386 protein-coding genes, 17 tRNA genes, 12 rRNA genes, 1 other RNA gene, 2 pseudogenes and 3 riboswitches (1 of these 421 running past the window's edge) are annotated in these 461,373 nt (G+C 53.2%); of the genes and pseudogenes, 166 read left to right on the forward strand and 252 right to left on the reverse strand.

The annotated features are described in order from the left end of the window. Positions 1 to 69: 69 nt before the first annotated feature. The 3 genes from dinF to C1N58_RS16470 form a co-directional block, all read right to left on the reverse strand. Complete coding sequence (gene dinF / locus C1N58_RS16460; RefSeq protein ID WP_394564343.1) at positions 70 to 1,392, reverse strand: MATE family efflux transporter DinF; 1,323 nt, start codon at positions 1,390 to 1,392, stop codon at positions 70 to 72. Positions 1,393 to 1,501: 109 nt separating this feature from the next. Further along, the gene (gene lexA, locus C1N58_RS16465; RefSeq protein ID WP_006121554.1) at positions 1,502 to 2,116 is read right to left on the reverse strand and encodes a transcriptional repressor LexA; all 615 of its coding nucleotides are present in this window, start codon (positions 2,114 to 2,116) and stop codon (positions 1,502 to 1,504) included. Positions 2,117 to 2,222: 106 nt separating this feature from the next. Beyond that, positions 2,223 to 2,591 (reverse strand): diacylglycerol kinase, encoded by a 369-nt coding sequence (locus tag C1N58_RS16470; RefSeq protein WP_006121553.1) that lies wholly within the window; start codon positions 2,589 to 2,591, stop codon positions 2,223 to 2,225. Positions 2,592 to 2,719: 128 nt separating this feature from the next. Here C1N58_RS16470 and plsB point away from each other — a divergent pair, with 128 nt between their 5' ends. Beyond that, the gene (gene plsB / locus C1N58_RS16475) at positions 2,720 to 5,146 is read left to right on the forward strand and encodes a glycerol-3-phosphate 1-O-acyltransferase PlsB (protein WP_394564895.1); all 2,427 of its coding nucleotides are present in this window, start codon (positions 2,720 to 2,722) and stop codon (positions 5,144 to 5,146) included. A 101-nt stretch (positions 5,147 to 5,247) separates the two neighbouring features. On the opposite strand, the gene ubiA is transcribed toward plsB, so the two are convergent. The 3 genes from ubiA to psiE form a co-directional block, all read right to left on the reverse strand. Then, positions 5,248 to 6,114 carry a 4-hydroxybenzoate octaprenyltransferase gene (gene ubiA / locus C1N58_RS16480; protein ID WP_217271717.1) on the reverse strand — a complete coding sequence of 289 codons (867 nt, stop codon included), beginning with the start codon at positions 6,112 to 6,114 and terminating at the stop codon, positions 5,248 to 5,250. Between the two features lie 29 nt (positions 6,115 to 6,143). After that, positions 6,144 to 6,656, reverse strand: coding sequence for a chorismate lyase (ubiC, locus tag C1N58_RS16485; protein WP_006121550.1), 513 nt, complete (start codon positions 6,654 to 6,656; stop codon positions 6,144 to 6,146). Between the two features lie 83 nt (positions 6,657 to 6,739). Beyond that, entirely contained in the window at positions 6,740 to 7,150 is a 411-nt protein-coding gene (psiE, locus tag C1N58_RS16490; RefSeq protein ID WP_006121549.1) for a phosphate-starvation-inducible protein PsiE, read from the reverse strand. Between the two features lie 574 nt (positions 7,151 to 7,724). On the opposite strand from psiE, the gene C1N58_RS16495 reads away from it, so the two are divergent. Both C1N58_RS16495 and C1N58_RS16500 read left to right on the forward strand, forming a co-directional pair. Continuing rightward, positions 7,725 to 8,537: an alkaline phosphatase family protein gene (locus C1N58_RS16495; protein WP_205952482.1), complete on the forward strand. Its 813-nt coding sequence runs from the start codon at positions 7,725 to 7,727 to the stop codon at positions 8,535 to 8,537. A gap of 380 nt (positions 8,538 to 8,917) precedes the next feature. Further along, the gene (locus tag C1N58_RS16500; protein WP_394564344.1) at positions 8,918 to 10,543 is read left to right on the forward strand and encodes a Na/Pi cotransporter family protein; all 1,626 of its coding nucleotides are present in this window, start codon (positions 8,918 to 8,920) and stop codon (positions 10,541 to 10,543) included. Between the two features lie 39 nt (positions 10,544 to 10,582). Here the strand turns inward: C1N58_RS16500 and panS are convergent, their stop codons facing one another. Beyond that, the gene (gene panS, locus C1N58_RS16505) at positions 10,583 to 11,515 is read right to left on the reverse strand and encodes a ketopantoate/pantoate/pantothenate transporter PanS (RefSeq protein ID WP_039339079.1); all 933 of its coding nucleotides are present in this window, start codon (positions 11,513 to 11,515) and stop codon (positions 10,583 to 10,585) included. A 115-nt stretch (positions 11,516 to 11,630) separates the two neighbouring features. Next, a complete protein-coding gene (gene lysC / locus C1N58_RS16510) occupies positions 11,631 to 12,983 on the reverse strand; it encodes a lysine-sensitive aspartokinase 3 (protein WP_006121545.1) in 1,353 nt (450 codons plus the stop codon). Positions 12,984 to 13,093: 110 nt separating this feature from the next. Beyond that, a riboswitch (Lysine riboswitch) is annotated at positions 13,094 to 13,287 on the reverse strand. 399 nt (positions 13,288 to 13,686) lie between these two features. Here lysC and pgi point away from each other — a divergent pair. The 6 genes from pgi (at position 13,687) to iclR (ending at position 20,997) form a co-directional block, all read left to right on the forward strand. Next, positions 13,687 to 15,333 carry a glucose-6-phosphate isomerase gene (gene pgi, locus C1N58_RS16515; protein ID WP_006121544.1) on the forward strand — a complete coding sequence of 549 codons (1,647 nt, stop codon included), beginning with the start codon at positions 13,687 to 13,689 and terminating at the stop codon, positions 15,331 to 15,333. A gap of 558 nt (positions 15,334 to 15,891) precedes the next feature. Continuing rightward, the gene (gene yjbE / locus C1N58_RS16520) at positions 15,892 to 16,137 is read left to right on the forward strand and encodes an exopolysaccharide production protein YjbE (protein ID WP_006121543.1); all 246 of its coding nucleotides are present in this window, start codon (positions 15,892 to 15,894) and stop codon (positions 16,135 to 16,137) included. Positions 16,138 to 16,329: 192 nt separating this feature from the next. Then, complete coding sequence (locus C1N58_RS16525) at positions 16,330 to 16,977, forward strand: YjbF family lipoprotein (protein ID WP_006121542.1); 648 nt, start codon at positions 16,330 to 16,332, stop codon at positions 16,975 to 16,977. Continuing rightward, entirely contained in the window at positions 16,974 to 17,717 is a 744-nt protein-coding gene (locus tag C1N58_RS16530; RefSeq protein WP_054688442.1) for a capsule biosynthesis GfcC family protein, read from the forward strand. Before C1N58_RS16525 ends, C1N58_RS16530 begins: the two co-directional genes overlap by 4 nt. Then, positions 17,717 to 19,807 carry a YjbH domain-containing protein gene (locus C1N58_RS16535; RefSeq protein ID WP_006121538.1) on the forward strand — a complete coding sequence of 697 codons (2,091 nt, stop codon included), beginning with the start codon at positions 17,717 to 17,719 and terminating at the stop codon, positions 19,805 to 19,807. The genes C1N58_RS16530 and C1N58_RS16535 overlap by 1 nt, the downstream gene beginning before the upstream one ends. A gap of 359 nt (positions 19,808 to 20,166) precedes the next feature. Then, entirely contained in the window at positions 20,167 to 20,997 is an 831-nt protein-coding gene (gene iclR / locus C1N58_RS16540; protein ID WP_263757153.1) for a glyoxylate bypass operon transcriptional repressor IclR, read from the forward strand. A 90-nt stretch (positions 20,998 to 21,087) separates the two neighbouring features. On the opposite strand, the gene C1N58_RS16545 is transcribed toward iclR, so the two are convergent. Continuing rightward, entirely contained in the window at positions 21,088 to 22,266 is a 1,179-nt protein-coding gene (locus tag C1N58_RS16545; protein ID WP_394564345.1) for a serine hydrolase domain-containing protein, read from the reverse strand. Between the two features lie 585 nt (positions 22,267 to 22,851). Here C1N58_RS16545 and C1N58_RS16550 point away from each other — a divergent pair. The 3 genes and pseudogenes from C1N58_RS16550 to uxuR all read left to right on the forward strand — a co-directional run bounded on the left by C1N58_RS16550 (position 22,852) and on the right by uxuR (position 26,725). Next, positions 22,852 to 24,380 (forward strand): annotated as a pseudogene (locus C1N58_RS16550) (MFS transporter). Positions 24,381 to 24,484: 104 nt separating this feature from the next. Then, positions 24,485 to 25,747, forward strand: coding sequence for a glucuronide uptake porin UidC (uidC, locus tag C1N58_RS16555; RefSeq protein WP_394564346.1), 1,263 nt, complete (start codon positions 24,485 to 24,487; stop codon positions 25,745 to 25,747). Positions 25,748 to 25,954: 207 nt separating this feature from the next. Continuing rightward, on the forward strand, positions 25,955 to 26,725 hold the full coding sequence (gene uxuR / locus C1N58_RS16560) for a Uxu operon transcriptional regulator (RefSeq protein WP_394564347.1): 771 nt from the start codon (positions 25,955 to 25,957) through the stop codon (positions 26,723 to 26,725). On the opposite strand, the gene aceK is transcribed toward uxuR, so the two are convergent. From aceK to C1N58_RS16590, 6 genes and pseudogenes are all read right to left on the reverse strand, one after another. Then, positions 26,683 to 28,503, reverse strand: coding sequence for a bifunctional isocitrate dehydrogenase kinase/phosphatase (gene aceK, locus C1N58_RS16565; RefSeq protein WP_394564348.1), 1,821 nt, complete (start codon positions 28,501 to 28,503; stop codon positions 26,683 to 26,685). The genes uxuR and aceK overlap by 43 nt on opposite strands. Before the next feature lie 58 nt (positions 28,504 to 28,561). Further along, a complete protein-coding gene (aceA, locus tag C1N58_RS16570; protein WP_394550105.1) occupies positions 28,562 to 29,863 on the reverse strand; it encodes an isocitrate lyase in 1,302 nt (433 codons plus the stop codon). A 17-nt stretch (positions 29,864 to 29,880) separates the two neighbouring features. After that, the gene (aceB, locus tag C1N58_RS16575) at positions 29,881 to 31,479 is read right to left on the reverse strand and encodes a malate synthase A (RefSeq protein ID WP_394564349.1); all 1,599 of its coding nucleotides are present in this window, start codon (positions 31,477 to 31,479) and stop codon (positions 29,881 to 29,883) included. A 262-nt stretch (positions 31,480 to 31,741) separates the two neighbouring features. Continuing rightward, positions 31,742 to 32,671, reverse strand: a complete 930-nt coding sequence (gene metA / locus C1N58_RS16580; protein WP_033738928.1) for a homoserine O-acetyltransferase MetA — start codon at positions 32,669 to 32,671, stop codon at positions 31,742 to 31,744. A 138-nt stretch (positions 32,672 to 32,809) separates the two neighbouring features. Further along, positions 32,810 to 33,568, reverse strand: a pseudogene (locus tag C1N58_RS16585) (substrate-binding domain-containing protein). After that, positions 33,537 to 34,607 carry an ABC transporter substrate-binding protein gene (locus C1N58_RS16590; protein ID WP_394564350.1) on the reverse strand — a complete coding sequence of 357 codons (1,071 nt, stop codon included), beginning with the start codon at positions 34,605 to 34,607 and terminating at the stop codon, positions 33,537 to 33,539. The pseudogene C1N58_RS16585 and the gene C1N58_RS16590 overlap by 32 nt, the downstream one beginning before the upstream one ends. A 584-nt stretch (positions 34,608 to 35,191) precedes the next feature. On the opposite strand from C1N58_RS16590, the gene C1N58_RS16595 reads away from it, so the two are divergent. After that, a complete protein-coding gene (locus C1N58_RS16595) occupies positions 35,192 to 35,410 on the forward strand; it encodes a YdgH/BhsA/McbA-like domain containing protein (RefSeq protein WP_006122329.1) in 219 nt (72 codons plus the stop codon). A 570-nt stretch (positions 35,411 to 35,980) separates the two neighbouring features. Here the strand turns inward: C1N58_RS16595 and rrf (C1N58_RS16600) are convergent. From rrf (C1N58_RS16600) to C1N58_RS16615, 4 genes are all read right to left on the reverse strand, one after another. Beyond that, positions 35,981 to 36,096: ribosomal RNA gene (gene rrf / locus C1N58_RS16600) — 5S ribosomal RNA — on the reverse strand. A 103-nt stretch (positions 36,097 to 36,199) separates the two neighbouring features. Further along, a 23S ribosomal RNA gene (locus tag C1N58_RS16605) occupies positions 36,200 to 39,104 on the reverse strand. Positions 39,105 to 39,317: 213 nt separating this feature from the next. Beyond that, a tRNA-Glu gene (locus tag C1N58_RS16610) sits at positions 39,318 to 39,392 on the reverse strand. Between the two features lie 92 nt (positions 39,393 to 39,484). Continuing rightward, positions 39,485 to 41,026 (reverse strand): 16S ribosomal RNA (locus C1N58_RS16615). A 632-nt stretch (positions 41,027 to 41,658) separates the two neighbouring features. On the opposite strand from C1N58_RS16615, the gene purH reads away from it, so the two are divergent. Both purH and purD read left to right on the forward strand, forming a co-directional pair. Then, positions 41,659 to 43,248 (forward strand): bifunctional phosphoribosylaminoimidazolecarboxamide formyltransferase/IMP cyclohydrolase, encoded by a 1,590-nt coding sequence (purH, locus tag C1N58_RS16620; protein ID WP_394564351.1) that lies wholly within the window; start codon positions 41,659 to 41,661, stop codon positions 43,246 to 43,248. Between the two features lie 16 nt (positions 43,249 to 43,264). Next, the gene (purD, locus tag C1N58_RS16625) at positions 43,265 to 44,545 is read left to right on the forward strand and encodes a phosphoribosylamine--glycine ligase (RefSeq protein WP_039343270.1); all 1,281 of its coding nucleotides are present in this window, start codon (positions 43,265 to 43,267) and stop codon (positions 44,543 to 44,545) included. A gap of 38 nt (positions 44,546 to 44,583) precedes the next feature. Here the strand turns inward: purD and C1N58_RS16630 are convergent, their stop codons facing one another. The 6 genes from C1N58_RS16630 to nudC form a co-directional block, all read right to left on the reverse strand. Then, positions 44,584 to 45,246 (reverse strand): DUF1481 domain-containing protein, encoded by a 663-nt coding sequence (locus C1N58_RS16630; RefSeq protein ID WP_394550109.1) that lies wholly within the window; start codon positions 45,244 to 45,246, stop codon positions 44,584 to 44,586. Between the two features lie 67 nt (positions 45,247 to 45,313). After that, positions 45,314 to 45,586, reverse strand: a complete 273-nt coding sequence (hupA, locus tag C1N58_RS16635) for a nucleoid-associated protein HU-alpha (RefSeq protein ID WP_006121511.1) — start codon at positions 45,584 to 45,586, stop codon at positions 45,314 to 45,316. Between the two features lie 188 nt (positions 45,587 to 45,774). After that, positions 45,775 to 46,365 carry a YjaG family protein gene (locus tag C1N58_RS16640; RefSeq protein ID WP_394564352.1) on the reverse strand — a complete coding sequence of 197 codons (591 nt, stop codon included), beginning with the start codon at positions 46,363 to 46,365 and terminating at the stop codon, positions 45,775 to 45,777. A gap of 62 nt (positions 46,366 to 46,427) precedes the next feature. Continuing rightward, complete coding sequence (nfi, locus tag C1N58_RS16645) at positions 46,428 to 47,096, reverse strand: deoxyribonuclease V (protein WP_394564353.1); 669 nt, start codon at positions 47,094 to 47,096, stop codon at positions 46,428 to 46,430. Then, the gene (hemE, locus tag C1N58_RS16650) at positions 47,096 to 48,166 is read right to left on the reverse strand and encodes a uroporphyrinogen decarboxylase (protein ID WP_039343272.1); all 1,071 of its coding nucleotides are present in this window, start codon (positions 48,164 to 48,166) and stop codon (positions 47,096 to 47,098) included. The genes nfi and hemE overlap by 1 nt, the downstream gene beginning before the upstream one ends. A gap of 40 nt (positions 48,167 to 48,206) precedes the next feature. Beyond that, on the reverse strand, positions 48,207 to 48,977 hold the full coding sequence (gene nudC, locus C1N58_RS16655) for an NAD(+) diphosphatase (protein WP_033737957.1): 771 nt from the start codon (positions 48,975 to 48,977) through the stop codon (positions 48,207 to 48,209). A 196-nt stretch (positions 48,978 to 49,173) separates the two neighbouring features. Between nudC and C1N58_RS16660 the strand changes: the two genes are divergently transcribed. The 3 genes from C1N58_RS16660 (at position 49,174) to thiE (ending at position 52,552) form a co-directional block, all read left to right on the forward strand. Continuing rightward, positions 49,174 to 49,677, forward strand: a complete 504-nt coding sequence (locus tag C1N58_RS16660) for an Rsd/AlgQ family anti-sigma factor (RefSeq protein WP_033737958.1) — start codon at positions 49,174 to 49,176, stop codon at positions 49,675 to 49,677. Positions 49,678 to 49,810: 133 nt separating this feature from the next. Continuing rightward, a riboswitch (TPP riboswitch) is annotated at positions 49,811 to 49,910 on the forward strand. An 86-nt stretch (positions 49,911 to 49,996) separates the two neighbouring features. Continuing rightward, positions 49,997 to 51,919 carry a phosphomethylpyrimidine synthase ThiC gene (thiC, locus tag C1N58_RS16665; protein WP_325993237.1) on the forward strand — a complete coding sequence of 641 codons (1,923 nt, stop codon included), beginning with the start codon at positions 49,997 to 49,999 and terminating at the stop codon, positions 51,917 to 51,919. Next, positions 51,920 to 52,552 carry a thiamine phosphate synthase gene (gene thiE, locus C1N58_RS16670; RefSeq protein ID WP_033737961.1) on the forward strand — a complete coding sequence of 211 codons (633 nt, stop codon included), beginning with the start codon at positions 51,920 to 51,922 and terminating at the stop codon, positions 52,550 to 52,552. Between the two features lie 114 nt (positions 52,553 to 52,666). Here the strand turns inward: thiE and C1N58_RS16675 are convergent, their stop codons facing one another. After that, positions 52,667 to 54,205, reverse strand: coding sequence for an aminotransferase-like domain-containing protein (locus C1N58_RS16675; RefSeq protein WP_394550111.1), 1,539 nt, complete (start codon positions 54,203 to 54,205; stop codon positions 52,667 to 52,669). Between the two features lie 174 nt (positions 54,206 to 54,379). Between C1N58_RS16675 and C1N58_RS16680 the strand changes: the two genes are divergently transcribed. Next, positions 54,380 to 54,565, forward strand: coding sequence for a DUF1127 domain-containing protein (locus tag C1N58_RS16680; protein ID WP_033737966.1), 186 nt, complete (start codon positions 54,380 to 54,382; stop codon positions 54,563 to 54,565). Positions 54,566 to 54,740: 175 nt separating this feature from the next. On the opposite strand, the gene rpoC is transcribed toward C1N58_RS16680, so the two are convergent. The 13 genes from rpoC to C1N58_RS16745 all read right to left on the reverse strand — a co-directional run bounded on the left by rpoC (position 54,741) and on the right by C1N58_RS16745 (position 69,036). Next, positions 54,741 to 58,964, reverse strand: a complete 4,224-nt coding sequence (gene rpoC / locus C1N58_RS16685) for a DNA-directed RNA polymerase subunit beta' (RefSeq protein WP_033737967.1) — start codon at positions 58,962 to 58,964, stop codon at positions 54,741 to 54,743. Positions 58,965 to 59,083: 119 nt separating this feature from the next. Continuing rightward, positions 59,084 to 63,112, reverse strand: a complete 4,029-nt coding sequence (gene rpoB / locus C1N58_RS16690; RefSeq protein WP_033737970.1) for a DNA-directed RNA polymerase subunit beta — start codon at positions 63,110 to 63,112, stop codon at positions 59,084 to 59,086. Between the two features lie 330 nt (positions 63,113 to 63,442). After that, entirely contained in the window at positions 63,443 to 63,805 is a 363-nt protein-coding gene (gene rplL / locus C1N58_RS16695) for a 50S ribosomal protein L7/L12 (protein WP_006121499.1), read from the reverse strand. A gap of 63 nt (positions 63,806 to 63,868) precedes the next feature. Beyond that, positions 63,869 to 64,366 carry a 50S ribosomal protein L10 gene (gene rplJ / locus C1N58_RS16700; RefSeq protein ID WP_003848098.1) on the reverse strand — a complete coding sequence of 166 codons (498 nt, stop codon included), beginning with the start codon at positions 64,364 to 64,366 and terminating at the stop codon, positions 63,869 to 63,871. Positions 64,367 to 64,787: 421 nt separating this feature from the next. Beyond that, positions 64,788 to 65,492 (reverse strand): 50S ribosomal protein L1, encoded by a 705-nt coding sequence (gene rplA / locus C1N58_RS16705; RefSeq protein WP_006121496.1) that lies wholly within the window; start codon positions 65,490 to 65,492, stop codon positions 64,788 to 64,790. 3 nt (positions 65,493 to 65,495) lie between these two features. Then, positions 65,496 to 65,924 (reverse strand): 50S ribosomal protein L11, encoded by a 429-nt coding sequence (gene rplK, locus C1N58_RS16710; RefSeq protein ID WP_006121495.1) that lies wholly within the window; start codon positions 65,922 to 65,924, stop codon positions 65,496 to 65,498. 145 nt (positions 65,925 to 66,069) lie between these two features. After that, positions 66,070 to 66,615 (reverse strand): transcription termination/antitermination protein NusG, encoded by a 546-nt coding sequence (gene nusG, locus C1N58_RS16715; protein WP_003848088.1) that lies wholly within the window; start codon positions 66,613 to 66,615, stop codon positions 66,070 to 66,072. 1 nt (position 66,616) lies between these two features. Beyond that, positions 66,617 to 67,000, reverse strand: coding sequence for a preprotein translocase subunit SecE (gene secE / locus C1N58_RS16720; RefSeq protein ID WP_006121494.1), 384 nt, complete (start codon positions 66,998 to 67,000; stop codon positions 66,617 to 66,619). Positions 67,001 to 67,229: 229 nt separating this feature from the next. After that, complete coding sequence (tuf, locus tag C1N58_RS16725; protein WP_006120578.1) at positions 67,230 to 68,414, reverse strand: elongation factor Tu; 1,185 nt, start codon at positions 68,412 to 68,414, stop codon at positions 67,230 to 67,232. Between the two features lie 106 nt (positions 68,415 to 68,520). Continuing rightward, positions 68,521 to 68,596, reverse strand: a tRNA-Thr gene (locus tag C1N58_RS16730). 5 nt (positions 68,597 to 68,601) lie between these two features. After that, positions 68,602 to 68,676: transfer RNA gene (locus C1N58_RS16735), tRNA-Gly, on the reverse strand. 192 nt (positions 68,677 to 68,868) lie between these two features. Further along, positions 68,869 to 68,953: transfer RNA gene (locus tag C1N58_RS16740), tRNA-Tyr, on the reverse strand. Positions 68,954 to 68,960: 7 nt separating this feature from the next. Continuing rightward, positions 68,961 to 69,036: transfer RNA gene (locus C1N58_RS16745), tRNA-Thr, on the reverse strand. Positions 69,037 to 70,516: 1,480 nt separating this feature from the next. Between C1N58_RS16745 and coaA the strand changes: the two genes are divergently transcribed. Further along, positions 70,517 to 71,464 carry a type I pantothenate kinase gene (gene coaA / locus C1N58_RS16750; RefSeq protein ID WP_394564354.1) on the forward strand — a complete coding sequence of 316 codons (948 nt, stop codon included), beginning with the start codon at positions 70,517 to 70,519 and terminating at the stop codon, positions 71,462 to 71,464. A gap of 44 nt (positions 71,465 to 71,508) precedes the next feature. Here the strand turns inward: coaA and birA are convergent, their stop codons facing one another. Together birA and murB are read right to left on the reverse strand one after the other, a co-directional pair. Next, positions 71,509 to 72,468 (reverse strand): bifunctional biotin--[acetyl-CoA-carboxylase] ligase/biotin operon repressor BirA, encoded by a 960-nt coding sequence (gene birA, locus C1N58_RS16755; RefSeq protein ID WP_375097300.1) that lies wholly within the window; start codon positions 72,466 to 72,468, stop codon positions 71,509 to 71,511. Further along, a complete protein-coding gene (murB, locus tag C1N58_RS16760; protein WP_324020643.1) occupies positions 72,465 to 73,502 on the reverse strand; it encodes a UDP-N-acetylmuramate dehydrogenase in 1,038 nt (345 codons plus the stop codon). Before murB ends, birA begins: the two co-directional genes overlap by 4 nt. Before the next feature lie 161 nt (positions 73,503 to 73,663). On the opposite strand from murB, the gene C1N58_RS16765 reads away from it, so the two are divergent. Then, complete coding sequence (locus C1N58_RS16765) at positions 73,664 to 73,798, forward strand: hypothetical protein (protein WP_394550113.1); 135 nt, start codon at positions 73,664 to 73,666, stop codon at positions 73,796 to 73,798. A 257-nt stretch (positions 73,799 to 74,055) separates the two neighbouring features. On the opposite strand, the gene rrf (C1N58_RS16770) is transcribed toward C1N58_RS16765, so the two are convergent. The 9 genes from rrf (C1N58_RS16770) to pepQ all read right to left on the reverse strand — a co-directional run bounded on the left by rrf (C1N58_RS16770) (position 74,056) and on the right by pepQ (position 83,680). Then, positions 74,056 to 74,171: ribosomal RNA gene (gene rrf / locus C1N58_RS16770) — 5S ribosomal RNA — on the reverse strand. A 103-nt stretch (positions 74,172 to 74,274) separates the two neighbouring features. Then, positions 74,275 to 77,172 (reverse strand): 23S ribosomal RNA (locus tag C1N58_RS16775). A 202-nt stretch (positions 77,173 to 77,374) separates the two neighbouring features. Further along, positions 77,375 to 77,450, reverse strand: a tRNA-Ala gene (locus tag C1N58_RS16780). A 148-nt stretch (positions 77,451 to 77,598) separates the two neighbouring features. Continuing rightward, a tRNA-Ile gene (locus C1N58_RS16785) sits at positions 77,599 to 77,675 on the reverse strand. Between the two features lie 72 nt (positions 77,676 to 77,747). Next, positions 77,748 to 79,287: ribosomal RNA gene (locus tag C1N58_RS16790) — 16S ribosomal RNA — on the reverse strand. A 406-nt stretch (positions 79,288 to 79,693) separates the two neighbouring features. Continuing rightward, the gene (hemG, locus tag C1N58_RS16795) at positions 79,694 to 80,230 is read right to left on the reverse strand and encodes a menaquinone-dependent protoporphyrinogen IX dehydrogenase (protein WP_033737395.1); all 537 of its coding nucleotides are present in this window, start codon (positions 80,228 to 80,230) and stop codon (positions 79,694 to 79,696) included. An 18-nt stretch (positions 80,231 to 80,248) separates the two neighbouring features. After that, positions 80,249 to 81,700, reverse strand: a complete 1,452-nt coding sequence (gene trkH / locus C1N58_RS16800; protein WP_033737393.1) for a Trk system potassium transporter TrkH — start codon at positions 81,698 to 81,700, stop codon at positions 80,249 to 80,251. Positions 81,701 to 81,731: 31 nt separating this feature from the next. Then, positions 81,732 to 82,349 (reverse strand): IMPACT family protein, encoded by a 618-nt coding sequence (locus C1N58_RS16805; RefSeq protein WP_394564355.1) that lies wholly within the window; start codon positions 82,347 to 82,349, stop codon positions 81,732 to 81,734. Next, complete coding sequence (gene pepQ, locus C1N58_RS16810) at positions 82,349 to 83,680, reverse strand: Xaa-Pro dipeptidase (RefSeq protein ID WP_394564356.1); 1,332 nt, start codon at positions 83,678 to 83,680, stop codon at positions 82,349 to 82,351. The genes C1N58_RS16805 and pepQ overlap by 1 nt, the downstream gene beginning before the upstream one ends. 185 nt (positions 83,681 to 83,865) lie before the next feature. On the opposite strand from pepQ, the gene fadB reads away from it, so the two are divergent. Continuing rightward, positions 83,866 to 86,049, forward strand: a complete 2,184-nt coding sequence (gene fadB, locus C1N58_RS16815) for a fatty acid oxidation complex subunit alpha FadB (RefSeq protein ID WP_039343613.1) — start codon at positions 83,866 to 83,868, stop codon at positions 86,047 to 86,049. Between the two features lie 10 nt (positions 86,050 to 86,059). Next, positions 86,060 to 87,223: an acetyl-CoA C-acyltransferase FadA gene (gene fadA / locus C1N58_RS16820; RefSeq protein WP_006121482.1), complete on the forward strand. Its 1,164-nt coding sequence runs from the start codon at positions 86,060 to 86,062 to the stop codon at positions 87,221 to 87,223. A gap of 68 nt (positions 87,224 to 87,291) precedes the next feature. On the opposite strand, the gene fre is transcribed toward fadA, so the two are convergent. Next, a complete protein-coding gene (gene fre, locus C1N58_RS16825) occupies positions 87,292 to 87,993 on the reverse strand; it encodes an NAD(P)H-flavin reductase (protein ID WP_033737387.1) in 702 nt (233 codons plus the stop codon). 42 nt (positions 87,994 to 88,035) lie between these two features. Beyond that, positions 88,036 to 89,520 carry a 4-hydroxy-3-polyprenylbenzoate decarboxylase gene (gene ubiD, locus C1N58_RS16830; protein WP_006121480.1) on the reverse strand — a complete coding sequence of 495 codons (1,485 nt, stop codon included), beginning with the start codon at positions 89,518 to 89,520 and terminating at the stop codon, positions 88,036 to 88,038. Between the two features lie 303 nt (positions 89,521 to 89,823). Here ubiD and rfaH point away from each other — a divergent pair, with 303 nt between their 5' ends. Then, positions 89,824 to 90,312, forward strand: a complete 489-nt coding sequence (gene rfaH, locus C1N58_RS16835) for a transcription/translation regulatory transformer protein RfaH (RefSeq protein ID WP_006121479.1) — start codon at positions 89,824 to 89,826, stop codon at positions 90,310 to 90,312. On the opposite strand, the gene tatD is transcribed toward rfaH, so the two are convergent. The 9 genes from tatD to udp form a co-directional block, all read right to left on the reverse strand. Continuing rightward, positions 90,309 to 91,091 (reverse strand): 3'-5' ssDNA/RNA exonuclease TatD, encoded by a 783-nt coding sequence (tatD, locus tag C1N58_RS16840; RefSeq protein ID WP_006121478.1) that lies wholly within the window; start codon positions 91,089 to 91,091, stop codon positions 90,309 to 90,311. The genes rfaH and tatD overlap by 4 nt on opposite strands. A 97-nt stretch (positions 91,092 to 91,188) precedes the next feature. After that, on the reverse strand, positions 91,189 to 91,947 hold the full coding sequence (gene tatC / locus C1N58_RS16845) for a Sec-independent protein translocase subunit TatC (RefSeq protein WP_006121477.1): 759 nt from the start codon (positions 91,945 to 91,947) through the stop codon (positions 91,189 to 91,191). After that, positions 91,947 to 92,582 (reverse strand): Sec-independent protein translocase protein TatB, encoded by a 636-nt coding sequence (gene tatB, locus C1N58_RS16850; RefSeq protein ID WP_205950874.1) that lies wholly within the window; start codon positions 92,580 to 92,582, stop codon positions 91,947 to 91,949. The genes tatC and tatB overlap by 1 nt, the downstream gene beginning before the upstream one ends. Before the next feature lie 3 nt (positions 92,583 to 92,585). Next, positions 92,586 to 92,840 (reverse strand): Sec-independent protein translocase subunit TatA, encoded by a 255-nt coding sequence (tatA, locus tag C1N58_RS16855; protein WP_033737383.1) that lies wholly within the window; start codon positions 92,838 to 92,840, stop codon positions 92,586 to 92,588. A 110-nt stretch (positions 92,841 to 92,950) separates the two neighbouring features. Then, positions 92,951 to 94,588, reverse strand: coding sequence for a ubiquinone biosynthesis regulatory protein kinase UbiB (ubiB, locus tag C1N58_RS16860; protein ID WP_006121474.1), 1,638 nt, complete (start codon positions 94,586 to 94,588; stop codon positions 92,951 to 92,953). Further along, positions 94,585 to 95,190 (reverse strand): ubiquinone biosynthesis protein UbiJ, encoded by a 606-nt coding sequence (locus C1N58_RS16865; RefSeq protein WP_006121473.1) that lies wholly within the window; start codon positions 95,188 to 95,190, stop codon positions 94,585 to 94,587. The genes ubiB and C1N58_RS16865 overlap by 4 nt, the downstream gene beginning before the upstream one ends. A gap of 11 nt (positions 95,191 to 95,201) precedes the next feature. Next, complete coding sequence (gene ubiE, locus C1N58_RS16870) at positions 95,202 to 95,960, reverse strand: bifunctional demethylmenaquinone methyltransferase/2-methoxy-6-polyprenyl-1,4-benzoquinol methylase UbiE (protein WP_033737381.1); 759 nt, start codon at positions 95,958 to 95,960, stop codon at positions 95,202 to 95,204. A 76-nt stretch (positions 95,961 to 96,036) separates the two neighbouring features. Beyond that, a complete protein-coding gene (gene rmuC / locus C1N58_RS16875; RefSeq protein WP_033737379.1) occupies positions 96,037 to 97,536 on the reverse strand; it encodes a DNA recombination protein RmuC in 1,500 nt (499 codons plus the stop codon). Positions 97,537 to 97,680: 144 nt separating this feature from the next. Beyond that, complete coding sequence (udp, locus tag C1N58_RS16880) at positions 97,681 to 98,442, reverse strand: uridine phosphorylase (RefSeq protein WP_006121470.1); 762 nt, start codon at positions 98,440 to 98,442, stop codon at positions 97,681 to 97,683. Between the two features lie 302 nt (positions 98,443 to 98,744). Here udp and C1N58_RS16885 point away from each other — a divergent pair, with 302 nt between their 5' ends. From C1N58_RS16885 to C1N58_RS16895, 3 genes are all read left to right on the forward strand, one after another. Then, positions 98,745 to 99,581, forward strand: coding sequence for a dienelactone hydrolase family protein (locus C1N58_RS16885; RefSeq protein ID WP_006121469.1), 837 nt, complete (start codon positions 98,745 to 98,747; stop codon positions 99,579 to 99,581). A gap of 427 nt (positions 99,582 to 100,008) precedes the next feature. After that, complete coding sequence (metR, locus tag C1N58_RS16890; RefSeq protein WP_006121468.1) at positions 100,009 to 100,926, forward strand: HTH-type transcriptional regulator MetR; 918 nt, start codon at positions 100,009 to 100,011, stop codon at positions 100,924 to 100,926. Positions 100,927 to 101,010: 84 nt separating this feature from the next. Continuing rightward, positions 101,011 to 101,490, forward strand: a complete 480-nt coding sequence (locus C1N58_RS16895; RefSeq protein ID WP_033737377.1) for a YehS family protein — start codon at positions 101,011 to 101,013, stop codon at positions 101,488 to 101,490. A gap of 188 nt (positions 101,491 to 101,678) precedes the next feature. On the opposite strand, the gene C1N58_RS16900 is transcribed toward C1N58_RS16895, so the two are convergent. After that, on the reverse strand, positions 101,679 to 102,542 hold the full coding sequence (locus tag C1N58_RS16900) for a carboxylate/amino acid/amine transporter (protein ID WP_006121466.1): 864 nt from the start codon (positions 102,540 to 102,542) through the stop codon (positions 101,679 to 101,681). 357 nt (positions 102,543 to 102,899) lie between these two features. Here C1N58_RS16900 and glpT point away from each other — a divergent pair, with 357 nt between their 5' ends. Next, complete coding sequence (glpT, locus tag C1N58_RS16905) at positions 102,900 to 104,240, forward strand: glycerol-3-phosphate transporter (protein ID WP_058708542.1); 1,341 nt, start codon at positions 102,900 to 102,902, stop codon at positions 104,238 to 104,240. A 41-nt stretch (positions 104,241 to 104,281) separates the two neighbouring features. Here the strand turns inward: glpT and yigL are convergent, their stop codons facing one another. Beyond that, entirely contained in the window at positions 104,282 to 105,082 is an 801-nt protein-coding gene (yigL, locus tag C1N58_RS16910; RefSeq protein ID WP_033737375.1) for a sugar/pyridoxal phosphate phosphatase YigL, read from the reverse strand. 54 nt (positions 105,083 to 105,136) lie between these two features. After that, complete coding sequence (gene pldB, locus C1N58_RS16915) at positions 105,137 to 106,129, reverse strand: lysophospholipase L2 (RefSeq protein ID WP_006121462.1); 993 nt, start codon at positions 106,127 to 106,129, stop codon at positions 105,137 to 105,139. 114 nt (positions 106,130 to 106,243) lie between these two features. On the opposite strand from pldB, the gene rhtB reads away from it, so the two are divergent. Then, entirely contained in the window at positions 106,244 to 106,867 is a 624-nt protein-coding gene (rhtB, locus tag C1N58_RS16920) for a homoserine/homoserine lactone efflux protein (protein ID WP_033737374.1), read from the forward strand. A 64-nt stretch (positions 106,868 to 106,931) separates the two neighbouring features. On the opposite strand, the gene rhtC is transcribed toward rhtB, so the two are convergent. The 3 genes from rhtC to pldA are packed head-to-tail and all read right to left on the reverse strand — an operon-like array spanning position 106,932 to position 110,293. Continuing rightward, positions 106,932 to 107,555, reverse strand: coding sequence for a threonine export protein RhtC (rhtC, locus tag C1N58_RS16925; RefSeq protein ID WP_006121460.1), 624 nt, complete (start codon positions 107,553 to 107,555; stop codon positions 106,932 to 106,934). Positions 107,556 to 107,567: 12 nt separating this feature from the next. Further along, entirely contained in the window at positions 107,568 to 109,394 is a 1,827-nt protein-coding gene (gene recQ / locus C1N58_RS16930; protein ID WP_394564357.1) for an ATP-dependent DNA helicase RecQ, read from the reverse strand. Positions 109,395 to 109,417: 23 nt separating this feature from the next. Beyond that, positions 109,418 to 110,293 (reverse strand): phospholipase A, encoded by an 876-nt coding sequence (gene pldA, locus C1N58_RS16935; RefSeq protein ID WP_033737373.1) that lies wholly within the window; start codon positions 110,291 to 110,293, stop codon positions 109,418 to 109,420. A gap of 190 nt (positions 110,294 to 110,483) precedes the next feature. On the opposite strand from pldA, the gene C1N58_RS16940 reads away from it, so the two are divergent. Then, positions 110,484 to 110,954 carry a thioesterase family protein gene (locus tag C1N58_RS16940; protein WP_006121457.1) on the forward strand — a complete coding sequence of 157 codons (471 nt, stop codon included), beginning with the start codon at positions 110,484 to 110,486 and terminating at the stop codon, positions 110,952 to 110,954. Between the two features lie 53 nt (positions 110,955 to 111,007). Here the strand turns inward: C1N58_RS16940 and C1N58_RS16945 are convergent, their stop codons facing one another. Further along, positions 111,008 to 111,481 carry a nuclear transport factor 2 family protein gene (locus tag C1N58_RS16945; protein ID WP_006121456.1) on the reverse strand — a complete coding sequence of 158 codons (474 nt, stop codon included), beginning with the start codon at positions 111,479 to 111,481 and terminating at the stop codon, positions 111,008 to 111,010. Positions 111,482 to 111,714: 233 nt separating this feature from the next. On the opposite strand from C1N58_RS16945, the gene C1N58_RS16950 reads away from it, so the two are divergent. Next, on the forward strand, positions 111,715 to 112,092 hold the full coding sequence (locus C1N58_RS16950) for a winged helix-turn-helix transcriptional regulator (RefSeq protein ID WP_054688542.1): 378 nt from the start codon (positions 111,715 to 111,717) through the stop codon (positions 112,090 to 112,092). Positions 112,093 to 112,211: 119 nt separating this feature from the next. After that, positions 112,212 to 113,111, forward strand: coding sequence for an EamA family transporter RarD (gene rarD / locus C1N58_RS16955; protein ID WP_054688544.1), 900 nt, complete (start codon positions 112,212 to 112,214; stop codon positions 113,109 to 113,111). Here the strand turns inward: rarD and C1N58_RS16960 are convergent. From C1N58_RS16960 to C1N58_RS17005, 10 genes are all read right to left on the reverse strand, one after another. Beyond that, positions 113,082 to 114,134: an AbrB family transcriptional regulator gene (locus tag C1N58_RS16960; protein WP_394564358.1), complete on the reverse strand. Its 1,053-nt coding sequence runs from the start codon at positions 114,132 to 114,134 to the stop codon at positions 113,082 to 113,084. The two genes, rarD and C1N58_RS16960, sit on opposite strands and share 30 nt — an antisense overlap. A 96-nt stretch (positions 114,135 to 114,230) precedes the next feature. Then, positions 114,231 to 115,184, reverse strand: a complete 954-nt coding sequence (gene corA / locus C1N58_RS16965) for a magnesium/cobalt transporter CorA (RefSeq protein WP_006121454.1) — start codon at positions 115,182 to 115,184, stop codon at positions 114,231 to 114,233. 167 nt (positions 115,185 to 115,351) lie between these two features. Continuing rightward, positions 115,352 to 115,408 (reverse strand): YsgD/CorL family protein, encoded by a 57-nt coding sequence (gene ysgD / locus C1N58_RS16970; protein WP_349887138.1) that lies wholly within the window; start codon positions 115,406 to 115,408, stop codon positions 115,352 to 115,354. Positions 115,409 to 115,475: 67 nt separating this feature from the next. Then, on the reverse strand, positions 115,476 to 117,638 hold the full coding sequence (gene uvrD / locus C1N58_RS16975) for a DNA helicase II (RefSeq protein WP_039339236.1): 2,163 nt from the start codon (positions 117,636 to 117,638) through the stop codon (positions 115,476 to 115,478). A 54-nt stretch (positions 117,639 to 117,692) separates the two neighbouring features. Then, complete coding sequence (gene yigB / locus C1N58_RS16980; RefSeq protein ID WP_033737361.1) at positions 117,693 to 118,409, reverse strand: 5-amino-6-(5-phospho-D-ribitylamino)uracil phosphatase YigB; 717 nt, start codon at positions 118,407 to 118,409, stop codon at positions 117,693 to 117,695. Further along, positions 118,406 to 119,311 (reverse strand): tyrosine recombinase XerC, encoded by a 906-nt coding sequence (xerC, locus tag C1N58_RS16985; RefSeq protein ID WP_394564359.1) that lies wholly within the window; start codon positions 119,309 to 119,311, stop codon positions 118,406 to 118,408. The genes yigB and xerC overlap by 4 nt, the downstream gene beginning before the upstream one ends. After that, a complete protein-coding gene (locus C1N58_RS16990) occupies positions 119,308 to 120,012 on the reverse strand; it encodes a DUF484 domain-containing protein (RefSeq protein WP_006121450.1) in 705 nt (234 codons plus the stop codon). The genes xerC and C1N58_RS16990 overlap by 4 nt, the downstream gene beginning before the upstream one ends. Continuing rightward, the gene (gene dapF, locus C1N58_RS16995) at positions 120,009 to 120,833 is read right to left on the reverse strand and encodes a diaminopimelate epimerase (protein WP_033737412.1); all 825 of its coding nucleotides are present in this window, start codon (positions 120,831 to 120,833) and stop codon (positions 120,009 to 120,011) included. Before dapF ends, C1N58_RS16990 begins: the two co-directional genes overlap by 4 nt. Before the next feature lie 29 nt (positions 120,834 to 120,862). After that, positions 120,863 to 121,072: an LPS translocon maturation chaperone LptM gene (locus C1N58_RS17000; protein ID WP_033737356.1), complete on the reverse strand. Its 210-nt coding sequence runs from the start codon at positions 121,070 to 121,072 to the stop codon at positions 120,863 to 120,865. Positions 121,073 to 121,207: 135 nt separating this feature from the next. Beyond that, the gene (locus tag C1N58_RS17005) at positions 121,208 to 123,766 is read right to left on the reverse strand and encodes a class I adenylate cyclase (RefSeq protein ID WP_033737355.1); all 2,559 of its coding nucleotides are present in this window, start codon (positions 123,764 to 123,766) and stop codon (positions 121,208 to 121,210) included. Between the two features lie 311 nt (positions 123,767 to 124,077). Between C1N58_RS17005 and hemC the strand changes: the two genes are divergently transcribed. The 4 genes from hemC to hemY are packed head-to-tail and all read left to right on the forward strand — an operon-like array spanning position 124,078 to position 128,101. Then, complete coding sequence (gene hemC / locus C1N58_RS17010; protein ID WP_054634795.1) at positions 124,078 to 125,019, forward strand: hydroxymethylbilane synthase; 942 nt, start codon at positions 124,078 to 124,080, stop codon at positions 125,017 to 125,019. Continuing rightward, positions 125,016 to 125,744 (forward strand): uroporphyrinogen-III synthase, encoded by a 729-nt coding sequence (gene hemD / locus C1N58_RS17015; protein WP_006121445.1) that lies wholly within the window; start codon positions 125,016 to 125,018, stop codon positions 125,742 to 125,744. Before hemC ends, hemD begins: the two co-directional genes overlap by 4 nt. 24 nt (positions 125,745 to 125,768) lie before the next feature. Continuing rightward, positions 125,769 to 126,902: a uroporphyrinogen-III C-methyltransferase gene (gene hemX / locus C1N58_RS17020; protein ID WP_058701511.1), complete on the forward strand. Its 1,134-nt coding sequence runs from the start codon at positions 125,769 to 125,771 to the stop codon at positions 126,900 to 126,902. Between the two features lie 2 nt (positions 126,903 to 126,904). Beyond that, positions 126,905 to 128,101 carry a protoheme IX biogenesis protein HemY gene (gene hemY / locus C1N58_RS17025; protein WP_033737352.1) on the forward strand — a complete coding sequence of 399 codons (1,197 nt, stop codon included), beginning with the start codon at positions 126,905 to 126,907 and terminating at the stop codon, positions 128,099 to 128,101. Positions 128,102 to 128,903: 802 nt separating this feature from the next. Here the strand turns inward: hemY and C1N58_RS17030 are convergent. The 18 genes from C1N58_RS17030 to trxA form a co-directional block, all read right to left on the reverse strand. After that, positions 128,904 to 128,980, reverse strand: a tRNA-Pro gene (locus C1N58_RS17030). A gap of 21 nt (positions 128,981 to 129,001) precedes the next feature. Next, positions 129,002 to 129,088, reverse strand: a tRNA-Leu gene (locus C1N58_RS17035). 16 nt (positions 129,089 to 129,104) lie between these two features. Further along, positions 129,105 to 129,180: transfer RNA gene (locus C1N58_RS17040), tRNA-His, on the reverse strand. A 95-nt stretch (positions 129,181 to 129,275) separates the two neighbouring features. Beyond that, a tRNA-Arg gene (locus C1N58_RS17045) sits at positions 129,276 to 129,352 on the reverse strand. A gap of 157 nt (positions 129,353 to 129,509) precedes the next feature. Further along, entirely contained in the window at positions 129,510 to 130,250 is a 741-nt protein-coding gene (wecG, locus tag C1N58_RS17050) for a lipopolysaccharide N-acetylmannosaminouronosyltransferase (protein WP_006121441.1), read from the reverse strand. Positions 130,251 to 130,292: 42 nt separating this feature from the next. Then, positions 130,293 to 131,636 carry an ECA oligosaccharide polymerase gene (gene wzyE, locus C1N58_RS17055; RefSeq protein WP_164482730.1) on the reverse strand — a complete coding sequence of 448 codons (1,344 nt, stop codon included), beginning with the start codon at positions 131,634 to 131,636 and terminating at the stop codon, positions 130,293 to 130,295. Continuing rightward, positions 131,633 to 132,700 (reverse strand): TDP-N-acetylfucosamine:lipid II N-acetylfucosaminyltransferase, encoded by a 1,068-nt coding sequence (locus tag C1N58_RS17060; protein WP_375096815.1) that lies wholly within the window; start codon positions 132,698 to 132,700, stop codon positions 131,633 to 131,635. The genes wzyE and C1N58_RS17060 overlap by 4 nt, the downstream gene beginning before the upstream one ends. Beyond that, positions 132,697 to 133,947: a lipid III flippase WzxE gene (gene wzxE / locus C1N58_RS17065; RefSeq protein ID WP_394564360.1), complete on the reverse strand. Its 1,251-nt coding sequence runs from the start codon at positions 133,945 to 133,947 to the stop codon at positions 132,697 to 132,699. Before wzxE ends, C1N58_RS17060 begins: the two co-directional genes overlap by 4 nt. Further along, entirely contained in the window at positions 133,947 to 135,077 is a 1,131-nt protein-coding gene (gene rffA / locus C1N58_RS17070; protein WP_205958934.1) for a dTDP-4-amino-4,6-dideoxygalactose transaminase, read from the reverse strand. The genes wzxE and rffA overlap by 1 nt, the downstream gene beginning before the upstream one ends. After that, a complete protein-coding gene (gene rffC / locus C1N58_RS17075) occupies positions 135,064 to 135,771 on the reverse strand; it encodes a dTDP-4-amino-4,6-dideoxy-D-galactose acyltransferase (RefSeq protein WP_039339221.1) in 708 nt (235 codons plus the stop codon). The genes rffA and rffC overlap by 14 nt, the downstream gene beginning before the upstream one ends. Continuing rightward, complete coding sequence (gene rfbA / locus C1N58_RS17080; protein ID WP_039339219.1) at positions 135,749 to 136,630, reverse strand: glucose-1-phosphate thymidylyltransferase RfbA; 882 nt, start codon at positions 136,628 to 136,630, stop codon at positions 135,749 to 135,751. The genes rffC and rfbA overlap by 23 nt, the downstream gene beginning before the upstream one ends. Positions 136,631 to 136,648: 18 nt before the next feature. Then, entirely contained in the window at positions 136,649 to 137,719 is a 1,071-nt protein-coding gene (gene rfbB, locus C1N58_RS17085; RefSeq protein ID WP_039339217.1) for a dTDP-glucose 4,6-dehydratase, read from the reverse strand. Further along, entirely contained in the window at positions 137,716 to 138,975 is a 1,260-nt protein-coding gene (gene wecC, locus C1N58_RS17090) for a UDP-N-acetyl-D-mannosamine dehydrogenase (protein WP_283788310.1), read from the reverse strand. Before wecC ends, rfbB begins: the two co-directional genes overlap by 4 nt. After that, on the reverse strand, positions 138,972 to 140,102 hold the full coding sequence (wecB, locus tag C1N58_RS17095; RefSeq protein ID WP_394550120.1) for a non-hydrolyzing UDP-N-acetylglucosamine 2-epimerase: 1,131 nt from the start codon (positions 140,100 to 140,102) through the stop codon (positions 138,972 to 138,974). The genes wecC and wecB overlap by 4 nt, the downstream gene beginning before the upstream one ends. A gap of 10 nt (positions 140,103 to 140,112) precedes the next feature. Next, positions 140,113 to 141,162 carry an ECA polysaccharide chain length modulation protein gene (gene wzzE / locus C1N58_RS17100; protein WP_033737408.1) on the reverse strand — a complete coding sequence of 350 codons (1,050 nt, stop codon included), beginning with the start codon at positions 141,160 to 141,162 and terminating at the stop codon, positions 140,113 to 140,115. A gap of 25 nt (positions 141,163 to 141,187) precedes the next feature. Further along, a complete protein-coding gene (gene wecA, locus C1N58_RS17105; RefSeq protein WP_039339214.1) occupies positions 141,188 to 142,264 on the reverse strand; it encodes a UDP-N-acetylglucosamine--undecaprenyl-phosphate N-acetylglucosaminephosphotransferase in 1,077 nt (358 codons plus the stop codon). A 279-nt stretch (positions 142,265 to 142,543) separates the two neighbouring features. Beyond that, on the reverse strand, positions 142,544 to 143,803 hold the full coding sequence (rho, locus tag C1N58_RS17110; protein ID WP_006121431.1) for a transcription termination factor Rho: 1,260 nt from the start codon (positions 143,801 to 143,803) through the stop codon (positions 142,544 to 142,546). Between the two features lie 341 nt (positions 143,804 to 144,144). After that, on the reverse strand, positions 144,145 to 144,477 hold the full coding sequence (trxA, locus tag C1N58_RS17115; RefSeq protein ID WP_006121430.1) for a thioredoxin TrxA: 333 nt from the start codon (positions 144,475 to 144,477) through the stop codon (positions 144,145 to 144,147). A 117-nt stretch (positions 144,478 to 144,594) separates the two neighbouring features. On the opposite strand from trxA, the gene rhlB reads away from it, so the two are divergent. Continuing rightward, complete coding sequence (gene rhlB, locus C1N58_RS17120) at positions 144,595 to 145,887, forward strand: ATP-dependent RNA helicase RhlB (RefSeq protein WP_033737345.1); 1,293 nt, start codon at positions 144,595 to 144,597, stop codon at positions 145,885 to 145,887. A 7-nt stretch (positions 145,888 to 145,894) separates the two neighbouring features. Further along, the gene (gene gppA / locus C1N58_RS17125) at positions 145,895 to 147,379 is read left to right on the forward strand and encodes a guanosine-5'-triphosphate,3'-diphosphate diphosphatase (protein WP_006121428.1); all 1,485 of its coding nucleotides are present in this window, start codon (positions 145,895 to 145,897) and stop codon (positions 147,377 to 147,379) included. Between the two features lie 28 nt (positions 147,380 to 147,407). Here gppA and rep read toward each other — a convergent pair whose 3' ends face one another. Continuing rightward, complete coding sequence (rep, locus tag C1N58_RS17130) at positions 147,408 to 149,429, reverse strand: DNA helicase Rep (RefSeq protein WP_033737343.1); 2,022 nt, start codon at positions 149,427 to 149,429, stop codon at positions 147,408 to 147,410. A 141-nt stretch (positions 149,430 to 149,570) separates the two neighbouring features. Between rep and ppiC the strand changes: the two genes are divergently transcribed. Continuing rightward, a complete protein-coding gene (gene ppiC, locus C1N58_RS17135; protein WP_394550122.1) occupies positions 149,571 to 149,852 on the forward strand; it encodes a peptidylprolyl isomerase PpiC in 282 nt (93 codons plus the stop codon). On the opposite strand, the gene C1N58_RS17140 is transcribed toward ppiC, so the two are convergent. Next, positions 149,853 to 151,913 carry an AsmA family protein gene (locus tag C1N58_RS17140; protein ID WP_394564361.1) on the reverse strand — a complete coding sequence of 687 codons (2,061 nt, stop codon included), beginning with the start codon at positions 151,911 to 151,913 and terminating at the stop codon, positions 149,853 to 149,855. It abuts the gene before it with no gap. 63 nt (positions 151,914 to 151,976) lie between these two features. Beyond that, positions 151,977 to 152,750 (reverse strand): cyclic-guanylate-specific phosphodiesterase, encoded by a 774-nt coding sequence (pdeH, locus tag C1N58_RS17145; protein ID WP_172913517.1) that lies wholly within the window; start codon positions 152,748 to 152,750, stop codon positions 151,977 to 151,979. Positions 152,751 to 153,018: 268 nt separating this feature from the next. Between pdeH and C1N58_RS17150 the strand changes: the two genes are divergently transcribed. Both C1N58_RS17150 and C1N58_RS17155 read left to right on the forward strand, forming a co-directional pair. Further along, a complete protein-coding gene (locus tag C1N58_RS17150) occupies positions 153,019 to 153,951 on the forward strand; it encodes a 2-dehydro-3-deoxygluconokinase (protein ID WP_058701520.1) in 933 nt (310 codons plus the stop codon). Positions 153,952 to 154,850: 899 nt separating this feature from the next. After that, entirely contained in the window at positions 154,851 to 155,723 is an 873-nt protein-coding gene (locus tag C1N58_RS17155) for an alpha/beta hydrolase (protein WP_394550124.1), read from the forward strand. A gap of 4 nt (positions 155,724 to 155,727) precedes the next feature. On the opposite strand, the gene C1N58_RS17160 is transcribed toward C1N58_RS17155, so the two are convergent. From C1N58_RS17160 to C1N58_RS17255, 20 genes are all read right to left on the reverse strand, one after another. Then, on the reverse strand, positions 155,728 to 157,236 hold the full coding sequence (locus C1N58_RS17160; RefSeq protein WP_033737328.1) for a M16 family metallopeptidase: 1,509 nt from the start codon (positions 157,234 to 157,236) through the stop codon (positions 155,728 to 155,730). 246 nt (positions 157,237 to 157,482) lie between these two features. Next, positions 157,483 to 158,772, reverse strand: coding sequence for a dicarboxylate/amino acid:cation symporter (locus tag C1N58_RS17165; protein ID WP_172677667.1), 1,290 nt, complete (start codon positions 158,770 to 158,772; stop codon positions 157,483 to 157,485). A gap of 215 nt (positions 158,773 to 158,987) precedes the next feature. Continuing rightward, positions 158,988 to 160,997: a biofilm formation regulator HmsP gene (gene hmsP / locus C1N58_RS17170; RefSeq protein WP_263757234.1), complete on the reverse strand. Its 2,010-nt coding sequence runs from the start codon at positions 160,995 to 160,997 to the stop codon at positions 158,988 to 158,990. Between the two features lie 186 nt (positions 160,998 to 161,183). Then, positions 161,184 to 162,191, reverse strand: a complete 1,008-nt coding sequence (locus tag C1N58_RS17175) for a glycosyl hydrolase family 8 (protein WP_283788326.1) — start codon at positions 162,189 to 162,191, stop codon at positions 161,184 to 161,186. A 9-nt stretch (positions 162,192 to 162,200) separates the two neighbouring features. Continuing rightward, positions 162,201 to 162,647 (reverse strand): cellulose biosynthesis protein BcsD, encoded by a 447-nt coding sequence (gene bcsD / locus C1N58_RS17180; protein WP_394550125.1) that lies wholly within the window; start codon positions 162,645 to 162,647, stop codon positions 162,201 to 162,203. Then, positions 162,647 to 166,453 (reverse strand): cellulose biosynthesis protein BcsC, encoded by a 3,807-nt coding sequence (locus C1N58_RS17185; protein ID WP_394564362.1) that lies wholly within the window; start codon positions 166,451 to 166,453, stop codon positions 162,647 to 162,649. Before C1N58_RS17185 ends, bcsD begins: the two co-directional genes overlap by 1 nt. Positions 166,454 to 166,464: 11 nt before the next feature. Next, on the reverse strand, positions 166,465 to 169,437 hold the full coding sequence (gene bcsB, locus C1N58_RS17190; protein ID WP_394564363.1) for a cellulose biosynthesis cyclic di-GMP-binding regulatory protein BcsB: 2,973 nt from the start codon (positions 169,435 to 169,437) through the stop codon (positions 166,465 to 166,467). After that, positions 169,434 to 171,542, reverse strand: a complete 2,109-nt coding sequence (gene bcsA, locus C1N58_RS17195; protein WP_006121414.1) for a UDP-forming cellulose synthase catalytic subunit — start codon at positions 171,540 to 171,542, stop codon at positions 169,434 to 169,436. The genes bcsB and bcsA overlap by 4 nt, the downstream gene beginning before the upstream one ends. A 53-nt stretch (positions 171,543 to 171,595) precedes the next feature. Beyond that, on the reverse strand, positions 171,596 to 172,399 hold the full coding sequence (gene bcsQ / locus C1N58_RS17200) for a cellulose biosynthesis protein BcsQ (protein ID WP_054634734.1): 804 nt from the start codon (positions 172,397 to 172,399) through the stop codon (positions 171,596 to 171,598). Beyond that, a complete protein-coding gene (gene bcsO / locus C1N58_RS17205) occupies positions 172,390 to 172,968 on the reverse strand; it encodes a cellulose biosynthesis protein BcsO (protein WP_006121412.1) in 579 nt (192 codons plus the stop codon). The genes bcsQ and bcsO overlap by 10 nt, the downstream gene beginning before the upstream one ends. A gap of 594 nt (positions 172,969 to 173,562) precedes the next feature. Further along, on the reverse strand, positions 173,563 to 174,585 hold the full coding sequence (dppF, locus tag C1N58_RS17210; protein WP_033737317.1) for a dipeptide ABC transporter ATP-binding subunit DppF: 1,023 nt from the start codon (positions 174,583 to 174,585) through the stop codon (positions 173,563 to 173,565). Next, positions 174,575 to 175,561, reverse strand: a complete 987-nt coding sequence (gene dppD, locus C1N58_RS17215) for a dipeptide ABC transporter ATP-binding protein (RefSeq protein WP_006121410.1) — start codon at positions 175,559 to 175,561, stop codon at positions 174,575 to 174,577. The genes dppF and dppD overlap by 11 nt, the downstream gene beginning before the upstream one ends. Before the next feature lie 12 nt (positions 175,562 to 175,573). Next, positions 175,574 to 176,476, reverse strand: coding sequence for a dipeptide ABC transporter permease DppC (gene dppC / locus C1N58_RS17220; protein WP_006121409.1), 903 nt, complete (start codon positions 176,474 to 176,476; stop codon positions 175,574 to 175,576). Between the two features lie 9 nt (positions 176,477 to 176,485). Further along, positions 176,486 to 177,505: a dipeptide ABC transporter permease DppB gene (gene dppB, locus C1N58_RS17225; RefSeq protein ID WP_033737316.1), complete on the reverse strand. Its 1,020-nt coding sequence runs from the start codon at positions 177,503 to 177,505 to the stop codon at positions 176,486 to 176,488. Positions 177,506 to 177,710: 205 nt separating this feature from the next. Then, entirely contained in the window at positions 177,711 to 179,321 is a 1,611-nt protein-coding gene (gene dppA / locus C1N58_RS17230) for a dipeptide ABC transporter periplasmic-binding protein DppA (RefSeq protein ID WP_394564364.1), read from the reverse strand. 897 nt (positions 179,322 to 180,218) lie between these two features. After that, positions 180,219 to 180,346: non-coding RNA, RtT sRNA (locus C1N58_RS17235), on the reverse strand. Positions 180,347 to 180,379: 33 nt separating this feature from the next. Further along, positions 180,380 to 180,456: transfer RNA gene (locus C1N58_RS17240), tRNA-Pro, on the reverse strand. Positions 180,457 to 180,581: 125 nt separating this feature from the next. Next, a complete protein-coding gene (eptB, locus tag C1N58_RS17245; RefSeq protein WP_006121406.1) occupies positions 180,582 to 182,273 on the reverse strand; it encodes a kdo(2)-lipid A phosphoethanolamine 7''-transferase in 1,692 nt (563 codons plus the stop codon). Between the two features lie 254 nt (positions 182,274 to 182,527). After that, the gene (locus C1N58_RS17250; protein ID WP_006121405.1) at positions 182,528 to 182,956 is read right to left on the reverse strand and encodes an organic hydroperoxide resistance protein; all 429 of its coding nucleotides are present in this window, start codon (positions 182,954 to 182,956) and stop codon (positions 182,528 to 182,530) included. Between the two features lie 94 nt (positions 182,957 to 183,050). Beyond that, positions 183,051 to 183,515 carry a MarR family winged helix-turn-helix transcriptional regulator gene (locus C1N58_RS17255; RefSeq protein ID WP_033737315.1) on the reverse strand — a complete coding sequence of 155 codons (465 nt, stop codon included), beginning with the start codon at positions 183,513 to 183,515 and terminating at the stop codon, positions 183,051 to 183,053. Positions 183,516 to 183,577: 62 nt separating this feature from the next. On the opposite strand from C1N58_RS17255, the gene C1N58_RS17260 reads away from it, so the two are divergent. From C1N58_RS17260 to tnaB, 4 genes are all read left to right on the forward strand, one after another. Further along, positions 183,578 to 184,171, forward strand: coding sequence for an HD domain-containing protein (locus tag C1N58_RS17260; RefSeq protein WP_283788335.1), 594 nt, complete (start codon positions 183,578 to 183,580; stop codon positions 184,169 to 184,171). 365 nt (positions 184,172 to 184,536) lie between these two features. After that, entirely contained in the window at positions 184,537 to 184,614 is a 78-nt protein-coding gene (gene tnaC, locus C1N58_RS17265) for a tryptophanase leader peptide (protein WP_071988795.1), read from the forward strand. A gap of 259 nt (positions 184,615 to 184,873) precedes the next feature. Next, entirely contained in the window at positions 184,874 to 186,289 is a 1,416-nt protein-coding gene (tnaA, locus tag C1N58_RS17270) for a tryptophanase (RefSeq protein ID WP_205950894.1), read from the forward strand. 113 nt (positions 186,290 to 186,402) lie between these two features. Beyond that, positions 186,403 to 187,650 (forward strand): low affinity tryptophan permease TnaB, encoded by a 1,248-nt coding sequence (gene tnaB, locus C1N58_RS17275; protein ID WP_394550128.1) that lies wholly within the window; start codon positions 186,403 to 186,405, stop codon positions 187,648 to 187,650. 101 nt (positions 187,651 to 187,751) lie between these two features. Here the strand turns inward: tnaB and C1N58_RS17280 are convergent, their stop codons facing one another. Next, on the reverse strand, positions 187,752 to 188,045 hold the full coding sequence (locus C1N58_RS17280; RefSeq protein WP_006121400.1) for an HTH-type transcriptional regulator: 294 nt from the start codon (positions 188,043 to 188,045) through the stop codon (positions 187,752 to 187,754). Positions 188,046 to 189,029: 984 nt separating this feature from the next. Between C1N58_RS17280 and C1N58_RS17285 the strand changes: the two genes are divergently transcribed. The 5 genes from C1N58_RS17285 (at position 189,030) to C1N58_RS17305 (ending at position 194,436) form a co-directional block, all read left to right on the forward strand. Then, on the forward strand, positions 189,030 to 189,746 hold the full coding sequence (locus C1N58_RS17285; RefSeq protein WP_006121399.1) for a DUF3053 domain-containing protein: 717 nt from the start codon (positions 189,030 to 189,032) through the stop codon (positions 189,744 to 189,746). 437 nt (positions 189,747 to 190,183) lie between these two features. Further along, positions 190,184 to 192,118: a PTS mannitol transporter subunit IICBA gene (locus C1N58_RS17290; RefSeq protein WP_394564365.1), complete on the forward strand. Its 1,935-nt coding sequence runs from the start codon at positions 190,184 to 190,186 to the stop codon at positions 192,116 to 192,118. A gap of 94 nt (positions 192,119 to 192,212) precedes the next feature. Beyond that, on the forward strand, positions 192,213 to 193,361 hold the full coding sequence (gene mtlD / locus C1N58_RS17295) for a mannitol-1-phosphate 5-dehydrogenase (protein ID WP_394550131.1): 1,149 nt from the start codon (positions 192,213 to 192,215) through the stop codon (positions 193,359 to 193,361). 7 nt (positions 193,362 to 193,368) lie between these two features. Continuing rightward, positions 193,369 to 193,971, forward strand: a complete 603-nt coding sequence (locus C1N58_RS17300) for an MltR family transcriptional regulator (protein ID WP_394550133.1) — start codon at positions 193,369 to 193,371, stop codon at positions 193,969 to 193,971. 102 nt (positions 193,972 to 194,073) lie between these two features. After that, on the forward strand, positions 194,074 to 194,436 hold the full coding sequence (locus C1N58_RS17305; RefSeq protein WP_006121395.1) for a YibL family ribosome-associated protein: 363 nt from the start codon (positions 194,074 to 194,076) through the stop codon (positions 194,434 to 194,436). A gap of 9 nt (positions 194,437 to 194,445) precedes the next feature. Here the strand turns inward: C1N58_RS17305 and C1N58_RS17310 are convergent, their stop codons facing one another. From C1N58_RS17310 to fdhD, 3 genes are all read right to left on the reverse strand, one after another. Then, positions 194,446 to 195,408 carry a VirK/YbjX family protein gene (locus C1N58_RS17310; RefSeq protein WP_205955800.1) on the reverse strand — a complete coding sequence of 321 codons (963 nt, stop codon included), beginning with the start codon at positions 195,406 to 195,408 and terminating at the stop codon, positions 194,446 to 194,448. A 318-nt stretch (positions 195,409 to 195,726) separates the two neighbouring features. Further along, complete coding sequence (gene sodA, locus C1N58_RS17315) at positions 195,727 to 196,344, reverse strand: superoxide dismutase [Mn] (protein WP_006121393.1); 618 nt, start codon at positions 196,342 to 196,344, stop codon at positions 195,727 to 195,729. Positions 196,345 to 196,566: 222 nt separating this feature from the next. After that, on the reverse strand, positions 196,567 to 197,340 hold the full coding sequence (gene fdhD / locus C1N58_RS17320; RefSeq protein ID WP_394564896.1) for a formate dehydrogenase accessory sulfurtransferase FdhD: 774 nt from the start codon (positions 197,338 to 197,340) through the stop codon (positions 196,567 to 196,569). A 474-nt stretch (positions 197,341 to 197,814) separates the two neighbouring features. Between fdhD and fdhE the strand changes: the two genes are divergently transcribed. The 3 genes from fdhE (at position 197,815) to C1N58_RS17335 (ending at position 200,530) form a co-directional block, all read left to right on the forward strand. After that, positions 197,815 to 198,738, forward strand: a complete 924-nt coding sequence (gene fdhE / locus C1N58_RS17325; protein WP_039339184.1) for a formate dehydrogenase accessory protein FdhE — start codon at positions 197,815 to 197,817, stop codon at positions 198,736 to 198,738. Between the two features lie 39 nt (positions 198,739 to 198,777). Continuing rightward, on the forward strand, positions 198,778 to 199,389 hold the full coding sequence (locus C1N58_RS17330; protein WP_033737305.1) for a glutathione S-transferase: 612 nt from the start codon (positions 198,778 to 198,780) through the stop codon (positions 199,387 to 199,389). A gap of 391 nt (positions 199,390 to 199,780) precedes the next feature. Then, on the forward strand, positions 199,781 to 200,530 hold the full coding sequence (locus C1N58_RS17335) for a MipA/OmpV family protein (RefSeq protein WP_033737302.1): 750 nt from the start codon (positions 199,781 to 199,783) through the stop codon (positions 200,528 to 200,530). 211 nt (positions 200,531 to 200,741) lie between these two features. Here C1N58_RS17335 and glyS read toward each other — a convergent pair whose 3' ends face one another. Together glyS and glyQ are read right to left on the reverse strand one after the other, a co-directional pair. Further along, the gene (glyS, locus tag C1N58_RS17340; RefSeq protein WP_394550136.1) at positions 200,742 to 202,811 is read right to left on the reverse strand and encodes a glycine--tRNA ligase subunit beta; all 2,070 of its coding nucleotides are present in this window, start codon (positions 202,809 to 202,811) and stop codon (positions 200,742 to 200,744) included. A gap of 9 nt (positions 202,812 to 202,820) precedes the next feature. Then, the gene (gene glyQ / locus C1N58_RS17345; protein ID WP_006121387.1) at positions 202,821 to 203,732 is read right to left on the reverse strand and encodes a glycine--tRNA ligase subunit alpha; all 912 of its coding nucleotides are present in this window, start codon (positions 203,730 to 203,732) and stop codon (positions 202,821 to 202,823) included. 281 nt (positions 203,733 to 204,013) lie between these two features. Here glyQ and C1N58_RS17350 point away from each other — a divergent pair, with 281 nt between their 5' ends. Further along, on the forward strand, positions 204,014 to 205,009 hold the full coding sequence (locus C1N58_RS17350) for an acyltransferase (protein WP_394564366.1): 996 nt from the start codon (positions 204,014 to 204,016) through the stop codon (positions 205,007 to 205,009). Between the two features lies 1 nt (position 205,010). Here the strand turns inward: C1N58_RS17350 and yieH are convergent, their stop codons facing one another. Next, on the reverse strand, positions 205,011 to 205,673 hold the full coding sequence (gene yieH, locus C1N58_RS17355) for a 6-phosphogluconate phosphatase (protein WP_006121385.1): 663 nt from the start codon (positions 205,671 to 205,673) through the stop codon (positions 205,011 to 205,013). Between the two features lie 148 nt (positions 205,674 to 205,821). Between yieH and C1N58_RS17360 the strand changes: the two genes are divergently transcribed. Further along, the gene (locus C1N58_RS17360) at positions 205,822 to 207,135 is read left to right on the forward strand and encodes an NCS2 family permease (RefSeq protein ID WP_033737296.1); all 1,314 of its coding nucleotides are present in this window, start codon (positions 205,822 to 205,824) and stop codon (positions 207,133 to 207,135) included. Between the two features lie 62 nt (positions 207,136 to 207,197). On the opposite strand, the gene C1N58_RS17365 is transcribed toward C1N58_RS17360, so the two are convergent. From C1N58_RS17365 to rpmH, 6 genes are all read right to left on the reverse strand, one after another. Then, entirely contained in the window at positions 207,198 to 207,788 is a 591-nt protein-coding gene (locus tag C1N58_RS17365) for a malonic semialdehyde reductase (protein WP_006121383.1), read from the reverse strand. Positions 207,789 to 208,003: 215 nt separating this feature from the next. Then, entirely contained in the window at positions 208,004 to 209,368 is a 1,365-nt protein-coding gene (gene mnmE / locus C1N58_RS17370; RefSeq protein ID WP_006121382.1) for a tRNA uridine-5-carboxymethylaminomethyl(34) synthesis GTPase MnmE, read from the reverse strand. An 89-nt stretch (positions 209,369 to 209,457) separates the two neighbouring features. Next, the gene (gene yidC / locus C1N58_RS17375; protein WP_394550138.1) at positions 209,458 to 211,098 is read right to left on the reverse strand and encodes a membrane protein insertase YidC; all 1,641 of its coding nucleotides are present in this window, start codon (positions 211,096 to 211,098) and stop codon (positions 209,458 to 209,460) included. Positions 211,099 to 211,100: 2 nt separating this feature from the next. Beyond that, positions 211,101 to 211,358: a membrane protein insertion efficiency factor YidD gene (gene yidD / locus C1N58_RS17380; protein WP_006121380.1), complete on the reverse strand. Its 258-nt coding sequence runs from the start codon at positions 211,356 to 211,358 to the stop codon at positions 211,101 to 211,103. Next, the gene (gene rnpA, locus C1N58_RS17385) at positions 211,322 to 211,681 is read right to left on the reverse strand and encodes a ribonuclease P protein component (protein WP_013023999.1); all 360 of its coding nucleotides are present in this window, start codon (positions 211,679 to 211,681) and stop codon (positions 211,322 to 211,324) included. The genes yidD and rnpA overlap by 37 nt, the downstream gene beginning before the upstream one ends. Before the next feature lie 14 nt (positions 211,682 to 211,695). After that, entirely contained in the window at positions 211,696 to 211,836 is a 141-nt protein-coding gene (gene rpmH, locus C1N58_RS17390; RefSeq protein ID WP_000831330.1) for a 50S ribosomal protein L34, read from the reverse strand. Between the two features lie 598 nt (positions 211,837 to 212,434). On the opposite strand from rpmH, the gene dnaA reads away from it, so the two are divergent. The 6 genes from dnaA (at position 212,435) to C1N58_RS17420 (ending at position 220,926) form a co-directional block, all read left to right on the forward strand. Then, positions 212,435 to 213,841, forward strand: a complete 1,407-nt coding sequence (dnaA, locus tag C1N58_RS17395; RefSeq protein WP_006121378.1) for a chromosomal replication initiator protein DnaA — start codon at positions 212,435 to 212,437, stop codon at positions 213,839 to 213,841. 4 nt (positions 213,842 to 213,845) lie between these two features. Continuing rightward, positions 213,846 to 214,946, forward strand: a complete 1,101-nt coding sequence (gene dnaN, locus C1N58_RS17400; RefSeq protein WP_006121377.1) for a DNA polymerase III subunit beta — start codon at positions 213,846 to 213,848, stop codon at positions 214,944 to 214,946. 125 nt (positions 214,947 to 215,071) lie between these two features. After that, positions 215,072 to 216,157 carry a DNA replication/repair protein RecF gene (gene recF / locus C1N58_RS17405; RefSeq protein WP_394564367.1) on the forward strand — a complete coding sequence of 362 codons (1,086 nt, stop codon included), beginning with the start codon at positions 215,072 to 215,074 and terminating at the stop codon, positions 216,155 to 216,157. 17 nt (positions 216,158 to 216,174) lie between these two features. Then, entirely contained in the window at positions 216,175 to 218,583 is a 2,409-nt protein-coding gene (gyrB, locus tag C1N58_RS17410; RefSeq protein WP_006121375.1) for a DNA topoisomerase (ATP-hydrolyzing) subunit B, read from the forward strand. Between the two features lie 171 nt (positions 218,584 to 218,754). Next, positions 218,755 to 219,564: a sugar-phosphatase gene (gene yidA / locus C1N58_RS17415; protein WP_006121374.1), complete on the forward strand. Its 810-nt coding sequence runs from the start codon at positions 218,755 to 218,757 to the stop codon at positions 219,562 to 219,564. Positions 219,565 to 219,672: 108 nt separating this feature from the next. Next, positions 219,673 to 220,926, forward strand: a complete 1,254-nt coding sequence (locus C1N58_RS17420) for a DUF3748 domain-containing protein (RefSeq protein ID WP_110268666.1) — start codon at positions 219,673 to 219,675, stop codon at positions 220,924 to 220,926. Here the strand turns inward: C1N58_RS17420 and C1N58_RS17425 are convergent. Beyond that, the gene (locus C1N58_RS17425; protein WP_006121372.1) at positions 220,907 to 221,269 is read right to left on the reverse strand and encodes a YceK/YidQ family lipoprotein; all 363 of its coding nucleotides are present in this window, start codon (positions 221,267 to 221,269) and stop codon (positions 220,907 to 220,909) included. The genes C1N58_RS17420 and C1N58_RS17425 overlap by 20 nt on opposite strands. Before the next feature lie 276 nt (positions 221,270 to 221,545). Here C1N58_RS17425 and ibpA point away from each other — a divergent pair, with 276 nt between their 5' ends. Continuing rightward, positions 221,546 to 221,962, forward strand: coding sequence for a small heat shock chaperone IbpA (gene ibpA / locus C1N58_RS17430; RefSeq protein WP_006121371.1), 417 nt, complete (start codon positions 221,546 to 221,548; stop codon positions 221,960 to 221,962). Between the two features lie 200 nt (positions 221,963 to 222,162). On the opposite strand, the gene C1N58_RS17435 is transcribed toward ibpA, so the two are convergent. The 11 genes from C1N58_RS17435 to C1N58_RS17485 form a co-directional block, all read right to left on the reverse strand. After that, positions 222,163 to 223,104: an Rpn family recombination-promoting nuclease/putative transposase gene (locus tag C1N58_RS17435; RefSeq protein ID WP_394550930.1), complete on the reverse strand. Its 942-nt coding sequence runs from the start codon at positions 223,102 to 223,104 to the stop codon at positions 222,163 to 222,165. Between the two features lie 225 nt (positions 223,105 to 223,329). Continuing rightward, entirely contained in the window at positions 223,330 to 224,241 is a 912-nt protein-coding gene (locus tag C1N58_RS17440) for an EamA family transporter (protein ID WP_058701535.1), read from the reverse strand. Positions 224,242 to 224,399: 158 nt separating this feature from the next. After that, positions 224,400 to 225,650: a valine--pyruvate transaminase gene (locus C1N58_RS17445; RefSeq protein ID WP_394564368.1), complete on the reverse strand. Its 1,251-nt coding sequence runs from the start codon at positions 225,648 to 225,650 to the stop codon at positions 224,400 to 224,402. Positions 225,651 to 225,730: 80 nt separating this feature from the next. Beyond that, positions 225,731 to 226,705 carry a glyoxylate/hydroxypyruvate reductase GhrB gene (gene ghrB, locus C1N58_RS17450; protein WP_394564369.1) on the reverse strand — a complete coding sequence of 325 codons (975 nt, stop codon included), beginning with the start codon at positions 226,703 to 226,705 and terminating at the stop codon, positions 225,731 to 225,733. Between the two features lie 71 nt (positions 226,706 to 226,776). Further along, positions 226,777 to 228,057: an MFS transporter gene (locus C1N58_RS17455; RefSeq protein WP_039339172.1), complete on the reverse strand. Its 1,281-nt coding sequence runs from the start codon at positions 228,055 to 228,057 to the stop codon at positions 226,777 to 226,779. Between the two features lie 33 nt (positions 228,058 to 228,090). After that, positions 228,091 to 229,044: a sugar kinase gene (locus tag C1N58_RS17460; protein ID WP_039339171.1), complete on the reverse strand. Its 954-nt coding sequence runs from the start codon at positions 229,042 to 229,044 to the stop codon at positions 228,091 to 228,093. A 9-nt stretch (positions 229,045 to 229,053) separates the two neighbouring features. Beyond that, positions 229,054 to 229,803 carry a sugar phosphate isomerase/epimerase family protein gene (locus C1N58_RS17465; RefSeq protein WP_394564370.1) on the reverse strand — a complete coding sequence of 250 codons (750 nt, stop codon included), beginning with the start codon at positions 229,801 to 229,803 and terminating at the stop codon, positions 229,054 to 229,056. A 138-nt stretch (positions 229,804 to 229,941) separates the two neighbouring features. After that, entirely contained in the window at positions 229,942 to 230,967 is a 1,026-nt protein-coding gene (locus tag C1N58_RS17470; protein ID WP_394564371.1) for a LacI family DNA-binding transcriptional regulator, read from the reverse strand. 62 nt (positions 230,968 to 231,029) lie between these two features. Beyond that, positions 231,030 to 232,019 carry a LacI family DNA-binding transcriptional regulator gene (locus C1N58_RS17475; RefSeq protein WP_394564372.1) on the reverse strand — a complete coding sequence of 330 codons (990 nt, stop codon included), beginning with the start codon at positions 232,017 to 232,019 and terminating at the stop codon, positions 231,030 to 231,032. A 161-nt stretch (positions 232,020 to 232,180) separates the two neighbouring features. After that, positions 232,181 to 232,843 (reverse strand): OmpA family lipoprotein, encoded by a 663-nt coding sequence (locus C1N58_RS17480; protein WP_006121355.1) that lies wholly within the window; start codon positions 232,841 to 232,843, stop codon positions 232,181 to 232,183. A 116-nt stretch (positions 232,844 to 232,959) separates the two neighbouring features. Next, positions 232,960 to 233,520, reverse strand: a complete 561-nt coding sequence (locus tag C1N58_RS17485) for a DNA-3-methyladenine glycosylase I (protein ID WP_033737277.1) — start codon at positions 233,518 to 233,520, stop codon at positions 232,960 to 232,962. A gap of 191 nt (positions 233,521 to 233,711) precedes the next feature. Between C1N58_RS17485 and C1N58_RS17490 the strand changes: the two genes are divergently transcribed. The 4 genes from C1N58_RS17490 to C1N58_RS17505 all read left to right on the forward strand — a co-directional run bounded on the left by C1N58_RS17490 (position 233,712) and on the right by C1N58_RS17505 (position 237,108). Continuing rightward, a complete protein-coding gene (locus C1N58_RS17490) occupies positions 233,712 to 234,317 on the forward strand; it encodes a hypothetical protein (RefSeq protein ID WP_277283602.1) in 606 nt (201 codons plus the stop codon). 165 nt (positions 234,318 to 234,482) lie between these two features. Further along, positions 234,483 to 235,019, forward strand: a complete 537-nt coding sequence (gene dnaT / locus C1N58_RS17495) for a primosomal protein DnaT (RefSeq protein WP_006121358.1) — start codon at positions 234,483 to 234,485, stop codon at positions 235,017 to 235,019. Next, positions 235,019 to 235,759, forward strand: coding sequence for a DNA replication protein DnaC (gene dnaC / locus C1N58_RS17500; protein WP_006121359.1), 741 nt, complete (start codon positions 235,019 to 235,021; stop codon positions 235,757 to 235,759). The genes dnaT and dnaC overlap by 1 nt, the downstream gene beginning before the upstream one ends. Positions 235,760 to 235,974: 215 nt before the next feature. Next, entirely contained in the window at positions 235,975 to 237,108 is a 1,134-nt protein-coding gene (locus C1N58_RS17505) for an ROK family transcriptional regulator (RefSeq protein ID WP_058708572.1), read from the forward strand. Positions 237,109 to 237,134: 26 nt separating this feature from the next. Here C1N58_RS17505 and C1N58_RS17510 read toward each other — a convergent pair whose 3' ends face one another. Further along, positions 237,135 to 238,091 carry a LacI family DNA-binding transcriptional regulator gene (locus C1N58_RS17510; protein WP_054688619.1) on the reverse strand — a complete coding sequence of 319 codons (957 nt, stop codon included), beginning with the start codon at positions 238,089 to 238,091 and terminating at the stop codon, positions 237,135 to 237,137. Between the two features lie 289 nt (positions 238,092 to 238,380). Between C1N58_RS17510 and C1N58_RS17515 the strand changes: the two genes are divergently transcribed. From C1N58_RS17515 to C1N58_RS17550, 8 genes are all read left to right on the forward strand, one after another. Further along, positions 238,381 to 238,695 carry a PTS sugar transporter subunit IIB gene (locus tag C1N58_RS17515; protein WP_033737272.1) on the forward strand — a complete coding sequence of 105 codons (315 nt, stop codon included), beginning with the start codon at positions 238,381 to 238,383 and terminating at the stop codon, positions 238,693 to 238,695. Between the two features lie 12 nt (positions 238,696 to 238,707). After that, positions 238,708 to 240,045, forward strand: a complete 1,338-nt coding sequence (locus C1N58_RS17520; RefSeq protein WP_394564373.1) for a PTS sugar transporter subunit IIC — start codon at positions 238,708 to 238,710, stop codon at positions 240,043 to 240,045. Between the two features lie 12 nt (positions 240,046 to 240,057). Beyond that, a complete protein-coding gene (locus tag C1N58_RS17525; RefSeq protein WP_205950907.1) occupies positions 240,058 to 241,440 on the forward strand; it encodes a glycoside hydrolase family 1 protein in 1,383 nt (460 codons plus the stop codon). An 11-nt stretch (positions 241,441 to 241,451) separates the two neighbouring features. Then, positions 241,452 to 241,754, forward strand: coding sequence for a PTS lactose/cellobiose transporter subunit IIA (locus tag C1N58_RS17530; protein ID WP_394564374.1), 303 nt, complete (start codon positions 241,452 to 241,454; stop codon positions 241,752 to 241,754). A 190-nt stretch (positions 241,755 to 241,944) separates the two neighbouring features. After that, positions 241,945 to 243,324 carry a carbohydrate porin gene (locus tag C1N58_RS17535; RefSeq protein ID WP_394550145.1) on the forward strand — a complete coding sequence of 460 codons (1,380 nt, stop codon included), beginning with the start codon at positions 241,945 to 241,947 and terminating at the stop codon, positions 243,322 to 243,324. A gap of 190 nt (positions 243,325 to 243,514) precedes the next feature. Continuing rightward, positions 243,515 to 243,931, forward strand: coding sequence for a VOC family protein (locus tag C1N58_RS17540; protein WP_394564375.1), 417 nt, complete (start codon positions 243,515 to 243,517; stop codon positions 243,929 to 243,931). A 337-nt stretch (positions 243,932 to 244,268) separates the two neighbouring features. After that, positions 244,269 to 245,570 carry an MFS transporter gene (locus C1N58_RS17545; RefSeq protein WP_033737399.1) on the forward strand — a complete coding sequence of 434 codons (1,302 nt, stop codon included), beginning with the start codon at positions 244,269 to 244,271 and terminating at the stop codon, positions 245,568 to 245,570. Positions 245,571 to 245,585: 15 nt separating this feature from the next. Beyond that, positions 245,586 to 246,386: a substrate-binding domain-containing protein gene (locus C1N58_RS17550; RefSeq protein ID WP_394564376.1), complete on the forward strand. Its 801-nt coding sequence runs from the start codon at positions 245,586 to 245,588 to the stop codon at positions 246,384 to 246,386. On the opposite strand, the gene C1N58_RS17555 is transcribed toward C1N58_RS17550, so the two are convergent. The 4 genes from C1N58_RS17555 to C1N58_RS17570 form a co-directional block, all read right to left on the reverse strand. Then, a complete protein-coding gene (locus C1N58_RS17555) occupies positions 246,361 to 247,260 on the reverse strand; it encodes a LysR family transcriptional regulator (RefSeq protein ID WP_033737398.1) in 900 nt (299 codons plus the stop codon). The two genes, C1N58_RS17550 and C1N58_RS17555, sit on opposite strands and share 26 nt — an antisense overlap. Before the next feature lie 145 nt (positions 247,261 to 247,405). Further along, positions 247,406 to 248,728: a methyl-accepting chemotaxis protein gene (locus C1N58_RS17560; RefSeq protein WP_033737258.1), complete on the reverse strand. Its 1,323-nt coding sequence runs from the start codon at positions 248,726 to 248,728 to the stop codon at positions 247,406 to 247,408. A 298-nt stretch (positions 248,729 to 249,026) separates the two neighbouring features. Beyond that, positions 249,027 to 249,242 carry a YdgH/BhsA/McbA-like domain containing protein gene (locus tag C1N58_RS17565; protein ID WP_033737256.1) on the reverse strand — a complete coding sequence of 72 codons (216 nt, stop codon included), beginning with the start codon at positions 249,240 to 249,242 and terminating at the stop codon, positions 249,027 to 249,029. A gap of 440 nt (positions 249,243 to 249,682) precedes the next feature. Beyond that, a complete protein-coding gene (locus C1N58_RS17570; protein ID WP_155550090.1) occupies positions 249,683 to 249,835 on the reverse strand; it encodes a hypothetical protein in 153 nt (50 codons plus the stop codon). Between the two features lie 167 nt (positions 249,836 to 250,002). On the opposite strand from C1N58_RS17570, the gene C1N58_RS17575 reads away from it, so the two are divergent. Further along, the gene (locus C1N58_RS17575) at positions 250,003 to 250,821 is read left to right on the forward strand and encodes a helix-turn-helix domain-containing protein (protein WP_283788382.1); all 819 of its coding nucleotides are present in this window, start codon (positions 250,003 to 250,005) and stop codon (positions 250,819 to 250,821) included. On the opposite strand, the gene C1N58_RS17580 is transcribed toward C1N58_RS17575, so the two are convergent. The 8 genes from C1N58_RS17580 to xylF all read right to left on the reverse strand — a co-directional run bounded on the left by C1N58_RS17580 (position 250,792) and on the right by xylF (position 258,679). Next, the gene (locus C1N58_RS17580; RefSeq protein WP_054634767.1) at positions 250,792 to 251,430 is read right to left on the reverse strand and encodes a LysE family transporter; all 639 of its coding nucleotides are present in this window, start codon (positions 251,428 to 251,430) and stop codon (positions 250,792 to 250,794) included. The genes C1N58_RS17575 and C1N58_RS17580 overlap by 30 nt on opposite strands. A 278-nt stretch (positions 251,431 to 251,708) precedes the next feature. Next, entirely contained in the window at positions 251,709 to 251,897 is a 189-nt protein-coding gene (locus C1N58_RS17585; protein WP_006121221.1) for a YjfB family protein, read from the reverse strand. Between the two features lie 137 nt (positions 251,898 to 252,034). Continuing rightward, positions 252,035 to 252,502, reverse strand: a complete 468-nt coding sequence (locus C1N58_RS17590) for an OsmC family protein (RefSeq protein ID WP_394550148.1) — start codon at positions 252,500 to 252,502, stop codon at positions 252,035 to 252,037. Positions 252,503 to 252,583: 81 nt separating this feature from the next. After that, entirely contained in the window at positions 252,584 to 253,021 is a 438-nt protein-coding gene (locus C1N58_RS17595; RefSeq protein ID WP_375093975.1) for a GNAT family N-acetyltransferase, read from the reverse strand. Positions 253,022 to 253,696: 675 nt separating this feature from the next. Continuing rightward, positions 253,697 to 254,872 carry a D-xylose utilization transcriptional activator XylR gene (xylR, locus tag C1N58_RS17600; RefSeq protein WP_033737245.1) on the reverse strand — a complete coding sequence of 392 codons (1,176 nt, stop codon included), beginning with the start codon at positions 254,870 to 254,872 and terminating at the stop codon, positions 253,697 to 253,699. 93 nt (positions 254,873 to 254,965) lie between these two features. Beyond that, complete coding sequence (gene xylH / locus C1N58_RS17605; protein WP_375093977.1) at positions 254,966 to 256,147, reverse strand: xylose ABC transporter permease XylH; 1,182 nt, start codon at positions 256,145 to 256,147, stop codon at positions 254,966 to 254,968. Continuing rightward, positions 256,140 to 257,660: a xylose ABC transporter ATP-binding protein gene (locus C1N58_RS17610; RefSeq protein ID WP_006121215.1), complete on the reverse strand. Its 1,521-nt coding sequence runs from the start codon at positions 257,658 to 257,660 to the stop codon at positions 256,140 to 256,142. The genes xylH and C1N58_RS17610 overlap by 8 nt, the downstream gene beginning before the upstream one ends. A gap of 26 nt (positions 257,661 to 257,686) precedes the next feature. Continuing rightward, positions 257,687 to 258,679 carry a D-xylose ABC transporter substrate-binding protein gene (gene xylF / locus C1N58_RS17615; RefSeq protein ID WP_039339152.1) on the reverse strand — a complete coding sequence of 331 codons (993 nt, stop codon included), beginning with the start codon at positions 258,677 to 258,679 and terminating at the stop codon, positions 257,687 to 257,689. A 354-nt stretch (positions 258,680 to 259,033) separates the two neighbouring features. Between xylF and xylA the strand changes: the two genes are divergently transcribed. Both xylA and xylB read left to right on the forward strand, forming a co-directional pair. After that, the gene (xylA, locus tag C1N58_RS17620; protein WP_394564377.1) at positions 259,034 to 260,356 is read left to right on the forward strand and encodes a xylose isomerase; all 1,323 of its coding nucleotides are present in this window, start codon (positions 259,034 to 259,036) and stop codon (positions 260,354 to 260,356) included. Positions 260,357 to 260,373: 17 nt separating this feature from the next. Further along, a complete protein-coding gene (gene xylB / locus C1N58_RS17625; protein ID WP_394550150.1) occupies positions 260,374 to 261,819 on the forward strand; it encodes a xylulokinase in 1,446 nt (481 codons plus the stop codon). Positions 261,820 to 261,857: 38 nt separating this feature from the next. Here the strand turns inward: xylB and C1N58_RS17630 are convergent, their stop codons facing one another. The 6 genes from C1N58_RS17630 to pstS all read right to left on the reverse strand — a co-directional run bounded on the left by C1N58_RS17630 (position 261,858) and on the right by pstS (position 267,759). Then, positions 261,858 to 263,096 carry an MFS transporter gene (locus C1N58_RS17630; RefSeq protein ID WP_054634779.1) on the reverse strand — a complete coding sequence of 413 codons (1,239 nt, stop codon included), beginning with the start codon at positions 263,094 to 263,096 and terminating at the stop codon, positions 261,858 to 261,860. 110 nt (positions 263,097 to 263,206) lie between these two features. Continuing rightward, the gene (gene phoU / locus C1N58_RS17635) at positions 263,207 to 263,944 is read right to left on the reverse strand and encodes a phosphate signaling complex protein PhoU (RefSeq protein WP_006121211.1); all 738 of its coding nucleotides are present in this window, start codon (positions 263,942 to 263,944) and stop codon (positions 263,207 to 263,209) included. 17 nt (positions 263,945 to 263,961) lie between these two features. Then, the gene (pstB, locus tag C1N58_RS17640; protein WP_033737235.1) at positions 263,962 to 264,735 is read right to left on the reverse strand and encodes a phosphate ABC transporter ATP-binding protein PstB; all 774 of its coding nucleotides are present in this window, start codon (positions 264,733 to 264,735) and stop codon (positions 263,962 to 263,964) included. Positions 264,736 to 264,779: 44 nt separating this feature from the next. After that, positions 264,780 to 265,670, reverse strand: coding sequence for a phosphate ABC transporter permease PstA (gene pstA, locus C1N58_RS17645; RefSeq protein WP_033737233.1), 891 nt, complete (start codon positions 265,668 to 265,670; stop codon positions 264,780 to 264,782). Beyond that, positions 265,667 to 266,629 carry a phosphate ABC transporter permease PstC gene (gene pstC / locus C1N58_RS17650; RefSeq protein ID WP_006121208.1) on the reverse strand — a complete coding sequence of 321 codons (963 nt, stop codon included), beginning with the start codon at positions 266,627 to 266,629 and terminating at the stop codon, positions 265,667 to 265,669. The genes pstA and pstC overlap by 4 nt, the downstream gene beginning before the upstream one ends. Positions 266,630 to 266,715: 86 nt before the next feature. Then, entirely contained in the window at positions 266,716 to 267,759 is a 1,044-nt protein-coding gene (gene pstS, locus C1N58_RS17655; RefSeq protein ID WP_394564378.1) for a phosphate ABC transporter substrate-binding protein PstS, read from the reverse strand. Positions 267,760 to 267,943: 184 nt separating this feature from the next. Between pstS and C1N58_RS17660 the strand changes: the two genes are divergently transcribed. Next, positions 267,944 to 268,243, forward strand: coding sequence for a hypothetical protein (locus C1N58_RS17660; RefSeq protein ID WP_394564379.1), 300 nt, complete (start codon positions 267,944 to 267,946; stop codon positions 268,241 to 268,243). A gap of 192 nt (positions 268,244 to 268,435) precedes the next feature. Here C1N58_RS17660 and glmS read toward each other — a convergent pair whose 3' ends face one another. The 18 genes from glmS to ravA all read right to left on the reverse strand — a co-directional run bounded on the left by glmS (position 268,436) and on the right by ravA (position 288,911). Beyond that, complete coding sequence (gene glmS, locus C1N58_RS17665) at positions 268,436 to 270,265, reverse strand: glutamine--fructose-6-phosphate transaminase (isomerizing) (RefSeq protein ID WP_054634780.1); 1,830 nt, start codon at positions 270,263 to 270,265, stop codon at positions 268,436 to 268,438. A gap of 145 nt (positions 270,266 to 270,410) precedes the next feature. After that, on the reverse strand, positions 270,411 to 271,781 hold the full coding sequence (gene glmU / locus C1N58_RS17670; RefSeq protein ID WP_394564380.1) for a bifunctional UDP-N-acetylglucosamine diphosphorylase/glucosamine-1-phosphate N-acetyltransferase GlmU: 1,371 nt from the start codon (positions 271,779 to 271,781) through the stop codon (positions 270,411 to 270,413). 161 nt (positions 271,782 to 271,942) lie between these two features. Further along, entirely contained in the window at positions 271,943 to 272,362 is a 420-nt protein-coding gene (locus C1N58_RS17675) for a F0F1 ATP synthase subunit epsilon (RefSeq protein ID WP_013023936.1), read from the reverse strand. 24 nt (positions 272,363 to 272,386) lie between these two features. Continuing rightward, positions 272,387 to 273,784: a F0F1 ATP synthase subunit beta gene (gene atpD, locus C1N58_RS17680; protein WP_006121202.1), complete on the reverse strand. Its 1,398-nt coding sequence runs from the start codon at positions 273,782 to 273,784 to the stop codon at positions 272,387 to 272,389. Positions 273,785 to 273,814: 30 nt separating this feature from the next. Then, positions 273,815 to 274,681 carry a F0F1 ATP synthase subunit gamma gene (gene atpG / locus C1N58_RS17685; RefSeq protein ID WP_006121201.1) on the reverse strand — a complete coding sequence of 289 codons (867 nt, stop codon included), beginning with the start codon at positions 274,679 to 274,681 and terminating at the stop codon, positions 273,815 to 273,817. A gap of 52 nt (positions 274,682 to 274,733) precedes the next feature. Beyond that, positions 274,734 to 276,275 carry a F0F1 ATP synthase subunit alpha gene (atpA, locus tag C1N58_RS17690; protein ID WP_028725331.1) on the reverse strand — a complete coding sequence of 514 codons (1,542 nt, stop codon included), beginning with the start codon at positions 276,273 to 276,275 and terminating at the stop codon, positions 274,734 to 274,736. A gap of 14 nt (positions 276,276 to 276,289) precedes the next feature. Beyond that, positions 276,290 to 276,823, reverse strand: a complete 534-nt coding sequence (atpH, locus tag C1N58_RS17695) for a F0F1 ATP synthase subunit delta (RefSeq protein WP_006121199.1) — start codon at positions 276,821 to 276,823, stop codon at positions 276,290 to 276,292. Between the two features lie 14 nt (positions 276,824 to 276,837). Continuing rightward, positions 276,838 to 277,308 (reverse strand): F0F1 ATP synthase subunit B, encoded by a 471-nt coding sequence (gene atpF, locus C1N58_RS17700; RefSeq protein WP_013023933.1) that lies wholly within the window; start codon positions 277,306 to 277,308, stop codon positions 276,838 to 276,840. A gap of 102 nt (positions 277,309 to 277,410) precedes the next feature. Continuing rightward, positions 277,411 to 277,650, reverse strand: coding sequence for a F0F1 ATP synthase subunit C (gene atpE / locus C1N58_RS17705; protein WP_003849523.1), 240 nt, complete (start codon positions 277,648 to 277,650; stop codon positions 277,411 to 277,413). Positions 277,651 to 277,698: 48 nt separating this feature from the next. Further along, on the reverse strand, positions 277,699 to 278,517 hold the full coding sequence (atpB, locus tag C1N58_RS17710) for a F0F1 ATP synthase subunit A (protein WP_033737226.1): 819 nt from the start codon (positions 278,515 to 278,517) through the stop codon (positions 277,699 to 277,701). Between the two features lie 8 nt (positions 278,518 to 278,525). After that, a complete protein-coding gene (gene atpI, locus C1N58_RS17715; protein ID WP_006121196.1) occupies positions 278,526 to 278,909 on the reverse strand; it encodes a F0F1 ATP synthase subunit I in 384 nt (127 codons plus the stop codon). A gap of 689 nt (positions 278,910 to 279,598) precedes the next feature. Next, positions 279,599 to 280,216: a 16S rRNA (guanine(527)-N(7))-methyltransferase RsmG gene (gene rsmG / locus C1N58_RS17720; RefSeq protein WP_054634782.1), complete on the reverse strand. Its 618-nt coding sequence runs from the start codon at positions 280,214 to 280,216 to the stop codon at positions 279,599 to 279,601. Positions 280,217 to 280,263: 47 nt separating this feature from the next. Further along, positions 280,264 to 282,153 carry a tRNA uridine-5-carboxymethylaminomethyl(34) synthesis enzyme MnmG gene (mnmG, locus tag C1N58_RS17725; protein WP_033737220.1) on the reverse strand — a complete coding sequence of 630 codons (1,890 nt, stop codon included), beginning with the start codon at positions 282,151 to 282,153 and terminating at the stop codon, positions 280,264 to 280,266. A gap of 431 nt (positions 282,154 to 282,584) precedes the next feature. Then, complete coding sequence (gene mioC / locus C1N58_RS17730; RefSeq protein WP_054634784.1) at positions 282,585 to 283,025, reverse strand: FMN-binding protein MioC; 441 nt, start codon at positions 283,023 to 283,025, stop codon at positions 282,585 to 282,587. A gap of 154 nt (positions 283,026 to 283,179) precedes the next feature. After that, complete coding sequence (gene asnC / locus C1N58_RS17735) at positions 283,180 to 283,641, reverse strand: transcriptional regulator AsnC (RefSeq protein ID WP_054634785.1); 462 nt, start codon at positions 283,639 to 283,641, stop codon at positions 283,180 to 283,182. A 103-nt stretch (positions 283,642 to 283,744) separates the two neighbouring features. Further along, positions 283,745 to 285,883 carry a 5-histidylcysteine sulfoxide synthase gene (gene ovoA / locus C1N58_RS17740; RefSeq protein WP_162286619.1) on the reverse strand — a complete coding sequence of 713 codons (2,139 nt, stop codon included), beginning with the start codon at positions 285,881 to 285,883 and terminating at the stop codon, positions 283,745 to 283,747. A gap of 74 nt (positions 285,884 to 285,957) precedes the next feature. Further along, positions 285,958 to 287,418: an ATPase RavA stimulator ViaA gene (viaA, locus tag C1N58_RS17745; protein ID WP_394564381.1), complete on the reverse strand. Its 1,461-nt coding sequence runs from the start codon at positions 287,416 to 287,418 to the stop codon at positions 285,958 to 285,960. After that, a complete protein-coding gene (ravA, locus tag C1N58_RS17750; RefSeq protein WP_394564897.1) occupies positions 287,415 to 288,911 on the reverse strand; it encodes an ATPase RavA in 1,497 nt (498 codons plus the stop codon). The genes viaA and ravA overlap by 4 nt, the downstream gene beginning before the upstream one ends. Before the next feature lie 271 nt (positions 288,912 to 289,182). On the opposite strand from ravA, the gene kup reads away from it, so the two are divergent. Further along, positions 289,183 to 291,051 (forward strand): low affinity potassium transporter Kup, encoded by a 1,869-nt coding sequence (kup, locus tag C1N58_RS17755; protein WP_394564382.1) that lies wholly within the window; start codon positions 289,183 to 289,185, stop codon positions 291,049 to 291,051. A 29-nt stretch (positions 291,052 to 291,080) separates the two neighbouring features. On the opposite strand, the gene qseC is transcribed toward kup, so the two are convergent. Next, positions 291,081 to 292,421 carry a quorum sensing histidine kinase QseC gene (gene qseC, locus C1N58_RS17760; protein ID WP_394564383.1) on the reverse strand — a complete coding sequence of 447 codons (1,341 nt, stop codon included), beginning with the start codon at positions 292,419 to 292,421 and terminating at the stop codon, positions 291,081 to 291,083. After that, positions 292,409 to 293,080 carry a quorum sensing response regulator transcription factor QseB gene (qseB, locus tag C1N58_RS17765; protein ID WP_394564898.1) on the reverse strand — a complete coding sequence of 224 codons (672 nt, stop codon included), beginning with the start codon at positions 293,078 to 293,080 and terminating at the stop codon, positions 292,409 to 292,411. Before qseB ends, qseC begins: the two co-directional genes overlap by 13 nt. Before the next feature lie 160 nt (positions 293,081 to 293,240). On the opposite strand from qseB, the gene C1N58_RS17770 reads away from it, so the two are divergent. From C1N58_RS17770 to rbsR, 7 genes are all read left to right on the forward strand, one after another. After that, a complete protein-coding gene (locus C1N58_RS17770) occupies positions 293,241 to 293,642 on the forward strand; it encodes a YgiW/YdeI family stress tolerance OB fold protein (protein WP_006121186.1) in 402 nt (133 codons plus the stop codon). A gap of 182 nt (positions 293,643 to 293,824) precedes the next feature. Then, positions 293,825 to 294,244, forward strand: coding sequence for a D-ribose pyranase (rbsD, locus tag C1N58_RS17775; protein ID WP_006121185.1), 420 nt, complete (start codon positions 293,825 to 293,827; stop codon positions 294,242 to 294,244). 7 nt (positions 294,245 to 294,251) lie between these two features. Next, on the forward strand, positions 294,252 to 295,760 hold the full coding sequence (gene rbsA / locus C1N58_RS17780) for a ribose ABC transporter ATP-binding protein RbsA (RefSeq protein WP_033737209.1): 1,509 nt from the start codon (positions 294,252 to 294,254) through the stop codon (positions 295,758 to 295,760). Then, entirely contained in the window at positions 295,757 to 296,728 is a 972-nt protein-coding gene (gene rbsC, locus C1N58_RS17785) for a ribose ABC transporter permease (RefSeq protein ID WP_006121183.1), read from the forward strand. Before rbsA ends, rbsC begins: the two co-directional genes overlap by 4 nt. Before the next feature lie 26 nt (positions 296,729 to 296,754). Then, positions 296,755 to 297,630: a ribose ABC transporter substrate-binding protein RbsB gene (rbsB, locus tag C1N58_RS17790; RefSeq protein ID WP_033737208.1), complete on the forward strand. Its 876-nt coding sequence runs from the start codon at positions 296,755 to 296,757 to the stop codon at positions 297,628 to 297,630. A 61-nt stretch (positions 297,631 to 297,691) separates the two neighbouring features. Continuing rightward, positions 297,692 to 298,621, forward strand: a complete 930-nt coding sequence (gene rbsK / locus C1N58_RS17795) for a ribokinase (RefSeq protein WP_262959630.1) — start codon at positions 297,692 to 297,694, stop codon at positions 298,619 to 298,621. 13 nt (positions 298,622 to 298,634) lie between these two features. Further along, on the forward strand, positions 298,635 to 299,618 hold the full coding sequence (gene rbsR, locus C1N58_RS17800; protein WP_033737206.1) for a ribose operon transcriptional repressor RbsR: 984 nt from the start codon (positions 298,635 to 298,637) through the stop codon (positions 299,616 to 299,618). On the opposite strand, the gene mdtD is transcribed toward rbsR, so the two are convergent. Next, positions 299,615 to 301,015: a multidrug transporter subunit MdtD gene (mdtD, locus tag C1N58_RS17805; RefSeq protein ID WP_006121179.1), complete on the reverse strand. Its 1,401-nt coding sequence runs from the start codon at positions 301,013 to 301,015 to the stop codon at positions 299,615 to 299,617. The genes rbsR and mdtD overlap by 4 nt on opposite strands. 536 nt (positions 301,016 to 301,551) lie before the next feature. Between mdtD and C1N58_RS17810 the strand changes: the two genes are divergently transcribed. The 4 genes from C1N58_RS17810 to rrf (C1N58_RS17825) all read left to right on the forward strand — a co-directional run bounded on the left by C1N58_RS17810 (position 301,552) and on the right by rrf (C1N58_RS17825) (position 306,597). Beyond that, positions 301,552 to 303,093, forward strand: a 16S ribosomal RNA gene (locus tag C1N58_RS17810). 92 nt (positions 303,094 to 303,185) lie between these two features. Further along, positions 303,186 to 303,260: transfer RNA gene (locus C1N58_RS17815), tRNA-Glu, on the forward strand. Positions 303,261 to 303,473: 213 nt separating this feature from the next. Then, positions 303,474 to 306,377, forward strand: a 23S ribosomal RNA gene (locus C1N58_RS17820). A 104-nt stretch (positions 306,378 to 306,481) separates the two neighbouring features. Next, positions 306,482 to 306,597: ribosomal RNA gene (gene rrf / locus C1N58_RS17825) — 5S ribosomal RNA — on the forward strand. Positions 306,598 to 306,868: 271 nt separating this feature from the next. Here rrf (C1N58_RS17825) and mobB read toward each other — a convergent pair. Together mobB and mobA are read right to left on the reverse strand one after the other, a co-directional pair. After that, positions 306,869 to 307,378 (reverse strand): molybdopterin-guanine dinucleotide biosynthesis protein MobB, encoded by a 510-nt coding sequence (mobB, locus tag C1N58_RS17830; protein ID WP_033738020.1) that lies wholly within the window; start codon positions 307,376 to 307,378, stop codon positions 306,869 to 306,871. Further along, complete coding sequence (gene mobA, locus C1N58_RS17835) at positions 307,360 to 307,950, reverse strand: molybdenum cofactor guanylyltransferase MobA (protein ID WP_033738021.1); 591 nt, start codon at positions 307,948 to 307,950, stop codon at positions 307,360 to 307,362. Before mobA ends, mobB begins: the two co-directional genes overlap by 19 nt. Before the next feature lie 71 nt (positions 307,951 to 308,021). Between mobA and C1N58_RS17840 the strand changes: the two genes are divergently transcribed. The 4 genes from C1N58_RS17840 (at position 308,022) to polA (ending at position 313,149) form a co-directional block, all read left to right on the forward strand. After that, the gene (locus tag C1N58_RS17840; protein ID WP_006121318.1) at positions 308,022 to 308,297 is read left to right on the forward strand and encodes a YihD family protein; all 276 of its coding nucleotides are present in this window, start codon (positions 308,022 to 308,024) and stop codon (positions 308,295 to 308,297) included. A gap of 45 nt (positions 308,298 to 308,342) precedes the next feature. Beyond that, on the forward strand, positions 308,343 to 309,329 hold the full coding sequence (locus tag C1N58_RS17845; RefSeq protein ID WP_006121320.1) for a serine/threonine protein kinase: 987 nt from the start codon (positions 308,343 to 308,345) through the stop codon (positions 309,327 to 309,329). Positions 309,330 to 309,354: 25 nt separating this feature from the next. Continuing rightward, positions 309,355 to 309,984 (forward strand): thiol:disulfide interchange protein DsbA, encoded by a 630-nt coding sequence (dsbA, locus tag C1N58_RS17850; protein ID WP_006121321.1) that lies wholly within the window; start codon positions 309,355 to 309,357, stop codon positions 309,982 to 309,984. Positions 309,985 to 310,365: 381 nt separating this feature from the next. Continuing rightward, positions 310,366 to 313,149, forward strand: coding sequence for a DNA polymerase I (gene polA, locus C1N58_RS17855; protein ID WP_394564384.1), 2,784 nt, complete (start codon positions 310,366 to 310,368; stop codon positions 313,147 to 313,149). 366 nt (positions 313,150 to 313,515) lie between these two features. On the opposite strand, the gene yihA is transcribed toward polA, so the two are convergent. Further along, a complete protein-coding gene (gene yihA, locus C1N58_RS17860) occupies positions 313,516 to 314,151 on the reverse strand; it encodes a ribosome biogenesis GTP-binding protein YihA/YsxC (protein ID WP_006121326.1) in 636 nt (211 codons plus the stop codon). Positions 314,152 to 314,702: 551 nt separating this feature from the next. Here yihA and yihI point away from each other — a divergent pair. Continuing rightward, on the forward strand, positions 314,703 to 315,221 hold the full coding sequence (gene yihI, locus C1N58_RS17865) for a Der GTPase-activating protein YihI (RefSeq protein ID WP_394564385.1): 519 nt from the start codon (positions 314,703 to 314,705) through the stop codon (positions 315,219 to 315,221). 235 nt (positions 315,222 to 315,456) lie between these two features. Beyond that, positions 315,457 to 316,830, forward strand: a complete 1,374-nt coding sequence (gene hemN, locus C1N58_RS17870) for an oxygen-independent coproporphyrinogen III oxidase (protein WP_394564386.1) — start codon at positions 315,457 to 315,459, stop codon at positions 316,828 to 316,830. A gap of 36 nt (positions 316,831 to 316,866) precedes the next feature. On the opposite strand, the gene glnG is transcribed toward hemN, so the two are convergent. The 3 genes from glnG to glnA form a co-directional block, all read right to left on the reverse strand. Beyond that, positions 316,867 to 318,276 (reverse strand): nitrogen regulation protein NR(I), encoded by a 1,410-nt coding sequence (gene glnG, locus C1N58_RS17875; protein WP_006121329.1) that lies wholly within the window; start codon positions 318,274 to 318,276, stop codon positions 316,867 to 316,869. A gap of 7 nt (positions 318,277 to 318,283) precedes the next feature. Continuing rightward, positions 318,284 to 319,333: a nitrogen regulation protein NR(II) gene (gene glnL, locus C1N58_RS17880; protein ID WP_033738029.1), complete on the reverse strand. Its 1,050-nt coding sequence runs from the start codon at positions 319,331 to 319,333 to the stop codon at positions 318,284 to 318,286. Between the two features lie 194 nt (positions 319,334 to 319,527). Further along, entirely contained in the window at positions 319,528 to 320,937 is a 1,410-nt protein-coding gene (glnA, locus tag C1N58_RS17885; protein WP_006121331.1) for a glutamate--ammonia ligase, read from the reverse strand. Between the two features lie 432 nt (positions 320,938 to 321,369). On the opposite strand from glnA, the gene typA reads away from it, so the two are divergent. The 5 genes from typA to fabY all read left to right on the forward strand — a co-directional run bounded on the left by typA (position 321,370) and on the right by fabY (position 326,329). Then, a complete protein-coding gene (typA, locus tag C1N58_RS17890; protein ID WP_006121332.1) occupies positions 321,370 to 323,193 on the forward strand; it encodes a ribosome-dependent GTPase TypA in 1,824 nt (607 codons plus the stop codon). A 225-nt stretch (positions 323,194 to 323,418) separates the two neighbouring features. Beyond that, on the forward strand, positions 323,419 to 324,015 hold the full coding sequence (gene yihX, locus C1N58_RS17895; RefSeq protein WP_006121333.1) for a glucose-1-phosphatase: 597 nt from the start codon (positions 323,419 to 323,421) through the stop codon (positions 324,013 to 324,015). Between the two features lie 3 nt (positions 324,016 to 324,018). Beyond that, positions 324,019 to 324,888, forward strand: coding sequence for a virulence factor BrkB family protein (locus tag C1N58_RS17900; protein WP_033738033.1), 870 nt, complete (start codon positions 324,019 to 324,021; stop codon positions 324,886 to 324,888). Next, positions 324,885 to 325,322, forward strand: coding sequence for a D-aminoacyl-tRNA deacylase (gene dtd, locus C1N58_RS17905; RefSeq protein WP_006121336.1), 438 nt, complete (start codon positions 324,885 to 324,887; stop codon positions 325,320 to 325,322). Before C1N58_RS17900 ends, dtd begins: the two co-directional genes overlap by 4 nt. A 59-nt stretch (positions 325,323 to 325,381) precedes the next feature. Next, positions 325,382 to 326,329 carry a fatty acid biosynthesis protein FabY gene (gene fabY / locus C1N58_RS17910; protein ID WP_054632858.1) on the forward strand — a complete coding sequence of 316 codons (948 nt, stop codon included), beginning with the start codon at positions 325,382 to 325,384 and terminating at the stop codon, positions 326,327 to 326,329. A 32-nt stretch (positions 326,330 to 326,361) separates the two neighbouring features. Here fabY and C1N58_RS17915 read toward each other — a convergent pair whose 3' ends face one another. The 7 genes from C1N58_RS17915 to gmk form a co-directional block, all read right to left on the reverse strand. Beyond that, positions 326,362 to 328,041 carry an AsmA family protein gene (locus C1N58_RS17915; protein WP_033738039.1) on the reverse strand — a complete coding sequence of 560 codons (1,680 nt, stop codon included), beginning with the start codon at positions 328,039 to 328,041 and terminating at the stop codon, positions 326,362 to 326,364. Positions 328,042 to 328,159: 118 nt separating this feature from the next. Continuing rightward, positions 328,160 to 329,533, reverse strand: coding sequence for a nucleobase:cation symporter-2 family protein (locus tag C1N58_RS17920; protein WP_394515237.1), 1,374 nt, complete (start codon positions 329,531 to 329,533; stop codon positions 328,160 to 328,162). 83 nt (positions 329,534 to 329,616) lie between these two features. Next, on the reverse strand, positions 329,617 to 331,695 hold the full coding sequence (gene recG / locus C1N58_RS17925; protein ID WP_054632860.1) for an ATP-dependent DNA helicase RecG: 2,079 nt from the start codon (positions 331,693 to 331,695) through the stop codon (positions 329,617 to 329,619). After that, positions 331,692 to 332,393 carry a tRNA (guanosine(18)-2'-O)-methyltransferase TrmH gene (gene trmH / locus C1N58_RS17930; RefSeq protein WP_054686798.1) on the reverse strand — a complete coding sequence of 234 codons (702 nt, stop codon included), beginning with the start codon at positions 332,391 to 332,393 and terminating at the stop codon, positions 331,692 to 331,694. Before trmH ends, recG begins: the two co-directional genes overlap by 4 nt. Before the next feature lie 3 nt (positions 332,394 to 332,396). Further along, a complete protein-coding gene (gene spoT / locus C1N58_RS17935; RefSeq protein ID WP_054632862.1) occupies positions 332,397 to 334,505 on the reverse strand; it encodes a bifunctional GTP diphosphokinase/guanosine-3',5'-bis pyrophosphate 3'-pyrophosphohydrolase in 2,109 nt (702 codons plus the stop codon). 20 nt (positions 334,506 to 334,525) lie between these two features. Next, positions 334,526 to 334,801, reverse strand: a complete 276-nt coding sequence (rpoZ, locus tag C1N58_RS17940; protein WP_003851346.1) for a DNA-directed RNA polymerase subunit omega — start codon at positions 334,799 to 334,801, stop codon at positions 334,526 to 334,528. Positions 334,802 to 334,855: 54 nt separating this feature from the next. Further along, positions 334,856 to 335,479: a guanylate kinase gene (gene gmk / locus C1N58_RS17945; RefSeq protein ID WP_006121348.1), complete on the reverse strand. Its 624-nt coding sequence runs from the start codon at positions 335,477 to 335,479 to the stop codon at positions 334,856 to 334,858. 241 nt (positions 335,480 to 335,720) lie between these two features. Between gmk and ligB the strand changes: the two genes are divergently transcribed. Further along, the gene (ligB, locus tag C1N58_RS17950) at positions 335,721 to 337,490 is read left to right on the forward strand and encodes an NAD-dependent DNA ligase LigB (protein ID WP_394550162.1); all 1,770 of its coding nucleotides are present in this window, start codon (positions 335,721 to 335,723) and stop codon (positions 337,488 to 337,490) included. Here the strand turns inward: ligB and C1N58_RS17955 are convergent. The 5 genes from C1N58_RS17955 to C1N58_RS17975 all read right to left on the reverse strand — a co-directional run bounded on the left by C1N58_RS17955 (position 337,404) and on the right by C1N58_RS17975 (position 343,167). Continuing rightward, entirely contained in the window at positions 337,404 to 338,021 is a 618-nt protein-coding gene (locus C1N58_RS17955; protein ID WP_394564387.1) for a trimeric intracellular cation channel family protein, read from the reverse strand. The genes ligB and C1N58_RS17955 overlap by 87 nt on opposite strands. 467 nt (positions 338,022 to 338,488) lie before the next feature. After that, on the reverse strand, positions 338,489 to 339,130 hold the full coding sequence (locus C1N58_RS17960) for an oligosaccharide flippase family protein (protein ID WP_033738045.1): 642 nt from the start codon (positions 339,128 to 339,130) through the stop codon (positions 338,489 to 338,491). A 785-nt stretch (positions 339,131 to 339,915) separates the two neighbouring features. Next, on the reverse strand, positions 339,916 to 340,839 hold the full coding sequence (gene lpxP, locus C1N58_RS17965; RefSeq protein ID WP_054632864.1) for a kdo(2)-lipid IV(A) palmitoleoyltransferase: 924 nt from the start codon (positions 340,837 to 340,839) through the stop codon (positions 339,916 to 339,918). A 510-nt stretch (positions 340,840 to 341,349) separates the two neighbouring features. Further along, on the reverse strand, positions 341,350 to 341,625 hold the full coding sequence (locus C1N58_RS17970) for a hypothetical protein (RefSeq protein WP_054632865.1): 276 nt from the start codon (positions 341,623 to 341,625) through the stop codon (positions 341,350 to 341,352). A 678-nt stretch (positions 341,626 to 342,303) separates the two neighbouring features. After that, positions 342,304 to 343,167 (reverse strand): YicC/YloC family endoribonuclease, encoded by an 864-nt coding sequence (locus C1N58_RS17975; RefSeq protein WP_033738048.1) that lies wholly within the window; start codon positions 343,165 to 343,167, stop codon positions 342,304 to 342,306. 160 nt (positions 343,168 to 343,327) lie between these two features. On the opposite strand from C1N58_RS17975, the gene C1N58_RS17980 reads away from it, so the two are divergent. Beyond that, a complete protein-coding gene (locus C1N58_RS17980; RefSeq protein WP_054632866.1) occupies positions 343,328 to 343,771 on the forward strand; it encodes a DUF3574 domain-containing protein in 444 nt (147 codons plus the stop codon). A 34-nt stretch (positions 343,772 to 343,805) separates the two neighbouring features. On the opposite strand, the gene C1N58_RS17985 is transcribed toward C1N58_RS17980, so the two are convergent. Continuing rightward, positions 343,806 to 344,990, reverse strand: coding sequence for a NupC/NupG family nucleoside CNT transporter (locus C1N58_RS17985; protein ID WP_033738051.1), 1,185 nt, complete (start codon positions 344,988 to 344,990; stop codon positions 343,806 to 343,808). Between the two features lie 154 nt (positions 344,991 to 345,144). Between C1N58_RS17985 and rph the strand changes: the two genes are divergently transcribed. Together rph and pyrE are read left to right on the forward strand one after the other, a co-directional pair. Beyond that, a complete protein-coding gene (gene rph / locus C1N58_RS17990; protein WP_394550166.1) occupies positions 345,145 to 345,861 on the forward strand; it encodes a ribonuclease PH in 717 nt (238 codons plus the stop codon). Between the two features lie 49 nt (positions 345,862 to 345,910). Next, a complete protein-coding gene (pyrE, locus tag C1N58_RS17995) occupies positions 345,911 to 346,552 on the forward strand; it encodes an orotate phosphoribosyltransferase (RefSeq protein ID WP_006121244.1) in 642 nt (213 codons plus the stop codon). A 30-nt stretch (positions 346,553 to 346,582) separates the two neighbouring features. Here pyrE and slmA read toward each other — a convergent pair whose 3' ends face one another. From slmA to coaBC, 3 genes are all read right to left on the reverse strand, one after another. After that, positions 346,583 to 347,179: a nucleoid occlusion factor SlmA gene (gene slmA, locus C1N58_RS18000; protein ID WP_006121245.1), complete on the reverse strand. Its 597-nt coding sequence runs from the start codon at positions 347,177 to 347,179 to the stop codon at positions 346,583 to 346,585. 120 nt (positions 347,180 to 347,299) lie between these two features. Beyond that, a complete protein-coding gene (gene dut / locus C1N58_RS18005) occupies positions 347,300 to 347,758 on the reverse strand; it encodes a dUTP diphosphatase (RefSeq protein ID WP_033738053.1) in 459 nt (152 codons plus the stop codon). Then, positions 347,736 to 348,956: a bifunctional phosphopantothenoylcysteine decarboxylase/phosphopantothenate--cysteine ligase CoaBC gene (gene coaBC, locus C1N58_RS18010; RefSeq protein WP_394564899.1), complete on the reverse strand. Its 1,221-nt coding sequence runs from the start codon at positions 348,954 to 348,956 to the stop codon at positions 347,736 to 347,738. The genes dut and coaBC overlap by 23 nt, the downstream gene beginning before the upstream one ends. 181 nt (positions 348,957 to 349,137) lie before the next feature. Here coaBC and radC point away from each other — a divergent pair, with 181 nt between their 5' ends. The 4 genes from radC (at position 349,138) to mutM (ending at position 351,336) form a co-directional block, all read left to right on the forward strand. Continuing rightward, positions 349,138 to 349,794, forward strand: a complete 657-nt coding sequence (gene radC, locus C1N58_RS18015) for a RadC family protein (RefSeq protein ID WP_033738055.1) — start codon at positions 349,138 to 349,140, stop codon at positions 349,792 to 349,794. A 238-nt stretch (positions 349,795 to 350,032) separates the two neighbouring features. After that, positions 350,033 to 350,269: a 50S ribosomal protein L28 gene (gene rpmB, locus C1N58_RS18020; protein WP_006121249.1), complete on the forward strand. Its 237-nt coding sequence runs from the start codon at positions 350,033 to 350,035 to the stop codon at positions 350,267 to 350,269. Positions 350,270 to 350,289: 20 nt separating this feature from the next. Then, complete coding sequence (gene rpmG / locus C1N58_RS18025) at positions 350,290 to 350,457, forward strand: 50S ribosomal protein L33 (protein ID WP_001051798.1); 168 nt, start codon at positions 350,290 to 350,292, stop codon at positions 350,455 to 350,457. Between the two features lie 69 nt (positions 350,458 to 350,526). Further along, on the forward strand, positions 350,527 to 351,336 hold the full coding sequence (gene mutM / locus C1N58_RS18030; RefSeq protein WP_006121251.1) for a bifunctional DNA-formamidopyrimidine glycosylase/DNA-(apurinic or apyrimidinic site) lyase: 810 nt from the start codon (positions 350,527 to 350,529) through the stop codon (positions 351,334 to 351,336). Here mutM and coaD read toward each other — a convergent pair. The 6 genes from coaD to C1N58_RS18060 all read right to left on the reverse strand — a co-directional run bounded on the left by coaD (position 351,333) and on the right by C1N58_RS18060 (position 357,221). Then, positions 351,333 to 351,812, reverse strand: coding sequence for a pantetheine-phosphate adenylyltransferase (coaD, locus tag C1N58_RS18035; RefSeq protein ID WP_006121252.1), 480 nt, complete (start codon positions 351,810 to 351,812; stop codon positions 351,333 to 351,335). The genes mutM and coaD overlap by 4 nt on opposite strands. After that, positions 351,809 to 352,588: a glycosyltransferase family 2 protein gene (locus C1N58_RS18040; protein ID WP_054686802.1), complete on the reverse strand. Its 780-nt coding sequence runs from the start codon at positions 352,586 to 352,588 to the stop codon at positions 351,809 to 351,811. The genes coaD and C1N58_RS18040 overlap by 4 nt, the downstream gene beginning before the upstream one ends. After that, complete coding sequence (gene waaA / locus C1N58_RS18045) at positions 352,588 to 353,862, reverse strand: lipid IV(A) 3-deoxy-D-manno-octulosonic acid transferase (protein ID WP_039342468.1); 1,275 nt, start codon at positions 353,860 to 353,862, stop codon at positions 352,588 to 352,590. Before waaA ends, C1N58_RS18040 begins: the two co-directional genes overlap by 1 nt. 90 nt (positions 353,863 to 353,952) lie before the next feature. After that, positions 353,953 to 355,089 carry a glycosyltransferase family 4 protein gene (locus C1N58_RS18050; protein WP_394564388.1) on the reverse strand — a complete coding sequence of 379 codons (1,137 nt, stop codon included), beginning with the start codon at positions 355,087 to 355,089 and terminating at the stop codon, positions 353,953 to 353,955. After that, positions 355,082 to 356,158, reverse strand: a complete 1,077-nt coding sequence (gene rfaQ / locus C1N58_RS18055; protein WP_394550172.1) for a putative lipopolysaccharide heptosyltransferase III — start codon at positions 356,156 to 356,158, stop codon at positions 355,082 to 355,084. The genes C1N58_RS18050 and rfaQ overlap by 8 nt, the downstream gene beginning before the upstream one ends. Positions 356,159 to 356,231: 73 nt before the next feature. Continuing rightward, complete coding sequence (locus C1N58_RS18060) at positions 356,232 to 357,221, reverse strand: glycosyltransferase (protein WP_394564389.1); 990 nt, start codon at positions 357,219 to 357,221, stop codon at positions 356,232 to 356,234. A 170-nt stretch (positions 357,222 to 357,391) separates the two neighbouring features. On the opposite strand from C1N58_RS18060, the gene C1N58_RS18065 reads away from it, so the two are divergent. Next, complete coding sequence (locus C1N58_RS18065) at positions 357,392 to 358,405, forward strand: glycosyltransferase family 9 protein (RefSeq protein WP_394550174.1); 1,014 nt, start codon at positions 357,392 to 357,394, stop codon at positions 358,403 to 358,405. 32 nt (positions 358,406 to 358,437) lie between these two features. Here C1N58_RS18065 and galE read toward each other — a convergent pair whose 3' ends face one another. After that, positions 358,438 to 359,454, reverse strand: coding sequence for a UDP-glucose 4-epimerase GalE (gene galE, locus C1N58_RS18070; protein ID WP_039342475.1), 1,017 nt, complete (start codon positions 359,452 to 359,454; stop codon positions 358,438 to 358,440). An 11-nt stretch (positions 359,455 to 359,465) separates the two neighbouring features. Then, complete coding sequence (locus C1N58_RS18075; protein WP_394550175.1) at positions 359,466 to 360,587, reverse strand: glycosyltransferase; 1,122 nt, start codon at positions 360,585 to 360,587, stop codon at positions 359,466 to 359,468. Positions 360,588 to 360,750: 163 nt separating this feature from the next. Here C1N58_RS18075 and C1N58_RS18080 point away from each other — a divergent pair, with 163 nt between their 5' ends. The 4 genes from C1N58_RS18080 to C1N58_RS18095 are packed head-to-tail and all read left to right on the forward strand — an operon-like array spanning position 360,751 to position 365,235. Further along, the gene (locus C1N58_RS18080) at positions 360,751 to 361,710 is read left to right on the forward strand and encodes a polysaccharide deacetylase family protein (protein WP_394550761.1); all 960 of its coding nucleotides are present in this window, start codon (positions 360,751 to 360,753) and stop codon (positions 361,708 to 361,710) included. Beyond that, a complete protein-coding gene (locus C1N58_RS18085) occupies positions 361,710 to 362,822 on the forward strand; it encodes a glycosyltransferase family 9 protein (protein ID WP_394550176.1) in 1,113 nt (370 codons plus the stop codon). Before C1N58_RS18080 ends, C1N58_RS18085 begins: the two co-directional genes overlap by 1 nt. A gap of 38 nt (positions 362,823 to 362,860) precedes the next feature. Continuing rightward, on the forward strand, positions 362,861 to 364,030 hold the full coding sequence (locus tag C1N58_RS18090; protein WP_394564390.1) for a glycosyltransferase: 1,170 nt from the start codon (positions 362,861 to 362,863) through the stop codon (positions 364,028 to 364,030). Further along, positions 364,027 to 365,235 carry an O-antigen ligase family protein gene (locus tag C1N58_RS18095; protein WP_394550178.1) on the forward strand — a complete coding sequence of 403 codons (1,209 nt, stop codon included), beginning with the start codon at positions 364,027 to 364,029 and terminating at the stop codon, positions 365,233 to 365,235. The genes C1N58_RS18090 and C1N58_RS18095 overlap by 4 nt, the downstream gene beginning before the upstream one ends. Positions 365,236 to 365,267: 32 nt before the next feature. Here the strand turns inward: C1N58_RS18095 and rfaC are convergent, their stop codons facing one another. From rfaC to rfaD, 3 genes are read right to left on the reverse strand one after another with little or no spacing between them, the layout of a single operon-like run. Further along, on the reverse strand, positions 365,268 to 366,236 hold the full coding sequence (gene rfaC, locus C1N58_RS18100) for a lipopolysaccharide heptosyltransferase RfaC (protein WP_394550179.1): 969 nt from the start codon (positions 366,234 to 366,236) through the stop codon (positions 365,268 to 365,270). Beyond that, positions 366,224 to 367,282: an ADP-heptose--LPS heptosyltransferase RfaF gene (gene rfaF, locus C1N58_RS18105; RefSeq protein WP_394564391.1), complete on the reverse strand. Its 1,059-nt coding sequence runs from the start codon at positions 367,280 to 367,282 to the stop codon at positions 366,224 to 366,226. The genes rfaC and rfaF overlap by 13 nt, the downstream gene beginning before the upstream one ends. A gap of 16 nt (positions 367,283 to 367,298) precedes the next feature. Next, a complete protein-coding gene (gene rfaD, locus C1N58_RS18110) occupies positions 367,299 to 368,231 on the reverse strand; it encodes an ADP-glyceromanno-heptose 6-epimerase (RefSeq protein WP_033738074.1) in 933 nt (310 codons plus the stop codon). Positions 368,232 to 368,458: 227 nt separating this feature from the next. Between rfaD and C1N58_RS18115 the strand changes: the two genes are divergently transcribed. Then, positions 368,459 to 369,655, forward strand: a complete 1,197-nt coding sequence (locus tag C1N58_RS18115; protein WP_394564392.1) for a glycine C-acetyltransferase — start codon at positions 368,459 to 368,461, stop codon at positions 369,653 to 369,655. Between the two features lie 9 nt (positions 369,656 to 369,664). Next, positions 369,665 to 370,693: an L-threonine 3-dehydrogenase gene (gene tdh, locus C1N58_RS18120; RefSeq protein ID WP_054686814.1), complete on the forward strand. Its 1,029-nt coding sequence runs from the start codon at positions 369,665 to 369,667 to the stop codon at positions 370,691 to 370,693. Positions 370,694 to 370,755: 62 nt separating this feature from the next. Here tdh and C1N58_RS18125 read toward each other — a convergent pair whose 3' ends face one another. Both C1N58_RS18125 and envC read right to left on the reverse strand, forming a co-directional pair. After that, positions 370,756 to 371,667 carry a divergent polysaccharide deacetylase family protein gene (locus tag C1N58_RS18125; protein WP_394564393.1) on the reverse strand — a complete coding sequence of 304 codons (912 nt, stop codon included), beginning with the start codon at positions 371,665 to 371,667 and terminating at the stop codon, positions 370,756 to 370,758. Next, positions 371,668 to 372,969: a murein hydrolase activator EnvC gene (gene envC / locus C1N58_RS18130; protein ID WP_039342507.1), complete on the reverse strand. Its 1,302-nt coding sequence runs from the start codon at positions 372,967 to 372,969 to the stop codon at positions 371,668 to 371,670. Between the two features lie 252 nt (positions 372,970 to 373,221). On the opposite strand from envC, the gene C1N58_RS18135 reads away from it, so the two are divergent. The 5 genes from C1N58_RS18135 (at position 373,222) to cysE (ending at position 376,332) form a co-directional block, all read left to right on the forward strand. Beyond that, positions 373,222 to 373,653, forward strand: a complete 432-nt coding sequence (locus C1N58_RS18135) for a rhodanese-like domain-containing protein (RefSeq protein ID WP_006121275.1) — start codon at positions 373,222 to 373,224, stop codon at positions 373,651 to 373,653. A 16-nt stretch (positions 373,654 to 373,669) separates the two neighbouring features. Continuing rightward, positions 373,670 to 373,924: a glutaredoxin 3 gene (grxC, locus tag C1N58_RS18140; protein WP_394564394.1), complete on the forward strand. Its 255-nt coding sequence runs from the start codon at positions 373,670 to 373,672 to the stop codon at positions 373,922 to 373,924. 38 nt (positions 373,925 to 373,962) lie between these two features. Continuing rightward, positions 373,963 to 374,427 (forward strand): protein-export chaperone SecB, encoded by a 465-nt coding sequence (gene secB, locus C1N58_RS18145; RefSeq protein WP_006121277.1) that lies wholly within the window; start codon positions 373,963 to 373,965, stop codon positions 374,425 to 374,427. Beyond that, a complete protein-coding gene (gene gpsA, locus C1N58_RS18150) occupies positions 374,427 to 375,443 on the forward strand; it encodes an NAD(P)H-dependent glycerol-3-phosphate dehydrogenase (protein ID WP_199227875.1) in 1,017 nt (338 codons plus the stop codon). Before secB ends, gpsA begins: the two co-directional genes overlap by 1 nt. 67 nt (positions 375,444 to 375,510) lie before the next feature. After that, positions 375,511 to 376,332, forward strand: coding sequence for a serine O-acetyltransferase (cysE, locus tag C1N58_RS18155; protein WP_006121280.1), 822 nt, complete (start codon positions 375,511 to 375,513; stop codon positions 376,330 to 376,332). Here the strand turns inward: cysE and trmL are convergent. Genes trmL through cpxR form a run of 3 tightly spaced genes read right to left on the reverse strand, consistent with a single transcriptional unit; the run spans position 376,329 to position 378,912 of the window. Further along, positions 376,329 to 376,802 (reverse strand): tRNA (uridine(34)/cytosine(34)/5-carboxymethylaminomethyluridine(34)-2'-O)-methyltransferase TrmL, encoded by a 474-nt coding sequence (trmL, locus tag C1N58_RS18160; protein WP_054632878.1) that lies wholly within the window; start codon positions 376,800 to 376,802, stop codon positions 376,329 to 376,331. The genes cysE and trmL overlap by 4 nt on opposite strands. Positions 376,803 to 376,837: 35 nt before the next feature. After that, positions 376,838 to 378,217: an envelope stress sensor histidine kinase CpxA gene (gene cpxA / locus C1N58_RS18165; protein WP_006121282.1), complete on the reverse strand. Its 1,380-nt coding sequence runs from the start codon at positions 378,215 to 378,217 to the stop codon at positions 376,838 to 376,840. Beyond that, on the reverse strand, positions 378,214 to 378,912 hold the full coding sequence (gene cpxR, locus C1N58_RS18170) for an envelope stress response regulator transcription factor CpxR (protein WP_006121283.1): 699 nt from the start codon (positions 378,910 to 378,912) through the stop codon (positions 378,214 to 378,216). The genes cpxA and cpxR overlap by 4 nt, the downstream gene beginning before the upstream one ends. 148 nt (positions 378,913 to 379,060) lie before the next feature. Here cpxR and cpxP point away from each other — a divergent pair, with 148 nt between their 5' ends. The 6 genes from cpxP (at position 379,061) to C1N58_RS18200 (ending at position 384,482) form a co-directional block, all read left to right on the forward strand. After that, positions 379,061 to 379,570, forward strand: coding sequence for a cell-envelope stress modulator CpxP (gene cpxP / locus C1N58_RS18175; RefSeq protein WP_054632879.1), 510 nt, complete (start codon positions 379,061 to 379,063; stop codon positions 379,568 to 379,570). A gap of 435 nt (positions 379,571 to 380,005) precedes the next feature. Then, on the forward strand, positions 380,006 to 380,170 hold the full coding sequence (locus tag C1N58_RS18180) for a KGG domain-containing protein (RefSeq protein WP_028723167.1): 165 nt from the start codon (positions 380,006 to 380,008) through the stop codon (positions 380,168 to 380,170). A gap of 231 nt (positions 380,171 to 380,401) precedes the next feature. Continuing rightward, a complete protein-coding gene (gene fieF / locus C1N58_RS18185) occupies positions 380,402 to 381,304 on the forward strand; it encodes a CDF family cation-efflux transporter FieF (RefSeq protein WP_006121287.1) in 903 nt (300 codons plus the stop codon). A 205-nt stretch (positions 381,305 to 381,509) separates the two neighbouring features. Beyond that, positions 381,510 to 382,472: a 6-phosphofructokinase gene (gene pfkA, locus C1N58_RS18190; protein WP_006121288.1), complete on the forward strand. Its 963-nt coding sequence runs from the start codon at positions 381,510 to 381,512 to the stop codon at positions 382,470 to 382,472. Positions 382,473 to 382,610: 138 nt separating this feature from the next. After that, a complete protein-coding gene (locus tag C1N58_RS18195; protein WP_394550182.1) occupies positions 382,611 to 383,600 on the forward strand; it encodes a sulfate ABC transporter substrate-binding protein in 990 nt (329 codons plus the stop codon). Positions 383,601 to 383,708: 108 nt separating this feature from the next. Then, the gene (locus C1N58_RS18200) at positions 383,709 to 384,482 is read left to right on the forward strand and encodes a CDP-diacylglycerol diphosphatase (RefSeq protein ID WP_164483240.1); all 774 of its coding nucleotides are present in this window, start codon (positions 383,709 to 383,711) and stop codon (positions 384,480 to 384,482) included. Positions 384,483 to 384,513: 31 nt separating this feature from the next. Here the strand turns inward: C1N58_RS18200 and tpiA are convergent, their stop codons facing one another. Further along, positions 384,514 to 385,281, reverse strand: a complete 768-nt coding sequence (tpiA, locus tag C1N58_RS18205) for a triose-phosphate isomerase (RefSeq protein ID WP_033738096.1) — start codon at positions 385,279 to 385,281, stop codon at positions 384,514 to 384,516. A 120-nt stretch (positions 385,282 to 385,401) separates the two neighbouring features. Further along, positions 385,402 to 385,992 (reverse strand): DUF1454 family protein, encoded by a 591-nt coding sequence (locus C1N58_RS18210; protein WP_006121292.1) that lies wholly within the window; start codon positions 385,990 to 385,992, stop codon positions 385,402 to 385,404. Positions 385,993 to 386,090: 98 nt separating this feature from the next. Here C1N58_RS18210 and C1N58_RS18215 point away from each other — a divergent pair, with 98 nt between their 5' ends. Next, positions 386,091 to 386,525, forward strand: a complete 435-nt coding sequence (locus tag C1N58_RS18215) for a DUF805 domain-containing protein (RefSeq protein ID WP_006121293.1) — start codon at positions 386,091 to 386,093, stop codon at positions 386,523 to 386,525. On the opposite strand, the gene fpr is transcribed toward C1N58_RS18215, so the two are convergent. Beyond that, the gene (fpr, locus tag C1N58_RS18220) at positions 386,516 to 387,262 is read right to left on the reverse strand and encodes a ferredoxin--NADP(+) reductase (protein WP_033738099.1); all 747 of its coding nucleotides are present in this window, start codon (positions 387,260 to 387,262) and stop codon (positions 386,516 to 386,518) included. The two genes, C1N58_RS18215 and fpr, sit on opposite strands and share 10 nt — an antisense overlap. 270 nt (positions 387,263 to 387,532) lie before the next feature. On the opposite strand from fpr, the gene emrD reads away from it, so the two are divergent. Beyond that, positions 387,533 to 388,726 (forward strand): multidrug efflux MFS transporter EmrD, encoded by a 1,194-nt coding sequence (emrD, locus tag C1N58_RS18225; RefSeq protein WP_394564900.1) that lies wholly within the window; start codon positions 387,533 to 387,535, stop codon positions 388,724 to 388,726. Here emrD and glpX read toward each other — a convergent pair. From glpX to C1N58_RS18240, 3 genes are all read right to left on the reverse strand, one after another. Continuing rightward, positions 388,716 to 389,726 (reverse strand): class II fructose-bisphosphatase, encoded by a 1,011-nt coding sequence (gene glpX, locus C1N58_RS18230; protein WP_394550183.1) that lies wholly within the window; start codon positions 389,724 to 389,726, stop codon positions 388,716 to 388,718. The two genes, emrD and glpX, sit on opposite strands and share 11 nt — an antisense overlap. A gap of 94 nt (positions 389,727 to 389,820) precedes the next feature. Further along, a complete protein-coding gene (gene glpK, locus C1N58_RS18235) occupies positions 389,821 to 391,332 on the reverse strand; it encodes a glycerol kinase GlpK (protein WP_039342527.1) in 1,512 nt (503 codons plus the stop codon). 29 nt (positions 391,333 to 391,361) lie between these two features. Continuing rightward, the gene (locus C1N58_RS18240) at positions 391,362 to 392,210 is read right to left on the reverse strand and encodes an MIP/aquaporin family protein (RefSeq protein WP_394550184.1); all 849 of its coding nucleotides are present in this window, start codon (positions 392,208 to 392,210) and stop codon (positions 391,362 to 391,364) included. A gap of 418 nt (positions 392,211 to 392,628) precedes the next feature. On the opposite strand from C1N58_RS18240, the gene zapB reads away from it, so the two are divergent. Continuing rightward, a complete protein-coding gene (gene zapB, locus C1N58_RS18245) occupies positions 392,629 to 392,868 on the forward strand; it encodes a cell division protein ZapB (RefSeq protein WP_006121300.1) in 240 nt (79 codons plus the stop codon). 54 nt (positions 392,869 to 392,922) lie between these two features. On the opposite strand, the gene rraA is transcribed toward zapB, so the two are convergent. The 6 genes from rraA to priA all read right to left on the reverse strand — a co-directional run bounded on the left by rraA (position 392,923) and on the right by priA (position 400,028). Further along, positions 392,923 to 393,408 carry a ribonuclease E activity regulator RraA gene (rraA, locus tag C1N58_RS18250; RefSeq protein WP_006121301.1) on the reverse strand — a complete coding sequence of 162 codons (486 nt, stop codon included), beginning with the start codon at positions 393,406 to 393,408 and terminating at the stop codon, positions 392,923 to 392,925. Positions 393,409 to 393,568: 160 nt separating this feature from the next. Continuing rightward, positions 393,569 to 394,906, reverse strand: coding sequence for an HslU--HslV peptidase ATPase subunit (gene hslU, locus C1N58_RS18255; protein ID WP_006121302.1), 1,338 nt, complete (start codon positions 394,904 to 394,906; stop codon positions 393,569 to 393,571). A 10-nt stretch (positions 394,907 to 394,916) separates the two neighbouring features. Further along, a complete protein-coding gene (gene hslV, locus C1N58_RS18260) occupies positions 394,917 to 395,447 on the reverse strand; it encodes an ATP-dependent protease subunit HslV (protein WP_006121303.1) in 531 nt (176 codons plus the stop codon). A gap of 88 nt (positions 395,448 to 395,535) precedes the next feature. Further along, a complete protein-coding gene (ftsN, locus tag C1N58_RS18265; RefSeq protein ID WP_394564395.1) occupies positions 395,536 to 396,477 on the reverse strand; it encodes a cell division protein FtsN in 942 nt (313 codons plus the stop codon). 156 nt (positions 396,478 to 396,633) lie between these two features. Further along, the gene (cytR, locus tag C1N58_RS18270) at positions 396,634 to 397,668 is read right to left on the reverse strand and encodes a DNA-binding transcriptional regulator CytR (protein ID WP_006121306.1); all 1,035 of its coding nucleotides are present in this window, start codon (positions 397,666 to 397,668) and stop codon (positions 396,634 to 396,636) included. Between the two features lie 164 nt (positions 397,669 to 397,832). After that, a complete protein-coding gene (gene priA, locus C1N58_RS18275; RefSeq protein ID WP_394564396.1) occupies positions 397,833 to 400,028 on the reverse strand; it encodes a primosomal protein N' in 2,196 nt (731 codons plus the stop codon). Between the two features lie 224 nt (positions 400,029 to 400,252). Between priA and rpmE the strand changes: the two genes are divergently transcribed. Next, positions 400,253 to 400,468, forward strand: a complete 216-nt coding sequence (rpmE, locus tag C1N58_RS18280) for a 50S ribosomal protein L31 (RefSeq protein WP_006121308.1) — start codon at positions 400,253 to 400,255, stop codon at positions 400,466 to 400,468. 74 nt (positions 400,469 to 400,542) lie between these two features. Here the strand turns inward: rpmE and metJ are convergent, their stop codons facing one another. Beyond that, a complete protein-coding gene (gene metJ, locus C1N58_RS18285) occupies positions 400,543 to 400,860 on the reverse strand; it encodes a met regulon transcriptional regulator MetJ (RefSeq protein WP_006121309.1) in 318 nt (105 codons plus the stop codon). Between the two features lie 269 nt (positions 400,861 to 401,129). Here metJ and metB point away from each other — a divergent pair, with 269 nt between their 5' ends. Then, positions 401,130 to 402,290 (forward strand): cystathionine gamma-synthase, encoded by a 1,161-nt coding sequence (metB, locus tag C1N58_RS18290; RefSeq protein ID WP_394550185.1) that lies wholly within the window; start codon positions 401,130 to 401,132, stop codon positions 402,288 to 402,290. Positions 402,291 to 402,292: 2 nt separating this feature from the next. Continuing rightward, a complete protein-coding gene (locus C1N58_RS18295; RefSeq protein ID WP_394550186.1) occupies positions 402,293 to 404,725 on the forward strand; it encodes a bifunctional aspartate kinase/homoserine dehydrogenase II in 2,433 nt (810 codons plus the stop codon). Positions 404,726 to 405,199: 474 nt separating this feature from the next. Here C1N58_RS18295 and ppc read toward each other — a convergent pair whose 3' ends face one another. Continuing rightward, positions 405,200 to 407,848, reverse strand: a complete 2,649-nt coding sequence (gene ppc, locus C1N58_RS18300; RefSeq protein WP_006121177.1) for a phosphoenolpyruvate carboxylase — start codon at positions 407,846 to 407,848, stop codon at positions 405,200 to 405,202. Between the two features lie 350 nt (positions 407,849 to 408,198). Continuing rightward, complete coding sequence (argE, locus tag C1N58_RS18305; protein ID WP_033738113.1) at positions 408,199 to 409,347, reverse strand: acetylornithine deacetylase; 1,149 nt, start codon at positions 409,345 to 409,347, stop codon at positions 408,199 to 408,201. A 168-nt stretch (positions 409,348 to 409,515) separates the two neighbouring features. Here argE and argC point away from each other — a divergent pair, with 168 nt between their 5' ends. The 5 genes from argC to oxyR all read left to right on the forward strand — a co-directional run bounded on the left by argC (position 409,516) and on the right by oxyR (position 415,285). Continuing rightward, complete coding sequence (argC, locus tag C1N58_RS18310) at positions 409,516 to 410,520, forward strand: N-acetyl-gamma-glutamyl-phosphate reductase (RefSeq protein ID WP_039342537.1); 1,005 nt, start codon at positions 409,516 to 409,518, stop codon at positions 410,518 to 410,520. A 14-nt stretch (positions 410,521 to 410,534) separates the two neighbouring features. Continuing rightward, entirely contained in the window at positions 410,535 to 411,311 is a 777-nt protein-coding gene (argB, locus tag C1N58_RS18315) for an acetylglutamate kinase (RefSeq protein WP_006121174.1), read from the forward strand. Positions 411,312 to 411,335: 24 nt separating this feature from the next. Beyond that, positions 411,336 to 412,553 carry an argininosuccinate synthase gene (locus tag C1N58_RS18320; RefSeq protein WP_033738115.1) on the forward strand — a complete coding sequence of 406 codons (1,218 nt, stop codon included), beginning with the start codon at positions 411,336 to 411,338 and terminating at the stop codon, positions 412,551 to 412,553. An 88-nt stretch (positions 412,554 to 412,641) separates the two neighbouring features. Beyond that, a complete protein-coding gene (gene argH, locus C1N58_RS18325) occupies positions 412,642 to 414,015 on the forward strand; it encodes an argininosuccinate lyase (protein WP_033738117.1) in 1,374 nt (457 codons plus the stop codon). 352 nt (positions 414,016 to 414,367) lie between these two features. Continuing rightward, the gene (gene oxyR, locus C1N58_RS18330) at positions 414,368 to 415,285 is read left to right on the forward strand and encodes a DNA-binding transcriptional regulator OxyR (RefSeq protein WP_006121171.1); all 918 of its coding nucleotides are present in this window, start codon (positions 414,368 to 414,370) and stop codon (positions 415,283 to 415,285) included. Here the strand turns inward: oxyR and sthA are convergent. Next, positions 415,268 to 416,668: a Si-specific NAD(P)(+) transhydrogenase gene (gene sthA, locus C1N58_RS18335; RefSeq protein WP_033738119.1), complete on the reverse strand. Its 1,401-nt coding sequence runs from the start codon at positions 416,666 to 416,668 to the stop codon at positions 415,268 to 415,270. The genes oxyR and sthA overlap by 18 nt on opposite strands. Before the next feature lie 193 nt (positions 416,669 to 416,861). On the opposite strand from sthA, the gene fabR reads away from it, so the two are divergent. Next, positions 416,862 to 417,509 carry an HTH-type transcriptional repressor FabR gene (gene fabR, locus C1N58_RS18340; protein ID WP_006121169.1) on the forward strand — a complete coding sequence of 216 codons (648 nt, stop codon included), beginning with the start codon at positions 416,862 to 416,864 and terminating at the stop codon, positions 417,507 to 417,509. Positions 417,510 to 417,523: 14 nt separating this feature from the next. Next, complete coding sequence (locus C1N58_RS18345; RefSeq protein ID WP_006121168.1) at positions 417,524 to 417,877, forward strand: YijD family membrane protein; 354 nt, start codon at positions 417,524 to 417,526, stop codon at positions 417,875 to 417,877. 34 nt (positions 417,878 to 417,911) lie between these two features. Here C1N58_RS18345 and trmA read toward each other — a convergent pair whose 3' ends face one another. After that, positions 417,912 to 419,015 carry a tRNA (uridine(54)-C5)-methyltransferase TrmA gene (gene trmA, locus C1N58_RS18350; RefSeq protein ID WP_394564397.1) on the reverse strand — a complete coding sequence of 368 codons (1,104 nt, stop codon included), beginning with the start codon at positions 419,013 to 419,015 and terminating at the stop codon, positions 417,912 to 417,914. A 121-nt stretch (positions 419,016 to 419,136) separates the two neighbouring features. Next, positions 419,137 to 419,320: riboswitch (cobalamin riboswitch) on the forward strand. 66 nt (positions 419,321 to 419,386) lie between these two features. Between trmA and btuB the strand changes: the two genes are divergently transcribed. The 9 genes from btuB to C1N58_RS18395 all read left to right on the forward strand — a co-directional run bounded on the left by btuB (position 419,387) and on the right by C1N58_RS18395 (position 428,098). Further along, positions 419,387 to 421,273: a TonB-dependent vitamin B12 receptor BtuB gene (btuB, locus tag C1N58_RS18355; RefSeq protein WP_394550189.1), complete on the forward strand. Its 1,887-nt coding sequence runs from the start codon at positions 419,387 to 419,389 to the stop codon at positions 421,271 to 421,273. Further along, positions 421,218 to 422,069 (forward strand): glutamate racemase, encoded by an 852-nt coding sequence (gene murI, locus C1N58_RS18360; RefSeq protein WP_394564398.1) that lies wholly within the window; start codon positions 421,218 to 421,220, stop codon positions 422,067 to 422,069. Before btuB ends, murI begins: the two co-directional genes overlap by 56 nt. 395 nt (positions 422,070 to 422,464) lie before the next feature. Further along, positions 422,465 to 424,005: ribosomal RNA gene (locus tag C1N58_RS18365) — 16S ribosomal RNA — on the forward strand. 73 nt (positions 424,006 to 424,078) lie between these two features. After that, positions 424,079 to 424,155, forward strand: a tRNA-Ile gene (locus C1N58_RS18370). Between the two features lie 142 nt (positions 424,156 to 424,297). Further along, positions 424,298 to 424,373: transfer RNA gene (locus tag C1N58_RS18375), tRNA-Ala, on the forward strand. 202 nt (positions 424,374 to 424,575) lie between these two features. Continuing rightward, positions 424,576 to 427,480: ribosomal RNA gene (locus C1N58_RS18380) — 23S ribosomal RNA — on the forward strand. Between the two features lie 104 nt (positions 427,481 to 427,584). After that, positions 427,585 to 427,700: ribosomal RNA gene (gene rrf, locus C1N58_RS18385) — 5S ribosomal RNA — on the forward strand. A 237-nt stretch (positions 427,701 to 427,937) separates the two neighbouring features. Further along, a tRNA-Asp gene (locus tag C1N58_RS18390) sits at positions 427,938 to 428,014 on the forward strand. Positions 428,015 to 428,022: 8 nt separating this feature from the next. After that, positions 428,023 to 428,098: transfer RNA gene (locus tag C1N58_RS18395), tRNA-Trp, on the forward strand. Positions 428,099 to 428,207: 109 nt separating this feature from the next. Here the strand turns inward: C1N58_RS18395 and hdfR are convergent. Continuing rightward, positions 428,208 to 429,032, reverse strand: a complete 825-nt coding sequence (gene hdfR, locus C1N58_RS18400) for an HTH-type transcriptional regulator HdfR (RefSeq protein WP_006121164.1) — start codon at positions 429,030 to 429,032, stop codon at positions 428,208 to 428,210. Between the two features lie 121 nt (positions 429,033 to 429,153). Between hdfR and C1N58_RS18405 the strand changes: the two genes are divergently transcribed. Further along, positions 429,154 to 429,492, forward strand: coding sequence for a DUF413 domain-containing protein (locus C1N58_RS18405; RefSeq protein WP_006121163.1), 339 nt, complete (start codon positions 429,154 to 429,156; stop codon positions 429,490 to 429,492). A 23-nt stretch (positions 429,493 to 429,515) separates the two neighbouring features. Here C1N58_RS18405 and C1N58_RS18410 read toward each other — a convergent pair whose 3' ends face one another. Then, positions 429,516 to 431,036 carry a YifB family Mg chelatase-like AAA ATPase gene (locus C1N58_RS18410; RefSeq protein WP_006121162.1) on the reverse strand — a complete coding sequence of 507 codons (1,521 nt, stop codon included), beginning with the start codon at positions 431,034 to 431,036 and terminating at the stop codon, positions 429,516 to 429,518. Between the two features lie 330 nt (positions 431,037 to 431,366). Between C1N58_RS18410 and ilvL the strand changes: the two genes are divergently transcribed. The 6 genes from ilvL to ilvA all read left to right on the forward strand — a co-directional run bounded on the left by ilvL (position 431,367) and on the right by ilvA (position 437,923). Then, on the forward strand, positions 431,367 to 431,465 hold the full coding sequence (gene ilvL / locus C1N58_RS18415; protein WP_071785161.1) for an ilv operon leader peptide: 99 nt from the start codon (positions 431,367 to 431,369) through the stop codon (positions 431,463 to 431,465). Positions 431,466 to 431,614: 149 nt separating this feature from the next. Then, positions 431,615 to 433,261: an acetolactate synthase 2 catalytic subunit gene (gene ilvG / locus C1N58_RS18420; protein WP_006121161.1), complete on the forward strand. Its 1,647-nt coding sequence runs from the start codon at positions 431,615 to 431,617 to the stop codon at positions 433,259 to 433,261. After that, complete coding sequence (gene ilvM, locus C1N58_RS18425; RefSeq protein ID WP_006121160.1) at positions 433,258 to 433,515, forward strand: acetolactate synthase 2 small subunit; 258 nt, start codon at positions 433,258 to 433,260, stop codon at positions 433,513 to 433,515. Before ilvG ends, ilvM begins: the two co-directional genes overlap by 4 nt. 18 nt (positions 433,516 to 433,533) lie before the next feature. Further along, positions 433,534 to 434,463 carry a branched-chain amino acid transaminase gene (locus tag C1N58_RS18430; RefSeq protein WP_033738329.1) on the forward strand — a complete coding sequence of 310 codons (930 nt, stop codon included), beginning with the start codon at positions 433,534 to 433,536 and terminating at the stop codon, positions 434,461 to 434,463. Between the two features lie 60 nt (positions 434,464 to 434,523). Continuing rightward, the gene (gene ilvD / locus C1N58_RS18435) at positions 434,524 to 436,374 is read left to right on the forward strand and encodes a dihydroxy-acid dehydratase (protein ID WP_006121158.1); all 1,851 of its coding nucleotides are present in this window, start codon (positions 434,524 to 434,526) and stop codon (positions 436,372 to 436,374) included. Between the two features lies 1 nt (position 436,375). Next, on the forward strand, positions 436,376 to 437,923 hold the full coding sequence (gene ilvA, locus C1N58_RS18440; RefSeq protein WP_006121157.1) for a threonine ammonia-lyase, biosynthetic: 1,548 nt from the start codon (positions 436,376 to 436,378) through the stop codon (positions 437,921 to 437,923). Here ilvA and ilvY read toward each other — a convergent pair whose 3' ends face one another. Continuing rightward, positions 437,924 to 438,805 carry an HTH-type transcriptional activator IlvY gene (gene ilvY / locus C1N58_RS18445; protein WP_039342836.1) on the reverse strand — a complete coding sequence of 294 codons (882 nt, stop codon included), beginning with the start codon at positions 438,803 to 438,805 and terminating at the stop codon, positions 437,924 to 437,926. A 161-nt stretch (positions 438,806 to 438,966) separates the two neighbouring features. On the opposite strand from ilvY, the gene ilvC reads away from it, so the two are divergent. Next, positions 438,967 to 440,442, forward strand: coding sequence for a ketol-acid reductoisomerase (ilvC, locus tag C1N58_RS18450; protein WP_033738325.1), 1,476 nt, complete (start codon positions 438,967 to 438,969; stop codon positions 440,440 to 440,442). A 310-nt stretch (positions 440,443 to 440,752) separates the two neighbouring features. After that, positions 440,753 to 440,935, forward strand: a complete 183-nt coding sequence (locus C1N58_RS18455; RefSeq protein ID WP_054632899.1) for a type 2 periplasmic-binding domain-containing protein — start codon at positions 440,753 to 440,755, stop codon at positions 440,933 to 440,935. 70 nt (positions 440,936 to 441,005) lie between these two features. Here the strand turns inward: C1N58_RS18455 and C1N58_RS18460 are convergent, their stop codons facing one another. The 3 genes from C1N58_RS18460 to C1N58_RS18470 all read right to left on the reverse strand — a co-directional run bounded on the left by C1N58_RS18460 (position 441,006) and on the right by C1N58_RS18470 (position 444,555). Next, positions 441,006 to 442,337, reverse strand: a complete 1,332-nt coding sequence (locus C1N58_RS18460) for an MFS transporter (RefSeq protein WP_033738323.1) — start codon at positions 442,335 to 442,337, stop codon at positions 441,006 to 441,008. A gap of 262 nt (positions 442,338 to 442,599) precedes the next feature. Beyond that, on the reverse strand, positions 442,600 to 443,616 hold the full coding sequence (gene yhjD / locus C1N58_RS18465) for an inner membrane protein YhjD (RefSeq protein WP_110268694.1): 1,017 nt from the start codon (positions 443,614 to 443,616) through the stop codon (positions 442,600 to 442,602). Between the two features lie 39 nt (positions 443,617 to 443,655). Continuing rightward, positions 443,656 to 444,555, reverse strand: a complete 900-nt coding sequence (locus C1N58_RS18470) for a LysR family transcriptional regulator (protein ID WP_033738321.1) — start codon at positions 444,553 to 444,555, stop codon at positions 443,656 to 443,658. Between the two features lie 115 nt (positions 444,556 to 444,670). On the opposite strand from C1N58_RS18470, the gene C1N58_RS18475 reads away from it, so the two are divergent. Beyond that, positions 444,671 to 445,429 (forward strand): SDR family NAD(P)-dependent oxidoreductase, encoded by a 759-nt coding sequence (locus C1N58_RS18475; protein ID WP_033738320.1) that lies wholly within the window; start codon positions 444,671 to 444,673, stop codon positions 445,427 to 445,429. Between the two features lie 32 nt (positions 445,430 to 445,461). Here the strand turns inward: C1N58_RS18475 and C1N58_RS18480 are convergent, their stop codons facing one another. Then, on the reverse strand, positions 445,462 to 446,316 hold the full coding sequence (locus tag C1N58_RS18480; RefSeq protein ID WP_033738318.1) for a PhzF family phenazine biosynthesis protein: 855 nt from the start codon (positions 446,314 to 446,316) through the stop codon (positions 445,462 to 445,464). A gap of 105 nt (positions 446,317 to 446,421) precedes the next feature. Between C1N58_RS18480 and C1N58_RS18485 the strand changes: the two genes are divergently transcribed. After that, positions 446,422 to 447,045, forward strand: coding sequence for a glutathione S-transferase family protein (locus C1N58_RS18485; protein ID WP_394564399.1), 624 nt, complete (start codon positions 446,422 to 446,424; stop codon positions 447,043 to 447,045). On the opposite strand, the gene C1N58_RS18490 is transcribed toward C1N58_RS18485, so the two are convergent. Further along, complete coding sequence (locus C1N58_RS18490; protein WP_039342848.1) at positions 447,012 to 448,502, reverse strand: aminotransferase-like domain-containing protein; 1,491 nt, start codon at positions 448,500 to 448,502, stop codon at positions 447,012 to 447,014. The two genes, C1N58_RS18485 and C1N58_RS18490, sit on opposite strands and share 34 nt — an antisense overlap. Positions 448,503 to 448,637: 135 nt before the next feature. Between C1N58_RS18490 and C1N58_RS18495 the strand changes: the two genes are divergently transcribed. Further along, positions 448,638 to 449,225 (forward strand): LysE family translocator, encoded by a 588-nt coding sequence (locus tag C1N58_RS18495; protein WP_394564901.1) that lies wholly within the window; start codon positions 448,638 to 448,640, stop codon positions 449,223 to 449,225. On the opposite strand, the gene C1N58_RS18500 is transcribed toward C1N58_RS18495, so the two are convergent. From C1N58_RS18500 to C1N58_RS18510, 3 genes are all read right to left on the reverse strand, one after another. Continuing rightward, on the reverse strand, positions 449,222 to 451,606 hold the full coding sequence (locus tag C1N58_RS18500; protein WP_394564400.1) for a phosphoketolase family protein: 2,385 nt from the start codon (positions 451,604 to 451,606) through the stop codon (positions 449,222 to 449,224). The genes C1N58_RS18495 and C1N58_RS18500 overlap by 4 nt on opposite strands. Before the next feature lie 121 nt (positions 451,607 to 451,727). Next, positions 451,728 to 453,341 (reverse strand): malate dehydrogenase (quinone), encoded by a 1,614-nt coding sequence (mqo, locus tag C1N58_RS18505; RefSeq protein ID WP_033738313.1) that lies wholly within the window; start codon positions 453,339 to 453,341, stop codon positions 451,728 to 451,730. A gap of 617 nt (positions 453,342 to 453,958) precedes the next feature. Continuing rightward, positions 453,959 to 454,201, reverse strand: a complete 243-nt coding sequence (locus tag C1N58_RS18510) for a DUF1158 domain-containing protein (protein WP_033738354.1) — start codon at positions 454,199 to 454,201, stop codon at positions 453,959 to 453,961. Between the two features lie 304 nt (positions 454,202 to 454,505). Between C1N58_RS18510 and mntP the strand changes: the two genes are divergently transcribed. The 4 genes from mntP (at position 454,506) to C1N58_RS18530 (ending at position 458,725) form a co-directional block, all read left to right on the forward strand. Beyond that, positions 454,506 to 455,078 carry a manganese efflux pump MntP gene (gene mntP, locus C1N58_RS18515; protein WP_033738352.1) on the forward strand — a complete coding sequence of 191 codons (573 nt, stop codon included), beginning with the start codon at positions 454,506 to 454,508 and terminating at the stop codon, positions 455,076 to 455,078. A 440-nt stretch (positions 455,079 to 455,518) separates the two neighbouring features. Next, positions 455,519 to 456,355 (forward strand): fumarylacetoacetate hydrolase family protein, encoded by an 837-nt coding sequence (locus tag C1N58_RS18520; protein WP_006121146.1) that lies wholly within the window; start codon positions 455,519 to 455,521, stop codon positions 456,353 to 456,355. Positions 456,356 to 456,426: 71 nt separating this feature from the next. Further along, complete coding sequence (locus C1N58_RS18525) at positions 456,427 to 457,347, forward strand: alpha/beta fold hydrolase (RefSeq protein ID WP_173476982.1); 921 nt, start codon at positions 456,427 to 456,429, stop codon at positions 457,345 to 457,347. Further along, positions 457,340 to 458,725 (forward strand): hypothetical protein, encoded by a 1,386-nt coding sequence (locus C1N58_RS18530; protein ID WP_006121145.1) that lies wholly within the window; start codon positions 457,340 to 457,342, stop codon positions 458,723 to 458,725. Before C1N58_RS18525 ends, C1N58_RS18530 begins: the two co-directional genes overlap by 8 nt. A gap of 1 nt (position 458,726) precedes the next feature. Here the strand turns inward: C1N58_RS18530 and C1N58_RS18535 are convergent, their stop codons facing one another. Continuing rightward, positions 458,727 to 460,079 carry an MFS transporter gene (locus tag C1N58_RS18535; RefSeq protein ID WP_006121144.1) on the reverse strand — a complete coding sequence of 451 codons (1,353 nt, stop codon included), beginning with the start codon at positions 460,077 to 460,079 and terminating at the stop codon, positions 458,727 to 458,729. A gap of 169 nt (positions 460,080 to 460,248) precedes the next feature. Next, a complete protein-coding gene (locus C1N58_RS18540) occupies positions 460,249 to 461,151 on the reverse strand; it encodes a GntR family transcriptional regulator (RefSeq protein WP_054632905.1) in 903 nt (300 codons plus the stop codon). A gap of 139 nt (positions 461,152 to 461,290) precedes the next feature. Here C1N58_RS18540 and C1N58_RS18545 point away from each other — a divergent pair, with 139 nt between their 5' ends. Next, positions 461,291 to 461,373, forward strand: partial view of a zinc-binding alcohol dehydrogenase family protein gene (locus C1N58_RS18545; protein WP_006121142.1) — the 5' end (the start) only. It continues 946 nt past the right edge of the window; only the first 83 of its 1,029 coding nucleotides appear in the window; it begins with the start codon at positions 461,291 to 461,293; the stop codon falls past the right edge of the window.

Genomic DNA, 461,373 nt, shown 5'->3' on the forward strand with positions numbered 1-461,373 from the left:
AGCTAATTTCAGTTTTGCCGGAAAAAATGAAAATTTTATGTATCCTGCGTCATATTTCAGGCAAGTTGCTCAGGCGCTAAACCAGGTGCCATTGCGCCAGTGCCTGCGCCAGACCAGCCAAAGTGACAGGCCGCGAAGCGCCAGAAAAACGGCTATCGCCAGCCATAAGCCGTGATTACCGATAAAAGGCACGGTTAACAGCGTCAGGAAATAGCCCAGTGCGGCAATCGCCATACTGTTGCGCATTTCTCTTCCGCGCGTCGCACCAATAAACATGCCATCCAGCAGATAGCACCAGACGCCAACCAGCGGCATGACAACCTGCCACGGCAGAAAGCGGTCAGCCGCCTGTTGAAGTGCGGGAATCGATGTCAGGAGAGCCACGATCTGATAGCCACAAACAGCATAGACCACGGAGAAAAACAGCGCGACTGACAGTGCCTGACGGCAGGCAGCAATCCATACCAGTTGCAACCGGCTGCCGTCTTTTGCGCCGTGTGTCTCACCAGCAAAAGCTTCGACGGCGTAAGCAAAGCCATCCAGCGCATAGGCGGTAAACGTCATGAACATCAGCAGGATGGCATTTACCGCCACCACATCAGGTCCGATATGCGTTCCCAGCACGGTCAGAGAGGCAAAGCAAAGCTGTAACAGTAAGGTACGCAGCAGGATGTCGCGATTCAGGCGAAGCAGGCGGTGGATATCGCCACGCCAGCTATGGACCAGACTGTGCAGCGTGATGCCGCGCAGCGCCAGCACGCGCCAGACCATAAGTGCCCCAACCAGCAACGTCGCATACTCCGCGATAGCCGTCGCGGCTGCAGCCCCGGCGACGCCCCAGTGCAGCACCAGCACCAGCCAGAGGTCCAGCAGAATATTGATAACGTTGCCCACCACCAGCAGGATGACCGGCGCTCTGGCATACTGTACGCCCAGCAGCCAGCCCAGAATCACCAGGTTAGCCAGCATGGCGGGCGCACTGAGCCAGCGAATATGGATAAACAGCGCAGCCTGCTCAAGCACAGCGGCCTCTCCGCCGATAAAGCGGGTTGCTAATGCCGTGACAGGATGACGCAGGGCAATAAACAGGCTGCCGGCCAGTAAGGCAATGATCAGGGGCTGTGCCAATGCGCGCGCCAGCGCCGTTTTGTCGCCCGCGCCAAACGCCTGAGCCGTCAGGCCTGTCGTGCTCATACGCAGAAAAAGCAGCAGCATGAAGATAAAACTGGTAACGGTCGTCCCGACCGCAACGCCGCCCAGATAAACCGGGCTGTCGAGATGGCCAATAACGGCTGTATCGACTAAACCGAGCAGAGGAACGGTGATATTTGACAGGATCATGGGCAGCGCCAGCCGCCACAGTTTTTTATCAGTAGCTGTCAGGAAGCGCATGTAACGTCCGTGCAATGCGCCGCTGGTGTTGCAGATGAACCCACAGCGGCAAAACAGGGGCAGACTGGGTAACGTCAAGGTTGACGTAAAGAGCCAACCTTAAGAAGAGTTATAACCACTCACCGTTACGTACGATGCCAACCGCCAGACCTTCAACCGTCAGCGACTGCGCACGCGTATCGACAATGATAGGCTCAAAATCCGTATTTTCAGGTAACAGATGCACCACTGATCCCTGCTTTTTCCAGCGCTTCACGGTGACTTCGTCATCAATGCGCGCTACCACCACCTGACCATTACGCACTTCCTGCGTTTTATGCACGGCCAGCAAATCACCATCCATGATGCCAATGTCTTTCATTGACATGCCGCTAACGCGCAGCAGGAAATCGGCAGAGGGCTTGAACATGTCTGGATCCACTTTGTAGTGGGTTTCGATATGTTCCTGGGCCAGCAACGGCTCACCCGCCGCAACGCGCCCAATGAGTGGCAGGCCATCTGAAGGTTCTTCTTCCATTAACAAACGGATACCGCGGGACGCACCAGAGACGATTTCAATCACGCCTTTACGCGACAGCGCTTTCAGATGCTCTTCTGCCGCGTTAGGTGAGCGGAAGCCCAGTTGCGCAGCAATTTCTGCACGCGTAGGCGGCATGCCCGTTTGATTAATGTGGTCGCGAATCAAGTCGTAGACCTGTTGCTGCCTGCTGGTTAATGCTTTCATCCCGCCCCCTGGTTGTTTATACAGTCGCTGTGAGTATATACAGGTATTGGTGAAATGGAAACCAAAAGTCAGGCCAAAATCAGTAATTTGACGGGAGATGGAATGCTTATCGCAAATGCGACCAAAGTAGCGTTCCCCAAACGAACAGGGCCAGTACTATTGCCAGCAAAACAGCGGCCGATCCCATATCTTTGGCACGGCCGGCAAGAGGATGTCGTTCCTGCCCTGTGCGGTCCACCACTGCTTCGATGGCGCTGTTCAGAACTTCAACAATCATCACCAGCATGACCGCGCCAATCATCAGGATGCGCGAAATAGTATCGACATCCAGCCAGCAGGCCAGGATAATTGCCGCCAGTGAAATTACGGCTTCCTGGCGGAAGGCAGCTTCATGCTGCCAGGCGGCGCGAAGACCTTGCCATGAGTAGCCAGCCGCTTTCACAATCCGGGTAATGCCGGTGACATTATTTGTCATGATAAAGGAACTCTTTTCAAAGGATTGACGTCAATACCGGGCAGCGCACAATTGTCGCTGTCACAGATTTTTGCTGCGCGTTCTGATATGCTTGCGCCGCTTTGCTAACAAGAGGCTTCATGTTGTCTATGTCAGGTTGGCGTAAAATTTTTTATAAATTGCTGAACTTACCCCTTTCATTTCTGGTAAAGAGTAAGGCCATTCCGGCTGATCCCGTCTCCGAACATGGGCTGGATCCTACCCGGCCTATTATGTATGTCCTGCCTTATGATTCAAAGGCCGATCTCCTGACTTTACGCGCGCAGTGCATCCGGCACGATCTGCCTGATCCGCTTATTCCGCTGGAGATAGACGGCGCCCTGTTGCCGCGTCATGTCTTTATTAATGACGGTCCGCGTGTGTTCCCCTATTTCGTGCCCAGCCTTGAATCGGTCAAAATCTTCCACGAGTATCTTGATCTGCACCGCAGCAACCCTGAACTTGATGTTCAGATGTTACCGGTTTCAGTCATGTTTGGCCGTGCGCCGGGTCGGGAAGTCCAGGGCGACGATCATCCGCCTCATTTGCGGCTCCTTAACGGCATTCAAAAATTCTTTGCCGTTCTCTGGCATGGCCGCGACAGTTTTGTGCGTTTTTCGCCCACGGTCTCCCTGCGTCGTATGGCGACCGAACACGGTACCGACAAGTCGATTGCGCAGAAGCTGGCTCGCGTAGCGCGCATCCACTTTGCCCGTCAGCGCCTGGCCGCGGTGGGACCGCGTCTGCCGGCTCGCCAGGATTTATTCAATCGCCTGTTGCAGTCGAAAGCGATTGAAAAAGCCGTGGAAGACGAGGCGCGTAGCAAGAAAATCTCCCATGAGAAAGCGCAGCAAAACGCCATTGAAATGATGGAAGAAATTGCGGCCAACTTTTCCTACGAAGCGATTCGTATCACCGACCGCGTGATGGGTTGGCTCTGGAGCCGACTCTATCAGGGGATCAACGTTAACGGCGGTGAGCGGGTACGTCAGCTGGCGCAGGACGGCCATGAAATTGTTTATGTGCCTTGCCACCGCAGCCATATGGACTACCTGCTACTGTCTTATGTGCTGTATCACCAGGGCCTGGTTCCGCCGCATATTGCCGCAGGGATTAACCTGAACTTCTGGCCTGCCGGGCCGATTTTCCGTCGTCTGGGTGCCTTCTTTATTCGTCGTACCTTTAAAGGCAACAAGCTCTATTCAACCGTGTTCCGTGAATACCTTGGCGAGCTCTTTACCCGCGGCTATTCCGTCGAGTATTTCGTGGAAGGTGGACGCTCACGTACCGGCCGACTGCTGGATCCGAAAACCGGCACCCTCTCTATGACGCTGCAGGCCATGCTGCGCGGCGGCACGCGACCTATTACGTTAGTGCCCATTTACATCGGTTATGAACATGTAATGGAAGTGGGTACTTACGCTAAAGAGCTACGCGGTGCGGCAAAAGAGAAAGAAGGCTTTATGCAGATGGTGCGCGGCCTGCGTAAGCTGCGCAACCTGGGCCAGGGTTATGTGAACTTTGGTGAGCCGTTGCCGCTGATCAACTATCTGAACAAGCGCGTACCGGAATGGCGTGAGTCTATCGATCCCATTGAAGCGCAACGTCCGGGCTGGTTAACGCCAACGGCCAATGATATCGCCGCCACCATCATGGTACGTATTAATGAAGCCGGGGCCGCGAACGCCATGAACCTGTGCGTAACGGCACTGCTCGCTTCACGCCAGCGTTCACTGACCCGTGAACAGCTGATTGAGCAGCTGGAATGCTATACCCAGTTATTACGTAATGTGCCCTACTCGCCGGATGCCACTTTGCCTGACATGTCTGCGGAAGCGTTGCTGGATCACGCGCTGAGTATGAACAAGTTTGAGAGTGAGAAGGACAGCATTGGCGACATCATTATTCTGCCGCGCGAGCAGGCGGTGCTGATGACCTATTACCGGAATAACATCCACCATATGTTGGTGATGCCCTCTCTGATTGCGACCATCATCCAGCAGCACCGTAACCTGAGCGAAGCCGAACTGCTGCGCCAGGTCAGCCTGATTTACCCCATGCTGAAGAGCGAGCTGTTCCTGCGCTGGGGCAACGACCAGCTGCCGCAGCTGCTGGCTGACTTATGCCAGGAGCTGGCGCGCCAGGGACTGATTACCGTTGAGGCAGGTCTGCTGTCGTTCAACACGGCACGTTACCGTACGCTGCAGTTGCTGGCTGCCGGTGTACGTGAAACGCTGCAACGTTACGCCATCACCTTCTCGATTCTCAGCGCCAAGCCCACCATCAACCGCGGCACGCTGGAAAAAGAGAGCCGCACGCTGGCCCAGCGCCTGAGCGTACTGCATGGCATCAATGCGCCTGAGTTTTTCGATAAAGCGGTGTTCTCTACACTGGTACTGACCCTGCGCGATGAAGGCTATATCAGCGACAGTGGCGATGCGGATGTGGCGCAGACGCTGGCGACCTGGCACATTCTGGCAGAACTGGTCACCAGCGATGTCCGTATGACCATCGAGAGCGCCGTTGCACACAGCTAACGTGCTGGCATGACAAAAAAGGCGACCTGACTGGTCGCCTTTTTTATTGCTTACTGAACCTCACACTGTGCATCGCACTGGCGCTACGTTCGGTGCCTGCCCTATAACAGGTTTAAGAACGGCGGAGTATTCATTAACACGCCGAGAAACAGCACCAGCCCTACATAATTGTTATTCAGAAACGCCTGGAAACAGGCCTGACGCGCGCGCTTTGCGATCAGTTTTTGCTGATAAACAAATAAACCGCCCGCCAGTAACAGCGTCCAGTAAAACGCCCCATTCAGATGCAGCCGTGTCCCTACCAGCGCCATCAGCCCCAGCGTCGCCAGTTGCAGCAGGCCGATAATCAATTTGTCGTACTGGCCAAACAGAATGGCTGTGGACTTCACGCCAATCTTCAGGTCGTCCTCGCGATCCACCATGGCATATTGCGTATCGTAGGCCACCGTCCAGCAAATGTTGGCGAGAAAGACCAGCCAGCAAACCAGAGGTAAGGACTCACTAACCGCGGCCCAGGCCATGGGAATTGCCCAGCCAAATGCGGCGCCAAGGACTACCTGCGGCAAATGCGTATAGCGCTTCATAAAAGGATAAACCCAGGCAAGCGCCAGCCCGACAACAGAAAGCATAATCGTCATCAGGTTCATGCTCAGTACCAGGCCAAACGCGATCAGCCCCAGTACCACAAACAGCATTTTAGCCTCTTTCGCCGTGACAGCACCGCTGGCCAGTGGCCGGAGCTTTGTGCGTTCCACATGGCCGTCGACTTTACGGTCAGCATAATCGTTGATCACACAGCCAGCTGCACGCATGACAAATACGCCCGCGACAAACACGATCAGTACCGGTAACGGCGGCATCGCCCTGTTAGCCAGCCACAGCGCCCACAACGTCGGCCACAGCAGCAGCAGTGTGCCAATAGGTTTATCAATTCGCATGAGGCGGCTGTAAGCCTGCCATTTGGTCATTTGTTGTCTGTTTTGCACAGGTCAAATCCTTAACCCTGGTAACGGTAAACCGGCGACGCCGGTAAAAATAATTCGGTTAGTAGCAGGGGCTTCCCCGATAAACGCAGGCGCGACCGACGTCCCCACAGCGATTCAACGTTACCGGGCTCGATAAAATCGCGGGTCAGGGTTGAAGAGGAGAACAGGTAACGTCCCAGCGGTCGCGTTCCGAGCTGCTGCAACATTGCTTCGGGACCGTTCAGGGTGCTTTCAGGCACCAGCGTGCGTCCCGCCAGCCAGGGTTGTTCGTCGCCATACAGGATCACTTCACGCAGCCAGAAGCGCTGATCAGCGGGTAACAGCGCACCTTCGTCACCTAATTCGTCAGCGTGGATAAACCCTTCACGAACGGGCTCCACCCTGACCTTCTGGCAATGCTGTTCGAAGCGCCTGGTCATAGAGTCCTCCTCCATCAGCCAGTCACGAAGTGATGGCGACAGAGCAGCACCGTCCAGCGCCAGCCAGTTGAGTGAACGTAATAAACGGAGCGGGTCTTGCGTCATGACACTTTCCCCCAAAAATTTTCAGGCAGGTAGTTTAGCGCAGAGCGATTCACGGCACACCCGTCCGTCATGCAAACGCGAGGTTATTCGCGCTTAAGCCGGTTACTGTTTGCCAGCCACAGGGTGATAACCAGCAGCAGAATAGCAGCCGAGTAGCACAGCGTATCAAAGGGATTTTTGTGGTCGACGATAATCAGCCTGATGATAGCCGTGATGCCGATATAGACGAAATAGCGTAACGGGAAATGGTAACCCGACTGGAAGTACTTCACGATGAGGGCAATAAACTCAAAGTAAAGGAAGTAAATCACGATGCCTTCAATCAGAAGATAGGAGGACGCCTGCTCGCCCGTGCTGAACAGGACGTTGGCTAAATGGACCGTCTCTTTGCCCAGGAAGACCATTAAAATGAACGCCAGAATCAGTAATCCTGCATTCAGCACCCATTGCATCAGGCGCGCTATCTTTTGTGCTATCGGGTTTTTATCACTCATTTCACGCCTCGAAAATAAAGGGATGTTTTCTGGCATTATCATGCTTTAGTGTGACGTAAATCACAATATAGCCGTCAGGCTTACTTAACAGCGTCTTTCAAATCACCAGACTGCGCGATGGAATGCCAGCCCCGGCATCCTGGGTTATACCGCCGGGACCGTACGAACCTGTCTTTTGATGAAAGCCAACCGGACAGACCGATCATATCGGCTGGCAGACCCACTCCGTCGTGCCGTCCTGTCATACGGTTTTCACATCCGACATTTACATTGGCTCGGTTTTTCAACCCCGGCAGTCAGTTAGCGCCCGCTTCCATACCCGACTCAATGGATAAGCGTCCTGAGGCGGCACGTTGCGTTGGCCTCCGCGCAGCCAACAGCGGCGTTCATGCCCGGCCAGGCTTAATCTGTTCCGCATTAACAGTTACGGGATTACGTCAGGTTAGTGTGCACTTACTCAAATATTAAGATGCGGCCGGACGGCGTTGCGCTGGCGGCGTTAAAACAGCCCGACGTCAGAGACGCAGACAAAGGCCCCCTGTGGCGTGAAGACGCCGCAGCAAGAGAGGACAACATGAAAACAATTCTGGTGATTCTGGACGGCCTGAGCCATCACGTTGCCCATCATGCGATGGGTTATCTGCACGCAGAATGTGCGCAAGGTAAAGGGCATTATTATCATCTCACCTGTGCACTGCCTTCTCTGTCGCGTCCGCTGTATGAATGCATTCTGACCGGTGTTGCGCCTGTGCAAAGTGGAATCATCCACAACGGGGTAAACCGCCTGAGTCACGAACAGAGCGTATTTCACTATGCGCGTGATGCGGGCCTGACCACCGCCGCAGCGGCTTATCACTGGATCAGTGAACTTTACAACCGCAGCCCTTTCGTGCCTGCGCGCGATCGTCATACCGAAGCGCCGGCCCTGCCTGTCCAGTTCGGGCACTTTTACGTTGACGACAGTTACCCCGATTCGCACCTGTTTGAAGATGCCGAGAGCCTGAGGTTGCGGCACAACCCGGACTTCCTCCTCATCCATCCGATGAATATCGATTATGCCGGTCATCAACATGGCCTGTCCTCGCCCCAGTATCGTAACCGGGCACGCATGGCGGATGGTTACCTGTCGCAATGGATGCCTGGCTGGCTGGCAGAAGGCTATCAGGTGATGGTGACCGCTGACCATGGCATGAACGACGACCGCTCACATGGTGGCATGCTGCCGGAGGAAACGACCGTTCCCCTGTTTGTCTTTGGTGACGGGTTCTCGCTAAAGCCTGGACTGGAACTGCAACAAACCGATCTCTGCGGCACGCTGTGTACACTGCTCGGCGTTCCTCATGACAAGCCGGTGCATCACGATCTGCTGGCACAGGTTTCGCTCTGACCCTCTTCCCGCTTCTGGCGGCAGGAATACAGTAAACTGCCGCCCCGGGTCTGGCGGGTTGGGCGAACGGCACAACCCGTCCTTCTGTTGCCGTTATTCCGCTGAACACCTGCCGTACTGACTTTGTCGCCATGCCCTTCACTGACCACAGAAAAAAGCGCACCGGCCGCGCGCGGCGGGAAAGGTCCGCCTGAGGCCAGCCGGATTTGTCGTGAGGTATCCGCAGAGTGGTCTACATTTAAAGGGGCCGACGCTGCGCAGGTCATTTAAAACACTGGAAAAAAGTTCGCAACGTCCGGCAGCCATGTTCGCAGATTGCGCTCTCCATCAGGCTGGCAATCTGTCATGCCGTAAGCCTGATGGTTGAGGAGCAACGTTACGTGTTAACCCTGCTTAACTTACTGTCTGCCGTTGCGCTTCTGGTCTGGGGCACGCACATTACGCGCTCCGGCATTATGCGCGTTTACGGGGCCGATTTGCGCCGGGTGCTCAGTCGCAGCGTGGAAAAGAAGCCGATGGCGTTTCTTGCCGGTATCGGCGTAACGATGCTGGTGCAAAGCAGTAATGCCACCACGCTGCTGGTTACCTCGTTTGTGGCTCAAAATCTTGTCAGCCTGACACCCGCTCTGGTAGTGATACTGGGCGCTGACGTCGGTACGGCCATTATGGCGCGCGTCCTGACATTCGATCTCTCCTGGCTTTCCCCGCTGTTTATCTTTTTTGGCGTGGTTTTCTTCCTGAGTCGCAAACAAAGCCGGGCAGGTCAGCTTGGCCGGACCAGCATAGGTCTGGGGTTAATTCTGCTGGCGCTACAGCTGATTGTTGAAGCCGCCCGACCGATTACCCAGGCGGCTGGCGTGCAGGTTCTGTTTTCCAGTTTAACCGGTGACGTCATGCTGGACGCTCTGCTCGGAGCGGTCTTTGCCATTATCAGCTACTCCAGTCTCGCCGCTGTGCTGATTACCGCCACACTGACCGCCACAGGCGTGATCGCCTTCAAGGTGGCCCTGTGCCTGGTGATCGGCGCGAACCTGGGCAGCGGCTTACTGGCGGTTATTAACGGCAGCGGATCCAATGCGGCCGGGAAACGCGTTGCAATGGGCAGCTTTCTGTTTAAGCTGACGGGCTGTGTAATAATTCTGCCCTTTGTTGAAACCGTAGCGGGCTGGCTGGATAAACTGCCCGTTAATGACGAAGAGCTGGTGATCTTCTTTCACGTTTTCTACAACCTGTTTCGCTGCATTATCATGGTGCCCTTTGCCGATGCGATGGCACGCCTGTGCCGTCGACTGATTGCGGACGATGCCGAAAGTGACGTCACGCTAAAACCCAGACACCTTGACAGCAGCTCGCTGGATACGCCCGCTCTGGCGCTGGTGAATGCTGCGCGCGAAGCGTTGCGTATGGGCGACGTGCTGGAGCAGATGCTGGATACGTTTCTGCAGGTGGTGCGCGGCGAGTCGCGGGCAGAACGTACGGTACGGCGGCTGGATGATGATGTGGATGTCCTGTATACCGCCATCAAACTCTATCTGGCGCGCATGCCGAAAGAGGATTTATCAGAGGAGGATTCCCGCCGCTGGGGGCAAATCATAGAAATGTCGCTGAATCTGGAGCAGGCCGGTGACATTATCGAGCGCATGAGCGGGGACGTCGCCGATAAATCTCTGGCTGCCCGGCGAACCTTTTCGCCCGAGGGCCTGAAAGAGCTGGAAGCCTTGCATGAGCAGCTTATCGCGAATCTACGGCTGAGCCTGTCGGTATTTTTATCTCACGATGTTACCAGCGCTAAGCGGCTACGCCGCGCCAAACACCGCTTTCGCCTGAAAATACGCCGCTATTCACACTCGCATGTTGATCGGTTACATCAGCAGAACATTCAGAGCATTGAAACCAGTTCGCTGCACCTGGGCTTGCTGGGCGATATGAAGCGTCTGAACTCGCTGTTTTGCGCGGTCGCTTACACGGTTCTGGAGCAGCCTGACGATGAGCGGGATTATGACTAAAGAAAGTGCGAAGGCCGTTTGGCCTTCGCACTGTGTCTCTCAGGGACGGGATGACGGCTTTTTATCTGTGGGCTTACCGGACCAGTAGCCCGCCAGCAGGGAACCGGAAAGGTTGTGCCAGACGGAAAACAACGCCCCCGGCAGTGCAGCCAGTGGCGAGAAATACAGTTTACCCAGCGTCGCCGCCAGCCCTGAATTCTGCATGCCCACTTCCAGCGCCAGCGTGCGGCAGGTGGATTCATCAAAGCCAAACAGCTTGCCGCCCCAGTAACCGCCGAGCAGACCAATGGCGTTATGTAACATGACGGCGGCGATCACCATCACGCCAACCGAGGCAATAAAGCTCTGGCTACCGGCGACCACAGCACTGATGATCAGCAGAATACACACCATTGAAAAAGCGGGAAGATAAGGCTCTACCCGACGAACCAGACCGTTAAACGTGTGGTGAATGATCAACCCTAACCCGATAGGGATCACGACGATCCTGATGATGCTCAGCAGCATACCGGCAACATCAACCTGAATATGCGTATCCACATAAAAACGGGTCAGCAGCGGCGTGGCAAATACCCCGACCAGCGCGGACACCGAGGAGATGGTCACCGAGAGCGCCACATCGCCTTTTGCCAGATAAATCATCACGTTCGAGGCGGTTCCACTGGCAACGCTGCCCACCAGAATCATCCCGGCAGCCAGATCGGGCGGCATGTTAAACAGTTTTGCCAGCGCCCATGCCGCCAGGGGCATCACCAGATAGTGCAGGAATGTACCTGCAAGCACCGGTGCCGGACGGGTTAAGACGCGTTTGAAATCATTGATATTCAGCGTGACTCCCATACCGAACATAATCAGCATCAGCAGATACGCGACCCACGGGCCAATGCCAAGAAAGGTGGTGGGCGAGTAGTAAGCCGCGACAGACAACAGGACGGCCCACAGGGGGAACAGACGGGTTAAGGTGGCAAGCATCAACAAACATCCTTTTAGCAAAATCAGCGACGTGCGTGGAATGATGTCCGGCGGCATCACAGCCGGTCAGTAAAAAGCCGGACAGGGTCCGGCTTTCTTTTGATGTCAGCGGCGCTTATTCAAACAAGTTGTGGTGCAGCGTACGCACCACACTTTCCGCATCGTCACCTGGCACCAGGAAGCAGAGGTTATAGCTGCTGGCTCCGTAGCAAATCATGCGCAGGTTAAAGGGCTCAAGTACGCCAAACACCTCTTTACCTACCCCACAGGCTTTCGACAGTTCATTGCCGATTATGGCCACCAGCGCCAGGTTTTCCTCTACTTCCACCCGACACAGGGATGAGAGCTCGGTTAACAACGCCTGGCTCAGCAGATGGTCGCCGGTTGAAGTCGAGCCGGTCGTATCCAGCGTCAACGCGACGCTGACTTCCGAGGTGGTAATCAGATCCACCGACACGTTGTGACGCACCAGGATATTGAACACTTCAGACAGGAAGCCCGGCGTATGCAACATATTCAGGCTGTGCAACGTGACCAGGGTTTGCTTGCGACGTAGCGCCAGCGCTCTGAACAGCGGCGGATTCGCCGTCTCATTGCACACGCGCGTACCGCCTGCTGCAGGATCTTTACTGGAGCCGACGAACACCGGAATGTCGCTACGGACAGCGGGCAGCAGCGTGGCAGGATGCAGAACTTTGGCACCAAAAGTGGCCATTTCAGCCGCTTCTTCAAAAGTGATTTCATCAATACGTTTAGCCGCCGGGACTACACGCGGATCGGTGGTGTAAATGCCCGGCACGTCTGTCCAGATATCCACGCGCGCAGCGTTTAATGCTTCACCCAGCAGGGCGGCCGTATAATCACTGCCGCCGCGGCCCAGCGTGGTGGTACGTCCTTTTTCTTCGCTGCCGATAAAGCCCTGCGTGACCACCAGAGCGGCGGCAATGCGCGGCTGCAACTGCACACTGACCTGCTCGGCCAGTACGGCGACATCAGGCTCCGCACGGCCAAAGCGATCGTTCGTGCGCATGACTTTACGCACGTCAAACCATTCCGCATTGACCCCGCGCTCACGCAGGATCTCGACAAACAGCAGAGTCGACATGAGTTCGCCGTGGCTGACCAGTTCGTCGGTTAAGGCGCTGGAGGTGGCGAGAGCGGCGGCGTCAGACAGCATGCCGATATTGTCGATAATGCGGTCGATTTCATCGCGGATAACGTCTGGATTGTTCAGGCGATCGATGATGGCATATTGAATGCGGCGGATATCATCGAGCTGCGCCGCGCGTTGCGATGTCTCCTGACCTTCGGCAAGGGAGACCAGCAGATTGGTGATGCCTGCAGAGGCAGAAAGCACCACCAGCCGGGTATTGCTGTCCTGCAACACCACATCGGCGCTACGGTTCATGGCATCGAAATCGGCAACGCTGGTACCGCCAAATTTCGCTACATTCAGATTCAGAGACATTGTATGACCTCGTGTCAGGATACGTTGCCCTCACCCGTTAAGAGATGAGAAACAGTAATTCAGCCTAAGCACAAGGAAAGAGCAGAAACGGGTAAAATCGAATAGACGAGTCACCCAGAAGCGCTCCACCTTGCGAAACGTCCGACTGTGGACGTTTCTGGTGACAACCCAGGGGATTCAGCCCCTGTAGCCGACAGCCAACACACCGTGATGTTGACCACCTCGGCGTCGCTCCCCCTGATGTGTTATCTCTGGATACGGTTCCTCCAACACACTGCCTGGTCGACGCGCCTCTTCTGGCTTGCGCACAGGTGCGCAAGTAGCGCGCATAGATTTAGCGATTTCTGGCCCTGCTGTCAATGACCGTCACGGGACAATTTTTCATGCAGAGCGCACCGGATAACAAATTTTGCCTAATCTCTGCGACTACAGTGCTAAATGGCTTCAGCAACGTCGTCACATTCTGATGCGGCACAATGTTCGTGGGCTGCCGTTGCGCCATACTTTTCAGCCTTTCGCCCATGGAAACAGTCCGAATGATTGCCGCATCATCCACTGCGAAACGGGCTGTATTCGTGCGCTGACACCATCGCACTGACAAAGTTTTTCCTTTCAGTTGCAACTGTGGTCATACTGAAATGCTAACCGGGTACGATGCGACCCCGATGGAATGACGGTTCTTAATATCAACAAGAGTGTTGCCATGAAAAATATCAATCCGACCCAAACCGCAGCCTGGAAAGCGCTGCAAGAGCATTATGAACAGATGAAAACGGCGAAAATCGCCGACCTGTTTGCCCAGGATGCCGATCGTTTTGCTAAATTCTCAGCCACCTTTGACGACCAGATGTTGGTAGATTTCTCCAAAAACCGAATCACGCAGGAGACGCTCGATAAACTGCTGGCCCTGGCAAAAGAAACCGATTTAAGCGGCGCGATTGCGTCCATGTTCTCGGGCGAAAAAATTAACCGGACGGAGGATCGCGCCGTCCTGCACGTCGCCCTGCGCAACCGCAGCAATACGCCAATCAAGGTGGATGGCAAAGATGTGATGCCTGAAGTCAACGCGGTGCTGGCGAAAATGAAAAGCTTCTCCGAGCGCATTATTGGCGGTGACTGGAAAGGTTACACCGGCAAACCGATCACCGATGTGGTGAACATTGGTATCGGCGGTTCCGATCTGGGGCCGTTTATGGTGACTGAGGCACTGCGCCCGTACAAAAACCACCTGAACATGCATTTTGTGTCCAACGTTGACGGCACGCACATCGCCGAAACGCTGAAAGACCTCAGCCCCGAAACCACGCTGTTTCTGGTGGCGTCAAAAACCTTTACCACCCAGGAAACCATGACCAATGCGCACAGCGCACGCGACTGGTTCCTGAAAACGGCCGGCGATCAACAACACGTTGCGAAGCACTTTGCTGCGCTCTCCACCAATGCTAAAGCCGTGGGCGAATTTGGCATCGATACCGACAATATGTTCGAGTTCTGGGACTGGGTCGGCGGCCGCTATTCGCTGTGGTCGGCCATTGGCCTGTCCATTATTCTGTCGATTGGTTTTGAGAACTTTGAGCAGTTGCTGAGTGGCGCGCATGCCATGGATAAGCACTTCTCTACCACGCCAGCCGAAAAGAATATCCCCGTTCTGCTGGCGCTGATTGGTATCTGGTATAACAACTTCTTTGGCGCGGAAACCGAAGCTATCCTGCCTTACGATCAGTACATGCACCGTTTTGCAGCCTATTTCCAACAGGGAAATATGGAGTCGAACGGGAAGTACGTTGATCGCGCAGGCCAGCCGGTGACCTATCAGACGGGCCCGATTATCTGGGGTGAACCCGGCACCAACGGCCAGCATGCGTTTTATCAGTTGATTCACCAGGGCACCAAACTGGTACCTTGCGATTTTATTGCACCTGCCATCAGCCACAATGCCCTGGCCGATCACCATCCTAAGCTGCTGTCGAATTTCTTTGCTCAGACCGAAGCGCTGGCATTTGGTAAGTCACGCGAAGTGGTGCAGAAAGAATTTACTGATGCGGGTAAATCGGCGGAATCTGTCGCGCACATCGTGCCGTTTAAAGTGTTTGAAGGGAACCGCCCGACCAACTCAATTCTGTTGCGCGAAATCACGCCATTCAGCCTGGGCGCGCTGATTGCGCTCTACGAGCATAAGATCTTCACCCAGGGGGCAATTCTGAATATCTTCACTTTTGACCAGTGGGGCGTGGAATTAGGCAAACAGCTGGCTAACCGTATTCTGCCGGAGCTGGAAGATGACAGTAATATTACTAGTCATGACAGTTCGACTAACGCCTTAATTAACTGCTACAAGAAATGGCGCTAATCGTATAGTGACAGAGGCGGCCTGCCGGCCGCCTTTTTTTTGTCATCACGATCGGGCACGCTGCTTTTTATCTGAAAAGCCTGCTGGCAGACTGGAAAATTCTTAAAATGCACTGCGGCAATTCTGAACCTCGCGCTGCGCAGAGCGCATCACCCTACTAAAAACCGGATCTAAAACGGTAAGCCAATGCTTCTTACCTGTTGTTTTATAAGGTGATTGGATTTTACGCTTATTCAGGTAATTCCGATTATTCTCATTCCGTACCAAAAGATACTAAATAAGTAGAAACCGCTTTGCTTTCCTCTTACTCACAGACAAATATCCGGCCTTTCACGGTAAATCCACCAATTTAAAATAAGTTAACGCTGAATCCGCTTAATTTGCCCCGTTTTTTTACGCGTCATTTACCAGGTTTTAAGACTACTCAACTCTGGTATTTTGTTGCCCTATACTGGACGCGCCCATAATGGGTCTGTCCTTCGGTTTGCGATAACCGTTTATTCTGTTTCGCGAATGTGTTGGATAGCAATCCTTCATTCAACCAATGTAGGTGTTGTTATGAAAAAACGCATGATTGCCGGTCTGGCATTACTCGTCGCCGTCTCTTCCAGCGCTTATGCGGCACCGGAAGAAGCTGGTGCCGCAGCAGGCGCACAGGCGGGGACAATCTCCGCAGGTACGACTACCGCTGTAGGTATCGGCGTGCTCGGCGCGTTAGTAGGACTCGGCGTTGCCGCTTCTGGCGGTGGTGACGGGGCAAATACGGGTACAACTACCACGACCACAACGGGCACCACACGTTGATGGGTACCCTGATTCTTTAGGCTGCAGCAAGGCCGCGAACGTGTGAGTCGTGATGCATTTACGCAGGTGAGTGTGTTGCGACGAGGATGCCAGCGTGTCGGCAGCTGAAAGAACAGAGGTATGGGAGCATTAATCATAACCACACATTCGTGTGGTTATTTTTACTTTGGCATCATTTATCAGGGACACATTGTGCGCCAACTTCCGCTGCTGCTCGTTTGCCTGCTGCTGCAGGCCTGTACACAAACGCAAAAAGGACTCGAACAGACGGTGATAATGGCCATCGAAGGGCCAAAAGATGTCACTGTCACGCCTCAGGAAATTGATGCGCTGCCCTACGCCAGCCTGTATGCACGTATTAATGACGGCCCACGCATTTTTGTCGTGCTGGGTTACAACGAAAACGGCCAGCAAAAATGGATTACGCGCGACCAGTCGATGCTGGTAACGGCCCACGGCAGGCTGATTAAAACGCTGGGCCTGCCCGACAACCTGATGAACGTCAGTAACCTGCAACAGGATCCGCTGGCGAAAGGCCTGTCGCTGACCAACGGCCAGCACTGGACGCGGATTGTGCAGTGGACCGGGCAGGGCAAATTCCAGAGCGCCACCGTCAGTTCCACTTTCGAGCGTGGCGATGATGAAGTCCTGACGATTGCCGGAAACCGCATCCCCTGCCGCGTCTGGCATGAGGCGTTACGTATCGACAGCCTTGGCCGTGAGTGGCAAAACACGTTCTGGATCGATAACAGCAGCGGTCAGGTCGTGCAATCCCGACAGATGCTTGCTGCCGATACCTTCCCTGTTGAAATCACCATTCTGAAGCCGGCGAAATCATGAAAAAAATAACGCTATTGTTGGCAGGCGTGAGTCTGCTTACCAGTCTGGGTGCCCGTGCCGCAGGTCAGGTTACCGTCCATGCCCCGCAGGACACCGCCAGTGTGCAGCTCAATCAGGTCGAAAATCTGGCGCAGTTGGTGACGCAGCCCGCATTAATGGCCCAAACCGACTGGCGACGGGCCGTGATTGCTGAGCAGGGAGCGACAACCCAGGCCCGGCAGCAGTATCAGCAGGCCCTGGCCGCGCTGCGTACCTGGCGGGCGGACAGCAGTGGTGAACAAGCCGCCGCCATTGACGCGGTGATTCGGCAGTTCAGCAACATGAAGGTGACGGGCCGCCAGTTCGTCACGCTGGATCCTGATCGCATCCGGCTGCATTCAGCAGACAATCGCCGCCTGGACGGGCGTTATGATCTCTATCTCACTCAGCCCAGTCATCATGTGCTGCTGCTGGGCGCGATTGCCGGAGCCGGACGCGAAGCCTGGCAACCGGGCAAGTCCGTGCGGGAATACCTGCGTGACCATCCACGGCTGGCCGGCGCAGAACGCAATTTCGCGGTTGTGATTGCGCCAGACGGAACGACGCAGAACGTCCCGATTGCTTACTGGAACCATCGCCATGTCGAACCTGAACCTGGCAGCATTATTTTTGTGGGCTTTTCCTCATGGAGCCTGCCAGGCGCCTTTGACGATCTGAATAGCCGCCTTGTTTCTGTACTGACTCACCGGATACCAGACTGATGAAAAAACGTTATCTTCTCAGCCTGTTGGCTGTTTCAGTTGCAAGCGCCTGCCAGGCGCAGGCGGAAATGTATGAGGCGCCCGTCACGCCGTCGCAGTCTGATTTCGGCGGCGTAGGGCTGATGCAGGTACCGACCGCGCGAATGGCAAGAGAAGGCGAATTCAGCCTTAACTTCCGCGATAATGACCAGTATCGCTACTATTCCGCCTCATTACAGCTTTTCCCCTGGCTGGAAACGACTGTGCGCTACACCGATGTTCGGACACGACGTTACAGTGCGGTAGAGAGTTTCAGTGGTAATCAAAGCTATAAAGATAAAGCCTTCGATCTGAAACTGCGGCTGTGGCAGGAAGGATACTGGTTACCTGAAGTCTCGTTCGGTACGCGCGATCTTGGCGGTACCGGCTTATTTGACAGTGAATATCTGGTCGCCACCAAAGCCTGGGGGCCCTTTGACTTTACGCTGGGCTTTGGCTGGGGCTATCTGGGCAACAGCGGAACCGTTTCCAACCCCTTCTGCTCTTACAGCGACAGCTTCTGTCAGCGCCCGGGCGTGGGACAGGCTGGCTCGATTAACGGTTCTCAGATGTTTCACGGCCCTTCTGCCGTGTTCGGCGGTATTGAATACCAAACGCCGTGGCAGCCGCTGCGCCTGAAAGTGGAATATGAAGGCAATGATTATAAAGATGATTTTGCCGGACGCCTGCCGCAGCGCAGTAAAGTTAACGTCGGTGCGATCTACCGCGTAACTGACTGGGCGGATATCAATGCCAGCTATGAGCGCGGCAATACCTTTATGTTCGGCTTTACCATCCGGACTAACTTTAACGATATGCATCAGGATCATATCGACAGCCCTAAACCGGCCTATGATCCGCATCCGCAGCCGAAATTGCTGGAGACCACGGTGACAGGCAATCAGCTGTCTGCGCTGAAGTACGACGCAGGCCTGGCGGGCCCGAAAATCCAGACCAAAGGCAATACGCTGTATGTATCGGGCGAGCAGACCAAATATCGCGATACCCGCGAAGGGGTCGACCGCGCCAATCGTATCATCATGAACAACCTGCCGGACGGCATCGATACGATTAACGTCACAGAGTCGCGCTTCAATATGCCGCAGGTGACGACAGAAACGTCCGTTGCCAGCCTGCGTAATGATCTGACTGGCTACCCGTTAGGACATGAGCAGTCTCTGCAGCAGGTACGCAAAAATCCGGTCGATCCGGGTCAGACCGAGCAGGGGATGTTTATTCGCAAAGATCGCCTGGATTACGGTCTGTCTCCGGTACTCAATCAGTCTGTCGGCGGCCCGGAGAGCTTCTATCTGTATCAGGTCGGCGTCATGGGCAACGTCGATTACTGGCTGACCAATCATCTGCTGGTCAGTGGCAGCCTGTTTGCTAACGTGGCAAATAACTATAACAAATTCAATTACAACGGTGCCCCCGCCGATTCCACCCTGCCCCGCGTGCGTACGCATATTCGTGACTACGTTGAGAACAACGTTTACGTCAACGATCTGCAGGCTAACTACATGGATTATCTGGGCAATGGTTTCTACGGCCAGGTCTATGGCGGCTATCTGGAAACCATGTACGGTGGTGTCGGGGGCGAAGTGCTTTATCGTCCGGTGGACAGCAACTGGGCGGTGGGCGTAGACGCCAACTATGTGCGCCAGCGTGACTGGAACGACATGATGCGGTTTACGCATTACGAAGCCCCGACCGGCAACCTGACAGGTTACTGGCGGCCGTGGTTTGCGGAAGATGTGTTGGTTAAGGCCAGTATCGGCCAGTATCTGGCGAAGGATAAAGGCGTCACGCTGGATGTCTCTAAACGCTTCGACAGCGGCGTCATGGTCGGCGTCTATGCGACCAAAACCAATGTCTCCTCTCAGCAGTACGGCGAAGGCGACTTTACGAAAGGTTTCTACATTTCCATCCCAATGGATCTGTTTACCGTGACGCCAACGCGTGGCCGTGCGCAGATTAACTGGGTTCCGCTCACCCGCGATGGCGGTCAGATGCTGGGACGCAAGTACCAGCTGTATGACATGACCTCGGATCGCGATGCGCGGTTCAACTGATAAAGAGGGCAGCCTGCGGGCTGCCTTCTTTTTTGTCTGCGTCGTCCTCAGCTGAAAGGCCCGCGCGCCACGCCGCTCACCGACGTGTTTTTACAGCCGCATAATCTTCCACCCGATCGCGCTGGCTTTGCGCCACCGCAACATAGCGGCTGGCAGGATGACTAAAATATCTGCCTCACCTTGACGCGCCTGACCACATCACAAATTACCCCCACAGGTTTCATTCCAGCGTGTGCCTTCACATCCGGCCAGGCCCGGCGGATTGCGGAGACGGAGAGCAGGTCTGACCAGCGCACCAGCGTTTGCATTTACGGTGATTAAAACGAAAATGGTTTCCACTATGTGAAAGGAGAGACTCTATGGCTACGCCTGTTGCCGCCAAACGCGGTAAAAAACCTCGCAGCACGTCGGCACCTCCCGCTCAGGCTGGCGGTCAGGTTCAGTCACTGACACGGGGGCTGACGTTGCTGGAGTTGATCGCCAGTTCACAGGGTAGCGTGGCACTTACCGAACTGGCACAACAGGCGGGTTTACCAAACTCGACCACCCATCGTCTGCTGACCACAATGCAGCAGCAGGGCTTTGTACGCCAGGTGGGCGATCTGGGTTTCTGGACAATCGGCGCGCATGCGTTTGTGGTTGGAAGCAGTTTTTTGCAGAGCCGCAACCTGCTGGCGCTGGTGCATCCGGTGTTACGTTCACTGATGGAGAGTTCGGGCGAAACGGTCAATCTGGCGGTGCTGGACCTGAGCGACTTCCAGGCGGTCATTATTGACCAGGTACAGTGCACGCAGCTCATGCGCATGTCCGCACCGATCGGCGGCAAGCTGCCCATGCATGCTTCCGGAGCGGGCAAAGCCTTTCTTGCCCATCTCAGCGACGACAAAGTGACCGCGCTGCTGCACCAGAAGGGCCTGCATTACTACACACCCAATACGCTGATGTCTCCGCAGAGCCTGAAAACTAACCTGGCACAAATACGTACCCGTGGATTTTCTTTCGATGACGAAGAGCATGCGCTCGGCTTGCGTTGCGTGGCGGCACCCATTTATGACGAACACGGCGAGCCTTTTGCCGCGCTGTCGATTTCGGGTCCAATTGCCCGCATGACTGACGATCGCATTACCGAACTGGGCGCGCTGGTCATTCGGGAAGCGCGCCAGGTTACCCAGGCTTACAGCGGTCGTTAAGGAACGGGCTTCGCACCGTGCGCGAGTCCGGAAATCGACGCGTAGATCACTGGCGCGATCCAGCGCGCCAGTGGATGATGGCCTGTCATATCAGGCGCTTAGTAAACCTTTATAGACGGCATCACGCACCATCACAGGAAACTGCCCATTCACCCCCTCCGGTGTGGTATTGGTCATGGCGACCACGCACAGCGCGTTTTGACGATCCACGAACCAGGTGTGTCCATACGCTCCACTCCACGACAGCGTACCGGCTGACTGAGGCGACAGGGCAGCATCCGGATCCACCAGCAGTGCCCAGCCCACACCAAATCCCCATCCCGGCCCCTGCGTAGCCCAGTTTGCCGTCACGTGTTCCTGCGTCATGTAGTCAAAACTTTCACGCGTGATTAGCGGCGCGCCTTCACGCCGGACGGTTTCCAGCACTTGCATAAAATCGAGGGCCGTTCCTGCCACACCGCCGCCGCCGCACGGCCAGGCATCGGGTTTGAGAATACGGCCGGGGCTAAAAATCGCGGCGCCTTCACCGAAAGGGATCTGCTGATTATCACGCATGACTGAAGGCACCGGGTTGTCGTCCGTGTAGACCGTGGTTAATCGCGACGCGTCTCTGACGCTAAACAGCGTGTCTGCCATCCCCAGTGGGCTCGTTATATGGTGATTCACCAGTTCTGGCAGGCTTTTACCGGTCGCCCGTACCATGATTTCACCGAGGACATCGATGCCCAGGGAATAACGCCAGCCGGTGCCGGGACGGAACTGTAACCGGGTGCCCGCAAGGCGCTTCAGATTCTCTTCCAGGGTGAGTCCGGGCTGATAGTCGATGCCGTCTGACACATTGCGTGAGTGATAAAGCGAATCCGCCGGGGCGGAATAACGATAGCGTAAACCTGACATATGGCTCAGCAAATGCCGCACCCGGATAGTGGCTGGCTCACCGTTCTCAAGGCAGGGACGGAAACCCGGAAGCCAGCGGGTGATATCGTCGTCCAGTGTGATATCCCCTTGCTCGATCAGGCGCATAGCGGTCAGGCTGACAATGGGTTTGGTGAGTGACGCAAGACGGTATATCGCATCCACAGACATGGCTTTATTTTGCTCTCTGTCCGCCCACCCCGCCGCCCGTTGATAAATCAGTTTTCCCGCCTGAGCCACCATCACTGTGGTACCCACAACACGCTGGCTATTAATCGCATGATCAATAACCGCATCCATTGCGGCTTCGAACTTTGCCGGGGCAGGAGAGAGTCCAGAGGTAAAATAAAACATAATGAAGTCCTTTTTTAATCAGAAGTAATGAGAAAGATAAAACATCCAATCTCAGGCAATATTTAATCTTTAAAGAATGTATTCACTTAGATAATTTAATAATGAAAAATAAAAACCAAACCACAATAGTTAAACTAGATAACATCTCATCATTAAATAACACACGCCTTACATAATAACTCTCTCCCATTTTCAACTGGTCAACCAATAGGGAATTTGAGTCTACCTTATCGGCATCCATAGTATTTGTGACCGACCTCTTTTTTTTAAAGGGCAGAATGATTACCATGCTCTACGCCGAAAATACGCGTATTAACGCATCAGTACAAATAACAGCGCGCCTTTTAGAGAACACAGAGCGGGGCATTATTCTGGTCAACCAAAATTTACCACGCTAAATAACGACGTTAAAAATTACTATTTATTTAACAAAAAATACTCACCTGCATTAAAGACTGACAACGCAAACACACACCCGCGTTGTTTATTCTTTAGGGCTTTATTTAAAAGTTCGCATTACTTTTTCATGCTTATACGACACCTGAATGCGTCTGAGCGCCACTCCGATTTTATTAAGGGAATATTATGACAACGTTAGCACAGCCCGTGCGCAGAAAAGTGGGGACAGGCACCGCCATTGGCTATGGCATTACTGATATTTTTGGCGGTGGGTCCATGGCTTTAATCGGTACATGGTTACTGTTTTTTTATACGACGTTCTGTGGGCTTTCAATGCTGGAAGCCAGCTCAATTTTTGCTATTGCCCGTATTATTGATGCCATTCTGAGTCCGGTGATGGGATATATCACCGATAAATTCGGCAGTACCCGGCTCGGTAAGCGCTTTGGTCGCCGTCGCTTCTTCCTGCTCATCAGCGCGCCAATGATGTTTGTTTACGCGCTGGTCTGGGTCAGCGACATGAACTACTGGTACTACCTTGGCACCTACCTGGCGGTAGAACTGCTGGTTGCCATGGTGCTGGTACCGTGGGAAACCCTGGCGGCAGAAATGACCAATGATTTTGGTGAAAGAACACGGATGGCCGCCATCCGCCTGACATTTTCTCAGGTAGGAACCTTCCTGACCGCTTCGGTGCCGGGCATTGTGATTCAGTATTTTGGCCAGGATTCGGCGCTGACCTATACCTACACCGGTATTATGTTTTCCTGCCTGTTCTTTATTGTGGTGTTGATTACCTGGTATTGTACCTGGGAGTCAAAAGATATGAACCCGGAAGAGTTTGAACGGCGCAATACGGGTCCCAGCCTCGGATTATTGAGCCACCTGAAAAATATGTTTGTCGAGTTAATGACAACATTCAAAATAAAAATATTCAGACAACATTTAATTATCTATATCTCTTCATTTACTGCACTGGATATTTTTATTGCTGTCTTCGTTTACTTTGTTGTCTATGGTTTAAATCTGGATGCGGCCAACGCGTCGGCCTATCTTTCCATTGCGACGTCCGTCTCCATTCCTTCCACGCTGCTTTTCATGTTTATGCTGGATAAACTGAATGTCAGGCCATCCTACGCCATGCGTATTTCCTACCTGTGTATTTTAGGTGTGCTGGGTTATCTGATTTTAATGTTTATCGGCCATTCGGCAGTGTCGTCATGGTGGTTGACCACGCTCATTTTTGTCCTGCTGGGTTTTGGCCGTGCGGGGCTTTACTTTATCCCCTGGAATATTTACAGCTTTATTCCCGATGTGGATGAAATGGTCACGCGTCAGCGGCGCGAAGGCGTTTTTGCTGGCGTCATGACGTTGATGCGAAAAAGTACCGTGGCCGTCGCCATTATGGTGGTGGGTGCGGTACTGGAACACAATCATTTTGTTAAAGGCCAGTTAATTCAACCGGAAAGTGCGCTCAATGCGATTACCGGGCTCCTGGTCTTCGGCACCGGCGGTCTTTACTGATCAGTTTATATATGACCTTCAAATTTAAACTGACACGCGAAACGCATCGGGTATTGGTGAATGAAATTGATCGCCTCAAGGCAGGCGGCGATAAAGCCGACTGCACACCCGAAACCAAAGACGTCGTGAAAGCCCTGACGGGCTACGACTACGAGCAGGTCTGGCAACAGGATAAATGCACCCGGCCTTAATCTGGTCGGGTTGACGCGGGTCAGGAAAGGTAAAACGCAAGGCATGCGGATAACCGCCCGGCCCGACGTCATCCGGCTCTGTTCACATACGGTATGGATACGTGATGAAAATTGCCCTATTTTGCATTCTGCTTGTCAGCCTGTTTTTCCCGTCCTCTCCGCTTTATGCTGCCGCGATTAATGACGATGAGGACAGCCTGCGCATTCGTCTGAAAAACGATTTTCGGCGGGCCGACAAACCCAGCGCGGGTTCAGATCGTCATATTTACGCCTGGGTACAGGGTGGGCTGATTGATGTGAATACGCGCTATTACAATGACGTCATCGGCGTGAGCGCGGGAGCGTATTATGTGTACAAGCTGGGTGCAAACGCCGGCTGGAGCACCCGCTATTATCTGGACGGCCACGACAGCTTTGGTGTGGCCATTGGCGCGGTCAAACTTAAACCGGCAGAGAATCTTCGCCTGACGCTCGGGCGGTTTGGGACGGATTATAGTTACGGCAGTCTGCCCTGGCGCATCCCGTTGATCGCCGATAATTCGTCACGCACGATACAGACGATTTCTGAAGGTGCACTGGCCCACTTTGAGGCGACAGAGAATCTGGAATTCTGGTCAATGTGGCGTAAGCGCGCGTTCTATTATGTCGACGCTGCCACGGGCGTGCGTGATGAAGGCGTGATTAACAGCACAACAGGGAAATACCATCCCCATCGGAGCCGCGGCTATCTGGTGGGATCCTGGCACGATGCTTCTTCGCGGTATTCACTGGGTGCCTCTTATCAACAAGATGTATCGACTCAGGTGCAAAGCATCGTCGAAAAAACCTATGCCTTTGCTGACGCTCGCGCACTCAAATGGGAGCTGATGGGTTTTTATGGTCAGGTTGAGGGGATGAGTAAGCCTCTCAGTTATCACCACGAGACGGCGTTGATTTCCGGGCGATTAACCTATTCGTTTGCGAATGCCCGGTTATTTGGTGCCGTGGGTAAGCTTACCCATGATATTGATGGTCGCATTATCTATACGGATATTGGCTATCCCGACTCGCTGAGTATTGATCGCAATAAAGAAGGCATGCTGTCTGTACAGCTTGGCGGACAATATTTCTTCACCCCGAACGTCGGCGTTATGCTGGGCCCGATTCTTACCCACGGTTATGAAGACAAACAGCGCCACACCAGAATCAACGGAGTGGGCCTGATGGGCGCGATCCTGTACAACGTCGCAGAGGGCCCGTTTAAAAGCCTGAACATGTATATTGCCGCCGACAGAGCCAGGGAGAAGCGCCCCGGTAGCTCACTGGGTGACCGGCTCAATTACTGGGATGTGAAAGCCGGTATGCAATATGACTTCATGCTGAAGTAACAAATCATCAGATGAAGTAGTCTGTATGTTTCCAAAGTGGCATCTCTTGATGCCGCTTTTAATTATTCTCGCAATTTATTGTTAAATAAAGAATAAAACAGCGTGCCAACGCGTCAGCCTGCTTATCTTAACGTGCGCTGAACCCTGTTATCCCGATCGTGAGGTGGTAAAATTTTTGCCGCAACGGTATCTGACGGGAGCATCACTATGAGATCTGTCTCTCAGCAACGTCCTTATCAGCAAGTCGCCGCAAAAATCCGGCAGCGCATTGTGGAAACGCCCTATCGCCCGGACGGGCGCCTGCCACCCGAGCGTGAAATGGCTGGCATGCTTAACGTCAGCCGCACCGTCGTTCGCGAGGCGCTCATTATGCTGGAAATCGAAGGGCTGATCGAAGTCAGACGGGGAGCCGGTATTTACGTCACAGCGCACAGCTCTCCATGCCGTATTAGTGAGGCAAATCCCTCCTTTCACAACGATGCCGGCCCGTTTGAGCAGCTTCAGGCGCGACAATTGCTGGAAAGCAATATCGCGGAGTTTGCCGCCCTGCAGGCGACACGGGCGGACATCATCAAAATGCGTCAGGCTTTGCTGCTGGAAGAACGCGAGCTTACCTCGTGTTCGCTGGGAAACCCGGAAAAAGGTGATATGCACTTTCATCTGGCCATCGCTGAAGCCACGCATAACAGTATGCTGGTCGACGTATTTCGCCAGTCATGGCAGTGGCGCGAAAACAACCCTATGTGGATTCAGCTGCACAGTCATCTTGGCGATACCCAATATCGTAAAGCGTGGCTGGTCGATCACCGGCAAATTCTTGCCGCGCTGATCAAAAAAGATGCCCGCGCCGCTAAGCTGGCTATGTGGCAGCATCTGGAAAATGTGAAGCAGCGTTTACTGGAATTTTCCAACGTGGACGATCTCGACTTTGATGGTTATCTGTTTGACTCCTGGCCGCTGGCAAAGAGTGACGGCTGAAGCGGTTCCCGTTCCTGGTCGGGGTGCTCTGGGATTTTATGCCGCGGTGCAAGCCTGCTGCCATAGCGCACACAGAAGCGCTGGGCGGGCTGCCAGGCAATAACATCCTCAATATGCCCCTGCGCAATGCGCCGCTGCTGGGCGCGCCACCAGCCCGCGTCAAAAATTTCCGGATGCCGTTGCTGGAGCAGCGCACCGACTTTCGGCTCACTGCACAGGGCATAACGAAAGGTTTCAGGAAAAACATCATCTGGCCCAACGCTGTACCAGGGCTCGGCGCTTAACTCGTCCTCCTCGTAACGCGCCGCAGGCACGTCACGGAAATGGAGTTCCTGCATCGGGCGAATCTCATCGTAGTCATAAAACACCACGCGTCCATGACGGGTGATGCCAAAATTTTTAAACAGCATATCACCGGGAAAGATATTAGCGGCAGCCAGTTGTTTGATCGCGTTGCCATATTCTTCAATGGCCTGAGCACGTTGGCTGTCGCTGGCCTCAGCCAGAAAAAGGTTAAGCGGCTGCATACGACGTTCCAGCCACAGATGACTGATGATCAGGCGAGCGCCTTCAATACGCATTTTTCCGGCAATCGTATTCTGGAACGCCACCAGCAGTGCCGGCGTAATGCGTGCGAGCGGCAGCGCAAACTGTTCAAAGGCCTGCGTGTCAGCCATGCGTCCCACACGGTCATGTTCTTTAACCTGCTGATAGCAGGCCCTTACCTGCTCTTCCGTGACCTCTTTTTGCGGGGCAAAGCGATCTTTGATGACTTTGAACACCCGATCAAAGCCCGGCAGCGTAAAGACCAGCATCACCATGCCAGGGATGCCTGGCGCAATCTCAAAGGCGGCATCCGTTTGCTCCAGCGCCTGCAGATATTCCCGGTAGCTTTCCGTTTTGCCATGTTTCTGGCAGCCGATGGCCATATAACGTTCTGCCAGCGTTTTACCCGGTAAGACAGGCTTCAGCCATGCGACCAGCGCGCCGGGTAATGGGGCATAAACCATGAAGTACGCGCGGGCAAAGCCGAACACGATGCTGGCCTCGTTCACATCCGTCAGGCAGGTATCGATCCACAATTCACCTTGCTCGCTGCGCTGAACCGGCAACAGGCATGGCAGGATAGCGTCGGGCAGATGCAGGCGAGCCACGATCCAGGCGGTTTTGTTGCGGTAAAACAGCTCACAACAGACGTCCAGCCAGCCCTGTGCCAGTTGCGCGGAAGAGAACGCCTCATGCAAATGGCGTACAATCCAGGCTTCATCGCGCGCCTGATCCTGCCAGGGCAGCGTCAAAGGCACATCGCGTAGCACCTCATGCAGCAGTGTTTGCCAGCCCCGATCGGGCCGATAGGTTCGCGCCAGTGGACGCGAAACCTGACGTTGTGGCGCAGGCGGTTGCGAGCTGAAGATAAATAACCGTTCCGGCTGTAATGCATGGTGACCATGCAGCCGGCAGTAAACGGAATTGAAAAAGCTTTCAGCAATTTCATAACGCGGATAACCGGGTAACAGGGTTTCATAGTGGTTTTTGATCTTCAGCCAAAAAGCATCGTCCCAGTGCGCCGCCCCGTTCAGTGCGCGCAGTTGATCGGCAACCAGCGCCACATGGTGGTCATAAAGATGAATTCGTGCCTTCATAGCCTGCTGTACGGCCAGCCACTCAGCCTGTTCAAAACGCTGCTGAGCACCCGCCGTAATATCAAGAAAACGGCCATACTGCGCATCGAAGCCCTGCAGAATGGTGTGCGCGATTAGGGATTCACGTGGCGGCATAATCCACTCCTGAAAAAGCCCGCCCACCGTTACCGGGCGGGAAAGACACAGACTTCACTCAAAACTGATGCTCTTCGGTCGATCCGGTCAGCGCCGTAACGGAGGACTGACCGCCCTGAATAATCGTGGTGACCTGATCGAAATAGCCGGTGCCCACTTCCTGCTGATGCGAGGAAAAACTGTACCCCCGCTCCCGGGCAGCGAACTCTGGTTGCTGGACTTTTTCAACATAGTGACGCATGCCTTCGCCCTGAGCATAAGCCTGTGCCAGGTCGAACATGTTGAACCACATGCTGTGAATACCGGCCAGGGTAATGAACTGGAAGCGATAGCCCATCTCACTGAGCGCCTGCTGAAAGGCCGCGATGGTGCTGTCGTCGAGGTTCTTTTTCCAGTTAAACGAAGGCGAACAGTTGTAAGCCAGCAGTTTACCGGGAAAGCGGGCATGGATGGCTTCGGCGAAGCGCTGCGCCATCGCCAGGTCGGGCGTCGACGTTTCACACCATAGCACGTCAGCATAAGGCGCATAAGCCAGACCGCGGCTGATAGCCTGCTCGATGCCGGCATGAGTGCGGTAGAAGCCTTCCGCGGTACGATCGCCACGGATAAACGGACGGTCATAGTCATCGCAGTCAGAGGTGATCAGGTCAGCGGCATCGGCATCCGTTCGCGCCAGCAGAATGGTGGGAACACCCATCACATCGGCGGCCAGGCGTGCAGCAACCAGTTTCTGTACGGCCTCCTGGGTAGGCACAAGTACCTTGCCTCCCATGTGGCCGCATTTCTTCACGGCCGCAAGTTGATCTTCAAAGTGGACCGCTGCTGCCCCTGCGCTGATCATCGCCTTCATCAGTTCAAAGGCATTCAGCACGCCACCAAAGCCCGCTTCGGCATCCGCCACGATGGGCAGAAAATAGTCGATAAAGCGGCTGTCGCCCGGTTCAATGCCATTGGCCCATTGAATCTGATCGGCACGTTGAAAGGTCTGATTAATCCGGGTGACAACCTCAGGCACCGAGTTCACCGGATACAGCGACTGATCGGGATACATTTGCCCCGCCAGATTGGCATCGGCGGCTACCTGCCAGCCAGAGAGGTATATGGCTTCTATTCCGGCTTTGGCCTGCTGCAATGCCTGACCGCCGGTTAAAGCGCCGAGGCTATTGACGTAACCTTTGCGCGCGCTGCCATTAAGTAATGACCAGAGTTTACCGGCACCCCGCTCGGCCAGCGTACAGGCTGGCAGAACTGAACCGCGCAGCGAGATAACATCTTGTGCGCTGTAAGGGCGGGTAATTCCCTGCCAGCGTGTTTCCTGCCAGTCTTGTTCGAGTTGCTGAATCTGTTGTGTACGTGTCATGGCAACCACTCCTTATGTCAGGGAAGCAGGCGATAGCCCGGCAGAGTAAGAAAAGGAACCAGTTCGTTTTCGGTAGTGATTTGCGCCATTAATCGCGCTGCTTCCTCATAACGACCTGAACTGAACGTCTTATCACCCAGATTCATCTGCAGCGTGTGCAACTCATCGTTGAGCAACTGCTGAAACAGCGACGCCGTGACCTGCTGCCCATCGCGCAGGGTTTTCTTGTGATGGATCCATTGCCAGATAGAGGTACGGGCGATTTCGGCGGTGGCGGCATCTTCCATCAGGCCGTCAATAGGAACGCAGCCGTTGCCGCTAATCCAGGCTTCGAGGTATTGCAATGCCACACGGATATTGGCGCGCATCCCTGCTTCCGTTCGATCGCCTTCGCAGGGCGCCAGAAGCTGTTCGGCCTGCACCGGAGCGTCTTCGTGGCGCAGAACATGAAGCTGATTGGGGTGATCGCCCAGCGCCTGGTTAAACACCGCCATTGCGGTATCGGCCAGGCCTGGATGTGCGATCCAGGTGCCATCATGTCCGTTACTGGCTTCGCGCTGCTTGTCTTCCCTGACGCGCTGCAACACCCACTGATTACGTGCGCTGTCTTTACTTGGAATAAGCGCTGACATACCGCCCATAGCAAAGGCACCGCGGCGATGACACGTTTTAACCAGCAACCGCGAGTAAGCATCCAGAAAAGGCTGAGCCATGGTCACGGACTGACGATCAGGGAGAACCCGATCTTCATGTTCCCGTAATGTTTTGATGTAGCTGAAAATGTAATCCCAGCGCCCGCAGTTCAGGCCTACGATATGATCGCGCAGATTCCACAGAATCTCGTCCATCTGAAACACGGCGGGCAGCGTTTCAATTAAGACTGTGGCTTTAATTGTGCCTCGCGCCAGATCAAAACGATCCTCAGCGAAGCTAAAGATCTCTCGCCACCAGGCCGCTTCCTGCCAGCTTTCCGTTTTAGGCAGATAAAAATAGGGACCGCTACCTTTCGCCAGGAGATTCGTGGCGTTATGAAAAAAGTAGAGTGCAAAATCAAACAGGCCGCCGGGAATGGCATTGCCCTGCCATCTGACATGTTTCTCTGACAGATGCAGCCCGCGTACCCGACACATCAGGACAGCCGGATCGGCGCGAAGCTGGTAGATCTTGCCTGTCTCGCTGGTATGAGACAATGTGCCAGCCACGGCTTCACGCAGGGTTTGCTGCCCTTCCATCAGCTTTTCCCAGGTCGGTGCCAGGGAATCCTCAAAGTCAGCCATAAATACTTTTACGTTCGCATTCAGGGCATTAATTACCATTTTGCGATCCGGCGGTCCGGTAATCTCCACGCGACGATCCCGTAAATCCGAGGGAATACCGCGAATCGTCCATTCTCGCTCTCTGATGGAAGCCGTTTCCATTTCGAAATGAGGTAACGACCCGGCATCGTACTTTTTTTGTCGTGCCTGTCGCGCCGCTAATAACGTATCGCGTTGGGGAGCAAAACGGATAACCAGATCCTGTAAAAACGCGACGGCCTCTTCAGTAAGAAGCTGTTTTTCAAGATGATAAAAGGGCTTCTGGAAGTGTAATTCGTGGGTAATAACTGAGTCTGTCATGCTTGCTCTCTCCTGTTTACAGGCAGATCAACATGGTCGATCCACAAATAGGGTGATTAGTGAGCTACAGGATCAGAGCATATGTATTTTAAATTTAAAATCAAAAACTATTTCCATTTTAATTAAATATTATATTTATATCATTGAAATTTATGGTTTTATTTTTACTTTCCTTTAGGTAATGCCTTTCAAAGCTTTTTAAGGATGAAAAAAAACCGTGTTGCCAGCCAGCTAACACGGTTCAGTTGTAATGAAAGTGCGCTTATTCCAGCGTCGGATTCATATGGCGCAGATCAAACGGCGTAATTTGATAGACGTAATAGTTCAGCCAGTTTGAAAACAACAGGTTTCCATGGCTACGCCATGTGGCGCGTGGATGACGCTGCGGATCATCGTGGGGGAAGTAATTGTACGGCACGTCAGGGTTCAGCCCTGCGTCATAGTCGCGCTGAAACTCTCCCGCCAGTGTTAACGCATCATATTCCGGGTGACCCGTAACGAACACCAGCCTCTTGTCCTTGCTTGCCATCAGGTAGGCACCGGTTTGTTCCGATTCAGCAAATAATTCCAGATCGGTGTAATCGGTGATCAGCTGAGTGGGGAAATCCGCATAACGCGAATGCGGAGCGAGAAAATTATCATCGAATCCCCGCGTCAGTAAGGCATGGGGATGGAGAATCTGATGTTCAAATACGCCTGCAAGTTTCGTCTGTCGGGTTTGTTTAGGAATACCATACAAAATATTCAGTGCTGCCTGTACAGCCCAACAGACAAACAGGGTCGAGGTAACATGATCTTTCGCCCACGCCAGCACCTGCTGTATCTGGGGCCAGTAGGCGACATCGTTAAATTCAACCAGGCCCAGCGGCGCACCTGTAACGATTAAGCCATCATAGTTATCGTGCTGGATATCCTCAAAGTTACGGTAGAAATTATTAAGGTGATCGCTGGGTGTGTTACGCGATTCACGGCTGTCGATACGCAGCAACTGGACATCAATCTGCAAAGGTGAGTTAGAGAGCAAGCGCAGGAACTGGTTTTCGGTCTCAATCTTTTTAGGCATCAGATTAAGTACCAGAACTTTAAGTGGGCGGATCTCCTGAACACTGGCGCGCGACGACGTCATCACGAAGACATTTTCGTTACGTAAAAAATTCACTGCCGGTAATTCATCGGGAACCCTGATTGGCATGACTTAATCACCTCTTGTAACCATATATACGTTTAGACATCCAGACAGCCAAAGATAACGGCTCTTTTGCTAAATGTCGAGTCTGCATATCGACAGGTGAAAAAGTTTCAAGGCACTGTTACAGCCCGCACTGGTGGTTCAGAGACAGGCTTTACCTTGTGCGGGCTTTCTGAAACCATACGGCGGCAAAAAACCGTAACGCCGCAAAATACGCTGTGCCTCATCAGTATGGAGGAAGGCGGCAAGCGGCATGGCGGAGGGTGAAAGAGTGGCCCAGCCGTATTGCGCCCGTACGTTGTAAGCAGGGGGAATATTAAGCACCAGAAGGGACTGGTGATGCCTCAGGCGGGGCGCATAACTGGCATAGCCAATAAAGAGTTCAGCGTAGCCTTCATCAATGAGCCACTAGGCTGCCAGTCTGCCAACAGGAACAGGCAGACTGTCCGGGCCACCAACCAGGGCGTTTGCTTTGTTCCGGATTCGGCTGCCCTGACCGGGATATCGCTGCTCAATGTTTTCGAATAACTGCCACGTGTAATCCCCTGAGGGATCGTACAGGGGCGTTGAGGTTGCCAGCCGTAAATCATCACGTTGCAGTAATGACAGCCAGTCGTCTTCTGCAGAGACATCCTCCCGCCTGGCAGTCAGACACAGCCTGTTATCGATGAAATGACCGGTGTCCTCTGCCAGACCTTGTCGCGACAGGCTTGTGGGATGCTGCAGGTTGGCCGAAACAAACATGTCACCGACTTCACCCTGTTCGATGCGCTGACGCAGTAAACCAGCCGGGCCATAGTGTGTTTGTGTCGTTATGCCGTATTCCGCGCTGAACGCGGCAACCAGCACCGGCCACACATCGCGCAGACTACCGGCCGCCAGAATCTGGAGAGGTTTCATGATAGGCGGTCCGGTAAAAGCGGCGATACCAGCGGTCGGCCCGCTGCTGCATATCCACATCGCGAAATTTGTCAGGATAGAGTTTTTTCGCCATCCACAGTTCACCTAACCCTATGGCTTCTGGCATCGGATAGCCCCATGCCTTGGCATAGTCAGGCATCAACCAGACACGGTGATGTTTGACAGCATCAATGGTCTGCCAGAGCGGATCGTGCTGAATCGCCTGAACAACCTGCGGATAGCGGTTCTGCACAAAAATTACCTGCGGATTCCAGACCACCACCTGTTCCATGCTGACCTGCCTGAAACCCTGAATAGTCGATGCTGCCACGTTCAGTGCGCCAGCATGGGCCATCATCAGCCCCGTATATTTCCCGGCACCGTATGTCGTCAGACTGGGATTGGCCATATAGGCGCGTACACGCTGCTGTTCAGGGAGATCGTGGAGACGATCAGTCACCTCTTTACGCCCCGCAAAGGCTGCTGAGATGAGAGCTTTGGCCTGCTGCTGCCTGTTCACCACATCACCTATCAGGGTGATGCCTTCCTTTATCCCGAGATCGTAGGCCTTATCTTCATTTTGCATACTGGGATTAATTTCGCCCTGCTGCCCGGCGTCATCGTGACGCAGTGAAATCGCCAGTACAGGAATGCCCAGTGCGGAGATCTGGTCAATCATCTCTTTCGGCGCATAGTTGGTGACGAATACCACCTGTGGATGCAGTGCAATTAGCTTTTCCAGATCAACATGGGTCAAATCACCCAGCATTGCTTTATGCGTCAGCTCAGGCACCAGCGTTGCGTAATTGTCCCCTAACTGCTGTTTCCAGTTAGCCAGTATCCCTAGAATTTTATCTGTCGCATTTAACTGCACCAGAAGATTCAGCGTCTGGTGCTGAAGCACAACCACGCGATCAACCCGATCCGGGATTGTAACGTTACGACCAAGCTGATCGGTCACGATGCGGCTGGCGTAGCTGTTCCATGCGGTAAAGATAAGTAAGCCTGTAAAGACGAGGTGATTCGGTCTGATTTTCAATGAAGGTCCCCTGTAGCGTAATGTATTTGATTATATAGCGATGCACCGCGACAAGGTAAACAGTGGATGCGCCTGTCGTTGACACGGGTCTGCGTGGCAGGGATGACTGTCGGTGTCGTGGCATTTTCGATGCAGGGCGCGCCTGACAGACAGCGCCAGCCCATTGGTTCGGTTTGCTGACCTTGAAATGCGCGTATGCCCTGACATCGCTCTGCATGCTGATATCCACTTAAGAGGGCATGTTTTTAGCTGAGACAAACTACAAAAGATGAGAATAAATCGGCAGGATTAGTGCGTACTCAGCAAATACGCTTTATCCTGGTGCATTTAACCTGTTTACTTATGATTAGGGCCTGAAAATGTCAGTTCAAAATAACGTCCCCATTGTTGAAATATGTTATTTCCGTATTAAATCCCTACACAGTTAACCTGATGATATTCACTTTTACACACTGCAATTAATCTTATCAGCTTGATATTAATTAGAGCACACGACGTTAATTTTAGATCGCGTTCCTTTTGCTAATTTGATTTTAACGGAGCCAGACAGACTCCTTCATCAACCGGAATCAAGGGGTAATGTTATGAAAATCAATAAAGTATCATCAGCCGCTGCGGCTGTAGCATTGACACTGATGTCTTTTGGTTGTTTCGCCGCAGAAACGGTCTCTGCCACCTCGTTAACGCTGGATGGCGCGGTTTCTAAAATCGCCAGACAGGCTAAACAGCAGGGCGAGCATTTTAAAGTGATTAGTGCTGACACGAATAACTACGCACACGTCACCGCTGAATTATATAAATAATGTCAGTAAGTGAAATAAAAAGCCGGTTTTAAAACGCCTCCCGGCGCTTTAATTACCGGCTTTTCAAACTTTTTTATTCATATCTTACCGTGCCGACGTATATTTCCCTGCATTAACACGTAATTAAATCACCAGTATTTAGCCCCTGTACGTCCCATCTTTTCTTCCAGTAAAACGAATGCGCCCAAAGTCACGTTAAGCACAGACATAACCGTTTCTTGGATCACGGCAGGGGTGACGCGTTCGTTTGATTTACTGGTTTTGATATTGAAAGAGATCGGATGTCATAACGTCGGGATGATGGCAGGCTTACCCTGTTTCACGACATTATTTATATTCAGGAAAGGAGGCGGAAATACGTCATAAGCCATCGTTTCATCGCGTTGCTATAAACGGGATGAGAATGGGCTGACAGTCGACGGAGGGTTCCGGCATAACGGTTCCGCGCGCCCGGTCAGGCAGCAACAAAGATCTGTGAAGCCCGCAGAGGTCCGGCAGGCCCCGCCCTCCCCGGACGACGGACGTAAAAAAGCCCCGTACTTCCGTACGGGGCTTCTTCACCTGATTGATGCCTGGCAGTTCCCTACTCTCGCATGGGGAGACCCCACACTACCATCGGCGCTACGGCGTTTCACTTCTGAGTTCGGCATGGGGTCAGGTGGGACCACCGCGCTACAGCCGCCAGGCAGATTCTGTCTGCCGCACCGCCCTCTCGGGCCGCACGGCGTTATCCGGTAAACAAGGCTGAAAATTCTTCTGTCTCTCAACCCAAAACGCCTCTGGCGTTGTAAGGTTAAGCCTCACGGGTCATTAGTACCGGTAAGCTCAACGCATCGCTGCGCTTACACACCCGGCCTATCAACGTCGTCGTCTTCAACGTCCCTTCAGGAGGCCCGAAGCCTCAGGGAGAACTCATCTCGGGGCAAGTTTCGTGCTTAGATGCTTTCAGCACTTATCTTTTCCGCACTTAGCTACCGGGCAGTGCCACTGGCGTGACAACCCGGACACCAGCGGTGCGTTCACTCCGGTCCTCTCGTACTAGGAGCAACCCCCCTCAATTCTCCAGCGCCCACGGCAGATAGGGACCGAACTGTCTCACGACGTTCTAAACCCAGCTCGCGTACCACTTTAAACGGCGAACAGCCGTACCCTTGGGACCTACTTCAGCCCCAGGATGTGATGAGCCGACATCGAGGTGCCAAACACCGCCGTCGATATGAACTCTTGGGCGGTATCAGCCTGTTATCCCCGGAGTACCTTTTATCCGTTGAGCGATGGCCCTTCCATTCAGAACCACCGGATCACTATGACCTGCTTTCGCACCTGCTCGAGCCGTCACTCTCGCAGTCAAGCTGGCTTATGCCATTGCACTAACCTCCTGATGTCCGACCAGGATTAGCCAACCTTCGTGCTCCTCCGTTACGCTTTGGGAGGAGACCGCCCCAGTCAAACTACCCACCAGACACTGTCCGCAGCCCGGATCACGGGCCCACGTTAGAACACCAAACATTAAAGGGTGGTATTTCAAGGACGGCTCCACGCAGACTGGCGTCCACGCTTCAAAGCCTCCCACCTATCCTACACATCAAGGCTCAGTGTTCAGTGTCAAGCTGTAGTAAAGGTTCACGGGGTCTTTCCGTCTTGCCGCGGGTACACTGCATCTTCACAGCGATTTCAATTTCACTGAGTCTCGGGTGGAGACAGCCTGGCCATCATTACGCCATTCGTGCAGGTCGGAACTTACCCGACAAGGAATTTCGCTACCTTAGGACCGTTATAGTTACGGCCGCCGTTTACCGGGGCTTCGATCAAGAGCTTCTCCTTACGGATAACCCCATCAATTAACCTTCCGGCACCGGGCAGGCGTCACACCGTATACGTCCACTTTCGTGTTTGCACAGTGCTGTGTTTTTAATAAACAGTTGCAGCCAGCTGGTATCTTCGACTGGCCTCGGCTCCGGGAGCAAGTCCCCTCACCTACGCGCCAGCGTGCCTTCTCCCGAAGTTACGGCACCATTTTGCCTAGTTCCTTCACCCGAGTTCTCTCAAGCGCCTGGGTATTCTCTACCTGACCACCTGTGTCGGTTTGGGGTACGATTTCGTGTTACCTGATGCTTAGAGGCTTTTCCTGGAAGCAGGGCATTTATCACTTCAGCACCGTGGTGCCTCGTCGTCACGCCTCAGTGTAAAGTGCACCGGATTTGCCTGGCGCACACACCTACACGCTTAAACCGGGACAACCGTCGCCCGGCCGATATAGCCTTCTCCGTCCCCCCTTCGCAGTAACACCAAGTACAGGAATATTAACCTGTTTCCCATCGACTACGCCTTTCGGCCTCGCCTTAGGGGTCGACTCACCCTGCTCCGATTAACGTTGAACAGGAACCCTTGGTCTTCCGGCGACAAGGTTTTTCACCTTGTTTATCGTTACTTATGTCAGCATTCGCACTTCTGATACCTCCAGCATGCCTCACAGCACACCTTCAGCGGCTTACAGAACGCTCCCCTACCCAGCAACGCTTACGCGTCGCTGCCGCAGCTTCGGTGCATGGTTTAGCCCCGTTACATCTTCCGCGCAGGCCGACTCGACCAGTGAGCTATTACGCTTTCTTTAAATGATGGCTGCTTCTAAGCCAACATCCTGGCTGTCTGTGCCTTCCCACATCGTTTCCCACTTAACCATGACTTTGGGACCTTAGCTGGCGGTCTGGGTTGTTTCCCTCTTCACGACGGACGTTAGCACCCGCCGTGTGTCTCCCGTGATAACATTCTCCGGTATTCGCAGTTTGCATCGGGTTGGTAAGCCGGGATGGCCCCCTAGCCGAAACAGTGCTCTACCCCCGGAGATGAGTTCACGAGGCGCTACCTAAATAGCTTTCGGGGAGAACCAGCTATCTCCCGGTTTGATTGGCCTTTCACCCCCAGCCACAGGTCATCCGCTAATTTTTCAACATTAGTCGGTTCGGTCCTCCAGTTAGTGTTACCCAACCTTCAACCTGCCCATGGCTAGATCACCGGGTTTCGGGTCTATACCCTGCAACTTAACGCCCAGTTAAGACTCGGTTTCCCTGCGGCTCCCCTATACGGTTAACCTTGCTACAGAATATAAGTCGCTGACCCATTATACAAAAGGTACGCAGTCACACCACGAAGGTGCTCCCACTGCTTGTACGTACACGGTTTCAGGTTCTGTTTCACTCCCCTCGCCGGGGTTCTTTTCGCCTTTCCCTCACGGTACTGGTTCACTATCGGTCAGTCAGGAGTATTTAGCCTTGGAGGATGGTCCCCCCATATTCAGACAGGATACCACGTGTCCCGCCTTACTCATCGAACTCACAGCCTGTGCACCTTTGTGTACGGGAGTATCACCCTGTACCCTGCGACTTTCCAGACGCTTCCACTGATGCACAAGCTGATGCAGGTTCTGGGCTCCTCCCCGTTCGCTCGCCGCTACTGGGGAATCTCGGTTGATTTCTTTTCCTCGGGGTACTTAGATGTTTCAGTTCCCCCGGTTCGCCTCATGCCGCTATGTATTCACTGCATGATAGTGTGACGAGTCACACTGGGTTTCCCCATTCGGGTATCGCCGGTTGTAGCGGTTCATATCACCTTACCGGCGCTTATCGCAGATTAGCACGCCCTTCATCGCCTCTGACTGCCAGGGCATCCACCGTGTACGCTTGGTCGCTTAACCTCACAACCCACAGGCGTTTTGCGCTTGCGTGTCGTGAGCTTTTGAGAGACCCGAACGCATCGTGCTGTGTTCCTTATTACGGAGGAACACGACGTGCGTCGTTTCAAATTTTCAGCTTGTTCCGGATTGTTAAAGAGCAAATATCTCAAACGTGACCCTGAGGCCAGTTTTGAGATACTTTGTGGAGACACCTTTCACCTGTCACCAAGCAAGTGGCGTCCCCTAGGGGATTCGAACCCCTGTTGCCGCCGTGAAAGGGCGGAGTCCTAACCGCTAGACGAAGGGGACACGTACGTGTGTCTCGGCTTCGCAGCCGTCTTGCTTCTTCAGCTTTCTATCAGACAATCTGTGTGAGCACTTCGCACGAAGGTATCTTCAGGTAAGGAGGTGATCCAACCGCAGGTTCCCCTACGGTTACCTTGTTACGACTTCACCCCAGTCATGAATCACAAAGTGGTAAGCGCCCTCCCGGAGGTTAAGCTACCTACTTCTTTTGCAACCCACTCCCATGGTGTGACGGGCGGTGTGTACAAGGCCCGGGAACGTATTCACCGTGGCATTCTGATCCACGATTACTAGCGATTCCGACTTCACGGAGTCGAGTTGCAGACTCCGATCCGGACTACGACGCACTTTATGAGGTCCGCTTGCTCTCGCGAGGTCGCTTCTCTTTGTATGCGCCATTGTAGCACGTGTGTAGCCCTACTCGTAAGGGCCATGATGACTTGACGTCATCCCCACCTTCCTCCGGTTTATCACCGGCAGTCTCCTTTGAGTTCCCGACCGAATCGCTGGCAACAAAGGATAAGGGTTGCGCTCGTTGCGGGACTTAACCCAACATTTCACAACACGAGCTGACGACAGCCATGCAGCACCTGTCTCAGCGTTCCCGAAGGCACCAATCCATCTCTGGAAAGTTCGCTGGATGTCAAGAGTAGGTAAGGTTCTTCGCGTTGCATCGAATTAAACCACATGCTCCACCGCTTGTGCGGGCCCCCGTCAATTCATTTGAGTTTTAACCTTGCGGCCGTACTCCCCAGGCGGTCGACTTAACGCGTTAGCTCCGGAAGCCACTCCTCAAGGGAACAACCTCCAAGTCGACATCGTTTACGGCGTGGACTACCAGGGTATCTAATCCTGTTTGCTCCCCACGCTTTCGCACCTGAGCGTCAGTCTTCGTCCAGGGGGCCGCCTTCGCCACCGGTATTCCTCCAGATCTCTACGCATTTCACCGCTACACCTGGAATTCTACCCCCCTCTACGAGACTCAAGCCTGCCAGTTTCAAATGCAGTTCCCAGGTTAAGCCCGGGGATTTCACATCTGACTTAACAGACCGCCTGCGTGCGCTTTACGCCCAGTAATTCCGATTAACGCTTGCACCCTCCGTATTACCGCGGCTGCTGGCACGGAGTTAGCCGGTGCTTCTTCTGCGGGTAACGTCAATTGATGAGGTTATTAACCTCAACACCTTCCTCCCCGCTGAAAGTACTTTACAACCCGAAGGCCTTCTTCATACACGCGGCATGGCTGCATCAGGCTTGCGCCCATTGTGCAATATTCCCCACTGCTGCCTCCCGTAGGAGTCTGGACCGTGTCTCAGTTCCAGTGTGGCTGGTCATCCTCTCAGACCAGCTAGGGATCGTCGCCTAGGTGGGCCGTTACCCCGCCTACAAGCTAATCCCATCTGGGCACATCCGATGGTGTGAGGCCCGGAGGTCCCCCACTTTGGTCTTGCGACGTTATGCGGTATTAGCTACCGTTTCCAGTAGTTATCCCCCTCCATCGGGCAGTTTCCCAGACATTACTCACCCGTCCGCCACTCGTCACCCGAGGAGCAAGCTCCCCTGTGCTACCGTCCGACTTGCATGTGTTAGGCCTGCCGCCAGCGTTCAATCTGAGCCATGATCAAACTCTTCAATTTAAAGTTTGATTTGCTGCAACCAGTGCAGCGATGCTCAAGGAAAACGTCGTAATGAATTTCACTACGTGTTCACTCTTAAGACTTGATATTTTTTGCGTCCGGAGACGCGGATATCAATCCTGCGAGTGCCCACACAGATTGTCTGATAAATTGTTAAAGAGCAGTGCAACCAGCGGGTTAACCGTCTGTTGCGAGGTGGCGTATATTACGCTTTCCTCCTTCAGAGTCAACCTCTTTTTCAGAAGTTTTTCTCCGGCGGCTCAGTTGCCTGACCCTCTCAACACCGCATTCCGTAAGCCGTTGTGCCGTGTCGATGGAGGCGCATTATAGGGAGTTCTCGCGGGCTGACAAGGGCTAAATTCAATAAAAATGACTGTTCGCTGCATTCCACAGCAAAAGCCCGCCTTATACGCAGTTACACACAAAGTTATCCACATTCCTGTTACGTACAAATTTAGACGAGCATCACGCAAACGTTTTCGCTACAATGCCCCCGCAACGCTATGGATGCCCCTTTTCGGGGCGTTACCTGAAGTTTTCGCGTTTTCACTTCTCTATGAAGAGGAAGAAAGCTCGCAAACTTGATGTAACGCTCTTATTTACGCGAATCAAAGCCAAGGGATAAAACCACCATGCAACAACCTCGTCCTTTACGCCGCGCCCTGCTCAGTGTTTCTGATAAAGCCGGCATCCTCGAATTTGCTCAGGCACTCTCCCAACGTGGTGTTGAGCTGCTCTCTACAGGCGGCACCGCACGTCTGCTGGCAGAGGCAGGGCTCCCCGTCATCGAAGTGTCTGACTATACCGGTTTCCCGGAAATGATGGATGGACGCGTTAAAACGCTGCACCCGAAGGTCCATGGCGGCATTCTGGGACGTCGCGGACAAGATGATGCGGTAATGGCGCAGCACGCTATCAACCCTATCGATATGGTGGTCGTTAATCTTTATCCCTTTGCACAAACCGTTGCGAAGCCAGACTGCTCACTGGAAGATGCCATAGAGAACATTGATATTGGTGGCCCAACCATGGTGCGCTCGGCGGCCAAGAACCACAAAGATGTGGCGATTGTGGTAAAGAGCAGCGACTACCCGGCCATCATCGCCGAGCTGGACGCCAACCAAAACTCACTGACGCTGGAAACCCGTTTTGACCTGGCGATCAAAGCGTTTGAACACACCGCTGCGTACGACAGCATGATTGCCAACTACTTCGGTAGCATGGTTCCCGCCTACCATGGTGAAACTGAGCAGCCGGCAGGACGCTTCCCACGCACCCTCAATCTTAACTTCGTTAAAAAGCAGGATATGCGTTATGGCGAGAACAGCCATCAGGATGCCGCCTTCTATATAGAAGAAAATGTACAGGAGGCCTCTGTCGCTACCGCCGAGCAGGTGCAGGGCAAAGCACTGTCTTATAACAACATTGCGGATACCGATGCAGCACTGGAGTGCGTAAAAGAATTCGCTGAGCCCGCGTGCGTCATTGTAAAGCATGCTAATCCTTGCGGCGTGGCCGTCGGCGAGTCCATTCTGGCGGCTTACGAGCGCGCTTACCAGACCGATCCTACCTCTGCATTTGGCGGTATTATTGCGTTTAACCGTGAACTGGACGAGGCGACCGCACAGGCCATTATCAGCCGGCAGTTTGTTGAAGTGATCATCGCCCCTTCGGCGACCGAAGCGGCCCTGAAAATCACGGCGGCGAAACAAAACGTTCGTGTACTGGTATGTGGTGAATGGCAGGGCCGTGTCGCCGCGCTGGATTTCAAACGGGTGAATGGTGGTCTGCTGGTTCAGGATCGCGATCTGGGGATGGTCGATGCCAGCCAGTTGCGTGTCGTCAGCAAGCGTCAGCCTTCTGAACAGGAACTGCGTGATGCTCTGTTCTGCTGGAAAGTGGCTAAATTCGTTAAGTCCAACGCCATTGTCTATGCACGCGACAATATGACTATTGGCATAGGTGCGGGCCAGATGAGCCGCGTCTATTCTGCCAAAATTGCGGGCATCAAAGCGGGTGATGAAGGTCTCGAAGTTAAAGGTTCTGCGATGGCTTCCGATGCGTTCTTCCCATTCCGTGATGGTATTGATGCCGCTGCAGCCGTGGGCGTGAGCTGTGTCATTCAGCCAGGCGGCTCTATCCGCGACGACGAAGTGATTGCAGCTGCCGATGAACACGGTATTGCCATGATCTTTACTGATATGCGTCACTTCCGTCATTAATTCTGTGGAGCGTTTTATGAAAATTTTAATCATCGGTAACGGCGGACGTGAACATGCCCTGGCCTGGAAAGCCGCCCAGTCGCCGCTGGCAACGGCCGTTTTTGTCGCCCCTGGTAATGCAGGTACGGCGCTGGAACCGGCTTTACAGAACGTCGATATTTCCCCAACAGATATCCCGGCATTACTTGCCTTTGCGCAACGTGAACAGATCGATCTCACTATCGTTGGACCCGAAGCGCCGCTGGTGATTGGCGTGGTTGATGCATTCCGTGCCGCCGGCTTAAAAATCTTTGGTCCGACTCAGGCTGCCGCACAGCTGGAAGGTTCGAAAGCGTTCACGAAAGACTTCCTTGCACGTCACAACATCCCCACTGCCGAATACCATAATTTCACCGAGGTCGCCCCTGCGCTGGCCTACCTGCGTGAAAAAGGGGCGCCCATTGTCATCAAAGCCGATGGCCTGGCTGCCGGTAAAGGTGTCATTGTGGCCATGACGTTGCAGGAAGCCGAAAACGCGGTGCAGGATATGCTGGCGGGCAACGCCTTTGGTGACGCCGGGCACCGTATTGTGATCGAAGAGTTCCTGGACGGTGAAGAAGCCAGTTTTATCGTGATGGTCGATGGCGAGAATGTCCTGCCGATGGCCACCAGTCAGGATCACAAACGCGTCGGCGATGGGGATACAGGACCAAACACCGGCGGTATGGGCGCTTACTCTCCTGCACCAGTGGTGACGGATGAAATCCACCAGCGCGTCATGGACCAGGTCATCTGGCCAACCGTACGTGGCATGGCAGCAGAAGGGAATGTTTACACAGGCTTCTTATATGCCGGGCTGATGATCGATAAGACCGGTCAGCCAAAAGTGATCGAATTCAACTGCCGTTTCGGCGATCCGGAAACGCAGCCCATTATGCTGCGCCTGCAATCGGATCTGGTGGATCTCTGTCTGGCTGCCTGTGAAGGCAAGCTCGATCAAAAAGACTCACAATGGGATCCCCGCCCTTCGCTGGGCGTGGTGCTGGCGGCTGGCGGCTACCCTGGCCCCTACGCGAACGGCGAACAGATTCACGGTTTGCCACAGGAAGAAGCGGCTGACGGCAAAGTTTTCCATGCCGGTACACGCCTGGAAGGCGACCGCGTACTGACTAACGGTGGACGTGTGTTGTGCGTCACCGCGTTAGGCGATGACGTTGCCGCTGCGCAGAAGCGCGCTTATGCGCTTGCTCAGCCGATTTCCTGGCAAGGCAGTTTCTGCCGCCGCGATATCGGCTATCGCGCCATTGGTCGCCAGTAACGATGACAGGGGCACACGTTGTGCCCCTTTTTCATGTCTCAGAAATCCGCCTCTTTGGGCTCATCTGCACATTCGTCTTTGTGGCTGACCCGCAACAGTTGAACGCCTTCTGGCGCTTCCAGCCATGAAACCATCAAGGGACCAGCGGAATGACGGCGGTAATGCGTGAGCGTCTGCCATGCCTCACTGTCAAACGCTGGCGTCACCTTTTGGCCGTCACAGGTCTCCACGACATTGCCCCCTGCCCAGTGCCCCTGCTTCAGAAACACCCGACCGCTTAAGAGCGCATCGCTGATGTCCCGCATACGTTGCGCGTCAAACTTATAAAGTTCCACCGTATCAGGGCTGACCGCTTCACGTTGAGTAGCAAGCTGGCGCTGCATAAAGTTAAGACTGCCATTCTGGTCAAATCGCAGGGTGACATCGTCGGGAGGCGCGCCTTTCACCTGACGCTCAACGCTGACCAGATGATCGCCCAGCCAGCGGTAGTCTGTCGTTTCGCTTTTTTCGCTGTTAAACGGGTTGTACAGCGTACGAATATGCACAGACTGATGATCCGTATTCTTACGCCAGATACGCACACTGCCACGGTCGGCCAGATAACCACTGGCGGAAAAGGCGGGAATGTCGGGGGTGGAACTGCACCCGATAATCAGTGAGGAGAGAAGCAGGGCGGAAAAGCGCTGAAGCAGCGTAGTCATGGTGGCTGGCCCTTAAACAAAAGGGGCGAAATCGCCCCTGTTTAAAACTTTACCGCTATGCGACGTCTTACTTGACGGCGTCTTTCAGAGCTTTACCAGACACGAATGCAGGTACGTTTGCCGCAGCGATTTTGATTTCTTTGCCAGTCTGTGGGTTACGACCGGTACGCTCAGCGCGGTGGTTCACTTTAAAAGTACCAAAACCAACCAGTTGTACAGCATCACCCTCTTTCAGAGACTCAGTGATTGCAGCCAGAGTAGATTCCAGCGCTGCCTTGGCCTGGGTTTTAGACAGGTCAGCTTTTTCTGCGATCACATCAATCAGTTGAGTCTTGTTCATAAGTTATCCTTAAAGTGTATTTATCGCTTGCTAAGCAACGAGTGCGAGGGAAAAGCCAACTTCGGGCACTCTTCAGCCTGCACGCACCGATAGCCACAATTTTCAGCCCCCCAAATGTAGACCAGACAGGGGGCTGATGTGAAGCCTCCAGGCGCGCTAATTAAGGCCTGAAGTCACGTTTTCTCGCCTTATTGCTGAATTTTTATACCGATGTTACTAATTCCCGCTTCGCGCAGGTCGGATCGCAGACCTTTTATCAATTCAAGGTCTCGCTCTTCACAGTCTGCGAGCAGGCGAAAAATCTCCCATTGCAGGTCCCATTCGTCGATGACTGCCGGGTTTTCCCGCAGCTCTTCATCGGTCATTTCACGACCTGCCTGAGTCATTTCCAGAATGGCCACGGTGGTGATGGAGGTCTTGCTGACTTCAATCGCATGTTCAAGCGTTTCGCCACTTAACAGGGCGTGCAGCACTTCACTTAATGCCACACAGGCATCGATGGCCGGATACACGCCGTAGACCTCAAAATCATCGCCATCCGGAATCGCAGCTTCGAGCTTTTCCAGTTGACTGTCGAAGTTGATCTTTGCATCTTTCACCGTCAGCGTTTCCCAAATCAGATCGAGAATTCGGCGGTAAAGCGCAGGATCGGCAAACACAGTTTGCTGGCAAAAGGCCATGTAATTAGGATACATGCGCTCGCACAGGCAAGCCATAAACGTCAGATGTTGCCAGCTTTCCAGCTTTGCCAGACGCAAATGCACAGGGTTTTGTAACATACACAGAGCTCTTATTCGTTTCGCTGGCCGCAGTGTAACGCAAAAGCGCCCTACAAACAGTGCTAAAGCGCGTTTTGCCAGCGCAGAAATGCAGGTCGGCGTGATGCGACAGCATCTGCCCAGCGCGTCGGTTCCGGTAAACGGTAGCCCTGAGTACACTTTTCAACCCAATCGAGGGCACTGTCCAGGCTGACGCGATGCCCGGTGGCCACAAACAGCGGATTACAGCGTACCTTGCTGCGCCATACCCAGCCAATTTGCTCCCCTTTATCCATTAACGGCTGGCGACTGCCGGGAGTCTCGTCCAGCGGCTCAAACCGTCCGCACAAACGCTTTTTGGCGACACCGATGGTGGGAACATCGACCATCAGTCCAAAGTGTGACGCCACACCGAGCCGACGCGGATGCGAAATGCCGTGACCGTCGACAAACAACAGGTCAGGCTTCTGCTCCAGCATATTCCATGCCGCCAGCAAGGCGGGATATTCCCGGAAAGAGAGAAAGCCAGGAATGTACGGCATAGTCGTCTCGATGCGCGCGATACGATGCTCCACCAGCTTCAGCGACGGGTATTCGAGAATAACCAGCGCCGCGCGCGTGACCGCACCTTCCTGTTCAAACCCGACGTCTGCGCCACCAATAAAGCGTGGCGGCAGCACATCAAAATCGTCCTGCCGCACGACGTATGCGGCACGCTGTTGTTGCTCCGCACGAAGTGCAGCAATATCCATTATGACTCCTGATGATACTGGCGGGAAAGGCGGTGCACCGCCTCAACGAAGACGCCGGCATGCTCTGGCGGTACATCCTGATGGATACCATGTCCCAGATTGAATACGTGGCCTTCACCTTTGCCGAAACCGTCCAGAATACTGGCCACTTCCTGCTCGATACGGGCCGGTGGTGCGTACAGCATGGAGGGATCCATATTGCCCTGTAGGGCAACTTTATGCCCGACACGACGGCGGGCCTCACTGATGTCGATAGTCCAGTCCAGGCCCAGTGCATCGCAGCCTGTTTCAGCCATGGCCTCAAGCCACTGACCGCCGCCTTTAGTAAACAGCGTGATCGGCACACGACGGCCTTCGTTTTCGTGCAGTACGCTGTCGACGATTTTATGCATGTAATACAGCGAGAACTCGCGATAATCGCGGCCACTCAATGCGCCGCCCCAGGTGTCAAACACCATGACTGACTGCGCCCCGGCGCGGATCTGAGCGTTGAGATAGAGAATAACGCTGTCGGCCAGCTTATCCAGCATGGCATGCAATGTGGCAGGTTCGGCGTACATCATTTTCTTAATTTTGGTGAAGGCCTTGCTACTGCCGCCTTCTACCATATAGGTTGCCAGCGTCCACGGACTGCCTGAAAAACCAATTAAGGGCACCTCACCATTAAGGTTCTTACGGATGGTCCGTACGGCATTCATCACGTAACCCAGTTCCTGTTCAGGATCGGGAACAGGCAGGCGATCGACATCGGCACGGCAGGTTACGGGGTTTGAAAAGCATGGACCTTCCCCTGTTTCGAAGTACAGCCCTAATCCCATCGCATCAGGAATGGTGAGGATATCACTGAAGAGGATGGCCGCATCGAGCTTGTAGCGACGCAATGGTTGCAGGGTGACTTCGCAGGCCAGCTCGGCATTCTTACACAGCGACATAAAGTCGCCCGCCTGGGCACGCGTGGCTTTATATTCCGGCAAATATCGTCCGGCCTGGCGCATCATCCATACGGGGGTAACATCGACAGGCTGGCGTAACAGGGCGCGCAAATAACGGTCGTTCTTCAGTTCACTCATGTCAGGACTCTCTCGGTATCAAGCGAGTAGTGTAGCACTCTCACGCCTCAGCGCGGCAGAGGGCAACGGTATCTTCAATTAATCGACGGGCAACGGTGCCAGGTGGAGGCAGTAAAGGCAGCGCATCAAAACGGAACCATCCGGCATCCAACAGCTCTTTACCGTCGTGCTGTAAGTCGCCGCCGTCATACTCCGCCATAAAGGCCATCATTAAGGACTGCGGGAAAGGCCAGGGCTGGGAAGTGACATAACGGACATTCTTCACGCGCACGTTGCTCTCTTCCATCACTTCGCGTGCAACCGCCTGTTCAATGGTCTCACCGACTTCAACGAACCCGGCCAGCACAGTGTAAATGTTATTACGATGACGCGCATGGTTGGCCAGCAGGATCTCATCTCCACGGCGGATAGCAACGATAATACAGGGCGCAATTTGTGGGTAATAACGTTCACGGCAATGGCTACACAGGCAGGCAAATTCGCGTTTACTGGCGTGCATCTCATGACCACAATAGCCGCACCAGCGATGGGATCGGTAAAACTCCGCTAACTGCACCCCGCGCCCGGCCAGCTGAAACAGGCCCGGATCTTCATTGAGTAACTGGCGCAACGACAACATATCTGACGAACGCGTTTCACAAATCAGCCAGACCTTCTCTCCCTGCCATTCGCCAATCACGCGCCCCTGGTGCCCGGTAAGGCCAAACTGCTGTGCGTTTCCGTGAGGTAAATCGCCTTGCGGTAACCAAATTTTCTGTTCACTACTGACAATCCACCATCCAGCGTCTACGCTTGAAATTTCGCATTGCATTTATTTCGTCATCCTTAGCGTCAACCCGCACGCTGAAGTCCCGATGTTAAGTGTGTAGATGAACAACTATACCCAAATAATTCTGGTTGCAAGACGACAGCACGCTTATTTATCCCGACAGGTTCGCGGAGAACAAGCGCAATTGGCGCATCGCTAATCTGAAATATGAAGGTGCATAACGCATACGGAGTTAACTATGCTTAACCAGTTAGACGTTCTGACCCAACGCGTAGGTGGCAGTAATGAACTGGTAGATTCATGGCTGGCAGCTCGCCGCCAGCTGTTGGTTTCTTATTACCATTTGGTCGGCATCAAGCCAAAAAAAGAAGCGCTGACTCGCCTGGACGAGCAGGCACTGGATAACTTTTGCCACACGCTGGTCGATTATCTTTCATCCGGTCACTTTAGCCTTTACCAGCGTTTGATTGCAGAGATGGACGGCACCAGTCCGCTGCTGGCTGCCGCGCAGATTTACCCGTCGCTGGAAGCCAATACCGAGCAGTTGATGCAGCTGTATGACGGCCACCTGCAACAGGCCATCGACGACGACAACTATGTGACGTTTCAGCACGCCTTGTCAGAAGTCGGCGAAGCTCTTGAAGCGCGTTTTACCCTTGAAGACAAGCTTATCCAAATGGCATGGGACAATCACCTGACTCCGCCCGTGGCGAACGACAGTGAAATTGCCCGCCCTGCTTAACAGTGCCGCAAATGTAAATAACTTGTGATTCATAAAAAGCCCCCTTATGCTGAGTGGGCTTTAAAACATATGTTTTATGTTAGTCAGGGTTTGACGGTTGCACGTCCTTGCGGGACCTGATTAACCGTTAAACCAAATCTTGTCGGAGTGCCCATTGGGCTGAGACCGTTAATTCGGGATCCGCGGAACCTGATCAGGTTAGAACCTGCGAAGGGAACAAGAGTAAATTTTTACGGTACGCCGCACTCAGGGTGCCCGCTGTGCCGTTACTCCTTCCGAACTCCGGACAAGCAACCTTCCCACTTACTGGAATATTGCTATGTCTACTACGAAAACGACCCGTCGCGAACAGCGTGCTCAGGCACAGGAATTCATTGATTCCCTGCAGGGTGGCAGTGCCTTTCCCAACTCAAAACGTATCTGGCTGACCGGCAGCCGTGACGACATTCGTGTCCCCATGCGCGAAATCCAGCTCAACCCTACATTGACCGGCGGCAGTAAAGATGAGCCCGTTTACCAGGAAAATGAGCCTGTGCCGGTTTATGACACCGCCGGTGCCTATGGCGATCCGGCAGCAAAAATCGACGTGCATCGCGGACTGGATAAACTGCGTGCTCGCTGGATTGAAGAGCGCGACGACAGCGAAAAACTGACGCAGATTAGCTCGGCGTATACGCAGCAGCGACTGGCTGATGACGGACTGGATCACCTGCGCTTTGAACATCTGCCAACGCCGCGCCGTGCTAAAGCCGGCCGCTGTGTAACCCAGTTGCATTACGCGCGTCGGGGAATCATCACACCAGAGATGGAGTTCATCGCCATCAGGGAGAACATGGGCCGTGAGCGCATTCGTGGTGAGGTACTGCTGCAACAGCATCCGGGCCACAGCTTTGGTGCCCATCTGCCCGAAAACATTACCCCCGAGTTTGTACGCCAGGAAGTGGCCGCTGGCCGCGCCATTATTCCGGCCAATATCAACCATCCCGAATCCGAACCGATGATCATTGGACGCAACTTTCTCGTGAAGGTGAATGCCAACATTGGTAACTCAGCGGTGACCTCGTCTATTGAAGAAGAAGTAGAAAAGCTGGTCTGGTCCACACGCTGGGGCGCGGACACGGTCATGGATCTGTCGACCGGACGCTATATTCATGAAACCCGTGAATGGATTCTGCGTAACAGTCCTGTTCCCATCGGCACTGTTCCGATTTATCAGGCACTGGAGAAGGTCAACGGTGTGGCTGAAAATCTGAACTGGGACATTTTCCGCGATACGTTACTGGAGCAGGCCGAACAGGGCGTGGATTATTTTACTATCCATGCGGGTGTGCTGCTGCGCTACGTTCCCATGACTGCAAAACGCCTGACCGGTATTGTGTCCCGTGGTGGCTCCATTATGGCGAAGTGGTGCCTGTCTCATCACAAAGAGAGCTTTCTCTATGAACACTTCCGCGACATCTGTGAAATTTGCGCAGCCTACGATATCGCTTTGTCCCTGGGCGACGGATTACGCCCCGGATCGATTCAGGACGCCAACGATGAAGCACAGTTCGCTGAGCTGCACACGCTGGGTGAACTGACAAAAATAGCCTGGGAATACGACGTACAGGTGATGATCGAAGGTCCCGGCCATATCCCGATGCAGATGATCCGTCGCAACATGACAGAGCAGCTGGAACATTGCCATGAAGCGCCGTTTTATACTCTGGGCCCACTGACGACCGACATTGCGCCGGGCTACGATCATTTTACCTCTGGCATTGGTGCCGCCATGATTGGCTGGTTTGGCTGCGCGATGTTGTGTTACGTCACGCCGAAGGAGCATCTTGGCCTGCCAAACAAAGAGGATGTGAAACAGGGGTTAATCACCTACAAGATCGCCGCGCATGCTGCCGATCTGGCCAAAGGCCATCCGGGGGCGCAGATCCGCGACAACGCCATGTCGAAAGCGCGCTTCGAATTTCGCTGGGAAGATCAGTTCAATCTGGCGCTGGATCCTCATACAGCCCGGGCCTATCACGATGAAACGTTGCCACAGGAATCGGGTAAAGTTGCCCACTTCTGTTCAATGTGCGGCCCTAAGTTTTGCTCAATGAAGATCACGCAGGAAGTGCGTGACTATGCTGCCAGACAGGAAGCGGAAGCGCAGGCTATTGAGGTTGGCATGGCGCAGATGTCTGATCATTTCCGTGAACGGGGCGGTGAACTCTACCATCCCGCCACAGCGATTAAGGAGGAGTAAATGAACGCCTTTCCCGCTACCGCGCCGCGATTAGGGCTGTATCCGGTGGTCGACAGCGTTGAATGGATCGAACGCTTACTGGATGCCGGGGTGCGCACGATTCAGCTGCGGATTAAGGATCTGCCAGATGAGATCGTTGAACCCACCATCATCCAGGCTATCGCAACAGGTCAGCGTTACCAGGCGCGCCTGTTTATTAATGACTACTGGCAGCTGGCGATTAAGCATAAGGCTTATGGCGTTCATCTGGGGCAGGAAGATCTGGCCGTGGCCAATGTGCAGCGCATTCTGGACGCAGGCTTGCGCCTGGGCATTTCCACGCACGATGATGCTGAGCTGGATCGGGCGCTGGCGCTGCGTCCTTCCTACATTGCGCTGGGACATATCTTTCCGACTCAGACGAAGGTGATGCCCTCTTCTCCGCAGGGTTTGTCTGAACTTAAACGCCATCTGAGTCGGTTGCAGGGGATCTCTACCGTGGCGATTGGCGGCATCAGCATTGATCGCGTTCCGGCGGTACTTGAAACTGGTGTCGGCAGTATCGCCGTGGTGAGCGCCATTACGCAGGCAGAGGACTGGCGGGCGGCCACCCGCGAGCTGTTACGGCTTGTTGAGCCCGAATCCGGGCATTAACCCCGCCCTGTCGCGCAGATAAACGCGCACGTTGTGCAACAGGCAGTAAAAACTGGAAAGCCGCGCACGGCAATGAACATTGCGACTGGCGCGGCTTTTTTCTGTCCTTTAAAGTCACTGGCGTCCGGCCGGGATGGCCTGACCAGGGCCAGTTCCCTCCTCTTTCTGGCCCTGCTTCTCACCACCTGAAGCGATGATATCGATAACGGCGGACAGGTCAGCCGACGACTGATGCGCACAGGCGGCCATCGCCCGCTCGACAGCCTTACCGGTCAAGGCCAGTGCCTGTTCAATCTTACCGCTTGCGGGCAAGGCGTAATTCAGGCGCAGACAGTTACGGTACTTTCCGGAGGCCGAAAAAAGCGAGCCTACGGCAATCTGGATCCCTGATTTGCGTAATTCGTGGTTGAGCTGCACCGCATCAAATGCCTCAGGTAATTCAATCCACATCAAAAAACCGCCCTGAGGCCGCGTGACGCAGATACCGCAAGGAAAGTAATGCCGTACCCAGCAGGAAAAGGTGTCGTAATTGCGCTGGTAAACCTGGCGCATCCGCCGAAGATGCGTCTGGTAATGGCCCTGCTGGATAAAGTCAGCTACGGCATGCTGAGGCTGAGTGGCGGTAGAACCTGTCACAATGTATTTCATATGCAAAACACGATCGCGGAAGCGTCCGGGCGCCACCCAGCCCACACGTAAACCCGGTGCCAGCGTTTTGGAAAACGAGCTGCACAGCAATACGCGTCCTTCTGTATCCAGAGATTTAATGGATGAAGGCCGCGGGTACTCCCAGGCCAGCTCACCATAAACATCGTCTTCAATGATCGCCGCATCAAAACGCTGTACCAGACTCAGCAGCGCGCGCTTGCGCTTTTCGGGCATGATAAAGCCAAGAGGATTGTTGCAGTTAGGGACGACGACGACCGCTTTGATCGGCCACTGATCAAAGGCCAGTTCCAGCGCTTCAAGGCTGATTCCCGTTACAGAATCGGTCGGAATCTCAATGGCCCGAATACCGAACCCACGTAATGTCTGCATGATGCCGTGAAATGACGGCGATTCGACCGCAATGATATCGCCGGGCTGGCATACTGCGCGCACGGACACTGACAGCGCTTCGTGGCAGCCTGTGGTAATCACAATATCTTCTGAGGTCAGCTGGCAGCCGCTGTCGATCATCAACCGGGCAATTTGTTCTCTCAGCCGGGCGACACCGTAAAGGTTGTCGTAATTCAGCAGCGTGCTTTCCTGCTGCTGCGCCTGACGGCTAAACGCCTTCCACAGAGGTTTCAGTGTGGACTGCGTTAAATCCGGCATACCGCTGCCCAGTTGCAGTACATCCTGTTCCCGGCGGCTGTTAAGCAGGTCAAGCACCGCGTCCCACTGGGTAATTTCCACCGGATGTTGCGCCGGACGCGTCAAGGCCGGAACGGGCGGCATCGCCTTATGCGGCGCCACAAAATACCCGGAACGCGCCTGCGGAATAATCAGCTGTTTCTGCTCCAGCAGATAATAGGCCTGCTGTACCGTGCTGATGCTGACACCATGTTCGACGCTCAAACTCCGAACGGAGGGCAGGCGTTCGCCACTTTGGTACAACCCCTGTTCAATACGTTTTTCCAGCAATGTGGCTAAATGTTGATAGCGCGTCATGATCGACCTCAGCCAGGTTGATGACCCGACAAAACAGTACAGACAGCCTGTATTTCTACCATTCAGTCCACGCTGACGGCAATCTGTATGTTAAATAATTGCTTCAGGTGCATCTGTATTGGAAATTGTATCTGCATGAAAATATTTCTCAGGTTACTTACTGAGGGCAGGATCATGGGATATGAGGAAAATCGTAGCGCTAAACCCTTTGCAGTTTCACTCAGCCTGTTTCGCTTTATCTGGCATCATTTTCGTCGCTGGCAGTGTCGGCGCGAAACCCGCATGATTTTATGCAGACTGAGCGACAGTGCGCTGAAAGATATCGGGTTAAAGAGAAGCGATATCAATAAACGCTTTTAATTACGGCTCGCCTGGAAACAGGCGTGAGTCGATTTCGTTAACAGGACGGACTTCGGAAAACACTCTTCACGACAGCACGCGTTATGAATGCCGGTGCCGCCTGTATAAGACAGCCTGATCTCGCAGGCAAAAAAAAACCCTGCCGGAGCAGGGTTTTTTATCAGGCGTTTGACGATTACTCGTCGTTGTTACCGCCAAGACCCGCGTTCAGTAACTCCGCCAGGCTTGCGGATGCTTCGTCAGCAGTCACCTGCGGTGCAGCTGGCACTTCGCCTGCCGCACGACGACGCATACGATCCTGGTGATAAGCGTAACCGGTACCGGCCGGGATCAAACGACCCACGATCACGTTCTCTTTCAGACCGCGCAGTTCGTCGCGCTTGCCTGCTACTGCCGCTTCAGTCAGGACACGTGTAGTTTCCTGGAACGATGCTGCAGAGATGAACGATTCGGTTGCCAGTGACGCTTTAGTGATACCCAGCAGGTCACGTACGAAGGTTGCGCCAACTTTTCCGTTCGCTTCAAGTTCACGGTTAGAGATCTTGATGCGAGAGAATTCAGCCTGCTCACCTTCCAGGAACTCGGTGCTGCCCGCGCTCATGATAGTAGCTTTACGCAGCATCTGACGAACGATGACTTCGATGTGCTTATCGTTAATCTTAACGCCTTGCAGACGGTAAACTTCCTGCACTTCGTTAGTGATGTAACGGGTAACCGCATGTACGCCACGTAAACGCAGGATGTCATGTGGTGACTCTGGACCATCGGAAACCACGTCACCGCGCTCAACACGTTCACCTTCGAACACGTTCAGCTGACGCCATTTCGGAATCATCTCTTCGTACGGATCGCTACCATCCAGCGGTGTAATCACCAGACGACGCTTACCTTTGGTTTCTTTACCGAAAGAGATGATGCCGCTGATCTCCGCCAGGATTGCTGGCTCTTTCGGACGACGCGCTTCGAACAGGTCAGCAACGCGTGGCAGACCACCGGTAATATCCTTGGTACCGCCAGATTCCTGCGGAACACGCGCCAGGGTATCACCCGAGCTGATCTTCACGCCATCTTCCAGCTGTACAATCGCTTTACCTGGCAGGAAGTACTGAGCAGGCATATCGGTACCTGGGATCAGAACATCATTGCCGTTGGCATCAACGATTTTCAGTGCCGGACGCAGATCTTTACCACCTGAGGTACGTTCTGCAGAGTCCAGAACCACCAGCGATGACAGACCTGTTAAGTCATCAGTCTGACGCGTAATGGTCTGACCGTCGATCATGTCGGTGAAGCGAATGAAACCGCCCACTTCTGTGATAACTGGCATGGTATGCGGATCCCAGTTTGCAACGGTTTCACCCGCAGCAACCTGCTCACCATCACCTTTCGCCATGGTCGCACCGTAAGGAACTTTATAGCTCTCTTTCGTACGGCCAAATTCGTCGATCATTTTCAGTTCAACGTTACGCGAGGTGATCACCAGCTTGCCTGCTGAGTTCGTTACCGACTTAGCATTGGTCAGCTTGATGGTACCTTTGTTCTTCACCTGAATGCTGGATTCAGCTGCCGCACGAGATGCCGCACCACCGATGTGGAACGTACGCATCGTCAGCTGTGTACCCGGCTCACCGATTGACTGTGCCGCGATAACACCGATTGCTTCGCCTTTGTTGATGATGTGACCACGTGCCAGGTCGCGACCATAGCAATGCGCACACACACCAAAGTCGGTTTCACAACCTACAACCGAACGCACCTTCACGCTGTCGACTGAGTTCAGTTCCAGCACGTCACACCAGTGCTCATCGAGCAGTGTGTTACGTGGAACCAGAATATCAGCCGTGCCAGGCTTCAGAACGTCTTCTGCCGTTACACGGCCCAGAACGCGCTCACGCAGTGGCTCTTTCACGTCGCCACCTTCGATGACTGGCGTCATCATGATGCCTTCGTGTGTACCACAGTCGTCTTCGGTGACAACCAGGTCCTGCGCAACGTCAACCAGACGACGCGTCAGATAACCGGAGTTCGCGGTTTTCAGTGCGGTATCTGCCAGACCTTTACGTGCACCGTGCGTCGAGATGAAGTACTGAAGTACGTTCAGACCTTCACGGAAGTTCGCGGTGATAGGCGTTTCAATGATGGAGCCATCTGGCTTAGCCATCAGACCACGCATACCGGCCAGCTGACGAATCTGTGCAGCAGAACCACGCGCACCGGAGTCGGCCATCATAAAGATGCTGTTAAAGGAAACCTGTTTCTCTTCTTCGCCGTCACGGTTAATCACGGTCTCGGTTGAGAGGTTTTCCATCATCGCCTTCGCTACGCGCTCGTTCGCGGCAGCCCAGATATCGATGACTTTGTTATAACGTTCGCCGGCGGTAACCAGTCCAGACTGGAACTGTTCCTGAATTTCGGCCACTTCGGCTTCGGCTTCAGAGATGATTTCCACTTTCTTGGCTGGGATAACCATGTCGTCGATACCAACAGACGCACCTGAACGGGCGGCGTAGGCGAAACCGGTGTACATGGTCTGGTCAGCAAAGATAACGGTCGGCTTCAGGCCCAAAATGCGATAACAGGTGTTCAGCATTTTAGAGATAGCCTTTTTACCCAGCGCCTGGTTGACGATGGAGAAAGGCAGACCTTTCGGTACGATCATCCACAGAATCGAACGACCAATGGTGGTGTCGATCAAGCTGGTTTTCGCAACGAACTCATCCTGCTCGTTTTTGCTGTACTCAGTGATACGCACTTTAACGCGCGCATGCAGCTCGGCCAGGCCAGCGCGATAAACACGCTCAGCTTCTTTCGGGCCGGTCAGCACCATGCCTTCACCTTTGGCATTCACTTTGTCGCGGGTCATGTAGTACAGACCCAGTACAACGTCCTGTGAAGGAACGATGATTGGCTCGCCGTTCGCCGGTGACAGAATGTTGTTGGTCGACATCATCAGCGCACGCGCTTCCAGCTGGGCTTCCAGCGTCAGCGGTACGTGAACAGCCATCTGGTCACCATCGAAGTCGGCGTTATAGGCCGCACAAACCAGCGGGTGAAGCTGGATGGCTTTACCTTCGATCAGAACCGGTTCAAAGGCCTGGATACCTAAACGGTGCAGCGTTGGTGCACGGTTCAGCAGGACCGGGTGTTCGCGGATGACTTCGTCCAGGATATCCCAAACGACAGCTTCTTCACGCTCAACCATCTTCTTCGCGGCTTTGATGGTGGTGGCCAGGCCACGCAGTTCCAGCTTGCCGTAGATGAACGGTTTGAACAGCTCCAGTGCCATTTTCTTCGGCAGACCGCACTGATGCAGACGCAGGTATGGACCAACGGTAATAACAGAACGACCGGAGTAGTCGACACGCTTACCGAGAAGGTTCTGACGGAAACGACCCTGCTTACCTTTGATCATATCGGCCAAAGATTTCAGAGGACGCTTGTTAGAACCGGTGATCGCACGACCGCGACGACCGTTATCCAGCAGGGCATCAACCGCTTCCTGCAGCATACGTTTTTCGTTACGTACGATGATATCTGGCGCAGCCAGATCCAGCAGGCGTTTCAGACGATTGTTACGGTTGATCACGCGACGATACAGATCGTTCAGATCCGACGTAGCGAAACGACCACCATCCAGCGGTACCAGCGGACGCAGATCAGGCGGCAGAACCGGCAGAACGGTCAGGATCATCCACTCTGGCTTATTACCAGACTGAACGAACGCTTCCAGCAGCTTGATACGCTTGGTCAGTTTTTTACGCTTGGTCTCGGAGTTGGTTTCGTTCAGCTCTTCACGCAGCTGCTCGCACTCTTGCTCCAGATCCATATTTTTCAGCAGCGCCTGGATAGCTTCTGCACCCATCTTCGCGTCGAATTCGTCACCGAACTCTTCCAGCGCGTCAAGGTACTGCTCTTCCGTCAGAATCTGACGTTTTTCCAGGTTAGTCATGCCGCCTTCGATCACAACATAAGATTCGAAGTACAGCACGCGCTCGATATCACGCAGCGGCATATCCAGCAGCAAGCCGATACGCGATGGCAGTGATTTCAGGAACCAAATGTGCGCAGTCGGTGATGCCAGCTCAATGTGGCCCATGCGCTCACGACGTACTTTGGTCTGTGTAACTTCTACGCCACACTTCTCGCAGATTACGCCACGATGTTTTAAACGCTTGTACTTACCGCACAGGCATTCGTAATCTTTTACCGGTCCAAAAATACGGGCACAGAAAAGACCGTCACGCTCTGGCTTGAAGGTACGGTAGTTAATGGTTTCCGGCTTTTTAACTTCACCAAAAGACCATGAACGGATCATGTCTGGCGAAGCCAGCGCAATTTTGATCGCATCAAACTCTTCGGTCTTAGTTTGCGCTTTCAGAAACTTAAGTAAGTCTTTCACGGATTAGCTCCCGTCGGAGTGAGACTCAGGGGCGTCCAACCGAAATTGAACGCCCCATAACCAGTACAAATGCGAGCGCGTTAACCCTGCGCTTACAGGCCGAAGCCCGCTACTGAGGGTTACTCGTCTTCCAGCTCGATGTTGATACCCAGCGAGCGAATCTCTTTCAACAGTACGTTGAACGATTCTGGCATGCCAGGTTCCATCTGATGGTTGCCATCCACGATGTTCTTATACATCTTGGTACGGCCGTTAACGTCATCAGACTTAACGGTAAGCATTTCCTGGAGGGTATATGCCGCACCGTATGCTTCCAGTGCCCATACTTCCATCTCACCGAAGCGCTGACCACCGAACTGTGCCTTACCACCCAGCGGCTGCTGAGTAACGAGGCTGTAGGAACCAGTAGAACGTGCGTGCATCTTGTCATCAACCAGGTGGTTGAGTTTCAGCATGTACATATAACCAACGGTTACCTGACGTTCGAACTGCTCACCAGTGCGACCATCAAACAGGGTAATCTGACCGGAAGAAGGCAGACCGCCGAGCTCTAACAGCTCTTTGATTTCGCTCTCTTTCGCACCATCAAACACCGGCGTGGCGATCGGCATACCTTTTTTCAGGTTTTCAGCCAGACGCAGAACTTCGTCATCACTAAAGGTATTCAGGTCAACTTTCTGACGCACATCTGTGCCCAGATCGTAAGCACGCTGGATGAATTCGCGCAGTTTGGCGACTTCTTCCTGCTTCTTCAGCATCGCGTTAATTTTCTCGCCGATACCTTTCGCTGCCATCCCTAAGTGCGTCTCAAGGATCTGACCGATGTTCATACGTGAAGGTACGCCCAGCGGGTTCAGTACGATATCGACCGGCGTACCGTTCTCATCGTAAGGCATGTCTTCGATTGGGTTGATCTTCGAGATAACACCTTTGTTACCGTGACGACCTGCCATCTTATCACCAGGCTGAATCTGACGTTTAACGGCCAGATAAACCTTAACGATTTTCAGCACGCCTGGTGCCAGATCATCGCCTTGTGTGATTTTACGACGCTTGCCTTCGAGTTTTTTCTCAAACTCGTGCTTCAGTTCGTCGTACTGCTCTGCCAGCTGTTCCAGCTGGTTTTGCTTGGCTTCGTCAGTCAGACCCAGTTCCAGCCAACGCTCACGCGGCAGCTTGTCCAGTTTGTCTGCTTCAACGCCACCAGAAATCAGGACAGACTGGATACGGCTGAACAGGCCCGCTTCCAGAATCTGCAGCTCTTCAGACAGGTCTTTCTTCGCCTGCTTCAGCTGCATCTCTTCGATTTCCAGCGCACGTTTGTCTTTTTCCACGCCATCGCGGGTGAAGACCTGAACGTCGATAACCGTACCCGAAACACCGTTAGGCACGCGCAGAGAAGAGTCTTTCACATCAGACGCTTTCTCACCGAAGATCGCACGCAGCAGTTTCTCTTCTGGTGTCAGCTGGGTTTCGCCTTTTGGCGTCACTTTACCAACCAGAATGTCACCACCGGTCACTTCCGCACCGATGTAAACGATACCGGATTCATCCAGTTTAGAGAGTGCAGCCTCACCCACGTTCGGGATGTCAGCGGTAATCTCTTCTGGCCCCAGCTTGGTGTCGCGAGACACACAGGCCAGTTCCTGAATGTGGATGGTCGTGAAGCGATCTTCCTGCACCACGCGCTCGGAGACTAAGATGGAGTCTTCGAAGTTGTAACCGTTCCACGGCATGAACGCGACGCGCATGTTCTGACCCAGCGCCAGTTCACCGAGATCGGTAGACGGACCATCAGCCAGCACATCACCACGCTCAACTGGCTCGCCCAGAGATACACATGGCATCTGGTTGATACAGGTGTTCTGGTTAGAACGGGTGTATTTGGTCAGGTTGTAGATGTCGATGCCCGCTTCGCCCGGATACATTTCGTCTTCGTTAACTTTGATAACGATACGTGATGCATCAACGTACTGAACGGTACCGCCACGTTTCGCCACAGCGGTAACACCGGAGTCAACGGCAACCGCGCGCTCCATACCGGTCCCTACCAGCGGCTTATCGGCACGCAGTGTAGGAACGGCCTGACGTTGCATGTTCGCACCCATCAGGGCGCGGTTAGCATCATCGTGTTCCAGGAACGGGATCAGTGACGCACCGACGGAAACGACCTGTTGGGTCGAAACGTCCATGTAGTCAACCTGATCGCGGCTGAACAGGCTCGATTCACCTTTGCTACGGCAGGTCACCAGGTCATCAACGAACGCACCTTCTTCTGACAGGTTGGTATTCGCCTGAGCGATGACATAGTTACCTTCTTCGATGGCAGACAGGTAATGAATTTCATCGGAAACCACACCGTCGATCACGCGACGATAAGGGGTTTCCAGGAAACCGTACTCGTTCGTCTGCGCATATACAGACAAGGAGTTGATCAGACCGATGTTCGGACCTTCAGGGGTTTCGATTGGGCAGACACGACCGTAGTGCGTTGGGTGTACGTCACGCACTTCGAAGCCGGCACGCTCACGGGTTAAACCACCCGGGCCGAGAGCAGAGATACGACGCTTGTGCGTAATCTCTGACAACGGGTTGTTCTGATCCATAAACTGGGACAGCTGGCTTGAACCAAAGAACTCTTTCACCGCCGCCGAAATAGGCTTGGCGTTGATCATGTCCTGAGGCATCAATGTGTCGAGGTCGCCCAGAGAAAGACGCTCTTTCACTGCACGCTCAACACGGACCAGGCCGACGCGGAACTGGTTTTCCGCCATTTCACCCACTGAACGAATACGACGGTTACCGAGGTGGTCGATATCGTCCACTTCGCCTTTACCGTTACGGATGTCGATCAGCTTTTTCATCACTTCGATGATGTCTTCTTTGCTCAGGATACCTGAACCTTCGATTTCATCACGCAGCAATGAACGGTTGAACTTCATGCGGCCGACAGCAGAAAGATCGTAACGATCTTCAGAGAAGAACAGGTTCTCGAACAGGTTCTCTGCTGCTTCACGCGTAGGTGGCTCACCAGGACGCATCATGCGGTAAATCTCAACCAGCGCGCTCAGGCGATCGTTGGTTGGGTCGACGCGCAGGGTCTCGGAGATATAAGGGCCGTGATCCAGATCGTTGGTGAACAGCGTTTCGATACGTTTGTGACCCGCCTGGCTCAGCTTGGCCAACAGATCCAGCGAAAGCTCCATGTTCGCTGCGATAATCAGTTCACCGGTGTTCTCATCGATATAATCTTTAGAGACCACTTTGCCTGCAATATATTCAACAGGCACTTCAATGTGCTGGATACCGTCTTTTTCGAGCTGACGAATGTGACGCGCAGTGATGCGACGCCCTTTCTCAACGTAGACCGTGCCATTCGATTCGATATCGAAGGTCGCGGTTTCACCACGCAGGCGCTCTGGCACCAGTTCCATCTGCAGCTTGTTGTCACGGATTTCATACACCACTTTCTCGAAGAAGATATCGAGGATTTCAGCAGTGGTGTAATGCAGTGCGCGCAGGATGATACTGGCCGGCAGCTTACGACGACGGTCAATACGGACGAAAAGGTTGTCTTTCGGGTCAAACTCGAAGTCCAGCCATGAACCACGGTAAGGAATGATACGTGCGTTATACAGCACTTTACCCGATGAGTGGGTTTTACCCTTATCGCTGTCAAAGAATACGCCAGGACTACGATGCAGCTGAGAAACGATAACACGCTCAGTACCGTTGATAACAAAGGTACCGTTGTCTGTCATGAGTGGAATTTCACCCATGTAGACTTCTTGTTCTTTAATGTCTTTTACTGTGCCTTCTGGCGCTTCGCGCTCATAGATCACCAGACGCAGTTTGACGCGCAGCGGTGCCGAGTAGGTCACGCCACGGATCTGACATTCTTTCACGTCAAAGACAGGTTCACCTAAGCGATAGCTGACATACTGCAACTCAGAGTTGCCGCTGTAGCTCGCGATAGGGAATACAGAGCGGAAGGCAGCTTCCAGTCCGTACTGACCTTCTGGATCTTGCTCGATAAACTTCTGAAACGAATCAAGCTGGATAGAAAGGAGATAAGGTATGTCCAAAACTTGTGGACGTTTACCAAAATCCTTACGAATACGTTTTTTCTCGGTATAGGAGTAAACCATAGGGTTCCTCAGCTAGCTGACAAGTCGACCCACGCTGTCCGTCCTGACAGGACAGTTCATGCAACACGATTTTGTTTGATTCACGCACTGCCCGGCAGTGTGTGCAATACCTCTTTCTATCACGCTTAAATCATTTCATTGCTTCAGCGTGGGCAGGGAACCCGCACAGGAAAGCAGTATATTAAGTCGTCGATAGAGAAAGATATTGAAGAGCAACAATGGACAAACAGTGCGAAACCCCATTGAGGCCCTGGAGCGCAAAAAGGCTGGTGACCAAAAAGTCACCAGCCATCAGTCTGATATTACTCAGACTGCAACCCGAGGGTTGTCTTACTTAACTTCAACTTCAGCGCCAGCTTCTTTCAGAGCAGCTTCAAGTGCAGCTGCGTCATCTTTGCTGATGCCTTCTTTGATCACGCCAGTTGCTTCAACCAGATCTTTGGCTTCTTTCAGGCCCAGACCAGTTGCGGTACGAACGGCTTTGATTACTGCAACTTTGTTCGCGCCAACAGCTTTCAGGATAACGTCGAATTCAGTTTTCTCTTCAACAGCTTCAGCTGGGCCAGCAGCAACAGCTACAGCAGCAGCAGCAGAAACGCCGAATTTTTCTTCCATAGCAGAAACCAGCTCAACTACTTCCATTACGGACATAGCGGCAACGGCTTCCAGAATTTGGTCTTTAGTGATAGACATAACAATTGTTCCTAAGAATCAGAAAAAGTTTATACGTTAGCAAGTACGAAGAAAAGAGAGGCCTTAAGCCGCTTCTTTTGCATCGCGAACAGCAGCCAGAGTGCGAACCAGTTTGCCGGCAGCGGCTTCTTTCATGGTCGACATCAGACGTGCCAGTGCTTCTTCGTAGGTCGGCAGCGTTGCCAGACGGTCAATATTGGCCGCCGTGATCAGCTCACCTTCAAAGGCTGCAGCTTTGACCTCAAATTTTGCATTCGCTTTCGCGAAATCTTTGAACAGACGAGCAGCAGCGCCCGGGTGTTCCATAGAATATGCAATCAGGGTCGGACCAACAAACGTGTCTTTCAGGCACTCGAACTGAGTACCTTCAACGACGCGGCGCAGCAGGGTGTTACGAACAACACGCATGTAAACGCCAGCTTCACGGCCTGCTTTACGCAGTTCGGTCATTTTATCAACGGTAACGCCACGAGAATCCGCAACAACCGCTGAAAGCGCACCTTTGGCTACTTCGCTGACTTCAGCAACAATCGCTTGTTTGTCTTGAAGATTTAATGCCATTAGCTTTAGCTCCTGGATTTGACCGGGGATGGATTTCCCCGGAACTCACTTCACTTATTCGCCCGAAGGAAAATAAGCGCTATTACACGGTGAGCAGAATCCAGTAAAGAAAAATTCTTTTGGTTCTGTCACCGTCTACGCAGGGTATTAAGCATTACATCCGAAAATGTGCAGCTCCTGCGGTCTTGGACGGAGGCCAGGATAAGGCCTGGCTCCAACCTAAAATTCGGCTGTACATCGTGGCCCAGATTGCCCTGCACTGACAGCCTTTATAAGGCCTGCTGAACACTTTACTGTGTTTCAGGCGACTGACTCAGTCGCTGCGTTCGCACAATCTGACTTACTCACAATGACATCTGCATGAATGCAGAACAACGGGCGTAAGATTCTAGGTGAATTTTTCGCCCGTTTCAAGCAGCAATTAGTTTGCCGCTGCGCTCAGACCAGCCTGGTCAACGGCAACGCCGGCGCCCATGGTGGTAGAGATGCTGACTTTCTTGATATACACGCCTTTCGCCTGAGCAGGTTTTGCTTTTTTCAGCGCAACCAGCAGAGATTCCAGGTTTTCTTTCAGTTTGTCAGCATCGAAGTCCACTTTACCGATGGTAGTGTGGATGATGCCGTTTTTGTCGTTACGATAACGAACCTGACCTGCTTTAGCGTTCTTAACCGCTTCAGCAACGTTCGGGGTTACAGTACCGACTTTCGGGTTTGGCATCAGGCCACGTGGACCCAGAACCTGACCTAACTGGCCAACAACGCGCATTGCATCTGGAGATGCAATAACAACGTCAAAGTTCATTTCGCCTTTCTTGATCTGCTCAGCCAGATCTTCCATACCTACCAGCTCAGCGCCAGCTGCTTTAGCAGCTTCAGCGTTTGCGCCTTGGGTGAAGACGGCTACACGTACAGAACGACCTGTACCGTGTGGCAGAACGGTCGCGCCGCGCACGTTCTGGTCAGATTTACGAGCGTCGATGCCGAGGTTAACAGCAACGTCTACGCTTTCAACGAACTTAGCGGTAGCCAGCTCTTTTAGTAATGCGATTGCTTCAGCAATATCGTACTGCTTAGTCGCGTCAACTTTGTCGCGAATAACGCTCATGCGCTTGGTCAGCTTTGCCATTTCTTAGTCCTCTACTACCAGGCCCATGGAACGAGCAGTACCTTCGATTGAGCGAGTCATCGCTTCAACGTCAGAACCAGTCATGTCCGCAGCTTTAGTTTCTGCGATTTCACGTACCTGAGCACGAGTCACTTTACCGACTTTATCTTTGTTCGGCTTACCAGAACCAGACTTGATGCCCGCTGCTTTTTTCAGCAGAACGGCAGCCGGAGGCGTTTTGGTAATGAAGGTGAAAGAACGGTCGCTGTATACGGTGATAACAACTGGAGTAGGCAGGCCTTTTTCCAGTGATTCTGTTTTGGCGTTAAACGCTTTACAGAATTCCATGATGTTAACACCCTGCTGACCCAGAGCTGGACCAACTGGTGGACTTGGGTTCGCCATACCAGCTGCAACCTGCAGCTTGACGTAGGCTTGTACTTTCTTAGCCATGATAATTCCTCAATTGGGTTATAGCGCCTTTAAAAGGCTCCCCGTGGTAACGATTTACACGCTGTTGCCAGCGCATAAAAACAAAAGGCGCGAAATTATAGTTTAATTTCGCGCCTGCTGCAACAGCCAAATAGTAAAAGAAAGGTTAGCCTTTCTCCACCTGACCGAAATCGAGTTCGACAGGTGTTGCACGTCCAAAGATGGAGACCGAAACAGTCAGACGACTCTTCTCATAATCGACATCTTCGACCACGCCGTTAAAGTCGGCAAACGGACCATCGTTGACGCGTACCATTTCGCCCGGTTCGAACAGCGTTTTCGGACGTGGCTTGTCACCTACCTGCTGCAGGCGGTTCATGATCGCATCAACTTCTTTATCGCTGATTGGCGCAGGGCGGTCAGAAGTACCACCGATGAAACCCATTACGCGTGGCACGCTGCGAACGAGGTGCCAGCTGGCATCATTCATTACCATCTGAACCAGAACGTAGCCTGGGAAGAATTTACGTTCGCTTTTACGGCGTTGACCACCACGGATCTCGACCACTTCTTCAGTCGGCACCATGACGTCGCCAAACAGCTCTTCCATGTTGTGCAATTTGATGTGCTCACGCAGCGACTGTGCTACGCGGCCTTCAAAACCGGAAAACGCCTGCACGACGTACCAGCGTTTTTTTGGAGCTTCAGACATCTCAGAACCTCAGGCCAGTGATAAACGATACCAGACGGACCAGAATGCCATCCAGCCCCCACAAAATCAGTGACATCACGGCAGTGACCGCGGCAACGATTAACGTGGTATGCAGTGTCTCCTGGCGGGTTGGCCAGATAACCTTGCGCATTTCGGTTCTTGCTTCACGTGCAAAGGCTACGGTCGCTTTGCCTTTGGTCGTTAAAAGCGCAATGCCGCCTGCTGCTGCAATCAAAATAACAACAGCCAACGCACGCAGAGGTAACGTCACATCACGATAGAGGTAGTTACCTACGATCGCCGCAAGCAGTAATAAGACTACCACTACCCATTTCAGCGCTTCGAGGCCGCGCCCGCTCCCTTGAGCTTCGGTATTCGCACTCATAAACCAACCTGCCACAATAATTCAGAAACTATTCTGCCCCGCATCGCGAGGCATCCAAACCGAATGAGCTTTTGGGGCGTAACTCGGTATCCAGCGCCGCATAACAGAGCCTGTCTCAGCAATGATTATGGTGCAAAATCACTGATGAGTCAGGTTCTATAAAACAGCGTACAAAAAGGGCATCAAATGATGCCCTTTCCATGTGCATTGCGTCAAATATTATCGATAATTAAGCGATAACTTTGGCAACAACGCCCGCGCCAACGGTACGGCCACCTTCGCGGATTGCGAAGCGCAGACCTTCGTCCATTGCGATTGGGTGGATCAGGGTAACAACCATTTTGATGTTGTCGCCTGGCATAACCATTTCAACGCCTTCTGGCAGCTCTACTGAACCGGTCACGTCAGTGGTACGGAAGTAGAACTGTGGACGGTAGCCCTTGAAGAACGGAGTATGGCGGCCACCTTCGTCTTTAGACAGAACGTAAACTTCTGACTCGAACTTGGTGTGTGGCTTGATGGTGCCTGGCTTCGCCAGAACCTGACCACGCTGGATGTCTTCACGCTTGATACCGCGCAGCAGAACACCACAGTTTTCGCCTGCCTGACCCTGGTCCAGCAGTTTGCGGAACATTTCAACACCGGTACAGGTTGATTTCGCCGTATCTTTGATACCCACGATTTCAACTTCGTCGCCGACTTTAACAACACCGCGCTCAACACGACCGGTTACTACAGTACCACGGCCAGAGATTGAGAATACGTCTTCGATTGGCAGCAGGAACGGCATGTCGATAGCACGAACCGGATCCGGGATGTAGTTGTCCAGGTGGTTAGCCAGCTCAACGATCTTCTCTTCCCACTCTGGGTTGCCTTCCAGCGCTTTCAGTGCTGAACCGCGAACGATTGGAGTATCGTCGCCCGGGAAGTCGTACTGTGACAGCAGGTCACGGACTTCCATCTCAACCAGTTCCAGCAGCTCTTCGTCATCAACCATGTCACACTTGTTCAGGAACACGATGATGTAAGGAACGCCTACCTGACGACCCAGCAGGATGTGCTCACGGGTCTGCGGCATTGGGCCGTCAGTCGCAGCAACAACCAGTATCGCGCCGTCCATCTGCGCAGCACCGGTGATCATGTTTTTCACATAGTCGGCGTGGCCCGGGCAGTCAACGTGTGCATAGTGGCGAGACGGGGTTTCATACTCAACGTGTGCAGTGTTGATGGTGATACCACGTGCTTTTTCTTCAGGGGTGCTGTCGATCTGGTCGAACGCACGCGCCTGGCCGCCGTTGGTTTTAGCCAGAACGGTGGTGATTGCTGCAGTCAGGGTGGTTTTACCGTGGTCAACGTGACCGATGGTGCCCACGTTTACGTGCAGTTTGTTACGTTGAAATTGCTCTTTAGCCATCGCTTGTCCCTCTAAGACACGGATATATCAAAGATATCGTCACATTAACCAGGCATTGCCTGACTGCAAGGAGTTACAGAGAAAATCAGGAGGGAGATAAAGGAAGTGGTGCTGATACCCAGAGTCGAACTGGGGACCTCACCCTTACCAAGGGTGCGCTCTACCAACTGAGCCATATCAGCACATCTGGAGCGGGCAGCGGGAATCGAACCCGCATCATCAGCTTGGAAGGCTGAGGTAATAGCCATTATACGATGCCCGCATCCTGGAACTCGGCTACCTGTTCTTTCTGTAGCTTGTGAATAACAGGGGAAGTCCCCTATTATTCTTAGCCTGCCAGCGAAGCTGGCTGACTTTGACTGAGCTTACACCCAATCTGAATTCAGGGTGAGAAGAAGTGACTCACCTGCCAGATAAACAGGTTGTTTATCTGTTCTCAACCCGAGGGTCGAGATGGTGGTGGGAGAAGGATTCGAACCTTCGAAGTCTGTGACGGCAGATTTACAGTCTGCTCCCTTTGGCCGCTCGGGAATCCCACCTACTTGATGGTGCCGGCTACCGGAATCGAACTGGTGACCTACTGATTACAAGTCAGTTGCTCTACCAACTGAGCTAAGCCGGCATCAAGTGACGCGCATTCTAGGAAGGTCGGCTGAAGGATGCAACAAAAAAATCACTGTTTTTGTTCTATCGCTTACTATTTGTGCAAAGCATCGCAATTTACCCCTATTCTGCAGAAATAACATCCAATTATTGGTCAAATTTTCGCGTCATCTTCTGTCCCTGGATTTGGTCTTCACGATTTCATTCTTTGGTGGATGGCTTTTTTCACGTCCCCTTTTTTTGCTGATCATGCAAAATTCGTCTCGATTGCTTATTTATTGCCCGGTGTTTTCCATCGACAGCCGTTTTTTGTTTGTGGATATCGGTTTGTTTGTGCAAAAACGCCACCACAGGGTAAGCGATGAGTGATGTTAAGTTGACAGGGTTGCAGAGAAAACGTACTGGCACCTAAAGAGGTGGGAATGGACACTGGCACAATACCGCTTTCAATACGCGTGAATCAGGCATTGCTTGTATGCTTTCTATGGCCGACAGCGCTGCTCTGTTCGATTACTGGCCTCACAGGCACGCGAGTGCATGTGTATTGATGTCGACGCGGTGAAGATAAGCGAGGTTGCATATGAACAGGTAATGCCTACGTACAACAGAGAAGTCACATGACACATGAGAACAGCCCGATGCTTGATGTGCAGATTCCACCCTGTCCGCACCGATGACGGCTGCGACCAACTGGAACGCCGCCGAAAGTCATTATGTTTGTCCCTTCTGTTGTCAGAACGCGCTGTGCCTCCCGGTTCAACCTGCATAGAAACCCGGTCAGGCGGATTAAAGCGCTTCTTCTCTCCTTTGGCCCTCAAAAAGCTTAAGCACACCACAAAGCCTGTGGCGGCCTTATGTTGGCAGCAACAGTATTGGGCTGATCTGATGGACACGCCATGCGAGGGCAGAGAAAGGGTCGTGGTAAGGGTTATTCGTCACGGGAAAGAGAGTACAGAAGGTATCCGTGCCTGGGGCAGACTGGTCTCTGAAGGCAATAAAGTGCCTTGTGGACGTTCAGACAAATGACTTGGCGAATGAAAGCACGCCCCAAAACAGTGACGCGCCTGACACGCACCTTATTTGCGGCTTAACGTCCGGCATAAAGTAACAGACAGCCACGGATTCATTGCACGCGCTATCATGAAAGACCCGCTCGTTAACCGGCTACTGGCTGAGTGAACCATACGATAATGAGCGGAGGCCCGTTTACGTGCCCTGATCAGTGCTACCCACCGGGCTGAAGATTTACCTGTCACATCGCATGCTGTAATTACAGAGATCAAGCCTCTTGATCAAGGATTTGTTAAAATTGCGGAGGCGCCGACGAAAGCTTATCCCCGTTTATTTTTTACTTCTTTTAAAAGCTATACTGGTGGTACCCTCCAGCCCATTGTTCTCGTTAATAACTCTGTGACCCGCAATTCATTACGCTACCGTGCCCGAGTAATCTTCGGTGAAAATGTACAGATTGGTTTGAATCTGCAGTCAAATGTATACTTATGGATAAAACGACATCACTCACCACGCCTTATTTACAGTTCACCCGTGAACAATGGGCGTCATTACGCGACTCCGTTCCCATGACGCTGGCAGAGGATGAAATTGCTCAGTTAAAAGGGATAAACGAAGACCTTTCTATTGAAGAGGTGGCCGAAATCTATCTGCCGCTCTCACGCTTGCTGAATTTCTATATAAGTTCGAATGTGCGTCGCCAGGCTGTTCTGGAACAATTTCTGGGCACAGACGGGCAAAAGATCCCTTACATTATCAGTATTGCTGGTAGCGTTGCGGTGGGGAAAAGTACGACTGCCCGCGTTTTACAGGCGCTTCTCAGCCGCTGGCCTGAGCACCGTAAGGTTGAGTTAATTACAACTGATGGCTTCCTTCATCCGAACTCGGTACTAAAAGAGCGCGGTCTCATGAAGAAAAAAGGGTTTCCTCAATCTTATGATATGCATCGGTTAGTTAAGTTTGTGTCAGACCTTAAGTCTGGCGCCCAGCAGGTGACGGCGCCCGTTTATTCCCATCTCATTTATGACGTTATTCCGGATGGGGATAAAGTGGTGCAACAACCCGATATTTTAATTCTGGAAGGCTTAAACGTTCTTCAAAGTGGAATGGATTATCCTCACGATCCGCACCACGTATTTGTTTCTGATTTTGTCGATTTTTCTATCTATGTCGATGCGGAAGAAGATCTTTTACAGCACTGGTATATCAATCGCTTTCTGAAATTTCGCCAAGGCTCTTTCACCGATCCCGACTCTTATTTTCATCATTATGCACAGTTACCTGAAGATGAGGCCATCAAGATCGCGGGATCGCTGTGGAAAGAGATCAACTGGCTGAACCTGAAAGAGAATATTCTTCCTACACGTGAAAGAGCCAGCTTGATTATGACCAAAAGTGGTAATCATGCGGTTGAAAAAGTCCGCCTGAGAAAATAAGTTACGACAATAAAGCCTGCCTTAAAAGCAGGCTTTACAGACTTTTAAAGGGGACGCAGCGATATTTCCCCACCCATCCAGGATTTAATTTCGCCCTCTTGTTCCAGCAGCAAACCACCCTGATTATCAATGCCGCGTGCAATGCCGTGAACTTCCCGCTCGCCCATCAGTAACCTGACCGGACGGTTGATAAAGTTGTCTAAGCCTGCCCAGCGTGCGACAAAAGGTGCCAGACCTTCCTGTTCAAAAACAGGTAGTGCCTCACGCAGGCGATTGATTAACGTTGCAGCCAGGTCATTACGATCAAGCGTTACGCCCGCTTCCTGCAGATTAATCCAGCCCTGATTGATTTGCGCCGCGTCGGCATTTCGCATCGCTAAATTGATGCCCGCTCCCATTACGATCTGCGCAGCATCGCCGGTTTTACCGGTTAACTCCACTAAGATGCCTGCTAATTTTCTGTCATGGAGGTAAATATCATTCGGCCATTTTACGCGAACATCCTCCGCACCTAATGACTGAAGCGTCTCTGCCATCACTATACCAATCACCAGGCTGAGCCCCATCGCTGCAGCAGGCCCTTGCTCCAGACGCCAGTACATAGACATATAAAGATTAGCACCGAAGGGAGAAAACCAATGCCGCCCGCGTCGTCCGCGTCCCGCTTGCTGATATTCCGCCACACAAACGGCACCTGAAGGCAGTGAATCCATACGCTCAAGTAAATACTGGTTCGTCGAATCGATAACCGGTATCACGGCGACATCAGGCTGAGAAAGCTGACCAAGAATCGCCTTTTCATTGAGCAACTGAAGCGGTGCAGGGAAGCTGTAGCCTTTCCCGGTAACCGTATACACTTCAAGGCCCCAGCTTTTTAACGTCTGAATATGTTTATTAATTGCTGCGCGGCTCATGCCGAGCGTTTCACCTAATTGCTCACCAGAATGAAATTCGCCATCTGACAGGATATCAATAAGCTTTAGCGGTACGCTGTGGTCTTTCATGCAATCACCTCAACCGCATTGCATTCACCTTGTGCCCGGATAAAACGGACCTCAGGCTCAAGCCAGACATCAAATTTCTCACCTACGCGTGCGCGCACCTTTTTTGCCAGCGCAACGATATCGCCTGGCGTGGCATTGGCGGCATTAATCAGCACTAATGCCTGCTGCTGATGAACTTCCGCGCCGCCAACCCGACAGCCTTTAAGCTGACACTGATCGATTAACCAGCCTGCGGCAAGTTTTACCGTACCCTCTGGTTGGGGATAATTTGGCATCGCAGGATAGTGATTAAGCAATACTTCGGCCTGCTGCCGACTAATCACTGGATTTTTGAAAAAACTGCCAACATTGCCTGTTATTTTGGGGTCAGGTAATTTGCTCTGTCGCATATGGCAAACGGCATGAAACACATCCCAGGCATTCGCAGTCGCCGGATTAAGCGTCTTTAAATCGCCATACGTCAGCACCGGTTGCCACTGTTTGGTTAATGAAAACCCGACGGCAACAATCGTATAGCCCGACTGGTACTGATGTTTAAAAATGCTGTCGCGATAGCCAAACTGGCAATCGTCACGGCTTAAACGCTCAGTGACGCCGGTTTGCAAATTCAGCACGTCTACATATTCACAGACATCTTTCAGTTCAACGCCATAGGCGCCGATATTCTGGATGGGTGCAGAGCCGACCATACCGGGAATAAGTGCCAGGTTCTCTAGTCCGGAAATCCCTTTTTCCAGCGTCATTTTTACCAGTTGATGCCAGTTTTCACCCGCGCCAACATGCAGCTTCCAGCGCTCATTCTCGTCGCGTATTTCAACTCCAGCGATGCGGTTGAGCACCACAATGCCCGCGAAGTCCTCAAGAAACAGTACATTGCTGCCTTCACCCAGGATCAAAAAGGGTTGCTGGTTACGCTGGCTCATCTGCCATGCCGCAAGTATGGCTTCAGGTGTTTCGGCGACAATACGAATTTGTGTGCTGACATCAAGACCGAGCGTATTGTCGGCTTTTAAGGAGGTATACGAGCTGGACATGATAAGGCCTTCACGGGGTTAATCTGGCCGTAGTTTACCGCATCATGAACGGATTGAGAGGGAATTTGCGTGCGAAGACGTTTTTCGCTGCATATCAGCCACTCAGAACGCTGAACGGGTAGAAAGAAATCCCGTCGCGGGCATGACGACAGGGGAAGCTGATGGAATGTGAGTTGTTTAAAGCATCTAAAAACACAGGCGGAACAATTGTGAAGTATCAGCAGAACTTTGTAGAGGTGGGCATCCGTTTCATCCAGGCCGTTTTGCCAACCGCACGTTTAAACAGCGCGGTTTGATCGCAGTCTGTTTAGCTATTCACTGGAGAGATTGATGCAAAGCATGGGCTAAAAGGCATAGACAGGAAAGGGCCGCTGACGACATATTCTTTCCTTTTACATGCAGAGGCAAGGTAAACGGACCAGGGAGGATGACCGGCAGGCGACGGCAGAGATCTGCCCTGAAGCCCGCAGAGGTCCGGCAGCCCCCGCCCTCCCCGGACGACGGACGTAAAAAAGCCCCGTACTTCCGTACGGGGCTTCTTCACCTGATTGATGCCTGGCAGTTCCCTACTCTCGCATGGGGAGACCCCACACTACCATCGGCGCTACGGCGTTTCACTTCTGAGTTCGGCATGGGGTCAGGTGGGACCACCGCGCTACAGCCGCCAGGCAGATTCTGTCTGCCGCACCGCCCCCTCGGGCCGCACGGCGTTATCCGGTAAACAAGGCTGAAAATTCTTCTGTCTCTCAACCCAAAACGCCTCTGGCGTTGTAAGGTTAAGCCTCACGGGTCATTAGTACCGGTAAGCTCAACGCATCGCTGCGCTTACACACCCGGCCTATCAACGTCGTCGTCTTCAACGTCCCTTCAGGAGGCCCGAAGCCTCAGGGAGAACTCATCTCGGGGCAAGTTTCGTGCTTAGATGCTTTCAGCACTTATCTTTTCCGCACTTAGCTACCGGGCAGTGCCACTGGCGTGACAACCCGGACACCAGCGGTGCGTTCACTCCGGTCCTCTCGTACTAGGAGCAACCCCCTCAATTCTCCAGCGCCCACGGCAGATAGGGACCGAACTGTCTCACGACGTTCTAAACCCAGCTCGCGTACCACTTTAAACGGCGAACAGCCGTACCCTTGGGACCTACTTCAGCCCAGGATGTGATGAGCCGACATCGAGGTGCCAAACACCGCCGTCGATATGAACTCTTGGGCGGTATCAGCCTGTTATCCCCGGAGTACCTTTTATCCGTTGAGCGATGGCCCTTCCATTCAGAACCACCGGATCACTATGACCTGCTTTCGCACCTGCTCGAGCCGTCACTCTCGCAGTCAAGCTGGCTTATGCCATTGCACTAACCTCCTGATGTCCGACCAGGATTAGCCAACCTTCGTGCTCCTCCGTTACGCTTTGGGAGGAGACCGCCCCAGTCAAACTACCCACCAGACACTGTCCGCAGCCCGGATCACGGGCCCACGTTAGAACACCAAACATTAAAGGGTGGTATTTCAAGGACGGCTCCACGCAGACTGGCGTCCACGCTTCAAAGCCTCCCACCTATCCTACACATCAAGGCTCAGTGTTCAGTGTCAAGCTGTAGTAAAGGTTCACGGGGTCTTTCCGTCTTGCCGCGGGTACACTGCATCTTCACAGCGATTTCAATTTCACTGAGTCTCGGGTGGAGACAGCCTGGCCATCATTACGCCATTCGTGCAGGTCGGAACTTACCCGACAAGGAATTTCGCTACCTTAGGACCGTTATAGTTACGGCCGCCGTTTACCGGGGCTTCGATCAAGAGCTTCTCCTTGCGGATAACCCATCAATTAACCTTCCGGCACCGGGCAGGCGTCACACCGTATACGTCCACTTTCGTGTTTGCACAGTGCTGTGTTTTTAATAAACAGTTGCAGCCAGCTGGTATCTTCGACTGGCCTCGGCTCCGGGAGCAAGTCCCTTCACCTACGCGCCAGCGTGCCTTCTCCCGAAGTTACGGCACCATTTTGCCTAGTTCCTTCACCCGAGTTCTCTCAAGCGCCTGGGTATTCTCTACCTGACCACCTGTGTCGGTTTGGGGTACGATTTCGTGTTACCTGATGCTTAGAGGCTTTTCCTGGAAGCAGGGCATTTATCACTTCAGCACCGTAGTGCCTCGTCGTCACGCCTCAGTGTAAAGTGCACCGGATTTGCCTGGCACACACACCTACACGCTTAAACCGGGACAACCGTCGCCCGGCCGATATAGCCTTCTCCGTCCCCCTTCGCAGTAACACCAAGTACAGGAATATTAACCTGTTTCCCATCGACTACGCCTTTCGGCCTCGCCTTAGGGGTCGACTCACCCTGCTCCGATTAACGTTGAACAGGAACCCTTGGTCTTCCGGCGACAAGGTTTTTCACCTTGTTTATCGTTACTTATGTCAGCATTCGCACTTCTGATACCTCCAGCATGCCTCACAGCACACCTTCAGCGGCTTACAGAACGCTCCCCTACCCAGCAACGCTTACGCGTCGCTGCCGCAGCTTCGGTGCATGGTTTAGCCCCGTTACATCTTCCGCGCAGGCCGACTCGACCAGTGAGCTATTACGCTTTCTTTAAATGATGGCTGCTTCTAAGCCAACATCCTGGCTGTCTGTGCCTTCCCACATCGTTTCCCACTTAACCATGACTTTGGGACCTTAGCTGGCGGTCTGGGTTGTTTCCCTCTTCACGACGGACGTTAGCACCCGCCGTGTGTCTCCCGTGATAACATTCTCCGGTATTCGCAGTTTGCATCGGGTTGGTAAGCCGGGATGGCCCCCTAGCCGAAACAGTGCTCTACCCCGGAGATGAATTCACGAGGCGCTACCTAAATAGCTTTCGGGGAGAACCAGCTATCTCCCGGTTTGATTGGCCTTTCACCCCCAGCCACAGGTCATCCGCTAATTTTTCAACATTAGTCGGTTCGGTCCTCCAGTTAGTGTTACCCAACCTTCAACCTGCCCATGGCTAGATCACCGGGTTTCGGGTCTATACCCTGCAACTTAACGCCCAGTTAAGACTCGGTTTCCCTGCGGCTCCCCTATACGGTTAACCTTGCTACAGAATATAAGTCGCTGACCCATTATACAAAAGGTACGCAGTCACACCACGAAGGTGCTCCCACTGCTTGTACGTACACGGTTTCAGGTTCTGTTTCACTCCCCTCGCCGGGGTTCTTTTCGCCTTTCCCTCACGGTACTGGTTCACTATCGGTCAGTCAGGAGTATTTAGCCTTGGAGGATGGTCCCCCATATTCAGACAGGATACCACGTGTCCCGCCTTACTCATCGAACTCACAGCCTGTGCACCTTTGTGTACGGGAGTATCACCCTGTACCCTGCGACTTTCCAGACGCTTCCACTGATGCACAAGCTGATGCAGGTTCTGGGCTCCTCCCCGTTCGCTCGCCGCTACTGGGGAATCTCGGTTGATTTCTTTTCCTCGGGGTACTTAGATGTTTCAGTTCCCCGGTTCGCCTCATGCCGCTATGTATTCACTGCATGATAGTGTGACGAATCACACTGGGTTTCCCCATTCGGGTATCGCCGGTTGTAGCGGTTCATATCACCTTACCGGCGCTTATCGCAGATTAGCACGCCCTTCATCGCCTCTGACTGCCAGGGCATCCACCGTGTACGCTTGGTCGCTTAACCTCACAACCCACAGGCGTTTTGCGCTTGCGTGTTATGAGCTTTTGAGAGACCCGAACGCATCGTGCTGTGTTCCTTATTACGGAGGAACACGACGTGCGTCGTTTCAAATTTTCAGCTTGTTCCGGATTGTTAAAGAGCATAATACTTCGCAGCACACCGTCGCCGGTACGCTCTGAAGTATTGTCAGAAAAAACAGCAAGTATGGTGGAGCTAAGCGGGATCGAACCGCTGACCTCCTGCGTGCAAGGCAGGCGCTCTCCCAGCTGAGCTATAGCCCCATACAGTTACTGCAGAGACCACTACTACCACTCAACCGAGTACACATTCTTCGCATGGAGGAATGCAATTTCTTCTCAGGCAAGGCATGCGGAAGGGAAGTTTACCTCTGTAAACGACCGCGCGCATAACGCAGCATGAGGAGAAATTTGGTAGGCCTGAGTGGACTTGAACCACCGACCTCACCCTTATCAGGGGTGCGCTCTAACCACCTGAGCTACAAGCCTGTAGAGGTTTTTTCTGCTCGTGACTTCTATCAGACAATCTGTGTGAGCACTGCGCACGAAGGTATCCTCAGGTAAGGAGGTGATCCAACCGCAGGTTCCCCTACGGTTACCTTGTTACGACTTCACCCCAGTCATGAATCACAAAGTGGTAAGCGCCCTCCCGGAGGTTAAGCTACCTACTTCTTTTGCAACCCACTCCCATGGTGTGACGGGCGGTGTGTACAAGGCCCGGGAACGTATTCACCGTGGCATTCTGATCCACGATTACTAGCGATTCCGACTTCACGGAGTCGAGTTGCAGACTCCGATCCGGACTACGACGCACTTTATGAGGTCCGCTTGCTCTCGCGAGGTCGCTTCTCTTTGTATGCGCCATTGTAGCACGTGTGTAGCCCTACTCGTAAGGGCCATGATGACTTGACGTCATCCCCACCTTCCTCCGGTTTATCACCGGCAGTCTCCTTTGAGTTCCCGACCGAATCGCTGGCAACAAAGGATAAGGGTTGCGCTCGTTGCGGGACTTAACCCAACATTTCACAACACGAGCTGACGACAGCCATGCAGCACCTGTCTCAGCGTTCCCGAAGGCACCAATCCATCTCTGGAAAGTTCGCTGGATGTCAAGAGTAGGTAAGGTTCTTCGCGTTGCATCGAATTAAACCACATGCTCCACCGCTTGTGCGGGCCCCCGTCAATTCATTTGAGTTTTAACCTTGCGGCCGTACTCCCCAGGCGGTCGACTTAACGCGTTAGCTCCGGAAGCCACTCCTCAAGGGAACAACCTCCAAGTCGACATCGTTTACGGCGTGGACTACCAGGGTATCTAATCCTGTTTGCTCCCCACGCTTTCGCACCTGAGCGTCAGTCTTCGTCCAGGGGGCCGCCTTCGCCACCGGTATTCCTCCAGATCTCTACGCATTTCACCGCTACACCTGGAATTCTACCCCCTCTACGAGACTCAAGCCTGCCAGTTTCAAATGCAGTTCCCAGGTTAAGCCCGGGGATTTCACATCTGACTTAACAGACCGCCTGCGTGCGCTTTACGCCCAGTAATTCCGATTAACGCTTGCACCCTCCGTATTACCGCGGCTGCTGGCACGGAGTTAGCCGGTGCTTCTTCTGCGGGTAACGTCAATTGCTGAGGTTATTAACCTCAACACCTTCCTCCCCGCTGAAAGTACTTTACAACCCGAAGGCCTTCTTCATACACGCGGCATGGCTGCATCAGGCTTGCGCCCATTGTGCAATATTCCCCACTGCTGCCTCCCGTAGGAGTCTGGACCGTGTCTCAGTTCCAGTGTGGCTGGTCATCCTCTCAGACCAGCTAGGGATCGTCGCCTAGGTGGGCCGTTACCCCGCCTACAAGCTAATCCCATCTGGGCACATCCGATGGTGTGAGGCCCGAAGGTCCCCACTTTGGTCTTGCGACGTTATGCGGTATTAGCTACCGTTTCCAGTAGTTATCCCCCTCCATCGGGCAGTTTCCCAGACATTACTCACCCGTCCGCCACTCGTCACCCGAGGAGCAAGCTCCTCTGTGCTACCGTCCGACTTGCATGTGTTAGGCCTGCCGCCAGCGTTCAATCTGAGCCATGATCAAACTCTTCAATTTAAAGTTTGATTTGCTGCAACCAGTGCAGCGATGCTCAAGGAAAACGTCGTAATGAATTTCACTACGTGTTCACTCTTAAGACTTGATATTTTTTGCGTCCGGAGACGCGGATATCAATCCTGCGAGTGCCCACACAGATTGTCTGATAAATTGTTAAAGAGCAGTGCAACCAGCGGGTTAACCGTCTGTTGCGAGGTGGCGTATATTACGCTTTCCTCCTTCAGAGTCAACTTCTTTTTCAGAAGTTTTTCTCCGGCGGCTCAGTTGCCTGACCCTCTCAACACCGCATTCCGTAAGCCGTTGTGCCGTGTCGATGGAGGCGCATTATAGGGAGTTCGCGCGGCCTGACAAGGGTTAATTGCAAAAATATTACTGTTCGTCTCAAATTTCGCCAGATCGCGTTTTTTCAGTACGATTTGCCTGGTAACTGTGCAAAATCTCTGGCGAAACCGCGCACCTGCTCCCAGTCCGTATACTCAACTTCCTTCGTCGTATCCGTTTCGCCGCCGGTCATGCGCATAATCAACTTAATCATGACCCGATCAAACCAACGATAGCGGGGATAATACAGTGCACCAGCAAAAACCGCACAGCAATCGGGCTTCCAGGGGGACTGCGCTAAAAACTTAACGGTATAGGCATTGGTTTCCGGCGTCCGCTTCTCTGGCTTACGCGCCGTAAGATTCACGGAGAAGAAGCCGCTGACGCGCTGCTGCAATGCGGCCAGGTTCTGCTTAACAAATTCGTTTACGGCGGGCTGAAAGTGACCATAACGGATTGAAGCCCCAATCAGCACCCGATCATATTGCTGCCAGTCAATCGCGTCTGCATCCTGAATATTCATCACATCGCACGCTTGCTCGCCCTTAATCGCCTCCGCCATAGCGGAAGCGATTTTTTGCGTCTGACCGTCACGGGTCGAAAAGAGAATTAATGCTTTCATCATCTGCATCCTTATTAGTTATTCTCGCCAGAAGGTTGGCGTGAATAACACCAGCAACGTGAATACCTCAAGGCGACCAAACAGCATAGTCGAAATTAAAATCCACTTTGCCACATCATTCATTGAGGTGAAGTTATCCGCTACAACACCCAGACCGGGCCCCAGGTTGTTTAACGTTGCGGCGACCGCGGCAAACGCAGAAAAATCATCCACGCCGGTGGCAATAATGGCCAGCATACTGATCAGGAAGACCAGCGCATACGCAGAGAAGAATCCCCAGACCGCTTCCAGGATGCGTTCTGGCAACGCGCGATTACCCAGCTTAATGGTGTAAACCGCATTGGGATGGACAAGGCGTTTGAGTTCGCGATTCCCCTGTTTACACAGCAGCAGGATGCGGATCACTTTCAGGCCACCGCCCGTCGAACCGGCACAGCCGCCAATGAACGCAGAGCAGAGCAGCAAAACCGGCAGGAACAGCGGCCAGCGCGCAATACTGTCTGTGGTGAATCCCGCTGTCGTCGCCATCGAGACAACCTGGAAAAACGCCTGATTCAACGTTTGCCAGCCACTGTCATAAACATTATGGAACCACAGTACCACTGTACAGATCAGTACCAGCGTCAGTTGCACACCGATAAACATACGAAATTCGGGATCGCGTAAGTACACCCGAAGATTGCGGTTACTCAGTAAAGAGAAGTGCAGGCCGTAGTTACAGCCGGAGATCAGCAGGAACACGGCCACAATCGTATTAATGGTGCCGCTCTGGAAATAGCCGATACTGGCATCGTGGGTTGAAAATCCCCCAATAGCAATCGTCGAAAAGCTGTGCCCAATGGCATCGAAGGCGGGCATTCCGGCAAACCATAATGCCAGTGCGCAGGCCACCGTCAGTAATACATAGATAAGCCATAGCGTCTTGGCCGTTTCGGCAATACGCGGACGCATCTTATTGTCTTTCAACGGACCGGGCATTTCGGCACGGTAAAGCTGCATCCCACCGACGCCCAGAATGGGCAGAATCGCCACCGCGAGCACAATGATTCCCATACCGCCAAGCCACTGCAGCATCTGGCGATAGAACAGAATCGCTTTAGGCAAAGAGTCCAGCCCCACCAGCGTCGTCGCACCGGTGGTGGTTAACCCGGAAAAGGATTCAAAAAAGGCATCGGTAACCGACAGATGCGGCTGTTCGGCAAAGATAAACGGCATGGCCCCGACGCTGCCCAGCACGGTCCAGAACAGCACCACGATCAGAAACCCTTCGCGCGGCTTAAGCTCCGTTTTCTTCTTACGGTTTGGCCACCACAATAATGAACCAATCACCAGAGCCATCATAAACGTCTGGCTGAAGGCGCGGCCGGCACCATCCCGATAAATCAGCGCAACGAGGCCGGGTACAATCATCGTCACCGAGAAGAGGATCACCAGCAGACCGACAATGCGGGTAATGGCGCGAAAATGCATTAAGCCGTTCCTTTAGTTAAAGAGAAGAACATCATGGTATAAGCGGAAGAAGCGTTAACGCACCCCGGCTGAAGTCTGACAGATTTTGCTTAAATCCCTCAATTTGTCCATAAGGCAAAGCCAGCGTCATCGCGATACGGGCGCAATAATGACTTTCAGTAATGCTGCCGTCGTAGCGCTGCACCAGACGCTCAATGTCGCTCAACTGGGCGTAGTCACACTGCAACGTGAATAACCTTACCGGGACTTTTCGCTGGCGCTCAAGCTGTTTCAGCCCTTGCTGGACACCGCCGCCATAAGCCTTTACCAGACCGCCCGTTCCCAGCATGATGCCGCCGTAGTAACGTACGACGACGGCGGTGATTTCCCCTATGCCTGCCCCCATCAACTGCGCCAGCATAGGTTTCCCCGCCGTTCCCGAAGGTTCGCCGTCATCGGAAAACCCCAACTGCTGCGAATCATCGGGCGCGCCCGCCACCCAGGCCCAGCAATGATGCCGGGCCGTCGGATAATCCTGTTTTACCTGCTGGACAAAAGCCCGCGCGGCTTCGACACCGTCCGTGTGCGCCAGTAACGTAATAAACCGGCTCTTTTTGATGGTCTCCTCACTCACGCTCAGCGCTTGCGCAGGAATATCGTAAGCCTCCATCAGGCGAGGTGCAGGTCGCGCGTCATGTTTTCAACGCGATTAGCATGAATAACCACGTTATCTTCAATGCGAATGCCGCCGTAAGGCTTAAGCGCATCCAGTGTCTGCCAGTTAAAATGCGCACTGAATTTGCCAGCGCGCAGCGGTGCCAGCAGTGAATCAATAATGTAGAAGCCTGGCTCGATGGTTAACACCATCCCCGGCTGGATGACACGGGTGCAACGCAGGTAAGGATATTGCGCTGGCGCAGCCAGGTGCGTCCCGCTTTCATCTTGCATAAATCCGGCGACATCATGAACCTGCAGGCCCAGCGGATGACCTAAACCGTGTGGCATAAACGGACCGGTCAGGTCTTCGGCCACCAACGCCTCTTCACTGATGCCGTGGACCAAATCAAACTTCACCAGTAATTTTGCAATGCGCTGATGCATTTGCAGATGGTAATCGGTGTAGCGCACGCCCGCTTTCAACGTCGCAATCAAGGCCAGCTCTTCCGCATTCATCGCCTCCACCATTTTGGCATACAGCGATCCGCTTTGTGCGGCATAGCTGCGGGTCAGGTCAGCGGCATATCCCTGATATTCCGCCCCGGCATCAATCAGGAAACTGTAGCGCTTAGCCGGTGGCTGATGATCCAGTTTGGTGTAATGCAACACGGCAGCATGTTCGTTCAATGCAATAATGTTGCCGTAAGGGACATCCGTATCGCGATGACCAGTCGCGGTCAGGTACGCCTGATTAATATCGAATTCACTCAGACCTGCCGCAAACGCTTCTTTGGCAGCGCGATGTCCTGCCACGGCAATTTTCTGCGCCTGACGCATACAGGTCAGTTCGTAGTCAGTTTTAATACTGCGGTGATAATGCAGGAAATCGATCACCGCTTTAGGATTGATGTTGCCTGCCGTAATGCCTAACTGCGCAGCGCGTTCGACGACCGGGCCAATATAGGCAACATTTTCGCGCTGAGCAGGCAGGAGATCGCCAATGGCATTCGCGTTTGCCAGCCCGATAATCTCAATGTCGTCGGTCCAGAAACTGTGCGGAAGCGGTTCAACGTTGTGCCAGTAATCCACCGGCGAATAGAACCACAATTTCGGCTTGTTCACGCCATCGATCCACAGCCAACAGTTAGGTACCTGTGTTACCGGCACCCAGGACTTGAACTGCGGGTTGACCTTAAACGGATACGTGTGGTCGTCCAGAAATACGGTGAGTAGCTCGCCGGAATGGATCAGCATGGCGTCCAGTTTATGACGTGCCAATACCTGCTGAGCACGTTGTTGCAAGGTCGTAATATGCGCGTGATACAAGCTCTTAAGTGAATCCATTGCCGCCTCTCCAGTGTCCGGAAAAGCCGCAGTTTATCACAGGCAAAATCCGGATGCCGGGTTCCCCGTGGCTGTGATCTTGTTAGCAAATAAACAAAGACCTGTTTGCAAAAAATTAACATCCCTCCCAAACTCACGATCATCTGGTATGACCAGATCACCTTTCGCGGTTTCAGGAGACGTACATGCTCTACCAAGGCGCTAACCTCACTCTTCACCAGCTGGACGATGGTATTGTCGAGCTGGTATTTGATGCCCCCGGCTCCGTTAACAAGCTGGATACGCAAACCGTGGCCAGTCTTGGCGATGCGGTAACGGTGCTGGAAAAACATGCCGGCCTGCGCGGTGTGCTTCTGCGATCAGCAAAACCCGCCTTTATCGTGGGTGCGGACATTACTGAATTCCTGGCGCTCTTTGATGCGCCGACAGAGAAACTGAGCCAGTGGCTGACCTTCGCCAACAGTATCTTCAATCGTCTGGAAGATTTGCCGGTGCCCACGATCTCGGCGATTGAGGGCTATGCGCTGGGCGGTGGCTGTGAATGTGTACTGGCCACGGATTTGCGCGTTGCCACACCGACGGCCCGCCTGGGGTTACCGGAAACGAAGCTGGGCATCATGCCGGGTTTTGGCGGCAGCGTGCGTCTTCCTCGTCTGTTAGGTGCCGACAGTGCAATGGAAATCATTGCCGCAGGCAAAGATGTTGACGGTGTTGAAGCGCTGAAACTGGGTCTGGTGGATGCGGTTGTCAGCAACGATAAGCTGCGTGATGCTGCGTTAACCATGCTAAAAGCGGCCGCCCACGACGGCAGTTGGCGTGCCCGTCGCGCCCCTAAACTGGCTCCATTGAAACTCAGCCCCGTTGAAGCCGCGATGAGCTTTACGATAGCCAAAGGCATGGTGATGCAAACGGCGGGGAAACACTACCCTGCGCCAGTCACTGCCGTTAAAACCATTGAAGCGGCAGCAGCGCTGGGCCGCGATGATGCGCTAAAGCTGGAAACCGCAGCGTTTGTTCCGCTGGCACAGTCAGATGTGGCCCGCGCGCTCGTCGGGATTTTTCTCAACGATCAGTACATCAAAAGTCTGGCCAAAAAACGCAGTAGTGAAAGCGGCACGCCCAGACAGGCCGCCGTGCTGGGCGCCGGTATTATGGGCGGTGGAATCAGCTATCAATCGGCATGGAAAGGCGTGCCGGTTAAAATGAAGGATATCAATCCGCAGGCGCTGACGCTGGGCATGAATGAAGCCAGTAAGCTTCTGAATAAGCAACTGGAACGCGGTAAAATAGACGGAAACAAGCTGGCCAGCGTCATTGCCACTATTCAGCCTACTCTCGATTATGCCGGTTTCGACCAGGCCGACATCGTGGTAGAAGCCGTCGTCGAAAATCCGAAAATCAAGGCCAGCGTTCTGGCTGAAACCGAAACCCATATGCGCGCTGATGCCATTCTGGCGTCAAACACCTCAACCATCCCCATCAGCCATCTGGCGCAGGCGTTGCAGCGTCCAGAAAATTTTTGTGGCATGCACTTCTTTAACCCGGTTCCACGTATGCCGCTGGTAGAGGTGATCCGTGGAGAGAAAACCAGTGAGGCCACGCTGGGTAAAGTTGTCGCCTGGGCCAGTAAAATGGGTAAAACCCCGGTGGTGGTGAATGACTGTCCGGGTTTCTTTGTTAACCGCGTTTTGTTCCCCTACTTCGCTGCCTTCGGCATGCTGTTGCGTGATGGTGCGGACTTCCGCCAGATCGACAAGGTAATGGAAAAACAGTTTGGCTGGCCGATGGGGCCTTCATGGCTGCTGGATGTCGTGGGCATTGATACCGCGCATCATGCGCAAAGCGTCATGGCGGACGGTTTTCCTGAACGGATGAAAAAAGACTATCGCGATGCGATCGATATTCTGTTTGAGGCGAAGCGTTTTGGTCAGAAAAATGGTCTGGGTTTCTGGCGCTGGGAAGAAGACAAAAAAGGGAAACCGAAAAAAGTGTCCGATGCAGAGGTCGATGCCTTACTCGAACCCGCCTGCCAGCCTAAACGGATATTCAGCGATGAAGAGATTCTGAATCGCATGATGCTGCCGATGTTGAATGAAGTGGTTCGCTGCCTGGAAGAGAAGATTATCGCCTCACCTGCTGAAGCAGACATGGCGCTGGTCTATGGTCTGGGATTCCCGCCTTTCCGTGGCGGCGCTTTCCGTTATCTCGACACTTTGGGTAACGGCAACGTGGTGGATCAGGCGAAACGTTATTCGTCATTGGGTGGGCTGTATGCGCTCCCTGCCCTGCTGCTTGAGAAAGCGCGCCAACACGAAAGCTGGTATCCCGCCGTCAAACCGATCGATGAAGCCGCGTTCAGAAGCGCCTGAGGTAATCAAAATGGAAAATGTGGTAATTATTGACGCGGTGCGTACGCCGATGGGCCGTTCAAAAGGTGGGGCATTTCGCCATGTACGCGCCGAGGACCTGTCCGCGCATGTCATGCGTGCTCTGTTGAACCGCAATCCGGGGGTGAATGCCGCCACGCTGGACGACATTATCTGGGGTTGCGTGCAGCAAACGCTGGAGCAAGGCTTCAACATTGCCCGCAACGCCGCGCTGCTGGCTGAAATCCCGCACCGCGTTCCGGCGACAACGGTTAACCGTCTTTGCGGTTCTTCAATGCAGGCCTTACATGACGCCGCACGCGCAATCATGGTCGGCGATGCTCAGACCTGTTTAATTGGCGGTGTCGAACATATGGGGCATGTCCCCATGAACCATGGCGTCGATTTTCATCCGGGTTTAGGCCGTACCGTTGCGAAAGCCGCAGGGATGATGGGGCTAACGGCAGAGATGCTGGCGCGCATGCACCATATCAGCCGCGAGCAGCAGGACGCTTTTGCTTTGCGCTCTCATCAGCGTGCCTGGCAGGCCACGCAGCGTGGCGATTTTGCCAATGAAATTGTTGCGCTGCATGGTCACGATGCCGATGGCGTCCTGAAACGCTATGACGTTGACGAAGTCATCCGTGAAGATACCAGCCTGGAAGGACTGGCAGCACTGCGGCCTGCCTTCGATCCGGTGAACGGAACAGTCACTGCGGGCAGTTCGTCAGCGTTATCAGACGGGGCGGCGGGCATGTTGATCATGAGTGAAAGCCACGCACGAGAGCAGGGCCTGAAACCCCGTGCACGCATTAAAAGTATGGCAGTAGTGGGATGCGATCCTTCCATTATGGGATACGGCCCGGTCCCGGCCAGCAAGCTGGCACTGAAGCGCGCCGGGCTGAGCGTAAATGACATTGATGTTTTTGAACTTAACGAGGCTTTTGCCGCGCAGGTTCTGCCCTGCATCAACGATCTCGGCCTGTCAGACAGGCTCGATGACAAGGTCAACCTCAATGGCGGCGCCATCGCGTTGGGCCATCCGTTAGGCTGCTCAGGCGCACGCATCAGCACGACGTTGCTGAACATTATGGAACGTCGCGATGCGCAGTTCGGCCTGGCCTCCATGTGTATTGGTTTGGGTCAGGGCATCGCTACCGTTATTGAACGCGTTTAATACGTTGGAACGTTATAGTGTGAGATTTACCCGCCTGTCAGGGGCGGGTTTTTTCTTGTGCTGTCACGTCAGATAAAAGCAAACGCATCGCCATACATTTGTGCTTCAACGGCACCTCGTTCTGAACAAAAGCGTTCACGGGCGATTTTCGCCATTTCGAAGCGGCCGGCAATATAAATCTCATGCTCACTCAGGGTCGCAAAGTCCTGCATGACGGCTGTCAGCACCGTACCAGAACGGCCCGGCCAGCCTGCTTCAGGCTGTTCGACAACCGGAATCACTTTCAGATTCGGATGCTTAATCGCCAGTGCTTCCAGCTCGTCCAAATCATACAAATGCTTCAGTTCGCGCCCGCCCCAGTAAACCGCAATATCACGGTTGGGTTGTTCGGCAAGCGCAGTGAGTAAAATGGAACGCACATAGGAAAAGCCTGTGCCACCCGCGATCAGGATTAACGGCTTGTCACTCTCTTCACGCAACCAGGCATCACCATGTGGGATGTCCACCACAATTTGCCCTTCCTGCTGAATACGATCCATCACCGCCATGGCGTAGAGATTCAGCTCTGAGGCACCGATATGCAGTTCAATGATTTCAGTTTCCATTGGCGTGGAGGCTAATGAAAACGGGCGCTTGTCACGCTCATCCATTACGACCATCAGGTACTGCCCTGCGCGAAAACTAAAATCTGCTTCCGGAATCAGGCGAACGCGATACACCGTGTCGGTAATCGCCTCAACTGAAGTTACTTTACAGCTTAACGTTGTCATGCGGTCCCTCTGTCGGGTCGTCTTTATGGTTATTGCTCACCATCAACGCTGTGATGGTTGATCAAAAATACCGAGGTCATCCCAGATAGCGTCGATACGTGCGGTAACGGCCGGATCTTTGACAATCGGCGTGCCCCACTCTCGTTGCGTCTCACCTGGCCATTTATTCGTGGCGTCGAGGCCCATCTTTGACCCTAGTCCGGAAACCGGAGACGCAAAATCAAGATAATCGATTGGCGTGTTTTCTACCAATACGGTATCGCGTGCCGGGTCCATACGCGTCGTGATTGCCCAGATGACGTCGTTCCAGTCGCGGGCATTAACGTCATCATCACACACAATAACAAATTTGGTGTACATGAACTGCCGTAAAAATGACCAGACGCCAAACATCACGCGCTTGGCATGTCCCGCGTACTGTTTTTTAATCGTCACGACCGCCAGTCGGTAAGAGCATCCTTCTGGTGGCAAATAGAAATCGACGATTTCCGGGAACTGTTTAATCAGAATCGGTACAAGCACTTCATTCAGCGCCACGCCCAGGACGGCGGGTTCATCCGGTGGCCTTCCGGTATAGGTAGAATGGTAGATCGCCTGATGACGCTGCGTGATGTGCGTAACGGTAAACACCGGGAAACTGTCGACTTCATTATAGTAACCGGTGTGATCGCCATAGGGACCTTCAGGTGCCATGTCACCGGGTTCGATATAACCTTCCAGCACAATTTCGGCGCTCGCAGGCACTTCCAGATCGTTTGAGAGGCACTTGACGACTTCGGTCTTGTTGCCGCGCAGCAGACCGGCAAACGCATACTCTGACAACGTGTCAGGGACGGGCGTGACCGCCCCCAGAATGGTCGCCGGATCGGCGCCCAGTGCAACGGACACCGGGAAACGTTCGCCAGGATGTGCCTTGCACCATTCAAGATAATCCAGGGCACCACCACGATGAGAAAGCCAGCGCATGATCAGGCGATTTTTGCCAATCACCTGCTGACGATAGATGCCTAAATTTTGTCGCTCTTTATGCGGGCCGCGCGTTACGGTTAATCCCCATGTAATCAGCGGGGCAGCGTCGCCGGGCCAGCATTTCATGACCGGGATTCGGGTCAGGTCGACCTCATCACCACTGAAAACCACCTCCTGACAGGGCGCATTGCGCAACCTTTTGGTCGGCATATTCAGTACTTGCTTAAACTGCGGCATTTTACTGAACAGATCGCGGAAACCTCTCGGTGGCTCAGGTTCTTTTAAAAAGGCCAGCAACTCACCCACTTCACGCAGTGCACTGACCTCTTCCTGGCCCATGCCCATGGCCACGCGTTTTGGCGTACCGAACAGGTTACACAGTACAGGCATGTCGTAACCTTTTGGGTTCTCAAACAGCAATGCCGGACCGCCTGCACGCAGGGTGCGATCGGCAATTTCGGTCATTTCCAGTTCGGGGTCGATCACGTGCGAGATACGCTTGAGTTCACCACGCTGTTCAAGCAGCGCAATAAAGTCTCTTAAATCCTGATATTTCATGCGGCTTCAACTTTCCGGCCAGAGTGAATTTGCCATTATAGGGCTGATTACATGAATGTGTGGAGCTTTATGCACCGCATGGCTTATCTTGCCCGTCACGGGCAACCATCAGACGAATAATGTCGCTTAGTTTTCGTGCTGAACCTTACCGCATAATGGCTATTTTTTCATTTTATGCGATGGCATTCGTCATTCAGAACAATCTTAGTTTATTTTCCAGGCAACGCCGCGTAACAGACCCCAATGCGCTATAACTCTGAGTGGAGGTTTGCTATTCTTAGCGTCCATTCATTGGGAGCAGTTATGGAATCCTGGTACTTACTCTATTGCAAACGTGGGCAGCTATTGCGTGCGAAAGAGCATCTTGAGCGGCAAGCCGTAAATTGCCTGAGCCCCATGATCGCGCTTGAGAAAATTGTGCGTGGCAAGCGAACTACCGTAAGTGAACCGCTGTTCCCAAACTACCTGTTCATTGAGTTTGACCCCGAAGCCATTCACACCACAACCATCAGCAGTACACGTGGCGTCAGCCATTTCGTGCGCTTTGGCGCGACGCCGGCCACCGTACCTGCTGTCGTTATTGATGCACTGCAGACTGATGTGCCACAAACGCTGATCGATCCTGAAACGCCGCAAAACGGCGATGAAGTCATCATCACCGAAGGGACGTTTGAAGGTCTGCGGGCTATCTTCTCAGAGCCCGATGGCGAAGCACGCTCCATCCTGTTGCTGAATCTGCTAAACAAACAGGTTGTCCGGAGCGTGGATAACCGACAATTCCGTAAAGCCTAACGCAGCCCGAACAGCGTGCGCGCATTATGATCCACCTGGGCTGCCAGCGCCTCTGGTTCCTCGCCTCGCCAGTTCGCGACCTGCTGCAGGATATGCGGTAAAAAACAGGGTTCATTGCGCCGGGAAGTTGGCCGTGGACGCATATCCCGCGGTAACAGATAGGGCGCATCCGTTTCCAGTAGCAACCGTTCGGCGGGAATCAACGGCAACATCTCACGCAGGGCAATTCCCCGGCGTTCATCGCATACCCAACCGGTAATGCCTACCGATAAGCCCATTTCCAGGCAGGCCGCTAACTCTTCCCGGGTACCGGTAAAACAGTGAATCACGGCGGCGGGTAATTTGGGCAACCAGGGCTCAAGTACCGCAGCAAAGCGTTCATGCGCTTCCCGACAGTGAAGAAACACGGGCATATTCAGTTCCGCAGCTAATGCCAGTTGCGCGTCAAACGCATATTCCTGCTGCTGATGTGCGGACAGGTTACGATTGAAATCCAGCCCGCATTCACCTATCGCCACAACCTGGGCTTTTTCCGCCAGCCGGCGCAGCGTATTCGCGACCTCTTGTGACCACTCACTGGCATGATGGGGATGCACGCCCGCGGTGGACCAGCAGTAACCCGGATGAGCCTCAGCCAGCCGCTGCGCCTGCTGACTTTCCAGCGCATTGGTACCGGTAATCAACATGCCGGTGACGCCCGCGTCACGGGCGCGCGTAATCACCTTTTTTCGATCGGAGGCGAACTGCGTGCTGGTCAGGTTTACACCGATATCAAACATATTTTTACTCTCTGTCAAAAACATCCTAAACAAAAAACCGCCTGACGGCGGTTTTTGGCTTGTGTCTCCCGCTTCTGCGGGTGTACTGAATACGACATCAGGATTCGGTGTTCTGTTCCTCATCCTCTGTCTGACGGCCTTTTCCCACATAGTACCGTGAAAAGAATACGCCGACTTCAAACAGGCAGTACATCGGAATAGCGAGCAAAGTTTGAGAAAAAACGTCCGGTGGTGTGAGCAGCATCCCGACAACAAACGCGCCGACCAGGATGTAAGGACGCTTCTTTTTTAAATCCTCAGGGCTGGTAATACCGGTCCAGCACAGCAGCACAATGGCTACCGGCACTTCAAATGCCACACCAAACGCCATAAACAAGGTCATGACAAAATCGAGATAGTTGGTGATATCTGTCGCGATAGTGACGCCCTGCGGCGCGGTTTTCGCAAAAAAGCCGAAAGCCAGTGGAAAAACAATGAAATAGGCAAAGGCCACGCCAACATAAAACAGTAGCGTACTGGAAAACAGCAGCGGCATGACCAGCTTACGTTCGTGGCGATAAAGCGCTGGCGCAATAAACGCCCAGACCTGATAAAGAATAACCGGCACGGCAAGGAACACCGACACGATCATCGTCAGCTTTATCGGCGTGAAGAAAGGTGAGGCGACATCCGTCGCGATCATGCTGGCACCCGCTGGCATCTGATTGATCAGTGGCGACGCCACGGCATGGTAGATGTCATTAGCAAAGTAGATCAGTGCCAGAAAAATAACTAACACAGCAATTATGCAGTTCAGCAGACGTTTACGCAGCTCAATCAGATGGCTGATAAGTGGTTGGGTATCTTCAACGGCCATTATCGTTCATCACTTGCAGAAGGAGGAGAAGCTGGGTTGAGCGACGGCGCGGCGTTGCCCGGTTTTTCCGCAGGCGATGCGTCTGCCCGACCCGGCGATTGCGGCGGAGCACTGGCGTAGCCGGACGCAGGCCGCGGCGGGACCGGCGTGGTCGCCGTGTTGCTGTCCTGTGCCGGTGCAACCGCAGCCTCGACATGGGGTTCAAAAGGTGCGTGTGCGGGTGACTGTGCCTGCTGCTCACTGGCCGCAGGCGTCACCTGTTTCGGCGAGTCACTCCCCGTCTGGTGTAACGGGGAATGGATGGTGTTTGCTTCGTCTTCTTCTCTTTCGATATCAATGCTCTGTTGAACCGAGCGTTTCATTGAATCCGCGGTTTTACGCAACGCTTCCATGGATTCTTTCAGCTCAGGCGACAATGTGCCGTGGCTGGCTTCCTCCACCTTTTTCAGGCTGTCCTGCAGTTCCTGCAGTTTCAGCTCTTGCGCCAGCTCACTCTGAACATTGGCCGCCAGTGAACGGACCGCCCGGATCCATCCGACAACCGTTTTAACCGCATGCGGCAAACGTTGCGGACCCAGGACAATCAGCCCGATCACGAAGACTAATAGCAACTCACCAAAACCAATATCGAACACGGTTTACACCTGCTTGTCGTTCTTAATGTCGTCTTTCTGAGCAGACGTTGGCTGTTTGTCCGCCAGCGTTTTCGCATGGAAATCCGCGTCCTGCTCTTTTGGCTGATCTTTTTTGTCGTCTTCATCACTCATGGCTTTCTTGAAACCACGGATAGACGAACCCAAATCCGACCCCAGATTACGTAACTTATTGGTACCGAACAAAAGCACCACAATCACGGCAATAATTAATAACTGCCAAATACTGATACCGCCCATGAGATAGCCTCGATTTTTTTGTTAAAAACTGCGGAATGAAGCACAACCTAAACCCTTGTTAATTCGGGTCTCAGTCAGCGACATTACCGCGTTTCAGCCGCGAGTGACAATCAGTTTGTCTTGCGCCAGCCGATTAACCAACTGACAAAACCTGCCGCCATTAATGCCGCCGGAAACAGGTCCCACTCAGGCCTGCTGAGGAGTACCGCTGTACCGCTAATCAGCAGCGTGGCACCGACGCCAAACAGGAAACGCGCCTGATGCTGACGTGTACGTTGGACACTCAAATCGTTCACGAGTTTATCGACGCTAAGACGTAACTGCTTATGCTGCTGCATGCTGTCATAGAACAACTCGGGCAGCTCGGGCAGTTTCTCTGCCCAGTAGGGCGCTTTTTCTTTCACTGCGCGAATGATCGCCGGAATACCAATCTGATCTTTAATCCAGTCTTCAAGGAACGGTTTCGCCGTTTTCCATAAGTCCAGTTGCGGATAGAGCTGCCGGCCAATCCCTTCGATATAGAGCAACGTTTTTTGCAACAGCACCAACTGTGGCTGCACCTCCATATTGAAACGTCGCGCCGTGTTAAACAGGTTTAGCAGCACATGACCAAATGAAATTTCAGCCAGCGGTTTTTCAAAGATGGGTTCGCACACCGTACGAATGGCAAACTCGAAGTCTTCCACGTTGGTATCTGCCGGTACCCAGCCAGAGTCAACATGCAGCTCTGCCACTTTGCGGTAATCCCGGTTAAAGAAGGCGATAAAGTTTTCGGCCAGATAGCGCTTATCTTCCTTGTTCAACGAGCCGACAATCCCGCAGTCGATGCCGATATATTGCGGGTCTTCTGGATGCTCATAGCTGACAAAGATATTGCCAGGGTGCATGTCTGCATGGAAGAAGCTGTCGCGGAAAACCTGTGTGAAGAACACCTGTACGCCGCGTTCGGCTAACAATTTCATGTTAACGCCATGCTGCTCCAGCGTCGCCACATCGGAGATAGGAATACCGTAGATGCGTTCCATCACCATCATGGTTTCGCTGCAGTAGTCGGAGTAAACCTCGGGAACATACAGCATGCGGCTGTTTTCGAAGTTACGCCGCAGCTGGATGGCATTGGCCGCTTCGCGCAGCAGGTTTAATTCGTCGATCAGCGTTTTTTCATAATCGCGCACCACCTCAACCGGACGCAGACGGCGACCATCCGGCAGCAGGCGCGGTACCCAACGGGCGATGCGGTAGATCAGCTTCATATCGGCTTTGATCACCGGCAGAATATCCGGGCGGATAACCTTAATGACAACCTTTTTGCCGTTGGATTTCAGTGTTGCCGTGTGAACCTGCGCAATAGAGGCAGAAGCCAGTGGGGTGATATCGAAGTCATCAAACCAGGACTCAATCGGTGCCCCCATGGAGGCTTCGATTTGTGCTTTGGCTTTCACGCCGTCGAAGGGCGCAACCCGGTCCTGCAAAATAGCCAGTTCATCGGCGATCTGCGGGGGAAACAGGTCACGCCGCGTGGACAGCATCTGACCAAACTTGATCCAGACGGGGCCCAGCTGTTCCATCGCCAGACGCAGCCGAATGCCCATCTGTTCGTGTTTGTGCTGGTTAGGAATCCAAAACACGCACCGCCGCCACAGCCGAAGCGGCAGAGTAATACGCATTTGGGGAATCAGTTCATCAAGTCCGTATGTCAGAAACACCTTGATAATGAAATATAACCGGCGGATCTCTCCAAAACTCATTTCGCCTCCAGCTGTGCCAGACGCGCATTAAGCGCATCAAGCGAACGTTCCATCGCGCTAACTTCCTCAGCGAACCAGGCAAATTCCAGCGCACCTGGCGCAACGCGCCACTCTTCCGTCAACGCCTGACCGAGATAATCCTGACGTCGCTGCGTTTCCGCTTTAAACAAGCGAAATGCGCGCTGCGCACCCTGGCTGATCCCTTGCGCGGCGATATCACCGATCCAGGGGGCCAGGTATTCGGCAGGATCCAGCTCAGCCAGATCCATCAACGCAGAGAATTGCTGCACCACCTGCAAATCCCCTTCGACCTGTAACTCACCGCTGCGTATCAGCGTCGTCAGTTGCTGGCGATCACGTAGCTTCGGCAGCGACTTAAGCTGCGTAATGACCGTGCAGTCGCTGCTGTCCTGCCAGTCACTAAGGACATCCAGCTGTTGCTCACTGAACACCAGCACCAGCGGCCAGGATAGCTCACTCAAACGCAACATCAGTACCTTGCCTGCTAAACGCTGACGTGCGCTTTTCAGACCACGATCGCGGTAGAGAATACGGTTTAGCGCCGTTTCAATACCGGCAGTGATGACGGGGGTTAAGGTCATGGCCATAATGGTTAAAATTTAAACCCACGATGAAGTGCCACGATGCCGCCCGTCATATTTGAATAGGTGGTGTTTTCAAATCCCACATCGTTCATCATCGCTTTCAGGGTTTCCTGGTCGGGATGCATGCGGATGGACTCGGCCAGATAGCGATAACTTTCTGCATCCTGAGCAACCAGTTGGCCGATGCGCGGCAGAATATGGAACGAGTAGGCATCGTAGGCTTTGCTCAGCGGCTCAATAACAGGTTTCGAGAACTCCAGCACCAGCAAGCGTCCACCCGGTTTCAGCACGCGGAACATCGACGCCAGCGCCTTCTCTTTTTCCGTAACGTTACGCAGGCCAAAAGAGATCGTAATGCAGTCGAAGTAGTTGTCAGGAAACGGCAGCGCTTCGGCGTTGGCCTGAACATAACTGACATTGCCAACGATACCGAGGTTTCGTAGCTTCTCCCGGCCCATTTTCAGCATAGAGCTGTTAATGTCAGCCAGAACAACCTGCCCGGTCTCGCCCACCAGCCGTGAAAATTTTGCGGTTAAATCACCGGTTCCACCGGCCAGATCCAGGACACGCTGACCGCGACGCACACCGCTGCTGTCGATGGTAAAACGCTTCCAGACGCGATGGACGCCAAACGACATTAAGTCGTTCATCAGGTCATATTTCGCCGCTACGGAATGAAACACGTCCGCGACTTTGTCGGCTTTCTCGCTCTTGGCGACGGTCTGAAAGCCAAAATGGGTAGTTTCCTGCTGTGATTCATCTGCCATCGGTTTTACCTGCTCCACAAACAATACTTATGGAAGTGTATCAGAGTCACGGAGGTCAGGCACGTTGGCGACCTGCTTATTCGTGGAGGTGCCGAACCCGCTCACAACTTTCGTCTGCGTTTTGGTCGTTACCGGGCATACTGTCGTGCTCATTTTCGGGCATCGCGCGTTCGACCAGATGGGGATTGATAGCGCGTTTAACCTCTACACCTAAGTCACGGAAGCCTTCCGTTTGTGCGATCAAATTACCCCGCCCTTCTGCCAGCTTCTTCATCGCTTCACGATAGCTGTTTTGGGCCTTATCAAGGCTGTGACCAATACCGCTCATATCATCAACAAACAGGCGCATTTTGTCGTAAAGCCTGGCTGCGCGCTCGGCAATCCGCTGCGCATTGCGGCTTTGATGCTCGTAGCGCCAGAGATTGTTGATGGTACGCAATGCAACCAGCAGCGTGGTCGGACTGACCAGCATGATATTTTGCTGGAGCGCTTCGCCGATCAATTCTGGCTGCCGATCGATTGCCAGTAAAAACGCCGGTTCAACCGGGATAAACATCAACACATAATCCAGTGAGCGTAAACCGGGCAATTGTTGATAATCTTTACGGCCCAGCAAACGGATATGGCCGCGTACGGCACTGATATGCGCCTGAATGGCCTGTTCACGTTCAATGTCGTCATCCGCGTTGAAATACCGCTCGTAGGCAACCAGCGTCATTTTGGCGTCGATCACCACATCTTTCCCCTGGGGAAGCCGGACGATGACATCGGGCTGCATGCGGCTTTGCTGCTCGTTCTGCATGCTGACCTGGATATCGTATTCATAGCCTTCACGCAATCCTGACGCTTCCAGTACCCGGCTCAGCACCACCTCGCCCCAGTTGCCCTGGATTTTGTTGTCGCCTTTGAGCGCTTTGGTCAGGTTGAGCGCTTCCTGGGCCATCTGCGCATTCAGTTGCTGTAGCTGACGAATCTCGTGGGTCAGTGTATGGCGTTCACGCGCTTCCGCGCCAAAGCTCTCATTAACCTGCCGCCGAAAGCCATCGAGCTGTTCACGCAACGGCCCAATCAGGCTGTTCAGACTTTGACGGTTTTGCTCATCAACGCGGCGACCGCTGTTTTCAAAAATTCGGTTAGCCAGGTTTTCAAACTGCGCGCTAAGCCGCTGCTCGCTGTTGGTCAACAGGCGCTGCTTCTCTTCCGCTGCAAAACGGGTTTCCTCAAGACGGATGGTCACTTCACGCAGCTCGGCTTCCTGCGCGCTGTTCACCTCCAGCTGATTGCGCAGCTCTCGTGTCAGTTGCTCGCTCTCATTACGCCAGTAATCCAGCTGTTGCAGGCGCTCATTGGCTCCGCTTAATGATCCATGAAGCTGTCTCAACTCCTGTTCGCGCTGTTGCAGCTGCTGCTGGAGCTGCTCGATGTGCTGTTGCTGACGTTGTTGTGCTTCGTTAAGCAGACGGCGCTCTGTGGTAAAGCTGGCTAACTGATGACTGACACGCATTTGCGCCAGTATCCAGCCAACACCCAGGCCGGCGAGCCCAAGGCAGATGCTGATAATGATGTGCTGATCCATATTCTCCCCGCTGGTCAGGCTATTGAGGAAAAAGGTAAATTCGCACTGTATGAATGTCCAGATATATTTACTGAGGGGGAAAGACGAGACGTAAAGACAAGGCCATGACAGGCCGGACAGCCGGCCTGTCTGTCAAACGAAGGGCTAGAGTAAGCGACGCGCCGCTTCAACTACTATTTTGACGGCATCGCTTTCGGTCTGCTTCATCGTCACTGCATCGGGAATCTCTTTTTGCGTGCGGTTAACAATCACGCCCGCCACCATGCCTGCGCGCAGGCCCTGACTGGCGCACATGGTTAACAGCGTCGCCGATTCCATCTCATAGTTCAGGACGCCCATCTGCTGCCACTCCTGCATAGAGCCCTGAAAACGGTTCACGACGCGGCCCGAGAAGGTGTCGTAGCGCTCCTGGCCGGGGTAGAAAGTATCAGATGAGGCGGTAATCCCGATATGAGTTTTGGCACCGCAGGCTTCTGCCGCAGCCACTAAGGCCGTTGTGCAGGTGAAATCGGCGACGGCCGGAAATTCCATTGGTGCGAAGTGCAGGCTGGCACCGTCCAGGCGTACAGACGCCGTCGTAACCAGAACGTCGCCGACATTGATATGCGGCTGGATGGCGCCCGTTGTCCCTACACGCAGGAAAGTGCGCACGCCAAGCTGAGCAAGCTCCTCGACGGCAATGGAGGTGGAAGGTCCGCCAATCCCGGTAGAACAGACCACGACGGGTTTACCGTCAAGCTTAGCCAGCCAGCTGGTGAACTCACGATGGGAAGCCAGGTGCCGGGGATCGTCCATCAGTCCGGCAATTTTTTTTACACGTTCCGGATCGCCAGGAACAATGGCCAGTGTCGCCCCCTGCAGGTCGGCTTTCGTCAGGCCAAGATGGAAAACGTCAGACTGTGTCATATCAGACTCCGGGTTAAGGAAAAACAGTACGCCACTTTACGTTACCCGACGGGTTAAATGTGTGACTGGTTTCACTCAAGAAAATGAAAGTTACATTTTCGGTGAAATTTTTAGTGATTAATATCACACGTTTATCTCAGACCTTCCGTAATGCTACATATGGTGATGTGGAAGGCAGCATGAGAATGTTAAAGAGAAGTGTATTTTAAAGGTTATAAGCTCTGTTACGCATTGCCCGGAACCAGTAATAAATGCCCAGGCTATAGTTACGTGATTGCGCATACGCTTGCACGGAGATAACGATGAAAACCGACGATAATATGACACAAAAATCAGCCGCAGGCGCGTTTGCTCCGGCAGTTCAGCCCACGGCTTCGACCACCATTATTACCGACAGCCCGGCCATCCACGCCGGTGAGACGTCTATTCCGAGTCAGGGTGAAAATCTTCCGGCTTTTTACGCGAAACCGCAGTCAGCAGACGGGCCGTTGCCTGTTGTGCTGGTCGTGCAGGAAATTTTCGGCGTTCATGAACACATTCGCGACATTTGTCGTCGTCTGGCGCTGGAAGGCTATCTGGCTGTCGCGCCAGAGCTTTACTTCCGCGAAGGCGACCCCAACGACTACAACGATATTCCTACGCTGTTTAAAGAACTGGTCAGCAAGGTGCCTGACAGCCAGGTACTGGCGGATCTCGATCATGCCGCTAACTGGGCGGCCCGCAACGGTGGCGATATCCGGCGGATGGGAATTACCGGTTTCTGTTGGGGCGGACGCATCAGTTGGCTCTATGCGGCACACAACCCGCAACTTCGCGCTGCCGTGGCCTGGTATGGTCGCCTGGTAGGGGAAAAAACCATGAAGCAGCAAAAACATCCTATCGATATTGCTGTGGATCTGAACGCGCCTGTGCTGGGTTTGTATGGTGGTCAGGATGACGGCATTCCGCTGGAAAGCGTGGAGCAGATGCGCCAGGCCTTACATGCTGCAAACGCAAAGGCAGAGATCATTGTGTATCCCGATGCCGGGCATGCTTTTAACGCCGACTATCGTCCGAGCTACCATGCCGAATCGGCAAAAGACGGCTGGGCACGTATGTTAGCCTGGTTTAAGCAGTACGGTGTCGCATCCACTGAGTGATAAAAAAGGGCGCGTAAGCGCCCAAACTCTCGCGTCGCCATCCAACACCCGCAAATCTGAGAGCTTTTCCGCGTTAAGCCTGCTCACAAGCCTGGTGGGTTTTCAGGCTGGATTGCGGAGTGTCCCATAGCCGTTCTGCAGCAACATAACGCGCCTCATTTTTTCTGCTATTTCTTGAGTGAATGTCGTCACCCTCCGGTCCGTTCCGTTTGGATAAGCAAATACTCATTTTTCAGTTCGCGCCGCACACCTGTACATGAAAAGCCGGGAGTAGGGTTATGGATTGGTATTTGCTATTCTCCAGAAATGCCTGGGTCAGTCTGATCGCCAGTCACGTTTAGCCGTCCAGATGTTTACACCGCTATATTCTGCGGGTACTGTATGTCTCTCAAGCGCAAATTATTCAGTTTCGATGTGAAGGACCCTCATGATCGAATTCAAACATCTCCGGACGCTTCAGGCTCTGCGGAATACCGGCTCGCTGGCCGCCGCGGCCGCCCAGCTTCACCAGACGCAGTCGGCGTTGTCACATCAGTTCAGCGATCTGGAACAGCGGCTCGGATTCCGCCTGTTTGTACGCAAAAGCCAGCCATTGCGCTTCACGCCGCAGGGCGAAATTCTGTTGCAGCTGGCGGAACAGATTCTGCCGCAAATTCAGCAGGCGCTTCAGGCCTGCCATGAGCCGCAACAGACTACGCTTCGTGTTGCCATTGAATGTCATAGCTGCATCCAGTGGCTTACGCCGGCACTGGATAAGTTTCGTCAGAGCTGGCCACAGGTGGTGATGGATTTTAAATCAGGTGTGACCTTCGATCCGCAACCTGCACTTCAACAGGGTGAGCTGGATATCGTTTTAACGTCCGATATTCTGCCGCGCTCGGGCCTGTTCTATTCACCGATGTTCGATTTCGAAGTGCGCCTGGTGCTGGCACCCGATCATCCTCTGGCTCAGGTCGAACATATCTCCCCTGACGCACTGGCCGACGAAGTGTTGATGATTTACCCGGTGCAGCGTCAGCGGCTGGATATCTGGCGTCATTTTCTTCAGCCCGCGGGCATCAGTCCTGCACTGAAGAATGTGGATAACACGCTGTTGATGATTCAGATGGTGTCGGCGCGCATGGGCATTGCCGCGCTGCCACACTGGGTAGTGGAGAGCTTTGAAAAACAGGGGTTAGTGATCACGAAAACACTGGGAGAGGGATTATGGAGTCGGCTTTATGCCGCCGTGCGTGACGGCGAGCAGCGTCAGCCTGTGCTGGAAGCCTTTATCCATTTTGCCCGTCAGCATGCCTGTGAACATTTGCCTTTTGTCAGGAATGCCGCGCATCCTGCAGCCGTTTAGCCGCATGAGCGACAAAGCTGCGCGGCGGCGGGCAAAATCCCCTATAATGCGCAGCCTGTTGACTGACCTTGAGACGATCTCACCATGACTAACAACGATATTTTGCGCAGCGTGCGCTATATGCTCGATCTGAACGATGCCAAAATGGTGGCGATTTTTGCCTTAGCGGAGTGCGAGGTTCCTCAGGCCGATATCACCAGTTGGCTGAAAAAAGATGAGGATGCGGCATTTCGCCCCTGCCCCGATGTCCTGATGGGCTATTTCCTGAATGGCTTAATCTTTCATCGCCGTGGGAAAAGTGAGGATGCCCCTGCGCCTTCCATCGAGCGTAAGATGAATAACAACATTTTCATGAAAAAGCTGCGTATTGCATTTGACCTGAAAACGACCGACATCCCTGATATCCTGAAAAAAGCCAACTTCACCGTGTCTCAGGCAGAGATTGGCGCGATCTTCCGTAAACCGGATCACAAAAACTATCGTGAATGCGGTGACCAGATTCTGCGTAATTTCCTCAAGGGGCTGACGATGATTCATCGCCCTGCGCCAGTTAAGCCCGCTTAAACCAGCCGCCGACTTACGCTCGTCCCGCCGGAGAAAGCGCACCGGGATAACAATCCGGTCCGCTCTGCCGGGCGAGCAGACGTCGTCTTGCTCGCCTTCTGCCGACGCGCGCCCCGTCCGCCATGGGATCGCAACAGACTGAGCGGCCTGCTACTTTTGGCGTCGATGCGCGGCGATGCCTTGTTTCTTCACTGTTGATTGTTCTTACCGACCACCCAGCGCTTATGGACCCACAAGGACGCTACTATCACGAGCGCACCGGCAATAAAGCTTGGCCAGTGTGGCTTTTGCTGCCATATCGCCAGGTTGACCAGCAAGCCTGCCGGCACATGCATGTTGTTCATGATGCCCAACGTGCCAGCATCGACCTGCGTAGCACCGTAGTTCCACATAAAGTAACCCAGTCCGGACGCCACCACGCCCAGCCAGACCAGAATGCCCCACTGCAGTGAGGTGGTCGGGAGTTTATGCGGGTTGCCCCAGACGGCCCAGGCCACCACCGCAATCAGCACCGCGCCCAGATAGAACCACGAAAAGGCCGTGTGCTGCGGCACAGGACGGGTTTCCTGCAAACGTTTGTAGCCCACCATACCTGCTGCAAAGCAAATATTGGCTAACTGTACCAGCAACAGGCCGAACCAGAAGTTATCGCTGACTTTGTCATAACGAATGATTGCCGCGCCCGCCACAGCCAGCAACGCACTGAAAATGTACCCTGCGCGCAGAGGCCGTCGACTGATCACGTCGTAGATCAACGTGACGTACAGCGGCGTCATCACGGTAAACAGCAGGAATTCAGACACGCTCAGATAGAGATAGGCTTCGAAACTCAGTAAATACATGATGCCCAGTTGCAGCATGCCTACCAGCATATACAGCAGGAGCGTAGAGGGGCGATAGCCGCGCCAGCGCAGGAAAGGCAAAAATACCACGGCCGCCAGCGCCAGGCGCATCAGCACCGAAAACCAGCTGTCAACCTGACCGGCAAGATACTCGCCAATCAGGCTGAATGAAAAAGCCCACAGAATGGTAGTAACAATCAATAAAAGCACGGTAACAACCCCGAAATAAACAGAGCGACAGTGTAAACAATGTCCGCACAGCAGGGAGATTTATCTGGTTGACATCTGTGCATTAACCAGGCAGTTACGCATTAATCTGCCGGTCAGGCTTTTTATCTTCTCATCGGGCATATCCTGTCAGCAGAAAAATGTGCGCATCAGCGCATCGGCCTGAGCTTTTTGCGCCAGATTGTCATAAATCTGTAACAGATTTGTCATTCATCACAGTAAAGCCATGTATCTCTGTCTATTCTCTGCGCGAAATGGCGCATCCCGATCGCCGTTTTCTTGAGTTTTGCCCAACCTGCCGGGAATCAAAATCATAATGCGCCCTGGAGGGCCGCCGCTATGTTGAGTATTTTTAAACCTGCACCACACCAGCCCCGGGTCGAAGATCATCGTATCGATCCACGCTACCGTCGCCTGCGCTGGCAAATCTTTATCGGAATTTTCGTTGGCTATGCGGCCTACTATCTGGTTCGAAAGAATTTCGCCCTGGCGATGCCCTACCTGGTTGAACAAGGCTTCTCACGCGGCGATCTGGGTTTTGCGCTTTCAGGCATCTCCATCGCCTATGGCTTTTCCAAATTTATTATGGGTTCGGTGTCAGACCGGTCGAATCCACGGGTCTTCTTACCTGCCGGCTTAACGCTGGCGGCTGCTGTAATGCTGATTATGGGGTTTGTGCCCTGGGCAACCTCCAGCATTATGGTGATGTTCGTACTGCTGTTCATCTGTGGCTGGTTTCAGGGAATGGGCTGGCCGCCCTGCGGACGCACTATGGTCCACTGGTGGTCACAAAAGGAGCGCGGCGGCATCGTTTCTGTGTGGAACTGTGCGCATAACGTCGGCGGCGGGATTCCGCCCCTGCTGTTTCTGCTGGGGATGGCGTGGTTCAACGACTGGAAAGCCGCGCTATATATGCCCGCCTTCGGGGCGATCGCCATTGCGATTCTGGCCTTTGCCCTGATGCGCGATACGCCGCAATCTTGTGGATTACCGCCGATTGAGGCCTATAAAAACGACTATCCGGTGGATTACAACGAAAGTCATGAGGAAGAGTTCACTGCCAGACAAATCTTTATGAAGTATGTCCTGCCCAACAAACTGCTGTGGTACATCGCTCTGGCAAATGTGTTTGTCTACCTGCTGCGTTACGGCATCCTCGACTGGTCACCGACCTACCTGAAAGAAGTAAAGCATTTCACGCTTGATAAGTCCTCCTGGACCTACTTCTTTTATGAGTATGCGGGCATTCCCGGTACGCTGTTGTGCGGCTGGATGTCAGACAAGGTCTTTCGCGGCAACCGTGGTGCGACAGGGGTGTTTTTTATGACGCTGGTTACCGCTGCTACCGTCATCTACTGGCTAAATCCGCCGGGCAATCCCGGTGTGGACATGGCCTGCATGATCGCGATTGGCTTTCTGATTTATGGACCGGTAATGCTCATTGGTCTGCATGCGCTGGAGCTGGCACCCAAAAAAGCGGCTGGCACGGCTGCCGGGTTTACGGGGCTGTTCGGTTATCTGGGTGGCTCAGTCGCGGCCAGCGCCATTGTGGGTTATACCGTCGATTATTTCGGCTGGGATGGCGGATTCATCGTGATGATTGCCGGCGCCGTTATGGCGGTAGTGCTGCTGCTGTTAACCATGATCAGTGAGCACCGGCATAAGCAAAAAAGGGCATAACGGATTTGCCAGAAGGCCGGCTTACCGGCCTTCTTTTCGGATTACGACAGATAGAGTGTTCTCAGCGTCTCCGGGACGGCATCCTGGGCATTACTGCCAATCACTTCCAGTTCAGGTAAGGTGTCTTTCAGACGCTGATGGGCGTTAGCCATAATGCAGCCTTTGCCTGCCATACTCAGCATTTCGACATCATTCATACCATCACCAAACGCAATACAGTCTTTAAGCGTAAAGCCTAACTGTTTTGCCACCGCTTCCAGGGCATGGCCTTTTGACACGCCGCCTGCCATCACTTCGAGGCAGGTCGGCAGCGAAAAACTCACGTTAACCCTGTCGCCCCAGCGTGCTTCGATGGCCTGCTCCATAGGGACAAGGTGTTCCGGTTCTTCACAGGTAAAAAAGACTTTGCTGATGCCATCCGTCGGCAGCATGCCCGGCTCATAAACCTGATAGTGAAAATCGGACTCGCGAAAATAATCCTTCTCCGCCGGACTGCAGCGGCTGACAAACCACTCATCGTCGCGATAAACATGCGTCAGCACGTCCGGATGATGATACTGCAGACCAAACAGATCGTGGGCGATGTCCGCGTCCAGATTGTGGCTAAAAACCAGCTCCCCTGCCGGATTGTGAACGCGCGCGCCGTTTGACGTAATCATGTAAGCCGGAATCCCCAGCTTGTCACGCATTTGCCCGACATCGATGTGATGACGGCCTGTGGCAAAAATAAAGTGAATGCCCTGCGCGACCAGTTGCTGAAGCGTTTCGCGCGCATTGGCGGTCAGGCGATGTTCGGGAGAAAGCAGTGTGCCATCCAGATCGGACACAACAATGTGGTACATGAAAACCTCGGGTATCGGTGTCGGTTGGCCGTAGCCGGTAATGTAAATTGCGAACTAATGCTGCGATAAAAAGAAATCGACGATGGTATTGAGCGCTTCGGCGCGCATGCTGTCCTTTTCAAACAGGATCTCGTGGCGCGCGCCGCTGATAACCTGCGGTGTCCGGCCCTGACAGGGGTGACCGGCTGCCGCCATCGCGTCACAAAACAGATCCTGCGAGCGATTATCCACCACGCTGTCTTCACTGGCCTGCAGCACCAGCAACGGAGTCGTAATGTTATCCACCTGGCTCAGAATATTGCGCCCGGCATGAATCCCTTCTCTGACCCAGTGATACGTAGGTCCGCCCACGCGAATAGCCGGATCATCCGCATAAAAACGCAGACTGCGGCGGTAGCGCTCATGGCTGTGCGTTAACCGGTTGATGCCGAAAGGGTGCGCCCGCCAGCGCCCTGTGCCTAATGCATAACCCTCACGCACAGCGGGGCGCTTTTCCGCCCAGTCAAGAATCTTATGCGCCAGAAAAGCGGGTAACGGCAACGCAATCCCAAACATGGGAGCCACCAGCGCGGCGGCATGAAATGCACCGGGCTGACGCGCCAGGAAGAGCGTCAAAATCGCGCCGCCCATCGAATGAGCCAGTGCATAGCGCTGCTGATAATGACGGCTCACAATCTCTTTGAGATAAAGCGTTTCGAGGTCATCAACATAATGGCTGAACTCCACCACATGCCCGCGGTGAGAGTCATCCAGCAGACGATCCGATCGCCCCTGACCGCGATGATCGAGCACGATCACATCAAAGCCGCAGTGAAAAAGATCGTAAGCCAGTTCGGGATACTTAACGTAGCTTTCGATGCGCCCCGGCACGATAAGGATGACGCGTTTATGTTGCGGTGAAATGAACCGGACATAGCGCAATGTCAGGTTTCCAACGCCAGTGAATTCGCACTCTTCACGGCTGTGCCAGAAATCAAGCAGTGGACCAGTAGCAAAGGCGGCAAAGGCCTTTTCGCGTCGCAGCCAGCTTGCCCTGTGTTGCTTCATCCGCCCTCCTGATTGCCGGAAAAAAAGAGTCTGAACGGCCGCATGATGTCCATGGCTCTGCGCAGCATTCTGGCGTATTGTGTCACACTTCAGACGAGACCGGGAGTACAACCCATGACCATCGAATGGTGGCTGACCTACCTTCTTACCACCACAATTCTGAGCCTCTCACCCGGCTCAGGCGCGATTAACACCATGAGCACCGGCATCAGCCACGGTTATCGTGGTGCCGTCGCCTCCATCTCCGGGCTGCAGGTAGGGCTCGCGCTGCATATCGCCCTGGTAGGGGTGGGTCTTGGCGCGCTGTTTTCTCAGTCGCTGCTGGCGTTTGAGATTCTGAAATGGGCCGGTGCCGGCTATCTGGTCTGGCTGGGTATTCAACAGTGGCGGGCTGCCGGCGCCATTGATCTCAACGCGATGTCAAAAGCGATGCCGCGTCGTCGCCTGTTTAAACGGGCTGTCATGGTGAACCTCACCAATCCCAAAAGTATTGTGTTTCTGGCCGCGCTGTTTCCGCAGTTTATCCTTCCTCATCAACCCCTTATGCTGCAGTATCTGGTTCTGGGCATAACCACCGTACTGGTGGATATCGTGGTGATGATTGGTTACGCCACCTTAGCGACGCGCATTGCGGGCTGGATCAAAGGCCCTAAACAGATGAAGCTGATGAACCGTATTTTCGGGGGATTATTTATTGCGATTGGCGGACTGCTGGCCAGCGCAAGGCGAATGGCCTGATGTACACCTGCAGCCGCACGACAGAGCATACTGTCGGCGGCCGCATAAAGCCGGTCTGGCGACCTTAGCGTGACAGGATAAGATGAATGCCAAATCCGGCGAACAGTACGCCCGCCATGCCATCCACCCACTTCGCGGCACGCTGATATTTATCCCGCATCCATGGCAAAGCAAAAATTGCGGCGACCAGAGAAAACCATGCAAAGGTTTCGACGCTAATCAACACAAACAATCCCCAGCGCTCCAGCCCACCGACATCGTTACCGATAAATAATGAGAAGACGCTACCAAAATAGATCACCGCTTTGGGGTTAGAGAGATTGGTTAACAACCCTTTGATAAAGCTCATGCCTTTCTTTGGCAGATCGACGACAGGCTCCTGCTGTACCGGCTGCTTATGACGTTGACGCGCGGAACGGATCAGCTGCCATCCCATCCATAACAGGTAAAGCCCGCCACCGACCATGATGATTTGATGCAGCCAGGCCATTTTTTGCAGGATCAAATGCAGGCCCATTAACGCCACCGCTGCCCAGATCATGACCGCCAGCGTAATGCCCAACACACCCAACATCGCTTCTTTGCGCGAACGGCTGGCCGCCGTTTGCGAAACGAAAAAGAAATCCGGGCCGGGGCTCATGAGCGCAACAAGGTGGACCAACGCAATCGTGCCAAACAATATCAACATGGTAATGCCTCTTTACTCTTCATCAAGATGCTCTTTAATCATCAGCAAAAAGGGCTTACCGAAACGTTCGAGTTTACGGTGACCGACCCCATTCACGCTCAACATGTCTGACGCACTGACCGGCATCTGTTCCGCCATCTCCAGCAATGTGGCGTCGTTAAAGACCACATAGGGTGGAATGTTCTCTTCATCCGCTATCGCCTTACGCAGCTTGCGGAGTTTGGCAAACAGCTTACGGTCATAGTTACCCCCGTAGACTTTTGCCGAACTGCTGCTTTTCGGTCTGGTTGTAATGAGCCGTGGTACCGCCAGCATCAGCGGGACTTCACCGCGCAGCACCGGTCGGGCCGCTTCGGTAAGTTGCAGTGCAGAATGCATGGCAATATTTTGGGTGACTAACCCCAGATGAATCAGCTGACGCAGCACACTCACCCAATGCTCATGGCTGTTCTCTTTACCCAGCCCATAAACCGGCAGCTTGTCGTGACCCTGTTCACGGATACGATGATTGTTCGCGCCGCGCAAAACTTCAACGATGTAACCCATGCCAAAGCGCTGGCCGACACGGTAAATACTCGAAAGCGCTTTCTGGGCTTCAACCAGACCGTCATAGCGCTTAGGCGGATCGAGACAGATATCGCAGTTACCACAAGGTTGCTGCCGCCCTTCACCAAAGTAGTTCAGCAGCACCAGACGGCGACAGGTCTGCGCTTCAGCAAAGGCGTTCATGGCATTCAATTTATGCCGCTCTATGTCCTGCAGCGGGCCGGGCTGTTTCTCTTCGAGACATTTACGTAACCAGGTCATATCTGCAGGATCATAAAGCATCATCGCTTCCGCAGGCAGGCCATCACGACCCGCACGGCCGGTTTCCTGATAGTAGGATTCGATATTGCGGGGAATGTCGAAATGGACCACAAACCGCACATTGGGTTTGTTAATGCCCATGCCAAACGCCACGGTGGCGACCACAATTTGCAGATCGTCGCGCTGAAACGCTTCCTGCACGCGGGCGCGCTGCGCGCTGTCGATACCGGCATGATAGGCACCCACGCTGAGACCGCGGCTCTGCAGGCGCGCGGCCGTGTCCTCAACTTTTGCCCGGCTGTTGCAGTAAATGATGCCGCACTTGCCCCGCTGATCCTGTACGTAACGCAGTAACTGTTCGGTGGGTTTGAATTTTTCCACCAGCGTATAGCGGATATTAGGTCGATCAAAACTGCTGATTTGAATCAGCGGGTCCTGCATATGCAGCAGGTTGACGATATCAAGGCGGGTGGTTTCGTCGGCGGTCGCCGTGAGCGCCATAACCGGCAGATCGGGAAAGCGCTGACGCATCTGCCCCAGTGCGCCGTACTCGGGCCGGAAATCGTGTCCCCACTGAGAAATGCAGTGCGCCTCATCCACCGCCAGCATCGCAGGCTGCCAGTGCGCCAGGCTTTCCAGAAAGTTATCCATCATCAGGCGTTCGGGCGCAATATAGAGCAACTTTACGCGTCCGTTTCGGCAGTCCGCCATGACGTTTTGCTGTTGCTCGCGGGTCATGGTCGAATTGAGACACGCCGCCGCAACACCATTTGCCAGCAGTTGATCCACCTGATCTTTCATCAGCGAGATCAAGGGCGAGACGACCAGTGTCAGCCCTTCACGCACCAGCGCGGGGATCTGATAGCAGAGTGATTTCCCGCCGCCGGTTGGCATCACCACCAGGCAGTCTCGCCCATTCAGCGCTTCATTGATAATGGCCTGCTGACCGGGACGAAACTGCTGGTAGCCGAAGGTATCCTGTAATACCTGCTGCGCCAACGCTTCCTGATTAAGAACTGCCGAGGTTGCCACTGTGATCCTGACTTGATGGTTAATTAAAATAAATCGTTGAGTGTTACGCCCACACCGACGCGTGTCTGACGATGGTTGTAGTCAATAAGGGATTCGCCATAGCCGCTAAACAGTTGCGTATAGAAACGAACGTGTTGGGTGATCGGATAACTCCAGCCCAGCGTAGCGCCGCCGTAGCCGCTATTCCAGTTATAGTTGCCTTCAACGCTGAAAATACTGTCGCCCATGGCGTAACCTAACTTCGCACGATAATAACCCATGTATTTGGTGATATCGGGGTTGTCATCATTATTCGCGCTTTCTGAAATACGGAACCAGGGCTTGATCTCGGCCAGGAAGTTACCGTTCTGCGCCATCAGACGAGTATAAACACGGTTCCAGCTGCGTGAGGTCGGATCGCTGCGGCCGTTAGACTGATGATTCACACCGACCTCAACGTCACGCAGTGTCCAGCCGGCAAACGAGTAATCGGTCGCCCAGCCCAGGAAAATCTGTGGCTCATAGTTCGTCTCACGGAAAGGCGACGACTCTTTTTTATTGGATAACTGCCACCATGAGCGCTGAGTATAAGACGCCGCTAATACGGAGTTGTCACCGACAATGCCACGCCACAACGGAAATGCCAGGCTGAGCTGGAATTTCACTTCATCTTTACGTGCGTTTTTTGCCCAGTTGTAGGAGGAAATCGCCTCTTTATTTATGTCGCTGGTATAGGTGTAAAGCAGATAATTATTTTCGTAAGGATAAAGCACAAACGGGTTGTCGTGCTGCTCCAGCAGGTTGGCAATGATGCTGCCTCGCACCTGCGGTGCATCGTGAACATGTTTAATTGTGGCTTCGTCCGCCTGCGCCAAAGCAGGAAGTAACATTGCCGCCAGCAAGGCGCGATGCTTACGCATAGGATTCTCCGATGAAAACTGCGTATTCATAAAAGCGAATGGGTGTTGTAAAAAGCAGGACATTCTACACACAAAAGTGGGTGAACATCAGCGCTGATTTCCTAAACTGGAAACCCTGTCGAGCGAAGCATAGAATAAACATCTTATTAACATCTACAGTTCAATTACCAGCTGTTCAGGACTAAACACCATGTCATCCGTGCTATTGACTCAGCAGGACGCTCGCCGCCTCGTCGGTGAAATTTTTATTTATCACATGCCGTTTAATCAGGCGCTGGGTCTGGAACTGGATCGTCTGGAACCCGATTACGCAGAAATCAGTTTTGCCAACAAAACCATGCTGGTGGGCAATGCCGCCCAGCACATTCTTCATGGTGGTGTAACAGCAGCGGTACTGGATGTCGCCGCGGGCATGGTGTGCGTGAGCCATGCCTTGACACGTGATGAGCAGATAAGTGAAGACGTGCTGCGACAGCGACTGTCCCGTATGGGGACGATTGATATGCGGGTGGATTATCTCCGTCCCGGACGGGGCGAGCGCTTTATTGCCAGCAGCCGTTTACTGCGTGCCGGCAATAAAGTCTCTGTGGCGCGGGTAGAATTACATAATGAGCAGGGCCTTTACATTGCCACCGCAACCGCGACCTACCTGACCGGTTAAGCGAATCGACGCGTAGCACCGTTCAGGCCCTGCCACGCAGTATCCTGCCTGCCTCAGAACATCGTATTGGTATTCGCTGAGGTCGCCGGTACGGCCTGAATCACATCCCAGTGCTCGACAATTTTGCCGTTTTTCACGCGGAAAATATCCGTAACAGCCTGACCACGATCGTGTTCACCATTGGTCGAGTGAACATGCAGCCATACCAGATCACCGTCGGTTGCACTGCGAACGATGCGCGCTTTTGACTGTGGGTTTTTGCTGAAAAAATCGCTGAAAAAGTTAACCAGCGGTGCCTTGCCATTCGGCACCCCGGGATTGTGCTGGCGGTAATCGTCCGCCACGACCCGGGCCGCTTCTGTCACCTTGTGCTGATTGAAAAATTGATTATAAAAGTTGATCACCAGCGCACGATTGGCCTCTTCCACGTTAAGATCGCGGCCTTCTTTCGGTTGCACGGCGTACCCAGCGCTCGCTGTCAGGATACCTGCCGTCAGCAGCAGGGTTTTCAGAAAGGTTGCCATCATTTTTCTCCTTGCTCATTCGTTACAGCGCTAACCGCTCCGCGCCAGAGGATTACTTCATACAGGGTGCCGGGCATGGCCCGGACGCGCCATCAGGTTTTGATATCACACCAGGTCACAAAAATAGACTGTTGTCGCTGCGGATGGTACATTCGCGCAAAATGGATAACAAGACGTCACTTTGTGCTGACTCAGTCACATGAAAGTGACTATTACTACGTGCAGGAACCCTTTTCATGTCTGTGTCATCCCCTAACACATTCAGTTATGAACAGCCTTGCCCCATTCGGGATGTACTTGACCGGATTGGCGATAAATGGAGTTTGCTGATTCTTGAGGCGCTGGCCGAGCGCACGCTGCGCTTCAATGAGCTGCACCGCCATATTGGCGATGTCGCTCGTCAGGTGCTGTCACGAACGCTGAAACGGCTGGAGGTGGACGGCTATATCCTGCGGACTCTTTATCCGGAAGTGCCGCCACGGGTTGAGTACAGTCTGACAGAGTTAGGTCGTTCTTTTCTTAAACCGATGCAGCAACTGATTGCGTGGGCGGATGACAATCATCAGGCCATTTGTCTTTCCCGCCAGCGTGCCGGTGAGCAGGACAAAGCCTGACCCTGCCTGTTGCCAGATCGGGCTACAGACATGACGGGGACTGCGGTAACATTGCGGCCCTCTGTCACGCCGCTTTCTCTCAGTGACTTTTGGTACAGAACGAACTTTCAGGATGATTTATGGATACCCAGCAAACCCGTCAGGGAATAGGTTTTGCGCTTGGCGCTTATTTCATATGGGGCATTGCACCTGCCTACTTCAAATTAGTTAAAGCCGTCCCTGCGACTGAAATCATGACGCACCGGGTAATCTGGTCAGCCTTGTTTATGCTGCTGTTGATTACGCTTAGCCGCAGCTGGGGGCAGGTCAGAAGCGTCGTGCGCCAACCCAAAAAGGTCTTGCTACTGGCGCTGACCGCCGTCACGGTGGGCGGTAACTGGCTGCTGTTTATCTGGGCGGTGAATAACCAGCATATGCTAGAAGCCAGTCTGGGCTATTTTATTAACCCTTTGATTAACGTTGTGTTTGGTATGGTTTTCCTGCGCGAACGTTTTCGTCGTCTGCAGTGGCTGGCTGTGGCGCTCGCTACCGCTGGCGTCCTTTTGCAGCTGTGGCAGTTTGGTTCGGTGCCGGTGATTGCATTAGGCCTGGCCTTCAGCTTTGCGTTTTACGGCCTCATGAGGAAGAAAATTCAGGTCGATGCCCAGAGCGGTATGCTGATTGAAACGCTGTGGCTGTTTCCGCTGGCCGCGCTGTATTTATTTGGTTTTGCAGACAGCAGTACCAGCCATCTTACCGCCAATCCCGCCAGCCTGAATCTGTTGCTGATCGCCGCAGGTATTGTGACCACCATTCCGCTGATGTTCTTTGCCGCAGCCTGTGCCCGGCTGCGCCTGTCGACGGTTGGCTTCTTTCAGTATCTTGGCCCAACGCTGATGTTCTTACTGGCTGTGTTGTTTTATGGCGAAACCATCACGCCGGATAAAATGCTGACGTTTGGCTTTATCTGGCTGGCATTGCTGGTCTTCATTCTGGATGCCGTCGTGTTTTCAGCGCGGGGCCGACTGCGCAAAGCGTGACAGAAAACGCGCCATTGCCGGGCCGGTCAGGAGAATGGTGAATAACCGCAGGGTTTGCATCGCCATCACAAACGCCATATCCACTCCGCTTCCGGCCGCAATGATCGCCACGGTGTCCAGGCCACCTGGACTGGTGGCGAGATAGGCGGTCATCAGGTCAATATGGAGTACGCGCGTCAACATCCACGCCAGTCCGCCACACAGCAGCATCAGGCCGAAAATGGACAGCAGCATTTGCGGCAGGGTACTCAGCGCCAGTTTGAAAATGGGTCGGGTGAAGCGCAGCCCCACGCTCCAGCCGATCAGCGCGTACGCCAGGGCAAGCAGCCATTCAGGCATCTGAAGCACGGCTGTTCCGGTAGCGTGCAGCGTAGCGCCAATCAGCGCAGGCACCAGCAACGCGCCGGACGGAATGCGTAACCAGGGGCCCAGCCAGGCGCTGCCGATCACCAGGCAAATCGTCAGCAGAAAACCGCTGTTCAGTGCAGGAAACCACACCAGTGATCCCGCATGAGCGCCATCGCCCAGGCCGATGCGAGCCACCATTGCTGCCGCGCCCGCCACAAACAGAACGCGCAGATACTGCATAAAGGCGACCAGACGCACATCCGCGCCGAATTCTCCCGCCATCGCCACCATGGCAGAAGCACCACCAGGTGACGATCCCCACGCGCCGGTCGGGCCGGGAAGCTGACTAAACCGAACCAGCAAAAAGCCCGACATACCGCTGGCCGCCAGAGTCAGCAGCAGTACCGCTACCACGACGGGCCAGTCCTGTAACAGCGGCGTTAAAATGGACGGTGACAGGCTCTGTGCAATCATACAGCCCAGTACCGCCTGCGACAGCAGGAACAGCCGCTTGTGGATGCGCAATGTGGCACCGGATAACCCCATCATCACGCCCACAATCATCGGGCCCAGTAACAGGGCGGCCGGAACATGAAAATACTGGAAGAGTGCGCCAAGTAATACCGATGCGACCAACAACAGTAACCACTGCACGCGCAATGAAAGAGAGGCCATAAAAGTTAATTTTTTGTGAAAATGGAGCGGGTAGATTACGCAGAATTGTGCCAGCAGGCCAGCGAAATGGGCCGGTTGACCGGCCCTGACAGACGATTACAGCCAGTTCTTGCGTTTGAAATAAAGATAAGGCGCCAGACCGGCAAGCATCATCAGGCAAATCGCACCGGGATAGCCAAAGCTCCATTTCAGTTCAGGCATAAACTCAAAGTTCATGCCGTAGCTGGAGGCCACCAGCGTTGGCGGCAGGAAAACCACGGAAACTACCGAGAAGATCTTGATGATGCGGTTCTGCTCGATATTAATAAAGCCCATCGCCGCCTGCATCAGGAAGTTGACCTTCTGGAACAGGGACTCATTGTGAGGCAGCAGCGATTCGATATCCCGCAGGATTTCGCGCGCCTGCTCCAGTTGATTGCCTGGCAAACGGGCTTTTCGTACCAGGAAGTTAAGCGCTCGCTGCGTATCCATCAGACACAGGCGCACTTTCCAGCCGATATCTTCCAGCTCAGCTAACCGCGACAGCGCCTGATCGTACTCCTCGCCCTGCTGACCTTCCATAATCACGCGGCTAAGCTTTTCCAGCGCGCTATAGATGTTTTCAATCTCATCCGCCAGCTGTTCAATTTTGGTCTCAAACAGGTCGAGTAGCAGCTCGTAAGCGTTACCGTCAATCAACGTCTGGTTGCGGGCTCGCATGCGGTAAAGACGAAAGGCAGGAAGCTCCCGCTCGCGCAGTGTATATAAGCGTCCTTCGCGAATCGTAAAGGCGACCGTCGAGTTGCCGGCATGATCTTCGGCATCTTCAAAAAAGAAAAAGGAGTGGATGTGCAGGCCATCTTCATCTTCGAAGAAACGCGCTGAGGCTTCGATATCTTCCAGCTCAGGGCGCGTGGCCAGGCTCTGCCCCAGCTCGGACTGAACACGGTCGCGCTCGCCTTCCTCAGGCTCGACCAGGTCAACCCACACTGACGTGGTCAGTTTATCGCTTTCTTCTTCCAGTTCCAGACGCGTCAGGCGACTGTTATCAAGTTTAAATGCGCTCAGCATAGCAAGACTCCCCATTGCAGACTTTATGGGACAACGCTGTAAGGCGGTCGGAACAGATAACCGCGAACCTGAACACGGAGAAACGATAAATCAGTGCTGACTCGTGCGACGGATCAAAAAGGGAGGTCGCTGATAACCGCTAAGGCTACCAGCGTAATGAGATAGCCTTAGATGTTATTCCTGAAAACCAGGTTAATGAGCCAGCATCGACTGGGCGTGTCCAAGGCATTGTCCTCTCATGATAATAGTGCGCGCATGTTACGCTGAGACGAAAAAGTCGTCAACCGGCGGCTAGACGGTTTCCAGTTTGGCGTAGGCAGCCACCAGCCACTTGATCCCCTGCCCCTGAAATGCCACCTGAAGGCGGCTGTGTTCCCCGCTACCTTCCAGATTCACGATGGTGCCTTCACCAAACTTCGCGTGACGAACGCGCTGTCCCAGAGAGAACCCCGTGTCGCTTTTGCTGATCGGTGTGCCCATGCGCTGATGGCTGACCGGCCGCGTAACGCTGGCGCGTAACCGGACTTCTTCAATACAGTCTTCGGGCAGCTCACCGATGAATCGCGAGGGGCGATGGTAAACTTCTTTTCCGTACAGACGGCGGGTTTCCGCGTACGTCAGCGTCAGTTTCATCATGGCACGTGTGACGCCAACGTAAGCCAGGCGGCGCTCTTCTTCCAGCCGTCCGCCTTCGTCCAGGGCCATCTGGCTGGGGAACATGCCTTCTTCCATGCCGACGATAAATACCTGACTGAACTCCAGCCCTTTCGCAGAGTGCAGCGTCATCAGTTGTACCGCATCCTGCCATTTGTCCGCCTGCCCTTCGCCGGCTTCCAGCGCGGCATGCGACAGGAAGGCCTGAAGCGGCATCAGGTCTTCATCTTCATCCTGATAGCTAAACTGGCGCGTGGCTGTCACCAGCTCCTCAAGGTTTTCGATACGCGCCTGGCCCTTTTCACCCTTTTCCTGCTCGTACATCAGCCACAGACCGGAATCCTTGATGACCCGATCGGTCTGCACGTGCAGTGGCATTTCGGCGGTTTCGCTTGCCAGTGAATCCACCAGCTCACAGAAACGTTGCAGGGCAGAGGCGGCACGGCCGGCGAGCGCGCGTGACTGAAGGAGTTCACGCGTTGCCTGCCATAAGGTGATCTGCTGTTCGCGGGCCGTCTGACGCACCACATCCAGCGTACGATCGCCCACGCCACGTGTGGGCGTATTGACCACGCGCTCGAAAGCCGCATCGTCGTTGCGGTTGGCTATCAGACGCAGATAGGCCAGCGCATCTTTAATTTCCTGGCGCTCGAAGAAGCGCATGCCGCCGTAAATCCGGTAGGGCATACTGGCCTGCAGCAGGGCTTCTTCCAGCACGCGCGACTGGGCGTTACTGCGGTAAAGAATCGCGCAATCGGCCAGCGCATTGCCATTTTCCATCCAGGCTTTAATGCGATTGACGACAAAGCGCGACTCATCCAGCTCGTTGAAGGCGCAGTAAACCGAGACCGGCTCGCCATCGCTGCCATCGGTCCACAGCTCTTTGCCGAGTCGGCCATTATTATTGGCAATCAGGGCGTTAGCGGCTTTCAGAATCGTGTTGGTGGAGCGGTAATTCTGCTCAAGACGAATGGTATCGGCACCGGGAAAATCCGTCAGGAAGCGCTGAATATTTTCAACCTGCGCCCCGCGCCAGCCATAGATGGACTGATCGTCATCACCGACGATAATGACTTTGCTGCTGTCGCCCGCCAGCATACGAATCCAGGCATACTGAATGTTGTTCGTATCCTGAAATTCATCCACCAAAATATTGCTGAAACGCTCACGGTAGTGATTCAGGATAGGGGGCTTGTTTAACCACAGTTCATGGGCCCGCAGCAGCAACTCGGCAAAATCGACCAGCCCGGCACGATCGCAGGCTTCCTGATAGGCCTGATAAATGCGCAGCCAGGTCTGTTCTACCGGGTTGCCATAGCTTTCAATGTGCTTCGGCCGTAAACCTTCATCTTTCTTGCCGTTGATGTACCACATGCCCTGACGCGCAGGCCACTGCTTCTCATCCAGATTCATCGCCTTAATCAGGCGTTTGAGCAGACGCAGTTGATCTTCACTGTCGAGGATTTGGAAATCCTGCGGCAGCCCCGCGTCGAGATGATGCGCACGCAGCAGACGGTGCGCAAGGCCGTGAAACGTGCCAATCCACATACCGCCCTGACTGGTGCCGATCAGGTGCTCAATACGGTGACGCATTTCTGCCGCCGCCTTGTTGGTAAAGGTCACCGCCATAATGGAATAAGGTGAACAGTTTTCAACGGACAGCAGCCAGGCGATGCGGTGCACCAGAACGCGTGTTTTTCCACTGCCCGCGCCCGCCAGCACCAGCAGGTTGCTGCGCGGTGCCGCAACGGCAGCACGCTGTTTGTCATTCAACCCGTCGAGCAGTTCAGAAACGTCCATAAGCACCAATAAGTCAGAGAATGCGAAGCATAAAACTGGATAAATTTACAGCCATTATAACAGCGAGGTCAGTGATGCCAACTGTGAAATTTCAACGTGGGGCAGAAGACGGGCATCGTCAATGTGCATCAGATTCCCCTCACGCAGGTTAATCCAGCAGGCTTGCATGCCATAACGTAACGCGCCTGCCACATCCGTAGTGAGATCGTCACCGACGTGAAGAATACTGCCCGGGGCGATATTCAGGCGTTGCGCGGCAAGGTGATACATATCCTGCCACGGCTTCGCGCGCCCGTCTGGGCCAGCACGCAGTGAAAACTGGAAGTAGGCTGACAGGCCGAGCTTTTCAGGCTGCGCGTTACCATTCGTAATCGCTACCAGCGGGACTTTTTTCGCCAGCGCTTTCAACGTGTCATGGGTTTCCGCCGGCATCGCCACCTGGCTGCGCCAGTGATGGAACACCTCCATGATCTGGGCGGCGCCCGCTGTCGCGTCTGCTGCCGTTAAGCCCGCGTCAGTCATAAGCAGCTCTATCGTACGACGGCGCCATTCTGTCACATCGTGATAAATGTCAGGTTCACGAAGTCGCAGTTGATTGCGCAGCGTCGCCACATCATCCGGCGTCACGTCACGCAGTGCAGGATGAAAAGCCTGCAGAGCGGCATGCGATGCTTCTGTGGTTTTACGTATGACCGGATAGTTGTCATACAGCGTGTCGTCTAAATCAAAGGTGATCGCTTTGATGGCACGCAGCGGGCGATAGAACTTCATTCACTCTTTCCTCGTTTGGCGCGGGGATGCGCAGCATCATACACCGAAGCCAGGTGCTGGAAATCAAGGTGGGTATAAATTTGCGTCGTCGACAGGTTGGCATGACCAAGGAGTTCCTGCACCGCGCGCAGATCGCCACTGGATTCCAGCAGATGGGTTGCAAAGGAGTGACGCAGCTTGTGCGGATGAATATGGCTGTTCACGCCCTGTTTAATGCCCCATTCGGCAAAACGTTTTTGAACATTACGGGCAGAGATGCGCTTGCCCCGGCTGGAGAGAAACAGCGCATCGTCGTCGGCGTTAAAGACGAGACGGTGCGGCAGCCATTGCTGTATCCAGTTGACCGCCGTGCGTCCAATCGGTACGCGCCGCTCTTTATTGCCTTTTCCTGATACCCAGACTTCTCCCGCCTCAAGATCAACATGGCGGCAGTCCATATTGACCAGTTCGGACAGGCGAAGCCCTCCGCCGTACATCACTTCCAGCATGGTACGATCGCGTATTGCCAGCGGATCGTTAAGATCGATTTCCAGCAGTTGATTAACTTCATCGACGTCGATATTTTTGGGCAGATGGCGGCCATTACGCGGTGTGGCAATGCCTTTCGCCGGGTTGGCGGGCAGCATGTCCTGGCTCACCTGCCAGTCAAGAAAACTGCGTAGCGCCGAAAGCCGTAGCGCCAGACTGCTGGCGGCCAGGCCTGCCCGACGGCTGCGGGCAGCCATACTGCGTACCATGGCGGGATCGAGTTGCGACCATGCGCCGACCTTCATTTCATCGGCGATGCTCACCAACGCCTCTAGCTGGCGCGCATAGCTGCTCAGCGTTAACGGGCTGAGCTGGCGCTCAACCTTCAGGTAGCGCAGAAATCCGTCAACGGCCTCCTGCAGCACGCTGCTCATGCGCGCTCCACCCAACGTTCCAGTAATTCCGGCATCATCTGCGAAAGATGCTGTAGCAGTAAGGTTCCCATGCCCGATTGATAATGCAGGCTGTCGCGACTGCTGAACATGATGATGCCGAGTTCACCCTGTTCGCCCATCAGTGACATGGCCACCGAGCCGATGGCTTTCGCCTGGGGCAGCAGTAGCAGCAGTTCGGGGCCATTAATACTGCCGAGATAGTGCTGTTCATTACCGAAGCGCTGAATGCGCAGCGGTTCAAAGGCCTGGCGCGCCAGGCCAAGCTGCACAAAATCAGAGGGCGCGCCCAGCCGCCACTTATCGTTAAACAGGCGGATATTGGCCCCGGCCAGGCCCAGCTCACGCGCCCAGCGATGCAAGCGGTTCAGCATATCCTGCAGTGAACTCGCGGCGGCAAGATGGCTTTGCAGTGCAAGCAGGCGGGCAAAAAGTTGCTGGTTCGCCGTGGCCTGCTCCATCAGCAAGGTGATTTCTTCTTCCAGCCGTTGAATATGGTTGCGCTGGCGCGCCATGTGCCATTCCACCAGCGAAACGCTGCCGCGAACCGGATGCGGTACGGCCATCTGTTCGACCTGGCGCGCATTACGCATAAAGAAATCAGGATGCTGTCGCAGATAATCACTGACGGCCTCATCGTCCAGCAGAGGTGTGTTTTCCACCTGCTCTTCGACATTTTTCATAAGTGAATAAACCCATCGTAGACATGTGTGGCCGGGCCGGTCATAAACAGCGGCTGTCCGGCACCTTTCCAGGCGATGTGTAACGTACCGCCTGGCAAATCAACGCGCACTTTCTGGCTCAGAATCCCCTGCTGAATGCCACAGGCCACCGCTGCACAGGCACCGCTGCCGCACGCCTGCGTTTCGCCCGCACCACGTTCGTAAACACGCAACCGGATATGTTCAGGGTTGATGATTTCCATAAAGCCAACGTTGACGCGCTCAGGAAAACGCTCGTGGCTTTCCAGTATCGGTCCCAGCAGCTCGACCTGTGCGGTTTTGGTGCTTTCGACCTGAATCACGCAATGGGGATTTCCCATGGAGACGGCACCAAACATGACCGTCTGCTCCGCCACGCGAAGCAGGTACAGGTTTTCAGCCTTGTTAGCGCGGAAAGGCACCTGCTGGGGCTCAAAATTGGGCTCCCCCATATTCACGCGGACCAGCTCGTCGGGCGTAACGCTGAGCACCATTCTGCCCGCCTGGGTGCTGACGCGAATGTCGCTTTTATTGGTCAGGCCTTTCAGCTGGACAAAGCGGGCAAAACAGCGCGCCCCGTTACCGCATTGCGCCACCTCGCTTCCGTCCGCATTGAAAATACGGTAGTGGAAGTCGAGATCGGGATCATAAGGCGGTTCGACGATCAGTAGCTGATCAAAACCCACCCCTAAATGGCGATCGGCCAGCCGGCGGATCAGTTCCGGCGAGAAAAAGACGTTTTGCGTCACAGCATCCACAACCATGAAATCGTTGCCGAGACCGTGCATTTTGGAGAACTGCATTTTTTGCTCCGCCGGATACGCCATAAGAATTATTTCATTTGTGAGCTTGAATCACCGGTCACCAGACCGCCCACATCCGCTTTAGAGGCCTCGGCTTTCTGCTTTTGCGTGGGCGCTGACGTGGGCGCGGCTTGTTTTGGCGTTTCCTGCGGTGGGAAGTAGAGCGGTCCTTTCAATCCACAGCCTGCAAGGCTTGTTAATGCCAGTGTCATTGCTAACAGGCTTATCGCTTTCTTCATTCTTTATGCTCTTCATGTCCTGTGTCCTGGATGCTTATCATCGCAGTTGAAGTTGGAAAAGCAACAGGAAATCCCAGCAATTCACGCAAGCCTTGTGGCAGGCCCTGGCAGAGCGCCACAAGCCTCCGGCAGAACTCAGTGCATCTGATAGCGTGGTTGATAGTCGTTGTTGTCGTTATCGGGCTGTGAGGCGCACAGCGCCGTTAATGTCTGATTCCTGAAGGGAATCACCTGATAACGATCACCCACATTCACGATTTGGTAAAACTGCGGCAGGTTGAAATTGATAAAGCTTGAGCCGTAGGTAAAACGATCGTGTGACGACGAGTAGAAACGGCTGACATCCCGCACCAGCTCTTCTTTGCTGCCTTCACAGTGGTGGTAGACCTCAACGCGGTTACTTTCATCCAGGATATAGATATTGAAACCGCGATCGTCAGTGGTGTCTTCAAAGAAGAACTGAATGATCCCTTCGCTGGCGTAGCCATTGACCACCGGCGGCAAAGGCGTCTGATTGGACTCAACCTTGATCGACAAACCGTGCAGCTTGTTATTGGATATGGCGCCATAGAACTCAACGGCGTTTTCCAGTTTCTGCACCGAAACCCCCATGCGTTCAAAGAACAGTCCCCAGGTCTGGCCGGCCATGCGTAATGCCTTGAACCGGCCCGGCTCCTGACGCGTACTGGAAAGGCGCAGTTCAATACATTCAGACACCAGTTGCTGCACACGGGTACGAATCAAGCCGCGCAAATGCTGGCTATAGCAGAAAACCTCCACCGTATCTGGCGGTGAGGCATCCTGATGCATTTTACCCAAGATGGTCTTCAGCCCTTCTATCATCGCCTGCTCGCCACTAAAGTGCAGCGTACGCACTTCATTCCATGAGTTACGGTACAGCAGGTCAATGCTGCCAATTAAACATTGCTGCTGCTGGCCAAAGCTGAAGACATCGAGCTTACGGAAATCAAAATGCACCACCTGGTTACGGAACGCCGAGGTCGGATCGTGCTCAAGGTTAACGATGATCGCCAGGTGACGAATTTCGCAGGGGCTGTAGAGCGCTTTGGGCGTGGGTGCAGGCAGGCGCAGCGGGAAATGGCTGGAGACATCATCAACCAGCTCCTGCAGGCGCGCCAGATCACACAACTCGTTGCCTTTGATATGCAGACGGGTTTTGCTGGTCAGCAGACCATTGAACCATGCCCAGGCCACCAGCTTATTGAGATAGCGATTATATTCCAGCGGCTGGTGACTGATGATCGAGCTCATATCCGGCGCCTGATTATACAGATACCAGCCTGGACGATTGGCGCGGCCCGCCGGCACATGAATAAAGGTCAGGTTGGATTCGGACAGGTCGGGGGAAATCTGCGGATTAACCAGCGTCACCTTGCCCGGCAAAGCCTCAAAGGCAGCGTACAATTTACGGGTCAGCACGCCGATATCCTGCGGGCTGGCACTGACGCTTAAATTGTTGCGGCGGGCAAAGCGGATAAGATTGCGATAGCTTTGCATCATGGCATCGAGCAACTCATTATGCGCTTCGCGGACGCGTTCGATTTTCCATTCGGCACGGTTGTCCAGAATAGCGAGCTTTTCGTCGTCCCAACCCCAGGATTTCACCAGCTGCGACAGAATTTCACGACGCCAGCCGCTACGTTGCTGATGGTCATCCGTACTGAGTTTTTCGCATACTTTCAGATAGAAGCAGCGGCGTACTAAATCGAGCCGCGGCTGATCGTCGATACTGGTGAGATAATGCGTAACGCGCTCCAGCATCATGCAGTAAGGATCCAGACCGAAACAGACGATCTCGCCATCGTGCAGTCGCTGTTTGATGTCCATCGCCAGCAGTTTAGTGTCCGGGTATTCCCAGCTGTAGGCTTCAAGCAGCAGCGTTTTCAGGACTGCTTTGTAAGGTGAGTCGATACTTTTGTACAACTGCCACAGGCTGGCACCAAAATACTCTTCCGCTGACAGGGTACTGAGGCCGCCTAAATCAAGCCACTCGTTGGGCGTGAGCACGCCTTTCGCGTAGAGTGACATCACATAGTCATCATAGTGATGCTCTTCTTCGCCCGGCACCATATTCCACAGGATACGTTTACCTGCCATGCGCACGGCTGTGCGGTAGAACTCGTCCAGCAGCAGTATATGCTGAGTGGAACCGCAGTCCTCACCGCCAAGATTCCCGCTTTCGTTATGGCGGAAGCGGTTTTCATCGATCAGGAAGAAGCTGACTTCGATGCCCATGGAGGCGCACCATTTTTGCAACAGCGCACATTTGCGCTGCAGATTGAGGCGCTCTTCATTATCCAGCCAGGATTGATGGCACACCCAGATATCCAGATCGGACACGCTGTTTTGTCCAACAGAGGAGGTACTGCCCATCGAGTAAATACCGGTAATGGGCAGTTCGCCTTTTGGCGCGTCAACCAGGGTAAGTTCTTGCTCGCCTGTTAACTCGGCCAGTAGCTGCAGTTGGTTTTCATCAGGCGTGAAGACGTTGATGCCATGTGGAACGTTACCTTTGAGGTAACCCGGCATCAGCGGATGTTGATAATGTAATAAGATCGGCAGCAGACTGTAGACTCGCTGAAAAGCGGGTCCCATTGCAGCCAGCGCGCGATCTACGCGCAGCTGGTTAATTGCATCCAGTCTCTGTTTCAGTGTCTCAATATAGAGGTACAAGACGTTTCGCCTGGTTGTCCTGGAGTTAAGCACCCTGCTTCCGCTCTCTGCCACTTATTATAAAGATGTCGTGCAGATTATTGCTGGAAACGTGATCAATCTATCACTCGCCGGATTGACCGTAAAGAAAGTTACGCTACCGCTATTTTAGCACGGTTTCGTCTACTTTTCGCACACCCAACGAGCGGCCTGCGATTACTGCCTGATATCTCAGGTTTAATCTGCGGGCGGTTCTTTTCAATCCGTTGAAACTGACAGCCTTCCCTCAACGATGATAGGATATTCGATGAACGATCTAAATGGTTAACGGCATGTTAAACAAAATTTTCAGAATTGCTACACGACAAAGCCCTCTTGCCATGTGGCAAGCACAATATGTACAGCAGCGTTTGATGAGCGCCCATCCGGGTTTGCAGGTTGAACTGGTGCCCATGGTGACCAAAGGCGACATCATCCTGGATACGCCGCTGGCTAAGGTGGGCGGTAAGGGGCTGTTTGTCAAAGAACTTGAGCAGGCGATGCTGGAGAACCGTGCCGATTTGGCCGTGCATTCGATGAAAGATGTGCCCGTAGCGTTCCCGGCAGGCCTGGGCCTGGTCACCATTTGCCAGCGTGATGACCCACGCGACGCCTTTGTCTCAAATCATTACGCGTCGATTGACGATCTTCCTCATGGCGCGGTGATTGGTACGTCCAGCCTGCGCCGTCAGTGTCAGATCAGTGCACGCCGTCCCGACCTGGTCATTCGCTCGCTGCGCGGCAATGTCGGCACGCGGTTAAGTAAGCTTGATGCTGGCGACTATGACGCCATTATCCTTGCCGCCGCCGGCCTTAACCGCCTGGGGCTGGAAGCGCGAATACGCCAGCTCCTGCCGGCTGAAATTTCACTGCCAGCCGTCGGCCAGGGTGCGGTGGGCATTGAATGCCGCCTGGATGACAGCACCTTAATTGGGTTACTACAGGCACTGAATCATGATGATACGGCTGTCTGTGTCAAAGCTGAGCGCGCCATGAATACCCGTCTGGAAGGCGGCTGTCAGGTACCTATCGGCAGTTTTGCGGTGCTGAATGGTGATGAGCTCTGGCTCCGGGGTCTGGTTGGCGCGCCGGACGGCAGTACCGTTGTAAGCGGCGAGCGCCGCGGGCCACGGTCTCAGGCCGAGCAGATGGGGATCTCGCTGGCCGAAGAACTGCTTAACAACGGCGCGCGTGAAATTCTGCACGACGTTTATCAGGGACAACCCCCCGTATGACGATTCTGGTCACGCGCCCGGAACCCGCAGCGGCAGAACTGGTCTCCCGACTGCACGCCCAGGGTAAACAGGCGTGGAGCCTGCCCCTGATCGAATTCGCGCCGGGAGCTGACCTGCCCTCATTACCGGCTTCGCTAACCACGCTGCGCCGGGGCGATATGGTCTTTCTGCTCTCGCAGCAGGTTATCCACTATACACAGCATGCTGTCAAAGCATGGCCCGCAGACCTGGACTATTATGCAATTGGTCGCAGTACCGCGTTAGCGTTTCATACAGTGAGTGGCTTACAGGTGACCTGGCCTCATGCACAGGAAACCAGCGAGGCGCTGATCAAGCTGGCCACGTTGCAACAGGTGTCAGGTAAACGCGCGCTTATCCTGCGTGGCAATCAGGGCCGCGAACTGCTGTCAGAAACGTTGACGGCACGGGGCGCGCAGGTCTTCTATGCCGAGTGTTATCAGCGCTGCCAAAAACATTATGACGGTGCAATCGAAGGCCGCCGCTGGCGCGATCGTCATGTTTCTACGCTGGTCGTCACCAGCGGCGAAATGTTGCATCAGCTGTATTCGCTGTTCCCCGAGGTTGATCGCGAGGAATGGCTGCTCCGCTGCCGACTGATTGTCGTCAGCGAACGTTTGGCTTCTGTGGCCGCCAATCTTGGTTGGCAGGATATTCACGTAGCCGAAGGTGCCGATAACGATGCGCTACTGCGCGCGTTATGTTGAACTTAACAATGGGATGTGCCAGATATGACGGAACAAAAAGACACCTCCGCCGTGGTTGAAGAAACTACACCAGCGGTTGATCGCGATGCTTCTCTTCAGGAACAACCACCCCGCAAGCAAAAGAACGGCGGCATGGTCCTGGGAGCGGTCGCGATCGTCATCGCTCTGGCGATTGGCGCAGGTTTATACCTGAACGATAAACACCAGGCCGAATTGCAGGCACAAACCAATCAGAGTCTGAGCGAACAGCTTGCCAAGCTACAGCAGCAGGCAAACAGCGATAAACAGCAGCTTTCTCAGCAGCTGAGCACCACAGAAAAAGCGTTAGAGACCGCTCAGGCACAACAGGTGGCTTCTGAGAAAGCGCTGCAGGCGTTGCGCGAAAAGTTAGCCTCCATTTCAGGAAACGACGTGCGCAGCTGGCTGGTGGCTCAGGCAGATTATCTGGTGAAACTGGCGGGTCGTAAGTTGTGGAGCGATCAGGATGTCACCACGGCCGCAGCGTTGCTGAAAAGCGCTGATGCCAGCCTGGCAGATATGAACGATCCCAGCGTCATGAATGTGCGTCGCGCGTTGACGCAGGATATCAGTACGCTTTCGGCTATCTCCCAGGTGGACTACGACGGCATTATCCTGAAGCTTAATCAGCTATCAAACAACGTGGATAATTTACGTCTGGCCGATAACGACAGCGATGACGCGCCGATGGACAGCGACAACGGTGAACTTTCTGGCTCTATTCGCGAATGGCGTCAGAACCTGGTGAAGAGCTGGCACAATTTTATGGATGACTTTATTACCATCCGTCGCCGGGACAACACTGCCCAGCCCTTACTGGCCCCGAATCAGGACGTTTACCTTCGCGAAAACATTCGTTCTCGTCTGCTGATCGCGGCCCAGGCCGTGCCGCGTCATCAGGAGGAGATCTACAAGCAGTCGCTGGAAACCGTCTCAACATGGGTGCGTGCCTGGTATGATACGAACGATGCCTCGACAAAAGCGTTTCTGGCCCAGTTGGATGAACTTAGCCAGCAAGATATCAATATGGATCTGCCAGACAGTCTGGAAAGCCAGCCGTTGCTTGAACAACTGATGCAAACGCGCGTGCGTAACCTGATGGCACAACCCTCTGCCGCCGCAAACCAGCAGGGAGGCTGATCATGCTTAAGGTATTTATCCTCTTTGTCCTGTTGATTGCAGGGATTGTGCTGGGGCCGATGATTGCCGGCCATCAGGGCTATGTGCTGATCCAGACCGACAACTGGAATGTGGAAACCAGTGTGACCGGCCTTGCCATTATCCTGATTATCAGTTTGTTAGTGATTCTGGCGGTGGAGTGGCTGCTGCGTCGCCTGTTTCGGACGGGTGCCCGTACCCGTGGCTGGTTTACCGGACGCAAGCGCCGTCGTGCACAGCGCCAGACACAAAACGCCCTGCTTAAACTGGCAGAAGGTGATTTCAGGCAGGTAGAAAAGCTGCTGTCCAAAGACGCCGATCATGCTGATGTTCCTGTCGCAAACTATTTGCTCGCGGCAGAAGCGGCTCAGCAACGAGGCGACGAAATGCGGGCTAATCAGCATCTTGAACGGGCAGCTGAACTGGCTGGTAATGATGTTATCCCGGTCGAGATTACCCGAACCCGCATCCAGCTGGCGCGACATGAAGATCACGCTGCCCGCCACAGTATTGATCGTTTACTCGAAGTGGCTCCGCGTCATCCGGAAGTCCTGCGCCTGGCCGAGCAGGCCTATATTCGTACCAGTGCCTGGAGCGCCCTGCTCGATATCCTCCCGTCCATGGAAAAAACGCAGATTGGCAGTGAAGAGCACCGCGCTGCACTGCAACAACAGGCCTGGCTGGGTCTGATGAATCAGGCGATGGCCGATCAGGGCAGTGAGGGATTAAAACGCTGGTGGGGAAATCTGAGCCGTAAAACACGCCATGAGACCTCGTTGCAGGTGGCGATGATTGACCATTTGATTGAGTGTGACGATCACGATACCGCTCAGGAGATTCTGCTGGATGGGCTGAAACGTCATTACGACGATCGTCTTGTCCTGTTGATGCCGCGCCTTAAAAGCGGTAACCCGGAAGCGCTGGAAAAAGCGTTACGTCAGCAAATTAAGCAGCATGGTGCCACGCCTTTACTGCACAGCACACTGGGTCAGTTACTGATGCGCCATGGTGAATGGCAGCAGGCAGCGGAAGCCCTGCAACAGGCGCTGGCACAGCGCCCCGACGCTTTTGACTACGCCTGGCTGGCGGATGTGTATGATCGTCTGCGCCGTCCGGAAGACGCCGCAAAAATGCGTCGTGAAGGTCTGTTACTGACGCTGAAGAACAATCCCGATGCCTGATCTGTTAAAACCGGGTTCGCCCGGTTTTTTTACGCCCACAGGTTGAGACAAAAAAAAACACCTGCCGAAAGCAGGTGTAAAATCAGGTCGGTTTGACAACCGAGAGGTACCCGACTCAACGTGGTGTCTGTTAATCCTGTAAGGCTTTCGCGATACAGGCAGGCAGACAACAGGTACCCAAAATTGGCTCTGCGTCATTCCCAGGTTTATGTAGCCGAAGCAGACATAAGAGGTGGAATGAGCATCTACGCGTTAATTATTGCATAATCCATGCCAGTTGCGCTTTTTATTTTTTTATTAAATTAAAACAAGGAATTAGCAATAAATAATTTTATCACTCTTTGCGCGCTGCCTGGGAATTGTCGGGATAATGCGACACAGCACTCGCTTTACGTCGCAAATAAGCGACACGTAAAGTAAAGGCGCGTCAACTTCATTTAAAACAATGCGTTAAGCGTCTCAATTCTGCGACAACCGCTTAATGCCGGTTTCCGCGGAACTACCGTAAGCAAATCAGGCTGGACAGACGAGCAATAGCGCCGCTTACGGCGGAAACGCAAACCAAATTTCTTTCTCACCACATCTGACCAGAAACCGCTCTCACAGATGCACATCGCCCTTTCGGCAAGACGGTAAACCTGTTTGTGCAGACCGTTCTGGTGAGAGAAGACTATGCTTCCTGTGCAGGTTTTTGCATTCGCAACGTTGCCTCGCTTCGCCCGGCACAAACCGCCTTCGGTGGTCTTCACCCTCTTTTGTACGGCCGAAAAAAAACCTGTCTTCTCAGACAGGTTTCTAAAAATGGTCGGCGAGAGAGGATTCGAACCTCCGACCCACTGGTCCCAAACCAGTTGCGCTACCAAGCTGCGCTACTCGCCGATTTTTTTAATTTGTTTTGCCTGGTGCGAAGAGAGGGACTTGAACCCTCACGTCCGTTAAGACACTAACACCTGAAGCTAGCGCGTCTACCAATTCCGCCACCTTCGCGTATCCCAGCAAAATCTGGGGTGGCTAATGGGACTCGAACCCACGACAACTGGAATCACAATCCAGGGCTCTACCAACTGAGCTATAGCCACCACTGTACTGAATGTTGTAAGTCAAACCTACAGCATTTAAATCTTTCTACCTAACGCGGTACTGATACCACCGAAGCTCATACGCACAAACTAAATGGCGCGCCCGACAGGATTCGAACCTGAGACCTCTGCCTCCGGAGGGCAGCGCTCTATCCAGCTGAGCTACGGGCGCGTAGCGCCGTTGCGGATGTGCATACTAGAGATAAGCGCCCATCCTGTCTAGTGCTTTTTAAAGAAAATAGCGCGTTTGATTACGCTTTGTGCATTTCGTCGACAAATAACGCATTTACGCCTGTGCGGACGCGAAATTCTGGCATTAATCAGCGATATCACAGATCGCCACGCCAGTGATAACGCAGGTATTTCACCAGCTTTAACTGCCTGCGCAAGCGACTGGGCTGCACGAGCAAGCGATAGAGCCACTCCAGCCCCAGTTTTTGCCAGAAGACAGGCGCACGCTTTACGTGTCCCGTAAAGACATCATAGGTGCCGCCTACGCCCATATACAGCGCCTCTGGCCACTGCCTCTGGCAATCCGCCATGAAAAGCTCCTGGCGTGGTGAGCCCATCGCTACCGTCACCAGCTTTGCGCCGCTCGCTGCAATACGGGCACACAGCGCCTCACGTTCAGACGGGACAAAATAACCGTTCTGGGCACCGACGATGTTGACGTTCCACTGACGACGCAGCTTCGCGCACGTTTCATCCAATACCGCCTCACGGCCACCAATCAAAAACACCGGTGTCCCCTCGCGGCCAGCGCGTTGCATTAAGGCTTCCCACAGATCGGCACCCGCGATGCGCTGCACGGAGGCCTGGGGATATTTCTTTCGAATCGACCGTACAATACTGATGCCATCAGGATAATTGAATTCGGCCTGCTGGATTTGGGCGCTCAACGCCGCATCCCGTTCAGCACTCAAAACCTTTTCCGCATTAATGGCCACCAACGTACCTGTACGGATACCGGATGGGGGCATCAAAAAATCGACAAACGCTGTCATGCTGTCGAAACCGTACAGGGTGATACCGCGAATCTCGTAGCGTGGTGTACCGGTGTGCGTACTCATATCTTTATTGTTTTTCCCTTTCATACCAGAGGTGCATCAGCGTCAGGATGGGCTATGCAGCGGACGTTCTCTACGGCTGCGAATCAGACCGACATGATTCAGTAATCCGTAAAGCAGTTTCGCCACCGCCAGGCAGGCCGCAAAAATAAGGCAAAAAAACACCACGCGGGAGCCAAATGCATCCAGCCCTTCACGCGCCAGTACAATCATGTTGAATACCGCACCAAAACAAAAACTTTGCAGAATGGCCCCCGTATAGTGATTCGACTCACTGCGTCCGCGCTTATACAAGCTATCAAAGCCTTTAATTATTAAGCCTACAGCCACAGCACCTGGCACTATCGCCCCAATACCGCCCATCACCAGCAGTGAACCGATCAAGGTAGGAGAGATCGCCAGACCTGAATGGTTATTAAGCACCTCCCACGTGAAATAGTTGGCACTGTTCAGGACGGTCAGAGGACGATCGGGCCACAGCCATGACGGGATAAATACATAGAAATCACGCCACATGGGCGCTAAACCCTGAAAATCGATTTTATGGTAATTTTCGAGCAGCAACGCCAGATTTTCCCAAGGCGAAAAAGTGTCCCGGGTCAGATAAAGAAAGGTATAAAACGCTTCTGCGCCCATTACGTCCAGGTTATAGCGTCGCAGCGCCAGCCAGAACATACCGGCAATGGCCATCACGCCAGCGACGGCCAGCATCCATAAGGTTATCCAGCCACGCGTAATTCCGATAAACAGAAACAGCGCAAAAGCGATGATGATATTGGCACGCGTCCCGCCAACCAGCGCATAGGTCAGCAAGCCAAAACTGACGGTGACAATCAGAAAGAGCAGCCAGTTACGGCGTGTAGGATGTAAAAAATACGGGATCAACATCGCCGGAATAAAGAAATAGAAAAAGCGCTTCAGAGCGACACCGGAAACCTCACTGGAAAAGATCTGGTTATAGGCTGTGAGGCGAAATAATAAAAAGCCGTTATGGATGAAAAAAACCGTCACGGTCGCGATGGCGACCAGCGCCAGCAGGCCACAGGTCAAATGCGTCTCCACACGGTTCATCTGTAGCCAGGGCCGGGCAGGTGATGTCGCCATCGGCCTGAGACGGACCTTGTAACTGACAAAGTAAATGACATAAAACGCTGTGGCAGACAGCATCGCCTGCAGTAAAAAATCGGCCGGCACCACCTGAGTGTCAAAACGAAACACCAGAATGCTGGTAAGTGGAAACCCAAAATAAAAGGTCAGCAGAAACAGCAAGGTAAAAAACAGGTGAAAGTTAAATCGTTCCTGTTTCATCTCGCGTACATTCAGCGTGACGATGATCATGAGTGACAGCACATAGACTAACAGCAGACCACTAAACGCCAGTAGACTCATGAAGGCTCTCCTTCGCAAAGGCGCAACGCCGCCTGCCAACCCACGAGATAGCCCGGCGCCAGAAACGCAACGTGCTGCTTGTCGCATCCCATGAGCTGTCGGCGCGCTTCTGCAACGATAGCAGGCGTCAGCGCATCATCGCTGAACAGGACCGGAAGCTGTTGCGCGGTGACATCACGCCAGAAAGGATTTTTACGCGTCAGCACGAAGGGGATATTGGCTTGAATCAACAAACACAACGTGCCTACGCCCTGCTGCCGCTCGAACATAAAATAGCCTAAATGGCAGCGCGCCAACAATGCCAGATAATCATCGAAGGCCAAATTTTCACGCAGTAACGTTACCTGCCCCTGAGGAAAAAGTCTGTCAGCGGCATTCTGAATCCGGGCAATATACTCATCGTTATTGGGCGGATAGCCAAGCGGCACCGCAATACGCACATGCTGGCCAAACTGCGCCCGAATCGCCTCCAGCCCTTCTGTATGACGATTACTGGCATCGCCTGAATTCCCCAGCAGCACCGTCAGGATGTCATCCGGGCGGGGCGTTATCGCCGCGGTGGGTAAACGGGTTGGAAAGTAAAGTAAGGTGCGCGGTACCGAAGGATGGCGTTGCTGATAATGATACAGATCGCCTTCAGTCGCGAAGACACGCGCAATCCGCCCCTGCGCAATACGACGCAGAAAATAAAACAGGCGGAATTTGAGGCTGCGCGAGTCTTCATATAAATCGGCGCCCCAGACGTGCCAGTACACCTGAGACCGGTGCAGCCTGCCACTCAGTAACGCCAGCCACAGCCAGGGATTAAACTGTCCATGGCAAAAGAAACGCTGCTCGCGCTGTTTAGCCCGGCGTAAAAGTGCTTCAGAGAGCGCTTTCTTGCTGCTAAACGTTTCAATGCGCAATGCATCAAAGCCAATAAGGCTTTCCGGCTGCCTGGTGACCACCATAAAGTGACGCGCCACAGGCGCAGGCAGTTCGGTACTCATCACGTCATTAAAAAAACGCAACACCGTGAGATTGTGATGGGGAATATCCGATCCCAAAACGTGAATCAAAGTCATTTTCTTCGGCAGTAGAGAATAAAGGCGCCACAGCAGAGCGCGAAATAGGTAATGTACGTGAACATATAGGCTTGCGCTGCGCCACTGGCACCGTGTAACGGAATCAGCCAACGGGAAAACAGGGTCAGTAACGCAAACTGACTGATTTCCGTCAGCACATAAAAACGTAACGATGCTTTCGCGATGACCAGATAGCCAAAAACATAAGCCCCCACTTTAAAAACATCCCCACACAACTGCCAGACGAACAGATCCCGCATATCATGGAATGCGGCAGAAAACAGCAGGCGGATAGCGATATCCCGCATTATCCACACGATCAGGCTGGCCGCCGCGACAGCCGGCAACACAAAGCGCAATGCCCGTCCGATCTCTCGTGCAATCTCTGTTTTGTTTTCTAACCTGGCCAGCGTGGGCAGCAGCCAGACGCTAAAGGTTGCGGTAATAAACTGCAGGTAAGCATCGGAAATACTGGTTACGCCCTGCCATAAACCGACCTGAGCCCAGCCGTTGTGAGCGGCAAGTTGGTTTCGCATCATGACCCAGGCAACCGGAAGCGTGACGGCGGTGATCAGTGCCATCAGCGTATATTTTGCCAGCTGACGCGCCATCTCAGGCTGCCACTGCGGACGCAGCCAGCTTAAGGGCAGCGGCACACGATACCTGAATATCACCAGGGCAGGAATAACCAGTAATGCCGGCACCATCGCTAAACCGGTTAATGCGCCCGCGTACCCTCCCAGCCCCCAGCACAGCATATAACCGGCTACGCCAGTCACGCTGCCTGTCATCAGCGCCAACGCATTACCCTGTGCATCCCGGTAGCCTTTAATTAAAGCCAGAATGAGATTGGCCCAGGCAATGCCGAACTGCAAAAAAGCAACGATACGGATAACGTTTTGATAGCGATCGTGCCCAAACAAGGCGGTACTGACAGGGGCTGCAGCAAGCAAAAAAACCAGCGCCAGCAGTGTTGAAAAGCCTGTCACCATCGCCGAGGCCGTTCCAACCAGCGCGCGCAACGGCTGCGGTTGCTGGCGATATTGCGCGATAAAGGTTGTGACGCCGTTGAAAATCCCGGCCCCCGCCAGAACGCCCAGCACCGTGATCAACTGTCGAAAATTCCCCGCCTGACCAACGCCTTCCGGGCCGTAACTGATCGCCAGCAGCTTGACCACCAGCAGGCCCACGGCAATTTTGACCAGTGTTGAAGAGGCCGTCCATACAGAGGCTTTGGCTAATGACATCAGGAAAAGAAGCTCAGCAGTGAGCTGATAACCGTGCTCTGGTTATTATCTGACAGGTTAAAAAACAGCGGCAGCCGCAATAAGCGCTCACTTTCGGCCGTGGTGAAGCGGTCATCGCCCGCAAAACGGGAAAACTGCAGGCCAGCAGGTGAAGTGTGCAGCGGAATATAATGGAAAACGGCCAGGATTTCGGCCTCTTTAAGCCAGTTAATCAACGCCTGACGATGTTCCTGATCGCGCAGTTTAATATAGAACATGTGCGCGTTGTGCTGGCAGTCGGCCGGAACCGTGGGCAAGGTAATGTGGCCGCTTTCTGCCAGCGGTTTTAGCGCATTATAGTAGCGCTGCCATAACCGCAACCGCTGCTGGTTAATACGCTCGGAGGCTTCCAGTTGCGCCCAAAGATAAGCCGCCTGTAGATCCGCCATCAGATAACTGGATCCCATATCGCGCCAGGTATATTTATCTACCTGACCACGAAAAAACTGGCTGCGGTTGGTGCCTTTTTCACGGATGATTTCCGCACGCTCAACCAGGCTGGCATCATTGATCAACGTTGCACCGCCTTCTCCGCCCGCCGTGTAGTTTTTGGTTTCGTGAAAACTAAAGCAGCCGATATGACCGATAGTGCCTAAGGCCCGCCCTTTATAACGTGACATCACGCCCTGCGCAGCATCTTCAATGACAAACAGCTTGTACTGGGCCGCCAGCGCCATGATCGTGTCCATCTCACAGGCAACGCCGGCATAATGTACCGGTACGATAGCACGCGTTTTATCCGTGATGGCGGCTTCGATGAGCGTTTCATCCATATTCATCGTGTCAGGGCGCACATCCACAAACACGATTTTTGCGCCCCGGAGTACAAAGGCATTCGCAGTGGACACAAAGGTGTAACTCGGCATGATGACCTCATCGCCGGGTTGAATATCGATCAGCAATGCCGCCATTTCCAGTGATGCGGTACAGGAAGGCGTCAGTAACACTTTTGCACTGCCGAAACGCTGTTCCATCCACTGCTGGCAACGGCGCGTAAAACCACCATCGCCGCAGAGCTTGCCGCTGCTCATGGCCGACTGCATATAGTCGATTTCGCTGCCCACAACCGGGGGCGCATTAAAGGGAATCATGACCTCTCCTGTAAAACCAGTACGCCGTGCTTTCCAGTCGTGCACCACTGCGTAAATAAAGACGCATCGCCGTGAGATTGCTGATTTGTGTTGCGACGCGCAGCCGATCGAGCTGGCGTACACGTCCCCAGTCAGCTGCCGCCAGCATCAGGCGCTGACCAATGCTTTGCCCCTGCGCCGCAGGCACGACAGCCAGTAAGCCAATGCGGGCATCGCCATCTACCTCACGCAAAGACACGAATCCCTGCAGCGCACCGCTGTCATCGCAGGCCACCAGACACTGATGATCAAAGGTGCCAAGTACCGCATTTTCAATCCACTGCGCGTAAAAACGTCCGCTCTCTTCTGGCGCAAACCACGGCGAACGAAACCGACTCTGGCGGAAGGCCTGAGAAGCCGCCTCACGCAGTGCGGGGATCTGGCCTTGACGGGCAATACGAACCCCCGTTTGCCGCTCGGTTCGTTTAATCGTGAGGGACAACTCCGCCTCGCCCTCCACCAACTGGAACTGATGTTGATTCAGGGCGTCAATAGTGGCGGTCTGATCAGCGGGCACTTTAATTTGAAACAACGCACAAGGATGCTGAAGCGCGCTTTCCAGCGGCAATGTTCCACCCGTTTCCAGTCTGACAGACTGGATGCCGAAAAACTGGCTCTCCCAGTCGAGGGGATTAATATTGACGAGGACGGACATGCAATAAATCCAACAAATATTGACCGTAACCTGTCTTCACTAATGCTTCACCTGCTGAGGCCAGTTGATCATCACTCAGCCAACCATTTCTCCAGGCGATCTCTTCCAGACAGGCAATTTTGAAACCTTGCCTTTTTTCCACCGTTTGAACAAACATACTGGCTTCAATCAGGCTGTCATGTGTCCCGGTATCAAGCCAGGCAAAGCCCCTTCCCAGTAATTCAACCGCTAATGCGCCACGTTCCAGATACATTTGATTGATGGCGGTGATTTCCAACTCTCCCCGTGAAGAAGGCTCAACCTTTTTGGCAAATTCCACCACCCGGTGATCATAAAAATAGAGACCCGTAACTGCCCATCTCGACTTCGGCTGTGAGGGTTTTTCTTCGATCGACAGTGCATTGAAGTTTTCATCAAACTCCACCACACCAAAACGCTCTGGATCCATCACCTGATAACCAAAGATCGTTGCGCCTTTGTTGTTCATCACCACTTTCTTTAGCTTGGGACTAAATCCCTGACCAAAATAAAGATTATCGCCCAGCACAAGACAGCAGGCTTCTCCCGCGATAAATGACTCGGCAATAATAAAGGCCTGGGCAAGCCCATCTGGATTAGGCTGCACAGCATAATTCAGACGTAAGCCAAATTCGCTGCCGTCCCCAAGTAAACGCTCGAATTGTGGACGATCCTCAGGTGTAGTAATTAACAGAATGTCACGAATACCGGCCAACATGAGTACCGATAAGGGATAGTAGATCATCGGTTTATCGTAAACCGGCAGAAGTTGCTTTGATACAGCACGAGTAATTGGATGTAGCCGCGTACCCGAGCCGCCTGCGAGAATGATGCCCTTCATCTCTGCTCCCTTCGTTGACTACGGTTTCAGTCCGAGACGCTCACCGCCATAGCGCCCATCCAAAATAGCTTGCCACCATTGCGGATTATCCAGAAACCATGCGACGGTTTTACGCATGCCGCTTTCAAACGTTTCTTCAGGTATCCACCCTAATTCGCGAGCAATTTTGCTGGCATCAATCGCATAGCGCTGATCATGGCCGGGGCGATCGGTAACAAATGTAATCAAATCCCTGTAGTTTTTCAGACCTGACAACTTACGTTCTGGTGCCAACTCTTCTAATAACGCACAAATAGTTTCAACCACATCGATGTTTTTCCGCTCATTGTGGCCACCAATATTATACGTTTCTCCCACAAGCCCCTTGCTGATGACGGTATAGAGCGCACGCGCATGATCCTCAACGTATAACCAGTCACGTATCTGTTGACCATTCCCATAAACCGGCAACGGTTTGCCAGCAAGCGCATTAATAATGGTAAGAGGGATCAGCTTTTCTGGAAAATGGTAGGGACCATAGTTATTTGAACAATTCGTCACAATAACGGGCAAACCATAGGTCCGTGACCAGGCTCTTACCAGATGATCGCTGCTGGCTTTCGTCGCTGAATAAGGGCTACTGGGCGCGTAAGGCGTGTTCTCAGTGAAAAAAGCCGTGTTGTCATGGAGATCGCCAAAAACTTCATCCGTTGAAATGTGATGGAAAAGAAAGTTTTTCTTTCGTTCATCTGCTGAGGCACTCCAGTAATGGCGTGCCGCTTCAAGTAACTGATACGTGCCAATAATGTTGGTTTCAATAAACGCCATTGGCCCATCAATAGAGCGATCTACATGGCTTTCAGCTGCCAGATGCATGACACAATCAGGTTGATACTCGCCAAAGATTCGGTCCAGGGCAGGACGATCACAGATATCGACATGCTCAAATTTAAAGCGAGGGCTATCTGCAACACAAGCCAGTGAGGACAAATTGCCCGCATAGCTCAACTTGTCGACGACGACGACATGATGATCAGTTTCATTGATCAGGAACCGCACTAACGCTGAACCAATAAAACCTGCGCCGCCAGTAATTAAAAAATGCTTCATCGCCAGACACCTTTCGTATCAACGACCCATTGCTGGGTCACGTGCGCCGCATCAATGGCGCGGAACGCCTGATGATCGACCAGCATCACCAGAATATCGGCCTGTTGCAGCGCCTGCTCTGTTGACACCAGCGTGGCCTGCGTTTCCAGACGTTCGGGAATCTGCTCAATATGCGGTTCAGTCACCCAGGTACGGCCCTGATGCCAGTCTGCAATCAAATGGGCGACTTCCATCGCCGGGCTTTCACGCAGGTCATCAATATTTGGCTTAAACGCCAGGCCAAAACAGGCAATCGTCAGATCGCTGGCGCGCTTATCGGTTTGCGTCAGACAGTCTGCCAGTGCTTTTTTTACCTGCTCCAGTACCCAGTGTGGCTTGGCATCATTCACTTCGCGGGCGGTACGGATCAGTCGCGCTAAGTCAGGGTTCTGCGCCACGATAAACCAGGGGTCGACGGCAATGCAGTGTCCGCCTACGCCGGGACCGGGTTGCAGAATATTCACACGAGGATGACGGTTTGCCAGCGCAATAAGCTCCCAGACATTAATCTGCTGCTCAGCACAGATCAGGGACAGCTCATTGGCAAACGCAATGTTTACGTCCCGGAAGCTGTTTTCGGTCAGCTTGCACATTTCGGCGGTACGGGCATGAGTTTCCACGCACTCGCCCTGGAGAAAAATACGATATAACGCGCTGGCACGGGCAGAACAGGCTGGCGTCATGCCGCCAATAACACGATCGTTTTTAATCAGCTCGACCATGATCTGGCCGGGCAAAACACGCTCAGGGCAGTAGGCAATAAAAACGTCCGGTTCATCGCCCTGCTGGGGGAAACGTAAATCAGGCCGCGCGGCAGCCAGCCACTCCGCCATCTGCTCGGTACTGCCTACCGGAGACGTCGACTCCAGAATCACCAGATCGCCTTTTTTCAAAACCGGTGCGATGGATATTGCGGCCGCCTGCACAAAACGTAAGTCGGGCTGGCGATCGGCCTGGAAGGGCGTAGGGACGGCAATCAAAAAGGCATCCGCCGCTTCCGGTTGCGTGGTGGCACGTAAATCGCCACGCGCAACGGCTGCCTGCACCACCTGTTCCAGATCGGGTTCGACGATATGAATGGCACCGCGGTTGATGGTGTCAACAGCCCGGGCATTGATATCAACGCCCACCACTTTTTTTCCCTTTGAGGCAAAAACGGCTGCGGTAGGCAGCCCAATGTAACCCAGTCCAATGACGGAAATGGTTTCAAAACTCATAAGTTGGCTCTGTTATCTTTTAAGGCTTGTAAGATTCGCCCGCAGGCATTGCCATCCCCATAGGGATTATGGGCGCGGCTCATGGTCTGCCAGGCCTCGTCGTCATTCAGTAATGCGCTGACTTCGGCAACAATCTTCGCCGTATCCGTTCCCACCAGTTTTACCGTCCCCGCGTCAACCGCCTCTGGCCGTTCCGTGGTTTCACGCATTACCAAAACGGGTTTACCCAGCGAAGGCGCTTCTTCCTGAATTCCGCCAGAATCGGTGAGAATGAGCCAGGCACGATTCATGAGCCAGACAAACGGCAGATACTCCTGCGGCTCAATCAGTACAATGTTCTTGATGTCACGCAGAATGCGGTTAACGGGCTCATGGACATTCGGGTTGAGATGCACAGGATAAACGATCTGCGCCTCAGGGTGCTGACGCGCAATTTCGGCTAAAGCGCTACAAATACGCTCAAACCCCTCGCCAAAACTTTCCCGCCGATGGCCCGTTACCAGTACCAGCTTTTTGTTTTCATCCAGAAACGGATAACGTGCAGCCAGTTGCGCATTAATGGCGTTATCATCCAGTACCCGATCGCGCACCCACAGCAGGGCATCAATCACCGTATTGCCGGTAATCACAATGCTGTCATCGGGCAGATTTTCATCCAGCAGGTTCTGTCGGGAACGGGAGGTTGGCGTGAAATGCAGCCGTGCCAGATGGCCTGTCAGTTTACGATTGCCCTCTTCAGGCCACGGCGATGCCAGATCGCCTGTCCTTAAACCCGCTTCAACATGGCCGACAGGTATTTGTTGATAGAACGCAGCCAGACTGGCCGCCAGCGTGGTTGTGGTGTCACCGTGAACCAGAACAATGTCGGGTTTGAAATCGAGAAGGACGGTGTGCATGCCTTGCAGGATACGGCAGGTTATTTCCGTTAATCCTTGTTCAGGCCGCATAATATTGAGGTCGTAGTCAGGCTGAAGCTGAAATAAGCTCAGCACCTGATCGAGCATTTCACGGTGCTGTGCGGTTACGCACAGCCGTGATTCAAAAGCTGGATCCTGTGCCAGGGCCTGAACGAGTGGTGCCATCTTAATGGCTTCAGGTCGGGTGCCAAAAATTGTCAGAACTTTCACACTGTTTCTCTCAATCTTGTGTATCTGACATGGGTCGCCGACGACGTGCCAGTGCCACACCGGCGCCAACCAGTGCCCCTACCGCGCCCCACATCACCATCATAAATACCCGGCGTGGGCTGTCACGTGACACCGGCTCTTCCGGTGTACGTAAATAACGGTAGGTCTGAAATTTATTGGTTAACGCAGGTCCTGCATCAAGTGTCGTCAGCATCGCTTTATTTTGATCGTAGCTTATATCAAAGCTCGGTCCCGTCGCACGCAGGGTGTCGAGTTGCCCCTGCAATAGCGGCTGACCGATTAAAAACAGATCGCTGTCAGCAAGACTCTCACTGACTTCATTCGTCTGTTTTTCAGTAATTCCTTTTTGGCTGGCCACCTTCAGCGCCTGTTCCAGACGATGAATGCGACGCTGGAAGACGGCATTCGCCACAGCTTCCTGACGCCTGACCTGTGCCTGAAGTTGCGCATCTCGTGCCTGCCACGCACCTTTTAGCTCCGCGTTGAGATGACGTGCTGCGCGCTCACTGGCATAGGCAATGTACTGACGCAACAGGTTGTTGGCATCGCTCGCCGTTTCCGCTTTCAGTTTGACGCTGTCGAACGTGTTACGCGCGGTATCCGCTGGCGTAAACTGGATGTTATCAATTAGCTCATCTAACAGGACCGCATCATTGTGCGCATTGCCGCTTTTCCGACTTTTGTAATAGTCGGTTTGCAGCCAGAACTCGCGACGAGTATCCCAGGAGGAAAGCTGCACCAGAAACTCATGATAAACCTCATCCATCACGTTGGGAGACGCGCTGGTTAACGTCACGGCGTCATTGCGTACATCCAGGTTATTGAGAAACTGCTGCTGTGAATAGTACGAGCCCAGCATATTCACTGTTGGACGTCCTGTAATCGCTGTTGTGCTCCATACCTGTTTCATCAGCAACGTCGCCAGCCAGGCTGCCACTGCAAACAGCACTGCGCAACCGACTATCCAGTGCTTTCCGCGCCACAAACGGCAGCACAGGCCGCGAATATCCAGTTCGTTCTCCACAACGTTTGCAGGCATCACAGCGTCATCCTTTTTAAGTCTTTTATTTGTCAGTATCAGCAGGGACATTCATACGACGCTTAAAACGCCGGATTCGTCTTGCTATGCGCCAGGAGTGCTTGAGGCAATAGCCGTAAGCCATAAACGCCAGCAGAAAAAGAACCAACATTACCCATTCAGGTACAAAGGCGAGGTATTCGCCTAATACGCCAATACCTGCGAGCAAGGCCGCAGCAAGCGTAATCAGCACGAATGCCTGACGTGAGGTAAACCCCGCACGCATTAACAGATGGTGGATATGCTGACGGTCAGCTGAAAAAGGACTCATGCCTTTACGCAGACGCCGATACATGATGGCAACCATATCCATTAATGGAATGGCGATTAACCATAATGCAGTGACCGGTGAAATGGGATGACTTAATCCCTGAGTGGTTTCCAGCAAAATCCAGATGATGGTGAAGCCAATCATCGTACTGCCGGCATCACCCATAAAAACTTTATAGCGTCTTCCCAGCAAACCAAGATTGAGAATGATATACGGGAGAATGGCGACAATCATTGCAAAACACCACATCGCCAGGCTGTACTGTCCGTCCAGTAAGAGAATAATTCCCATTGCACCAAAGGTGACGGAGGAAAGCCCCCCCAGCAGACCATCAATACCGTCCACCATATTGAAAGCATTAATCGCTGCCCAGACGGCAAAAAGGGTCAACACATAGCCGAACGGCCCGACGATCAACTCCACCGGACCGATGATAAAACCCAGACTCAGTAGATAAAGTTTTGCGCCCGCCATCATCACAATGGCCACCGCAGCTTGTATCACCGCACGGATTTTAACGCTGATGTCAAACCGGTCGTCGAGTGCGCCGACAATGACTAAGATTGCCGAGCAACTTAAATAGAGCGTGGCATGGGGCAGATAATAGTTCGTAATGGCAAAGGCAAACGTAATGCCTGCAAAAACAGAAATACCACCGACTAAGGGGATATCGCCATGGTGGCGTTTACGCGAGTTGGGTGAGTCAACCAGCCCTACCTTTTTGGCTGCTTTACGAGCAAGGAAAAGAAACGCCAGGGAAAAGACAAAAACTAAACCAAGCTCAGTACTCATAGTGAGTAAATTCACGTTAAACGCTCTCAGCTATCATCCTGGATACACACAATACGCGAAAGAAGGCGCATATTACCGTCCCAGATTCCGAATTCGGCATTAAGCGGTGTACGAACGGTCAACCGTCCACCACTTCCACCGTCATTATTATTACGCCTGCCAGACCACAATCCTATAGCCCGTAAATGAAAAACGCCACGTCAGAACGTGGCGTCAGAGCTATTTTATGATCTTTTAAAGTAAAAAAACGTCATCCTGTTCAGATGACGCTTAAAAGAATCAGGAACGCTTCATCATATCGAAGAATTCATCGTTGGTTTTGGTCATGGCCAACTTGTTGATCAGGAACTCCATCGCGTCGATTTCGCCCATTGGGTGAATAATTTTACGCAGGATCCACATTTTCTGCAGTTCTTCCTGAGAGGTTAACAGCTCTTCTTTACGTGTACCGGAACGGTTGTAATCAATGGCCGGGAAGACGCGTTTTTCCGCAATCTTACGTGAGAGATGAAGCTCCATGTTACCGGTGCCTTTAAACTCTTCGTAAATCACTTCGTCCATTTTCGAACCGGTATCCACCAGCGCAGTCGCGATAATGGTCAGGCTGCCGCCCTCTTCCACGTTACGCGCCGCACCAAAGAAACGCTTAGGACGATGCAGGGCGTTAGCATCCACACCACCTGTCAGCACTTTACCGGAGGCCGGCACCACGGTGTTATAGGCACGGGCCAGACGCGTAATGGAGTCGAGAAGAATGATGACGTCTTTTTTATGCTCAACCAGGCGCTTAGCCTTTTCGATCACCATCTCTGCAACCTGAACGTGACGCGAAGCCGGCTCATCGAAGGTTGAGGCAATCACTTCGCCTTTGACCAGGCGTTGCATCTCTGTCACTTCTTCCGGACGCTCATCGATCAGCAACACCATCAGCACGCAGTCAGGATGGTTATAGGCAATGCTCTGTGCGATGTTCTGCAGCAGCATGGTTTTACCGGCTTTTGGCGGAGCAACAATCAGGCCACGCTGACCGCGGCCAATGGGCGACGCCAGGTCCAGTACGCGCGCCGTTAAGTCTTCGGTTGATCCATTACCGCGCTCCATACGCAGACGGCTGTTAGCGTGCAGCGGCGTAAGGTTTTCAAACAGAATTTTGTTGCGCGAGTTTTCAGGCTTGTCGTAGTTGACTTCATTAACTTTCAGCAGCGCAAAATAGCGTTCACCTTCTTTTGGTGGGCGAATTTTGCCGGCGATGGTGTCACCAGTGCGGAGGTTAAAGCGGCGAATTTGGCTGGGAGAAACGTAGATATCATCAGGACCGGCGAGGTAGGAGCTGTCTCCAGAGCGGAGGAATCCAAATCCATCCTGCAATATCTCCAGCACACCATCACCGAAGATGTCCTCGCCGCTTTTCGCGTGCTGCTTCAGGATTGAGAAAATAATGTCCTGCTTGCGCATACGAGCCTGGTTTTCCAGCCCCATATTCTCGCCGAGGGTAATCAGCTCAGAAACCGGCGTATTTTTTAATTCGGTAAGATTCATAGTGATGGGTTCTTAAACTCGGGGTAATACTCGAAATGTTTGTCGTGAATGGTATGGCAGTTAATCCATGCCTGTTCTGTTAATGACTTTTCAACTCTTCTCAACGATCGTTGTCTTGAATGATGACTGGAAGCGAGGAGTCGGTCGATTTAAGTCAGAGTAGAGCTAGTCGTTAGATTGCTAAACCGCTGGTAGGTACAGTGCGACAGGGTTTAACAAGGGAAAACTTTGAATGCTAACTACAAGGTATGATCATAGTGCAGTGAAAATAAGTTAGCACGCTTAAAAGCGAACGTCCAGCAGGAGGAAAAAATTTAACCACTGCCGAACGTTCAGCCCGCTTACGCCAGGTTGGCGTTCAGGAACTCTTTTAATTGACCTTTGGACAATGCGCCCACTTTCGTTGCAGCGACTTCACCGTTTTTAAACAGCAACAGCGTCGGGATGCCACGAATGCCGTATTTCGGTGCGGTACCTGGGTTATCGTCAATATTCAGCTTAGCGATGGTCAGCTTGCCATCATACTCTTCTGCAACTTCATCAAGGATTGGGGCGATCATTTTACAAGGACCACACCATTCAGCCCAGAAATCTACCAGTATAACGCCGTCGGCTTTCAGCACGTCGGTGTCGAAACTGTCATCGGTCAGATGAACGATTTTATCGCTGCTCATGTTTTACTCCACAAGATTATGCCTGGCGAATTGGCGTAATATAAACCAATGTTGGTTGACTTTATTTCATCGGATACGCTTTCGTAAAGCGATAGTAAGCTGATATTCTACCACACTATGAGCAAAACACACTTAACTGAACAGAAGTTTTCCGACTTCGCCCTGCACCCACAGGTAGTGGAAGCCCTTGATAAAAAAGGGTTTCATAACTGCACGCCTATTCAGGCGTTAGCACTGCCATTTACGCTTTCAGGGCGTGATGTCGCAGGTCAGGCGCAAACCGGTACCGGCAAAACGATGGCGTTTTTAACGTCAACGTTTCATCATCTTCTTTCTCACCCTGCACCAGAGGGACGCCAGGTTAACCAACCACGCGCGTTAATTCTGGCCCCTACGCGTGAACTTGCCGTGCAAATTCATGCGGATGCAGAACCGCTGGCGGCATCGACCGGCCTGAAACTAGGCCTGGCTTACGGTGGCGACGGCTATGACAAGCAGTTAAAAGTTCTGGAAAACGGTGTCGATATTCTGGTCGGCACCACGGGTCGCTTAATTGATTATGCGAAGCAGAATCACGTCAACCTCAGCGCCATACAGGTCATGGTGCTGGACGAAGCCGATCGCATGTTCGATCTCGGCTTTATTAAAGATATTCGCTGGTTGTTCCGCCGCATGCCACCCGCAACTCAACGCCTGAGCATGCTGTTTTCCGCCACGCTCTCGTATCGCGTGCGTGAACTGGCCTTTGAGCACATGAACAGCGCCGAATACGTTGAAGTCGAGCCGGAACAAAAAACGGGCCACCGCATTAAAGAAGAGCTTTTCTATCCTTCCAACGAAGAGAAAATGCGTTTGCTGCAAACGCTGGTGGAAGAAGAATGGCCCGATCGCGCGATTATTTTCGCCAATACGAAACATCGCTGTGAAGATATCTGGGGCCATCTGGCTGCGGACGGTCACCGTGTCGGCTTGCTGACCGGCGATGTGGCTCAGAAGAAGCGTTTACGCATTCTGGATGACTTTACCAAAGGTGACATCGATATCCTGGTGGCGACCGATGTTGCGGCACGTGGCCTGCATATTCCCGCAGTGACACATGTCTTTAACTACGATCTGCCTGATGACCGCGAGGACTACGTTCATCGCATTGGCCGTACAGGACGCGCAGGGGCAAGCGGCCACTCAATCAGCCTGGCATGCGAAGAGTACGCGTTAAATCTGCCGGGTATTGAAGAGTACATTGGTCACAGTATTCCGGTGAGCAAATACAACAGCGATGCGCTGTTAAGTGAACTCCCACCGCCGAAACGTCTGACGCGTAATCGTACAGGCAACGGTCAGCGTCGTGGCGGAAATAACGCCAGTCGTCGCGGTGCTCCACGTCATAACAACCGTAAACGTTCGGGTTAAGTTCACCATGCTAAGCGCATCGACACTCTATGCTGCGATTGATTTAGGATCTAACAGCTTCCACATGCTGGTAGTCAGCGAAGTGTCTGGCAGTATTCAGACTATCGCCAAAATCAAACGCAAGGTGCGCCTGGCTGCTGGCCTGGACAGCGCCAATCATTTGTCAGCTGAAGCGATGGCGCGGGGCTGGCAATGTTTGCGGCTTTTCTCGGAACAACTTCAGGATATTCCGCCTGACCAGATTCGGGTGGTGGCGACGGCTACGCTGCGTATTGCAGCAAATGCACAGGTCTTTCTGGATAAGGCTCAACAGATTCTGGGCTGCGCCGTCAATGTGATTAGCGGTGAAGAAGAAGCCCGTCTGATTTATCAAGGCGTGGCGCACACCACCGGCGGCTCCGATCAACGTCTGGTTGTCGATATCGGCGGCGGCAGTACCGAGTTAGCCACCGGTGACGGCTCCCATGCCAGCGTGCTGTTTAGTTTGCAGATGGGCTGTGTCACCTGGCTGGAACGCTTCTTTGGCGATCGTCACCTGGCGCAGGAAAATTTTGACCAGGCAGAACAGGCCGCCAAAGCCATGTTGCAGCCCATTTCGGCAGAACTGCGCAAACAGAGCTGGCAGGTTTGCGTCGGTGCATCCGGCACCGTGCAGGCGTTACAGGAAATCATGGTGGCACAGGGCATGGATGAGCGCATCACCCTGAGCAAACTCCAGCAGTTAAAGCAGCGCGCTATTCAATGTGGCAAGCTGGAAGAGCTTGAAATCGAGGGACTGACGCTGGAACGTGCGCTTGTGTTCCCCAGTGGGCTCTCAATCCTGATCGCCATTTTTCAGGAACTCAATATCGACAGCATGACGCTGGCCGGTGGTGCACTGCGCGAAGGGCTGGTGTACGGAATGCTGCACTTACCTGTTGATCGTGATATTCGCAGCCGTACGCTGCAAAATGTTCAGCGCAGGTTCAACATCGATGTGTGCCAGGCCGATCGGGTACGTCAGCTGGCTGAAAGTTTTTTTCGCCAGGTCAGCGTGGTCTGGAAACTGGATCAGCGCTGTCGGGAGTTACTGCTGAGCGCCTGTGCTATCCACGAAATCGGGCTGAGCGTCGATTTCCGTCAGGCACCTCAGCATGCTGCCTACCTGGTTCGCCATCTTGATCTGCCGGGTTTTACGCCCGCGCAAAAAAAGCTGATCGCCTGCTTACTGCAAAACCAAAGCGGCAGCATCGATCTTGCGTTACTGACCCAACAAAATGCCGTACCGCCGCGTCTGGCTGAGCGCCTGTGTCGCCTGCTGCGCCTGTCGATTATCTTTTCCAGTCGCCGTCGCGATGACACCCTGCCTGCCGTACGTATGCAGGCCGATGATGAAGCGCTGAATGTCACATTGCCGGCGGGCTGGCTGGATGTACATCCGCTTCGGGCGGAACTGCTTGAACAGGAAAGTCATTACCAGTCCTATGTACACTGGCAGTTATCGCTGACCTGAGTACTTGCGGTTACGCCCGATCGGCGCATTAACCCTTTTTCGCCTTTTCCAGCATCGCCCGTAATCCGGCCACCCGACTCTGGCCGGTTTTCATTCGCTCTTCAGCACTGACCACCTTACGCTCGGTTTCCCACACCACATCATCCTGCGGCAGCTCCAGCAAAAAGCGGCTGGGCTCGGGGCGAACCAGTTCACCGTACTGACGGCGCTCACGGCATAAGGTGAACGTCAGCTCTTTCTGCGCACGGGTGATACCGACATAGGCCAGACGGCGCTCTTCTTCAACGTTATTTTCATCAATACTGCTCTGATGCGGGAGCAATCCTTCTTCCATGCCAACCAGGAAAACATAGGGGAATTCCAGCCCTTTAGACGCATGCAACGTCATCAGCTGCACCTGGTCTGACTCGTCGTCACTTTCGCCGCGCTCCATCATGTCGCGCAACGTAAACCGCGTGACGACCTGGGCCAGCGTCATCGGCTCATCCAGATCGCTCCCTTCCAGCATTTCCGTCATCCATTGAAACAGCGTATTGACGTTTTTCATGCGCATTTCAGCGGCTTTAGGGCTACCGGAGGTTTCAAACAGCCAGCTTTCATAATCGATGCCGCGAATCAAATCACGGACAGCGTTAACGGGTTCCCGCTCACTGAGCTGGATAATCTCATTGAGCCAGTGAGTGAAGCGCTGCAGATGCTCAAGACCGCGGCCGGTCAGGGTCTGCCCCAGTCCCACATCGAAGCTGGCGTTAAAAAGACTTTTACTGCGGATAGTGGCCCATTCACCCAGTTTTTGCAGCGTCGCCGGGCCAATTTCACGCCGGGGAGTATTCACAATCCGTAAAAAGGCGCTGTCATCGTCGGGGTTAGTGAGTACGCGTAAATACGCTAACAGATCTTTTATTTCTGGCCGTGAGAAAAAGGAGGTGCCACCTGAAATCCGGTAAGGGATACGGTTCTGCATCAAGAATTTTTCGAATACCCGGGACTGGTGATTCCCCCTGTACAGAATGGCGTAATCTTTATATTGCGTTTTATTGATAAAGTGATGAGCAATCAGTTCACCCGTTACCCGCTCGGCTTCGTGTTCTTCACTGTTTGCGCTCAACACTTTCAGTTCACTACCGATACCCAGTTCAGAAAACAGGCGCTTCTCGAACACGTGCGGATTGTTGGCAATCAGGATATTGGCAGCTTTGAGGATACGCTGTGAAGATCGGTAATTCTGCTCAAGCTTCACCACTTCCAGCGTCGGGAAATCCTCATTCAGCAGGACCAGATTTTGCGGCCGCGCTCCGCGCCAGGAATAAATCGACTGATCGTCATCGCCAACGACAGTAAAACGCGCTCTGGCACCCACCAGCAATTTAACCAGTTCGTACTGGCTGGTATTGGTATCCTGATATTCATCGACCAGCAGATAGCGAATACGTTGCTGCCAGCGCTCGCGCACTTCCTGATTACGCTGTAGCAGAAGGGTCGGCAACAAGATCAGGTCGTCAAAATCCAGCACATTACAGGCTTTAAGGTGCTGATCATACAGGGCATAGCAGTGCGCGAAAACGTTATCGCGCTCCGAACGTGCTAATGCCGCCGCCTTGGGCGGATCAACCAAATCATTTTTCCAGTTGGAAAGGGTGGAAATCAACTGCTGCAGTAAGGTCTTGTCCTCTTCCAGCCACTGGCTGGTCAGGTCTTTAAGCAGGGCCAGTTGATCCTGGTCGTCGAACAGGGAAAAGTTAGACTTCATTCCCAGCGCTGCATATTCGCGCTTAATAATCTCCAGTCCCAGGGTATGGAATGTCGAGATCATCAGGCCGCGCGCCTCCTTACGCCCCAGCGTTTGCGCGACGCGCTCTTTCATTTCACGTGAGGCTTTATTCGTGAACGTCACGGCCGCAATGTGGCGCGCCTGGTAACCGCACTCCCGAATCAGATGTGCGATCTTATTGGTGATCACGCGGGTTTTACCCGAGCCAGCCCCCGCCAGCACCAGACAGGGACCGGTGACAAATTCGACGGCACGTTGTTGGCTGGAGTTTAAACGCATAGGGAATCGCTCTGTTGAAATAAGATACCCGCTTCGCCTCACTCGCGTGCCAACGGCATGAACGCGGTGCCGTTAACGTCTCTGCGATTTGAAAAGACGGGTTTATAATGGAGGGCAATTATACACAACAGAGACACCATCATGGCGAAAACTGCCGCGGCTTTACATATTCTGGTGAAACAGGAGGCAGAGGCGAAAGTCTTGCTGGCGAAGCTGAAAAAAGGGGAGAATTTCCAGCAGCTTGCTAAAAAACACTCCATCTGCCCTTCAGGCCGAAACGGCGGCGATCTGGGTGAATTCCGGCGGGGAAAGATGGTAGCTGCATTTGATAAAGCGGCCTTCACCTGCCCACTGTTACAACCCTTTGGGCCGGTGAAAACCGCGTTTGGTTACCACATCATCAAAGTGCTCTATCGCAACTGATTATTTTTTGCTTTTCATCTGCTGCAATACCCGGCTGCACTGATTTTCATCATTATCGCTGGGGGAAATCAGTGCCAGTAAGGCCGCCGCCGGTGCTACCACGGCACCCAGGGCAACGGCTGCCGCACCACGCGCCAGTAGTGGCCCGGTCTTCACACCGGCATCCGGATTTTTAAACGTACCACGGACGTAAAGCGGTGAGCGCAGGGTCACGATACGAATGCCTTTACTCTCTGGATTCACAGACAGGTCCAGACGTTCAGTGGCGAAATTCGCATTTCCCGTCACGTTGATGACCGCATTTTCCGTATCGAACACAAACAGGTTTGGCGTGGCCAGACCGTTTTGCAATTTCAGATCCGTTGCCGCACAGTTGATGCGCACCTCATCATCACCGAACAGCTTACCAACCAGATAGTTACCGACATTTAATCCGGCAATCTCCATCAGGTTGCGGCTAATCAGTCCGTCGTTCATTAGCAGCTTGAGTTGGCCGTTACTGGTTGCGAGCAGGTCAGCCACAGAATTGCCCGTGCCCGTCAAGCTGGCATCACCGTTAAGCTGTCCCAGACTGTTTTGCATTGCCTGTACATTGGGAAACAACTGGCGCAGGCGAAGTTTACGCGCATGAATATCCGCGCGGCCTCGCATGGGAGAGCGATCGCCTTCTAAACGAATAGTGCTGTTCAGGTTGCCCCCGGCCATGCCAAAACGCAGCGGATCGAGCAGTAGATTACCGCTATCAAGCTGCAAATGCGTGTAAAGATCGCTTAACGGCAAGGAATTACTGTGTTCGATACGTTTACCACTGAACTTCACGTCAGCATCCATCACCGACCAGTTTTTCGTATCGAATTGATCATGAGGCAAAACACGATCGGCAGGCTGTGTCGATTTTTCGCCGCGCTTTGCCTTAGCCTGTTGCGTTTTCTCACTGCCTTTGCCGGAGTCAACGCCAATAAGCGGCCCCAAATCTGCCATACGCAATTGGTCAGATCGCAGTTCCCCCACCAGTTTAGGGCGAGGTTTGCCCTGGCTGTAGGTCAGGGAGCCATGAATATCGCTATCGCCAATGTGCCCATTGAATGCCTGATAGCGGAAAACAGACCCATCTTTACCAGTGAATTTAGCAATAAGGCGACCATCTGTTTCATAGGGCGGCGTATCCGGTAATAACACTCCCGTCAGGCCATACAGATTCGCCAGCGTGTCGCCAGAAAAACGCAAACGCACATCCAGTCCGCCCAGATTTAACGGATCCTGCACACCGCCAGAAAGCTGTACCCGTGTAGTACCGTTACGGACATCCGCCTGCACCGGGAACGGTGTCGTCTGGCTTCGCAGTGATAACATGCCGCCGAGCTTACCCTGGCCCGTGAGTTTTTCATTGTTATAGCGCCCTTCAGCCTGCCAGCCGAAAACAAAGTCGCCCGCCCCTTTTTGGCTGTCGTCTCCACCCGCGATTTGCGCGAAAGGCACAGGTTTGCCAAGCGAATTGAGTTTTACAGTGACATCAGCCTTGTTAACCGCATCGCGATAAAGCAGAGTTCCCTGATCGAACAGAATATTGTCCAGCCGAAATGACCAGGCGGAAGGCGGTGCATTGTCGTCTTTGCTGTCACTCTCAGCGAGCGTAAACGTCCAGTTGTTTTTCTTGTCGGCGGTTTGAATCAATCGGGCATCCGGCTGCTGTAGCTTTATCCAGGGGATAAAGACTTGTTTGTGCAGCAGTGCCAGCGGCGCAAGCGTTGCGTCGACGCGCTGGAGATGAATCATAGTGACATCGGGAATATCAGGCGGATTGCCCAGCATGATGTCTTCGGCATGCAGATGCGGCCAGGGGATAAAACTGCGCCATCCCGGTTCGTCGCGTTGTCGTTGCCACGCGATACCCAAATCACCACGAATGGCAAAAGGTCGGTTCAGTTCTGCTGAGACTTTTTTGTTGATGGTCGGCTTCAAGCGATTCCAGTCGAATGTGGCAATGACAATGACCACGACGACGATCACCAGGACTAAAATTCCCGCTATCCAACTGACTATTTTTCCAGCGCGTGACATTAGGCATCCTCCCTGCTCTTTCACGGTCTCCGTTAAAGATAGTCGAGAGCGAGCCGGAAGGGATCAATCAAGCTGGACAGGCAGGTACACCAGTTCCGAAAAAGGGGCGGGGCGTGAGAAAAAATATCCCTGCGCCGCAATGGCCGGAGAGGCTTTTACCTGCTCCCATTCATCCTGCGTTTCCACGCCTTCAACAATAACGCCGTTACAGTAGCGGTTAATCAGCGACAACAGCATAGGAAAGAGTGTTCGCCCTTCCCCCGATGCACACAACAAAATAAACAATTCGCGCGACAACTTGATGTAGTCGTATTTCAGCTCCGTCAGGGCAGAAAAATTTGCCATCCCTGAGCCGAAATCATCCAGCCAGAGCGGCCCCAACTCCGGCATTTGCGCCACCATCTCTTCCTGAGGCAAAACGTGGTGCTCGGTCAGTTCAAAGCGCACCCAGGGCAATCGGGTGATAAGGCTGCGAATCGGCAGATGATGTTGTATTAATGACAGAGAGGGGCCGTCAATATTGACTGATGCCATGACCTCATTATCGGCAAAGAAAGCTTCCCACTGGCTGAGCAACGTTAACTGCTCCTGCACAACGTCAAGGCGCTCTGCTATCTCCAGCTCAGCAAAATATGCTTCCGGGGAGAGTTTTTTTTCAGGTTCAGACGGATGCATGACCGCCGTCAGCAACTCAATCGCCAACAGCCGCCCAGAGACTTTGTAGATAGGCTGAAAGGTATACTGGCGTTGACACTGTCGCCAGAAGAGGCGCTTTTTCTGCTGGGGAGTGATGTCAACTGAAGAAGGTAGCCATTGACTAATATTCTCCATAACCATGGTCTTTTCCTGGTTGATAGTAAGCGCCTTCATTTGGGCGGCTTAGCGGCAATTATCGTTTGTATTTCGATACATAGTGAAAATCTGGCCACATAGGAGCCACGAGTCTACGCGAGTTTTGACACGACAATCGCCGAAACAGGGCGCGTTATCGGGTTAATTATCATGTTTTAGCGCCCTAAATTAAATTAAAACACTGTTTTAAAAAGTTGACGACAGGCCTCACAAACGCGAGACTGAAGCGAACTTTTACTACAGGCCTGAAACCATGACGCAGATAAAGATCGCTATTATTGGTGAGTGCATGATTGAGTTGTCCGAGAAGGGTGAGAACCTCAAACGCGGCTTTGGCGGTGACACGCTGAATACTGCGGTTTATCTGGCCCGGCAGGTCAGTCAACAGGATGTACGGGTTGATTACGTCACCGCACTGGGCATTGATCCCTTTAGCGCAGAGATGATGACTCGCTGGCAGGCGGAAAACGTCAATACTGCACTGATCCAGCGCCTTGAAAACAAAATGCCGGGTTTGTACATGATCCAAACCGACGATCAGGGCGAACGCTCCTTTTGGTACTGGCGCAGTGATGCGGCAGCCCGTTACTGGCTTGATGGCCCGGGTGCCGACGACATTTGCCAACAGCTTAAACATTACGACTATCTTTATCTGAGCGGAATCAGCCTGGCTATCCTGCCTGACGACAGTCGCGCCCGGCTCATGCAACTGCTCGCAGACTGTCGGGCAAACGGGGGGAAAGTGATATTTGATAATAATTACCGCCCGCGCTTGTGGAAAGATAAGGTCACTACTCGCCAGGCTTACCAGACAATGCTCGAAAACACGGATATGGCGTTCCTGACGCTGGATGACGAGCACCAGTTATGGGGCGAACAGTCTGTTGAGGACGTCATTGCCCGCGCACGTGATGCGGGCGTAAAAGAAGTCGTCATCAAACGCGGGGCGGAATCGTGCCTGATTGCGTTTGAAGACCAGCCATTGGCCGAGGTACCTTCCGTCGCGCTGCCAAAAGAAAAGATTGTCGATACCACGGCCGCCGGGGATTCATTCAGTGCGGGCTACCTCGCCAGGCGACTTGTCGGCGCGACGACAGAAGAAGCGGCACGGCGCGGTCATCTCACCGCCAGCACAGTGATTCAGTACCGCGGTGCGATCATTCCGCGTTCGGCAATGCCGGAATGATTGCCAGTCGCTCATCACGGGAACACCGGTACAGGCAGCATGTCTGTGCCTGAAGGAAAACGGGGGTGGATACGAAGCACATTAATCTGGTCTGTCTGGTATACGCGACAGGGAAAAAGCGTCAGGCTTTTACAAAGCGAGTGGGTGTAAGACGCAGATTATTGAGCCAAATCCCCCCATCCTGTTTTTCAAAAACCGCGGTACGAAGCCCAGACGTTATCCGCAGGCAAAGGATATTCAACGATACGGTACCGCCTGCGCTCGCTGAAGGGAGCTTCGATGGCATGGCTTTTGCCATCAACGCAAAGGCGCAGAATGACGTCGATGCGCTAACAGCCTTGGCAGACAACCGTGGGACACCGTAGTAAAGCCGCCAAAACTGTTCACGAAGGTAAATCAAGGGGACAGTTCCGTGAGCCGGAGGGCTGTTACTGAAACGCCACCTGAACGCCTTCTGGAGAGTTGACGGTCAGGATACACTGACGATTAATAAGCCCCCATGAAGCGGGACGATATATTGAGCCGCAATGGCATCGTACCGTCCGGCATCCAGACATTATGTTTCCTGAAACATCACAGGGGAATAAATTCCTGCTATTTCCGTCAGGACAACATGAAAAACCGTTCATTTAGCTTAAGTCAGCTCAGCCGTTTTAACGCCGTCGCCTCTGGTCCTCATCTGTTAACAGTTTCTAATCTTAATGCGTTTTTATTCCTTTTAAATTATCAAGTTAGCCAGGCAGCTTCAACGCCAGGCATAGTCCGAATCTCATGTATAAACCGCTTTTAGGTTGGACGATTACATTAAAACAGGCCATCTTTTAAACAGCGACAGCAGGATGCTGTTCTCACGGCCGCGAACAAAACAACGACAACATCTCTCGCATCAGGACACTGCTATGAATACAGAAATTATTAATATCTGGCCAAATGGTGATGCGCCAGGCGCCAGCGATTCTCGTGCTCAGCCCCAGATTGTGGATACCGCAAAAGAGTATGAACCCTACGACCGCGTAGCAACCGGTGTACGCTGCCCGGAAATGGCTATCTGGCATCCTGTTGAATCCAATGGCATCACCTTGCTGGTTGCGCCAGGGGGCGGCTACCAGCGCATCATGATTGATCGTGAAGGCAGTGCGCTGGCAACGTTCTTTACTTCGATGGGTTATACCCTGGCGGTAATGACTTATCGCCTGCCCTATGATGGACATCACGAAGGACCAGATGCACCGCTGGCCGACGCACAGCGCGCCGTGCGCGTACTACGTGAACGGGCACAGCGCGGGCTAAACGGAAAATATATTGTGATGATGGGCTTTTCTGCTGGCGGCCACGTCACCGCGAGCCTGGGTACGCGTTTCGGCGAAAAAATTTATCCCGTTCAGGACAGTGCAGAAAACCTGTCGCCTCGGCCGGATGCAATGGTTCTGGTTTATCCGGTCATCAGTATGCGCGATGGTCTGGCCCATGAAGGATCACGCACACGCTTATTAGGTGCCTGGCCCGATCAAAAAACTATTGATGCTTATTCACTCGAGACCCGGGTTCACAGTCAGGTGCCGCCTACGTTGCTGATTCATGCCGCCGATGATGATGACGTGCCAGTGAATAACAGCATGGTATTTTTTAGCGCGTTACGGGAACATAACGTCCCCGTGGAAGTGCATTTTTATCAGAAAGGCGGGCACGGCTTCGGCATTCGTGGTGTAGCGGATTTGCCCCTTGCCAGTTGGCCGATGCTGGTGACCGAATGGCTCAGGGCAAAAACCTGATCAATCAGGAGGCTGGTGGGGCAGCATCACCTGCGGGGCTGCTCTCCGGCTGGCTGACGTCAGTGCCGCCTGACTGCGCTGCCGACGGAGCAGGTTCCCCCATCAGTTTGTCCCAGTCAGCTTTAAGGCTTTTCACATTGGTTTCTGTTTCGCCTTCCGGCTGAATCAGCACCATCATGAGTTCCTGACTGAGCTGCTGCCGTAATTCCTGATTCATCTGATCACGTGTCAAACCTGCCAGGAAATCCTGCCGCAACTTTTGATACTGTTCCGGCGCGATATCCACCACGGAATTACGTTGCGAGCGCAGGCGCTGACTGATCAGCACGTCCGTATCAGTGCGGGCATAGGTGGTAAACAGCTTATTCAGTTCCAGCAGCTTCTGAGCCATCAGCGCGTCAAACTCTTCCTGAGGCAAACCGTTATCGCGTACGGCGGCCAGCTCACGTGCCACCAGATTCATATTCTGTTCCAGGCTGTCGTTGCGCGTGTCCATATTAATGGAACACTGGGCGCGTTGATAAAGCACCCGGCAATCAAAGCCAACCTGAACGCCCTGCGCTTTGCTGTTGCTCAACGCACGTTGAACGTGCCAGAACAGCGCCTCACGCGCCAGGTCGCCCCGCCAGTAACGCTGGAGGTTTTGTGAATCACGGATAGGCTGCCAGGGTGTATCCCACACCAGAGAAAGGCGGTCCTGCGCACCGCTGCCGCTTACCAGATTCACTGGATCATGCGGTAACGGGGACAAGGTCGGCACCGGCGCAGCCGAACTGCGCTTGCCTTCCAGCGAGGAGAACGCTTTATTGATCTGCTCAGAAAAACTACGGCTGTCGACATTGCCGACCACATACAGAGTGATGGCATCCGGCGTGTACCACTGCTGATAAAAGCTTTTTAGCTGTGCGATATCCACCGGCGCGCGCGGTTTCTCTGCCGGATCGTGTGCTAATAGCGCGGACCCTTTCAGTCTGTAGCGCCACCAGACATCCTGCGTATCCGTTGGCCAGGTTTTAACCGGATCGGAAGCAGATAACGCGGTGTCCACCACCTGATTAGTGATCGCCATATCGCCAGCCGTCGCAGCCAGCCAGTTCAGGGCTTCCTTTAACAGGTCTGGACGGTTATTGGGTAAGCTTAAGTTATACTGCGTGTAATCATACGATGTGATGACGGGCGGTAACGGGCGCTGTGGATCGATGCCCTGCTGCCATAAAGCACGCTGCTGATTTGTATCCAGTGCGGTGTTATGAACCAGCGCCAGACGTGACAAAAGGTGGCTAAAACCGGTTTGCTGCGCACTTTCTACCAGTGAGCCTGTGTTAACCACCATACGCAATTCAATGCGGTCGCTTGGCCGTTGCGGTGTTGCCAACAGTTGCCAGCTAAATCCGTTGTCCAGTTTTCCCTGTTGCCAGGCTGGATCAGGTTGCAGCGTTTCAGCGGATGCACCGTAACTGGTCGCTGCCAGCACTAGTCCACCAACCAAAAGCCGAATTCTGGTGCCCTGCATGTGAACCCCTACTCAAACAATTCAAAAAATCGTTATCACTGGCACGTTTAGCCGCGTTTATAAGCGAACCGGTCATTGCCGATTCGCGCTGCCGATCATTAACAACAGGTTTGACCACAGGAAGACCGGGATGTCACGCAACGAAGTGAAAAACGTTGAAAAAAAACAAGTGGGGTTATTATCCAAATGCCCGCTGTCAGGGCAAGTGACAGCGGGCATTTGAGAGGATTAAATCACATTCAAGGATTAAATCGTGGATTCAGACGGGTCTTTTGCGCCATTTTTGCCCGCTAATGTCTCACCCAACTGTTTTTTATCCAGTTGATCAACCCATTTCGCGACCACAACGGTTGCTACGCCATTACCTACCAGGTTCGTCAGCGCACGGGCTTCTGACATAAATCGGTCGATACCCAAAATCAGCGCCAGGCCGGCAACGGGTAAATGTCCCACTGCCGACAGTGTTGCAGCCAGAACAATAAAGCCGCTGCCTGTAACGCCCGCCGCCCCTTTAGAAGAGAGCAGTAATACCACCAGCAGGGTAACCTGATGGAAGATATCCATATGCGCATTTGTTGCCTGAGCAATGAAAACGGCCGCCATCGTCAGGTAGATAGAGGTACCGTCCAGGTTAAAGGAGTAACCTGTGGGAATGACCAGTCCCACCACGGATTTCTTACAACCCAGCCGCTCCATCTTATCCAGCATACGCGGCAGCGCCGATTCGGATGAGGACGTTCCCAGAACAATCAGCAGTTCTTCTTTAATGTAGGCAATGAATTTGAAGATGCTAAAGCCACCGAAGAGGCGGGCAATCAGCCCCAGCACAACGACGACAAACAGCACACAGGTAATATAGAAACAGATAATGAGCTGGCCAAGCTGCACCAGTGAACCTACGCCATATTTACCAATGGTAAAGGCCATGGCACCAAAGGCCCCGATAGGCGCCAGGCGCATAATCATATTGATAATGCCGAAAATGACCTTTGAGAAGCTCTCGATCACATTGAAAATCAATGTGCCCGTGTTGCCCAGACGATGCAATGCGAAGCCAAACAGCACGGCAAACAGTAATACCTGCAGGATATTGCCACTGGCGAAGGCGCCAATCACGCTACCCGGAATCACATCCAGTAAAAAGGCCACAATGCCTTGCTGCTCAGCCTGTTGCGCATAGATGGCAACCGCTTTGGCATCCAGCGTCGCAGGATCAACGTTCATTCCCGCGCCAGGTTGCACAACGTTAACGACGATCAGGCCGATAATCAGCGCAAGGGTACTGACGATTTCAAAGTAAAGCAGCGCAACCGCACCGGTGCGACCCACGGCTTTCATGCTTTCCATTCCGGCAATACCGGTAACGACTGTGCAGAAAATCACGGGGGCGATGATCATCTTGATCAGTTTAACAAAGCCATCCCCTAGCGGCTTCATCTGCGTCCCTAAATCAGGATAGAAATGGCCCAGAAGCACGCCGATGGCGATGGCGACCAGAACCTGGAAATAAAGGCTTTTAAATAGTTTCATAAACAGGTATCCACTAACGAGAGGTAATGTTGTCGGATTTTTTATTGTGACTGTCTGACAGGGCTGGCAGGTCAGGCAGCGGACAGAAAATAACACTCTGTTTACGTGATTAATACAGGGCTGCAAAGTCAGGGGAAATGATAGGCGCGTAATTCTGAACTGAAACGCTTCAGCAAGGGGTTTTGTAACTAAATTTCTCGCAAAATCAAGGAATCAGGTCGTTATTCCTCCTCCAGGGCATTATCCAGCCATTGATGAGTAAATTGCGCCAGCGGCACGGCTTCAGAATAAAGATAGCCCTGACCAATCGTGATACCGCGGGCCAGCAGCCAGTCACGCTGTTCACTGGTTTCTACCCCTTCAGCAATGACATCCAGGTCAATAATGTCAGCAATGGCCGCCACGATACGCACCATCGTGTCGTCCTCAGGCAACGCGGCAACAAAGCTGCGATCCATTTTCAGTTTGTTAACCGGTAAGGCTTTAAACTGATGCAGGTAGTTAAGATTGGAATAGCCCATCCCAAAGTCATCCAGTGCAACGGCAACGCCGGTTTTTTGCAACATCCGCAGCAGGGAAATAGCCTGCTCAGCATCGCCCATTTGCGCGGTTTCGGTAATCTCCAGCACTAATGTGCCTGGCGCAATTGAATGGCGCACCAGCAAGGATTGCAGATGATTCACAATGCTGACATCGCGTAACTGAACGGCAGAAATATTGATACTCAGCGGGACCCTCACCCCATGGCGCTGCCAGCCAGCCAGAATGCGGCATGCTTCTTCAAATACCCAGCGGCCAATCGCTGAAATCACCCCGATTTCTTCCGCGCTGGCGATGAACTCTTCGGGTAATCCGTACCGGCCGTCCGCCTGACGCATACGCAGTAGTGCCTCCGCACCCGCCAGCCTGCCGGTGCGCATATCAATCTGGGGTTGCAAATAGAGGGCAAACTGCTCGTCGTGCAAGCCCTGTAAGATATCGTGTTCCTGAGTTAAGCGCTTTTGAGCCCGTTCGGTGAGGGCGGCATCAAAAAACAGGATCTGATTTTTGCCCTGACGACGGGCTGACATCATTGCGGAGGTCGCACGATCCAGCATCTCATTAGCCCCCGTCGTTTCATCTTCTTCGCTTAACGCCAGACCGATACTGGCATTGGGTCGCAGTTGTAGCTGATGCAGAGTGACAGGCTGATTAAGGCGAATCATCAGATTGCGGGCCAGCCGCATCGCGCGAAAGGGGTTGCTGGCTGATTTCATCAGTAAGACAAAATCACTGGTAGCAGTCTGTGCCAGCAATGTCTGATCATCAATGGTGCTGCGAATTTTCTCGGCCAGCGTCAGCATCAACGTATCGCGCTGTTCATCACTGAGTACACCATTCGCTTCCTGCAGGGTTTCGATGCGTATCACCATCACACTAAAAGCATGGCGACGAGCGCGGATAAACTGTTCCAGTAAAGCTAAAAACAGCGCCCGATTCGGCAGATCGGTGACGTCGAAATGCGTTGTTAACCGACTCATCTGATCATGAATGGACTCAAGCACCTGCTGGTTGCGGTTATAGCTGCGAATCAACATACCGATTTCATCGTCACGGTGATCGGCTGGCACAGACAGTTTGTGGGTCAGAATCGCCTGCGGTGGCAGTTCCTGTATTTCACGGGAGATACGGCGCAGCGGATGCACCACCAACCGGTTTATACACCAGCTAATTGAAACGGACAGGATGAGTGCCAGCAGCAAATAGGTGATGATCATCGTGGAGAACGTGCTCAGAATAAACTGGTAAACACGAAATGAATTCGCCTGCAGTACCAGATAAGCCAGCGGCTTCGGTAAACCGGTATGCTCAACAGAGTAGAGCGGTAAGGTGATTTGCACCGGCAGTTCAAAGATTCTGGCGATCAGTCTGGGAACGGGTTTCTCGTTTTCGAAGTTCGCATGCAGCGCCTGGAACGCATTCGGCAGCACCACATCAGCACGCGACAAAATCCCGGCGGGTTTTAACGAATTAAGAATGCGTTCAGCCTGAGGGATGTCCGCTTTCAGCACCGCTTCAGACAGCGGCTGACGCACGGTATGCGCGATATTCTCCATCTGCTGGGCGTAGTCGATTCTGCGCTGTTGCACAAAATGAAACAGTTGGATAACGATAAAAATGCTGATGGTCACTGTCGCAATCAGCGAGACTGTCGCCATCTGTTTTATCGTCAGCGATCGGCTTACGCGCAAAAATTCACTCCCGGCTCGTGACGAGCGTAGACATCAGAAAAGAAAAGCGCGTCAAGTATATCCTATCGCAAGATGTATTTGTGGCTTAAGGGGGCGGAAGCAGACGAATCGGAATTGCGGTCACGTCAGTGACCATAAGAAAAGCGGCATGCCGGAACAGCATGCCGCAGAGCGGGCATCAGGCGCTTAGTGCTTCTCCTGCCAGGCTGTCCAGGTCAGCAACTGGAGGCTGGCAGAAAAGTAGTTCTGCCCGGGCGACAGCTTGTCGCTCAGGTAGCCGGTTTGGTTCAGCACCAAATCCCGTACCGCCAGTAAGCCGCCGTCCATATTATAAGGGGCCGCCGTATTGGCCAGAACATCAAACCAGGCTGGCGTATTCGTGCGACTATAACCTTGCCAGAGGCGCTGAAAGGGGCCCAGCGCCAGGCTTTGCGGATCGTACCACCAGATGTTGAGCGGGACGCGAATCGCGTCATAACTGAATCGGTTTGAATAGCCCACCGCTGGCGCAACGGAACCATCCGCATTCAGCGCTACCCAGTCCAGCGGCAGGTCGCTGTTGCCGAAATGCATTTTGCCCAGCAAGGCCATTCCACCGTCAATCAGCTTATTCCATACCTGTAGATGGCTGCGCTGGCCAAACTCCTGCCAGGCAACAAACAGAAAATAAGACGGGTTCAGCACCACATAGCTGTTTTTGTTGAAACCCTGCGCACCGGGCATCAACACGGTGTAACCGCCGAAATTCGCCACATCCAGTTTTACAATGGCACGCTGAATGCGGTCTGATTCCTGTTGGTAATCTGCGACGTTCCACTTTTGCGCCGCACGCTGTAACGCCCAGGCAATTAACACATCGCCATCAGAAGCATTGTTTTTATCCGCTACCGGATCCTGTGCTCCGGGAATATAGCGCCAGTAGAACAGATCGTTTTGCGGATTTCGCAACGTGGTGCGCGTCCATTTCCAGAGCCGGTCAAAAGCCGCGCGGTCATCGTAGGCGACCGCCAGCAACATGCCGTAACCCTGCCCTTCGGTATGGCTGACATTATTATTTCCCGTATCAATAATGCGCCCGTCTGACTGCAGGAAGCGGCTTTTGTAGGTATCCCACCCGTTGGCCATCGCCTGAGCACTAAAAAATATCACCATAAAACAGACCAGAATTCCTGACCACACTGACTTAAGTCTCATCAGAGCACCTTATTGATATCGGAAATGCAACGTATTGCCGTCATTAAGCTCCAGCGTCACCGGTACGGCTTTACTGCCGCCCTGTCCCTGAAGCCAGCCGGAGAAAAGCCCCGCGAGAATGGCAGCAAATGCCGTCTGCCAGTCGGCGGCAGGCTGATAACTGTCGCCTGCGGGTGCAGCGTGGTGCTTAATTAAGATGGCACTATCCTGCGGCTGTAACTGAACAAACCCCCAGTTGAAGCGGGCCAGTTGCAGGTTACATTCACGCTCCAGATCCTGCACGGTACGGGCTGCGGGCAACGCATAACGTGCCGCAATTGATTCACCCATGTTATATAAAAAAGCCGTGGCCTGCTCCTGGCCCGCGTTGGCAATCATGCCTTCGACCAGAACGCTGACCAGATCAAACCAGCCAGGCTGATGTGGGTGGCTCGGCCCACTCAAAGCTTCACTCATTAGTTGTCTCCGAACAGGTAGCGGAAGTAGAGCTGCGCGCTGCTTTCGTTATAATCACCAAAGGTGTCATAACCCAGTTGCCCGCCAATCGTGACATCTTTATCGATTTTATAATCGGCACCTGCATGCAGGTTGTAACCTACACCGTTTTTACTGTTGCCCTCGTAGAAGGCGCTTTTGACATGCCCGTTGGCGGCCAGCGCTTCCAGCTGTGCCTGACGGGACGGATCGTTCGGGAAGTACGCACTCTTATCCTGGCTGTAACTCTGGTAACCCAACGCGCCGCCAATATTCACCTTCAGGTCATCGAAGGTGCGCGTGAAGTCGATCGGGAAGGAGATGGACGCATAATCCTGCGGGCTAAAATAGCCACCCTGTCCGTAGCTGAAGTAGCTGAGATTTTTCGAGAAATCCATCCACGATAAACTCATACCGACTTTAAGTTCACGATCGTCAGCATGGAATGGACGAACATAGACGCCCGCGTTGGCTTGCAGGTTGTTGTTACTGGCTACGTTTTCACCTACATAGCTGTAAGCGCCAGCTCCGACATACATGCCGGCGTCGCCATTATCGTAGCTCAGTAAGGCATTACCGCCGTTTTTGGTGACGTTCCCCCAACGCTTGCCGCTGGATTTATCTTCAGTCCCGACATAGGACAGCAGACTGTCAGTAATCGCACGCCGTTCCCCGGTCAGGATAAGCGTCAGGAAGTCCGTGATTTTGGGCGACCACTGCACACCACCGACCAGCGTATTCAGGTCCTGGCCCAGCGGCGTACTGCCTAAATCCACTTTGTAGCTGTCGCCCTTAAGCGCCAGGCTTAGCTCAACCCCAGAGGCCGTTTGCGAATTGGTCGAGGCCGTCGGCACGTCGTCCACTTTTGCGCCATTGGCCGCCACCACTTTGCCTTGTTCCAGTGCGTTGGTGCCGAAACGCCGCCATGCATCGCCCGCAGCGCTGCCCGCCGTCAGTGACACTGGCGTCATGGTAAAGTCGAACCGTGCGTCGCCGAACGGCACAGTTGAGAAAGTGAGTGGAGCTTTCGCTTCCGTCAGCTGACTCAGGCCCGACTCACCGTCACGTCCGCGTACCTGTACCGTGCCCTGTGCCCAGGTGCCCGTTTTTTCCTGGAGGGTTTCCATCATGGCATCAATATCATGTAACGTCTGAGCCTGCTGAGAGGGAACATTCGTCGTACTGGCCACGGTGGCATCCGGCGATGTGCCTGATGAGGCCGGCGCAACCTGCCAGGGCAATACCGTGCCATACGTCGACGGCGTGCGCCCAACAGGCGAGGTGCTGCGGTTCACAAATGGGTTGTCGGCGAGTGCCAATCCGCCGATGGTTGGCGTGGTGCCGGGCTGCGCACCTTGCAGACCGATAATTTGTCCCCGCGCCGTTCGCAGATAACGCATGGCCTGGCTATGGTCGCCATTGGCTTCTGCCACCTGCGCGAGCAGCAACTGACGCTGCGGCGTCGGGTCGGGCGTCAGGCCACGGGCCAGTTCATTGGCACGCTGCACATCGTTTTGCGCCAGGGCAACATTGATCGCGCCAACGCGCGCGTCCTGCGACGGCGTATCCTGCGTCATTAAGTAGTCATAGACGACGCCCGCGTCTTTATTCATTTTGCCGTCCTGATATAGACGGGCCATGGCAAACATTAAATCGCGGTTTTGTGGATCGCGCTGCAGCGCGCCAATTAACTTATCGTACGCGGCGGCGTACTGTTTCTGCTGACGCAGACGATCCACCTCGTTAATCAAATAGCCTTCACGCAAGTCGGCCAGTTGCTTAGGCGTACTGCGCGCCTGCAGCGCAGGCGTGCTCAGAAAACGTTGTGCTTCACTCTCAAGTCCGGCCTGGTTCAGCACGGCCACCTGTGCAGCATAGTCACCGGCATTGCCCAGAACACCCCGTTGCATATTGCCACGCACGACCGCTACGGCACCGGCAAGATCGCCGGCTTTTGCCAGTTTCTGTGCCAGATTGCCCGCATCAACCGGATTATCCGGCGGGTTGACGGCAAGGGCTTTTAACGTATTCGCCGCTGCCGCATCAGATCCTTGAGCCAGATACTGATCGGCTGTGGCCATTTGCAGATTAAAATTTACCCGCTGTGCCAGTTCCCGCATATCACGCGTTTGTGCACTGGCGGGAATACGGGCCAGCAATGCGCTTGCCTGCTGCCAGGCACCACTTTCGCTGGCGTTTAACGCACCGGCATAAAGCTCAGCCGTGCTGGCGCCGTCGCGCATCACTGGTTGCATCACGCTCGCCGCCTGGATTGAATCACCTTGCTGCCGATAAAGTCGCGCCAAATCAAGGCGTAACCAGCCATCCTGTGGATAGCGCTGAATGCCCTGCTGCAAGGTGGCGATAGCCGCACTGATGTTGCCCGCTGCTACCTGCCGCTTCGCCAACTGGCGAACAGGATCGACGCTGCTGCCACGCGGCACCACACTTTGTCTGACGCTTTCTGGCAGCGAAGCCAGTAATGTATTGGCCTCCGCAGTGCGATTCTGCTGGCGTAACACATAGAACAGCCCTTCGCGAGCATTGCGGTTATCCGGATCGTTTTTTAAGATCGTGCGATAAGCCTGCTCAGCCTGCTCAGGTTGATTGCTTCGACGTAACACATCAGCGCGGAATAAGCCTGCTGCCACGCCTTTTTCGCCTTCCGCCTGAGTAAGGGGGGCGCTGAGTGCCAGTGCCTGCGCACTGTCACCGTTTTTAAAAGCCTGTTGGGCGTTGGCTAACTGGGCATAAAAACGCGCATCAGCAGCCTGCTTCTGCCGATCGGCGCTCTGATCGCCGCCCAGTTGTGCCGCGCGCTGCAAGTAGTCCGCCGCCTCCTGATAACGGCCTTCTCGTTGAGCCACATAACCCATGCCAGCCAGCGCATCCGCATCCTGGGGGTTCGCCTGCAGTACTTTGCCAAAACTGGTTTCTGCGCTGTTCACATCACCGCTGTTCAGCGCGCTAAACCCTGCCCCCTTCTCCGCGCCGCCGACATTTTTACGGTAATAGTCCATCACCGCAGTATCCTGGGGATGACGCTGCTGCCAGGTTTGGTAAAGCGGCGCATCTGAAGCCTGGGGCCCCAGCCATAAAAGTGCCTGGCGAAGAGAGCGATCGGCATCCTGATTGCCGCTGGCCAGTGTACTGAGCAGCTCAATCCCTTCACGTCGGGTTGAATCCTGATATGTCAGTGCTTTTCCCAGCGCCAGTCTGGCCCCCATATCCTGCGGATGCTGAGCCGAAAACTGGCGCAATGCTTCAATCGCCTGCGGCAGCAGGGCACGGTCACCCGCCATGGTCAGGTAATATTCCGCAGCAACGCTGGGGGGCGGCTCATTGCCGCTAAAGGTATTGCGCCAGGTTTGCAAGGCCGCCGCGATATTGCCACTCCGCGCCTGCTGGCGAGCCAGGGAGAGCTGTGCCTGAGGAATGCTTTGCAGCTGGCGAGCGTTATCCAGTTCAGCCAGATGCGGATCGTTGGGCGAAACCTGGCTGAGGCGCGCGCGATACTGCATCGCGCCCGCATTATCGCCACTTTGCTGAGAATAGAGCGCCAGCAGGTAAAGTGCCTGGGTGTTATCAGGCTCCACCATTAACACTTTCTGCAGGGAGGCCTTCGCCAGATCATCGTGCGCTTTTTGATGCCAGTAGGTTGCCTGATCAAATAACGCCTGCAGCGCAGGATTGCTGCTCCCCGCTGCCTGAAGCGGCAGAGATAAGGCGATTGTCCCGCCCAGCACTAACGCGCGACAGATCCCGGCACTGATTTGGTTTTTATTCATTATTATGGCCCTTACTTCTTACCGGCATCGCGATTATCATTTGCCTGCAGTCGACGCGAGGCATGTCGTTTCAACATGGCCCACGCGGCACTGCCCACCACGGCGGAAAACAGCAGTGCAGCCAGCGCCATTAATACCGAGTGCTGGTTGGCATACCATACCACCATCATGTACCACGGCATTTCCCCACTGGGAAACTGCGGCCCAACCCGGAAACTTCGGATGCCATTCTCATCGGTAATAATGGCAGTATCGCCTCTTACCGCCGCATTAATGCGGGCAGAGCTGAGGTCACCATGTAATCTCAGCAACTGGTCGTCACTGGTAGCAACCGCCATCACGACCAGACGATCCGGGTTCCATGTCGAGCGGTAACTCAGAAAACCACGCCAGGACTCATTCGAAGAGAAATAGCGATCGGCATCCAGTGGTTGACGATACCAGTCACCCATCAGCCAGCTACGCAGTTTTTCAAGCGTGGTCGGTTCTTTCACACCCAGCGCGCTGCCGTTAGCGTCATAAGGCGAGTTTTCGAGCATTGCCTGATTGAATGCGCTGTTTCCGGTCGTGCTCACGGCCAGTAAATCCGTTTGCTGAACCCGTGCCAGGTTATTGCCGCCGTTTGGCAGACCAAACAACACCTGATTCTGTGCCAGGACAACACCCGTCGCATTTCCCGCGCGAGCGGACAGATTTAACAGCGTGGAAATTTCCGCATCGCTGGGCTGCCCGGGCAGCAGTAGTGTGGTTTGTGAAAAGTCCGCCAGACGGGAAAACGGAAACGAAGCGCCCACAAAGTAGGACAGATTAGGCAACATGCTAAAGTGCCGCGTGTGACTCAGATCGATCCAGGAGTCCTCTTCAATTCGGCTCTTAATATTGTTGTTGAGTAACACGCCGCAGGGCGCATCCGCCTTGGGCTTAATATTAAAATAGAGCGCCAGCTGGTTATCGCCGTAAATCAGATACGGATCGAGGTTAATCTGGTAATGCTCCTGACGCGCATCGCCACCCAGGCGGTGCCAGACGCTTTCCAGAAGCCCCTCTTTATTGACGGTCAGATTACGCAGGAAGGTTCCGTTCAGGGTGACATTAAGCAGTGAGTTTTTCTCATCAATCCAGGTCTCTGACGGAAAGCGGTAATGCAAATGGAGCGGAACCGTATCCCCATCCCACAAAAACAGATCGGGCGCTGCGCGGAAATTAACCCGCATCGCATCGTGCCAGATACCGGTCGCGGTAAGGCTTTGATCTTTGCGCAACAGCTGACCCAGACGGACAGGATGGAGCGTATTGATCCAGCGAGGCGCATCGTAAGGACTGCGACTGGCAATGGATTGCGGCTTAACCTGTAACATGCTGCCATCGGTAGTCAGGGGCTGGGTTGTCAGACGATTCGCGGCCTGCCGCAACTGATTTTCGTCTGCGCCACTCACCAGCAGCAGCTTATACACCGGATTGCCTGGATTATCGACCATTTGCAGGGTGGGCCCTGAACTGGCAGGAAAGGTCAGTGTGCCAATCTTGTCACCGGGATGACCAAACAAGATGCCGTTTTTTTCCGGCAGCGTACCGCGGACGACCGGGAAGCTGATGCCGCGGTAATCACTTTGAATGCCCAACCAGGATGCCACCAGCACTGCCGCAGTGACCGTGTCGGGTGAAACGCTGTTGGTAAAGGCAAACGTGACATCCGCTGCGGTCATACGTTGCGGGTCAATAAATGGCCGCGGGAAGTTACGCAGGCTGGTGCCAATATTTAACTGCTGGCCTTCAAGGCTCAACATCGTTTTGGGCAGAATAGTCACCTGATACTGTTCCGCACTGTCTTTTTCGCACAACAGCTTATCGGCGTCGTTAATTTTAAAACTCAGGTTGTTGTTGGACACGATCATGGCCGCCGGAATGTCCAGCTGGTAATCGCTTTCATCACTGTCGCCCGAACCTAACGGCAGCGTACCGAGCGGTTGGCCGTTTAACATTAACTGCAGAGAAGTATTACGTGCCGCCAGCGCCTGGGAAACGCGCAGCGACAGGTTAAGGCGTGCGTTGGTCACTACCTCATCGCCTGGCAACGTAAACAGGATACCCGATTGCAGTTGACCACCGGTCAGCGTAATCCCCTGCCGCTGCCCCATTTGCGCCACGCTCAGCGTGCTGCTGACGGGCTGATTGAGCATGCTGCTGGCCATCGCGGTCGCCGTAGCCTGACCCGGTGCATAAGGGGTTGCACCCGCCGCCGCTTCCAGGGCCGGTTCTGCGTTATCAAGCCCCGCCGGTGGCGGTACGCTCGACAGCGCGCTGCTGTCATGGGTGACGGTAGCAGGGCTGCTGGCAGACGGCGCAGCGGCTGTCCCGCCATTCGGCATCGCCGATCCGGAAGCCGCCTCATGAGTTGAGGTTGATACCGCAGGGTTCTCTGCCCCGGTGCTGGCTGCTGGGGCTGCGCTGTTATTCAGCCCGGCATTGCTGTCTGGCGCTGGGCTGTTGTTTGGTGTGGTATTGCTATCCGGTGCAGTCCTCATGATCGGGGCAGCACTGCTATCTGGCACAGAGCTGTTGTTGATTACTGCGTTGCTGCCAGGTGCGGCGCTGTTGTTGAGGGTGGTATCGCCATCCGTTGCAGTCCTCATGATCGGGGCAGCACTACTACCTGTCGCAGGGCTGTTGTTGATTACTGCGTTGCTGCCAGGTGCGGCGCTGTTGTTGAGGGTGGTATTACCATCCGCTGCAGTCCTCATGATCGGGGCAGCACTGCTACCTGTCGCAGGGCTGTTGTTGATTACTGCGCTGTTATTCGGCACCGCGCCACTTTCCGGTGCCGCGCTGTTGTTTAACACCGCATTGCTGTCCGTGGTCTGGCCGTTATTTACCGCAGTAAGGCTGTCGTTATTACCGGCAACGGGCGCCTCTGCCGACGCCGGCAGAGCCCACAATGCAGCCGAAAGCGACCCTGCAAGCATCGACTGTATCAACATTCTCATACTGCACTGTCCTCTTTCACCGCCACGTTTTGCGCTCCGCCTTTACGTTTCTCACGGCGATCTAACCAGGTCAGCCAGAACAGTTCGAAAACAGTACGAATAATGGTACCCAAAGAAGTAAGGGGGTTATCTTGCTTATATTCAGGCTGAATCCATGCATCCGCTCGCGCCAGCACCACACGCACCAGTTCGCGACGACGCGACAGCGGCATTGCGCCAAAGCTGAGACGAATGCTCTCTTCATCGCCGGAAATTTTGCTTGCCGGGATAGTAATCGTGCCGGATTTCAGCAACAGATCGATCTCTTCAATCGTGTCATGCTCATGACGGTTATCCGGTGCGTCCAGATGCGCGCCTCCCATTGAGAGATCGCTGGTCATAGTGCGCGAGGAAATACCGCTGGCGTAATGAATAATGGCCGGAATTTGCACCTCGATACGAATCGTTTTTCGTACCTGCTTGGTTTCACGCGCGACCGCAATCGCGGCCATTAAAATAATTAAGCTGAAGATCGCCCAGCCTACGTTAAGGGCAATCACGTAAGGATCGACACCAAAATAGTCATGCATCGTCGCACGCACGATACCCGCTACGATGCCAATGCTGAGCAATAGCGCAACGATGACGTGCGGGCGAACAATATGGAAATCGAAGAAGCCCTGATCCAGTACGCCGCCTTTGTCCGTTACGTTAAATTTGCCATGCTTAGGTGACAGCAATGTCAAAATCGTCGGAATCACCAGGTGGAAACACATGACGGTTTCATAAATTTCCCCCCAGAAGGTGTAGCGGAAACGGCCATTCATACGCGAGTTTACCGACAACGACAGCACCAGATGAGGCAGGACATAAGCAAAAATCAGCGATGCTGACGAATGGATAATATTCAGATTGAACAACAGATAAGCCAGCGGCGCGGTCAGGAAGATGACGCGCGGCAGACCAAACTGGAAATGCAGCATGGCATTGAGATAGCAAAGCCGCTGTTGCCACTTTAAGCCACGACCCAAAAGTGGGTTATCGACGCGGAAAATCTGCGTCATTCCGCGGGCCCAGCGGGTACGTTGTATTACGTGCAGGCCCAGACGTTCAGTCGCCAGACCTGCAGCCAGAGGAATGGCCAGAAAGGCCGATCCCCACCCACGACGCTGCATTTTCAACGCCGTATGGGCATCTTCGGTCACCGTTTCGACGGCGAAACCGCCAATCTCTTCCAGCGCAGAACGACGAATGACGGCACAGGAACCGCAGAAGAAAGTCGCGTTCCAGTTGTCATTACCCTGCTGCACCGGACCATAGAACAGCGCACCCTCATTAGGAATACTGCGCGCTGCGCGCAGATTGCGTTCAAAAGGATCGGGCGAATAAAAATAGTGCGGCGTCTGTAACAGCGCCAGCTTAGGATCTTTCAGGAACGGGCCCACCGTTGCCTGTAAAAATGTGCGGGTCGCTACGTGGTCGCAGTCAAACACGCAAATCAGTTCACCTTTTGTGATCTTCATTGCGTGATTAAGATTACCGGCTTTGGCATGGCTGTTATCGTCGCGCGTGATGTAGCCCACACCCACGTCGGCCGCGAATACAGCAAACTCCCGGCGTTTTCCATCGTCAAGCAGGTAAACCTTTATCTTGTCACGCGGATAGTCAATGCACTGTGCGGCCAGAACAGTGTCACGTACGACATCAAGACTTTCATTATACGTGGGGATATAGACATCAACCGTTGGCCACAGGCTGGTGTCCTCCGGCAGGGGTTCAATCGTTCGCTTTAATGGCCATGTGGTTTGCAGGAAGCCGAGTATAAGGATCAGCCAGACATACAGTTCCGCAATATATAAGCCAATGCCAAGAATCGCTTCGATTTCAGAATTAAAATACAGTGTTTCCGTCGTCCGCCACCATATATAGCGGGATGACATCAGGGCAGAAAGAATAACCATCACTACCGTTATTTTACGGCTTTTACTGAACCCCAATAAAAACACCATACCAATGCTAATCAAGCCAAAAATATACTGTTTTTGACTATCCATCGGCGTGATAATAATCACCGCAGCAACAGGTGCAAGCACCAGCAGCAGCAGGTAAAACCCAAGTTTACCCATGACCCACCCTGAAAGAGCTGTTTTTTTTAACCTGCCGGAGCAGGTCATTACATTTAGTAGTTACCGGTGTTAATTTGCGCCTGAACTTCGCCATTCCCCACCGTGATATTCAGAATGCTGGCGACACGCCTGGTGATCAGTTCGATATCAAAGGCAGCAGCAGAGGCAGGGCTGAAATCATAAACGGATTGCTGCGAGGCGTTGGCCTCACCCACACTTTCATCACGATGAATCTGCCCCAGGAGCGTATCGCCCAGCCGTTGCTGAAGAAAAGCGGTCACATCGCGATTGATATTCCGGCGATTGTCGCACTGGTTGAGGACAAAATAGTGACCGTGCCGGCTGTTCAGCGGCTGCCCAATCAGGCGGTTTTCTTCAATATGGGGTAACAGTGACACGGAGGCGGTATCCGCCAACATAACGACCAAATGCATATCGGCTAACGCCCTGATGGCTTTAAGCGCAGGTCCGGGTCCGGGAGGAAAGTCCGCTACCATCACCAGGCCGGGATAGTTCAGTAACGTATCAAGGCCTCGCTTGAGAAAATGCGGGTCTTTAGTCAGATTCTCTTCGAACCGCTCACGCTGGGCTTCGGTAACATTGCCGTAAGGCAGAACAAAAATGTTCCCTCCGGTCGTCAAAATAGACTGGCTCCAGTCAGCCTGCTCTTCTGAGCGAGCAACGAAACCCCGTCCGTCATTCAGGGGAACGCCGAAATGAAGACGCAATGCATTCTGTACATCAAAATCAATTGCCAATACCTTGCTACCCGATCGGGCCAGACTCCAGGCCAGATTGGCTGCCAACGTAGTTTTTCCCACCCCACCTTTGGGCGAGCACACACAAACTAACGGCATAAGGCAATCTTCTCCAGTAACGGTTTTAATAACGTTTCTTTAGGTAAATTCTCTGACGCGCTGTTACGCGCACGGAACAGATCGCTGAAGCGACCGTTCTCTGCTTCAGGACGTGCCGGGATTGAGGGGGCAGTGTCAGGTGCCGTTACCGGCGCATGCGTCTTCTGCACGGCGACCCCGGCCTGAGGCGTTGCTGAGGATGTCGGGAACAGGGAAGAGGAAGCGTGTGAAGCAGGCTCAGTCACGTCAGGAAGCGGCTCGCTGGCTGACAGGCTGTTTATGAGGGAACGGGAAGAGGCAGATGCAGGCGTCGACACCTGCGCGCTCTGAGTTAACGCTGAACCCATGTCCAGACTAAACTCATCACCCTGAATCGGTTGTGGCTGGGGTAAATCAATACGCTGGCCACCACTAAACGGCATTTGCTGATCGTCACTCGCCAGTTGACGAATGAGAGACCATTTACTTTTCTCCGCCGCTTCCTGCGATTGGCCTGACATATCCTGAAAGGCGATATCGAGCGTTTTTGTCTTTTCCTTAAAACGCTGTAAGTCGTCGTAATTCTTCATACACCACAACCTAAAACATAGGGAGGATTTTTCCAGGAATATATCATAATAATTTGAACACAGTGAGATAATTCTGATTACAAAACCAACAGATTCAATAAGAAAGCTTAATGCTAATTAGTTGTGTTTAGCAAAAAATGAGCACTAACTCACATATATTTCGTAAAATTATTGAGACAGCCTTAAGTAAAATATCAGCCTCAATGATTAACATCTAAGTATCTACTAACCCGGGGAGCATGGCTAACACAACTCCTTGTATTGGAAAGCAAAAAAAAAGCTGTCTCGTGTACTGTCGTTTTTACAGCATTCAGACGTTGGTGCTTAAGGGTTGTGAGAATATTGAATTATGGTTGGTAAAGTATTACTACGCGAATGCGTGGCCAACAAAACCTGTATTCTTCAAATCCGGCGGCACGTCACATCCCAGGATTTATGAATGCCGCGAACGGGCAGGGGAAGAACATGCCACTAACCAGCGGTGCATTTTGGCGATGAGTGATGCCAGGAAGGTAACGACAGCGTTGCGGGCTTCTACAGTCAAGCGGAATCACCTGTCGTTTACCTACAAGGATTCCGCCTGACAGGACATCTCTAGCGCGTCACATCACCTGACGCAATCAGTTGGTTTTCATCCTGATCAACCGCAAAACAGGCTATCTGCTGCTCACCGTACTGTTTCAGTTTCGGCTGCAACTGAACACAGGTGCCAAAACGGCGACGGCAGCGCGCATTGAACGCGCAACCCGGAGGCGGATTGAGCGGGCTGGGGAGTTCACCGGTCAGCTTGATACGTTCACGACGATCGTCAGGATTCAGACGTGGCGTGGCCGACAGAAGCGCCTGGGTGTAAGGATGGCGGGGATGAGCAAAAATCGCCTCTTTACTGCCCTTTTCAACGCAGCGTCCCAGGTACATCACCATCACGTCATCTGCAATGTGTTCAACCACCGACAGATCGTGAGAGATGAAGACATAAGACAGCCCCATGTCTTGCTGCAGATCCATCATCAGGTTAAGCACCTGCGCACGCACTGACACGTCCAATGCCGAAACCGGTTCATCTGCGATTAAGACATCCGGATCGAGCATCAGGCCACGCGCAATCGCAATACGCTGACGTTGTCCTCCGGAAAACATATGGGGATAACGGTCATAGTGCTCGGTTTTCAGACCGACTTTGGCCATCATTTCCAGCGTTTTTTCACGCCGCTCGGCTTTAGTGAGCGAAGTGTTAATGATCAGCGGCTCTTCCAGAATCTGGCTGACTTTTTTACGCGGGTTTAGCGAACCATAGGGATTTTGAAACACGATCTGAATTTTCTGTCGACGCAGCTTTTGCGCCTGCGGATCGTGTTTTAATAAATCCTGACCATGCCAGTAAAGCTGCCCTTCCGTCGGCGTTTCAATCATAGTCAGTAAACGGCCTAACGTGGATTTGCCGCAGCCTGACTCCCCCACCACGGCCAGTGTTTTTCCGCGCTCCAGGTTAAAAGAGACACCATCCAGCGCTTTGACCAGCCGCTCCTGACCAAATAAGCCTTTTTTCACCGGATAGTGTTTTTTCAGGTCAATAGCCTGCAGCAGATAGTCGTGCTTCGTTTTCTCAGGACTCATAGGTTGGTCTCCCGGCATCGTCCAGCGGATAGTGACATTTGGACTGACGTCCCGGAATCGTCCGCAGTTCAGGTTCTTCTTTACGGCAGCGATCGTTAGCATAAGGGCAGCGTGGATTCAGCAGACAGCCCATTGGACGATCGTATTTGCCTGGCACTACCCCCGGCAATGAGGCCAGGCGTGCTTTATCGGCCGCGAATTCTGGCAGCGCACGCAATAACGCCTGCGTGTAAGGATGACGGGGGGCTTTAAAGATATCGGACGCCTTGCCGCTCTCTACTACCTGGCCGGCATACATCACAATGATATGGTGGGCCGCTTCTGCCACCAGTGCCAGGTCGTGTGTGATCAGTATCAGCGCCATGTTTTCCTGCTTTTGCAGGTCCAGCAGCAGTTCAATGATCTGCGCCTGAATCGTCACGTCCAGCGCGGTCGTCGGTTCATCGGCAATCAGCAGCTTTGGACGACAGGCGATCGCCATCGCGATCATCACGCGCTGGCTCATCCCACCAGACAGTTGATGCGGATACACATCCAGCCGCGAGGCCGGATCGGGAATCCCCACCTGATTCAGTAGATCAATCGCCCGCTGGCGGCGGGTACTTTTATTACCGCCCTGATGGACCTTAATGGCTTCCATGATTTGGTAACCCACGGTATAGCAGGGGTTCAGGCTGGTCATCGGATCCTGAAAAATCATGGCCACTTCGGCGCCCACCAGCTGACGGCGCTCTTTTTCAGAGATACGCTTTAGATCGCGTTGGTTGAATTCGAGTTTTTCCGCCATCACCTTACCGGGGAAATCGATCAACCCCATGATAGCCAGAGAACTGACGGATTTACCCGAACCCGACTCACCGACAATGCCCACCACCTGGCCCTGTTCAACCTGATAACTGATGCGGTCTACTGCGCGGAACGGTGCCTTATCGTCGCCGAAATGCACCGATAACTTATCTACATTTAATAACGCCATCTCGGTGCCTCTTTACTGCTTGAGTTTCGGGTCGAGTGCATCACGCAAACCATCGCCCATCAGGTTAAATGCCAGCACGGTCAGCAGAATGACTAATCCGGGGAACGTCACCACCCACCAGGCACTTTGCGCGTACTGCAATACGTCGGAGAGCATAGTGCCCCACTCCGGCGTTGGCGGTTGCGCACCCATACCGAGAAAGCCCAACGCCGCCATATCAAGAATGGCGTTGGAAAACCCTAACGAGGCCTGAACAATTAACGGGGCCAGGCAGTTAGGCAGAATGTTCACAAACATCTGACGCAGCATACCGGCACCGGCGACACCTGAGGCCGTCACATAGTCACGATTGACCTCAACCAGTACCGCCGCGCGTGTCAGACGGATATAGTGCGGCAGCGCGACAAAGGTCAGAGCAATAGAAGCATTGACGATCGACGGACCAAAAATGGCGACCAGAACAAGGGCTAACAGCAGGCTAGGCAGCGCCAGCATAATGTCGACCAGACGCATAATCGTGGCATCAACCGCTCCACCGATATAGCCCGCCAGCAGGCCAAAAATCACGCCAAAAATCAGCGACAACACAACGACCATGCAGCCCACCAGCAAGGAAAGGCGTGCGCCGTACATCAAACGCGAGAGGATATCGCGCCCCACATCGTCGGTGCCCAGGATATAGCTCCAGCTTCCTCCCTCCTGCCACACAGGTGGATGCAGCAGGGCATCACGGAACTGCTCCGCCGGGCCGTGCGGTGCCAGCACCTCGGCAAAAATGGCAATCAACAGCATCAGAATGATGTAAACCAGCCCGATAACCGCGCCTTTGTTACGTTTAAAGTAGTGCCAGAACTCCTGAATCGGGGTCATCGGCTTAGGTGCGACATTCACACTCGCGGGATCAACGACAGACATGATGCCCCCTTATTTCTTATGACGTATGCGCGGGTTCACCACGCCATACAGCAGATCAACCAACAGGTTGACCAGGATAATCAGGATAGCCGTCAGTAGCACACCGCCCTGCACGACCGGATAATCACGGCGTTGCAGCGCTTCGATCAGCCAGCGCCCCAAACCCGGCCAGGAGAAGATGGTTTCGGTCAGGATGGCCCCTGCCAGCAAGGTGCCCACCTGCAAACCGATGACCGTCACAACCGGCAACATCGCATTACGCAGAGCGTGAACGACGATAACGCGCATACGCGTCAGGCCTTTCGCCCGGGCGGTGCGGATATAGTCTTCACCCAGCACTTCCAGCATAGAAGAGCGCGTCATGCGCACGATGACGGCAAGCGGAATGGTGCCCAGCACAATCGCGGGCAGAATCATATGCATGACGGCATCTTTGAAGTCGCCAGGCTCTCCCCAGATGAACGTGTCAATCAGCATAAAACCGGTCAACGGATGGCTGTCGTCCAGAAACACCGTATCTGCCACGCGACCTGAAACCGGTGTGAGATTGAGCTGGACCGACACCAGCATAATCAACATGATGCCCCACCAGAAAATCGGCATCGAGTAGCCGGTCAGGGAAATCCCGACCGCGGTGTGATCGAATACAGAACCACGTTTTACTGCGGCCAGAACGCCAACCGGAATCCCCACGGCGACGGCAAACATCATGGCGCAGATCCCCAGTTCCAGGGTGGCTTTAAAGCGCGGGACGAATTCAGTCCATACAGGAATGCGGCTCTTCAGTGAAATACCTAAATCACCGTGCAGCACACCGTTGATATAGTGCAGATACTGTTTCCACAGCGGCTGATCGAGCCCCATCATCGCCATTAACTCAGCATGGCGCTCAGGGGAGATACCGCGTTCACCTGCCATGATCAGCACCGGATCGCCCGGGATCATATGCACAAACGCGAAGGTCAATAATGTAATACCGATGAACGTTGGGATGACAAGCCCCAGACGCCGGAGTATGAACTGCAGCATAGGCGTAATTCTCAGTCGTTTTCCTCTGGCCCTGGCCAGAGATAACATTGCTCATTAACCGCATCCCGCGACAGCAGAACACGACGCAGGAAGCGCTTCTTTTTGTAAAAGTAATTAGCCGGAAAAAAAAGAGCAGATAACAGGCGACCTGACACGGTCGCCTGAGGGCCGGTAAAACCGGCCCTGACTGCAGTAATCCGAAAGGTTATTCCTGAATATCGACGGTATCGAAGTGATGTTTACCTAATGGATCAACGACATAACCAGTAACTTTCTTGCTTACAGGCTCATAAACGGTTGAGTGAGCGATGATCAGCGCAGGCGCCTGGTCATGCATGACAACCTGAGCCTGCTTGTAGTACTCAATACGTTTGTTGTGATCGGATTCCGCACGTGCTGGCTGAATCAAATCTTCAAACGGCTTGTAGCACCAGCGCGAATAGTTAGAGCCGTCTTTCGCCGCCGCACAGCTGAACAGCGTTGCGAAGAAGTTATCGGGATCCCCATTATCGCCAGTCCAGCCCATCATGACCGTCTGGTGCTCACCCGCTTTGGCACGTTTCAGGTACTCGCCCCATTCATAGGTGACAATCTTGGCTTTCACGCCAATTTTCGCCCAGTCAGCCTGAATCATCTCTGCCATACGGCGCGCGTTCGGGTTATAAGGACGCTGAACCGGCATTGCCCACAGATCGATAGAGAAACCATCCGGCATACCGGCTTCTTTCAGCAACGCTTTGGCTTTCTCTGGATCGTAGGCATAGTCTTTAACATCGTTGTTATAGCTCCACATTGTCGGTGGAATCAGGTTTTTCGCTGGCTGGCCGGCGCCCTGATAAACCGCATCAATGATGGCTTTCTTGTTTACCGCCATGGTCAGTGCCTGACGCACTTTCACGTTATCCAGCGGTTTTTTCTCGGTGTTGAATGACAGGTAACCGACGTTCAGACCTGGCTGCTCCATCAGGTTAATTTTGCTGTCTTTCTTCATGCTGGCGATATCAGCCGGATTCGGATACGGCATGATCTGACATTCGCCTTTCTGCAGCTTGGCGTAACGTACTGACGCATCGGGGGTAATCGAGAAAACCAGACGATCGATTTTTGGCTTGGTTCCCCAGTAATCCGGGTTGGCTTTGTACAGGATACGTGAGTCTTTCTGGTACTGCTGAAGCACAAACGGCCCGGTGCCCACTGGATTCAGGTCAATTTTTTCAGGCGTGCCGGCTTTCAGCATGTTGTCAGCGTATTCTTTGGACATGATGGAAGCGAAATCCATGCCCAGATCAGCCAGGAAAGGCGCTTCAGGACGCGTCAGCACAAAGCGAACGGTATGATCGTCTACTTTTTCGATTTTGCTGATCAGCTTTGGCATATCCATACCTTCAAAGTACTCGTAGCTGCCGCCAGAGACGTTGTGGTACTTGTTGTTTTTGTCTAACTGACGCTCAAAAGAAAACACGACGTCATCCGCGTTAAATTCACGCGTAGGTTTGAAATCTTTAGTCGTTTGCCATTTCACGCCGTTGCGTAAATGGAAGGTATACGTTTTGCCATCAGCACTGACGTCCCACTTTTCAGCCAGTCCGGGTACCAGTTCGGTCGTACCCGTTTTGAATTCAACCAGACGGTTATAGATTGGAACAGAGCTGGCATCGTACGTCGTACCCGACGTAAAGAGTTGCGGGTTAAACCCTTCCGGAGAACCTTCAGAACAATAAACCAGGGTTTTCGCCTGAACACCTGCGGCTACGGTCATGGCGACGAGGCTCAGACCGACCTTCAGCGTCCTGGATTTGGCCAGGGAGTTGATCATGCTTTTGCTCCATTGTGATGTGTTGTTGTGTGCATTGCCCGACCTCTGGTTTTTTTATGCGGTTCAGGCGGTCCACCCTGATCGGGTGATAAGAGTGAGATATTTTTGTTTTGATAATGCTGATTGATAAGTACCCATCAGAAAAATCTGTATCTGCACCGTTATTGACGCATCAATTTGTCAACAGTTGCAAAGAACGTCAATACAACGGTTAGTTATTTACACAGAGTGTGAGGAATAGCAAGCAACGATAAAAAAAACCCTGCGCGCGCTAACGCCCTATATTGCACAGTGGCGTGGCTTTATTTCCGCGCATTCTGCTACGACAGGCATTGTTAAGCAGTCATTACCACTAAATAAAATCGTACATCATTTAGCGCCAAATGTTGGATATCTGAACGATTCCCTGTGCGTTATGACGTTCATACAGCGGAAAATGCTGATATTTTCTCGCAAAAATTTAACATTTTGTTTTTTTTACAGCATAACCAAAACTTATATTTCGCCTGCCAGCATCCCTCAGGCAACAAGGCCTGCATCGCCTTGAGACGGCAAAATAGCGGTCTGTCATGAAATTGCGCGGCAAGGATGTGTTATTGGTTTTTCACAAAATTACTGACATGAGATTTTCTAATAACAAACCCATAAAGGCTTGCTGTGATGACGTAATTTTCACAACACGTCATAAGCTCCGTCACAAACACAGATGACGATGACTATGTCAGGCCGCAGCAAAAAAGCTGTTTTATCATTGGGTTAAAAACTAAACAGAAAGAGTAAAGACGGCCCCTTTATTAACGAAACCCTGCGCATGCACGGCGCAAGCTGCCTTCGGCGGTTCTCCCCCGCTTTTATTGAGGCGAAAAAACCTGTCTTTGCAGACAGGTTGCTTAAACAGGGTCGGCGAGAGAGGATTAGGCTTACTGCGTAAGCCCTCTTCAGGCCGTTGCGTTCGCAACGTTGTCTCGCTTCGCCCGGCGCAAACCGCCTCCGGAGGTTCTCATCCTCTTTTATTCAGGCGAAAAAAAACCTGTCTTTGCAGACAGGTTTCTTAAATATGGTCGGCGAGAGAGGATTCGAACCTCCGACCCACTGGTCCCAAACCAGTTGCGCTACCAAGCTGCGCTACTCGCCGATGGGGGCGCATGTTACTGCTCCCCCTGATAAGCGTCAACCGCTTTTTGCGCTTTTAAGGCCAATCGCCTGGAAAGCAGGCGGTCAGCGGCTTCTCGGCGTTATCAATCCAAAATCCCTGTGTGATTACAGCGCTTTAGTCGCCGTTCTGGCTGGCGCCTGACACCAGTTGTTCGCCTGCTTAATTCCACCATCGGGCGAGGTATAACCCAGGCAGCCCAGAATCGTATCAAACAGCTCAACATGACGATGGGTTTTGCCCGTACGCTGTTGCGCCTGCAGTCGTTCAAAGTTTTCGCGATTCGTAGAGTCCGCCAGGTATTTGTCCGATGCCCAGACCATCATCGGCACGCGGAACTGCTCTGGTGGTGCCATCTCACGCGGCGTGCCGTGCAAATGCATATTGTCGCTAATCGATTCACCATGATCAGAGGCATAGAAAACAATCGCTTTCTTATCACGCAGCTGATCCAATACGCTGTCCAGCATGCTGTCGACGTAGAGTACCGAATTATCATAGGCATTAATCAACTGCGCTTTGCTACAGGTTTCATCCACGCCCATGCATTCAGGCTGGTAACGCGCAAAACTGCGCGGATACCGTTGCGAATAGAGGTAATGGGAACCTTTGGTATGCAACACAACCAGATGCTTACCTTTTGGATAACGCTGCAATGATGCCTGCAGCTCAGGTACAAGCAGCATATCATCCACTGACTTGCCCTGATTGCGTGGTTCTGAACCGATCTGCTCACGGAAAGAGAAGTTATTAGCGTTGATGTTATCGTAGAACCAGACTTCACTCTGCATCGCAAACAGCTCTGAGGTGAAGCCTAGCTCTTTCATTACCGCGAAAACATTTTGCTCTTTTAACGTCCGGCCAGGATTATCCATGGTGCCGCCTTCACGTACAAACATACAACGTAGAGACAGCTTGGTCGCGGTATCACAGGATTCACCGCGGAATGCGACCAGATTCTTCTCCTGAGAAAGCTTCGGCGTGGTATTACGCTCGTAGCCCAGCAACCCCATATGGTCCCAGCGCGTGGTTTCGCCGATAACAAACACAACGTAAGTATCATCTAAGCCCGGCGGCGCAACATAGGTAAACTTTTGGGCAGGATCCAGCAGTTCATGGTTTTCCAGCGTTTCGTCGACTTTCGTCCAGGTAAACAGGCCCAGCGCGGCCAGCCAGTTAGAGGGTAAATAGGAGTGCGCAACTACGCCGCCATAACTGGGCAGATCGATATTGGTCACTTCCTCATTGTTTTTTTGCAACTTATCAAGGTAGCGGATGGGCAGCCAGACGAGGGCGACGCAAGCCAGCAGGATAAGCGTCGGCTTAAGACGCTGTCCTGGTGTGCGCAGTTGCTCATTGAGTGTCATGCTAAGACTGTTACGCCAGATGAAGAACAACGGCAGCGCACTGGCCAGGACCATCCACAAAATGAAGTGATAGCCCACGACCTCTTTAGACAAATCGGTATCGGTTGTCATCACGGATGCAACAATGCCATAGCCGATAACCACATTAAAAAAGGCCATGTAATAGGCGGCGGCGACAGAAATCAGCACGATCAACGTGGCCAGAATACGGTAAAACACTCTTCCACCCAGCGATAACAGCCGCATCAGGAAAAACGTTAACAGTACGATAGCCACAACCTCTGTAAGCGCGGTGAGCCAGGCTGTCACAGTTGAGGTTGTCAACAGTCCCGCAAAGCGGCGATAAAAAATCGGCAAATTCAGCAGGATACCGAGATACAAAGCCAGCAAGAGCGACAGCTTTTGCTGTGTTAATGATTTTATATAATTCATGAAAAATGGAGTTTCCCCGGACTAAGCGCTTAACCAAACGTTAATCTGACTGCCATATTTCTGCAGAGTTCGCGAATTAAGCAAGCCGGTTAAATAAGAAGAGAATTCTGAGCGTTTTGACATGCCCTGATATAAAGCGGCACAGTTAAGCACGCGGCCACGCTATAAACCAGAAAATAATCCTGTTCAGCACGATCCGGGAAGTGGGCCAGAAGAGAAAGTAAGGAAGGGCCTGGAACCAGGCCCTTGATCGCTTAGCGAATAATGTTCAGTGTTACGTCAATATTGTTACGTGTGGCATTTGAGTAAGGACACACGATGTGCGCGGCATCAACCAGCTTCTGTGCTTCTGCTTCATCCATGTCAGGCAAGTGGATATTCAGCGTCGCTTCGATACCAAAACCATTTGGGATTGGACCAATTCCGACTTCACCTTCAATCCATGCATCTTTTGGCATCGCAATCTTGTCGCGGCCAGCAACAAATTTCATCGCACCCAGGAAGCAAGCTGAGTATCCCGCTGCAAAAAGCTGCTCTGGGTTAGTGACTTCGCCACCTGCGCCGCCCATCTCTTTTGGCACACCCAGTTTGACATCCAGCACGCCGTCAGAAGACGTTGCGCGGCCATCACGACCACCGGTAGCTTTAGCTTTTGCACGGTAAACCACTTGTTCTAAAGACATCGCTTTTCTCCATTGCACTATTTAATCGCTCGCTACTCATCACAACGTAGTCGAACAGTGAAGGTTAATTTACTGCCTGTACTCATTAGAAAATTTAGCGCGGAGCCATCAGTTTGTCACGTAACTGGTTGAGCTGTAGCTTAAGCGCATACATCTCGTCCTCGCTACAGTCTGACGCACACTGAATGTCATCAGGAATACTTTCAGCCTGCTGACGTAAAGCCCACCCGGCATCCGTTAAGCTGACCACCACCTGACGTTCATCCTGACGGGAACGCTGACGGTTGATTAAGCCCGCATTTTCCAGACGTTTCAACAGCGGCGTCAGCGTCGCTGAATCCAGAAAAAGCCGTTCGCCTATTTCTGACACCGTGAGTGAATCCTGTTGCCACAGCACCAGCATGACCAGATATTGCGGATAGGTAATATCCATCTGGCTAAGTAACTTGCGATAGACTTTATGCATCGCCAGATTGGCGGAATAAAGTGCGAAGCAAAGTTGCTGATCGAGCAACAGTGGCGCTGCTTTCACTTTTTTGTCATCTTGATAACTGTTCATGGAAGTAATATAGATAGCACACTAGTTAATTGCAAGCAATTTATGACAGCCGGGGGTAGTGCATGCAGGATTCTTTGGAAGAACAGGCACGACGCTATGCCACGCAGGTCCATGCTGAATCAGGACAGCGGCGTAAATATACCGATGAGCCCTATATTGTTCATCCGACAGCCGTGGTGGAGTTGGTCAGAAGCGTAACCGATGACCCGGTTATGCTGGCCGCTGCCTGGCTGCACGATACTGTAGAAGATACGGCGACGACACTCAACGATATTGAAAATCATTTCGGCCCGGAAGTGGTCCGACTGGTTGAAATGCTGACCGATACCGCGCCCACGCAGGCAAAAAATCGGGCTGCCAGAAAAATGGCGCATTTCCGTCATACTGCCCAGGCCAGTCCTGAAGCGCAAACTATAAAGCTGGCCGATATTATTGATAACACACGGGCCATCGTCCGCTTCGATCCGCACTTCGCCCGCGTTTACCTGATTGAAAAGAAAATTCAGATTGGCCTGCTCAAAGAAGGCAGTGAAGTACTCTGGCATCAGGCCTCGACAAATATTGAAAAGGGCATTGCACAGCTAAGTCAGGCACCGTACAGCGTGCCCGAGAACTGGTTTATAAAGCAGGCAGCGCGGTACGGCGGGTTACGTTGACGCTGACTGAGTATCTTTCTCACAGCAGGTAAACGCCAGCCATAGTCGAATCTGAACGCAGCGCTGGCTGTTCCGGTTCCCGAAATGTGTCACCGGGCCTGTCATCCGAATCCCTGTGCTGCGAGTACGCCGCTGTTTTTTCCTGATGGCAGACGCCGTGGAAACGTAACGGTGTAATAATAACGACGACAGGGCCAGCAATAGGCTTTTGAAAGAGATCCAAATCCAGGTTAAATCAGTAATAATTTACCTTTAACGAGCACACTTTTATTACTGTGATAATAATCACGATAGCCTACAAAAACGATGGACTTATAAAGATAATAGAATAGGGTAATATGATGTTTAATGAGAGTTGAAACATTATGATTATCTTAAACAATCCTGCCCTGTTATCTAAATGGTTTAACCTTGACAATATTATCGTCAATCATCGCCCTTAATCCTTTCCTTTTACCGTTCTGAGCACTCGCTGGCTTATACCTCCGGTGTCGCGGGTGCACGCACGCGCATCCTGATTTCATTAAGACTGCATAAATAGTGTCGTCCTGTTGCATCGCTTTTCTCGCTCTTTTTACAGGCTACGTACCCTGCCGTCTCAGCGAAATTCATGGACATTTAAATTTAAAAGAATGGCCACGCCTGATTTTTATTTATTTGCAAAAGTCACGGCACCGGCATGCCTGAATAAAAGGAAGAGCAATGAATAACTTTAAACATTTACCGGAACCTTTTCGCATTCGTGTTATTGAACCCGTTAAACGGACGACCCGCGAATATCGCGAGGCGGCAATAATAAAAGCGGGTATGAATCCCTTTTTACTGGACAGTGAAGACGTTTTTATTGATCTCCTCACGGACAGCGGCACCGGCGCAGTGACACAAAACATGCAGGCCGCCATGATGCGGGGCGACGAATCATACAGTGGAAGCCGCAGTTACTATGCATTAGCCGATGCCGTGAAAGCCATCTTTGGGTATGAATATACCATTCCGACTCATCAGGGCCGTGGTGCAGAGCAAATTTATATCCCGGTATTAATTAAAAAACGTGAAAAGGAAAAAGGCCTCGACAGAACCAAAATGGTGGCTTTTTCTAACTACTTCTTCGACACCACGCAAGGACATAGCCAGATTAACGGCTGCACTGTCCGAAACGTTTATATCAAAGAGGCTTTCGATACCGCAGTACGTCATGATTTTAAAGGCAATTTCGACCTGCAACGTCTGGAAGACGGTATAAAGGAAGTGGGTGCCCGTCACGTGCCTTACATTGTGGCGACGATCACCTGCAACTCTGCTGGAGGGCAACCTGTCTCCCTGGCCAACTTAAAAGCCATGTACCAAATCGCAAAGCAATATGACATTCCTGTGGTCATGGATTCAGCCCGTTTCGCTGAAAATGCCTACTTCATCCAGCAACGTGAAAAAGAGTACCAGGGCTGGACAATCGACGCGATTACCCGGGAAAGCTATCAATATGCCGACATGCTGGCGATGTCGGCCAAAAAAGATGCCATGGTGCCAATGGGCGGCTTGCTCTCCTTCAAGGACGACCGCTTCTTTGACGTCTATACAGATTGCCGAACACTGTGCGTCGTGCAGGAAGGTTTTCCCACCTATGGCGGCTTAGAAGGCGGTGCGATGGAACGGCTGTCAGTAGGGCTTTACGACGGGATGCGTCAGGACTGGCTGGCCTATCGCATCAGCCAGATTCAGTACCTGGTAGACGGGCTGGAATCCACAGGTGTGACCTGTCAGCAGGCTGGAGGGCACGCTGCTTTTGTCGACGCCGGTAAATTATTGCCTCATATTCCCGCCGATCAGTTTCCGGCTCAGGCCCTGGCCTGTGAGCTGTATAAGGTGGCAGGCATTCGGGCGGTAGAGATTGGATCATTTTTGTTAGGTCGCGATCCGAAAACGGGTAAACAGTTGCCCTGCCCGGCTGAATTGCTGCGTCTGACCCTTCCCAGGGCCACCTACACGCAAACGCACATGGATTTCATCATTGAAGCATTCGGACATGTGAAAGAGAATGCGGCCAACATAAAAGGCTTAACCTTCATCTATGAGCCTGAGGTATTGCGCCACTTCACTGCAAAACTTAAAGAGATTTAACCGTCATACCTGTAAAGTGAGCGGCTGTCAGCGACAGCCGCTCTGCCGCATCGCTCTGTTAACCTCACAACAATAAAAATGATAAACATGAGATACCGTATTGAGAGGACACCATGGACGATCATCCACATCAAAAACATTCCGCTTTTTGGGGCGTGATGGTTATTGCCGGCACGGTCATCGGTGGCGGCATGTTTGCACTGCCCGTCGATCTGGCCGGCGCCTGGTTTTTCTGGGGCACTTTTATCCTGGTGATCGCCTGGTTTTCCATGCTGCATTCCGGTCTGTTATTGCTGGAGGCCAATTTAAATTACCCACCAGGCTCAAGCTTTAATACATTAACCAAAGATCTGCTGGGTCAAAAATGGAATGTAGTTAGCGGCATTACCGTTGCGTTTGTGCTGTATATTCTGACGTACGCCTATATCTCAGCCAATGGTGCGATTATCAGCGAAACGCTGTCCGCTCACACGGGCCTGACTTTGCCTGCCCGCGTCGTTGGCATCGGCACCGCGGCAGGTGTTGCTGGCGTGCTGTGGATAAGCTCACTGGCAACAAGCCGGATTACATCCCTCTTTCTCGGCGTTAAAATCCTCGCCTTTATCATTGTTTTCGGTTCATTATTTTTTGACGTTGACTATGCCATTCTCAGCGATGCCAGCAGCCTCAGTGACACGCATTCTTACTTCGCCTGTATCTTTATGGCTATCCCTGTCTGCCTTGCTTCATTTGGTTTTCATGGCAATATTCCCAGCCTGATAATTTGTTATGGCAAGCAGAAAGACAAGCTGGTGAAAAGCCTGGTTCTGGGCTCCTTACTGGCGCTGTTTGTCTATCTTTTCTGGTTGTATTGCACTATGGGCAATATCCCGCGCGAAAGTTTTAAAGGCATTATTGCGTCGGGGGGCAATGTTGACGCCCTGGTGAAGTCGTTTATGGGCACCCATCCCGACAGAGTTATTGCCTTTTTCCTGCTGGTTTTTTCTAATCTTGCCGTTGCCAGCTCTTTTTTTGGCGTCACGTTGGGGTTATTCGATTATCTGGCGGACTTGTTTAACATAGAAAATACCGCCGTTGGGCGAGGCAAAACGGTGCTGCTCACCTTTCTTCCCCCCAGCCTTTTGTACCTGATCTTTCCAAATGGCTTTCTCTATGGCATTGGCGGCGCAGGCTTATGCGCAACGGTGTGGGCCGTCATCGTGCCTGCCCTACTGGCAATACAGTCCCGGAGACGCTTTCCCGACCAAATTTTTACCGTGTGGGGTGGCAGAATCATTCCCGCCATGGTCATCATTTTTGGTGTCGTTGTGATTGTCTGCTGGGTAGGTAACGTACTGGACGTGTTACCGAAGCTTGCCTGATAAGACACTGGCAGGAAATACGGATGGCGTTGTGTGCTGGAGGCTAAACAGCCGGCCACCCTTGTGACCGGCCTCACCTGTAAACGGGTGGGTTTTAAAACTTAATCAAGCAGCTGACGTCCAAGATACGGATTGGCGTGAAGTAATTTCATCAATTTCTGTGCCGTTGCTGAAGGGCGCGTACGCTGTGCTTCCCAACTTTTAACCGAAGAAACGCTAACACCCATGATTTTTGCAAACTCATCGACCTGCATTCCCGCCATTTCGCGCAGACGTTGCGGCTCTGGCATTGCAGGTTGACGCTGAGTTTGCAGCGCAACAGGGCTGTTATCACGTGTCAAAACAATCTGCTCAAGGCTGCTGAGCAATTCAAACATAGGATCTTTTAACTCCATAGAGAACTCCTTAAAACTCACTATGAATCACGTGAAAGAAGGTACACGAACCTGAAATCAGGTTCAGAAACCGGACTAAGCAAGCTGCATCCCATAAGAGTTTGTATTTATGATGAAAATCTTATGGGACACAGCCTGTACTGCACCGCTGCTTAAACATGACAACGCAATGCAACATATGCCGGGAGACTAAGTATGGATAGAGACCTGACAATTTGCAGTGCAAATTAAACATTTTTTTTAACTTTACAATTCTGAAAAAAGGCTAAAAACCCTAACCGTTTGATGCAATTGATTTTGTTGATACGGCATCCACTTCGCGTTCCGATCTTTTTTTCTTCACCCTTTTCGGTGAATAAATCGTCAGAACCCCGCACGCGCTTACAACAAAAGAATTTGCAAAATATGCGCCAGATCTTTCGATTTTCTACAACAAAACGGTCAGTACCAGCAATTTATCAAGCTACGCACTGGCGATGCCGTGGCTGTCGTGCCGCCAGCGCCCAAAGACATAACGGTTATCAGGCAATCACCAGTACGATTAATCCTGCTCTGTCATTTGGACAGGCCCTTCCCATAGCGAGCCAGAGCAACGGGTTGCACTACTTTAAGGCAACTGAACAATGAAAGGGCATTTAGAGGATAGTTGTTAATACAGCCTGCACCCGGTACGGGATGCTCAGGCAGTGAGCGCGGTCCGGGCAGGCTTAACAAAGGGCGTCTGAACAGGCCCCGATCCGGGTTTATTCTTACTGCCTTTACAGCACGAGCCGCCCCTTATCGGGTATGGAAAAAAGCCTTTTCACTGCTCTTTAACAGGCTTTGTAAACGGATGAGGCCCTGATTTTACGTTTAACCTCTTTTTTCTTACCCATAATGGCCTGACAGCGCGCTTTCACATTGTGTGGCCATTAACGTTTGTTCTATTCTTTAGGCCACTGCTTACCCGGACATCAGCCAGTTTTACTGACAGGAGTTGAACCCATGGCTTCAGGAATTTCCCGCGTCCTGGCACGCAGCGGCATTATGCTGGCTGGCGTGCTTATCGTTCTGCAACTCACCGCGTGTGGTGATAAAGAAGGCGAACAACGCAAAGCGTTTATCGATTTCATGCAAAATACCGTTATGCGTAGCGGTGAACATCTGCCGAGTCTGAGTGAAAACCAGAAACAGAGTTTTGGTCCCTTTGCTGGGGATTACGCGATTTTGTATGGTTTCTCACAACAGGTGAATAAGACGGTCGATCAGGGCATGCGCCCGGTCGTGGATGAGCTTTCTGCTATTCGCGTGCCGCAGGACTACCTGAGTCGCCGGGATTCTCTGGCTCAGGCCACCAGCGCCCTGACCGTCGCCACCCAACAACTCGAAAGCGCCAAAATGCAGGCGGATAAGAGCAAAGCCGGTTTGAAACAGTCTGACGATCTGAAAAAGGTTTTCGATACCGCCTATGACAAGGTCGTCACTCAGCCTGCCGCTCAGTTGATCCCATTGTTACCTAAACTCCAGGCGCTTAGTCAGGATGCGGTTAAAACTGGTGAATTTCTTCAGGCACAGGGGACACGCGTCAGTTTTAATAATGGCGGAGTCCAGTTCCCTACTCAGGAACAGGCTACCCAGTACAACAGCCTGATGACCAGTTTATCAGCGAATGTCCAGGCACTGACTCAGGCCAAGAATGCCGTTCAGGGCACGGGACAATAAATTTCACACGGACAGATTAGCGACTGTCCACCTCATAATCACTTCACCACGCGCTTACGCTTCATAAAAACGGGCCAGATCAAAATGTGATCTGGCCCGTTTTTTATTAAATTAAGTTGTGACTTTAATCACATTTTATAAACAAAGCAGCATGATAAAAGTGTGATAAATATCACTTAAAGTAAAAAGAAACGGTCAGAAAGTGGTCATAACTTTCCTGTATGACCCTTATTTTGTGATCTAAATCACTTAAAACGCCCCTGTCACCCCGTCATAAATGTGACCTGCATCACTCATGGGGTCACCCACTACGCAGGCCAATATTCGCGTGATAAAGTCCGCCTGCATACAGTAATACTGACGGCGCATCGCCGTAGTGGCTAAACAAAAACAAACGCGCGCTCCTGTTGCAGCGCGTCTCAACAAGGGGTGGGCTTATGTCCTCATCAGTAAAGGTCAAAGTTCAAAGCTTTGGTCGCTTTTTGAGTAATATGGTGATGCCTAACATCGGCGCGTTTATCGCCTGGGGTATTATCACCGCGCTGTTTATTCCAACGGGCTGGATTCCAAACGCAACACTGGCGAAACTTGTCGCCCCGATGATCACTTACCTGCTGCCATTGCTAATTGGCTTTACAGGTGGACGTCTGGTGGGAGGCGATCGCGGCGGTGTGGTGGGTGCCATCACGACAATGGGCGTGATTGTCGGTGCTGATATGCCGATGTTCCTCGGCTCGATGATCGCAGGCCCGCTTGGTGGCTGGGCAATCAAGTCATTTGACCGCATGGTTGACGGCAAAATCAAAAGCGGCTTCGAAATGCTGGTTAACAACTTCTCTGCCGGGATCATCGGCATGTTGTTGGCGTTGCTGGCCTTCCTGGCGATTGGTCCCCTTGTCGAAGGTTTGTCACATATCCTGTCCGCTGGCGTCAATTTGATGGTGCAAAATAACCTGCTGCCATTGACGTCTGTCTTTGTCGAACCGGCAAAAATCCTGTTTCTTAATAATGCTATTAACCACGGCATCTTCTCACCGTTGGGGATTCAACAGGCAAGCGAAGCCGGTAAGTCAATCTTCTTCCTGATTGAAGCCAACCCAGGCCCGGGTATGGGCGTACTGATGGCCTATATGTTCTTTGGTCGTGGTAGTGCGAAGCAGTCTGCCGGCGGTGCGGCTATCATCCACTTCCTGGGCGGTATTCACGAAATCTACTTCCCTTATGTCCTGATGGCACCACGCCTGCTGCTGGCCGTGATCCTCGGCGGTATGACCGGCGTGTTTACTCTGACGGTTCTGCATGGCGGCCTGGTTTCCCCTGCCTCACCGGGATCTATCCTGGCGGTATTAGCCATGACGCCAAAAGGCGCTTATTTTGCGAATATTGCCGCCGTCTTCGCTGCTTTTGCTGTTTCCTTCGTGGTCTCTGCTATTTTGCTCAAAACCAGCAAAGTGAAAGAAGACGATGATATCAAAGCGGCTACGCAGCGCATGCATGATATGAAAGCCGAGTCAAAAGGGCAGGCGGTGTCAGGTGCCGCGGTTGCCAGCGATGCGATGAGCGTTGACCTGAACCATGTGCGTAAAATCATCGTGGCTTGTGATGCCGGCATGGGGTCAAGCGCTATGGGGGCAGGCGTACTGCGTAAGAAAGTTCAGGATGCAGGCTTAACGCATGTGTCGGTAACCAACAGCTCCATTAACGCGCTGCCGGGTGATGTTGACTTAGTCATTACGCATCGCGATTTGACCGAACGCGCCATTCGTCAGGCTCCTCATGCCCAACACATTTCACTGAATAACTTTCTGGACAGTGCTCTGTACAGCACGCTGACCCAGCGCCTGGCGGCGGCAAACCGGAGTGAAGCGAACCGGGAAGTCGTACAGAAAACATTGGGTGACAGCTATGATGACGGCAGTGCCAACCTGTTTAAACTGGGGGCGAGCAATGTGTTCCTGGGACTGAATGCCAGTAATAAAGAGCAGGCCATCCGCTTTGCGGGTGAGCAGTTGGTGAAAGGGGGTTATGTTCAGCCCGAGTACGTTGATGCGATGCTGGAGCGGGAAAAGCTGACGCCGACATACCTTGGCGAATCGATCGCGGTCCCGCACGGCACGGTTGAGGCTAAAGACCGGGTGCTGAAAACCGGTGTGGTTTTCTGCCAGTACCCTGCTGGCGTGCAGTTTGGTGATGAACCCGATGAGGTGGCGCGCCTGGTCATTGGTATCGCCGCCCGCAATAACGAGCATATTCAGGTGATCACCAGCCTGACCAACGCACTTGACGATGAGCAGGTCATTGAAAAACTGGCTCATACCAACAGCGTTCAAGATGTGCTGGATCTGTTATCAGGCAAGCCAGCGTTAGCCTGATTCGGTCCGACATTTTCCCTGGGGCGGTTATGCCCGTCCCACTTTGTTGGGGCGGACATGCCCGCCCCGTTGTCATTTGATATGGGTCAAAATTATGAAAGCGTTACATTTTGGAGCGGGTAATATTGGTCGCGGTTTTATTGGTAAACTGCTGGCAGACGCAGGTATTGAGCTGGTTTTCGCAGATGTGAATCAGACGGTACTGGATGCCCTGAATGCACGTCATGAATATCCTGTGCATGTCGTCGGTGAACAGGCCAACGTCGACATCGTTACAGGCGTCAGCGCCGTTAACAGTACCAGCGACGATATTATCCCTCTGATCGCTGAAGTTGATCTCGTTACCACTGCGGTTGGCCCGCAAATCCTGGAACGCATCGCCACCAGCGTCGCCAAAGGTCTGGCCAAACGCAGTGATAACGGCAATGTTCAGCCGCTAAATATTATCGCCTGTGAAAATATGGTTCGCGGTACCAGTCAGCTCAAACAGCATGTGCTCCAGGCACTACCGTCCCAGTATCACGCCTGGCTTGAGGCGCATGTTGGCTTTGTCGATTCTGCGGTTGATCGTATTGTACCGCCTTCTGAAGCCGGCAGTGAGGATCCGCTGGAAGTCACCGTGGAAACCTTCAGCGAATGGATTGTGGATAAGACCCAGTTTAAGGGCGATCTGCCCACCATGCCGGGCATGGAACTGACTGACAACCTGATGGCCTTTGTTGAGCGTAAGCTTTTTACACTCAACACCGGCCACGCGATTACGGCCTACCTGGGACAACGGGCTGGCCACCAGACCATCCGCGATGCCATTCTTGATGAGGGTATTCGCGCCGTCGTTCAGGGCGCCATGGAAGAGAGTGGCGCGGTGCTCATCAAACGTTATGGGTTCGACGCCGATAAACATGCTGCCTATATCCAGAAAATCCTGGGCCGCTTTGAAAATCCTTACTTAAAAGATGATGTTGAACGCGTGGGTCGGCAGCCACTTCGTAAGTTAAGTGCGGGCGATCGCCTGATTAAACCAACGCTGGGCACACTGGAATACGGATTGCCGCATGCCAATTTGGTGAAAGGGATTGCGGCCGCCATGCACTACCACAGCGACCAGGATCCGCAGGCGCAAGAGCTGGCTGCACTGCTGGCGGAAAAAGGGCCACAGGCAACCCTGGCTCAGGTATCTGGCCTGGAGGCTGACAGTGAGATTGTAAAAGAAGCCGTTAGCGCCTGGCACGCCATGGCATAATAACGCCATGTTAGCAATCCAGATCGGGGGCGATGACGTCGCCTCCGACAGCAGTACGACATTGACGCAGGCCATAATGGAAGAAAAGCAGGCTTTTGAAAATCGTGTGCTTGAACGTCTGAACGCGGGGCGATCGGTGCGGAGCTTTCTGTTCGCCGCAGTTGAACTGCTGGCCGAAGCCGTTAATGTGCTGGTGTTACAAGTATTCCGTAAAGATGACTACGCCGTGAAATACGCCGTGGAGCCCCTGTTGCTGGGCGACGGCCCGCTCGGCGAGCTGTCGGTCAGGCTTAAGCTGATTTATGGCCTTGGGGTGATTAGTCGTCATGAATATGAAGATTGTGAACTGCTGCTGGCCCTGCGCGAAGAGCTGAATCACGACGCGGGCGATTATCGTTTTACCGATGATGAAATCCTGGGTCCTTTCGGTGAATTGCATTGCGTCTCAGCCTGGCCGCCGGTTCCCACCTTACAGACAGACGATCCCGCCTTACAGGCGATGCAGCAGCAACGCTACCTGCAAATGGTGCGCTCCACGATGGTCCTGTCTCTGACAGAACTCATTTCCCGTATCAGCCTGAAACAGGCGTTTAAGAAGGCATCCAGCTAAATCCTGCGGGGAGCCTGAACCGCTCCCTCTTTCACCCTTCTCCCGAGAATCTGTCGTGAATTTGGTGTATCCTTAGCCTGTTTTCCTCAACGATTTGTTGTCATGAAAGAGCAAGAAAAGAACGAAATTAAACGCCTCAGCGATCAACTGGACGCGCTGAACCGTAAAGAGCCTCAGCTACTGGAAGCGGGTGATGCTGAAAAGCTGGGCGCGCTTTTAAAAGAGAAAGAAACGCTGGTGACGGAAATTGAACGTCTGCGCAATCAGCGCGACGCCAAATTGAGCCAGGAAGCGCAAAAACTGCAGAAACTGCCGTTCAGCCGCGAAATTACCAAAAAAGAACAGGCCAATCTGGGTGCCTTAAAGAAAAGTGTACGCGGCCTGGTTGTCGTGCACCCTATGACCGCGCTGGGACGAGAAATGAACCTGCAGGTCATGACAGGCTTTGCCAAAAGCGCCTTTTGATGTGTGCGATCAGGCAGCCGCCTGATCCACCGCATGCTGGCCAGTAGCCATATTCACCTGCTCTGCCAGCGTATCCAGCAGCGTATAACGACGGCGGTATTCGGCCCGCTTCTTGCTGGCAATTTCCTCAAGCGTTTTTCGTGGCAACATCAGCGGCAGTGCAAACATGCCATCAGCGCGGGCCTGACCATTCAGCGTCAGCCAGAATTCACTATAGCTGGCGAAAAACTTATCACCTTTGCTGTGACGATAACGCAGGCTACGAAAAACATGGGTTTCGTCGCCAACCGCCGCAATTTTCTTAACGCCGCATTGCTGAGCCAAAATAAATACAACTTCCATTAACAGGCGTTTAGGAAATAAGCCGTGTGCGGCTTTCGTTGCATCACGAATAACATCATTTGAGATATGTTTACGTGGTCCCTGCAAACCACCAATCAGCAAAGTTCGCTGTTTTTCGTCATTCATAATGGTAAATGACAGAGAAGCCAGCGCCTCATTTTCATAACGTAAAACAACCGTGACTTCCCCTTCACGATCGAAATATCCGGAGCGACAAGTAATATTGAACGCTTCATTATTTTTACCTTCAAACCTGGCAAGGACTGTCTCCTCTCCGCTTTGCAGAATCTGGCGAAGCTGACTGTTCTCCAGACTTCCCATCAACGCATAATGATCAAGAATCGCCTGCGCCCGTTGCGCGACGCTCATCCCCGCACGCAGATAGGGGCGATGAAGTTTTGCAGGTAACAGCCCCTGTACGTGCAACAACTGGGTGATTCTTGGTAACGCAGAAAGTTGCTGTAAATAACGCAAAGTCGTAACAGGCGCAATAAGCGTTCTTAAAGCAAATTTAAGCCGGAAAAGACGGCTACGCCAGAGTTTGTTAGGGACGTACTTTCCGCTAAGTAACTGGAAAAATAAACCGGCGCAGGAATCCGCCGTCACATCATGTGTAGTATAAATAGACATAGCCTACGTTCTTATTAGTCTGATAGTGACACTGATGATAAAACGACCGGCATCAACGGCAGGTTAATGACTCAAATTGTTAAAAATTTAGCGGGATAAACTCACGCTTCGTTTAATGATTGTTTAGAATGCTAAGCCTGTCTGGCTGTTGCAGGTAAGAACGGCGGTTTCAGAATTGTAAAATGCGGGGCGGCAGCATCGCTAAGCAAGCGTTACTATTGCGTCAACGAGGATTATCAGGGGTAAGGAACATCCTGCGGGCGTAAAAAAACCGGCAGAGCCACTCTGCCGGTTGAAAGTACCTGTGGCGCTTAGCGCTTACTTAGCGGATGCGAAGCGCGCTGCCGCCTCGTCCCAGTTAACCACGTTCCAGAAAGCTTTGATGTAATCCGGACGTTTGTTTTGATACTTCAGGTAGTAGGCGTGTTCCCACACATCCAGACCGATGATAGGGTAACCCGATACGCCAGCGATCGCTTCGCCCATCAGGGGGTTGTCCTGGTTAGCGGTTGAAACCACGGCCAGTTTGTCACCTTTCTTAACCAGCCAGGCCCAACCGGAGCCGAAACGGGTCGCTGCCGCTTTTTCAAACTCTTCCTGGAATTTTTCTACGCTGCCGAAATCTTTTTCAATCGCAGCTTTCAGCTCGCCCTGCAGCGTGGTGCCGGTTTTCAGGCCTTTCCAGAACAGGCTGTGGTTAGCGTGACCACCCGCGTTATTGCGCAGCGGGCCTTTTTTATCTGCTGGCAGCTGATCCAGTTTGGTGATCAGTTCATCGACAGGCAGATCGGCAAATTCAGTCCCTTCCAGCGCCGCATTGGCGTTGTTGACATAAGTCTGGTGGTGTTTGGTGTGATGGATTTCCATCGTCTGCTTGTCAAAATGCGGTTCCAGTGCGTCGTAAGCGTAAGGCAGGGATGGCAGTGAATAACTCATGTTCTTCCTCTCCATTTAGTGTTTGAGCAGCACGACAATGTCGGCACGTGCCGCGTAAGCAGTCGTATCATTATAGTTAAATTCATGATCGGTAAAAGCGTAATCAATGCCCTATTAAACATAAGGTTTTGAAAAAGCATGCAAAGCAGCCAGATTTTTCGGTGGCGGAAAGCCTGGGTGCGTAAAGAGGATTACCTGCAAAGCGCCCCGAACACGCAGACGTTATCTCAGCCGCTGCGGATGACTATAGATGGTGGCACGGCCCGGTTTACTGAATCCTACCAGGGTAAGATGACAGCGTTCGGCCACCTCCACCGCTAACTGGGTTGCGGCAGACACGGCAAACAGAATTTCAACGCCGCACATTGCCGATTTCTGCACCATTTCATAGCTGGCCCGGCTGGAGACCAGTACGGCACCATTGCCCCATTCGGCCTGACTGCGATAGCCCAGCAGTTTGTCCAGTGCCACATGGCGGCCGACATCCTCACAGCCATGAATCAGTCCACCCTCAGGATGTATCCAGGCGGCCGCGTGCGTGCAGCCTGTTTTTTGCCCGACGGGCTGGACGTCCTTGAGCTGCGCCAGCGCGCTGTCCAGCTGCGCCAGGGGAAAAGTCTGCGTAAACGGCAACGGCGTCAGCGGCTTTCCGATCTGCTCCAGTTGCTCCACGCCACATACGCCGCAACCCGTCCGGCCGGCCAGCGCTCGCCGTTGGGCTTTCAGCGCCATAAAACGTCGGCTGGATAATTCAATCTGCACCTCAATGCCGTGACAACCGGTCACCACATCCATTCCGAAAATATCGGCCGGAGAATCGATGATGCCTTCTGAGAGTGAAAAACCGACAGCAAACGCCTCCAGGTCCTTGGGCGTTGTCATCATCACAACGTGAGAAATATCGTTATACACCAACGCCACGGGCACTTCTTCGGCTAACCAGTCGGCCTGAGCATGGTGCAGGTCGTCACGTTGCCAGACATGGATTTCACGCAAGCCTGCTCGCTCACTCGCACCGGTTTCCTCTTTCACTTCGTTGTTCTTCACGTTGTTCTGACCCTGAGCTGTTGCGGATGGCGTAAAGGTAACCCTGTTGCGCCATGCTGAATAGCTTCTATTCTGTACCCTGCGCCGCGCTGCAACAAGTCTGTGGGTGGCAGACAGCATAAAGCGTGAAAGGCCCACCGATTTGCCGTTATTCACAATGCGTTATGCCTGTTGTCGCCGGCGAAAAATGTATTTCATACTGAAGATAAAGGGCTGGACTGCTATGCTCAGCCTGTTGGGAGCTGTTTTGCACTGCGGTTTCCTGACGCGGTTTTCCGCCTGCTTTGCTCGCTGAGAACCGCTCACGAGGGAAAATGGCGAAAGATCCGACCCATAACGGCTATTCGTAGCCGATACAGACAACCTCATTTTTGCTGGTGTCGTGAGTAGCGTAATCAGCCAACAAACAGGAAAATGCCTTTTATGCGCATCCGCATTATCCCGAAAGACCCGTTGGAGAAGAGCGAAAAAAACCCAGCGGAAATGATCCCGCCGTTACTCTTCCCCCGGCTGAAAAATTTATACAGCCGTCGGGCGGCGCGTTTGCGTGATCTGGCGGCAAAAAATCCTTTGGGTGACTATTTACGCTTTGCCGCCGTCATCGCCCAGGCGCAGGAAATCGTTCTGTACGATCATCCTCTGCAGATGAACCTTCACGCACATCTGCTCAGGAGCGCTCAGGAAGATAAAGCGCCGCTGGATATTCATACTCTTTCGCGCGATCCACACTGGCATCGCCTGCTGCACTCGTTAGTTGCGGAGCTAAAGCCCGAAATGAGCGGTCAGGCGCTGGCGGTGTTAGAGAACCTGGAGAAAGCGTCAGCGACCGAGCTGGAAACGCTGGCCAGTGCCCTGTTTGCGGGTGAGTACGCGCAGGTGAGCAGTGATAAAGCCCCTTTTATCTGGGCTGCGCTGTCGATCTACTGGGCACAAATGGCGGCATTGATTCCCGGTACGGCTCAGGCGGAGATGGGCGCACAACGCCAGCACTGCCCGGTATGTCACAGCCTGCCGGTCGCCAGCATCGTACATATGGGTTCGCATGAAAGTGCGCGCTACCTGCACTGCAACCTGTGCGAAAGTGAATGGCACGTCGTGCAGAACACCTGCTCTCATTGCGACCAAAACCGCGATCTGCATTACTGGTCACTGGACAGCGAGCACGCGGCCGTCAAAGCAGAAAGCTGCGGCGACTGTGGCAGCTACATGAAAATGCTTTATCAGGAAAAAAATCCGGCCATTGAACCGGTCGCCGACGATCTCGCCTCTTTAGTGCTGGATGCACGTATGGAGCAGGAAGGTTTTGTACGCAGTGGCCTGAATCCTTTTATGTTTCCCGGTGAATAGTTTTTTGCTGATGAAACCTCGCTAAACGGGAGTAACGCAATGAAACTGATTGGCAGCTATACCAGCCCCTTTGTCCGCAAGATTTCTGTCATCATGCTGGAAAAAGGCATGATGTTCGAATTTGTTAATGCGTCGCCCTACAGCGAAGACAGCCATGTTCCGCAATATAACCCGCTGGGTAAAGTGCCCGCGCTGGTCGCGGAGGATCAGCAGGTCTGGTTCGATTCCAGCATCATTGCGGAGTACCTCGAACTGCGTGGTCAGGCACCGGCTTTATTGCCCGCTGATCCGCTGGCGTCTTTAAAGGTTCGTCAGCTTGAAAAGCTGGCCGATGGCATCAGCGATGCGGCACTGGTGATCGTACGTGAGCAAATGCGGCCAGGTAACGCCCAGTCAGAAGAAGTGCTGTTACGCCATCGCGACAAGATTCAGCGCGGGCTGGACAGCCTGGAAAAAGAAGTGAGTGAAGGAAAGTGGATCGATAATGGCGAACTGAATCTGGCCGACATTGCCACAGGCTGCATGATTGGCTACCTGAATTTCCGTCGCGTTGTCCCTAACTGGTGCGTTCAGCGGCCCGCACTGGTCAGGCTGGCCGAAACACTCTTTCAACGGGAAAGTTTTGCCCGAACCACGCCGCCGGCATCCTGATCGGCGAGGCTGTCAGCGCTGATGCCGGTAGCGGTGCTGACAGCCTGTTTCCTTAGCGCATTTCAGTCTGCAACCCTTGCTTTCCCACGTAAAGGGCTGTCGACGTCTCCGTTATTCCCCTTACCCATCATCACGGAATGGCACATTCGCGCAGTAGCCTGAACCTGTCCGTCGTGACCAGTATAAACAGGGGATGAACTCCGTGAGAATAAGCGTAGCCATCTCTTGCATTGCTGCAGCGGCTCCGATATACCTTTCGGGCAGCCCTGTTCTGAGACAACCCGCGCGCTCAGGATGAAAAGGCGGCACAAATATTTATGTATGCTCACGCCCCGTTTCGGGCTGTGAGGCCTGACAGATCACTGCCTCAGCCAGACGATAACCGGACAAAATGACGACCATCCCATTACGCTTCAGAACGGCATTGTGTTGCCTCCTGCTCGGTAATATTACGCATGCCTGGGCTGAGGGGCTGACCCTGGGTGCGCAGGGGGAAGCGAACTTTACGCCCTATCGCGCGTATAAAACTCAGTTTTCTGGCCTGCCCTATGTGGGCTATGACAATGATCATGTCTATATTGATGGCACAGAAGTGGGCGCCTATTTTATCAAAGATGACACCACACAACTGAAAGCGCGCTGGTGGTATCTGGATAACGAATTTGATCCGGACCAGACTTCTGATTCGGCACTCCGCCAGTTACGCATCCGCCACAGCACCATGATGGGCGGCATGAGCTACCAGAAGATCACGCCCCTTGGTGCGTTTCGAACCGAATTGTCTGGCGATACGCTGAACGAAAGCCGGGGATGGCTGGGTACGGTTGCCTGGGCAGGCCAGGTCTCTCTGATGCAACTTGACGTTTATCCTCAGGCCGGTGTGGACTGGCTCAGTAAACAGCAGGCAAGCTATTACTACGGGGTAAGCGAAGAGGAATCTGCCCGCAGTGGTTTACCGACCTGGAACCATCAGGGCGTAACGCCATGGCTTGCCGTGGCGTTTGACTGGCACCCTGTAAAATCCTTCCATGTCTACCTGCAACCCAAAGTCACCTTCCTTACAGGGGCCCTCCGCGACAGCCCGATGACGGATCAACAGTATTTCTGGACGCTGTCTTCAGGCGTGACCTGGACATTCTGAAGCTGCACGCCGCGCAGTGCCGCAGCCCATTACAGGGTTCGTGGCCGTCCGGCTTTAATAACAGCCCCTGCGCTGCCAGGACGCCTTCGCAACCACAGGTATTGTCAGTTCTTTTATTGCGTCCGCAAAAAGATAAAGTGCCACCAGCAGGTCGGGTGGCGGCATAAAAAAAGGGACGATATCTCGTCCCTTTTATCTGTATCAGAACCGATTACTGCAGCAGCGAGATATCGGCCACCTGCAGGAACAGCTCACGCAGTTTCGACAGCAGCGTCAGTCGGTTAATTCGCACCGCCGGGTCTTCTGCATTCACCATCACTTTATCGAAGAAGTTGTCTACCGCTTCACGCAACTGCGCCAGTTCAATTAACGCATCCTGATAACGTCCTTCTGCAAAGTAAGGCTGCAGTTTGCTGCTCAGGGCGGTCACAAACGTGGCCAGTTGGATCTCTTCATTTTCTTTCAACAGTGATGCCTGAACGCTGTCATTCAGCGGTTCTGTTGATTTTGCCAGAATATTCGAGACACGCTTGTTGGCCGCCGCCAGCGCGGCCGCTTCATCAAGCGTACGGAAATGCGAAACCGCCTTCATACGTGCATCAAAGTCCGCCGGACGGGTTGGACGACGTGCCAGCACCGCCTGCAAGGTATCGATGCTGTGGCCTTCTTCCTGATACCAGGTACGGAAACGGCCCAGCATAAAGTCGATGACGTCATCAACCACGTTCGCATTGCTCAGCTTGCTGCCATACAGACGTACGGCCTCTTCGGTGAGCGTTTGCAGATCAAGCGGCAGATTTTTTTCCACGATGATGCGCAAAACGCCCAGCGCGGCACGACGCAGAGCAAAGGGATCTTTATCGCCTTTAGGATGTTGACCGATGCCGAAAATACCGGCCAGCGTATCCATCTTATCAGCAATGGCCAGCGCACAGGCTACCGGGCTGGACGGCAAATCATCACCTGCGAAACGCGGCTGATATTGCTCGTTCAGCGCCACAGCGACATCTTCGGCTTCACCGTCATGACGCGCATAGTGCATGCCCATAACGCCCTGCGTGTCGGTAAACTCAAACACCATGTTAGTCATCAGATCGCATTTTGACAGCAGGCCTGCGCGCGTGGCGTGATTCACATCTGCGCCCGTTTGTGCCGCAATCCAGCCCGCCAGCGCCTGAATACGATCCGTTTTATCACGCAGCGAACCGAGTTCCTTCTGGAACAATACGGTTTCAAGACGCGGCAGATGATCTTCAAGACGTTTTTTACGATCGGTATTAAAGAAGAATTCAGCATCCGCCAGACGCGGGCGCACCACCTTCTCATTACCAGAAATAATCTGCTGCGGCTCGCTCGACTCAATGTTGGTGACGAAAATAAAGTTTGGCAGCAGTTTGCCTTCCGCGTCATAAACCGGGAAATACTTCTGATCGCCTTTCATGGTGTAAACCAGCGCTTCAGCCGGCACCTTAAGGAATTTTTCCTCGAAGGTGGCGGTCAATACCACAGGCCATTCCACCAGCGATGTTACCTCTTCCAGCAGGCTGTCACTCAGGTCGGCTACGCCACCTAAACGCCGTGCTGCGGCTTCCGCATCGGCTTTGATCATGGCTTTGCGGACCTGATAGTCGGCAATCACCTGACCGCGCTTTTCCAGCACATCCGGATACTGATCGGCGTTCTCAAGCGTGATTTCACTTTCGCCCATGAAGCGGTGACCACGGATAACGCGATCGGACTTGATGCCAAGAATCGTGCCGGGGATCAGTTCATCGCCCAGCAGCATCGTAACGGTGTGCACCGGACGCACAAACTGCACGTCGCTGTCGCCCCAGCGCATCAGTTTCGGTACCGGCAGTTTGCTCAGCGCCGTGGCAATCATGCCCGGCAGCAATGCCTGCGCCGCTTCGCCTTTCACCTGAGCGCGATAGGCCAGCCATTCGCCTTTATCGGTGCTCAGACGTTCAGCCTGATCGACCGTGATACCGTTACCCCGTGCCCAGCCTTCTGCCGCTTTGGTGGCATTGCCCGCTGCATCAAAGGCGGCGGCAACGGCAGGTCCACGCTTTTCTACTTCACGATCGGGCTGGGAGGCGCTCAAATGGGCGACTTTCAGCGCCAGGCGACGCGGTGCAGCAAACCAGCTCACTTCGCCATGGTTCAGATTCGCGGCATCCAGCTCGGCCGTCACCTGGGCAGCAAAGGCTTCTGCCAGGCTACGTAATGCTTTCGGTGGCAGCTCTTCGGTGCCGATCTCCACCAGGAAGGTTTTCTCAGTCATGGCTGCCTCTTACTTTTTGTTATTGCACATCGGGAAGCCCAGCGCTTCACGAGAAGCGTAATAGGCTTCAGCCACGGCTTTGGTCAGGGTGCGAATACGCAGAATATAACGCTGACGTTCGGTCACCGAGATCGCCTTGCGCGCGTCCAGCAGGTTAAAGCTGTGTGCGGCTTTCAGAATGCGCTCGTAAGCGGGCAAAGGCAGCGGTTTTTCCAGCGCCAGCAACTTCTGCGCTTCCTTCTCATACTGTTCGAAACAGGTGAAAAGAAAATCGACGTCGGCATATTCGAAGTTATACGTCGACTGCTCCACTTCATTCTGATGGAACACATCACCGTAGGTAGTTTTGCCTAACGGACCGTCGCTCCAGACCAGATCGTAAACGCTGTCCACGCCCTGGATATACATGGCCAGACGTTCCAGACCATAGGTGATCTCGCCGGTAACCGGTTTACACTCCAGGCCACCGACCTGCTGGAAATAAGTAAACTGCGTCACTTCCATACCGTTAAGCCAGACTTCCCAGCCCAGTCCCCAGGCACCCAGCGTCGGGTTTTCCCAGTTATCTTCAACAAAGCGAATGTCGTGTACGGTAGGATCCATACCCAGCGCTTTCAGCGACCCGAGGTACAGCTCCTGAATATTGTCCGGCGACGGCTTGATGATCACCTGGAACTGATAGTAATGCTGCAAGCGGTTCGGGTTTTCGCCATAGCGGCCGTCGGTAGGACGACGGGATGGCTGCACATAGGCCGCAGCAATCGGCTCCGGGCCAAGTGCGCGCAGGCAGGTCATTGGGTGTGAAGTACCAGCGCCCACTTCCATGTCCAGTGGTTGAACAATGGTGCAGCCCTGGCGCGCCCAGTAATCCTGCAATGTCAGGATCAGGCCCTGAAAGGTCTTGGTATCAAACTTTTGCATGATGAGTTCGCACGCGGTTCGGCTAGATAAAAAAAGAGTGCGACAGTATACCCTTTGACCGCGTGATATGCAGCCGGAAATCCGGCGGCGCAGCCGCGAGAGTGGATTTTTGGTGTCAGATTTAGCCTGCTGGCGGCCTGTCATCGCCTGATTAACCGATACGGTTATGCGTTTTCATGCGATCCTGTGCACAGAGGGTTCTGAATCCCCGCTATTGCGCTTGTTGACGTCGACGCGACTGGCTACGCTTTGCACCGGGACGCACTGCGCCAGAGGACACCATGTCGCAAAAGATTTACTGGATTGATAATTTGCGGGCGATTGCCTGCCTGATGGTCATCGTCATTCACACCACAACGTGGTATCTGACCGGGCCGGTGGCCATAAAAGGTCACTGGTGGGATATTGCTAACCTGTTCAATTCAGCGTCACGCATCTGTGTGCCGCTGTTTTTTATGATTTCAGGCTATCTGTTCTTTGGTGAACGCAGTACGCAGCCGCGCCACCTGTGGCGACTGCTGGGATGTCTGGTTTTTTACAGTGCCGTGTCACTGGTTTATATCAGCCTGCTGACGCCAATTGGCGAAGGCCGTTCAATTTTAAAAATGCTGCAGAAGCCGGTGTTCTACCATCTGTGGTTTTTCTTCGCGCTCATGGGGATTTACCTCTTGTCGCCCCTGATTCAGGTAAAAAGCGTGCGGCCGCGCTACGTGGCGCTACTGGTGCTGATTGTGGTGGTCCTCGCGAATCCCAATACCATGGACCAGTCGTGGGGGCGCTTTCACTGGTTGCCCATTAACCTTTACCTGAGCGGCGACAGTATCTATTACCTGCTCTACGCCTTATTAGGCCGGGCGATCGGTACCATGGACACAGAAAGACGCGCTATCACACCGTTGGCTGCCGTGACCTTTGTGGCCTGCGTGACCGGCATTATGCTGGGTACGAAGCGCGCGTTAATCGTTAATGGTGCCTTTAACGATACGTGGTATCTCTATTGCGGACCGCTGGTATTCATTGCCGCAATAAGCGCGCTGGTGGTGTTCAAAAATGCCTTTAATCAACGTACGCTGCCCGGTCTGGCCATCATTTCGCGCTACTCTCTGCCCATCTACGGCTTTCACGCCCTGTTCATCCATTTTATTCGCACCCATCACTATGACGATATGGCGCGTCCCTGGCTCGACCTGCCTGCCGTTTTTACCGTCACGCTGGTGGGCAGCTTATTACTGGGAATGCTGCTCAGTCGGGTGGATAAACGACATTGGGTGACCTGAGTCAGCGCGTCAGGTTCCAGCCTCTGGCGCGCCACAGCGCGGGTAACGCGGCCATATCGGTGAACACGGTCACCAGCGGATGATGGAGTTCGGGATTATGAGCGTCGGCACAGTAATAAAACACCGGCATGCCTGCTGCGATACCGGCACGCGCCCCCGCTTCGGAGTCATCCACCAAAATACAGCGCTCGACGGGTACCTGCATTTGTTGGGCTGCGTGAAACATCAGCTCGGGTTCGGGCTTCCAGTGGCCAATATCGTAACCGCTGTAAAGACGGTCAGCGAAATGATTCAGCATGCCGGTGAGGCCCAGCGAGTGCTGCATCTTTTTCACCGTGCCGTTTGACACCACGCATATCGGTACTGCCATTTGCCCGACCAGTGCCTTCGCACCGGCTATCGGCTTCAGTTCACGGTCAAACAAACGGGCCACTTCGCGCCGGTAGGCCGGTTCAACGTCCTCCAGCGGCAGAGCGACCCGATGCGTTTCACTGACGTCGCGGATGATGTCATACAGCTTTACCCCTTTGTACTTTTCGAACATCTCCTGTAGAGAGAGCGTAATCCCGTACTGGGCAAAGGTGGTGACATACGCGCGGGTGCACAGGACTTCACTGTCAACCAGGGTACCGTCACAATCGAAAAAGACGCATTCAACAGACATCTGACTCCTCCTTTTGTTCGGGGTACCTTAACACGTCAGCGTGTCCCTGAGGGGCCGGGATATGGCAATCGGTTGCGAAAAATCATTGTATTGCCGGGGCAAAATCGCCAGGATACGCGCCGGTGAAATTTTCTTCTGGATAAATGGCATGAATAAACAAGGCCTTTTTCAGCGCGTATTCAAACTGCAGGAGCATGGTACAACGGTTCGTACCGAAGTGATCGCAGGCATTACCACGTTTTTGACCATGGTATACATTGTTTTTGTGAACCCGCAGATTTTAGGTGTCGCAGGCATGGATACCCGGGCAGTGTTCGTAACGACCTGTTTGATTGCCGCGTTCGGCAGCATCCTGATGGGGCTGTTTGCCAATCTTCCTGTCGCCCTGGCCCCGGCGATGGGCCTCAATGCCTTTTTTGCCTTTGTGGTCGTCGGCGCGATGGGTTACTCATGGCAGGTCGGCATGGGTGCCATCTTCTGGGGCGCACTGGGTCTGCTCATCCTGACTCTGTTGCGGGTACGTTACTGGATGATCGCCAATATTCCGCTTAGCCTGCGCGTAGGCATCACCGCTGGCATTGGCCTGTTCATTGCCATGATGGGCCTGAAAAACGCCGGTATCATTGTGGCCAACCCGGATACGCTGGTCAGCGTGGGTAACCTCAGCTCACACAATGTGCTGCTGGGTGCGCTGGGCTTCTTTATTATCGCCATTCTGGCCTCACGCAACATTCACGCCGCCGTGCTCATTTCGATGATCGTCACCACGGCGTTGGGCTGGCTGCTGGGCGACGTGACGTTCACGGGCGTGGTTTCTGCGCCGCCATCTGTCACCGCGATTGTCGGTCAGGTTGATATTAAAGGCGCGTTCAACATCGGCATGGCAGGCGTCATATTCTCCTTTATGCTGGTCAATCTGTTTGACTCGTCCGGCACCTTGATTGGCGTGACCGACAAAGCCGGACTGGCTGATGAAAAAGGCACGTTCCCGCGCATGAAACAGGCGTTGTATGTCGACAGCATCAGTTCGGTAACGGGCGCGCTGGCAGGAACGTCATCGGTGACCGCCTATATTGAAAGTACCTCCGGCGTAGCCGTCGGCGGCCGTACCGGATTGATGGCCGTGGTCACAGGCCTTCTGTTCCTGCTCGTCACGTTTTTATCGCCCCTGGCGGCCATGGTACCGGCCTATGCTGCGGCAGGCGCGTTAATCTATGTTGGCGTGCTGATGACGGCCAGCCTGTCCCGCGTCAAATGGGATGACCTGACCGAAGCCGTCCCGGCATTTGTAACTGCCGCCATGATGCCCTTTAGTTTTTCGATTACAGAAGGCATCGCACTGGGCTTTATTGCGTACTGTGTGATGAAGCTGGGCACCGGTCGCTGGCGAGAAATCAGCCCCTGCGTCGTCATTGTCGCCTTGCTGTTTGTATTGAAAATCGCCTTTATCGACGCGCATTAAAACCGTACGCAAAGGGCGGGAAAGCAGTGAGCGTTACGGTAAGCACGTAACGCTCCAGTAACTCAGACGAACTGGCAGGCCTGCTCCAGGCTCAGCCGGGGTAATCGGGGCGGGAGCTTGTCGGGTAAGCCATAGCCCAGGTTAATGAGCAGGTTGGCCTGCCAGCTGGTACCGGCAAAAAAGGCCGCGTTCACTTTAAGCGGATCGAATCCTGACATCGGGCCTGCATCCAGCCCCAGCGCACGCGCGGCCATGATCAGATAGCCTGCCTGCAGGCTACTGTTACGAAATGCGGTTTCTTTAACCAGATCGGGTGTGTTGGTAAACCAGTTTCGCGCATCGGCATGTTGAAACAACATGGTCAGATGCTGATAAAACTCGCTGTCCCAGGCAATAATCACGGTGACAGGGGCGCGCAGGGTTTTCTCAAGGTTGCCGGAGGCCAGGGCCGGCTTCAGCTTTTCTTTTCCCTCCGCAGAGGTGACAAAAACAAAGCGACCGGGTGAGCAGTTGGCCGAGGTCGGTGCCAGGGCAACCATCTGATAGAGCTTCTCCAGCAGCGACTGCTGCACCGGTTCAGGCTGCCAGTGACTATGCGTACGGGCCTGGTAAAACAACGTATTCAGCGCGGCATCATCGAGCGGTATCGTCATATAACTCTCCAGGAAAACATCCAGTATTTAACCTGTACGTTGCGTTCACGCTTTTGGATGCATATTCGCCCGGTTTAGTGTGAATGACCCGGCACGCCGCAAAACGTGAGCAATCTTATCCCTCGTTATCATACCTTCCGTTACGGCAACCGATGCGCAACGCACGGCGGATTGCGTTTCTGGATGCACATTTCCACCGCCGTCTGCCCGCTGAGCTACTTACCAATACAGAAACTGGAGAAAATCCGGCCTAACAGATCGTCCGAGGTAAATTCACCCGTAATTTCACTTAGCGCCTGCTGCGCCAGACGCAACTCTTCTGCCAGTAATTCCCCTGCCCATGCACCCAGCAGTTGATGTTTTCCCTGCTCCAGGTGGGTTGCGGCTAATTCCAGTGCCTGCAAATGACGACGGCGCGCCAGGAAGCCGCCTTCCATATTGTCGGCAAACCCCATGGTCTGTTTGAGGTGATCACGTAAGGTATCAATCCCTTCGCTGGTGCGGGCAGACAGTCTGATCAGGGCATGACCATTGACGTCCGTCAGGCCGAGCGTTTCACCGGTGATGTCCGCTTTATTACGCACCACGGTGATCGGCAGTTGAGACGGCAGGCGAGCGACAAAATCGGGCCAGATTTCCGCCGGTTCGGTCGCCTGCGTGGTGGTGCCATCAACCATAAACAGCACGCGGTCCGCCTGTTCTATTTCATGCCAGGCGCGCTCGATGCCGATACGTTCCACCTCATCACTGGCTTCGCGTAAACCGGCGGTATCAATGATATGCAGTGGCATACCATCAATATGGATGTGTTCACGCAGCACATCGCGCGTGGTGCCGGCGATATCCGTGACGATAGCCGCTTCACGCCCGGCAAGTGCATTAAGCAGGCTCGATTTTCCGGCATTTGGCCGACCGGCAATGACGACTTTCATCCCTTCGCGCAGCAGGCTGCCCTGTCTGGCTTCCGCGCGCACCGCATCGAGATCGCGAATGACAGCATTAAGCTGCCCTTCGATTTTGCCGTCAGACAGGAAATCGATCTCTTCATCTGGAAAGTCAATGGCCGCTTCCACGTAGATACGCAGGTGAGTCAGGGCTTCCACAAGCTGGTTAACACGGACAGAGAATGCGCCTTGCAGGGAATTTACCGCCGAACGCGCGGCCTGTTCTGAGCTGGCGTCAATCAGATCGGCAATGGCTTCCGCCTGGGCCAGATCGAGTTTGTCGTTCAGAAACGCGCGTTCAGAAAATTCACCAGGCTGCGCGATACGTAATCCGGGCAGAGCCACAATCCGTTTCAGCAGCAGATCCAGAATCACCGGGCCGCCGTGACCTTGCAGCTCCAGCACATCCTCGCCGGTAAAGGAGTTGGGGCCAGGAAACCATAGCGCGATGCCCTGATCCAGCACGCTGCCATCACTGTCGTTAAACGATAAGTAGTCGGCATAACGTGGTTTAGGGAGTTTACCCAGCACCTGGCGGGCAACCTCTGCGGCCTGCGGACCGGAAACACGCAAAATGCCAACGCCGCCGCGTCCGGGCGGCGTGGCCTGAGCAACAATGGTATCGCTATGGCTCATACATTTTCTCTCACTACAAAAAACAAAGGCGGTCGCTTTGACCGCCTGAGCATAACCTGTTTTATCGCGGGAGACCTCCCGCGACGGTTTTACGCTTTCTTCTTGTCGCGGCTGTGTAAGCCACGTTTTTCCAGCCCGCGATAGATCAGCTGCTGCTGGAGAATGGTCACCAGGTTACTGACGATGTAGTACAACACCAGACCTGACGGGAACCACAGGAAGAACACGGTGAAAATTACAGGCATATACGTCATGATCTTCTGCTGCATCGGATCGGTCACCGTCGTCGGTGACATCTTCTGAATGAAGAACATGGTGATGCCCATCAGGATCGGCAGAATATAGTACGGATCCTGCGCTGACAGGTCATGAATCCATAAAATAAACGGCGCATGACGCAGTTCAACCGAGCCAGACAGCATGTAGTACAAGGCCAGGAAGATAGGCATCTGAATCACCAGCGGCAGACAGCCACCCAGCGGATTCACTTTTTCAGCCTTATACAGCGCCATCATTTCCTGGCTCTGCTTCTGCTTATCATCCCCTAAACGCTCACGCATCGCCTGAATCTTCGGCTGCAGCATGCGCATTTTCGCCATCGAGGTGTACTGCGCTTTCGTCAGCGGGTACATGATGCCACGCACGATGAACGTGATGATGATGATGGAGAAGCCCCAGTTACCGATAAAGCTGTGAATGAACTTCAACAGTTTAAACAGCGGCTGAGAGATGAACCATAACCAGCCATAGTCCACAGTCAGGTCAAGATGCGGCGCAATCGCGGCCATTTTATCCTGAATTTCCGGACCTACCCACAGTGTGGCATCCAGTGTCTGCTGTGCACCCGGTGCAACGGTGACCGGCGCAGATTTATAGCCGATAGCCGCCACGCCATTTCCCAGATTGCTGGTGTAAAGCGTGTTGGTTCCCTGCGTGCGCGGCACCCAGGCGGTAGCGAAATACTGCTGCAACATCGCCACCCAGCCATTGGTGGTGGTGGTGTTGAGGTTTTCGTTATCGGCGATAGTATCGAACTTAATCTTTTCGTATTTCGATTCGCTGGTGGAGTAAGCTGTACCGCGGAAGGTATGCAGCGCAAAGTTATTGCTGCCAGTATCGCGGTGCTTAGGCAAATCGATGGTCTGTTTTAACTGACCAAACATTGACACTTCCAGCGGCTGCTGACTGGTGTTGTTAATGTTGTAATCAACGTTAACTGCATAGTCGCCACGCTTGAACACAAACGTTTTGGTATAGACAACGCCGTTTTCAGCCGTGAACGTCATCGGAACACGCAGCTCGCTCTGAGCGTCAGCCAGTTCGAAGTGATCCTGTGCCGTGGTATACAGCGGACGCGCACCGTTGTTCGGGTTGTCCGGACCATTACGGCCAGTCAGACCGCTCTGCGCCTGGTAGACAAACGATGGTGTGGTTTCAAGCAGCTCAAACGGCTTGTCAGAACCCAGCTTATCCGGGTAAGTCAGCAGCAGCGCCTGATCAACATCGCCACCGCGAGTGTTGATGGTTAATGACAGGACATCGGTCTTAACGGTGATCGTTTTACCCTGGCCACTGGCGGGAACACCGGTAGCATCACCGGCAGCGCTGTTGGTGTTTTGCGTGGTCTGGGTCTGCAATGGCTTCGGAGCGTGGTCCGTCTGCCAGGCTTGCCAGATCATGAAAGACACGAACAGAAAAGCGATGAGAAAGAGATTGCGTTGCGAATCCATCGTTAATGTTCTCTGGTATCAAAGGTTTTTGGCGGCACAGGATCGTCACCACCCGGGTTCAAAGGGTGGCATTTTAATACGCGTTTTAAAGTCAACCAACTGCCTTTTATCACGCCAAACCTGCGTAAGGCCTCAATTCCGTATTGAGAGCAGGTCGGATGAAACCGACAGTGTGGCCCCAGCAATGGACTGATACCGCGTTGATATACGCGTATCAGGACGATCAGGAACCGCGCGCCAGGCGACAGTGACGACGCCATAATTTCTCCAACGCTTCCGCCAACATACGGTTATCGAGATCGGCAACACCCTTTTTCGCGACCACCACAAAGTCCATCGACGGCAATTCATGTTGACGCAGACGAAAGCTTTCGCGGGTCAATCGCTTGATCCGGTTACGTTCGTGAGCGCGTTTCACATGTTTTTTCGCGACGGTAAGACCGATGCGGGGATACCCCAGCGCGTTAAGGCGGCCGAGAATAGTAATTTGCGGCGTGCCAGCCCGTTGTGGCTGCTGAAAGACGAAAGTGAAATGAGTGGGAGTTAACAAACGTAACTCCCTGGGAAATGCGAGCTTACCCATCAGGGTTAGCTTTATTACTTAGAAACGGTCAGACGAGCGCGGCCTTTAGCACGACGACGTGCCAGAACCTGACGACCATTTTTAGTAGCCATACGAGCACGGAAGCCGTGTGAACGGTTGCGCTTCAGTACGGACGGTTGAAAAGTGCGTTTCATGGCGATTTCTACCTAAACTTGAAAATTTTCACTGGGTGACGCGTTTTCGGGCCAACAAACAGACCGACGCCTCAATGTGTCTTTAATAAAGAGGCGGGATTGTAATAATTGTACAGTCCCGAGTCAATTTACTTCGCTTGTCGCGGCGCCAGAAAACCCGGATACAGCCCGCTGAGTCCGGGCATTGAGCTTTACGCGACAACGCCGGGGGGAGAATTATACGGGGTCTGCGTTAAAGCGCAAGGATCGCGCAGGATCTTATTGCGATCAAATTCGCCTGCCACACGTCAAAAACGAGAAGCCGTCCGAAAATTTGGATCATTCAGCACGATCCCAGGTGGTTTTTTCTGCCGCAGGCGTAGACTTTTACCCGCGTTCATGCCCTGTGGATAAAAAGGAGAAAAACTGTGTAGAAAGGGAAGATCTCTGTCGCGCTTTGCGCTATGATCCGCCCTTCCTCTGGCGATCCTCCGATGGTTGCGGGGTGGAAAACCGCTGATAGCGGTCGCAGGCGCTTTCTTTCGTCTGTGTCAAAAATGAACGTTTCTTAGATTAGTGCCTACTTTTTCTTATCGAATTTGTACGAGTGGAGTCCGCCGTGTCACTTACGCTTTGGCAACAGTGTCTTGCCCGTTTGCAGGATGAGCTTCCTGCCACCGAATTCAGCATGTGGATCCGTCCACTACAGGCTGAATTAAACGACAATACGCTTGCCTTGTATGCTCCTAACCGCTTCGTACTCGACTGGGTTCGGGATAAATACCTAAACAGCATTAACGCATTGCTGAACGAATTCTGCGGTGCCAATGTCCCGCTGTTGCGTTTTGAGGTGGGCACGCGTCCGGTTCAACACGCCGCAGCGGTCAGCCAGCCCGCGATGGCCAGCGTCAGTGCGCCGGCAGAGCCTGTGCCAAGCCGTCCGGCACCGACACAGATTTTACGTCCGAGCTGGGACAACGTGCCTGCTCCTGCGGATGTGACCTATCGGTCCAATGTTAACAATCGCCATAACTTCGATAACTTTGTTGAAGGTAAATCTAACCAACTGGCGCGCGCGGCGGCACGCCAGGTGGCCGATAACCCTGGCGGTGCCTACAATCCGTTGTTCCTTTATGGCGGTACTGGCCTCGGCAAAACTCACCTGCTGCACGCCGTGGGTAATGGCATCATTGCGCGTAAGCCAAATGCGAAAGTGGTTTACATGCATTCCGAGCGCTTTGTGCAGGACATGGTAAAAGCGCTGCAAAATAACGCGATTGAAGAGTTTAAGCGTTACTACCGCTCGGTTGATGCGCTGTTGATCGATGACATTCAGTTTTTTGCCAATAAAGAGCGTTCGCAGGAAGAATTTTTTCACACCTTCAATGCCCTGCTGGAAGGCAATCAACAGATCATTTTGACGTCGGATCGTTACCCCAAAGAGATCAACGGGGTTGAAGATCGACTGAAGTCACGGTTTGGCTGGGGCCTGACCGTGGCGATCGAACCGCCTGAACTGGAAACCCGCGTTGCGATCCTGATGAAAAAGGCGGACGAAAACGACATTCGTTTGCCGGGCGAAGTGGCCTTCTTTATTGCCAAGCGTTTACGTTCGAACGTGCGTGAGCTGGAAGGGGCACTGAACCGGGTGATTGCGAACGCTAACTTTACCGGTCGGGCGATTACGATCGATTTCGTTCGCGAAGCATTGCGGGATCTGCTGGCCCTGCAGGAAAAACTGGTCACTATTGATAATATTCAGAAGACCGTTGCGGAGTACTACAAAATTAAAGTCGCGGATTTGCTCTCTAAGCGCCGTTCGCGCTCAGTCGCGCGTCCGCGTCAAATGGCGATGGCGATGGCGAAAGAGCTGACCAACCACAGTTTGCCGGAAATTGGCGATGCTTTTGGCGGTCGCGACCATACCACGGTGCTTCATGCCTGCCGCAAGATTGAGCAGTTGCGTGAAGAAAGCCACGACATCAAAGAAGATTTCTCTAATCTCATCAGAACATTATCTTCGTGACGCTATGAAATTTATTGTTGAACGTGAACAGTTGCTAAAGCCGCTGCAGCAAGTCAGCGGCCCCCTTGGTGGTCGTCCGACGCTGCCGATCCTTGGCAACCTGCTGATGCAGGTGAATGACGGATCGCTGTTGCTGACCGGCACCGATTTGGAAATGGAAATGGTGGCGCGCGTGGCGCTTACTCAGGCGCACGAGCCTGGCGCAACCACCGTGCCGGCACGCAAATTTCTCGATATTTGTCGCGGCCTGCCGGAAGGCGCAGAGATCAACGTCACACTGGAAGGCGAACGGATGTTGGTGCGCTCTGGCCGCAGCCGTTTCTCGCTTTCGACCTTGCCCGCCAGCGACTTCCCCAACCTGGATGACTGGCAGAGCGAGGTGGAATTCACGCTGCCGCAGGCAACGCTGAAACGGCTTATTGAAGCCACGCAGTTTTCCATGGCGCATCAGGACGTGCGTTACTACCTGAACGGCATGATGTTTGAGACCGAAGGCGAAGAACTGCGTACGGTCGCCACCGATGGTCACCGTCTGGCCGTCTGTTCCATGCCCGTTGGCCAGGCGCTGCCCAGCCATTCGGTCATCGTGCCGCGTAAAGGGGTTATCGAGCTGTTGCGTCTGCTGGATGGCGGCGATACGCCGCTTCAGGTACAGATTGGCAGCAGTAATATCCGTGCACATGTGGGCGACTATATCTTCACCTCTAAGCTGGTGGATGGTCGCTTCCCGGATTATCGTCGTGTGTTGCCCAAGAATCCGGATAAGGTGCTGGAAGCCGGTTGCGATCTGCTGAAACAGGCGTTTGCCCGTGCTGCGATTCTGTCGAATGAGAAATTCCGTGGTGTTCGTCTGCATATCACCGAAAATCAGCTAAAAATTACCGCGAATAACCCTGAACAGGAAGAAGCGGAAGAGATGCTGGATGTCAGCTATAACGGCAGCGAGCTGGAAATTGGGTTCAACGTGAGTTACGTGCTGGACGTGCTGAATGCGCTGAAGTGCGAGAACGTCCGTTTGCTGCTGACGGATTCTGTGTCGAGTGTGCAGATTGAAGATGTCGTCAGCCCGGCGGCGGCCTATGTCGTCATGCCTATGCGCCTGTAGGCCATCGTACGCTGGCCTGCTCGCCATTCGGGTTTCGGACGGTATTGTCCGTGACCCGAGCGGCTTGTTTTTCAAAGGCACAATCCCTTTCATCCTGACTTTTGCCCTTCACGCTGGATTGATTCATGTCTTTAACCCGCCTGCTAATAAAAGATTTTCGCAATATTGAACAGGCTGACCTGGCGTTAGCGCCGGGATTTAATTTTCTGGTGGGCGCGAACGGTAGCGGCAAAACCAGCGTGCTTGAGGCGATCTATACGCTGGGCCACGGACGTGCGTTTCGCAGTTTGCAGGCGGGACGGGTAATTCGGCACGATCAGGCCGCCTTTGTGCTGCATGGCCGGCTGGAAGGCCAGGAGCGCGAGTTCTCCGTCGGGCTCAGTAAAAATCGCGCCGGGGAGAGCAAAGTCCGCATTGACGGCAGCGACGGACATAAAGTGGCCGAGTTGGCGCAGTTACTGCCGATGCAGTTGATCACGCCAGAGGGTTTTACCCTACTTAATGGCGGTCCTAAATATCGCAGAGCCTATGTAGACTGGGGCTGCTTTCACAATACGCCGGGTTTTTTTAATGCCTGGAGCAACCTGCGGCGCCTGCTCAAACAGCGCAATGCGGCATTGCGTCAGGTCACGCGCTACAGTCAGGTTCGTCCCTGGGATCAAGAACTGGTGCCGCTGGCCGAACAGATTAGCCAGTGGCGCGCCGAGTACAGTGACGCGATCTCAGCCGAGATCGTCACCACCTGCGGGCAGTTTTTACCCGAATTTGATCTGCGTTTTTCGTTCCAGCGCGGCTGGGACAAAGAGAGCGATTATGCCGAACTGCTTGAACGCAACTTTGAACGCGATCGGGCCTTAACCTACACCGCCAACGGCCCGCATAAAGCGGACTTTCGTATTCGTGCCGAAGGTACGCCGGTGGAAGATTTACTCTCACGCGGGCAGCTTAAACTGCTGATGTGTGCATTGCGTCTGGCGCAGGGCGAGTTCCTGACTAACCAGAGCGGACGCCGTTGTGTTTACCTCATTGATGACTTTGCCTCTGAACTGGACGACAGTCGCCGCCGCCTGCTGGCGGAACGACTGAAGGCGACGCAGGCTCAGGTCTTTGTCAGCGCCATCTCGTCCGAGCATGTAATCGACATGACTGACGAAAAGGGCAAGATGTTCCGCGTGGAACAGGGTAAAATAGCGGTTCAACCTAAAGATTAAATGAGCGAGAAACGTTGATGTCGAATTCTTATGACTCTTCAAGTATCAAAGTTCTGAAAGGGCTTGATGCGGTACGCAAACGCCCGGGCATGTACATCGGCGATACCGATGACGGAACCGGTCTGCATCACATGGTATTCGAGGTCGTGGATAACGCAATCGACGAAGCGCTCGCCGGTCACTGTAAAGATATCGTTGTCACCATCCATGCGGACAACTCGGTTTCCGTACAGGATGACGGACGCGGTATTCCAACCGGTATCCACGAAGAAGAAGGCGTGTCCGCGGCAGAAGTGATCATGACGGTGCTGCACGCTGGCGGTAAGTTCGACGATAACTCGTATAAAGTCTCAGGCGGCCTGCACGGCGTGGGCGTGTCTGTGGTTAACGCCCTGTCACAGAAGCTGGAGCTGACCATTCGTCGCGAAGGTAAAGTGCACCAGCAGATTTATCTGCATGGCGTGCCCGAAGCGCCGCTGGCGGTGACAGGCGATACCGACGCGACCGGTACCCGTATCCGTTTCTGGCCAAGCCATGACACGTTCACCAACGTGACCGACTTCGAATACGACATCCTGGCGAAGCGCCTGCGTGAGCTCTCTTTCCTGAACTCCGGTGTTTCCATTCGTCTGGAAGACAAACGTGACGGCAAAAACGACCATTTCCACTACGAAGGCGGGATCAAAGCGTTTGTTGAGTACCTGAACAAGAACAAAACGCCTATCCATCCGACCGTATTCTATTTCTCGACCGAAAAAGACGGCATTGGCGTGGAAGTAGCTCTGCAGTGGAACGACGGCTTCCAGGAAAACATCTACTGCTTCACTAACAACATTCCTCAGCGCGACGGTGGTACGCACCTTGCCGGTTTCCGCGCCGCGATGACGCGTACCCTGAATGCCTACATGGATAAAGAGGGATACAGCAAGAAGGCCAAAGTCAGCGCCACCGGTGATGACGCGCGTGAGGGCCTGATTGCCGTGGTGTCGGTGAAAGTGCCGGATCCAAAATTCTCTTCACAGACCAAAGACAAGCTGGTGTCTTCTGAAGTGAAATCGGCCGTTGAGCAGCAGATGAATGAACTGCTGGCGGAATATCTGCTGGAAAATCCGGGCGATGCAAAAATCGTTGTCGGCAAAATCATTGATGCCGCCCGCGCCCGTGAAGCCGCGCGCCGTGCCCGTGAAATGACCCGCCGCAAAGGTGCGCTGGATCTGGCTGGCCTGCCGGGCAAGCTGGCGGATTGTCAGGAGCGCGATCCGGCTCTGTCTGAAATCTACCTGGTGGAGGGTGACTCCGCGGGCGGTTCTGCCAAGCAAGGCCGTAACCGTAAAAACCAGGCTATTCTGCCGCTGAAAGGGAAAATTCTGAACGTTGAGAAGGCGCGTTTCGATAAGATGCTGGCGTCTCAGGAAGTGGCTACGCTGATTACCGCGCTGGGCTGCGGCATTGGCCGCGACGAATATAACCCGGATAAACTGCGCTATCACAGCATCATCATCATGACCGATGCGGACGTCGACGGCTCGCACATTCGTACACTGCTGTTGACCTTTTTCTATCGTCAGATGCCAGAAATTATTGAGCGTGGTCACGTCTACATTGCTCAGCCGCCGCTGTATAAAGTGAAAAAAGGCAAGCAGGAACAGTATATTAAAGACGATGAGGCGATGGATCAGTATCAGATCGCTATCGCCCTCGACGGAACGACGCTGCACACCAATGCCAGCGCACCGGCATTAGGTGGTGAGCCGCTTGAATCTCTGGTCGCGGACTTTAACAGCACGCAGAAGATGATCAAACGTATGGAGCGCCGTTTTCCGCTGGCGATGTTACGTGCGCTGGTCTATCACGACACGCTGAGCGATCTGAGTAATGAAGCGGCCGTTAACGCCTGGATTAACGGACTGGTGAGCTATCTGACTGAACGTGAAGCGCACGGCAGCACCTATGTGGCACACGTACGTGAAAATCGTGAGCTGAATCAGTTTGAGCCTGTTTTACGCGTACGGACCCATGGCGTGGACACGGATTATCCTCTGGACAGCGAGTTTATTATGGGGCCGGAATATCGCAAAATTTGCGCCCTGGGTGGCAAACTGCGCGGCCTGCTGGAAGAGGATGCTTACATCGAGCGCGGTGAGCGCCGTCAACCGGTATCCAGCTTCGAACAGGCGATTGAGTGGCTGGTGAAAGAATCCCGTCGTGGTCTGTCTGTACAGCGCTATAAAGGTCTGGGTGAGATGAACCCGGATCAGTTGTGGGAAACGACAATGGACCCAGACAGCCGTCGCATGCTGCGTGTCACCATTAAAGATGCGATCGCCGCCGACCAGCTGTTTACAACCCTGATGGGGGATGCCGTTGAACCACGCCGCGCCTTCATCGAAGAGAATGCGCTGAAAGCCGCTAACATCGATATCTAATCGCGCCAAAAGATGTAAAACCCTTCCTCGTGAAGGGTTTTTTTTTGCCAGATCATCGTGGAGCGAAACGTAACACGTTATGGTTCACGCGTGCTGAAAAGCGCCGATAAACTGGTCAATGTGAGCTGAATCGCGCTAGCATTGCTGCAAACCCGACACAATGAGGATGCTATGGCTATTAAACTGATCGCAATTGATATGGATGGCACGCTGCTGAATCCGCAGCACGAGATCACCGCAGGCGTAAAATCGGCACTGAACCGCGCCCGGGAAAAAGGGGTTTCCATCGTGTTGGCGACCGGCCGGCCTTATGTTGGTATTGAACGTTATTTAATGGAACTTGATCTCCATACGCCAGGTCAGTACTGCATCAGTAATAATGGCGCGCTTGTTCATCGGGCTGAAGATGGTGAAGTCGTCGCCGATGTGACGCTGGGCTTTGACGATTACATGTATGTTGAGAAGCTGGCCAGAGAACTGGGCGTGCATTTTCAGGCGTTTGATAAATCACACCTGTATACGCCAAATAAAGATATCAGCGAATTTACAATTCATGAAGCCAGCCTGACCGGCATCCCGGTACGTTATCGGGCCGTTGAAGAAATGGATCCGGCAACGCGTTTTCCAAAACTCATGATGATTGATAAACCCGCTCTGCTTGATGCGGCCATCGCCAGACTGCCTGAGCATGCGCACCAGACGTATACCATTTTGAAAAGCGCGCCCTACTATCTGGAAATTCTCGACCGTCGGGTAAACAAAGGTTATGGCGTAAAAATGCTGGCGGAGAAACTGGGTTTGCAAGCGGAAGAGGTCATGGCGATAGGCGATCAGGAAAATGATCTGGCGATGATTGAATACGCAGGGACCGGCGTCGCGATGGGCAATGCGATTGATTCTGTGAAAAAAATAGCCCAGTTTGTGACCAAAACCAATATGGAAGATGGGGTTGCGCACGCCATTGAAAAATGGGTGCTTTAATCGGTTTCTTTTATGGGTAAAACCGCGCAGACAGGTCAGTCATCTGCACGGTTTTACCCATAACATCACTGCAACTGTCAAATAACGCGCCTGCTCACGAGTGCTTTCATGCCTGAAAAACAGATTACTTTTGCTCCTCGTCATCATCAACTGACCAACATCAACGTCTGGACGCCCGACAGCCAGTGGCTGGCCTTTGATGTGCGGCCTTCCGGCGCGTCGTTCACCGGTAAGACAATTGAACGCGTTAATGTGAATACCGGCGAAGTGGAAGTGCTGTATGAGGCAACGGCGGGCGCCCATGTTGGCGTGGTGACGGTTTGTCCCACCTTACCCGAGCGCTATGTCTGTATTCATGGGCCAGAGCATCCTGACGACAACTGGCATTATGACTTTCATCATCGCCGCGGCGTGATCATTGAAGCGGGTCAGGCCGCCAGTCTGGATGCATGCGATATCACGCCGCCCTTTACGCCAGGTGCTTTGCGCGGCGGTTCTCACGTCCATGTTTTTAGTCCGGATGGCTCGCGCCTCAGCTTCACCTATAACGATCACGTGATGCACGAGCTGGATATCAGTCTTGATCTGCGCAATGTCGGCATTGCCGTCCCGTTAAAAGCAGTGAAACCAGAAAAACAGCATCCGCGCGAATATGATGGCAGCCATTTTTGTGTAGTAGTCAGTGAAACGACAGCGCACCCACAGCCGGGCAGCGATCAAATCAATCGGGCCTATGAAGAGTGCTGGATTGGTCATCAGGGCTATGAAAAGCCGGACGGCAGCCGTCAACGCTGGGCCATCGCCTTTATTGGCGACACGCTTTCCGCGGCAGGAGACAAGCATCCCGAGGTATTTGTCGTCGATTTGCCAGAGGCACTGGAAGCCTATGCCAAACCCGGCCGCTCACCGCTGGAAGGGGACAGCCACCATCTACCTGCGCCACCAGCGGGGGTTCAACAGCGACGGTTAACCTATAGCAAGGGACTGGCGCAGCAACCTCGCCACTGGTTACGTAGCTCACCCGATGGCAGCGCTATCGCCTTTTTGATGGCGGACAGCCAGCAGGTGATTCAATTATGGTGGGTATCGCCTAACGGCGGTGAACCGCGTCAGATAACGCGGCTGAACCACAGCATTCAGTCTGCATTTAGCTGGCATCCTCGTGGTGAAGCCATTGCCTTTATTTGCGACAACAGCGTGATGCTGTGTCACTGGCAAACGGGAGAGTGCGAACGCTTAACCGCCCGCACCGGGTCGGCACCGTCCGGGGATGCGGTGGTCTGGTCACCGGATGGAAAAAAGATCGCTTTTATGCGGGAAAAAGAGGGCTGGCAGCACCTGTTTACTGTGACGGTTGCATAGCGGGCATGGGCTGAGCATGCGCCAGATTCTCCTCGGTGTGGGCCAGCTTTTCACTCTGAAGCACGCGGGCGCGCGGCGAATCCAGGGCTTTATCCTTGTCGCTGCGATAGTAATCCCAGGGCAGTAACAGCGTATCCATGACGGCAGAAAAAGGCAGATCAACCAGCGCCAGGGGCTTTAGCGCCCAGCTGGCCTGACTGTCCGTCAGAATGTCGGCACTGGCACGTGTGCCCGGATAGTAGCCCTGACTTGCACCGGTATGCGTCATGACGCTGGAACATCCACCGGAAGCGACTGCGCAACACATCACGCCAGCCAACGGTAACCTTTTCATCATTTTCATATGTCGTCCCTTCGATTCTGGCACCTGATTGCGTGAGCGCACCAGCGTACCCTCTCAGTCATGAAGTCCGTTCTGGTCCGGCAATTTACCCTTGAGTGTATGCCATTTCGCCAGTTTGGCGAAAAAAATCACGCATCGGGTCTTGAAAGACTGGCGTCTGCACCCATTTTCTAAACAAGGTCGTTAAGGCTGCCGCCGAAAGGGGCAATGCGGTCCTGCACAACCTGTCCAATAGTGGAAGGTTGCCAAAACTTGCTGACATTCAGGAGTCTTTTTATGCGTAACTTTGATCTGTCTCCCCTTTATCGCTCTGCCATCGGATTTGATCGCCTGTTCAACCTGCTTGAGTCCAATCAAAATCAGAGCAACGGTGGTTATCCCCCTTACAATGTTGAACTGGTTGATGAGAACCATTACCGCATCACTATCGCGGTAGCCGGTTTTGCTCAGAGTGAACTGGATATTACGGCCCACGACAACGTGCTCATCGTGCGTGGTGCGCATCCGGAAGAGCAGACAGAACGTAAATATCTCTATCAGGGCATCGCCGAGCGTAATTTCGAGCGTAAATTCCAGCTGGCTGACCATATCGTCGTGCGCGACGCGCGCCTGGAAAATGGTCTGCTGAGCATCGATCTTGAGCGTTTGATTCCTGAAGAAGCGAAACCACGCCGGATTGAAATTTTAAAATAAAGCGGCCGTGACGGCTGAGTAAACATGAGAACGGTCACAGCATACAGGTTGTGGCCGTTTTTTTATGACCGCGACAAGCAGATTGATGCGGATGCGGCGAAGCGATCGGTGATGGCCTGATGGTAAGAAAACGAAAAGCATCAGGTCGCGTTGACAAACGCAGGCTTCACCTGTCCCGCGCCTTCTTTTGCAGGTTCAGATCAATGCTGAATCTGTGCCAGATCTGCTTCACTCAACCCGGTCATTTTCATCACGGTTGTTCTGTCCAGGCCATGCTGCAGCATAGTGCGCGCAACCTCGCGTTTACCTTCATTGCGGCCTTCACGTAAACCGGTCTGAATTCCCTGCTTAATTCCCTTATCAAAGCCCTTCTGCATACCTTTTTGTTCAAGCTGCTGTGCAATGGTCATAAGCGTGTCTCCGTGTTGCGGCACCCGCAGGGCCAGTTCCTGAATAAAAGCCTCGACGTCTGGGGTTTCACCCGCCTGCACAATGTAGTGCACCAACGATACAATCTGTGATGACGAAAGATAACCGGACAGCAGCACAGGGACAAGTCTGTCCATCAGATTTGCGAGATCGCGCTGATGGATGTGCTTTTGCAGCAGCGTCAGTGCCGCCATGCTGCGATGTTCCACAATCTCATCGTCAGGCATTACCGTAATATCAACCAGAGGGAAGCAAGTACTGTAGAGCCTGCGAGCCAGTGCCGGATGCGTAAAATCATCCAGCCAGCAGGTGGAATAAGGATAGGGTCTGCGTTTACCCATATAAAACAGCACCGGTATCACCAGCGGCAGCGTTTTATAGCCGGCATCCAGGTGGCGCTTCATGGCCGCGACCGCGTAGCGAAGAAGCCTGAACGCCATATGCCTGTCAGGTGAAGACTGATGTTCGATCAGGACGTACATATAGCCCTCACCCGCTGTCGTTTTGAGACTATACAGCACATCACTGAAATACTGCCGGAGATCGGCTTCAACAAAGGAACCGGACGCCAGTTTTAACGTCCGTAAGTCGCAAATCGCGCGCAGATCTGCGGGAAGATGAATTTCCATGAAATCGCGGGCAATGTCAGGTTGGGTGAGAAACTGACGAAAGGTTGCATCATGTGGTGTTGGCGTTGCGTTTTTCTTCTTCATCATTGCTGGCCCGGTTATAAAGCACACGGGCGAAAGTCGTGATGAGTGAAAAGAGATGTCTGGCCGCCCTGGCAATGCGGATACTTCCATGCATCCGCATTGCTGTCCAGGCGGAGGTTTTATTCTGCGAGCGGGCTGCCAAAGCCAGCCCGAAAACGCGCGCATGCACAGGCATTTACGAAAAGGTAGTCACGTCGGGCACGTCAGTTTGACGAGTGGTAAGCGCTAATGTTGCGGCTGCCTGAGCCAGCGCTGACCAATCACGCCACCAAACATATTGACCAGCAGCCCGACAATGATGATTACAGCACCCACAATCTGCTGGCGTGATAAGGTTTCCCCCAGCACCAGGGCTGCCGAAACAATCCCAACAACAGGCACCAGCAGGGAAAGCGGTGCCACACGCCAGGTTTCATAACGGCTAAGCAACGTACTCCAGATGCCGTAACCCATAATGGTCGCCACAAAGGCCAGGTAAATCAGCGCCATCACCGTCTGTAGATCAATGTGCGTCAGACTGGTAATGATTGCCGACCGGCCTTCAAACAGCAGCGAACAGGCAAAGAAAGGAACGACGGGCACCAGCGCGCTCCAGACCACCAGCGACATAACCGGTACGGGATAATGCCGGGTGATGATTTTATTGGTGATATTCCCCAGTCCCCAGGAAAACGCCGCCGCCAGCATAAGCATCATAGTGGTCAGTGTTATGCCGGCGGCGCTCTGGCCAGCCATGCCGGAGGTGGCTAATAAAAAAATGCCTGAGGTGGCAATCAGCATGCCCGCAATGTGATTCCAGCGCAGCTTTTCGGCCAGAAACAGCGCCCCAAGCAGCAGCGTAAAGAACGCCTGCGCCTGTAATATCAGCGAAGCAAGGCCTGCAGGCATACCCAGTTTGATGGCCAAAAACAGAAACGCAAACTGCCCAAAACTGATGGTCATGCCGTAAAGTAAAAGCCACTTTACTGGCACAGCAGGACGGCGCACCAGTAAAAGGGCAGGAAAGGCAACCAGTGCAAAACGCAATCCCGCCAGCAAAAAGGGAGGCATGTTATGCAGACCCAGTTTTATGACAACAAAGTTCACGCCCCACGCAATCACTACACACAGGGCTAACAGCCAGTCTTTTCCCGACACCGCACTCTCCTTTTGCCCGCGCTGGCCCGCACGGCCATATGCGCATCACGTCTGTTAATAATGCAAAATGCCTTTGCGATCGGGTTAAGGCAGCGTTGCGCTTCATCAAGGCCGGCCGGATAGAGACGACGCCTTGTTGCCCGATCGGGTCTGTAGATTTAACTGTCGCGCCAGGCGAGCTCCACTTCTTCAGCCAGAATCTGTATGGCGCGCTCAATGTTTTCCGCATCCGGTACATAATTCATGCGCATGCACTGGTGCGTGTGCGGCCAGTCATGCTCCAGACCCGGAAAGAAAAAGTGGCCCGGCACCATCAGCACGCCCCGAGCTTTAAGCCGCTGGTACAGCAACTCCGTACTGATCGGTAAATCCCGGAACCACAGCCAGAGAAAAATTGCCCCCTCCGGTTTATGGATCAGACAGCGCTCCGCCGATAAGTAGCGGCGAATAAGGGTGATCGTTTGCATCACCTTGTGCTGATAAAAAGGTTTAATCACTTCTTCAGACAAGCGCAGCAGATCGCCACGTTGAATCATTTCGCTGGCAATGGCCGGGCCAATACTGCCCGGTGCCAGGCTGATGATGCCGTTCATGTTACCGATCGCGGTAATCGTGCTCTCATCGGCGATGATAATCCCGCAACGTGCGCCTGGCAGACCGAGTTTGGATAAACTCATGCAGAGAATGATATTGGGGTTCCACAGCGGCCGCACATCACTAAAAATAATGCCGGGAAATGGCACACCATAAGCATTGTCGATAAGTAACGGCACCTCATGCTGCTGCGCCAGCGCATCCAGTTGCAGAAGTTCGTCATCCGTAATGACATTGCCGGTTGGATTGGTCGGGCGCGATACGCAAATCAGCCCCACATCGTCATTCATGGGGAGATGTTCAAAATCGACGTGATACTTGAACTGCCCTTCCGGTAATAACTCTATGTTGGGCCTGGCAGAAATAAAGAGGTCTTCATCCAGGCCCGCATCAGCGTAACCCAGGTACTCTGGAGCCAGAGGAAACAGCACCCGTTTTTTACTGCCGTCACTGCGCCGCCCCGCGAACAGGTTGAAGAGATAAAAAAATGCGCTCTGACTGCCGTTAGTCAGCGCGATATTTTGCGCAGTGACAGACCAACCGCACTGCTCACGTAGCATTGCCGCCAGGGCATCCAGCAGCACGGCTTTACCGCGTGGACCATCGTAATTGCATAAGGCCTCACTCAGTTTGCCCTCGTCGTGCATCTGCTGCAGCAACTGCTGAAAATAATCGTTCATTGCCGGGATCTGTGCGGGGTTGCCGCCGCCAAGCATGATCGTGCCGGGCGTACGCAGGCCTGCGCCCATGTCTTCCATCAGACGTGAGATGCCGGAATGTTGAGTAAACTTGTCGCCGAACTGAGAAAAAGCCATAGCGGTTAAAAATTTGTAATAAAGAATGGGATAACCACCATAACGCCCGCTCCCGGCGGGCGCAATGGGCAGCCGCAGGATTACTTCAGCACCTGAGGATTCACGCAGTTCTTTTCAACCTTGCCGCTCAGGGCGGCAATGAGATTTTCTACCGCGTCCTGCATCATCCCATAGCGGGTTTCGTGGGTTGCAGAGCCAATGTGCGGCAACGTAACAACATTCGGTAACGACAGCAGCGGCGAGTCAGTCGGCAGCGGCTCTTTTTCGAAAACATCCAGCCCGGCGGCGTGGATCGTGCCCTCTTGTAGCGCGGTAATCAGGGCATTTTCATCTACCACTGGCCCACGGCCCGCGTTGATCAGCACCGCACTGGGCTTCATCATCGCCAGCTGTTCTGCGCCAATTAAATGATGCGTTTCTTCGGTAAGCGGCAGGATGATGCAAACGAAATCGCTTTCTTTGAGCAGCGTTTCCAGCTCACACCGGCGGGCTGCAAACTGCGATTCGGCCTGGTCGTGCTGACGGCGCGCATTGTAGAGAATGTTCATGCCGAATCCGAAGTGCGCACGCTGGGCCAGCGCCATACCGATGCGTCCCATACCAAGAATTCCCATCGTCTTATGGTGCACATCCATGCCAAACCGGTCCGGACCAATACTTTTTTGCCAGTTGCCAGCTTTCACCCAGGCATCCAGCTCCGGTATACGTCTTGCCGTACTGAGAACCAGCACCATGATGGTGTCGGCCACCGTTTCCGTCAGTACCGTTGGCGTGTGCATCAGCACTACCCCTCGCTGATTCAGGGCATCCACATCAAAGTTGTCATAGCCGACAGAAACGCTGGAACAGGCGCGCAGTGCGGGCATTTTGGCCAGCAACTCGCCGTTGACTTTTCCGCCCGATCCCAGCATTCCTTCGGCCTGTTGCAGTGCCTGCGCATGTTGCTGCTGGCTTTCGGATGATAAATCGTTGATTTCGGTGATCGTGGCATAGTCTGCGAGACGCGCACGGAGATCGTCAGGCAATTTTTTATAAAGAATGACGGCGGGTTTCATCAGATAGCTTCCTGTAAATAAATGACGGGCAACACAAAGGTCGCCCGGAGAAGATGCTAACGCTTACGCTTTCAGGCCGGTTTCGCGCCTTGTAGCGGAGGCGCCTTATTTTGTGCGGGTTTGACGATAAGCGTCAGGACCACGGACAGCAGTAGTGCGCCACCCATAAAAATATAGGAGGCCGAAGGACTGCCGGTTGCCCCGTTCAGATAACCCACAATCCAGGAGCCGATAAACGAGCCCAACGCCCCCATACTGTTGATAAGCGCCATTGCGCCGCCGGAAACATTGCGGGGCAGCATTTCCGGAATAATGGCAAAGAACGGGCCATAAGGCGCGTACATCGCGGCACCGGCGACGACTAACAATGTATAAGACAGCCAAAAATTGCCCGAACCTACCATGTACGAACCGAGGAAGGCGAAGGCACCCACCAGCAACAGTGGCCAGACAAACAGTTTACGGTTTTGCGTTTTGTCCGATGCCCAGGACACCACCACCATCGCAATCGTGGCTGCCAGATAAGGCACAGCCGATAACCAGCCCGCTTCCACCATGCCCATTTGTGTACCGTTGCGCAAAATTGAAGGCAGCCACAGGACAAAACCGTAAACGCCAATACTCCAGGCAAAGTACTGCATACAGAGAATGATCACGTTACGATTGCGAAAGGCTTCGCCGTAGTTGCGCACTGCTTTGATGCTTTCTTGCTCTTTTTGCAGCGCGGCCTGTAGCGCGGCTTTTTCTGCATCGCTCATCCAGCGCGCTTGCGCAGGCTTATCCTGTACCATAAACCACCAGGCAATGGCCCAGATCACCGCAGGAATGCCTTCGAAGATAAACATTTCCCGCCAGCCAAACGCTTCTATCAGATACCCTGAAACCACGGACATCCACAGGACCGTGACGGGATTACCGAGAATTAAAAAGGTGTTTGCCCGCGAGCGCTCAGATTTTGTAAACCAGTTACTGATGTAAATCAGCATAGCAGGCATTACCGCAGCCTCGACAACCCCCAGCACAAAGCGAATCGCCGCCAGCACAGGGATGTTGCTGACAACGCCGGTGAGTGAAGCACAGCCGCCCCACAACAGCAGGCACCAGAAGATCAGTTTTTTTACACTGCGGCGCTCCGCATAGATCGCCCCAGGGATTTGAAAAAAGAAATACCCCAGAAAGAACAACGCACCCAGCAGGGAAGACATTCCTTTGGTAATGCCCAGATCGTCATTGATGCCAGCGGCGGATGCGAAGCTAAAATTTGCCCGATCCAGATAGGCAAGACTGTAGGTGATAAACACGATGGGCATAATGAACCACCAGCGTTTAGGCGCGATAATCTGCGTTTTCATCGGGAACTCCTCTGTTTCTGTTTGCGGGCCGGGCTACACATCACCTAACTGCTGACGCGTCGGCAAACCTTCGCTGTCACCACTCACCTGAATCGCCAGTGAACCAATTTTGTTCCCCCGGCGAATCGCCTCTATCAGTGGTTTCCCTTCCAGCAATGCACTTATGACTCCCACGGCAAACCCATCTCCGGCCCCGACCGTGTCCACAACCTGATCAACTTTGATTGCCGCCACCTGGCCCTGCTCACCCCCGGCTGTCTTATACCAGGCGCCCTCGCCGCCGGTTTTAATCACCACCGCTTTTACCCCTTTATCGAGATAAAAATCGGCAATATCCTGCGGTTGGCGATAGCCGGTTAAGATGTAACCCTCTTTTTCACCGGGCAGTACCCAGTCTGCGTATTCCGCTAACAGATTGAGCTGCTTACGCATTTCCTCTTCGCTGCGCCACAGCACCGGACGCAGATTAGGATCAAAGGAAATTGTTTTACCCCGCGCCCGCATCTCTTTCGCAGCATGCCTGGTCAGCTCAAGCGAACTGTCTGATATTGCTGCCGCCACGCCGCTCAGATGCAAATGGCGTGCAGAGCCAAAATAATCGTGGTCAAAATCCTCGGGTGACAGATGACTGGCAGCGGAGCCTTTGCGGAAATATTCCACGAGCGGATCGGAACCATCATCCACTTTAGATTTAAGCTGAAAGCCCGTGGGATAGCGCGGATCGACGGTCACCTGACGATGGTCGATATTTTCTTTATCCAGCACCTGACAAATAAAACGACCAAACGCGTCCTGTCCAATACGGCTCACCCAGCCTACTTTCAGCCCGAGGCGTGCCAGACCGATGGCGACATTCAGTTCTGCACCTGCGGCGCGTTTGATAAATGTTTCTACTGCAGCCAAATCACCCGTTTCGCGGGCGACAAACATGGCCATGGCTTCGCCGATCGTGATGACATCAAGCGTACCGTTAGGATGAGTCGTCATTTTTACTCCTCAGACATTACGCAGCAGCGTCACATAATGGCGCGTAACCGCAATCAGATTGTCGCCTTCCAGCGGAAATTCAATACCGCGAGGGGCTCTCGCCGGTAGCCGATGCAACAGGTCTTGCCAGCCCGGTCCGGCATCGTCGAGCGCAATAGCGCGATAGCTTTTCCCCTGCGGCACCGCTGATTTGACGTGCACGTAACCCACCTGGTCGGTCAGCAGGACTGCGGCCTGCTCCGGGTTTTCGCCTGTCCAGTGCCAGTTCCCCATATCGAAAGTCATGCCAATCGGCAATGCCGCCTCACGGGCAGCGTTAAAAAAGCGCAGCATCGGTTGCAGTTTGCCGTGCACTGTCTGGTCATTTTCCACGGTCAGCGGCACGCCATATTCCGCAATCAGCATGCGCAGTGTTTCGCTGTACAGAGCCCCCGTAAAATTGCCCAGCGCCACCTTTAGTCTCTGCGCGTTTAGTTGACGAGCTTCGGTAAAATAACGCGTCAGCAAAGGGTTCAGCTTGCCGTCCTCACTGAACAAGGTATCGGGTACAGAATAGCTGGCGCGCAGCCGGTGCTGATCAATGGCCAGCGCCAGCGCGGGCAGGTCATCGAAAGTCGTGTCATCGAACAATTCGCGACGGATTTCCACACCGTCCGCACCAGCCTGCTGAATGATCGGTAAGAGCGCCCTTTGTCCGCCCAGCGCAGCAATCTGTTGATGTCCATAAGCCGCCGTGACGACGATAATTTCGGGCTCCATTGCGGACTCCTGAGGGGAAAATCGGTATTAACGTTATAAAAACGTTAAATGGAACCGGTTCCAAAGCAAAGTAGCAAAATGCGGAATTATGATCGTGCTCACGAAGCGAGCACGTAAGTGAAGGGAACAATCTGAAAATTAGCGAAGACGCTGGCTTGATCCCCGGACAATCAGCTCACCCGAGAAAACCTGCTCACAGGGAGGATGATCGTGGCCTTCGATACGCGAAATCAGGCGCTCCAGCGCATGGTAGCCAATCTGCCAGGTGGGCTGTTTAAGCGTGGTAATCCCGACACCTGCCAGCGCCGCCCACTCCAGCTCATCAAACCCCAATAAACCCATGTCGCTTCCCCAGTGCAAATTTAGACGCTGAAGGGAACGGGCCACCTGTAAGGTCAGCGCACCGTTTGCCACCATAACTGCGCAACGCCTGTCTGCATGACGCTGACAGAAGTCACGCAAGACGGCATCCATCACATCGGGCTGATGCAGCGAGACTTCTGCATTTTCATGGAGGATGGCCGGATGCGCAGCCAGACGCTGGCGAAACGCCTGCAGGCGCTCACGACGGGTATTCACGCTGCCTAAGGGTTCACTCAAAAACAGCAGCGCCTCATAACCGTTATCAATTAAGTGATCGGTGGCCGTTTCTGCCGCTTCAGCATTATTCAGGCCCACCACATCACAGGGAAAATCGGGGATTTTTCGGTCAATCAGCACCATCGGCAGCAAAGATTGCTGCAGCCGGCTCAGTACCTTTTCATGCATACCTACCGCGTTAACGACAATGCCTTCAACCTGATAGCTACTCAGCAACTGCAAATAATGCTGTTCAAGATCGACTTCATTGTTGGTGTTACACATAAGCAATGTAAAGCCGCAGGCACGACAGGCCGCTTCAATGCCGCACATAACGTCCACGGAATAGGGATTGGTGATATCGGCAATGATTAACCCGATTAGCCGGGTTCGCCCCCGTTTAAGCCCGCGCGCCATCTGGCTTGGCCGATAGTTAAGATCGCTAATTGCCTGTTCAATGCGCGCTTTTAAGTCGGGAGAAAGCAGATGCTGTTCGCCGTTAAGATAACGCGAGACGCTGGTTTTCCCGGTTTTTGCCGCGCGGGCAACATCGCTAATAGTGGCGCGAGAAGGCCTGATTTTCATAGAATATTCCGCAAATTACGCATGCCGCGAGACTACCACAGGCGTCCGGCATGGCAAACACGTTAGCGCTGTGCGGGCAGTTGCAGACTGGGTTGCCACAAGACCTGTAGCCGGGCCAGCGGTGCGCCGTCCAGTAACTGCATCACCATGGTCGCAAGCTGTTCGCCTCTTTCCTGCTCACTGGCCTGACGAATCGCAATAACCGGAAAATCAATGATGGCGTCAACCGGGAGTCCATCCCAGGCCATCAAAGTGATGGCATCCTTACCCTGCAGTCGTCCTGCCTGCTGAAGCGCCATTAACGCGCCTTCGGCCAGCGTACTGCTATCAGTAATAATGGCCTGAGGTTGTAGTCCTTCAGCCAGCCAGGCGGAGACTTGTTGATACCCTGCGCGGCGCGAGGGAGCAACCGCCGCAGTGGCATAAGGTGGTACGGAATCCAGGGCGTTCAGGTAGCTCTGACGGCGATCGCGAACAAACGTACAGCGTTCGTTTCCCCCGAGAAAGGCGATGCGCTGCATGCCCTGGGTCAGGCAGTGTTTTACCGCCAGCGCGGAACCTGCGGCGTTATCGACATCAAACCAGGCATGATTTTGCTGTGCATCAGTGCGCCCCAGCGAGAGAAAATTAAAGCCCTTCTGCTGTAGGCAGCGCAGGCGTTCGTCCTGCGGCAAGGTGTGCGTGATGATTAGCGCATCGACCACGCGACTGCGTAGCATACGCATCAGTGAACGCTGTCCGTCACAGGGTTTATCCGTCAGCAACAGCAGGTCGATATCATAGTGGGAAAGACGCTGGTCCAGCGCCAGTAATATCTTATTGAAATGGATATCGCTGAGGGGCGGGGCGCTCATCGGGTAGACGACGCCGACCGCGTTAGCGCGTCCGGTTTTTAAACGCCGGGCAGCTACATTAGGACGGTAGCCACGTCGCCGGGCTTCTTCTTCCACGCGCTGACGTGTGTGTTTTGCTACATCCTCATACCCATTCAGGGCGCGACTCACGGTGGTTACTGAGAGCCCCAGGACTGACGCAATGGCTTTAAGTGACATGATGCGTTATCCATTGTTCAATTTGAACCATGCTGGCATAAAGCGTTAACTGGCACTGTGTACAGGCACCAACTGGAAACCTTACCGAGTTTATTGTCTAAAAATTGTCGAATAACTGACAGTAGCATGTCTTTCGCCCCCAGTGACAGGGGGCGAAATGATCAATTTAACGGGCTCAGCGTAATTTCAACCCGGCGGTTTTGGGCTTTGCCTGCTTCAGTACTGTTGGTCGCAATGGGGCTGTCGGGGCCGACACCCTGCGTATGCAGACGGTCAGCCGCCACGCCCTGTACGATCAAGGCGCTGGCCACGCTTTCTGCGCGCTGCTGTGACAGGCGCATATTCAATGCGCGCGAACCCGTACTATCCGTATGCCCCACCACGTTTACGGCCGTTTTCGGATACTCTTTTAGTACCATTGCGACGCCGGTCAGGGTATTGGCACCGGCTGGCTTCAGACTGCTGCTGCTGGAATCGAAGGTCACATTGTTTGGCATATTCAACACAATATTGTCGCCCTGTCGCGTCACACTGACGCCCGTACCCTTCATTTTATCGCGCAGTTTGGCTTCCTGAACATCCATGTAATACCCCACACCGCCGCCTAAGGCTGCGCCGCTGGCGGCACCGATGAGTGCCCCTTTACCCCGATCTTTCTTCGAGGATGAAAGCACGCCCACACCGGCGCCGACTAATGCACCAAGACCTGCCCCCACGCCGGATTTTCCGGCCTGCGACTCGCCGGTATAGGGATTCGTGGTACAACCGGATATCACCAGGCTACCGCTGATTAATAACGAGATGGCAATCAATTTTTTCTGCATTATGTGTCCCTTGGGTTTCTCTAATCGGGGCGCCCCGGCCCCTTACTGGCCCTGATTATGCCGCGTAAAAGTGAGGGAAATCCTGAGACAATGTCTTATTTTGTAAAGGAGCGGTGTTAAATGTTATCAGGATGGCAAAAGCAGTTGGTTTGGTGATCGTTAATCAGGCCGCAGGCTTGCATAAAGGAGTAACAAATTGTCGGACCGATGAATTTGAAACCACGCGTCTTTAATGCTTTAGAGAGTGCTATAGCCTGCGGAGAGGTGGTCGGGCTCTGTTTGTAATCCGCATAGTGGTGAACAATTGGCTGGTTATCGACGAACTGCCAGACGAAATGGGCAAAATCTTCCCCTTCCGCCTCCATCGCCAGCATCGCTCTGGCGTTGGCAATAATCGCCGCAATTTTACCCGGGTGACGGATGATGCCGCTGTTTTGCATAAGTTGGACAACGTCCTGATCGTTCATCAATGCCACCGCCTGCGGATCAAACTGGTGAAAGGCCGCGCGGTAATTCTCGCGCTTTTTCAGCACCGTAATCCAGGATAACCCGGCCTGTTGACCTTCCAGACACAGCATTTCAAACAGCGCCAGTTTATCTCTCTGCGCACGGCCCCACTCATTGTCATGGTAAGCCAGATAGAGGGGATCCTGCGTAACCCAGCCGCATCGTTGCATCATGGTATTCCTTTATAAAGCGCCAGTTTGTTGACCGATGGTAGAGGGAAACCGCCACCATTTGAACCCGCCACATGACAAAATGCGAGGCGGCTTCCATAGTCACCACCACATCCGTAAAGCATTGAAAGCGAAGGCAGCCCCACGCCAGGCGAATACAATGATAACGATAGTCATTTTCAGGTAATTCCATGCGTAACGAAGTCATTCTTATCGGCCGTGAAATCACGGTATTCCTTTTTGCCTCCCTGTTTATCACCTTCATGCTTGTCCCCCTCTATATGGATGTGGTGTGGATGGATAACGCGCTGCACGAAGCCTCTTTTACTGAAACCACACAGGAACTGTTGTTAGTTAGTCTCGCCGGCGCATTTTATATTGCCGCACGACACCGTCCCGACCAGTGCGGTGGATTAACCTTAATAGCCGGTTTTTACAGCTGTATGCTTATCCGCGAGCTGGATTTCTTCTTCGATCTTGTTCGTCACGGCAGTTGGGTGTGGTTTGCACTGGCGACCGCACTGGCGAGTTTCGCCGTCGCCATGCGTACTCCCAGGCAGACGCTCCGTACGCTGGCGAACCTGCTGCACCATAACCGTTGGCCCGTGATGGCGACCGGACTTATGATTGTGCTGGTTTTCTCACGTCTGTTTGGCATGAACACCCTCTGGCAACACCTGATGCCCGATCATTACAACCGCGGGGTAAAAAACATGGCCGAAGAAGGGGTAGAGCTGCTGGGATACAGCCTGTGTTGGCTGGCCGGTCTGCGCTATCTGTGGCAAACCCGGCCGTGAACGCGCAAGTCTCTGTCCGCCCCACGGTTGCATAACAGGCGCTCGCCGGGGAGATCGCCGGCAACGCTTTTTCAGCGATCCCGCGCCTTAAAAAAGGTACAATATGCCCTTCTGCACCGCGACAGGTGATCCGGTGTTGGGTGTAAGTTAACCGCAGGTCTTTTCATGTCAGTCAAAATCTTAACGTCAACGCTAATCGGTCTGGAGGCTTTCCGTCAGGACCCGCAGAGCGCCTTACAGCAGGCTGAAGACGGCATGCTGGCGGTGCTGGATAATTACACGCCAGTGATGTATGCCCTCACTCCCGCGCGTCTTGCACAGTTATTAGCCCTTGAAGCCGCCGCTCAGCAACCCAGTGATGTGGCGCTGGATGACAGTCTGTATGACGATGTTTCTGCTACGCTGCATAAACCCGTCGGCAAGTTTGCCATGTATGACGGCTGGCAGCCTGACGCCGACTTTACCCGCCAGGCAGCAATCTGGGGCGTCGCGCTCAGCGAGCCGGTGACGGCGGCAGAGCTGGCCGCCTTTGTGGCTTACTGGCAGGCCGAAGGCCGCCTTTTTCATCATGTACAGTGGCAACAGAAGCTGGCGCGTAGCCTACAGATGAACCGCGCCGCCAATGGCGGACAGCCGCGTCGCGATATTACGCAGATCAGCAGTACTGACTACGATATTCCCGATGGTTTCCGAGGTGAGTAATGAAAACGCCCAACGATCTGTTTAACCGTCTGAAAAGAATGATGCCAGCAGGAACCCGTCCCAAATTCACTAATGGTGAAGAGTTGCTGGCCTGGAACCAGGAACAGGGGCGGTTGCGTTCAGAAGCGATTGTGCGAGAAAACCGCGCGATGAAAATGCAGCGTATCATGGGGCGTTCTGGAATTCGTGATCTGCATATTAACTGCTCATTCGACAACTACCGCGTCGAGAATGAAGGTCAGCGCAAAGCCCTGGAGCAGGCGCGCCAGTATGCTGCTAATTTTGAAGGAAACATTGCCAGTTTTGTCTTTGCAGGTCGGCCGGGCACAGGGAAAAATCATCTGGCTGCCGCCATCGGTAACGATCTGATTTTGCGTGGCAAGAGCGTGCTTATCGTGACTGTCGCGGATCTGATGTCCAGCATGAAAGGAACGTTCAGCGGCAGCAGTGATATCACCGAAGAGCGACTGATTCAGGATCTGAGCAGCGTGGATTTGCTGGTCATTGATGAGATTGGTATGCAGAGTGAATCGCGCTACGAAAAAGTGATTATTAACCAGATTGTTGACCGCCGCTCGTCATCTAAACGTCCGACGGGGATGCTCACCAATCTCGATCCCACCGGCATGAACGCCCTGTTAGGTGAACGCGTGATGGATCGTATGCGTTTAGGTAACAGCCTGTGGGTGCGCTTCGACTGGGAAAGCTATCGCAGCCGCGTCCGGGGTGACGAATACTGATGTTGCTGCCCGCTGAAGCGGGCGGTAGGGTTACTCCCCAGTTGCATGATCGTGTGGCCTGGCCCCCATTTCTGACGTAATCCCCTTATTCAGAGGACATTGCTATTTGGCAGCCCTCTCTGCCCAATGCTAAGTTTTCATTAGACATCAAACTAATAAGACTTCGTTGGCGGTGGGCGTTCCCTCGCCGCTGTGCACCTCTGGGGTAAGCCGTCATGAGAGCAACTGGCAAAGGGCCTGCATTGATGCGGCTGAATAATCAAAAGCGCGTAATGGCTCAACTGCGTCAGCTGCGCATCACATCGCGCCAGGATCTGGCGCAGGTACTGGCGCTCAGCAAAAATACCGTTTCGCAGATTATTGATGATCTGCTGGAAAACGGTTGGGTTCAGGAACTAGGTAAAGCCAGCGTTTCTTCGGCTGGCCGTCCTAAAATTCACATTACCCTGCGCCCGGAAAAGCTGGTCAGTGCCGGTATCATGGTGGAAAAAAACCTGATTCACTGGCAGATCTGCGATTACTTTTCACAACCGCTTGCCGAACAGACAATACGGACGGACACCAGTAAACCTGGCCCGATCCTGGCTGAAATCGGCGCCTTGTGCGAAAAACTGATGGAAGCCTGGCCAGGGCTGCTGGGAATTGGGCTGGGGTTTCCCGGTGTCGTCGATTCACGGCGAGGCTGGATGCATTTATCGACCCACCTGGGCTGGCAGAATGTTGACCTGGCCAGTGATCTGCGCAAACAGATCGCCTTGCCGATTCGGATTATGAATAACGTCAGGGCCGCTGCGCTGCTGTCTGTGCAACAGCTCAATCTGCCCGCCGAAAGCGGGCATTTTTATTTGCGCATTGCGGAAGGCATTGGCGGCGCGCTGGTGCAGCATGGCGTGGTTTTCACCGGCAACAGCTGGACCGCTGGTGAAGCAGGACATCTTACCGTCCAGCCAAATGGCCCTCGCTGTAGCTGTAATCGACAGGGTTGTCTGGAGGCGATGATCAGCAAACCTGCCATTAACCAACAGCTTGCCCAGCGTCAGCCGGGATTAACCTGGCACAGTCGTGACAGCGCACCGAATGTCGTAAATGAAGTGATGCAGCTGGCAGGCAACTATCTGGGCATCGCGCTCAGCCAAATCATGTTATTACTGAATCCTGCCACGATCATCATTGACTGTCCCTGGAGCATCAGCCCGACCTTTTGCCAGGCCGTGCTCAATCAGACGCAGGCCAACAAACTGGCGTTTATTGCGGCCCATACGCAGGTACATTTTCTGCAATCGCATCTGGCCCCGGCAACCGGGCTGGCGCTGGCCATTATCGAACAGATGGAGCAGCGTCTCGAGTAACAGGCCACTGAGCGTTGCCCGGTGGCTTAGCGCTGGCGAAAATCGGGAATAACCAGATCGCCACGCATTACTGAGGAATGTAACACGCTCTGCGTCTGTTGATTCAGTGCCTTCACAATACGCGCGGCCATGGCATCCATTGAATATGAGATAGCCGGAATCGTCGGGATACCGGGCAGATCCAGCGTGCCGGCCAGACTAAAGACCATAATGTCTTTTGGCACCTGCTTATTGAACGCCTGCAACTGAGGAATCACTTTTTGTGCCTGCTGTTCATCGGCCACCAGCAATGCATTGAAATTGAGCGTGGAGGCATTGTTCAGAAGTTCCTGCAACGCCACTGAAGAAGATGGCGTGTCCATAAAGACCAGATTACGGTTAAAAGGCAGGAAATTTTTTTCCAGGGCATGTTTATAGCCCAGCAGAACCTGATCGGCAAAGCCCATGCCCTCGGGATGAATCAGAGCAATTTGACGACGATTTTGACTGATAAGATAGTTACAGGCCGTTTCCGCTGCAAAAGCATGATCACGCTGGATACTGTTCACTTCTTCGCCGGATTCCAGACAATCCACCAGCATCACGTTTGGCTGACGCAGGTTTAACGGAAAGCGCGCGCCGATAATTAAGACGTCATCACATAACCCACAGGTCAACTCACTGAGGCAGGTCATCACGTCCGCTTTCGTGTTGGCGAAACGAAGTAACAGGTGTTTTTGATGCTGACTGAAATGTTTCTCCAGCGCATAAAGGTAACCCGTCGTCTGATTGATATTTTCCTGCGCACAAATAACACCGATACAGCCCGTAGACTGACTCAGTAGTGACTGGGCGATGACATTTGGACGATAATTCAGTTCATCCACCGCTTTTAACACCGCAGCCCGACTGGCCTCTTTCACCCCACGTGACCCACTCAACACGCGCGATACGGTGGCTTTTGACACGCCAGCCAGTCGCGATACATCGTTGATAGTAGACATCATTTTCCCCTAACAGAACCAAACGGCTCCCTGAAAACTGACCGAAACGGCGGCTTAATTTTTCGCCACAGGCAGTATAGCGTTTTCATTTTTTCATGGAAACCGATTTTCCGTTTCTACTCAATAATGATTTTTACCGCTTAATTTAGTGATCTGAATCGTAATTAAACACCCGTTATCAGCCAGAGCATGATGCCTGTCACACTTCCTTTTGCGACAAATGGAAACCGGTTTCCATATCGTATCAAATCATCTCCGTAACAAGTTTTACACGTAAAGGAGCGTTCTCATGATCAGGATTATGTTGTGCTGTTCGGCAGGTATGTCCACCAGCATGCTGGTGCGCAAAATGGTAGAGGTGGCGGATCAGCGTGGCCTCGCTGTGCAGATTGATGCCTGGGGCATTGCCGAGTTTGATACGCAGTTTCCAACGTATCAGGTTGTGCTACTCGGCCCGCAAGTGAAGTACATGTTAAACACGCTTTCAGAAAAAGCTGCCACCCACGGTATTCCTGTCCGGGCTATTGATATGACGGACTACGGTATGCAACGCGGTGACAACGTGCTGGATTACGCTCTGTCGCTTATTGAAGCGACACACTAAAAGGTGTCATTTATGGGTTCGTTATATCAGTCAATGGTGACGGTGATTGAACAGGCTATTACGCCCCTCGCCGGAAAATTGGGTCAGCAAAAGTACGTTATCGCTATTCGTGATGGTTTTACGGCGGCCCTGCCGTTTATGATTATTGGCTCGTTCATGCTGGTGTTTATTTTCCCGCCCTTTTCAGCGGATACCACCAACAGCTTTGCCCGGGCCTGGCTCGACTTTTCGGTCACTTATCGCCAGCAACTGATGCTGCCGTTTAATCTCAGCATGGGCGTCATGACCTTCTTTATCTCAGTCGGCATCGGTGCCAGTCTGGGCCGACAGTTCGACCTTGATCCCATCATGTCAGGTTTACTGGCTTTTATGGCCTTTTTACTGGTGGCAGCGCCCTATGCTGATGAAAAGATCTCTACGCAGTACCTGTCCGGTCAGGGAATTTTTACGGCCCTGATTACCGCGATTTATGCCACCCGTGTTTATGCCTGGCTCAAACAGCATAACGTCACGATTCGCCTGCCCAAAGAAGTCCCCACTGGCGTCGCCCGTTCTTTTGAGATTTTAATTCCGGTATTGGTGATCATTGGCACCCTGCATCCGCTTAATCTGTTTATTGAAGCCAAAACGGGCATGATTATTCCTCAGGCGATTATGCATCTGCTGGAACCGCTGGTATCCGCCTCGGATTCCCTGCCAGCCATCTTGCTGTCGGTGCTGCTGTGCCAGATTTTTTGGTTCGCCGGTATTCATGGCGCACTCATCGTCACTGGCATCATGAATCCCTTCTGGATGGCTAATCTCTCCGCCAATCAGGCCGCTCTGGCAGCCGGTGCGGCGCTGCCCCATGTCTATCTGCAGGGCTTTTGGGATCACTATCTGCTTATCGGCGGCGTCGGTTCCACTTTGCCGCTGGCCTTTTTACTGCTGCGCAGCCGGGTGCTGCATCTGCGTACCATCGGCAAAATGGGCGTGGTTCCCAGCTTCTTTAATATCAATGAGCCGATCTTATTTGGTGCGCCCATCATCATGAATCCCCTGCTGTTTATTCCCTTCGTCTGCGTCCCGATGATTAATGCCGTTCTGGCCTATACCGCCACAAAACTGGGCTGGGTTGCGCAGGTCGTTTCGCTGACGCCCTGGACGACGCCCGCTCCGATTGGTGCTTCCTGGGCGGCCAACTGGGCGCTTAGTCCACTGGTCATGTGCCTGATCTGCATGGTGATGTCGGCACTGATGTACTTACCTTTTCTGCGCGCTTACGAACGCAGCCTGATCAAAGCAGAAGAGAAAAAAATTCAGGATACCGTGCCCGCAGGCAATACCGTGCACGGTCATCCCCAGGCTTAAGGAGTCAGTCACATGCACTACCGTTTTCCCGACAATTTCTGGTGGGGCAGCGCCAGTTCGGCGTTGCAAACCGAAGGCTGTAGCCTTCAGGGCGGTAAAAGCGCCACCACCTGGGATCACTGGTTCGCACACCAGCCGCATCGTTTCCATCACGGTATTGGTCCGGCCGATACCTCCGGCTTTTATCAACACTGGCGGCAGGATATCGCGCTGCTAAAAGCGTTAAAGCACAACAGCTTTCGCACCTCGCTGAGCTGGGCGCGGCTCATGCCGGACGGAGCGGATGAGATCAATCCCGAGGCCGTCGATTTCTATCACCGGGTCATTGATGAATTACTGGCGCAGGGGATTACGCCGTTTATCACGCTGTTTCATTTCGATATGCCGCTGGCCCTGCAGGAGAAAGGGGGCTGGGAAAACCGCGAAGTGGTACAGGCGTTTGGCCGCTACGCGCAGCGCTGTTTCGCGCTGTTCGGTCACAAAGTGAAGCACTGGTTTACTTTTAATGAGCCCATTGTGCCGGTTGAAGGCGGCTATCTGTATGATTTTCATTATCCCAACGTGGTGGATTTTAAACGCGCCGCTACCGTGGCCTTTCATACCGTACTGGCACATTCCCTGGCGGTACGAGCCTGGCGTAACGGCGGCTATGATGGCGAAATAGGCGTGGTACTGAATCTCACACCGTCCTATCCGCGCTCAACGAATCCGGCAGATGTCAACGCAGCACAGCATGCCGACCTGCTGTTTAACCGCAGCTTTCTCGATCCGGTTCTCAAGGGCGAATATCCGTCTGCGCTGCTGGACTTATTAAAACAGCATGACCAGTTGCCACACTGCCTGCCTGGCGACAGCGCCTTGCTTGCCGACGGCATCATCGACCTGCTGGGTGTCAATTATTATCAACCGCGCCGGGTGAAGTGCCGGGACAGCGCCGTCAACCCTGACGCACCGTTTATGCCGGAGGCATTATTCGATCATTACGACATGCCTGGCCGACAAATGAACCCATACCGCGGATGGGAAATCTATGCGCCGGGTATTTACGATATTCTGATCAACCTGCGCGATAATTACGGCAACCCTCGCTGCTTTATTTCTGAAAATGGAATGGGCGTCGAAAATGAACAGCGTTTTATTCAAGACGGTAAAGTTCAGGATGATTACCGTATCGAATTTGTTTCCGAACATCTTAAATGGCTGCATAAAGGCATTCGCGAGGGCTGTCATTGTCTGGGTTATCATATGTGGACCTTTATCGACAACTGGTCCTGGCTGAATGGCTATAAAAATCGCTATGGCTTAGTGCAGCTCGATCTGGAAACACAACAACGTACGATAAAAAAGAGCGGAAACTGGTTTGCTAACGTTGCCGAAAATAACGGTTTTGACTGAGAGCGATAATAATGATTGAACTTGAAGACGCTGTAATGACGATTATCGTCAATTCAGGACACGCCCGCAGTTTGTGCTTTGAAGCCCTGCAGGCGGCGCGGCAAGGCCAGTTTGAGGTGGCCCATGCGCGCCTCAAAGAGGCCGACGACTATTCCCGCAAGGCCCATCAGATGCAAACCCGGTTAATTGAACAGGATGCTGGCGAGGCCCGACAGCCGATGACATTAATTATGGTCCATGCTCAGGATCATTTAATGACGTCGCTATTGGCCCGTGAATTATCAGAAGAAATAATTCATCTCTATCAACGGTAATTTGATCGCTTAATACAGGAGAACGCCTGACAAAAAACATCCCTCTGGAAAGAAAACATACTCTACAAATCAACTTGTTTTGGTGACAGTCAATAAGCCGAAACGGGCGGGTTATTATCTGAAAACAACAGCACGCGTCTTTCGGGTTAATTCGTGTTAACCCGAAGGATGAGGTGTAAACGAGATAACCATGAACATGATAAAAACATTTTCACTTCCTCTGGCGGTGAGCGCCGCGCTGTGCCCGATTGCCGGCCTCGCACAGGAATTCACGCAGGAACAAATCGACGCTATCGTCGCCAAAGCCGTCGATAAAGCTTTAGCAGAGCGTCAGGCTAAGATGGATGCCGCCGTCGCGAAAAAAACGGATGTGATAACAGAACCGCAGAGTCCTGCACAGTCACCGGATATGGCCATTCCTTTTGGCGTGAAGTTTAGCGGCTACGCCCGTTATGGCGCGCATTACCAAAGTGGTGACCAAAAGTATGTCAATGTTGATGGCTCTTACAATGGCGCCTCCGGTATTGGTCGCCTGGGGAACGAAGGTAACGGCGGCGAATTCCAGCTCTCTAAAGCGTTTAAAAGCACGAACGGTGCCATCTGGGACGTGAACGTGATGATCGATCACTGGGGCGATGAAGTGAACCTGAAAAAAGCTTACGCTGGCGTGACCAATGTGCTGGCCTCGAATCCTAATGCCTATCTTTGGGCCGGACGGGACTTTCATCAGCGCCCGCAACAGAACATCAATGACTATTTCTGGATGAATCACGATGGTCAGGGCGCGGGCGTAAAAGACTTTGACGTAGGCGGGATAAAATTTGACCTTGCTGCCGTCGCGGCGGTGGAATCCTGTAATCCTGAAGTGCTTAGCGATGAATCCAATCCGTCACGCATTACCTGTACGGGCGGATCGGGCACCGGCGATAAAGGAAACTATGCCGCCACATCTAAAATCCACGGCATGAAACTGGGGCCGCTGGATCTGGAGATGTATGCCAATTACGGTTTCGACTCTAAGGCCGTGGAAAGCGAGGATCGCCTCAACGCCTGGCAGGGTGCGTTTGTCGTAAGCCACACCACCGATCATGGCGTCAATAAAGTGATTGCACGCTACTCAGACAATGCGGATAACAGCGTTTACAGCAAAACCCATGGCCTCAGCACGCTTTACACCAGCTTTGAAGGTAAGCACCTGTTTACTCAGCAGGCGCAGGTGGAGTATCTGCTGGCCTATCACGATTATGACAACAGTCGACTGAAAAGCGACAACCGGAAAAACTACGCTGCCATTGTGCGCCCGATGTATTTCTGGAATGACGTGCACTCCACCTGGCTCGAAGCCGGTTATCAACGGGTCAACTATGATGCAGGCGGTAGCAACAACGGCTGGAAGCTGACGCTGTCGCAAAATATCGCTATCGCGATGGGCCCGGAGTTCCGTCCCATGCTGCGCTTCTATGTGACGGGCGGCAAGGTCGATGATGCGCGCACCGCACGCGTGAATGGCCGGGAAAACGATATTCTGGACGACTTCAATCTGGGTGCGATGTGGGAAGCCTGGTTTTAAGACGAAACACGGGTCGTCTACGGCCAGTGTGAGGCGGTGTTCGGATTTACCTGCAACGATAAGCAACCCTCGCCCCTCGGGCATTTCTGCCGTATGCCCGATTGGGTGGTAAGCTGTACGAAGGGCGCGCTACACCGCCTTGCCGTGTCAACGCGACATTCACCTCAGCGACCTGATAAGGAAAAGCACCATGTCGGCAATCGGTAATACATTTCATCACATCGGTATTGTGGTTCAGGATATTGAAGCCAGTGAAGCCTGGTATAGCCAAATGCTGGGATTTACGCGTCTGTATGATTATGGCTGGCCGGGCGTACAGGTTGTTTTTATTGCGCGGGGCAATGTGAAACTGGAGCTGTTTCAACATGCGCAGGCTACCCCGATGGATCCACAGCGGCAACGCGCAGAAACCAATCTGAAAATCGGCGGTATCAACCATTTCGCGCTTCAGGTCGACGATCTCGATGAGGCGGTTGCGGAACTGCAGGCAAAAGGTGTCGAGCTCGTTTCCCCGCCCCGTGCCGAACCCAACGGCGATGGCGATCGTTTCGCTTTCATTCATGATAACGAGAAGATGCTCGTCGAGCTTTTTCAGCCCGGCCGCTAACCCGCCTCCTGTCTGGAATGATTTCACTCGCGACGGGGCGAACGCGCGCGTCGCCTGATAGAACCTGACAAAGGCTTTACGCTACCCCTTTTCCTTTAAATACCCATATGAACCCTGTCACAAAACGCGCATTCGGTTTTTCGACCGGGATAAGCGCGCCCTCGACCGGCAAACTTGTTAAAGCCTTGTTGCACATAGCCCAATGTAATTGTTAACGGCCATTAATGCGCATAGCGCATCAGTCGATGAGTTTATTGCGCTTATTTACTTTATTTTCCTGATCCAGTCTTCAGCAACAGGCGCAGCAAAAAGCGTCAATGATAAACTGGAGATACCGATGCATTCCTCGACTTCACCTATGACCACTCGCGCCAGAATCGGCGCCATCTTGCGCGTTACCTCGGGCAACTTTCTGGAACAGTTTGACTTCTTTCTGTTTGGTTTTTATGCCACCTATATCGCGCATACTTTCTTTCCGGCGAGCAGTGAGTTCGCCTCACTGATGATGACCTTTGCCGTCTTCGGCGCAGGTTTCCTGATGCGCCCGATCGGCGCCGTGGTGCTGGGCGCTTATATTGATAAAGTCGGCAGACGCAAAGGATTGATCGTAACCCTGTCCATTATGGCTACGGGCACCTTTCTGATCGTATTAATCCCGTCTTATCAGAGCATTGGCCTTTGGGCCCCGATGCTGGTGCTTATCGGTCGCCTGTTGCAGGGCTTCTCTGCCGGTGCCGAACTGGGCGGCGTGTCGGTTTACCTGGCCGAAATCGCTACGCCAGGCCGTAAAGGCTTCTATACCAGTTGGCAGTCGGGCAGCCAGCAGGTCGCCATTATGGTTGCCGCTGCCATGGGCTTTGCCCTGAATGCCGCCCTGGAAGAGAGCGCGATTCGTGAATGGGGCTGGCGTATTCCGTTCCTGTTTGGCTGCCTGATTGTGCCTTTCATTTTCTTTCTGCGTCGTAAGCTGGAAGAAACGCAGGAATTTAATGCTCGCCGTAAGCATCTGGCGATGCGCGAGGTCTTTAAAACCCTGTTAGCTAACTGGCAGGTGGTGGTTGCGGGCATGTTGATGGTGGCGATGACCACAACAGCGTTCTATCTGATTACCGTTTATGCCCCCACCTTCGGCAAGAAGGTGCTGATGCTCAGTGCGTCTGACAGCCTGCTGGTTACGCTGCTGGTGGCCATTTCCAATTTCCTCTGGCTGCCGGTCGGGGGTGCCCTGTCGGACCGCTTTGGACGTAAGCCGGTTCTGATTGCCATGACGTTGCTGGCCCTGGCAACGGCTTATCCGGCCCTGACGCTGCTGGCCGAAGCACCGAGTTTTACGATGATGCTGACCGTACTGCTGTGGCTGTCATTTATCTACGGCCTGTATAACGGTGCGATGATTCCTGCCCTGACCGAGATTATGCCAACCGAAGTTCGGGTGGCGGGCTTTTCACTCGCTTACAGCCTCGCAACGGCTGTCTTTGGCGGATTTACCCCGGTGATTTCAACCGCATTGATAGAGTATACCGGCGATAAAGCGTCACCCGGTTACTGGATGAGCTTTGCTGCCGTCTGTGCCCTACTGGCGACGCTGTATCTTTACCGCCGCAGCGCTGTCAATTTACAACCCGCCGTTAAACATTAAGTCAGGGACTCCATTATGAAACGACTATACCGATCACTCCTTGCCACCCTCGTGCTTTCAACCGTCAGCACGACGGTACTGGCAAAGGACGTGACCGTGATGATCTCTGGTGGCTTTAAAGCCGCCCTGGAGAAACTCACGCCTCAGTTTGAAGCCCAAAGCGGTGACAAAATTATCCTGGTATCCGGCCCTTCAATGGGTAAAACCCCGCAGGCAATCCCTAACCGCCTGGCACGTGGTGAAAAGGCCGATGCGGTCATTATGGTGGGCAATGCGCTGACTCAGCTGGAAAAAGACAAGTGGATAAAACCCGGCTCACGCGTGGAGCTGGCTGACTCGCCGATTGGTATTGTCGTGAAGCAAGGCGACGCTAAGCCCGCAATTAAGACGGATGACGAATTACGTCAAACCTTACTGAGCGCGAAGTCTATTGCGTATTCCGATAGCGCCAGCGGTCAGTATGTCAGCAGCGAGTTGTTTAAGAAGTTAGGCATTGAAGACAAAGTCAAAGCACATCAGGTCGAACGTATTCCTGTCGCCTCGGAAGTGGCAAAAGGCCACTATGCACTGGGACTACAGCAGGTCAGCGAACTGCTGCCCGTCAAGGGCGTGACTTTTGTTGGCGAGTTGCCTGACGATGTCCAGTACATTACCCGCTTTGCGGGCGCTGTCCCGGCGAAAGCCACGCATCCGGAAGCAGGTAAAGCGCTACTTGATTTCCTGGCCTCAGCCCAGGCGCAGGCGGTCGTTCACGCAACCGGTATGCACTCGGTGAAAACGCAGCAGCCTGTTACGCAGCGTGATACTGTTCAGTAATGAGCTTTTCCAGTTCTGCTGCAATATACGACTGAATACGTCCGCTGCGTCTGAGCAGCCCTACAGTACGTTTCACCACCGGATCGGTGAGGGGTAACTGCACCAGCACCGAATGACCGGATGACGGCATTGACATGGCGGGCACGGCAGCAATGCCGATTCCCGCTTCAACCATACCGAGCATCGTGGTCACATGTCGGGTCTCACAGATACTGGGACGCGCCGGAACAACATGACCCAGGGCAGAATCCAGCAGGTTGCGATTACCCGACGTCTTATCCAGCCCCACATAATCCTGCTGATAAAATTCCTGCCATGTCAGCCCTTTACGGCTGGCAAGCGGATGGTCGTGTCGGCAGGCGACAACATACACATCCTCAACCAGGGGTAAAAATTCGGTGCCAGGTGGTGGATTGCCGGAGAAGCAAATGCCAAAATCTGCCTGACCACTGGTTACCGCCTCGATCACGTTGCCTGCGCTGCTATCAATGATTTTGACGCGTACGCGAGGATAGCGGGCCTGAAAGCGGCGAATGACATCCGGCATAAAATAGTAGGCCGCAGAGGGCACCGTCGCCACCGTCACCAGTCCGGTCCGATCCTGGCTGACTTTACTGATATCGGCCATAACCTCTTCAAAATTAGCGAGCAGCTGCTCCGAACGTGCGGCAAATGTCTGACCATAAAGCGTAAGCGTAACCCGGCGCGTGGTTCTGTCGAACAGCTTAATCCCCAGTGCCGTTTCCAGCTTTTCAATCCTGCGGCTCAGGGCCGACTGGGACAGGCAAATGGACTCCGCTGCAATGCGGAAATTGCCATATTCGACCAGGGCGCGAAACGCGTACAGATCGTTAAGATCGAAATTAACCGGCATGGCGACAGACATTCCCGTGATGTTGAAAAGGCTGGAACCATAGTGCCTTATCGCTTAACAGCAAACAAAGTGAAATATGCGCGAAACGGCGGGTGTTAAGCGGGGAAACCGGTCACCCGTAAAGGCAGGCGACCGGAAAAAATACTCAGACAGGATGTGGCGTGGATGAACGGGAAACGTTTCTGACCGCTTCCTCGACGCGCTCAGAATTGCTCTGAATACTGGCGATTACCTCACCCGCCTGACGCATAAGATTGACTCCACGCGCCGTGTTTTTCAGGTTATTTTCGATGTCTTCCAGCACCTTTTTCGCCAGCTGATTATTACTGGACACCACGCGTCCTATTTCTTCTGTCGCTTCGTTAATACGTGCCGCCAGCGTGCGTACCTCGGCGGCTACGATGGCAAAACTGCGCCCCGACGTGCCAGCGCGGGCAGCCTCAATGGCTGCATTCAGCGCAATAAAGCGCGTCTGCTCGGCGATATTGCGAATGGAATGCACCATATCGGCAATCCGGTCAGACTGGCCGTTCAGGCCAAAGACATCCGCCGAAACGCTGTTCATCTCATTGGCGATTTCCGCCATCGTTCTGACGCTGTCTTCGATGACATCGGCACCCGTTACCGAGCTTTCACGTGTCTGTTGCGCCATCTTCCATGCGTGCTGAGCGGCTTCGTTTTCCTGCTGGTTTTGCAACACCTGCTCCGTCACATCCGTCGCGAATTTCACGATCTTATATAACCGGCCTTCGGTATCAAAAACCGGGTTATAGGTTGCACGCAGCCAGATGGTTTTACCCTGGCGGTTAAGGCGCGGATACTGGCCGGAAAAAAATTCGCCCTGGTTCAGGCGTTGCCAGAACTGCTGATATTCCTGGCTGTTACGCAGTTCCTCAGAGCAAAACATACGGTGATGCCGCCCGAGGATCTCATCAGCTTTGTAGCCGGTCGCTTTCAGGAAGTTTTCATTCACCTCCAGTACTTCCCCGGCCTTATTAAATGCAATGACGGCCATTGAGCGGCTGATCGCCTGTACCATGGCATCCTGCTGCTGCGCTTCGCTGATACGCTCGGAAATATCAGCCGCCAGCTTGATGACCTTAATGACCCGACCCTGCCGATCTTTTACTGGCACATAGCTGGCTTCCAGCCAGACGGGATGATTATCTTTGCCTAAACGCAGGTATTTACCGCTGAAGCTCTTGCCGCTGGCCAGCCGTAGCCAGAACTGGCGATACTCGGCTGAGTTGACCAGCGAGGGCGAGCAAAACATGCTGTGATGACGACCCACGATTTCTTTTATCTCATAGCCCATCTTGTTGAGAAAAAGATCATTTGCCCGAAGGATCGTGCCTTCTGGCGTAAACTCGATGATCGGAATGGCATCATTCAGTGCTTTGAGCGAATCGGCGGCGTGTTTATGCTGGTGTTTTGAGAAAAGGGAAAATAATTTTTTTAGAATTGTCATTTTTATACTGCCATGTTGAGTGGTCTGGAGAGTTTATCGGCAGAAGAAAGAGCAGGCTTGAGACAATGGAGAATAAACAGGCAACAGATTGTGACCGGGCTAATAACGTTAATTAAAGGATGAATACAGCGCCCTTTATTTTTGGCCGCGTTAAAACGTAATGACTGACATTAAGTGAAAATTATTTGCACACCAGGTTTACGTCACTGTCGACATAAACCGTCCTTTTAACGCTCTGCAGCGACCAAAAAAAAGCTGCCATCAGGCAGCTCTTTGCGCTTCTTTCAACACGACGCGGTTATTTATACAGCTCGGCGGTCATGTGGACACGGTCGTTCGTGTTGGCTTCGATGATTCTGTACTGCGCACCCTGCTGTTCAGCCTGGGCTGCAATTTTCGCTTCGGTACCATCAAGGGTTGAACCAGTTGCGGTGACAGTTTGCGCAAAAGCAGAGGCTGACATCAGTGAAAGCGCAGCAACGGCAGCAAGGGAAAGTGTTTTCATGGTTTTCATAATCCGGTTCCTTATCGTGTAAGCGGGAAAGCAGTGTGCTTTCGATGGGAGTAATGATAACCATAGTTATTAATGCAAAGTTAACAATAAGTGCCGCAATTGTGATCATACTATCTATCACGCTGATAGCTAAAACCTCATGCCGACGTTGCGGAATTGACATATAACGTTTTGGTAAGGGTGACTGAGGCAGGAGAAGCAGAAGCTCAGCGCGATCTGCAGCTATATTTCACGTTTTGCTATGCCAGGGATTAAGGATATCTCACTTGTCTGGCAGATCTTATCTGCGCACTAAGAGCGGTTAACTGCGAAGCTTGTGCGCTTTTAAACGCACACATCTGGATGACTGCTGCCAGACGACAAACAGGATAATGCTTTATTGCTGTTAGTACGTAGCGCGCCCTTTTCCCCTGTTGGTTTCTTATGTGTCAACCCGTGGCTTAGATTCCAGAGAGCGGATGGGTTTGTTTGTCACGGCTTTCGGCTTTCGGCTTTCGGCTTTCGGCTTTCGGCTTTCGGCTTTCGGCTTTCGGCTTTCGGCTTTCCAGGTAAGCAAAGCGCACTAAAATTTGCCAGTAATCCTGAAAAATCATGCCTTTTCGCCCTCCTCCGCTCTTTTCTTTAACTACCTGTTTTTCCTGTGGCAAAAGCGACTGGAATATTACGCGTTAATGTGCGTCTTTTCATCGCGGTGATATAGTCTGCTGAGAGGCTTTATCAGCGCCATCTGCGCGCTGATATTTTGTGGAGGAGAGCTTTAATGGCGCTGTACGCTCTGGACTGGTTTAGTCACAATGGTATGGAGTGCTCGCGCGTTAAAGCGCATAACGCAACCTTTCCAAAACACACGCACGATGAATATGTGCTTAGCGCCAACCTGTCGGGCATTGAGGAAATCACACTTAATGGCCAGACACAGCAGGTCAATGCGGGTCAGATCACCCTGTATAATCCGGCCAGCATCCAGTCTTCACGTTTCGATCAGCACGGCGCTGAATTCCTCAGCATCCATATTCCGCAGACGCTATTAAAAACATTCAATCTCAGCCAAAATCTCAGCAGTCACCGTGAGGCACCCGTTTTAGCTGAAGGCGTTTTCACGCATCAGGCGTTATTTAACGCTATATGTCGCTATGCCCAACTGACACAACACCATGACAGCGAAGAGGAAGAGCAGGCACTTTTGCTGTTGTGCGCAGAATTGTTCTCTGAGAAAGTCACGCGAGATGCCGTGGTCGATAAAGACCTGGACCGCATCATTGCTTTTATGCGTCAGCATGTGAACATGAAGCTTACGCTGAATGCATTGGTGCAGGTAGCGGGAATAAGCAAATACGCGCTGGTGAGGCGTTTTACTGCTTATACCGGGCTTCCACCTTTGCAGTATCACATGCAGCTTCGCCTGTGTGCAGCGCGGGCGCTTCTGCGACAGAATCAGCATCCTCTGGACGCCGCGCATCGCCTGGGATTTTACGATCAAAGCCATTTTATCAATGCGTTTCGCAAAGTAATGGGCACCACGCCCAAACACTATGCTTCACAAGTAGGTTCAGGAAAGCAAAAATTCTTTATAACCTGAAACGATGACGTAAAAAGCAAAACAGGCAAAGATAAGGGCAGAAAGCATGTAGGAATATCTCAACAACTTTTGTCCTAATAGCCTGCCGCCCACGCTGCCAACCAGACAGAGCACACCCGTCCATATCACCCCGGCCAGAAAAAAACCGCTCAGAAATAGCGTGGTTCCAGTAAGGTTTTGCTCCCCGAAACGGGAAATGAGCGCGCCACCCACCGTCGCAAACCACAGAATGGCGGTGGGCGAGGACAGGGCCAGTACAATTCCGCGACGAAACTCACGGAACAGCGATTGCCTGACAGTCACCTGTGATGTGTCGATATCGTTAACTGTACTGAAGGCAGCCATCAGCATTTTAACGGTGAACCCTGTCAGCAGAAGCCCTCCACCCGCCCAGATTATCCATCGCACTATCTCGAATTGCAGCAACACCGCCATGCCCGCCAGCGCCAGCACGGCATAAAAAAGATCGCCTATACAGGTGCCGATGCCCAGCGAAAATCCCTGAAAATATCCCCGCTGCATTGCCAGCGTAATCATAGCGATGTTGGCAATGCCGATATCCAGACACAGTGACAGACTTAAGAAAAACCCCGTCGAAAAGGACATCATCGCACTACACTCCTGCACGAAAGAACCTCGCGCTGTGCCACCTGATATGAGCCTGTAAATTCTGTAAAAAGAGCCCATTCCGGAGAGCGAAGCGTAAACTGAAGCGGCGTCATTGAGTTCCCTGCCTGAACGTGAGTGATACCTTATTTCATTCTTTTACTCAGCTCAGGTATTGGAAAAAATTGCAGCGAAGGGATGAAGGGAGAGTCAGCCGACGGGGAAAGGGAATAAAGCGGGCGGTACGACATGATCCGCCCGGGGAACCTGGAGCAGAATAATCAGGCGGTGGTGTTAATGTTCCGCCCTACAGCCGGGTTCGCGGGAAGGGCAGTAACGCCTTCCACCAGTGTAGTGATGGTATCTGCCTGTTGGTTCAGGGTTTTCTTTAACAGCGTCGCATTGGCTTCACCACGTGCCTGCCATTGATCTAACCCTGCAGACAGCGTTGTGAGTTGCTGAATATCCATGCAGTTGCTCCTTATGTTGACTGAGCCCCAAACGGGGGTCACATAATACTGGCGACGGATTTCGCCAGTGGCGCATAAAGTATCGGCACATATACGCAAAACTTAAGCATGATTAACAGTACCGTGAAGCACACTGCTTATCGTGAAACAAACCGCGGCACAAAACTCACCGGAAAATTCAGCGAATTCGCGATAAAACACGCATCGTGAGCATCGTGGTGCAGCGCTTCTGCGCGCGCAGCGTCCGCCGGATCGCGCAATGTGACCAACGGCTTCAGCGTGATTTGCTTGAAATGCCCCCGCTCACCCTCGACCATTGTGCCCTCCGCCGCATCCTCATAAGCCTCGACGATGATACCGGCATCAGCGCACAGATGCAGATACCATAATTTATGGCAGGCGGACGCCGAGGCCAGTAACAGTTCTTCGGGATTCCAGCGCGTGGCATCGCCCCGAAAGGCCGGATCGGCACTCAGTGCGATGGTCGCTTTCCCCTCAGCGGCAAGCTCACCATTGCGGTCGTACGCAGTGTAGGAATCTGTACCGCTGCCACGGTTACCGGTCCAGCGAATGTGAATATGGTAATGATGTTCCCGATTAGCCATCTTGCATCCTTTAAAGGCTGAAGGTGATTCTGGAGACAGTATCCATCGTGATTTCAGGCCTGTAGCCCAGCGGATTGATGCTCAGAGCCTGATGTTATAACGGACAATATCATCCACCTGTGCCAGCTTATCGTACAATCTGCGGGCAGGATTGTTTTCATTTGTCACCCAATATACTTTCGCCCAACCCAGTTCACGGGCTTCATCGCAGACTGCCACGATTAGGGCTTTTCCCGCACCTACGCCGCGCTTGTTTTCCTTAACAAAGAGATCTTCCAGATAGCATACGGGCCGAGTGACCCAGGTCCCCTCGTGTATCACACATATCGCGAAACCGATCACGCTGCCGTTTTGTTCGGCGAGTCGACACATGAGCGCGGAGTCAGGTGAATGGATTCTCTGCCAGGTAGACAGCGTGACGCTCTCATCCAGGTGATGACCATAAAACAGCAGGTAATCTTTCCAGAGCCCCAGCCAGGCTGCGTAATCATCCGGCAGGGCATTACGAACGTTAAGCATTGACGTTCCTTTTAGTCGATGGGCCAGATAACTCGCCGCTGTAATGCCATGACGACGCTACACATCGCGGATACGAAAACAGCGACTGACGGCTTGTTGGAGCCTGCTCAATCAGTAAAGCAGCTGTCTCCCTCAGAAGCTATCTTAATGCGATGGAGTCTGTAAAATCGTGGCTGATGACCATAATAACGATGACAGCGCAGGCGCATTCAACCAGGGTATTACGAATGGCTGTGGAATTTTGCGATTCCTACTTAAGCGAGGCAGCGGCCCAGCCCTTTCTCAAAGAAAACCATAATATAAAGAAGTATATTTTCGACAGTCTGTCAGAAAAGCACTGAACTACACAGTCCCTCAAAAAAAGGGTGACCATGGATCATGGTGATTGTTAAACAGAGTGACAGCAAGCTCTGCCACACTGTTTAACAGAACATAACCTCAGAAAATTTTGAATAATTAATTATATAAATCAAAAAATTAAATCTTTTATAGCTACTTTAATATGCCTTACGGTGTTACTCAGTTGAATATATTCATTCTGACATTCTCGTCTTGTCTTTCAGAGAAAATATAAGTGGAAAGCCAGCCCAGGACATTCGGACCGGCTTCCTTATAGATGATGGCGACAGGTCATCGGTTCATTCATGTACTCACAGAAATGCCAACATCGCCTTCTTACGCCACTTCTCCATTTTCCTGCCTGTACTCTTTCGGTGTCGTCGCATAGCTCTTCTTGAACACCGAATAGAAATACTGCAATGAGGGATAACCACACATCTGCGAGATCTCATTGATACTGAGTGACGAGCCCGCCAGCAGTTCCTTTGCCTTTTCCAGCTTTTCTCGATGGATCATGGCGTGAATCGTATCGCCGGTTTCGTCACGGAAACGCTTCTCCAGGTTAGAACGCGACAGGCCAATGGCATCCAGTACCTGCTCCACCTTAATGCCCTTACAGGCGTTAAAACGGATAAAATGCATCGCCTGAATCACTGCCGGGTCGTGCAGCGAGCGGAAATCGGTTGAGCGGCGGGCAATCACTTTCACTGGCGGTACCAGAATGCGCTGGAGCGGCAGAACCTGCTTATCCAGCAGGCGGTGTAACAGCTTAGCGGCCTGATAACCCATCTGTCGTGAACCCTGAACTACCGAGGAAAGCGCGACGCGAGAGAGATAACGGGTCAGTTCTTCGTTGTCGATGCCAATTACGCACAGCTTCTCAGGCACCGGAATCTTCAGGTGCTCGCAGGCCTGCAGCAGATGACGCGCACGTGCATCAGTGACAGCAATAATGCCGGTATGCGGGGGAAGGGTTTGCAGCCAGTCGGCCAGGCGGTTTTGCGCGTGCTGCCAGTTCTCAGAGGCGGTTTCCATGCCCTGATAAACCACGCCCATATAGCGCTCACGCATGACGCGTTGGCGAAACGCCAGTTCGCGCTCCTGTGCCCAGCGTTTACCACTGGAAGCCGGCAAACCGTAAAATGCAAAACGGTTGATACCGCGCGCTTTCAGGTGCAGGAAGGCACTTTCCACCAGCGCGCTGTTGTCGGTGGCAATGTAGTGTACCGGCGGGTAATCCTCTTCACGATGATAGGAGCCACCCACACCGACGACCGGCACCGCCACGTCTGCCAGCGAACGCTGAATGGCGCTGTCGTCATAATCCGCAATCACGCCGTCGCCCAGCCACTCATGGATATTGTCAATGCGGCAGCGGAAATCCTCCTCAATGAAAATATCCCAGTTTGTCTGTGAAGCCTGTAAATACTCGCCAACGCCTTCAACCACCTGACGATCGTAAACCTTGTTGGCGTTAAACAGCAGGGTAATGCGGTATCGTTTCTCATGCATAGTGGCAGCGTCCCGTTAACTCCCAGCGCATTGCATAGCACAGCTGGATGCATCACAGAAATGGTTTGCGCCACAGTGTGATCGTTCACACGATTACATACGGCGGCGCGTTGCGGTGTCCATCCAGACCGCCAGCAGCAAAATCGCCCCTTTTACGATGTACTGCCAGAAGGTCGGCACATCCATCATGCTCATGCCGTTATCCAGCGAGGCCATGATAAACGCGCCCATCACCGCCCCGGCGACGGATCCGACCCCGCCAGCCAGGCTGGTGCCGCCGATAACACAGGCTGCAATCGCATCCAGTTCGGCGATGTTCCCGGCAGAAGGCGATCCCGCGCCCAGACGTGAGCTGAGGATCAGCCCCGCGATCGCCACCATCAGGCCATTGATGGCAAACACCGCCAGCTTGGTGCGCGCCACATTGATACCGGAAAGCCGGGCGGCATCAATATTGCCGCCGATGGCGTAAATGCGGCGGCCAAAAGCCGTGCGGGTGGCCATAAACATTCCCGCCAGCAGCAGCAATGCCAGCAGCAGTACCGGAGTAGGTACGCCACGGTAATCATTCAGCAGCCAGATCGCCCCCAGCACCAGCACGGCGGTGATCGCCTGGCGTGCCACGGTGCTTGTCGCCGCCGGTTGAGCCAGCCCCAACTGCTGACGACGCAGCCGTAAGCGCCACTGCCACAAAATAAACAGTGCCAGGCCGATAAAGCCAAAACCAAAACCGAAGCCGCCTGGCAAATAGCTTTGCCCAATCTGGGACATCGCCGGACTGGTCGGGGCAACGGTAGTTCCGTCGGTGATACCGACCAGGATGCCGCGAAACGCCAGCATACCGGCCAGCGTTACGATAAACGAAGGCACCTTGCGGTAGGCCACCCACCAGCCATTCCAGGTGCCCAGCAGCAGGCCAAGCACCAGCGTGACCACAATGGTCAGTGGCAGCGGCCAGCCCAGCCAGACGTCAAAGATCGCCGCCGCGCCGCCCAGCAGCCCCATCATAGAGCCAACTGAGAGGTCGATCTCAGCGGAGATAATAACAAACACCATGCCCACCGCCAGGATGCCGGTTATCGCTGTCTGGCGCAGCAGGTTAGAGACGTTGCGCGGGCTGAGCCAGGCACCGTCAGTAGTCCAGGTAAAAAACAGGGCAATCAACACAATCGCCCCCAGCATGACCAGCACCTGCAAATTACGCAGGCCGAGCTTGCTGGAGACGGGCTTGTTGGCCGGCGTCGATACGGCGGGCTTGGTTTCGCTGTTAAGCATAATGTTCACTCCGCAGAGCGGCTTCCATCACCTGCTCCTGAGTCAGATTGTCGTTAATCAGATCGGCTTTGATTTGCCCTTCATGCATCACCAGAATGCGGTCGCTGAGGCCCAGCACTTCGGGCAACTCAGACGAGATCACAATGACGGAGATGCCCTGCTGTACCAGCGCATTGATTAGCACATAAATTTCCTGCCGCGCACCCACATCAATACCGCGCGTGGGCTCATCCAGAATCAGAATTTTTGGATTGAGCAGCAGGCATTTCGCCAGAATCGCTTTTTGCTGGTTGCCGCCGCTGAGGCGGCCAATCGGCAGTTCAGGTGACGAGGTTTTGACCCGCAAGCGGGCGATAGCGGCATTAATGGCGTGCAGCTCGCTGGCTTCGTCAATTGTGGACAGGCGCTGGCTGAACTGATCCAGCGCCGCCAGAGTGATGTTTTTGCCCACGCCCATCAGCGGCACAATGCCGTCTTTTTTACGATCCTCCGGTACCATGGCAATGCCGTGCGCGATTGCCTCCTGACAGTCGCGGATAGTCACTTTGTTGCCGTTAATCCGGATCTCACCCTGCCAGCGACCAGGCCAGACGCCAAACAGACACTGAACGGTTTCCGTTCGGCCAGCACCGACTAATCCGGCGATACCAAGGATCTCTCCCTTACGCAGGGTAAAGGACAGGTTATTCACGCGCTTGATGTGGCGGTTGACCGGGTGCCAGGCCGTCAGGTTGCTGACCTGCAGCACCGTGTCGCCAATCTCGTGAGGTGAATGTGGATAGAGCGCCGTGAGTTCACGTCCGACCATCATGGTGATGATATCGTCCTCACTCAGGCCCGCCGCCGGACGAGTGGCAATATGCTGACCATCGCGAATCACGCAGATGGTGTCCGAAATCGCCCGCACCTCGTTCAGTTTGTGCGAGATATAAATACAGGCGATACCGTGCTCGCGCAGGTTGTGGATGATACTGAGCAGTACCGTGGTTTCCTGCTCGGTCAGCGAGGACGTCGGCTCATCGAGGATAAGCAGCCGCACCTGTTTGTTGAGCGCCCGCGCAATCTCCACCAGCTGCTGTTGCCCCAGGCCCAGCTCACCCACGCGCGTGTCGGGCGAGACGTTAAGTTTGACCCGTTCCAGCAACTGCTGGCAGCGCAGCGTCATGGTTTCATCGTCCACCATGCCAAAGCGCCCCAGCTCTGCGCCCAGGAAGATGTTCTCCATCACGGTCAGTTGCCGTACCAGCGCCAGCTCCTGATGGATAATGACAATTCCTTTGCGTTCGGTATCGCGAATAGTCTGTGCCTGGATCGGGTCCCCGGAAAACTGAATCTGCCCCTCAAACTCCCCGTGCGGATACAGTCCGCACAGGATTTTCATCAGGGTCGATTTGCCAGAGCCGTTTTCACCACACAACGACAGCACTTCACCGGCATCCAGTTGCAGGCTGACGTTGTCCAGCGCCTTCACCGCGCCGAAACGCTTGGTGATATTTTTCATTTCCAGCAACATCGGTCTTCTCCTTCGCAGGATGGCGATCAGAGTTCACTCTTCTTGTGGAAACCGTCTTTCACCACGGTACTGTCGATATTGTCTTTGTTGACCTCGATGGGCGTCAGCAGGCGCGACGGCACGTCTTTCAGGCCGTTGTTGAGTTTGGCATTGCTGGCAGGCGTCTGACCGTTGCCCAGCTCGACGGCGACATTAGCTGCTTCAGTCGCCAGTTCTTTGATCGGTTTGTACACCGTCATGGTTTGCGTGCCATTCATGATGCGTTTGATGGCGGCCAGATCGGCATCCTGCCCGGAGATGGCGACCTTACCGGCCAGCCCCTGCGCGCTGAGCGCCTGGATCGCTCCCCCCGCGGTAGCATCGTTTGAGGCCACAACGGCATCGATGTGGTTTTTATTGGCGGTCAGGGCGTTTTCCATGATTTTCAGTGCATTTTCCGGCAGCCAGGCATCAACCCACTGGTCACCGACAACTTTTATGCTGCCATTATCAATAGAGGGTTTTAACACCTTCATCTGCCCTTCGCGGAACAGGCGGGCGTTATTATCGACAGGCGATCCGCCCATCAGGAAGTAATTGCCTTTGGGTACTTTTTTCACCAGGCTTTCAGCCTGCATTTCGCCGACTTTTTCATTATCAAACGAAATATAGAAATCGATATCGGCATTATTAATCATGCGATCATAGGCCAGAACTTTAATGCCTTCGCGTTTCGCTTCTGCCACGACGTTACTTAATACCTGACCGTTGTAGGGAATAATAACCAGCACATCCACGCCGCGGTTGATCATATTTTCGATTTGCGACATTTGCGTTTCTTCGTTGCCATTGGCAGACTGCACGAAGACTTTCGCGCCCTTTGCTTCCGCCTGTTTAACGAAGATATCGCGGTCTTTTTGCCAGCGTTCCAGACGTAAATCGTCAATGGCCATGCCGATTTTGACTTCTTTTGCCAGACTGGCCTGACTGAACAGCGTAAGCGCCGCAAGCGCAGCGAGTAATGCGGGTTTCATTTTCATCATGGTCATCCTGTAGGGAACGGTTATTGTCGTTGTAAGGCTATGAACCAGGCGGATGAATTGTTCACCTTATTTTTACCTGCCAGCAATTACTGATTTTTATCCGGCTATTACGTTTTTTGGTTTATTTCTGAATTTTTGAGCGCGATCCAAATTTTAACATTTTCAGACTCGCCGTTACCGCAAACTGCACAGCATGAGGTCATCTCATCGTCATATTTTTTTGCGAGCAAGCGCACAATAAATAATTCTCTTACTGCCTGTGTGAAATATCGTAATTGAGTGGTCAGAAAGCGGATACGCACAATATGGCTTCTGGGTAACCCATTCGGGACCACTGTTAAGGAGCAAACCATGCACGCTTATTTTGACCAGTTTGATCGCGTTCGCTACGAAGGCGCAAAAACCAGTAATCCTCTGGCCTTCCGCCACTACAACCCTGACGAAGTCATCCTGGGGAAAACCATGGCTGAGCATCTGCGCTTCGCCGCCTGTTACTGGCACACCTTCTGCTGGAATGGCGCGGACATGTTTGGTGTCGGCGCTTTTGATCGTCCATGGCAAAAAGCGGGCGATGCGCTGGCGCTGGCCAAACTGAAAGCGGACGTTGCCTTTGAGTTTTTCCACAAGCTGAACGTGCCTTACTACTGCTTCCACGATGTGGACGTCTCACCTGAAGGTGACTCCTTAAAAAGCTATCGCGAAAACCTGGCGGTAATGACCGATACGTTGCAGGCGAAACAGCAGGAAACGGGCTTAAAACTGCTCTGGGGCACCGCTAACTGCTTTACGCATCCGCGTTACGGTGCGGGTGCCGCCACCAATCCGGATCCGGAAGTGTTTTCCTGGGCCGCCAGTCAGGTGTGCAGTGCAATGAAAGCGACCCAAACGCTGGGGGGCGAAAACTACGTACTGTGGGGCGGACGCGAAGGCTATGAAACGCTGTTAAATACCGACCTGCGCCAGGAGCGCGAGCAGATTGGCCGCTTTATGCAGATGGTCGTTGAACATAAGCACAAAATCGGCTTCCAGGGCACGCTCCTGATTGAACCCAAACCGCAAGAGCCGACCAAACATCAGTACGATTATGACGTCGCGACGGTTTATGGCTTCCTGAAGCAGTTTGGCCTGGAAAAAGAGATTAAGGTAAACGTGGAAGCCAACCATGCCACGCTGGCGGGTCACTCATTCCATCACGAAATAGCGACGGCAATTGCGCTGGGTGTATTTGGTTCGGTCGATGCCAATAGGGGTGATGCCCAGTGTGGCTGGGACACCGATCAGTTCCCGGTCAGCGTGGAAGAGAACGCGCTGGTGATGTATGAAATTATCAAAGCAGGCGGCTTTACCACAGGCGGCTTAAACTTTGATGCCAAAGTACGTCGGCAGAGCACCGACAAGTACGATCTGTTCTATGGACACATCGGAGCCATGGACACGATGGCGCTGGCGTTGAAAGTGGCGGCGCGTATGCTGTCTGACGGTGAGCTTGATCAGCGCGTGGCACAGCGCTACAGCGGCTGGAACGGGGAGTTTGGTCAGCAGATTTTGAAAGGTGAGTTTTCACTGGAAACGCTCGCGGCCCATGCGCACCAGCAGCAGTTCAATCCGCAACATCGCAGCGGTCGCCAGGAACAACTGGAAAACCTGGTGAATCATTACCTCTATGACTTCTAATCCGTAAGGAGCGCGACATGGTAATCGGGATCGATATCGGCACATCCGGCGTAAAAGTCGTGTTGCTGGATGTGCAAGGGCAGGTGGCGGCGGTGGAAACGGCCCCACTAACGGTTTCCCGCCCGCATCCGTTATGGAGCGAGCAAGATCCCGAAAGCTGGTGGCAGGCCACGGATAAGGCAATGCAGGCACTGGCACAGCGTCACGACCTGAGCACGGTGAAAGCTGTGGGCCTGACAGGACAGATGCACGGCGCGACCTTGCTGGACGCGCAGCATCGGGTGCTGCGTCCCGCCATTCTCTGGAACGACGGACGCAGCGGCGATCAGTGCCGTGAACTGGAGCAGCGGGTACCTGACTCACGGCGCATCACCGGTAACCTGATGATGCCAGGCTTTACCGCGCCCAAACTATTATGGGTGCAACAGCACGAACCAGACATTTTTGCCCGGATTGCCAGGGTGCTGCTGCCTAAAGATTACCTGCGCTGGCGCCTGAGCGGCGAGTTTGCCAGCGACATGTCTGATGCAGCCGGAACCATGTGGCTGGATGTGGAAAAGCGTGACTGGAGTGAGCAGATGCTCGCGGCCTGCGGGCTGGATCACAGCCAGATGCCAGCCCTGTTCGAAGGCAACCAGATTACCGGTACTTTATCAGCCGCGATCGCGCAGCGCTGGTCGCTGCCGCAGGTGCCGATCGTGGCGGGCGGTGGCGATAACGCGGCAGGCGCGGTCGGCGTCGGCATGGTCGCGCCGGGGCAAGGGATGTTGTCACTCGGTACCTCCGGCGTGTACTTCGTGGTCAGCGAAGGCTATCTCAGCAATCCCGAGCAGGCGGTACACAGCTTTTGTCATGCGCTGCCGCAGCGCTGGCACCTGATGTCTGTAATGCTGAGCGCCGCTTCCTGCCTGGACTGGGCAGCGTCACTGACGGGCTGCGATGATGTCCCGCACCTGTTAGCCGAAGCGGAACGTGCAAAAGACGATGCGCCCGCCTTGTGGTTTTTGCCTTATCTTTCCGGTGAACGCACACCGCATAATAATCCGCATGCCTGCGGCAGCTTCTTTGGGTTTACCCACCAGCATGGGCGACCCGAGCTGGCGCGCGCCGTGCTGGAAGGCGTCGGTTTTGCGCTGGCAGACGGCATGGATGTGGTTCACGACTGCGGCGTAACACCCGAAAGCATCATGCTGATTGGCGGTGGAGCACGAAGTCGCTACTGGCGGCAGATGCTGGCAGATATCAGCGGACAAACACTGGACTACTGCGAAGGTGGCGATGTCGGCCCGGCGCTGGGTGCCGCCCGACTGGCGCAGATGGCAATAGATAACAACCTGACCATTCCGGCCCTGAAGCAGGTGCAGCGCCATGAGCCAGATCCGGCTCGTCATGCACATTATCAGCCGAGACGTGAGACGTTCAGTCGGTTGTATCAGCAGTTGCTGCCGCTGATGAATCAGTAATTCAGAAAAAAGGGGCAACAGGGTTGCCCCTTTTTCTTTTAACCAATCGCCCCCAGCACATCGTCCTGGCTTTGCTTTTTCGGCAGCAGGAACAGCGTTGCTGCAATATCCAGCAGGTAGATCAGGGCCAGTAGCGTGATAGCAGCTACGAAGGAGAATTTACCCGCCAGCAGCCCGATTACCAACGGACCCAATCCACCGACGCCGCGCCCCAGATTAAACAATACGTTCTGCGCGGTCGCACGAACCTGCGGCGGAAAGGTATCTGAGATCAATGCGCCATAGCCGCCAATCATACCGTTGACGAACAGGCCCATCAGCGCACCGGTAAACAACATCACGGTCGGATCGCGCAGTTGCGCATAAACCACAACCATCACGACCGCACCGAACTGGTAAAGCAGGAAGATTTTCCAGCGCGCAAAGCGATCGGCCAGCACGCCAAACAGCCAGATGCCAAAGGTCATGCCCACCACGGTTACTGCCGTCCAGACGCCGGATTTGGTCAGACTGAAACCGAAGTTAGAGGACAAGTAGCTGGGCATCCAGATCATCAGGCCGTAATAACCGAAGTTCTGAACGGAACAGAGAATAAAGATCCCCAGGCTGGCTTTGCTGGTGGCGCGGTCTTTAAACAGCAGTTTCAGTCGGGCGGGAAAGGACAGCGAGGGAACATGTTTAATTTGACGGGTGAAGCTCTCAGGTTCGCCCATGCTGCGGCGAATAACAAATGACACCAGCGCGGGCAGTAATCCCACCAGGAACATGCCGCGCCAGCCAATCACACTCAGTAAAGGCGGGGTGATAAATGCCGCCAGCAGTACGCCGAGTTGCCAGCCGATGCCGACCCAGGCCGAGGCGCGGTTGCGCTTTTCTGCCGGCCAGGCTTCTGCAATCAGCGCCATGCCGATGCCAAACTCACCGCCCAGTCCCATGCCCGCCAGCGTACGGTACGCCAGCAGATCCCAGTAACCCTGCGCCACTGCACACAATCCGGTAAAGACAGAGAACATCAGTATCGTGATGGTTAACACACGAATGCGCCCATAGCGATCGCTGAGGTGGCCAAACACAATGCCGCCGATGACCGCGCCGATCAGCGTCCAGGTCACCAGTGAACCAGCCTGTGACGGATCCAGTGCCAGCGACAGGCTGATAGCGGGCAGCATAAACCCGAGAATCAGCAGATCGAATCCGTCCATGGCATAACCGCTGACGGCAGCCAGCATCGCTTTCGCAGGCGTAATGCTCTGCTTAACAGGGGAAGAAGAGGACATGAGTGCGCACCCGTTGGTTAAAAAACTGGCGCAAGTATAAAGAGCTAAGAGGATGGGGTCTATGCAGAATAGCCGGAGCCGTGCGCCTTATGGCGCACGGTTGCGCGAGATCAAGACGGTTTGTTGCTACCGTCGTCGTCACCGGATAACAGCGCGTCCAGCCTGTCGCCGCCCACGTGACGGAAATCCTGACCTTTCACGAAGTAGAAAATGATTTCGCAGATATTCTGGCAGCGGTCACCGATACGTTCGATGGCGCGGGCGCAAAACAGCGCCGTCAGAACGCTGGGAATCGTCCGCGGATCTTCCATCATGTAGGTCATCAGCTGACGCACAATGCCTTCGTACTCTTTATCCACTTTCTTGTCTTCGCGGTAGATCTGCACGGCTTCGTTAAGGTCCATGCGCGCAAAGGCATCCAGCACATCATGCAGCATCTGCACAGTATGACGGCCCAGCGATTCCAGGCTGACCAGCAGCGGCAGATGTTGCTGGCCAAACTTCTCCAGCGCAGTGCGGCTGATTTTCTCGGCAACATCGCCGATGCGTTCCAGTTCGGAGATGGTTTTGATAATCGCCATGACCAGACGTAAATCGATAGCGGTCGGCTGACGTTTGGCGATGATGCGCACACAGGCTTCATCAATCTCCACTTCCATCATGTTGACCTTCTGGTCGCCATCAATGACGCGCTGGGCCAGTTCGCCGTCCAGATTATGCATGGCGGTAATGGCATCGGTCAGCTGCTGCTCAACCATGCCGCCCATGATCATCACCTGCGTGCGGATGTGCTCCAGCTCAGCGTTAAACTGACCGGAGATGTGTTTATTCAGATTTAAACTGTCCATGGCGATCTCCTGTCTAATCAGCCGTAGCGACCTGTAATGTAGTCTTCCGTTTGTTTCTGTGCCGGCTTGGTGAACAGCGTGTCGGTGTCGCTGAATTCAATCAGTTCGCCCAGATACATAAACGCCGTGTGGTCGGAACAACGTGCCGCCTGCTGCATGTTGTGTGTCACGATCACGACGGTGTAATCCTGCTTCAGTTCAGTAATGAGTTCTTCGATACGGCCGGTAGAAATGGGATCCAGCGCTGAACAGGGCTCATCCAGCAGCAGGACTTCCGGACGAATGGCGATACCGCGCGCAATACACAGACGCTGCTGCTGGCCGCCTGACAGACTGTAGCCACTCTGATGCAGCTTGTCTTTGGTTTCAGTCCACAGGGCCGCCTTGGTAAGCGCCCACTGCACACGCTCGTCCATATCGGCGCGAGACAGCTTTTCAAACAAGCGCACGCCAAAGGCGATATTGTCATAAATCGACATCGGGAAAGGCGTTGGCTTCTGGAACACCATGCCAACCCGGGCGCGCAGCAGGGCGATATCCTGGTTGGACGCCAGAATGTTGTCGCCGTCCAGCAGAATATCCCCTTCCGCGCGCTGCTCGGGATAGAGCGAATACATTTTATTGAAGGTTCGCAGCAAAGTGGATTTACCACAGCCTGAAGGGCCGATAAAGGCCGTCACCTGATTCTTCGCAATATCCAGGTTGATGTTTTTCAGAGCGTGAAACTTGCCGTAATAAAAATTCAGATTACGGACCTGAATCTTACCCGCTGATGCAGTCGCAGTACTCATTGCTTTTCTCTCTTATACGACACCGCACAGGGCCGTGTCAGTCGTTAACCGTGTTTACCCTTGGCGAATACCACGCGTGCTACGATATTTAACAGCAACACACAGAGGGTAATAATCAGTACGCCCGCCCAGGCCAGACTTTGCCACTCGGCGAACGGACTCATCGCAAATTTAAAGATGGTGACCGGAAGGTTTGCCAGCGGCTGCATCATGTCGGTGCTCCAGAACTGGTTCGACAGCGCAGTAAACAGCAGCGGCGCGGTTTCGCCCGCGATGCGCGCTACCGCCAGCAGCACACCCGTAATAATCCCGGATACGGACGCTTTCAGCGTAATGGCGGAAATCATCTTCCATTTCGGCGTACCCAGCGCATAGGCTGCTTCGCGCATGCTGTCAGGTACCAGTCGTAACATGTTTTCCGTCGTGCGAATCACTATTGGAATCTGTAACAACGCCAGCGCTATCACACCTGCCCAGCCTGAGAAGTGGTGCATCTGCGCCACGACAATGGTGTAGACAAACAGGCCCACAACAATCGATGGGGCAGACAGCAGGATGTCGTTAATGAAACGAATCACTTCCGCCAGTAAAGACTTACGACCATATTCTGCCAGATACACACCCGCCAGAATGCCCAGTGGCGTGCCAATGAATGTCGACCATAAAATCAGTAAACCGCTACCTACCAGCGCATTGGCTAATCCGCCTCCCGCCGTGTTTGGCGGCGGTGTGGACTCGGTAAACAGCGACCATGAAAGCCCGTCAATGCCGCGGCTCACGGTGGTAAACAAAATCCAGACCAGCCAGAATAAGCCAAATGCCATCGTCAGCAAGGACAGCGTTAAGGCGATTTTGTTCTTGGTGCTACGCCACGACTGCATTTTGCGACGTGACGCTTCCAGTTCGGCCCGAGCCTGTACTTCCATTGTTGTCATGATCGCGCTCCTTCACTTTTTGCCAGACGCATAATCATTAACTTGGAAATCGCCAGCACAATAAAGGTGATAACAAACAGAATCAGGCCCAGTTCCATCAGTGCCGCTACGTGAACACCCGATTCGGCTTCAGCAAACTCATTCGCCAGTGCCGAGGTGATACTGTTGCCTGGCATAAACAGTGAGGCACTGTCGAGCTGGTAGGTGTTACCGATAATAAAGGTGACCGCCATGGTTTCGCCCAGCGCACGTCCCAGGCCCAGCATGATGCCGCCGATGACGCCGTTTTTAGTAAACGGCAACACGATGCGCCAGATCACTTCCCACGTGGTGCAGCCAATCCCATAGGCTGACTCTTTCATCATCACCGGCGTCTGCTCAAACACGTCGCGCATGACTGAAGCAATATAGGGAATGATCATGATGGCCAGAATCACACCTGCGGCCAGAATACCGATACCAAACGCCGGACCGGAGAACAGAGCGCCAATAATCGGAATGCCCGAGAGGACATCACCAACGGGCGTCTGGAAATATTCTGCGAACAGCGGAGCAAAGATAAATAAGCCCCACATACCATAAACAATACTCGGAATCGCAGCGAGCAGCTCAATTGCGGTTCCCAGTGGACGTCGTAACCAGCCTGGTGAGAGTTCGGTCAGAAAAAGAGCAATACCGAAACTGACCGGTACCGCAATAATCAACGCAATGATTGAGGTGACAAGTGTGCCGTAAATCGGCACCAGTGCACCGAATTGTTCGTTAGGGGCGTCCCAGGTTTTGGTCCACAAAAACGCGAAACCAAATTTCTGTATGCTTGGCCAGGAAGAGAAGATCAGGGAGACGATAATGCCGCCCATAAGCAACAGAACAATCAGCGCAGAGAGTTTTACCAGCGCGCCAAAAATTCGGTCACCTTGCTTACCTGGGGCTTTGAATGCCGACTTCGTTGCAGCCATAGAAGTCTTCGTCCTCAGAAGTTATCAGGGCGGCAGACGCCGCCCTTGAAGGCTGACCAGCACGCAGGCTGGTCAGGGTCATTCACTTACTTATAAAGCGCTTTACCAGAACTGTCTTTGATATTGGCTTTCCAGGCAGCACGGATCTGCTGAACCACGCTCTCCGGCAGGGTGGCATAATCCAGCGCATTGGCCGTTTTACCGCCATCTTTGTAGGCCCAGTCAAAGAACTTCAGGACTTCGGCACCTTTCGCCGCATTAGTCTGATCTTTGTAAATCAGGATAAAGGTGGTTGAGGTGATCGGCCATGCATCATTGCCTTTCTGGAAGGTCAGATCCTGAGCAAACGATTTGCTCCAGTCTGCGCCTTTCGCGGCATTAGAGAAGCTGGTTTCGCTTGGCGCAACCGCTTTGCCGTCCGCATCCATCAGTTTGGTATAGGTCAGGTTATTCTGTTTGGCATACGCGTACTCAACGTAACCAATAGAACCTGGCAGACGCTGTACAAAGGCTGCTACGCCATCGTTACCTTTACCGCCCAGACCGGTTGGCCAGTTAACGGTGTTGCCTTTACCAATTTTGCTGTTCCACTCTTCGTTCACTTTCGCCAGGTAGCTGGTGAAAACGAAAGAGGTACCTGAACCATCCGCGCGACGCACCACGTTGATGTTGGTATCGGGCAGTTTCACGCCTGGGTTCAGTTTAACAATCGCAGGATCGTTCCACTTTTTGATGTTACCCAGATAGATGTCGCCAACGGTTTTACCGTCCAGCGTCAGCTGACCAGATTTGATGCCTGGCAGGTTAACCGCCAGCACCACGCCACCGATTACGGTAGGGAACTGGAACAGACCATATTTCTGCAGATCTTCGTCTTTCATAGGCGCATCGGAGGCACCGAAATCAACGGTTTTGGCGATAATTTGTTTTACACCGCCAGATGAACCAATGCCCTGATAGTTGATTTTGCTACCGGTGGCTTGCTGATACTCTGCTGCCCACTTGGCATAAACCGGCGCCGGGAATGTACCGCCAGCACCGGTCAGATCGGTGGCTGCAAATGCAGAAACCGCATTAACGGCAAGAGAGGCGGCGAGGATTCGGGCTACGGTGCTACGCATCAGTGTCATGTTCCCTCCAGGGGAGAAAAGTCAGGCTAAGTGCCTTTTTAGTAAGAGTCAGTGATTGCTGCAGGAGGGAAAATAGGACAGTTTAGTGACAGAAAAATGTAGTTAATATTACAGTTATATGACAGGCACAATTATTGCTCATTTCATAAGACTCCTCTCGAAAAGGACATGTTCGATGAGATTTATGAAGAAGCTTCTGGTGTGCAATGTCGTCCTGCTCTGTACGCTGGCAGGCTTACAGGCTTACAGGCTTACAGGCTTACAGGCTTACAGGCTTACAGGCTTACAGGCTTACAGGCTTACAGGCTTACAGGCGGATGATACGACACCCACGATTCATTTAGATAAATTTTATACCGCAGCTAATAACAGAGGCGCTCTGGCTATATTGGGTTATTACGGCGCCGTTAAACAATCATCCGTCGATGTTGAAGGTGTTATTGCAATGAAAGATAAGATTAAAGACTTAACAAAAACGCTATAAAATCAGGCAAGTAACCTCAGTCAACTCGCCAAAAGCTAAGCAAAAATGATGATACGATAAATAACCTGCAGCGTTCACTCGATGAGGCTAACCGCAAAATCAGCGATCAACAGCGTGCACTGGAGCAATGCAGTAACAAGATCAAATAAATGAAACGCGTGAATCCCGTCGGGGATTCACGCATAAGATGCATTACTCGACCGTTACCGATTTCGCCAGGTTACGCGGCTGATCCACATCGGTGCCTTTGATCAGGGCCACATGATAGGAGAGCAGCTGGAGCGGCACGGTATAGAAGATAGGCGCAATGGCCTCTTCGACGTGCGGCAGAGGAATGATTTTCATTCCTTCGCTGTCACTGAAACCGGCATCCTGATCGGCAAACACGTACAGCAGACCGCCACGCGCGCGCACTTCTTCGATATTCGATTTCAGCTTCTCTAACAGTTCATTGTTCGGCGCCACCACAATGACCGGCATATCGGCATCGATCAACGCCAGCGGACCGTGCTTGAGTTCACCTGCCGCATAGGCTTCCGCATGAATATACGAGATCTCCTTCAGCTTGAGCGCCCCTTCCATCGCGATAGGGTACTGATCACCACGGCCAAGGAACAGGGCATGGTGCTTATCAGAGAAATCTTCGGCCAGGTTTTCAATCAGCTTATCCTGCGCCAGCATTTGCTCAATGCGGCTTGGCAGAGCCTGCAGACCATGCACAATCTCGTGCTCTTTTTCTGCGGACATGCCGTTCAGGCGACCGAGTTTTGCCACCAGCATCAGCAGTACGGTCAGTTGAGTGGTAAAGGCCTTTGTAGAGGCTACACCAATCTCCGTACCCGCTTTGGTCATTAGCGCCAGATCGGATTCACGTACCAGCGACGAACCCGCGACGTTACAGATAGCCAGCGATCCCAGGTACCCCAGCTCTTTCGACAGGCGCAGCGCGGCCAGCGTATCCGCCGTTTCCCCCGACTGAGACAGGGTAATCAGCAGGCTGTTTTTACGTACCGCCGATTTACGGTAGCGGAATTCGGACGCAATCTCGACATCACAAGGGAGGTTTGCCAGCGCCTCGAACCAGTAACGCGAGACCATGCCAGAGTTGTAAGAAGTGCCACAGGCGATGATCTGGATGTGCTCAACCTTGCTGAGCAGCGCTTCTGCATTTGGCCCCAGTTCGCTGAGATCGACTGCACCGTGATTAAAACGCCCCGTTAAGGTGTTTTTAATCGCATTTGGCTGCTCATAGATCTCTTTTTGCATGTAATGGCGATAGATACCTTTATCGCCGGCATCGTACTGTACGCTGGATTCGATCTCATCGCGGCGCACGGTATTACCCGCACGATCGACGATCGTAACATCGCGACGGCTGATTTCAGCGATATCGCCCTCTTCCAGATAAATAAAGCGGCGAGTGACCGGCAACAGTGCCAGTTGGTCAGAAGCAATGAAGTTTTCACCCACACCACGACCGATCACCAGTGGGCTGCCTGAACGGGCGGCCACCAGACACGATGGATCGCGACTGTCCATGATCACCATGCCATAGGCACCGCGTAGTTGGGGAATCACACGCTGCAGGACTTCACGCAGCGAACCGCCCTTTTTCTGCTCCAGATGAACCAGATGCGCTACCACTTCGGTATCGGTTTCTGAGCTGAAATGGTAACCCTGCGCAATCAGCGCTTCACGAAGCGGCTCATGGTTTTCGATAATACCGTTGTGCACTATAACGATATGCTCAGAAACGTGCGGATGCGCATTGGCCTCTGAGGGTTCGCCATGGGTTGCCCAGCGCGTATGCGCGATACCGGTTCCGCCGATCAGTGGCTGTTCTTCCGCCGCCGCGGCCAGCATCTGTACTTTGCCCAGGCGACGCAGACGGGTGATATGGCCTTGCTGATCGACGACGGCCAGACCGGCTGAGTCATAACCGCGGTATTCCAGGCGGCGTAAACCTTCTAACAAAATTTCTGCGATATCACGTTGTGCTACTGCACCAACAATTCCACACATAAGTTATTTCCTGACTTCATGGCTGTTTGCCATTACGTTGTCATATGACCTGATTGTCCGGCATTGCCGGTTCCCCGAGCCTTGTAGAGAGTGGGGATTATAGTTTTGGTACTGCAAGCGGCCCGTTTAGCCCGGGCCGTAAAAATTATTTTTTCTTCTGTGGGCGCTGCCAGCCGGCTTTGTGATTCTGCTCTTTACGGTTATAGACCAGATCGGCAGTGGAAATGTCTTTCATCACCGTTGTTCCGGCGGCAATCGTTGCGCCTGCCGCCACACTCACCGGTGCGACCAGCTGCGTATCCGAACCAACAAATACATTGTCACCAATAACGGTTTTGAATTTGTTTGCGCCATCGTAATTGCAGGTAATCGTCCCTGCACCGATATTCACATTGGCACCGATCTCCGCATCACCCAGATAAGACAAGTGACCTGCTTTAGAGCCTTTCCCGAGTCGGGCTTTTTTCATTTCAACGAAATTGCCGACGTGGGCGGCCTGGGCCAGTTCACTGCCGGGACGTAAACGCGCGAACGGGCCGACCGTACAGTCAGTGGCCAGATTCGCATCCTCGATCACCGAATAGGGGCTAATCTCGCAATCATCGCCGATGACGCTGTTTTTAATGACGCAGCCCGCACCAATATTGACCCGGTTGCCCAGCGTTACCTGGCCTTCAATAATGACGTTGACGTCGATCTCAACGTCCCGACCATGCTGCAGCGTGCCGCGCAGGTCGAAGCGTGCCGGATCGCGTAGCATAACGCCCGCAAGCAGCAGTTTTTCTGCCTGCTCCTGCTGGTAAGTGCGCTCGAGAGTTGCCAGTTGCAGACGGTTGTTTACGCCATCAGTTTCGCTATTGCGTGCCGGGTGTACCGCATTGATGACCCGACCTTCCTGATGCGCCAGGGCAATGATGTCGGTGATGTAATATTCACCCTGAGCATTATTATTGGTAAGTTTTGCCAGCCAGCGTTTTAGATCACCACCGTTAGCGATCAGGATGCCAGTATTGATTTCATTAATGGCCAGTTGCGCAGGGCTGGCATCTTTCTGCTCAATAATGCCGACGATGGTGCCATTTTCACGCACGATGCGGCCGTAGCCCGTAGGGTTATCCAGTACGCCGGTTAACAGTCCAATCCCGCCTTCCGGCTTCGCGTCGCGCAGACGTTGTAATGTCTCTTCAGAAATCAGCGGAACATCACCATAAAGCATCATGATGTCTTCGTCGTCTGCAAAGTGCGGAGCTGCCTGCTGCATGGCATGCCCGGTACCGAGTTGTTCTGCCTGCAACACCCAGTTAACGGCACTGTCGGTTAACGTGGCTTTGAGCTGGTCACCGCCGTGTCCGTAAACCAGATGAACCTGTTGCGCACCCAGCCCTTTAGCGGCATCAATGACGTGCTGAACCATCGGTTTACCTGCCAGCGTATGCAAGACTTTTGGCAGATCGGAATACATACGTGTGCCCTTGCCAGCCGCAAGAATCACCACACTCATCGCACTGTTAGACATATCTATCCTGACTGATTTTTGACTGAGGAACGTTAAACGATTTAGCACTGAGATTACTACATTTTTCTCGTTCCGAAATTAGCTATTATCCCGCTATCCGGGCTTCAGATAAAAAAAATGCCAGCCCGATGGGCTGGCATTTCATGACGCATAAAGCCGGATTACATCGCTTTTTTGGTCAGCTCGATCACGCGCAGTTTGGCAATGGCTTTCGCCAGTTCCGCAGAAGCCTGAGCATAGTCCACGTCGCCGTGGCTGCTGTTCATATGCTCTTCTGCTTTACGTTTTGCTTCCAGGGCACGCGCTTCGTCCAGATCGGTACCGCGAATAGCGGTATCGGCCAGAACGGTAGTGCTGCCAGGCTGCACTTCCAGCACGCCGCCAGAGAGGTAAATAAACTCCTCTTCGCCGTGCTGTTTCACGATACGGATCATTCCAGGCTTAATGGCAGTCAGCAGCGGGGCGTGGCCAGGGAAAATCCCCAGTTCACCTTCGCTACCTGACACCTGAATTTTCTGTACCAGACCAGAGAACAGTTGGCTCTCTGCACTGACAACATCCAGGTGATAAGTCATAGCCATAATTTTCCTCCTGGGAAACCGTTATTACAGTTTCTTCGCTTTTTCGACCGCTTCTTCGATGGCACCAACCATGTAGAAGGCCTGCTCTGGCAGGTGGTCAAATTCACCTTCCATGATGCCTTTAAAGCCACGGATGGTGTCTTTCAGCGTCACGTATTTACCTGGAGAACCGGTGAACACTTCTGCTACGAAGAACGGCTGAGACAGGAAGCGCTGAATCTTACGCGCACGTGCCACCAGCAGTTTGTCTTCTTCAGACAGTTCGTCCATACCCAGGATGGCGATAATGTCTTTCAGTTCCTGATAACGCTGCAGCAGTGACTGTACGCCACGTGCAACATCGTAGTGCTCCTGACCCACAACCAGTGGATCCAGCTGACGGCTGGTTGAGTCCAGCGGATCAACGGCTGGGTAGATACCCAGAGAGGCGATCTGACGGCTCAGGGTGACTGTTGAGTCTAAGTGAGCAAAGGTGGTTGCCGGTGACGGGTCAGTCAGGTCATCCGCAGGGACGTAAACGGCCTGTACGGAGGTGATTGAACCGGTTTTGGTGGAGGTAATACGCTCCTGCAACACACCCATCTCTTCTGCCAGCGTTGGCTGATAACCTACCGCAGATGGCATACGACCCAGCAGTGCAGAGACTTCTGTACCGGCCAGGGTATAACGGTAGATGTTGTCGATGAACAGCAGAACGTCACGGCCTTCATCACGGAATTTCTCCGCCATAGTCAGACCGGTCAGTGCAACGCGCAGACGGTTACCCGGCGGCTCGTTCATCTGGCCATACACCAGCGCAACTTTGTCGATAACGTTGGAGTCAGTCATTTCGTGGTAGAAGTCGTTACCCTCACGAGTACGCTCACCTACGCCGGCAAATACCGAGTAACCTGAGTGCTCAGCCGCAATGTTACGGATCAGCTCCATCATGTTTACGGTTTTACCCACACCCGCACCACCGAACAGACCGACTTTACCGCCCTTCGCGAACGGACACATCAGGTCGATAACCTTGATGCCGGTTTCCAGCAGTTCCTGCGAGTTAGACTGCTCTTCATAAGAAGGCGCAGGGCGGTGAATAGAGGAAACCTCTACTGCACTGCCATCTTCTTCTTTCAGGTCGCCTTTCATGTCGATAGGCTCGCCCAGCACGTTCATGATACGGCCGAGGGTTGCTTTACCAACCGGTACCTGGATCGGTTTTTTCAGGTCGGCAACTTCCAGACCGCGCTTCAGGCCGTCAGAAGTACCCATGGCGATAGTACGCACTACGCCACCACCCAGCTGCTGCTGAACTTCCAGCACCAGACGAGCATCACCATTCTTAACCTCAAGAGCGCTGTACACTTGCGGTACTGCATCCTGAGGGAATTCGACGTCAACTACGGCGCCGATAATCTGGACAATCTTTCCAGCTGCCATCTTGAATCCTCTACCTAATTCCAAACCTGGTTAAACCGCGGAGGCTCCCGAGACGATCTCGGTAAGTTCCTGGGTGATGCTGGCCTGACGAGCTTTGTTGTAAACCAACTGCAGCTCTTTGATCAGATTTCCGCCGTTATCGGTTGCAGCTTTCATTGCCACCATACGTGCGGCCTGCTCACTGGCCAGGTTTTCCACCACACCCTGATAAACCTGCGATTCGACATAGCGACGCAGCAGCGTATCCAGCAGCGCTTTCGGATCGGGCTCGTACAGGTAATCCCAGGTCTTCGCCTTCATCTCTTCTTCACCTTCCGCTGGCGGTAACGGCAGCAGTTGGGTAATGGTCGGAGTCTGAGACATGGTGTTGTTGAACTTGTTGTTAACAATGTACAGCTTGTCGATACGGCCTTCATCGTAGGCCTGCAACATCACTTTTACCGGGCCAATAAGATCAGACAGCGCAGGCTTATCGCCCATGCCAGTGACCTGTGCCACTACATTGCCACCAACAGCGCCGAAGAATGACACGCCTTTCGATCCCACAATGGCCAGATCGCTCTGTACGCCTTTGTCGGACCAGGCCTTCATCTCTGCCAGCAATTTTTTGAACAGGTTAACGTTCAAACCACCACAAAGCCCGCGGTCAGTCGAAACGACCAGGTAGCCGACGCGCTTAACGTCGCGCTCATCCAGGTAAGGGTGCTTGTATTCCAGATTGCCTAACGCAAGGTGACCAATCACTTTGCGCATGGTATCTGCATACGGACGGCTGGCCGCCATGCGTTCCTGCGTTTTACGCATTTTGGAGGCGGCGACCATTTCCATCGCTTTGGTGATCTTCTGCGTATTTTTTACGCTTCCAATCTTGGTACGTATTTCTTTTGCGCCGGCCATTAGCTTCTCCTCAAAGCCTTGCGGCCTGCCTTTTCAGACAAGCCGCCAGACATTACCAGGACTGGGTTGCTTTAAACGTCTCAAGGAGGCCTTTCAGCTTCTCTTCGATGTCGTTATTGAAGTTACCAGACTGGTTGATTTCAGCCATCAGCTCGGCGTGATCGCGATCTGCGAACGCCAGCAGAGCCGCTTCGAAGCTACCAATTTTTGCCAGCTCAACGTCGTTCAGATAGCCGCGTTCCGCTGCGAAAAGAACCAGACCCTGTTGCGCGACAGACATCGGCGCATACTGTTTCTGCTTCAGCAGCTCGGTCACTTTCTGACCGTGGCTCAGCTGTTTACGGGTTGCATCGTCCAGATCAGACGCAAACTGGGAGAATGCAGCCAGTTCACGGTACTGTGCCAGCGCGGTACGAATACCACCGGACAGTTTCTTGATGATCTTGGTCTGAGCAGCACCACCTACACGGGATACAGAGATACCCGGGTTAACAGCCGGACGGATACCGGAGTTGAACAGGTTAGATTCCAAGAAGATCTGACCATCAGTAATCGAGATTACGTTGGTCGGAACGAACGCAGAAACGTCACCCGCCTGAGTTTCGATGATAGGCAGTGCGGTCAGAGAACCGGTCTGGCCTTTTACTTCACCATTGGTGAAGCGCTCAACGTAGTCAGCGCTAACGCGTGATGCACGCTCCAGCAGGCGAGAGTGGAGATAGAACACGTCGCCCGGGAATGCTTCACGACCTGGTGGACGGCGCAGCAGCAGAGAAATCTGACGGTATGCAACAGCCTGCTTAGACAGATCATCGTATACGATCAGCGCATCTTCACCGCGGTCACGGAAGTATTCGCCCATGGCGCAACCCGCATACGGAGCCAGGTACTGCAGTGCAGCAGACTCAGATGCAGAAGCCACAACAACGATGGTGTTAGACAGCGCACCGTGCTCTTCCAGTTTACGTACCACGTTAGAAATGGTTGACGCTTTCTGACCAATCGCAACGTAGACACACTTGATGCCTGAATCACGCTGGTTGATGATGGCGTCGATTGCCATCGCGGTTTTACCGGTCTGACGGTCACCGATGATCAGCTCACGCTGGCCACGGCCGATTGGAATCATCGCATCGACAGATTTGTAACCCGTCTGAACAGGCTGGTCTACGGACTGACGATCGATAACACCGGGTGCAATCACTTCGACTGGCGAGAAGCCGTCGTTGTCGATTGCGCCTTTACCATCGATAGGTGCACCCAGGGTGTTCACCACGCGGCCCAGCAGGCCACGGCCAACCGGTACTTCCAGAATACGGCCAGTACACTTGACCTTCATGCCTTCGGCCAGGTCAGCATACGGCCCCATCACCACGGCACCTACAGAGTCACGCTCGAGGTTCAGGGCGATAGCGTAACGGTTTCCCGGCAGGGAAATCATCTCACCCTGCATTACATCGGCCAGGCCGTGTACGCGGATGATACCGTCACTTACAGAAACAATAGTACCTTCATTGTGAGCTTCGCTCACGACATTGAACTGAGCAATGCGCTGCTTGATCAGTTCGCTGATTTCGGTGGAATTCAGTTGCATATGCTCCAGTCCCCTTAAGACTGCAAGACGTCTGCCAGACGGTCAAGACGGCCGCGTACGCTGCCATCAATCACCAGATCACCCGAACGGATGATCACGCCTGCCATCACAGACTTATCAATTTTGCAATTCAGCTTAACTTTGCGTGACAGACGTTTTTCCATCGCGGCGCTGATTTTAGTCAGCTGGTCGTCACTCAGCGTGCTGGCAGAAATGACATCCACTTCGGCCGTCGCTTCATACGCGTCCCGAAGTTGAATGAATTGCGCCAGTACAGCTGGAAGCGCTGTCAAACGTCCGTTTTCCGCCATCACCTTAATCAGGTTCTGCGCGGGTTCATCCAGTTGATCACCACAGACTGCGTTAAACGAGGCTGCCAGCGCTTCAGGTGCTAACGCACCGGAAAGCAGGTCAGCCATCTGTTCATTGGCAGCCACTTCTGCGGCAAACGCCAGCATCTTTTGCCAGCGTTCAATACTTTGATGCTCAACAGCAAAGTCAAAAGCTGCTTTGGCGTAGGGGCGAGCTACAGTAATCAGATCAGACATCAGCCCCTCCCTCCTTACAGTTCAGCGACCAGTTTATCAACGATGTCGCTGTTAGCAGCTTCATCCACGGAACGTTCGATGATCTTCTCGGCGCCAGCCATTGCCAGCAACGCGACTTGCTTACGCAGTTCTTCACGTGCACGTTTACGCTCGGCGTCAATTTCAGCCTGCGCTTGTGCCACGATGCGAGTACGTTCGTTATCAGCTTCAGTCTTGGCTTCGTCCAGAATCTGCGTGCGACGCTTGTTCGCCTGCTCGATAATGACCTGAGCTTCCTCTTTCGCTTTTTTCAGCTGGTCGGTCGCATTAGCCTGCGCGAGATCCAAATCTTTCTTCGCGCGTTCAGCAGAAGCAAGGCCTTCAGCAATTTCTTTCTGGCGCTTTTCGATGGCAGCCATAATCGGCGGCCATACGTACTTCATGCAGAACGCGACAAACAGGATGAACGCGATGGCCTGGCCGAGGATTGTTGCATTAATGTTCACAGCACAATGCCTCTAATTAAGTAGTAAACTTTTCTGCCGCTATCAGTGATAAACGGCAGAATCCGTTCACGCCTGCGCCGGGCGCAGAGTGAACACAGGGCTTTAGGCGACAGCAAACATCACGTAGAGGCCCAGACCAACAGCGATCATTGGGATTGCATCCACCAGACCCATTACAACAAAGAACTGCGTGCGCAGCAGAGGAATCAGGTCAGGCTGACGAGCAGCGCCTTCCAGGAATTTTCCTCCGAGGATGCCGATACCGATCGCAGCACCGATTGCCGCCAGTCCCATCATCACAGCGGCAGCCATGTACAGCAGATCCATATTCAGGTTTTCCATGACAGTCTCCAGTTTGTTTCAGTTAAACGCGTATTGTTGAGAAAAAAATCAATGTTCTTCAGATGCCATCGACAGATAGACAATCGTGAGGACCATGAAGATGAAAGCCTGTAGCGAAATGATCAGGATGTGGAAAATGGCCCACGGCACATTCAGAACCCACTGTGACCACCACGGCAACAGACCGGCAATAAGGATAAAGATCAGTTCACCCGCATACATGTTACCGAACAGTCGCAGACCGAGAGAAACCGGTTTGGACAGCAGGCTAACACCTTCCAGAATCAGGTTGATGGGGATAAAGATCGGGTGATTAAAAGGCTGCAGCGTCAGCTCTTTCGTGAAGCCGCCAATGCCTTTCATTTTGATGCTGTAGAACAGAATCAAAATAAAGACGCCCAACGCCATAGATAACGTGATGTTCACGTCTGCGGACGGCACAACGCGAAGCGCTGGCAGGCCTAACCAATGCTCACCGATATACGGCAGCAGATCGATTGGCAGCAGATCCATGAAGTTCATCAGGAAGACCCAGACAAAAATTGTCAGAGCCAGCGGGGCGATAAGTTTACTTTTACCGTGATACATGTCGCGCACGTTGCTATCAACGAAACCGACAACCAGCTCGATAGCCGCCTGCATTTTCCCTGGCACACCGCTGGTGACGCTTTTCGCCACGCTACGGAACAACACCAGGAAGATAACTCCCAGCACCAGAGAGAAAAACATGGAATCGATATTTAATACCCAGAACGTCGCGGGAGCGTCGTGAGCATTCACTAACTCGAAGGTACGCAGGTCCAACTGAAGATGAGTCAGGTGGTGACCAATGTACTCTTGCGGAGTAGAGATTTCTCCTGCAGCCATGATGCCTCTTACCCTTTGTTGTTAATTACCGCCGGTGCCAACATCTGTACGACCAGCACCGATAACCAGGCTACTCCGACCGGCCAAAAGACCGCATCGAATACACCCAACGCCACAATGAGCAAAATAATGGTCGCGAACACTTTGGCTATTTCACCCAAAGCAAAGCTCCATGCGACGCGCCCCGATGCCGGGGTTTGCCCTTGCAGGCGCCAGGCTATAAACAAGAACAACACGTTCGGCAGCCAGGCTGCCACGCCGCCAGCAAGTGCAGAGGCGCCCCAGGTCATATCTTTCAGGGCAAAAAAGAGAACACCGACGATGACAATGGTCACTAACTGAATCATCAGCACCGTTCGGGCGTATTTTACACTGTAAAGAGACACTGACATGACGCTGATACTCTCCTGCCCCTTTAGGGGTATGTCGCGTGTCGTATAAGACTGCCTTTGTGCATTTGAGTCAAGTAGCAAAAGCCGTGCAAATTATACGGGCCGCACCTGTGATTTCAATCGTTAAGTAACGAAAAGGTGAACAATTATCTAAATTTCTTTCCGAAGGACTATTTTTCCAAAGATAGAGAGCAGGTCGTTACGAATTACACGCCGAAAAGTTCGGTCGTCATGCTGTTTTAAAGCGTGCTTTAGATCACATAATAAGCATTCGCACCGTAGCAGGTTTTATCGTCCTGTAATTACCTGAGCTAAGAATCAATAAATAAACCCTTTATGGACAGTTACTTAAAAAGAATTACCTCCTCATTTTTTCGTAATGGCGATAAAAAGGGTCTATTGACATCGAAGACGGGTTCAGAATCGTAAAATGCTTATTCCCCGTGACCACATTTCATTGCCGTTTAACCGGATAATGGGTGATTCACACCTGGAAAATTCCAGGAATGCGTGATTATTTTGATAAAAAGTTGTGAAGTAAAAGTTAAATGTGAAAAAGTTTTTCAGATAATTTCCGCGTGGGTATTTAACATTGCGAGGTGAAATAACCGATGAGACAAATGTCGCCCTACCGCATCTTTGGTAACACATGCACCATGCCTCGTCGTCGCGCACGGTGCAAACTTCAGCTATTCACGTCCGATAATGACCAGGTGACGTTCACCCTCAAGCTGAGGTACCCGCAATGCAACCACGCTATCAAGCGCATAGCCCACAGGCAGGTTGGCAATTTCATCATCAGGCCGTACGCCTTTAAGAGCATAAAAGTGGCCGTCTTCCGCCGGTAAGTGGTGGCACCAGCTCACCATATCGTCCAGGGAGGCAAAGGCACGGCTGATGACGCCGTCAAATGGCGGCTCTGCAGGAAAGTCCTCTACCCTGCTCTGCACTGGCGTGATATTGGTCAAACCGAGTTCATGCTGGACCTGTCGTAAAAAACGCACACGCTTACCGAGGCTGTCCAGTAAAGTGAAATGCGCATCAGTCATGACGATAGACAGAGGAATACCAGGTAAGCCGGGCCCTGTCCCGACATCGATAAAGCGGGCACCTTTAAGATGCGGCGCAACCACAATGCTGTCCAGAATATGACGCACCAGCATCTGCTGGGGATCCCGTACGGACGTCAGATTATAGGCTTTATTCCATTTATCCAGCAGCCCGACGTAGGCTACCAGTTGCTGTTTTTGTTGATCGGTAAGAGAAATGTTTGCCGCTTGCAGCAGCGAAGTGAGTTTGTTGATCACAGCATCAGTCCAGTCAGCGGGGGCAGGTAAGCCCGCCCCGGTTCAGATCAGGCGCTTTTGCGCAACAGACCTTGTTTTTTCAGGTAAATAAGTAAAATCGAAATTGCCGCAGGCGTAATGCCTGAAATGCGTGACGCCTGACCAATTGACGTGGGTTTATGATCGTTCAGCTTGGCGATAACTTCATTGGACAGACCGCTGACCTGACGATAATCCAGCGTCGCAGGCAGTAATGTATTTTCGTTACGCAGCTGACGTTCAATCTCTTCTTGCTGGCGCGCAATATAACCTTCGTATTTCACCTGGATTTCGACCTGCTCAGCAGCCTGCTCATCGGTTAACGCCGGGCCAAATGCTTCCAGCGTCATCAGTTTCAGGTAGGTCATTTCAGGACGACGGAGCAAATCTTCACCGCTGGCTTCTTTCGTCAACGGTGCGCTGGTTACGGTATTCACGTCGGCGATGTTTGCGGATTTAGGATGGACCCAAATATCACGCAGTCGCTGACGCTCCTGCTCGATCGCTTCCAGCTTCTGGTTAAAGCGCGCCCAGCGCGCATCGTCCACCAGACCGAGTTCGCGACCCGTTTCCGTCAGACGCAAATCGGCGTTGTCTTCACGCAGCATCAAACGGTATTCAGCACGCGAGGTAAACATGCGATACGGTTCTTTGGTGCCGAGCGTACAAAGATCGTCCACCAGCACGCCCAGATAGGCCTGGTCACGACGTGGCGCCCAGCTTTCCTTATCAGCAGACTGTCTTGCCGCATTCAGGCCTGCCAGCAAGCCCTGGGCCGCCGCTTCTTCGTAACCGGTGGTGCCGTTGATCTGGCCAGCAAAGAACAGACCGGCAATAAATTTGCTTTCCAGCGTGGGTTTCAGATCACGTGGGTCAAAAAAATCATACTCAATGGCATAGCCCGGGCGCACGATTTTTGCATTTTCCATACCCTGCATAGAACGTACGATCTGCATCTGCACATCGAATGGCAGGCTGGTGGAGATACCGTTCGGGTAGATCTCGTTACTGGTCAGCCCTTCAGGCTCAAGGAAAATCTGATGCGAATTGCGATCGGCAAAGCGCATGACTTTGTCTTCAATCGAAGGGCAATAGCGTGGGCCGATCCCTTCGATGATCCCGGCATACATCGGGCTACGATCGAGGTTATTGCGGATCACATCATGCGTTTTTTCATTGGTATAGGTGATCCAGCACGGAACCTGCTGAGGATGCTGTGACGCGCTTCCCATGAACGAAAACACAGGCATGGGGTTGTCACCATGCTGCGGCGATAACACGCTGAAGTCGATGCTACGTGCGTCAATACGCGGCGGTGTGCCGGTTTTCAGACGATTAACACGTAAGGGTAACGCCCGCAGACGTTTCGCCAGCGGGATAGAAGGGGGATCACCCGCGCGTCCACCGCTGTAGTTATCCAGCCCGATATGAATTTTCCCGTCAAGGAACGTGCCCACGGTTAACACAACGGTTTTGGCACGGAACTTCAGGCCCATTTGCGTCACAGCACCGACGACACGATCGTTTTCAACGATGAGATCATCGACGGCCTGCTGGAAGATCATCAGGTTGGGCTGATTCTCCAGTGCTGTACGCACAGCCTGACGGTAAAGCACGCGGTCGGCCTGCGCACGCGTTGCACGAACAGCAGGGCCTTTACTGGCGTTTAGTATCCTAAACTGAATGCCGGCCTGGTCGATCGCGCTGGCCATCAAACCGCCTAAGGCATCCACTTCCTTTACCAAATGTCCTTTGCCGATACCACCGATCGCCGGATTGCAGGACATTTGTCCCAGCGTATCAATGTTATGGGTCAGTAACAGGGTTTGCTGACCCATTCGGGCTGCTGCCATGGCAGCTTCCGTGCCCGCATGACCACCACCAATAACGATGACGTCAAAAGGATCTTGATAAAACATGAAGTGGTACCTCGTTGATGAATAGTCAGAGATCGTTCTCTCTGGGCGGTGGATTCTACTGAAATTATGGCTGAGGCGAAAGCAGCGGGATCGTCAGGTTTAAAAGATAAGATCTTTATTCTTTATATGATCTCTCTGTTAGATCTCTTATTAGGATCGCCATGCCTTGTGGATATCTGCGGAAACCTCAAAGGAAACAAGTCGGTAGCGAGGATCGATACCTGTGAATGATCGGTGATCCCGATCCGTATAAGCTGGGATCAAAACAGGTCCTTATCCACAGCTCAGAAAGTAAACTACGGTTGTTCTTTGGATAACTACCGGTTATACGCAGAAAAGCAGGGTAGTTATCCACAAAACAAACAGCAGGATCCGACGAAAAACAATATTATCTGCTGGGGATCGTCATTATTTCACGATCCCACACCCGCTCAGATCGCGGATTTCCAGGTCATCACCCATTCTTCAGCCGGATCTTCAGGGATCTCATGTTCGAGAATGTCGATTTCCAGTCGTTCACCGATACGCTGCGCGCCGCAGGCAATCAGCAGAGCATCAATATTGCGGATGGCGCCACAAAACAGATCGTACTCATGATTGCCAATGCCAACAGCCCCAAAACGGACGGCAGACAGATCGGGACGGCTTTCATTAATAGCATCATAAAAAGGTTGCAGATTGTCAGGTAACTCACCGGCGCCGTGGGTTGAACTTACCACCAGCCAGATGCCTTCCTGCGGCACCTCTTCCAGCTCAGGGCCATGCATCATCTGCGTAGAGAAGCCCGCTTCCTGCAGTTTTTCTTCGAGATGTTCGGCAACATATTCGGCGCTGCCTAAGGTGCTGCCACTGATTAACGTAATGTCGGCCATCGTGCTCTCCTGAGGTGAAGCCGGTATTGTACGCTGTGATCAAGCAGTGATCCACCTGTGGAAAACAAGGTTATTAGTTTAGATAAACCCGATACAGCCGTTGTCAGACGGCTGATCGTCAAAGGATAAGATTGTGCACAAGCCGGTGGAAAGATCAGGGCTTGATGGTTCGCATAATTGGATTTTGCAGTGAGATCAGTGTCTCAGTGGACTGGATTTCGTCGATGGTCTGGATCTTATTGATTAATACCTGCTGCAGGGCATCGATAGAACGACACATGACTTTAATGAAAATACTGTAGTGCCCGGTGGTGTACCAAGCTTCCACGACCTCATCCAGGGCTTCAAGCTTGCTGAGGGCTGCCGGGTAATCACGGGCGCTTTTCAGGATAATGCCGATAAAACAGCAGACATCAAAACCCAGCTGACGCGGGTCGATCTCGACCCGCGTGCCCAGAATGATGCCCGCCTGCTTCATCTTTTCGACGCGTACATGAATCGTTCCCGGACTGACATTGAACTGTTTGGCCAGCTCGGCGTAGGCGGTTCGCGCATTTTCCAGCAGGGCATGCAGAATGCCCCGGTCCAGATTATCCAGCTGCAGATGGTCAGGCATTGTCATCCTCGTTATCGTTTTTCTTCAATGAACTGAGGAGAATGTGCAGCAAAATAACGACCCTGGCAACCAACGGACAGCGGCTCGTGCCGCTGCCCACGGGTTAACGCTTACGCCAGAGCGTGACCTGGGCAAGCGTGTGCTGGAACTTACGGGCGGTTTCACGAATCACAAACGGCACGTCCTGTGGCGAACCGATTTGCTCAAAGTCTGCCGCCAGCAGGCGTTGTAGCGCCTGTAAGGTCGTCAGCGCTTCGCCATTTTCCCTTACCCCGCCCAACCAGTTTTCCTTCGGCGTAAACTCTTCAAGCCAGGTGTATGGCGATGACAGAACCAGAAGGCCACCCGAGCGGATCATGGGGGTGACATCATGAAGGAACCGGGCCGGCTGGCGCAGGCGATCAATCAGATTTGATGCCAGGACCAGATCGTAACGTGTAGGCTGGGGTTTCATATTACAGGCATCACCCTGGATAAACTGAATACGCTTTGCCTGTTCGCTGGTAACAGAAAAGTCCTTAAGCCTTACCTGACGATACTCAACCAACTCGCCTTCTTCCGGCACGACATAACGGAAATCCTCACCCGTGGTCAGCTGTAACGCGACATCAATAAAGCGTGCCGAGTAATCCATGCCGGTCACATGCGCAAAGTGACGAGCCAGCTCAAAGCTCGCGCGGCCCGTCGCGCAGCCGATATCCAGTGCCTCTCCGCGGTGCTTACAGTGCGGCAGCGCCAGTGTGACCAGCGCTTCTGCATAGTTATCAACGCCGAAATACCGTGGGCCGTATTGGAAATCGAGATATTGTGAAACCATGCTGTCGGTTTCATAAGGGTTCAGCGCCATGGTTTCCTGATGGGAAGAAACGACATAGCGGAAGCCGGCATGCTGGAAAAAGTGGCGACGGAAGGCATAACGTGACGATTTAATGGCTTCATTGCCAGTCGATATCCAACTGCCACCTTTAATAAGTGAATGCTTACCATCAAAGGTAGGTGTCGAGAAATCATCGTAAAGGGGATGAACTTTGAAGCCCTCAAAGCCATTGGTTGGCGTAGTCGTCCACTGCCAGACGTTCCCCACGATGTCAAAGAACTCACCCTGTGGGAAGCGATCAACAGGACAGGATGAAGCCCAGTAGGCCAGGTTTATGTTGCCCGGCGCCTGATCCCAGTCTGGCTGGTCGCCTTCAACCTGTTCACGCAACTGGTACCATTCTGCTTCGCAAGGCAACTGCACAGATTTTCCGGTTTCTTCGGCTTTCCAGCGGCAAAACGCGGCCGCTTCCAACTGATTCACCTCAGCAGGCCAGTCCCATGGCATTGCCACTTCTTCGCACATCAAACGCAGTTTTAGCTGATCGGGCATCGCGGCGTTGCCGACCCAGAAGGTCGGCATTGTCGCCCTGGCAAACTTACGCCAGCCCAGCCCTTCTTCATCCCACCAGCGATCGTTCTGGTAACCGCCCGCTTCGATAAAGGTATAAAACTCGGCATTACTGACCAGCATTTTGCTGGCTTTAAACGGTTTCAGCTCGGTCTGCTGCGTGCCGTATTCGTTGTCCCAGCCGTAGGTGTCATCGGTTTTACCCAGCGTAATCAGTCCGCCTGGCTGAGAAACCAGGCTGTTTGTCGGGACGGACTGGCGATCGTGACGCGCTTCGCTGCAGACCGGCCATTGTGGTTGCGGTTTTACCCATTCAACCGGTAACTGCCGAATCAGTACGCTGGATGTTTCAAGATGAATACGTTCATGCTCAATGCCCATCAAAATAACCCAGGCCGGACTGTCCCAGCTAACAGGCAATTCCAGCGGCATCGTTTCAATAAACTGCGTCACCAGTGCTTTCACACTGCCGCGATAATCGCGTACAGCTTCCACTGAAGGCCAGTCATAGTGACTGTCATTAAGATCATCCCAGCTCATTTCATCGACGCCTATTGCCAGCATCGCTTCGATGCGATCGTCAATACGTGAGTCGATGTAGCGGCCTGCCATGAGCTTGTTTATATAAAAGGTGGCGGTGTGGCCGAAATAGAAGATCAGCGGATGACGCAGCGGTATCGCTTTTGTAAACCAGGCGCGTTGATCGTTGAGGCAGGTAAACAGATCCTCGTACAGCGCCCAGGTCTGGTTGAAATAAGCCAGGAGCTCGGCACGTTTTTGTTCGACGTTTTGGCCAGAGAGCAGCAATGTTCGGGTTGGGGCTGGCAAATCATGATGGTGTTGAACAGCGTTCACAGGGCACTCCAGATTGCTGAATAAGTAATTGCAGATATTTACTATAAAGCAAAATGGAATTTCTGCCGTAGGGCTTAACGGCGCCAGTGACGCAATAAACGGCTTTTTATGCCGGTATCAAAACGCCAGATATGGTCAAAGATACGCATGATGCCGGGTTTCCCGTACGCAGACATGGCGACAGCGTGAAAGCGTTGCTGCTGCTGTTGCTGGCGATGTTTAACGCTGCGCACAACCTCATCTGGCAGGCGTTGCGCGATAAAATCAGACACGATGACGGCATCCGCATCCTGCCATTGTGGTCCTTCCATGCGGGCAATAACGGCGGAAAGGCAGGCTGCCAGGTCGGTGCCACCGCGAAAACGCTGGCTAAGAAAACGAATGGCCTGCTCCAGTCCGTCATCGCCCGTTAATTCGTAACCAATTACGTCATGTGCGAATAACATGATGTAACAGCGCCGCCGATCGGCCAGCGCAATCTTGAGAAGGGCCAGGCAAAAGGCTTTTGCACATCGCTCATTGAAACCGCCCATCGAGCCGGACGTATCGACACAAACGATAAAGGGGCCACGTGGCTGTTCTTCATGCTGCTGGTGGCTGACCGGACGCTGAGTGATCTTTTCGTGCCAGGCGTCACCCTGAAGTTTGTAAGTAAGTAATCGCTTCTCTACCAGACGGCGGTAAAACTCAAGTTCCAGTTCACTGACGCTTAATGCCGCAAGCTCAGGTGGTAATAAACGCAGCACATCATCGCTCTGATGAATACCGCTGACTTCTTCCGGCACGGCATCCGGTTCGCGTACCAGATGATGGAATGTTTCCAGCGGTGCATCCTGTGAAGGCACCGAATTTGCTTCCCGGCTGCGGCCCAGTTGCTGAGCCAGCTTCATTAATTCAGGCTGCTGTGCAAGAAAATCCCCATATTGCAGCATCAACTGGTAATCGCCGTGCTGGAGCGGGGCTTTGCCCATATCCCACAAGCGTCCGGCTGCGGCTTCGTCATCATCCGCCAGTACCGGCGCCAGCTGCCCGCTCAGTGCCATACGTTGCTGCAACTCTGCCATCAGACGTTCACGCTGCTGCTCAAGGAGTTGTTCGTTCAGCGTGAGCGTTTGCAGTGTGAGGCTGAGCCGCCAGCGTTGCAGGAATAAGGTATGTTGTGCGGTGCTGAGATTACCGGGATCGTTATGCAGCAGCAGCCGTCGAGCCTCCTCTAAGAAAGGGGATGTCAGGCGTTCGAGGTGATCAAGCGTTTCATCAAGCTGCTGGCTAAATTCACGATCGCTGAGTAACTGAATACGCTGAAACAGCTGAAATTCTTCCGCCAGCATGTCGGGAACGGGCGTGGCTTTGAGTTCGGCGTCAATCTCGGCTTTCCAGCGAGGGACGTCACGTAGCAGCGCCTTCTTCATACCGGGGAATTTTTCAAAGAACAGCGCCAGCTGTGGAGACGCGAGTAAGGCCAGAATAAGCTCTTCAATCAGGTCCGTTTCGCCGATTGACAGCAATGTACTCAGCGTCTCCAGTGAGATCATTTACGCGCCTGTTTGAGCTGTTCCGCCACATCCTGCAGGCTGGTTTCGACGCGTGCCAGCCAGTCATCGCTGATAAACAGGCAACGTTGCTGCTGGCTGAAAAGGTGACGCTGTTGACGCAACTGGCCGTCAAGTTCATCCAGCGCGTCGCTGATTTCCTGCGGCAAGGCATCGGCGCTGCTGGCACCCGGCAATGTCAGCCTGGCGGTTTGCAAACTGACGTCGCGTATCGCCAGGCAATGCTGTGCATCCACCAGCAAATCCAGCGTCTGCGCAAAACCGATGCCATTTAATTTACCGCGCACATCACCCCCTTTTTGCAGCCAGTGATCCAGCGCTTCGCGCTCGATCACCAAATGCGTCACCTGCATGTCGTGTAGCACCAGGGGTTTCTGCAACATCAGGGTTAACTGTGCCTCGGTAAAGCTTTCGGGCAAATCGTAATGGGGTTTACGGCTAAACATACCGCTGTGTTTTTCCAGCGTGATCGCGGCAGCGACGCTTTGTTGCTGTTGCAACGCCAGCCGGCGCGCTTTGAGCTGCTGGAGTTTCAGCAGGATCGTTTGCTGTTGCCAGGCGTGCTGCGTCATCAACTGATCGATTTCACTGTCCAGAATTTTCATCGACGCGACATCGTGCCACAGGCAGTCCTTAAGCAGGATCAGATCGAGAGGCGCTATCGCATTGCGGCCACTGTAAAAAGCGCTGGCCTGCAACAGGTGAATGGCTTTTTTCCAGCGGCGATCGGAAATGTAGGGTGCCTCTGGTAGCTTCTCCAGGTGCTGACGTAGCTGGTAAATCAGTTCAAAGACATTATCCGGTAACGCAACCTGACTGATGCCTTGCTGCCATTGCACATATTCTTCGTCACTGATGCGCAGCGACTCGGCTACCGGATTGTCATTTTCATCCTGATGGTGGGTCAGCATGCTACGGAAGTTTTGTTTTTCATGCACGTTGTCCAGCCACAGGCGGATCAACATACGGTCATACAGGGCTTCCAGTCCGCTGTCGGCTTCCGGTAACTCATTCGAGGCGGTGACCAGCAGGCGCATCGGAATTTTTTCTTCGCTATCGCCATTACGAAAGCGGCGTTCGTTGATGGCGGTGAGCAGCGTATTCAGGATAGCCGGGCCGGCTTTCCAGATCTCATCCAGAAAAACGATTTCAGCGTCCGGTAAATAACCTTTGGTCAGCCTCTGATAGCGGCCTTCATCTTTCAATGCCTGGATGGAAAGGGGACCAAAGACTTCTTCCGGTGTGGAGAAGCGGGTCATCAAATATTCAAAGGCACGGGCATGTTGAAAGGCGCATTTCAGTCGGCGGGCAATCAGGCTTTTTGCAATACCTGGCGGGCCAAGTAAAAAAACGCTTTCGCCGCTAAGTGCGGCCAGCAGGCAAAGGCGAATGGCATGATGTCGCTCATACAAACCTTTTTCTAACGCATTGCTGAGACGAGAAATTCTTTCTGCCAAAAGATGGGGTTGAGCCATAATCACATCTATGTCCTTACGATCGTCGAGCCGCAGCGTTTTAGCGAACGCAATACTCTATAGGGTATGATGCGCGAAAGCGTTAATCGATGTCAGCTTTTTTGTTTCAGAAGGTTCGATAGCGCGGCTTTTAATGTTAATAAGAACGCAAGAAATCAGGGGATGGCCGCCTGTAACCCTGACGGCGGAGTATAAATTTCCGTGAATACGTGCATACTGTGCGCTTTTTGATGGCTTGAGCGCCTCTCAGAATCTAACAAAAGATCATTTTATGAGCTCTGATAATAAGCACTCACTAGGCGGATTAACGCTGGCGGCTATTGGGGTCGTCTATGGCGATATCGGTACCAGCCCGCTTTATACCTTACGCGAATGTCTTTCGGGACAGTTTGGTTTTGGCGTTGAACGGGATGCCGTCTTTGGCTTTCTTTCGCTGATTTTCTGGCTGCTGGTGCTGGTGGTCTCGTTGAAATACATCAGCTACGTTATGCGTGCTGATAATGCCGGAGAAGGCGGTATTCTGACGCTGATGTCGTTGGCGGGCCGACATACGGGCGGGCGCATAACGGCAACGCTGGTAATTATGGGACTGATTGGCGGCAGCTTCTTCTATGGCGAAGTGGTGATTACGCCAGCCGTCTCCGTGCTGTCAGCGATTGAAGGGCTGGAAATCGCCGCGCCGAACCTGGACAGCTATATTGTTCCGCTGGCGATCACCGTGCTTACACTACTGTTTATTATCCAGAAACACGGTACAGGCATTGTCGGTAAACTGTTTGCGCCGGTCATGCTGCTGTGGTTTATCGTGTTGGCAATACTGGGCGCACGAAGCATTGCCAACAATCCTGAGGTACTCCAGGCGCTGAATCCTTACTGGGCGCTGCACTTCTTTGTGGAATATAAATCGGTGTCCTTCTTTGCGCTTGGCGCTGTTGTGCTGGCGATTACGGGTGTTGAAGCGCTGTATGCAGACATGGGGCACTTCGGTAAGTTTCCGATTCGCCTGGCGTGGTTTGTGGTGGTGCTGCCGTCGCTGGTGCTCAACTATTTTGGTCAGGGCGCGCTGTTGCTGAAACACCCGGAAGCGATCAAAAACCCGTTTTTCCTGCTGGCACCCGACTGGGCGCTTGTCCCCATGTTGATTCTGGCAACGTTAGCCACCGTCATCGCCTCGCAGGCGGTCATATCCGGCGTATTCTCGTTAACCCGGCAGGCCGTGCGTCTTGGCTATCTGCCGCCCATGCGCATTGTTCATACCTCAGAAAAAGAGTCAGGCCAGATCTATATCCCCGTCATTAACTGGCTGCTCTATTTCTCTGTGGTGATTGTGATTATTGGTTTTGAGCATTCGAGCAATCTCGCTGCGGCGTACGGGATTGCGGTCACGGGCACAATGGTGCTGACCTCTGTGCTTTGCGCGACCGTCGCGATAATGAACTGGCACTGGAATCGCTATCTGGTTGGACTGATTTTGATTGCCATGCTGTGCATTGACGTATCCCTGTTCTCGGCCAACCTGATCAAGATTTTCTCCGGTGGCTGGCTACCGCTGACTCTGGCATTGATGATGTTTATCGTGATGACGACATGGAAGAGTGAACGCTTCCGTTTGCTGCGTCGCATGCATGAACACGGCAACTCTCTGGAGGCAATGATTGCTTCTCTGGAGAAATCGCCGCCCGTGCGCGTGCCCGGAACGGCGGTTTATATGTCACGCGCACTAAATGTGATCCCTTTTGCCATGCTGCATAACCTTAAGCACAATAAGGTGCTGCACGAACGCGTGGTGTTATTAACACTGCGCACAGAAGACGCGCCCTATGTGCATAACGTCAGACGCGTGACTATCGAACAGTTGTCGCCGACCTTCTGGCGTGTGGTAGCCAGTTACGGCTGGCGTGAAACGCCAAACGTAGAGGAGATTTTCCATCGTTGTGGGCTGGAGGGACTGAACTGCCGCATGATGGAGACCTCATTCTTTATGTCTCATGAGTCGCTGATTATCGGCAAACGGCCATGGTATTTGCGACTGCGCGGCAAGCTGTTCATGACGCTACAGCGCAATGCGCTACGTGCGCCAGATCAGTTTGAGATTCCGCCCAACCGGGTGATTGAACTAGGTACCCAGGTCGAGATTTAACAACATGCGCCTGCCGGTCAGGCGCTTTTTTACCAGCTCAGGCTGACGCACAGTCCGCCTTCCGGAAGCTGACTGAAGTGCAGCGTCATGCCATGTAACTGGGCAATATTGCGCACAATAGATAAACCTAATCCACTGCCACTTTTCTCCTGTCCTGGCGGACGCCAGAAACGCTCACCCAGTCGTTGCAGCGCATCGGGGGATAAACGGTTGCCGTTATCTTCCACTCGCAATCTTCCTGACTGAAGAATCAGATCCACGTTGCTGCCTGACGGTGTATAACGAATGGCGTTATCAAGCAGATTCCTTATCAGCAAAGACAGCAGCAAGGGATGTCCCGAAATGACCGGATCGGCTTTAGCATTGAGGCGCAACCGGATATCACTTTTCTCTGCCAGCGGCAGCTGTGAGGCCAGTGTTTCCTGCGCCACTTTCTTCAGCATGACAGGCTGGAACGCGTTACGGGCATCCTCTGCTTCAATACGCGACAGCGTCAGTAACTGATCCACCAGACGTGTCGCCCGGACAATGCCCGCATCCAACTGCTGAAGTGCATGCGTGCGCATTGCCTCGTCATCGGCGGCCAGTTGGATGACCTCGCTTTGTACCTGCAGGGCCGCCAGCGGACTGCGTAATTCGTGCGCCGCATCGGACGTGAAGCGGCGTTCCCGCTGCACCATCGTATGAATTCGACCAAACAGCCCATTCAGCGCGTCAATGACCGGGCGCACCTCTTTTGGCACACGGTCAGCCTGTAAAGGCGCATCATCATCAGGTGCGCGTTGAGCCAGTTGCTGGCTGAGCTTTTTTAGCGGGCGGAGTTCATACCAGACCAGGCCCGTTAACATCAGCAGCATAAAGGGGAGTGAAATCAGCCAGGGCAGCGTGCTGGTCTTCACGATATCGTTGGCCATGTCATCCCGGTATTCCCATTCCTGACCCACCACTACGCGGTAGCGTTGATCGGGCGTGGTCAGCCAGACTAACCGCCAGGGATCGTCATCGTCCCTGAGCTGACCATTCAGAAAGCCCTGATGATCGGCATTAAAGAGAAGATCTTTGCCGTTATCGCCATCGTTGAGGACCGGTTTCCCATCATGCGTAAAGACGGCAAAGGCCAGTGCATCATCATCCTGTTCGCCCCGGTTATGGGGCAGTATTTTTTTACTCCTGGGAAGCGAAGTTTCGTTCACTGAGGTGAAATTCAGCGTCAGCAGGCGCTTTGCAAGTAACAGTTGCTGCGTATCAAACAGCTCATTGATCGTTTCACGCGTCTGGTAGCGAGCGCTCAGCGTGGCCGCTCCCCAGCAGATGCCGAGTATCAACATCAGACCAATGCCCAGACGCAGGAATAAGCTCATCGATCGCATTCGCTTTCCCCCAGCGTATAGCCCACGCCGTGGATCGTGCGAATAAAGCGTTGGCCTAATTTCCTGCGCAGATGATGAATATGCACCTCAACCGCATTACTCGAAACCTCGGTATCCCATGTGTAAAGTTTTTCTTCTAACTGGCTGCGCGTCAGCACGCGCCCCGGGTTACGCATAAACAGTTCCAGCAGCGCCATCTCGCGGCTTTTTAGTTCAACGCTGGCCCCGTTTTGTACCACGCTGAGGTTACCGGGGACCAATACGACATCGCCGTGACGCAGTTCGGGTTGCAGTTGCCCATGACGTCGTCGAATCAGTGCCTGCAAACGCGCGGCGACTTCGGTCAGCGCAAAGGGTTTGCACAGATAATCGTCCGCGCCCATCTGTAATCCTTCAACCCGTTGGTCGAGTGCATCGCGCGCCGTCAGAATGAGTACCGGGACATCGTACCCCTGCTGACGCCACTGGCGCAGAATGTCCAGCCCGTCACGCTCCGGCAGGGACAAATCAAGCACAACCGCATCCCACGGGGCGGCATTCAGGGCCTGAAATCCGGCTTCGCCTGAGACAAACCAGTCGACGCTAAACCCCAGCTTGCTGAGTCCAGCCTTAATGCCGTCGCCGATCAGGCGATCGTCCTCAATCAGTAAAATGCGCATCATCTCTCCCTTTTAATAAGCGATTTATACGAAGCGAAATGGCGGTTGTACAGCGAGTCTGGCTAAAAAAAGAGGATATTTTCCCCTTAAGATCCTGTTAAGAACTGTGTGGTTTACTGCTTCCACTGAAAGAACGGATTCACAGACAAGAGGTGACGAAATGAAAAAGTATGCTGCACTTATCGCTGTAACACTGTTAGCGTCTGCGCCTGTACTGGCGGCACAACAAGGCGGTTTTGTTGACCCGAATGCGCCTGCACCGGCAGCACACACGCAGCAGGGTGGTTTTCACGCCGATCACACCAGCGTCGTGACGGTGAAGCAGGCTGAAGCGATGAAAGATGACAGCTGGATTACCGTAAGGGGTCAGCTTGAAAAACAAACGGGTAACGAAGATTATTTGTTCCGCGATGAAAGCGGCACAATGACGGTCGAGATCGACCATAAACGCTGGAATGGCGTCACGGTTTCGCCGAAAGATCGGGTTGAGCTGACAGGTGAACTGGATAAAGACTTCAACAGCATTGAACTGGATGTGAAACAGGTTAAGAAGCTTCCTTAATCTCCCGTGACCGGACCGTATTGACGGTCCGGTTTTCCTTTCAAAACAGTCCCTAACTCAAATTCCCTCCGGCAATATCGAAACGTTTCGATAGCGATCACAAATTTCTTCTCCAGTGGTTGAATTGTAACCTTCTTTTTATACACTCCAGAAAGCGAAACGTTTCGCTCTGGAGTGTATAAATGAAAAAAGGTCGCCTGTTAAACGCTGAACTCTCTTACGTTATCGCCCGCCTGGGCCATACAGATACGTTGACGATCGCTGATGCGGGGTTGCCCATTCCGGCAGAAACGCAGCGTATCGATCTGGCACTGATACCGGGTACGCCAGGCTTCATGCAGGTGGTGGAAGCGGTAACGCATGAGATGCAGGTGGAAAGCGCCTTTATCGCGGAAGAAATTAAGCAACACAATCCGCAGCTCCATAGCGAACTGATCGCCGTGCTCGACGCATTGCAACAGCACCAGGGAAATCGCATTACCATCCGCTACATCAGTCATGAACAGTTTAAACAACAAACACAACGTAGCCAGGCGGTCATTCGCAGCGGAGAGTGCTCTCCGTATGCGAATGTCATCCTGAGTGCCGGTGTGACCTTCTGAGGCCGTTATGCAACCGTTACTGCAGCTCAAAGGCATCGAAAAAGCGTTTCCGGGCGTGAAAGCATTAAATGGCGCGTCGCTGTCCGTCTGGGCAGGACGCGTTATGGCATTAGTCGGTGAGAATGGCGCCGGCAAGTCCACCATGATGAAGGTGCTGACCGGGATTTATACCCGTGATGCCGGATCACTGCAGTGGCTGGGCGAAGAAACCACCTTCAGTGGACCGAAAGCCTCGCAGGAAGCCGGTATCGGCATTATCCATCAGGAGCTCAACCTGATCCCGCAGTTGACTGTGGCAGAAAACATCTTTCTTGGGCGTGAATTCGTTAATGGTTTTGGTCGCATTAACTGGAAGCGGATGTATGCCGAGGCGGATGCGCTCCTGAAACGCCTGAATCTGCGTTTTAGCAGCCACAAGCTGGTGGGCGATTTATCCATCGGCGATCAACAAATGGTCGAAATTGCCAAGGTTCTGAGCTTTGAATCGAAAGTCATCATTATGGATGAGCCCACGGATGCGCTGACGGATACCGAAACATTGTCCTTGTTCCGGGTGATCAATGAACTGAAGGCGCAAGGATGCGGCATCGTTTATATCTCTCATCGTATGAAAGAAATTTTTGAGATTTGTGATGACGTGACGGTCTTCCGTGACGGGCAATTTATTGCAGAGCGTCCGGTCGCCGAGATGAGCGAAGAGAGCCTGATCGAAATGATGGTGGGGCGCAAATTAGAAGATCAGTATCCCCATCTGGATGAGGCGCCCGGCGAAATTCGTCTTAAGGTTCAGAACCTCAGCGGCCCTGGCGTGGATGACGTCAGCTTTACCTTACGTAAAGGCGAAATTCTCGGCGTATCGGGCCTGATGGGCGCAGGCCGGACAGAGTTAATGAAAATTTTGTATGGTGCCTTGCCCCGTACCGGGGGGCAGGTCTGGTTGAGTGGACGTGAAGTCGTGATCCGTTCTCCTCAGGATGGCCTGGCTAACGGCATCGTTTATATCTCCGAAGATCGCAAGCGCGATGGCCTGGTGTTAGGCATGTCAGTCAAAGAAAACATGTCGCTTACCGCCTTACGCTATTTCAGTCACCCGGCTGGCAGACTGCGCCATGCGGAAGAGCAGCTCGCTGTAAAAGATTTCATTCGCTTATTTAACGTGAAAACGCCGTCGATGGAGCAGCCGATTGGCCTGTTATCGGGCGGGAATCAGCAGAAGGTGGCGATAGCCCGTGGATTGATGACGCGCCCTAACGTGTTGATTCTTGACGAACCGACGCGCGGCGTGGACGTCGGGGCCAAAAAAGAGATCTATCAGCTGATTAATCAGTTCAAAGCTGAAGGGCTGAGCATCATCCTGGTGTCGTCAGAAATGCCAGAGGTGCTGGGCATGAGTGACCGCATTGTCGTGATGCATGAAGGCCGTTTAAGCGGCGAATTTAGCCGTGAAGAAGCTACCCAGGAAAGCCTGATGGCAGCAGCCGTCGGTAAGCAACACAGTGAGGATTTAGTTGTATGACCACCCAAACCGTTCCATCTAACCGTCGCTGGTTCAGCAAAGCCTGGCTACTTGAGCAAAAATCGCTGATTGCGCTGATTGTGTTGATTGCTGTGGTGGCGAGCCAGAGCCCGAATTTCTTTACTGTGGCCAATCTGTTCAACATTCTTCAGCAGACATCGGTCAATGCCATCATGGCTGTGGGAATGACCCTGGTCATTTTAACGTCCGGCATCGATCTTTCCGTCGGCTCGCTGCTGGCACTGACCGGCGCGGTGGCCGCCTCGTTGGTAGGCATGGAGGTGAATGCCTTTGTTGCCGTTGCAGCCTCCCTGGTGCTGGGCGCGGCGATTGGTGCGGTCACGGGAACCATCGTGGCGCGGGGCAAGGTGCAGGCGTTTATCGCTACGCTGGTCATGATGTTACTGCTGCGCGGCGTCACCATGGTTTATACCAACGGCAGTCCGGTTAATACCGGTTTTAACGATAATGCCGATCTGTTTGGCTGGATTGGTATTGGTCGTCCGCTGGGTATTCCAACACCGGTCTGGCTGATGGCGCTGGTGTTTGTCGCCGCCTGGTACATGCTGCATCACACGCGCCTGGGTCGCTATATTTATGCGTTGGGCGGTAATGAGGCGGCCACGCGTCTCTCCGGCATCAACGTTAACCGTGTGAAAGTTATTGTTTACTCACTGTCTGGCATGCTGGCCGCGCTGGCGGGATCGATTGAAGTGGCGCGTCTGTCTTCTGCCCAGCCAACAGCGGGTACAGGCTATGAACTGGACGCTATCGCGGCTGTCGTGCTGGGCGGAACGAGTCTGGCAGGCGGTAAAGGCCGCGTCGTTGGCACCTTAATTGGCGCATTAATCCTTGGCTTTTTAAACAATGGATTAAATCTGATGGGTGTATCTTCCTACTACCAGATGATCGTCAAAGCAGTCGTTATTCTGCTGGCGGTGCTGGTGGATAATAAAAGCAGCAAATAACTCAGACTCTTATACAGGATAAAATGATGAAAAAGTTAACTGCACTCGCTGTCATTCTTGGCGCAACCCTCAGCGCCAGCGCAATGGCGAAAGATACCATTGCCCTTGTTATCTCTACGCTGAATAACCCGTTCTTTGTGTCCCTGAAAGACGGCGCGCAAAAAGAAGCGGACAAACTGGGTTACAACCTGGTCGTGCTGGATTCACAGAACAACCCTGCGAAAGAACTGGCTAACGTGCAGGATCTGACTGTTCGCGGCACCAAAGCACTGCTGATCAACCCAACCGATTCTGACTCTGTAGGCAATGCCATCAAGCTGGCTAACCAGGCAAAAATCCCTGTTATCACGCTGGATCGCGTGGCGGCTCAGGGTACCGTGGTAAGCCATGTTGCATCTGATAACCGTTTCGGCGGAAAAATGGCAGGTGACTTTATTGCCCGTAAACTGGGTGATGGCGCGAAAATCATCGAATTAGAAGGGATCGCGGGAACTTCAGCAGCCCGTGAACGTGGCGAAGGCTTCCAGAAAGCCGTTGATGCACACAAGTTCAAGGTTCTGGCCAGCCAGCCTGCTGACTTTGACCGTACTAAAGGCCTGAACGTGATGCAGAACCTGTTGCAGGCGCATCCAGATGTGCAGGCGGTATTTGCCCAGAACGACGAAATGGCACTGGGTGCCCTGCGTGCACTGCAGACTGCTGGCAAGACCGATGTGCTGGTGGTGGGCTTTGACGGCACGCCAGATGGTGTGAAAGCCGTTGAAGGCGGTAAGCTGGCGGCGACCGTTGCTCAGATGCCAGAGAAAATTGGCATGATCGGCGTTCAGACTGCTGATAAAGTGCTGAAAGGCGAAAAAGTGCAGGCAGTTTATCCAGTTGATTTGAAACTGGTTACTAAATAAATCAAAGAAAAGCAGGGCACTGCGCCACCCATCGGTGGCGCACTTATTTCGGACTCTCCCAATGAGCAAACACGCAAAACTGGCCGTTCTCGGCAGCATCAATGCTGACCATATCCTTAATCTGGCACACTTTCCCCGTCCCGGCGAAACGGTGATCGGGCAGAAATATCAGATTGCGTTTGGTGGTAAAGGCGCCAATCAGGCGGTTGCGGCCGGCCGTGCGGGCGCTGATATTGCCTTTATTGCTTGTGTCGGTGCCGATGACATTGGTGAACGTGTCTGTCAGCAACTCGCGCAGGATAAGATTGATACCCAGCCGGTAGAGGTCATTGAGGGTGAATCGACGGGCGTTGCGATGATCTTCGTCAATGGTGAAGGCGAAAATAATATAGGCATCTATTCCGGTGCTAATGCCGCGTTAACGCCAGCCTACGTCGCGCGTCACCAGCAGGTTATCGCCGGGGCTGACGCATTACTGATGCAGCTTGAATCGCCACTGGACAGCGTGGTAGCGGCGGCAAGCCTTGCCCGACAGCATCAGACGCAGGTCATTTTGAATCCTGCGCCAGCAACGGCTCTGCCGGACAGTCTGTTAGCGCTGGTTGACGTGATTACGCCAAACGAGACTGAGGCTGAAATCCTGACAGGAATCGCCGTCAGAAATGATGAGGACGCTGCGCGTGCGGCGGCTGCGTTACATAATAAAGGCATCCCCACTGTCTTGATCACCCTAGGACGCCGTGGCGTCTGGCTGAGTGAAAAGGGCCAGGGGCAACGTGTTGCGGGTTTTGACGTGAAAGCCGTAGATACGATTGCGGCGGGTGATACGTTTAACGGCGCGTTTATCACAGCACGTCTTGAAGGCAAGGCCATGCTGGATGCCGTTCGCTTTGCGCACGCTGCTGCGGCAATTGCGGTAACCCGTTCGGGAGCACAGCCCTCTGTACCCTGGCGTGCCGAGATCGACGACTTTTTACAGCAACAGGGTTAAGCGCTTGGCTACGATGAAAGATGTCGCCCGGCTGGCGGGCGTCTCCACCTCAACGGTTTCACACGTCATCAACAAGAATCGTTTTGTGAGCGATGGGGTGCGTGAAAAAATCGAACAGGCGATTCGCGATCTGAACTATGCGCCGTCGGCACTGGCTCGTAGCCTCAAGCTTAACCAAACCCATACGATCGGCATGCTACTGACCGCCAGCAGTAACCCCTTTTATGCCGAAGTGGTACGTGGTGTTGAAGACAGCTGTTATGAGCGTGGATACAGCCTGATTCTGTGCAATACCGCCGGGGACGAAGACCGTATGAATCGTAGCCTGGAAACCTTGCTGCAAAAGCGGGTCGATGGTTTGCTGATTATGTGCACGGAAAGCCATTTACCGTCGGCGGAAATCCTGAATCGTTATCCTTCTATTCCTATGGTGATGATGGACTGGGCGCCTTTCGAAGGGCGGGGCGATATCATTCAGGATAACGCGCTGTTGGGGGGTGAACTGGCGACACAGCATCTGATTGACAGCGGATATTCGCGAATCGCCTGTATTTCCGGGCCGCTTGATAAAACCCCGGCGCGCATGCGCCTTGAAGGTTTTCATCAGGCAATGCAGAAAAACGGTCTGGAGGTCCCGCCAGACTATGTCGTGAGCGGTGACTTTGAGTTTGCGGGCGGTTATAACGCCATGTTCGAACTGTTGGCGCTGGATACCCCACCGCATGCCGTTTTTACCAGTAACGACGCGATGGCGGTTGGGGTTTACCATGCACTACATCAGGCCGGCTTGCAGATTCCGCAGGATATGGCGGTGATGGGATATGATGACGTGGAACTGGCGCGCTATATGTCGCCGCCGCTGAGCACCATTCATCAACCGAAAGATGAGCTGGGTGAACTGGCTATTGATACGTTGATTTATCGTCTGAGTAATCCCGACGTCAGCCAGCAGACGCTGGTACTGACGCCGGAACTGGTTCCGCGGGGATCGGTTTAAGCTTTCTTCTTTTTATCGCGATTTTTAATCAGGTTGCGTCCGTCGCCATTGCGCAGCATCGTAAACGTCAGCGCTGACAGGACGGTGACGATGCCCATCGTCAGGAAGGTAGAATGGAATTGTTCTACTGTCGTGCTATCAAATTCCTGATAAAAGCGCAGGACGGCCGCACTGACGGCCACCCCAAAGCTGATCGCGAGCTGCTGTGTCACCGCGAGTACACTGTTGCCGCCACTGGCATTGTCGTCATCCAAATCAGCCAGGGTAATGGTGTTCATTGCCGTAAACTGGGTGGACATCGCCATACCTAACAGAAAGAGCGGAATTAATAAGAACGCAATATCCTCAGAAGGTGACTGCAGCGAGAAGCTGGCGATCATCACGCCAATGATCATCGTAATACTGACTAACAGGCGGCGATAACCAAACCAGCGCAGTAATTGCGTCACGCTTTGTTTAGCCAGAATGGAGCCAATGGCTGTGGGGGCCATCATGCAGCCAGCCAGAATCGCAGAATAGCCAAATCCTACCTGAAGCATCAGCGGCATCAAAAACGGCACGCAACCAGTGCCCAGCCGCGAAGCGATGTTACCAATGATGCCTACCGAGAATGTGCGTGTCTTAAACATGGGCAGATTGATCAACGGCGAGGGATGACGCCGGGCATGGGCTATATAGAGGAGCAACAAGACAACGCCGCCAGTCAGAACGCCTGCCGCAAGCCAGGGTGAGACAATACGCTCACCAAACAGCTCTATGCCGGTAGAGATCATCACTAATCCAATGCCGAACAATAAAAATCCCAGAAAGTCGAAACGGCGCTTTGGTGTCGTGAAGTCAGGCATGAATTTACGTGCATAGACGATGCCGAGCAGACCTATCGGAATGTTTATCAGGAAGATCCAGTGCCAGGTGGCATAGGTCACCATGATTCCCCCCAGCAACGGCCCCAGTATCGGTCCGACTAATCCCGGCATGGTGACAAAGTTGAGAATAGGTAAGAGTTCACTACGGGGATAGGCACGCAGAAGTGCCAGCCGCGCGACGGGCATCATCATCGCGCCACCCACGCCCTGAATAACGCGCGATGTGACCAGTATTGATAAGGAGGGCGATAAGGCACAGGCAAGTGAACCCAGCGTAAACAGCGAAACGGCAATAATAAAGATCTTGCGTGTGCCAAAGCGGTCTGCAAGCCATCCACTAACCGGAATAAGCATGGCAACAGTTAAGGTGTAGCTGATAACGGCGGACTGCATGGCTAGCGGGGAACGTTCAAGGCTGGTAGCGATCGCGGGCAGCGCGGTATTGAGTATCGTGGCATCCAGTGACTGCATAAAGAAGGCCATAGCGGCAATCCATGGCAGACCGGCCATACTGCGCGCGGATTTAATCATTGAGCGTCCTTCGTAATGTCTTCGGCAAAGAATATAAAAAAGAATAGCATTGGCAGAAATGCACAATACGCCTCTTTCAACCGATATGTGGTGATTTCCGTGCGTTATTTACGCAGGATGTGTCGCTTTTTACCCCGTTCGTTTAAAAATGAATCGCTCAGTCATTTTTTTATAATTAATGCTTGTCACCCAGAAAGAACGCCCTATAATGCGCCTCCACTGACACGGCACAACGGCTTACGTAACGCGGTGTTCAGCAGAGAACTCCCCGGAGTTTTCGCCGGAGAAAAACTTCTGAAAAAGAAGTTGACTCTGAAGGAGGAAAGCGTAATATACGCCACCTCGCAACAGACGGTTAACCCGCTGGTTGCACTGCTCTTTAACAATTTATCAGACAATCTGTGTGGGCACTCGCAGGATTGATATCCGCGTCTCCGGACGCAAAAAATATCAAGTCTTAAGAGTGAACACGTATTGAAATTCATTACGACGTTTTCCTTGAGCATCGCTGCACTGGTTGCAGCAAATCAAACTTTAAATTGAAGAGTTTGATCATGGCTCAGATTGAACGCTGGCGGCAGGCCTAACACATGCAAGTCGGACGGTAGCACAGAGGAGCTTGCTCCTCGGGTGACGAGTGGCGGACGGGTGAGTAATGTCTGGGAAACTGCCCGATGGAGGGGGATAACTACTGGAAACGGTAGCTAATACCGCATAACGTCGCAAGACCAAAGTGGGGGACCTCCGGGCCTCACACCATCGGATGTGCCCAGATGGGATTAGCTTGTAGGCGGGGTAACGGCCCACCTAGGCGACGATCCCTAGCTGGTCTGAGAGGATGACCAGCCACACTGGAACTGAGACACGGTCCAGACTCCTACGGGAGGCAGCAGTGGGGAATATTGCACAATGGGCGCAAGCCTGATGCAGCCATGCCGCGTGTATGAAGAAGGCCTTCGGGTTGTAAAGTACTTTCAGCGGGGAGGAAGGTGTTGAGGTTAATAACCTCAGCAATTGACGTTACCCGCAGAAGAAGCACCGGCTAACTCCGTGCCAGCAGCCGCGGTAATACGGAGGGTGCAAGCGTTAATCGGAATTACTGGGCGTAAAGCGCACGCAGGCGGTCTGTTAAGTCAGATGTGAAATCCCCGGGCTTAACCTGGGAACTGCATTTGAAACTGGCAGGCTTGAGTCTCGTAGAGGGGGGTAGAATTCCAGGTGTAGCGGTGAAATGCGTAGAGATCTGGAGGAATACCGGTGGCGAAGGCGGCCCCCTGGACGAAGACTGACGCTCAGGTGCGAAAGCGTGGGGAGCAAACAGGATTAGATACCCTGGTAGTCCACGCCGTAAACGATGTCGACTTGGAGGTTGTTCCCTTGAGGAGTGGCTTCCGGAGCTAACGCGTTAAGTCGACCGCCTGGGGAGTACGGCCGCAAGGTTAAAACTCAAATGAATTGACGGGGGCCCGCACAAGCGGTGGAGCATGTGGTTTAATTCGATGCAACGCGAAGAACCTTACCTACTCTTGACATCCAGCGAACTTTCCAGAGATGGATTGGTGCCTTCGGGAACGCTGAGACAGGTGCTGCATGGCTGTCGTCAGCTCGTGTTGTGAAATGTTGGGTTAAGTCCCGCAACGAGCGCAACCCTTATCCTTTGTTGCCAGCGATTCGGTCGGGAACTCAAAGGAGACTGCCGGTGATAAACCGGAGGAAGGTGGGGATGACGTCAAGTCATCATGGCCCTTACGAGTAGGGCTACACACGTGCTACAATGGCGCATACAAAGAGAAGCGACCTCGCGAGAGCAAGCGGACCTCATAAAGTGCGTCGTAGTCCGGATCGGAGTCTGCAACTCGACTCCGTGAAGTCGGAATCGCTAGTAATCGTGGATCAGAATGCCACGGTGAATACGTTCCCGGGCCTTGTACACACCGCCCGTCACACCATGGGAGTGGGTTGCAAAAGAAGTAGGTAGCTTAACCTCCGGGAGGGCGCTTACCACTTTGTGATTCATGACTGGGGTGAAGTCGTAACAAGGTAACCGTAGGGGAACCTGCGGTTGGATCACCTCCTTACCTGAAGATACCTTCGTGCGAAGTGCTCACACAGATTGTCTGATAGAAAGCTGAAGAAGCAAGACGGCTGCGAAGCCGAGACACACGTACGTGTCCCCTTCGTCTAGCGGTTAGGACTCCGCCCTTTCACGGCGGCAACAGGGGTTCGAATCCCCTAGGGGACGCCACTTGCTTGGTGACAGGTGAAAGGTGTCTCCACAAAGTATCTCAAAACTGGCCTCAGGGTCACGTTTGAGATATTTGCTCTTTAACAATCCGGAACAAGCTGAAAATTTGAAACGACGCACGTCGTGTTCCTCCGTAATAAGGAACACAGCACGATGCGTTCGGGTCTCTCAAAAGCTCACGACACGCAAGCGCAAAACGCCTGTGGGTTGTGAGGTTAAGCGACCAAGCGTACACGGTGGATGCCCTGGCAGTCAGAGGCGATGAAGGGCGTGCTAATCTGCGATAAGCGCCGGTAAGGTGATATGAACCGCTACAACCGGCGATACCCGAATGGGGAAACCCAGTGTGACTCGTCACACTATCATGCAGTGAATCCATAGCGGCATGAGGCGAACCGGGGGAACTGAAACATCTAAGTACCCCGAGGAAAAGAAATCAACCGAGATTCCCCAGTAGCGGCGAGCGAACGGGGAGGAGCCCAGAACCTGCATCAGCTTGTGCATCAGTGGAAGCGTCTGGAAAGTCGCAGGGTACAGGGTGATACTCCCGTACACAAAGGTGCACAGGCTGTGAGTTCGATGAGTAAGGCGGGACACGTGGTATCCTGTCTGAATATGGGGGGACCATCCTCCAAGGCTAAATACTCCTGACTGACCGATAGTGAACCAGTACCGTGAGGGAAAGGCGAAAAGAACCCCGGCGAGGGGAGTGAAACAGAACCTGAAACCGTGTACGTACAAGCAGTGGGAGCACCTTCGTGGTGTGACTGCGTACCTTTTGTATAATGGGTCAGCGACTTATATTCTGTAGCAAGGTTAACCGTATAGGGGAGCCGCAGGGAAACCGAGTCTTAACTGGGCGTTAAGTTGCAGGGTATAGACCCGAAACCCGGTGATCTAGCCATGGGCAGGTTGAAGGTTGGGTAACACTAACTGGAGGACCGAACCGACTAATGTTGAAAAATTAGCGGATGACCTGTGGCTGGGGGTGAAAGGCCAATCAAACCGGGAGATAGCTGGTTCTCCCCGAAAGCTATTTAGGTAGCGCCTCGTGAACTCATCTCCGGGGGTAGAGCACTGTTTCGGCTAGGGGGCCATCCCGGCTTACCAACCCGATGCAAACTGCGAATACCGGAGAATGTTATCACGGGAGACACACGGCGGGTGCTAACGTCCGTCGTGAAGAGGGAAACAACCCAGACCGCCAGCTAAGGTCCCAAAGTCATGGTTAAGTGGGAAACGATGTGGGAAGGCACAGACAGCCAGGATGTTGGCTTAGAAGCAGCCATCATTTAAAGAAAGCGTAATAGCTCACTGGTCGAGTCGGCCTGCGCGGAAGATGTAACGGGGCTAAACCATGCACCGAAGCTGCGGCAGCGACGCGTAAGCGTTGCTGGGTAGGGGAGCGTTCTGTAAGCCGCTGAAGGTGTGCTGTGAGGCATGCTGGAGGTATCAGAAGTGCGAATGCTGACATAAGTAACGATAAACAAGGTGAAAAACCTTGTCGCCGGAAGACCAAGGGTTCCTGTTCAACGTTAATCGGAGCAGGGTGAGTCGACCCCTAAGGCGAGGCCGAAAGGCGTAGTCGATGGGAAACAGGTTAATATTCCTGTACTTGGTGTTACTGCGAAGGGGGACGGAGAAGGCTATATCGGCCGGGCGACGGTTGTCCCGGTTTAAGCGTGTAGGTGTGTGCGCCAGGCAAATCCGGTGCACTTTACACTGAGGCGTGACGACGAGGCACCACGGTGCTGAAGTGATAAATGCCCTGCTTCCAGGAAAAGCCTCTAAGCATCAGGTAACACGAAATCGTACCCCAAACCGACACAGGTGGTCAGGTAGAGAATACCCAGGCGCTTGAGAGAACTCGGGTGAAGGAACTAGGCAAAATGGTGCCGTAACTTCGGGAGAAGGCACGCTGGCGCGTAGGTGAAGGGACTTGCTCCCGGAGCCGAGGCCAGTCGAAGATACCAGCTGGCTGCAACTGTTTATTAAAAACACAGCACTGTGCAAACACGAAAGTGGACGTATACGGTGTGACGCCTGCCCGGTGCCGGAAGGTTAATTGATGGGGTTATCCGTAAGGAGAAGCTCTTGATCGAAGCCCCGGTAAACGGCGGCCGTAACTATAACGGTCCTAAGGTAGCGAAATTCCTTGTCGGGTAAGTTCCGACCTGCACGAATGGCGTAATGATGGCCAGGCTGTCTCCACCCGAGACTCAGTGAAATTGAAATCGCTGTGAAGATGCAGTGTACCCGCGGCAAGACGGAAAGACCCCGTGAACCTTTACTACAGCTTGACACTGAACACTGAGCCTTGATGTGTAGGATAGGTGGGAGGCTTTGAAGCGTGGACGCCAGTCTGCGTGGAGCCGTCCTTGAAATACCACCCTTTAATGTTTGGTGTTCTAACGTGGGCCCGTGATCCGGGCTGCGGACAGTGTCTGGTGGGTAGTTTGACTGGGGCGGTCTCCTCCCAAAGCGTAACGGAGGAGCACGAAGGTTGGCTAATCCTGGTCGGACATCAGGAGGTTAGTGCAATGGCATAAGCCAGCTTGACTGCGAGAGTGACGGCTCGAGCAGGTGCGAAAGCAGGTCATAGTGATCCGGTGGTTCTGAATGGAAGGGCCATCGCTCAACGGATAAAAGGTACTCCGGGGATAACAGGCTGATACCGCCCAAGAGTTCATATCGACGGCGGTGTTTGGCACCTCGATGTCGGCTCATCACATCCTGGGGCTGAAGTAGGTCCCAAGGGTACGGCTGTTCGCCGTTTAAAGTGGTACGCGAGCTGGGTTTAGAACGTCGTGAGACAGTTCGGTCCCTATCTGCCGTGGGCGCTGGAGAATTGAGGGGGGTTGCTCCTAGTACGAGAGGACCGGAGTGAACGCACCGCTGGTGTCCGGGTTGTCACGCCAGTGGCACTGCCCGGTAGCTAAGTGCGGAAAAGATAAGTGCTGAAAGCATCTAAGCACGAAACTTGCCCCGAGATGAGTTCTCCCTGAGGCTTCGGGCCTCCTGAAGGGACGTTGAAGACGACGACGTTGATAGGCCGGGTGTGTAAGCGCAGCGATGCGTTGAGCTTACCGGTACTAATGACCCGTGAGGCTTAACCTTACAACGCCAGAGGCGTTTTGGGTTGAGAGACAGAAAGAATTTTCAGCCTTGTTTACCGGATAACGCCGTGCGGCCCGAGAGGGCGGTGCGGCAGACAGAATCTGCCTGGCGGCTGTAGCGCGGTGGTCCCACCTGACCCCATGCCGAACTCAGAAGTGAAACGCCGTAGCGCCGATGGTAGTGTGGGGTCTCCCCATGCGAGAGTAGGGAACTGCCAGGCATCAATCAGGTGAAGAAGCCCCGTACGGAAGTACGGGGCTTTTTTACGTCCGCCGTCCGGGGAGGGCGTGGCCTGCCGGACCTCTGCGGGCTTCACAGATCTCTGTTGCTGCCTGCCGGTCTCCTCCCTGGTCCTGCCCTGACCGTTTACCTTGCCTCTGCATGTATGCGTAACCGTCATACCATTCATCTTCCGACGCCGCCCTCGTACAACCCCATACGACGTCTCAGCCGATACCTGTCAGAGATAACGCGCCCTGTATCTCGTTCCCTTAACTGGCCTTTTCCAGCCATGTCATGATAAACGCAGCAATCTCTCCGGGCTGGTTCATATCCACGGTAGGCACATCCGGCTTACGCGAAAGGTCGTCAGTGACAACCGCCACGACATGCTCATCCAGCAGATCGACCAACTCCCCTTTAACACCCGATCGCCAAAGCACGATTTTGGGCACGGGCTCATCTTTGAAGCCTTCCACTAGCACCAAATCCAGTTGCGTACTATCCATTCGTGAGGCTAACGCCCTTAGACTAACGGGCTGCTCTGGCGTTTCACACATCATCGCCCAGCGCCGATCGCTGGCGACAATAACCTGATCGGCACCGGCTTTTCGCAGCCGATAGCTGTCCTTACCTGGCGTATCAACATCCATCTGATGATGCGTATGTTTGATCAGTCCTGCTCGTATTCCCTGCGCTTTCAACAGCGGTATAACCTGCTCAAGCAGCGTGGTTTTACCGGTTCCGCTCCAGGCGACAATCGCTAATAACGGGACGGGCATGATGATTTCTCCCGATTAACCAGGTCGTCAGGCGTATTAATATTGCGGAAAGCTGATTCCGCATCACTGAACAGTACGGGATGTCCACCCTGTTCACGCATAAATTGCATAAGCCTGCGTTCACCACGTAACAAGCCCGCTTCAAGATCGCCGATCAGCGCCCGATTCATCAGCGCCAGAGTCGGATGATCACGTTCGGATGACTGCACCCAGACAACAGGTGCGCTGTTACGCTGCTGCCAAAGACGCGCAACAAAATCGCCGGGAATATCAGGTGTATCGCACGCGCAAAACGCAACCCACTCAGTAGGACTGTTTCGCAAACCGCTCAGCATACCTGCCAGTGGTCCGGGATAGTCCTGCATGGTGTCAGCCACGACCTGACAACCACTTATCTGATAACGATCAATGTTACGGTTGGCGCTTATTAACACAATGTCTACCTGCGGCTTTAACCGCTGAAGAACATGCTGATAAAGTGGTTTACCTTGCAGCATTATTAACCCTTTATCCTGTCCTCCCATACGGCGACCTTGTCCACCTGCAAGGATTACCCCGGTAATTGCTGTCATTTTCGTCTCCTGACTCAAATCTGGACGATACTCACATTGCGGCAGCGGACCACCTGCATAAAGGAATCATCATGAAAACGCATCGGCTGAGTGAACTGCTCGAACTCCTGCAACCTGCCTGGGAAAAAGAACCTGATCTTAACCTGCTGGCATTTTTACAAAAACTGGCCCAGGCGTCCGGTTTCGTTGGCCCATTAAGTGAATTAAGCGATGACATATTGATTTATCATCTAAAAATGCGTGATTCTGCCAGCCATGATCAGATTCCCGGACTGAAAAAAGACTATGAAGTTGATTTTAAAACGGCGCTGCTGCGTGCACGTGGAGTCATTAAAAATGATGAGTAGTGTTATCCTTAGCCGTTCACAGTAAAGATAAGCACAGGGATAACCATGAGTGATGCCGCCTTTAATTTTCAAACGCTCAATCCAGATGTCCTGCTTGATGCGCTTTGGGAAACAGGTATTCGGGTAGACTCCGGTCTTACTGCCCTGAACAGCTACGAAAACCGCGTTTATCAGTTTAGCGATGATAACAGGCAGCGCTATGTGGCCAAGTTTTACCGACCACAGCGTTGGTCTGCTGAGCAGATTACTGAGGAGCATCAGTTCTCTCACGATTTACTCGGCGATGAAGTGCCCATTGCTGCGCCCCTGGTTCTTAAGGGTAATACGTTGCAACAGCATGCGGGTTTTTACTTTGCGGTTTTCCCCAGCCTCGGGGGCCGACAATATGAAACCGATAACGACGATCAGATGGAATGGGTTGGGCGCTTCCTGGGCCGCATGCATCAAACTGGCCGAAAAAATCTGTTCCGGCATCGCCCCTCAATGGGACTTGATGAATATCTGGATCAGCCCCGGGATGTGCTGGCAAACGCTGAACTTGTGCCCGCGTCGCTGCGCAGTGCATTGTCAGAGGCCGTCGATAAGCTGGGTATGACACTCCGTCAATGCTGGCACGACAACTGGCAGCCGTTACGATTACATGGTGATTGCCACCCAGGCAATATCCTGTGGCGGGACGGCCCCCTGTTTGTCGATCTCGACGATGCCCGCAATGGCCCGGCCGTTCAGGATCTGTGGATGTTGATCAGCGGCGATAAGCAGGAGCAGCGGATCCAGTGGGATATTCTGCTGGAAGCCTATAGTGAATTCAGTGATTTCGATATTAACGAATTGTCACTGATTGAACCTTTACGTGCGATGCGCATGATTTATTATCTGGCCTGGGTTGTTCGCCGCTGGCAGGACCCCGCCTTTCCGCGCGCGTTTCCCTGGATGACCGATGAGGATTTTTGGCGCAGGCAAATTTTGCAGTTTATCGAGCAGGAAAAGGTGTTGCGGGAACCCCCGTTGCAGCTGACCCCGCAATTTTAATGACAAGTCAGGAGAGTTTTCCCCAATGAAGAAAATATTTTTTGCACTGATGGGTTTGGTGCTGGCCTTCAGCGCATCTGCTGCACAATTCTCTGAAGGTAAACAATATGTCAGCCTGCCTAAGCCGGTTGCCGGTGAACCGCAGGTCATGGAGTTTTTCTCATTTTTCTGTCCTCACTGCTACCAGTTTGAAGAAATCTATCATGTCAGTGATGCGGTGAAAAAGAACCTGCCAGCGGATACCAAAATGGTTAAATACCATGTTGATTTCCTGGGCGGCGAGCTGGGGCCGGTTGTCACGCACGCATGGGCTGTGGCCATGGCGCTGGGGGTTGAAGATAAAGTCACGGCACCTATTTTCGACGGTATTCAGAAAACCCAGACCATTACCGATCCCGCCAGTCTGAAAGACGTTTTCATCAAAGCCGCAGGCATTACCTCTGAGCAATATGATTCGGCCTGGAACAGCTTTGCAGTAAAAGCGCTGGTTGCCCAGCAGCAAAAAGCGGCCGCTGATGTGGATCTGCGCGGTGTTCCCGCTATCTTTATTAACGGCAAATACATGGTTAATAATGGTGGACTGGATACGAGCTCAATGGAAAACTTCGTGGCGGATTATGCCAACGTTGTTAAATTCCTGGTCGAAAAGAAATAAGCGTTTTTTGCTATCATCTTCCGCAAAACGCCAGCATTCGCTGGCGTTTTCTTTTGCCATCACTCACCTTATCTCTGCTGGACTGGAGAAGCACAGTTTTTCTATCCACACAAGCAGACATGCCGTCAAAAATCACGATCACATCACGGTTTTGTTTTAAGTTACTAATTTTAAAGAAGTATCATTGCTGGCCGGGATCGCTATGATATAAATAAATGATTGATATGATTTTTACGCACAAAGTTATCCACAGGAAGATCGTTACGATCTAAAAGGCTACAGCACCAAAAAGACAACTTCCCGTTTGTCTTGATTAACCCTTTTCGCCAAGGTGTGGCATCCTTATAGACCAATCCATGGCAACGAAGAATACACAGACATATGGCGCAAATAGCAGAAAACCCCCTGATTTTGGTTGATGGCTCATCCTATCTTTATCGCGCGTACCACGCTTTCCCGCCGCTGACGAACAGTGCAGGAGAGCCTACCGGTGCTATGTATGGCGTGCTGAACATGCTTAAAAGCCTGTTGGTTCAATACAGCCCTACACATGTTGCTGTGGTGTTTGATGCTAAAGGCAAAACCTTCAGGGATGAGCTGTTTGAACATTACAAATCTCATCGCCCGCCCATGCCCGACGATCTGCGGTCACAGATTGAGCCGTTACACGAAATGGTGCGTGCGATGGGATTGCCTCTGCTGGCCGTCAGCGGTGTCGAAGCGGATGATGTGATTGGTACGCTGGCGTTAGAAGCGGAAAAAAAGGGTTACTCTGTCCTTATCAGTACGGGCGACAAAGATATGGCGCAGCTGGTGACGCCAGCGATAACGTTAATCAATACGATGACTAACACCATTCTTGGGCCGGAAGAAGTTGAGCAAAAGTATGGTGTGCCACCCGCCTTGATCATCGATTTTCTGGCGATGATGGGCGACAGCTCAGATAACATTCCAGGCGTACCAGGCGTGGGTGAAAAAACGGCTCAGGCCCTGCTACAGGGACTGGGAGGGATGCAGTCGATCTACGATAATCTCGATAAAGTTGCCGATCTTTCATTCCGTGGTGCCAAAACTATGGCCACAAAGCTGGAACAAAACCGCGAGGTGGCGTTTCTCTCCTATCAACTTGCGACCATTAAAACGGATGTGGCGCTGGATCAGCCTTGTGAGGCGCTTACCGTCGGTGAACCGGATATTCAGGCCTTGCAGGCGCTGTTTAGCCGTTACGAGTTCAGGCGCTGGTTGAACGACCTGCAAGAGGGAAAATGGCTACAGGGTAAGAAAAGCAACCGACAGGCCCAACAGGTTCTTGTCGATGAGCCTGTAAAGGCGGAAGCCTCAAGCGTCTTGTCTGCCGAGGGTTATGTCACCATCCTGGATCAGCAAACGCTGGACAACTGGGTTGAGAAACTGAAAAAAAGCGACGTTTTCGCGTTTGACCTTGAAACCGATGCGCTGGACACGTTAACAGCCAACATTGTGGGTCTCAGTTTCGCCATCGCGCCAGGCGAAGCGGCTTATCTTCCTGTCGCGCATGATTATCTTGATGCGCCCGAACAGCTTGATCGCGATGCGGTGCTCGCACAGCTCAAACCGCTGCTGGAAGATCCTGATGTGAGCAAAGTGGGGCAAAACCTCAAGTACGATCGCGGTGTCCTTAAGAACTACGATATTGAGTTAGCAGGCATTAAATATGACACCATGCTTGAGTCGTACATCCTGAACAGTGTGGTGGGCAAGCATGATATGGACAGCCTGTCGGCACGCTGGTTGAATCATAAAACGGTCACCTTCGAAGAGATCGCCGGTAAGGGTAAAAATCAGCTTACGTTTAATCAGATTGCCCTTGAGCAGGCTGCGCATTATGCGGCAGAAGATGCTGACGTCACGTTGCAGTTGCACCTGAAGATGTGGCCTGAGCTTGAGAAAGAAGCCGGCCCGAAAAAGGTGTTCGAACAGATCGAGATGCCGTTGCTCAGGGTCATTTCGCGCATTGAGCGTAATGGCGTGTTGATCGATCAGGCCATCTTAGCGCAGCACTCAAAAGAGCTGACAGCGCGCCTGGCTGAACTGGAACGTGAAGCGCATGAACTGGCGGGCGAGCCGTTTAATCTCTCTTCCACGAAGCAGCTGCAGGTCATCCTGTTTGAAAAGCAGGGCATCAAGCCCACCAAGAAAACGCCGGGTGGTGCGCCGTCGACCAGCGAAGAAGTGCTGGCAGAGCTGGCGCTGGACTATCCATTACCGAAAGTCATTCTGGAGCACCGTGGGCTGTCAAAACTCAAGTCCACGTACACCGATAAGCTGCCGTTGATGATCAATCCTGTAACCGGCCGCGTGCATACGTCTTACCATCAGGCCGTCACCGCGACCGGACGTTTATCATCTACCGATCCTAATCTGCAAAACATCCCGGTGCGGAATGACGAAGGACGGCGCATTCGCCAGGCCTTCGTAGCAGGCAAAGGCAACCGCATCGTCGCGGCGGACTACTCGCAGATTGAACTGCGTATCATGGCCCATCTGTCGCAGGATAAAGGCCTGCTGGACGCGTTCTCGCAGGGAGAAGATATCCACCGGGCTACCGCAGCGGAAGTGTTTGGCGTACCGCTCAGTAAGGTGACGGGTGAACAACGTCGCAGCGCGAAGGCCATCAATTTTGGTCTCATCTACGGTATGAGTGCATTTGGCTTATCCCGCCAGCTGAATATCGGTGCAGGTGAGGCGAAGAAATATATGGATCTGTACTTCGAGCGCTATCCAGGCGTCCTGCGCTACATGGAAAATACCCGTCAGCTCGCCGCGAGTAACGGTTATGTCGAAACGCTGGACGGGCGTCGCCTGTGGTTGCCTGACATCAAGTCCAGCAATGCGATACGACGTAAAGCGGCAGAACGCGCCGCAATCAATGCCCCCATGCAAGGAACGGCGGCCGATATCATTAAACGCGCGATGATCGCGGTTGATAACTGGTTACAGGAACAGCGAAGCGACGCAGTGAAGATGATTATGCAGGTGCACGATGAACTGGTGTTCGAAATCAAAGAGGAGGCCGTTGAAGCGGCCAGTAAGCAGATTCGTACGCTAATGGAAGGCAGTATGGCGCTGGATGTGCCCTTACTGGTTGAAGTTGGGGTAGGGGATAACTGGGAGCAGGCACACTAGGTAAGCAACCAGCGCTGACGTGATGCGTTAGCGCCCGGTGAGAAACGTTGCCCGTTCAACCATTCAGGTTTTCTCAGCATCATGAAGGAATGACTGACTCTGCCTCCACCATTTTTTTGATAATTTAACTACATGTCATCTTCATTTTTGTGACGAGCATAGTAAAAAAAGTGGCGGAAAATGAATGGGAGTAACAAAAAAACCTTTGTTGCTCACAAAAAATCAGGTAAAGTTCGAGGCGTAGGGTACAGAGGTAAGATGTTCTATCTTTCAGACCTTTTACTTCACGTAATCGGATTTGGCTGAATTTAGCCGCCCCAGTCATTCTGTGACTGGGGCGTTTTTTATTGGGCTTTTTGCCCGGCCTTACGCGTCACTGTCCTGATCGTCCACTGCGGGTTCCAGTTCACTAAACCAGCTATTCAGCTTGTGGCGCACTTTATCAACGCCAATCTTTTTCAGCGATGAGAACACCTCCACCTGCACATCTCCCATGAAAGCCAGCGAGGCTTCCTTCACCATATTAAGCTGGGCCTTACGTGCGCCAGATGCGAGCTTGTCGGCTTTCGTCAGCAGCAGTAAAACAGGAATACCGCTGTCAACGGCCCACTGAATCATTTGCTGATCCAAATCTTTAAGAGGGTGACGAATATCCATCAGTACTACCAGGCCTTTTAATGCCTGGCGTTTTTGCAGATATTCTCCCAGTGCCCGCTGCCACTTGAGTTTCATCTCTTCCGGTACTTCGGCATAGCCATAACCGGGTAGATCGACGAGGCGCTTACCTTCGGCCACCTCAAACAGGTTAATCAACTGCGTACGACCGGGCGTTTTACTGGTACGCGCCAGGCTTTTTTGGTTGGTTAACGTGTTTAAAGCGCTGGATTTCCCCGCATTAGAACGGCCAGCGAACGCCACTTCAATGCCGGTATCAGAAGGTAAATGGCGGATATCAGGCGCGCTAAGGATGAAGCGGGTGACATGGTAATTCAGTTCAGACAAGGTAGTACTCCAGAAACGCATTAGGGCAATGGCGCTGATTATACGCATTATGGCGGGAAAGTGCTCAATACCATTGTTCAGGGCTCCCTGTAAGACATTTGCCATAAATCTTGCAGGTTATGTCGCTTTTTAATTAAAAAATTAAAAAAATAAATGATTAAAATTCAGTGCATTATACTAAAGTACAGGTTTTTCGCTCAAACACCATACAAGTATTACTTGAGCCTTTTACCAATTGGTCTACATTATTCAGCAATGCAGGACAGCATTCATCAGGATGATGCGCTCAGGAACGTTGGGATAACGAAGAGCGACAGGAAAGGAAATGGTCAGGGATTGCGGACCAGAAAAGGAAAAGGATGAGCTCCGGAGTTGAGCAGGCGCAGGATTAACCGGGATGTTGTGAGCCGAAACGGATTTGAAACATGATTCCTTCTGCCGAAGGTATGAAATAAGGCGACAGCTTGAGCTGTCGCCTTTTTTCTTTGTCTGGTTTCTGCTAGATTTCGCCGCAATTCTATACTGAATAAAAAACACCGGAACCCAAGATTATGAAGCAACCTGCAAGCGCGACGAAGGGCAAGCCTGTCGCCAAAGCAAAACGTAAATCGCGTGAAGAGATCAATAACGAAGCGCGCGATCGTAAACGCGATAAAAAGCATCGTGGCCATGCGTCAGGCAGCCGTGCTAACCCGCAAGCGCAGAGCAGCAACGGTAAGCAAGCGGCCCCGGCAAAAGATCCGCGTATCGGCAGTAAAAAGCCGGTGTCGTTAATCGTTGACGACAACGCTGCACCCGCAAAAACCAAAAAAGTGACGGCAAAACCGGCGAAGCAGAAAGTGGTGCTGACACCGGAAGAAGAACTGGCGCAGTTAGAGAACAGCGAGCGTCTTGATGCGCTACTGGACCGCCTTGAGAAAGGCGAAACGCTGTCATCTGAGGATCAGGGCTGGCTTGATGTCACGCTGGATCGCATTGATGAACTGATGGAACAGCTCGGCATCGCGATGGACGAGGAAGACGATCCGGAGGCGGAAGAAGATATGTACCGCCTGCTTAAAGGGAATTAAGCCGTCTTTGATCGGCATGCGTAAATGCGCATGCCTGGATTAACAGGTAAACGACAATGTTTTGGCCTGGATCAATTTTCGTGCTTTTGATGACATGTTATCTCCTGTGGTTATTGTTTAAACTACAACGACTGTCGCGTCTGAAGCAGCGTTTACGGCGGGTTTCCTCCCGCACTCCTCTCTTTCCTTCTGCATCGCGGCCTTTCCCACAGCGAGGTAAACGGAAGGAGTCAGCATGTCAGCGACACAAATCGACTGGGACCAGGCATTAATTGAAAAATACAATGCGGCGGGTCCGCGCTATACCTCTTATCCCACCGCGCTAGCGTTCAGCGAGACCTTTACAGACGCTGATTTTCACCGTGCCACTGAACGTTATCCGCAACGCGCGCTGTCGCTCTATGTTCATATCCCGTTCTGTCATCGCCTGTGCTATTTCTGTGGCTGCAATAAGGTTGTCACGCGTCACTTACATAAAGCCGACCGCTATCTGAACGCGCTGGAACGGGAGATTGTCGCCCGCGCGCCACTGTTTCGTGATCGTCGCGTCACTCAACTGCACTGGGGCGGCGGCACGCCAACATTTTTGAATAAGCAGCAGGTTAGCCGGCTGGTGGCGCTGCTGAAACAGCATTTCACCTTCGAGGATGACGCGGAGATGTCGATCGAGGTCGATCCGCGTGAAATTGAACTGGAGATGATCGATCATCTCCGGACGTGCGGTTTTAATCGCCTGAGCATGGGCGTACAGGACTTTAACAAGGCGGTGCAGGAACGAGTTAATCGGGTGCAGGATGAGGACGTGATTTTTGCCCTGATGGCACGGGCACGTGAGCAGGGGTTTCGTTCAACCAGCATCGACCTGATTTACGGTCTGCCGCTGCAAACGCCGGAAAGCTTTGCTTTTACACTGCAGCGGGTTATCGCGCTGGATCCCGATCGGCTGAGCGTTTTTAACTATGCGCATCTTCCGTCACTCTTTGCCGCACAGCGAAAAATTAAAGAAAATGAACTGCCCTCGGCGCAACAGAAGCTGGCCATCCTGCAGCAGAGCATTACAACGCTGACCCGGCATGGCTACCAGTTCATCGGTATGGACCACTTTGCTAAACCGCAGGACGAGCTGGCGGTGGCTCAGCGCGAGGGGAACCTGCACCGCAATTTTCAGGGTTATACCACCCAGAGCGACTGCGATTTACTCGGTCTGGGCGTCTCCGCCATTAGCATGATCGGCGATCGCTACGCGCAAAACCAGAAAAGCCTGAATGACTGGTACAGACAGGTTGAAAAACAGGGCCATGCCTTATGGCGGGGATTCACGCTCAGTCAGGACGATTGCCTGCGCCGCGATGTGATCAAAACGCTTATCTGCAACTTTGCGCTCGATTTCAGCGCGACAGAAACGCAGTGGAATATCACCTTCGACAGCTATTTTGCCGAAGAGCTGGCGCGGTTAAAACCGCTGATTGCGGATGGGCTGGTGGTGCAAAACGCGACAGGCCTGAAGGTGACAGGAACAGGACGACTGCTGATTCGCCATATTTGTATGTGTTTTGATGCTTATCTGCGACAAAAGACGCAACCACAGCTTTATTCGCGTGTGATTTAACCGCCGGAACAGCACTGGCTGTTCCGGCGGAATGGCTTATTCCATGCCCAGCTCTTTCAGCTTACGCGTCAGCGTATTCCTTCCCCAACCCAGCAAACGCGCGGCTTCCTGTTTGTGACCCTGCGTGTGGCGCAGTGCAGTCGTCAGAAGCGTGCGTTCCATTTCCGGCTGTGCTTCTGACAGCAGGTTTTGATGACCGGAACGCAAGGCACGATCGGCCCATTGTGCCAGCAGGGTTGCCCAGCTGTCGGGAAGCGACTGCGTGGGGCTTTCCGGCGTACTGGATTCGAATAACTCCGGTGGTAAATCCTGAATCAGCACTTCCTGACCGGCGGCCATCACCGTTAACCAACGGCAGGTATTCTCCAGCTGACGCACGTTACCCGACCAGTGCAAACGGGTCAGTGCGGTCTCGGTCTCCGCATGCAGGATCTTGGCTTCCACACCAAGCTCGCGTGCGGCCACCTGCAGGAAATAACGGGCCAGACGGGGAATATCTTCACGACGCTCACGCAGCGGCGGCAAATGCACGCGGATGACATTCAGGCGGTGAAACAAGTCTTCACGGAACTTGCCTTCCTGTACCCGCAGTTCAAGGTTCTGGTGCGTAGCGGCAATGATGCGCACGTCCACTTTGACCGGTGCATAGCCACCGACGCGGTAAAACTGCCCGTCTGCCAGTACGCGCAGCAGGCGCGTCTGAACATCCAGCGGCATATCACCAATTTCATCTAAAAACAGCGTCCCGCCGTCGGCCTGTTCAAAACGTCCCTGACGAATCTGATTCGCACCGGTAAAGGCCCCTTTTTCATGGCCAAACAGTTCCGACTCAATTAAATCCTTAGGGATCGCCGCCATGTTGAGGGCAATAAACGGCGCTTTACTGCGAGGACTGTGGCGGTGCAGTGCGTGCGCTACCAACTCTTTACCTGTACCCGATTCCCCGTTGATCAGCACGCTAATCGACGAACGGGAGAGACGGCCAATAATACGGAACACGTCCTGCATGGCGGGCGCTTCACCGATAATATCGGTGGTGGGGCCGCTTACCGGTTGATTACGTGGCTGCTGTTGCTCCTGATAGTGACTGATGGCACGTTCAACCAGCGCGACCGCTTCGTCGATATCGAACGGTTTGGGCAGGTAATCGAACGCGCCTTGCTGATAGGCGCTTACCGCGGCATCCAGGTCGGAATGCGCTGTCATGATGATAACCGGAAGCATGGGATGGCGCTGTTTGATTTGTTTTAGCAGAGCCAGCCCGTCCATACCCGGCATACGGATATCAGACAATAAAACGTCCGGGGTTTTTGTTGCGAGTGCATTGAGCACGTCGTTCGCGCTGTCAAAAGTGGCACAGCTTAAACCGGCTCCAGTGAGCGCGCGTTCAAGCACCCAGCGGATGGAGCTATCGTCATCGACGATCCAGACTATCCCTCGTTGCATAGAAACCTCACTGGCGAATAGGCAGGTAAACCGAAAACTCGGTATGACCCGGCCAACTGTTGAACTCAATTTTTCCCGAATGCTGATCAATCAGGCTACGGGCAATAGAAAGGCCTAAGCCGGTACCGCCTTCCCGTCCGCTTACCATTGGATAGAACAGCGTATCCTGTAGCTGGGCTGGAATACCGGGGCCGTCATCTTCGATATCAATGCGGGCAACCAGACGATAACGTGTGCCATGCAGTGTTAACTGGAAGGCTGTACGGGTTCGAATCACGATTGTGCCGCCGTCTTCGCCTAACGCCTGCAGCGCATTGCGCACGACGTTCAGCAAAACCTGCTCAATCTGATCGGGATCGTGCGGTAATTCCGGCAGGCTGGGATCGTAATCGCGAACCAGCGATACGTTTTCTGGCAGCTCCATCGAAACCAGGTTAACGACACGTTCCGCTACCTGATGAATACTCTGGGTAATATGCATACCGGGCTGTTGCGGCCCCAGTAAGCGATCAACCAGATTTCGCAGGCGGTCTGCCTGTTCAATAATGACTTTGGTATATTCATTCAGGGCAGGGTCCGGCAGGGCGCGTGACAAAAGCTGCGCCGCGCCGCGCAATCCACCTAGCGGGTTTTTAATCTCATGGGCCAGCCCGCGGACCAGATCGCGTGCGGCCACCTGCTGAGCATGCTGCAGCTGTTCCTGACTCAGGCGACGCTGATTATCCATCGGTGCCATTTCCAGCAGAATCAACCCATCAGGCAGGCGCTGTGCCGTGAGCGACATAATGTGCGCCCGGCCATCCACGACCAGAGTAACTTCGCTGTCAGTAAAGCCCTGGCCCGCCTCAAGACTCTCGCGCATGACCTCGACATTCAGCGAAAAGTAGCCGGTTAATTCAGGTAACGGCGTGCCGAACAATTTACGTGAGCTTTGCGCCAGTAATTGCTGTGCCGCCGGGTTGGCATAATGGATCGCCAAATCGGTATCCACCAACAAAATACTGTTGATTAAGGTATTGAGAATCTGCCCGGCGTCGGGCAGGGAGGCAGTTGCCATACAGCGTTCCTCTGCACTAATTTAGTGCATTGTAGTCTTTAAGCCGGAATTAAAGCGAATGAACGATGAATTCGCGGAGAAAAAAGCCCATCCGAAGATGGGCTAAAGTTTCCACGGCAACAAAAAAACGTTTCAGGTTAAGCGTGCCGCAATTGCAATCTTTCAATGCGGCACCCATTTTGCTGACTCTGAAATTAGACGCTGTAGTACAGTTCGAACTCAACCGGGTGTGGCGTCATGCGCACACGGTCGTTCTCTGATTTACGCAGCTCGATGTAAGCATCGATCGCGTCGTCAGTGAAGACGCCGCCACGGGTCAGGAACTCGCGGTCTTCGTTCAGTGCATTCAGCGCTTCTTCCAGTGAACCTGCAACTTTTGGAATCTCAGCTTCTTCTTCCGGTGGCAGGTCATACAGGTTTTTATCCATCGCATCACCAGGATGGATTTTGTTGATGATGCCATCCAGGCCAGCCATCAGCAGTGCAGTAAACGCCAGGTACGGGTTAGCCGCTGGGTCCGGGAAGCGCGCTTCAATACGACGTGCTTTCGGGCTGGCAACAACCGGGATACGGATTGATGCAGAACGGTTACGGGCAGAGTAAGCCAGCATAACCGGTGCTTCATAACCCGGAACCAGACGCTTGTAAGAGTTGGTGGTTGGGTTGGCCAGGGCGTTGATTGCTTTTGCGTGCTTGATGATACCGCCGATGTAGAACAGCGCGGTTTCAGACAGGCCGCCGTATTTGTCACCAGAGAACAGGTTTTGTCCGCCTTTAGACAGAGACATGTGGCAGTGCATACCTGAACCGTTGTCACCAAACATTGGCTTCGGCATAAAGGTTGCCGTTTTGCCGTAAGCGTGCGCCACGTTGTGCACAACATATTTGTAGATCTGAATTTCGTCAGCTTTTTTGGTCATGGTATTGAAGCGGGTTGCCACTTCGTTCTGGCCCGCTGTCGCAACTTCGTGGTGATGAGCTTCAACAACCAGACCCATTTGCTCCATTGTCAGACACATAGCAGAACGGATGTCCTGTGATGAATCGACCGGTGGAACCGGGAAGTAGCCGCCTTTCAGACCTGGACGGTGACCTTTGTTACCGCCTTCGTATTCTTTGCCGGTGTTCCAGGCCGCTTCGATATCATCGATAGCGACGTGTGAACCAGAGGTTGACGAACCGAAACGGATATCGTCGAACAGGAAGAATTCTGGCTCGGGTCCAAACAGAACGGTATCAGCGATGCCTGAAGAACGCAGATAGTCTTCAGCGCGCTTTGCGATAGAGCGTGGATCGCGGTCATAGCCTTGCATGGTGCCAGGCTCAAGGATGTCACAGCGAATGATCAGTGTTGAATCTTCAAAGAACGGATCCATAACTGCCGTGGTTGCATCCGGCATCAGTACCATGTCTGATTCGTTAATGCCTTTCCAGCCGCCGATGGAAGAGCCATCGAACATTTTGCCTTCTTCGAAGAAGTCAGCGTTAACCTGGTGAGCCGGAATAGTAACGTGCTGTTCTTTACCTTTGGTATCGGTAAAACGCAGGTCAACAAACTTAACTTCGTGCTCGTTCATCATCGAGAGAACGTGTTCAGCGGACATACTCAACTCTCCTGGAAATGGTCATTGTCTACATGGTGAGAACCGGGTGAGGAAATGTGCGACATGTGTCAGCCATACCTCAGTCTGATCCCGACCAGCTCTGCAACCGTTGTCTTACGTCGTTTTCATCTGGATAATACAAAGCGAATTCTGTGCCAACTTTATTTCTTTGCACAAAATCGCGCTGTCATGCACCTTTTTGTCATAAAAGACGTGCACCATGATAGATGCACTGCACTTTTTATGTGCATTGGCGTTGAAAATGAGCACCATTGTGGTGCAAAACATCATTGCAGTGCAATTTTTGCACGGCTATTAGTGCGATTTTGCGACAATGCAATAAACTTTCAGTGAAAAGTGTGATCGTGTTCAGTCTCCCGCTTAATCCGTGTACAATACCGCGTTATTTCTAATGCCTGAGGCAAAAAAGCTGTGATCGAAAATTTGCGTAACATCGCCATCATCGCGCACGTTGACCATGGAAAGACCACCCTGGTTGATAAACTGCTGCAACAGTCTGGTACTTTTGATGCCCGTACTGAAGCCACCGAGCGCGTGATGGACTCCAATGATTTGGAGAAAGAGCGTGGGATTACCATCCTCGCAAAAAATACCGCCATTAAATGGAACGACTACCGTATCAACATCGTTGATACCCCAGGACACGCCGACTTCGGTGGTGAAGTTGAACGCGTAATGTCTATGGTGGATTCGGTACTGTTGGTTGTAGATGCGATGGATGGCCCTATGCCGCAAACCCGCTTCGTTACCAAAAAAGCGTTCGCGCATGGTTTGAAGCCGATTGTGGTTATCAACAAAGTTGACCGCCCTGGCGCACGTCCTGACTGGGTTGTTGATCAGGTGTTTGACCTGTTCGTTAACCTGGATGCAACGGACGAGCAGCTCGATTTCCCTATCATTTTCGCCTCTGCGCTGAATGGTATTGCCGGTCTGGATCACACCGACATGGCTGACGATATGACCCCGCTGTATCAGGCAATCGTTGACCACGTTTCACCTCCACAGGTTGAAGTCGAAGCGCCGCTGCAGATGCAAATCTCTCAGCTGGACTACAACAACTATCTGGGCGTGATCGGTATCGGCCGCATCAAGCGCGGTAAAGTGAAGCCTAACCAGCAAGTCACCATCGTAGACAGCGAAGGCAAAACCCGTAACGGTAAAGTGGGTAAAGTGCTGACTCACCTGGGGCTGGAGCGTATTGACAGCGACCTGGCAGAAGCGGGCGACATCATTGCGATCACCGGTCTGGGTGAACTGAACATTTCTGACACCATTTGCGATCCGCAGAATGTGCAGGCGCTGCCAGCCCTGAGCGTGGATGAGCCAACGGTAACCATGTTCTTCAACGTCAACACCTCACCGTTCTGCGGTAAAGAAGGTAAGTACGTGACCTCACGTCAGATTCTTGAGCGTCTGAACAAAGAACTGGTTCACAACGTGGCACTGCGTGTGGAAGAGACCGAAGATGCTGACGCGTTCCGCGTATCGGGCCGTGGTGAGCTGCATCTGTCTGTACTGATCGAGAACATGCGTCGTGAAGGTTTCGAACTGGCGGTATCCCGTCCGAAAGTTATCTTCCGCGAATTCGAAGGCCGTAAACAAGAGCCATTCGAGAACGTGACGCTGGATATCGAAGAAACGCATCAGGGTTCCGTTATGCAGGCCATGGGCGAGCGTAAAGGCGACCTGAAAAATATGGATCCAGATGGCAAAGGCCGCGTACGTCTTGACTACGTCATCCCAAGCCGTGGTCTGATCGGTTTCCGTAACGAATTTATGACCATGACATCAGGTACAGGTCTGCTGTACTCCACCTTCAGCCACTACGACGATATTCGTCCGGGCGAAGTGGGTCAGCGTCAGAACGGCGTTCTGATCTCTAACGGCCAGGGTAAAGCGGTAGCGTTCGCCCTGTTCGGTCTGCAGGATCGCGGTAAGCTGTTCCTGGGCCATGGCGCGGAAGTTTATGAAGGCCAGATCATCGGTATTCACAGCCGTTCTAACGACCTGACCGTGAACTGCCTGACCGGTAAGAAGCTGACTAACATGCGTGCCTCCGGTACTGACGAAGCCACCACACTGGTTCCACCGCAGAAAATGACGCTGGAACAGGCGATCGAGTTCATTGATGATGACGAACTGGTCGAAGTTACGCCTCTGTCAGTGCGTATCCGTAAACGTCACCTGACTGAGAACGACCGTAAGCGTGCTTCACGCGGCGGTAAAGACGCCTAATCGCGTAGTAATAAAGCCCCGTTTTAACGGGGCTTTTTTTTGTCCGGGGTTTTTACCAGCTCAGTTAAATCCAGTCTAAACCAGCCTGTAACTTCTTCTTTGTCCCCTTCCCACTTTGTCCTGTCGTACCTTAATTTAAAGTGTGTAATTTTCTCGTCCGGGCCGCCTGTTCAGGCCGCACTTTTACCGCTAGAGTGAATGATCCAGGGAACCAAAGGAGGCACCATGCTGTATATCTTTGATTTGGGCAATGTGATTATCGATATCGACTTTAACCGCGTGTTGGGCGTCTGGAGTGACCTCAGCCGCGTACCGCTGGCATCGCTTCAAAGTCATTTTCAAATGGATGCGGCTTTTGAGCAGCATGAGCGCGGTGAAATCAGCGATGAAGCCTTTGCAGAAGCCTTATGTGAAAAACTGGAGATTGCGCTGAGCTATGAACAGTTTGCTGCGGGCTGGCAGGCTATCTTTGTGGGAGTGCGTCCGGATACGCTGGCGCTGATGAATCAGCTACGCCAGGCGGGACATCGGGTGGTGATATTGTCGAATACCAATGCACTGCATTGCACCTTCTGGCCGACCCAGTATCCTGATGTGCAGCAGGCGGCTGACAAGATTTATCTGTCCCAGGAACTGGGCATGCGTAAACCTGAAGCCCGCATTTATCAGCACGTACTGGATGCGGAAGGATTCAGTGCCGATCAGGCCGTCTTCTTCGACGACAATGCCGCCAATATTGAAGGTGCGCGCGCATTAGGCATTACCAGCGTGCTGGTGACCGACAGTAAAACCGTGCCCGACTGGTTCGCGGGTCAGCCTTAAGCCATGAAGTTACATCGTTTTCGCCCCAGGTTTCATGCCTTCTGGCTGTGGCTTAAGCTGCTCTGGAAGCGCATTGATAATGATGCCATGACGACACAGGCGGGCAACCTGGCCTTTGTGTCGCTACTGGCGCTGGTGCCGCTGATCGCCGTAGTTTTTGCGCTGTTTGCCGCGTTTCCTGTGTTTTCTGATATCAGCGTCCAGCTTAAAAACTTTATTTTTGCCAACTTTATGCCTGCTGCGGGGAACACGTTGCAGCGTTACCTTGAGCAGTTTGTGGCTAACGTGCACCGCATGACCGCCGTGGGCGCCGTGGGGCTGATTGTCACGGCGCTGCTGTTGATGCATTCTGTCGATTCGGCTCTGAATGCTATCTGGCGCAGTCATAAAAAGCGCCCGCTGGTCTATTCCTTTGCCGTCTACTGGATGATATTGACGCTTGGGCCGTTGCTGGCTGGTGCCAGTTTAGCCATCAGCTCTTACCTGCTGTCGCTGAAATGGATAAACGTGACGGGGGTGACCAGCCTGGTCGATCAGACGCTGCGTTTCTTTCCCTTGCTTCTGTCGTGGCTGTCATTTTGGTTGCTGTACAGTATTGTCCCGACGCAGCGGGTGCCTTCTCGCGATGCGCTGACGGGGGCGCTGGTCGCCGGGTTGCTGTTTGAACTGGGGAAAAAGGGGTTTGCGCTGTATGTTACGATGTTCCCGACGTATCAGTTAATCTATGGCGTGCTGGCGGTGATCCCCATTCTTTTCCTGTGGGTGTACTGGACCTGGTGCATCGTTTTGCTCGGTGCCGAAATTACGGTTACCTTAGATGACTATCGCCAGTTCAAACGGCAGGAAAGAGAAAAAGAACGAGAGGACGGATGATTGCTTTAATTCAACGCGTTCAGCGTGCCAGCGTCAGCATTGATCATGCGGTCGTGGGTGAGATCGGGCAGGGATTATTGATTCTGTTAGGCGTTGAAAAAGGTGATGACGAAAAGCGCGCTGAACGACTGGCGGAGCGCGTACTGGGCTACCGTATTTTTAGCGATGAACAGGGCAAAATGAACCTGAACGTCAAACAGGCTGGCGGAAGCGTGCTGGTGGTATCACAGTTCACCCTGGCTGCCGATACGCAAAAGGGCATGCGGCCCTCTTTTTCCGGTGGCGCCGCGCCGCAGGAAGCGGAGCGGTTATATGAGTATTTCAGCGCGTGTTGTCGCCGTCATGATGTCACGACCGCCAATGGCCGTTTTGCTGCCGATATGCAGGTTGCTCTGGTCAACGACGGTCCGGTGACGTTCTGGTTACAGGTATGACGCCTCATTTCGCACGGCTTAGCCTCGGCAACCCCACATCAGAACGAGAGAACCATTTTATGTATCATCTTCGTGTGCCACAAACGACGGAAGAGCTGGATATGTATTATCAGTTCCGCTGGGAAATGTTACGAAAGCCGCTGCATCAGCCTCAGGGTTCTGAACGCGATGCCTGGGATGCATTAGCGCATCATCAAATGGTGGTGGATGAACAGGGCAAGCCGGTTGCGGTAGGGCGGCTCTATATCAATGCTGATAACGAAGCGGCTATCCGTTTTTTGGCCGTTCATCCCACCGTACAGGGCAAAGGTCTCGGCACGCTGGTGGCGATGACGCTGGAGTCCGTTGCGCGTCAGGAAGGCGTGAAGCGCGTGACCTGTAGCGCACGAGAAGATGCGGTGGCGTTCTTCGCTAAACTTGGCTACCTGAATCAGGGCGAGATTACCGCACCGCAGACTACGCCGGTGCGCCACTTTCTGATGATCAAGCCGGTCGTCACACTGGACGATATTCTGCACCGTGCAGACTGGTGCGGGCAGTTACAACAGGCCTGGTATGAGCACATTCCTCTGAGTGAAAAAATGGGCGTGCGCATCCTGCAATATACCGGGCAGAAGTTTATTACCACCATGCCGGAAACCGGCAACCAAAATCCGCACCATACGTTGTTTGCCGGAAGCCTGTTTTCACTGGCTACGCTCACCGGCTGGGGGCTGATCTGGCTGTTACTGCGGGAGCGCCATCTGGGCGGCACCATTATTCTGGCCGACGCGCACATACGCTACAGTCGTCCGATTACCGGTAAACCCGGTGCTATTGCCGATCTTGGCTCACTGAGTGGCGATCTTGATCGCCTGGCGCGCGGACGCAAAGCCCGTGTTCAGCTTGAAGTGCAGCTGTTTGGCGATGATGAGTGTGGCGCGGTATTTGAAGCGGTTTACATCGTGTTGCCGGTGGATCCCGACGGACCACTGGAAGAGGGCGGCTCCGGCGCGCGTATCAATTAAATCACAGGGCCGCTATTGCGGCCCTGTGTGCGTTAGCGGACCTGTCCGGCCTGCATGCTCTGCTGTAGCTGCTGGCTGTCTGTGGTTACGGACAGTGTCGCGTTAACCGACGGGGCCAGCGGCTGATTCGCTTTCAGTGAGGCGTTCAGGCGCAGCTGCAAATTGCTGTCACCCTGCAAGGGAAGCGCCGGCCAGCCCCAGTTTTGCAGAACATTAACGGGCACGCCGCGTCCCGTCAGGTTCAGGCTGACAGGTCGATCAGCCTGCTGCCCTATGGTCGCCGTGCCTTCCAGCAACCCTTTACCACTAAACGCACTGAGCTCTGTCACCTTAATTTGTTGTTCATCAGCCTCCAGTGCGACAGAAGGATGACGTAAATCGGTACGATTGAAGGTCGACTCCGCCGCGTTCAGACTCAGCTTACCTGACCAGATTCCCCATTGATGCTGACGGGCCAACTGCAGATTTTCGCCGCTGCCATCCAGTGAAGTGAGCTGGAAAGGGAAGGCCGGATTAATATCGATCAGTAAATTGCGGTTCGAGGTAAAGCGCGTCACGGTTACGGCATCCAGCCAGTCAGGCAGGGCATCCTGCCATAACGCCCGCCAGTTCTGAGGCAAGGTATATTCCAGCCCGGCCACCGCCAGATTATTCAGCGTTAACCGTTTATCCTGACGTGACCAGTTGCCGTCAGCCCGGATAACGCCATTGGCCCAGCGCGAGCTGAACTGCGTCAGGGCAATCCCCTGAGGCGAGAAATCCATGTTAATGATGGGATCGTTAAGTTCGAAGCGCCCGTTAATAAAGTTACCGGCATTCATGGCCAGCGATCCGTCCTGGCTCTGCCAGTCCCGGCCCTTCCAGCTCAGATTTTTCAGCGTCAGATCGAGATCGGTCACCGCCCAGTCAGGGCCCTGGAGCCGGGCATCGGTAATATCAACCCGGTTGAGCGTAACTGAGGGTACTTCTTCAAACGGTTTCAGGAAATCGACAAGCGTATGCGCCGTTTGCAGACGGATATCGTTCAGACGCAGTTGATTAATCTTCCAGTTACCCTGCGCGTCGCGCTCACCGTTACCGGTCATTGAACCGCGTGCTAAGTCCGCCCCAATGTTGCTAAATACCATGCGGCCCTGGGACACATTACCCTGAATCAGCACGTTTTCACCGTCAACGCTGTTGAGCGTCATCCTGGCCGCGCTCATCTGGAACTGCGCATCACGACCCAGCAAATCACCGGCCTGCGGATGCCAGGGCACAATGCCGCCATTCACCTGCTGTGCCGCCAGCGGTAGCGCTGAGGCAGGGCTGTCGATGCGCATGTTGTTTAACTGCAGGCGGTTTGCCTGCATGGGCAGTGCGCTTTTGTTCGCCAGGTTAGCAAGGTTTACCTCGCCGTCGCGTAATTCTATGCTGGCAAAATGAAACGGATCGCTGAACTGTAACAGGGCGATGCCAAGGTCGACGCGTTTGGCCACCAGTACGGCAGGCTGGCCGTCATGACCAAAGCTGAAGTCATCCAGAATAATGTGCGTAGGTGAAGAAAAATTGTGCTCAATTTTGCTCAGCGACAGATGCCATTCTGTTTTATCACTCACCCAACGGCTAAACCAGCCCGCGCCCCACTGAGTTTGCAGCAGAACATAGACGACGATCAGCGCAAACAGCAGCAGTAACAATAAGGTGAGGAAAAACTTTCCTATAAATTTCATTGTATCCTTCCCGGGTTCAGTCCGCTGAAAGGTTGTTATGCCTGAATTATCGTTATAGCTCAACCGCCTGGATGTAAATCAGCCGAAATAGCAGGCGGGTTGCCGCCTGCCTTGAACGTTACTTTTCGGGGGGGAAGATAAGATTCAGCACAATCGCGGTAATCCCACCCGCAGCGATACCGGAAGAGAGTAACGTTTTCAGCCAGTCGGGTGCAAATTGCAGAATCAGAGGCTGCTGGGAAACACCGAGTCCTGCCGCCAGCGACAGCGCGATAATCATGATAGCCCGGCGATTCAGCGGCTCCCGGGAAACGATACGGACACCGGATGCGGCGATTGTGCCAAACATCACAATCGTAGCGCCGCCCAGCACGGGCTCAGGAATGTGCTGTACCAGTCCGCTCACTGCCGGGAACAGTCCCAGCAGGATCAGCATCAGCGCGACAACAAATCCCACGTAGCGGCTGGCAACGCCTGTCAGCTGAATCACGCCATTATTCTGGCCAAAGCAGGAGTTAGGAAAGGTATTAAACAGGGCAGATACAAAAGAGTTCAGGCCGTTTGCCAGCACACCGCCTTTCAGGCGCTTCATGTATAACGGGCCGCTGACCGGCTGTTCAGAGACATCCGAAGTGGCGGTGATGTCCCCAATGGTTTCCAGCGAGGTCACCATAAAGACCAGCATCAGCGGGATCAGCAGATTCCAGTCAAATCCCAGGCCGTAATAGAGCGGAGTGGGGAACGCCACGATCGGCTGTCCGGCAGGCGTGCTGATGGTGGGTAGCATGCCCATTGCCCAGGCCAGCAGGTAGCCCACCGCCATCGCAATCACCAGCGACGCAACGCGCAGATAGGGGTTTTTCTGGCGATTCAGCAGGATAATCACCACCAGCACGGCACCGGCTAACAGCAGATTTTTCGGCGCGCCGAAGCTGTGATCGTTCATCGCAGCAAACCCGCCGCCGATGGAGGTAAGGCCGACCTGAATCAGGGATAAGCCGATAATCATCACTACAATACCTGAGACTAACGGCGTGATGATGCGGCGTGCCAGATGCAGCACGCGCGACAGCACCATTTCCGTACAGGAGGCTACCATCAATGTACCAAACAGCGCCGCCATCATTGTGGGCACGTCCGCGCCACCATTTTTCAGCGCCATTCCCCCCATAATCAGCGGCGTGACAAAGTTAAAGCTGGTGCCCTGAATGGAGAGTAACCCTGAACCGATCGGTCCCCAGGTTTTGATTTGCAGTACCGATGCCACACCGGACGCGAACAGGGACATGCTGATAATGTGCTGTGTATCCTGCGCCGGTAAACCGAGCGCCTGGCAGATGAGCAGCGCGGGCGTGATCACCGCAACAAACATCGCCAGAAGGTGTTGTCCGGCTGCAAACAAGGTTTGCGTTAGCGGCGGACGATCTTCCAGGCGATAGATCAGTTCACTTTTACTGGCGGTGGTGGGGGCTGGTTGCTGTGTGGTCGACATCGTCATGGTTCCCAAAAAAAGTGAGGCGATTGTAATCGTCCCCGGATCAAAAGCAAACGTTTGCTTACGGTTGCAAAAAAAGGTCAGGCGTTGCTGTAGCGGCCGGTTTCGGGCAGCCAACGCTCAATCAGCGCCTGCGCCTGCTCAGGATAATGTTCGTGAATATGACGAGCGACGCGCTGGACTTCAGGGATCATGGCCTGATCGCGCAGCAGATCGGCAACTTTAAACTCCGCATTACCGGTCTGGCGTGTTCCCAGTAGCTCCCCCGGACCACGAATCTCTAAATCATGCTGAGCAATCACGAAACCGTCATTGCTGTCACGCAACACCTGCAAACGCTTCTGGGCCGTCTTGCTCAGCGGCGCTTTGTACAGCAGAACACAATGAGAGGCGACCGCGCCGCGTCCTACGCGACCACGTAGCTGGTGCAGTTGCGCCAGACCAAGTCGTTCCGGATTTTCAATAATCATCAAGCTGGCGTTCGGCACGTCCACACCGACTTCAATGACGGTTGTAGCAACTAACAGCTGGATTTCGTTGGCTTTGAAAGCCTGCATGACCGCCAGCTTCTCCGCTGGCTTCATACGGCCATGAACCAGCCCGACCTGCAAATCAGGCAGCGCCACTTTGAGTTCTTCCCATGTGGCTTCCGCAGCCTGAGCTTCCAGCAGGTCTGACTCTTCAATTAACGTACAGACCCAGTAAGCCTGACGGCCCTCGTGACAGGCCTTTTGCACACGCTCAATGATCTCATTACGACGACTGTCAGGGATCGCTACGGTGGTCACCGGTGTTCTGCCTGGCGGCAGCTCATCAATGGTTGAGGTATCAAGATCGGCGTAGGCGGTCATGGCCAGCGTGCGCGGGATCGGCGTCGCTGTCATGATGAGCTGGTGGGGATGAAAACCCTGCTCTTCTCCTTTTTCCCATAACGCCAGTCGCTGATGCACGCCAAAGCGGTGTTGCTCATCAATGATGACCAGCGCCAGCCCGTTAAACTTCACCTGCTCCTGGAACAGGGCATGCGTGCCAACCACCATCGCAACCTGCCCGCTGGCAATCGCCTCTTGCTGGGCCTGTCGCGCTTTGCCCTTTTGTTTGCCCGCCAGCCAGCCGACCTCAAGGCCAAGCGGTGCCAGCCACTGGCGAAAATTATTGGCGTGTTGTTCAGCCAGTAACTCTGTAGGTGCCATCAGGGCCACCTGCTTACCGTGGGCGATAACGTTCAGCGCGGCGAGCGCGGCAACCAGGGTTTTACCTGAACCGACGTCTCCCTGTACCAGGCGCAGCATGGGGAAGTCATTCGCTAAGTCTTTTTCGATCTCTGCGACAACGCGTTTTTGGGCTGCCGTAGGGGAAAACAGCAGGGCGGCCAGTAACCGGTCACTCAATGTATGCCGGGCAGGCATCGGCAGGGCGTAATGGCGCTGTGCGCCGGCCCTGACGGCCAGCATACTGAGGTTATGCGCCAGCAGTTCTTCCAGAATCAGCCTGCGCTGTGCGGGATGCTGCCCACTCTCGAGCTCGCTGAGTTTGAGGTCCGGCGGCGGGCGGTGCAGCGTGCAAAGGGCTTCAGGCAGGCTTAACAGCCCGCCGCTTAACGCCTGCGGCAAAAGTTCTGTGATGGCACAGCTATCCAGCAGGGTTAAAGCCTGATCGGTCAGGCTGCGCAGGGTCGCCTGACGAATGCCCTCGGTCGTGGAATACACGGGCGTCAGCGTTTCTTCCAGCGTGACATGGCTGTGCTCGCCCTGTACGCGGTATTCCGGATGGATGATTTCTGCGCCGCGCTGACCGCGTTTGATTTCGCCGTAAGCGGTGACGCGTCGGCCCGGTGCGAGGCTGTTTTTCATGCCGGCATTGAAGTTGAAAAAGCGCAGCGTTAAAACGCCACTGCCATCCCCGATCTGACAGACCATCATGCGCCGACGGCCAAAAGTGATATCGGTATGCAGGACTTCGCCTTCCACTGTCGCCCAAATGCCAGGCAACAGGTCGTTAATGGCATATAACTGCGTACGATCTTCATAACGCAGAGGAAGGTGAAGCAGTAAATCCTGAATGGTGTGCAGGCCGATTTTAGCCAGCTTTGCTGCCTGACTGGCGCCGACGCCGGTCAGGGTACTGAGCGGGATGGCATCCAGCAGACGGCCTTTCATTTCTGACGTCTGCCCGTTGACTGCATGGCGGCCCACCAACTTTCATCGGCTTCAATGTCACCCTGCGCGTTGATATGGGGATAAGGCATCCGTTTATGTTTTGCCACGCGCGCCAGAACGGGATAGCCGCCCTCAAACAGCAGGCGCTGTTGCTCTTTCTCTGCCAGGTGGCTGGACTGACGACGGTACATGCCAGCATTCTGCCGCTGGCGCTGGGCTTCATACAGAATCAGGGCAGAGGCAACGGAAACGTTAAGCGACTGGACCATACCCACCATCGGGATAATGATATGGTGGTCGGCCAGCGCCAGGGCTTCATCGGTAATGCCCGTTTTTTCCTGACCCATCAAAATGCAGGTAGGTTTGGTGTAGTCAATCTCACGAAAATCCACAGCATCCGCCGACAGGTTCGTCGCCAGTATCTGCATGTCTTGCGTTTTGAGGTGGCTAATCGCGTCGCTGATTGAGCGGTGCGTTACTACGTTTACCCAACTGTTGCTGCCAGCCGAGGCTGAGGCTTGCGTTCGCATGCGTTGGCCTGGCCATACGGCATGGACTTCATGGATACCGACAGCATCCGCGGTGCGAATGACAGCAGAAACATTGTGCGGCTTATGTACCTGCTCCATGCAGACGGTAAGGTCGTGCTGGCGCAAGGCCAGCATTTCCTGAATTCGGGCAAAACGTTGAGGATTCATGCACTAGTTACGGTTGCGGTGAACTTTAATCACATCCGGCATCACACGGATTTTACGCATGATATTGGCCAGGTGGACGCGATCGCGTGCGGTCAGACGAATAAAAGCACTGTAAACACGGCCATCACGTTCTTCCGTATTCAGGCTCTGAATATTGGAGCCCGCCGTATTGATGGCGGCCGTCAGGTTGGCCAGTGCGCCCTGGTGGTTAAACATATCCACCTTTATCTCTGCGACAAACTCCTGCTCTGTAACTTTATCCCACTCCACAGGCATGAATTTTTCGGGCTCTTTTTGGTAGCCACGAATATTGCGACAGGACTCATGGTGAACGACCAGGCCCTTGCCCGGGCTGACGTGGGCAACGATAGGATCGCCTGGAATGGGGCGGCAGCATTTTGCAAAGGTAATGAGGACGCCGTCTGCCCCTTTAATCGGCAGCTTGCCTTGTTTTTTGTTGTTGTTGAGCGCGCTGGTGTCGGTCTGCAACAGGTTCTTGGCGACGACCACGCTCATGGCATTACCCAGGCCGATTTCGGCTAACAGATCGTCCAGTGAGGTCAGCTTCATCCGATCAAGCTCCTGCTTGATGTTTTCGGCTGGCACCTCCGCCAGTTTACGACTGCCACCCAACGCATGGCTGAGCAGGCGACGCCCCAGATTCACCGAGTCTTCGCGCTTCAGGTTTTTCAGCAACTGACGAATCTTCGCGCGGGCTTTGGAACTGACGACAAAGTTGAGCCAGGCCGCGTTAGGACGCGCACCAGGCGCTGTGATGATCTCGATGGTCTGGCCGCTGGTAAGCGGCTGTGACAGCGGATAAGGCTGGCGATCAACGCGCGCGCCAACGCAGGCATGACCGATATCGGTATGGACCGCGTAGGCAAAATCGACAGGCGTTGCCCCGGTAGGCAGCTCGACGATGCGGCCTTCCGGTGTAAAGACATAGATTTCATCCGGGAAGAGATCGGATTTGACGCTTTCGATGAATTCAAATGAGCTACCGGCACTTTGTTGCAGCTCCAGCAGGCTTTGCAGCCAGCGTTGCGCACGCACCTGCGCGGTTGTGCCGCTTTCACCGGCCTGTTTATAGGCCCAGTGTGCCGCCACCCCCATTTCGGCCATCTGATCCATATCTTCGGTACGGATTTGCACCTCAACCGGCACGCCATGCGGCCCGATCATAGAGGTATGCAGCGATTGATAGCCGTTAGCCTTGGGGATAGCAATGTAATCTTTGACCCGGCCCGGACGCGGCTTATATAAGCTGTGCATCTGGCCCAGTACGCGATAACAGGTATCCAGATCTTTCACGATGACGCGAAAGGCATAGATATCCATGATCGAGTGAAAACGCTGCTCTTTCAGCGTCATTTTGCGGTAAATCGAGTAAAGGTGCTTTTCGCGACCACTTACCCGGCAGGGAATACCGGCTTCCTGCAAACGACCGTCGATTTCAGAGAGGATTTTTTGAATCATCTCTTTACGGTTGCCGCGGGCCGCTTTCACGACCTCTTTAATTACCCGAAAACGGTTCGGATAGAGCGCTTCAAAACCCAGCTCTTCCAGTTCCGTTTTAAGGTGATGAATACCCAGCCGGTGCGCCAGTGGGCTGTATATTTCCAGCGTTTCCAGCGCGATGCGACGACGTTTATCAGGGCGTAAGGACCCGAGCGTACGCATGTTGTGGGTGCGGTCAGCCAGCTTGATGAGAATAACGCGGATGTCCTGCACCATCGCCATAATCATCTTGCGGAAGTTTTCTGCCTGTGCCTCTTTCTTATCACGGAATTTCAGCTTATCCAGCTTCGAAACGCCTTCAACCAGTTCAGCTACGCTTTTGCCAAACAGTTGTTCCATATCCTGATAGGTCGCTGGCGTATCTTCAATGACGTCGTGCAAAAGCGCGGCCATGAGGGTTTCATGGTCGAGCTTCATTTCCGCCAGAATGCACGCCACCGCAACAGGATGGGTAATGTAAGGCTCACCGCTGGAGCGTGTCTGTCCCTCGTGGGCATCACGTGATACGAGATAGGCTTGCTTGAGGCGCTTGATCTGGTCCTCAGGCAAGTATTGTTCAATCAGTTGATTGAGACTTTCAAACAGATACAAGGTTGACCTGCAGTTCGCGGTTAACGACGACCTTCAGCGATAGCGGTAACGGCCTGTAACTCAGCGGCTTCCTGCTCTTGCTGCTCCTGACGATCACGCACATCTAAAATCTGATTGGTGACCAGACCTTCTTCGATTTCGCGCAATGCGATAACGGTCGGTTTATCGTTCTCTTCCGGAACCAGCGGATCTTTGCCGCCTACCTGCATCTGACGTGCACGACGTGCAGCGACCAACACCAGGTCAAAACGATTACCAACTTTTTCTACTGCGTCCTGAACGGTTACGCGTGCCATAGGTGTGCTACTCCACAGATGAAGAAATGACTCGGCATCATACTGAAACTGGGTTCAGACTGCCAACAGTTTGCTGATTAAAGCATCATGGCGCGCTTTCTGGCGGGCCATGCGCAGACGTTCTGCACGAATAATGGTCTTCAGATCGGATAACGCCAGATCAAAATCATCATTCACAATTAAATAATCGTATTCGCCATAGTGGCTCATTTCGGCCACGGCTTGTGCCATACGACGGGCAATCACCTCTTCGCTGTCCTGACCGCGGCCGCGCAGGCGACGATCCAGCTCTTCTTTAGAAGGGGGCAGGACAAATATACTGCGCGCGTCGGGCATTTTAGCGCGAATTTGCTGTGCGCCCTGCCAGTCTATATCAAGGAAAACATCGACGCCGGTTGCCAGCACCTGTTCGATCGCCTTACGCGACGTGCCGTAGTAGTTATCGAAAACTTTAGCGTGTTCAAGGAAAGCATCTTCCGCAATCATTTTTTCAAACTCATGCTTTTGCACAAAGAAGTAATGCTCACCGTGCGCTTCACCGGGGCGCATGCCGCGAGTGGTGTGCGAAACAGACACTTGCGTATCGTACAGCGGCTGCGTTTTTAACAGTGCCTGAATAAGGCTGGATTTTCCTGCGCCGCTAGGAGCAGAAACAATATAGAGCGTACCTTGGGCCATGATGTTCTTGAATTGATTAATTGCGGAGTCGATTTCCTGCAAAGTATACACGGCTTCCCCGCGCCACGCAGCGTTTGCACCGCCCTCATCACGAAAAGTTTATGCGGGGTGCGCCGCAACCACTGTTTCGCAGGCTGTAAATAGGTATTCATTTTCCAGGAGGCGTTCCAGAACCGGGAAGCGGGGCTGGCTGAACCGGCTGTTTTGGCGGTTGAATATCCTAAACATCAGGAGGTCAGGGATGAAAGGATGCTTAGCCGCCGGGCTGCTCATAACAGCCAGCACATTTTCCGCGTTTGGGGCGCTGTGCCCGACCTGGACGCCGGGTCGCGCGGCAAAGGAGATTGACCATTTACAACAACAGCTCCGGCAGTGGGACGCGGCGTATTATCAGCAAGGCCATTCACCCGTGGCCGATGCCGACTACGATAGCCTGCAGACGCGGCTCAATCACTGGCAACGTTGCTTCAGTACGGGTGAGAAAGAGGATGTACCGGTATTGCCCAACGATGGCACGCGCTGGCATCCCGTTGCGCATACTGGTGTTAAAAAGGTTCGTGATAAGCGTGCTTTAGGCTATTGGATGCAGCCACGCCGGGATCTCTGGGTGCAGCCCAAAGTCGATGGCGTGGCCGTTTCGCTGGTCTATCGGCACGGGAAACTGGTGTCATTCATCAGTCGTGGCGACGGTTTACACGGTAAGGAGTGGGTCGAAAAAGCCAGGCTGATCCCTGCTATTCCGCTGGAGATTGACAGCGATGAAGAAAGCGTGGTTTTACAGGGCGAACTCTTTTTGCAGATGACCGGTCATCACCAGGCGCTTGACGGCGGGAAGAATGCCAGGGCTCTGGTCGCAGGCGCAATGTTGCGTAGTGACGCCACACCGCTTTTGACACAACTGGGCATTTTTATCTGGGGATGGCCTGACGGACCAGACGCCATGAAGGAAAGACTGACGCGTTTATCGGATTGGGGGTTTAGCCTTGCGCGTCACTGGAGTCAGCCTGTTCAAAATGAAGAAGACGCGGCTGAATGGCGCGAGCGCTGGTTCCACGCGCCACTGCCTTTTGTAACCGATGGCATTGTTGTGCATCAGACGGCCCGGCCTGCAGGCAAACACTGGCAGCCCGGTGAAGGCGAGTGGGCTGTCGCCTGGAAATACCCGCCTCCCGATGTCAGCACTGAGGTCCGTTCCGTTGATTTTTCGATCGGGCGAACGGGGAAAATCGCGGTCGTACTCAACCTGCAACCCGTTCAACTGGATGACAAAATCGTCCGGCGAGTCAGCATCGGCTCACTAAAACGCTGGCGAGAGCGGGACATCATTGCGGGCGACCAGGTGACGGTCAGCCTTGCCGGACAAGGCATTCCACGTCTGGATCGCGTTATCTGGCGCGTCGCGCAACGTGACTATCCTGAGCCGCCTCAGACGGATCGTTTCACGTCGCTGAGTTGTTATGTTTTGGCACCGCAGTGCCATCGTCAGTTACTGGCGCGCCTCAGTTGGTTGAGTCAAAAATCGGTGCTAAATATTGCGGGTGTGCAACGTAGCACCTGGCAACGGTTACTGGAAACGGGCTTGATTACACATCTTTTTGCGTGGCTGGCCTTAACCCCCGAACAGATCGCGACAGCAGCGAGTATTTCACCCGAAAGAGCGCAGCAAATCTGGCATCAATTCAGTTTGACCCGTCAACAGCCTTTGCGCCGCTGGGTTAGCGCGTTAGGTGTGGCGTTGCCGCAAAAGGCGCTACTGTCATTGGCCGACGGCGACTGGGAGAGTGTTCTTGCCCGTGATAAACAGGCCTGGCAATCTCTGCCGGGCGTTGGTGCACGCCGGGCAGAGCAGATTACGTCGCAGTTTCAGGATGCCGGGCTCAGAGCGTTAATCCACTTTTTGCAGCAGCAGGGCATTCCTTCTTCATCAGTGATCAGGATGAGGGTAATTGAAGATGGGCAGCCCGAGACGGAATCTCAGCGCCAGCAGACGCGCAAAGAAGCCGAAGAGTAAGGTGATAATCACCACTGCTTCATGCGGCAGCGGCGTTTTCAGGAGCAGGATATACATCCAGCCTGCTGCAAAAGCGATGCCGGCGTACAGCTCTTTTTGGAATACCAGTGGGATGCGGTTACAAAACATATCGCGTAAAACGCCGCCAAAGACGCCCGTGATCACGGCGCTGATTGCGGCGATGATCATGGCGTGGCCTGAGTCCAGTGCCACCTGCGCGCCAATAATCGAAAATACCACCAGGCCCAGCGCATCCAATACCAGAAACACCTTGCGCAGGTGCGTCATTAGCGGTGCCAAAAAAGTCGTTACTACAGCAGCAGCGGCCACGATCATGATGTACTCAGGATGTTTAACCCAGCCAAGCGGATAGTGCCCCAGCAATATATCGCGCACGGAGCCTCCGCCTATCGCGGTAACGGAAGCAATGATAATGACACCGAACAGATCCATTTTACGGCGACCTGCGGCAAGCGCACCTGTCATCGCCTCGGCGGTGATCCCAATAATATAAAGAACAGTAAGTAACATAGCAGGCTCCAGGAAGACGGCGGCAAGGCTACGCCACTGACAAAAACGGCGCGACTGAGTTTTTCTGTTGTTAAGAGTTAAAGTATTAGTAAAAATTATGCGGGCAAGAGTAATGCCTCTATTATCAAAAGGCTGTATCGGTTTTTACACGGAGACGAATTAAAAAACGTCGTGATGCGAATTTTTCGCCGATATGACGCCAGCCTGTTTACAACGTTGAACCCTTGCCCGTCGGCGACATTATGTGGTGACAGACAGAGAAAGCAAACCACGCAAAGCAGAGCATGGGGACCTGTCCGTGGGCTAAATGCAGGGGGAGTAAGGTGAGAATAAGGATAAAGAGGACAACAACGCACACTGAAGGTGTGTGAAATGAAAAGTGGTGGGTTTTATTAAGGGAAACGTACCGGTTAACAGCACGTTTTCCTGCTTTCACCGTCGGGCTGCTTCCAGCCAGTAGCGGTTTGTCAGTGCTTCATATGAAGCTGAAAGAACGCTTTCAGGTTGAAGTCATAGTCGGGTCGAAACCATTTACGACCATAAAAGCAATACGTCAGCATTCTCACTGATGCCATTGCCAGATAGCCCCATAAAGCACATAAAACGGAAGGCGCCAGCCATAGGGTCAATAGTGTAATGATCAGGCCGACAAATACAGAGGCGATCTCGCAAAAAGCGATATCAGAGAATTGCTTTTCACGCTGCATCAGGGCGCGATAAGACTGGCCCTGAGGAATAATAATAAAGATGACCGATGCGATTTCAACAACCCTGGCCACCTCGGGTAGCCCAAACATATGTTCAAGCATAAGACCGCAAGTAAAAAGGGCAGAAAAAATGACCAGGCCCATGAATATATTGCCCCAGTAAAGCACGGACAGCGTTTTTACTGGCAGCGGTGCATATCGAATCAACGTATTGGAAAAACCACGATCGGCCAGTGTGTCAATAACCATCAAGCCTGTAATGACGACCGCCAGCAGATTATAGGTATCGGCCTGCAGGACTTTTCCCAATACTGAAAGTTGTAACACACCCATACTCAGCATTTTGACCGATGAAAGAAAAGGCCACTTGACGTTTTCCAGATTTATTTTTCGTGTTGTCATTTTTTTCTCGCCGGGCAGAGTAGTATGGCGCTGCGCCGATGAGTATTCATCAGGACAGCGCTGGCATTACTATAATTTAATAAAGTAAATTTTTATCTTTATAATGAGCTGTGTGTTAAAGCATACTGCTAATAATAAAAGTTCCCCTGGTGATGAATTTCCCCTGTTGTCATTATTATTATCCGTTCATTTTTAATTGCTTAAATTTACGGCGGAAATAATGTTCGCCGGAAATATCATGCTGTTATGTTTTGAATAGCTTTGCTGTGTGCAGATTATTTATAGCGCGTTTTATGAAAGTTAACATCATAAGGAAAATCTGATATGTGATTTGACTAAGGAAATAATATTCATCATTTACAGCATTATTTGCACAGGCCTTATCACAGCGTTCTCTTTTTTTGTTTTTTCGTTAAGTCTGGAAACTGAAGCAATACATGAAAAAAATAAAAAAACGTTAAATAAGCCGTACATACAAGGGCTCGCCCGTCACTCTCCAGGATTTTTCCCATACAGCATGCTTAAGCAAGGGCAAATAATAACCGAAGGGTAAGCATTCAGACCCGATATACTGCTAATGCATGTTGACTGCGAAAATATTTGTAATGCGTACGATTTATGGCTCAGTCTGGATCTGAGTTCGGGCTAAGAAGGCGAACAGAGCCCGTGGCAGGGAGGCAGGATTATCGCGGTAATAATGAAAACAGGCCGTCAGAAGGAAGCCTCCAAATTAACAGAGAGGTCTGTCACACGAAAAAGCAGGCCGAAACCTGCTTTATGTCTGTCTATACGTAAAGAGAGGCTTCGCCAGGCGGACGCGTTTTGAAGCGGCGATGTAGCCAGAGGTATTGCTCAGGCGCTCGCATGATTTGGTTCTCAATCACTTTATTCATATAAGCCGCGGCTGCAGCTTCATCCGCATGCGGGTAATTTTCCAGAATCGGTTCAATAATCAGCTTATAGCCATCATTGCCAGGATTACGAATCAGCATAATTGGAACCATAGCGGGCTTAGCCAACCGGGACAACACATAGGTACCGTTGGTCGTCGCGGCTTTTTCTACAGCAAACAAGGGGGCAAACGTACTGCCTTTGGGACCGTAATCCTGGTCTGGCGCAAACCAGACAGATTCACCTTGTTTCAGCGCCTGCACCATCCCTCTCAGATCGCGACGGTCAATCATCGCTTTATTCGAACGCATACGGCCTCTGGTCTGTACGTACTCCATCGCGTGGTTATTATGGGGACGGTACATTGCCATCATCGGCTGACACAACCCGCTGATGCGACCACCCAGCTCCAGCGACATGAAATGGATGCCGATGAGCATTACGCCACGACGCTCATTCTGGGCTGTGTAGAGGTTCGACAGGCCCGAGACGTTGAACAGACGTTTAACGGCATGGTCTGGCCAGAACCAGGCGATACCCGTTTCCATCAGTGCCATGCCGAGAGAGGCAAAATTTCCCGCAATCATGATTTCTTTATCTTCGTCACTGATATCCGGAAAGCAGAGTTCAATATTACGGCGCGTAATGCGCTCTCTGCGCTGAAGAAAATGGCGGGAAAGCCGGCCGGCACCTGCGCCAAGTCGCATCAGGACAGGATAGGGGAGTTGAACCAACAGCCAAAGAATGCCAAGACCAAACCACGTAAACCAATAGCGGGGATGTAAAAGGGAACGACTAAACTGCCTGGTGTTTTTCATTATGAACCTTAAGGAAGTAATGGATGTAGCGCAAAAAGACCCATTCCTTAAGTTCTCAAGCGGTACAGCTGTACTGACTACGACCCACACTTTATCAAAAAGTGCCTTGAATCACAGAGGACGTCACTTATCGACAGGATTAAAAAAGGGGTTAAATAACGCTAAAAACAGCAAAAAAAGAAATGCGATAAAAATAATATCATTATAATACAATGATTTGTTTTAATTTTGTAAGCGAGGCGGGTTTTTGAAAGAGCCTGAAAATTAGGACGGTTCTGTACTGGCACAGCGCATTCTTTTCGAAAACTTTACATTTCAGGGTGGCAAAAACGTAAAAAATGGCTACGCACATCCCCGCGCGACACGTTATGCGTAGTTAACAACCGAAAAGGTGTACATAAAACATCTCAAAAACTGAGGACATGAGCGACATCTGTCTTCACAGGCTATATACGATCTGTACTCAACGTTACATCATAGCCTGAAAGAAAAGAGGGCATAAAAGAAGCGCTAGTTGTAATCAACTGTCATCAGACGAAAATGACTGTATTTTTTTAACTTCACCTTACCCAGGTTAAGCGGTAAGGATTGCTGACTTTCGTTCATACGAAGTAGGGTGGATTCTGTTCTTCCTCCTCTTGTGCAGCTTTGTTTAATTTGAGAATTAACAATAAGGGTATTACATCCGGTTTCTACAATCGCACCCTTAAAAGTGATTTGACCACCTACAGCAAAAGATAAGGGTGATAACAACATTAAAAAAAGGGCATAAGTTAACTTTTTCATGGCTTCAGACTCTTGTTGATTTTCACAAAGAACGGCATTAAAAAGAAAAACTTTAGGTGATAAATTTTTTTATTTTATAAAAATTATTTTTTGAACATTTATTGTGAAGGATTTGACGTTTTTCAATGTATGTTAATGCCGGTAACTGGAAATGGCAGGAGGATTATGGTTTACAGTTTTGTTAACAAATTGGCTTTTAACCACAATTGTTTGTTTCTTTAACAAATGTGTTTAAAAATTGCAGTGTAGGTCACAAATAAGGGGGTAAATCAGGTGCCTGTCAAACTGATATCGGATGAGGCGCGAGACACGTATAACTGCGTTGAAAACAGGAATCGTAGCAGGCATGGCTTCACTGCTTGTACATCCGTTTCTTTTTTACTTTTCGTTATCGTCTGGTTTGCTGCGTATTAGATTTTGGTATCCTTCCAGATAATCATCTGTTGATGAGCGTATTTTCTTCGTAAGACTTCCCAAAAAACGAGTCATTAAGAAAGCCGGTTGCTGTTTCACCTGCCTTATCAGGCGTCCGGAATCGATTAATGTTGAATAGATTCCGAAAGGGCATAGCGTACGTTGTGAAAAGAGAAAAGTGCAGGGAGATCTTTAAAAAGTCCGTTTTTACACGGACTTAATAATTAAATGAAGGCGACAAACAGCAGGAAGCTTAATGTGTGGCTATTCGATATTCTGAATCTGCTCTCGCATCTGTTCAATCAACACTTTTAGCTCAATCGCTGAATTCGTAATTTCTGCATTAATGGATTTTGAAGCCAGTGTGTTTGACTCGCGGTTGAACTCCTGCATCATAAAGTCAAGACGACGGCCTACCGCCTCTTTTTTCTTCAGAATGTTATAGGTCTCTTTAACGTGCGCATCCAGACGATCCAGCTCTTCTGCGACATCGACACGTTGTGCCATCATCACCAATTCCTGCTCAAGGCGATTATTTTCAAGCTGCACCTCAGCATCTTCCAGTTTGGCGATCAGGCGCTCCCGCTGCCACTTAATCACATCGGGCAGTTGAGCGCGAACTTTGCTGACCTCATGCGTTACCGCTTCCAGCCGCTGCTCGATCAGTGCCTTCAGAGCGCTGCCTTCGCTTTCACGTGCGGCGATGAAATCATCCAGCGCGCCATCCAGCGCCTGAATTAGTTGAGTATTAATTGCATCCAAATCCTGTTCAGGTGCTGCCATGACGCCCGGCCAGCGCAGAATATCCAGCGGATTGATAACGCCTTCATCGGTCTGCAGTTTGACCCAGTTAGCCGCCTGAACCAGTTGTTTGGCCAGTGACTCATTGAGCATCAGTTCGCCCTGCGCGCCAGGATCGGCCTCGAAGCGCAGATTACATTCGATTTTTCCACGCGTCAGTCGCTGGCGAATGCGCTCCCTGATCATCGGTTCCAGTCCGCGAAACTGTTCAGGCAGACGAATATAGGTTTCAAGATAACGTTGATTGACAGAACGCAACTCCCAGGCGGCGCTGCCCCAGTCGCCCTTAATTTCACGGCGGGCATAGGCGGTCATACTGCGGATCATAAGCGTTACTCTTTTTTTAAATAAGGTTGAGGCCAGTATAACGAGGCAAGGCTGACCAGAACAGGTGTAAGCGTGTACAGGATGCGATAACAAAATGTTTCCGCTTTTCTCAACAGCCACTTATGCTAATTACTGGTTTACTCGTTGAGGCCCTCTTTTTATGTCGCGCGTATCGTCTCTTCCACTCATACTCAGCCTGCTGCTTGTGGGCTGTCAGTCGCCGTCTCCATCATCACCATCATATCCGCCTTCTACCCGACCCGTTCCGGTGTGCGCCGGCGGTGAGGTCATGATGCAAACCACATTGTGGTTTGGTCTCAGTAAGCCGCAGGGCGGCAATGTGAGCGCACTGGACTGGATGAATTTTGTCGATAAAGAGGTAACACCGCGCTTCAGGTCTGGCTTGTCTGTTTATGATGCGCAGGGCCAATGGCTGGGCGAAAACGGTCAGTTAGCACGTGAGAAAAGCAAGGCGTTAGTGCTTATCTATCAGTTCGACAGTGACAGCAACAGTCGTGTTGAAGCGCTGCGTGCCCGCTATAAAAAACAGTTTGGTCAGGAATCGGTTATGCGCGTGGATACGCCAGCCTGCATTAGTTTTTAGGGACAAACGGCGGCCAGTGCCGCCGTTGAGTCCATCAGATAAACAGTCCGGCAAATGCAGCGGAAAGCAGGCTGACCAGGGTGGAACCATAGACCAGTTTCCAGCCAAACCTTGAGACGACATTGCCTTGTTGTTCGTTCAGGCCTTTTATCGCGCCCGCAACAATTCCAATAGAAGCAAAGTTCGCGAAGGAAACCAGGAAAACAGACAGGATGCCCAATCCGCGTGGCGTCATGCCTGCCGCTATCTTTTTCAGTTCAATCATGGCGACGAATTCATTCGCCACCAGCTTCGTGGCCATAATACTGCCAGCCTGTAATGCATCGGTAGCGGGAATGCCAATCAGCCAGGCAAAAGGATAAAAAACATAGCCAAGAAGCTGCTGGAAACTGTACCCAAACAGGGTGGCAAACAGGGCGTTGATAGCCGCGATTAAGGCAATAAAACCAATCAGCATGGCCAGAATAATCATCGCGACTTTGAAACCAGCGAGGATGTATTCCCCCAGCATTTCAAAGAAACTCTGATCTTCGTGTAATTTATCCAGCGGAATAGCCTGCTCATTACTGCCTTTGCCGGGGTTAATAATCGACAGGATGATAAACGTGCTGAACATGTTAAGCAGGAGAGCCGCAACGACATATTTGGCCTCGATCATCGACATATACGCTCCAACAATCGACAGCGAAACGGTAGACATCGCGGTTGCCGCCATGGTGTAAAGTCGGCGTGGTGGGATATCGGCCAAAATACCTTTATAGGCAATGAAGTTCTCTGACTGGCCCAGTACCAGCGTGCTTACCGCATTAAAGGACTCCAGTTTTCCCATGCCGTTAACTTTTGATAACAGCGTGCCAACAACCCGAATCAGTAACGGCAGGATGCGCCAGTGTTGCAAAATACCAATCAGTGCGGAAATAAAAATAATAGGGCAGAGCACGCCAAGGAAGATAAAGGCCAGTCCCTGCTGACTCATGCCACCAAACACAAATTCCGTGCCCTGTGCAGCAAAACGCAGCAGCGTTTCAAAGAAATGCCCCACCGCGCCTACCAGCGCCAGTCCACTGGCTGAGTGAAGAAAGAACCAGCCCAGTGCGGCTTCTACAACAATCAGTTGAATGATAAAGCGCAGGCGAATGCGTTTTCGGTCATGACTGACCAGTAGCGCAAGGGCAAAAATTACCACCAGCGCCAGCAGGAAATGAAGAAGAGCGGTCATAGTTTAGTCAGTTAGCGGATATGCAGGAAAAGGTAAGGCATTTAGCCATACTCCGGCATGAATTTCATCCCAGGCTGCACTGACCACTGCAAGAGACAGCAGGCCAGGAAGTCCGTATAATACGCAGCCAATCATTAGCAAGCCGGAGATAACCATGCGTCCAGCAGGCCGTAGCGCACATCAGGTGCGTCCAGTCACATTGACCCGCAATTACACTAAACACGCAGAGGGCTCCGTTCTGGTGGAATTCGGTGAAACCAAAGTGCTCTGCACTGCAACGGTGGATGAAGGAGTTCCGCGCTTTCTCAAAGGGCAGGGCCAGGGCTGGGTCACTGCCGAATATGGCATGTTGCCGCGTTCCACTCACAGTCGTATGGCGCGTGAAGCCGCGAAAGGCAAACAGGGTGGTCGCACGCTTGAAATTCAGCGTCTGATCGCCCGTTCACTGCGTGCTGCGGTCGATCTCACCATGCTTGGTGAATACACGATTACGCTCGATTGTGACGTCATTCAGGCCGATGGCGGTACACGTACGGCTTCCATTACTGGCGCCTGTGTAGCCCTGGCAGATGCGCTTAATTCCCTGGTCGCGAGTGGTAAGCTGAAAGCGAATCCGATGAAAGGCATGGTTGCCGCCGTGTCAGTGGGGATTGTCAATGGTGAAGCGTTGTGTGACCTTGAATACATTGAGGACTCTGCCGCTGAAACGGATATGAATGTCGTCATGATGGAAGATGGCCGCATGATTGAGGTGCAGGGCACCGCTGAAGGTGAACCCTTTAGCCACGAAGAACTGCTGGCATTACTGGCGTTAGCGCGTGGCGGTATTGAAGAATTGATTCAGGCGCAGAAAGCGGCGCTGGAAAATTAAGGTAACAGGCGACCACAGAGTCGCCTTTTTTTTATCTGAGGAGTAAGACATGAAAGCCTGGCAGCGGCAGTTTATTGAATTTGCACTGAATAAGCAGGTGCTCAAATTTGGTGAGTTCACATTAAAGTCGGGTCGTAAAAGCCCCTATTTTTTTAATGCCGGTTTATTTAACACGGGCCGGGATTTAGCGCTGCTGGGACGGTTTTATGCGCAGGCGTTAGTCGACAGCGGAATCGATTTTGATTTGTTATTTGGTCCGGCCTACAAAGGCATCCCTATCGCCACCACCACAGCCGTTGCGTTAGCCGATCATCACGATCGTGACGTACCTTACTGCTTCAATCGTAAAGAAGCGAAAGATCATGGTGAGGGCGGTTTGCTGGTGGGAAGCCCGCTGCAGGGTAAAGTGATGCTGGTCGATGATGTCATCACGGCCGGCACGGCGATTCGCGAATCCATGGATATTATCAATGCACATGATGCCAGCCTGGCGGGCGTGCTGATTTCACTGGACCGTCAGGAACGCGGCCGGGGTGAACTCTCCGCTATTCAGGAAGTGGAACGGGATTATTCCTGCAAAGTTACCGCGATAATTACGCTTAACGACCTGATTGATTACCTGGCTGAAAAAACGCACATGGCCGATCATTTAGCGCAGGTTCGGGCGTACCAAAAGGCGTACGGCGTCTGATAACTGGCGGGCATTGCGCCCGCCTTTGTATTACACCAGTTGTGCCGCAATCAGCGGCCAGCGGGTGTCAAAGTCGGCCGTTGGGCTAAACCGGAACTCGGAACGGACGTACCGCGATAACAGCCCTTCACACAGGGCCAGCAGCTGGCTGGCCAGTAAGGTTTCATCCGTTTGAAAGCCTTCACCTTCGCGCATTTTGCGTTCGCGCATCACCTGGCGTAGCTGCACTTCAATGCGCTCAAACAGCTGATTAATGCGCCCCTGCAGACGGTCCTGTTCAAACATTAACGCGTGACCTGTCAAAATCCGCGTCAGCCCCGGATTACGCTCACCAAATCCCAGAATCAGTTGCACAATAAGACGCAGGCGCGCCATTGTTTCTTTTTCATCTTTCAGGATCAGATTGATGCGGGTAATCAGACTGTCTTCAATAAATTCGATCAGGCTGTCAAACATCCGCGTTTTACTGGGAAAGTGACGATAAAGCGCCGCCTCCGATACACCGACGTTAGCCGCCAGTTTTGCAGTAGTAATGCGTTGGCTGCCATCACTTGACTCAAGCATCTGCGCCAGCGCCTGCAAAATCTCCTCGCGGCGATTCCGCTTTACGACTTTTTTCTCTGCCATGCCCTTAAAAACCCCTGAATTTCACCATATACAGGCAACACCTACGCATCTGCCACAAGAGAAAGCCTTGGGGCGATGAGAAATAATAAGATTGGCGTAAGTGAAAATCGGTCGTGCTGGTTACTGACGGCCTGAGTGACCGAAGCCACCTTCACCGCGCAAGCTGGCGTCAAACTCGTCTACCAGATTGAATTCGGCCTGGACGACAGGGACAAAAACCAGCTGGGCCATGCGGTCGCCCGGCTGAAGCGTAAAGCTTTCCTGCCCGCGATTCCATACCGATACCATAAGTTGTCCCTGATAGTCGGCATCAATCAGACCAACCAGATTGCCCAGGACAATACCATGTTTGTGGCCCAGGCCAGAGCGCGGGAGAATCACGGCGGCAAGGTTCGGATCGGCGATGTGAATAGCCAGACCGGTAGGAATTAATGTGGTTGTGCCGGGTGCGATTTCCATCACATCATCAATACAGGCACGAAGGTCTAACCCAGCGGAACCCGGTGTCGCATAGGTCGGCAAGGGAAACGCTTTGCCGACGCGCGCATCAAGAATTTTAACGTCTATTTTTTTCATCATAACGGCTGACAATCTCGTCTATTAAAAGTTGACCAAGGAGCGACTTATCGCTGAGCGGTAAGGTTTTTTCTCCTTCCTGCCAAAAAAGGTGAAGAGCATTGGTGTCGCTATTGAACCCGTGGCCTGCTTTTGACACATCGTTAGCACAAATCAGGTCCAGGTTTTTACGCGCGCGTTTTTTTCGGGCGTATTCTTCCACATTCTGGGTTTCAGCCGCAAATCCAACCACAAATGGCCGGCTCTGCGTTAAGGCCGCCACCCCCGCGACAATATCGGGATTTTTAATGAGCTGCAGGCTGACTTTCTCATCGTCATCCTGTTTCTTTATTTTTTCATCCGCGATCTCAATTGCCCGGTAGTCTGCCACGGCTGCGCTTGCAATGAAAATATGTTGTGCGTTTATCTCCCCCATTACCGCCGCCTGCATTTCCAGGGCCGAGGTCACATCCACTCGTTTAACGCCGGCGGGCGTTGGCAGGGCAACCGGACCGCTTACCAGCGTAACGCGGGCGCCGCGCTTTGCCGCCGCCGCCGCAATCGCAAACCCCATTTTTCCCGAACTGTGGTTGCTGATATAACGCACGGGGTCGATCGCTTCCCGGGTGGGGCCCGCGGTAATCATAATATTGAGATGTTGCAGGTCGTTGACGGGCGCGGCCCACTGAACGGCCTGGTCAACGATAGCTAAAGGGTCAAGCATGCGACCGGGGCCAATATCCCCGCAGGCCTGGCTGCCGCTGTCTGGCCCCCAAATTAACAGGCCGCGCGCCTGAAGCCTGACCAGGTTTTCCTGCGTTACGGCAGCGCGATACATCTGCTGATTCATCGCCGGCACAATCGCGACAGGCGCTGCTGTTGCCAGCACGGCAGTGGTGACTAAATCATTGGCCATCCCTGCCGTAATGCGTGCAATAAGGTCGGCCGTGGCCGGGGCCAGCACGATCAGGTCAGCCCATTTGGCCAGCTCAATGTGTCCCATTGCGGCTTCAGCTGCCGGGTCAAGCAGATCATCAAAAACAGGATAACCGGAGACGGCCTGCAGGCTGAGTTGTGTGATAAAAGCCTTTGCGCCCTCGGTCATCATCACGCGGACATCGGCACCGCGATCGCGCAGACGACGGACCAGCTCGGGGGTTTTATAGGCAGCAATTCCACCACTGACGCCCAGAAGAACTTTTTTACCGGCTAATCCCATCATGCTGTTGACCTCATTTTCGATTGCCGTCGCAGGGACGGTGTAATGGCCGAATTTTATCACAAAACGTGGCATGCACCTTTTCAATGGCTGCGTTTGCGAGACATGCCGGAGAATCACAATCACGCGCTGGTGGCGGATAGGTTCGCACGCGATGATACAGGGGGCGACAGGGAGAGCAGCAATGAAAAATTTGCCACCACGAGAAAAACTTCAGCAATGGGGTGCGGATGCGTTAAGTGACGTAGAGCTGTTAGCGATTTTCTTACGAACAGGTTCAAAAGGCGTTCCTGTCATGATGCTGGCGCAGCAGATGCTGCAGGAGCTGGGGTCGCTTTATAATATCGTTAATGCGACGGCTGCAGACTTTAAGGGCATTAAAGGCGCTGGCGAAATCAAGTTGATTCAGATGCGCGCAGTGGCAGAACTGGCCAAACGGTTTTTCGCCAGCCAGCTGGCGCGTGAGAGCACAATTGACAGTCCCGCAGCGACGCGTCAGTACCTGCAGACATTATTGGCCAGGCAGGAGCGTGAGGTGTTTGTCGTGCTGTTTTTGGATAATCAACATCGGGTATTAATGGCCAGAGAAATGTTTTCCGGATCGATCAACAGCGTCGAAGTCCATCCTCGTGAAATTGTGCGTGAGGCCCTAAAAATCAACGCGGCTGCGCTCATCGTGGCGCATAACCATCCGTCAGGAATTGCTGAACCCAGCCAGGCTGACCGCGACATTACACTAAAAATCTGCGAAGCTTGTCGCTTATTGAATATCCGGTTGCTTGATCATCTGGTGATTGGACACGGTCAATCTGTCTCATTTGTCGAACGCGGATGGCTCTGAGCCTGGAAATCTGATCCAGGTGGCGGCTTTTTACACGATCATTCGGGATCTTTATTTGTTCGGGACTTGAGCACTTGGGCCGAGCGGCGTATACTACGCCACCTTTGAGAATCTCGGGTTTGGCGGTTAGGCCAGCTTAGCGGGTTCCATGGAACTCGCCTGGCGGGCTGCAAGCCTGACGAGGCGGCCAAAACCTAATTTTTAAAGCTCGAGCTGATTTGATTTTTGGAGAATAGACATGTCACGAGTCTGCCAGGTAACTGGAAAGCGTCCGGTGACCGGTAACAACCGTTCCCACGCAATGAACGCGACGAAACGCCGTTTCCTTCCGAACCTGCACTCACACCGTTTTTGGGTTGAGAGCGAGAAGCGCTTCGTTACTCTGCGTGTATCTGTAAAAGGTATGCGTATTATTGATAAAAAGGGCATTGATACGGTGTTAGCCGACATGCGTGCCCGTGGTGAGAAGTACTAAGAGTACTAAGGAACTGAATCATGGCTAAAGGTATTCGTGAGAAGATCAAGCTGGTTTCCTCTGCTGGTACAGGTCACTTCTATACCACCACGAAGAACAAACGTACTAAACCAGAAAAACTTGAACTGAAAAAGTTCGATCCGGTTGTACGTCAGCATGTGATCTACAAAGAAGCCAAAATTAAATAATTTTGGTGTTCTACTAAAAACCCGGCTCCGGCCGGGTTTTTTGTTTGTGTAATGCGCAGGGGAGAGGTTATGCCAGAGTTGCCAGAGGTAGAAACCAGCCGACGCGGCATTGAGCCACATCTGGTTGGTCAAACAATTCTTCACGCCGTCGTTCGCAACGCACGTTTGCGTTGGCCGGTATCCAATGAAATCCTCGCATTAAGCGATCAGCCAGTACTGAGTGTTCAGCGGCGCGCTAAATACCTTTTGCTTGAGCTGCCACACGGCTGGATCATTATTCATCTTGGTATGTCTGGCAGTCTGCGCGTTCTGCCCGAAGAATTGCCTGCCGCCAAACACGATCATGTTGACCTGGTGATGAGCAACGGGAAGGTCCTGCGCTACACCGATCCCCGACGTTTTGGTGCCTGGTTGTGGAGCAGCGATCTGGATGGAAGCAGCGTGCTGGCCCATTTAGGTCCAGAACCACTGAGTGAAATGTTCAGTGGCGACTATCTGTTTGAAAAATCCCGCGGTAAGCGAACGGTGATCAAGCAGTGGTTAATGGACAATAAAGTCGTGGTGGGCGTGGGCAATATCTATGCGAGCGAGTCACTGTTTACAGCAGGGATCCTGCCTGATCGAGCAGCGATGAGCCTGTCCCACGATGAAGCGGCGTTTTTGGCTAACACCATTAAAGCGGTACTGCTCCGCTCTATCGAGCAGGGCGGAACGACATTGCGCGACTTTTTACAAAGCGATGGCAAGCCAGGCTATTTTGCTCAGGAGTTGCAGGTTTACGGCCGGGCTGGCGAACCCTGCAGGGCGTGCGGCACGCCGATTGTAAGTGGGAAGCACGGGCAGCGCAGTACCTACTGGTGCCCCAACTGCCAGCATTAAGGCAGCTTTGCGAGTAAGGCCTGATGGACAGGTGCGGACAGGAAGGCAGAGACATCGCCACCATGCCGCGCCACTTCTTTGACCAGTGACGATGAGATAAAAGAAAAGCCTTCTGAAGGCATTAAAAATACGCTTTCCAGCGTTGGCAACAGGTGTCGGTTCATACGCGCGAGCTGCATTTCATATTCAAAATCGGACACGGCACGTAATCCACGAACCAGCACATTTGCCTGCTGCGCCCGGGCGAAGTTTGCCATCAGATCGCTAAAACCGACCACGTCGACATTGGGTAGATGTGCAGTGGCCTGTTGCGCCAGCGCCACTCTTTCGTCCAGCGTAAACAGCGGTTTTTTACTCGGGCTGGCGGCAATCGCCACAACAAGCCGATCAAACATCTGTGCTGCACGAGTGACGATATCAATATGGCCCAGGGTAATGGGATCGAAGGTGCCAGGATAAATCGCTTTTGTCGTCATGTGCGCCCTTCCGCCGAAGTCTTATTTAGCGCCCAAAGCGCTGCATATTTATTGAATGTGTACTGGGCATTAACGACTGCCAGTAGCCAGCCCTGTTTGCCATCAAGGAATCCGGCACGCAGCAGCAGCGTTTTTACAAAGGCACCCGCTGTATGACTGAAGACAGAAAACAGGCTGCACGTTTTTCCACGCTGGAATCTTTCCTGCGCCCAGGCTTCAGCATAAGCCAGTTGTTTTCGCTGGAAAACCATCAGGTCACGGCAGGTCAGATGCTGTAAATCGCCTTTCAGTACCTTAACGGGCGCACCTTCGGTTTTGAGTGACTCATGGACCTGATTATCGTTATAACCCAGTGTACGCGGATACAGACGCATCACTCTGTCAGGATACCAGCCGCTGTGACGCATAAAACGGCCCAGGAACAGGTTGCTACGACTGAGGCTGTAAACGGTTGGCCCCGGCGGCGCTTCCAGAACCTGTTCAATCGCCTGACGCAATTCTGGCGTCACGCGCTCGTCGGCATCGATCATCAAAATCATATCGCCACTGGCAAAACTTTGCGCCCGCTGGCGTTGTTTTCCATAACCCTGCCATTCCGTTTCCTGAAAAACCTGTGCGCCGGCCTGTTGAGCCAGCGAGAGGGTGTCATCGGTACTTCCGGAATCCAGCACGATAATTTCATCGGCCCAGCTGACTGACGCAAGACAGTCAGGCAGCAAGGCGGCTTCATTTTTGGCAATCATCACCACTGAAAGGCGTTGGCGCGTAGCGGTCATCAATGAGCCCGTGGCGGTAAATGAGGTTCAAGTAACTGTAGCAGGCGCTGCAGCGCACCCTGATTTTGGTGCAGCACCTCGACGGCGTGGCGACCGTAATAACGACGATAGTCGTCATCCTGTAGCAAATTCGTCACTTCTTTTTCCAGCGACGCCGCGTCAGTCACAGTGATTAACCCCTGTGCCTCCTGCAGTTTGCTGCAAATATCTTTGAAGTTCCAGGTATGCGGGCCCATCAGTACCGGGATAGCATGGGCTGCCGGTTCCAGCGGATTATGACCGCCACGCTCAACCAGGCTGCCTCCTACGAAAGCCAGGTCGGCTATACCGTAGAGCAGCATCAGTTCGCCCATTGAGTCACCAATGACAACCTGTGTTGAACTGGAGGGGATCTCTCCGCTACTGCGTAGGGTAAAGCTGAAGTGACGTTTTTGAGTGAGTTCGCGCGCATCGTTGAAGCGCTCAGGATGGCGTGGTACCAAAATCAGCAGCAGATCGGGAAAGGTCTCCAGTAAACGGCGATGCGTATCCAACAGAATCGCTTCTTCACCTTCATGTGTACTGGTCGCGATCCAGACCGGACGGCGCGGAGCCCATTGGCGACGCAGCGTGACGGCGCGTGCCGCCAGCTCGGGAGTAACTGAAATATCGAATTTCAGGCTGCCGGTGATCGACAGGTGAGAGCGTTTCAGTCCAAGCTGGATAAAACGCTCACCATCCTCGGCATTTTGCGCAGCGATCAGCGTGATGCTCTGCAGGAGGTTGCGCATAAACTTGCCCAGCTTGCGATAGCCTTTGGCTGAGCGTTCTGACAGGCGAGCATTGGCGATCACCAGCGGAATATGGCGCTGATGAAGAATACGGATGATATTAGGCCACAGCTCCGTTTCCATAATGATGACCAAACGTGGATTCACCGTATCAAGAAAACGATTAATGGCGCCGGGTAAGTCGTAAGGCAAATAGACATGGTGTACATCTTTGCCAAAAGCAGACTGCGCGCGCTCCGAACCGGTTGGCGTCATGGTGGTCACGGTAATGGGCAGGGTAGGATAGCGATGACGCAGCGCGCGTACCAACGGCACCGCCGCCAGCGTTTCCCCCACAGAAACCGAATGCAGGACAATGCCGTCCGGCTTCACTTTTCCTGCGCAGTAGCCATAACGCTCTGCCCAGCGTTTGCGATAGGCCGGGGCTTTACGACCGCGCAGCCACAGGCGCAGCCAGATGAGTGGCTGAATGAAATAGAGCAATGCGGTGTAAATGGTCGTCATAGTTACCGTTATGACACGTTGGCGTCAAAAAAGCAGTTTAAAGTCAGATTACTGCATATTATCAGAAACAGCATAATCACTCATCTCACATCATGATTGGGTACGCAGCACCTGCTCATAGAGGGAGGTAAGGGAATGCGCCAGGTGCTGTGGGCTGTATGGCTCAACCCTGCGCCGCGCCGCTTCTCCCATTCGCGCGTCGACGGTCAGACTGGACAGGGCGTTTATCGCCTGGTTCAGGCCTTTAATATCCAGCGCATCGCGAACAAATCCTTCCTGGCCTTCTCGAATAAATTCAGCGCCGCCACAGCCGGTGCTGGTAATGACCGGTAAACCACAGGCCATCGCCTCCAGTACGACGTTGGGGAAGGGATCATATAAGGTCGGCAGCAGCAAACCATCGGCAGCATGATAGAAAGGCTGTACGTCCTGCTGCACGCCGACAAAACGCAAGCGGTCAAGGCAGTTCAGTTGATTAGCCAGCTGCTGATAACGTTTTACCTGTTTGTCCTGGCCTACCACAATCAGATAACGATGACTGTTGGCCAGCGCTTCAATGGCCGCTTTCAGGCCTTTGCGTTCAAAACCCGATCCCACGTAAATCAGCACTGTCGCGTTGGTGGGCAGATTCAGTTGGGTCCGCATGGCATGGCGCGTGGCCTCGGTCGCAGGCTGAAAGCGCGTGGCATCAATCGCATTGTAGATAACGTGTATTTTGTCTGCCTGCAGCGTAAAACAGCGCAAAATGTCTTGTTTTACCATCTCAGAATTGCAGATCACCGCTTTCAGTGAGGGAGACTGGAACATTTCCGCTTCCGCCCGCAAAACGTAACGATGGTAAGGACTCAGGCTGGCACTCAGGCGCTGTAGTGGTGACACAATGCGGGCACGTTGCTCAAGCCAGATACGATGAACGCCATCGCCAGCCCGAAAAATATCACAGCCTGCGATGCGCTCATGGCTTTGTACGATATCAAACTTCTCCCGCTCCCAGCAGGCCCGCGCAGCCTGTGCAAATCCTCGCTCGCGTGAAACCCGCCCCAGTTTGCCTGGATTACAGATGTGCAGATGCCAGTCTGGGTTGGGTTTGCCCTGCCAGCTGCGGGTAATGATATTGAGATCCAGCTGCTCACTTCCCAGCGCTTCCAGCGCGCGTGAGATAAACCGTTCTGCGCCGCCATCAGGACGATATTTTTGCCGGACAATGGCCAGACGTAACTTACGCATTCAGATAGCTCCTTGCGGCATTCACGACATCCTCAACCGGGATGGCCGATAAATAACGCTGATCGGTCCGGGTATCAATAGAATCCGGATGGGGCAGAGATCCATAGTCGCCCGCCCAGATCACCCGATTGTTATCTCCCCACGGACGCCAGTGCTGTAGCTTGGTCGGTCCGAAAAGGGCGATGCAGGGTGTATCCAGCGCCGCCGCCATATGCATGGGCGCGGAGTCGACACCGATAAAGAGTTGCGCGCCCGCGATAAGCGCCGCCAACTGAGGTAAAGAGAGTTGACCCGCAAGCGAGATAACGTGAGGGGAATGGCATTGTGCCAGAATACGGTCGACCATCTCCCGTTCATTTGCATCGGGGCCTGCCGTCAATATCACTTTGCGATCGGCTTGGGCTAACTGATCGATGGTGGCTGCGACCTTGTCCTCTTCCCAGCATTTAAACTGCCAGCGTGAAGTGGGCTGTAAAACAATATAGCCCCCGGCAACCTGCTGCTGAAGGAGCTTGTCCTGCACTTTTTGCGCATCGTCGGGGCTGAAATGCATTGAGGCACCGATGCCTTCCGCTGGAATAGTCAATGGAGAAAGTGCGGACAGATTTTGTTCCACTGTATGTAATTGCTCATGATTTTCAGTGGTAACCAAATGCGTGTGGCACCAGCGCCAGATGGCCTTGTCACGTTTTGTGAAGGCAAAGCCAATACGTACTGGTGCACCAGATAAACCGGTGATAATGGCGCTGCGCCATTGATCGGCAAGGTTAATTACCAGCTCATACTGACAGTTGCGGACGGCAGCGACCAGCGCCATTTCATGGCGGAATTTTCGCCAGCCACCTTCCTTTTTCCAGCCGCGGTCAATGACATGCAGATGGCGGATGACAGGATGTGCTTCCAGCATAGGACGGGTTTCTTTATAGAGCAGAACATCAATCACGGCCTGTGGGTAATGCCGATGCAAAGCATTGATGACAGGCGTGGTCAGCAGCATGTCGCCATGATGACGCAGTTTGATTATCAGTATTTTTTTCGGTGCAAACTGGACTGGAATCGGGCTTGTCATACTCAAATGCTCTCAAAATTCAGTGAGCTGATTGTAGGGCAAACCCTTTAGGGGTTAAAGCAAGTGACGGCGCTTATTTTCTGCGCCAGTAATAAATCCGTCCCAGCCACAGCAGCAGGTGATACCACTGCTTAATACCACGTGCATTGCGCAACATACGTTTGTGCGTCCCGGTGGCAAACACATCTGCAATCATTGCCTGACGCGCAGCCTCATCGGGCTCACGTCGAATACTGTGACAAACGCTCAGGGCTTCGTGCGTTACCTGATAATGGAACGTCGGGTATATGTTAACTTTATCGCGGTAGCGCGTATTAATCTCTTCCAGCATTCTGGCAATTTTCAGGTAATGGCGCTGATACTCGACATTGGCCTGTCCGGTGCGCTTGCGGTTACTGATTGAAGCGTCATGAACGTAATAGCGGTAAAGAGGTTTGTCCGTATAGCGGACGCGCTTCACGTTCAGCATAAATTCTGTGGTCCATGGAATGTCCTGATGATGCAGGCCTGGTTCGAATAAGAGTTTTGCCTGTTCAATGAGCGCCCGACGGTAGATACCCATCCATACAACATGCTTATAGCGCCGGGTTTTCAGCGCCATATTAAGCCATTCAGGCCCATTCAGCACGGGGGTACTGGTAAGACGATTTTCCGGTATCAAAGATTTAGTACAACCATCTGCTTTAGAAAACCATTCGGCATTGCATTGTGCAGCATCAAGATTATCCGCTTCTGCCATGTTTACCAGCGTCAGGTACATATCGGGTTTCATCGTATCATCGGCGTCCGGAAAGGTGACATATTTACCGCGAGCAATAGCCAGACCAGCATTGCGCGCGCGCGAAACGCCGCCATTCGATTGATGAATCACAGTGATACAGGGATGCTTTTTTGCCCAGTCATCTGCCCGCTCGCCAGAACCGTCTGTGGAGCCGTCATCAACGATGATGATTTCAATAGACGTCAGCGTCTGTGCCAGCAGTGACTGGATAAAGGTTTCAAACATTGCGCCAGCGTTAAACATTGGCGTGATAACAGAGAGTAGGGGCGGATTTATCGACACGGCATCAAGTAGTTAGGTTCAGGTTAAGTATAAAGAATGGATTATTACGTATACATTCAGAACTTTTTTTACATTAAAGGTCAAAGTATCGCGTAGCGTAAATTTATTTTTTTACAAGTGCATTCCAAAAAAATACTAATTTTGTTAATTATTTCTAAACCAGGTAAAACATGAAGAATATTCTCGTTATCAGACGCGATAATATTGGCGACATGGTGTGTACTACTCCGTTGCTGCAAGGCATCAAAACCGCTTTCCCTGACGTAAAACTTACCCTTTTAGTTAACAATGTTGCCAGAGATGTCGTAATCAACAATCCCCATGTTGACGCGCTCCATGTTTATAAAAAATCTAAGCATCGCCTCAGGCATGAAAGTGCAATGAGCGTTTACTGGCAGCGGCTTAAAATTTTTATAACGCTACGCCGAACGCACTTCGATGCCGTTGTTCTGGCTAATCCGATGCCTTGTAGGTATAGCTTACGTCTGGCGAGACTGGCGGGCGCAAAAAACATTATTGGTGTAGAAACCCTGGCGCGTGATGATGTTAAAAATGCGTTGATCTCTCGCGGCGATCATCAGGTGGAACACACCTTCAGTTACCTTTCAGCGCTGACCTCGGTTCATTTGCCCGTTCCGGATGTCCAGGTTTATCTGACCGAAAATGAGAAAGCGATAGCCACTCAACGCGTCTCTGCGCTCTTTCCTGATAGTTCATGTCTTTGTGGTATACACATCAGTAGTCGAAGCCCTAAGCGCCGCTGGCCAATCGAAAGTTACGCGCGCTTTATTAGTAAACTGTTACTCAGAAAAGAGGCTCAGGTACTTCTTTTCTGGTCACCGCAGGGAACACTGGGTCCCGATGATCCAGGTGACGATGCTCGTGTGACTGCTCTCTTATCTCAATTTTCCGCCGATCGCGTTGCTGCTTATCCTACTGCATCGATACGCGAACTTATGGCCGGCTTTCATTGCTGTAAACAGATCATGTGTAGTGATGGTGGGCAGATGCATATTGCGGCAGCTTTACATAAAAAACAGGTCGTGTTTTTTGGTGATACCAACGCGACGCATTGGCACCCCTGGTCGGGTGAATATGAAATTTTACAGACGACTTCGGGCGAGTGCATGGATATCAGCGTTGACCAGGCCTGGCTGGCCTGGCAGCGGCTTGAGTCCAGATAACTAAACAGTGCTGGAAAGCGGTTCTAAGGACATTAAGATTTAAACCCTTCGGGGTTACTTAATTGCCAACGCCATGCATCGCGTACCATATCGTCAAGGTTGCGCTTCGCCTGCCAGCCAAGCTGTTGTTTCGCCAGCGAGGGATCTGACCAGCATTCACCAATATCACCGTCGCGTCGTGGTACTATCTCGTGTGGTACAGGTCGACCAATAACATTTTCAAAGGCGTGCAGCATATCCTTAACGGAATAGCCGACACCAGTGCCGAGATTGTATATTCTGACGCCACGATGACGGTTAATCGCTTCAAGCGCTTTGAGATGGCCCTCAGCAACATCCATGACGTGAATGTAGTCCCGGATACCCGTACCGTCTTTAGTGGGATAGTCACTGCCGTAGATCAACAATTTTTCCAGCTTACCAACGGCGACCTGAGTAAGATAAGGCACGAGATTCGCCGGAACACCATTGGGATTCTCGCCAATCATCCCGGATGGATGTGCCCCCACAGGATTGAAATAACGCAGAATGATGACAGAAAAATCGGGACAGGCTCGCGAATAATCCTGCAATATCTGTTCAATCATTAACTTAGTGGTGCCATAGGGATTAGTTGTCCCACCGATCCGAGCATCTTCACGCAGAGGCGTACATTCTGGCTGCCCATAGACGGTTGCAGAGGAGCTAAAGAGTAATTTATCGACGCCCGCCCGACGCATTTCCGCCAGCAAGACCATCGTACTTTTCAAATTATTGTCATAGTATTCTAATGGCTTGCACACTGATTCGCCGACAGATTTTAACGCAGCAAAATGAATGACCGAAGAGATAGCATGACGGGAAAAAATAGCCCTCACCTGCTCACCATCTCGAACATCGGCCTGATAAAAAGCGACTGATTTACCACTCAACATTTCTACGCGTTTGATCGCTTCTGAAGACGCATTACAAAGATTGTCTATGACGACAACTTCGTGACCTTCCTCCAAAAGAGTTAGCACAGTATGTGAACCGATATAACCGGCGCCGCCGGTAACCAGGATAGCCATATCGTTCCTTGTTATTTCGAGCCGCTATCTTTTTCGGCCATCAGGCTGAGATAACGTTCTATGATGAGATTGATGTCGAATTTAGCATACATTGCAGGTGTAATGTCAGGCGGTGACTGCCAGCCATGGCGAATCTTCGTGGCCAGTGAAGGCGCATCCAGTGTTGACTGATAGTCTGCCAGTTCGTCCACCATAATTTCTTTCACACCACCAGGACAGGCGGTGCTGACTATCGGTGTGCCACAAACCAGTGATTCGATTAATACTGTAGGTAAGCCCTCACTGTCAGAGCTCAGCACAAACAAACGCGCATCCTTTAACACTGGCAAGGGATTGCCGATAAAACCACCCATTATCACCTTATCCTGAAGGTTAAGTCTGACGATAAGTGCATTAAGTTGTTCAGTAACCGTTTTTTCTCCCTGACCAAGGATAATGAGTTTGGAGGGAATGTCAGCCATGGCAAATGCTTCAAGAAGACGATCCTGGCGCTTAACCTGATGAAGACGGCCTATGTGCAGGATATAGTTTTCATCGGCAAAGGGATTATGTTCATTTGAACGCTGCCTGATTTTATCAAAATCAAAAGGATTATAAATGGTCAACTTTTTGGCAGGCTGAACGCCCACATTATCGACAATGTCTTCGCCGACCGCGTCGGAAACCGTGACAATATTGCGCTGGTAATAAGTCTGTTGAATTTTGTATTTTTTCAGACGGCGTGAAAACCCATTTTTATTGCCAAGGTATGAGCGGGAAAAAATACCGTGTATACAGTGCCAGACATTACATTCTTTTAAAAGGCGCGACCTAACTACGATACGATCGGTCTTATGCAAGCTCGAAATTACTAAAGCCGGTAACCCTTTTTCAGCAAAGATCGGCTGAAGTTTTTCGTCGAGTTGGCGTGCCCGGCGTGAGAGTTCCGTCAATTTGCGAAACGGACCTGTGCCAGTGTCCTGACAAACCTGGTAATCCACATTGTCAGGAATGGTGTAGTCCAGCCTCTTACTAAGCGACATCAGTGTGACTTGATAACCGCGATGTGCTATGCCCTCTGCCAGGGTCAAGGTAACGTTTTCAGCGCCACCACCCGGTAAGCCATCAATGATAAAAAGGATATGCCTGGTCATGATAATGCCTGCCCGAGTCGTAAAAATGTCGTTAAAATTTTAATCCAGTAGCTATGTCATTGCTATCATTGATTTTTTTATAAATCACGATGACTAAATGAATTTGCGCAGATGAGGTCTGGTGCGTAACATAGTTATTCATTTTTTTGGGATTAGAGCCATTATGTCAAGACCTGCATTTCTCATCACTATCGATACGGAAGGCGATAATCTCTGGGAGAATCATGACAGCATTACTACAAGAAACGTGGTTTTCCTGCCGCGATTTCAATCGTTGTGCGAGAAATATGGCTTTAAACCCACCTGGTTGACGAATTATGAAATGGCAGTTGATCCGGCCTACGTGGAATTTGCAAAGGACGTGATTGCGCGTTGCCAGGGTGAAGTTGGGATGCATCTCCATGCGTGGAACAGTCCCCCTTTGTATGATCTCACGGGCGATGACTGGCGACATAAACCTTACCTTATTGAATACCCTCACACGGTCATCAGACAGAAAATTGAATACATGACTCAACTTCTGGAGGACACCTTTCAGACAAAGATGCTCAGTCATCGCGCAGGTCGGTGGGCATTTAATGAATATTATGCCAGTTTATTAATTGAACACGGTTATAAGATTGATTGCTCAGTGACGCCTCGCGTGGACTGGCGGCGGTCAATGGGAAACCCTGCAGGCAAAGGCGGCAGTAACTATACAGATTTTCCCCGTCGCGCTTATTTTATCGACACTGATGACATTGCAAAGCGTGGCCAATCTACGCTGCTCGAAGTACCTATGAGCATCCAGTATAAATACTCGCCTTTAATTAATCATATCAAACTTGGCGTGAAACGGCTTCGCGGTAAGCATCCAACCCCCTCTGTTAACTGGTTAAGGCCAGTTGGAGGCAATCTGGAACAGATGAAAAAAGTCGTCAATCAGTCTGTTGCCGAAGGTGCAGATTATGTGGAGTTCATGCTTCACTCTTCAGAGTTTATGCCCGGTGGTAGCCCAACATTTAAAAATGAAAAAGATATCGAACAACTTTACGCAGATTTAGAACAATTATTTAGCTGGTTACAGCCTCTGACGACAGGTATGACGTTGGCGAATTATTATGCAAAGTTTAAAGGTGAATAATGCGTAAGCGCTGGAAGTTTGAATTAATAAATCTTTATTTACGTATAGTTACTCGACGTAACGGTATGGTCGACTCCAGAGCTGAATTTTTATCTGATAATCAGCAAAACGACTTCAAACATATTGTCATTTATTCTACAACAGCGCTGGGGGATTTCATGCTGAATACACCAGCGATCCATGCCTTACGCCAGCGGTTTCCTGATGCCTGGATAACACTTGTTGCACATCCAAAATTTGCTGACTTTTTGGCGGAAGGAGACGACTGGAATGATGTGGTCTTCTGGAACAGCAAAGTTAAACAGTTGCCAACTCTTGTAAAAGCGCTTCAGAAAAAGGGGCGTCCAGAACTTGCTGTCATTCTACATTCACATGCGCCATATGATTATACGAGCGCTATTTTAGCCGGTGCAAAATATATCTTTCGTGATAATTACCTGGACGGTGCTTCTCTTATCGATCGCTGGTTGACGAATTACACGGTTGGCTATAAAGGCCATCTCATACAGCGGAAGCTGGAGCTTATCGCACCGCTTGGATGTGATACCTCCGCCGTTGAAATGAGATTGCCTCATCCGCCGCAGGAACGTACAACCAGGCCTGACAGAAAAAAACTGGGTTTCCAGCTAGGCGCTTCTTCTCCTGAACGCTGCTGGCCTATTGACTATTTTTCTGCAGTAGCTGAACACGCTCTCACCAGTAATGAAGCACTGGATATTGTGTTAATAGGCGGGCCGGGGGAGATCATATTGGGCCAGCAGTTTCTGGCGCAGCTCAATACACAATTTCACCATCGCGTTATTAATACCATTGGTAAAACATCTCTGCCACAGCTTGTTGAAACTATTAATCAGTTTGATGCTTTACTTACCGGAGATACAGGGCCTTTTCACGTCGCAATCGCACTCAAAGTGCCCACGCTCAGTTTATTTGCAACAGCGCAACCTGTATTTAGTGGACCTTATCAAGACCTGAGCATTCATCGTGCCATCCTTGGCGTCAGATCTGCCTTAAAAGCCGAGACATTAGGTAACGGTGCAATGAAAGCGATTTCTGTAGAGCAGGTTATAAATACCTTCGAAAAGCATTTCGATATTTTTAAGCCTTTATGACACAGCATTGGCCGCAGTAAACCGTAGGGAATAATGTTATGAAGGTGATTCATCTTATTAATCTGGATAAAATGGGCGGCGCGGAAAAGGTTTTTTTGCAATTTATTAGCGAAAGCAGCTGTCAAAATAAAATATTTTGCATAAGCCGTCACGTCGATCCCAGCATCAAGGCTGCGTTGGGTGGTCATCAGATTCATTATGTAAACCAGATAGTGCGGTTTGCAAAGACAAAACTTCCTCCTTTCCTCAGGCCAGTTTTCCTGAAAAGGCGTATTGAAAGGGAGGGCGCGGATGTCGTGGTTGTCTGGGATCTGGTGCCTCGCTTACCGGGGAAGCCGCGTAATGTTAAGATGGTTTATTATGATCATGGTTCGTCATGGGTATTTAGTCATAATCAGCGTACACGTGCGTTTATCAATCTAATTGATGCAGCTATCGCGCCCAGCGAAGCATCGAAATCGATGATGCAAAAGCGGCTGGCAATAAATGTACCTGTAAAAACTATTCCTAACACTTTACCTGCCGTAAAAATTGATTTGGGCGTCAAAGCAGCACCGTCAAAGGATGCGTTAGTTTTGGGGACTGCATCCAGACTGGCCGGTGTAAAAGGGATTGCTATATCAATACTGACGACAGCAGAGTTAGTTAATCGTGGTATTAAGGTCCATCTTTTTATTGCTGGAAAAGGGCCAGAAGAAATGCATTTAAAGGCCTTGGTTAAAGAGAAAGGCCTTGAAAAACAAGTATCTTTTCTTGGCTATCAGGAAAATCTAAGCGAGTTTTATAATTCCATTCACTTTTATATGAGTCTGTCTGTTGCAGAAAGCTTTGGCTTGTCCTGTCTTGATGCGCAGTTACATAATGTCCCCTGTATCTATTCTGTTGTTGATGGACAACCAGAAGTAAATATACATGGCGTTACAGGAATAGGGATTTATCCGACGCTCAGTATCGAAGACTATATTGTTCAGACAGGCTATCCTGCCGACGTGGAACGACAGTATGTATATAATCCGGTAACGAAGGAAATTACTGCACCGAGGGTTGTCTCGTACCTTGAATGTGCAGATGAAATTGAAAGAATCCTGCAGGATGGAAGCTACCAACGGTTTATCCAGGGAATCAGGAAAAAAAATGCGAACCTGCCTGCGAAAAACGCTATGATTAAAAATGTCGATGATTTTTTAACCCAGGTAAAAACGAAATGACAATAAAGTTTAGAGTGCCTGCCATTGTTCTCGCACTAAGTTGTGTCTCATTTTCGACTGCATTAAATGCATCAACACTCTGTCGGAATGCGCTTTTTCTGGCATTTATATTGTCATTGATTGATCTTTTTAGAAAAAGACAGGGTCTTAAAAGAGATAAGTTCTTTATTTTTTCACTGTCAAGTATTCTTCTTGCATCAGGCATGGTTTTTCATGCTAAATTTTTTCCTTCAACTACCAATTTTTCGGTTGATGAAAACTATTATTTTGTCGCATTGCGTATATTAATGGCGAGTTTCATCGTTTATTATCTTACGCAACTGAAACAAAGTATGACGAAAAATGAGATAAATTTTTCTAAGCTACTGGTTTTGATTGGTTTTTTATATGTTTCCGTGCAGGCTGTGCTTATCCATCACCAACATCCTGATGCGCGACTTGAGATCAAAACGGTTGCAACAACTGTAGCCTATGTTTACGCTGTTCAGGTATTTGCTGCTCTCTATATTGCTTCGACTTATAGAAATAGATTTTCCTTTATTTTGACTGCGTTGATAACCCTTTCTGGTTTCTATGTTTTACTGCTTACTGAAACACGTTCAGTAATCTTAACCTATCCAATAATTATTTTCTTATACCTTATTCAGGCAAAATTAATAAATTTAAAAACAATATTTTTTATGTTTGTGACAGTGGCAGCGGTAGCAATTGTTAATTATAAACCTTTTTATAATGCCTTTGAGCGCATCGTTTCGACATCTGGAGAAATAAAAGACTATAAAAATAATAATGGGAACACCTCATTGGGTGCAAGGTTCAGCCTTTGGAAAGCAGGCATATATGCTTTTAAATTAAATCCGCTAGGTCAAAGTGCAGATCAGCGTTATATTGAAATTAAAAGTTATATTGATGAGTATGAATATAAAAACCCTGAAGCATTACGTGCGATAGACTTCCATATGCATAATGATTTTATAGATAGTCTCAGCTTGAGAGGCATATGGGGAGCACTGCTTTTAGCTTTTTTCTTCTCGTCATTAGCCTTTATCTTTCTTAAGAATAATGAGAGCCATGCTGGCGTTATTTTGCTTTTAATGCCTAACGCTATCTATGGCCTGACTGATACTCTATTTATCGATTTACGTTGCGCAACCGTGCTTATGCTGGGCGTGCCTGTCTATTTGCTAATAAAAAGACAGGCTTAGGAGTTAAAATGAGCAGATTGATTCTGCTCATTTTATTTTTTGATTAACGGAGTAAGCGCGTCTGACACCATCTGTGCGGTAATATTGTCAAGGTTATTATCCGTAGATTTAAGTACAAATTGGTTTTTGCCATACCCACCAATGAGTCCCGGATCCGTCGGACCATAAAGAGTGATGTTAGGGCGATTCAGCGCTGCAGTAAGATGGCTTAAACCAGTGTCGACTGAGATTACCGCTCTTGCGCCTGCCAGCTCATAAGCGACATTTTCCAGCGTTAGTTTAGGCAATACCTCTACATGCTCTAAACCTTCAGCCAGCCGGATCGCACGCTGATGCTCATGCTCAGCGCCCCAGGGCAGTTTTACGCGCAAACCTGTCGGCTGGAGCCGTTCAATTAACTCGCGCCAGTGGGATTCTGGCCAGTGCTTGTTATCACGAGTCGTGGCATGCAGGAAGACCAGATAAGCGTTTTCACCCTGTAATGCCACATTGGGGAAATGGCCAGCAATAGCATAGTCTCCCTGCGTTTGCGGCTTCTCATAACCCAGGCTTTTCGCGAACAGTTCCCGGGTCCTCTCCACTGCGTGTTGCTTCTTACTGACCTCGTGCTTTTTGTCGTACCACCAACTGGCAAAGGGTTCACGCGCACTGCGGCTGTCCAGACCGTGCTTGACACCTTTAGCCAGACGCGTCACGAGTGCGGCACTCTTAATCAGCCCCTGAGCATCAATCACCACATCATAGTGGCGAGACTGTAAATCGCGTTTAAATCGAACACGTTCTTCACGCTGTTCGCTGCCGAACCAGTGCTTACGCCAGCGACGGATTGCAACGGGCAGAACCTTATCAACGGCGGGATGCCATGCAGGAATCTGGGCAAAATTTTCTTCTACCACCCAATCAAAACGAATACCGGGAAGAGCATGCATAGCATCAGTCAGGGCAGGTAACGTATGGAGCACATCCCCCATTGACGAGGTTTTAACAATCAGGACGTGCATGAACTCTCCTGGGCTTCACGCAACAAACTGCGTAATGTTTCATGGACTTGTGAAGGCTGGATGTCAATCAGGCTTTGATGGTAGCCCTGCTCAGCATCCCCTTTACGGACGCGATGGTAACCGCGGATTAAACGGATGATACGCGCCTGATCCGACAGCGGCGGGGTGAAGTCCGGGCTACTGGGACCATATAAAGCCACCAGTGGGCGGTTCAACGCGGCGGCAATATGCATAAGACCAGAGTCATTGCTCACTACCGCCCGGCACTGGGCCAGCAGAATGACAGCCTGTTCCAGCTGGGTTTGACCTGCCAGATTGCGGCAATGCTCACGACCTGTCTCGGGCAGCGACGCGATGATTTCTTCGCCAGTGGGGCCATCTTTTACTGAACCGAACAGCAGGATCTGAAACCCTTCGCGAATTAACTGTTCTGCCAGTGCGGCGTAGTGAAAATGCGGCCAGCGTTTTGCCGGACCAAATTCGGCCCCGGGGCAAAAGCCAATAGCCGGGCGCTCAGAGGAAAGTTGAAACTGCGCAGCCATTACGCTTTTTTCCGCTTCGCTGACCTGTAACTGCGGTTTCAGCAAGGGTTGTGGCAGTTGACGGGCTGAACGGAAAGGCGTGTCATAGGCCAGCGCAACATAACGCTCTACCATTAAAGGAAACGCGGCCTTATCCAGTACCCGCACATCATTCAACAGACCATAGCGCATTTCTCCGCGCCAGCCGACGCGGCGAGGAATACCCGCAAAAAAGGGCACCAATGCCGATTTGAATGAGTTGGGCAATACGTAAGCGCGATCATAACCCTGATCGCGCAGTGATTTACCCAAACGGCGGCGCTCGCCTATCGCCAGCGCACCATGGCCGAGTGGCATGGCCAGCGCCTGATTCACTTCAGGCATTCGGGAAAGTAAAGGACGGCACCATTCAGGTGCCATCACATCAATCACCGCATCAGGATGTTCGGCCTTGAGCGTACGATAGAGACTTTGCGACATCATCATATCGCCGACCCACGACGGGCCGATCACCAGAATTTTCATTACCGGTATCCGTTCCTTAGACGTTGCGGTTTAACCAGGCCATATATTCAGACACGCCCTGTGCCACTGTTTTAAAAGGCTTGTCGTAGCCTGCCTCACGCAGTTTCGTCAGATCAGCCTGGGTATAAGCCTGATAACGGCCTTTCAGTTTTTCCGGGAAAGGAATGTATTCAATTTCACCTTTCTGATGGAAATTAAGCACGGCGTCCGCAACTTCCTGGAACGATTCGGCGCGGCCTGTGCCGCAGTTATAAATCCCGGAAATGCCGTTCTCCCAGCACCACAGATTGACTGACACAACATCATCAACATGAATAAAATCGCGTTTAAAGCTGTCGCTGCCCTCGAACAGTTTTGGATTTTCGTCATTACTGATCTGCGTATTCAGATGGAAGGCAACGCTCGCCATACTGCCTTTATGGCCTTCGCGCGGTCCGTAAACGTTGAAGTAACGGAAACCACAGACTGGCGACGTTGCTTCTGGCAGAATCTGGCGTACATAGTGGTCAAACAGCATTTTTGAGTAGCCGTAAACGTTTAGCGGCTGCTCGTACTGACGCTCTTCGATGAAATTCTCATTGCGTCCACCATAGGTGGCTGCCGAAGAGGCATACAGAAAGGGGATTTCACGCTCAAGGCAAAAGTGCAGCAGGTCTTTTGAGTACTGATAGTTATTATCCATCATGTACTTACCATCCCACTCCGTTGTGGCTGAGCAGGCACCTTCATGGAACACCGCTTCAATCGGACCCAGATCTTCACCCGACATGATGTAGGTTAAGAACTCTTCTTTATCCATGTAATCTGTGATGTCCAGATCGGCAAGATTCACGAACTTGGTGCCATCTTTCAGATTATCTACGACCAGAATATCTGTATGGCCACGATCGTTCAGCGTCTTAACGATATTGCTGCCGATCATACCTGCGCCACCGGTTACGATAATCATATTGCTACCTTTAACGTTTTGTGGTGAAACGGGACGTCTCACGCGTAATGTCACCATCATAACATTTCATCCCGCCACAGACAGCCAGATGACTCCGTAAGGTCAGGGCCCAAAATGCCTGTGACGTGAACTGTGCTACATAATTCACATTATTTTGGTCGATTAGGCGTTAAAAGGCGATATGTTCAGTCGTATTTGCCCCTTCCTACCTTTTCAGGAGTGTAATAATGTCAGCGCATTTTTATCAGCATATTCGTCAGCAACTGGCTATCGCCCAGCAAGAAGGGCTGTTCAAAAAAGAACGTATTATCACTTCCGCGCAGCAGGCTGAAATCGACGTTGGGCATCATCACGCTGTCATTAATTTCTGTGCAAATAATTACCTTGGGCTGGCTAACCATCCTGCTTTGATTCAGGCCGCGAAAGAGGGAATGGATTCGCACGGTTTTGGGATGGCATCGGTGCGCTTTATCTGTGGCACGCAGGATAAGCACAAACAACTGGAAAGAAAACTGGCTGATTTTCTGGGTATGGAAGACGCCATACTTTACTCCTCCTGCTTCGATGCGAATGGCGGATTATTTGAAACACTGCTGGGGGCTGAGGATGCCATCATTTCTGACGCACTTAATCACGCGTCGATTATTGATGGTGTGCGTCTGTGTAAAGCACAACGCTACCGTTACGCCAATAATGACATGACCGAGTTACGTGCCCGCCTGCAGGAAGCCAAAGATAACGGCGCAGAGACCATCATGATTGCAACCGATGGCGTCTTCTCTATGGATGGCGTAATTGCCAATCTGAAAGGCATTTGCGATTTGGCAGACGAATACTCAGCCCTGGTCATGGTCGATGATTCCCATGCGGTGGGTTTTGTGGGAAAGGCAGGGCGGGGAACGCATGAGTATTGTGATGTCATGGGGCGGGTAGACATCATTACCGGCACCCTGGGTAAGGCGCTGGGGGGGGCCTCCGGTGGCTATACGGCAGCCAAAGCCGAGGTTATAGAATGGCTACGTCAGCGTTCAAGACCTTATCTGTTCTCTAATTCACTGGCACCCGCAATCGTGGCTGCCTCATTGCGCGTTCTGGATCTGTTAAGCGAAGGCGACGGACTGCGTCAGCGCCTCTGGGAAAACGCACGCCTGTTCCGCGAAAAAATGACGGCAGCGGGCTTTACGCTGGCGGGGGCCGATCACGCCATCATTCCGGTCATGCTGGGCGAAGCCAGCGTAGCGCAGGCGTTTGCACATCTGCTTCAGCAGGAGGGGATTTATGTGACCGGATTTTTCTATCCGGTAGTGCCAAAAGGTCAGGCACGTATTCGCACACAAATTTCAGCCGCGCACAGCCAGCAGCAGCTCGATACCGCTGTGGCCGCTTTCACGCGGATTGGTAAGCAACTTGGCGTGATCGCCTGAGGACAGACCATGAAAGCACTTGCGAAACTGAAAAAAGAGCAGGGTATCTGGATGGTTAACGATGCGCCCATTCCGGAGCCTGGCCACAACGATTTGCTGATCAAAATCCGCAAAACCGCGATCTGCGGCACCGATGTACATATTTACAACTGGGACGACTGGTCCCGTAAAACGATCCCCGTGCCCATGATTGTTGGCCATGAATATGTAGGCGAAGTGGTGGCTGTGGGGCAGGAAGTGAAAGGGTTTCAGATTGGCGATCGCGTTTCGGGTGAAGGTCACATTACCTGCGGGCACTGCCGTAACTGCCGGGCAGGGCGGACACATTTATGCCGCAATACGCAAGGTGTAGGTGTCAACCGGCAGGGATGCTTTGCTGAATATCTGGTGATCCCTGCCTTTAATGCCTTCAAAATTCCCGACAATATTTCAGACGAACTGGCGTCGATTTTTGACCCGTTTGGCAACGCAGTTCATACCGCTTTGTCCTTCGATCTGGTGGGAGAAGACGTTCTGATCTCTGGGGCAGGGCCGATTGGAATCATGGCGGCGGCGGTATGTCGTCATGTGGGTGCACGAAATGTCGTCATCACAGACATTAATGATTATCGCCTTGAACTGGCCCGTAAAATGGGCGTGACCTGTGCGGTCAACGTGGCGAAACAGGACTTGCGTGAGGTCATGCATACGCTCGATATGCGAGAGGGCTTTGACGTGGGCTTAGAAATGTCGGGCGCACCGCCTGCTTTTCGGACCCTGCTTGACGTCATGAATCACGGCGGTCGTATTGCCTTACTGGGCATTCCGCCCGGTGAAATGGCCATCGACTGGAATCAGGTGATTTTTAAAGGGCTGTTTATTAAGGGCATTTACGGGCGGGAGATGTTTGAAACCTGGTACAAGATGGCCGCACTGATACAGTCAGGTCTGGATCTCTCCCCGATCATTACACATCGCTACGATATAGATGACTTTCAGCGAGGTTTTGATGATATGCGGTCGGGGCAATCAGGAAAGGTGATTCTGAGCTGGACGTAATGTTGCCCTTTGTTTTTTAACGTTGACGCTCAGCATCGGGTTTAAGGCCGATGCTGAGTATGTCAAAAAAGCGCATTAATACGGCGATACAGCGGGCTCTCAGCGATGCTCTCACCAATCACGCCCAGTGCACGCGTAGCAGGCACAGGTGACAGTGGTTGCTTCACTTTACATTCGCCTGGCGCCTGGAAGCCTTGCGCAGGTTTATTGCGCGGCAGGGTTTTTGCCGGCGAAGCACTGCCGTTACGCAGCGGCTCATTTAATAACTGACCCGGTGTCACCAGCGTAATATCCGCAGGCAAAGTGGGCAGCATTTGTTGCAACACGCGCACAGTGTTCGGGTGCGGGTGACCAATCGCAATCGAATAGCCATCCCGCTCGGCCAGTTTCACTGCCCGACTAAATTGCTGACGGATGGTGTTGATGTCCTGGCTGTCGTCCAGAAAGACCCTGCGCTTTAGCACTCTGACATGCGTGCCCTGGGCGGCGGGTACAGACTGGCTGTTGCCAATCGTCATGCTGTCAAGGAAGTACAGATTGTACTGGTTAAGAGCCTGCATGACTTTTTGCATACCCGGCAGACTGGACGTCATTTTGCTGCCCATATGGTTATTCAGCCCCACCGCATAAGGCACGTTATTTACTGCACTCCGGATGATGCGGTCAATCTCGGCGCTGCTCATCTCGGGCGTTAACGTGTTTTTTTCAAGGGGTTGCTTACTGAGAGGGGCCATGGGCAGATGGATCAGGACTTCGTGTCCGCCCTGATGCGCTTTGATTGCCATTTGACGTGCATAGGGCGCATCGGGGAGGACGGCAACCGATATCGCCTGCGGCATCTGCAACACTTTATTCTCTTCTGTAGGCCGGTAGCCGACATCATCAATAACAATGGCGAGTTTACCGGCCTGGGCTGCGAAGCTGAGCAGCAATCCACTCAGCAGCGCAACCAGGGTCTTTCGCTGACGTAACACTTATTTTCCTAACCACGGAAGTGGATTAACCGCTTTACCCTGACGCCGGATTTCAAAGTAGAGCGAAGGTGTACCACGGCCACCGCTGGTGCCGACCAGGGCAATAGGCTGACCTGCTTTTACCTGAGCGCCGACGCTGACCAGTGCGCTTTGGTTGTAACCATAGAGGCTCATATCCCCTTTGCCATGTTCAATCACGACGACGAGGCCATAACCCTGTAACCAGTCAGCCATTAACACGCGACCATCGGCAATGGCTTTAACTTCTGTGCCCTCAGGCGCGTTAATGACCAGCCCTTTCCAGCGTAATTCGCCCTGAAGCTCCTCACCGAAGCGATGCTCAATCCGTCCTCTTACTGGCCAGATGTCCTGACCATTTGGCCGCCCAAGCCCGCCTGTGCGCGCCATCAGTTCGCGTTCACTCTGGGTTGGCTGATAGCTGGAGCCTTTCGCTTTTGCCTGCACCTGACGCTGGCGGACTTTTTCAGCCTCACGCGCTTCCCGTGCGGCGCGTTCACGTGCTTCTCGCTCGGCACGGGCAATTTTGTCTTGCAGGCGGCTTTCGTTCTGCCGCATCTCGACCAAATCAGCCTGATCTTTCTGCAGCGCACTTTCCAGAGAGGTTAGCGTTTTTTTGCGGGCGGCACTGGCTTGCTGAAGTTTGTCCTGCTGTGCTTGCTGCTGAGTTAACAACGATTTTTGCTGCTGCTGTTTTTGTTCCAGCGATGCGCGCTGTTGAGCCAGTTCCTTGCGGGTAGTTTGCAGGGCGGTGATATTTTCCTGACGTGCCGTGTTCAGGTAACCAAAGTAGGCCAGGATGCGCTCGCTGCGCTGACTTTCTTCGCCACCTAACAGCAGTTGCAGGCCCTTGTGCTGGCCCTGACGAAAAGCGGCATCCAGTTGCTCTGCCAGCAGTTTTTCCTGCTGAGCCTGTTGTTTCTCAAGGTGGGCAACGGAGGCGGTGACCTGCGCGATGTCATTGTTTAAGGCGGACAGACTATTGCGCGTTTCACGCAACTGCCGGCTGGCCTGCGCAATGATTTTTTCCTGACTTTGCAGCTGATTAAGCAACTGGCTGCGCTGGGCTTTTTGCGCCTTAACGCTTTTTTCTTTTTCAGCAATTTCCTGCTGAATGGATTTCAGTTGCGCTTTGTTATCATCAGCGGCCAGCCCGGGTAAGGGCAATGACAACAGGCCCGCATAAAGCAGGCTAAAAGACAGAACGGACAAGCGTGTAAACAGCGGCACGGTAACGCCGTTGTGACGGGTCCATGTTGGCAGAGCAGTTGTCTTTCCCTTCATAGGTCGATGATTATTCCACGATGAACAGTTGCTTACCAGCATTGCCGACCGGCTTTTGCTTCCCTAAATGTGACCATTTTCAACAGTACAAGGCATAAGCGTCACGACATTTTTGCCATTCGGTGAATTTTTTTGGAAAATGACGCACAAATTATCACTCTGCCCGCTTAGCGTCTGTACATGCGAAGTGGCGCAGGTATACTCAGAAGCCTTGTTTTAGCTTATTAGCCCGGTCTGGAGTCGTTACCCCTCATGCAAGAAATTATGCAGTTTGCAAGCAATCACCCCATCCTGAGTCTGGCATGGGTCGTTTTACTTATACTGGTGATTGTGACCACCGTTAAAGGGATGTTCTCTAAAGTAAAAACGATCAGTCGAGGCGAAGCAACCCGACTTATTAACAAAGAGGATGCGGTGGTGGTAGACGTGCGTTCGCGCGACGATTACCGCAAGGGGCATATTTCGGGCGCGGTCAACGTCGCTGCAGCTGATATCAAGAAAGGCAGTTTTGGCGAGCTGGAAAAGCATAAAACACAGCCCATAATTGTGGTATGCGCTACCGGGCAGAGCGCGGCCGATCCTGCTGCACATCTGAGCGCGGCAGGTTTCAATCAAGTGAGCGTGCTCAAAGACGGTATTAGCGGTTGGAGCGGCGAAAATCTGCCGTTAGTTCGCGGTAAATAACCATCCTGAGGTCCCTATGGCAAACGTTGAGATTTATACCAAACCAACCTGTCCGTATTGTCATCGCGCAAAAGCGCTGCTGAATGAGAAAGGCGCGGCGTTCCAGGAGATCCCCATTGATGGGGACATGGCAAAACGTGAAGAGATGATTAAGCGCAGCGGCCGCAAGACAGTGCCTCAGATCTTTATTGATGGCCAGCATATTGGTGGCTGCGACGATTTGATGGCACTTAACGATCGTCAGGGTTTAGATCCGTTACTTCAGGCGTAGTTTTACGCCAGACATTTTAACTTACAGGACTTAGTCACATGTCAGAACATAACACTAACGAAATGCAATTCCAGATTCAGCGCGTTTACACGAAGGATATTTCTTTTGAAGCGCCCAATGCGCCGCAGGTGTTTCAGAAAGAGTGGGAGCCAGACGTTAAGCTGGATCTGGATACTGCCTCTTCGCAGCTGGCTGATGAAGTGTATGAAGTGGTGCTGCGTGTGACCGTTACGGCAACCGTTGGCGAAGATACCGCTTTCCTGTGTGAAGTTCAGCAGGCAGGTATTTTCACCATCGGTGGCATTGAAGGTACCCAGATGGCGCATTGCCTTGGCGCTTACTGCCCAAATATCCTGTTCCCTTATGCCCGCGAATGCATCACCAGCCTGGTTTCACGTGGTACCTTCCCGCAGCTTAACCTTGCGCCAGTGAACTTTGATGCGCTGTTTATGAATTATCTGCAGCAGCAGCAAGGCGAAGAAGCGCAACATCAGGATGCCTGATGACCACTCACGCTTCGATTAGCGTCATCGGTGCCGGTTCATACGGCACCGCTTTGGCGATTACGCTGGCCCGCAATGGCCACCCGGTGCTGCTGTGGGGGCACAATCCTGCCCATATGGCACAACTTCAGTCCGACCGCTGCAACCGTGCTTTCCTGCCAGATGTAACGTTTCCCGATAATCTGACTGTTGAACCTGACCTGAATACCGTTATAGCCGCCAGCCGCGATTTGTTGGTTGTTGTACCGAGTCATGTTTTCGGCGATGTGCTGACGCAGATAAAGCCCGGTTTACGTGATGACTCACGCATCGTCTGGGCAACGAAAGGACTGGAGAAGGAAACGGGTCGTCTGCTGCAGGATGTTGCCCGCGACATTTTGGGCGAAACGATTCCACTGGCCGTCATCTCCGGCCCCACTTTTGCAAAAGAACTGGCAGCGGGTTTACCGACAGCGATTGCGCTGGCGGCTACTGACGCGCAGTTCGCAGAGGATTTACAACAGCGACTGCACTGCGGCAAAAGCTTTCGTGTCTATAACAATCCCGATTTTATTGGGGTTCAACTGGGCGGCGCGGTGAAAAACGTCATTGCTATCGGTGCTGGCATGTCTGATGGCATCGGCTTTGGCGCGAATGCACGCACAGCGTTAATTACGCGCGGGCTGGCCGAGATGAGTCGTCTGGGTGCGGCATTAGGCGCAGATGCCACAACATTTATGGGCATGGCCGGTTTGGGCGATCTGGTGCTGACCTGTACTGATAACCAATCGCGCAATCGCCGTTTTGGCATGATGCTCGGGCAGGGTGAAGATGTCGATAGCGCACAACGCATTATCGGACAAGTTGTAGAAGGCTACAGAAATACCAAAGAAGTCAAAGCGCTGGCTGCACGCACAGGGGTTGAAATGCCTATCACCGAACAGATTTATCAGGTGCTCTATTGCGGAAAACCGGCACGAGATGCAGCATTAAGCCTGCTGGGGCGTTCACGGAAGGACGAAAACAGCACAAACTAAAGCAGGAAGCCAAGCGTCATCACCTGTAGCGCCGGTCAAGGCGCTTTTTTTATCGGGAGAAAACAGCATGTCGTCTGATGAGTTAGAACTGGTCTGGAACAACATTAAGGCAGAAGCACGCGCGCTGGCAGACTGCGAGCCAATGCTGGCCAGCTTTTATCATGCGACATTGCTTAAGCATGAGAATCTGGGCAGCGCCCTGAGCTATATGCTGGCCAATAAGCTGGCGAATCCAATCATGCCTGCTATTGCGATTCGTGAAGTTGTCGAAGAGGCCTACCGAAAAGATCCCTCAATGATTGCTTCCGCTGCCTGCGATATTCAGGCCGTACGCCAGCGCGATCCTGCGGTTGATAAATATTCGACGCCGCTGCTGTATCTGAAAGGTTTTCATGCGCTTCAGGCCCATCGTATCGGGCACTGGCTTTGGAATGAAGGCCGACGCGCCTTAGCCGTTTACCTGCAAAATGAAGTGTCCGTTTCCTTTGCTGTGGACATTCATCCGGCCGCAAAAATTGGACACGGGATCATGCTGGATCACGCTACGGGTATTGTGATCGGTGAAACGGCCGTCGTGGAAAACGATGTCTCCATCCTGCAGTCGGTGACGCTCGGCGGGACCGGTAAAACCAGCGGCGACCGTCATCCGAAAATTCGCGAAGGCGTCATGATTGGCGCAGGTGCAAAAATTCTGGGCAATATTGAAGTTGGTCGCGGTGCCAAGATTGGTGCTGGCTCTGTTGTGCTGCAACCCATTCCGCCTCACACCACCGCCGCTGGCGTGCCTGCGCGCATCGTTGGCAAGCCCGGCAGTGAAAAGCCGTCCATGGATATGGACCAGCATTTCAGCGGCAATGGCGCAGGCTTTCAGTTTGGTGACGGAATTTAGGACTTAATCAACGCGCCAGCGTAGTCGAGTTGGCGCCAGGCTTCGTATACCACCACGGATACCGCATTTGATAAATTCATACTGCGGCTTTCCGCCCGCATGGGAATCCGTATTTTTTGCTCTGCAGGCAGCGTCTGTAGCACCTCTGCGGGCAAGCCCCGACTCTCTGGACCAAACAGCAGATAATCTCCCTGCTGCCAGGCGACGGCACTGTGCGCGGGCGTCCCCTTCGTTGTCAACGCAAACAGCCGCGCAGGTTGCTCGGTCATCATGAACGCCTGAAAATCAGCATGGAACTTAATGGCGGTGAACTCGTGGTAATCCAGTCCCGCGCGACGAAGGCGCTTGTCGTCCCAGGCAAAACCCAGCGGTTCGATAAGGTGAAGCTGGAAGCCGGTATTGGCGCACAGGCGAATAATATTACCTGTATTGGGTGGAATTTCTGGTTCAAAGAGTACGATGTTAAGCATAAGGCCCCCGGTAACGAGGGCCGAAGCATAGCAAATTATTGTCTGCCAGAGGAGTAAAGTGGCAGCCAGATTGTCAGACGCAGACCACCCAGTGGGCTGTCATCTGCTTTTACCCAGCCACGATGCTGCTGAATGGCCGTTTCCACAATGGCCAGCCCCAGGCCGGTGCCGCCGGACTCTCGGTCGCGCGCCTCGTCAGTGCGGTAAAACGGTCGGAATATCTGCTCACGATCTTCCGGGCTCACGCCGGGACCATCGTCGTCAACGTGAACGGTAATGCCTGAAATATCAACGGAAAAACTGACGCTGATATGGGTATGAGAGTAGCGCAACGCATTCCGCACGATATTCTCCAGCGCACTTTCAAGCGCATGGGGGTTACCATACAAAGGCCATGGCCCCGGAGGATAAGGGATCTCCAGTGTCTTACCCATTTGTTCCGCTTCAAATCGGGCGTCTTCCAGCACGCCGTTCCACAGCTGATTTGCCTTCATGGCCTCGCTGACCAGCGCGTTCTTATGCTGGGTCCTCGACAGCACCAGTAGGTCATTAATCATGCCATCGAGGCGTTGTGCTTCCGTCTCTATACGTTCCAGCTCTTTGCCTTCACCATGACGGCGGCGCAGCAGGGCGGTCGCCAGCTGTAATCGCGTTAGCGGCGTGCGTAATTCGTGGCTGATATCAGACAGTAAGCGCTGCTGACCGTTCATCATCCGTTCCAGCGCACTGACCATCTGGTTAAAGCTGGAACCTGCCGCCAGAAATTCCTGTGGGCCTGATTCCAGTTCAGGATGCTGGCGCAGATTACCGCTGGCAACTTCGTCCGCGGCATATTTAAGTTTCCGTGCAGGACGCGCCAGGCTCCATGCCAGCCACAACAGAAGCGGTGAGCTAATCAGCATGGTAACAATGAGCAGCAGCAAAGGGCGATCAAACAACAGATTAATAAAATCCAGCTGAGAGCTGCTGGCGGGGCGGATCAGATACAGCTGATAGTTATCCTCTCCATCCCGGACGGCGAAAGGACCTACCATCTCTACCCGGCCATATTTCTTCTTCTGTGGGTGATCGGCGTTATCTGACTGACCGATGAAGTTACGAATGACCTGCATTTCATTATGCTGTGCGCCGATGACCCGGCCTTCGCTGGTGACCAGGAGTAAACGTTGGCCGGGTGGAGCCCACTTCTCAATAGCGCGAAATAAGCGCCGCCACCACATCAAATCATTAGGCGGATCGCGTGACAGCTCGGCTTCAACGTGCTGCTCGATCATCGTGCCCTGGCGCTGCTCGCTTTCCAGCAGCGCCGTCATCTGGCGTGAATCAAGCTTAGGTACCATGAGCACCAGCATCAATACCAGTGCCAGCGTCAGCCAGAAAATAGCAAAGATGCGGGTAGTCAAACTGCCTATCATGATGCCGAAACCATCAAATAACCGCGGCCACGTAAGGTCTTGAACCACGGATGCCCATCGCGACGTTCAGGGAGTTTACGGCGCAGGTTCGAGATGTGCATATCGATGGCACGGTCAAAAGGCGTCAGGCGTTTGCCCAGCACCTCCTGGCTAAGATGCTCGCGCGAGACAACCTGACCTAAATGCTGAGCCAAAAGGTACAACAGGGTGAATTCTGTGCCGGTGAGATCCAGCGTTTCGTTATCGAAACTGGCTTCCTGACGGCCCGGGTTCAGGCGCAGGCAGTCCACTTCCAGCGTAGGTGAGCTGTTATCGTGCTGCTGCTGTTGTTCGCTCCAGTTCGAACGGCGCAGGATAGCGCGTATGCGCGCAACCAGCTCCCGATCGTTAAAGGGCTTAGGCAGATAGTCATCGGCGCCCAGCTCAAGGCCCAGCACACGATCAAGCTCGCTTCCGCGGGCGGTAAGCATAATCACAGGTGTTTGATACTGCTGGCGTAATTCTTTCAGAGTGTCGATACCGTTTTTCTTGGGCATCATGACATCCAGTAAAAGCAAATCAATTGAGTTATCGAGCAGATTCAGTGCTTGCTCACCATCGCTGGCAACCACCACTTCAAACCCTTCCATTTCTAATAGTTCTTTTAAAAGCGAAGTCAATTCGCGGTCATCATCTACCAACAGGATTTTATTCATTTTTGTAGCCCTCCGCAGGCAAAATAGCGTGTTCCTATGATACCAATCCATCGCTTTACGTACTTTTACACCCCCTGACGGATGTTTGCAGCTATCGCCGTACACTGGCTACCGTTGAATCGCAAAACAGAACGAACTGGAGTAAACGATGCGCAAATTAACCGCCGTCGTTCTTGCCTCAGCGATGGTTCTCAGTCACGCCAGCGCAGGAGCAGCAGAGTCGATGGTGCTTGACGAGGTGCATCACGGCGGATTTACGACAGGCAGTATGACGCAAAATTCGCAAAGTCACATGTTCGACGGCATTGAGTTGACGGAACATCAACGACAACAAATGCGTGACCTTATGCAGCAAGCCCGACATGACCGTCCGGCAACGAATATTGATGATATCGCAGCCATGCACGATTTGGTGACGGCAGATAAATTTAACGAAGCGGCCATACGTGATAAGGCAGAGGCCCTCGCCAAAGTTCAGGTTGAACAGCAAGTTGAGATGGCGAGAGTGCGTAATCAGATGTACCACCTGTTAACGCCTGAGCAGCAGGCCGCGTTACAGAAGAATTATGAGCAGCGCCTGAATGCCATGCGTAAGCTCTCAAGTTTGCAGCCAGCTTCGACGCTGCAACCCGTAAGTCGTACCAGTAGTAACCAGTAGTAAATAGTATCCCTGTTTTCCTTGCCATAGACACATCCCTGTCTTCCCCCTCATGATGAGGGGGTTTTTTTTATCTCTTTTTCGCCATTATTTACTGTAGTTTTACAGTGCGCGAAAAAATGATCTGGACGATTGAATGGCAACGTTTTTTTATTTTTCTTACGCACGCTTTCCTGTCTGTTATTATTGTCTTGCCGATCTGTTTTACAGGTCGTGAGTTATTTCCAATCGATTGATAAATATAAAGATTACATTAATTTATTTATGCATTTTCCTTGCTTTTCAAGGGGCTGTAAATATCCCGCTCCGCTTGCACCTTATCCGGCCTCGCCTACACTTATATTGTCTCAGCAAGGAAGCCGATGCACTTCTGAAATTAACGGAGAGCAGCAACCACATCATGTAGTCCGAATTAATCTATTAATGGAGTAAATTATGGCAGAGCATCGTGGTGGTTCAGGTAATTTCGCAGACAACCCGCAAAAAGCCTCTGAAGCCGGTAAAAAAGGCGGAAAGAGCAGCGGCAACGGCGGCGGCGGTAATTTCAAAAATAACCCCGAAAAAGCCTCCGAAGCGGGCAAGAAAGGCGGCAAAAAATAATTTTGCTGAGCACTGAACCAAATCTGCACGTTGATTTGGCGCTTACTTAGGTAAGCAATCCTTCGCCCCATCGTTACCCGATGGGGCGAAGTCGTATTATCTCTTCCCATCTTATCCCTCATCACTCTGTCCGAACGGTATCAGTCGGGCGCATCGCCTGCGTCAGTGTTAAACTTAGCCCTTCTCTGCTGTTATTTTATCTCTTCAGTCATGATGTTCATGGAGTGTGGCATGCAGGCTTCGTATGGAAAGTGGGTTAAATCTGCGGCGATTGCGGCGACGCTGCTGGCGACAACCTTGTTAATTATCAAGATTTTTGCCTGGTGGTATACCGGATCGGTTAGCCTGCTGGCTGCCATGGTTGATTCGCTGGTGGACATTGCCGCTTCCCTGACAAACCTGCTGGTGGTGCGCTATTCCCTTCAGCCCGCTGACGCCGATCACACCTTTGGCCACGGTAAAGCGGAATCGCTGGCCGCCCTGGCGCAAAGCATGTTCATTTCAGGTTCGGCACTTTTCCTCTTTCTGACGGGTATTCAGCATCTCGCTTCCCCGAATGAACTGCGATCGCCCGGTATGGGCATTATCGTGACGGTGCTGGCTCTCATTTCGACATTACTGCTGGTGGCTTTCCAGCGCTGGGTCGTACGAAAAACACGCAGTCAGGCGATTCGCGCCGATATGCTGCATTATCAATCCGATGTTTTCATGAACGGGGCAATTTTGGTCGCGCTGGTGTTAACCAGCTACGGATTCGCTCGCGCCGATGCACTGTTTGCGCTGGGCATTGGCGTGTATATTCTCGTCAGCGCACTTCGGATGGGCTATGAAGCCGTTCAGTCCCTGTTGGACAGAGCCTTACCCGATGAAGAACGACAACATATTATTGCGATTTCATCAAACTGGCCCGGTGTGCAAGGCGTTCATGATGTGCGGACGCGTCAGTCTGGCCCGACGAAATTTATTCAGCTTCACGTAGAGCTGGAAGATCAATTACCGTTAGTGCAGGCACACCGAATCGCCGATCAGGTTGAAAAAGCATTACGCGAAGCCTTTCCCGGGTCGGACGTCATTATTCATCAGGATCCCTGTTCTGTGGTACCGTCAGAGAAACAAGATGCATTCAATTTCTGACGCACAGGAAAGACGTTAGAAAGATGAAAATGACATGCAGCTAACATTGCTAAAAAAATTAGTGAAAAGTTGTCTGACCTGAATCAATTCAGCATCAGGCCTTTGATATACTATCTGCCATCATATGTCGCGCTTACCACATCAGTGTTCATCAGCGTTGCACAGGCCGGATTAACCCTTAGTTTTGAACAATCCAGAGGTTGTCATGATCAAAAAAATTGGTGTACTGACCAGCGGCGGTGACGCCCCAGGCATGAACGCAGCCATTCGCGGTGTAGTTCGCTCCGCATTAAGCGAAGGGCTGGAAGTTTTTGGTATCTATGACGGCTATCAGGGTTTATATGAAGATCGCATGATCAACCTCGACCGCTACAGTGTGTCAGATATGATCAATCGCGGCGGCACGTTCCTGGGTTCTGCACGTTTTCCTGAGTTTCGTAATGATGATGTCCGCCAGGTAGCAATCGAGAACCTGAAAAAGCGGGGCATTGATGCCTTAGTGGTGATCGGTGGCGACGGTTCGTATATGGGGGCCAAGCGGCTCACCGAAATGGGCTTTCCGTGTATCGGTCTGCCAGGCACGATTGACAACGACGTGGCCGGGACAGATTACACCATCGGCTACTTTACGGCGCTGGAAACGGTCGTCGAAGCCATTGACCGCCTGCGTGATACGTCGTCATCGCATCAGCGCATCTCGATTGTTGAAGTCATGGGCCGTTACTGTGGCGACCTGACGCTGGCTGCGGCTATTGCCGGGGGATGTGAATTTATCGTGTTACCTGAGATTCCTTACACTCGTGAGGAACTGGTGGCAGAGATTAAAGCCGGTATTGCGAAAGGTAAAAAGCACGCGATCGTAGCTATTACGGAGCACATCTGTGATATCGACGACCTGGCGCGTTTCATCGAAACAGAAACCAAACGCGAAACGCGCGCCACGGTACTTGGTCACATTCAGCGCGGCGGCGCGCCCTGCGCTTATGACCGCATTCTTGCGTCGCGCATGGGTGCCTATTCGATTGAGTTGCTGATGCAGGGCTACGGTGGCCGGTGTGTAGGTATCCAGAATGACAAGATGGTCCATCACGATATCATTGATGCCATTGAAAATATGAAACGTCCATTTAAGCGTGACTGGATGGATACGGCTAAGCAGCTGTACTAAGTATTACCGGGCATGCTTAACGGCATGCCCTTATGCCTTCCTCATATTCCCCAAAGTTATAACCGCTTATTTTTAATTCTTTTAGCTATAATCACGTTTATGTCACGCTTGTCTCATCATGAATGGGGAGAGTGCGCAATGAATAAATGGGCCGTGGGTTTAGGGTTGTTACTGGCATCTGGCAGTGTTCTGGCGAAGGATATTCAGCTGCTAAACGTTTCTTATGATCCTACCCGGGAACTCTACGAGCAGTACAACAAGGCCTTTAGCGCGCACTACAAACAGGAAACGGGCGACAACGTGCTCATCCGCCAGTCGCACGGCGGTTCAGGTAAACAGGCGACTTCTGTCATCAACGGTATTCGTGCTGATGTGGTGACGCTGGCGCTGCAGTCGGACGTTGATGCAATTGCTGATCGCGGTCGTATTGATAAAGACTGGATTAAACGTCTGCCCGACAACTCCGCGCCTTATACCTCCACGATTGTCTTTTTGGTGCGTAAAGGCAATCCTAAAGGCATCCATGACTGGAGCGATCTTATCAAGCCCGGCGTTTCGGTGATTACCCCAAATCCTAAAACGTCAGGCGGCGCTCGCTGGAATTACCTGGCTGCCTGGGGCTGGGCACTGGATCATAACAACGGCGATCAGGCAAAAGCACAGCGTTACGTGAAAGATCTGTTTAAGCATGTTGAAGTGCAGGATTCCGGTGCGCGCGGCGCAACCAATACCTTTGTAGAGCGCGGTATTGGTGATGTCCTGATCGCCTGGGAAAACGAAGCCTACCTGGCGGTCAATAAACTGGGTAAAGACAAATTTGAAATTGTGACGCCAAGTGAATCGATTCTCGCGGAGCCAACTGTGTCCGTCGTGGATAAGGTGGTCGATGAGAAGGGAACGCGTCAGGTGGCGGAAGCCTATCTGAAATATCTCTACTCGACGGAAGGGCAGACGATTGCGGCTGAAAACTATTATCGTCCGCGCAATGAAGAGGTCGCGAAGAAGTTCGCCAGTACGTTTGCGCCGGTAAAACTGTTTACCATCGACGATAAGTTTGGCGGCTGGGCGAAGGCGCAAAAAACGCACTTCGCTGATGGCGGCACCTATGATCAGATCATGAAGCCGTAATCCTTACCGGTTATTCTTGAAGCCAGCGGAAACGCTGGTTTTTTTATGCGTGACATTTACGCGCTGTCAGGTGAGGATGCGAATGAAAACAGTCAGGGGAAGATAACAATGCAGGCAAATCGTCGGGCCTTCATCATCATTGCGCTTCTGCTGGTATTGATTGGCGCAGGGATCCTGGTTGCGGCTACGCATGTTAAAACGAATGCGGATGCGCTTTGGCAAATCGTCAGTGAAAAGTGTCTGCCCGATCAGCTCACGCATGGTCAACCCGCGCCGTGTCAGCACGTTGATCTGCAGCACCGCTACGCGCTGTTGAAAGACCGAAACGGCCCCCTTCAGTATCTGCTCATCCCCATTGATAAAATCACCGGAATCGAAAGCCCACAGTTGCTCCGTTCAGACACGCCGAATTATTTTGACCTGGCCTGGCAGGACAGAGGCGTCGTGGCGCAAAAATATGGCAAGCCTATCAACGACAGTGTGCTGTCACTGGCCATCAATTCCCAGTACGGCCGTACCCAGAATCAGCTTCATATTCATCTTTCATGCCTTCGGCCTGATGTGAGAAAGCAACTGGATGCGCTGACACCCACGTTCACACCGGAATGGAAAGCCGTCACCTTTCTCAGTCATCCTTATCACGTGCGTACGCTGAGTGAAGCCGAGCTGGCAGAGCAAAGCGTATTTATCCGTCTGGCCGCTGAGATACCGCATGCACGCGATGAGATGGGCCGCTACGGCCTCGCGTTAGCGCGCTTGTCTGATGGGCGGTTGATACTGATGGCAGTGGAGCGCAACTGGCTGTTGTTAAATAAAGGTTCCGCTGAGGAAGTGCAGGATCACGACTGCGCGTTACTGCAACCCATAAAAAAAGCGGCCTGATTTGGCCGCTCAGAATGGACTAAGCGCCAGGTCAGCCTTGTTTGGCTGCCGCGGCTGCTTTAACGATGACCGCAAATGCATCGGCTTTCAGTGACGCACCGCCAACCAGGGCACCGTCAATGTCCGGCTGCGTAAACAGCTCGGCTGCATTTTTATCGTTGACTGAACCACCGTACTGAATAATCACTTGCTCAGCGACAGCAGCATCTTTTTTCGCGATATGGTCACGAATGAATTTGTGAACGGCCTGCGCCTGCGCTGGGGTGGCTGATTTACCCGTGCCAATCGCCCAGACGGGTTCGTAAGCGATAACCGCATCTTTAAATGCTTCGGCACCCTGAGTGGTCAGTACAGCATCAAGCTGACGTGCACACACTTCTTCGGTTTTGCCTGCTTCATTTTCGGCTTCGGTTTCGCCGATGCACAGAACCGGCACCAGACCCGCTGCTTTTAAGACGGCAAATTTTTTCGCAATGAATTCATCGCTTTCTTTATGGTAAGTGCGGCGTTCTGAGTGACCAATGATGATGTACTTCGCGCCAATATCTTTCAGCATCTCAGCGGAAATCTCGCCGGTAAATGCGCCAGACAGGTTTACATCAACGTTTTGAGCACCCAGTGCAATATGGCTACCGGAGACAGCATGTTTAGCCTGATCAAGATAGAGCGCAGGGGGGGCAATAGCAACGCCACAGCCTTCCACGCCCGACAGTTCTTTGCGCAGACCGTCGATCAGTTCGGCTGTCATATGCTTGCTGCCATTCAACTTCCAGTTACCCATAACCAGTGGATGTCGCATTCTATCCTCCGCATAACGCGATACATGAAATGGCGCTGCCCTGGGGCAACGTTGTCTGCCAGACAGTATAGAGATCAAATAATGCCATGGCTTTGCTTTTCGTCATTTTTGCCCCGTCCATCAGGGCGTAGCCAGCGCCAGTTTTACCGGCTCAATGGCAAAGGTGAGTCCTTTATCCCCGTTATCTGAAACCACGAAACGCAGTGCGCCTTCAACGTGCTCATAGTATCGTGAGCCTTTACCGGCTTTAAGCAGCGTTTCCAGCTTTTTTCGCCCTTCTTCCTGCGTGAGTCCCGGCACAAAAAAACGTAACATGGCGGTCATATAATCAAGCGCCTTAGCCTGCGAGGCACTCTGGTCAGGCCCCGGAATCGGCAGCCACGTGATCTGCAATGTTTTGATTTTGCCCGTGCCCGGCTCAAGCGCCGTAGAAGAATAAAGGGTTTCATTAATTTTGGTGGCGGCGCGTGTCAGATCGCTCTTTTCATCGCGCGTATCAATGGCACTGTATTCCCTGAGCGGCAATTGGGGATTGGCCAGGTTGTATTTTTCACGAAACTGGCCAATGGTCATGTCCAGCGTGGGTGCGCCCGGTAACAGATAGGGTGCGGTTGGCATGTGTTCAGCCTTGTCGAGGGGTTGCGGATCGGCGGCAAATACCGGAACCGTCAGCGCGACGCTCAGCAACAGTACGCCTGGCAAATTCTTCATTTTGTCGGCTCTGACCAATAAACTCGATGCCAAATTAGAACGGTTTTTATCTTCAAGGTCAAAAGTGTGCAGCGTAAAATTTTGTCTAAGGAAAGTGCATGATAATCCAGCAATGGTTTTTCTCTTTTCGCGGGCGCGTAGGGCGTCGGGATTTTTGGCTCTGGCAGGCAATCTGGGTACTGCTAACCAGCCTGCTGTTTTTCCTGGCAGGTAACGATCTGCTGGACACTCAGATGGCTGCGTTTGGCATCGTCTGCTTATTGTGGCCTGCCAGCGCGATTGTGGTTAAACGCCTGCACGATCGCGATCGCCGGGGCTACTGGGCTCTGCTGCTGATTGCCGCCTGGCTACTGATGGCAGGCAACTGGAGCATGACGGGAGAAGTGTTACAGTGGCTCATCGGGCGCGTACTGCCCTTTATTATCCTGGCCGGATTGATTCTGGATCTGGGGGTGTTTCGTGGCACCGTCGGCGACAACCGCTTTGGTGCCGCGCCGGTGCCCTTGCGTCTGAAACGCGCGCCTTACCAGTAGTTTTCGCTGGTGATATGGCCGGGTTTGCGCTTAAGGTGCTTGCGCATACCGCGCGTCTCTTTCAGTAACTGCTGCGTATCACGTACCATCTGTGGATTACCACAAACCATGACATGGCTGGTCTCTGCGTCAATGGCTAACCCTGCTGCCTGCTCCAGCTTGCCATTCTCAATCAGGGCCGGAATGCGTCCCGTCAGCGACCCCAGACTTTCCTCACGGCTGACAACCGTGATGATCTGCAACTTACCGTTATAGATTTGCTGGAGTTGCTGCATCAGCGGTAAAAAGCTCAGGTCGGCGGCATAACGGGCGGCATGGACCAGGACGATATTATCGAAGCGATCCAGGCCTTCGCCCTGTTGCAGGATCGACAAGTAAGGGCCCACGGCGGTACCGGTCGCCAGCATCCATAATGTTTGACACTCAGGGACTTCATCCAGAATAAAAAAGCCCGCCGCATCTTTGGTGATCATCACCTGATCACCGGGGCGCAGCGCCTGCAGATGCGGGCTTAATTTGCCGTCGGGTACGGTGACTAAGTAGAACTCAAGCAGGTCGTCATTGGGTGCATTGACGTAAGAGTAAGCTCGCTGCACACGTTCGCCCTCAATTTCGAGTGCCAGTTTTGCGTACTGTCCGGCATGGAAGGGGGCAATCGGTGCCTTAACCCGCAGGCTAAACAGCGCATCGGTCCAGTTTTTCACTTCCTTCACTTGCGCATTGATCCACTCGGCCATAGTGACTCCTTAAGCGTTGATAGTCAGGCGGATAAACATCTTCGCTACTGCTCTGACAGATTACCAGTCGGTAACGGGGCAAAGGCTCTAATCGACAAACTGTAATATTAAGTTTACATCCTGGTTGCATTTATTGACGTGAATGGCGCACCCACTTTGTGTGAATCACTCGCTTTGTCACGTAATCCTGATATTTTCCTGCCACAACCTGTTTCAGCCGTTAGTTGTGCTGTTTAAACGTTCCTTTTCATACAGAATTTTTGTTCAATGATGATGAAGAAGATAGAAAATCGCCCGTTGTTGATCATGCTCATCGCATTGGTCGCAGTAGGGCAGATGGCTCAGACCATTTATGTGCCGGCAATGGCGGCAATGGCGGACGCACTGCAGGTGCGTAACGGCATGATGCAACATGTCATGGCGGCCTATTTAATGACCTATGGTGGATCGCAGCTGATCTATGGCCCGTTGTCTGACAGCGTAGGACGCCGTCCGGTGATCCTGGCGGGCATGGCGATCTTTATGATCGGATCAATGATCGCCTTACTGGCTTCATCACTGGATATGCTGGTCATTGGCAGTGCGATTCAGGGCGCGGGCACTGGCGTGGCCGGGGTGATAGCGCGGACCATGCCGCGCGACCTCTATAATGGCCATGCGTTACGTCAGGCGAACAGCTGGCTCAACATGGGCGTGCTTGCCAGCCCGTTAGTCGCGCCAGTGATTGGCGCAGCGTTGACACAACTGTTTGGCTGGCATGCCTGTTTCGCTTTTTTACTGCTGTTATGCATGATCGTGACGGTGACTATGGCGTGCTGGTTGCCGGAAACACGCCCGGTCAGCGCCGAAGTAACGCCGTTCCTTAAACGTTACATTCGTCTGTTACGCGATGCGAATTTTGTCCGCTATCTGGTACTGCTGATTGGTGCGCTGTCAGGCATTGCCGTCTTTGAGGCCAGCTGTGGTGTGCTGCTGGGCGGCGTACTGGGTCTGAACAGTTTTACCGTCAGTATCTTGTTCATTCTGCCCATCCCGGCCGCCTTCTTTGGGGCATGGTTTGCCGGGCGTGAGCAGCGTTCCTGGCACAGCCTGATGTGGTTTGGCGTCAACAGTTGCCTGCTGGCAGCAGTGCTGATGTGGGTGCCTGCCTGGTTTGGCATCATGACTATCTGGACGTTATTGATACCGGCATCGCTGTTCTTCTTTGGCGCGGGGATGCTGTTTCCCCTGGCGACATCGGGTGCCATGGAACCCTATGCCTGGCTGGCAGGAAGCGCGGGTGCATTGATTGGTGGTATGCAGAACCTGGGGTCCGGGCTGGTCGCTTCTTTGTCGGCGTTGATGCCACAGCGCGATCAGTTCAGTCTTGGCATGCTGATGTTCGTCACGGCGCTGGTGATGCTGCTCTGCTGGCTACCGCTTTCGCGCCAGCCAGCAGGTGACAATCAGGCGGTTACAGGATAAAAGGGTGCAGAGCTGGATCTTTACGGTCGAGATAATGTACAGACTGAATGCGGCGAATCGTGCGCGATTTGCCGCGTATTAACAGCGTTTCGCTGGTGGCCATATTGCCCTGACGAGTAATACCTTTCAGCAGGTCGCCGCTGGTGATGCCGGTGGCCGCAAAAACGGCATTATCATTGCGCGCCATCGTCTGAAGTGGCAGGACCTTTCCGGCTTCGATTCCCATACCAGCACACCGTTTCAGTTCATATTCGCCAATGCGGCGGTTTTCCTCCGTGTCACCTTTCACATGGTGACGTGCCAGTAATCTGCCTTGCATATCACCATCCAGCGCACGGATAACGGCGGCTGAAACCACGCCTTCAGGTGCGCCGCCAATCCCGTACATCACGTCAATTTCACTGTCCGGCATACAGGTCAGTATGGATGCCGCAACGTCGCCATCGGGAAAGGCAAAAATGCGTACGCCCAGCGCTTTAAGCTGCTGAATGACAGCGTCATGGCGCGGCTTGGCCAGGATCGATACGGTGAGCTGTGACAACGGTTTATTCATAGCGATCGCGATATTACGCAGGTTAAGCTCAAGCGGTTGGTTCAGATTTATATGGCCGCGCGCCGCCGGACCCACGATCAGCTTCTCCATATACATGTCAGGCGCATGAAGAAAGGTGCCTTTATCGCCTACGGCCATGACGGCAAGCGCATTGGCTTGTCCCATCGCCGTCATGCGTGTGCCTTCAATGGGATCGACCGCAATATCTACTGCGTCACCCTGACCGGTTCCCACTTTCTCGCCGATATAAAGCATCGGGGCTTCGTCGATTTCCCCTTCGCCAATCACAATCTGGCCGTCGATCTGGATGGTATTTAAGACGTGACGCATGGCATGGACCGCCGCACCGTCGGCCGCGTTTTTGTCGCCGCGTCCTAACCATTTATAGCCTGCCAGCGCGGCAGCTTCGGTTACGCGGGAAAATTCAATGGCAAGTTCTCGTTTCATTGTAGGCACCTGACAAAAAACAGGCAGGCAGTGTAGCGGAGGGAGAAGGCGGGGAAAAGGCCCGTGACAGCCGAAGTCACGGGCATAGGGCAGATTACTCTTTTTCTTCCCACGCTTGCGCGCGCGCAACGGCTTTTTTCCAGCCGGCGTAGCGGAAGTTACGCTCTGTGGTTTCAAGAGTTGGACGGAATTCGCGCTCAACGACAGCTTTAGCACGGACTTCATCCAGGTCTTTCCAGAAGCCAACGGCCAGACCTGCCAGATAGGCGGCACCCAGCGCTGTGACTTCGCGCACTTCTGGACGCTCAACGCGCGTACCCAGAATGTCAGACTGGAACTGCATCAGGAAGTTATTGGCAACGGCACCACCGTCGACACGGAGTGACTGAAGACGTGTGTTAGCATCGTTTTGCATGGCTTCAAGGACGTCACGCGTCTGGTAAGCGATGGACTCCAGTGTTGCACGGATGATGTGGTTTGCATTCGCACCACGTGTCAGGCCGAACAGCGCACCACGCGCATAGGGATCCCAGTAAGGTGCGCCCAGACCGGTAAAGGCTGGCACCATATATACGCCGTTGGAATCTTTCACTTTCATCGCGAAATATTCAGAGTCAGCTGCATCGCTAATCAACTTCATCTCATCGCGTAACCACTGAATGGCTGCACCACCGATAAAGACGGCACCTTCCAGCGCGTAGTTCACTTCTCCACGCGGGCCACAGGCAATAGTCGTCAGCAGACCGTGCGTTGAGGTCACCGCTTCGGTACCGGTGTTCATCAGCATAAAGCAGCCAGTGCCGTAGGTGTTTTTCGCCATTCCCGGCTGCACGCACATTTGACCATAAAGCGCAGCCTGCTGGTCACCTGCAATACCGGCGATAGGAATACGCGTACCGCCTTTACCACCGATGTTGGTCTGTCCGTATACTTCAGACGAAGATTTCACTTCTGGTAACATTTCACGCGGGATATCAAGGACATCCAACAGGCGTTGATCCCATTCAAGTGTGTGGATGTTGAACAACATGGTACGTGAGGCATTCGTGTAATCGGAGATATGCACACGTCCCTGAGTCATTTTCCAGACCAGCCAGGTATCCACAGTACCGAACAGCAATTCGCCACGTTTTGCACGCTCACGCGCACCTTCAACGTTATCAAGAATCCATTTTACTTTGGTGCCGGAGAAGTAGGGGTTAATCACCAGACCCGTGGTGTGCTGAATGTATTCTTCCAGCCCTTCACTCTTCAGCTTGTGACAGTAGTCAGCGGTACGGGGATCCTGCCAGACAATGGCATTATAAACTGGCTTGCCCGTTTCTTTATCCCAGACGATGGTCGTTTCACGCTGGTTCGTAATGCCGATAGCGGCGATTTCATCAGAACGAATATCAGCATGGGCCAGCACTTCTACGAGCGTTGAACTCTGGGACGCCCAAATATCCATAGGGTCATGTTCTACCCAGCCTGCTTTGGGATAGATTTGAGTAAATTCGCGTTGCGATACCGCCACAATGTTAGCGTCATGATCCAGCACAACAGCGCGTGAACTGGTTGTGCCCTGATCCAGAGCGACGATGTATTTTTTATCGGTGGTAGTCATAAATTCATTCCTGATGATAAAAGTGGAACTTACGCTTTACGTTCATGCGCGGACGCAATCGGTTTGTCAGTGGTGGGTGAGGCAATCACCGCGCCGGGTAAATGGCGACCAATCAGGGCGCGATAACCAAAGGCACCCAGGCAAGCACCGACCAGTGGACCAAAAATTGGCACAAGGAAATAAGGGATCTGATGGCCGCCAGTAAAGGCAACGGAGCCCCAGCCAGCCAGCCATTCGAAAACTTTAGGTCCGAAATCACGAGCCGGGTTCAGTGCAAAGCCGGTCAGTGGACCCATTGAACCGCCAATCACTGCTACCAGCAGGCCAATCAACAGGGGTGCCATTGGACCACGTGGAACGCCGTTGCCGTCATCCGTCAACGCCATAATCACAGACATCAATACCGCGGTGATGACCATTTCTACCAGGAACGCCTGGCCCACGGAAATCTGTGGATTGGGATAGGTAGAGAAAATGCCGGCCAGACTCAGGCTTTCAACTGAACCGCGCACCATGTTATGACTTTGTTCGAAATTGATAAACAAGCTGTAGTAAAGACCATATACCAGCGCTGCGCCACAGAATGCGCCTGCGACCTGAGACAGGATATAAGGCACGACTTTGCGGCCTTCAAAATTAGCGAAAAGACAGAGTGCAATCGTAACGGCTGGATTGAGGTGGGCGCCTGATACGCCAGCACTGAGGTAGACCGCCATTGAAACGGCTAAGCCCCAGATGATACAGATTTCCCATTGGCCAAAAGAGGCACCAGCCAGCTTAAGCGCGGCAACACAACCCGCGCCGAAAAACAGGATCAAACCGGTACCCAGAAATTCGGCAATACACTGACCTTTGAGTGTGGTTGTAGTCTGACTCATGATAGTTGTTCCTGAAGCGAGGTTAAATTTTATCAGTTTTTGTTCTCAGTCCGTGAGTCACCCATCTTCGTTGTAGGGCTGATGTTAATTTATCGTTAACGAGCATAAACGAGAAATAGCGAAATCAATTTTTGTGTGGCGCGTCAAAAAAATGCGCGTTTTCGCGTGTTTTAGTTTTCTTTAAGCGCCATTAAGTGCCTTTCTGCGGGCTTTCTTCAGGCTCTGACAGTAATGTGCGCCGCAAAAAGTGGTTTTTAGGGATAGGCTGAAAAGTGGTACTGACGGTGGACTGCAGGCCTGCGTTGCTGGACTTGCGGGATGAGGCTACATACAATCGGGACAACGTTGCTGGTAAACGCCTTGTGTGCGAAAGCTGGCATCATCAACGCCTTGCAGGATTTTAGGAGAGGTCAGAAAGATGTCATTTGAAGTGTTTGAGAAACTGGAAGCGAAAGTACAGCAGGCGATTGATACTATCACCTTGCTGCAAATGGAAATTGAAGAGCTGAAAGAGCAGAACAACAACCTGCGCAATGAGGCGCAGAACGCAGCCGGCAACCACGAAGCTCTGATGCGTGAAAATCAGCATTTGAAAGAGGAGCAGCATGTCTGGCAAGAACGCCTGCGTGCCTTGTTGGGAAAAATGGAAGAGGTTTAAGCCTCTGCTGATACGAAAACGGGTGCCATTGGCACCCGTTTTCGTTTGCAGATATTATTCAATATCAAGCGGGTCTTCCGACAAAATCATCCCGGTGTTGTCCGCATAAAGGTGATCGCCTGAGAAAAAAGTGACGCCACCAAAATTCACGCGCACATCGCTTTCACCAATCCCTTCGCCCGCTGCGCCCACCGGAATGGCTGCAATGGCCTGGATACCAATTTCCAGCTCTTCCAGTTCGTCAACCTGACGAACTGAGCCGTAAACGACGATGCCTTCCCACTCATTCTGTGCTGCCAGACGCGCAAGTTGTGCATCCACTAACGCACGCCGCACTGAGCCTCCACCATCAATTAACAGTACGCGACCCCGGCCATTTTCTTCCAACAGATCGTAAAGCAGGCCGTTATCTTCAAAGCATTTCACTGTGGTTATCTGACCGCCGAATGAGGTCCGCCCACCGAAATTTGAGAAAAGCGGTTCAACAACATTCACTTCTTCGTGGTAGATGTCGCAGAGTTCAGAAGTATCGTATTTCATAAGGGTTTCGTCTGTTTGCCACAGGAGCGCTAAGTATATCGCTTTATGCTAATTGTTGGCAAAATCATCAACCGTAAAAAAACGGTCCTGCATCAATCGCATGCAGAAAAAAGCCCAGACGTAATGTCTGGGCTTTGATACAACGCATGGACGCGGAGAGTTACAGAATAAAGCGGCTTAAATCTTCATCTGCAACCAGTTCATCCAGATGCTTGCCGACGTAATCAGCATCGATGGTTACGGACTCACCGCTGCGATCGCTGGCATCGTAAGAAATATCTTCCATCAGGCGCTCCAGTACGGTATGGAGACGACGCGCACCGATGTTCTCGGTCGTTTCGTTGACCTGCCAGGCCGCTTCCGCGATGCGTCGAATACCATCGTCGGTGAAGTGAATGTTCACGCCTTCGGTATTCATCAGCGCTTTGTACTGTACGGTGACGGAGGCATTCGGTTCAGTCAGAATGCGTTCGAAATCATTGACCGTCAGCGCCTGCAGTTCAACGCGAATCGGTAAACGGCCCTGCAGCTCAGGAATCAAATCAGACGGGCTGGCCACCTGGAATGCGCCCGAGGCGATAAACAGGATATGGTCAGTTTTAACCATGCCATGTTTTGTCGACACGGTACAGCCCTCTACCAGTGGCAGCAGGTCGCGCTGGACACCTTCGCGCGAAACATCGGGGCCACCGGCGTTTTGGCCGCCGCGTTTACAGATCTTATCGATCTCATCGATGAAGACGATGCCGTGCTGTTCAACCGCGTCGATAGCATCCTGTTTCAGTTCTTCCGGGTTAACCAGCTTGGCCGCTTCCTCTTCAATCAGCAGCTTCATCGCTTCTTTGATTTTGAGTTTGCGTGGCTTTTGCTTTTGACCACCCAGATTCTGGAACATGGACTGTAGCTGGCTGGTCATCTCTTCCATGCCCGGCGGTGCCATGATTTCTACACCCGGCCCTGTTACGGCTAAGTCGATCTCAATTTCTTTATCATCAAGCTGGCCTTCACGCAGCTTCTTACGGAAAGACTGACGCGCAGATGAGGGCTCACTGGTGTGTTCAGCCTGTCCCCAGTTATTTTTTGCCGGCGGGATGAGGACATCCAGGATGCGCTCTTCCGCCATTTCTTCTGCGCGGTATTTGTTCTTCTCAATGGCCTGGCTACGCACCATTTTAATCGCGGAGTCCGTCAGGTCGCGAATGATGGAGTCGACTTCTTTACCGACATAACCCACTTCGGTGAACTTGGTAGCTTCCACCTTGATGAAGGGGGCATTAGCCAGTTTTGCCAGTCGGCGAGCAATTTCCGTTTTACCCACACCGGTCGGGCCGATCATGAGAATGTTTTTCGGTGTCACTTCGTGACGCAACTCTTCATCAAGCTGCATACGGCGCCAGCGATTACGCAGCGCGATGGCCACGGCGCGCTTGGCGCTGTCCTGACCAATGATAAAGCGGTTCAGTTCGCTGACGATTTCGCGTGGAGTCATTTCAGACATGGTTAAATCCTTACGACTTAGACGTTAATTCTTCAAAATTAACGTTGTGGTTAGTGTAGATGCAAATATCGCCAGCGATATTCAACGATTTCTCAACGATGTCACGTGCGCCCAGCTCTGTATTCTCCAGGAGTGCGCGCGCCGCCGCCTGGGCGAAGGGACCGCCTGAACCGATGGCAATAAGATCGTTTTCAGGCTGAATGACGTCACCATTACCACTGATAATCAGCGAGGCGGATTCATCGGCCACCGCCAGTAGCGCTTCAAGACGGCGCAACATCCGATCGGTGCGCCAGTCTTTTGCCAGCTCAACGGCCGCTTTCACCAGATGGCCCTGATGCATTTCAAGTTTACGTTCGAAGAGTTCAAACAGGGTAAAGGCATCGGCGGTACCGCCAGCGAAGCCAGCAATGACTTTATCGTTGTAAAGACGACGCACTTTTTTAACGTTGCCTTTCATTACGGTATTACCGAGCGTAGCCTGGCCATCACCGCCAATCACTACCTGGCCGTTGCGTCGAACACTTACTATTGTTGTCACGGGCAGACCCCTTTTACTGTCGGAAAAAAGCTCCGCGCACAAGGCGCGGAGGATCATGCAGACAGATATGGGGCGGGTTTGACGGGTTTCAACCCCCAATGGCGAGCGGAATGCAGCCGGAATGGCCTGACGCACGCAGACGTTTCAGCGTACTGTCGGCACTGGCCCGATCTTTAAAGGGCCCTACCACCACACGGTTCCAGCCGCCGCCGGAGGTGAGGCGACTTTCAAAACCTTCGAACGCCAGGGCAGCACGCACGGATTCAGCCTGTTCTGTTCCCTTGAACGAACCGCACTGCACCATCCAGCGTTGCGATGCCGCTTTTTCAGCAGGTTTCGTTTTCGCCGTATCCTGTGTCTTAGGCTGGGCGGTAGGTTCGCGTGTCACCGGCGCAGGTTGTGGCTGCTGCTGGGTATTCTGCTGTTGCTGGCGCTGCGTATGTTGTTCCTGAATCTGCTGACGCGGCTGTTGTACCTGTTGCTGACGTTGCTGCACCTGCTGTTGCTGACGCTGGAATTGTTGCACCTGTTGTTGATGCTGGTATTGCTGAACCTGTTGTTGATGTTGCAGCGTTTGCTGCCGCTGTGCCGGGGTTTGCTCGTTCCACGGGACTTCGTTCAACTGGGTAGGCTGCTGGCGCATATCTGCCTGCATTTGTTCCAGCAACTGACGTTGCTCATCCGTCAACTGGGTATGTGACTGGACTTCGCCACCCGAGGTTGGTTCGCTGGGCGTTGGAACGGTAACCTGACGATTTTCAAGCTCTTTTATGTATTTCCAGCGTTCTTCAGGCTTGGGCGGCAAGCCATTACCGTTGGCTTTATGATCCGTAATGACCGGCACATCTTCCTTCTTATGATGCGCAAGGAACCATAAACCACCGGCAAAGGTCACTAATACAGCCACCGCCAGTACAATCATAAGTTTAGAGGTGCCTGAACCGCTTTTCGTTTTTTTACCACGGCTGGGGCTTTTCTTGCGACGCGTCCCTGTTGAACGCCCGCGGCCTACATAATCTTTCTGTGCCACTCTCGTCCTGATACCCTTCAAAATATGATGCCATGTGGGCGAATCCGTTGTTACCATACGCCCGGCAAGGAGCCCGCCATGTTACTTAAGGGCTGGAACTTTGACCAGCAATGATAGCCCTAAGAATCTCCTGAAAATAGCGGAACATTTTCTGTATCAACGCCCCATTTTTGCCAATGTTGTGCTACCGCGTATCACTAATTCTGCGTCGAGTAACTTTGACCCGCTCCGCGTGCCTTTCCCCTGAAGTTCGTTCAGCAGTAGCAGCACCGCTTCCCGGCCAATGTCAAAACAGGGTTGTTTCACCGTGGTCAGCGGCGGTTCGCAGTAGCGCGACAGCTCGATGTCATCGAATCCCACCACGGACAGGTCTTCCGGCACACGTAAGCCCAGTTTTTTTGCCTGACTGATGGCACCGATGGCCATGATATCGCTGTGACAAAAGAGGGCCTGCGGGGGCTCGGCTAAGGTCATGAGCTGATTGATCGCGGCCACACCTGATTCGAAAGTGAAATCTCCCCGAACAATACAGGTCGGATCGACGCTAATCCCGCTGCGTCGTAACGCCTGTACGTAGCCCTGCAGACGATACTGACACAGGGCGACATCTTCCGGACCGGCCAGGCAGGCGATGCGTTTATGGCCTAACTCCAGCAGATGGTTAACGGCAACAAATGAGGCGGTAAGATTGTCGATATTCACCGTCGGCAACGACATCTCGGGATCGAACTCAATCGCCATCACCATGGGCGGAAGATTACGTTGTTCGTCCGGGCTGACGTCAAAAGGTAACTGCGCGCCCAGCAGCACCATGCCATCAATCTGACGTGTCAGTATCAGGTTGAGAAATGTCCACGCCTGCGGTTTCTGATGCGCACAATCGCCGATAAGCACGAGATAACCGGCTTCTGAGGCGGCGACTTCAACGCCGCGAATAATGTCGCTGAAAAAGGGATCGCAGATATTGGGGACGATCAACAAAATCGTTTGTGTGTCGTTGCGCCGGGAATGTCGTGTCATGCTTTGCGACGCATAGCCTACGGCCGCGACGGCCTGTTCCACCTTTTGACGGGTGGCCGAAGAGACTTTTTCGGGATTCATCAGCGCACGCGACACGGTAGCAGTGGAGACGCCGGCTTTTTCTGCGACGTCTTTCATGGTGGCGGCGGCCGGCGGTTGATTCTGATCCAACACATGCTCCTGATGCGTAATCGCGCATTCAACGTTCGTATCGACGGGTATAAAAATAAGCCGGGCACTATTGTTATCGATTGGCCAACAAGGCTGTTACTTAATTTGCATAAAAGTTGTGACTTATGCGACGTATTTCGATCCCGCTCGCAACCTGGCCGGTCTTAACTTTCGGTAGGATCGACATCCAGCGTCCACTTCACCTTTCGTGAGGCGGGCAAGGTTGTGACCAGCGGCAACGAACTGCTCAGCAACTGTTGCAGGCGTTTACGCGAGGGATGCTGAACCAGTAACTGCCAGCGCCAGCGGCCACTGCGTTTGGGCTGCAAGGCAGGTAACGGGCCCATAAACCACATTGACGCATCGTTATGCGGGCTGGCTTCCAGCATATTGCGTAGCTGTTGCAGAAATTCTGCAGCCTGATGATTATCCATGTCTTCTGCCCGGAATAAGGCATGGTGCGTCCAGGGAGGTAAAAAGACCGACTGGCGCTCCAGCAACGTTTGTTGTGCGAAAGCGAAGTAGCCCTGATGCAGCAGCGTTTGCAGCAGGGGATGATCAGGATGATGGGTTTGCAGTAAAACCTCACCTTGCTTACCGGCACGTCCGGCACGTCCTGCCACCTGGGTATACAGTTGAGCAAAGCGCTCCGCAGCACGGAAATCGGCTGAGAACAAGGCACCGTCTACATCCAGCAGCGACACTAAGGTGACATCCGGGAAATGATGACCTTTTGCCAGCATCTGCGTGCCAACCAGAATACGCGCGCCCCCGCGATGAACGTCGGCGAGGTGCTGTTCAAGAGCGCCTTTTCGGCTGGTGGTATCACGGTCAATGCGTGAGACAGGGACGCCGGGAAAAAGGGTGCCGAGCTGTTGCTCCAGCTGTTCCGTGCCCACACCGACCGGCAGTAAATGTGTTGAACCACATTGCGGGCACTGATGCGGCAACGGTCGTTGACTGTCACAGTGGTGGCAACGCAACTGGCGGTGATGCTGATGCAGCGTGTAATAACGGTCGCAGCGCTGGCATTCGGCGATCCAGCCGCAATCGTGACAGAGCAGAGCCGGCGAAAAACCGCGGCGGTTCAGAAACAGCAGAACCTGGTTATCGGCTTTCAGGTGCTGACGCATTTTGAAGATCAGGGCGGGTGCCAGGCCACCAGTAAGTTGTGCCCCTTTCAGGTCGATCAACTGCTGCAGTGCCGGTTTAGCATTGCCGGCACGCTTCATCAGATCAAGCTGGCGATATTTACCGTTACGCACGTTATGCAGGGTTTCCAGTGCCGGCGTTGCGGATCCCATGACAACAGGAATGTCTTCTTCATGCGCGCGGAAGACAGCCAGATCCCGTGCCTGATAGCGCCAGCCTTCCTGTTGCTTATAGGAACTGTCGTGCTCTTCATCAATAATGATCACGCCCGGTCGCGCCATGGGGGTAAAGAGCGCGGAACGCGTACCAATAATGATGGCGTTTTCCCCCCGTCGCGCCCGCAGCCACACGGACAGACGCTCGCTGTCATTAAGTCCCGAATGCAGGACATCCACCGGCGCGTCAAAACGTTCACGGAAACGGGCAATGGTTTGTGGCGTCAGGCCAATTTCCGGTACCAGCACCAGTGCCTGTTTCCCCCGCGCCAGCACATTTTCCAGTACGCTGAGATACACCTCGGTTTTACCGGAACCTGTAATTCCTGCCAGCAGCCAGGCGGCATAGTGCTCATCTTCTCCCCGAATGGCGCCCACCGCAGTCGCCTGATCGGTGTTCAGGCGCAGACGCTCACCCTTTACCGCAAACGCGGTTCGCCAGTCATGCATTTGCGGCTGGTGCTCGTGCAATTCGCAAAGCCCTTTCGCGCGCAACGCCTGCATAGCCGCCTCGGTCAGGTCATGTTCACTGACTTCATGACGATAGAGCGGTTGCTGGCGCAGCACCGCCAGGCCTTGTTGTTGTCTGGGCGCGCGTTTAAGACTTTCCGGGGACGTCGCGCGGCCCTGTTCCGTGATTTCCCAACGCCACAGGGGATCATCCTGAGCCGGTTTACCTTGTCTGAGGAGTACCGGAATGGCATGGCTGAGCACCTCACCCAGCGGAGAGTGATAATAGTCGGCTGCCCAGTGAAGAATGCGCCACAGAGAGGACGGAAACAGGGATTCCCTGTCCAGGACGGTAAGCACCTGTTTAAGCTGTGAGGTCGCCAAATCGCTGCTGTCAGAGAACGCCCCCACAATGCCGATCATTTTCCGGTTACCAAACGGCACGATCACGCGACCGCCAGTCACCGGCTGCACACCCTCAGGCGGCAGATAGTCAAAAAGGCGGGGAAGGGGAACGGGCAGGGCAACCTGAACAACGGGCATAACTTTCTCTTTCCGGTTCATCTGACAGGGCGATTAGTGTACACGCTGGCGCACAGGACGGATATCTCAGGCGACATTTGCAGCAGCAAACATTAGCCTGTATAATATGCCGCCTTCGGTAGGAAAGACCTTACCGGAGTACACCATTAATGTTCAATCGCGTGTGGTGCTGCGCAGGTTTCGTCCTGGCGCGGAGAGCGACACGGCCTTCTATGAGGTTTCCCATGAAACAAGGTATTCACCCTAAATACGAAGCAGTTACCATCAACTGTACTTGCGGTAACGTGATTCACACTCGCTCTACGCTGACTCACGAACTGAACCTGGACGTTTGTGGTAAGTGCCACCCGTTCTACACCGGTAAGCAGCGTGAAGTTGCCACTGGTGGCCGCGTTGACCGCTTCAACAAGCGTTTCAGCGTGCCAGGCACCAAAAAATAAGAAACGGCATTCGAACATTTGTTCGGCGGCAAGAAAAACCCAGCTCAGGCTGGGTTTTTTTATGTCTGGCTGACTCAGTATTCCCAGGTGTCCGGGTCAATGCCCATCTCGCGCATAATTTTCTTCGCTTCTTCCGGGATTTCGTCGTTACGTTCTTTACGCAAATCGACATCATTTGGTAACGGTTGTCCGGTAAAAGCATGCAAGAAGGCTTCGCACAGGAGCTCACTGTTGGTCGCATGGCGCAGGTTATTCACCTGACGACGTGTCCGTTCGTCAGTCAAAATCTTTAACACGCTCAACGGAATAGAAACCGTGATTTTTTTAACCTGTTCGCTCTTCTTGCCGTGCTCAGCGTACGGGCTGATATATTCGCCGTTCCATTCAGCCATGGGATACCTTAATCAATAAAAGTTAAAAGTTACGAAATCAGCCGATTATGCCTGATTTTCTTCTACCGGACCCCTTCTCTGGCGGGTTTCTTCGTCCAACACAGGAAGAAAATGGGTTGAACGCCAGCATGGGCGCATAATTTTAGCGGTTATTGCGGCCATGCTCAATCTATACGCAAAGACATTTGGATGTCCAGATGTATTGACGTCTAAATGTAAGCTGATATCCTGTGGTCAGTTTATTTCTCACTTCAGGAACAGTTAGCCCTATGACGCGTAAACAGGCAACCATCGCAGTGCGCAGCGGTTTGAATGACGACGAGCAATATGGCTGCGTTGTCCCGCCCATCCACCTTTCCAGCACCTATAACTTCCATGATTTCAATGAGCCGCGAGCCCACGATTATTCTCGTCGTGGTAATCCTACGCGCGACGTTGTGCAACGCGCGCTGGCAGAGCTGGAAGGCGGGGCGGGCGCGGTATTGACTAATACCGGCATGTCCGCCATTCATCTGGTCACAACGGTTTTCCTGAAGCCTGGCGATTTGCTGGTGGCGCCGCACGACTGCTATGGCGGCAGCTACCGTCTGTTCGATAGTTTAAGCAAGCGCGGTGCTTATCGGGTGAAGTTTGTCGATCAAGGCGACAGTGCCGCGCTACAGGCTGCGCTGGACGAGAAACCTCAGCTCGTATTAGTAGAAAGCCCCAGTAACCCGCTGCTGCGTGTCGTCGATATCGCGGCCATCTGCGACGCCGCGCGCAAAGTAGGCGCAGTAAGCGTTGTGGACAACACCTTTATGAGTCCGACGCTGCAAAATCCGCTGGCGCTGGGCGCAGATCTGGTTATTCACTCCTGTACCAAATATTTAAACGGGCACTCCGATGTCGTGGCTGGCGCTGTTATTGCCAAAGATCCTCAGGTCGCGACCGATCTGGCGTGGTGGGCGAATAATATTGGCGTGACCGGTTCCGCTTTTGACAGCTACCTGCTGTTACGTGGTATGCGTACGCTGGGGCCGCGTATGGCCGCTGCTCAGCGTAATGCGTTAGAAATTATTGCTTATCTGAAGCAGCAGCCCCTGGTGAAAAAGTTGTATCATCCTTCTCTGCCAGAAAATGCCGGGCATGAAGTCGCTGCGCGTCAGCAGCGTGGGTTTGGCGCCATGCTCAGTTTCGAACTGGATGGCGATGAAGCGCGCTTGCGTCGTTTCCTGAAAGCGCTTGAACTGTTTACGCTGGCTGAATCACTGGGTGGCGTTGAGAGCTTAATCTCGCATACCGCGACCATGACGCACGCTGGCATGTCTGCAGAAGCCCGTGCCGCAGCAGGTATTTCTGAAACATTGCTCCGTATTTCTGTGGGGATTGAAGACCACGAAGATTTAATTGCCGATTTGGATAATGCATTCCGGATCGCAGCAGAGGATTAACCATGACGATTTCAGCAGGCGCAGGAACGCCAAACAACAGACAGCTCCACAAGTTTGGTGGCAGCAGCCTTGCCGATGCACGCTGCTACCAACGTGTTGCCAGCATCATGGCGGATTACAGCCAGCCAGGCGACATGATGGTGGTCTCAGCCGCAGGTTCAACGACCAATCAGCTGATTAGCTGGCTGAAACTGAGCCAGAGTGACCGCTTGTCCGCGCATCAGGTGCAGCAGACATTACGTCGTTATCAGAGTGAGCTCATCAGTGCCCTGTTGCCTGCCGAAATCGCCGAACCTTTATTATCGGCCTTTATTCGCGATCTTGAGAAGCTTGCCGGATTACTCGATGGTACCGTTACCGACGCGGTTTATGCGGAAGTCGTGGGCCATGGTGAAGTCTGGTCGGCACGTTTAATGTCCGCCGTGCTGAATCAACACGATCTGCAGGCCTGCTGGCTGGACGCGCGCGATTTTCTGCGTGCAGAACGCGCCGCGCAGCCTCAGGTTGATGAAGGAAAATCCTGGCCGTTGTTACAAACGCTGCTGGCCCAGCATCCCCATAAACGTATCGTGGTGACGGGCTTTATCTGCGCCAACGATGCGGGTGAAACCGTGTTGCTGGGGCGTAATGGCTCTGATTACTCCGCCACACAAATTGGTGCGCTGGCCGGTGTGGGACGCGTCACTATCTGGAGTGATGTGGCGGGTGTTTACAGTGCCGATCCACGTAAAGTTTCTGATGCCTGTCTGCTGCCGCTGCTGCGTCTTGATGAGGCCAGTGAACTGGCGCGCCTCGCCGCACCGGTGCTGCATACCCGCACCTTACAGCCCGTTTCCGGCAGCGACATCGATTTGCAGTTGCGCTGTAGCTATCAGCCAGAACAGGGCTCAACCCGTATTGAGCGCGTCCTCGCTTCCGGAACGGGCGCACGCATTGTGACCAGTCACGATGATGTGTGTCTGGTCGAAATCCAGCTTCCCGGGCAGCACGATTTTACGCTCTTGCGCAAAGAGATCGATCAGTTGCTCACGCGTGCGCAGATGCGCCCACTGGCAATGGGCGTTCATCCTGATCGTCAGCTGCTGCAACTCTGTTACACCTCTGAAGTGGTTAACAGCGCCTTCACGTTGTTGCAGGACGCAGGCTTACCCGGGCATTTACAGTTACGTGATGGCTTAGCGCTGGTGGCGCTGGTCGGAGCAGGCGTGACTCGTAATCCGTTGCATACGCACCGTTTCTGGCAGCAGTTGAAAGATCAGCCGGTTGAGTTTGTTTGTCAGTCGCCAGAACATATCAGCGTGGTGGCGGTCCTGCGCGTGGGGCCGACGCAGCATTTAATTCAGGGCTTACACAGCTCCCTGTTTCGTGCCGAAAAGCGAATTGGCCTGATGCTGTTTGGCAAAGGCAATATCGGCTCACGCTGGCTGGAACTGTTTGCGCGTGAGCAGGAAACCTTATCAGCACGAACCGGTTTTGAATTTGTGCTGGCGGGTGTGGTCGACAGTCAACGCAGCCTGTTGAACTATGACGGGCTTGATGCCAGTCGCGCGCTGGCCTTCTTTGACGATGAAGCGGAAACACGTGATGAAGAATCGCTGTTTCTGTGGATGCGGGCGCATCCTTACGATGATCTTGTGGTGCTGGACGTCACCGCCAGTAAACCACTGGCACAGCAGTATCTGGATTTTGCCAGTCATGGCTTCCACGTGATTAGCGCTAATAAGATTGCGGGCGCGTCCGACACGCAAACCTGGCGTGAGATTCGCGATGCCTTCGAAAAAACCGGGCGTCACTGGTTATATAACGCCACCGTAGGCGCAGGTTTACCCATCAACTATACGGTGCGGGATCTGCGTGAAAGTGGCGATACCATTCTGTCGATTAGCGGTATTTTCTCTGGCACATTGTCCTGGCTGTTCCTGCAGTTTGACGGGACGGTGCCCTTTACCGAACTGGTGGATCAGGCATGGCAGCAGGGCTTAACCGAGCCGGATCCGCGTGTTGATCTGTCTGGCGAGGATGTGATGCGTAAGCTGGTCATTTTGGCCCGTGAAGCGGGCTATAACATTGAACCCGATCAGGTACGCGTCGAGTCACTGGTGCCCCAGAACTGTGATGAATCCGTCGACCATTTCTTCGAGAACGGTGACGAACTTAACGAGCAGATGCTGCAACGGTTTGAAGCCGCCCAGGAAATGGGGCTGGTCCTGCGTTATGTGGCACGGTTTGATGCCAATGGCAAAGCACGTGTGGGTGTGGAAGCCGTTCGTCCTGAGCATCCTCTGGCAGCCTTACTGCCCTGCGATAATGTGTTTGCCATCGACAGCCGCTGGTATCGCGATAATCCTCTGGTGATTCGCGGACCTGGCGCGGGTCGTGACGTCACGGCAGGCGCGATACAGTCTGATATCAATCGCCTCGCGCAACTCCTCTAAACAGGTTTTAACACAGGTGCTCCGGCACCTGTTTTTTTGCCCTGTTTCTGCTCGCCGATGTCATAACGTGCGGTAACGTTTGCCTGCCTGTGGCGCCATTTTGACTGGCGCTGAGGGGAGCATCGGTCACGTTGAATGTCTGAACGTCTCACTATGTTGAGGGGGAAGCGTTGGGTGGTGGTGGCAGGATGCGTTTTTTTGCCGGTCAGCGCTAAACGGACAGATTACTCTTCATTCTTCCCGCCCCGGATCAGCGAAATGGCAGAGAAGCTATGGCATGCCATTGGTCACCTGAGCCTGCTACGAACAGGGTGAATATTCTGTCACGCGAAAGGGTAAAAGACCGGTATTTCTACAATCTGAAATGTGCGATACCTTTTGCCCCCGCGTCAGTTGGGCGACCTGTAATGGCGATATGAGGATGACGTTAACTGATACGAAACAGGGCGGTATCAACCGCCCTGTTTCTGTGAGTTAACCTGTATTACGCATCCCTGCAGCGACACCGGCAATCGTCACCATCAGCGCCTGTTCGACACGCGCATCCGGTTCTTCACCACGGGCTTCCTGTGCACGTGAACGGTGAAGCAGCTCTGCCTGGAGTACGTTCAGGGGATCGGTATAAACGTTACGCAGGGCAATCGATTCGGCAATCCACGGCTGGTCCGCCATCAGATGGGAATCGTTGGCGATGGTCAGCACCGCTTTAATATCGGCATCCAGCTGGTCACGCAGCTGTTTACCTAATGGCCATAACGATTTATCAACCAGCCGCTGATCGTAATACTCCGCCAGCCACAGGTCTGCTTTCGAAAACACCATTTCCAGCATACCAAGGCGGGTTGAGAAAAAGGGCCAGTCGCGGCACATGGCCTCAAGCTGATCCTGATGGCCTGCCAGCATCGCCTGCTGCAGGGCGGCGCCCGCGCCCAGCCAGGCGGGTAACATCAGGCGGTTTTGCGTCCAGGCAAAAATCCAGGGAATGGCGCGCAGGGATTCCACACCGCCCGTCGGACGACGCTTCGCCGGACGAGAGCCCAGGGGCAGCTTGCCCAGTTCCTGCTCAGGGGTTGCGGAACGGAAGTAAGGCACAAAATCCTTATTCTCACGCACATAACCCCGGTACATGGCGCAGGAGTCGGCAGAAAGCTGGTTCATGATATTACGCCATTCCGGTTTGGGTTCCGGCGGCGGCATCAGGTTGGCTTCCAGAATCGCGCCGGTATAAAGCGACAGGCTGGCGATAGTGACTTCCGGCAAGCCGTACTTGAAGCGAATCATTTCGCCCTGTTCCGTCACGCGCAGGCCGCCTTTGAGGCTGCCTGGCGGCTGGGACAGCAGTGCGGCATGCGCGGGTGCACCACCGCGGCCGATGGTGCCGCCGCGTCCGTGGAATAGCGTGAGGGAAACGCCCGCCTTTTCGCAGGTTTTAATCAGTGCATCCTGTGCCTGGTATTGTGCCCAGCTGGCGGCCATCACGCCGGCATCTTTCGCCGAGTCGGAATAGCCAATCATGACCATTTGTTTGCCCTGAATAAAACCACGGTACCAGTCGATGTTAAGCAGTTTGCTCATCACATCATTGGCATTGTTCAGGTCATCCAGGGTTTCAAACAGGGGAGCAACCGGCATAGCGAACGGAATGCCAGCCTCTTTCAGTAACAGATGGACGGCAAGGACATCAGACGGCGTTTTCGCCATCGAAATGACATAGGCTGCGATAGAGCCCTGGGGCGCTTCTGCCACTACTTTGCAGGTTTCCAGCACTTCGCGGGTTTCGTCACTCGGTTCCCAACTGCGTGGAAGTAAAGGGCGCTTGGAGTTCAGCTCACGGATAAGAAAAGCCTGCTTGTCGGCTTCCGACCAGCTTTCATAATCGCCCAGGCCCAGATAGCGGGTAATTTCAGCGATAGCTTCAGTGTGACGGGTGCTTTCCTGACGGACGTCGATGCGAACCAGCGGCACGCCAAAGCATTTCACACGGCGCAGCGTATCCAGTAACTGACCGTTGGCAATAATGCCCATGCCGCACTGCTGCAGGGACTGATAGATAGCGAAAAGCGGATCCCACAACTGCGCGTTGGAGACCAGCAGGTCTGCCGGGCGGGGCAAGCGCTCGCCTTTCAGGCGGCGCTCCAGGTAAGCCTGGGTAGACATTAGCTGACTGCGCAGACGCTTTAAGATCACGCGATACGGCTCCAGCGCCTCAGGATCGCCACTCAGCTCGGCAACTTCCTGACTGCATTCGGACATCGACAGTTCCGAAATCAACACGCCAATATCGCGCAGAAACAGATCGGTGGCTTTCCAGCGGCTGAGCTGCATAACATGGCGGGTAATGGCGGCGGTGACGTTCGGGTTACCGTCACGGTCTCCGCCCATCCAGGAGGTGAACTGCACCGGCACAAAATCAACCGGTAACTTAATGCCAAACGTCTCTTCTACCTGCTCATTCAGCTCACGCAAAAATGCAGGTACACCTTCCCACAGGCTGTTTTCAACGACGGCGAATCCCCACTTGGCTTCATCAACCGGCGTTGGACGGTATTTACGGATCTCATCCGTATGCCAGGCCTGCGCGACCAGTTGGCGCAGGCGGCGCATAATCTGGTTGCGTTCGTATTCAGAGATATCGCTGTGGTCGAGTTGTTCAAGACAGCTGTTGACCTCGCCCAGTTTGTGAATCAGCGTGCGGCGTGTAATTTCAGTAGGGTGCGCGGTTAAAACCAGTTCCAGGGAAAGTGATTCAATGGCTTTATGAATCGCACTTTCACTGAGATTATTTTGCTTGAGGGTTTCAAATGTTTTTTTCAATAGTTCAGGGTGGTTTGCGCCATCGCCGCTGCGGGAAATCGTTTGATACTGCTCAGCCACGTTAGTGAGGTTGAGGAACTGACTAAAGGCACGCGCCACGGGCAATAACTCGTCATTTGACAGGTTTTGCAGCGTATTCAGCAATTCCTTACGATGAGTGTCATTTCCTGCACGGGATGACTTAGAAAGCTTACGGATGGTTTCCACCTGGCCCAGGATATTCTCTCCCAGCGCATCCTTAATCGTATCCCCGAGCAGTTTGCCGAGCATACTGACATTACTTCGCATTGCGGAATATTGTTCGTTCATGTGACCCTGACACCCTTATCGTCTTGATAAACCTCTATACCCGGCCTTTTCAGGCAGCAGAAAAGCCAGCAACGTCGTCCTCCCGGCTCTGACCGGGGTTCTTCAGTTGCTGCCCGTCGCAAGCTGAATAAAGTGGGATGATTGCCCAGTGGGTATAACATCGTCTTTTATCTAGCCACGTAATCAGGCGTTCGTCAAATGACTTAAAGTGAGGGAAACGTGCAGCTAACTGACGGAAATTCATGGAATTTGATAGCGGCGAAGCGGGATAAGTTATTCTTATTATCAAATCCCACAGATTGGCAGGGCATTTTGCTGTTAATACAGTGAAATGCCCCGTTTGATGATAATTAGTGACAGAAATGCTGCACAACCTGAGCGATTAAGGCGCGCGTAGGCTGAATAAATGCGGTATCGATAAATTCGTCCGGCTGATGCGCCTGGTTGATAGAACCCGGGCCCAGCACCAGCGTTGGACAAAGTTGCTGGATAAACGGGGCTTCAGTGCAATAATTCACCACTTCTGTCGGTGTACCCAGCAGTTTTTCCACCACCTTGACCAGCTCATGGTCAACCGGACATTCATAGCCCGGAATCGGCGGATGCAATTCTTCGATGGTAATCCGTCCCGGCCAGCGTTCGCTCACCGGCGCCAGTGCCTCATTCAGCAGCGCGTCAAGATCGCTCAGCGTCAGCCCCGGCAAAGGGCGGATGTCCATGTGCAATTCGCAGCAGGCGCAGATACGGTTTGCTGCATCACCGCCATGAATATGACCAAAGTTCATTGTGGGATAAGGAATCGCAAAACCATCATGGTTGTAACGGGCTTTCAGCGTATTGCGCAGTTGCATGAGTTCGGTAATCGACTCATGCATCAGCTCAATGGCGTTGACGCCGCGACCCGGATCGCTGGAATGGCCGGATTGACCCTGAATACGAATCGCATTTGAGATATGTCCTTTGTGCGCACGGACAGGTTTCAGAGACGTCGGTTCGCCAATAATGGCGCAGTCAGGGCGAAGCTGTGTGGATGCGGCAAAATATGACGCGCCCGCCATGGTGGTTTCTTCATCAGCGGTGGCCAGAATATAAAGCGGCTTACTCAGGGCTGTCACATCCACATCACGGAGCGTGTCCAGAATAAACGCGAAGAAGCCTTTCATATCGGCGGTACCCAGACCGTACAACTTGTTGTCGTGCTCGGTCAGGGTAAAGGGATCGCGAGTCCAGCGACCATCATCAAACGGAACGGTATCGGTGTGCCCGGCAAGCAGCAGACCGCCCGCACCGCTTCCGGTGCGCGCCAGCATATTAAATTTATGCCGCGTGCCCGGCACGGGTTGGACTTCCACGGTAAAACCCAGGTCACGGAACCAGCCAGCCAGTAAATTGATTAAAGTTTCATTGCTCTGATCGAGAGCGGCATCGGTTGCGCTGATAGACGGTGTTGCGATCAACTGGCGGTAGAGTTCGATAAAAGGCGGTAATTTTGTCTTCACTGTTGACGGTCCTTGAGTTAGGATGTATCAATATTCATGCATTAATAGTGAATAAAAATACATTAACGTCGTGTGCATGTGAACCTTAAATCGCTGCAAACGACATCGTGGGCAACGGGGCAAGGCCGCGACCCGGAACGTGTGACTGTAATAAAGGTATACAGCCTGATGTTGAATACGCTGATCGTTGGTGCCAGTGGTTACGCTGGCGTAGAGCTTGCCACCTTCCTTAATCGCCATCCACATATCAACATAACCGCTTTGGCGGTGTCTGCGCAAAGTCCCGATGCGGGTAAGCGCTTGTCCGATCTTCATCCACAGCTGAAAGGCGTGGTGGATCTGCCGCTGCAGCCACTGAGCCGCGCCGACGAATGGGCAGATAAAGTTGATGTGGTGTTTCTGGCGACGGCCCACGAAGTCAGTCACGACCTGGCGCCTGAATTTCTGAAAGCTGGCTGCGTCGTGTTTGATCTGTCCGGCGCTTTCCGCGTCAACGACGGCAAGTTTTACACGCAGTTTTATGGCTTCACGCACCAGCATGGGGACTGGCTGGATAAAGCCGTTTACGGTCTGGCGGAGTTCCAGCAGGAAAAAATCAAAGAAGCACAGCTGATTGCCGTCCCTGGCTGCTATCCCACCGCCTCTCAGTTGGCACTCAAGCCGTTGGTGGATGCCGGTTTACTGAATGAGGCGCAGTGGCCGGTCATCAATGCCACCAGTGGCGTCAGTGGAGCAGGGCGCAAAGCGAATGTTGGTACCAGCTTCTGTGAAGTCAGTCTGCAGCCTTACGGTATTTTTAATCATCGTCATCATCCTGAAATTGTGGCGCACCTGGGCACACCGGTAATTTTTACGCCGCACCTGGGCAGTTTCCCGCGTGGCATCCTGGCCACGATCACCTGCCGTCTTAATGCCGGCGTCAGCCGTGATGATGTCGCTGAGGTCTTTCACAATGCCTACCATGATAAGCCGCTGGTACGCGTTTACGAGCAAGGCGTACCGGCATTGAAAGCCGTGGTCGGTCTGCCTTACTGCGATATTGGCTTTGCCGTACAGGGCGAACACCTGATTGTGGTGGCTGCTGAAGATAACCTGCTTAAAGGGGCAGCCTCTCAGGCAGTACAGTGTCTTAATATTCGTTTCGGTTTCCCTGAAACGCAGTCACTGATTTAACGGACGACTAAACCATGACTAATCCATTAATTATCAAGCTGGGCGGTGTGCTGTTAGACAGCGAAGAAGCACTGGCCCGTTTATTTGACGCGTTGCTGGCCTACCGTTCTGCTCATCAGCGCCCCCTGATTATCGTTCACGGTGGCGGTTGCCTGGTCGATGAACTGATGAAAAAACTGGCGCTGCCGGTGCAAAAGAAGAACGGTTTGCGTGTTACGCCTGCCGATCAGATTGACATCATCACCGGCGCACTGGCTGGTACCGCCAATAAAACGCTGTTGGCCTGGGCGAAAAAATACGGCATTCAGGCCGTCGGTCTGTGCCTGGGCGATGCGGGCCTGGTCAATGTCACCCAGTTAGATGAAGCGCTGGGCCATGTGGGCAACGCAACGCCGGGCAATCCTGCATTAATTAACACGCTGCTGGGTGCAGGTTACATGCCCGTTGTCAGTTCAATCGGCATCACCGACAGCGGTGAGCTTATGAACGTCAATGCCGATCAGGCTGCCACAGCGCTGGCCTCAACGCTGGGTGCTGACTTAGTCTTGTTATCGGACGTCAGCGGCATTCTTGATGGCAAAGGTCAGCGCATCGAAGAAATGACGGCAGATAAAGCAGAACAGCTGATCGCTCAGGGCATCATCACCGATGGCATGATTGTCAAAGTGAACGCTGCGCTGGATGCGGCACGCACGCTGGGCCGTCCGGTCGATATTGCCAGCTGGCGTCATGCCGAGCAGTTACCTACCCTTTTTAACGGCGTGTCCATTGGCACCCGGATTCTCGCTTAACGACTCAGATTCAAGGATTACGAAATGCAAACGCAAAACATCAAAAAAATCGTACTGGCTTACTCCGGTGGTCTGGATACTTCGGCCATTATTCCCTGGCTGAAAGAAAACTATGGCGGCTGTGAAGTGGTCGCGTTCGTGGCGGATATCGGTCAGGAACGTAGCGATCTGGAAGGCGTTGAGAAGAAAGCGCTGCAGTCAGGTGCATCAGAATGTCACGTTGTCGATCTGCGTGAAGAGTTTATCAGTGACTACGTTTATCCGGTGCTGCAGACCGGGGCCCTGTATGAAGGGACGTATCTGCTGGGTACCTCAATGGCGCGTCCTATCATCGCGAAAGCCCAGGTTGAGCTGGCGCTGAAAGTGGGTGCTGATGCGCTGTGCCACGGTGCCACGGGTAAAGGTAATGACCAGGTGCGTTTCGAAACCACTTACACCGCACTGGCGCCGCAGCTGAAAGTGGTGGCGCCATGGCGCGAGTGGGATCTGCGTTCGCGTGAAGCGCTGCTGGATTATCTGAAAGCGCGCAACATCCCTACCACCGCGTCACTGGAAAAAATCTACAGCCGTGATGAAAACGCCTGGCACATTTCTACCGAAGGCGGCGTGCTGGAAAGCCCGTCTAACGCACCTAACAAAGATTGCTGGGTCTGGACTGTCGATCCGCTGGAAGCGCCCGATCAGCCAGAAGACGTGACAGTAACCGTTGAAAAAGGCCGCGTGGTGGCGGTGAACGGTGAAAGACTGAGCCCGTTCCAGTGTCTGGAAAAACTGAACGTGCTGGGCGCAAAACATGGCGTGGGCCGTATCGATATCGTTGAAAACCGTCTGGTAGGCATTAAATCACGCGGCTGTTACGAAACCCCTGGCGGCACCATTATGGTTAACGCGCTGCGTGCGGTAGAGCAACTGGTTCTGGATCGCGACAGCTTCAAATGGCGTGAGCAGCTGGGCCATGAAATGTCTTATGTGGTTTACGATGGTCGCTGGTTTGCACCGCTGCGTAAGTCTATCCAGGCGGCTGCAGAGTCGCTGGCGGAAGAGGTTAACGGCGAAGTGGTTCTGCAACTCTACAAAGGTCAGGCCACGGCGACGCAGAAGCGTTCAGCTAACAGCCTGTATTCCGAAGAGTTCGCGACCTTCGGCGAAGACGAAGTTTACGATCATCGTCATGCAGGCGGCTTTATTCGTCTGTTCTCACTCTCTTCACGTATCCGTGCGCTGAACGAGCAGAAAAAGTAATCGCAGGCGGGGATTGCCTCGCCTCTCAGTATGACATCAGGGGCGGCTTTCAGGCCGCCCCTGGTTTAACGACTTGAAGGAGATTCACATGGCACTTTGGGGTGGACGCTTTACCCAGGCAGCAGATCAACGTTTCAAACAGTTCAACGACTCGCTGCGTTTTGATTACCGCCTGGCAGAGCAGGACATCATTGGCTCAGTGGCCTGGTCCAAAGCGCTGGTGACGGTAAATGTCCTGAGCAGTGATGAGCAGCAGCAGCTTGAAGCCGCACTGAACGCACTGCTGGAGGAGGTTCGTGCCAATCCTGAGCAAATCCTGCAAAGCGATGCCGAAGATATTCACAGCTGGGTTGAAGGCCAGTTGATTGAGAAAGTCGGTGCGCTGGGCAAAAAACTGCACACCGGCCGTAGCCGCAATGATCAGGTGGCGACCGACCTGAAACTCTGGTGTAAAGAGCAGGTTGCCGCACTGCTGGATGCCACACGTGAGCTGCAGCAGGCGCTGGTGGCGACTGCCGAAGTCAATCAGGACGCGGTGATGCCGGGCTATACACATTTACAGCGTGCACAGCCGGTGACGTTTGCACACTGGTGCCTCGCTTACGTTGAAATGCTGGCGCGCGATGAAAGCCGTTTGCAGGATACGTTAAAGCGTCTTGATGTCAGCCCGTTAGGTTGTGGTGCACTGGCCGGAACGGCTTACGCTATTGACCGTGAGCAACTGGCAGGTTGGTTAGGCTTCGCGTCTGCAACGCGTAACAGCCTGGATACCGTATCCGACCGTGATCATGTGCTGGAGCTGCTTTCCGATGCGTCAATCGGCATGGTGCACCTTTCACGTTTTGCGGAAGACATGATTTTCTTCAATACCGGCGAAGCCGGCTTTATCGAACTCTCGGATAAAGTCACCTCAGGTTCGTCCCTGATGCCACAGAAGAAAAATCCGGATGCACTGGAGCTGATCCGTGGAAAATGCGGACGGGTTCAGGGCGCGTTAACCGGCATGATGATGACGCTGAAAGGCCTGCCGCTTGCCTATAACAAAGACATGCAGGAAGACAAAGAAGGGCTGTTTGATGCGCTGGATACCTGGCTGGACTGCCTGCATATGTCCGTGCTGGTGCTGGAAGGTTTGCAGGTAAAACGTCCTCGCTGCCAGGAAGCGGCCGAACAGGGTTACGCAAACTCAACTGAACTGGCCGATTATCTCGTGGCAAAAGGCGTTCCCTTCCGTGAAGCGCACCATATCGTGGGAGAAACGGTCGTTGCAGCGATCGCGCAAGGTGTGGCACTGGAAGCCTTGTCGTTATCTCAGCTTAAGCAGTTCAGTGCTGTTATCGAAGACGATGTCTATCCGGTGCTGGCCCTGTCATCCTGCCTGGATAAGCGCAATGCGCAGGGAGGCGTTTCACCGTCTCAGGTTGCCCGTGCCATTGCGGATGCCAAAGCGCGCTTAGCCTGAGTCGCAGATAAAAAAAGAGCGGGCATACCATGCCCGCCAACCTCTAGCTTCAGAAACTACTTTTATTTTAGGCACATCATCAGACCATCGGTGCTCCCGACCGATGTTCAGATTCGTTACGCTTGTCGTCTGGCCTTCGCCTGTTCAGTTTTTTGTTTTATCAGCGTTGCCAGAAGATTTGCGTCAGCTAAAAACAGCGGATAACGCTGTCTTTATGATTCAGAAAACATTTCCCTGGGTGGCGATGAGTCTGAATTTGATGTGGGCATTATTCCCATCCGCTCTTGATAGGGCCAATCGTTGGTTGCTATTCTATCTATCGCCACGAGCTATCGTGGAATGGAGGGTAATAATGAATATCCGTGATCTTGAATATCTGGTTTCGCTTGCTGAACATCGTCACTTCCGACGTGCGGCGGATGCCTGTCATGTCAGTCAGCCGACCTTAAGCGGGCAGATTCGCAAATTAGAAGATGAGTTAGGTGTCATGCTGCTGGAACGTACCAGCCGCAAAGTACTGTTTACGCAGGCCGGTTTGCTGCTGGTCGACCAGGCGCGTACTGTCCTTCGTGAAGTCAAAGTGCTGAAAGAGATGGCCAGTCAGCAGGGCGAAGCGATGTCAGGACCACTGCATATTGGGCTGATTCCTACCACCGGTCCGTATTTACTGCCGCAAATTATTCCTATGCTGCATCAGACTTTTCCAAAGCTGGAAATGTACCTGCATGAAGCACAGACCCAGCAATTGCTGGCTCAGCTCGACAGCGGCAAACTGGACTGCGCGATTCTGGCGCTGGTCAAAGAAAGCGAAGCCTTTATTGAAGTCCCGCTGTTCGATGAACCGATGAAGCTGGCGGTTTATGAGGATCATCCGTGGCGCGAACGCGATCGTGTGCCAATGTCCGATCTGGCTGGTGAAAAACTGCTGATGCTGGAAGACGGCCACTGCCTGCGCGATCAGGCCATGGGTTTTTGTTTTGAAGCGGGTGCAGACGAAGATACCCATTTCCGTGCGACAAGCCTGGAAACGTTGCGCAATATGGTCGCGGCAGGAAGCGGTATTACGTTACTGCCTGCTCTGGCTGTCCCGCCACAGCGTGTGCGTGATGGGGTTTGTTATCTGCCCTGTTATAAGCCGGTACCACAGCGTACGATTGCGCTGGTTTACCGTCCCGGCTCACCTCTGCGCAGCCGTTATGAACAACTGGCAGAGGCAATCCGCACACATATGCAAGGCTATTTCGATACCACGTTAAAACAGGCGGTTTAAACCGTTTAGCGCGGCGACGCGATACGCTTCTGCCATGGTCGGGTAGTTAAAGGTGGTATTCACAAAGTACTCAATTGTGTTGCCACCATTTTTTTGCTCCATGATCGCCTGACCGATATGGATAATCTCCGCAGCACGTTCCCCAAAGCAGTGAATGCCCAGAATCTCTTTGGTTTCACGGTGGAACAGGATCTTCAGACTACCGACGTTCATCCCCACAATCTGCGCACGCGCCAGATGTTTAAACTGCGCACGTCCCACTTCGTAAGGCACTTTCATCGCCGTGAGCTGCTGTTCGGTTTTGCCTACAGAGCTGATTTCCGGAATGGTATAAATCCCGGTCGGAATGTCTTCGATCAGGTGCGCTGAGGCTTCGCCTTTAATGATGGCCTGTGCGGCAATACGGCCCTGATCGTAAGCAGCGGAGGCCAGGCTGGGGTAACCAATGACGTCGCCCACTGCATAAATGTGCGGCTGCGCTGTCTGATACATGCTGTTCACTTTCAACAGCCCACGGCCATCCGCTTCCAGACCGACATTTTCCAGCGACAGTGAATCGGTGTTACCTGTACGGCCGTTCGCATACAGCAGGCAGTCCGCTTTGACTTTCTTGCCGGATTTCAGGTGCATGATAACGCCGTCATCCACGCCTTCAATCTTCTCAAACTCTTCGTTGTGACGAATCACCACGCCGCTGTTCCAGAAGTGATAAGACAGCGAGTCAGACATCTCCTGATCAAGGAACGCCAGCAGGCGGTCACGGGTGTTGATCAGGTCAACCTTGACATTGAGCCCACGGAAAATGGAAGCATATTCACAGCCAATCACGCCCGCGCCATAAATGATGACGTGGCCGGGTTCATGATGCAGGTTGAGAATAGAATCGGAATCGTAAATACGTGGATGGGTAAAGTCGACATCATGCGGATGATAAGGGCGCGAACCACAGGCAATAATAAATTTCCCGGCGGTCAGCTGTTCGCGCGTGCCATCATGATGTTCCACTTCAACCGTGTTGGCATCCACGAAATGCGCATCGCCCTGAAACAGCTCACAGCGATTGCGCTCGTAAAAACCCTGACGCATTGCGGTTTGTTGGCTGATCACGCTTTCCGTGTGATTGAGAATATCGGCAAACGATGAGCGGAGAAGGCGGGTATGGTCACTGTAGAGGGGATTCTGATTGAACTCGATGATGCGGCTCACAGCATGACGAAGGGCTTTCGAGGGGATCGTACCCCAGTGTGTACAGCCGCCGCCTATGTTGTGATAGCGTTCGATAACCGCGATTCGGGCGCCTTGCTTCACTAGCCCCATCGCCGCACCTTCACCGCCTGGTCCTGATCCAATCACAATGACATCGTAATCGTAAGACTTTTGCATACCGGTACGTCCTATTATTTATACATTTTTACAACGAGATTCTAACATCTCGCCGCGCACTTCTGAATTCTAACAGCGATTTTCATCACGTTTTGGCTTTCAGTGAGGTTTAACACGTCGTCACAAAGTTTGCCGGACTGTACGCTGAATATTTTGTTATAGTGCTGTTTCAGAACCTCACAAGGCAGAGAGAATGGGCGTCAGAGCGCAACAAAAAGAACGTACACGACGTACACTGATTGAAGCTGCCTTCAGTCAGCTCAGCGCCGAACGCAGTTTTGCCAGTCTGAGTTTACGTGAGGTTGCCCGCGAGGCGGGCATCGCGCCAACCTCTTTTTATCGGCACTTTAAAGATGTCGATGAGCTGGGTTTAACCATGGTGGATGAAAGCGGGCTGATGCTGCGGCAGTTGATGCGACAGGCACGTCAACGTATTGCGAAAGGCGGCAGCATCATTAAAACCTCTATCGCCACCTTTATGGAGTTCATCGAAAATAACCCTAATGCGTTTCGGCTGCTGTTACGCGAACGTTCGGGGACGTCTGCGGCTTTCCGTGCGGCGGTTGCGCGTGAAATCCAACATTTTATTGCTGAACTGGCTGATTATCTTGAGGTCGAAAACCGCATGCCGCGCAGCTTCACCGAAGCGCAGGCTGAAGCGATGGTGACTATTGTCTTCAGTGCCGGTGCCGAGGCGCTGGATATTGATATAGCGCAGCGTCGTAAGCTGGAAGATCGTCTGGTATTGCAGTTACGTATGATCGCGAAGGGCGCGTATTACTGGTATCGCCGGGAACAAGAACGCCTGGCGGTAACCCTGGATAAACCTGAAGAGCTATGAATAAGGACCCTGCCATGACCCACCCAAGCTCCCGTGATAAAGGCACGATGTTACTGGCTTTTATTACCGGCCTTGCTATGAACGGCTCGTTCTCTGTGCTGTTTAGTGCTTTCGTTCCTTTTTCTATTTTCCCGTTGATTGCGTTGGGGCTGGCGGCATGGTGCCTGCATCAACGCTACCTGAATAAAAGTATGCCCGATGGGGTTCCGGGGCTGGCTGCGGCCTTCTTCCTGCTGGGAATCCTGGTGTACAGCGCATTAGTGCGTGCCGAATATCCGGATATCGGATCTAACTTTATCCCCACGATTCTTATGGTCGGGCTGGTGTTCTGGATTGCCCTGCGTTACAAGCGCAATCGCAACCGGTAATCACAAAAACGGGAACCCCTGGGTTCCCGTTTTTTTACGCTTTGCGCGTCAGTAGCACACCGCATTCCATATGATGGGTATACGGGAACTGGTCAAACAGGGCCAGTCGCGTGACATCATGGGTTTGCGCCAGCTCCAGCAGATTGTCACACAGGGTTTGCGGGTTGCAGGAAATATACAGGATCGTGCGATAAGCCTGCACCATCCTGACGGTTTCCTCATCCAGCCCACTGCGCGGCGGATCCACAAAGATCGTCTCGCAGTCATAACTCTTCAGGTCGATCCCCTCCAGCCGGTTAAAGCTGCGCACGCCGTTCATTGCCTGGGTAAACTCTTCGGCCGCCATGCGAATAATCTGGACATTATCAATCTGGTTGGCGGCAATGTTGTACTGGGCCGACGCGACGGATGGCTTGGCAATTTCCGTGGCCAGCACGCGGCGGAAATTTCTGGCCAGCGCCAGCGAGAAGTTGCCATTACCACAGTAGAGTTCCAGTAAATCGCCACGGGAACCCGTTGTCACATCCAGCGCCCATTCCAGCATATGAATGTTCATCGCCGCGTTGGGTTGCGTGAAGCTGTTCTCCACCTGTCGATAAATCATCTCTTTACCGGCGACCGGCAAACGCTCTTCCACGTAATCCCGATCAAGGCAAATTTTGGTCTTAGTGGAGCGACCAATCAGCTGCACATCGACGCCTTCCGCCCGCAACTGATCGCGTAACGTTGTGGCGGCCTGCTGCCATTCCTCATCCAGCTTGCGGTGATAGAGCAGGGAGATGACGATTTGGTTGCTTAGCGTCGACAGATAATCAATCTGGAACAGCTTATGGCGCAGGATGCGATTATCGCGAATGACCGCCATCATTTTCGGCATCATCTGGTTAATCAGGGCACTGGCCGCCGGGAACTGGTCAACGCGAATGCGCTGTTTCGTCTCCTGATCGAAAATGATGTGATAAATGTCGTCGCCATCATGCCAGATGCGGAATTCTGCACGCATGCGATAGTGGCTGACCGGTGAACGGAACACCTCCACGGCGGGGGCAGCGAAAGGCGTCATCATCGTTTCTAACCGACTGACTTTTTCCGCCAGCTGCGCGTCATACTGTTCAACAGGGAGATGTTCGGGTGTCATGTTTAATCCTGGTTAATAGCCTGCTTGCCGGGCGATTGTAGGGATTCACCTGCTGATGTCCAGTCCTGCGCGCGCGAGCAGAGCGTCGGGGTGTGCAGATCTGGACTTGCCCGTGCGCGCTTCGTAGACTGCGGGCACCGGCCTCAACCTTGAGTTAACAGGGAATCCAGTGTGAATCTGGAGCTGACGCGCAGCGGTAAGGAATGTCAGGGTGATTGCAATTGCAGACACTGTCCTGCGGGATGGGAAGTCATCACCTGCTATGATTCCCAGCCCGAAGACCTGCCGGTGTGACGTCGCCACGCGTACAGTCATCGCGTGCTATCGACTGTATGCCTGCGGCATCCTTTTTTCTTTTGGATGCGATAAAAATGAGTAAAACAACAACTCCGCTGTTTGCCTTCAGTGCAACGGCGATTTTCCTCTGGGCGCAAAATGGCTTTGCACAGAGAAGTGATGATGCGCTCATCGTGACGGCTAATCGTTTTCAACAGCCGGTTTCGTCGGTACTGGCTTCAACCTCGGTGGTGACACGGGATGAGATTGACCTGTGGCAGGCAAAAAATCTGGTAGACGTGCTTCGTCGCCTGCCCGGCGTGGATATTGCGCAGAACGGTGGGATTGGGCAAAGCGCGTCAATGTTTGTGCGAGGCGCTGAAGCGCGCCAGACGTTGATTCTTGTGGATGGCGTGCCCTTTGCCAGACCGGGCATCACCGGTGCAGCGGACTTCAATCTGATTCCGATCTCCCTTATACAACGCGTTGAATTCATTCGCGGGCCGCGCTCCTCCGTCTATGGCGCTGATGCCATTGGCGGAGTGGTAAACGTGATTACTCAAAATCCACAAAATCACAATGTGCTTTCTGCAGGCATGGGGTCAAAGGGATATCAGGAATACAGCGGGGGCGTAAACCAGAATGTGACCGACCAAACCCGCCTTACCGTCGCCGGTTCTTATCAGGCAACCAATGGCTATAACATCCAGCCTGATTCGACGTCTCCAGCCGATCGCGATCGTGATGGCTGGCGCAACAAAGCGTTCTGGGCAGGGGGTGAGCATAAGTTCAATGACATGTTTTCTGGTTTCTTTCGTGGTTATGGTTATGCGGCGAATACTGACTACGATGCTGGCTTCCCGGGCGGATCGGATGAGCAGCAGATTTATAACCACGCCTTTGATACCGGCCTGCGCTTTACTAAAGGTGATTATTCTTCTCAACTGGTCGCCAGCTACCAAAAGTACAAAATATATAATTATGTTGGCGCTGAGGGACGTTACGCAGACTCCAATACGCTGGATGATATGGATCAGCGCAACCTTCAATGGGGAAACGCCTTCGCAGTCGGTTATGGCACGGTGAGTACCGGGATTGACTGGCAGCGGCAAGCGTTGAGCTCAGTAGGCCAACTCTTTTCTGGACAGCCCAGAGAAACGGACCGCTATAAGCAGGATAATACCGGGGCATATCTGACGACGCAGCAGCAATTGGGCACTGTTACGCTTGAAGGTGCTGTCCGGGGGGACGATAACCAGGATTATGGTCGTCATGGTACCTGGCAAACGGCGGCTGGATGGGAGTTTGTGCCGGGTTATAAGGCATCGCTCTCCTATGGCACCGGTTTCCAGGCACCGACGCTGGGGCAGCTTTATGGCCAAAAGCATTTTGGCATTAGCGCCAATCCCGATTTGCAGCCTGAGAAATCAAAACAATGGGAAGCTGCGCTCGAAGGGTTAAGTGGCCCCGTTAACTGGCGGCTGGCGGCCTACCGTAATCACGTCACGAACCTGATTGACTATGCGTCCGATCCGGTGACATTCCAGGGCGGCTATTTCAATCAGAAAGCGGTGACAATGAAAGGTATTGAAGCCACCGCGGACTTTGATACGTCCTTCCTGCATCATCAAATCACCTTAGGCTATCTTGATGCCCGACGCGATTCGGATGATGAAGTCCTGGCTCGCCGGTCTCGTCAACAGATGAAATATCAGTTGGGTGTAACGGTTTATGAGGCTGATATAGATGTTATTTACCAGTATTTTGGCAAGCGTTATGACAATAACACGAGCCAGTACACGAGTGAGCAGCGCCGTTTGCCGGCCTACAGCACCGTTGATCTCGCCGTATCGTATCCTGTCACATCACATCTGACCGTTCGTGGTAGAATTGCCAACCTGTTCGATAAAGATTACGAGACAGCGTATGGCTACCAGACTCCAGGAAGAGAGTATTACCTCAACGGAAGCTACAGCTTCTGACCTGCGCCCGACTGTGCTGGTGTTTGATTCCGGCGTAGGCGGGCTTTCTGTCTATGATGAGGTTCGGCAACTCCTGCCGAACCTGCATTATCTTTATGCGTTCGATAACGCCGGTTTTCCTTATGGTGAGAAAACCGAGACCTTTATTGTCGAGCGTGTTGTTGCGATGGTTGATGCCATTACTCGCCGTCATCCCATTTCTCTCGTCATTATTGCCTGTAATACCGCCAGCACCGTCACTTTGCCTGCATTACGTGAGCGATTTGCCTTTCCGGTTGTCGGCGTTGTACCGGCAATCAAACCGGCTGCACGCCTTACACGTAACGGTGTGGTCGGGCTGCTGGCGACGCGCGCAACGGTCCGGCGTTCGTACACGCATGATCTGGTGTCGCAGTTTGCTAAAACCTGCAAGATTGAAATGCTGGGCTCAGCCGAGCTGGTGGAGTTAGCCGAAGCCAAGCTTCATGGCGATAAGGTTTCACTGGATGACGTCAGGCGCATTGTGCAACCCTGGTTACGTATGACGGAGCCACCGGATACTGTCGTATTAGGCTGCACGCATTTTCCTTTACTTCGCGATGAGCTTCAGCATGTCCTGCCTGAAGGTACGCGTTTGATTGACTCCGGTGCCGCAATAGCCAGACGTACTGCCTGGCTACTGGACAATGAAGCACCCGAAGTCCGCTCGCCGGATCAAAACATGGCGTTTTGCACTGAGCTGGATGAAGAGGCGGCGCAATTATCGCCGATTTTACAGCGTTATGGCTTCCCGTTGCTTGAAAAACTGGCGCTTTAGCGGGTTTTCGCTGAAAAAAACAGCACTCGGAAAATTAATTGAAATTAGCCCTTGTCAGCTTCGAAGAACTCCCTATAATGCGCCTCCACTGACACGGCACAACGGAATACGAAGCGCCGGGTTGAGTAAGGTTCAGAATGATTCGAACCGATGAGTTTAGCAAAAATAAGTGCTTGACTCATAAAGCGGAAAGCGTAATATATGCAGCCCGCGCCACAGAGAAGTGTGGCACTGCTCTTTAACAATTTATCAGACAATCTGTGTGGGCACTCGCAGGATTGATATCCGCGTCTCCGGACGTAAAAAATATCAAGTCTTAAGAGTGAACACGTATTGAAATTCATTACGACGTTTTCCTTGAGCATCGCTGCACTGGTTGCAGCAAATCAAACTTTAAATTGAAGAGTTTGATCATGGCTCAGATTGAACGCTGGCGGCAGGCCTAACACATGCAAGTCGGACGGTAGCACAGAGGAGCTTGCTCCTCGGGTGACGAGTGGCGGACGGGTGAGTAATGTCTGGGAAACTGCCCGATGGAGGGGGATAACTACTGGAAACGGTAGCTAATACCGCATAACGTCGCAAGACCAAAGTGGGGGACCTCCGGGCCTCACACCATCGGATGTGCCCAGATGGGATTAGCTTGTAGGCGGGGTAACGGCCCACCTAGGCGACGATCCCTAGCTGGTCTGAGAGGATGACCAGCCACACTGGAACTGAGACACGGTCCAGACTCCTACGGGAGGCAGCAGTGGGGAATATTGCACAATGGGCGCAAGCCTGATGCAGCCATGCCGCGTGTATGAAGAAGGCCTTCGGGTTGTAAAGTACTTTCAGCGGGGAGGAAGGTGGTGAGGTTAATAACCTCAGCAATTGACGTTACCCGCAGAAGAAGCACCGGCTAACTCCGTGCCAGCAGCCGCGGTAATACGGAGGGTGCAAGCGTTAATCGGAATTACTGGGCGTAAAGCGCACGCAGGCGGTCTGTTAAGTCAGATGTGAAATCCCCGGGCTTAACCTGGGAACTGCATTTGAAACTGGCAGGCTTGAGTCTCGTAGAGGGGGTAGAATTCCAGGTGTAGCGGTGAAATGCGTAGAGATCTGGAGGAATACCGGTGGCGAAGGCGGCCCCCTGGACGAAGACTGACGCTCAGGTGCGAAAGCGTGGGGAGCAAACAGGATTAGATACCCTGGTAGTCCACGCCGTAAACGATGTCGACTTGGAGGTTGTTCCCTTGAGGAGTGGCTTCCGGAGCTAACGCGTTAAGTCGACCGCCTGGGGAGTACGGCCGCAAGGTTAAAACTCAAATGAATTGACGGGGGCCCGCACAAGCGGTGGAGCATGTGGTTTAATTCGATGCAACGCGAAGAACCTTACCTACTCTTGACATCCAGCGAACTTTCCAGAGATGGATTGGTGCCTTCGGGAACGCTGAGACAGGTGCTGCATGGCTGTCGTCAGCTCGTGTTGTGAAATGTTGGGTTAAGTCCCGCAACGAGCGCAACCCTTATCCTTTGTTGCCAGCGATTCGGTCGGGAACTCAAAGGAGACTGCCGGTGATAAACCGGAGGAAGGTGGGGATGACGTCAAGTCATCATGGCCCTTACGAGTAGGGCTACACACGTGCTACAATGGCGCATACAAAGAGAAGCGACCTCGCGAGAGCAAGCGGACCTCATAAAGTGCGTCGTAGTCCGGATCGGAGTCTGCAACTCGACTCCGTGAAGTCGGAATCGCTAGTAATCGTGGATCAGAATGCCACGGTGAATACGTTCCCGGGCCTTGTACACACCGCCCGTCACACCATGGGAGTGGGTTGCAAAAGAAGTAGGTAGCTTAACCCTCGGGAGGGCGCTTACCACTTTGTGATTCATGACTGGGGTGAAGTCGTAACAAGGTAACCGTAGGGGAACCTGCGGTTGGATCACCTCCTTACCTGAAGATACCTTCGTGCGCAGTGCTCACACAGATTGTCTGATAGAAAGTCACGAGCAGAAAAAACCTCTACAGGCTTGTAGCTCAGGTGGTTAGAGCGCACCCCTGATAAGGGTGAGGTCGGTGGTTCAAGTCCACTCAGGCCTACCAACTTCGCACTCATGCTGCGTTATGTCTCCGGCTCGCATAGTTCACTATGCTTCGCGGACACACGCCTTGCCTGAGCACGAAGTGCATTTCTCATGAAGTGCACGCAGTTGAGTGGTGGTAGTGGTCTCTGCAGTAACTGTATGGGGCTATAGCTCAGCTGGGAGAGCGCCTGCCTTGCACGCAGGAGGTCAGCGGTTCGATCCCGCTTAGCTCCACCATACTTGCTGTTTTTTCTGACAATACTTCAGAGCGTACCGGCGACGGTGTGCTGCGAAGTATTATGCTCTTTAACAATCCGGAACAAGCTGAAAATTTGAAACGACGCACGTCGTGTTCCTCCGTAATAAGGAACACAGCACGATGCGTTCGGGTCTCTCAAAAGCTCATAACACGCAAGCGCAAAACGCCTGTGGGTTGTGAGGTTAAGCGACCAAGCGTACACGGTGGATGCCCTGGCAGTCAGAGGCGATGAAGGGCGTGCTAATCTGCGATAAGCGCCGGTAAGGTGATATGAACCGCTATAACCGGCGATACCCGAATGGGGAAACCCAGTGTGATTCGTCACACTATCATGCAGTGAATACATAGCGGCATGAGGCGAACCGGGGGAACTGAAACATCTAAGTACCCCGAGGAAAAGAAATCAACCGAGATTCCCCAGTAGCGGCGAGCGAACGGGGAGGAGCCCAGAACCTGCATCAGCTTGTGCATCAGTGGAAGCGTCTGGAAAGTCGCAGGGTACAGGGTGATACTCCCGTACACAAAGGTGCACAGGCTGTGAGTTCGATGAGTAAGGCGGGACACGTGGTATCCTGTCTGAATATGGGGGGACCATCCTCCAAGGCTAAATACTCCTGACTGACCGATAGTGAACCAGTACCGTGAGGGAAAGGCGAAAAGAACCCCGGCGAGGGGAGTGAAACAGAACCTGAAACCGTGTACGTACAAGCAGTGGGAGCACCTTCGTGGTGTGACTGCGTACCTTTTGTATAATGGGTCAGCGACTTATATTCTGTAGCAAGGTTAACCGTATAGGGGAGCCGCAGGGAAACCGAGTCTTAACTGGGCGTTAAGTTGCAGGGTATAGACCCGAAACCCGGTGATCTAGCCATGGGCAGGTTGAAGGTTGGGTAACACTAACTGGAGGACCGAACCGACTAATGTTGAAAAATTAGCGGATGACCTGTGGCTGGGGGTGAAAGGCCAATCAAACCGGGAGATAGCTGGTTCTCCCCGAAAGCTATTTAGGTAGCGCCTCGTGAATTCATCTCCGGGGGTAGAGCACTGTTTCGGCTAGGGGGCCATCCCGGCTTACCAACCCGATGCAAACTGCGAATACCGGAGAATGTTATCACGGGAGACACACGGCGGGTGCTAACGTCCGTCGTGAAGAGGGAAACAACCCAGACCGCCAGCTAAGGTCCCAAAGTCATGGTTAAGTGGGAAACGATGTGGGAAGGCACAGACAGCCAGGATGTTGGCTTAGAAGCAGCCATCATTTAAAGAAAGCGTAATAGCTCACTGGTCGAGTCGGCCTGCGCGGAAGATGTAACGGGGCTAAACCATGCACCGAAGCTGCGGCAGCGACGCGTAAGCGTTGCTGGGTAGGGGAGCGTTCTGTAAGCCGCTGAAGGTGTGCTGTGAGGCATGCTGGAGGTATCAGAAGTGCGAATGCTGACATAAGTAACGATAAACAAGGTGAAAAACCTTGTCGCCGGAAGACCAAGGGTTCCTGTTCAACGTTAATCGGAGCAGGGTGAGTCGACCCCTAAGGCGAGGCCGAAAGGCGTAGTCGATGGGAAACAGGTTAATATTCCTGTACTTGGTGTTACTGCGAAGGGGGGACGGAGAAGGCTATATCGGCCGGGCGACGGTTGTCCCGGTTTAAGCGTGTAGGTGTGTGCGCCAGGCAAATCCGGTGCACTTTACACTGAGGCGTGACGACGAGGCACTACGGTGCTGAAGTGATAAATGCCCTGCTTCCAGGAAAAGCCTCTAAGCATCAGGTAACACGAAATCGTACCCCAAACCGACACAGGTGGTCAGGTAGAGAATACCCAGGCGCTTGAGAGAACTCGGGTGAAGGAACTAGGCAAAATGGTGCCGTAACTTCGGGAGAAGGCACGCTGGCGCGTAGGTGAAGGGACTTGCTCCCGGAGCCGAGGCCAGTCGAAGATACCAGCTGGCTGCAACTGTTTATTAAAAACACAGCACTGTGCAAACACGAAAGTGGACGTATACGGTGTGACGCCTGCCCGGTGCCGGAAGGTTAATTGATGGGGTTATCCGTAAGGAGAAGCTCTTGATCGAAGCCCCGGTAAACGGCGGCCGTAACTATAACGGTCCTAAGGTAGCGAAATTCCTTGTCGGGTAAGTTCCGACCTGCACGAATGGCGTAATGATGGCCAGGCTGTCTCCACCCGAGACTCAGTGAAATTGAAATCGCTGTGAAGATGCAGTGTACCCGCGGCAAGACGGAAAGACCCCGTGAACCTTTACTACAGCTTGACACTGAACACTGAGCCTTGATGTGTAGGATAGGTGGGAGGCTTTGAAGCGTGGACGCCAGTCTGCGTGGAGCCGTCCTTGAAATACCACCCTTTAATGTTTGGTGTTCTAACGTGGGCCCGTGATCCGGGCTGCGGACAGTGTCTGGTGGGTAGTTTGACTGGGGCGGTCTCCTCCCAAAGCGTAACGGAGGAGCACGAAGGTTGGCTAATCCTGGTCGGACATCAGGAGGTTAGTGCAATGGCATAAGCCAGCTTGACTGCGAGAGTGACGGCTCGAGCAGGTGCGAAAGCAGGTCATAGTGATCCGGTGGTTCTGAATGGAAGGGCCATCGCTCAACGGATAAAAGGTACTCCGGGGATAACAGGCTGATACCGCCCAAGAGTTCATATCGACGGCGGTGTTTGGCACCTCGATGTCGGCTCATCACATCCTGGGGCTGAAGTAGGTCCCAAGGGTACGGCTGTTCGCCGTTTAAAGTGGTACGCGAGCTGGGTTTAGAACGTCGTGAGACAGTTCGGTCCCTATCTGCCGTGGGCGCTGGAGAATTGAGGGGGGTTGCTCCTAGTACGAGAGGACCGGAGTGAACGCACCGCTGGTGTCCGGGTTGTCACGCCAGTGGCACTGCCCGGTAGCTAAGTGCGGAAAAGATAAGTGCTGAAAGCATCTAAGCACGAAACTTGCCCCGAGATGAGTTCTCCCTGAGGCTTCGGGCCTCCTGAAGGGACGTTGAAGACGACGACGTTGATAGGCCGGGTGTGTAAGCGCAGCGATGCGTTGAGCTTACCGGTACTAATGACCCGTGAGGCTTAACCTTACAACGCCAGAGGCGTTTTGGGTTGAGAGACAGAAAGAATTTTCAGCCTTGTTTACCGGATAACGCCGTGCGGCCCGAGAGGGCGGTGCGGCAGACAGAATCTGCCTGGCGGCTGTAGCGCGGTGGTCCCACCTGACCCCATGCCGAACTCAGAAGTGAAACGCCGTAGCGCCGATGGTAGTGTGGGGTCTCCCCATGCGAGAGTAGGGAACTGCCAGGCATTAAATTAACAAACCTGCACGTAACTTCGGGCAGTTCGCTACTCGACAGAGAGTAGGACAAAAGCGAACGCTTTTGAACGCTGCAACGCAGCGGCCCGAAGGGTGAATCACAGCGTGATTCATAAACTGCCAGGCATTAATTTAAGACCAGCACGCTGGTCATGACCTTACCGGTGACGCGGAAGGGCGAAACACCTGACAGCAGAACGTTTTTCTGCGATCAGTACAGAATCGGTGGAGCGGTAGTTCAGTTGGTTAGAATACCTGCCTGTCACGCAGGGGGTCGCGGGTTCGAGCCCCGTCCGTTCCGCCACCCTTTTTAGGGGCGTAGTTCAATTGGTAGAGCACCGGTCTCCAAAACCGGGTGTTGGGGGTTCGAGTCCCTCCGCCCCTGCCAGAAAAAGAAAAATCCTTTGCGTATGCGAAGGATTTTTTTTGCCTTAAGAAAAGCAAAACAGAAAACCAGCCAGCAAAGACTGGCTTAATCCTCGCTTTCTTCCCTCTCTTTAATTCGGCACGACTGGAAACTTCAGCAACTGACGGATATACGTCTGCTGATCACTGTTTTGCAGCCATACCGCATACAAAGGCCGCACCGCCACAGACGTATCGGGCATCACTATCAGGTCGCTGTACAAGCTTTGCCAGAACTCGGGCAGAAACGCGCAGGCTCCTGTCGTGTGCAACAATTCACGCGTCACCTGTGCTGATGTCGTTGTTAATACCGGAACATCGTCCCCGCCGGAAAGATAACTTTGGTGCTGATGAAAGTCCGCGCCCCATTCCAGCTTAATATAGTCATATTTCTCACGCTTTTCGGTCTGCCGGGAACGAAACAGTGCCAGCGAGATATGACCTATCTGCTGGCTGGTCAATTCATCCATCTTTGGTGCTTCCGTCGTAATCAATAAATCCAGTTGGCGTTCATGCAACTGTTTAACTAACAAATGACGCTGCGCCACACGCGCTTCCAGGTGCAGACTTTCCCTGTTTTCGTAGAGTGTCTGAAGCCATGGCGTCAGATAGGCTTCCCAAAGTGAGGCGCTGGCACCAATGGACAGCTCATGATGCTGCTGCGTGTGCGACACTTCTTTCTTCGCCATAAGCCAGGTATTCATCAGACTTTCCGCGTAAGGCAAAAGACGCTCACCTGCCGAGGTCAAACGGATGTTGTTGCGGTGTCGGGTAAAAAGATTCACTCCCAGTTGGTTTTCTAACTGGCGGATGCGAAAACTGACAGCAGACTGCGTTAAGTAAAGTGCTTCTGCAGCACGCCCGAAATGGCGAGTTCTGCTCACTTCCAGGAAAGTTTTCAGTAATTCCGTATCCACAGCCTTCTCCCAAAATTTGTTTGTCGTATAGATTTAAATGTTTTGTTTTACACTCTGTCAAGCGTATCTAATACTCCGCGCCATAAATAGCACGGCCATAAGAGAAACAGGAGCGTGTAACATGGCGGAAAGCTTCTCAACGGAAAATCGTTTCTTTGATAACAAACATTACCCACGCGGATTTTCGCGTCATGGGGACTTTACGATTAAAGAAGCACAGCTACTTGAACGCCACGGCGTCGCGTTTAATGAGCTGGATCTTGCCAAACGTGAACCAGCGACAGAAGAAGAGCGTTTGTTCATCGAGGTATGTCGTGGTGTCCGTGAGCCGCAGACGGAAGCAGAACGTGTCTGGTCCAAATACATGACCCGTATCAAGCGTCCTAAGCGTTTTCACACGCTGTCAGGCGGTAAGCCACAAATGGATACCGTTGAAGACTACACAGAAAGCGACGATTAATGAAAAGGGGCGAAAGCCCCTTTTTACTGCAGGTTGTTATGAAGATAGGTCATGAGGCGGTCAATGCTTCGGTAACTGACGGCTTCCTGCAAATGATAACGGCTGATCGTCTCTTCACCGGCCAAATCGGCCACCGTGCGCGCCACTTTCAGGATCCGCTGCCACGCCCGTACTGATAAGCCCAACTGATTTAAAACAGACTCCAGCCACTTCGCATCCGCTGAACAAAGCGCACACCACCGTAACACCTCCGCATTAGCTAAATGAGCGTTGATTTTTCCTGAACGCGCAATCTGTCTTTGCCGGGCAACAAGCACGCGCTCGCGTACCGCCACAGAACTTTCTCCCGTCTGCTGTTGCTGGCCTAACAGTCCCGGCGGTAGCAATGGCACCTCCAGCGACAGATCAAAGCGATCAAGGAAGGGGCCGGAAAGTTTGCTGAGATAGCGTAAAATCTGCTGCGGTGAGGTGCGGTTATGCTGTCCCTGATAGTGTCCTGTCGGACTGGGATTCATCGCAGCGACTAACTGAAAACGTGCAGGGTAAACCACCTTAGCCCTGGCTCGCGAAATCGCGACTTCACCGGACTCAATGGGTTCGCGCAATGCATCCAGAACGCTGCGCTGGAATTCAGGCAATTCATCTAAGAAAAGCACTCCATTATGGGCCAGCGAGATCTCGCCGGGACGGGGCAATGCGCCGCCGCCAATGAGCGCATACAGTGAAGCACTATGATGAGGGGCCCTGAACGGCCTTTTACGCCATGAATGATGCACAGGGCCCGCATTACTCAGGCTGGCTATCGCTGCGCATTCTAAGGCCTCCTGATCGCTTAATGGCGGCATGATGCCGGGTAAACGAGTGGCAAGCATGGTTTTGCCTGTGCCTGGCGGTCCGATCAGCATCAGGTTATGTCCACCGGCCGCCGTGATCTCCAGGGCACGGCGTCCTTGTTCCTGCCCGACAATATCGCGAAGATCGTCTGTGATTTCGTCGGTGTTATCGGCGTGGGCGGTGGCAATCGTGAGTTCACCCCTGTTGTGTAAGAAAGCACAAACGTCTATCAAATGCGCGGCTACCAGCGTTGAGCCTTTACGGATTAAACCCACATCAGTCTGGTTTTCTGCTGAGAGAATCAACTGCCTGCCAGCTTTAATCGCCGCAAGGGCAGCCGGAATGGCGGCCTGTACACCACACAGAGCGCCGTTTAGCGCCAGCTCGCCCAGAAACTCATATCCGCCCAGCTTCTCTGCAGGGAGCTGTTCAGACGCGACCAGAATGGCGACAGCCATGGGCAAATCGTAGCGCCCGCCTTCCTTAGGCAGATCGGCCGGGCCCAGATTGATGGTGATTCGCCGGGCAGGGAAATCAAAGCCGCTGTTAATGATGGCGCTACGGACACGTTCGCGTGCCTCCTTGACGGTAGTTTCCGGTAAGCCCACCAACGTCAGGGCAGGCAATCCGTTGCTGATATGGACTTCAATAGTCACCAGCGGCGCATCAACCCCGATGGCTGCACGTGTCAGAACTTTTGACAAAGACATGGCCGCTCCCAAATGCGGCAAGTCTGCCCTGGCGCTTCAATGACGGCGAGGGCCAAAAGGACAAAATGTAAGCTGCGCCGTGATTTTTTTGCGCACTATACATCCGCACGCTTTTTTTGTGGAACCGGACTTTGAACGCGGTATAACCGCATCGGCATGGTTTTTTTGTCAAAGTCGGGGCTCAATAAAATAATCTTTTAATTACAAATTGATAACGAAAGAACGCAATGGGCCGCAATAAAAAACCTGATAAAAAATATTGTAATTAGCCTACTAACTATGATAACTCTGTAGGCATTACTTCGAACGAGTTAAAGAATCGAATACGTTATGAAAGCCCTTCTACTAGTGATTAGCCTTGTCGTGATTAGCGTGGTGGTGATTATTAACCCACTGTGCGGGGCAACGCTTGGAGCAAGAAAGGCTTAAAAATCAAGCCAGAACTCTAAAAAACCCCCCGCACCGAAAGGTCCGGGGGGTTTTTTTTGACCTGGCAAAATTCAGTAAATCTGCAAGGAACAAACAATGAACAGTAGCATAAAATTCTGTTGTTCCCCTCAGGCGACAGGAGAATAACGATGACAGGTGCACAATGGGTAGTTCAGGCTTTACGCGCACAAGGCGTTGATACCGTATTTGGTTACCCTGGCGGCGCCATCATGCCAGTGTACGATGCGCTATACGACGGCGGCGTCGAACACCTGTTGTGCCGTCACGAGCAGGGCGCGGTGATGGCCGCAATCGGCTATGCCCGTTCAACCGGTAAAACCGGTGTCTGCATTGCCACTTCGGGCCCCGGTGCAACAAATCTGATCACCGGCCTGGCTGATGCCATGATGGACTCCGTGCCGGTTGTCGCGTTGACCGGTCAGGTCGCTTCTGCCTTCATCGGTACGGATGCCTTTCAGGAAATCGATGTTCTCGGTCTGTCGTTAGCCTGCACCAAACACAGCTTCATGGTTGAATCGCTGGATGATTTGCCTTCCGTGATGGCCGAGGCGTTCGCCATTGCGCAGTCGGGTCGCCCCGGGCCGGTATTAGTCGATATCCCAAAGGATATTCAGCTGGCAAAAGGGGAACCTTCACCGCAGTTGATGCCGGTGGAAGAAGCGATGTCGATGCCGCATCAGGCAATTATTGACGCGCGGGCAATGATGGCGCAGGCCAAAAAACCTATGCTGTATGTCGGCGGTGGCGTCGGCATGGCGCAAGCGGTGCCGGCACTGCGCGCGTTGATGCAGGAAACCGGCATTCCCGCTGTTGCCACGCTGAAGGGCCTGGGAAGTGTGGATGCCGACAGCGAATGTTATCTGGGCATGCTGGGCATGCACGGCACTAAGGCCGCTAATCTGGCCGTCCAGTCCTGCGACCTGTTAATCGCGGTGGGTGCCCGTTTTGACGACCGCGTCACCGGTAAACTGGACACCTTCGCCCCGCTGGCCAGCGTGATCCATCTGGATGTGGACCCTGCAGAACTGAACAAGCTGCGCCGTGCACATGTGTCGCTGCAAGGCGATCTCAACCATGTCCTGCCGGCCCTGAGCCAGCCTTTACAGATTCAGGCGTGGCGCGACGAAGTCATGGCGCTGAAAGCACAGCATGCGTGGCGCTACGATCATCCCGGTGAAGCCATCTATGCGCCGTTATTACTGAAACAACTGTCCGATCGCAAACCGGCAAACACTGTTGTTACCACCGACGTAGGTCAGCATCAGATGTGGGCGGCCCAGCATATAGCCTGTGACGCGCCTGAAGATTTCATCACCTCCAGTGGCTTAGGCACAATGGGCTTTGGCCTGCCTGCGGCAATCGGCGCACAGGTTGCGCGCCCTCACGATACCGTCATCTGTGTCTCGGGCGACGGCTCTATCATGATGAATATTCAGGAACTGGGCACCATTAAGCGTGGCAAACTGCCTGTGAAAATTCTGCTGCTGGATAACCAGCGTCTGGGCATGGTTCGCCAGTGGCAGCAGCTGTTTTTTGACGGTCGCTACAGTGAAACCATCCTGACCGACAACCCCGACTTCCTCACGCTGGCCAGCGCATTTGATATCCCGGGCCAGCGAATCACCCGTAAAGATCAGGTCGACGCCGCAATCGATGCTCTGCTGAACAGTGAAGGTCCTTATTTCCTGCACGTGTCAATTGATGAGCATGAAAACGTCTGGCCATTGGTACCGCCCGGTGCCAGCAACGCCAACATGATGGAGAAAACCGTATGAACCAGCATCAATTGTCTATCGAAGCGCGCTTTCGACCTGAAATATTGGAACGCATTTTACGTGTAGTACGCCATCGTGGCTTTCAGGTGTGTTCAATGAACATGGCGACTGTGGCTAACGCCGAAAACATTAATATCGAAATGACCGTTGCCAGCCAGCGCTCTGTCGATTTACTGTCTTCCCAGTTAAGCAAACTGATGGATGTCGCCTGCGTCCAGATTCAACAACAGACATCACAACAAATCCGCGCGTAGTCGCGAAAGGAAATAATAATGAGCACCAAGAAAGCAGATTTCATTTGGTTCAACGGCGAAATGGTTAAGTGGGAAGAGGCGAAAGTCAGCGTGATGTCTCACGCTCTGCATTACGGCACCTCGGTATTTGAAGGCGTGCGCTGCTACGACTCACACAAAGGCCCGGTCGTCTTCCGTCACCGCGAGCACATGCAGCGTCTGCACGATTCCGCCAAAATTTACCGTTTCCCGATCAAGCACAGCGTTGATGAACTGATGGAAGCCTGCCGTGAAGTGATTCGCGTGAACAACCTGAAAAGCGCCTACATCCGTCCGCTGGCTTTCGTGGGCGATGTCGGTCTGGGCGTGAACCCGCCGGATGGCTTCACCACGGATGTGATTGTTGCAGCGTTCCCGTGGGGCGCTTACCTGGGCGCTGAAGCGCTGGAAAACGGCATTGATGCCATGGTGTCTTCATGGAACCGCGTTGCGCCAAACACATTGCCAACTGCAGCAAAAGCGGGCGGCAACTATCTGTCTTCCCTGCTGGTGGGCAGTGAGGCGCGCCGCCATGGCTATCAGGAAGGCATTGCGCTGGATACCAATGGCCTGATTTCAGAAGGCGCAGGCGAAAATCTGTTTGAAGTGAAAGATGGCGTGCTGTTTACCCCGCCGTTTACCTCCTCTGCACTGCCGGGCATCACCCGCGATGCCATCATCACGCTGGCGCGTAATATGGGCATCGAAGTGCGTGAACAGGCACTGTCTCGTGAATCTCTGTACCTGGCTGACGAAGTCTTTATGTCCGGCACGGCGGCAGAAATCACCCCGGTACGCAGCGTGGATCGCATTCAGGTTGGCGAAGGCAAATGTGGGCCCGTCACCAAACGCATTCAGCAGGCATTCTTTGGCCTGTTTACCGGCGAGACCGAAGACAAATGGGGCTGGCTGGACCCGGTTAACGCATAACCAGACCTTGCGCGGATGTCGCTGGATGTCCGCGATCTTATTTTGACTGGAGTAAAGAGCATGCCTAAGTACCGTTCCGCTACCACCACCCACGGCCGCAACATGGCTGGTGCCCGTGCCCTCTGGCGCGCAACAGGAATGACCGACGATGATTTCGGCAAACCGATTATCGCCGTCGTTAACTCATTCACCCAGTTTGTGCCGGGCCACGTACACCTGCGTGACCTGGGTAAGCTGGTTGCCGAGCAAATCGAAGCGGCAGGTGGCGTGGCCAAAGAGTTCAACACGATCGCGGTGGACGACGGTATTGCCATGGGCCATGGCGGCATGCTGTATTCTCTGCCTTCACGTGAGCTGATTGCCGACTCTGTCGAGTACATGGTGAACGCGCACTGTGCTGATGCCATGGTCTGCATTTCAAACTGCGACAAAATCACCCCCGGCATGTTGATGGCCGCGCTGCGCCTGAATATTCCGGTGATCTTTGTTTCCGGCGGCCCAATGGAAGCCGGTAAAACCAAACTGTCCGATCAGATCATCAAGCTGGATCTGGTGGATGCCATGATCCAGGGGGCTAACCCGAACGTCAGCGATGCTGACAGTGAGCAGATTGAACGCTCCGCCTGTCCAACCTGCGGCTCCTGTTCGGGCATGTTCACCGCAAACTCAATGAACTGCCTGACCGAAGCCCTCGGCCTGTCACAACCGGGTAACGGTTCACTGTTGGCCACCCATGCCGACCGTAAAGCGCTGTTCATTAACGCCGGTAAGCGCATCGTCAGCCTGACCAAACGCTATTACGAGCAGGATGATGTGAATATGCTGCCGCGCAACATCGCCACCAAAGCCGCGTTTGAAAATGCCATGACGCTGGATATCGCTATGGGCGGCTCTACAAATACCGTTCTGCACCTGCTGGCTGCCGCGCAGGAAGGTGAGGTGGACTTTAACATCTCTGATATCGATCGCCTGTCACGCAAAGTTCCTCAGTTGTGCAAAGTGGCACCGAGCACGCCGAAATATCACATGGAAGATGTGCACCGTGCGGGTGGCGTCATCGGTATTCTCGGCGAGCTGGATCGTGCCGGGCTGATTGACACCAGCGCCCGTAACATTCTGCAGCAGAGCCTGCGTGAAACGCTCGATCAGTACGACATCATGCTGACTCAGGATCAGGCGGTGAAGGACATGTTCCGTGCGGGTCCAGCCGGTATTCGAACGACTCAGGCTTTTTCGCAAAGTTGCCGTTGGGACACGCTGGATGATGACCGCGCTGAAGGCTGTATCCGTACGCGCGAACATGCCTATTCCCAGGATGGTGGTCTGGCCGTGCTCTACGGCAACATTGCCGAAGATGGCTGTATCGTAAAAACCGCGGGCGTCGATAAAGAGATTCTGACGTTCAGCGGCCCGGCCAAAGTTTATGAAAGCCAGGATGACGCAGTGGAAGCTATCCTCGGTGGCAAAGTGGTAGCGGGTGACGTGGTTGTGATCCGTTACGAAGGGCCAAAAGGTGGGCCGGGCATGCAGGAAATGCTGTATCCCACCACTTACCTGAAGTCGATGGGGCTGGGTAAAAGTTGTGCCCTGATCACCGACGGTCGCTTCTCTGGCGGCACCTCTGGCCTGTCAATTGGTCACGCCTCACCTGAAGCCGCTAACGGCGGCACCATCGCGCTGGTGAAAGATGGCGATATCATCGATATCGATATCCCAAACCGCGGTATCAGACTGGCCGTACCGGATAATGAACTGCATGCCCGCCGTGAAGAGCAGGAAGCCCGTGGCGACGCAGCTTACACGCCGATGAACCGTCAGCGCGACGTGTCGTTTGCCCTGCGCGCCTATGCATCGCTCGCGACCAGCGCCGATAAAGGTGCTGTGCGCGATAAGAGTAAGCTGGGAGGCTAAGATGGCTGAGGCTCAACCGCTACCCGAGGCGCCCTGCGGTGCCGAGTATCTGCGTGCGGTGTTACGTTCACCGGTATACGAAGTGGCACAGGTTACCCCACTGCAGAAGATGGAAAAAATCTCTGCACGTCTGGGCAATACCATTCTGGTGAAGCGAGAAGATCGCCAGCCAGTGCACAGTTTTAAACTGCGCGGTGCCTACGCGATGATTGCCGGCCTTGATGAAGAGCAGAAAGCACGCGGTGTTGTCACCGCGTCGGCCGGTAACCACGCCCAGGGCGTTGCGTTATCGGCGACGAAGCTGGGCATCAAGTCGCTGATCGTCATGCCGCTGGCGACAGCGGACATCAAGGTGGATGCGGTGCGTGCATTTGGCGGTGAAGCCTTCCTGTATGGTGCCAACTTTGACGAGGCGAAAGCCAAAGCCATTGAACTGGCGACGCAGCAGGGTTACACCTTTGTGCCACCGTTTGACCATCCGGCGGTCATCGCCGGACAAGGCACGCTGGCGATGGAACTGCTGCAGCAGGACGCACATCTCGATCGGGTTTTTGTTCCGGTGGGCGGCGGCGGTCTGGCCGCGGGCGTGGCGGTGCTCATCAAGCAGCTGATGCCGCAAATCAAAGTGATCGCTGTCGAGTCAGAAGACTCGGCCTGCCTGAAAGCGGCGCTGGAGGCTGGTGAGCCGGTGGATTTACCGCGCGTGGGCTTGTTCGCCGAAGGTGTGGCCGTGAAGCGCATCGGTAACGAAACTTTCCGCCTGTGCCAGGAATATCTCGACGACATCGTCACCGTGGACAGCGATGCGATCTGCGCGGCAATGAAAGATCTGTTTGAAGATGTGCGCGCCGTGGCAGAACCGTCAGGCGCGCTGGCGCTGGCGGGCATGAAGAAATACGTCCAGCAGCACGATATTCAGGGCGAACGTCTGGCGCACGTGTTGTCGGGGGCTAACGTTAACTTCCATGGTTTGCGCTACGTTTCTGAACGTTGTGAGCTGGGTGAACAACGCGAAGCTCTGCTGGCGGTCACGATCCCGGAACAGCAGGGCAGCTTCCTGAAGTTTTGTCAGACGTTGGGTGGTCGCTCAATTACCGAGTTTAACTATCGCTATGCCGACACCGACAAAGCCTGCATTTTTGTGGGCGTGCGGCTGACGCGCGGGATGGATGAGCGCGCAGAGATCATCAGCCAGTTAACGGAAAACGGCTATCAGGTGGTGGATCTGTCTGACGATGAGATGGCGAAGCTGCACGTGCGTTACATGGTGGGCGGACGGCCTTCCAAGCCGCTGCGTGAGCGCCTGTTCAGCTTTGAGTTTCCGGAAGCGCCCGGCGCATTGCTTAAGTTTCTGCAAACGCTGGGCACGCACTGGAATATCTCACTGTTCCATTACCGTAGCCACGGCACGGACTACGGCCGGGTCCTCACGGCCTTCGAGCTTGGCAACGACGAACCGCGTTTTGAAGAGCACCTTGCCGACCTGGGTTACGATTTCCACGACGAAACGCATAACCCGGCATTCCGCTTCTTCCTGGCAGGCCAGTAACTATAGCTGGTGCCAGAATGCACTGATAAGCGGCTCTCCGAGCCGCTTTTTTTGTACACAAACACCCAGCTCCAGCGGTGCGACGGACGCCACGCTTTCCAGCGGCAGCACACGGTTTCGTACCGGCTCAGGGCTGTTCTCCAGCACCACATCCGGCAGCAGCGCAATCCCACAGCCCAGCGCTACCATCGACACGATTGCTTCATGACCGGCAACGGTCGCATAAATCAATGGGTTAACGATGCGATGACGGCGGAACCATAGCTCGATCGCCCGCCGGACCGGTCCCTGCTCGGGCAGGATAAACGGAATCTGTGACCAGTCCGGTGCCTCTTCTGTCGCCTGACTGCGCACCGGACAGGGCAGTGCAGGTGCAATCAGCCCCAGCGGCAACAGCCCCAGCGTGGTGAAATCAATGCTGGCAGGCAGCGATTCAGGTCGACCGGCAATCGCCAGATCGGCATTACCCGACTGGACCATTTCAATCGCATCGGCCGCATCGCCGGTAGTCAGTTTGATTTCCACCTGAGGATGCTCGGCGCGGAAACGATCCAGAATGGGCGGCAGATGGCTGTACGCGGCGGTCACCGAGCAAAACAGGCGCAGTTCACCACTGAGTGACGGACCGTTGAGATCCATGGCATGGCGCAATTGCTGATACTGCAGTAAGGTTTGTTGTGCAAATAACTTCAGTCTTTCGCCCGCTTCGGTGAGCGTGACGGTGCGGTTATCACGCAGAAACAACGCGTGGCCGACATCTTCTTCCAGCCGCTGAATCTGGCGTGACAGCGTGGACGGACTGACGTGCATGGCCCGTGCGGTGCGGCCAAAATGGCAACTTTCTGCCAGATGTAAAAACAATTTGAGATCGCGTAAATCCATACAGGTTCCACCTCAGGAATGCATTGCGATTATTGCAATGTAATGTTGTTAATATATCAATTTAAGCAACAGAAATCCTGTCATATGATGGGGTCATTCGCGGCGCTGAATCTCACGCCGTCAACAGACAAAAGCAAACACAACATTTAACCGGAGTACCCATGGCTAATTACTTCAACACACTGAATCTGCGCAACCAGTTAGCGCAACTGGGCAAATGTCGTTTTATGGGGCGTGACGAGTTCGCGGATGGCGCCAGCTTCCTGAAAGGCAAAAAGATTGTGATTGTGGGCTGTGGTGCGCAGGGCCTGAACCAGGGCCTGAACATGCGCGATTCCGGTCTGGATGTTTCTTATGCCCTGCGTGCAGAAGCCATCGCCGAAAAACGTGCCTCGTATCGCAAAGCCACCGACAACGGTTTCAAAGTGGGCACTTACGAAGAACTGATTCCTCAGGCGGACCTGGTGGTTAACCTGACGCCAGACAAACAGCACTCCGCCGTGGTTCAGGCTGTACAGCCACTGATGAAAGACGGTGCCGCGCTGGGCTATTCACACGGCTTCAACATTGTCGAAGTGGGCGAAACCATCCGTAAAGATATCACCGTCGTTATGGTGGCGCCGAAGTGTCCGGGCACCGAAGTCCGTGAAGAATACAAGCGTGGCTTCGGGGTACCGACGCTGATCGCGGTTCACCCGGAAAACGATCCGAAAGGTGAAGGTATGGCTATCGCCAAAGCCTGGGCTTCTGCCACCGGTGGTGACCGCGCTGGCGTGCTGGAATCCTCTTTCGTTGCGGAAGTGAAATCTGACCTGATGGGTGAGCAGACCATTCTGTGCGGTATGCTGCAGGCCGGTTCTCTGCTGTGCTTCGATAAGCTGGTGGCTGAAGGTCACGATGCGGCGTACACTGAGAAACTGATTCAGTTTGGCTGGGAAACCATCACCGAATCCCTGAAATTTGGCGGCATTACGCTGATGATGGATCGCCTGTCTAATCCGGCGAAACTGCGTGCTTACGCACTGTCTGAGCAGCTGAAAACCATCATGGCTCCCCTGTTCCAGAAGCACATGGATGACATCATCTCAGGCGATTTCTCTGCTGGCATGATGGCGGACTGGGCGAATGACGATAAGAAGCTGCTGACCTGGCGCGAAGAGACCGGTAAAACCGCGTTCGAAACCGCCCCTCAGTTCGACGGCAAAATCGAAGAGCAAGAATACTACGACAAAGGCGTTGTCATGGTTGCCATGGTCAAAGCGGGCGTTGAGCTGGCATTTGAAACCATGGTAGATGCTGGCATCATCGAAGAGTCGGCTTACTACGAGTCACTGCACGAGCTGCCGCTGATCGCGAACACCATTGCCCGTAAACGCCTGTATGAAATGAACGTGGTTATTTCTGATACCGCTGAGTACGGTAACTACCTGTTCTCTTTTGCGGCGGTGCCGCTGCTGAAAGAGTTTATGGCCTCACTGCAGCCGGGCGATCTGGGTAAAGCTATTGACGGCACGCAGGTGGATAACGCCCAACTGCGCGACGTTAATGAAGCCATTCGTCAGCATCCTATCGAGCAGGTTGGCCGCAAACTGCGTGGTTACATGACCGATATGAAACGCATCGCGGTTGCAGGCTAAGTCGCACCGCCACCGTTTTCAGCAAATGTAAGACAAAAAGGCGCAGCCATCTGGCTGCGCCTTTTTGTTTTAGCATGCGCCTGGCGACACGATAACAGGCGGTAAAAGGCTCCTGTAACCAACATACTGACACCCGGCAAGAATAAGGAACATGCCAGCCGTAAGGTTGCCAGCAAAATACTCGTGATGATGTCTGAGGGCATAGCATACGGCGACAGAAGCGACAGCCGTGCGCTGCGGGTCGGGTCGGCATTCAGTCAGTCCCCGCCTTTTCCCCAAATGCGCTTCGGGAAGAGTCTGGCTGCGCAATGTGTGTAGATTTATCGCAAACGGCTATCTGCTTAATGGTCCACTGCGTCGTGTTTTGCCGGACTGGCACAGTGAAAACACAACACCGATGACGCCCTGGGCCATCACCTTACCCAACCGTCTGCTGCCGCTAAAAACCCGGGTTTTTATCGATGATTTTATGGCCTGGCTTAAGTCGAAATAGCGCGCTTTCGCCGCGAAAACGCATAAAAAACCCGGCCTGAGCCGGGTTTTTTTATGAGCGTGACCTGAGATCACACTTCATACAGCGTTTGATGCCGGGTTTCTTTACAGGCAATCAGGGCGATCAGCGTCAGGAAGGCCATAGAGGCCAGGTACAATCCGACGGCATATAAGCCGTAGTGCACGTTCAGCCAGGTTGCGATATATGGCGCAACGGAGGCCCCCAGAATCGACGACAGGTTGTATGAGAACGACGCGCCGGTATAGCGCACTTCTGTCGGGAACAGCTCGGGCAGCAGCGCACCCATCGGGCCAAATGTCAGGCCCATAATGCTTAATCCCAGCAGCAGGAAGGCCATCACCAGCGCCTGAGAGCCGGAACCCAACATCACAGGGAACAGGAATGAGAAACCAATAATCATCAGCGTAATGGTGATCATGGTTTTCCGGCGACCAAAGCGGTCAGCCAGCAGGCCCGCGATGGGGACCATCACGCCGAAGCCAATGACCGCCATCATCAACATCCACAGCATGCTGTTACGTGAGATGCCCAGCCCCGCAGGCGCGGCGGCGGTGCCGTAACTCATTGAGTAAACTGTCATGATGTAAAACAGCGTGTAGGTGGCGAGCATGATGAAGGTGCCCAGAATGGTCGCCGTCAGATGTTTGCTCAGAAGTGAGGCAATCGGCACGCGCACCTGCTTCTTCTCTTTCTGCACTTTGGCAAAGACCGGACTTTCATGTAGCGACACGCGCACATACAGGCCAATCAGGACCAGCACGGCAGACAGTACAAAAGGCACGCGCCAGCCCCACTGCATAAACTGCTCGTCGGTCAGCAACCAGGAGAGCAGCAGGAAGGTGCCGTTGGCAAAAAAGAATCCAATGGGCGCACCCAACTGCGGGAAGGAACCGTACAGCGCACGCTTTTTGGCTGGCGCATTTTCCGTGGCCAGCAGGGCCGCACCGCCCCATTCGCCGCCGAGTCCCAGGCCCTGACCAAAGCGGGCCAGTGCTAACAGCAGCGGGGCCAGAACGCCAATGCTCTGATAGCTGGGTAACAAACCGATGACCACGGTAGAGATCCCCATGGTCAGCAGCGAGGCTACCAGGGTGGCTTTACGACCGACACGGTCACCGAAGTGACCAAACAGCGCTGAGCCGATAGGGCGGGCAACGAACGCAATCGCGAAGGTCGCCAGTGACTGTAGCGTGGCGACAGTGGCATCACCCTGAGGAAAAAAGATATGCGGAAAGACAATGACCGCGGCGGTGGCATAAATATAGAAATCGAAAAATTCGATGGCGGTGCCGACCAGTGAAGCAATAACGACTTTACTGCGTGAGTTCACTGGCGTTGGCTCATGTTGTTTATCAAGAGTTTCTGAGATGGAGGCTTGCATAAATGTTTCTTATTTTTAAATACCGTTAAGGAATCTTACGCACCTGTATAGCGGCATTCAATGGCTGGAAACCGCGTCAGCCGCGGCTTTCTCTGCCTAAAAGTAGAAAATCTTTGCCTGATGTGAAATGTCGGAGAATGGCAGCGTTAACAGAGATAAACATGGCGAGATACTCTGTGAAAGCGCTGAAGAAAAGTGACCCCCTGGTTATTCATGCTGTAAAGTGGCTGATAAATAACCGGGGGCAGGGATTTTTCGCTGGTTACTGCTGTTCGTGGGTGGCCATTGCGCCTTTTTCAGGCATGCGTGGATCGTCTTTGTATTTGGCGGTGGCAATCCAGGCCGCGCAGAACAATGTCAGGCGGGCAAAGAAATAGAAGAACGCCATCAGCCCCAACACCGAGCCAAAAGCCGCACCCGAGGGCGAGCTGGCGAGTTTCGGCAGCGTCAACGTCATCACAAACTTAATGACTTCAAACCCGATGGCCGCCAGTAAGGTGCCACGCAGCAGGGCTTTTTTGCGCGGTTTATGGCGAGGCAGAATCCAGAAAATCCACAGAAACAGCAGATAATTTGCCAGTACAGAGATGGACGTCGCGATGATCGTCAGTGCCGGGCGCAACCATTCAATGCCATCCAGCCCTAACGCATTAACGATAGTCGCCTGGGCGGAACCGGCGACGGAGGTCAGTGACAAAGTAATCACCAGCGCCAGCATCAGGCCGGTCAGAGACAAGAAGTCGCGAATATAGCGTTTCCAGATCTTCTCTTTATCGTCGGGTTGACGTTCCCAGACGTCGCGTGACTGCGCGCGAATAGCCTCGCGTAAATTCCCCATCCAGTTGAGACCGGAATACAACGCCAGCAACAAACCGGTGATGCCCACGGTTGCGCGTTGCTGAATGGCCGTGTTCACGGTGTTTTTTAACGTGGTCGCCAGCGACGGATCGCTGATGCTACTGACGATTTTGTTGATGATATCGGTCAGGAGGTCCGGATTCGAGGCCAGCACGAAACCCACGGCAGCAAAAGACACCATTAAAATGGGGATGAGCGACAGAAACGAAAAATAGGTAATGGCGGCACCAAACTGGCTGCCGAGGCGATCGTTAAACCGATCCAGCGCGCGAATAAAGTGCGCTACCGCCGGTATCGCCTGGAACCAGGCGGCGAAGCGTGATACGCGCACGATGGAACGATCGACGGACTTGTTGCCGGTTTTAATATCGATCAGCGGTTTGGCGTCTTTTACGTTGTCCTGCTCGTCTGTCATAGACATTCACTTTCCTGTTGAACCTTAAAATCACATTATAGCCTGTCAGGTGACATACTCCTGGAGCACCTGACTTAACCACTCCATAAACACCCGAACCCGACGCGCGACATTCCGGCGATGGGGATAGAGCAAGTGAATGGGCATCGGTTTGGCCGGGAACGCATGGAGCACCTCGACCAGTTGACCGCTTTCCAGATATTTTTGGATGCCCACCGTCGGCACCTGAATAATGCCCAGGCCCGCAAGGCAGGCGGCGCGGTAGGTTTCGGTGCTGTTCACCGTCACGACGCCGCCCGTGTGCACATAGTGGCACTGCTTACCATCGAAGTATTCGAAGCCCTGCGCCGCCTGACCTAACGGCTGGCTGTAATGCACCATTGCATGCTGCGACAGCTCCTCAAGCCGAATCGGCCTGCCAAAACGCGCAAGATAGTCAGGACTGGCACAGTTAATCAAGGTGTGCGTGCCTATACGGCGGGCGATCAGTCCCGAATCCTTTAGCTCGCCAACGCGAATCACACAGTCAAAACCTTCGCGAATGACGTCAACCTGGCGATCGTTGCTGCTGAGTTCAATTTCCACGCCAGGATAGTGCTGAAGGAATTCAGGCAGACGCGGAAGAATAAGATCGCTCGCCATTGCCACGGACATGTCGACCCGCAGTTTGCCACTTAACGTCGCGGGATCGTGCTGAAACAGGCTGTCCATATCGCCAATCATCGCCAGCAAATCAAGACAGCGATCATAGTACACCAGGCCATCCTGAGTGAGCTGCACGCGGCGGGTAGTACGATGCAGCAGCCGTGTGCCCATCAGATTCTCCAGCGCCTGAATTTGCCGTGATACGCTGCCTTTTGGTAACCCAAGGCTGTCAGCCGCCGCCGTAAAACTGCCCATCTCTGCAACTCTGACGAACACCTGCATTGCATGAATTTTATCCATATGGCCTGCCGATTGTTGTTTTAAGTGGAACAGTGCTGCGCATTCTTAAGCGTTTATAGAACAATTTTTAACGAATATCCTGAATCTGTGTTCAATTTTGCAACAGGAAATCAACATGAATCGTAAAATCGTCTTGATTACGGGCGCAAATCGCGGTTTAGGCAAGAATGCAGCGCTAAAACTGGCGGCAAAAGGCCGGGATATCATCCTGACGTACCGCAATCATCAAAACGAAGCACAGGACGTCGTCAACGCTGTTGAGCGCGCAGGCGGCCGCGCCATAGCGCTACAGCTGGATGTGGGTGATGTTAGCCAGTTCGACCGCTTCATTTCTGATGTCAAAAACACCTTACAGCAGCGCTGGCAGCGTGAGACGTTTGATTATTTAGTGAACAATGCCGGGCATGGTCACTACAAACCTTTTGCCGAGACGACGGAAGCGGAATTTGATGCGCTGATGAATGTGCATTTCAAAGGGCCGTACTTCCTGACGCAGAAACTGCTGCCTGTTATCAGCGACGGCGGGCGCATTCTGAATATCTCCAGTGGATTAACGCGCCTGACCTATCCTGGCTCGGGCACCTATGCGGCGATGAAAGGGGCGATGGAAGTGCTGACCCGTTACCAGGCCAAAGAGCTGGGGGAACGTCGAATCCGCGTTAATATCCTGGCGCCGGGCGCGATTGAAACGGATTTTGGCGGCGGACGGGTGCGTGACGATAAAGCCGTGAATGAAAGCATCGCTGCGTTGACCGCTCTGGGGCGGGTCGGATTACCTGATGATATTGGCGACGCCATTTGCGCCATTCTGAGCGAGGAAACCGGCTGGATCACCGCGCAACGCATCGAAGCATCGGGCGGGCAGGGACTGTAACAGTAAGGGCGACTCCGTCGCCCTGTCGTGTCTCAGGGCGTAACGTCAATTGTGCCCTCAACGATCGTCACTGTTTTTCCGCCAATCCAGATGGTTTCGCCCTCATAAGCCACGTTCACCCGGCCCTGACGTCTGACCTGCGTGCCCTGACGAACGCGGTAATTGTGCGGTTTACCCTGAGCCGCGAAGTAGCGCGCCAGGCAGGCATTTGCGCTGCCGGTAATCGGATCTTCTGTCAGGCTGCCGTGCTCAACCAGTAATCCCCGCACTTCATACTGTTCTGTTTCTCCCGAGGGCAGCGGGCCAAAGGGCATTACACCATCCACGCTGGCGTGGGTAATTAACCGCTCAAGATCGTTGACGTCGGGTATGACGGCGCGCACCGCCTCGGCACTGACCATCGGGATAAGCAACCAGCGAATGCCCATATCCGCCACGGTGACAGGCTGTGAATGATCCAGCGCGTCGCTGTTTAATGCTGTGCTGATCAGGGCATCGTGGTAGGGCGTCAGGGTGGCGCTAGGCGCGGCAAAAGCCAGCGTACCATCGGATGCGATTGTCACCACCACATTGCCGACGCCGCACTGCTGCACCATCCTGCCTGGTGTTTTGGTTTTCCAGCCCGCCTCAAGCAGGGCATGGGCGGTACCCAGCGTGGGATGACCTGCAAACGGTAGCTCGCCCTGTACGGTGAAGATACGCACGCGATAGTCAGCCTGGCTGTCTTCTGGCGGCAGGACAAAGGTCGTCTCGGATAAGTTGGTCCAGCGCGCAATCGCCGCCATCTGGCTGTCGTCGAGGCCCTGCGCATCCATGATGACGGCCAGCGGATTGCCGTTGAACGCAATCGAGGTGAAAACGTCCACTTGTTTAAACGCAACCTTCATTGTCACTCCTTTTCATTGAGATAAAGCGGTTTTTTCATGCCCGGGCAATTGCTTATGTCAGTTAACAGGGCTATGAATAAGTTAAGCAACCGGATGGAGCCTGCTATGTTAAAAATTCTTGGACGCGCCTCCTCAATCAATGTGCGCAAAGTATTATGGCTGTGTGACGAGCTGGACCTGCTTTACGAACGCGAAGAGTGGGGCGAAGGTTTCAAATCCACTCACTCGCCAGAATTTATGGCGCTTAATCCCAATGCCATGATCCCGGTATTACTCGACGACGACTTTGTCATGTGGGAATCCAACGCTATTTTGCGCTATCTGGCCACGGCCTATGGCGGCGAGTGGCTTTACCCGGAAAATCCGCGCGCGCGCGCGCCGGTGGATCAGTGGATGGACTGGCAATCAACCGAACTTAACACCTCGTGGCGCTATGCCTTTATGTCGCTGGTGCGCCATTCGCCCGCGCATCAGGATCCCCGCCTGTTAGCTGCGGCCTGCAAAGGCTGGTCCCATACCATGGGGATTCTCAACCAGCAGATGGAGCACACCGGTCGCTATGTCGCCGGACGCAACTTCACGCTGGCGGATATCCCGATTGGCCTTGCCGTGAACCGCTGGTTTGAAACCCCGCTGGATCATCCCGACCTGCCGGCTGTCCGGACCTATTACGAACGTCTGACTGAACGCCATGGTTATACCATCTGGGGACGGAACGGAACGCCCTGAGCCCGACCCGGCGGCAGGCCCGCAAGTTCACAGGCGATGGCACCGACGCGGGCGATAGCGCGAATGTAGCGATCGGTAAACGGATAGCAGCACGAGAGGCGCAGTGCATGGTTATAGCGCTCACTCAGCGAATACAGCGCGCCGGGCGTCACGCAGATCTGCTCTTTCAGCAGACGAGAGAACATCTCGGTCGTGTTCACGTTGCCCGGCAGTTCCACCCAAAAAACAAAGCCGCCGCGCGGCAACGTGGCCTGCGTGCCCTGGGGAAAATGCTGGGCAATTAACCCTCGCGCCTCATCCAGATTGCTGGCATAACAGCGCCGCAGGCTACGCAGATGATGGTCATAACCGCCATTGGCAAGAAACTCTGCCAGCGTCTCTGACAGCAGAGCGGACTCCGCCATCGATGACACGGCTTTAAGCCGTGCGATAGCATCGTGGAAGCGTCCGGCCGCAATCCAGCCGACACGGAAATCCGGCGCAACGGTTTTGGTAAAGCTGGTGCAGTATAAAACCCAGCCCTGCTCGTCAAAGGCCTTCACGGCAGGGGAAAGCGGCCAGTCAAACTGCAATTCATCGTAAAGGCCGTCTTCGATGAGCGGAACTTTGTAAGTATTTACCAACCTTGCGAGCCTTTTCTTGTCGGGCAGGCTCATACAGTAACCCAGCGGATTTTGCGCCGTGGGCATCGCCACAATCGCCTGAAGTCGCTCTTCCTGCAGCAGCATTTCCAGCGCATCCAGCGACAAACCACGCTGCGGATCGGTGGGGATTTCCAGCGCTTTGAGGCCGAGTGAAGCCAGCAAAGGGAACAAAAAAAAGTAGGTAGGTGATTCCAGCCCTACGCAGTCGCCGGGCTGCGTCACCGCGCGCAATGCCAGCTGCAACGCCTCCATACAACCATGGGTGAGGGTGATATCATCGGCGGTGAGTGACTGACCCGCATGTAATGCGCGTCGCGCAATCTCCTCCCGTAAGCGCTCACTACCGGGCGGAAGCGCATAGCGACCGATAAGGTTGGGATTGCGTCGTAGCAATGAGGCGGTGATGCGGGCTAACCGGGCCGAGGGGAACAGTTCGCTGTCCTGCGGACAGGCCAGCGAGATATTGATGTAATCAGGATGATTCTGCGCGGCGAACACTTTATCGATCAAATCCAGCTTTTCGTTGCTGGGATCGCGTATCACACGAGCAGCGTGCTGAGTATGCCGGGTGACCACAGGCAGGACGCCGCGCACGTAATAGCCTGATTGCGGTCGTGCCTCAATCAGGCCACGGTTCTCCAGCAGCTGCCAGGCATTCAGCACGGTGTTCACGCTCACCTGGTGCGACTGGGCGACGCGACGGATAGCCGGTAAGCGCTTACCAGGCTTGAGAGTACCCTGATGAATGGCCTCTGCGAAGCTATCGGCCAGTTGCTGGTAAAGCGTTTGTTCAGGCTGAATTTCAAGGGACACAATTGCCTCCTGGCACGACAGGTACAGTTTGACATCATCGTGATTGTACCCATCAAAATAGCCATTTCCTGTCCCTGTTACCATCACTTTTCGCAACGTAGCATGGTGCTCTGTCTCCCTGTCAGGAATACCATGATGCTTGATCCCTCTTTTTTCAGTTATGTCACCGTGATGTCGATTACGCCGGGTCCTAACAACCTGTTGCTTGCCACTTCCGGCGTGAATTTTGGTATGCGCCGGACGCTGCCGATGGTGTTTGGCATTTTACTTGGATGCGGCCTGCAAACGGTTATTGCGGGCATGACACTGGAGCTGTTGCTGCACTGGATGGCATCCATCCGCTTGCCGCTTACGCTGGTGGGATGTAGCTATCTGCTGTGGCTGTCCTGGAAAATATTTCGTGCGGCTGCACCTGAGGCCCGGCACAAGCCTCAGCCGATGACGTTTCTCGGCGGTACCTGCTTTCAGGCGGTGAATCCTAAAGCCTGGTTAATGGCCAGCAACGTGGCGCTGTTGTACAGCGCCAACAGTCACGTCCTGATCGTGATGGCGAGTTTTATGCTGCTCAATCTGCCCTGCATATTATTGTGGGCGGCGTTAGGTGACCGCCTGCGCGGTCACCTGCAAATCGCCTGGAAACGCCAGCTGTTCAACAGCCTGATGGCGCTGTCACTGGTGGTAACGACGATCTGGATGCTGGCCGATGCCCTGAAAGCGGTTTAGTCCGGTGCGCCGGGGGCGCTGGCGGAGGGCCACTTCCAGTTCTGCACCTCCGGCACATCTTCGCCATAGACCCGTACATAGCGATGATGCTCTGCCAGGCGCTGCTGCAGATCGTCAGGCAGTTCAGGATGGCGATCGGCAAGCCCCGGGATATGCCTGATGGCCGCCAGCGCCAGATGATAGCGATCCAGCTCGTTCAGCACCGTCATGTCGAAAGGCGTGGTGGTTGTGCCCTCTTCATTAAAGCCATGCACATGGAAATTACAATGGTTATTGCGTTGATAGGTCAGCCGGTGGATCAGACTGGGGTAACCATGGAAGGCAAAAATCACCGGCTTGTCTGCGGTAAACAGCGCATCAAACGCCTCTTCTGACTTGCCGTGAGGATGCTGTTTCTGCGTTTGCAGCGCCAGCAGGTCTACCACGTTAACCACCCGAATGCGCAGGTCCGGCAGATAACTTCGCAGCAGATCGACGGCCGCCAGGGTTTCCATGGTGGGCACATCACCCGCGCAGGCCATCACCACATCCGGCTCTGCGTCCTGCGGGGTTGTGCCGGCCCAGTGCCATTCACCCATTCCGGCCTCGCAATGGGCGATGGCGCTGTCCATGTCCAGCCACTGCGGCGCAGGCTGTTTGCCGGCCACAATCACGTTGATGCGGTCCCATGTTCGCAGACAGTGGTCGCCCACCCATAACAACGTATTTGCATCGGGCGGCAGGTAAATACGCACAATGTCGGCTTTTTTATTGGCAACGTGATCGATAAAGCCCGGATCCTGATGACTGTAACCGTTATGATCCTGACGCCAGACGTGAGAAGACAGCAGATAGTTAAGCGAGGAGATGGGCTGACGCCAGCCCAGCTTACGCGTCACCTTTAACCATTTGGCATGCTGATTGAACATCGAGTCAATGATGTGAATAAAGGCTTCGTAGCAGTTAAATAATCCGTGCCTGCCGGTAAGCAGATATCCTTCCAGCCAGCCCTGACACTGATGTTCACTGAGAATTTCCATTACCCGACCATCGGGGGCCAACTGCTCATCATAAGGCTCAATAGCTTCAAGCCAGGTGCGGCTGGTGGTGTCAAATACCGGCGTCAGGCGGTTAGAGGCGGTTTCATCCGGACCAAACACGCGGAAATTGTCCCGATTGCGTTGGAACAGGGCGTTAAGATAACGGCCAAACTGTTCAGTTGCCTGTCCGGCCTGCGAGCCGGGCTGCTGTGTATCGAAAGCAAATTCGCGAATATCAGGCGTAACTAATTCACGGCGCAGTAAACCACCGTTGGCAAACGGGGACGCGCCCATACGTTTGTCGCCCTGTGGGGCCAGCGCCTGCAGTTCCGGCTTAAGCCGCCCCTGTTCATCAAACAGATCGTCAGGCTGATAGCTGCGCAGCCAGTTCTCCAGAATGTTACGGTGGTCTTCGTTTTCGCGGCAGGCCGCTACGGGCACCTGGTGCGCCCGCCAGAAACCTTCCACTTTCTTGCCATCTACAGTTTTCGGCCCGGTCCAGCCTTTAGGGCTGCGCAGGATAATCATCGGCCAGCGGGGAATGGACTTCATTGGTGAGCCCTGCCGGGCGGCCTGTTGAAAGCCGGCAATCTCTGAAAAAGCGCGATCCAGCGTGTCGGCCATCAACGGATGCATCTCTTCAGGTTCATGACCGCAGACAAACAGCGGTTCATAGCCGTAACCGCGAAACAGCTGACGCAGATCGTCGTCACTGGCGCGGCCCAGAATCGTTGGATTCGCAATCTTATAACCATTCAGATGCAGAATGGGCAGCACGGCACCGTCGCGCTGGGGATTAAGAAACTTAATCCCGTGCCAGCTGGAGGCCAGCGGCCCGGTTTCGGCTTCGCCGTCGCCAATGATGCAGGACGCGATCAGATCGGGGTTATCAAAGACAGCGCCAAAGGCATGAGAAAGTGAGTAGCCTAACTCTCCACCTTCATTGATCGAGCCCGGGGTTTCGGGTGCCGCATGACTGGGAATACCGCCCGGAAAAGAAAACTGTTTGAACAGCTTCTGCATGCCGTCGGCATCCTGACGGATATGCGGATAGATTTCGCTATAGCTCCCCTCAAGCCAGGTATTCGCAACCATGCCAGGCCCGCCATGGCCGGGACCACAGACATAAATAAGGTTGAGGTCGCGCTGACGAATAATCCGGTTCAGATGGGCATAGATAAAATTCAGTCCGGGCGTGGTGCCCCAGTGGCCCAGTAAGCGCGGTTTAATATGCTCTGGCTTCAATGGCTCGCGTAACAGCGGATTGTCCATCAAATAAATCTGCCCGACAGACAGATAGTTAGCGGCGCGCCAGTAGCGATCAAGTAACGTGAGTTCGTGTGCCGTGTTCGGTTGAGCCATGCCATTTTCTCCTGCATTACGTCAGACGATGCACTAACCCTAATAGAGAATGGGGGAGTCAACCAGGCAAGCGGCAAACAAAAAGGCCTCGCAAGCGAGGCCTCAGACAGGTAGAAGACGGTTATTTACCGACGACGTAGGCAGTTTCACGGCCTTCGTCATTCGCGGCCACCGGCGTTACAGGCGTATACGGCAGTTGCAGGACGCGGCTGGTTTCAGCCAGCACTTTTTCAGTCAGGGCGACGTCACCGTTAAGTTTGCGGCCCCAGGACGGCACAACGGCACGAATTTTATTTTGCCATTCCGGTGACGCCATCTGCTCTGGACAGACCTTGTGCAGCAGTTCCAGCATGATCGGTGCCGCTGTTGAGGCGCCCGGCGAAGCACCCAGCAGTGCCGAAATCGAGCCATCTTCCGACGACACCACTTCTGTGCCCAGACGCAATACTGCGCCTTCTTTTTCATCTTTCTTGATGATTTGCACGCGCTGACCTGCGGTCACCAGACGCCAGTCTTCCTGCTTCGCCTGCGGAACATAGGCGCGCAGCGCGTCCATCCGGTCACGGTCGCTTTGCAGAACCTGATCCATCAGGTACTTCACCAGATCAAAGCTTTTCAGTCCGACTTTGATCATCGGCATAAGGTTAGTACTGTTCAGCGAGGCAAACATGTCCAGCAGCGAACCCTGCTTCAGGAACTTGGTCGAGAAGGTCGCGAACGGCCCAAACAGCAGAACCTGTTTGCCGTTCAGAACGCGCGTGTCCACATGCGGCACGGACATTGGCGGCGCACCGACGCTCGCTTTACCATAGACCTTCGCCATATGCTGTTTCACAACATCGGGATTTTCGGTCACCAGGAAAGAGCCGCCGACCGGGAAGCCCGCATAGCCATTGGCTTCGGGAACGCCAGCCTTCTGCAGCAACGGCAACGCCGCACCGCCTGCGCCAATGAAAATCTTACCGGCGGTTAACGTACGACGTGAACCGTCTGTCAGGCTGACAAGGGTAACCTGCCAGCGACCATCGTTCAGGCGTGTAATGTCGCGAACTTCCTGGCTCATGCGCAAACGGAAACTGGCTTTTTTCTCCAGTGAGGCAATCAACTGACGCGTCACTTCACCGAAATCGACGTCGGTGCCCATATCGGTCCAGGTCGCGGCCACTTTTTGACTGGCGGGACGGCCTTTCATCACCAACGGAATCCACTTCGCAATTTGCTGTGGATCTTCAGAGTAAGCCATGCCACGGAACAAAGTGCTTTTCTGTAATGCGTTAAAGCGTTTGCGCAGGAAGTTAACGTTGTCATCGCCCCAGACAAAGCTCATATGCGGTGTGCTGTGGATAAAGCTTTTTGGCGTATGCAGATTGCCTTTCTGGACATGATAGGCCCAGAACTGGCGAGAAATCTGGAAGGCTTCGTTAATCGCAATGGCTTTCGCGATATCGATACTGCCGTCAGCTCTCTGCGGCGTATAGTTCAGCTCGGCCAGCGCGGCATGGCCTGTACCGGCATTGTTCCAGCCATTAGAGGACTCTTCCGCCACATGCGGCAGCCGTTCCACCATTTCAATGGACCAGTCTGGCTCAAGATCCTGCAGCCAGGTGCCTAAGGTGGCGCTCATGACGCCAGCGCCAATGAGTAGCACATCGACGTCTTTACGCTCCTGCGCCCCGGTGGTGTCCTTTCCGCTAACACTCATTGTGAGCGCAAGATTTACAGCTGATTTGCACATGAGGCGACATCTCCTCTTCTGTTGACCTGAAGCTCAACAGTGTTGCAGGTGAAATAGTCACGCTTCTGTCGAGCGCGTTGCGCTATTTCCGGGTTAAGACTCAGGTATAGGTTAAAGCGACGATAACGAGTTAACTGAACGTTATGCTTTGTTGCCCAAATATAACATTCTCGCGTTCGAATTAAACATTTGTTTATTTTTTAAATGCAGAAATGATTCAGCATAAGAAAGAATCATAATAACAGGCGCGCCATAAGCCTTTTTTGCAGCTAACTCAACGGGTTAAGTAAAAGAGGATGTTGCGGGATTGCCCCATAATGGTGCGGTATGAAAATGTCACTTAGCGAAAGGAATAATATAACCTAATGAAAAAAAGGGATTATTGAAATTTATTCTTTGCGTTGAATTTTTAATCGATAAGGCGGCGAAGGCTATCTTGTAAAACAAATGTTACATTTTTGTGACCTCATAGCCAGCCAGGTGACTGACCGACGGCAAGGAAGCGCGCCGCATCGTTGACGCTTTGCATGATCAAAGGTTCTCCACCGCCAGCCTCTCAGTAATTCAGTCTTTTAAAAAAAGAGGGGCAGCAGGCAGATGTCGCCCTGACGGCGTGATTACGCCCGAAACCAGCGGCGCCAGATAAAGCGAATAACAAAAAACTCCAGCGCGCCCAGAAGTAAAAACCACAGGCAAAAGACCACGGTATAAAGCTGATTAAGGTCCTGCAGATGGAACATCTGTTGCAGGTGCTGCGCGACGGCCAGGCTAAACGCGGGAGCGGGAAGCAGAAGGGCAGAGAGAAAGCCCAACAGTAAAATGCCGCCGGGAATGATCAGGGATTCGAAGGGGTTAGTCATGGACAAAAATTCCGTATTTACCAGCCCGCCATTTTCCGGCATTCCGCGGGAAGGTTCAATGACGGACTGTTCAGGGCAGGAAGTCACGCTGTGCATTGCAAAGAAAAGGCTTAAATGACATTAACTTAGAGACATTCATAGCGATTGTTATGAGTTATAGCCTTTGCTATACTTAAATCCCTGATTTTATTGTCTTTTTATAACGATTATTGCGTGATAGACTGCGCGCACTTTTTAATAACCGAGCCATATGTGTGATGAATTCAGCCCGAAATGCTGGCTTTTCATCCCAAGTGAACAAATCATGACCTTTATCGCCACCCTGATTCTTGCTTTTGGAATGTCGATGGACGCATTTGCTGCTGCGCTGGGCAAAGGTGCGACCTTGCATCGCCCGGGCCTGAAAGAAGCCGTGCGCACCGGTCTGATTTTCGGTTGTATCGAAGCCCTGACGCCGCTGATTGGCTGGGCATTGGGTCTTGCTGCCAGCCAGTATGTTGCCGCGTGGGATCACTGGATAGCCTTTTTCCTGCTGGCGTTCCTGGGTGCCCGAATGATGATGGAAGGCTTCCGTAAAACGGCGTCTGAACCGTGCGAAGCGCCGCAAAGCCATGGTTTTATGGTCCTGGCGGCGACCGCCGTTGCCACCAGCCTGGATGCGCTGGCGGTTGGCGTGGGGCTGGCCTTCCTTCAGGTTAATATCGTCACCACGGCTCTGACAATCGGTGCCGCCACTACCGTTATGGCTACCACTGGCGTGCTGGTCGGCCGCTTCATTGGGCCTGTTTTAGGTAAATGGGCCGAAGTGCTGGGCGGACTGGTCCTCATCGCCATTGGCTCCACCATCCTCACCGAGCATCTCGGACTGTTTCAGTAACGCCCGCAAAATCGTATTTTGTGATCTGGTTCAAAATTTATTGCTGATTAAAACAGCAGGAGCTATACTTTTCCTGTATTTATTCAACAAATTTTTAACTGGATGCTGTATGAAACGTTTTTTTAAGTACGTGTTTCACGCGTATGTGGAAACCTTTAAACACGTACCACCCGGTGCGCTGAACTAAGCGCCACGTTTTACCCTCGATAGTCGCGGTCAGGGAATGACCGGTGATTATCACCTCATTTTGCCGTTCTTCTCGCCTGACTCCGCCTCTCTGTTCAGCCCGCACTGGCCTTGCATTCCGCCTGACATACTGTGATACAACTGGACATCCACTGTGCCAATCGCAGTACGATTTCCGTCATGTTTTTTGCTACTCTGCGCGCCGATTTATTCTCAACACGGGTGGATCGCCCGACATAATAAAAGAGGCAGCAATGCAGTTATGCAGTTTTTATCTTCCCGCTCAGGGGAAAAAAAGCGTGGGTATCGTACGGGAACAGGGCGTGATCGATGTCGGGATGCGCCTGGGCAAAGCCTGCCCGGATTTAAAAACCTTTTTGACACGTTCTTCTCTGGCCGATCTTGCCGCCTTTCAGAACATGCCCGTCGATCACGCGTTTTCCGCCGTGCAGTTTCTTCCCGTTATTGAGCAGCCTGGAAAAATTTTCTGCGTAGGAATGAACTACGCAGATAAACGCCAGGAGTTTGCCGCAACGCTGGACGCGCCAACCTTATTTATCCGTTTTGCTGATTCACTGACCGGCCATGAGCAACCGCTGCAAAAACCGCTGACTACCCAGGAATTCGATTACGAGGGTGAGCTGGCGGTGATTATTGGTAAACCGGCGCATCGGGTTAAGGCCGCCGACGCGCTGGACGTCATTGCGGGTTACAGCTGCTTTATGGATGCCACCGTGCGCGACATGCAGTTTACCTGGTTTACCGCCGGGAAAAACTGGCCGCAGACCGGAGGATTTGGCCCCTGGATGACGACTGCGGACGAGATTCCTGATCCCCAACAGTTATCGATTAAAACCCGACTGAACGGTCGTGAAGTGCAAAACGATACCACCGCCAGCATGGTGCATCCGGTCGCCAGCATTATCGAATATATCTCTGCCTTCAGTCCGCTATCACCCGGCGATGTCATTATCACCGGCTCCCCCGGCGGCGTAGGGAAAAAACGGACGCCGCCCCTGTTCATGTTCCGTGGCGACGTGGTGGAAGTCGAGATAGAAAAAATCGGTTGCCTGCGTAACCCTGTCGCCTGACGCAGTGTATTCACTGCCTCTCTGCCGATCCCGTCCTACACTCAATAAGTACCCAGGAACAGGAGCAGCTGATGAGGCGTACCATCCGGTGTAAAAGGCGACAGGGCATAGCCGTGGCCGCAGGGGTTGGTTTAGGTATAGGTGCAGTGCTGTGGGGCGCGAAGCGCTGGCAGCAAATGAAACAAACGCCGCCTGTTTCACCGCGTAGTCACCATGCGGGGCTGGCGGGTTACTATCAACAGATCGGTGACTGGCGCATGTTCACCCGCGTGACGCCCGACGCGCCTCATGGTTTACCTGTCGTTCTGCTTCACGGTCTGGCGATGTCAGGCCGTTCGATGGAGGCGCTGGCCCTCGCGCTGGGTCGGGACTATCACGTGCTGGTCCCCGACCTGCCCGGCTTTGGCGGTAGCGCGTTGCCCGCATCGGCACCGGTGCTTTCCGTCAGTGAACTGGCCGATATCCTGTGGCAGTGGCTCCAGCACAATGGTTTCCGGCGGGCAATCTGGGTCGGCAGCGCCTTTGGCTGTCAGGTGCTGGCGGCGCTGGCGGATAATCACCCGGACGCTGTGGCCGGACTGGTGCTACAGGGGCCCACAGCCGATCGCCATGCGCGAAGCCTGTTGCGCCAGCTCTGGCGCGGCTGGCGCAACAGCCGACTGGAAGCCCACCGTTCACCTGACCCGCTGGCCCGCATCGACTGGGCGAAAGCCGGTCTCCCCCGTGTATTTGGCACGCTGCGCGCCATGCTTAACGATCCGATTGAATACCATCTGACGTATCTGACGGCCCCCACATTGTTGCTCCGGGGTTCGCGGGACCCGGTTTGTCCGGCGCGCTGGCTGGATGAGCTGGCGGGGCTGTTGCCTCAGTGTGAAAAAATCACCCTGCGCGGCGGTACCCACCGGCTGCACTATGTCTATCCATGGAGCTTCTGCCATGCGATCCGACCCTTTTTGGCCCGTATTCAGCAGGAGAACGCCGATGAGTAAACCGCCGAAGGGCATCGCCCGCTTTGATTCCGCAGCAACCATGTTGCTGGCTCTGGCAAGTGCACTGCGCGATGAGCCCCTGACCCGTTCGTCATCGATGCTGGACCGGTTACTGCCTTCACTGGATCGACTACCGAGCCGGTTACGTGAATGGGGCCATGCGATAAGTGGCCAGGCGGACGGAATCAGCCCGAAACAGGCGGGTGAGCTGGATGTGGAAGGCATCGCCGAATGGATGGTGAGTGCCTACCCGCAGCGCGAGTATCCGGCGGCATTTATCGGCGCATCGAACGGTGCGCTGGTCCATCTGGCGGCGGCGATGGGAACGCCCTGGCTACCGCAAACGTTTCTGTGCCCGGTGCGCGTGGAACCCAGCGATCCGGACGATGCCCAGGCCGGCTTTGAGCAAGGCAAAGCGGTGGCCGCGGCGCTGCTGGCGACCTGGCCAAGGCTGGCGGTCCATCACAGGCAGGATCCGAGTCAGGACCGGCTGCTGCTCGAAAATATGCAGGCTTTCCGGCTTAAATTACGCGATATGCCACTCGCCTTTAATGAATTTCTGCTGGGAGGATTGCCCGCAGGCGCGACCCTGTTTATCAATCACTGCACGCGCCAGTGGCCGGTCACCCGCACCAGCGACCGTTCGTTTTTCCAGTTTGGCGCACCCGGTGGGGCAACGGAAAGCGAGTATTTGCAGGGCGGCCCCCGCGTTGCGGAATATCTGGCGCGGGCAGGGGTTGATCGGGCGCGCTGGACGCCGCCTGCCATCACCGATCATGTCCCTGAAGCCGAATGGGGGCTGGACGGTTACCTGATCTCTCCTCTGAAAAAACTGGCAGAAGCTCAACGCTGGACGCTGATGGAAATTCGTTATGAGCAACCGGAGGCGCTGAGTTTTGTGGTGGCGGAAATCTACCGTGACTGGTATCTGGCGGCAGGCGTGCTGCCCACCCGGCTTACGGTAGACAGCTTTATATTGCTGGATCCCTGGTGCAGTATGCAGCAACAGGCGATTCCCTTCTGGCTGATGTTCCCCTCTGCCGCCTCGGCAGATGCGCTGCAGCGTTTTCTGGAAAAACAGCCGCCGTTCCGCTACATCGATATGCTGTTGTACTCACAAGGGGCCGACAGCATCGGGCTGGCCGACATCGCCCGCTGGCAGCAGTTGCTTACCTTCGCCAAAGACGAAGGCGCGCTGGTCGGTGTGGATGAAACGCGTTTTCCTCATGATGTCACCAGTGTTTCGCAGTTTGACGCGGCGCTCCGTGAGCGGGCACCGCTGCTGCCTGCGCCGCCGCCGCTCACTGTCGGGACAGCGATCGCCGGTATTCAGCGTTACGGCGCCCGTCATGGCGTGAGCATCAGGGCGCTAACCTGAGTCAGGCCCCGTCGGTGATGGGCTTGCGAACCAGCACCAGATAGGCCAGTGCGCCCATCAGGGTTACGCAGGCACAAATCATCAGCGCCAGGCTGAAGGACTTCGTGGTGTCCAGTATCCAGCCGGTAATCACCGGAGCAAAGGACGCGAAGATAAAGCTGGCGAAGTTTTGAATGCTGCCTACGGAGGCTGTCATGCGCGCGGTCACGTTAGCGTGGATCAGGCCCCAGCATGAGGTCCCCGCAAAGTGAATACAAAACAGGGCCATGCCAATCAGGGTGACGGCGCTGGTGGTCTCAGTGGCGCGCGTGACGAAGGCGGTAAAACCCGCAGACAGAACCATGCCGCTGACAATGCACACCTTACGGGTTTTAACCGCATCCCAGCCGCGTTTCACTAACGCATCCACCACATAGCCGTTGAGCAACATGCCGGCTGCGCCAAACAGGAAAGGAATCGCCGCCAGTAAGCCTGTGCTCTTAAGATCAAGGTGATAGGTCGACTGCAGATAACCCGGCAGCCAGGCAATATACAGCCAGGCGGTGTAGTTAATGCCGCTGAAGCCAATCATCATGCCCCACATGGTGCGCTGCTTAAACAGGCCGCGCCATTCACGAAAGCTGATCGGCGCTTTACGCGATGCCACGCTGCCCGCCTGCAGATAATGGATCTCTTCCGCACTTAAGGTGTTGTTATCACGGTCGCGATAAGTCATGTACCAGCCGATCGCGAGGAAAATCCCTAAAATACCGATAGTCACAAACATGCCGCGCCAGCCCAGCAGCAGCATCATGGCCGCCAGGATCGGCGGCGCCACCGATAATCCGATCATCGAGGCGGCGTTAAACATCCCCATCGGCATCCCGCGATCTTTAATATTGAACCAGTCATTGATGACCTTTACGCCGCATGGATTCATGGGCGCTTCACCCATCCCGAGGCCAATGCGCACCAACACGAACTGAGTAAAGTTATGCACCAGTCCGGACGCGGCCTGGAAAAGTGACCAGATGAACATGCCCACGCCCAGCATAATACGTGGGCCTTTGCGGTCCAGCAGGGCGCCAGCGGGCAGTTGTGCCAGCCCGTAAGCCAGCGAAAATGCCGAGAGCAGCACGCCAATTTCCGTCGCGCTCAGCCCCATCTCCTCACGAATCGTCATATTGGCCACCGACAGCGAGCTGCGATCAAGGTAGTTAATGATGGCGGCAAGCAGCAGCAACAGCATGGCGGTAATCTGGACTTTACGGATGCGCGGCGAGCGCACGATATCACTGCGCAACGGCACAAACGCCTCATCAGGTGCAGCGGCGGCGGGCGAGGTTGAACGATCAATAACCGATCTGTTTTCCATGGCAATCTCCCTGAGCAGGCGATTTATCATTATTGTGAGCATTAAGGATGCCCGACGGCACAAAGCCGCCGGCGCGTTGCGATGAAGAGTAAGGGCGATAAAGCAGAGATGTTGTAAAGTTGTTTCAAAATCGTGCGAGAGCTAATGCTTTGCGGTTTTTAATCGGTTTTTAATTGTACTGATTAATGCTGCGGATCATGGATCGCTTGGCTGTGGCCAGATGACTGTGCAGGGCGCAAAGCGCATCCACATCCCGGCGACCGATTAACGCAGACAAAATCGCCATATGCTCCTCCAGGGCAACGATGTTGCGCTGCTTCAGATCGCTTTCATCCCACTGATAGTGCGAATGGAAAATAACGGAAATAATCTCCAGCGACTGATTAAAGAACGGGTTATTGGCGGCAGACAGAATCAGCGAGTGCAACTGCTTATCCAGCGCCGCAAAATGGCGATAGTTGCTGGCAATGGTCTCACGCATCGATCGGTGCCGATCCAGTAGATCGCGCGCCTGAATCCAGCGTTCATCGTCCATGGGCAAATTTAAAAAACGCGTCAGGGCATGGGTTTCCAGCATTTCACGTAGCTCAAACAGCTTTTCCGCATACGTCTGCGAAAACTTTTTCATCTGCCAGTGGCCGCGTTTGACCGGTTCCAGCAGGTTGTAGCGCATAAAATGCAGTAAGAATTCGCGCACGGCCACCGGGCTGACATTGGCCTGCTTTGCCAGTTGCAGCTCGCTGAAGGTATCGCCGGGCTGCAACTGTCGCTGATTGATCAGATCGAAAAAACGCTTTTCAACCAGACTGGCCTGTTGATCAATCGGCGGCATCACCGCGTTCAGGCTGTCCTGCGCCTCCGGCGCGCGCACAATAACCCAGCTGTCTTTGACTTTTTCCAGTACGCCTCGCTCATGCAGATAACTCAGCACATGACGCACGGTCGTGCGGCTGACCGTGAACATTTCGGCCAGGGCGGCCTGCGGTGGCAGCGGCGACTGAACGTGGCCCTGGGCGATGCTTTCCAGCATATGGTTGATGACGTTATGGCGTAAATTTTGGCTGCGGCTCATGCGGGGGCTCCGGTTTTTTATGCATTAAAAACCATTGAAGGCCCAAAAAAGCCGTTCTGGTTCACAAAGTGAGAAGAGGGGAATACGGTGCCGCAGCCAGATTCGCCATAACTGCGCTTTTGATAACCGGAGAGTGGCCATGACCACTATGAAAGCCTTAGTCATCGCAGAACCGCGTTCGCTGGTCTGGGCTACACGCCCTCAACCCCGGCCTGCCGCGAC

Source organism: Pantoea sp. SGAir0180 (assembly GCF_043546245.1).

What these genes read in the sequence shown, in the direction of transcription:
- btuB (WP_394550189.1), top strand. Translation starts at nt 419,387, where the DNA reads ATGAGTAAAACAACAACTCCGCTGTTTGCCTTCAGTGCAACGGCGATT.
- qseC (WP_394564383.1), bottom strand. Translation starts at nt 292,421, where the DNA reads ATGCGATCGATGAGCTTATTCCTGCGTCTGGGCATTGGTCTGATGTTG.
- C1N58_RS17975 (WP_033738048.1), bottom strand. Translation starts at nt 343,167, where the DNA reads ATGATCCGCAGTATGACCGCCTATGCCCGCCGTGAAATTAAGGGCGAC.
- C1N58_RS18040 (WP_054686802.1), bottom strand. Translation starts at nt 352,588, where the DNA reads ATGACCGCTACGCGCCAACGCCTTTCAGTGGTGATGATTGCCAAAAAT.
- rph (WP_394550166.1), top strand. Translation starts at nt 345,145, where the DNA reads ATGCGTCCAGCAGGCCGTAGCGCACATCAGGTGCGTCCAGTCACATTG.
- C1N58_RS18495 (WP_394564901.1), top strand. Translation starts at nt 448,638, where the DNA reads ATGCTTGATCCCTCTTTTTTCAGTTATGTCACCGTGATGTCGATTACG.
- oxyR (WP_006121171.1), top strand. Translation starts at nt 414,368, where the DNA reads ATGAATATCCGTGATCTTGAATATCTGGTTTCGCTTGCTGAACATCGT.
- C1N58_RS17365 (WP_006121383.1), bottom strand. Translation starts at nt 207,788, where the DNA reads ATGACGATACCGCTCGATGATGCCGCGCTGAATACGTTGTTTTACCAG.
- C1N58_RS17470 (WP_394564371.1), bottom strand. Translation starts at nt 230,967, where the DNA reads ATGAAAATCAGGCCTTCTCGCGCCACTATTAGCGATGTTGCCCGCGCG.
- mobB (WP_033738020.1), bottom strand. Translation starts at nt 307,378, where the DNA reads ATGCCCGTCCCGTTATTAGCGATTGTCGCCTGGAGCGGAACCGGTAAA.
- glpK (WP_039342527.1), bottom strand. Translation starts at nt 391,332, where the DNA reads ATGACTACCACCGATAAAAAATACATCGTCGCTCTGGATCAGGGCACA.
- glyS (WP_394550136.1), bottom strand. Translation starts at nt 202,811, where the DNA reads ATGACTGAGAAAACCTTCCTGGTGGAGATCGGCACCGAAGAGCTGCCA.
- dppC (WP_006121409.1), bottom strand. Translation starts at nt 176,476, where the DNA reads ATGTCTGTCGTTGATCCCGCGAGTGTGAATGTCGCACCTAAGCCGATG.
- yidA (WP_006121374.1), top strand. Translation starts at nt 218,755, where the DNA reads ATGGCTATTAAACTGATCGCAATTGATATGGATGGCACGCTGCTGAAT.
- xylR (WP_033737245.1), bottom strand. Translation starts at nt 254,872, where the DNA reads ATGCATGAGAAACGATACCGCATTACCCTGCTGTTTAACGCCAACAAG.
- C1N58_RS17540 (WP_394564375.1), top strand. Translation starts at nt 243,515, where the DNA reads ATGTCGGCAATCGGTAATACATTTCATCACATCGGTATTGTGGTTCAG.
- psiE (WP_006121549.1), bottom strand. Translation starts at nt 7,150, where the DNA reads ATGAGTGATAAAAACCCGATAGCACAAAAGATAGCGCGCCTGATGCAA.
- pstC (WP_006121208.1), bottom strand. Translation starts at nt 266,629, where the DNA reads ATGGCTGCAACGAAGTCGGCATTCAAAGCCCCAGGTAAGCAAGGTGAC.
- rfaC (WP_394550179.1), bottom strand. Translation starts at nt 366,236, where the DNA reads ATGCACGTCCTGATTGTTAAAACCTCGTCAATGGGGGATGTGCTCCAT.
- xylA (WP_394564377.1), top strand. Translation starts at nt 259,034, where the DNA reads ATGCACGCTTATTTTGACCAGTTTGATCGCGTTCGCTACGAAGGCGCA.
- ibpA (WP_006121371.1), top strand. Translation starts at nt 221,546, where the DNA reads ATGCGTAACTTTGATCTGTCTCCCCTTTATCGCTCTGCCATCGGATTT.
- rpmG (WP_001051798.1), top strand. Translation starts at nt 350,290, where the DNA reads ATGGCTAAAGGTATTCGTGAGAAGATCAAGCTGGTTTCCTCTGCTGGT.
- C1N58_RS17160 (WP_033737328.1), bottom strand. Translation starts at nt 157,236, where the DNA reads ATGCAGGGCACCAGAATTCGGCTTTTGGTTGGTGGACTAGTGCTGGCA.
- pepQ (WP_394564356.1), bottom strand. Translation starts at nt 83,680, where the DNA reads ATGGATTCACTTAAGAGCTTGTATCACGCGCATATTACGACCTTGCAA.
- C1N58_RS17515 (WP_033737272.1), top strand. Translation starts at nt 238,381, where the DNA reads ATGATCAGGATTATGTTGTGCTGTTCGGCAGGTATGTCCACCAGCATG.
- C1N58_RS18050 (WP_394564388.1), bottom strand. Translation starts at nt 355,089, where the DNA reads ATGCGTAAGTTACGTCTGGCCATTGTCCGGCAAAAATATCGTCCTGAT.
- C1N58_RS17155 (WP_394550124.1), top strand. Translation starts at nt 154,851, where the DNA reads ATGAATACAGAAATTATTAATATCTGGCCAAATGGTGATGCGCCAGGC.
- glmU (WP_394564380.1), bottom strand. Translation starts at nt 271,781, where the DNA reads ATGTCTAACAGTGCGATGAGTGTGGTGATTCTTGCGGCTGGCAAGGGC.
- ilvA (WP_006121157.1), top strand. Translation starts at nt 436,376, where the DNA reads ATGGCTGAGGCTCAACCGCTACCCGAGGCGCCCTGCGGTGCCGAGTAT.
- C1N58_RS17970 (WP_054632865.1), bottom strand. Translation starts at nt 341,625, where the DNA reads ATGAAAAAGTTAACTTATGCCCTTTTTTTAATGTTGTTATCACCCTTA.
- cpxP (WP_054632879.1), top strand. Translation starts at nt 379,061, where the DNA reads ATGCGCAAATTAACCGCCGTCGTTCTTGCCTCAGCGATGGTTCTCAGT.
- C1N58_RS17260 (WP_283788335.1), top strand. Translation starts at nt 183,578, where the DNA reads ATGCAGGATTCTTTGGAAGAACAGGCACGACGCTATGCCACGCAGGTC.
- rffA (WP_205958934.1), bottom strand. Translation starts at nt 135,077, where the DNA reads ATGATTCCCTTTAATGCGCCCCCGGTTGTGGGCAGCGAAATCGACTAT.
- pstA (WP_033737233.1), bottom strand. Translation starts at nt 265,670, where the DNA reads ATGACAACAATGGAAGTACAGGCTCGGGCCGAACTGGAAGCGTCACGT.
- uidC (WP_394564346.1), top strand. Translation starts at nt 24,485, where the DNA reads ATGAAAATTGCCCTATTTTGCATTCTGCTTGTCAGCCTGTTTTTCCCG.
- recF (WP_394564367.1), top strand. Translation starts at nt 215,072, where the DNA reads ATGTCTTTAACCCGCCTGCTAATAAAAGATTTTCGCAATATTGAACAG.
- C1N58_RS17300 (WP_394550133.1), top strand. Translation starts at nt 193,369, where the DNA reads ATGTTAGCAATCCAGATCGGGGGCGATGACGTCGCCTCCGACAGCAGT.
- hemG (WP_033737395.1), bottom strand. Translation starts at nt 80,230, where the DNA reads ATGAAAGCATTAATTCTCTTTTCGACCCGTGACGGTCAGACGCAAAAA.
- glpX (WP_394550183.1), bottom strand. Translation starts at nt 389,726, where the DNA reads ATGAAACGAGAACTTGCCATTGAATTTTCCCGCGTAACCGAAGCTGCC.
- C1N58_RS17150 (WP_058701520.1), top strand. Translation starts at nt 153,019, where the DNA reads ATGACGCAGATAAAGATCGCTATTATTGGTGAGTGCATGATTGAGTTG.
- C1N58_RS17845 (WP_006121320.1), top strand. Translation starts at nt 308,343, where the DNA reads ATGAGTGATGCCGCCTTTAATTTTCAAACGCTCAATCCAGATGTCCTG.
- trmA (WP_394564397.1), bottom strand. Translation starts at nt 419,015, where the DNA reads ATGACACCCGAACATCTCCCTGTTGAACAGTATGACGCGCAGCTGGCG.
- C1N58_RS17465 (WP_394564370.1), bottom strand. Translation starts at nt 229,803, where the DNA reads ATGGAGCCCGAAATTATCGTCGTCACGGCGGCTTATGGACATCAACAG.
- lysC (WP_006121545.1), bottom strand. Translation starts at nt 12,983, where the DNA reads ATGTCTCTGAATCTGAATGTAGCGAAATTTGGCGGTACCAGCGTTGCC.
- dapF (WP_033737412.1), bottom strand. Translation starts at nt 120,833, where the DNA reads ATGCAGTTCTCCAAAATGCACGGTCTCGGCAACGATTTCATGGTTGTG.
- yjbE (WP_006121543.1), top strand. Translation starts at nt 15,892, where the DNA reads ATGAAAAAACGCATGATTGCCGGTCTGGCATTACTCGTCGCCGTCTCT.
- C1N58_RS17330 (WP_033737305.1), top strand. Translation starts at nt 198,778, where the DNA reads ATGAAACTGATTGGCAGCTATACCAGCCCCTTTGTCCGCAAGATTTCT.
- wecA (WP_039339214.1), bottom strand. Translation starts at nt 142,264, where the DNA reads ATGAGTACTGAGCTTGGTTTAGTTTTTGTCTTTTCCCTGGCGTTTCTT.
- C1N58_RS17675 (WP_013023936.1), bottom strand. Translation starts at nt 272,362, where the DNA reads ATGGCTATGACTTATCACCTGGATGTTGTCAGTGCAGAGAGCCAACTG.
- C1N58_RS18475 (WP_033738320.1), top strand. Translation starts at nt 444,671, where the DNA reads ATGAATCGTAAAATCGTCTTGATTACGGGCGCAAATCGCGGTTTAGGC.
- ubiC (WP_006121550.1), bottom strand. Translation starts at nt 6,656, where the DNA reads ATGACGCAAGACCCGCTCCGTTTATTACGTTCACTCAACTGGCTGGCG.
- C1N58_RS17980 (WP_054632866.1), top strand. Translation starts at nt 343,328, where the DNA reads ATGTCGCGCGTATCGTCTCTTCCACTCATACTCAGCCTGCTGCTTGTG.
- C1N58_RS18115 (WP_394564392.1), top strand. Translation starts at nt 368,459, where the DNA reads ATGTCAGCGCATTTTTATCAGCATATTCGTCAGCAACTGGCTATCGCC.
- C1N58_RS17060 (WP_375096815.1), bottom strand. Translation starts at nt 132,700, where the DNA reads ATGACTTTGATTCACGTTTTGGGATCGGATATTCCCCATCACAATCTC.
- C1N58_RS16595 (WP_006122329.1), top strand. Translation starts at nt 35,192, where the DNA reads ATGAAAATCAATAAAGTATCATCAGCCGCTGCGGCTGTAGCATTGACA.
- C1N58_RS17510 (WP_054688619.1), bottom strand. Translation starts at nt 238,091, where the DNA reads ATGTCTACTATCAACGATGTATCGCGACTGGCTGGCGTGTCAAAAGCC.
- C1N58_RS18080 (WP_394550761.1), top strand. Translation starts at nt 360,751, where the DNA reads ATGTCAAGACCTGCATTTCTCATCACTATCGATACGGAAGGCGATAAT.
- wzyE (WP_164482730.1), bottom strand. Translation starts at nt 131,636, where the DNA reads ATGAGTCTACTGGCGTTTAGTGGTCTGCTGTTAGTCTATGTGCTGTCA.
- hemX (WP_058701511.1), top strand. Translation starts at nt 125,769, where the DNA reads ATGACGGAACAAAAAGACACCTCCGCCGTGGTTGAAGAAACTACACCA.
- mqo (WP_033738313.1), bottom strand. Translation starts at nt 453,341, where the DNA reads ATGTGCAAATCAGCTGTAAATCTTGCGCTCACAATGAGTGTTAGCGGA.
- ilvY (WP_039342836.1), bottom strand. Translation starts at nt 438,805, where the DNA reads ATGGATTTACGCGATCTCAAATTGTTTTTACATCTGGCAGAAAGTTGC.
- dppD (WP_006121410.1), bottom strand. Translation starts at nt 175,561, where the DNA reads ATGGCGTTATTAAATGTAGATAAGTTATCGGTGCATTTCGGCGACGAT.
- C1N58_RS16640 (WP_394564352.1), bottom strand. Translation starts at nt 46,365, where the DNA reads ATGTTACAAAACCCTGTGCATTTGCGTCTGGCAAAGCTGGAAAGCTGG.
- nfi (WP_394564353.1), bottom strand. Translation starts at nt 47,096, where the DNA reads ATGGATATTGCTGCACTTCGTGCGGAGCAACAACAGCGTGCCGCATAC.
- bcsQ (WP_054634734.1), bottom strand. Translation starts at nt 172,399, where the DNA reads ATGCCGTTAGTTTGTGTGTGCTCGCCCAAAGGTGGGGTGGGAAAAACT.
- argB (WP_006121174.1), top strand. Translation starts at nt 410,535, where the DNA reads ATGACTAATCCATTAATTATCAAGCTGGGCGGTGTGCTGTTAGACAGC.
- hemC (WP_054634795.1), top strand. Translation starts at nt 124,078, where the DNA reads ATGTTAAACAAAATTTTCAGAATTGCTACACGACAAAGCCCTCTTGCC.
- udp (WP_006121470.1), bottom strand. Translation starts at nt 98,442, where the DNA reads ATGACACAGTCTGACGTTTTCCATCTTGGCCTGACGAAAGCCGACCTG.
- dppF (WP_033737317.1), bottom strand. Translation starts at nt 174,585, where the DNA reads ATGAGTCCTGAGAAAACGAAGCACGACTATCTGCTGCAGGCTATTGAC.
- secE (WP_006121494.1), bottom strand. Translation starts at nt 67,000, where the DNA reads ATGAGTGCGAATACCGAAGCTCAAGGGAGCGGGCGCGGCCTCGAAGCG.
- C1N58_RS17585 (WP_006121221.1), bottom strand. Translation starts at nt 251,897, where the DNA reads ATGGATATTCAGCAACTCACAACGCTGTCTGCAGGGTTAGATCAATGG.
- rfaF (WP_394564391.1), bottom strand. Translation starts at nt 367,282, where the DNA reads ATGAAAATTCTGGTGATCGGCCCGTCGTGGGTCGGCGATATGATGATG.
- glmS (WP_054634780.1), bottom strand. Translation starts at nt 270,265, where the DNA reads ATGTGTGGAATTGTTGGTGCAGTAGCACAACGTGATATCGCAGAAATT.
- C1N58_RS16530 (WP_054688442.1), top strand. Translation starts at nt 16,974, where the DNA reads ATGAAAAAAATAACGCTATTGTTGGCAGGCGTGAGTCTGCTTACCAGT.
- C1N58_RS18085 (WP_394550176.1), top strand. Translation starts at nt 361,710, where the DNA reads ATGCGTAAGCGCTGGAAGTTTGAATTAATAAATCTTTATTTACGTATA.
- C1N58_RS18470 (WP_033738321.1), bottom strand. Translation starts at nt 444,555, where the DNA reads ATGGATAAAATTCATGCAATGCAGGTGTTCGTCAGAGTTGCAGAGATG.
- tatD (WP_006121478.1), bottom strand. Translation starts at nt 91,091, where the DNA reads ATGTTTGATATCGGTGTAAACCTGACCAGCACGCAGTTCGCCTCCGAT.
- C1N58_RS18510 (WP_033738354.1), bottom strand. Translation starts at nt 454,201, where the DNA reads ATGACTAACCCCTTCGAATCCCTGATCATTCCCGGCGGCATTTTACTG.
- yigL (WP_033737375.1), bottom strand. Translation starts at nt 105,082, where the DNA reads ATGTACCACATTGTTGTGTCCGATCTGGATGGCACACTGCTTTCTCCC.
- C1N58_RS18485 (WP_394564399.1), top strand. Translation starts at nt 446,422, where the DNA reads ATGTTAAAAATTCTTGGACGCGCCTCCTCAATCAATGTGCGCAAAGTA.
- C1N58_RS18090 (WP_394564390.1), top strand. Translation starts at nt 362,861, where the DNA reads ATGAAGGTGATTCATCTTATTAATCTGGATAAAATGGGCGGCGCGGAA.
- thiE (WP_033737961.1), top strand. Translation starts at nt 51,920, where the DNA reads ATGAACGCCTTTCCCGCTACCGCGCCGCGATTAGGGCTGTATCCGGTG.
- yidD (WP_006121380.1), bottom strand. Translation starts at nt 211,358, where the DNA reads ATGGCGTCGTCACTGTCGCCTGGCGCGCGGTTCCTGATCGTCCTGATA.
- C1N58_RS18540 (WP_054632905.1), bottom strand. Translation starts at nt 461,151, where the DNA reads ATGAGCCGCAGCCAAAATTTACGCCATAACGTCATCAACCATATGCTG.
- C1N58_RS16950 (WP_054688542.1), top strand. Translation starts at nt 111,715, where the DNA reads ATGTCTGTGTCATCCCCTAACACATTCAGTTATGAACAGCCTTGCCCC.
- C1N58_RS17520 (WP_394564373.1), top strand. Translation starts at nt 238,708, where the DNA reads ATGGGTTCGTTATATCAGTCAATGGTGACGGTGATTGAACAGGCTATT.
- tuf (WP_006120578.1), bottom strand. Translation starts at nt 68,414, where the DNA reads ATGGCTAAAGAGCAATTTCAACGTAACAAACTGCACGTAAACGTGGGC.
- ravA (WP_394564897.1), bottom strand. Translation starts at nt 288,911, where the DNA reads ATGGCTCAACCCCATCTTTTGGCAGAAAGAATTTCTCGTCTCAGCAAT.
- plsB (WP_394564895.1), top strand. Translation starts at nt 2,720, where the DNA reads ATGTCAGGTTGGCGTAAAATTTTTTATAAATTGCTGAACTTACCCCTT.
- glnG (WP_006121329.1), bottom strand. Translation starts at nt 318,276, where the DNA reads ATGCAACGAGGGATAGTCTGGATCGTCGATGACGATAGCTCCATCCGC.
- xylB (WP_394550150.1), top strand. Translation starts at nt 260,374, where the DNA reads ATGGTAATCGGGATCGATATCGGCACATCCGGCGTAAAAGTCGTGTTG.
- emrD (WP_394564900.1), top strand. Translation starts at nt 387,533, where the DNA reads ATGATGAAGAAGATAGAAAATCGCCCGTTGTTGATCATGCTCATCGCA.
- rbsC (WP_006121183.1), top strand. Translation starts at nt 295,757, where the DNA reads ATGACCACCCAAACCGTTCCATCTAACCGTCGCTGGTTCAGCAAAGCC.
- bcsA (WP_006121414.1), bottom strand. Translation starts at nt 171,542, where the DNA reads ATGGGTAAACTTGGGTTTTACCTGCTGCTGCTGGTGCTTGCACCTGTT.
- yigB (WP_033737361.1), bottom strand. Translation starts at nt 118,409, where the DNA reads ATGAAGTTCTATCGCCCGCTGCGTGCCATCAAAGCGATCACCTTTGAT.
- C1N58_RS17420 (WP_110268666.1), top strand. Translation starts at nt 219,673, where the DNA reads ATGCCTGAAAAACAGATTACTTTTGCTCCTCGTCATCATCAACTGACC.
- hemY (WP_033737352.1), top strand. Translation starts at nt 126,905, where the DNA reads ATGCTTAAGGTATTTATCCTCTTTGTCCTGTTGATTGCAGGGATTGTG.
- trmL (WP_054632878.1), bottom strand. Translation starts at nt 376,802, where the DNA reads ATGCTTAACATCGTACTCTTTGAACCAGAAATTCCACCCAATACAGGT.
- C1N58_RS17955 (WP_394564387.1), bottom strand. Translation starts at nt 338,021, where the DNA reads ATGTTACTTACTGTTCTTTATATTATTGGGATCACCGCCGAGGCGATG.
- C1N58_RS18480 (WP_033738318.1), bottom strand. Translation starts at nt 446,316, where the DNA reads ATGAAGGTTGCGTTTAAACAAGTGGACGTTTTCACCTCGATTGCGTTC.
- rhlB (WP_033737345.1), top strand. Translation starts at nt 144,595, where the DNA reads ATGAGCAAAACACACTTAACTGAACAGAAGTTTTCCGACTTCGCCCTG.
- mutM (WP_006121251.1), top strand. Translation starts at nt 350,527, where the DNA reads ATGCCAGAGTTGCCAGAGGTAGAAACCAGCCGACGCGGCATTGAGCCA.
- ppiC (WP_394550122.1), top strand. Translation starts at nt 149,571, where the DNA reads ATGGCGAAAACTGCCGCGGCTTTACATATTCTGGTGAAACAGGAGGCA.
- C1N58_RS17280 (WP_006121400.1), bottom strand. Translation starts at nt 188,045, where the DNA reads ATGGAGTTAAAAGATCCTATGTTTGAATTGCTCAGCAGCCTTGAGCAG.
- rbsD (WP_006121185.1), top strand. Translation starts at nt 293,825, where the DNA reads ATGAAAAAAGGTCGCCTGTTAAACGCTGAACTCTCTTACGTTATCGCC.
- cysE (WP_006121280.1), top strand. Translation starts at nt 375,511, where the DNA reads ATGTCGTCTGATGAGTTAGAACTGGTCTGGAACAACATTAAGGCAGAA.
- coaD (WP_006121252.1), bottom strand. Translation starts at nt 351,812, where the DNA reads ATGACGACAAAAGCGATTTATCCTGGCACCTTCGATCCCATTACCCTG.
- ubiE (WP_033737381.1), bottom strand. Translation starts at nt 95,960, where the DNA reads ATGGCAGATGAATCACAGCAGGAAACTACCCATTTTGGCTTTCAGACC.
- metJ (WP_006121309.1), bottom strand. Translation starts at nt 400,860, where the DNA reads ATGGCTGAATGGAACGGCGAATATATCAGCCCGTACGCTGAGCACGGC.
- dppB (WP_033737316.1), bottom strand. Translation starts at nt 177,505, where the DNA reads ATGCTGCAGTTCATACTCCGGCGTCTGGGGCTTGTCATCCCAACGTTC.
- corA (WP_006121454.1), bottom strand. Translation starts at nt 115,184, where the DNA reads ATGCTGAGCGCATTTAAACTTGATAACAGTCGCCTGACGCGTCTGGAA.
- trkH (WP_033737393.1), bottom strand. Translation starts at nt 81,700, where the DNA reads ATGCATTTTCGCGCCATTACCCGCATTGTCGGTCTGCTGGTGATCCTC.
- C1N58_RS17485 (WP_033737277.1), bottom strand. Translation starts at nt 233,520, where the DNA reads ATGCAACGATGCGGCTGGGTTACGCAGGATCCCCTCTATCTGGCTTAC.
- dppA (WP_394564364.1), bottom strand. Translation starts at nt 179,321, where the DNA reads ATGATCAACTCCCTGGCCAAATCCAGGACGCTGAAGGTCGGTCTGAGC.
- C1N58_RS17455 (WP_039339172.1), bottom strand. Translation starts at nt 228,057, where the DNA reads ATGAAAACGCAGATTATCGCGCCTAAACGCTGGTGGTTCATTATGCCC.
- C1N58_RS18200 (WP_164483240.1), top strand. Translation starts at nt 383,709, where the DNA reads ATGCAGGCAAATCGTCGGGCCTTCATCATCATTGCGCTTCTGCTGGTA.
- sodA (WP_006121393.1), bottom strand. Translation starts at nt 196,344, where the DNA reads ATGAGTTATTCACTGCCATCCCTGCCTTACGCTTACGACGCACTGGAA.
- pyrE (WP_006121244.1), top strand. Translation starts at nt 345,911, where the DNA reads ATGAAAGCCTGGCAGCGGCAGTTTATTGAATTTGCACTGAATAAGCAG.
- tdh (WP_054686814.1), top strand. Translation starts at nt 369,665, where the DNA reads ATGAAAGCACTTGCGAAACTGAAAAAAGAGCAGGGTATCTGGATGGTT.
- C1N58_RS16895 (WP_033737377.1), top strand. Translation starts at nt 101,011, where the DNA reads ATGACTAACAACGATATTTTGCGCAGCGTGCGCTATATGCTCGATCTG.
- nudC (WP_033737957.1), bottom strand. Translation starts at nt 48,977, where the DNA reads ATGCAATGCGAAATTTCAAGCGTAGACGCTGGATGGTGGATTGTCAGT.
- C1N58_RS18500 (WP_394564400.1), bottom strand. Translation starts at nt 451,606, where the DNA reads ATGGCTCAACCGAACACGGCACACGAACTCACGTTACTTGATCGCTAC.
- tnaB (WP_394550128.1), top strand. Translation starts at nt 186,403, where the DNA reads ATGGACGATCATCCACATCAAAAACATTCCGCTTTTTGGGGCGTGATG.
- C1N58_RS18410 (WP_006121162.1), bottom strand. Translation starts at nt 431,036, where the DNA reads ATGTCTTTGTCAAAAGTTCTGACACGTGCAGCCATCGGGGTTGATGCG.
- xerC (WP_394564359.1), bottom strand. Translation starts at nt 119,311, where the DNA reads ATGAGCAGCGTGCTGCAGGAGGCCGTTGACGGATTTCTGCGCTACCTG.
- coaBC (WP_394564899.1), bottom strand. Translation starts at nt 348,956, where the DNA reads ATGATGGGATTAGCCGGTAAAAAAGTTCTTCTGGGCGTCAGTGGTGGA.
- yhjD (WP_110268694.1), bottom strand. Translation starts at nt 443,616, where the DNA reads ATGTCTATGACAGACGAGCAGGACAACGTAAAAGACGCCAAACCGCTG.
- glpT (WP_058708542.1), top strand. Translation starts at nt 102,900, where the DNA reads ATGTTGAGTATTTTTAAACCTGCACCACACCAGCCCCGGGTCGAAGAT.
- metR (WP_006121468.1), top strand. Translation starts at nt 100,009, where the DNA reads ATGATCGAATTCAAACATCTCCGGACGCTTCAGGCTCTGCGGAATACC.
- ubiD (WP_006121480.1), bottom strand. Translation starts at nt 89,520, where the DNA reads ATGAAATATCAGGATTTAAGAGACTTTATTGCGCTGCTTGAACAGCGT.
- rhtC (WP_006121460.1), bottom strand. Translation starts at nt 107,555, where the DNA reads ATGTTGATATTGTTTGGCACGATTGCGTTGGTCCACCTTGTTGCGCTC.
- C1N58_RS16680 (WP_033737966.1), top strand. Translation starts at nt 54,380, where the DNA reads ATGGGATATGAGGAAAATCGTAGCGCTAAACCCTTTGCAGTTTCACTC.
- C1N58_RS17305 (WP_006121395.1), top strand. Translation starts at nt 194,074, where the DNA reads ATGAAAGAGCAAGAAAAGAACGAAATTAAACGCCTCAGCGATCAACTG.
- C1N58_RS17360 (WP_033737296.1), top strand. Translation starts at nt 205,822, where the DNA reads ATGAATAAACAAGGCCTTTTTCAGCGCGTATTCAAACTGCAGGAGCAT.
- C1N58_RS17000 (WP_033737356.1), bottom strand. Translation starts at nt 121,072, where the DNA reads ATGAAGAAAGCGATAAGCCTGTTAGCAATGACACTGGCATTAACAAGC.
- C1N58_RS18535 (WP_006121144.1), bottom strand. Translation starts at nt 460,079, where the DNA reads ATGGAAAACAGATCGGTTATTGATCGTTCAACCTCGCCCGCCGCCGCT.
- ilvD (WP_006121158.1), top strand. Translation starts at nt 434,524, where the DNA reads ATGCCTAAGTACCGTTCCGCTACCACCACCCACGGCCGCAACATGGCT.
- metB (WP_394550185.1), top strand. Translation starts at nt 401,130, where the DNA reads ATGACGCGTAAACAGGCAACCATCGCAGTGCGCAGCGGTTTGAATGAC.
- waaA (WP_039342468.1), bottom strand. Translation starts at nt 353,862, where the DNA reads ATGACGACCATTTACACCGCATTGCTCTATTTCATTCAGCCACTCATC.
- C1N58_RS17580 (WP_054634767.1), bottom strand. Translation starts at nt 251,430, where the DNA reads ATGATGTCCTTTTCGACGGGGTTTTTCTTAAGTCTGTCACTGTGTCTG.
- C1N58_RS16495 (WP_205952482.1), top strand. Translation starts at nt 7,725, where the DNA reads ATGAAAACAATTCTGGTGATTCTGGACGGCCTGAGCCATCACGTTGCC.
- C1N58_RS17505 (WP_058708572.1), top strand. Translation starts at nt 235,975, where the DNA reads ATGAGAGCAACTGGCAAAGGGCCTGCATTGATGCGGCTGAATAATCAA.
- dnaC (WP_006121359.1), top strand. Translation starts at nt 235,019, where the DNA reads ATGAAAACGCCCAACGATCTGTTTAACCGTCTGAAAAGAATGATGCCA.
- recG (WP_054632860.1), bottom strand. Translation starts at nt 331,695, where the DNA reads ATGAAAGGCCGTCTGCTGGATGCCATCCCGCTCAGTACCCTGACCGGC.
- C1N58_RS16960 (WP_394564358.1), bottom strand. Translation starts at nt 114,134, where the DNA reads ATGGCCTCTCTTTCATTGCGCGTGCAGTGGTTACTGTTGTTGGTCGCA.
- C1N58_RS17960 (WP_033738045.1), bottom strand. Translation starts at nt 339,130, where the DNA reads ATGACAACACGAAAAATAAATCTGGAAAACGTCAAGTGGCCTTTTCTT.
- dsbA (WP_006121321.1), top strand. Translation starts at nt 309,355, where the DNA reads ATGAAGAAAATATTTTTTGCACTGATGGGTTTGGTGCTGGCCTTCAGC.
- xylF (WP_039339152.1), bottom strand. Translation starts at nt 258,679, where the DNA reads ATGAAAATGAAACCCGCATTACTCGCTGCGCTTGCGGCGCTTACGCTG.
- mnmE (WP_006121382.1), bottom strand. Translation starts at nt 209,368, where the DNA reads ATGAGCCATAGCGATACCATTGTTGCTCAGGCCACGCCGCCCGGACGC.
- C1N58_RS17660 (WP_394564379.1), top strand. Translation starts at nt 267,944, where the DNA reads ATGAAGAAGCTTCTGGTGTGCAATGTCGTCCTGCTCTGTACGCTGGCA.
- C1N58_RS18075 (WP_394550175.1), bottom strand. Translation starts at nt 360,587, where the DNA reads ATGACCAGGCATATCCTTTTTATCATTGATGGCTTACCGGGTGGTGGC.
- yidC (WP_394550138.1), bottom strand. Translation starts at nt 211,098, where the DNA reads ATGGATTCGCAACGCAATCTCTTTCTCATCGCTTTTCTGTTCGTGTCT.
- cpxA (WP_006121282.1), bottom strand. Translation starts at nt 378,217, where the DNA reads ATGATAGGCAGTTTGACTACCCGCATCTTTGCTATTTTCTGGCTGACG.
- bcsB (WP_394564363.1), bottom strand. Translation starts at nt 169,437, where the DNA reads ATGAGAATGTTGATACAGTCGATGCTTGCAGGGTCGCTTTCGGCTGCA.
- C1N58_RS16470 (WP_006121553.1), bottom strand. Translation starts at nt 2,591, where the DNA reads ATGACAAATAATGTCACCGGCATTACCCGGATTGTGAAAGCGGCTGGC.
- C1N58_RS17475 (WP_394564372.1), bottom strand. Translation starts at nt 232,019, where the DNA reads ATGTCACTTAAAGCCATTGCGTCAGTCCTGGGGCTCTCAGTAACCACC.
- dtd (WP_006121336.1), top strand. Translation starts at nt 324,885, where the DNA reads ATGATTGCTTTAATTCAACGCGTTCAGCGTGCCAGCGTCAGCATTGAT.
- murI (WP_394564398.1), top strand. Translation starts at nt 421,218, where the DNA reads ATGGCTACCAGACTCCAGGAAGAGAGTATTACCTCAACGGAAGCTACA.
- yihI (WP_394564385.1), top strand. Translation starts at nt 314,703, where the DNA reads ATGAAGCAACCTGCAAGCGCGACGAAGGGCAAGCCTGTCGCCAAAGCA.
- ligB (WP_394550162.1), top strand. Translation starts at nt 335,721, where the DNA reads ATGAAAGGATGCTTAGCCGCCGGGCTGCTCATAACAGCCAGCACATTT.
- atpD (WP_006121202.1), bottom strand. Translation starts at nt 273,784, where the DNA reads ATGGCAGCTGGAAAGATTGTCCAGATTATCGGCGCCGTAGTTGACGTC.
- C1N58_RS16990 (WP_006121450.1), bottom strand. Translation starts at nt 120,012, where the DNA reads ATGAAAAATGTCGAAGAGCAGGTGGAAAACACACCTCTGCTGGACGAT.
- mntP (WP_033738352.1), top strand. Translation starts at nt 454,506, where the DNA reads ATGACCTTTATCGCCACCCTGATTCTTGCTTTTGGAATGTCGATGGAC.
- rpoB (WP_033737970.1), bottom strand. Translation starts at nt 63,112, where the DNA reads ATGGTTTACTCCTATACCGAGAAAAAACGTATTCGTAAGGATTTTGGT.
- C1N58_RS17595 (WP_375093975.1), bottom strand. Translation starts at nt 253,021, where the DNA reads ATGCTTAACGTTCGTAATGCCCTGCCGGATGATTACGCAGCCTGGCTG.
- mtlD (WP_394550131.1), top strand. Translation starts at nt 192,213, where the DNA reads ATGAAAGCGTTACATTTTGGAGCGGGTAATATTGGTCGCGGTTTTATT.
- hemD (WP_006121445.1), top strand. Translation starts at nt 125,016, where the DNA reads ATGACGATTCTGGTCACGCGCCCGGAACCCGCAGCGGCAGAACTGGTC.
- rplA (WP_006121496.1), bottom strand. Translation starts at nt 65,492, where the DNA reads ATGGCAAAGCTGACCAAGCGCATGAGCGTTATTCGCGACAAAGTTGAC.
- C1N58_RS18520 (WP_006121146.1), top strand. Translation starts at nt 455,519, where the DNA reads ATGCAGTTATGCAGTTTTTATCTTCCCGCTCAGGGGAAAAAAAGCGTG.
- fabY (WP_054632858.1), top strand. Translation starts at nt 325,382, where the DNA reads ATGTATCATCTTCGTGTGCCACAAACGACGGAAGAGCTGGATATGTAT.
- ilvL (WP_071785161.1), top strand. Translation starts at nt 431,367, where the DNA reads ATGAAAGCCCTTCTACTAGTGATTAGCCTTGTCGTGATTAGCGTGGTG.
- birA (WP_375097300.1), bottom strand. Translation starts at nt 72,468, where the DNA reads ATGAAAGACCACAGCGTACCGCTAAAGCTTATTGATATCCTGTCAGAT.
- C1N58_RS16765 (WP_394550113.1), top strand. Translation starts at nt 73,664, where the DNA reads ATGGAATGTGAGTTGTTTAAAGCATCTAAAAACACAGGCGGAACAATT.
- rbsK (WP_262959630.1), top strand. Translation starts at nt 297,692, where the DNA reads ATGAGCAAACACGCAAAACTGGCCGTTCTCGGCAGCATCAATGCTGAC.
- C1N58_RS18135 (WP_006121275.1), top strand. Translation starts at nt 373,222, where the DNA reads ATGCAAGAAATTATGCAGTTTGCAAGCAATCACCCCATCCTGAGTCTG.
- C1N58_RS18240 (WP_394550184.1), bottom strand. Translation starts at nt 392,210, where the DNA reads ATGAGTCAGACTACAACCACACTCAAAGGTCAGTGTATTGCCGAATTT.
- rplK (WP_006121495.1), bottom strand. Translation starts at nt 65,924, where the DNA reads ATGGCTAAGAAAGTACAAGCCTACGTCAAGCTGCAGGTTGCAGCTGGT.
- argH (WP_033738117.1), top strand. Translation starts at nt 412,642, where the DNA reads ATGGCACTTTGGGGTGGACGCTTTACCCAGGCAGCAGATCAACGTTTC.
- rplL (WP_006121499.1), bottom strand. Translation starts at nt 63,805, where the DNA reads ATGTCTATCACTAAAGACCAAATTCTGGAAGCCGTTGCCGCTATGTCC.
- pldA (WP_033737373.1), bottom strand. Translation starts at nt 110,293, where the DNA reads ATGCGTAAGCATCGCGCCTTGCTGGCGGCAATGTTACTTCCTGCTTTG.
- C1N58_RS17175 (WP_283788326.1), bottom strand. Translation starts at nt 162,191, where the DNA reads ATGAGACTTAAGTCAGTGTGGTCAGGAATTCTGGTCTGTTTTATGGTG.
- C1N58_RS17525 (WP_205950907.1), top strand. Translation starts at nt 240,058, where the DNA reads ATGCACTACCGTTTTCCCGACAATTTCTGGTGGGGCAGCGCCAGTTCG.
- ubiA (WP_217271717.1), bottom strand. Translation starts at nt 6,114, where the DNA reads ATGACCAAATGGCAGGCTTACAGCCGCCTCATGCGAATTGATAAACCT.
- C1N58_RS17445 (WP_394564368.1), bottom strand. Translation starts at nt 225,650, where the DNA reads ATGGCTTTTTCTCAGTTCGGCGACAAGTTTACTCAACATTCCGGCATC.
- secB (WP_006121277.1), top strand. Translation starts at nt 373,963, where the DNA reads ATGTCAGAACATAACACTAACGAAATGCAATTCCAGATTCAGCGCGTT.
- gpsA (WP_199227875.1), top strand. Translation starts at nt 374,427, where the DNA reads ATGACCACTCACGCTTCGATTAGCGTCATCGGTGCCGGTTCATACGGC.
- rbsB (WP_033737208.1), top strand. Translation starts at nt 296,755, where the DNA reads ATGAAAAAGTTAACTGCACTCGCTGTCATTCTTGGCGCAACCCTCAGC.
- aceB (WP_394564349.1), bottom strand. Translation starts at nt 31,479, where the DNA reads ATGACAGACTCAGTTATTACCCACGAATTACACTTCCAGAAGCCCTTT.
- ubiB (WP_006121474.1), bottom strand. Translation starts at nt 94,588, where the DNA reads ATGAGTTTTGGAGAGATCCGCCGGTTATATTTCATTATCAAGGTGTTT.
- C1N58_RS18345 (WP_006121168.1), top strand. Translation starts at nt 417,524, where the DNA reads ATGACCCACCCAAGCTCCCGTGATAAAGGCACGATGTTACTGGCTTTT.
- radC (WP_033738055.1), top strand. Translation starts at nt 349,138, where the DNA reads ATGAAAAATTTGCCACCACGAGAAAAACTTCAGCAATGGGGTGCGGAT.
- cpxR (WP_006121283.1), bottom strand. Translation starts at nt 378,912, where the DNA reads ATGAATAAAATCCTGTTGGTAGATGATGACCGCGAATTGACTTCGCTT.
- aceA (WP_394550105.1), bottom strand. Translation starts at nt 29,863, where the DNA reads ATGACACGTACACAACAGATTCAGCAACTCGAACAAGACTGGCAGGAA.
- trmH (WP_054686798.1), bottom strand. Translation starts at nt 332,393, where the DNA reads ATGAATCCTCAACGTTTTGCCCGAATTCAGGAAATGCTGGCCTTGCGC.
- viaA (WP_394564381.1), bottom strand. Translation starts at nt 287,418, where the DNA reads ATGATCTCACTGGAGACGCTGAGTACATTGCTGTCAATCGGCGAAACG.
- C1N58_RS16675 (WP_394550111.1), bottom strand. Translation starts at nt 54,205, where the DNA reads ATGACGCGCTATCAACATTTAGCCACATTGCTGGAAAAACGTATTGAA.
- C1N58_RS17900 (WP_033738033.1), top strand. Translation starts at nt 324,019, where the DNA reads ATGAAGTTACATCGTTTTCGCCCCAGGTTTCATGCCTTCTGGCTGTGG.
- iclR (WP_263757153.1), top strand. Translation starts at nt 20,167, where the DNA reads ATGGCTACGCCTGTTGCCGCCAAACGCGGTAAAAAACCTCGCAGCACG.
- rnpA (WP_013023999.1), bottom strand. Translation starts at nt 211,681, where the DNA reads ATGGGTAAGCTCGCATTTCCCAGGGAGTTACGTTTGTTAACTCCCACT.
- C1N58_RS16630 (WP_394550109.1), bottom strand. Translation starts at nt 45,246, where the DNA reads ATGACTACGCTGCTTCAGCGCTTTTCCGCCCTGCTTCTCTCCTCACTG.
- lexA (WP_006121554.1), bottom strand. Translation starts at nt 2,116, where the DNA reads ATGAAAGCATTAACCAGCAGGCAGCAACAGGTCTACGACTTGATTCGC.
- yieH (WP_006121385.1), bottom strand. Translation starts at nt 205,673, where the DNA reads ATGTCTGTTGAATGCGTCTTTTTCGATTGTGACGGTACCCTGGTTGAC.
- hemN (WP_394564386.1), top strand. Translation starts at nt 315,457, where the DNA reads ATGTCAGCGACACAAATCGACTGGGACCAGGCATTAATTGAAAAATAC.
- mdtD (WP_006121179.1), bottom strand. Translation starts at nt 301,015, where the DNA reads ATGATTAAATCCGCGCGCAGTATGGCCGGTCTGCCATGGATTGCCGCT.
- rbsA (WP_033737209.1), top strand. Translation starts at nt 294,252, where the DNA reads ATGCAACCGTTACTGCAGCTCAAAGGCATCGAAAAAGCGTTTCCGGGC.
- C1N58_RS18525 (WP_173476982.1), top strand. Translation starts at nt 456,427, where the DNA reads ATGAGGCGTACCATCCGGTGTAAAAGGCGACAGGGCATAGCCGTGGCC.
- C1N58_RS16865 (WP_006121473.1), bottom strand. Translation starts at nt 95,190, where the DNA reads ATGACCTTAACCCCCGTCATCACTGCCGGTATTGAAACGGCGCTAAAC.
- eptB (WP_006121406.1), bottom strand. Translation starts at nt 182,273, where the DNA reads ATGAATTATATAAAATCATTAACACAGCAAAAGCTGTCGCTCTTGCTG.
- glnL (WP_033738029.1), bottom strand. Translation starts at nt 319,333, where the DNA reads ATGGCAACTGCCTCCCTGCCCGACGCCGGGCAGATTCTCAATACCTTA.
- C1N58_RS17185 (WP_394564362.1), bottom strand. Translation starts at nt 166,453, where the DNA reads ATGAATAAAAACCAAATCAGTGCCGGGATCTGTCGCGCGTTAGTGCTG.
- C1N58_RS18430 (WP_033738329.1), top strand. Translation starts at nt 433,534, where the DNA reads ATGAGCACCAAGAAAGCAGATTTCATTTGGTTCAACGGCGAAATGGTT.
- C1N58_RS17590 (WP_394550148.1), bottom strand. Translation starts at nt 252,502, where the DNA reads ATGGCTAATCGGGAACATCATTACCATATTCACATTCGCTGGACCGGT.
- dinF (WP_394564343.1), bottom strand. Translation starts at nt 1,392, where the DNA reads ATGCGCTTCCTGACAGCTACTGATAAAAAACTGTGGCGGCTGGCGCTG.
- C1N58_RS17630 (WP_054634779.1), bottom strand. Translation starts at nt 263,096, where the DNA reads ATGTCCTCTTCTTCCCCTGTTAAGCAGAGCATTACGCCTGCGAAAGCG.
- C1N58_RS17480 (WP_006121355.1), bottom strand. Translation starts at nt 232,843, where the DNA reads ATGCAGAAAAAATTGATTGCCATCTCGTTATTAATCAGCGGTAGCCTG.
- wecC (WP_283788310.1), bottom strand. Translation starts at nt 138,975, where the DNA reads ATGAGTTTTGAAACCATTTCCGTCATTGGACTGGGTTACATTGGGCTG.
- dnaT (WP_006121358.1), top strand. Translation starts at nt 234,483, where the DNA reads ATGTCAGTCAAAATCTTAACGTCAACGCTAATCGGTCTGGAGGCTTTC.
- aceK (WP_394564348.1), bottom strand. Translation starts at nt 28,503, where the DNA reads ATGCCGCCACGTGAATCCCTAATCGCGCACACCATTCTGCAGGGCTTC.
- grxC (WP_394564394.1), top strand. Translation starts at nt 373,670, where the DNA reads ATGGCAAACGTTGAGATTTATACCAAACCAACCTGTCCGTATTGTCAT.
- C1N58_RS17985 (WP_033738051.1), bottom strand. Translation starts at nt 344,990, where the DNA reads ATGACCGCTCTTCTTCATTTCCTGCTGGCGCTGGTGGTAATTTTTGCC.
- C1N58_RS18180 (WP_028723167.1), top strand. Translation starts at nt 380,006, where the DNA reads ATGGCAGAGCATCGTGGTGGTTCAGGTAATTTCGCAGACAACCCGCAA.
- gppA (WP_006121428.1), top strand. Translation starts at nt 145,895, where the DNA reads ATGCTAAGCGCATCGACACTCTATGCTGCGATTGATTTAGGATCTAAC.
- fdhE (WP_039339184.1), top strand. Translation starts at nt 197,815, where the DNA reads ATGCGCATCCGCATTATCCCGAAAGACCCGTTGGAGAAGAGCGAAAAA.
- fadA (WP_006121482.1), top strand. Translation starts at nt 86,060, where the DNA reads ATGGAAAATGTGGTAATTATTGACGCGGTGCGTACGCCGATGGGCCGT.
- phoU (WP_006121211.1), bottom strand. Translation starts at nt 263,944, where the DNA reads ATGGACAGTTTAAATCTGAATAAACACATCTCCGGTCAGTTTAACGCT.
- C1N58_RS17250 (WP_006121405.1), bottom strand. Translation starts at nt 182,956, where the DNA reads ATGTCTTTAGAACAAGTGGTTTACCGTGCAAAAGCTAAAGCTACCGGT.
- C1N58_RS17915 (WP_033738039.1), bottom strand. Translation starts at nt 328,041, where the DNA reads ATGAAATTTATAGGAAAGTTTTTCCTCACCTTATTGTTACTGCTGCTG.
- pstB (WP_033737235.1), bottom strand. Translation starts at nt 264,735, where the DNA reads ATGAGTACTGCGACTGCATCAGCGGGTAAGATTCAGGTCCGTAATCTG.
- pgi (WP_006121544.1), top strand. Translation starts at nt 13,687, where the DNA reads ATGAAAAATATCAATCCGACCCAAACCGCAGCCTGGAAAGCGCTGCAA.
- glyQ (WP_006121387.1), bottom strand. Translation starts at nt 203,732, where the DNA reads ATGCAAAAGTTTGATACCAAGACCTTTCAGGGCCTGATCCTGACATTG.
- ilvG (WP_006121161.1), top strand. Translation starts at nt 431,615, where the DNA reads ATGACAGGTGCACAATGGGTAGTTCAGGCTTTACGCGCACAAGGCGTT.
- C1N58_RS17530 (WP_394564374.1), top strand. Translation starts at nt 241,452, where the DNA reads ATGATTGAACTTGAAGACGCTGTAATGACGATTATCGTCAATTCAGGA.
- asnC (WP_054634785.1), bottom strand. Translation starts at nt 283,641, where the DNA reads ATGCCTGACCATCTGCAGCTGGATAATCTGGACCGGGGCATTCTGCAT.
- C1N58_RS17920 (WP_394515237.1), bottom strand. Translation starts at nt 329,533, where the DNA reads ATGTCGACCACACAGCAACCAGCCCCCACCACCGCCAGTAAAAGTGAA.
- coaA (WP_394564354.1), top strand. Translation starts at nt 70,517, where the DNA reads ATGGATAAAACGACATCACTCACCACGCCTTATTTACAGTTCACCCGT.
- uvrD (WP_039339236.1), bottom strand. Translation starts at nt 117,638, where the DNA reads ATGGACGTTTCTGAACTGCTCGACGGGTTGAATGACAAACAGCGTGCT.
- rraA (WP_006121301.1), bottom strand. Translation starts at nt 393,408, where the DNA reads ATGAAATACGATACTTCTGAACTCTGCGACATCTACCACGAAGAAGTG.
- tatA (WP_033737383.1), bottom strand. Translation starts at nt 92,840, where the DNA reads ATGGGCGGTATCAGTATTTGGCAGTTATTAATTATTGCCGTGATTGTG.
- C1N58_RS16660 (WP_033737958.1), top strand. Translation starts at nt 49,174, where the DNA reads ATGCTTAACCAGTTAGACGTTCTGACCCAACGCGTAGGTGGCAGTAAT.
- C1N58_RS17575 (WP_283788382.1), top strand. Translation starts at nt 250,003, where the DNA reads ATGGCGCTGTACGCTCTGGACTGGTTTAGTCACAATGGTATGGAGTGC.
- C1N58_RS17535 (WP_394550145.1), top strand. Translation starts at nt 241,945, where the DNA reads ATGAACATGATAAAAACATTTTCACTTCCTCTGGCGGTGAGCGCCGCG.
- hemE (WP_039343272.1), bottom strand. Translation starts at nt 48,166, where the DNA reads ATGAGTGAACTGAAGAACGACCGTTATTTGCGCGCCCTGTTACGCCAG.
- metA (WP_033738928.1), bottom strand. Translation starts at nt 32,671, where the DNA reads ATGCCAATCAGGGTTCCCGATGAATTACCGGCAGTGAATTTTTTACGT.
- rpoZ (WP_003851346.1), bottom strand. Translation starts at nt 334,801, where the DNA reads ATGGCACGCGTAACCGTTCAGGACGCAGTAGAAAAAGTTGGTAATCGT.
- gmk (WP_006121348.1), bottom strand. Translation starts at nt 335,479, where the DNA reads ATGGCCCAAGGTACGCTCTATATTGTTTCTGCTCCTAGCGGCGCAGGA.
- lpxP (WP_054632864.1), bottom strand. Translation starts at nt 340,839, where the DNA reads ATGAAAAACACCAGGCAGTTTAGTCGTTCCCTTTTACATCCCCGCTAT.
- atpB (WP_033737226.1), bottom strand. Translation starts at nt 278,517, where the DNA reads ATGGCTGCAGGAGAAATCTCTACTCCGCAAGAGTACATTGGTCACCAC.
- bcsO (WP_006121412.1), bottom strand. Translation starts at nt 172,968, where the DNA reads ATGAAGAATTACGACGACTTACAGCGTTTTAAGGAAAAGACAAAAACG.
- C1N58_RS18095 (WP_394550178.1), top strand. Translation starts at nt 364,027, where the DNA reads ATGACAATAAAGTTTAGAGTGCCTGCCATTGTTCTCGCACTAAGTTGT.
- pdeH (WP_172913517.1), bottom strand. Translation starts at nt 152,750, where the DNA reads ATGGTTATGGAGAATATTAGTCAATGGCTACCTTCTTCAGTTGACATC.
- xylH (WP_375093977.1), bottom strand. Translation starts at nt 256,147, where the DNA reads ATGCTTAACAGCGAAACCAAGCCCGCCGTATCGACGCCGGCCAACAAG.
- uxuR (WP_394564347.1), top strand. Translation starts at nt 25,955, where the DNA reads ATGAGATCTGTCTCTCAGCAACGTCCTTATCAGCAAGTCGCCGCAAAA.
- wecG (WP_006121441.1), bottom strand. Translation starts at nt 130,250, where the DNA reads ATGAGTACGCACACCGGTACACCACGCTACGAGATTCGCGGTATCACC.
- C1N58_RS17460 (WP_039339171.1), bottom strand. Translation starts at nt 229,044, where the DNA reads ATGACGACTCATCCTAACGGTACGCTTGATGTCATCACGATCGGCGAA.
- murB (WP_324020643.1), bottom strand. Translation starts at nt 73,502, where the DNA reads ATGTCCAGCTCGTATACCTCCTTAAAAGCCGACAATACGCTCGGTCTT.
- rfaD (WP_033738074.1), bottom strand. Translation starts at nt 368,231, where the DNA reads ATGATTATCGTAACCGGTGGCGCAGGTATGATCGGCAGCAATATCGTT.
- nusG (WP_003848088.1), bottom strand. Translation starts at nt 66,615, where the DNA reads ATGTCTGAAGCTCCAAAAAAACGCTGGTACGTCGTGCAGGCGTTTTCC.
- C1N58_RS17255 (WP_033737315.1), bottom strand. Translation starts at nt 183,515, where the DNA reads ATGAACAGTTATCAAGATGACAAAAAAGTGAAAGCAGCGCCACTGTTG.
- galE (WP_039342475.1), bottom strand. Translation starts at nt 359,454, where the DNA reads ATGGCTATCCTGGTTACCGGCGGCGCCGGTTATATCGGTTCACATACT.
- C1N58_RS17770 (WP_006121186.1), top strand. Translation starts at nt 293,241, where the DNA reads ATGAAAAAGTATGCTGCACTTATCGCTGTAACACTGTTAGCGTCTGCG.
- rfaQ (WP_394550172.1), bottom strand. Translation starts at nt 356,158, where the DNA reads ATGACAAGCCCGATTCCAGTCCAGTTTGCACCGAAAAAAATACTGATA.
- atpG (WP_006121201.1), bottom strand. Translation starts at nt 274,681, where the DNA reads ATGGCCGGCGCAAAAGAAATACGTACCAAGATTGGAAGCGTAAAAAAT.
- C1N58_RS16885 (WP_006121469.1), top strand. Translation starts at nt 98,745, where the DNA reads ATGAAAACCGACGATAATATGACACAAAAATCAGCCGCAGGCGCGTTT.
- tnaA (WP_205950894.1), top strand. Translation starts at nt 184,874, where the DNA reads ATGAATAACTTTAAACATTTACCGGAACCTTTTCGCATTCGTGTTATT.
- rhtB (WP_033737374.1), top strand. Translation starts at nt 106,244, where the DNA reads ATGACCATCGAATGGTGGCTGACCTACCTTCTTACCACCACAATTCTG.
- C1N58_RS16545 (WP_394564345.1), bottom strand. Translation starts at nt 22,266, where the DNA reads ATGTTTTATTTTACCTCTGGACTCTCTCCTGCCCCGGCAAAGTTCGAA.
- rmuC (WP_033737379.1), bottom strand. Translation starts at nt 97,536, where the DNA reads ATGGATCAGCACATCATTATCAGCATCTGCCTTGGGCTCGCCGGCCTG.
- C1N58_RS17425 (WP_006121372.1), bottom strand. Translation starts at nt 221,269, where the DNA reads ATGAAAATGATGAAAAGGTTACCGTTGGCTGGCGTGATGTGTTGCGCA.
- ilvM (WP_006121160.1), top strand. Translation starts at nt 433,258, where the DNA reads ATGAACCAGCATCAATTGTCTATCGAAGCGCGCTTTCGACCTGAAATA.
- C1N58_RS17610 (WP_006121215.1), bottom strand. Translation starts at nt 257,660, where the DNA reads ATGTTGCTGGAAATGAAAAATATCACCAAGCGTTTCGGCGCGGTGAAG.
- C1N58_RS18065 (WP_394550174.1), top strand. Translation starts at nt 357,392, where the DNA reads ATGAAGAATATTCTCGTTATCAGACGCGATAATATTGGCGACATGGTG.
- pldB (WP_006121462.1), bottom strand. Translation starts at nt 106,129, where the DNA reads ATGAAGCAACACAGGGCAAGCTGGCTGCGACGCGAAAAGGCCTTTGCC.
- rffC (WP_039339221.1), bottom strand. Translation starts at nt 135,771, where the DNA reads ATGTCCGTCCTCGTCAATATTAATCCCCTCGACTGGGAGAGCCAGTTT.
- tpiA (WP_033738096.1), bottom strand. Translation starts at nt 385,281, where the DNA reads ATGCGACATCCACTGGTTATGGGTAACTGGAAGTTGAATGGCAGCAAG.
- fre (WP_033737387.1), bottom strand. Translation starts at nt 87,993, where the DNA reads ATGACAACGTTAAGCTGTAAAGTAACTTCAGTTGAGGCGATTACCGAC.
- rfbA (WP_039339219.1), bottom strand. Translation starts at nt 136,630, where the DNA reads ATGAAGGGCATCATTCTCGCAGGCGGCTCGGGTACGCGGCTACATCCA.
- purH (WP_394564351.1), top strand. Translation starts at nt 41,659, where the DNA reads ATGCAACAACCTCGTCCTTTACGCCGCGCCCTGCTCAGTGTTTCTGAT.
- C1N58_RS16945 (WP_006121456.1), bottom strand. Translation starts at nt 111,481, where the DNA reads ATGATGGCAACCTTTCTGAAAACCCTGCTGCTGACGGCAGGTATCCTG.
- qseB (WP_394564898.1), bottom strand. Translation starts at nt 293,080, where the DNA reads ATGCGCATTTTACTGATTGAGGACGATCGCCTGATCGGCGACGGCATT.
- rfaH (WP_006121479.1), top strand. Translation starts at nt 89,824, where the DNA reads ATGGAATCCTGGTACTTACTCTATTGCAAACGTGGGCAGCTATTGCGT.
- C1N58_RS17560 (WP_033737258.1), bottom strand. Translation starts at nt 248,728, where the DNA reads ATGACAATTCTAAAAAAATTATTTTCCCTTTTCTCAAAACACCAGCAT.
- C1N58_RS17435 (WP_394550930.1), bottom strand. Translation starts at nt 223,104, where the DNA reads ATGAAGAAGAAAAACGCAACGCCAACACCACATGATGCAACCTTTCGT.
- fadB (WP_039343613.1), top strand. Translation starts at nt 83,866, where the DNA reads ATGCTCTACCAAGGCGCTAACCTCACTCTTCACCAGCTGGACGATGGT.
- C1N58_RS17490 (WP_277283602.1), top strand. Translation starts at nt 233,712, where the DNA reads ATGCGTAACGAAGTCATTCTTATCGGCCGTGAAATCACGGTATTCCTT.
- C1N58_RS17350 (WP_394564366.1), top strand. Translation starts at nt 204,014, where the DNA reads ATGTCGCAAAAGATTTACTGGATTGATAATTTGCGGGCGATTGCCTGC.
- dut (WP_033738053.1), bottom strand. Translation starts at nt 347,758, where the DNA reads ATGATGAAAAAAATAGACGTTAAAATTCTTGATGCGCGCGTCGGCAAA.
- C1N58_RS18215 (WP_006121293.1), top strand. Translation starts at nt 386,091, where the DNA reads ATGATAATCCAGCAATGGTTTTTCTCTTTTCGCGGGCGCGTAGGGCGT.
- C1N58_RS17550 (WP_394564376.1), top strand. Translation starts at nt 245,586, where the DNA reads ATGAAACGACTATACCGATCACTCCTTGCCACCCTCGTGCTTTCAACC.
- rpmH (WP_000831330.1), bottom strand. Translation starts at nt 211,836, where the DNA reads ATGAAACGCACTTTTCAACCGTCCGTACTGAAGCGCAACCGTTCACAC.
- C1N58_RS18405 (WP_006121163.1), top strand. Translation starts at nt 429,154, where the DNA reads ATGGCGGAAAGCTTCTCAACGGAAAATCGTTTCTTTGATAACAAACAT.
- trxA (WP_006121430.1), bottom strand. Translation starts at nt 144,477, where the DNA reads ATGAGCAGCGATAAAATCGTTCATCTGACCGATGACAGTTTCGACACC.
- atpI (WP_006121196.1), bottom strand. Translation starts at nt 278,909, where the DNA reads ATGTCAGTGTCTCTTTACAGTGTAAAATACGCCCGAACGGTGCTGATG.
- pfkA (WP_006121288.1), top strand. Translation starts at nt 381,510, where the DNA reads ATGATCAAAAAAATTGGTGTACTGACCAGCGGCGGTGACGCCCCAGGC.
- rho (WP_006121431.1), bottom strand. Translation starts at nt 143,803, where the DNA reads ATGAATCTTACCGAATTAAAAAATACGCCGGTTTCTGAGCTGATTACC.
- atpH (WP_006121199.1), bottom strand. Translation starts at nt 276,823, where the DNA reads ATGTCTGATCTGATTACTGTAGCTCGCCCCTACGCCAAAGCAGCTTTT.
- C1N58_RS17545 (WP_033737399.1), top strand. Translation starts at nt 244,269, where the DNA reads ATGCATTCCTCGACTTCACCTATGACCACTCGCGCCAGAATCGGCGCC.
- wzxE (WP_394564360.1), bottom strand. Translation starts at nt 133,947, where the DNA reads ATGTCATTAGCCAAAGCCTCTGTATGGACGGCCTCTTCAACACTGGTC.
- C1N58_RS17335 (WP_033737302.1), top strand. Translation starts at nt 199,781, where the DNA reads ATGACGACCATCCCATTACGCTTCAGAACGGCATTGTGTTGCCTCCTG.
- C1N58_RS18195 (WP_394550182.1), top strand. Translation starts at nt 382,611, where the DNA reads ATGAATAAATGGGCCGTGGGTTTAGGGTTGTTACTGGCATCTGGCAGT.
- fabR (WP_006121169.1), top strand. Translation starts at nt 416,862, where the DNA reads ATGGGCGTCAGAGCGCAACAAAAAGAACGTACACGACGTACACTGATT.
- fieF (WP_006121287.1), top strand. Translation starts at nt 380,402, where the DNA reads ATGCAGGCTTCGTATGGAAAGTGGGTTAAATCTGCGGCGATTGCGGCG.
- panS (WP_039339079.1), bottom strand. Translation starts at nt 11,515, where the DNA reads ATGCTTGCCACCTTAACCCGTCTGTTCCCCCTGTGGGCCGTCCTGTTG.
- pstS (WP_394564378.1), bottom strand. Translation starts at nt 267,759, where the DNA reads ATGACACTGATGCGTAGCACCGTAGCCCGAATCCTCGCCGCCTCTCTT.
- hslU (WP_006121302.1), bottom strand. Translation starts at nt 394,906, where the DNA reads ATGTCTGAAATGACTCCACGCGAAATCGTCAGCGAACTGAACCGCTTT.
- tnaC (WP_071988795.1), top strand. Translation starts at nt 184,537, where the DNA reads ATGATTATCTTAAACAATCCTGCCCTGTTATCTAAATGGTTTAACCTT.
- mnmG (WP_033737220.1), bottom strand. Translation starts at nt 282,153, where the DNA reads ATGTTTTATCAAGATCCTTTTGACGTCATCGTTATTGGTGGTGGTCAT.
- dnaN (WP_006121377.1), top strand. Translation starts at nt 213,846, where the DNA reads ATGAAATTTATTGTTGAACGTGAACAGTTGCTAAAGCCGCTGCAGCAA.
- C1N58_RS17140 (WP_394564361.1), bottom strand. Translation starts at nt 151,913, where the DNA reads ATGTCACGCGCTGGAAAAATAGTCAGTTGGATAGCGGGAATTTTAGTC.
- polA (WP_394564384.1), top strand. Translation starts at nt 310,366, where the DNA reads ATGGCGCAAATAGCAGAAAACCCCCTGATTTTGGTTGATGGCTCATCC.
- purD (WP_039343270.1), top strand. Translation starts at nt 43,265, where the DNA reads ATGAAAATTTTAATCATCGGTAACGGCGGACGTGAACATGCCCTGGCC.
- kup (WP_394564382.1), top strand. Translation starts at nt 289,183, where the DNA reads ATGAGCTCTGATAATAAGCACTCACTAGGCGGATTAACGCTGGCGGCT.
- wzzE (WP_033737408.1), bottom strand. Translation starts at nt 141,162, where the DNA reads ATGCCTGCAAACGTTGTGGAGAACGAACTGGATATTCGCGGCCTGTGC.
- glnA (WP_006121331.1), bottom strand. Translation starts at nt 320,937, where the DNA reads ATGTCCGCTGAACACGTTCTCTCGATGATGAACGAGCACGAAGTTAAG.
- ghrB (WP_394564369.1), bottom strand. Translation starts at nt 226,705, where the DNA reads ATGAAACCCGCCGTCATTCTTTATAAAAAATTGCCTGACGATCTCCGT.
- sthA (WP_033738119.1), bottom strand. Translation starts at nt 416,668, where the DNA reads ATGCAAAAGTCTTACGATTACGATGTCATTGTGATTGGATCAGGACCA.
- C1N58_RS17570 (WP_155550090.1), bottom strand. Translation starts at nt 249,835, where the DNA reads ATGATTTTTCAGGATTACTGGCAAATTTTAGTGCGCTTTGCTTACCTG.
- C1N58_RS17290 (WP_394564365.1), top strand. Translation starts at nt 190,184, where the DNA reads ATGTCCTCATCAGTAAAGGTCAAAGTTCAAAGCTTTGGTCGCTTTTTG.
- ppc (WP_006121177.1), bottom strand. Translation starts at nt 407,848, where the DNA reads ATGAACGAACAATATTCCGCAATGCGAAGTAATGTCAGTATGCTCGGC.
- rbsR (WP_033737206.1), top strand. Translation starts at nt 298,635, where the DNA reads ATGAAAGATGTCGCCCGGCTGGCGGGCGTCTCCACCTCAACGGTTTCA.
- argC (WP_039342537.1), top strand. Translation starts at nt 409,516, where the DNA reads ATGTTGAATACGCTGATCGTTGGTGCCAGTGGTTACGCTGGCGTAGAG.
- thiC (WP_325993237.1), top strand. Translation starts at nt 49,997, where the DNA reads ATGTCTACTACGAAAACGACCCGTCGCGAACAGCGTGCTCAGGCACAG.
- mioC (WP_054634784.1), bottom strand. Translation starts at nt 283,025, where the DNA reads ATGGCCGACATTACGTTAATCAGTGGCAGCACCTTAGGCAGCGCCGAA.
- rep (WP_033737343.1), bottom strand. Translation starts at nt 149,429, where the DNA reads ATGCGTTTAAACTCCAGCCAACAACGTGCCGTCGAATTTGTCACCGGT.
- C1N58_RS16805 (WP_394564355.1), bottom strand. Translation starts at nt 82,349, where the DNA reads ATGGAGGCTTACGATATTCCTGCGCAAGCGCTGAGCGTGAGTGAGGAG.
- slmA (WP_006121245.1), bottom strand. Translation starts at nt 347,179, where the DNA reads ATGGCAGAGAAAAAAGTCGTAAAGCGGAATCGCCGCGAGGAGATTTTG.
- priA (WP_394564396.1), bottom strand. Translation starts at nt 400,028, where the DNA reads ATGCCCGTTGTTCAGGTTGCCCTGCCCGTTCCCCTTCCCCGCCTTTTT.
- zapB (WP_006121300.1), top strand. Translation starts at nt 392,629, where the DNA reads ATGTCATTTGAAGTGTTTGAGAAACTGGAAGCGAAAGTACAGCAGGCG.
- C1N58_RS17840 (WP_006121318.1), top strand. Translation starts at nt 308,022, where the DNA reads ATGAAAACGCATCGGCTGAGTGAACTGCTCGAACTCCTGCAACCTGCC.
- atpA (WP_028725331.1), bottom strand. Translation starts at nt 276,275, where the DNA reads ATGCAACTGAATTCCACCGAAATCAGCGAACTGATCAAGCAGCGCATT.
- rpmE (WP_006121308.1), top strand. Translation starts at nt 400,253, where the DNA reads ATGAAACAAGGTATTCACCCTAAATACGAAGCAGTTACCATCAACTGT.
- rarD (WP_054688544.1), top strand. Translation starts at nt 112,212, where the DNA reads ATGGATACCCAGCAAACCCGTCAGGGAATAGGTTTTGCGCTTGGCGCT.
- atpE (WP_003849523.1), bottom strand. Translation starts at nt 277,650, where the DNA reads ATGGAAAACCTGAATATGGATCTGCTGTACATGGCTGCCGCTGTGATG.
- C1N58_RS17565 (WP_033737256.1), bottom strand. Translation starts at nt 249,242, where the DNA reads ATGAAAACCATGAAAACACTTTCCCTTGCTGCCGTTGCTGCGCTTTCA.
- C1N58_RS17555 (WP_033737398.1), bottom strand. Translation starts at nt 247,260, where the DNA reads ATGCCGGTTAATTTCGATCTTAACGATCTGTACGCGTTTCGCGCCCTG.
- rpmB (WP_006121249.1), top strand. Translation starts at nt 350,033, where the DNA reads ATGTCACGAGTCTGCCAGGTAACTGGAAAGCGTCCGGTGACCGGTAAC.
- C1N58_RS18460 (WP_033738323.1), bottom strand. Translation starts at nt 442,337, where the DNA reads ATGCAAGCCTCCATCTCAGAAACTCTTGATAAACAACATGAGCCAACG.
- yihX (WP_006121333.1), top strand. Translation starts at nt 323,419, where the DNA reads ATGCTGTATATCTTTGATTTGGGCAATGTGATTATCGATATCGACTTT.
- ilvC (WP_033738325.1), top strand. Translation starts at nt 438,967, where the DNA reads ATGGCTAATTACTTCAACACACTGAATCTGCGCAACCAGTTAGCGCAA.
- C1N58_RS17310 (WP_205955800.1), bottom strand. Translation starts at nt 195,408, where the DNA reads ATGTCTATTTATACTACACATGATGTGACGGCGGATTCCTGCGCCGGT.
- rfbB (WP_039339217.1), bottom strand. Translation starts at nt 137,719, where the DNA reads ATGAAGCATTTTTTAATTACTGGCGGCGCAGGTTTTATTGGTTCAGCG.
- C1N58_RS16535 (WP_006121538.1), top strand. Translation starts at nt 17,717, where the DNA reads ATGAAAAAACGTTATCTTCTCAGCCTGTTGGCTGTTTCAGTTGCAAGC.
- envC (WP_039342507.1), bottom strand. Translation starts at nt 372,969, where the DNA reads ATGAAGGGAAAGACAACTGCTCTGCCAACATGGACCCGTCACAACGGC.
- rplJ (WP_003848098.1), bottom strand. Translation starts at nt 64,366, where the DNA reads ATGGCATTAAATCTTCAAGACAAACAAGCGATTGTTGCTGAAGTCAGC.
- C1N58_RS16940 (WP_006121457.1), top strand. Translation starts at nt 110,484, where the DNA reads ATGTCATCCGTGCTATTGACTCAGCAGGACGCTCGCCGCCTCGTCGGT.
- C1N58_RS17285 (WP_006121399.1), top strand. Translation starts at nt 189,030, where the DNA reads ATGGCTTCAGGAATTTCCCGCGTCCTGGCACGCAGCGGCATTATGCTG.
- C1N58_RS18210 (WP_006121292.1), bottom strand. Translation starts at nt 385,992, where the DNA reads ATGAAGAATTTGCCAGGCGTACTGTTGCTGAGCGTCGCGCTGACGGTT.
- gyrB (WP_006121375.1), top strand. Translation starts at nt 216,175, where the DNA reads ATGTCGAATTCTTATGACTCTTCAAGTATCAAAGTTCTGAAAGGGCTT.
- bcsD (WP_394550125.1), bottom strand. Translation starts at nt 162,647, where the DNA reads ATGAGTGAAGCTTTGAGTGGGCCGAGCCACCCACATCAGCCTGGCTGG.
- C1N58_RS18530 (WP_006121145.1), top strand. Translation starts at nt 457,340, where the DNA reads ATGAGTAAACCGCCGAAGGGCATCGCCCGCTTTGATTCCGCAGCAACC.
- C1N58_RS18295 (WP_394550186.1), top strand. Translation starts at nt 402,293, where the DNA reads ATGACGATTTCAGCAGGCGCAGGAACGCCAAACAACAGACAGCTCCAC.
- mobA (WP_033738021.1), bottom strand. Translation starts at nt 307,950, where the DNA reads ATGACAGCAATTACCGGGGTAATCCTTGCAGGTGGACAAGGTCGCCGT.
- tatC (WP_006121477.1), bottom strand. Translation starts at nt 91,947, where the DNA reads ATGGCCGTTGAAGATACCCAACCACTTATCAGCCATCTGATTGAGCTG.
- C1N58_RS18320 (WP_033738115.1), top strand. Translation starts at nt 411,336, where the DNA reads ATGCAAACGCAAAACATCAAAAAAATCGTACTGGCTTACTCCGGTGGT.
- fpr (WP_033738099.1), bottom strand. Translation starts at nt 387,262, where the DNA reads ATGGCCGAGTGGATCAATGCGCAAGTGAAGGAAGTGAAAAACTGGACC.
- hupA (WP_006121511.1), bottom strand. Translation starts at nt 45,586, where the DNA reads ATGAACAAGACTCAACTGATTGATGTGATCGCAGAAAAAGCTGACCTG.